The sequence below is a fragment of the Sorangium sp. So ce321 genome (assembly GCF_051530195.1).
In the GTDB taxonomy this organism is placed as follows: Bacteria; Myxococcota_A; Polyangia; order Polyangiales; family Polyangiaceae; genus Sorangium.
This window is the reverse complement of record NZ_CP150329.1, coordinates 12,445,097-12,906,469: the sequence shown is the minus strand read 5'-3', so window position 1 is coordinate 12,906,469 and position 461,373 is coordinate 12,445,097. Positions and strand designations below refer to the sequence as shown.

At 71.8% G+C, this 461,373-nt stretch carries 346 protein-coding genes, 1 tRNA gene and 4 pseudogenes (2 of these 351 only partly in view); 185 read left to right on the top strand and 166 right to left on the bottom strand.

The window, feature by feature from the left end:
* Together WME89_RS47950 and WME89_RS47945 are read left to right on the top strand one after the other, a co-directional pair.
* A protein-coding gene (locus WME89_RS47950) for a hypothetical protein (protein ID WP_438006210.1) crosses the window boundary here: on the top strand, positions 1-777 show its 3' portion. The gene continues 615 nt to the left of window position 1, outside the view; 777 of the gene's 1,392 nt are visible here — the last part of the coding sequence; its start codon lies off the left edge, out of view; its stop codon occupies positions 775-777.
* A 393-nt stretch (positions 778-1,170) separates the two neighbouring features.
* A complete protein-coding gene (locus tag WME89_RS47945; protein WP_438006209.1) occupies positions 1,171-1,971 on the top strand; it encodes a hypothetical protein in 801 nt (266 codons plus the stop codon).
* A gap of 48 nt (positions 1,972-2,019) precedes the next feature.
* Here WME89_RS47945 and WME89_RS47940 read toward each other — a convergent pair whose 3' ends face one another.
* Positions 2,020-2,643 carry a sigma factor-like helix-turn-helix DNA-binding protein gene (locus WME89_RS47940; protein WP_438006208.1) on the bottom strand — a complete coding sequence of 208 codons (624 nt, stop codon included), beginning with the start codon at positions 2,641-2,643 and terminating at the stop codon, positions 2,020-2,022.
* A gap of 303 nt (positions 2,644-2,946) precedes the next feature.
* Between WME89_RS47940 and WME89_RS47935 the strand changes: the two genes are divergently transcribed.
* The gene (locus WME89_RS47935) at positions 2,947-4,668 is read left to right on the top strand and encodes a PA4780 family RIO1-like protein kinase (protein WP_438006207.1); all 1,722 of its coding nucleotides are present in this window, start codon (positions 2,947-2,949) and stop codon (positions 4,666-4,668) included.
* A gap of 370 nt (positions 4,669-5,038) precedes the next feature.
* Here WME89_RS47935 and WME89_RS47930 read toward each other — a convergent pair whose 3' ends face one another.
* Positions 5,039-5,434 carry a winged helix-turn-helix transcriptional regulator gene (locus WME89_RS47930; RefSeq protein WP_437621611.1) on the bottom strand — a complete coding sequence of 132 codons (396 nt, stop codon included), beginning with the start codon at positions 5,432-5,434 and terminating at the stop codon, positions 5,039-5,041.
* An 83-nt stretch (positions 5,435-5,517) separates the two neighbouring features.
* On the opposite strand from WME89_RS47930, the gene WME89_RS47925 reads away from it, so the two are divergent.
* Positions 5,518-5,841, top strand: a complete 324-nt coding sequence (locus WME89_RS47925; protein ID WP_438006206.1) for a nuclear transport factor 2 family protein — start codon at positions 5,518-5,520, stop codon at positions 5,839-5,841.
* Complete coding sequence (locus WME89_RS47920; RefSeq protein WP_438006205.1) at positions 5,838-6,641, top strand: SDR family oxidoreductase; 804 nt, start codon at positions 5,838-5,840, stop codon at positions 6,639-6,641. Before WME89_RS47925 ends, WME89_RS47920 begins: the two co-directional genes overlap by 4 nt.
* 37 nt (positions 6,642-6,678) lie before the next feature.
* On the opposite strand, the gene WME89_RS47915 is transcribed toward WME89_RS47920, so the two are convergent.
* The gene (locus WME89_RS47915; protein ID WP_438006204.1) at positions 6,679-7,563 is read right to left on the bottom strand and encodes a LysR family transcriptional regulator; all 885 of its coding nucleotides are present in this window, start codon (positions 7,561-7,563) and stop codon (positions 6,679-6,681) included.
* Between the two features lie 97 nt (positions 7,564-7,660).
* Here WME89_RS47915 and WME89_RS47910 point away from each other — a divergent pair, with 97 nt between their 5' ends.
* Together WME89_RS47910 and WME89_RS47905 are read left to right on the top strand one after the other, a co-directional pair.
* Positions 7,661-9,625, top strand: a complete 1,965-nt coding sequence (locus tag WME89_RS47910) for a multicopper oxidase family protein (protein WP_438006203.1) — start codon at positions 7,661-7,663, stop codon at positions 9,623-9,625.
* 121 nt (positions 9,626-9,746) lie between these two features.
* Complete coding sequence (locus tag WME89_RS47905) at positions 9,747-12,434, top strand: DUF6185 family protein (RefSeq protein ID WP_438006202.1); 2,688 nt, start codon at positions 9,747-9,749, stop codon at positions 12,432-12,434.
* A 63-nt stretch (positions 12,435-12,497) separates the two neighbouring features.
* On the opposite strand, the gene WME89_RS47900 is transcribed toward WME89_RS47905, so the two are convergent.
* From WME89_RS47900 to WME89_RS47840, 13 genes are all read right to left on the bottom strand, one after another.
* Positions 12,498-16,250, bottom strand: a complete 3,753-nt coding sequence (locus WME89_RS47900; RefSeq protein ID WP_438006201.1) for an AAA family ATPase — start codon at positions 16,248-16,250, stop codon at positions 12,498-12,500.
* A 9-nt stretch (positions 16,251-16,259) separates the two neighbouring features.
* Entirely contained in the window at positions 16,260-16,586 is a 327-nt protein-coding gene (locus WME89_RS47895) for a hypothetical protein (RefSeq protein ID WP_438006200.1), read from the bottom strand.
* Between the two features lie 277 nt (positions 16,587-16,863).
* Positions 16,864-17,175, bottom strand: a complete 312-nt coding sequence (locus tag WME89_RS47890; RefSeq protein ID WP_438006199.1) for a type II toxin-antitoxin system RelE/ParE family toxin — start codon at positions 17,173-17,175, stop codon at positions 16,864-16,866.
* Positions 17,153-17,404, bottom strand: a complete 252-nt coding sequence (locus WME89_RS47885) for an addiction module protein (RefSeq protein ID WP_437657013.1) — start codon at positions 17,402-17,404, stop codon at positions 17,153-17,155. Before WME89_RS47885 ends, WME89_RS47890 begins: the two co-directional genes overlap by 23 nt.
* 139 nt (positions 17,405-17,543) lie before the next feature.
* Positions 17,544-18,887 (bottom strand): OmpP1/FadL family transporter, encoded by a 1,344-nt coding sequence (locus tag WME89_RS47880; RefSeq protein ID WP_438006198.1) that lies wholly within the window; start codon positions 18,885-18,887, stop codon positions 17,544-17,546.
* 197 nt (positions 18,888-19,084) lie between these two features.
* Positions 19,085-20,908 (bottom strand): acetyltransferase, encoded by a 1,824-nt coding sequence (locus WME89_RS47875; RefSeq protein WP_438006197.1) that lies wholly within the window; start codon positions 20,906-20,908, stop codon positions 19,085-19,087.
* Positions 20,909-20,910: 2 nt separating this feature from the next.
* Positions 20,911-22,884 carry a hypothetical protein gene (locus WME89_RS47870; RefSeq protein ID WP_438006196.1) on the bottom strand — a complete coding sequence of 658 codons (1,974 nt, stop codon included), beginning with the start codon at positions 22,882-22,884 and terminating at the stop codon, positions 20,911-20,913.
* 378 nt (positions 22,885-23,262) lie between these two features.
* A complete protein-coding gene (locus WME89_RS47865) occupies positions 23,263-24,735 on the bottom strand; it encodes a ketopantoate reductase family protein (protein WP_438006195.1) in 1,473 nt (490 codons plus the stop codon).
* Positions 24,736-25,215: 480 nt separating this feature from the next.
* The gene (locus WME89_RS47860; protein WP_438006194.1) at positions 25,216-26,166 is read right to left on the bottom strand and encodes a diacylglycerol/lipid kinase family protein; all 951 of its coding nucleotides are present in this window, start codon (positions 26,164-26,166) and stop codon (positions 25,216-25,218) included.
* Between the two features lie 138 nt (positions 26,167-26,304).
* Positions 26,305-26,658: a hypothetical protein gene (locus tag WME89_RS47855; RefSeq protein WP_438006193.1), complete on the bottom strand. Its 354-nt coding sequence runs from the start codon at positions 26,656-26,658 to the stop codon at positions 26,305-26,307.
* A 54-nt stretch (positions 26,659-26,712) separates the two neighbouring features.
* Entirely contained in the window at positions 26,713-27,726 is a 1,014-nt protein-coding gene (locus WME89_RS47850; protein WP_438006192.1) for a YihY/virulence factor BrkB family protein, read from the bottom strand.
* 365 nt (positions 27,727-28,091) lie between these two features.
* Complete coding sequence (locus WME89_RS47845; RefSeq protein ID WP_438006191.1) at positions 28,092-29,327, bottom strand: PAS domain-containing protein; 1,236 nt, start codon at positions 29,325-29,327, stop codon at positions 28,092-28,094.
* 450 nt (positions 29,328-29,777) lie between these two features.
* The gene (locus WME89_RS47840; RefSeq protein WP_438006190.1) at positions 29,778-31,049 is read right to left on the bottom strand and encodes a PAS domain-containing protein; all 1,272 of its coding nucleotides are present in this window, start codon (positions 31,047-31,049) and stop codon (positions 29,778-29,780) included.
* A gap of 130 nt (positions 31,050-31,179) precedes the next feature.
* Between WME89_RS47840 and WME89_RS47835 the strand changes: the two genes are divergently transcribed.
* The gene (locus WME89_RS47835) at positions 31,180-31,791 is read left to right on the top strand and encodes a hypothetical protein (RefSeq protein WP_438006189.1); all 612 of its coding nucleotides are present in this window, start codon (positions 31,180-31,182) and stop codon (positions 31,789-31,791) included.
* A 72-nt stretch (positions 31,792-31,863) separates the two neighbouring features.
* Here WME89_RS47835 and WME89_RS47830 read toward each other — a convergent pair whose 3' ends face one another.
* From WME89_RS47830 to WME89_RS47810, 5 genes are all read right to left on the bottom strand, one after another.
* A complete protein-coding gene (locus tag WME89_RS47830) occupies positions 31,864-33,114 on the bottom strand; it encodes a PAS domain-containing protein (RefSeq protein ID WP_438006188.1) in 1,251 nt (416 codons plus the stop codon).
* A gap of 339 nt (positions 33,115-33,453) precedes the next feature.
* The gene (locus tag WME89_RS47825) at positions 33,454-34,173 is read right to left on the bottom strand and encodes a MerR family transcriptional regulator (RefSeq protein WP_438006187.1); all 720 of its coding nucleotides are present in this window, start codon (positions 34,171-34,173) and stop codon (positions 33,454-33,456) included.
* Between the two features lie 125 nt (positions 34,174-34,298).
* Positions 34,299-35,543 (bottom strand): MFS transporter, encoded by a 1,245-nt coding sequence (locus WME89_RS47820; protein ID WP_438006186.1) that lies wholly within the window; start codon positions 35,541-35,543, stop codon positions 34,299-34,301.
* A gap of 77 nt (positions 35,544-35,620) precedes the next feature.
* A complete protein-coding gene (locus WME89_RS47815; protein WP_438006185.1) occupies positions 35,621-36,472 on the bottom strand; it encodes a helix-turn-helix domain-containing protein in 852 nt (283 codons plus the stop codon).
* Positions 36,473-36,536: 64 nt separating this feature from the next.
* The gene (locus WME89_RS47810; RefSeq protein WP_438012063.1) at positions 36,537-38,783 is read right to left on the bottom strand and encodes a bifunctional salicylyl-CoA 5-hydroxylase/oxidoreductase; all 2,247 of its coding nucleotides are present in this window, start codon (positions 38,781-38,783) and stop codon (positions 36,537-36,539) included.
* 110 nt (positions 38,784-38,893) lie between these two features.
* Between WME89_RS47810 and WME89_RS47805 the strand changes: the two genes are divergently transcribed.
* The 3 genes from WME89_RS47805 to WME89_RS47795 all read left to right on the top strand — a co-directional run bounded on the left by WME89_RS47805 (position 38,894) and on the right by WME89_RS47795 (position 42,712).
* The gene (locus WME89_RS47805) at positions 38,894-39,499 is read left to right on the top strand and encodes a class I SAM-dependent methyltransferase (protein WP_438006184.1); all 606 of its coding nucleotides are present in this window, start codon (positions 38,894-38,896) and stop codon (positions 39,497-39,499) included.
* Positions 39,500-40,010: 511 nt separating this feature from the next.
* On the top strand, positions 40,011-41,201 hold the full coding sequence (locus WME89_RS47800; protein WP_438006183.1) for an IS1 family transposase: 1,191 nt from the start codon (positions 40,011-40,013) through the stop codon (positions 41,199-41,201).
* 68 nt (positions 41,202-41,269) lie between these two features.
* On the top strand, positions 41,270-42,712 hold the full coding sequence (locus WME89_RS47795; protein WP_438006182.1) for a formylglycine-generating enzyme family protein: 1,443 nt from the start codon (positions 41,270-41,272) through the stop codon (positions 42,710-42,712).
* Positions 42,713-42,791: 79 nt separating this feature from the next.
* On the opposite strand, the gene WME89_RS47790 is transcribed toward WME89_RS47795, so the two are convergent.
* The gene (locus WME89_RS47790) at positions 42,792-43,184 is read right to left on the bottom strand and encodes a hypothetical protein (RefSeq protein WP_438006181.1); all 393 of its coding nucleotides are present in this window, start codon (positions 43,182-43,184) and stop codon (positions 42,792-42,794) included.
* Positions 43,185-43,234: 50 nt separating this feature from the next.
* Positions 43,235-44,128: a hypothetical protein gene (locus WME89_RS47785; protein ID WP_438006180.1), complete on the bottom strand. Its 894-nt coding sequence runs from the start codon at positions 44,126-44,128 to the stop codon at positions 43,235-43,237.
* Between the two features lie 627 nt (positions 44,129-44,755).
* On the opposite strand from WME89_RS47785, the gene WME89_RS47780 reads away from it, so the two are divergent.
* Positions 44,756-44,941 (top strand): hypothetical protein, encoded by a 186-nt coding sequence (locus WME89_RS47780; RefSeq protein WP_438006179.1) that lies wholly within the window; start codon positions 44,756-44,758, stop codon positions 44,939-44,941.
* A 13-nt stretch (positions 44,942-44,954) separates the two neighbouring features.
* The gene (locus WME89_RS47775) at positions 44,955-46,541 is read left to right on the top strand and encodes a hypothetical protein (RefSeq protein WP_438006178.1); all 1,587 of its coding nucleotides are present in this window, start codon (positions 44,955-44,957) and stop codon (positions 46,539-46,541) included.
* 127 nt (positions 46,542-46,668) lie between these two features.
* Here the strand turns inward: WME89_RS47775 and WME89_RS47770 are convergent, their stop codons facing one another.
* Positions 46,669-46,914, bottom strand: coding sequence for a hypothetical protein (locus WME89_RS47770; RefSeq protein WP_438006177.1), 246 nt, complete (start codon positions 46,912-46,914; stop codon positions 46,669-46,671).
* Positions 46,915-46,996: 82 nt separating this feature from the next.
* Positions 46,997-47,272, bottom strand: coding sequence for a hypothetical protein (locus tag WME89_RS47765; protein ID WP_438006176.1), 276 nt, complete (start codon positions 47,270-47,272; stop codon positions 46,997-46,999).
* A gap of 92 nt (positions 47,273-47,364) precedes the next feature.
* Between WME89_RS47765 and tnpA the strand changes: the two genes are divergently transcribed.
* From tnpA to WME89_RS47740, 5 genes and pseudogenes are all read left to right on the top strand, one after another.
* Complete coding sequence (tnpA, locus tag WME89_RS47760; protein WP_438006175.1) at positions 47,365-47,706, top strand: IS66 family insertion sequence element accessory protein TnpA; 342 nt, start codon at positions 47,365-47,367, stop codon at positions 47,704-47,706.
* A complete protein-coding gene (gene tnpB, locus WME89_RS47755) occupies positions 47,703-48,074 on the top strand; it encodes an IS66 family insertion sequence element accessory protein TnpB (RefSeq protein WP_438006174.1) in 372 nt (123 codons plus the stop codon). Before tnpA ends, tnpB begins: the two co-directional genes overlap by 4 nt.
* A 121-nt stretch (positions 48,075-48,195) precedes the next feature.
* Positions 48,196-48,447 (top strand): hypothetical protein, encoded by a 252-nt coding sequence (locus tag WME89_RS47750; protein WP_438006173.1) that lies wholly within the window; start codon positions 48,196-48,198, stop codon positions 48,445-48,447.
* A gap of 583 nt (positions 48,448-49,030) precedes the next feature.
* Positions 49,031-49,429, top strand: a complete 399-nt coding sequence (locus tag WME89_RS47745) for a hypothetical protein (RefSeq protein ID WP_438006172.1) — start codon at positions 49,031-49,033, stop codon at positions 49,427-49,429.
* Between the two features lie 119 nt (positions 49,430-49,548).
* A pseudogene (locus WME89_RS47740) lies at positions 49,549-50,491 on the top strand (DDE-type integrase/transposase/recombinase); the annotation flags it as partial.
* A 365-nt stretch (positions 50,492-50,856) separates the two neighbouring features.
* On the opposite strand, the gene WME89_RS47735 reads toward WME89_RS47740, so the two are convergent.
* The 3 genes from WME89_RS47735 to WME89_RS47725 form a co-directional block, all read right to left on the bottom strand.
* Complete coding sequence (locus tag WME89_RS47735) at positions 50,857-51,672, bottom strand: ExeA family protein (RefSeq protein ID WP_438003646.1); 816 nt, start codon at positions 51,670-51,672, stop codon at positions 50,857-50,859.
* Positions 51,669-53,018 (bottom strand): helix-turn-helix domain-containing protein, encoded by a 1,350-nt coding sequence (locus WME89_RS47730; RefSeq protein ID WP_438003645.1) that lies wholly within the window; start codon positions 53,016-53,018, stop codon positions 51,669-51,671. Before WME89_RS47730 ends, WME89_RS47735 begins: the two co-directional genes overlap by 4 nt.
* A gap of 126 nt (positions 53,019-53,144) precedes the next feature.
* Positions 53,145-53,753 carry a hypothetical protein gene (locus tag WME89_RS47725; RefSeq protein ID WP_438003644.1) on the bottom strand — a complete coding sequence of 203 codons (609 nt, stop codon included), beginning with the start codon at positions 53,751-53,753 and terminating at the stop codon, positions 53,145-53,147.
* A 420-nt stretch (positions 53,754-54,173) separates the two neighbouring features.
* Here WME89_RS47725 and WME89_RS47720 point away from each other — a divergent pair.
* From WME89_RS47720 to WME89_RS47610, 23 genes and pseudogenes are all read left to right on the top strand, one after another.
* Positions 54,174-54,617 (top strand): annotated as a pseudogene (locus tag WME89_RS47720) (DDE-type integrase/transposase/recombinase); the annotation flags it as partial.
* Positions 54,614-55,429 (top strand): ExeA family protein, encoded by an 816-nt coding sequence (locus WME89_RS47715; RefSeq protein ID WP_438006171.1) that lies wholly within the window; start codon positions 54,614-54,616, stop codon positions 55,427-55,429. The pseudogene WME89_RS47720 and the gene WME89_RS47715, both read left to right, overlap by 4 nt.
* 210 nt (positions 55,430-55,639) lie before the next feature.
* Positions 55,640-57,031, top strand: a complete 1,392-nt coding sequence (gene tnpC / locus WME89_RS47710) for an IS66 family transposase (protein WP_438012062.1) — start codon at positions 55,640-55,642, stop codon at positions 57,029-57,031.
* A gap of 384 nt (positions 57,032-57,415) precedes the next feature.
* A pseudogene (ltrA, locus tag WME89_RS47705) lies at positions 57,416-59,244 on the top strand (group II intron reverse transcriptase/maturase).
* A 1,623-nt stretch (positions 59,245-60,867) separates the two neighbouring features.
* Positions 60,868-62,196 carry a SpvB/TcaC N-terminal domain-containing protein gene (locus tag WME89_RS47700; protein ID WP_438006170.1) on the top strand — a complete coding sequence of 443 codons (1,329 nt, stop codon included), beginning with the start codon at positions 60,868-60,870 and terminating at the stop codon, positions 62,194-62,196.
* 29 nt (positions 62,197-62,225) lie between these two features.
* Positions 62,226-63,863, top strand: coding sequence for an FG-GAP repeat domain-containing protein (locus WME89_RS47695; protein WP_438006169.1), 1,638 nt, complete (start codon positions 62,226-62,228; stop codon positions 63,861-63,863).
* Positions 63,864-63,930: 67 nt separating this feature from the next.
* Positions 63,931-67,629 (top strand): RHS repeat-associated core domain-containing protein, encoded by a 3,699-nt coding sequence (locus tag WME89_RS47690; protein WP_438006168.1) that lies wholly within the window; start codon positions 63,931-63,933, stop codon positions 67,627-67,629.
* Positions 67,630-67,641: 12 nt separating this feature from the next.
* Positions 67,642-67,917, top strand: a complete 276-nt coding sequence (locus tag WME89_RS47685; protein WP_438006167.1) for a hypothetical protein — start codon at positions 67,642-67,644, stop codon at positions 67,915-67,917.
* A gap of 410 nt (positions 67,918-68,327) precedes the next feature.
* Positions 68,328-68,738: pseudogene (locus WME89_RS47680) on the top strand (RHS repeat domain-containing protein); the annotation flags it as partial.
* Between the two features lie 587 nt (positions 68,739-69,325).
* A complete protein-coding gene (locus WME89_RS47675; protein WP_438012061.1) occupies positions 69,326-69,664 on the top strand; it encodes a papain fold toxin domain-containing protein in 339 nt (112 codons plus the stop codon).
* Between the two features lie 12 nt (positions 69,665-69,676).
* Positions 69,677-70,042, top strand: coding sequence for a hypothetical protein (locus tag WME89_RS47670; protein ID WP_438006166.1), 366 nt, complete (start codon positions 69,677-69,679; stop codon positions 70,040-70,042).
* A 427-nt stretch (positions 70,043-70,469) separates the two neighbouring features.
* Positions 70,470-72,263, top strand: a complete 1,794-nt coding sequence (locus WME89_RS47665; RefSeq protein WP_438006165.1) for a sensor histidine kinase — start codon at positions 70,470-70,472, stop codon at positions 72,261-72,263.
* The gene (locus WME89_RS47660) at positions 72,260-72,802 is read left to right on the top strand and encodes a response regulator transcription factor (RefSeq protein ID WP_437305655.1); all 543 of its coding nucleotides are present in this window, start codon (positions 72,260-72,262) and stop codon (positions 72,800-72,802) included. The genes WME89_RS47665 and WME89_RS47660 overlap by 4 nt, the downstream gene beginning before the upstream one ends.
* A gap of 215 nt (positions 72,803-73,017) precedes the next feature.
* The gene (locus tag WME89_RS47655) at positions 73,018-73,587 is read left to right on the top strand and encodes a BrxE family protein (protein WP_438006164.1); all 570 of its coding nucleotides are present in this window, start codon (positions 73,018-73,020) and stop codon (positions 73,585-73,587) included.
* Positions 73,584-74,369, top strand: a complete 786-nt coding sequence (locus WME89_RS47650) for a BrxA family protein (RefSeq protein ID WP_438006163.1) — start codon at positions 73,584-73,586, stop codon at positions 74,367-74,369. The genes WME89_RS47655 and WME89_RS47650 overlap by 4 nt, the downstream gene beginning before the upstream one ends.
* Positions 74,366-74,941: a BREX protein BrxB domain-containing protein gene (locus tag WME89_RS47645; RefSeq protein ID WP_438006162.1), complete on the top strand. Its 576-nt coding sequence runs from the start codon at positions 74,366-74,368 to the stop codon at positions 74,939-74,941. The genes WME89_RS47650 and WME89_RS47645 overlap by 4 nt, the downstream gene beginning before the upstream one ends.
* Complete coding sequence (gene brxC, locus WME89_RS47640) at positions 74,941-78,501, top strand: BREX system P-loop protein BrxC (RefSeq protein WP_438006161.1); 3,561 nt, start codon at positions 74,941-74,943, stop codon at positions 78,499-78,501. The genes WME89_RS47645 and brxC overlap by 1 nt, the downstream gene beginning before the upstream one ends.
* Positions 78,498-78,632, top strand: coding sequence for a hypothetical protein (locus WME89_RS47635; protein WP_438006160.1), 135 nt, complete (start codon positions 78,498-78,500; stop codon positions 78,630-78,632). Before brxC ends, WME89_RS47635 begins: the two co-directional genes overlap by 4 nt.
* Positions 78,633-78,761: 129 nt before the next feature.
* The gene (locus WME89_RS47630) at positions 78,762-80,672 is read left to right on the top strand and encodes an Eco57I restriction-modification methylase domain-containing protein (protein ID WP_438006159.1); all 1,911 of its coding nucleotides are present in this window, start codon (positions 78,762-78,764) and stop codon (positions 80,670-80,672) included.
* 581 nt (positions 80,673-81,253) lie between these two features.
* Positions 81,254-82,750 (top strand): type II restriction endonuclease subunit M, encoded by a 1,497-nt coding sequence (locus tag WME89_RS47625; protein ID WP_438006158.1) that lies wholly within the window; start codon positions 81,254-81,256, stop codon positions 82,748-82,750.
* On the top strand, positions 82,750-85,293 hold the full coding sequence (locus tag WME89_RS47620; protein WP_438006157.1) for a PglZ domain-containing protein: 2,544 nt from the start codon (positions 82,750-82,752) through the stop codon (positions 85,291-85,293). The genes WME89_RS47625 and WME89_RS47620 overlap by 1 nt, the downstream gene beginning before the upstream one ends.
* Positions 85,294-85,296: 3 nt before the next feature.
* Positions 85,297-87,339 (top strand): protease Lon-related BREX system protein BrxL, encoded by a 2,043-nt coding sequence (brxL, locus tag WME89_RS47615; RefSeq protein ID WP_438006156.1) that lies wholly within the window; start codon positions 85,297-85,299, stop codon positions 87,337-87,339.
* A 109-nt stretch (positions 87,340-87,448) separates the two neighbouring features.
* Positions 87,449-89,275, top strand: coding sequence for a glycoside hydrolase family 15 protein (locus WME89_RS47610; protein ID WP_438006155.1), 1,827 nt, complete (start codon positions 87,449-87,451; stop codon positions 89,273-89,275).
* A 230-nt stretch (positions 89,276-89,505) separates the two neighbouring features.
* On the opposite strand, the gene WME89_RS47605 is transcribed toward WME89_RS47610, so the two are convergent.
* Entirely contained in the window at positions 89,506-90,264 is a 759-nt protein-coding gene (locus tag WME89_RS47605) for a hypothetical protein (protein WP_438006154.1), read from the bottom strand.
* A gap of 1,134 nt (positions 90,265-91,398) precedes the next feature.
* Here WME89_RS47605 and WME89_RS47600 point away from each other — a divergent pair.
* Positions 91,399-92,004, top strand: coding sequence for a hypothetical protein (locus WME89_RS47600; protein ID WP_438006153.1), 606 nt, complete (start codon positions 91,399-91,401; stop codon positions 92,002-92,004).
* On the opposite strand, the gene WME89_RS47595 is transcribed toward WME89_RS47600, so the two are convergent.
* The gene (locus WME89_RS47595) at positions 91,986-94,049 is read right to left on the bottom strand and encodes a carotenoid oxygenase family protein (RefSeq protein WP_438006152.1); all 2,064 of its coding nucleotides are present in this window, start codon (positions 94,047-94,049) and stop codon (positions 91,986-91,988) included. The two genes, WME89_RS47600 and WME89_RS47595, sit on opposite strands and share 19 nt — an antisense overlap.
* Before the next feature lie 292 nt (positions 94,050-94,341).
* Between WME89_RS47595 and WME89_RS47590 the strand changes: the two genes are divergently transcribed.
* From WME89_RS47590 to WME89_RS47580, 3 genes are all read left to right on the top strand, one after another.
* The gene (locus WME89_RS47590) at positions 94,342-95,502 is read left to right on the top strand and encodes a site-2 protease family protein (protein WP_438006151.1); all 1,161 of its coding nucleotides are present in this window, start codon (positions 94,342-94,344) and stop codon (positions 95,500-95,502) included.
* 82 nt (positions 95,503-95,584) lie between these two features.
* Positions 95,585-95,998 carry a hypothetical protein gene (locus WME89_RS47585; protein ID WP_438006150.1) on the top strand — a complete coding sequence of 138 codons (414 nt, stop codon included), beginning with the start codon at positions 95,585-95,587 and terminating at the stop codon, positions 95,996-95,998.
* Between the two features lie 33 nt (positions 95,999-96,031).
* The gene (locus WME89_RS47580) at positions 96,032-96,466 is read left to right on the top strand and encodes a hypothetical protein (protein WP_438006149.1); all 435 of its coding nucleotides are present in this window, start codon (positions 96,032-96,034) and stop codon (positions 96,464-96,466) included.
* A gap of 124 nt (positions 96,467-96,590) precedes the next feature.
* Here WME89_RS47580 and WME89_RS47575 read toward each other — a convergent pair whose 3' ends face one another.
* Complete coding sequence (locus tag WME89_RS47575; protein ID WP_438006148.1) at positions 96,591-98,000, bottom strand: sensor histidine kinase; 1,410 nt, start codon at positions 97,998-98,000, stop codon at positions 96,591-96,593.
* Positions 98,001-98,170: 170 nt separating this feature from the next.
* Here WME89_RS47575 and WME89_RS47570 point away from each other — a divergent pair, with 170 nt between their 5' ends.
* From WME89_RS47570 to WME89_RS47550, 5 genes are all read left to right on the top strand, one after another.
* Positions 98,171-100,330 carry a putative metal-binding motif-containing protein gene (locus WME89_RS47570; protein ID WP_438006147.1) on the top strand — a complete coding sequence of 720 codons (2,160 nt, stop codon included), beginning with the start codon at positions 98,171-98,173 and terminating at the stop codon, positions 100,328-100,330.
* A gap of 48 nt (positions 100,331-100,378) precedes the next feature.
* Positions 100,379-101,311 (top strand): ABC transporter permease, encoded by a 933-nt coding sequence (locus WME89_RS47565; protein ID WP_438006146.1) that lies wholly within the window; start codon positions 100,379-100,381, stop codon positions 101,309-101,311.
* On the top strand, positions 101,308-101,961 hold the full coding sequence (locus WME89_RS47560) for a hypothetical protein (protein ID WP_438006145.1): 654 nt from the start codon (positions 101,308-101,310) through the stop codon (positions 101,959-101,961). The genes WME89_RS47565 and WME89_RS47560 overlap by 4 nt, the downstream gene beginning before the upstream one ends.
* A 516-nt stretch (positions 101,962-102,477) precedes the next feature.
* Positions 102,478-103,368 (top strand): zinc metalloprotease HtpX, encoded by an 891-nt coding sequence (locus tag WME89_RS47555; RefSeq protein ID WP_438006144.1) that lies wholly within the window; start codon positions 102,478-102,480, stop codon positions 103,366-103,368.
* A gap of 380 nt (positions 103,369-103,748) precedes the next feature.
* The gene (locus WME89_RS47550; RefSeq protein WP_438006143.1) at positions 103,749-104,234 is read left to right on the top strand and encodes a hypothetical protein; all 486 of its coding nucleotides are present in this window, start codon (positions 103,749-103,751) and stop codon (positions 104,232-104,234) included.
* Between the two features lie 237 nt (positions 104,235-104,471).
* On the opposite strand, the gene WME89_RS47545 is transcribed toward WME89_RS47550, so the two are convergent.
* The 6 genes from WME89_RS47545 to dapA form a co-directional block, all read right to left on the bottom strand.
* Positions 104,472-105,206 (bottom strand): hypothetical protein, encoded by a 735-nt coding sequence (locus WME89_RS47545; RefSeq protein ID WP_438006142.1) that lies wholly within the window; start codon positions 105,204-105,206, stop codon positions 104,472-104,474.
* 257 nt (positions 105,207-105,463) lie between these two features.
* Positions 105,464-105,895: an ester cyclase gene (locus tag WME89_RS47540; RefSeq protein WP_438006141.1), complete on the bottom strand. Its 432-nt coding sequence runs from the start codon at positions 105,893-105,895 to the stop codon at positions 105,464-105,466.
* A gap of 356 nt (positions 105,896-106,251) precedes the next feature.
* Positions 106,252-108,351: a glycine--tRNA ligase subunit beta gene (gene glyS, locus WME89_RS47535; protein ID WP_438006140.1), complete on the bottom strand. Its 2,100-nt coding sequence runs from the start codon at positions 108,349-108,351 to the stop codon at positions 106,252-106,254.
* A 101-nt stretch (positions 108,352-108,452) separates the two neighbouring features.
* Entirely contained in the window at positions 108,453-110,810 is a 2,358-nt protein-coding gene (locus tag WME89_RS47530) for a hypothetical protein (RefSeq protein ID WP_438006139.1), read from the bottom strand.
* A gap of 105 nt (positions 110,811-110,915) precedes the next feature.
* On the bottom strand, positions 110,916-111,725 hold the full coding sequence (gene dapB, locus WME89_RS47525; protein ID WP_438012060.1) for a 4-hydroxy-tetrahydrodipicolinate reductase: 810 nt from the start codon (positions 111,723-111,725) through the stop codon (positions 110,916-110,918).
* 71 nt (positions 111,726-111,796) lie between these two features.
* Positions 111,797-112,702, bottom strand: a complete 906-nt coding sequence (dapA, locus tag WME89_RS47520) for a 4-hydroxy-tetrahydrodipicolinate synthase (protein WP_438006138.1) — start codon at positions 112,700-112,702, stop codon at positions 111,797-111,799.
* A gap of 300 nt (positions 112,703-113,002) precedes the next feature.
* Here dapA and WME89_RS47515 point away from each other — a divergent pair, with 300 nt between their 5' ends.
* The 5 genes from WME89_RS47515 (at position 113,003) to WME89_RS47495 (ending at position 117,848) form a co-directional block, all read left to right on the top strand.
* Complete coding sequence (locus tag WME89_RS47515) at positions 113,003-113,665, top strand: NuoI/complex I 23 kDa subunit family protein (RefSeq protein ID WP_438006137.1); 663 nt, start codon at positions 113,003-113,005, stop codon at positions 113,663-113,665.
* 59 nt (positions 113,666-113,724) lie between these two features.
* Positions 113,725-114,240 (top strand): NADH-quinone oxidoreductase subunit J family protein, encoded by a 516-nt coding sequence (locus WME89_RS47510; RefSeq protein WP_438006136.1) that lies wholly within the window; start codon positions 113,725-113,727, stop codon positions 114,238-114,240.
* A 3-nt stretch (positions 114,241-114,243) separates the two neighbouring features.
* Positions 114,244-114,552, top strand: a complete 309-nt coding sequence (gene nuoK, locus WME89_RS47505) for an NADH-quinone oxidoreductase subunit NuoK (protein WP_437305618.1) — start codon at positions 114,244-114,246, stop codon at positions 114,550-114,552.
* A gap of 220 nt (positions 114,553-114,772) precedes the next feature.
* Positions 114,773-115,093 (top strand): hypothetical protein, encoded by a 321-nt coding sequence (locus WME89_RS47500; protein WP_437305617.1) that lies wholly within the window; start codon positions 114,773-114,775, stop codon positions 115,091-115,093.
* A 262-nt stretch (positions 115,094-115,355) separates the two neighbouring features.
* Positions 115,356-117,848 carry a hypothetical protein gene (locus WME89_RS47495; RefSeq protein ID WP_438006135.1) on the top strand — a complete coding sequence of 831 codons (2,493 nt, stop codon included), beginning with the start codon at positions 115,356-115,358 and terminating at the stop codon, positions 117,846-117,848.
* Positions 117,849-117,870: 22 nt separating this feature from the next.
* Here the strand turns inward: WME89_RS47495 and WME89_RS47490 are convergent, their stop codons facing one another.
* The 4 genes from WME89_RS47490 to WME89_RS47475 form a co-directional block, all read right to left on the bottom strand.
* Positions 117,871-118,614 (bottom strand): methyltransferase domain-containing protein, encoded by a 744-nt coding sequence (locus WME89_RS47490; protein ID WP_438006134.1) that lies wholly within the window; start codon positions 118,612-118,614, stop codon positions 117,871-117,873.
* A gap of 17 nt (positions 118,615-118,631) precedes the next feature.
* Positions 118,632-121,433: a protein kinase domain-containing protein gene (locus WME89_RS47485; protein ID WP_438006133.1), complete on the bottom strand. Its 2,802-nt coding sequence runs from the start codon at positions 121,431-121,433 to the stop codon at positions 118,632-118,634.
* 55 nt (positions 121,434-121,488) lie between these two features.
* Positions 121,489-121,920, bottom strand: a complete 432-nt coding sequence (locus WME89_RS47480; RefSeq protein ID WP_438006132.1) for a hemerythrin domain-containing protein — start codon at positions 121,918-121,920, stop codon at positions 121,489-121,491.
* A gap of 79 nt (positions 121,921-121,999) precedes the next feature.
* Positions 122,000-122,449: a hypothetical protein gene (locus tag WME89_RS47475; RefSeq protein ID WP_438006131.1), complete on the bottom strand. Its 450-nt coding sequence runs from the start codon at positions 122,447-122,449 to the stop codon at positions 122,000-122,002.
* Between the two features lie 216 nt (positions 122,450-122,665).
* Between WME89_RS47475 and WME89_RS47470 the strand changes: the two genes are divergently transcribed.
* The 3 genes from WME89_RS47470 (at position 122,666) to WME89_RS47460 (ending at position 129,736) form a co-directional block, all read left to right on the top strand.
* Complete coding sequence (locus tag WME89_RS47470) at positions 122,666-126,778, top strand: transglutaminase domain-containing protein (RefSeq protein WP_438006130.1); 4,113 nt, start codon at positions 122,666-122,668, stop codon at positions 126,776-126,778.
* A gap of 325 nt (positions 126,779-127,103) precedes the next feature.
* Positions 127,104-128,573, top strand: a complete 1,470-nt coding sequence (locus tag WME89_RS47465) for a basic secretory protein-like protein (protein WP_438006129.1) — start codon at positions 127,104-127,106, stop codon at positions 128,571-128,573.
* Between the two features lie 272 nt (positions 128,574-128,845).
* Entirely contained in the window at positions 128,846-129,736 is an 891-nt protein-coding gene (locus tag WME89_RS47460; RefSeq protein WP_438006128.1) for a DUF2267 domain-containing protein, read from the top strand.
* A gap of 10 nt (positions 129,737-129,746) precedes the next feature.
* Here WME89_RS47460 and WME89_RS47455 read toward each other — a convergent pair whose 3' ends face one another.
* The 5 genes from WME89_RS47455 to WME89_RS47435 form a co-directional block, all read right to left on the bottom strand.
* Entirely contained in the window at positions 129,747-130,151 is a 405-nt protein-coding gene (locus WME89_RS47455) for a response regulator (protein WP_438006127.1), read from the bottom strand.
* Positions 130,148-131,695, bottom strand: a complete 1,548-nt coding sequence (locus tag WME89_RS47450; protein ID WP_438006126.1) for an RAD55 family ATPase — start codon at positions 131,693-131,695, stop codon at positions 130,148-130,150. The genes WME89_RS47455 and WME89_RS47450 overlap by 4 nt, the downstream gene beginning before the upstream one ends.
* On the bottom strand, positions 131,692-132,732 hold the full coding sequence (locus WME89_RS47445; protein WP_438006125.1) for a sensor histidine kinase: 1,041 nt from the start codon (positions 132,730-132,732) through the stop codon (positions 131,692-131,694). The genes WME89_RS47450 and WME89_RS47445 overlap by 4 nt, the downstream gene beginning before the upstream one ends.
* Positions 132,733-133,042: 310 nt before the next feature.
* Positions 133,043-134,044, bottom strand: coding sequence for an NAD-dependent epimerase/dehydratase family protein (locus tag WME89_RS47440; RefSeq protein WP_438006124.1), 1,002 nt, complete (start codon positions 134,042-134,044; stop codon positions 133,043-133,045).
* Complete coding sequence (locus WME89_RS47435; RefSeq protein WP_438006123.1) at positions 134,041-138,624, bottom strand: AMP-binding protein; 4,584 nt, start codon at positions 138,622-138,624, stop codon at positions 134,041-134,043. Before WME89_RS47435 ends, WME89_RS47440 begins: the two co-directional genes overlap by 4 nt.
* Before the next feature lie 278 nt (positions 138,625-138,902).
* On the opposite strand from WME89_RS47435, the gene WME89_RS47430 reads away from it, so the two are divergent.
* Positions 138,903-139,832, top strand: a complete 930-nt coding sequence (locus WME89_RS47430; RefSeq protein ID WP_438006122.1) for a deoxyribonuclease IV — start codon at positions 138,903-138,905, stop codon at positions 139,830-139,832.
* 12 nt (positions 139,833-139,844) lie between these two features.
* On the opposite strand, the gene hutU is transcribed toward WME89_RS47430, so the two are convergent.
* The gene (gene hutU, locus WME89_RS47425) at positions 139,845-141,524 is read right to left on the bottom strand and encodes a urocanate hydratase (RefSeq protein WP_438006121.1); all 1,680 of its coding nucleotides are present in this window, start codon (positions 141,522-141,524) and stop codon (positions 139,845-139,847) included.
* Between the two features lie 189 nt (positions 141,525-141,713).
* Between hutU and WME89_RS47420 the strand changes: the two genes are divergently transcribed.
* Positions 141,714-142,073: a hypothetical protein gene (locus tag WME89_RS47420; protein ID WP_438006120.1), complete on the top strand. Its 360-nt coding sequence runs from the start codon at positions 141,714-141,716 to the stop codon at positions 142,071-142,073.
* A 79-nt stretch (positions 142,074-142,152) separates the two neighbouring features.
* Here WME89_RS47420 and WME89_RS47415 read toward each other — a convergent pair whose 3' ends face one another.
* The 4 genes from WME89_RS47415 to WME89_RS47400 all read right to left on the bottom strand — a co-directional run bounded on the left by WME89_RS47415 (position 142,153) and on the right by WME89_RS47400 (position 146,537).
* Complete coding sequence (locus tag WME89_RS47415; RefSeq protein WP_438006119.1) at positions 142,153-144,222, bottom strand: protein kinase domain-containing protein; 2,070 nt, start codon at positions 144,220-144,222, stop codon at positions 142,153-142,155.
* A 22-nt stretch (positions 144,223-144,244) separates the two neighbouring features.
* Positions 144,245-145,228 carry a hypothetical protein gene (locus tag WME89_RS47410; protein WP_438006118.1) on the bottom strand — a complete coding sequence of 328 codons (984 nt, stop codon included), beginning with the start codon at positions 145,226-145,228 and terminating at the stop codon, positions 144,245-144,247.
* Between the two features lie 112 nt (positions 145,229-145,340).
* A complete protein-coding gene (locus WME89_RS47405; protein WP_438006117.1) occupies positions 145,341-146,153 on the bottom strand; it encodes a hypothetical protein in 813 nt (270 codons plus the stop codon).
* Positions 146,154-146,231: 78 nt separating this feature from the next.
* Positions 146,232-146,537, bottom strand: a complete 306-nt coding sequence (locus WME89_RS47400; RefSeq protein WP_437482514.1) for a YfhL family 4Fe-4S dicluster ferredoxin — start codon at positions 146,535-146,537, stop codon at positions 146,232-146,234.
* A gap of 163 nt (positions 146,538-146,700) precedes the next feature.
* Between WME89_RS47400 and WME89_RS47395 the strand changes: the two genes are divergently transcribed.
* The 6 genes from WME89_RS47395 to lpdA all read left to right on the top strand — a co-directional run bounded on the left by WME89_RS47395 (position 146,701) and on the right by lpdA (position 152,504).
* Complete coding sequence (locus WME89_RS47395; RefSeq protein WP_438006116.1) at positions 146,701-147,438, top strand: hypothetical protein; 738 nt, start codon at positions 146,701-146,703, stop codon at positions 147,436-147,438.
* Between the two features lie 125 nt (positions 147,439-147,563).
* Positions 147,564-148,541 carry a HEAT repeat domain-containing protein gene (locus WME89_RS47390; protein ID WP_438006115.1) on the top strand — a complete coding sequence of 326 codons (978 nt, stop codon included), beginning with the start codon at positions 147,564-147,566 and terminating at the stop codon, positions 148,539-148,541.
* Positions 148,542-148,671: 130 nt separating this feature from the next.
* Positions 148,672-149,286 carry a DUF4149 domain-containing protein gene (locus WME89_RS47385; protein ID WP_438006114.1) on the top strand — a complete coding sequence of 205 codons (615 nt, stop codon included), beginning with the start codon at positions 148,672-148,674 and terminating at the stop codon, positions 149,284-149,286.
* A 37-nt stretch (positions 149,287-149,323) separates the two neighbouring features.
* The gene (locus WME89_RS47380; RefSeq protein ID WP_020741038.1) at positions 149,324-149,599 is read left to right on the top strand and encodes a hypothetical protein; all 276 of its coding nucleotides are present in this window, start codon (positions 149,324-149,326) and stop codon (positions 149,597-149,599) included.
* A gap of 140 nt (positions 149,600-149,739) precedes the next feature.
* The gene (locus tag WME89_RS47375; RefSeq protein WP_437621527.1) at positions 149,740-150,933 is read left to right on the top strand and encodes a thiamine pyrophosphate-dependent dehydrogenase E1 component subunit alpha; all 1,194 of its coding nucleotides are present in this window, start codon (positions 149,740-149,742) and stop codon (positions 150,931-150,933) included.
* 164 nt (positions 150,934-151,097) lie between these two features.
* A complete protein-coding gene (gene lpdA / locus WME89_RS47370) occupies positions 151,098-152,504 on the top strand; it encodes a dihydrolipoyl dehydrogenase (RefSeq protein WP_438006113.1) in 1,407 nt (468 codons plus the stop codon).
* A gap of 294 nt (positions 152,505-152,798) precedes the next feature.
* Here the strand turns inward: lpdA and WME89_RS47365 are convergent, their stop codons facing one another.
* Positions 152,799-153,965: a bifunctional methionine sulfoxide reductase B/A protein gene (locus WME89_RS47365; RefSeq protein ID WP_438006112.1), complete on the bottom strand. Its 1,167-nt coding sequence runs from the start codon at positions 153,963-153,965 to the stop codon at positions 152,799-152,801.
* A 129-nt stretch (positions 153,966-154,094) separates the two neighbouring features.
* Positions 154,095-155,099, bottom strand: coding sequence for a hypothetical protein (locus WME89_RS47360; protein ID WP_438006111.1), 1,005 nt, complete (start codon positions 155,097-155,099; stop codon positions 154,095-154,097).
* 164 nt (positions 155,100-155,263) lie between these two features.
* On the opposite strand from WME89_RS47360, the gene gloB reads away from it, so the two are divergent.
* From gloB to WME89_RS47345, 3 genes are all read left to right on the top strand, one after another.
* A complete protein-coding gene (gloB, locus tag WME89_RS47355; RefSeq protein WP_438006110.1) occupies positions 155,264-156,019 on the top strand; it encodes a hydroxyacylglutathione hydrolase in 756 nt (251 codons plus the stop codon).
* Between the two features lie 66 nt (positions 156,020-156,085).
* On the top strand, positions 156,086-157,852 hold the full coding sequence (locus tag WME89_RS47350; RefSeq protein WP_438006109.1) for a 1-acyl-sn-glycerol-3-phosphate acyltransferase: 1,767 nt from the start codon (positions 156,086-156,088) through the stop codon (positions 157,850-157,852).
* A complete protein-coding gene (locus WME89_RS47345; RefSeq protein ID WP_437926449.1) occupies positions 157,849-158,781 on the top strand; it encodes an NAD(P)-binding domain-containing protein in 933 nt (310 codons plus the stop codon). Before WME89_RS47350 ends, WME89_RS47345 begins: the two co-directional genes overlap by 4 nt.
* A 254-nt stretch (positions 158,782-159,035) precedes the next feature.
* Here the strand turns inward: WME89_RS47345 and WME89_RS47340 are convergent, their stop codons facing one another.
* Positions 159,036-160,031 (bottom strand): M28 family peptidase, encoded by a 996-nt coding sequence (locus WME89_RS47340; protein ID WP_438006108.1) that lies wholly within the window; start codon positions 160,029-160,031, stop codon positions 159,036-159,038.
* Between the two features lie 253 nt (positions 160,032-160,284).
* Between WME89_RS47340 and WME89_RS47335 the strand changes: the two genes are divergently transcribed.
* A complete protein-coding gene (locus WME89_RS47335; RefSeq protein ID WP_438006107.1) occupies positions 160,285-161,529 on the top strand; it encodes a sigma-70 family RNA polymerase sigma factor in 1,245 nt (414 codons plus the stop codon).
* 33 nt (positions 161,530-161,562) lie between these two features.
* Here WME89_RS47335 and WME89_RS47330 read toward each other — a convergent pair whose 3' ends face one another.
* The 3 genes from WME89_RS47330 to WME89_RS47320 all read right to left on the bottom strand — a co-directional run bounded on the left by WME89_RS47330 (position 161,563) and on the right by WME89_RS47320 (position 165,627).
* Complete coding sequence (locus WME89_RS47330; RefSeq protein ID WP_438006106.1) at positions 161,563-163,149, bottom strand: hypothetical protein; 1,587 nt, start codon at positions 163,147-163,149, stop codon at positions 161,563-161,565.
* Between the two features lie 42 nt (positions 163,150-163,191).
* A complete protein-coding gene (locus tag WME89_RS47325; protein ID WP_438006105.1) occupies positions 163,192-164,145 on the bottom strand; it encodes a PEGA domain-containing protein in 954 nt (317 codons plus the stop codon).
* A 285-nt stretch (positions 164,146-164,430) separates the two neighbouring features.
* Positions 164,431-165,627 (bottom strand): SUMF1/EgtB/PvdO family nonheme iron enzyme, encoded by a 1,197-nt coding sequence (locus WME89_RS47320; RefSeq protein ID WP_438006104.1) that lies wholly within the window; start codon positions 165,625-165,627, stop codon positions 164,431-164,433.
* A gap of 294 nt (positions 165,628-165,921) precedes the next feature.
* Here WME89_RS47320 and WME89_RS47315 point away from each other — a divergent pair, with 294 nt between their 5' ends.
* A complete protein-coding gene (locus WME89_RS47315) occupies positions 165,922-166,185 on the top strand; it encodes a hypothetical protein (RefSeq protein ID WP_438012059.1) in 264 nt (87 codons plus the stop codon).
* Positions 166,186-166,425: 240 nt separating this feature from the next.
* Positions 166,426-168,039: a hypothetical protein gene (locus tag WME89_RS47310; RefSeq protein ID WP_438006103.1), complete on the top strand. Its 1,614-nt coding sequence runs from the start codon at positions 166,426-166,428 to the stop codon at positions 168,037-168,039.
* Positions 168,040-168,120: 81 nt separating this feature from the next.
* Here WME89_RS47310 and WME89_RS47305 read toward each other — a convergent pair whose 3' ends face one another.
* Complete coding sequence (locus WME89_RS47305; protein WP_438006102.1) at positions 168,121-168,831, bottom strand: hypothetical protein; 711 nt, start codon at positions 168,829-168,831, stop codon at positions 168,121-168,123.
* A 181-nt stretch (positions 168,832-169,012) separates the two neighbouring features.
* Between WME89_RS47305 and WME89_RS47300 the strand changes: the two genes are divergently transcribed.
* A complete protein-coding gene (locus WME89_RS47300) occupies positions 169,013-169,696 on the top strand; it encodes an HAD family hydrolase (RefSeq protein WP_438006101.1) in 684 nt (227 codons plus the stop codon).
* 81 nt (positions 169,697-169,777) lie between these two features.
* Here WME89_RS47300 and WME89_RS47295 read toward each other — a convergent pair whose 3' ends face one another.
* Complete coding sequence (locus WME89_RS47295) at positions 169,778-171,592, bottom strand: right-handed parallel beta-helix repeat-containing protein (protein ID WP_438006100.1); 1,815 nt, start codon at positions 171,590-171,592, stop codon at positions 169,778-169,780.
* Between the two features lie 207 nt (positions 171,593-171,799).
* On the opposite strand from WME89_RS47295, the gene WME89_RS47290 reads away from it, so the two are divergent.
* The 4 genes from WME89_RS47290 (at position 171,800) to WME89_RS47275 (ending at position 175,554) form a co-directional block, all read left to right on the top strand.
* Positions 171,800-172,366: a hypothetical protein gene (locus tag WME89_RS47290; protein WP_437621502.1), complete on the top strand. Its 567-nt coding sequence runs from the start codon at positions 171,800-171,802 to the stop codon at positions 172,364-172,366.
* Between the two features lie 191 nt (positions 172,367-172,557).
* Positions 172,558-173,664 (top strand): M50 family metallopeptidase, encoded by a 1,107-nt coding sequence (locus tag WME89_RS47285; RefSeq protein ID WP_438006099.1) that lies wholly within the window; start codon positions 172,558-172,560, stop codon positions 173,662-173,664.
* A 10-nt stretch (positions 173,665-173,674) separates the two neighbouring features.
* The gene (locus WME89_RS47280; RefSeq protein ID WP_438006098.1) at positions 173,675-174,658 is read left to right on the top strand and encodes a hypothetical protein; all 984 of its coding nucleotides are present in this window, start codon (positions 173,675-173,677) and stop codon (positions 174,656-174,658) included.
* A 179-nt stretch (positions 174,659-174,837) separates the two neighbouring features.
* The gene (locus tag WME89_RS47275) at positions 174,838-175,554 is read left to right on the top strand and encodes a hypothetical protein (RefSeq protein ID WP_437621497.1); all 717 of its coding nucleotides are present in this window, start codon (positions 174,838-174,840) and stop codon (positions 175,552-175,554) included.
* 52 nt (positions 175,555-175,606) lie between these two features.
* Here the strand turns inward: WME89_RS47275 and WME89_RS47270 are convergent, their stop codons facing one another.
* Positions 175,607-179,830: a hypothetical protein gene (locus tag WME89_RS47270; RefSeq protein WP_438006097.1), complete on the bottom strand. Its 4,224-nt coding sequence runs from the start codon at positions 179,828-179,830 to the stop codon at positions 175,607-175,609.
* 787 nt (positions 179,831-180,617) lie between these two features.
* Positions 180,618-184,136: a DNA translocase FtsK 4TM domain-containing protein gene (locus tag WME89_RS47265; RefSeq protein WP_438006096.1), complete on the bottom strand. Its 3,519-nt coding sequence runs from the start codon at positions 184,134-184,136 to the stop codon at positions 180,618-180,620.
* A 317-nt stretch (positions 184,137-184,453) separates the two neighbouring features.
* On the opposite strand from WME89_RS47265, the gene WME89_RS47260 reads away from it, so the two are divergent.
* The 3 genes from WME89_RS47260 (at position 184,454) to WME89_RS47250 (ending at position 189,020) form a co-directional block, all read left to right on the top strand.
* The gene (locus WME89_RS47260; protein WP_438006095.1) at positions 184,454-186,058 is read left to right on the top strand and encodes a hypothetical protein; all 1,605 of its coding nucleotides are present in this window, start codon (positions 184,454-184,456) and stop codon (positions 186,056-186,058) included.
* A gap of 277 nt (positions 186,059-186,335) precedes the next feature.
* On the top strand, positions 186,336-187,490 hold the full coding sequence (locus WME89_RS47255) for an FHA domain-containing protein (RefSeq protein WP_438006094.1): 1,155 nt from the start codon (positions 186,336-186,338) through the stop codon (positions 187,488-187,490).
* A 168-nt stretch (positions 187,491-187,658) separates the two neighbouring features.
* Positions 187,659-189,020 (top strand): L,D-transpeptidase, encoded by a 1,362-nt coding sequence (locus WME89_RS47250; protein ID WP_438006093.1) that lies wholly within the window; start codon positions 187,659-187,661, stop codon positions 189,018-189,020.
* 238 nt (positions 189,021-189,258) lie between these two features.
* Here WME89_RS47250 and WME89_RS47245 read toward each other — a convergent pair whose 3' ends face one another.
* The 9 genes from WME89_RS47245 to WME89_RS47205 form a co-directional block, all read right to left on the bottom strand.
* On the bottom strand, positions 189,259-189,597 hold the full coding sequence (locus tag WME89_RS47245; RefSeq protein WP_012240589.1) for an ATP synthase F0 subunit C: 339 nt from the start codon (positions 189,595-189,597) through the stop codon (positions 189,259-189,261).
* A 293-nt stretch (positions 189,598-189,890) separates the two neighbouring features.
* Positions 189,891-190,658: a F0F1 ATP synthase subunit A gene (gene atpB / locus WME89_RS47240; RefSeq protein WP_437621488.1), complete on the bottom strand. Its 768-nt coding sequence runs from the start codon at positions 190,656-190,658 to the stop codon at positions 189,891-189,893.
* A 222-nt stretch (positions 190,659-190,880) separates the two neighbouring features.
* The gene (locus WME89_RS47235; RefSeq protein WP_437621487.1) at positions 190,881-191,321 is read right to left on the bottom strand and encodes an ATP synthase subunit I; all 441 of its coding nucleotides are present in this window, start codon (positions 191,319-191,321) and stop codon (positions 190,881-190,883) included.
* A complete protein-coding gene (locus WME89_RS47230; protein ID WP_437621486.1) occupies positions 191,311-191,679 on the bottom strand; it encodes an AtpZ/AtpI family protein in 369 nt (122 codons plus the stop codon). The genes WME89_RS47235 and WME89_RS47230 overlap by 11 nt, the downstream gene beginning before the upstream one ends.
* A gap of 105 nt (positions 191,680-191,784) precedes the next feature.
* Complete coding sequence (gene rdgB, locus WME89_RS47225; protein WP_438006092.1) at positions 191,785-192,411, bottom strand: RdgB/HAM1 family non-canonical purine NTP pyrophosphatase; 627 nt, start codon at positions 192,409-192,411, stop codon at positions 191,785-191,787.
* Positions 192,408-193,181 carry a ribonuclease PH gene (rph, locus tag WME89_RS47220; protein ID WP_438006091.1) on the bottom strand — a complete coding sequence of 258 codons (774 nt, stop codon included), beginning with the start codon at positions 193,179-193,181 and terminating at the stop codon, positions 192,408-192,410. Before rph ends, rdgB begins: the two co-directional genes overlap by 4 nt.
* 78 nt (positions 193,182-193,259) lie before the next feature.
* On the bottom strand, positions 193,260-194,264 hold the full coding sequence (locus tag WME89_RS47215; RefSeq protein WP_438006090.1) for a murein hydrolase activator EnvC family protein: 1,005 nt from the start codon (positions 194,262-194,264) through the stop codon (positions 193,260-193,262).
* On the bottom strand, positions 194,261-195,154 hold the full coding sequence (locus tag WME89_RS47210; RefSeq protein WP_438006089.1) for a cell division protein FtsX: 894 nt from the start codon (positions 195,152-195,154) through the stop codon (positions 194,261-194,263). Before WME89_RS47210 ends, WME89_RS47215 begins: the two co-directional genes overlap by 4 nt.
* 42 nt (positions 195,155-195,196) lie before the next feature.
* Positions 195,197-196,024: a cell division ATP-binding protein FtsE gene (locus tag WME89_RS47205; protein WP_437621479.1), complete on the bottom strand. Its 828-nt coding sequence runs from the start codon at positions 196,022-196,024 to the stop codon at positions 195,197-195,199.
* Between WME89_RS47205 and WME89_RS47200 the strand changes: the two genes are divergently transcribed.
* The 4 genes from WME89_RS47200 to WME89_RS47185 all read left to right on the top strand — a co-directional run bounded on the left by WME89_RS47200 (position 195,997) and on the right by WME89_RS47185 (position 201,865).
* Positions 195,997-196,986 (top strand): methionyl-tRNA formyltransferase, encoded by a 990-nt coding sequence (locus WME89_RS47200; protein ID WP_438006088.1) that lies wholly within the window; start codon positions 195,997-195,999, stop codon positions 196,984-196,986. The two genes, WME89_RS47205 and WME89_RS47200, sit on opposite strands and share 28 nt — an antisense overlap.
* Before the next feature lie 127 nt (positions 196,987-197,113).
* Positions 197,114-198,223: a PilZ domain-containing protein gene (locus tag WME89_RS47195; RefSeq protein ID WP_438006087.1), complete on the top strand. Its 1,110-nt coding sequence runs from the start codon at positions 197,114-197,116 to the stop codon at positions 198,221-198,223.
* Between the two features lie 24 nt (positions 198,224-198,247).
* The gene (locus tag WME89_RS47190) at positions 198,248-201,298 is read left to right on the top strand and encodes a BamA/TamA family outer membrane protein (protein ID WP_438006086.1); all 3,051 of its coding nucleotides are present in this window, start codon (positions 198,248-198,250) and stop codon (positions 201,296-201,298) included.
* A 60-nt stretch (positions 201,299-201,358) separates the two neighbouring features.
* Complete coding sequence (locus tag WME89_RS47185; protein ID WP_438006085.1) at positions 201,359-201,865, top strand: hypothetical protein; 507 nt, start codon at positions 201,359-201,361, stop codon at positions 201,863-201,865.
* 150 nt (positions 201,866-202,015) lie between these two features.
* Here WME89_RS47185 and WME89_RS47180 read toward each other — a convergent pair whose 3' ends face one another.
* From WME89_RS47180 to WME89_RS47165, 4 genes are all read right to left on the bottom strand, one after another.
* On the bottom strand, positions 202,016-202,195 hold the full coding sequence (locus WME89_RS47180) for a hypothetical protein (protein ID WP_436619988.1): 180 nt from the start codon (positions 202,193-202,195) through the stop codon (positions 202,016-202,018).
* Positions 202,196-202,496: 301 nt separating this feature from the next.
* Entirely contained in the window at positions 202,497-202,748 is a 252-nt protein-coding gene (locus WME89_RS47175; RefSeq protein ID WP_129354294.1) for a hypothetical protein, read from the bottom strand.
* A gap of 506 nt (positions 202,749-203,254) precedes the next feature.
* Entirely contained in the window at positions 203,255-204,538 is a 1,284-nt protein-coding gene (locus WME89_RS47170; protein WP_438006084.1) for a penicillin-binding transpeptidase domain-containing protein, read from the bottom strand.
* 150 nt (positions 204,539-204,688) lie between these two features.
* Positions 204,689-206,362, bottom strand: coding sequence for a porin (locus WME89_RS47165; protein WP_438006083.1), 1,674 nt, complete (start codon positions 206,360-206,362; stop codon positions 204,689-204,691).
* 452 nt (positions 206,363-206,814) lie between these two features.
* Between WME89_RS47165 and WME89_RS47160 the strand changes: the two genes are divergently transcribed.
* Positions 206,815-207,924 carry a PhoH family protein gene (locus tag WME89_RS47160; RefSeq protein WP_438006082.1) on the top strand — a complete coding sequence of 370 codons (1,110 nt, stop codon included), beginning with the start codon at positions 206,815-206,817 and terminating at the stop codon, positions 207,922-207,924.
* A 55-nt stretch (positions 207,925-207,979) separates the two neighbouring features.
* Here the strand turns inward: WME89_RS47160 and WME89_RS47155 are convergent, their stop codons facing one another.
* Both WME89_RS47155 and WME89_RS47150 read right to left on the bottom strand, forming a co-directional pair.
* Positions 207,980-208,312, bottom strand: a complete 333-nt coding sequence (locus tag WME89_RS47155; RefSeq protein WP_438006081.1) for a hypothetical protein — start codon at positions 208,310-208,312, stop codon at positions 207,980-207,982.
* 384 nt (positions 208,313-208,696) lie between these two features.
* Positions 208,697-209,362, bottom strand: a complete 666-nt coding sequence (locus tag WME89_RS47150) for a class I SAM-dependent methyltransferase (protein WP_438006080.1) — start codon at positions 209,360-209,362, stop codon at positions 208,697-208,699.
* 1,387 nt (positions 209,363-210,749) lie between these two features.
* Here WME89_RS47150 and WME89_RS47145 point away from each other — a divergent pair.
* Entirely contained in the window at positions 210,750-211,319 is a 570-nt protein-coding gene (locus WME89_RS47145) for a hypothetical protein (RefSeq protein WP_438006079.1), read from the top strand.
* Positions 211,320-211,411: 92 nt separating this feature from the next.
* Here the strand turns inward: WME89_RS47145 and WME89_RS47140 are convergent, their stop codons facing one another.
* From WME89_RS47140 to WME89_RS47130, 3 genes are all read right to left on the bottom strand, one after another.
* On the bottom strand, positions 211,412-212,830 hold the full coding sequence (locus WME89_RS47140; protein ID WP_438006078.1) for a hypothetical protein: 1,419 nt from the start codon (positions 212,828-212,830) through the stop codon (positions 211,412-211,414).
* Between the two features lie 226 nt (positions 212,831-213,056).
* On the bottom strand, positions 213,057-213,887 hold the full coding sequence (locus tag WME89_RS47135) for an SUMF1/EgtB/PvdO family nonheme iron enzyme (RefSeq protein ID WP_438006077.1): 831 nt from the start codon (positions 213,885-213,887) through the stop codon (positions 213,057-213,059).
* 391 nt (positions 213,888-214,278) lie between these two features.
* Positions 214,279-215,010, bottom strand: a complete 732-nt coding sequence (locus WME89_RS47130) for a hypothetical protein (protein ID WP_438012058.1) — start codon at positions 215,008-215,010, stop codon at positions 214,279-214,281.
* Positions 215,011-215,658: 648 nt separating this feature from the next.
* Here WME89_RS47130 and rplV point away from each other — a divergent pair.
* The 24 genes from rplV (at position 215,659) to rplQ (ending at position 227,891) form a co-directional block, all read left to right on the top strand.
* Positions 215,659-215,997 carry a 50S ribosomal protein L22 gene (rplV, locus tag WME89_RS47125; RefSeq protein WP_012240567.1) on the top strand — a complete coding sequence of 113 codons (339 nt, stop codon included), beginning with the start codon at positions 215,659-215,661 and terminating at the stop codon, positions 215,995-215,997.
* A gap of 17 nt (positions 215,998-216,014) precedes the next feature.
* A complete protein-coding gene (gene rpsC, locus WME89_RS47120; protein WP_020740980.1) occupies positions 216,015-216,707 on the top strand; it encodes a 30S ribosomal protein S3 in 693 nt (230 codons plus the stop codon).
* A 12-nt stretch (positions 216,708-216,719) separates the two neighbouring features.
* Positions 216,720-217,133: a 50S ribosomal protein L16 gene (gene rplP, locus WME89_RS47115; protein ID WP_437504560.1), complete on the top strand. Its 414-nt coding sequence runs from the start codon at positions 216,720-216,722 to the stop codon at positions 217,131-217,133.
* A gap of 8 nt (positions 217,134-217,141) precedes the next feature.
* Complete coding sequence (rpmC, locus tag WME89_RS47110) at positions 217,142-217,345, top strand: 50S ribosomal protein L29 (RefSeq protein ID WP_061609599.1); 204 nt, start codon at positions 217,142-217,144, stop codon at positions 217,343-217,345.
* 2 nt (positions 217,346-217,347) lie between these two features.
* Entirely contained in the window at positions 217,348-217,698 is a 351-nt protein-coding gene (rpsQ, locus tag WME89_RS47105; protein WP_437621461.1) for a 30S ribosomal protein S17, read from the top strand.
* 4 nt (positions 217,699-217,702) lie between these two features.
* Positions 217,703-218,071: a 50S ribosomal protein L14 gene (rplN, locus tag WME89_RS47100; RefSeq protein WP_061614904.1), complete on the top strand. Its 369-nt coding sequence runs from the start codon at positions 217,703-217,705 to the stop codon at positions 218,069-218,071.
* Positions 218,071-218,388, top strand: a complete 318-nt coding sequence (gene rplX / locus WME89_RS47095) for a 50S ribosomal protein L24 (protein ID WP_061609601.1) — start codon at positions 218,071-218,073, stop codon at positions 218,386-218,388. Before rplN ends, rplX begins: the two co-directional genes overlap by 1 nt.
* 2 nt (positions 218,389-218,390) lie before the next feature.
* Entirely contained in the window at positions 218,391-219,116 is a 726-nt protein-coding gene (gene rplE / locus WME89_RS47090) for a 50S ribosomal protein L5 (protein ID WP_438006076.1), read from the top strand.
* Between the two features lie 10 nt (positions 219,117-219,126).
* Positions 219,127-219,312 (top strand): type Z 30S ribosomal protein S14, encoded by a 186-nt coding sequence (locus WME89_RS47085; RefSeq protein ID WP_438006075.1) that lies wholly within the window; start codon positions 219,127-219,129, stop codon positions 219,310-219,312.
* 4 nt (positions 219,313-219,316) lie between these two features.
* Positions 219,317-219,712 (top strand): 30S ribosomal protein S8, encoded by a 396-nt coding sequence (gene rpsH, locus WME89_RS47080; RefSeq protein ID WP_436620002.1) that lies wholly within the window; start codon positions 219,317-219,319, stop codon positions 219,710-219,712.
* On the top strand, positions 219,712-220,341 hold the full coding sequence (gene rplF / locus WME89_RS47075; protein WP_438006074.1) for a 50S ribosomal protein L6: 630 nt from the start codon (positions 219,712-219,714) through the stop codon (positions 220,339-220,341). Before rpsH ends, rplF begins: the two co-directional genes overlap by 1 nt.
* 47 nt (positions 220,342-220,388) lie before the next feature.
* A complete protein-coding gene (gene rplR / locus WME89_RS47070; protein WP_438006073.1) occupies positions 220,389-220,748 on the top strand; it encodes a 50S ribosomal protein L18 in 360 nt (119 codons plus the stop codon).
* A 79-nt stretch (positions 220,749-220,827) separates the two neighbouring features.
* Positions 220,828-221,448, top strand: coding sequence for a 30S ribosomal protein S5 (gene rpsE / locus WME89_RS47065; protein WP_437657214.1), 621 nt, complete (start codon positions 220,828-220,830; stop codon positions 221,446-221,448).
* Positions 221,445-221,648 carry a 50S ribosomal protein L30 gene (gene rpmD, locus WME89_RS47060; protein WP_437621456.1) on the top strand — a complete coding sequence of 68 codons (204 nt, stop codon included), beginning with the start codon at positions 221,445-221,447 and terminating at the stop codon, positions 221,646-221,648. The genes rpsE and rpmD overlap by 4 nt, the downstream gene beginning before the upstream one ends.
* Positions 221,649-221,698: 50 nt before the next feature.
* The gene (gene rplO, locus WME89_RS47055; RefSeq protein ID WP_438006072.1) at positions 221,699-222,190 is read left to right on the top strand and encodes a 50S ribosomal protein L15; all 492 of its coding nucleotides are present in this window, start codon (positions 221,699-221,701) and stop codon (positions 222,188-222,190) included.
* A 44-nt stretch (positions 222,191-222,234) separates the two neighbouring features.
* Positions 222,235-223,563 carry a preprotein translocase subunit SecY gene (secY, locus tag WME89_RS47050; protein WP_438006071.1) on the top strand — a complete coding sequence of 443 codons (1,329 nt, stop codon included), beginning with the start codon at positions 222,235-222,237 and terminating at the stop codon, positions 223,561-223,563.
* Between the two features lie 11 nt (positions 223,564-223,574).
* Entirely contained in the window at positions 223,575-224,213 is a 639-nt protein-coding gene (locus WME89_RS47045; protein WP_438006070.1) for an adenylate kinase, read from the top strand.
* Entirely contained in the window at positions 224,210-224,461 is a 252-nt protein-coding gene (infA, locus tag WME89_RS47040; RefSeq protein WP_012240550.1) for a translation initiation factor IF-1, read from the top strand. Before WME89_RS47045 ends, infA begins: the two co-directional genes overlap by 4 nt.
* 30 nt (positions 224,462-224,491) lie before the next feature.
* Positions 224,492-224,608 (top strand): 50S ribosomal protein L36, encoded by a 117-nt coding sequence (gene rpmJ, locus WME89_RS47035; RefSeq protein WP_012240549.1) that lies wholly within the window; start codon positions 224,492-224,494, stop codon positions 224,606-224,608.
* 43 nt (positions 224,609-224,651) lie between these two features.
* The gene (rpsM, locus tag WME89_RS47030) at positions 224,652-225,032 is read left to right on the top strand and encodes a 30S ribosomal protein S13 (protein WP_437305542.1); all 381 of its coding nucleotides are present in this window, start codon (positions 224,652-224,654) and stop codon (positions 225,030-225,032) included.
* 20 nt (positions 225,033-225,052) lie between these two features.
* Positions 225,053-225,463, top strand: a complete 411-nt coding sequence (rpsK, locus tag WME89_RS47025) for a 30S ribosomal protein S11 (protein WP_061614895.1) — start codon at positions 225,053-225,055, stop codon at positions 225,461-225,463.
* Positions 225,464-225,474: 11 nt separating this feature from the next.
* Positions 225,475-226,104: a 30S ribosomal protein S4 gene (rpsD, locus tag WME89_RS47020; protein ID WP_437621455.1), complete on the top strand. Its 630-nt coding sequence runs from the start codon at positions 225,475-225,477 to the stop codon at positions 226,102-226,104.
* 207 nt (positions 226,105-226,311) lie between these two features.
* Positions 226,312-227,352, top strand: a complete 1,041-nt coding sequence (locus WME89_RS47015; protein ID WP_438006069.1) for a DNA-directed RNA polymerase subunit alpha — start codon at positions 226,312-226,314, stop codon at positions 227,350-227,352.
* Positions 227,353-227,372: 20 nt separating this feature from the next.
* Positions 227,373-227,891: a 50S ribosomal protein L17 gene (gene rplQ / locus WME89_RS47010; RefSeq protein ID WP_438006068.1), complete on the top strand. Its 519-nt coding sequence runs from the start codon at positions 227,373-227,375 to the stop codon at positions 227,889-227,891.
* 241 nt (positions 227,892-228,132) lie between these two features.
* On the opposite strand, the gene WME89_RS47005 is transcribed toward rplQ, so the two are convergent.
* Positions 228,133-230,289 carry a hypothetical protein gene (locus WME89_RS47005; RefSeq protein ID WP_438006067.1) on the bottom strand — a complete coding sequence of 719 codons (2,157 nt, stop codon included), beginning with the start codon at positions 230,287-230,289 and terminating at the stop codon, positions 228,133-228,135.
* A 20-nt stretch (positions 230,290-230,309) separates the two neighbouring features.
* Positions 230,310-230,588 carry an acylphosphatase gene (yccX, locus tag WME89_RS47000; protein WP_436620013.1) on the bottom strand — a complete coding sequence of 93 codons (279 nt, stop codon included), beginning with the start codon at positions 230,586-230,588 and terminating at the stop codon, positions 230,310-230,312.
* A 421-nt stretch (positions 230,589-231,009) separates the two neighbouring features.
* Between yccX and rho the strand changes: the two genes are divergently transcribed.
* From rho to WME89_RS46980, 4 genes are all read left to right on the top strand, one after another.
* Positions 231,010-232,257, top strand: coding sequence for a transcription termination factor Rho (rho, locus tag WME89_RS46995; RefSeq protein WP_044986941.1), 1,248 nt, complete (start codon positions 231,010-231,012; stop codon positions 232,255-232,257).
* 115 nt (positions 232,258-232,372) lie between these two features.
* Entirely contained in the window at positions 232,373-234,457 is a 2,085-nt protein-coding gene (locus WME89_RS46990) for a GAF domain-containing protein (RefSeq protein ID WP_438006066.1), read from the top strand.
* 49 nt (positions 234,458-234,506) lie between these two features.
* Positions 234,507-235,601: a (Fe-S)-binding protein gene (locus WME89_RS46985; protein WP_438006065.1), complete on the top strand. Its 1,095-nt coding sequence runs from the start codon at positions 234,507-234,509 to the stop codon at positions 235,599-235,601.
* Positions 235,598-237,280 (top strand): ATP-binding protein, encoded by a 1,683-nt coding sequence (locus WME89_RS46980; RefSeq protein ID WP_438006064.1) that lies wholly within the window; start codon positions 235,598-235,600, stop codon positions 237,278-237,280. Before WME89_RS46985 ends, WME89_RS46980 begins: the two co-directional genes overlap by 4 nt.
* A gap of 57 nt (positions 237,281-237,337) precedes the next feature.
* On the opposite strand, the gene WME89_RS46975 is transcribed toward WME89_RS46980, so the two are convergent.
* From WME89_RS46975 to grxC, 5 genes are all read right to left on the bottom strand, one after another.
* On the bottom strand, positions 237,338-238,888 hold the full coding sequence (locus tag WME89_RS46975; RefSeq protein WP_438006063.1) for a serine/threonine protein kinase: 1,551 nt from the start codon (positions 238,886-238,888) through the stop codon (positions 237,338-237,340).
* 265 nt (positions 238,889-239,153) lie between these two features.
* Complete coding sequence (gene acs / locus WME89_RS46970; RefSeq protein WP_438006062.1) at positions 239,154-241,121, bottom strand: acetate--CoA ligase; 1,968 nt, start codon at positions 241,119-241,121, stop codon at positions 239,154-239,156.
* 237 nt (positions 241,122-241,358) lie between these two features.
* Positions 241,359-242,588, bottom strand: a complete 1,230-nt coding sequence (locus WME89_RS46965) for a hypothetical protein (RefSeq protein WP_438006061.1) — start codon at positions 242,586-242,588, stop codon at positions 241,359-241,361.
* Between the two features lie 7 nt (positions 242,589-242,595).
* Positions 242,596-244,263, bottom strand: coding sequence for a serine/threonine-protein kinase (locus WME89_RS46960; protein ID WP_438006060.1), 1,668 nt, complete (start codon positions 244,261-244,263; stop codon positions 242,596-242,598).
* 184 nt (positions 244,264-244,447) lie between these two features.
* A complete protein-coding gene (gene grxC, locus WME89_RS46955; protein WP_436620021.1) occupies positions 244,448-244,741 on the bottom strand; it encodes a glutaredoxin 3 in 294 nt (97 codons plus the stop codon).
* Between the two features lie 80 nt (positions 244,742-244,821).
* Here grxC and WME89_RS46950 point away from each other — a divergent pair, with 80 nt between their 5' ends.
* The 4 genes from WME89_RS46950 (at position 244,822) to WME89_RS46935 (ending at position 249,215) form a co-directional block, all read left to right on the top strand.
* Positions 244,822-247,440 carry an ATP-dependent Clp protease ATP-binding subunit gene (locus tag WME89_RS46950; protein ID WP_437621443.1) on the top strand — a complete coding sequence of 873 codons (2,619 nt, stop codon included), beginning with the start codon at positions 244,822-244,824 and terminating at the stop codon, positions 247,438-247,440.
* A 260-nt stretch (positions 247,441-247,700) separates the two neighbouring features.
* Positions 247,701-248,009, top strand: a complete 309-nt coding sequence (gene rplU / locus WME89_RS46945; RefSeq protein ID WP_020740951.1) for a 50S ribosomal protein L21 — start codon at positions 247,701-247,703, stop codon at positions 248,007-248,009.
* A 14-nt stretch (positions 248,010-248,023) separates the two neighbouring features.
* On the top strand, positions 248,024-248,281 hold the full coding sequence (gene rpmA / locus WME89_RS46940; protein WP_436620024.1) for a 50S ribosomal protein L27: 258 nt from the start codon (positions 248,024-248,026) through the stop codon (positions 248,279-248,281).
* A gap of 91 nt (positions 248,282-248,372) precedes the next feature.
* On the top strand, positions 248,373-249,215 hold the full coding sequence (locus tag WME89_RS46935; RefSeq protein ID WP_438006059.1) for an HAD family hydrolase: 843 nt from the start codon (positions 248,373-248,375) through the stop codon (positions 249,213-249,215).
* A gap of 125 nt (positions 249,216-249,340) precedes the next feature.
* On the opposite strand, the gene WME89_RS46930 is transcribed toward WME89_RS46935, so the two are convergent.
* Together WME89_RS46930 and recD2 are read right to left on the bottom strand one after the other, a co-directional pair.
* Positions 249,341-250,477 (bottom strand): tetratricopeptide repeat protein, encoded by a 1,137-nt coding sequence (locus tag WME89_RS46930; RefSeq protein WP_437621441.1) that lies wholly within the window; start codon positions 250,475-250,477, stop codon positions 249,341-249,343.
* Between the two features lie 404 nt (positions 250,478-250,881).
* Positions 250,882-253,305, bottom strand: coding sequence for an SF1B family DNA helicase RecD2 (gene recD2, locus WME89_RS46925; protein ID WP_438006058.1), 2,424 nt, complete (start codon positions 253,303-253,305; stop codon positions 250,882-250,884).
* Between the two features lie 73 nt (positions 253,306-253,378).
* Between recD2 and mutM the strand changes: the two genes are divergently transcribed.
* Together mutM and WME89_RS46915 are read left to right on the top strand one after the other, a co-directional pair.
* Positions 253,379-254,227: a bifunctional DNA-formamidopyrimidine glycosylase/DNA-(apurinic or apyrimidinic site) lyase gene (gene mutM / locus WME89_RS46920; RefSeq protein ID WP_438006057.1), complete on the top strand. Its 849-nt coding sequence runs from the start codon at positions 253,379-253,381 to the stop codon at positions 254,225-254,227.
* Positions 254,228-254,339: 112 nt separating this feature from the next.
* Complete coding sequence (locus WME89_RS46915; protein ID WP_438006056.1) at positions 254,340-255,560, top strand: LysM peptidoglycan-binding domain-containing protein; 1,221 nt, start codon at positions 254,340-254,342, stop codon at positions 255,558-255,560.
* A 66-nt stretch (positions 255,561-255,626) separates the two neighbouring features.
* Here the strand turns inward: WME89_RS46915 and WME89_RS46910 are convergent, their stop codons facing one another.
* The 3 genes from WME89_RS46910 to WME89_RS46900 all read right to left on the bottom strand — a co-directional run bounded on the left by WME89_RS46910 (position 255,627) and on the right by WME89_RS46900 (position 259,087).
* Positions 255,627-256,262 carry an AMIN-like domain-containing (lipo)protein gene (locus WME89_RS46910; protein ID WP_438006055.1) on the bottom strand — a complete coding sequence of 212 codons (636 nt, stop codon included), beginning with the start codon at positions 256,260-256,262 and terminating at the stop codon, positions 255,627-255,629.
* 97 nt (positions 256,263-256,359) lie between these two features.
* On the bottom strand, positions 256,360-256,890 hold the full coding sequence (locus WME89_RS46905; RefSeq protein WP_438006054.1) for a TlpA family protein disulfide reductase: 531 nt from the start codon (positions 256,888-256,890) through the stop codon (positions 256,360-256,362).
* 136 nt (positions 256,891-257,026) lie between these two features.
* The gene (locus WME89_RS46900; RefSeq protein WP_438006053.1) at positions 257,027-259,087 is read right to left on the bottom strand and encodes a TonB family protein; all 2,061 of its coding nucleotides are present in this window, start codon (positions 259,085-259,087) and stop codon (positions 257,027-257,029) included.
* A gap of 555 nt (positions 259,088-259,642) precedes the next feature.
* Between WME89_RS46900 and WME89_RS46895 the strand changes: the two genes are divergently transcribed.
* Entirely contained in the window at positions 259,643-261,232 is a 1,590-nt protein-coding gene (locus WME89_RS46895; RefSeq protein WP_438006052.1) for an AgmX/PglI C-terminal domain-containing protein, read from the top strand.
* 57 nt (positions 261,233-261,289) lie between these two features.
* On the opposite strand, the gene WME89_RS46890 is transcribed toward WME89_RS46895, so the two are convergent.
* Positions 261,290-262,891, bottom strand: coding sequence for an amino acid permease (locus tag WME89_RS46890; protein WP_438006051.1), 1,602 nt, complete (start codon positions 262,889-262,891; stop codon positions 261,290-261,292).
* Between the two features lie 386 nt (positions 262,892-263,277).
* On the opposite strand from WME89_RS46890, the gene WME89_RS46885 reads away from it, so the two are divergent.
* The 5 genes from WME89_RS46885 (at position 263,278) to WME89_RS46865 (ending at position 269,712) form a co-directional block, all read left to right on the top strand.
* Positions 263,278-264,219: an alpha/beta hydrolase gene (locus WME89_RS46885; RefSeq protein ID WP_438006050.1), complete on the top strand. Its 942-nt coding sequence runs from the start codon at positions 263,278-263,280 to the stop codon at positions 264,217-264,219.
* Between the two features lie 67 nt (positions 264,220-264,286).
* Positions 264,287-267,205 carry a PEP/pyruvate-binding domain-containing protein gene (locus WME89_RS46880; protein ID WP_438006049.1) on the top strand — a complete coding sequence of 973 codons (2,919 nt, stop codon included), beginning with the start codon at positions 264,287-264,289 and terminating at the stop codon, positions 267,203-267,205.
* Entirely contained in the window at positions 267,202-268,179 is a 978-nt protein-coding gene (locus tag WME89_RS46875; protein WP_438006048.1) for a pseudouridine synthase, read from the top strand. The genes WME89_RS46880 and WME89_RS46875 overlap by 4 nt, the downstream gene beginning before the upstream one ends.
* A complete protein-coding gene (locus tag WME89_RS46870) occupies positions 268,176-269,000 on the top strand; it encodes a hypothetical protein (RefSeq protein WP_438006047.1) in 825 nt (274 codons plus the stop codon). The genes WME89_RS46875 and WME89_RS46870 overlap by 4 nt, the downstream gene beginning before the upstream one ends.
* Before the next feature lie 49 nt (positions 269,001-269,049).
* On the top strand, positions 269,050-269,712 hold the full coding sequence (locus tag WME89_RS46865; protein WP_438006046.1) for a hypothetical protein: 663 nt from the start codon (positions 269,050-269,052) through the stop codon (positions 269,710-269,712).
* A 159-nt stretch (positions 269,713-269,871) separates the two neighbouring features.
* Here WME89_RS46865 and WME89_RS46860 read toward each other — a convergent pair whose 3' ends face one another.
* The 11 genes from WME89_RS46860 to WME89_RS46810 form a co-directional block, all read right to left on the bottom strand.
* Positions 269,872-270,633, bottom strand: a complete 762-nt coding sequence (locus WME89_RS46860; RefSeq protein WP_438006045.1) for a hypothetical protein — start codon at positions 270,631-270,633, stop codon at positions 269,872-269,874.
* Entirely contained in the window at positions 270,630-271,379 is a 750-nt protein-coding gene (locus WME89_RS46855) for an HvfC/BufC family peptide modification chaperone (protein ID WP_438006044.1), read from the bottom strand. Before WME89_RS46855 ends, WME89_RS46860 begins: the two co-directional genes overlap by 4 nt.
* On the bottom strand, positions 271,376-272,260 hold the full coding sequence (locus tag WME89_RS46850; RefSeq protein ID WP_438006043.1) for a DUF692 domain-containing protein: 885 nt from the start codon (positions 272,258-272,260) through the stop codon (positions 271,376-271,378). Before WME89_RS46850 ends, WME89_RS46855 begins: the two co-directional genes overlap by 4 nt.
* Before the next feature lies 1 nt (position 272,261).
* Positions 272,262-272,522, bottom strand: coding sequence for a BufA2 family periplasmic bufferin-type metallophore (gene bufA2, locus WME89_RS46845; protein WP_438006042.1), 261 nt, complete (start codon positions 272,520-272,522; stop codon positions 272,262-272,264).
* Positions 272,523-272,620: 98 nt separating this feature from the next.
* A complete protein-coding gene (locus tag WME89_RS46840; protein ID WP_438006041.1) occupies positions 272,621-273,226 on the bottom strand; it encodes an NrsF family protein in 606 nt (201 codons plus the stop codon).
* A gap of 23 nt (positions 273,227-273,249) precedes the next feature.
* Positions 273,250-273,999 (bottom strand): RNA polymerase sigma factor, encoded by a 750-nt coding sequence (locus WME89_RS46835; RefSeq protein WP_438006040.1) that lies wholly within the window; start codon positions 273,997-273,999, stop codon positions 273,250-273,252.
* Between the two features lie 764 nt (positions 274,000-274,763).
* Positions 274,764-275,684: a 3-hydroxyacyl-CoA dehydrogenase family protein gene (locus tag WME89_RS46830; RefSeq protein WP_438006039.1), complete on the bottom strand. Its 921-nt coding sequence runs from the start codon at positions 275,682-275,684 to the stop codon at positions 274,764-274,766.
* Positions 275,681-276,220, bottom strand: a complete 540-nt coding sequence (locus WME89_RS46825; RefSeq protein WP_438006038.1) for a hypothetical protein — start codon at positions 276,218-276,220, stop codon at positions 275,681-275,683. The genes WME89_RS46830 and WME89_RS46825 overlap by 4 nt, the downstream gene beginning before the upstream one ends.
* A 104-nt stretch (positions 276,221-276,324) precedes the next feature.
* On the bottom strand, positions 276,325-278,805 hold the full coding sequence (locus WME89_RS46820) for an AAA family ATPase (protein WP_438006037.1): 2,481 nt from the start codon (positions 278,803-278,805) through the stop codon (positions 276,325-276,327).
* Positions 278,806-279,037: 232 nt separating this feature from the next.
* Positions 279,038-283,714: a VIT domain-containing protein gene (locus WME89_RS46815; protein WP_438006036.1), complete on the bottom strand. Its 4,677-nt coding sequence runs from the start codon at positions 283,712-283,714 to the stop codon at positions 279,038-279,040.
* Positions 283,715-283,718: 4 nt separating this feature from the next.
* Complete coding sequence (locus tag WME89_RS46810) at positions 283,719-284,297, bottom strand: RNA polymerase sigma factor (RefSeq protein WP_438006035.1); 579 nt, start codon at positions 284,295-284,297, stop codon at positions 283,719-283,721.
* A gap of 285 nt (positions 284,298-284,582) precedes the next feature.
* Here WME89_RS46810 and WME89_RS46805 point away from each other — a divergent pair, with 285 nt between their 5' ends.
* Positions 284,583-285,794, top strand: a complete 1,212-nt coding sequence (locus WME89_RS46805; protein WP_438006034.1) for a S1C family serine protease — start codon at positions 284,583-284,585, stop codon at positions 285,792-285,794.
* A 173-nt stretch (positions 285,795-285,967) separates the two neighbouring features.
* Positions 285,968-286,741, top strand: coding sequence for a Stp1/IreP family PP2C-type Ser/Thr phosphatase (locus WME89_RS46800; protein ID WP_436620046.1), 774 nt, complete (start codon positions 285,968-285,970; stop codon positions 286,739-286,741).
* Between the two features lie 150 nt (positions 286,742-286,891).
* Here the strand turns inward: WME89_RS46800 and WME89_RS46795 are convergent, their stop codons facing one another.
* The 6 genes from WME89_RS46795 to WME89_RS46770 all read right to left on the bottom strand — a co-directional run bounded on the left by WME89_RS46795 (position 286,892) and on the right by WME89_RS46770 (position 291,732).
* The gene (locus WME89_RS46795; RefSeq protein ID WP_438006033.1) at positions 286,892-287,356 is read right to left on the bottom strand and encodes a hypothetical protein; all 465 of its coding nucleotides are present in this window, start codon (positions 287,354-287,356) and stop codon (positions 286,892-286,894) included.
* On the bottom strand, positions 287,353-287,988 hold the full coding sequence (locus WME89_RS46790; protein ID WP_436620048.1) for a sigma-70 family RNA polymerase sigma factor: 636 nt from the start codon (positions 287,986-287,988) through the stop codon (positions 287,353-287,355). Before WME89_RS46790 ends, WME89_RS46795 begins: the two co-directional genes overlap by 4 nt.
* A 453-nt stretch (positions 287,989-288,441) precedes the next feature.
* Positions 288,442-288,515 (bottom strand) — tRNA-Gln (locus WME89_RS46785).
* A gap of 40 nt (positions 288,516-288,555) precedes the next feature.
* Positions 288,556-289,797, bottom strand: coding sequence for a hypothetical protein (locus tag WME89_RS46780; protein ID WP_438006032.1), 1,242 nt, complete (start codon positions 289,795-289,797; stop codon positions 288,556-288,558).
* Positions 289,798-289,984: 187 nt separating this feature from the next.
* Positions 289,985-291,430 carry a hypothetical protein gene (locus WME89_RS46775; protein ID WP_438006031.1) on the bottom strand — a complete coding sequence of 482 codons (1,446 nt, stop codon included), beginning with the start codon at positions 291,428-291,430 and terminating at the stop codon, positions 289,985-289,987.
* Entirely contained in the window at positions 291,427-291,732 is a 306-nt protein-coding gene (locus WME89_RS46770) for a hypothetical protein (protein WP_438006030.1), read from the bottom strand. Before WME89_RS46770 ends, WME89_RS46775 begins: the two co-directional genes overlap by 4 nt.
* Positions 291,733-292,110: 378 nt before the next feature.
* On the opposite strand from WME89_RS46770, the gene WME89_RS46765 reads away from it, so the two are divergent.
* Positions 292,111-292,548, top strand: a complete 438-nt coding sequence (locus WME89_RS46765; protein WP_438006029.1) for a hypothetical protein — start codon at positions 292,111-292,113, stop codon at positions 292,546-292,548.
* Positions 292,549-292,656: 108 nt separating this feature from the next.
* Here the strand turns inward: WME89_RS46765 and WME89_RS46760 are convergent, their stop codons facing one another.
* From WME89_RS46760 to WME89_RS46745, 4 genes are all read right to left on the bottom strand, one after another.
* Positions 292,657-294,012: a hypothetical protein gene (locus tag WME89_RS46760; RefSeq protein WP_438006028.1), complete on the bottom strand. Its 1,356-nt coding sequence runs from the start codon at positions 294,010-294,012 to the stop codon at positions 292,657-292,659.
* 356 nt (positions 294,013-294,368) lie between these two features.
* The gene (locus WME89_RS46755; protein ID WP_438006027.1) at positions 294,369-295,949 is read right to left on the bottom strand and encodes an RsmB/NOP family class I SAM-dependent RNA methyltransferase; all 1,581 of its coding nucleotides are present in this window, start codon (positions 295,947-295,949) and stop codon (positions 294,369-294,371) included.
* Positions 295,942-297,612, bottom strand: coding sequence for an RIP metalloprotease RseP (rseP, locus tag WME89_RS46750; RefSeq protein WP_437657297.1), 1,671 nt, complete (start codon positions 297,610-297,612; stop codon positions 295,942-295,944). Before rseP ends, WME89_RS46755 begins: the two co-directional genes overlap by 8 nt.
* A 175-nt stretch (positions 297,613-297,787) precedes the next feature.
* On the bottom strand, positions 297,788-298,810 hold the full coding sequence (locus WME89_RS46745) for a hypothetical protein (protein ID WP_438006026.1): 1,023 nt from the start codon (positions 298,808-298,810) through the stop codon (positions 297,788-297,790).
* 346 nt (positions 298,811-299,156) lie between these two features.
* Between WME89_RS46745 and WME89_RS46740 the strand changes: the two genes are divergently transcribed.
* Positions 299,157-299,489 (top strand): polyhydroxyalkanoic acid system family protein, encoded by a 333-nt coding sequence (locus WME89_RS46740; protein ID WP_437657301.1) that lies wholly within the window; start codon positions 299,157-299,159, stop codon positions 299,487-299,489.
* Between the two features lie 188 nt (positions 299,490-299,677).
* Here the strand turns inward: WME89_RS46740 and WME89_RS46735 are convergent, their stop codons facing one another.
* The 3 genes from WME89_RS46735 to WME89_RS46725 form a co-directional block, all read right to left on the bottom strand.
* The gene (locus WME89_RS46735) at positions 299,678-300,667 is read right to left on the bottom strand and encodes a sigma-70 family RNA polymerase sigma factor (RefSeq protein ID WP_438006025.1); all 990 of its coding nucleotides are present in this window, start codon (positions 300,665-300,667) and stop codon (positions 299,678-299,680) included.
* Positions 300,668-300,687: 20 nt separating this feature from the next.
* Positions 300,688-301,980, bottom strand: coding sequence for a phytoene desaturase family protein (locus WME89_RS46730; RefSeq protein WP_438006024.1), 1,293 nt, complete (start codon positions 301,978-301,980; stop codon positions 300,688-300,690).
* A gap of 219 nt (positions 301,981-302,199) precedes the next feature.
* Complete coding sequence (locus tag WME89_RS46725; protein ID WP_438006023.1) at positions 302,200-302,811, bottom strand: Dps family protein; 612 nt, start codon at positions 302,809-302,811, stop codon at positions 302,200-302,202.
* A 217-nt stretch (positions 302,812-303,028) separates the two neighbouring features.
* Between WME89_RS46725 and metG the strand changes: the two genes are divergently transcribed.
* Together metG and WME89_RS46715 are read left to right on the top strand one after the other, a co-directional pair.
* The gene (gene metG / locus WME89_RS46720; RefSeq protein ID WP_438006022.1) at positions 303,029-305,167 is read left to right on the top strand and encodes a methionine--tRNA ligase; all 2,139 of its coding nucleotides are present in this window, start codon (positions 303,029-303,031) and stop codon (positions 305,165-305,167) included.
* Positions 305,168-305,188: 21 nt separating this feature from the next.
* Positions 305,189-306,793 (top strand): ATP-binding protein, encoded by a 1,605-nt coding sequence (locus tag WME89_RS46715; RefSeq protein WP_438006021.1) that lies wholly within the window; start codon positions 305,189-305,191, stop codon positions 306,791-306,793.
* Between the two features lie 64 nt (positions 306,794-306,857).
* Here WME89_RS46715 and WME89_RS46710 read toward each other — a convergent pair whose 3' ends face one another.
* From WME89_RS46710 to WME89_RS46700, 3 genes are all read right to left on the bottom strand, one after another.
* Entirely contained in the window at positions 306,858-309,653 is a 2,796-nt protein-coding gene (locus WME89_RS46710) for a YncE family protein (protein WP_438006020.1), read from the bottom strand.
* A 379-nt stretch (positions 309,654-310,032) separates the two neighbouring features.
* Positions 310,033-311,574 (bottom strand): NCS1 family nucleobase:cation symporter-1, encoded by a 1,542-nt coding sequence (locus WME89_RS46705; RefSeq protein WP_438006019.1) that lies wholly within the window; start codon positions 311,572-311,574, stop codon positions 310,033-310,035.
* 47 nt (positions 311,575-311,621) lie between these two features.
* Positions 311,622-312,521 (bottom strand): PAS domain S-box protein, encoded by a 900-nt coding sequence (locus WME89_RS46700; protein ID WP_438006018.1) that lies wholly within the window; start codon positions 312,519-312,521, stop codon positions 311,622-311,624.
* 343 nt (positions 312,522-312,864) lie between these two features.
* Here WME89_RS46700 and WME89_RS46695 point away from each other — a divergent pair, with 343 nt between their 5' ends.
* A complete protein-coding gene (locus WME89_RS46695; protein ID WP_438006017.1) occupies positions 312,865-314,250 on the top strand; it encodes a sigma-54-dependent transcriptional regulator in 1,386 nt (461 codons plus the stop codon).
* A gap of 309 nt (positions 314,251-314,559) precedes the next feature.
* A complete protein-coding gene (locus WME89_RS46690; protein WP_438006016.1) occupies positions 314,560-315,342 on the top strand; it encodes a hypothetical protein in 783 nt (260 codons plus the stop codon).
* Positions 315,343-315,708: 366 nt separating this feature from the next.
* Here WME89_RS46690 and WME89_RS46685 read toward each other — a convergent pair whose 3' ends face one another.
* The 14 genes from WME89_RS46685 to pheA form a co-directional block, all read right to left on the bottom strand.
* Positions 315,709-317,121 (bottom strand): DUF362 domain-containing protein, encoded by a 1,413-nt coding sequence (locus WME89_RS46685; protein WP_438006015.1) that lies wholly within the window; start codon positions 317,119-317,121, stop codon positions 315,709-315,711.
* Positions 317,122-317,134: 13 nt separating this feature from the next.
* Positions 317,135-319,390: a glycosyltransferase gene (locus tag WME89_RS46680; RefSeq protein ID WP_438006014.1), complete on the bottom strand. Its 2,256-nt coding sequence runs from the start codon at positions 319,388-319,390 to the stop codon at positions 317,135-317,137.
* Between the two features lie 91 nt (positions 319,391-319,481).
* Positions 319,482-320,162: a methyltransferase domain-containing protein gene (locus WME89_RS46675; protein WP_437305481.1), complete on the bottom strand. Its 681-nt coding sequence runs from the start codon at positions 320,160-320,162 to the stop codon at positions 319,482-319,484.
* Between the two features lie 118 nt (positions 320,163-320,280).
* On the bottom strand, positions 320,281-322,779 hold the full coding sequence (locus WME89_RS46670) for an Ig-like domain-containing protein (protein WP_438006013.1): 2,499 nt from the start codon (positions 322,777-322,779) through the stop codon (positions 320,281-320,283).
* A gap of 301 nt (positions 322,780-323,080) precedes the next feature.
* Positions 323,081-324,325, bottom strand: a complete 1,245-nt coding sequence (locus tag WME89_RS46665; RefSeq protein ID WP_438006012.1) for a CotH kinase family protein — start codon at positions 324,323-324,325, stop codon at positions 323,081-323,083.
* Positions 324,326-324,460: 135 nt separating this feature from the next.
* A complete protein-coding gene (locus WME89_RS46660; RefSeq protein WP_438006011.1) occupies positions 324,461-326,605 on the bottom strand; it encodes an HlyD family secretion protein in 2,145 nt (714 codons plus the stop codon).
* Positions 326,606-326,713: 108 nt separating this feature from the next.
* Complete coding sequence (locus WME89_RS46655; RefSeq protein ID WP_438006010.1) at positions 326,714-327,400, bottom strand: DUF4956 domain-containing protein; 687 nt, start codon at positions 327,398-327,400, stop codon at positions 326,714-326,716.
* Positions 327,401-327,464: 64 nt separating this feature from the next.
* Entirely contained in the window at positions 327,465-329,534 is a 2,070-nt protein-coding gene (locus WME89_RS46650; protein ID WP_438006009.1) for a PEP/pyruvate-binding domain-containing protein, read from the bottom strand.
* A 60-nt stretch (positions 329,535-329,594) separates the two neighbouring features.
* Positions 329,595-330,650 (bottom strand): hypothetical protein, encoded by a 1,056-nt coding sequence (locus WME89_RS46645; protein WP_438006008.1) that lies wholly within the window; start codon positions 330,648-330,650, stop codon positions 329,595-329,597.
* 71 nt (positions 330,651-330,721) lie between these two features.
* Positions 330,722-331,765 (bottom strand): hypothetical protein, encoded by a 1,044-nt coding sequence (locus WME89_RS46640; RefSeq protein ID WP_438006007.1) that lies wholly within the window; start codon positions 331,763-331,765, stop codon positions 330,722-330,724.
* Positions 331,766-331,834: 69 nt separating this feature from the next.
* Positions 331,835-332,896 (bottom strand): tetratricopeptide repeat protein, encoded by a 1,062-nt coding sequence (locus WME89_RS46635; protein ID WP_438006006.1) that lies wholly within the window; start codon positions 332,894-332,896, stop codon positions 331,835-331,837.
* Positions 332,893-333,492 carry an RNA polymerase sigma factor gene (locus WME89_RS46630; protein ID WP_438006005.1) on the bottom strand — a complete coding sequence of 200 codons (600 nt, stop codon included), beginning with the start codon at positions 333,490-333,492 and terminating at the stop codon, positions 332,893-332,895. The genes WME89_RS46635 and WME89_RS46630 overlap by 4 nt, the downstream gene beginning before the upstream one ends.
* Before the next feature lie 156 nt (positions 333,493-333,648).
* Positions 333,649-334,968: a hypothetical protein gene (locus WME89_RS46625; RefSeq protein WP_438006004.1), complete on the bottom strand. Its 1,320-nt coding sequence runs from the start codon at positions 334,966-334,968 to the stop codon at positions 333,649-333,651.
* Between the two features lie 334 nt (positions 334,969-335,302).
* Positions 335,303-336,382 carry a prephenate dehydratase gene (pheA, locus tag WME89_RS46620; RefSeq protein ID WP_438006003.1) on the bottom strand — a complete coding sequence of 360 codons (1,080 nt, stop codon included), beginning with the start codon at positions 336,380-336,382 and terminating at the stop codon, positions 335,303-335,305.
* A gap of 569 nt (positions 336,383-336,951) precedes the next feature.
* Between pheA and WME89_RS46615 the strand changes: the two genes are divergently transcribed.
* Positions 336,952-346,053 carry a SpvB/TcaC N-terminal domain-containing protein gene (locus WME89_RS46615; protein ID WP_438006002.1) on the top strand — a complete coding sequence of 3,034 codons (9,102 nt, stop codon included), beginning with the start codon at positions 336,952-336,954 and terminating at the stop codon, positions 346,051-346,053.
* On the top strand, positions 346,050-346,349 hold the full coding sequence (locus WME89_RS46610) for a DUF4288 domain-containing protein (RefSeq protein ID WP_438006001.1): 300 nt from the start codon (positions 346,050-346,052) through the stop codon (positions 346,347-346,349). Before WME89_RS46615 ends, WME89_RS46610 begins: the two co-directional genes overlap by 4 nt.
* Before the next feature lie 168 nt (positions 346,350-346,517).
* On the opposite strand, the gene WME89_RS46605 is transcribed toward WME89_RS46610, so the two are convergent.
* Positions 346,518-347,687, bottom strand: coding sequence for a UDP-N-acetylmuramate dehydrogenase (locus WME89_RS46605; protein WP_438012057.1), 1,170 nt, complete (start codon positions 347,685-347,687; stop codon positions 346,518-346,520).
* Positions 347,684-351,739: a hypothetical protein gene (locus WME89_RS46600; RefSeq protein WP_438006000.1), complete on the bottom strand. Its 4,056-nt coding sequence runs from the start codon at positions 351,737-351,739 to the stop codon at positions 347,684-347,686. The genes WME89_RS46605 and WME89_RS46600 overlap by 4 nt, the downstream gene beginning before the upstream one ends.
* Before the next feature lie 416 nt (positions 351,740-352,155).
* Here WME89_RS46600 and WME89_RS46595 point away from each other — a divergent pair, with 416 nt between their 5' ends.
* The 4 genes from WME89_RS46595 (at position 352,156) to WME89_RS46580 (ending at position 354,260) form a co-directional block, all read left to right on the top strand.
* Positions 352,156-352,311 carry a hypothetical protein gene (locus tag WME89_RS46595; protein ID WP_438005999.1) on the top strand — a complete coding sequence of 52 codons (156 nt, stop codon included), beginning with the start codon at positions 352,156-352,158 and terminating at the stop codon, positions 352,309-352,311.
* Positions 352,312-352,550: 239 nt separating this feature from the next.
* Entirely contained in the window at positions 352,551-353,042 is a 492-nt protein-coding gene (locus WME89_RS46590) for an N-acetyltransferase family protein (RefSeq protein ID WP_438005998.1), read from the top strand.
* A gap of 2 nt (positions 353,043-353,044) precedes the next feature.
* Positions 353,045-353,527, top strand: a complete 483-nt coding sequence (locus tag WME89_RS46585) for a PspA/IM30 family protein (protein WP_438005997.1) — start codon at positions 353,045-353,047, stop codon at positions 353,525-353,527.
* Positions 353,528-353,807: 280 nt separating this feature from the next.
* Positions 353,808-354,260: a GNAT family N-acetyltransferase gene (locus tag WME89_RS46580; protein ID WP_438005996.1), complete on the top strand. Its 453-nt coding sequence runs from the start codon at positions 353,808-353,810 to the stop codon at positions 354,258-354,260.
* Between the two features lie 18 nt (positions 354,261-354,278).
* Here the strand turns inward: WME89_RS46580 and WME89_RS46575 are convergent, their stop codons facing one another.
* Positions 354,279-355,415 carry a DUF4419 domain-containing protein gene (locus WME89_RS46575; protein WP_438005995.1) on the bottom strand — a complete coding sequence of 379 codons (1,137 nt, stop codon included), beginning with the start codon at positions 355,413-355,415 and terminating at the stop codon, positions 354,279-354,281.
* 624 nt (positions 355,416-356,039) lie between these two features.
* On the opposite strand from WME89_RS46575, the gene parA reads away from it, so the two are divergent.
* The 5 genes from parA (at position 356,040) to WME89_RS46550 (ending at position 362,094) form a co-directional block, all read left to right on the top strand.
* Positions 356,040-356,723 (top strand): ParA family partition ATPase, encoded by a 684-nt coding sequence (gene parA, locus WME89_RS46570; protein ID WP_438005994.1) that lies wholly within the window; start codon positions 356,040-356,042, stop codon positions 356,721-356,723.
* On the top strand, positions 356,674-357,435 hold the full coding sequence (locus WME89_RS46565) for a hypothetical protein (RefSeq protein ID WP_438005993.1): 762 nt from the start codon (positions 356,674-356,676) through the stop codon (positions 357,433-357,435). The genes parA and WME89_RS46565 overlap by 50 nt, the downstream gene beginning before the upstream one ends.
* A 293-nt stretch (positions 357,436-357,728) precedes the next feature.
* Positions 357,729-360,617 (top strand): PAS domain S-box protein, encoded by a 2,889-nt coding sequence (locus WME89_RS46560; protein ID WP_438005992.1) that lies wholly within the window; start codon positions 357,729-357,731, stop codon positions 360,615-360,617.
* A gap of 286 nt (positions 360,618-360,903) precedes the next feature.
* Positions 360,904-361,326: a response regulator gene (locus WME89_RS46555; protein ID WP_438005991.1), complete on the top strand. Its 423-nt coding sequence runs from the start codon at positions 360,904-360,906 to the stop codon at positions 361,324-361,326.
* A 186-nt stretch (positions 361,327-361,512) separates the two neighbouring features.
* Positions 361,513-362,094, top strand: a complete 582-nt coding sequence (locus WME89_RS46550) for a hypothetical protein (RefSeq protein WP_438005990.1) — start codon at positions 361,513-361,515, stop codon at positions 362,092-362,094.
* 16 nt (positions 362,095-362,110) lie between these two features.
* Here WME89_RS46550 and WME89_RS46545 read toward each other — a convergent pair whose 3' ends face one another.
* Both WME89_RS46545 and WME89_RS46540 read right to left on the bottom strand, forming a co-directional pair.
* Positions 362,111-365,104, bottom strand: a complete 2,994-nt coding sequence (locus WME89_RS46545) for a HEAT repeat domain-containing protein (RefSeq protein ID WP_438005989.1) — start codon at positions 365,102-365,104, stop codon at positions 362,111-362,113.
* A gap of 214 nt (positions 365,105-365,318) precedes the next feature.
* Positions 365,319-366,446: an alkene reductase gene (locus WME89_RS46540; RefSeq protein WP_438005988.1), complete on the bottom strand. Its 1,128-nt coding sequence runs from the start codon at positions 366,444-366,446 to the stop codon at positions 365,319-365,321.
* Between the two features lie 143 nt (positions 366,447-366,589).
* Here WME89_RS46540 and WME89_RS46535 point away from each other — a divergent pair, with 143 nt between their 5' ends.
* The 5 genes from WME89_RS46535 (at position 366,590) to WME89_RS46515 (ending at position 375,993) form a co-directional block, all read left to right on the top strand.
* The gene (locus tag WME89_RS46535) at positions 366,590-367,057 is read left to right on the top strand and encodes a winged helix-turn-helix transcriptional regulator (RefSeq protein WP_438005987.1); all 468 of its coding nucleotides are present in this window, start codon (positions 366,590-366,592) and stop codon (positions 367,055-367,057) included.
* Positions 367,058-367,252: 195 nt separating this feature from the next.
* Positions 367,253-368,830: an ATP-binding protein gene (locus WME89_RS46530; RefSeq protein WP_438005986.1), complete on the top strand. Its 1,578-nt coding sequence runs from the start codon at positions 367,253-367,255 to the stop codon at positions 368,828-368,830.
* A gap of 70 nt (positions 368,831-368,900) precedes the next feature.
* Positions 368,901-369,341 carry a response regulator gene (locus WME89_RS46525; RefSeq protein ID WP_438005985.1) on the top strand — a complete coding sequence of 147 codons (441 nt, stop codon included), beginning with the start codon at positions 368,901-368,903 and terminating at the stop codon, positions 369,339-369,341.
* Positions 369,342-369,452: 111 nt separating this feature from the next.
* Entirely contained in the window at positions 369,453-373,787 is a 4,335-nt protein-coding gene (locus tag WME89_RS46520; protein ID WP_438005984.1) for a HAMP domain-containing protein, read from the top strand.
* A 16-nt stretch (positions 373,788-373,803) separates the two neighbouring features.
* A complete protein-coding gene (locus tag WME89_RS46515) occupies positions 373,804-375,993 on the top strand; it encodes an ATP-binding protein (RefSeq protein WP_438005983.1) in 2,190 nt (729 codons plus the stop codon).
* A gap of 925 nt (positions 375,994-376,918) precedes the next feature.
* Here WME89_RS46515 and WME89_RS46510 read toward each other — a convergent pair.
* A complete protein-coding gene (locus tag WME89_RS46510; protein WP_438005982.1) occupies positions 376,919-378,160 on the bottom strand; it encodes a VWA domain-containing protein in 1,242 nt (413 codons plus the stop codon).
* A 323-nt stretch (positions 378,161-378,483) separates the two neighbouring features.
* Here WME89_RS46510 and WME89_RS46505 point away from each other — a divergent pair, with 323 nt between their 5' ends.
* Positions 378,484-379,164: a dTMP kinase gene (locus tag WME89_RS46505; RefSeq protein ID WP_438005981.1), complete on the top strand. Its 681-nt coding sequence runs from the start codon at positions 378,484-378,486 to the stop codon at positions 379,162-379,164.
* Positions 379,165-379,303: 139 nt separating this feature from the next.
* Positions 379,304-380,512 (top strand): cytochrome P450, encoded by a 1,209-nt coding sequence (locus tag WME89_RS46500; protein ID WP_438005980.1) that lies wholly within the window; start codon positions 379,304-379,306, stop codon positions 380,510-380,512.
* A gap of 32 nt (positions 380,513-380,544) precedes the next feature.
* On the opposite strand, the gene WME89_RS46495 is transcribed toward WME89_RS46500, so the two are convergent.
* The 4 genes from WME89_RS46495 to WME89_RS46480 all read right to left on the bottom strand — a co-directional run bounded on the left by WME89_RS46495 (position 380,545) and on the right by WME89_RS46480 (position 384,158).
* Positions 380,545-381,447, bottom strand: a complete 903-nt coding sequence (locus tag WME89_RS46495) for a hotdog fold thioesterase (protein WP_438005979.1) — start codon at positions 381,445-381,447, stop codon at positions 380,545-380,547.
* Between the two features lie 185 nt (positions 381,448-381,632).
* A complete protein-coding gene (locus tag WME89_RS46490; RefSeq protein WP_438005978.1) occupies positions 381,633-382,853 on the bottom strand; it encodes a cytochrome P450 in 1,221 nt (406 codons plus the stop codon).
* Between the two features lie 297 nt (positions 382,854-383,150).
* The gene (locus WME89_RS46485) at positions 383,151-383,465 is read right to left on the bottom strand and encodes a hypothetical protein (RefSeq protein ID WP_438005977.1); all 315 of its coding nucleotides are present in this window, start codon (positions 383,463-383,465) and stop codon (positions 383,151-383,153) included.
* A 372-nt stretch (positions 383,466-383,837) separates the two neighbouring features.
* Entirely contained in the window at positions 383,838-384,158 is a 321-nt protein-coding gene (locus WME89_RS46480) for an antibiotic biosynthesis monooxygenase family protein (RefSeq protein WP_438005976.1), read from the bottom strand.
* A 154-nt stretch (positions 384,159-384,312) separates the two neighbouring features.
* Between WME89_RS46480 and WME89_RS46475 the strand changes: the two genes are divergently transcribed.
* From WME89_RS46475 to WME89_RS46465, 3 genes are all read left to right on the top strand, one after another.
* On the top strand, positions 384,313-385,239 hold the full coding sequence (locus tag WME89_RS46475) for a LysR family transcriptional regulator (protein WP_437657388.1): 927 nt from the start codon (positions 384,313-384,315) through the stop codon (positions 385,237-385,239).
* A 145-nt stretch (positions 385,240-385,384) separates the two neighbouring features.
* A complete protein-coding gene (locus WME89_RS46470; RefSeq protein WP_438005975.1) occupies positions 385,385-386,056 on the top strand; it encodes a hypothetical protein in 672 nt (223 codons plus the stop codon).
* 214 nt (positions 386,057-386,270) lie between these two features.
* The gene (locus WME89_RS46465) at positions 386,271-387,230 is read left to right on the top strand and encodes a hypothetical protein (RefSeq protein ID WP_438005974.1); all 960 of its coding nucleotides are present in this window, start codon (positions 386,271-386,273) and stop codon (positions 387,228-387,230) included.
* Here the strand turns inward: WME89_RS46465 and WME89_RS46460 are convergent.
* The gene (locus tag WME89_RS46460; protein ID WP_438005973.1) at positions 387,204-387,524 is read right to left on the bottom strand and encodes a hypothetical protein; all 321 of its coding nucleotides are present in this window, start codon (positions 387,522-387,524) and stop codon (positions 387,204-387,206) included. The two genes, WME89_RS46465 and WME89_RS46460, sit on opposite strands and share 27 nt — an antisense overlap.
* 80 nt (positions 387,525-387,604) lie before the next feature.
* Between WME89_RS46460 and WME89_RS46455 the strand changes: the two genes are divergently transcribed.
* Positions 387,605-389,047 carry a sigma-54-dependent transcriptional regulator gene (locus WME89_RS46455; protein WP_438005972.1) on the top strand — a complete coding sequence of 481 codons (1,443 nt, stop codon included), beginning with the start codon at positions 387,605-387,607 and terminating at the stop codon, positions 389,045-389,047.
* Here the strand turns inward: WME89_RS46455 and WME89_RS46450 are convergent.
* Genes WME89_RS46450 through WME89_RS46435 form a run of 4 tightly spaced genes read right to left on the bottom strand, consistent with a single transcriptional unit; the run spans position 389,040 to position 393,668 of the window.
* The gene (locus tag WME89_RS46450) at positions 389,040-390,404 is read right to left on the bottom strand and encodes a sensor histidine kinase (RefSeq protein ID WP_438005971.1); all 1,365 of its coding nucleotides are present in this window, start codon (positions 390,402-390,404) and stop codon (positions 389,040-389,042) included. The two genes, WME89_RS46455 and WME89_RS46450, sit on opposite strands and share 8 nt — an antisense overlap.
* Complete coding sequence (locus tag WME89_RS46445; protein WP_438005970.1) at positions 390,401-391,648, bottom strand: FtsX-like permease family protein; 1,248 nt, start codon at positions 391,646-391,648, stop codon at positions 390,401-390,403. The genes WME89_RS46450 and WME89_RS46445 overlap by 4 nt, the downstream gene beginning before the upstream one ends.
* Entirely contained in the window at positions 391,645-392,901 is a 1,257-nt protein-coding gene (locus WME89_RS46440; RefSeq protein WP_438005969.1) for an ABC transporter permease, read from the bottom strand. The genes WME89_RS46445 and WME89_RS46440 overlap by 4 nt, the downstream gene beginning before the upstream one ends.
* A complete protein-coding gene (locus WME89_RS46435; protein ID WP_438005968.1) occupies positions 392,898-393,668 on the bottom strand; it encodes an ABC transporter ATP-binding protein in 771 nt (256 codons plus the stop codon). Before WME89_RS46435 ends, WME89_RS46440 begins: the two co-directional genes overlap by 4 nt.
* A gap of 296 nt (positions 393,669-393,964) precedes the next feature.
* On the opposite strand from WME89_RS46435, the gene WME89_RS46430 reads away from it, so the two are divergent.
* The 3 genes from WME89_RS46430 to WME89_RS46420 all read left to right on the top strand — a co-directional run bounded on the left by WME89_RS46430 (position 393,965) and on the right by WME89_RS46420 (position 398,160).
* The gene (locus tag WME89_RS46430; RefSeq protein ID WP_438005967.1) at positions 393,965-395,338 is read left to right on the top strand and encodes a hypothetical protein; all 1,374 of its coding nucleotides are present in this window, start codon (positions 393,965-393,967) and stop codon (positions 395,336-395,338) included.
* A gap of 10 nt (positions 395,339-395,348) precedes the next feature.
* On the top strand, positions 395,349-396,656 hold the full coding sequence (locus tag WME89_RS46425; protein WP_438005966.1) for a hypothetical protein: 1,308 nt from the start codon (positions 395,349-395,351) through the stop codon (positions 396,654-396,656).
* Positions 396,657-397,239: 583 nt separating this feature from the next.
* Complete coding sequence (locus WME89_RS46420) at positions 397,240-398,160, top strand: transposase (protein ID WP_438005965.1); 921 nt, start codon at positions 397,240-397,242, stop codon at positions 398,158-398,160.
* Between the two features lie 403 nt (positions 398,161-398,563).
* Here the strand turns inward: WME89_RS46420 and WME89_RS46415 are convergent, their stop codons facing one another.
* Entirely contained in the window at positions 398,564-400,969 is a 2,406-nt protein-coding gene (locus WME89_RS46415; RefSeq protein ID WP_438005964.1) for a DUF5682 family protein, read from the bottom strand.
* A gap of 10 nt (positions 400,970-400,979) precedes the next feature.
* Entirely contained in the window at positions 400,980-402,065 is a 1,086-nt protein-coding gene (locus WME89_RS46410) for an ATP-binding protein (RefSeq protein WP_438005963.1), read from the bottom strand.
* Between the two features lie 1,008 nt (positions 402,066-403,073).
* On the opposite strand from WME89_RS46410, the gene WME89_RS46405 reads away from it, so the two are divergent.
* Positions 403,074-403,688, top strand: coding sequence for a hypothetical protein (locus tag WME89_RS46405; RefSeq protein ID WP_438005962.1), 615 nt, complete (start codon positions 403,074-403,076; stop codon positions 403,686-403,688).
* Between the two features lie 76 nt (positions 403,689-403,764).
* On the opposite strand, the gene WME89_RS46400 is transcribed toward WME89_RS46405, so the two are convergent.
* The 4 genes from WME89_RS46400 to WME89_RS46385 form a co-directional block, all read right to left on the bottom strand.
* Complete coding sequence (locus tag WME89_RS46400) at positions 403,765-404,748, bottom strand: hypothetical protein (RefSeq protein ID WP_438005961.1); 984 nt, start codon at positions 404,746-404,748, stop codon at positions 403,765-403,767.
* Between the two features lie 53 nt (positions 404,749-404,801).
* Positions 404,802-405,227 (bottom strand): MarR family winged helix-turn-helix transcriptional regulator, encoded by a 426-nt coding sequence (locus WME89_RS46395; protein WP_438005960.1) that lies wholly within the window; start codon positions 405,225-405,227, stop codon positions 404,802-404,804.
* A gap of 202 nt (positions 405,228-405,429) precedes the next feature.
* On the bottom strand, positions 405,430-407,739 hold the full coding sequence (locus WME89_RS46390; protein WP_438005959.1) for a sulfatase-like hydrolase/transferase: 2,310 nt from the start codon (positions 407,737-407,739) through the stop codon (positions 405,430-405,432).
* Positions 407,736-408,965, bottom strand: a complete 1,230-nt coding sequence (locus tag WME89_RS46385) for a tyrosine recombinase XerC (RefSeq protein WP_438012056.1) — start codon at positions 408,963-408,965, stop codon at positions 407,736-407,738. The genes WME89_RS46390 and WME89_RS46385 overlap by 4 nt, the downstream gene beginning before the upstream one ends.
* 333 nt (positions 408,966-409,298) lie before the next feature.
* On the opposite strand from WME89_RS46385, the gene WME89_RS46380 reads away from it, so the two are divergent.
* The gene (locus WME89_RS46380; RefSeq protein WP_438005958.1) at positions 409,299-410,822 is read left to right on the top strand and encodes an MFS transporter; all 1,524 of its coding nucleotides are present in this window, start codon (positions 409,299-409,301) and stop codon (positions 410,820-410,822) included.
* Between the two features lie 191 nt (positions 410,823-411,013).
* Here the strand turns inward: WME89_RS46380 and WME89_RS46375 are convergent, their stop codons facing one another.
* The 4 genes from WME89_RS46375 to WME89_RS46360 all read right to left on the bottom strand — a co-directional run bounded on the left by WME89_RS46375 (position 411,014) and on the right by WME89_RS46360 (position 422,313).
* Positions 411,014-411,697, bottom strand: coding sequence for a hypothetical protein (locus tag WME89_RS46375; RefSeq protein WP_438005957.1), 684 nt, complete (start codon positions 411,695-411,697; stop codon positions 411,014-411,016).
* Positions 411,697-414,801, bottom strand: a complete 3,105-nt coding sequence (locus WME89_RS46370; protein ID WP_438005956.1) for a hypothetical protein — start codon at positions 414,799-414,801, stop codon at positions 411,697-411,699. Before WME89_RS46370 ends, WME89_RS46375 begins: the two co-directional genes overlap by 1 nt.
* Positions 414,798-418,406 carry a protein kinase domain-containing protein gene (locus WME89_RS46365; protein ID WP_438005955.1) on the bottom strand — a complete coding sequence of 1,203 codons (3,609 nt, stop codon included), beginning with the start codon at positions 418,404-418,406 and terminating at the stop codon, positions 414,798-414,800. Before WME89_RS46365 ends, WME89_RS46370 begins: the two co-directional genes overlap by 4 nt.
* A 373-nt stretch (positions 418,407-418,779) precedes the next feature.
* The gene (locus WME89_RS46360) at positions 418,780-422,313 is read right to left on the bottom strand and encodes an AAA-like domain-containing protein (protein ID WP_438005954.1); all 3,534 of its coding nucleotides are present in this window, start codon (positions 422,311-422,313) and stop codon (positions 418,780-418,782) included.
* A gap of 387 nt (positions 422,314-422,700) precedes the next feature.
* Between WME89_RS46360 and WME89_RS46355 the strand changes: the two genes are divergently transcribed.
* The 9 genes from WME89_RS46355 to WME89_RS46315 all read left to right on the top strand — a co-directional run bounded on the left by WME89_RS46355 (position 422,701) and on the right by WME89_RS46315 (position 437,552).
* Positions 422,701-424,323 (top strand): carbohydrate porin, encoded by a 1,623-nt coding sequence (locus WME89_RS46355; RefSeq protein ID WP_438005953.1) that lies wholly within the window; start codon positions 422,701-422,703, stop codon positions 424,321-424,323.
* Between the two features lie 151 nt (positions 424,324-424,474).
* Positions 424,475-426,331, top strand: a complete 1,857-nt coding sequence (locus tag WME89_RS46350; protein WP_438005952.1) for an alpha-amylase family glycosyl hydrolase — start codon at positions 424,475-424,477, stop codon at positions 426,329-426,331.
* Between the two features lie 36 nt (positions 426,332-426,367).
* Positions 426,368-427,447: an ABC transporter ATP-binding protein gene (locus WME89_RS46345; protein WP_438005951.1), complete on the top strand. Its 1,080-nt coding sequence runs from the start codon at positions 426,368-426,370 to the stop codon at positions 427,445-427,447.
* An 8-nt stretch (positions 427,448-427,455) separates the two neighbouring features.
* Positions 427,456-429,765, top strand: a complete 2,310-nt coding sequence (locus WME89_RS46340) for an extracellular solute-binding protein (protein ID WP_438005950.1) — start codon at positions 427,456-427,458, stop codon at positions 429,763-429,765.
* Complete coding sequence (locus WME89_RS46335; RefSeq protein WP_438005949.1) at positions 429,762-430,622, top strand: sugar ABC transporter permease; 861 nt, start codon at positions 429,762-429,764, stop codon at positions 430,620-430,622. The genes WME89_RS46340 and WME89_RS46335 overlap by 4 nt, the downstream gene beginning before the upstream one ends.
* A 363-nt stretch (positions 430,623-430,985) precedes the next feature.
* Complete coding sequence (locus WME89_RS46330) at positions 430,986-431,615, top strand: hypothetical protein (RefSeq protein WP_438005948.1); 630 nt, start codon at positions 430,986-430,988, stop codon at positions 431,613-431,615.
* Between the two features lie 300 nt (positions 431,616-431,915).
* Positions 431,916-434,885, top strand: a complete 2,970-nt coding sequence (locus tag WME89_RS46325) for a response regulator (protein ID WP_438005947.1) — start codon at positions 431,916-431,918, stop codon at positions 434,883-434,885.
* Positions 434,879-435,802: a response regulator gene (locus tag WME89_RS46320; protein ID WP_438005946.1), complete on the top strand. Its 924-nt coding sequence runs from the start codon at positions 434,879-434,881 to the stop codon at positions 435,800-435,802. Before WME89_RS46325 ends, WME89_RS46320 begins: the two co-directional genes overlap by 7 nt.
* A 322-nt stretch (positions 435,803-436,124) precedes the next feature.
* Positions 436,125-437,552 carry a DUF6798 domain-containing protein gene (locus WME89_RS46315; protein ID WP_438005945.1) on the top strand — a complete coding sequence of 476 codons (1,428 nt, stop codon included), beginning with the start codon at positions 436,125-436,127 and terminating at the stop codon, positions 437,550-437,552.
* Between the two features lie 93 nt (positions 437,553-437,645).
* Here WME89_RS46315 and WME89_RS46310 read toward each other — a convergent pair whose 3' ends face one another.
* Both WME89_RS46310 and WME89_RS46305 read right to left on the bottom strand, forming a co-directional pair.
* The gene (locus tag WME89_RS46310) at positions 437,646-438,620 is read right to left on the bottom strand and encodes a hypothetical protein (RefSeq protein WP_438005944.1); all 975 of its coding nucleotides are present in this window, start codon (positions 438,618-438,620) and stop codon (positions 437,646-437,648) included.
* 168 nt (positions 438,621-438,788) lie between these two features.
* A complete protein-coding gene (locus tag WME89_RS46305) occupies positions 438,789-439,529 on the bottom strand; it encodes a 3-oxoacyl-ACP reductase family protein (RefSeq protein ID WP_438005943.1) in 741 nt (246 codons plus the stop codon).
* 91 nt (positions 439,530-439,620) lie between these two features.
* Between WME89_RS46305 and WME89_RS46300 the strand changes: the two genes are divergently transcribed.
* Complete coding sequence (locus WME89_RS46300; protein WP_438005942.1) at positions 439,621-440,259, top strand: TetR/AcrR family transcriptional regulator; 639 nt, start codon at positions 439,621-439,623, stop codon at positions 440,257-440,259.
* Positions 440,260-440,321: 62 nt separating this feature from the next.
* Here WME89_RS46300 and WME89_RS46295 read toward each other — a convergent pair whose 3' ends face one another.
* Entirely contained in the window at positions 440,322-441,485 is a 1,164-nt protein-coding gene (locus WME89_RS46295; protein ID WP_438005941.1) for a serine hydrolase domain-containing protein, read from the bottom strand.
* A gap of 194 nt (positions 441,486-441,679) precedes the next feature.
* Here WME89_RS46295 and WME89_RS46290 point away from each other — a divergent pair, with 194 nt between their 5' ends.
* Both WME89_RS46290 and WME89_RS46285 read left to right on the top strand, forming a co-directional pair.
* Complete coding sequence (locus WME89_RS46290) at positions 441,680-442,153, top strand: MarR family winged helix-turn-helix transcriptional regulator (protein ID WP_438005940.1); 474 nt, start codon at positions 441,680-441,682, stop codon at positions 442,151-442,153.
* Positions 442,154-442,176: 23 nt separating this feature from the next.
* Positions 442,177-442,677: a DUF3291 domain-containing protein gene (locus WME89_RS46285; RefSeq protein WP_438005939.1), complete on the top strand. Its 501-nt coding sequence runs from the start codon at positions 442,177-442,179 to the stop codon at positions 442,675-442,677.
* A 44-nt stretch (positions 442,678-442,721) separates the two neighbouring features.
* On the opposite strand, the gene WME89_RS46280 is transcribed toward WME89_RS46285, so the two are convergent.
* From WME89_RS46280 to WME89_RS46270, 3 genes are all read right to left on the bottom strand, one after another.
* Positions 442,722-443,342: a DUF1349 domain-containing protein gene (locus WME89_RS46280; protein WP_438005938.1), complete on the bottom strand. Its 621-nt coding sequence runs from the start codon at positions 443,340-443,342 to the stop codon at positions 442,722-442,724.
* Positions 443,343-443,523: 181 nt separating this feature from the next.
* Positions 443,524-444,834, bottom strand: a complete 1,311-nt coding sequence (locus WME89_RS46275) for a c-type cytochrome (protein ID WP_438005937.1) — start codon at positions 444,832-444,834, stop codon at positions 443,524-443,526.
* A gap of 5 nt (positions 444,835-444,839) precedes the next feature.
* Positions 444,840-445,523 carry a hypothetical protein gene (locus WME89_RS46270; protein WP_438005936.1) on the bottom strand — a complete coding sequence of 228 codons (684 nt, stop codon included), beginning with the start codon at positions 445,521-445,523 and terminating at the stop codon, positions 444,840-444,842.
* Positions 445,524-445,760: 237 nt separating this feature from the next.
* Between WME89_RS46270 and WME89_RS46265 the strand changes: the two genes are divergently transcribed.
* From WME89_RS46265 to WME89_RS46240, 6 genes are read left to right on the top strand one after another with little or no spacing between them, the layout of a single operon-like run.
* A complete protein-coding gene (locus WME89_RS46265) occupies positions 445,761-446,801 on the top strand; it encodes a BMP family lipoprotein (protein ID WP_438005935.1) in 1,041 nt (346 codons plus the stop codon).
* Between the two features lie 19 nt (positions 446,802-446,820).
* A complete protein-coding gene (locus WME89_RS46260) occupies positions 446,821-447,918 on the top strand; it encodes an ABC transporter permease (RefSeq protein WP_438005934.1) in 1,098 nt (365 codons plus the stop codon).
* An 8-nt stretch (positions 447,919-447,926) separates the two neighbouring features.
* Positions 447,927-449,009 carry an ABC transporter permease gene (locus WME89_RS46255; protein ID WP_438005933.1) on the top strand — a complete coding sequence of 361 codons (1,083 nt, stop codon included), beginning with the start codon at positions 447,927-447,929 and terminating at the stop codon, positions 449,007-449,009.
* The gene (locus WME89_RS46250; RefSeq protein ID WP_438005932.1) at positions 449,006-450,571 is read left to right on the top strand and encodes an ABC transporter ATP-binding protein; all 1,566 of its coding nucleotides are present in this window, start codon (positions 449,006-449,008) and stop codon (positions 450,569-450,571) included. The genes WME89_RS46255 and WME89_RS46250 overlap by 4 nt, the downstream gene beginning before the upstream one ends.
* Positions 450,568-452,568 carry a DUF1585 domain-containing protein gene (locus WME89_RS46245; protein ID WP_438005931.1) on the top strand — a complete coding sequence of 667 codons (2,001 nt, stop codon included), beginning with the start codon at positions 450,568-450,570 and terminating at the stop codon, positions 452,566-452,568. The genes WME89_RS46250 and WME89_RS46245 overlap by 4 nt, the downstream gene beginning before the upstream one ends.
* Positions 452,565-453,278: a hypothetical protein gene (locus tag WME89_RS46240; RefSeq protein ID WP_438005930.1), complete on the top strand. Its 714-nt coding sequence runs from the start codon at positions 452,565-452,567 to the stop codon at positions 453,276-453,278. Before WME89_RS46245 ends, WME89_RS46240 begins: the two co-directional genes overlap by 4 nt.
* Positions 453,279-453,419: 141 nt before the next feature.
* On the opposite strand, the gene WME89_RS46235 is transcribed toward WME89_RS46240, so the two are convergent.
* Complete coding sequence (locus tag WME89_RS46235; RefSeq protein ID WP_438005929.1) at positions 453,420-453,716, bottom strand: hypothetical protein; 297 nt, start codon at positions 453,714-453,716, stop codon at positions 453,420-453,422.
* 16 nt (positions 453,717-453,732) lie between these two features.
* Positions 453,733-454,830, bottom strand: a complete 1,098-nt coding sequence (locus WME89_RS46230; RefSeq protein ID WP_438005928.1) for an IS630 family transposase — start codon at positions 454,828-454,830, stop codon at positions 453,733-453,735.
* 339 nt (positions 454,831-455,169) lie between these two features.
* Between WME89_RS46230 and WME89_RS46225 the strand changes: the two genes are divergently transcribed.
* From WME89_RS46225 to WME89_RS46200, 6 genes are all read left to right on the top strand, one after another.
* Entirely contained in the window at positions 455,170-455,514 is a 345-nt protein-coding gene (locus WME89_RS46225) for a hypothetical protein (protein WP_438005927.1), read from the top strand.
* The gene (locus WME89_RS46220) at positions 455,511-455,906 is read left to right on the top strand and encodes a type II toxin-antitoxin system VapC family toxin (RefSeq protein WP_438005926.1); all 396 of its coding nucleotides are present in this window, start codon (positions 455,511-455,513) and stop codon (positions 455,904-455,906) included. The genes WME89_RS46225 and WME89_RS46220 overlap by 4 nt, the downstream gene beginning before the upstream one ends.
* A 178-nt stretch (positions 455,907-456,084) precedes the next feature.
* Positions 456,085-457,605 carry a DUF1501 domain-containing protein gene (locus WME89_RS46215; RefSeq protein ID WP_438005925.1) on the top strand — a complete coding sequence of 507 codons (1,521 nt, stop codon included), beginning with the start codon at positions 456,085-456,087 and terminating at the stop codon, positions 457,603-457,605.
* The gene (locus tag WME89_RS46210) at positions 457,602-458,855 is read left to right on the top strand and encodes a c-type cytochrome (RefSeq protein ID WP_438005924.1); all 1,254 of its coding nucleotides are present in this window, start codon (positions 457,602-457,604) and stop codon (positions 458,853-458,855) included. The genes WME89_RS46215 and WME89_RS46210 overlap by 4 nt, the downstream gene beginning before the upstream one ends.
* 73 nt (positions 458,856-458,928) lie before the next feature.
* Positions 458,929-460,620: a metallophosphoesterase gene (locus tag WME89_RS46205; RefSeq protein WP_438005923.1), complete on the top strand. Its 1,692-nt coding sequence runs from the start codon at positions 458,929-458,931 to the stop codon at positions 460,618-460,620.
* Between the two features lie 340 nt (positions 460,621-460,960).
* Positions 460,961-461,373: the 5' end (the start) of a BPTI/Kunitz domain-containing protein gene (locus WME89_RS46200; protein WP_438005922.1), read on the top strand. Its footprint extends 421 nt past the window's final position; the window shows 413 of its 834 coding nt (coding positions 1-413); its start codon is at positions 460,961-460,963; its stop codon lies beyond the right edge, outside the window.

The following is a 461,373-nucleotide window of genomic DNA, read 5'->3' as shown; positions in this document are numbered from 1 at the left end:
TACCACGTCGACGCCGGGACGAAGGAGGTCGTGACGACGTTTGACTTCTGCTCGGGCGGCGCGAGCGCGGGCAGCGACCCGCTGTTCATGTCGTGGGACTCGAACCGCATCGGCCTTGCGTGCGACGATCAGGTGTTCATCTATGATATCGGCCAGGATACGGTGCTCGCGAGGAAGGAGCTCGACGAGAACCCCGCCCAGGTCGCGCCGAGCGGGACGCTCGCGTTCCTGAGCGACAGCGGCGGCGTGACCGATCCGCGGCTGAACGTGGTGCGTACGCTGGACCTGCTGGAGCCGTACGGCCACGCGTCGCTGAGCATGGTGAACGGTCACGACACCTGGAACGGGGCTGTCTACGATCCCGGTCCCGGCGGCAATGACGACATCGGGCTCCTCGTGACATGGGACCTTGCGGAGGGCACCTCGAAGGTGATCATCGGGCCGGAGACGGGGTGGCCCTATCCACCGACAGGTCACCTCTCAGGGATGGCGTACAAGCAGCCGGGGTGGGTGTTCGTGTCGTCGATCGGCGATGCGTCGGGCGCAGGGGTGCTCGACATGGAGAATCTGATCGCCGACACGAGCACGGGCAAGGTCTGCCGGATCGGTCGCCACCGGAGCTGGGGCAAGGAGAACACCAACCTCGGTGAGCCGTACTGGGCCGAGCCGCACACCGTGCCCAGCCCCAGCGGCACGCGCGCCGTGTTCGGGAGCGACTGGGGCAACGGGGATACCGTCGACACCTACGTGATCGAGCTACCCAGCTACAAGCCGTGATGACGGGCCGCGAAGGGCCGCGCGGGGCTCGCTCGATGCCTCACCTCTGGACGAGGCCCGAGGCGCCAGCGGGCAGACCCACGGGTGGAGACGGGCGTCACTACCGAGCTCCTCGCCCAGCGCACGCTCGACACCGGCTACCCTGCTGGCGCCGGGCGCCTCGTTTCACGCGCGCCGCCAACCCTGCACGCTCATGCAGAGCGATCCCGCCAGCACCCAGGGCGCTGCTTGCTGGAGAGCGTTCGAGCAGAGGGGGGACATGCGGTCGCCCACCCGGCGCCTTGCCGTGACGCTGAAGGAGCAAGAGATCCGGTCTCGAGAATGGCCTGCCTGGGACAGCTCCGCCGCCGGGTGGCACGGTCAACAAGAACAACGAACGACAGGGATGGACGCATGCACAATCCAGGCGATGTGATCGGCACCTACGGCAAGAGCCGTTCGCTTCTTTTTACCGGATGGTTTCTGGCAGCGCTGTTCGCCGGTGCGGGCGCCCTGGTGCTGTCCCTGGTACCAGGGCCGGGCAGCACGGTGCGGTTCGATGGGGACGTGTCGGTGCTGTATCGCGTTGGCTACGGGGGGATCGCGCTGGGCCTCGTGATCGCGCTGGGCACGTGGTGGGTCGTGGGCTCGCAGCCCGTGTTCGTGCTGCACCAGAACGCGATCGAGGCCCGGGAGCGCAAAGGCACCCGGACCGACTTCTACGCCGACATCGAGGATCTCTACACGTTTTACTTCGGCGGTATCGGCTACCGGGCGACACCACAGGCGCCGTGGGTCTTCATTGGAGCACGCACCTCGCGCTACGCCGAGCTGAGCCAGGCGTTGCGGATGCGCCATGTAGAGCAGCGCGGGGAGCGGCTCTACCACGAGCTTCAGGCCGGTAGATCGGTCAGCTTCCGGGCTCTGCCCGACAGCGTGGCGCTGTCCAAAACGCTGTTCGCCTCCCGCAACATGGACCACCCGATGCGGATGATCGAGCTCACGCGCGGCCACCTCACGATCGAGGGGAAGTCCATCGCGATCGAACGCATCGCCGACGTCGCATCCAACCTCTGGGCAGAGCGGTCGCAGATCCTGGATGTGGATGGCGGGGTGTTCCACACCATGCACTCGAACGCCGTGATGTCGTTCGACGTGCTGGTGACGCTGATCGCCCGCTTGCAGCGGGACGCCGCCTCCGCAGCCCGCGTCTGAGGGCGCGCAGGGGCAATGCGGGCGCCGGAGGGGCCGGCGCGAGCGCGGTCAACCGAGGGAGTCGGGGCCCTGCGGGGCTGGGCCGCTCAAGGCTGCAGGAACGCCTCCATGCGCGCGCCGCTTGAGCACCGTCGCAAGGCGCCTCCGCCCCCGGCGGAGCCTCGAGAACGCGGTCCCAGCCGGTAACCCCAGGCTCCGGGCGACCTCGCTGACCTGCTCCCCCTCACCGCCGAGGAGCAGCACCCGGCGCTTCCGGGGCTCGACCAGCGAGAGCAGCTCGAGGAGGGCACGCGCCTCGACGTCCCCTGGGGGCACGGCACCCGGCCGGTGACGTAGGCCCGCGGGGCCGGGACGGCGACCTCCCGGCGGCGGGAAGCCTTCTCGGGGTACTTCCTGGCCAGGTGGACGGCGATGCCGATCTGCCAGCGCTGGAGGAATCGCGCTCGGCAGGATCGCGTCGGGCTCGATCGTGACCGGCGGGGGTTGTGACGGCGCGGCGGGCGAACGCTTGGCCCCCTCCGCCGCTTGCTCACCCAGCCCTCCCGCGCTCAGCCGGTCCGGCGGGCGTCGAGCGGCTGCCGGGCTCAGCGGACGACCAGGGCGAGGCGCCCGCTCCCCCGCTCCTGCCGACGTTGTGGGCAAGCGGATCCGCGACGGAAAGCTGCTCCGCATCCGGCGGGCGCACAGATGGCACCGCTGTCGGCTGCGCGGGAGCACGGCGATCGAGGCCCCCGCGTTCCCGGTGGGGTGGAGACAGAGCGTCCCGATGCGGCGGGCCCGGCTCTCGGATCGCGAGCGGCTGCACGGCGGGCTCGAGGAGGGTGAGCGCGCGAACCGCGGACGGTCGGCGCGCCGCGGCGGCCAGAGCGCGACGCAGCCGCCGTAGCATCCGATGCGGTTGCAGCGCACCATCTTTTGCGGCAAGAGGACGCCCGGGGGGATTCTTCCCCCGACGAAACGAAGACCCACGAGAACATGCAAATTCCGAGCAACCTCACGTCGCTGGTCGACGAAGGGCTCATCGACGAGGTTGTGCGGCCGCTGATGAGCGGAAAGGAAGCGGTGGTCTTCCTCGTCCGGGCGGGCGGCGAGCTGCGCGTCGCGAAGGTCTACAAGGAAGCGCAGAACCGCAGCTTCAAGAACCGCGCGACGTACACCGAGGGCCGCAGGGTGCGCAACAGCCGCGACCAGCGCGCGATGGACAAACGCTCGCGCCACGGCCGGGCTCAGGACGAAGCCGCCTGGCGCTCGACCGAGGTCGACATGATCTACCGCCTGCGCGACGCAGGCGTCCGCGTGCCGACCCCGTACCACGCGCTCGACGGCGTGTTCGTGATGGAGCTGGTCGCCGACGTCGACGGCAGCCCCGCGCCTCGCCTCGCCGAGACGAGCCTCGACCGAGATCAGGCCATGTGGGTCTACCATCGTCTGATCGGCGAGGTCGTGCGGATGTTGTGCGCCGGCGTCGTGCACGGCGATCTGTCGGACTTCAACGTGCTCATGAGCGCCGACGGGCCGGTGATCATCGACTTCCCCCAATCGGTGGACGCCGCGAAGAACCAGAACGCCAGGCAGCTCCTGCTCCGTGACGTCGACAACCTCCATCGCTTCCTCACGCGCTTCGTGCCCGAGCAACGGCGAGCCGCCTATGGCGAGGAGATGTGGGAGCTCTACGCCAACAGCGCGCTCACCCCTGAGACCCGATTGACCGGCCGCCATCGGGTCTCCGAGCGAAGGGTGGATACCCGCGCCGTGCTCGACCTCATCGGCGACGCGAACTACGACGAGCGCAAGCGCCGCGAGCGTCAGGGCATGAGCATGCGGGGAGCGCCGAAGGCCGCCCAGTCGCCCGCGCCCGCCCCCGAGGCGCCCACGACCGAGGGGCGAACGACCGATCCGCGCGACCGACCGCGGCAGGCGGAGAGGCCGGCTGCGCACGCCGGGAATGGGGCCGGGCCAAGGCCGCAGCAACACGGACCAAGGGAAAGGCCGCAAAACGCCGGGCCTGACCAGAGGCAGCAGCACGCGGGCAACGCGCCTGCCCAGAGGCCACCGCAGCACCCATCGGGACAGCCGCCGGTGCAGTACGAGGCGAGGCAGCGACCACAGCAGCATGGGCCAGACCGTCGGCCGGCCCAGCATGCGACGGCGCAACGGCCCGCGCAGCACCACGAGGCGCCGCAAAGGCCGCAGCACCACGAGGCGCCGCACAGGCCGCAGCGCCACGAGGCGCCGCACAGGCCGCAGCGCCACGAGGCGTCGCAAAGGCCGCAGCACCACGAGGCGCCGCAAAGGCCGCAGCACCAGGAGGCGTCGCAAAGGCCGCAGCACCACGAGGCGCCGCACAGGCCGCAGCGCCACGAGGCGCCGCAAAGGCCGCAGCACCACGAGGCGTCGCAAAGGCCGCAGCACCACGAGGCGCCGCAAAGGCCGCAGCACCACGAGGCGCCGCACAGGCCGCAGCGCCACGAGGCACCGCAAAGGCCGCAGCACCACGAGGCGCCGCACAGGCCGCAGCGCCACGAGGCGTCGCAAAGGCCGCAGCGCCACGAGGCGCCGCAAAGGCCTCAACAGCACCAGGCGATGCAAGGGCCGCCGCAGCAAGGGGAGCCGCAGGCGGAGTCGCGGCCACGCCGCCGTGTCGTCATCTCGGTGAGCACCAGCGACCGACGTTCGAGCACGCGCCGGAACCCCTGACAGGCCCCCCGCGGGGTCGCCCGCGGCAGGTCCGCGCGTCACCGCGCCTCAGGCTGACGAGCGTCGCGTTCCTGAGCCGCCTCCTCGAAGAGCCGCTGCTGCTCTGGCTTCCCGCGAGCGCGGCGTTGGTCACATCATCGGAAGAGCAGTCATTCACGAGGACCCATCGAGTCGTGCCGCCCCTGAGCGGGCGGGACGATCAGCGCCTTTCGGCTGGACGAATCTGTGGTCGTGACTCCCTCCATCGAAGCCTCGCTACGCCTCATCGGCGGTCCGAGGCGAGCGAGGAGGCACGGGAGCGCCACCAGCGTCGCGGGCTCCGCGCACCTCGGGTCGAGCACCGGGGCGTTGCGCTCCACCGGGGCAGCCATCACGCAGGCGCATCGACGGGAGAGGACGCGCGGCGCTTCGCTGCCCATCGCAGCAGCATGTCCAGCGCCGGGCAGAGCGCTTGTCCCCACTCGGTGAGCCCGTACTCGACCCGGGGCGGCACCTCGGGGTGCGTGACGCGCCAGACCATCCCGTCGCGCTCCATCTGCCGGAGTTGCTGGATCAGCATCTTCTGCGAGACGCCAGGGATGGCGCGCTCGAGCTCCGAGAAGCGCTGCACCTTCCCTCCGAAGAGGCGAAAGAGGATCACCAGCTTCCAGCGCCCCTTGACGAGCTGGAGGGCCTGCTCGACTCGCTCGGCGGCGAGCTCGGGGGTGGCCGGCTCGTCGTACTCACCTTCGGGTGCGTAGCCCACCTTTTCGTGCGTTCTTGCCACCCGATGAGCCTAGCCCAACTTTGCGTGCGAGGGGCCCACGTGACGGGCCCCGGGTCATCGTCCCCCAGGAGGAACCACCGCCCATGCAAGTACCCGGACCGCTCGCAGGGTACGTCGCCGCGCAGAACGCGCGAAGCGTCGATGCCATGCTCGCCTGCTTCACCGACGACGCCGTCGTCCGTGACGAACGCCGCGAGTATCGTGGCACCTCTTCCATCCGGGGGTGGATGGAAGAGACCACCACGAAGTACCACCCCAGGCTGGAGGTGCTCGACGTCAGCACGGCGAACGGGCAGGTGCTCCTCCGCGTCTCCGTCTCCGGCACGTTCGCGGGGAGCCCGCTCCGGCTTCGCTACGACGTCACGCTCGATCGAGATCGGATCGCGCGCCTGGAGATCGACGGATGAACACACCTAGAAAATTCTCGATCGATCCCGAGGAGTTTGCCGGCAAGCGCGCGCTCGTCACAGGCGGCACCAAGGGGACGGGCGAGGCCATCGTCCGCCGCCTCGGAGCTGCGGGCGCCGTGACTGTGACCACGGCGCGCTCTGCGCTCCCGGCGGGTCAGTCGCCGGGCGTCTTCGTACAGGCCGACCTCGCCACGGTGGCGGGCGTCGACGCCCTCGTCCGCACGGTCCTGGGCGAGCTTGGCGGGATCGACATCCTGGTCCACACCCTCGGCGGCTCCTCGGCGCCGGGCGGCGGCTTTGCGTCGCTCACCGAGGACATCTGGCACGACGAGCTATCGCTCAACCTCATGGCCGCCGTGCGCCTCGATCGCGCGCTCCTCCCGCACATGATCGCGCGAGGCTCGGGGGTCGTCCTCCACGTCTCGTCCATTCAGCGCCGGCTCCCGCTGCACGACTCGACGATCGCGTACGCGTCCGCGAAAGCCGCGCTGTCCACGTACAGCAAGGCGCTCTCCAAGGAGCTGGGACCGAAGGGCGTCCGCGTGAACTCGATCGCTCCGGGATGGATCCGCACGACGGCAGCCGACGCCTTGGTGAAGCGCCTCGCCGACCACGCCGGTACAGGTGAAGACGCGGCCCGGCAGGGCATCATGAACGCGCTCGGCGGCATCCCCATCGGGCGTCCCGCATGGCCCGAAGAGGTCGCGGAGCTCGTCGCGTTCCTTGCCTCCGACAGGGCGGCGTCCATCCATGGGAGCGAGTACCTGATCGACGGCGGCACTGTGCCCACCCTTTGACGGCGGTTGCTGAGCGCGAGAAGCGCCCAGGTCGAGGCTAGATCTGCCCGAGCGAGGCGCGCACGCGCTCGACGACCATCTTGATCTTGGGGATCTCCGAGAGCATCGCCGGGACGCTGAGCCGCACCGGCCGCTCCTGCCCGACGACGTCGGGCAGCACCGGGACGAGCGCGTCCGGGCCCAGGCCGGGGTCGGGCAGGAGCGCGTCGGGGATCAGGCCGATTCCCAGGCCGGAGATGCAACAGTGGCGGATGAAGTGGATGTCCGTCGCGATGAGGGCCGGCTCGACCGTGAAGGAGGCGCCCCGCCACGTCCGCCAGATGCGCGCGTCCTCGCCGGGGGCCTGCCACGCGAACAGCTCGTGGTGCTTCAGGTCCTCGATGTTCCGGGGCGTGCCGCGCTCATCCAGGTAGGCGCGGGCGGCGATCAGCCACTCGCGGACGCGCAGGACGACGTGCGATATCCAGTGTCCTCCCGGCGCGTCCTCGCCGAAATGCACCGCTATATCGATGTCGGTCAGGGCCTCGCTCAGCGGGTCGTTGCTGAAGCGACAATGGACGTGGAGCCTCGGGTACGCGCGGCGCACGGCGGCGAAGAGCGGCGTGAGCACGTGCGGCGGCAGCCCCACGGGCAGGACGACCCGCAGGGTGCCCGAGGGCTCGTCGCCCACCTCCCGGATCGAGGCCAGGAGCGCGGAGGCCTCCTGCATCATGCCGCGCCCCCGCCGCGCGATCACCTGCCCGGCCTCGGTCGGCGCGACGCCGCTGCGCGCGCTCTCGAGCAGCGGGACGCCGGCGCGCGCCTCCAGCGCCGCGACCTGGCGCCGGAGCGTCGTGCGCGACGTGCCGAGCGCGCGCGCGGCGCCGAGGTACGAGCCCGCCTCGACGACGGCGATGAAGGCGCGCAGCTCTTCGAGATCCATACACCCTGCCACTGTCCGCATTCTAGCCAGGGGTGACCGTCTTCGGCCATCGACCTCTGGCGCGGCTCGATAGCGTCGTTCCTGGAGGAGGACACCGATGGGACGAGACGCTTCATATGCCCTGGCGCGCACTGGATCGCTCGCGGCGCTGGCTCTCTTGGCCGCGGGCGCCGCGGGCGCCGCGGGGATCGCCGGCTGCGGCGGGGGAGAGGAGGGCAGCGCGACGCCGCAGACGACGACGGTGTACGCCGACCCGCCCGAGCTGGAGCCGGGCGAGGACGGGGCGTACGCGCTGCGCTTCGGCCCGAGCGCGGTCGAGATCGGCGGGCGGCGCTTCTGTCTCCGCGCCTACAACGGGATGACGAGCGGGCCCACGATCCGCGTCCCGAAGGGCGAGGAGCGCAAGGTGCACGTGAACCTGCACAACGACTTCACGAAGAGCGACTTTCGCGAGATCGCGAGCATGATGGGCCACGGCTCGAGGTCGTGTCACGACTTCAACCTCACCAACCTGCACGGGCACGGCCTGCACGTGCAGCCCAACTTCGCGACGGACGATCCCGCGGACCCCTGCGAGGGCGACGGCTGCGCCGCCGGCGGGCGGTACTTCGGGGATCACGTGCTGCACGAGGTGGGGCCGGGGGAGAGCGCCCGGTACCGCTGGGACCTGGACGAGGACGGGATCCACCACGAGGGGACCGACTGGTACCATCCTCACATCCACGGCGCGACGGCCATCCAGGTGATGGACGGCGCCGCCGGGGCGCTGATCATCGAGGGGGCGCTCGACGAGCTGCCCGGCATCGCCAGGGCCAGAGAGCGGGTCATGGTCATGACGCAGGTGCCCATCGATCACGAGAACACGGTGCCCCTGAAGGAGGGAGAGGACTGCACCGAGGACAACCTGTCGGTGACCGACTTCCTCGCGGTCGAGACGCTCCGGGCCACGCTGATCAACGGCAGGCTCAGGCCGCGGCTCGTGACGCCGCCCGGGCAGGTGGAGCGGTGGCGCATGGTGTACGCGGGCAGCCCCGACGAGATGGGGATGAAGCTCCACGTCGCGAAGGACGCGGCGTGCTCCGATTTCGACAAGACGCCCATCGAGACGACGCAGATCGCGCGCGACGGGCTGACGCTCCCGCAGTTTTACCGGAGCGACACGGTGTGGGTGTCGCCGGGGTACCGCGCCGACGTGATGGTGAAGATGCCGGAGCAGGAGCAGACGCTCTGTCTGGTGGGGCGCCGGCCGAACGATCTCCTGGGCAGCGTCATCGCGATCGTCGACGTGTCCGCGAGCGCGGGGGAGCCGACCGAGGTGAACCTGCCTGACGAAGCGGACGTGGCCGCGCTCGCTCCGCCCACCTCGTGGACTGGCATGGTCGACGGGCAGGTGACGGAGGTGAGCTGCGATTCCGTCGAGACAGTGCACCAGAAGGTGGTGCTGCTGGTGCCCACGCCGGGGTCACAGCCGCCCGACCTCAGCTCGGACGTGGCGCTCAGGTCGTGCGATCCGGAGGCCCACCCGCACGAGATCGACGAGGAAGCGCCCGTGTGCCTCTGCCCGGATCCGAACATCAGCTGCCGCAAGTTCGACGAGCGGCGGCTGCGGGGCTACCGGAGCGACAGAGTCATGACCGCCGGCAGCGCGGAGCGCTGGGAGATCCGCGCGTTCGACGGCCACCCGTTCCACATCCACATCAACCCCTTCCTCGTGTGCCCGAGCAGGTCGAACAAGGAGCCCAACTTCCCCCACTGGCGAGACACGATGTGGGTCCAGGTCGAGGACGGGCCGCGCGACGTGCTGATGAACCCGCGGAGGTTCACGGGGCAGTTCGTGCTGCACTGCCACAAGCTGAACCACGAGGACGAAGGGATGATGGAGCTCGTGGAGATCTGCGATTCGGCCGATCAGGAGTGCCTGTGTCTCGGGACGGACGCGGACGGCGCTTGCATCTCGCAGGCGGGGTGTCAGCCGGACGACCTGCAGTGCCAGTTCGCGAAGACGGCGACGGACGCGTATCCGGCGCCGCCGGCGCCGGACTTCGAGCTGTGCGGGCCGTGATCCGCCGAACGCCGCGTCATCGAAGGGGCCGCCTTCGCTCCATGGCCTGCGGGGTGGCCTCATCCAGGAGAGGCGCGGATCCAGGGGCTCATCAGAAAGATCTTCCTGCCCTCATCGATCCATGCTCAATCGTGAGCTCGTGGATCGGGAGAGGCGCAAGTCAGTCTGGGCAGCGGTGCGATGGATCGCGGCGGCGCTTCTCCTCTTCTCCATGGGAGGGCTCTCGGCCGCACTCCTCTACGCCGTAGATCCGAAGAGGAGCCCGGTAGGAGCGCTCCTTGCGAGATCCCCGGAGCCCAGCGCGCCGCGGGCGAGCCTCTCTCCACGTTTTCGCGAGGCGCTCCAAGACCCGCCGAGCGAGCTCGAGCGCGATGTCGCCATCACGATATCCCCCACGCAGATCGAGGTCGAGGTCGACTTCGTGGCTCCAGCGAGCCACGCCCTCGCCCGCGCGGTCGCCCAGGGGATCCCGAAGGCGGAGGCCGCCCTCCTCGTCGACGCCATGGTGGGCGTCCTGAGCGAGCGGTTCGGGGCAGAGGACGCGCGAGAGATCACGTGGACGGTGCTGCCCGCCGCGCAGACCATGGCCGTCCATCTCCGCCTCGGACGCCGAGGGCAGATCACGTCGATAGAACTCGACCGATCGCAGCAGGCGCCGCCGCCGGCGCGGCGCGAGACCTTCGCGATCTACCCCCGTGAGATGGCGGTCGGCTCGGCGTCCGCCGTGCCGACGAGCGCGGACGGCAAGAGCATCGTCTTCGCGGGTGGCCTCACCGAGCCTCTCCCGGCGACGATCGCGCTCCGGCTGTTGCCCGTGTCCTCCGAGGGGCCTGGCGCGATCACGCCAAAAAAGCCACCCTCGGCGATCGCGCTGCTCGGCCGTTTGAGCGATCTCGTCACCGTGCAGCGGGTCGCGGACGTCATCGCCATCTCGCTGCCGGGCGTCCTGCTCCTGTGGCTCGTGCGCCGCTCGTCGCTGCCCGAAGCGTCGTTTCCGCGCCGCCTCTCCCGCGCCGCGTTCGCGTGTATCGCGCTCTTCGCGACGGCGCAGCTCGCCCTCGGGCTCCAGGGCTTCTGGCTTGGCCTGCTGCGAGGCAGCCCGCTCGCGACGCTCCTGTCGACCGGCGCCGCGGCCGCGTGCGTCGCGGTCGTGGGCGGGATCCTGCCGCGGGGGCTGCTTGCGCCCCGGGATCCGGACAAGGGCGCGACAGGCACGCTCGGGAACGCCGGGCCGGCCGTCGCCTTGCTGATCGGCCTCTCGATCCTGCTCTCGCTCCTCTTCGGCTCGACCCCTCCCGATCGGTGGACCGTGGTCGCCGCCATCAGCGTGGCCCTGCTGTACGCCGGGCTTCGGGGGTTTGCCCTGTGCGTCGCCCCGGACGACGGCGGCGCGAAGGTCCGTGGGTGGCTCGCGCTCGCGCTCGCCTTCGCGGCGATGTTCGCGAGCGCCGCCGATCCGAGGTGGCCAGTCCTCGGCCCCATCGTTCGCGTCGTGGTGTGCGCGCTCATCGGCGCCTCGATGCTCGGCGCGCTCGTCGACCTCGCCGGCAGGACCTTGCGCCCCGAGGCCGGCCTCGACCCGGCCCGCCGGTCGTGGGGCCGACGCGCCGTCGTGGGTCTCGTGCTCGTGGTCGCGGCGATACCGATCAGCCGGATCCCGGGGCTCGGCGGCGACCTCGCGGCGCACGGTGCGATGCCGAGAGATCTCGGCCTCTTCGCCCTCTCGCTCGCGCGCACGGGCGCCCGGCTCGTCGCCGTCGGCGCTGCGCTCTGTCTCGCGCACGCCGGCGCGGCGGGCAGGCGGCTCGACCCGGTGACCCGCGGAGCCGTCGTGCTCGGGACCGCGACGCTGGCGTTCGATGCCCACGAGATGTTCTGCTACGTGCCCATCACGTTCCTGCTCGGCTGGGGCGTGCTCCGATCCATCGTCGTCGAGCCCCCGGCGGACCTCGACGCGCGCGATCTCCCTCCGGCGCAAGGCGGGCGCGCCGCGGAGCCGCTGGACGAGATCGTCCATCTGAACGCGGCCGAGCGCGGGTACGGTCAGCTCCGGGACAATCTCCTGGAGAGGCTCTCCAGAGGGGAGATCGGCCTCGAGGAGTACAACGCGACGCTCTCCAGGGAGCGCCGCGTCCTCGACGAGATGCGCGAGCGCTCGCGGGTCGGGGATCGGGCGCTGCGGGATGTGGCGCTGGCGTATGGACCGTTCGACACCGCATGGAAGAACGCCCTCCACGGCGCCCGGTGGGCCGTCCTCCTCGCGTCGCCTTTGATCTTCCTCAGCCTGCGCTCGATCCTCCTCGCTGACTATACAGGTCAAGTGTTTCCCCACTGGATCATGGGATACAAGGCGGTCGGGGCCATCGCTCGATGGGCGCTCATCGGCCTGTTCTTCGGTGGCCTGTTCCCCTATCTCCGGGGGCGGGGCGGGCTCGGCAAGAGCTTCTGGGTCTTTCTCGCCATCCTCGTCCCCGCCCTGCCCAGCGCGGGCGTCTTCTGGGCGACACCGGACGAGCTGCGCGGGACGGCCTTCTTCAGCGCACAGCTGTTCCTCGTGTGCACGCTCCTCGGCCTCGTGGCGTTCGATTACGTCACGATCTCGCGCCGTGGGCTCCGCGGGCTCCGCGCCCTCTTCCACGTCTACAACCTGCCTTCCATCGGTCTGTCGCTCTCGACCATCACCGTCGCCGCCGGCACGAGCGTGAGCACCCTTCTCAGCTCGGACGCCGGCGCCATCGTGACGGCGGCGCTCGGGTTCGTGATTGGCGGGGGCGCCGGTATCGAGGCCTCGCCGGGGGGCGGCCCGTGATCCGCTCTTGCCGTGGCGCAGGCGGCATGCCGCGATAGGGCCGAGGGGGTGTGGCCGGGGAAGCTAGCCGTAGCGCGCTCGGAGCGCCTCGATGGCGCGCCGGATGCCGAGGGCCACGTCGTGCCACGCTTCGTCGCGGTCCTGCCAGAGGGTGATCGGCCTGGCATCCTTCGGGAGCGCCTGGAGCCTGGCGAACGGCGCGCTGTGCCAGTCGGTCTTTCGAAGGATGACCGGAATGACGCAGGCCTGGCCGGCGTCGTGGCGCGCCAGGGCGCGCGTCATCTCGTTATCGAAGCAGTAATCTGAGGCAAGGAAGTCGGCGCTCACGAGGAGGAGGATCACCTCGGCCTCGTTGAGATGCTTGTCGATCTGGCCAGCCCGCGCATCGCCGGCGGCGATGCGGCGGTCATGCCAGCTCTGGAGGAGGCCCTCGCGTTTGAGGAGAGCGAGATGGGTCTCCAGCTCGTCGCGGAGAGCCTCGTCCTTGTGGGAGTAGCTGAAGAAGAGACGGAGAGGCTTCTTTCGCGGGAAGCCTTTCTCTTGAGGTGCTGAGGGCGTGAAATAGAGATGCCAGAGGTTGCCGTTCGTGTCGCCTGCACAAAGATGCTGCTGCGACACAGCCACGCTGAAAAATGAGCCGACCCCGCGCAATGTGCCCAGGCATTCCCCTGTCGAAGTATCCCAGACCTTGAGCGTCTTATCGCTGGAGGCGGAGACGATGCGCTGGCCATCGGGGCTGACCGCGCAGGCATTGACCTCCCCGGAGTGGCCTACGAGGGTGGAGAGGAGCTTCCCGCTGGCAAGGTCCCAGACCTTGAGCGTGCTGTCCCAGGAGGCGGAGACGATGCGCTGGCCATCGGGGCTGACCGCGCAGGCATGGACCCCCCGGGAGTGGCCTTCGATGGTGGAGAGGAGCTTCCCGCTGGCAAGGTCCCAGACCTTGAGCGTGCTGTCCCAGGAGGCGGAGACGATGCGCTGGCCATCGGGGCTGACCGCGCAGGCAGTGACCGTCCCGGAGTGGCCTTCGAGGGTGGAGAGGAGCTTCCCGCTGGCAAGGTCCCAGACCTTGAGCGTGTTGTCGCCGGAGGCGGAGACGATGCGCTGGCCATCGGGGCTGACCGCGCAGGCAGTGACCGTCCCGGAGTGGCCTTCGAGGGTGGAGAGGAGCTTCCCGCTGGCAAGGTCCCAGACCTTGAGCGTGTCGTCGCTGGAGGCGGAGACGATGCGCTGGCCATCGGGGCTGACCGCGCAGGCAGTGACCCACCCGGAGTGGCCTTCGAGGGTGGAGAGGAGCTTCCCGCTGGCAAGGTCCCAGACCTTGAGCGTTTCGTCGGAGGCGGAGACGATGCGCTGGCCATCGAGGCTGACCGCGCAGGCATCGACCCTCCCGGAGTGGCCTTCGAGGGTGGAGAGGAGCTTCCCGCTGGCAAGGTCCCAGACCTTGAGCGTCCTATCCCAGGAGGCGGAGACGATGCGCTGGCCATCGGGGCTGACCGGGCAGGCATGGACCCCCTCGGAGTGGCCTTCGAGGGTGGAGAGGAGCTTCCCGCTGGCAAGGTCCCAGACCTTGAGCGTGTTGTCGCTGGAGGCGGAGACGATGCGCTGGCCATCGGGGCTGACCGCGCAGGCATTGACCCTCTCGGAGTGGCCTTCGAGGGTGGAGAGGAGCTTCCCGCTGGCAAGGTCCCAGACCTTGAGCGTGTTGTCGCCGGAGGCGGAGACGATGCGCTGGCCATCGGGGCTGACCGCGCAGGCAGTGACCCACCCGGAGTGGCCTTCGAGGGTGGAGAGGAGCTTCCCGCTGGCAAGGTCCCAGACCTTGAGCGTGCTGTCCCCGGAGGCGGAGACGATGCGCTGGCCATCGGGGCTGACCGCGCAGGCATTGACCCTCTCGGAGTGGCCTCCGAGGGTGGAGAGGAGCTTCCCGCTGGCAAGGTCCCAGACCTTGAGCGTGCTGTCCCCGGAGGCGGAGACGATGCGCTGGCCATCGGGGCTGACCGCGCAGGCATTGACCTCCCCGGAGTGGCCTACGAGGGTGGAGAGGAGCTTCCCGCTGGCAAGGTCCCAGACCTTGAGCGTGCTGTCCCCGGAGGCGGAGACGATGCGCTGGCCATCGGGGCTGACCGCGCAGGCATGGACCCCCCGGGAGTGGCCTTCGAGGGTGGAGAGGAGCTTCCCGCTGGCAAGGTCCCAGACCTTGAGCGTGTCGTCGCTGGAGGCGGAGACGATGCGCTGGCCATCGGGGCTGACCGCGCAGGCATTGACCATCCCGGAGTGGCCGGACAGCGTGCGCTCCTCGCCGGTCCACATCCGCACCGGATGCCGCAGCCGGATCGCTGGCAAGCCGCGCGCGAACCGCAGCGTTCGCGCGATGCGCTCCGCCTCCCATCCGGCCGAGCGCAGCCGGTTGTAGCCCAGCTCCGGCAGCGCCTCCGGCGCCTCGCGGAGCCAGTGCGACTCGGCCCGCACCGCCCGGTGGAGCAGGTCGAGCTCGCCGTCCTCGAGCTCCTTCGCGCCGAGGCGCAGCGTTTCCTCGAGCGCCGCAGGCCCATCCTCGCGGCAGAGCCCCTCCAGGAGCCCGAGATCCCGGCACAACCCCCGCGCTTTCTCCCGCTCGCCCGCCGCGATCGCGTGTGCGATCGCGTGGCGCGCCGCATACCGCCGCCGGAAATCACTCTCTCCCTCTGCCACTGGCCAGCGCGCCGCCGTCTCCAGCAGCCGCCGGTGCAGCTCGGCCATGCGCTTCGGCCCGAGCTTCTCCGTGATGAACGCGCGAAAGGCCTCATGGTACGGCCGGTACGCCCGCGTGCCGCGCCACGACGCCGGCTCCTCCAGGAGCAGCGCCCGCGCTGCGCGAAGGAAATCCTCGCCGGCCTCCACGTCGTTCCACCCCCACGCCGCCTCGATCTCCTCGAGCGGCAGCGCCTCGCGCGCCGCGCAGACCAGCCCGAGCCCGTTCGCGACAATCCCGAGCTGCTCGCGCGGCAGGCTCCGGAGCTGCTGCCAGATCTGCTCCAGGAACCCGCTCAGCCCTCGCGGCAGGCGCTCCACACGCCGCTGCTCGACCGGCTGCTCCTCGAGCCACTCCCGCAGCTTCACCGCATAGAGGAGGTTCCCCTCCGCCCGCGCGACCGCCTCCTCGACGAGCCTCGGGTCGAGCCGCGGCGTGAACCGCGGCGCCTGATCGCCCCAGAACGCCCGGCAGGCCCGCTCGTTCGAAGCCGCCCACTCGGGCGCGTCGAGATCGAGCCGCCGCACATTCCCGCGGCTCTCCAGCCACCCGAGGTGCGGGTACTGCGGGCGCGATGCGCAGAGCGCGTGCACGCGCGGCGGCAGCGTGTAGGGCAGAAAGCCGGGCAGCGGGTTCTGCCCGGCGCCCTCGCTCCGCGCCTCGTCGAGGCCGTCCACGACGAGCACCAGGCGCTCTTCGCGAGGGACGAGCTCGTGCTTCGACACCCTCGCGAGGAGCTCGATCAGCCGGTTCTCCGGCCTCGCCGCCGGGTCCTTCTGCGCCGGATACAGCGCCTCGATCTGCGCCGAGAGGGAGCGCACGACCGCCTCCGGGCGATCCCAGTCAATGACGTCGCGCCGGAGGAAATGGTGCGGCGCCCTGCGGCCGCGCTGCTCTTCCAGATCGAGCCACCGCGAGAGGATCGCGCTCTTGCCCATGCCGGGCCCGCCCGTGACGAGCACCCAGCGGCCCGACGCCCCCGCGCCTTCCAGGTGGCGATCGACGGCCGCGAGCGCGTCCTCTCGACCGAAGAAATGCTCGTGGCGGCCGCGCTCGATGCCGAAGTCGATGAGGTCTGCCGCCACGGCGCCAGCCTACCAGACGACCTTCCCGGGCCGCCGCATGGTCCCCATCAGCTCGAGCTCGCCCGACGCGTCGTGCCGCGGACGCTCCCGCCGCTGCCGCCCGATGCGCGCGCGGATGGCGGCGCGCATCTCCATGCGCGCGCGGATGGCGGCGCGCATCTCCATGCGCGCGCGGATGGCGGCGCGCATCTCCGCCGAGGGCGTCTCGAGGTAGGCGTCCGAGAGCGCGCGCAGCGCGTCGTCGGACCGGCGCCCTGCCGCCTCACTCCCCACCTCGCCCACTCGCCTCCCCGCCTCTGTCGGCTCTCTCCCCGGCTCGTTCCATGTTTCTGCCACCTCGCCGGACTCCTCCCCAGCCTCCGGCCATCTCACCCCCCGCCTCGCCGAGCTCACCCCCCACCTCGCCGGAGTCGATCCCCACCTTGCCGGACTCACCCCCCGCGGGGCGCTCGCCTTCCGGCCTGGGGGCGGCACCTTCCGGCCTGGGGGCGGCACCTTCCGGCCTGGGGGCCGCGTCCTCCCGTCCGGGGACGGCGTCCGGCGGCCCGGGGCGGCACATTCCGGCCGAGGGCTTTCCGCCACCGACACGGGGAGACATCGCGGCGATCGTCTCTCAGAGAGCGCGCGCCAGCCAGTACAGCGGGCGCCGCTTTGCATGGGGGATCGCGAGCACCAGCACGTGATCGGCATGCACCTCGAACGCGATGACGTAGGGAAACCGGCTGACAGTCGCCCTGCGAATGCTCAACGGTGCGGCGGCCGTACCTGGCCAGACCGGAAACGATGCAGGCGCTTCTCCGATCCTGTCGAACGCCGACGACACCTCGGCGACGAGCTCGTCACCCAGCCCCGAGCGCCGTTCCTCGTACCACAACGCCGCGGCGCGAAGCTCTGCACGTGCTTCAGGATGCAGCGCGATGCGCACGAAGAGCCGCGAGCTCCGTCAGGAGCTCCGTCCGAGCTGCCCCCCACTCGACCGTCTCCACCTTGCCCTCTGCGATCTCCCGCGAGCGTCGCTCCAGCTCGGCCGCCCATGAGGCCGCGACCTCCTCCTCGTCGGCTTCTTCCAGGCTGGAGAGCAGCTCCTCCGCGACCCTGGCCCGCTCCTGGCGAGGGAGTTTTAGCAACCGGGCAAGGATCTCCTCGGTGGACATGGATGGAGCGTAGCACGGACCCGGGCCCGCGATGCTCCTCGGCCACCGCGCCCCGATCGCCGGACGCGCGGCGCATGAGGCTGGCTTGCGCGATCGGTCCGGAGCTCGCCGCGCTTGCGCTCTTCCTAAAGACCCAAGCTCAGAACACGACCTTGAGGTGCCCGCCCACCGTCGTGAGCACCAGCGTGTATCTCCCGTTGCCGAGGTCGTAGTCCGACCCGGTCACGGTCCGCGGCAGGATGCCCTGCACGCGGAAGTCGGCCGAGAGCGAGACCTTATCGCTCACCTTGAGGACGCCGCCGACATCGCCGATCAGACGGTGGTTGTCGGGCGAGGCCACGTCGATCGTGCTGTCCGGCGACGCGGGCGACTGATAGCCGACCGACGCTGTCCCGAGCAGCGCCTCGCTCAGCCTGTACTTGGCGCCGACCTCCAGCCACACGGTGTCGTTCCACCGGCGCGGCAGCGTCACGGCCACGCGATCGATGATCCCGAGCTTCGGCTGGGCGAGGTCCGGCGAGGAGGCCTCGACGACGAACGCCTTGATGTCCGAATAGAGCACGTACGACAGGAGGCCATCGACGCTGAGCTTGTCGTTCACGCGGTAGCCGACCCCCGCGGTGAGCCGCTTGGGGAGCGTGAACGAGAGCTCCGCGTCGCCCTCCACGAGCGGCTTGTAGCGCAGGCCCTGCTCGGCCAGGTCCTGCGTGAAGAACGGGTGGTTCATGTCGATGGCGAACTTGCCCTTGTACCGCATCGCGGCGCTGTGCTGGTACGTCAGGCCGAAGCGGAGGTCCTTGTTCGGGTTGAAGGCGAGCCCGACGTGGAAGGAGGCGCCGTGCGATATCGCCTGCTTGAGCGAGATGGGGCGCGCGAGGACGTCGAGCTCGCGCAACTCGGAGGGCGTCGTCGGGCCGAAGTCGTTGTCCTGCTTGAGGTAGGCGAGGCCGTCGCGGAACTCCTTGAGGCCGGCGAAGTCCTGCACCTTGGAGAGCTCGGCGATGCCGCTGACGTACGAGATGCCGGCGCCGAGCGAGAGCTGCTCGGTCAGCTTGAGCCCGGCGGCCGCCGTGAGCGACGTCGCCACGATGAACGCCTGCTGGAGCTGCCAGCGCTGCGGGCCGTCCGGGAAGCTGAGCGCCGCGGCGTAGGGGACGTACAGGCCGACGCCGAGCGTGAGGCGGTCCGGGATGGTCGGGATCGCGAGGAAGGCGTTGCCCGTCGGCGCGACAGGCGTCGTCGAGACCGCCTCGTCGGAGCCGGCCTTGCCGGGGGCGGCGTTCGCCGGGTCGAGCGGGAGCTTGAACTGCAGCGTGTCCGGCGTCTGGTACGCGCCGCGCCGCTCGCGCTTGTACGTGGCGTGGCCGACGATGAGGCCCGCGCCGAGGAGGAGCTCCGGCCGCTCGACCCCGGCCAGCTCGGCCGGGTTCCAGAAGACAGCGGCGGCGTCCGCCGTCGTGGGGCCCGAGACGCCGCTCGTCACCCACGGCGCGTCGATGCCCGAGGCGCGCGCGTCGCCCGCCGTCCGGCAGAGGAGGCCTGTCGCGAGCGCGAGCGCGGCGAGCGCACGTCCTGTGCGTCGACACGCACGCGCACATGCGCGCGCACGAGCGCTGTCGCGAGGCGGCACGGTGAGCAGAGCTCCTGACATGAGACGGGTCCTCACGGTGGGTTATCCGGCTACTCGAGCCGGGTGAGGGTGAGCGAGAGGCGATGGGCGCTCGGCTTGTCGCCGATCCTGATCTCGTAGCGGCGCCCCTCGTCGTCCTCGAAGTACAGCGCATCTCCCGGCTTGACCTCCACCTTCTCGTGGAGCGCGTCGCCGTCGATCTCCTCGGTCGTCGACACCTTCTTCGCGAGCCCGGCGTCGGCGAAGAAGCCCGGGCGCTCGTACGCGTAGTCGCGCACGCGGCCGCCCTCCGCGTCCTTGCGGATGTCGTCGGGCGCGACGAAGTAGAGGTAGTCCCGCTGGCCCGCGACGCCGCTCCCGGTGCTCGGCTGGTAGAGGTAGAAGTCCGCGTCGCCGGCCGCGTTGTCGTTCAGCTCGATGGCCATGTCCTTGAGGACCGCGGGATCTCTCGAGAGGTTCTCCTTGATGCTCGCGACGAGGTCCTCTGTCTTCACGCCGACAGGGACGTCGCGGATGGGCACCACGAGGTCCGCCTCGCCCTCGGCGAGGCCGCCGTCGTGGAGCCGCGCCTGGGCCACCTCGAGGAGGATGTCCCAGAAGTACGACGGATCCGGGGCCGGCTTCGCGAGGACGATGCTGGGATCGACGCTGATCTGGGTCCATCCGGCGCCGTCGATGCAGACCCCCACGGCCTCGAAGTCGCTCGTGGAGCTGCCCTCCGGCGCGTAGCTGGAGCAGTGCGCCTCGATCTGCGCCGCCCTGAGCTCGCCGGCGCGGGCGAGGATGTGCTCGAAGACCCAGAGCGGCTGGTCCCACACGGGCGAGTCGTGCGGCGCCGGCGCCTCCTGCGTGCTCGCCTCCAGGTACATCGGGCTCTCGGGGATGCCGAGCGTCAGCTCGCCGATGCTGAGGTGCTTCGCGAGGTTGTTCAGCTCGAGCCAGTCGGGCTCGCTGAAATCGAAGAGGGTGTCAATCTGGCCGGGCGTGCTGTTGACGCTCGCGACGTCGGCCGCCGTCGCGTCGACGCCCTTGTACGGCAGGGCGTTGACGTTGACCTTGACCGTCATCGTGAAGTCGTCGAGGGCCGCCTTGACGCCCGAGGTCGCCTTGATGAAGCCGGGGTGCTTCGGGCCGTCCGGGTCGCCCGGATCGAGCGGCGCCGGGCCGAACTGCTCGGCGAGGCCGGCGAAGTCCGTGACGACGTCGTACAGGGTGACGGGGATGGAGTGGGGCGCGACGGGGAAGACGCCGTCCGGGTGCTCGTCGGTGGGCGGCCCTCTGCGGGTCTTCGTGTTCGGGTGCGTGCTGACCAGGTCCTCCAGGACGACCTGCGACGTGATCTCGACCGGGATGATCCGCTCGTTGGCCTCGGCGCCCACGAGCTCGGCGAGGATCTTCGACGTCGAGAGCCCGACGGCGCTGCCGACGCCGAGCAGGCTCTCGAGGCTCGTGCCGCTCAGGTCGGCGTTCTCCGGCGTCATGTTGAGGAGCCCGACGAGGCTCCGCGCCGCTGGAGTCAGCGCGTCGACCTCCGCGGGGGGCATGTACATGACCTTGAGCAGCGCGTTCTCGATGAGGTCCGAGATGTCGAGATCGAGCAGCCAGATCGCCTCGAGCGTGGGCCGCGGGATGGCGCGGAGCTCCTCGAGCGTGAGCGTCTTGGCGAAGCCCTTCGCGTCGAACCGCAGGAACTCGAGCGTGAGGGTGCGGCTCTGGCTCACGTCGAGCGCCGCCGGGGGCGGCGCCTGCTCCACGGTGACGGCCTCGACGCAGCCGGGCAGGGCGCAGGCGAGCGCGGCAGCGAGCAGGGGGCCGGGCCGGGCGCGCCGGCGGCGGGCGGGGGCGGCGGGGCGGGTGCGGTCTCGCGCTGCCATGATCAGAGCCTCTTCACGTCGGCGGTGATCTCCACCGGATCGCTTGTGTCGGGCACGTGGAAGCGGACCTCGTAGACGGCGGCCTCGTCGTCCTGCATGTAGAGCGTGGTCTCGCCCGGCGGCAGCTTGTATTTCTCGTGCGTCGTGTCGGCGAGGCCGTCGAGCTCCTTGTTCGAGACCTTGCTCGCCTCGTCGAGGTCGGGGCTCGTGAAGAAGCCGGGCTTGTCGTACGCGTAGGCGCGCGGGGCCTCCGCGCCCTGATCCGAGGGCCGGAGATCGTCCTCGGCCACGAAGTACAGATAAGGAGCGCCGCCCGGCGCGCCGCGGCCATAGAAGAAGTCGAGCGTGTCGTTGTTCACCCAGTAGCGGCCCAGGATGATCTCCGCGATCTCCTTGGCCTGGCCTTGCAGCGTCTGGCGGAGCTCGGTGACGATCTCCTCGCTGGTGAGGCCGATGCCGACGCCCGGGAGCGCGAAGACCGGCTGGGCCTTGCCCTCCACGATATCGGGGCTGCCCTCGCCGGTCGGATCGTGGATGGCGACCTGCGCGACGTCGGTGAGCAGCTCCCAGAAGAACTGCGGATCCGGTATGCGGGGCGGCGGGTCGGGCGGGAAGGCGATGTTGCCGAGGAAGACGGACCAGCCGGGCGGGTCGCCCTCCGGGCCGATGTTCACGCCGAGCCGGCACGTCGAGCCAGACTTGAAGTAACACCCCGAGAACCGAGCGCGGTCGCGGTACGTGAGGTAACCCGCGGTGGCGACGATGGACTCGAGGAGATAGGGGGGGACCGTCCAGATCGTGTCGGCGCCGACCGGGTGATCAGGAGCGTTCGTCTTGCAATCTGGCGTGTCGTTGCCGCTGCAAGAGGGCACGACGGTGGGGAGCTCGCGCAGCGAGATCCGCATGTCCACGGTCGGTGCCTGTGCAATGCCGCTGACCTGGAGCTTCTCGGGGTCCGTGAAGTCGAACCGCAGCGGCGCGTCGCCCTCGCGCAGGAACATGTCGCCGCCCCCCTTCGACAGGTCGATCCCGGAGACCCTGCGCAGGCCGGACTCGGCGACGACGCGCATCGAGAAGTCGGGCTGGAGGACATCGCTCCTGGTCGAGAAGGCGTCGTCGTCAGGGACGAGCACGCCCGGATGATCCCCGGCCCGGCCGAGCTTCTCATCGAGGGACTCGAGATCGTGCAAGGCTTCGTACAGCGTGACAGGCAATCTCACGCCGTCGGGGTCCGGGATGGCCGGGTGAGAGCCGAGCAGCTGCTGCTGGAGGGCGATGATGAGCTTGTCGATCGGCACGAGCGGCGCCGTGCGGTTCTCGCGCGTGACCGTCGGTTCTGGTTGGACCGCCAGATCGAGGTTGATGCTATCGGCGAGGATGTCCGCGAAGTCGAACGCGAAGGTGCCGGGGTTGTCATTGAAGAGCGCCTTCAGCTCCGCGAGCGACGTCCCCGTCACGTTGGCGTTGGCGGGTGTCATGCTGAGCAGCCGGACGAGCGCGAACTCCGCGGACGTCCGCCACGCCGCCCCGAAGCTCTGGCCGAGCGGGGTGAGCGTGCAGTCGTGGCCGGGATTCTCGCTGTCGTTCCGCCATGTGGTCCCGCACGCGTCCTGGATCCGCTCGAGCGCGCTCCGGAGCAAGCCGGTCGTGTCGACGTTGAGAACGGTGATCTGCTTCGCGCCGTCCTCGCCGAAGACCTGCAGCGCCTTCTGCTTGTCGAGCTGGAGTGTGACCGACGGCACCTCCGCGTCGTCGATGCGCATGCGGAACCGGTTCGGCTCCTCGATGACGGGGGCGCTGCCGGCGCCCCCCTCGCCGCCGCCCCCGCCGGCCGCCCCGCTTCCGCCCCCGCCGTCGTCGTCGCCGCACGCGGCGAGCGCGGCGAGCGCGGCGAGCGCGGCGGGCAGCATGAGGGAAACACGGCCGCGGAGCGCGGCGCCGCGCCGAGAGGGGAGTGCGAGCGGGGAGTGCGTCATGCGAGGGCTCCTCGTCGAGGGACCTTCTCGAGATCCACAGGAAGAGACGCCCGATGCTACCGAACTTCGACGCGACGGCGCGACAAAGAGTGCGCGTCGCGACGACGCGGAGAGCGCGATGCGCGCCGGCGGCAAGAAGGTCAGGACAATTGTTGGTGCCCCTCGGCACCCTGGCGGTTTTCCGTCGCCGATGTGTTCAACGTGCCGGGGTGGTGCTCTGACGAGGGGATACGAACTGCCAGGAGAGACAGAGGGCGCCAGGAACGCCGAGAAGGAATTTCTGGGGTCTCTCGGCGTCCTGGCGTGCCAGGCGTTCTCGGCCCCTTGGCGGTTTTCTCGATCCGGTTCCCCCCGGAGCAGATCCGACGCGAGCGCCGCCTAGATGCCCCCGCGATCACCCTGGGCGTTCGCGGCCGTCGCGGACGGCTCACGCGGCTCGGCCGCCTGGGCATCGACGGCGGCCGCGGGCGGTTCGTGCGGCGCGGCCGCCCATGCGTCGGCGGCGGCCGCGGACGGCTCGTGCGGCGCGGCCGCCCATGCGTCGGCGGCGGCCGCGGACGGCTCGTGCGGCGCGGCGGCCTGGGCGTCGATGGCGGCCGCGATCGGCTCCTGCGGCGCGGCGGCCTGGGCGTCGACGGCGGCGAAGGGCTCGTACGGCGCGGCCGCCCGGGCGTCGGCGGCGGCCGCGATCGGCTCCTGCGGCGCGGTCGCGGGCGGGGGCCGGATGGACCCCGGCGCGCCGACGAGCGCGCGCGTCCGGTCGAACAGCGCGCGCAGCGACTCGAGGCTCGGCTTGCGCTTGCGCGCCGCGATCGCGAGCACCTCCTCGCGGACCGCGGCGTTGATGGGCGTCGCTATATCGAGCGCGGCGCCGCGCGAGGCGACCTCGCCGTTCAGGAAGTCGACCGCCGGCGGGCGGCCGCGCTCGATGGCGGCGAGCATCGAGGAGCGCATGCGGCGGTAGCGCGCGCCGACCGCGAGGAGCAGCGCGTGCTTCGCGAAGAGCCCCGGCGAGCCGGCCGCGACGCGCTCGGCGTCCGTGAGCGCGATCCAGTCGAGATCGAGCGTCCCCGCCACCTTCTCGAGGCGCACGCCGATGGCGCGCGAGACGTGCACCGTCTCGGTCATGATCTCCAGCGCCAGGCGGCGGACAAAGCGGTGCCTGAGGAGCGCGCCGAGGCGGTCGCCGCCGACGGTGCCGAGCGACGAGATGGCGCAGTTGATGGCGAGCTTCGACCAGCGCGCGCCGGCGAGGTTGTCGGTCACGGTCGTCGGGCCGATCGCCTCGAGGATCCGCGCGAGCTCGTGGAGGCGGGCGTCGCTCGCGCCGTCGAGCCGGCCGAGGACGAAGCCGCCGCTCGAGGTGCGGTCGTACACGCCGGGCTCGACCATCGAGGCGCCCCACGCGACGATGGCCCCGAAGGTGCGCTCCGGGCCGGCGATGCGGGCGATGCGCTCCTCGCAGAGGCCGTTCTGCAGGCAGATCATCGCGCCCGACGGCGCGAGGTGCGCGACGACGCTGCGCGCGGCCTCCTCGACCTGCGGCGGCTGCGTCGCGAGGAGGATGTAATCGAACGGGCGGGTGTCCTGGCCGAGCTCGCACTCCGCGCGGCCGCGCACGGTGCCGGGGCTCGCCTCGCCGCGCACCCGGAAGCCGGCGGCGTTGATGGCGTCCGCGATGATCGGGTTCGTCGTGAACGCGGTGACGTCGTGGCCCTGCTCGAACAGGTGCGCGGCGACGATGCCGCCGATCCCGCCGCAACCGACGACCAGCAGCCGGGGAGCGGAGGAAGCGCGCGCCGCGGACGAGCTCGGGGCAAGCTCGCCTGGAGGGGAATCGATGAAGCTCATGCGAGATCCCTTACCACCGCTGCGCTGCGGGCTCGACGGCTGCAGGAGAGCGGGAACCGGGCGAAAAGGTGGTCGGACGTCACCGCGGTGCGTCAGCGCGCGGCGCGTCCATGGGCCATGATGGCGATTCTGCTCTTCCTCAGACCAGCATTCTGGACTGATCGTTCCAGAATGTGCGCGGCGCAGGGCGCCTGCCGGACTCACCTGACGCACGCTCCTGCGGCGCATTCTGGACTGATCGTTCCAGAATGCGCGGCGCAGGGCGCCTGCCGGACTCACCTGACGCACGCTCCTGCGGCGCATTCTGGAACGATCAGTCCAGAATGATCGGTCCAGAATGGGTCGCAGGAGCAGGCCGCAGGGCTCGATCACGAGGCCAGCCCGCGCCGCGAGGAGCAGGGGGCGCCTCGGGCCGGGCAGCTCATCGGAAAACCGCGCCAGGCAAGCTCTTTCCGCCCGCGGCGCCTCCCCGCCAGCCCCTCAGTCCGCCGGCGCCAGCACCTCGATCGCCTTCGGCTCCATCGTGACCGTGATCGGCAGCCGTCCGAGCGGCTCGCCGTCCACGTCGAGCAGGAACGCGTGCTCGACGTCGCGGTTCAGGAGCGTGAGCTCGATGCGATCGCACTGGAAGTGGCGGACGTCCGGGTGGCGGACGTGCGCGCCCGTGTACATGCCGGTCGACACGGCCGCGAAGCGGACGTGGGGCGCGCCGCCGAGGTCGATCACGTCGAACACGCCGTCGTCGGCCCGCGCCATCGGCGCGACCTGCATTCCGGCGCCGAAGAAGCGGCCGTTGCAGATGGCCACGGTGCGCGTCGCGAGCTCCTCCTCGCGGCGCTCCCCGCGCAGCGTCGCCACGCAGCGCACCCGGCCGACGCGGCTGCGAATGAGGCCCCGGACCGAGGCCATCGTGTACGCGAGCGTGTTGCCGAGCGCCCGCGACGTCTCGCTGACGATCTGATCCACGAGGCCGCTCATCCCCGCGGAGAGGACGTTGACGAAGAACGCCTCGGCCTGCCGGCCGTCGTGCGTCTCGTACGAGAAGCGGCCCACGTCCATGCGACGCGCGCTGCCGCTCGCGATCGCCGTGCAGTACCGGTCGAGCCGGTGGTTCAGCTTCAGCGTCCGGCAGAGATCGCCGCCGGTGCCCGCGCCGATGATCCCGAGCCGGGTCCCCGCGGCGCCCCGATCCCGCGCCTGCATCAGCCCGTTCACGACCTCGTTGACGCTGCCGTCCCCGCCGACCGCGACGACCGTCTCGCGCCCGTCGAGCGCCGCCTCGCGCGCGAGGTCGACCGCGTGGCGCGGGCGCTCCGTGCGCACGACGTCGACCTCGCCGAGGACGCGCCGGATGGGCGTCTGCATCCCGTCGAAGAGCTTGCCGGTCCTTCCGCCGCTGGACCGGGGATTCACGATGAGCAGGGGGCGCATGCGGCACCGATGCTAGATGCCGCAGGCGGCCCAGGGCGAGGTGTTTTTGTGGCGCGACGCGCCCGCCGCCGGCGGTGGCCGGCGCGCGCGGCGCGCACGGGGGAGCGCGCTGGCCCCGGCCGGCGCGGGCCGCGCCGATCACGGCTGCTTGGTGCAACCGCAGCCGCAATCGTCGCTGAAGTAGCTCCACCCGGGCTCGCAGGCGAAGCGGATCCGGGCGCAGGCGTCCTGGCTGTGCCCGACGTACTTGAGCAGCAGGGTGTCGGTCCCGCAGCCCTGCGGCTCGCCGGTGCCCGTCGCGCCGCCGGCCCCTGTCGGGGCGCCGCCGCCGCCCGCGTCGTCGAGGCTCAGCGCCTCCTCTGCCTCCGCGCCCCGCGCGCCCTCCGCCGGCGGAGGCGACGTCGGCGCGCCGGCCGGGGCGCTCTGGCAGCCCGCGGCGAGCGAGCCGAAGAGCACGAGCAGCGATGTGGACAAGAGGACTCTATTCAGCATGAGGGTGCTCCGGAAAGAAGTAAGTCTCGCGCGAACCAGGGCTGCGAGGGCGGGCTACGCCCTCCCGCCGTGGAGCTCCGAGCCGTTCGAGCGGATGGGGCGGGGGAGCGCGATGTCGCCGCCCGCGGCCTTGTCGCGCGGGGGGAGCGCGGCGCTGGCCGGGAGCGCGGCGCCCTGGCGCTCTTCCTTCTCGGTCTTCGGCACGTCCGGCCCCGTATCGCTGGCGTCCTTGGCGCCGGTGCGCTTCCCGTCCGGCGAGCGGTGCTCGATGATGGCGTTGATCTCGGCGCCGAGGAGCACCGCCATCGAGGAGATCCAGCTCCAGAGCAGGAGGACGATGACGCCGCCGAGCGCGCCGTAGCTCACCTCGTAGCTGCCGAAGCGGCTGACGTAGAAGGAGAAGCCCAGGGACGCGAGGACCCAGATCACGACCGCCACGACCGATCCCGGGGTGATGAACTTGAACTTCTGCTCCACGTCGGGGAGCACGTAATAGAGGGTCGCCAGGACAGCCATCACGATGAGCGCCGAGACCGGCACGCGCAGCCAGAGGAGCAGCGTCCCGAAGGGGCCGAGGTGCTCGGCGACCGCCGGCGCGGCGACCGTGAGCGCCGAGGCGATCGCCAGCAGGACGGCGCCGCCGAGGGTGACCAGGAGGGAGATGCCGCGGCGCTTGAGGAACGACCGGCTGTCCTCGACGCCATAGGCCGAGTTGAGCGCGTCCATGAGCGCGATCACGCCGCCCGAGGCGGCCCAGACCGCGCCGAGGGCGCCGAGGGTCAGGAGCCCCGGGCTCTGCCCCTCGGTGAGCGCCTGGAGGCGCTCGCCGAGGATGTTCGCCACCGCCGGGGGGGCGACCCGGTAGAGCTCGCTGATCAGCCGCGCAGAATCGGCCGGGTCGATGACCAGGCCGGCGAGGGCGACCGCGAAGAGCAGGAACGGGAAGATCGCGAGGACACCGAAGAAGGCCAGCGCAGCAGCGACGGTGTCGACCTTGTCCTTGACCCATTCCTGCTTGATGTCGTTCAGAAAATCCTTCCAGGGGATTTCTTTTCCGGGCAGGTGCATGACAGACCTTCACTGCTGGGGCGCACGAGGCGCCGTGATGTTCATCCTGGCGGCTCACGCCGGGGCGGCTGCCCTCAGGGGAGCAACGCGAATGCCAGGACGAGCGCGGTGGGGGCTCGACCCCGAGGTAGCGTTCTCTCGGCTTGCAGCCCGGCCGAGCGCTCGGCGGCTCACCGGCGCGCGTGGCGCGAATTGCCCCACGGGGCAGAAAGGCCACGGCACGGCGCGGGCGATCGCAAGCTCCGTTGCCATGGTTGCCATGGGGCTCCTCGCCGCGTCCCGGCCGCCGCGGCGCGCCCTCTCCCGCGTGCGGTAGCGACGTTCTGGCGGGAGGCGGCTCGCGGTTCAGGCGGGCAGCTCGCAGTTCAGGTGGGCGGCCGCCGCGCCGCGGGCGAGCCGTTCTTGAGCGGGCCCGGCGTCCTGGCGCGCGGCGCGAGGGCGTGGGCGATGCCGCCCTGCAGGGTGCTGCGTGTGGTGATGCCGGAGAGGTCGACGCCGAGGTCGACGAGGGTCTGTGCGGTGTCGGGGCCGATGCCGGTGAGGACGAGCTGTGCGCCGAGCAGGCGCGCGGCACGGGCGATGCGGAGCAGGGCGTCGGCGGACTCGGCGTCGACGTCCTTGACGCCGGTGACGTCGAGGATGGCGGTGTGGAACTGGTGCTGGACGATGCCGTCGAGGAGCTTCTCCATGGCCTGCTGAGCGCGAGGGCGGTCGAGGGTGCCGATGAGGGGCATGGCGACGATGCCCTCGGCGAGGGGGACGAGGGGCGTGGAGAGCTCGCGGAGAGCGTCCTGCTGAGCCTGGATGACCTGCTGCTGGAGGGCGAGTCGCTCGTGCTCTGCGTCGTAGAGGGGGGTGAGGTCGCGGGCGATGGTGGCGAGGGCCGGTGGCCGCCCCGCCTCGGCGGCGAGGGCGACCATGGAGACCTGGCAGGGGAGGGTGCGCCCGTCGTGCTGCATCAGGCTCAGGGTGCCTTGCCACGAGCCGCTCTCGAAGCACTGCTGCAAGGTGTCCGAGAGCCGGTCCTGCTCCTCTGCGTAGAGGTCGAAGAGGCTCTTTCCGAGCGTGCCGTCGCCGTGTCCTGTCATGGCGCGGAAGGCCTGGTTGGCGTGGAAGACAGCGCCTTGCTTGGAGGCGATGCACACGCCGTCCGGGGCGCTGTCGACGAGCGCCTGGAAGTTGCGCAGCTCTCCCTGGGCGAGCGCCAGCTGCCGCTGCGCCGTGATGTCGCGCGCCACCCAGATCACTGTGTCGCCCTCGAGCGGCCTGCAGAGGGCGTGATACAATAGCTCGCCCTGAGGCCAGGCGATCGAGTATTCCACTTCCGTGGGCCTGCGCTCCACGAGCGCCTTCCGGATGGCGTCCACGCAGCGCTCCGCGTCTTTCCCGATGACGCTGGTCATCGTCGCGCCGGCGCCGTGCCTGGCGACCTCGGGAGGCGTGATCAGCGTCGGGAACAGCTCGAGACAGACCCCATCGCGATCGACGAACGCGATGAAGGCGGGCATCAGGGAGCAGATGGCTTCCAACCTGGCCTCGGCTCGCTCCAGCTCGGCCACGCGCCGGCGGAGCGCCTCGTTCTCGCGTTCGATAGCCGTCAAGCTGTGTTGATCGCTCATCGTGCCGATATTCCAGCCCGATTGTACCCGTGGATTTCGTCCACGGCGAGCGAAATTGTCCGGGCACAAAGGCGGTGCCACGTCGCCCACCGCGGACTGGCCATCTGCCAGCTGGGCCCGCACGGCGAGGCGGAACATCGCCTTGCCGATGCTCGCGCCCTCGCCCCGGGCCGGTCACCGCCGGCGGGGCGTGTGTCGCTCGCCGCGGCGGCGCGGGGGGACCGGGGCTCCCCGGCGCGCTTCCGTCAGAGCTGAAGATGGGACCTGTGAGACCGCGTGATCGCCGTCGTCTCGGTCTCGGTGTTCATCGGCGCTGGCTACCTGTTCTCGGCCCTGGTCGCGGCGAAGCAGGGGCCATGAACGCCCTGCGCCGTGCCCCGGGGCGCCACATGGCAGCCCCGGCGCAGGCGCCCTGCCCGGGGGCGGTCGCGTTCAGGCGGGCAGTCGCCGCGCCGCGGGCGAGCTGGGGGTGCCTGTCGCGAGCCGGCCGGGTCTTCCGGCCCGAGGCGCGAGGGCGTGGGCGATGCCGCCCTGCAGGGTGCTGCGTGTGGTGATGCCGGAGAGGTCGACGCCGAGGTCGACGAGGGTCTGCGCGGTGTCGGGGCCGATGCCGGTGAGGACGAGCTGTGCGCCGAGCAGGCGCGCGGCGCGGGCGATGCGGAGCAGGGCGTCGGCGGACTCGGCGTCGACGTCCTTGACGCCGGTGACGTCGAGGATGGCGGTGTGGAACTGGTGCTGGACGATGCCGTCGAGGAGCTTCTCCATGGCCTGCTGAGCGCGAGGGCGGTCGAGGGTGCCGATGAGGGGCATGGCGACGATGCCCTCGGCGAGGGGGACGAGGGGCGTGGAGAGCTCGCGGAGAGCGTCCTGCTGAGCCTGGATGACCTGCTGCTGGAGGGCGAGTCGCTCGTGCTCTGCGTCGTAGAGGGGGGTGAGGTCGCGGGCGATGGTGGCGAGGGCCGGTGGCCGCCCTGCCTCGGCGGCGAGGGCGACCATGGAGACCTGGCAGGGGAGGGTGCGCCCGTCGTGCTGCATCAGGCTCAGGGTGCCTTGCCACGAGCCGTTCTCGAAGCACTGCTGCACGATCGCGGCGAGCTGGTCGTGCTCCTCAGCGCGGTAGAGGTCGAAGAGGCTCTTTCCGAGCGCGTGGTCGCCGTGTCCTGTCATGTCGCGGAAGGCCTGGTTGGCGTGGAAGACCGCGCCTTCGCTGGAGGCGATGCACACGCCGTCCGGGGCGCTGTTGACGAGCGCCTGGAAGTTGCGCAGCTCCGCCTGGGCATACGCCAGTCGCCGCTGCGCTGTGATGTCATGCGCGACCCAGAGCACAGTGTCGTCCGTGAACGGCTTGCAAGAGGCCTGGCACCACACCTCGTCCTGGCCGAAGCGGATGGGGTACTCCAGGCTCGCGATCGTCCGCGTGGCGAGCGACTCCCGGATCGTCCCGATGCAGCGCTCGATGTGGTCCTCGCGGACCACCGCGGCCATCGGTGTGGTGAGACGCCCGTTTTCCACCTTCCCGGAGCGGCTGAGGAGCGTCGCGAACGTCTCCCGGACGATCCCGTCGCGGTCGATGAGGGCGATGAACGCCCGGCTCACCGAGCACAGCGCTTCCAGCTTCGCCTCGGCTCCTTCGAGCTCGGCCACCCGCTGGCGCAGCGCTGCGTTCTCGCGTTCGATCGCCTTCGAGCTCTGCTCGTCGCTCATCGTTCCACACGCTATCCTATCTCGATCCCACCGTCAGCCACGCCGACCCGCGCTGCGACACTCGCGCCAGGTGGCGATTGGCGAGGCGCGGGCGTCCCTGTACCCTGGGCCCCGGGCCATGAGCGCACCTGTGCGATCCGTCCTACCTGCGCCGTTCGATGTGCTCGCTGACGCGACCTCGGTATCGTTCGGTCCCGTCGGTCCTGCGGCCGTCCTTCGGCCCGAGGCGGTCGCCTATCAGCAGGCGCAACGGCTGGCAGCGTCGGCGCTCCCCGAGATCGAGCGCCTGCTCGCCCGCGGCACGCCCGCGGGGCGGATGTACGCGGCGATGCTGCTCGACCCCATCGACCGCGACCGCGGGCGTCGCGCCTGGGAGTCGCTGCGATCGGTGCACGAGTGGGTATCCGTCGCGCCCGGGGGTTGTCTCGTGTACTCCGCGCTGGTCTCCGACTTCGCAGAGAGCGTATTGACCCGGGGCGTGCTGGAGGCCTATCGGCCCCTCCCGCCGCCGGAGCCGACCGCTCCCTACCCCGCGCCCGCCGCCGCGTCGGCCTCGCCCCCGGGCCGGATCGAGCGGTTGCTCCTCGGTGTCATGGGCCTGGTGGACGCCGTCGAGCGCCTGTGGGCGCGGCTGCAGAGCAGCCCTGGGGGCGCGGTGCTGATCGCCGTCGTCTCGGTCTCGGCGTTCATCGGCGCTGGCTACCTGTTCTCGGCCCTGGTCACGGCGAAGCAGGGGCCATGAACGCCCTGCGCCGTGCCCCGGGGCGCCACATGGCAGCCCCGGCGCAGGCGCCCTGCCCGGGGGCGGTCGCGTTCAGGCGGGCAGTCGCCGCGCCGCGGGCGAGCTGGGGGTGCCTGTCGCGAGCCGGCCGGGTCTTCCGGCCCGAGGCGCGAGGGCGTGGGCGATGCCGCCCTGCAGGGTGCTGCGTGTGGTGATGCCGGAGAGGTCGACGCCGAGGTCGACGAGGGTCTGCGCGGTGTCGGGGCCGATGCCGGTGAGGACGAGCTGTGCGCCGAGCAGGCGCGCGGCGCGTGCGATGCGGAGCAGGGCGTCGGCGGACTCGGCGTCGACGTCCTTGACGCCGGTGACGTCGAGGATGGCGGTGTGGAACTGGTGCTGGACGATGCCGTCGAGGAGCTTCTCCATGGCCTGCTGAGCGCGAGAGCGGTCGAGGGTGCCGATGAGGGGCATGGCGACGATGCCCTCGGCGAGGGGGACGAGGGGCGTGGAGAGCTCGCGGAGAGCGTCCTGCTGAGCCTGGATGACCTGCTGCTGGAGGGCGAGTCGCTCGTGCTCTGCGTCGTAGATGGGGGTGAGGTCGCGGGCGATGGTGGCGAGGGCCGGTGGCCGCCCTGCCTCGGCGGCGAGGGCGACCATGGAGACCTGGCAGGGGAGGGTGCGCCCGTCGTGCTGCATCAGGCTCAGGGTGCCTTGCCACGAGCCGTTCTCGAAGCACTGCTGCACGATCGCGGCGAGCTGGTCGTGCTCCTCTGCGCGGTAGAGGTCGAAGAGGCTCTTTCCGAGCGCGCCGTCGCCGTGTCCTGTCATGTCGCGGAAGGCCTGGTTGGCGTGGAAGACCACGCCTTCGCTGGAGGCGATGCACACGCCGTCGGGGGCGCTGTCGACGAGCGCCTGGAAGTTGCGCAGCTCTCCCTGGGCGAGCGCCAGCTGCCGCTGCGCCGTGATGTCGCGCGCCACCCAGATGACCGTGTCGTCCGTGAACGGCTTGCAGGCAGCCTGGAGCCACAGGGTGCGATCGCGAAGCGTGATAGGGTACTCGATGTTCAGGACCGTTTGCTTCGCGAGCGACTCCCGGATGACCGCGGCGCAGCGCTCGATATAGTCCTGTGCGACCACGTTGGTCAGGTGCTTGCCTTGCGCGTGCTTCGCCATCTCGGCAGGGATGACGAGCGTCGGGAACATCTCCTGAACGACCCCGTTGCGATCGAAGAAGGCGATGAACGACATGCTCACCGAGCAGAGCGCCTCCAGCTTCGCCTGAGCTTTCTCCAGCTCGGCCACGCGCTGGCGCAGCGCCGCATTCTCGCGTTCGATGTCAGTCAAGCTCGGTCGGTCAGTCATCGGTTGAGGATTCCGACCCCATTGTATGCCCCGAGCTCGGGCCGGGCGAGCGAAATCCAGCGGAAGATCGCGCTCATTCACGCGCTGCGCCACCTGTACGCCGCGGCAGCCCCGTGGCCGAGCGAGACCCGCCACGGCCTGCTGGCGAGCTGAGGAGCGCGCGATAACTGTCGACTCTCGTGAGAGCAAAATTCTTCGGCGCTGCGGTAGGATCGAGGGGAGGGAGCCCGCCGCGCGGCGCGGCGCGGCGCGGGCTCCCTCCCCTCGTGCCGGGAGATCGTCAATCCCCCCGCGCGTCCAGCGTCTACAGTGATCGTGACGCTAAGACATCGCCTTGCCGATGAACTCTTGCAACGCCGGATCCACCCCGGGCCGGCTCCTCATCGACGGCTCCTGCTGGTACATCGTGTTCAGCGATCTCTCGATCTCGGGGTTCTTCCCCGTGAACGCGTCGATGAGCTCCCGCATGCGCCGCACGATCTGCTGCACCGGCTCGCTCTTCGGATCGGAGCCCTTCTGCATCTCCGCCCGCATGTCATCGTAGATCGTCTTCCACGCGTTCTCTGCCTCGCGCATCTTCTCCGGGCCGAGCGCGTCCGCGCGCTGCTTGAGCTCCGCGAGCTGCTCTGGGGTGTAGTACTTCTCGATCATGGTCATCACCTCGATGGTTTGAAGGAGCTGCTCCACAGAGACGTCCTCTCCCGACCGCAGGACATGGGCCAGGCCCTCGAGCCGCGCGCAGAGCTTCTGCTCCAGCGCGATCTGCTCGCGCAGCCGCGACAGGTGCAGCTCGATGGTCTGCAGCGGTGAGAAACCCTGCCTGTCCAGACACCCGGCGATCTGCTCCAGGCTGAAGCCGAGCTCGCGCAGCGACTTGATCTGCTGGAGCCGGGCGACGTCGCCTGCCGAGTACATCCGGTGCCCCGACGCGGTGCGATGCGACGGAGAGAGCAGGCCGACCTCCTCGTAATAGTGGAGCGTCCGGACGGAGAGGCCGGTCTGCCTGGCGAGATCGCCGACTTTCAACGGTGCTGAACGCATGGTGCTTCCCCTGTTTCCAGGGCGGGCGAGGACGTCCATGCCCCGGAGGCTAGGTCCTCACGTAGCGTGAGGATCAAGGCCCGGCCCCAACTTTTTTTCGCGTCACCCTCGCGCGCCCCGGACCATCACTCCTCACCTCTGGCCGCGTGCGCCTCGACGATGCCCGCCCGGAGGAGCACCCCGGCGAGCGCCGCCGCGGCCGTCGCCGCCCAGAAGGGCGCGCCCATGCCGGCGCGCGCATAAAGCTGGGTGGCGACGAGCGGGACCACCACATAGGCCAGCTCCTGGAGCGCCTGATTGCCGCCCTGCGCCTGCCCCTGCGCGGCCGGCCCCGCGGCCCGCGACAGCAGGGCGGCGAACGAAGCGGTGAGCAGGCCCTCGCCGCCCGCGAACGCCACGATCGCCGCGACGAACGCCGGCGCGGAAGGGTGGCCGGCGACGAGCGCCATGGTCGCGAGCGCGAGGACCACGAGGCCGAGCCCCAGCGCCAGCACCCGCGCGTCCCCGAAGGCCCTGACCAGGCGCTCCAGCAAGATCCCCTGCACGCACACGTCCGTGACGCCGACCGCGATGACGGCGAAGCTCACCGCGTCGGCGCCCCACCCGAGCCGGTCCTTGGCCAGCAGCGCGAACGTCGCCTGGAGCGAGACGAAGGCCGCCGTGAACAGCACGCCCACGGTCAGGAGCGGGCGGAGGTGCTTCAGGCGGAGCAGCCCGGCGAGCTGCGAGAACGGGTCGAGCTTGCGCCACGGCACCGCGCGGGCCCGTCGCTCGGGGGCGAGGCTCTCCCCGAGGAACACATAGCTGCCCGCCGCGTTCAGGGCCGTGAGGAGCGCCGCCAGGAAGAACGGCGCCTTCAGGCCGAGCCTCAAGGCCAGACCGCCGAGCGCCGGGCCGGCGATGAGGCCTGCTCCGAACATCGCGCCTATCCGCCCGAAGTACCGGGCGCGCTGCTCGGGAGGCGACGTGTCGCCCAGGTACGCGAACAGCGTGCCCACGTTGCCCGCCGTGAGGCCGTCGATCGCGCGCCCGAGGAACAGGAGCGGCAGGGCGTCGGCGAAGCCGAACAGCGCATACCCCGCGGCGGAGCCCACGAGGCTGAGCAGGAGCACCGGGCGGCGGCCGGTCGCGTCGCTCAGCGCCCCGAGCGCCGGCGCGGAGAAGAAGGCGCAGAGCGAGTACGACGCGCTCAGCAGGCCCACCGCCGAGGCGACATGGGCAGGGTCGCCGGCGAACCGCGCGGCGAGGAAGGGGACCACCGGGGTCACCAGCCCGGTGCCGGCAGCGCTCAGGAACGCCGTGGCCTGAAGGAAGAAGAAAGCCCCCGGGCGTACGCCCGCGCCGGCGGGGCGCTCGACGGTGCTCGTCATGCAGCGACGGGTACGACCGGCGCGCCGCCGTCGATTGAACAAACGCGACACGGGCGCGCGCCCGGGGGCGCGTCAGGTCAGGCGCGCGCGTCTCCCCCGGGAGCGGCGCCGCGCGCGGCCTCGCCCCGCGGCCAGAGGCGCCGCACCTCGCCGGCGTACCGGCCGGGGCTCATGCCCGCGAAGGCGCGGAACTCCCGGATGAAGTGCGCCTGATCCGCGTAGCCGAGCTCGAAGGCCAGCGCGGTGAGGCTCGCGCCCGGGTCGAGCTCGAGGCGCTCGGTGGCCCGGGAGAAGCGGATGAGCCGCGCGAGCGCCTTCGGAGAGAGGCCAGCGGCCCGCTTGAACTGCCGCTCGAGCTGCCGCACCGACACCCCGAGCCGCTCGGCCAGCGCGCCGACGCGCGCGCCCCCGTCGCTCGCGTGCAGCGCGAGCCCCGCCGCCGCCACCGGGGCCGCCGCGCGGCGGGCCACGCGGCGCCGCGCGAGCAGCCACGCCTCGACCAGCCGGAGCGCCGCGCCACAGGCGCCTTCCGCGAGGAGCGGGCCGACCTGCCCGGAGAGCGCTTCCAGGCCCGGGCCCACGATCGTGCAGTACCCGCGCACGTCGGCCTCGCGCTCGAGGAACGAGGCCGCGTGCCACGGGTGGAAGCGCACGCCGAGCACGCGCGACAGGCCGCGGGAGACCATCCGAGCCGACCTGTCCCGCACGCCGATCACGAAGACGGGCGGCAAGGGGCGCAGGCGGCCGTCGCCCCCCTCGATGCGCGCGTCGCCGCAGTTGAACACGAGGTCGATGTTGGCGTCCGGCAGGAGGTGGTGCTCCTCCGTGCTCGCCGTGTGGCGCTCCTCGTACGAGGAGTAGCTCTTCACCGCGCCGCGCAGGAGGGGGTGCGGCGCGTGATCGCGGTAGCGGACGCCCTCGGACGCCATCGGTCCTGCGACTCTGAGGCAAGCGGGCGGCGCGGGCAAGCGCCGCCGTCAACGCCCCGGAGTGTCACCGCAGGCGGAACGTGGTCTTCTCGACCGACCGGTACTGCGGCGGCCACTCCATGTCGAAGCCCTGCTCCGCGGCGGCGTGCCGGGTCCAGTACGGGTCGTAGAGGTGCGCCCGCGCGAGCGCGCACAGGTCCGCCCTCCCGGCCGCGATGATGCTGTTCACGTCCGCGTAGCTCTGGATATTGCCCACCGCGATCGTCGGCACCTTCGCCTCCAGCCGCACGAGCTCCGAGAGCGGCGTCTGGAACAGCCTGCCATACACGGGCTTGCTGGAAGGGTCGGTCTGCCCCGCCGAGACGTGGATGATGTCGGCGCCGTGCTCCCGCAGCATCACCGAGAGCGCGACGAGGTCGTCCGCCGTCAGCCCGCCCGGCGCCCAGTCGGTCGCGGAGATGCGCACGCTGATCGGCCTGTCCGCGGGCCACGCCGCCCGCACCGCGTCGAGCACCTCGAGCGGGTAGCGCATCCGGCCCTCGATCGGCCCGCCATACGCGTCCGTGCGCCGGTTCGTGAGCGGCGAGATGAAGCTCGAGAGCAGGTAGCCGTGCGCGCAGTGCAGCTCGAGGAGGTCGAACCCGGCCTCGTCCGCCCACCGCGCCGCCTGGACGAAGTCGGCGGTCACCTGGTCCATGTCCCCGCGATCCATCGCCTTCGGGACCTGGCTCTCCGGCAGGTACGGGACCGCGGAGGCGCTGAGCAGCGGCCAGGCGCCGCTCTCCAGCGGCACGTCCATCCCCTCCCATATCCGCTTCGTCGCGCCCTTGCGCCCCGCGTGCGCGAGCTGAACGCCGATCTTGGCCCGGGAATGCCCGTGGACGAAGTCGACCACGCGCCGCCATCGCCCGGCGTGGTCGGGCCGGTAGAGCCCGGCGCAGCCCGGCGTGATGCGCCCCTCCGCGCTCACGTCCGTCATCTCCGTGATCACGAGCCCTGCCCCGCCGAGCGCCCGGCTGCCGAGGTGCACGAGGTGCCAGTCGTCGATCCCCCCGTCCTCCGCCGAGTACTGGCACATCGGCGACACGACGACCCGGTTCTCCAGCACGAGCGACCGCAGCCGGAGCGGCGTGAACATCGGCGGCGGCGGGGCGCCCCCCGCGGCGGTGACGCGCGCCCCCGACTGCTCCTCGGCCTTCCTCGCGACGTGCGCGTCCACCTCGCGCACGAACGCCGGGTCGCGCGCCTTCAGCCCCTCGTGCGTCACCCGCAGGCTCCGCGTCAGCAGGCTGAACATGAACTCCACGGGATCGAGCGCCATGTAGCGCTCGGTGTTCTCGAACCAGAGGAGGCTCACCTGCGCGGCCCGCTGGAACGCCTGCACCTTGGGCTTGCGCTCCGCCTCGTACGCCGCGAGCGCCTCGGGCACGCGCGGGTGCTGCCCCAGGCTCTCGACGAGCGCGATCGCGTCCTCGAGCGCGAGCTTCGTCCCCGAGCCGATCGAGAAGTGCGCCGTGTGCGCGGCGTCCCCGAGCAGCGCCACGTTATCGAAGCTCCAGCGCTCGTTGTGCACGGTGGGGAAGCTCCGCCAGACGCTCCGGTTCTTCAGCAGCCGGTGGCCGCGGAGCTTGTCCGCGAAGAGCTCCTCGAAGTACGCGATCGTCTCGTCCTCGCTCGCGCGATCGAGGCCCGCCCGCTGGAAGGTCTCCTCCCGGCACTCGACGATGAACGTGGAGCGCTCCGGCTCGTAGCGGTACGCGTGCACGCGGAAGAGGCCGTGGCGGCTCTCCTCGAAGTAGAAGGTGAAGGCGTCGAAGGGGAACGTCGTCCCGAGCCACACGAAGCGGTTCGGCCGGACGTCGATGCGCGGCTGGAAGCGATCGGCGAAGCGCTCGCGGATCCGGCTGTTCACCCCGTCGGCCGCGACGACGAGGTCGCTCCCGGACAGGGCCTCGTCCGGGTCCTGCACCTCCTCCTCGAAGCGCAGGGCGACGCCGAGCTCCCGCGCCCGCGCCTGGAGGATGGCGAGCAGCTTCTGGCGCGAGAGGCCGCTGAAGCCGTGCCCCGTCGAGGCGAGGACGCGCCCGCGGAAGTGCGCGTGGAGCTCGTTCCAGTGGGCGAGGCTGCTCCGGATCGCGTCGTAGCTCGGGCGATCGGCGTCGGCGAGGTTGTCGAGCGTCGCGTCCGAGAACACGACGCCGAAGCCGAACGTGTCGTCGGGCCGGTTCCGCTCCACCACGACGACCTCGCGCCGGGGGTCTCGCTGCTTCGCGAGCAGCGCGAAGTAGAGGCCCGCCGGCCCGCCGCCCACGCATGTGATCTTCACCGGCCCTGCTCCCCTGCTCCCGGGCGTGTGCCCGCGCCGGAGCCTACACGAGAACGCCAACGTGCAGCGCCGCTCCGGTGGGCTATAGCGTGGACATGAGCGACGAGCGGAACTTCCCGGACTGGCAAGAGCTGTATCGAAGCACCCCGGCGGAGAGCCTGCCCTGGTACCACGCGACCCTGGATCCCGATCTCGAGCAGGCGCTCGAGCGGTGGCAGGTAGCGCGCGGACGGGCGCTCGACCTCGGCACGGGCCCGGCGACGCAGGCGTTCGCGCTGGCGGCGCGCGGGTTCGACGTCACCGGCACCGACCTCTCGCACGCGGCCATCGAGCAGGCCGTGGCGCAGGCGGCGCAGCGGGGCCTCGCCGCGCGCTTCCTGCAGGACGACATCCTCGACAGCCGGCTCGATGGGCGGTTCGATGTGGTCTTCGACCGCGGCTGTTTTCACTGCCTCCCGCCGGCGCGGAGAGGCGATTACGTCAGCACGCTGAAGCGGCTCGTGGCGCCCGGAGGGTTCCTCTTCCTCAAGTGCTTCAGCGTGCTGGAGCCGTTCGATCAGGGGCCGTACCGGTTCACGCCCGAGCAGCTTCGCGAGATCTTCGGGGCTGACTTCGAGGTCCTCTCCGCCGAGGAGACCGTCTACCACGGGCCCCGGGAGCCGCCCCCGCGCGCGCTGTTCGCCGTGCTCAGGCCGCGGTGAGGAGGGCAATTTCAACTCTCCCGGGAGGCTGCCGGCAGCTTCCGGTCTGAATTTCAATTCTCCACGGTGGCTCGCGACGGTGGTGTCCTAATTAGGACAGACGGGCCCTCGGCCCCTTGACCGCCTCGAAGCCATCGGCTCGGCGCAGCCCCGCATCCACCTACCTATGTCACACCTTCCCTCACCACGCGAGCCAGCCATCCGGCAGTCGTCCACGCGCCCCGTCAAGGCGTCCAGTTGCCCCTAGGACTGACCGCGTCACACGGCGCGGCCGTTCCCCTTGACTGAGCATAAAAGCCCGCGTTCGACGCTGGATCTGCGCATATGGCTCGGACAACCGCTGTCCTAGCTGCGCTGGAGACGCAGGAAACAAGGGTTATACTCACTTGCACAGGCAAAGCGCCCTGTCGCGGCTGGTACCCGCGACAGGGCTGCGGAACGCCGGATGGTGGCCCACCCGTCGCACAACGCACTGCGATCATGGGCTCGTATCCGGAGAGGTGCAAGGCCCATGGCGAACGTGCTCCCAGCGGAGCGGCGGCTAGAGGTGTTGGCAGCGCTCGTGAACGGAACCAGCGTCCGCGCGGCCGAGCGCATGACCGGCGTGCATCGAGACACGATCGGCCGCTTCGCGCAGGCGATCGGCGATGGCTGCACGCGGCTCCATGACCGCCTCGTGCGTGACCTGACCTCCCCGCTCGTAGACCTCGACGAGCAGCACTCCTGGGTATCCAGGCGTCAGAACAAGGTCGACCCGGCCAGTGCCGACGCCGCCGACGTGGGGGAGCAGTGGACGTGGGCGGCGATCTGCCGAACCAGCAAGCTCATCATCGCCTGGCACGTCGGGAAGCGCGACCAGGAGAGCGCCGATGCGCTGGTCGAGGACGTGCGCGCCAGGCTCGTGGTGATGCCGCAGATCACGACGGACGGGCTCGCGCTGTACGCGCAGCCCATCGCGGCGAACTTCGGGCCCGCCGTGCCGTACATGCAGACCGTCAAGAACTTCTCCTCGCGCCCCGGGAAGCCGGGGGTCTCGGAGAAGTACGCAGTACCGCGCGGCGTCGACTTCATCCAGAAGCGCGCCGTGTTCGGCACGCCCGATCCGGTGAAGGCGACCAACTACGCGATCGAGCGGAGCAACCTCACGGCGCGGCAGTGGAACGCCAGGCTGCGGCGTCGCACGCTCGCCTTCTCCAAGAAGCTTTCGCGGCACTGCGCCGCCGTCGCGCTGCACTACGTCTACACGAACCTCTGCCACATCCCGCGCACCATGCGGATCACCCCGGCGATGGCGGCGGGCGTCACCGATCACGTCTGGACCCTGGAGGAGCTCATGGTCGCCGCGATGGCCGAGCCTGCCGGGGAGAAGCCCGAGCCGCAGCCGCTCACCATCCAGAAGCCCGAAGGGCCCGCTCGCGAACTCCCCGCCGGCCGGGGCTGGCTCCGCGTGGTCGACGGCGGGAGCACCGGCGCGACGCCGTCGCCGAAGGCACCGCCCCCGGTACCCAACGCTGCCACGGTGGCGCCGCCGCTGGCCCCCGTGCCCGCGGCAGCACCCGCCATGCCTGCCACCGTCGCGCCTGCTGCGCCTACGGCCGAGACTCTCCCCCAGCTCGATCTGTTCGCGTGGCGCCCGAAGCCGAGGGCGCCGGTGCAGTTGTCGCTGTTCGGGGATCCGCCCGCCGGCCCGACCAAAGGGTAGCGCTTCCGCACCGCCACGAGCGCGTGAATAGCTTGACGCGTTGTTCTCGCAGCAAGAGGCTCCGCGTCATGAGGGGCAGACGATGGGCGGTGGCGTCGACGGTGTGGCTATGGCCCGCTGCTGCGGCTGCATCCGGAGGATGCGCGCAGATCCTTGGCGTGGACTGGTCCAGCTATGCGCAAGGCGAAGGCACGGGCGGCATGGGCGGCGCAGGCTCCACGGGCGGCAAGGTCGGGCCCGGGGGTGTCGAGAGCGGCGGCGGGCCAGGCGGCGGCATTGGAACTGGAGGTGCTGCGGGGGCCGGCGGCGGCGCAGGGGGAGCACCCGCCAGCGGCGGAACCGGAGTCAGCGGTGGCGCTGGGAGTGCTCAGAGCGGCAGCGGGGCAGGCGGTACAGAGTGCTCTGCCAACGAGGATAGGTGCTTGGAGAACGCGCCGCAGCACTGTGTCGATGGGCGATGGGGGAGCGGCGAAGCGTGCGACGGACAGACGTGCGTCGACGGGACATGCATCGGGGAGTGCGGCCCAGAGGACGTGCGATGCTCAGAGAACCAGCCGCAGCGGTGCGATGAGCGCGGGCAATGGGAGGATGCGGAGCCGTGTCCGAAGGAGGCGCCCCTGTGTCGTGGAGGGGCGTGTGTGACACCACCGAGTTGCATCGGAATGGCCGAGACGTGCGGGCCGGGTGGGGATGAGAGCTGCTGTGCGAGCACTGCGGTGCCTGGCGGGGCGTTCAACCGGGGTAACGGGGCTGCATATCCAGCAACTGTGAGCGGGTTTGTACTCGATCGTTTCGAGGTGACGGTGGGGCGCTTTCGGAAGTTCGTGGAGGCGTACCCAGGGAGTAAGCCAGCGGCTGGAGCGGGGACGCATCCGCGGATCGAGGACAGCGGGTGGGACGCGGGTTGGGACGTCTATCTACCTGCAGATGCGACAGCGTTGAAAGCGGCGCTTAGATGCAAGCCCGACGAATCGAGCTGGACATGGACGGATGAAGTCGGTGACCATGAGCTTCTGCCTATGAATTGCCTGAGTTGGTACGAGGCGTTCGCTTTCTGCGCGTGGGACGGGGGACGCCTCCCGACAGAGGCGGAGTGGAACTACGCGGCCGCTGGAGGAGCGGAGCAGCGGCCGTATCCCTGGTCGGACTCGGCCAGCGACGACAACGTCAATACGAGTCACGCGGTGTATGACTGCGCCGGGGACGCGTCTGCTGCCGGCGAGTGTGCGTTCAGCGATATCCAGCCCGTCGGATCACGTTCGCCGATGGGAGATGGAAAGTGGGGGCAGGCAGACCTGTCCGGAAACATGTGGGAATCGACGCTGGACTGGGACGGGGATTATCCAGTCCCATGTGATGATTGCGCCAAATTGCAACGCGCCTCGCTCCGCATGGCCCGGGGCGGTGGCTTCAAGGACGGCGCGTCGGAACTGCTCTCTTACCGTCGCAACCACAGCGCGCCGCATGACCGCTACAGCACCCTCGGGGTCCGGTGCGCGAGGACACAGTAGTCAGGTGGTGATGCACTTTGAACCAAAGTGCAGCACTCGCGCTCAAAGTACAGCACCCTGCGGAAGCAGAGTGCAGCACTCACCAGCCCTCCGGAGGAGCGAACAGGGAGAGCTGGACCGGACCGCGGGTGGCCTCGGGCGGCGGATGCTTGCTCCGGCGCTTCTTCAAGGCGGGCGTCGACTCGGTCACGAGGCCCAGGAAGCCACGACCGCACGGGAGCGCCCGCGCTGGCGCGGAGGGCTCGCGATGAGTGAGCGGCTTCGCCTCGTGCGTTGGGTCCTCCGCCTCGGTCAGGAGCGTGTCCATGAGCTCGTCCAGCGTCCACACATGATCGGTGATGCCGGCCTGCATCGCGGGCGTGACGCGCAGCGTGCGCACGACGCGGCGCAGCTTGTAGGCCACGTAGTTGAGCGCCACGGCGGCGCGGTGGTGGTCGGCCTTCTTCGAGAAGGCCCGGCAGAGCCGGCGCATCCGGCCGTTGGTGTGGCGCGTCGAGCACTGCGCGTCCGAATGCCAGAACCCTATGCGCCTGAATCGGCGGATCCGGCTGATGATGAAGCGGATCTAGCGCGGATTCGGTCGATGAGCCCATACACGACGCGCGCATACTCGGTGAACAGCCGGAGCGTCATGAAGACGCTATCTAAAGTGACGTCGCGTAGCATCTCCGGGTGCCCAGCGTCGTTCCGCAATCGCCTAATCAGGTTGAACGCGCCATCCAGATCGCTGCGCGTGGATTCATGCATATCAACGTCAATTTGTCCCGCACCGATCATTCCATCGATCTTCCCCCTGAGAGCTTCGTACCTCGCCGTGATCGACTTCCTGGACGACGTAGCCTCGACGAATTTGGACTTTTTGGTCGGATCGTCTATGGCATCGCGAATTGCACCTATCAGGTCAACGATCGCCATCTCCGACGCGCCGCCGAGAACCACTGCCGCAGCCATGGGACAGCCAGCGTTGAAAGCGTGTACCGCTTCCTCGAGATACGCCAGGACCACTGGGTGAGCAGTCGGGGCCTTTCTCCTAAACGCGGATAAGAAGCCGTCGGGGTCGTACGGCTGCGGGTTCGATTCGCGGACCACAGCTCTACCGTACTCTGTAAGCGAGTAGAACGGCCACGAATTGTTTATCGGGTCCTGCCCGAACGTCAGGATGCCCTGGACAAGCAACTGCCACATTAGCTCTCGAACGTGAATCTGTGCGAAGCGGTAGGCGGCGATCTTGCCCATGTCACCTTCACGCACGAGACCCTTTGAAATGGCCAACTCGGTAACGCCGTTTGCCGCATTAGTATACTGACCAGTCCCGTTCTCCTTCAGATACTCCAGCAGCAGACTCCGAGCCATCTGGCGAGACATCTCGTTTGGCATTCGCCTAACATACCCCAGAACAACGACGATGGACGGCATCCACGCCGTCAAGCGCGCTCGATGGACGGCACCTCCGGGATACCTGGTACCGGCCCGGCACGGCGGCCCGCCTCCGGTCGGCCGAACGAGAGGTCGCTCCTGCTCCGGATCCTGGGCGACTCTGCCTGGCTGAGGCGCCCACGGAGCCGCCGAAGCGGAAGGCACTCCGCCTGCCCGGGCGCCCGCCGGGAAGCCCACGGCGCCGGCCATGGCCCTGCCGAGCAGACGCGGGCGCCTCTGGCTCGGTCGGCGCCGCGCCGGCTGCGCCTCAGGCCTCTATGCCCCCGCGGCGCGTGTCGCGGCTCCTGCTCCGTAGGAGCCGCTCCCGTTCCCGGAACAGTTACGTGCCGCGCCGAAGAGCCGGGCACAGCTCGCTCTATCCCCCGAGAGGGATCCCAGGATCGCAGGCGTGGGACACTTTTGATCCATGATTTCCACTACTGATTGAGCGGACGGACGGCCCGACCACAACATGTTGCGCACGAAAACCGCGGGAAACTTAAGGCGAACCCTGGTACCCTGTCGCCTTGCAGTATTGAAACACATGCACCTCGCCTGCGCGCGAGCAGTGGCACGACTATTGCATTGCGCCGCAATGCAAGCTCTAGCCGCTCAAGGGTAACCGCCATGACCACAAAGACCTACAAGTTTGTGAACATCCTCACAAGTCTCACAAAAGAACAATTCGATAATCTTAAGCCTCTCACAGACGAGGAGGTTTATAGAGCTCTGCAAGCTGGCAAGGTCGGCCGAGAGGCGATGGAGGAAGACGCACAGTACGCCGGCATAGACCCGCAGATACGCTTTTGCTAAGTGGGGCGAAAACATGCCGAACGGTACACTGGAGGTCGCTGCCTTTTCGAAGCCGGAACTAATTCGCCGTCTCGGTGATGGATATTCAGTCGAGTATTTGAACGGGTATCTAGAAGAACTACAGGCTCAGTCGATTCTGGTCGAATCGCACTACATCGACCGACACTATCTTGACGAGTTTGCACACTACTACTCGCGCTCCTTCAATGCGCCACCGTCTTGGTGTAGTCGCATTCACTTCTTCCAGGACATCTCTGCGGACGCGCTAAACTCTTGGCTCGATAGCGCGTACCAGAGCCCTCAGGCTCGCGACGAGGCAGAGGCACAGCTTCGGCTGGCTTATCTAGGTTTCGTTGTGCGTCGACCACTTTCTGGCGCATCTGTAGGACGCACAGTACTAAAAACTTATCCGATTGAGGGTAGGCGCCACTATGAGGTTATCCGCCCATACGGCGTCAACATAGCTGGCATTCGCTTAGAGGTGCAGGGACTGGCATATCAGCAGCAGGATCGGGGTGCCGCTGTTTGTGCGTCGACGGCGTTATGGTCAGCTCTGCAACGTGTGGCGTATGTCGCCGGTAACAGGACGCCAACGCCAATGGCCATCACCCACGCCGCACAAAGCCCATTCCCCGCCAGCAGTGGCCTGTCTATGCCTCAGATGGCGGTAGCTCTTTCGTCGCTTGGATATGTTGCCGACGCGTTTGCCCCGAGAGAGAATCGCAATTTATTCAGGGCAAAGCTCGTAACATTTCTCCGTTCTCACTTGCCCGTTGTTCTTCTTCTGGTTCGCAAGCGAGACACTGGCCGGGGGTTTGTAAGGGATGGGCACGCCGTTACTGTGACGGGATTCAGTGAACCCAAGGCTATTGTCGATGTTAGCCCAGCGTCCGAGAATACAACGTCGATCAGGATGCGGGATGGTTCGGTAGACGTGATCTATGTTCACGACGATAATCTTGGATCTCACGCCCATTACGAACTTGTCGATGACACGGAAGAGGGCGAAGACGGACACAAGAGGCTGAAACTGCTACGCGGCCGCGCTGGCGACGCATCACCTAAGCATGCCTGGTGGAAAGTGGACGAATGGATTGTCGATGGGGCACTAGTCCCGAAGCCGGCGAAGATGCGGCTGCCGATCGACAGCCTTTTTGGCGCAATGTTTGGGCTGAAACCGCTGCTGGAACGCGTGTTCGAAGGTTTAGAACTGGACTACGTTGCGTACGAGGCCAGCGGTGTCGAGTATAAGCGGCAACTGGTTGGATATGATCTATCTAGAGAGCATATACGCGATTTCATGTCGGCACTGACGCTGCCGAGACACGTCGGAGTGATCCGCGTGTGTAGCAATGAGCGGCACCTGTGCGACGTTCTCATTGATGTGACTGAGGTGCAGAGGAATAATGCGGCGCCATCGGTGCTTGGCGTGGCTGCGCCGGGCGTGGCGTTTCTGTCGATTGCACACAGCAATCTGGCTAGAGTGGCCGCCATATTGCAATCCAAAGTGGCCTCGGCGTCACGCTGGCAAGTCATCACTGGACCAGCGAGAGATGTCGCTACGGACGTTGCTGCTTCATCGGATCAGATAGTACCTTAGGATCGCCTGCCACACTACTCGCCGTTCTCTAAGTGAGCCTGCACGGCGGTTTCGCGCAGTACCTGGCCGGGTGTGCGCCCGTCGTTGTGAGCGGTCTGTCGCAGTGATGATGATGGGAGGGGGCGGGTTACCCGCGCCTGCGGCGGAGCTTCTGCCGCTGGATGAACCGCCAGCGGGCGATCTCGAAGGCGGCGCTGTTGAACCAGGGGGCGCCTGGCGCCTTGGCGATTGGCCGGCCGAAGACGTCCGTGTCGACCTCGAACCCGGCGCGCCTGAACTCGCGCAGGTGGCGCTCCGTCACGCGCTCGGGGATGCGGAGCAGGTTGCGGGTCCACGTCTCCTCAAGCACCACGACGACGGTCCGGCCATTCATGAGCCGCTCCTTGCGCCGCTGGATCTTGTACCGCGTGACGAGCGCCCCCTGGGGAGGCCGAGTTTGTGCTCGCGCTGTCGCTTCACCGGCATCGGCGCCACCTCCGGAGCGAGAGGAACAGCGCCTCGCGGGCGATCTTGAGCCGGGTGGCTGCGCTGTTCGGGTTCATGCCGCGGCGCCGTGCGTACTCGACCATGCTCTCCGGGCTGTCGACGGCCAGGAGGATCGCCTGATGCTCTGGCTTGAGCCTGCCGATGGCCCTGAGCAGGTCACGCGCCTCCACCTGCGCGTCGAGGCTTGGCCCGACGACGCCGCGAAGCTTGCCGAGCGGCTGGGGGTCCAGGATGGCGCGGCGCACGTAGGCGCTCTCGAAGTACTTGTATCCGTGCTGCGACCCCCATCCTGTCTCCGAGCCTCTGGGTTGCGTAGAAACGCGCGCTGGAGGTGTCGATGGACAAGAGCACACGGATCTGGCGCGACCGCGTGGCGCGCTGGCACAAGAGCGGGCACTCCGCCCGCGTGTTCGCGGAGCAGGAGGGGGTCAACGCCGGCACGTTGTACTCCTGGAGCCGCCGACTGGGCATGAAGCGGAGCGAGTACCGGCGGCGCTCGGAGAAGGCGACGCTGCCGACGTTGCTCCCCGTGGTGGTCGCCCCGGCAGGAGCTACGGCGTCGTCGTCGGGCGCGGCGCTGGAGATCGTCTTCCCGGACGGCGCAGTCGTGCGCGTTCCGCCGACGTTTGACGAGGACACGCTGGCACGCGTTGTTCGTGCGCTCGGAGGTCCGCGATGATCCCCGGCCGCGTCGCGATCTATGTAGCCACCGAGCCGCTCGACCTGCGCCGGTCATTCGACGGCCTCGCCGCCGTTGTACGCGAGGTGCTGCGGCAGGACCCGCTCTCCGGGGCGCTGTTCCTCTTCTTCAACCGGGCATCCGACCGCGTGAAGGCCCTGTGGTGGGACCGCAGCGGCTACTGCCTTCTGTACAAGAGGCTCGAGCGCGGGACGTTTCGTGCACCGCGCGCGGTCACGCCGGGAGCCACGAGCGTCGTCATCGACGCCGCCGAGCTCGCGAGGATCCTTGAAGGTATCGCCCTTCCACCTTCGAAGATGCGGCGAGAGTTTCGCCTCGCCGAGGCTGCACCGCCTCCGGCGCCCTGATCTGACCTGACGGCATCACGCTCTCGCGGGCAGCGCCCAGCGCTGCATTCCGCTCAGAGCCCATCATTTTCCTGCGACAACCCTCTTCAAAAAACGGAGATTCATAAGTAATCACCGCGTCGTGGGCACGTCGGTCGAAGAGCAGATTTGCGAGCTGAAGGACAAGCTTGCGCGCGCCGCCCACGAGCGGGACGAGTACCGCAAGCTCTACGAGCTCGCCAGCATCGAGCTGGAGCGGCTTCGCCGTCACATCTACGGTCAGAAGGCCGAGCACGTCGACCCCGCGCAGACGCAGCTCGCCTTCGATGCGATCGTGCAGCTACTCGCGGGCGCAGGTGCGCAGCCGGATGCTATTACCGCCCAGTCTCGTTGATGCTCCAGCCCCTCGCACCGAGCATGCTGCGTGATGGTGAGGAGTTCTGCGCCGCGAAGATGGCCATCATGGAGGGGGCTCGCTCCGCGTAGGCAACGAGGGAGGAGGACGTCCACGGAGCCACGGCCCCGAGCCTTCCGGTCATCCACCAAGAATTCTCATCAGAGAAGCAACCGGTACATGGCTGCACCCTTTCCGAGTACGGCTCGGGAATTACCAGCCATCGTTGCTCCCACGCCCGCCTCACGACGGGGTAGGTCCACCCGAGGAGCGGAGCAGCGGCGCGGTGCCGGCCACAAAATAGGCGACGAGGAGACCTGATCTTGGCGGACAGCCTCCTCGTCGTGCTCCGGTTCTCTTGCCCAGGAATCGAAGCGGTCGCAGTGTTATCCAGAGCGCCATCGACATCAAGCGCTGGCAGCAGCAACCCCCCACAGTCGTCGAAGCGCGCCCCGCTCGCTGCCCCGCCTGCGGCGCCGCGAGTTGTCCGCTCGGGGGCGCGATCCGGCTCCAAGGCCACGGCAGGCGCGAGCGACAGGTCTGGGGCCCTGCCAGCCCGGACCAGCCCCCCGAGGTGATCTCGGTGGCCGCCCGCCGCTACCGCTGCCTCGGTTGCAGCGCCGTGCTCCTCGTCGTTCCTCGCGGCGTGCTGGGCCGGCGCGTGTACAGCGCCGCCGCGATCGGCTTCGCCCTCGCGCTCTGGGGCCTGGCGCTCGCGACGGCGATCGAGGTCCGGCGGCGCGTCGGCCCGTCGAGGATCCTCGGCGAGAGCGCCGTCACCGGCTGGGCCACGCTGCGCCGGTGGGCGCGCGAGGTCGCGCAGCGACGTCTCTTTGCTCAAGCCCCCGACCCAGGGCCGTCAGCGTCCCTCCGAAAGAGCGCGGCGACCGCCGCGGCCTCGCTCGCGGCGAGCGCGGACCCAACGACCCGGGCGCTGCCGATCGAGCACCGCGCCTTCTTCGGCGCCGCGCACGCGGCGTGAGGGGCTCTGCCCTTTCGGAGTCGGAATCGTACAGCCCACCTGAGAGGATCGCTGCCGAAAACGCCGCCGATCCCGGACAAGGACCGCACGCCAGCAAGGCGCAGAAAGGACCTGTTCGAATGGCTCTCGGCCCCGCCGACCACGCCGAGACCGTGGCGATCTATCGCGCCACGGTCATCGGCCCTCTGATGCACCGCGTGCTCACCCACGGCCAGCTCGCCGCCGAGCTGCGCACGCTCAGCGAGCAGCGGTTTCGACCGCCGGGCGCGCACAGCACGCGCACCTACTCGGTGCCCACGCTCCAGCGCTGGCTGTACGCCTATCGCTCCGCTGGCCTCGATGGCCTGCGTCCGCAGCCACGCAGCGATCGAGGCTTCGCGCAGGAGCTCTCGGAGGAGCTGCGCGCGCTGCTGCTCGATATCCGGCGCGAGCATCCCGATGCCTCGGTGCCGCTCATCCTCAAGACGCTCGTCGATGAGGGGCGCCTCGAAGCGGGCAAGGTCTCCGAGCCCACCGTACGGCGCCTGTACGCGGCGCACGGCCTTCGCCGCCGCGCCGCGCGCGCCGAGGGCGAGCCGAAGACGCGGCTGCGCTGGCAAGCCGAGCGCCCCGGCGCGCTCTGGCACGGTGACGTCTGTCACGTGACCGGCTGCACCGTCGGCGGCAAAGCGATGCCGATCCGCATCCACGGGCTGCTCGACGACGCCTCTCGCTACGTCGTCGCGCTCGAGGCGCACACCACCGAGAAGGAGGTCGACATGCTCGGCATGACCGTCGACGCCCTGCGCCGTCACGGCAAGCCCGACGCGCTCTATCTCGACAACGGCTCGACCTACCGCGGCGACATCCTCAAGACCGCGTGCGCGCGGCTCGGCATCACGCTCCTGCACGCAAAGCCCTACGACCCCGAGGCGCGCGGCAAAATGGAGCGCTTCTGGCGCACGCTGCGCGAAGGGTGCCTCAACTACCTCGGTGCCGTGGCCTCGCTCGTCGACATCAACACGACGCTCCGCGCTTTCCTCGACCGGCGCTACCACCTGTTACCGAGCGGGCTGCTTGATGGCCGGAAGATCCGGCTCCGTGATGGCCATCGTCGACCTGGATCTCCGCTTGCCGCGATGGCAGCGAGGCGAGGCGCCGGGGCACTTCAGCGGTCGCGGGGCGCCGACGTTCTCAGTCGATGTGAGTGGGCAGGCGATCGTCGCCGTCGAGGGCGGCGCGGTGGCGAGCGAGGGCGTCGCTCAGCCCGTCGATGTGGTGGAGCACGACGTCGACGGCGTAGAGGCGAGGGCACAGCGGGTCGGGGTCGTCCGGGTAGTTCGCGGTGAGCGCGTCGCGGGCGAGCGCGAGGGCAACGACGAGGGCGGCGGCTGCGCTGCCCTCGTCGTCAGCCCGCCGCGTGTCCTCCTCGGCCAGGGGGATGGGGTTCATCCGGCTTCCTCTGCGTCCAGTTGCAGGATGCGGCTCAGGACATCGCGCTCGACGAGCTTGCGTTTTTTACGCGCAGCGGCGCGGAGCGCGGCCGTGGCGAGTCGGTCGGTGTCGCGCAGGCTGCCGGCGGCCGCCTCGTGCAACATCGCGATCGCGTCCGAGGTGAAGAGCTCTTTCGTGCAGCCGACTCGGTTGAGACGTACACGCAGATAGTCGGCCGTATCGTCCGGCGTGAGCGGGTCGATGGTCAATCGGTAGTGGAGGCGCGAATACAGGGAGCGATTGCGGCGCACGCGGAGCCGCTCGCCGAGCTCGGGCAAGCCAAGCAACACGAGCGAAAGCAGTGCGCGGCTATCCCACGCGTAATTAAGGAGTATGTGAAGATGATCGAGCGTGTCCTGATGAAGTAGATGGGCCTCATCAAGGACGAAGACCGGGAATACGCGCTCCTTCGCGAGTTCCTCGACGTGCGTGCTGACCGCGTAGAAGACGTCTCCAGCGGTGCTGCAGCGAGCGAGGCCGAGCGCCAGACAGAGCTGGCGATAGAAGTCCCGACGTCCAAGCGTCACGTTGGCGCAGTAGGTCAAGCGAAACGTCTGCGGCGAAAGGGCATGACGGAGCGCGCGGAGGAGGCACGTCTTGCCGACGCCTGGGTCACCGGCGAGGAGCACGCTCTTTCTGGCGTGCACCGCCTCGATGAGTGTCTCGAGTACCATCTGCTTGGACGGGGGTAGCCAGAGCTCGCCGTCTTCGACCTCCTTGGAAAACGGCTCTGCGGTGAAGCTGAAATAGCTACAGAAGTCCATGGTCATCCTTCCTCGTCATCGCGGGGCGTTCGGCCGAGCGCCTTGTCCAGGAGCGTCTTCGGCGGGTCGAAGGGCACGCGCGCCTCGTGAGCGACATCGAGGTTGCAGGCGGACCGCGGGCGACGGGCGTTCTTCACCGGATCGACCCGGTGCAGGGCGAAGCGTTTGCCCTCGTGTTCGATCCAGGGCGGCTCGTTCGGCGCGACGAGGCACCGCGACACCGTGACGAGCTGGCCGGCGAGGAAGCCGAGGTCGGTCTCCCAGTCCTCTCCATCCATCGAGAGCGTGCTGTCACGCCGGACGCGCCGGCGGGCCTGGGTCGTGAGCGCGTCGCGCAGCTTTCGCTCGTCGAGGTCGTCGGTGACGTGGGGATATTCCTCGTAGACCTGCGCGGGGGATTTGCCGAAGAGCGCCGCGTGCGGCGTGCGGTGGTAGTGCTCGTCGACCCACGCGTAGAGCCGGACGTTGAGGTCGTGCAGCGAGCCGAGCGCGCCGGTGAAGTCCACACACCTCTCTCGCAATGTCCTCCAGAAGCGCTCCATCTTGCCGCGTGCGGGGGCGTCGTACGGACGAGCGTGGATCAGGGTGGTGCCGAGTCGCTCGCACGCAAGGTGCAAGGTGTGCCCGCGGTAGGTCGAGCCGTTGTCCAGGTAGAGGGCGTCGGGAGCGCCGTGCTTGCGCAGCGCCCGGATGAAGAGCGCCAGCATGTCGACCTCCCGCTCGGCGCTCATCGCCTCGATCGCGAGGATGTAACGGGAGGCGTCGTCGAGCAGCGCGTGGATCCGCACCGGCGCCGGGCTGCCGCCAACGAAGATCGGTGACGCGTGACACACGTCGCCGTGCCACAGAGCGCCGGGGTGCTCGGCCTGCCAGCGCAGCCGCACCTTGCCGCCCGTGCGATCGCGCAGCGCGACGCGATCGAGGTGGTGCTCGGCGTACAGGCGTCGCACCGTGGTGGCGGAGATGGCCTCCTTGTCGATCCGGCCTGCCGCGATCAAGGTGTCGAGGATGAGCGAGACCGAGGCGCTCGGGTGCTCTTCTCGAATGTCGAGCAGCATCTGCCGTTGCTCGGCCGTCAGCTCTCGCGCCCGCCCCTTGTCCTTGCGGGGCTTGGGGCGAAGGCCTTCGAGACCTTCGGTCTTGTACGCGTAGTACCAGCGCTCGAGCGTGGGGACCGAGTAGGAGCGCGGAGAATGGGCGCGCGGGGGGCGAAACCGCTGCTGGCTCAGGTCGGCGAGCGCTTCGGCGAGCTCTCCGCGGTCGAGCTCGCGGTGCATGAGCGAGCCGATGATCTCACTGCGGTAGAGCGCCACCGCTTCGGCGTGGTCCTTCGGCTGGAGGGGGTCTTGCACGTCGTGTCCTTTCCGCGCCGATGACACCGCACCGGCCGCACACCCATCCAAGCGCAAGGCGCTCCGCCGACCGAGGATCCAACTGGGTGGGGCCCGACATGAGCCCGGCCAGCGCGCCGCTCGCCATCACGCAGCCCGCGCGGCGCCGGCCATGACGGCGGCCTCGGGGACCTCGGCCGCACAAGGCGCCATCGCGACGAGCGTCATCGCGGCCCGCTCGGCCCGCTGCCGCAGGGAAGAAGCGGGAGGACTGGGGCGGACCGACGGAAAGAGGCGCTTTTGGTCGATGGCGAGCAACCAGCGCCGCACGGTCGCCCAGCTGTCGGCATCGAAGCTGGCAGACCAGGGGCTGACACGCCGCCGCACCTCGATAAGCGCTGCACCGGTGGTGCCGACGAGCAGCAGAGCCAGACCGATGGCCGTCGCGGCGAAGTGCCGTCGCGGTGCGACGCCCCGCGGCACGACCGTGATCGCGGCGCCGCAGCGCTGGCATCGATAGCGGCGCGCCTCGATCGTGACGAGCCCGCCGCGCTCGCCGGCAGCCAGCGGCCCGCGCACCTGCCGCGACCGCGTTCCGTGACCCCACAGCCCCAACGCGCCCCCCAGCGGGCAGCCCGCCGCGCCGCAACGCGGGCAGCGGGCTGGCCGCGCGCGGTTTACGGTGGGCGGTGAAGCGAGCCAGCCTTTGACATCGAGGTCCAGATGAACGATTTGTTGGGGGCTCCGCTCTTTCAAGCGATTCGGAGCACGACGGGAGGGGGCACGCGGCCAAACGAGCTCCTCCCGTCGCCTATTTTGTGGCCGGCGCCGCGCCGATGCTCCGCTCCAGCCGCTGACCTACCCCGGTCCTTATGCGGACGGGTGAGGAGTCGTGTTGGTAATTTTCGATGCGTGAACGGAATGCACCACGCCCTCTCTGGCGTGGGAGCCGCCGCTCGCCGCCGCTGTCGTTTCAGCAGGAGCTACGTTGAGAATTTTCTCGGACCCGGCGTAACGCATGACCGAGAACGCCCTGGCACCTTGCCGCCCCCCGGACGACGCCGCCATCGAGCATGATCCGCCTCGCCGATGGCCCGCTGCGGTCGGCCGGCCACCCCGCCATCAAAGAGCTAGATCGACAAGCGAACCATCGGCATCAAGAACGGTGCTCAGTAACACCACCCAGCGCCGCATGCGGGCCTGCTCGGCAAGAGCCCGGCGCAGGTCTACGCAGTCCGTCCCGCCGGAGACAGCGCGGTCGACGAGAAGGCGTTACGCAGCGCGCTTACCGAGCGTACCCGGCGCCGCGTCTCGGGCGATAACATCGTCTCTGTCGACGGCATCGCCTGGCAGCTCGATCAGGGCTACCTCGCTGGCCAGGTCGTCTCTGTGGCCCGGTGCTTCATTGCGTCCGACGAGCCGCCGTGGGTCGAGCACGAGGGCAAGCGCCTTGTGCTGCATCCGGTCGACCCGCAGCGCAACGCGCGGCGCAAGCGGCCGCCGTGCGGTGGCCCTGCGGCGGACAGGCCGACGCGCCCGGTGGACTTCAACCCCGCGCGGACGCTCGGCCGCCGGGCGGAGGGTGGCGAGGACACGAGCGAGGCTGGAGGTGGAGCGTGAGCGAGTCGTACGTCCGCTTCTTTACCCTGTCCGCCGCGCCCTTTTCCAAGGAGATCCAGGATGGCGAGCTGTGGCTGCCGCCCTCGAAGGAGCAGCTCGTCGAGGAGGTGTGCGAGGCCGTGCACGAGCACGCCCAAGTGCTGCTGGTCGGCGAGCCTGGCGCCGGTAAGACGTGTGTGCTGCGGGCCGTGCGGCATCGGTTGCCCCAGGCAGGCTTCCGGCTGACCTACTGCCACAACGCCACGCTGGGCCGTCGCGACTTTTATCGTCAGCTCTGCCACGCGCTCGGCCTCAATCCCGCTGCGACCGCGGCGGCTGTCTTCTATGCCGTCAGCGCGCATGTCGAGACCCTCGGCCGCGAGCGCATCCATCCCGTCTTCCTGCTGGACGAAGCGCACCTGCTCCACCAGGACACTCTTGATCATCTCCACATTTTGCTTAATTACGAATGGGACAGTCGTGCCCTGTTGTCGCTGATTCTGGTAGGGCTCCCGGACCTCCAAGATCGGCTCGAGCTGCGCAAAAATCGCTCGCTGTACTCGCGCATCGAACGGCGTCTGTCAATTGGCGCCATGGTCCCCAATGACACCGGCGAGTACGTGCGTCTGCGGATGAGCCGCGCCGGCGCCGACCGCGAGGTCTTCACCGCCGACGCACTCACCCTGCTGCACGAGGCGGCCGGCTCGAGCCTGCGCGAGATCGACCGCATGGCCACCGCCGCGCTGCGCGAGGCAGCGCGGCGCAAGAAGAAGCTCGTCGAGCGCGAGGTGATGGCCCACCTCGTCGGCGACTTGGGCACGGACGGCAGCTGACGCTGACCGCGATGACCGGTGCGTCCTCGGCGCCGGCGCAGGAGTGCCTCGCCGGCGCCCCCGTCGACGGTCAAACGAGGATGGCCATCACGAGGCCGCCAGCGGCGCACGCCTCGGCGATGGCCATCGCCCTCCTTGACCCCAACCGCGCACGCTCGCGATGGCCATCAAGGGGTCTGCTCGGCGAACCATCAGCCAGCGTGAGCGTCAATAGATGCGGGCGCGACCAGGCCGCCGGAGGCCAGCGACGACGCAGCGCCGGATGGCACATCCGGCGCACCCGGAGGCGGGGACAAGGGGCGCCAAGTCCGCCCGCACGGACGGCAGAAGCTGCCCGAGCACCTGCCCATCGAGCGGATCGAGCTGTTGCCGCCGGAGGCGCGCGATGAGCGCGCGACCGCGCTGGTCCGCATCGGCGAGGAGGTGTCGGAGACGCTGGAGTGGCGGCCCGCGAGCTTCGTGCGCCTGCAGATCGTCAGGCCGAAGTTCGCGGTCAAAGGTGAGCCCGAGCAAGGCGTCACGATCGCCGACATTCCCGACAGTCCTATCCCGCGCTGCCTTGCCGGCCCGGGCTTGCTCGCCCACGTGCTGGTGAGCAAGTATGCGGACCACTTGCCGCTTCACCGGCAGGAGAAAATGTTCGAGCGATGGGGTCTTCACCTGTCGCGCTCGACGCTGTGTGGCTGGGTCGCCGCGTGCGCCGACAAGCTCGCGCCCCTCGTGGGGGCGATGGCCAACGATGCTCTGAGCGCGCACTGCATCGCCATCGATGCCACCGGCGTGCTCGTGCAAGCGAAGGACAAGTGCCGGCGGGGCCACTTCTGGGTCCTGGTGGCCGACCGTGATCACGTACTGTTCCGATTCACGCCTCATCACAACCAGGATGGCCCCAAGGCGTTCCTGCGCGGATACAAAGGCTATGTCCAGGCCGACGCATCGAATGTCTACGAGCAGCTCTTCCGCACCGAGCAGGTGACCGAGGTTGGTTGCTGGGCCCATGGCCGGCGGAAGTTCTTCGAGGCGATGACCTCCGACCCGCAGCGCGCGACGGCGGCGATTGGGTTCATTCAAAAGCTTTACGCGATCGACAAGGCGACCAGGGAGCTGCCCCCGAGCCGCCGAACCGAGCAGCGTCGGACGGCTGCCGAGCCCGTGCTCGCAGCGTTCCGCGTCTGGCTCGAGACAGAGGACCTGCTCGTCCTGCCGAGGAGTCCCATCGCTGCTGCCATCGGCTACGCGCTCAACCAATGGACCGCGCTCACCCGCTTCCTTGAGGATGGCCGGCTCCGCCTGGACAACAACCGGAGCGAACTCGAGCTCCGGCGTGAAGCCGTGGGCAGGAAAAACTGGCTCTTCGTGGGCAGCAAGGACGGCGCCGAGTGGAACGCCACCATCGTGTCGCTCATCGCCTCCTGTGCCCTGCACGGCATCGAGCCCTGGGCTTACCTGCGCGATGTGCTCATCCTGCTGCGCACTTGGCCGCCCGAGCGTGTCATCGAGCTCGCTCCCAAGTCCTGGAAGCAGACCCTCGAGAACACCGACGCTCGGCAGCGGCTCGCGGCCACCCCGTGGCCCCGCGCGCCGGCTGCGGCGCCCAGCTGAGCGCTGGTCAGCCTCGCTGGCCACCGCTGCGGGCGCGGACGCCCCCGTGCCGGCCGCCGGGCGCGAGGCTCGCCGGCTTCGGCGTGCTGGCGCGACCTGTTCGACGCTCGCGGTGTCGGCGCGTGGCGCCCGGCGCCCTCTCGGGGCCTCCGGCTGCGGAGGAGCATCGGCCGCCCTCGGCGTCGTGGCGCGCCTGCGGACGACCACGCGGATCGCGGCGCCGGTGCCCACCGCGGCTTGCCCTGCGCGCTGCCGCTCCCCGCCACCCTTCGCCGTAGGTTGCTCTCGCATCGCGCCGCGAATCTATGGCGACGGCGCGCACCACGCGAGGATGGGCTCTACAGAACGCATAGTGCGCCGGGATAAACCGGCAGGAAGATGAGGATGAAAGCGCCTTACGTCGAAGGAGTAGCGAACCACGACGGCCCCGAGTCATGCGCCTGGACCCGCAAGGGGACGGGCGAAGCGTTGACAGGGGTACGTACGGGCAGGGTATTGAGCCGCGAAAGCATGAAATCCGGGGTGCCGACGCTGTTATGCGAAGCGGAAGGCAACACGGCCGGGGGCGCTACCGCGAGCCTTCGGTCGGCCCTGCGCGGTCGGAGACCCCTCGCACGTGCGGATTCTTCCTGCGCGAGAACCGGGAGATCCACGAGTCGCCCGCGGCGGATGGTGCCGCGGGCCGCATCGGGAAGGCCGGAGGCCGGACGCCGATGATGCACGACTCGCGGAAGTCGGACAGGCCCGTAGTACCGACGAAGCCCTCGAACAAGGCGGAGCCGTCCGCTGCGGAGGGGGTGGAGGGAAGGGGTCTGGCCAAGGGGAACACGGACGAGCAAAACGCACCCCGGACGCAGAGCCGGATCGAAGGTGCGCCCAGTGCGCTCGACCGTGTACGACAGAGGGCACGACAGGACAGGAAAACGAGGTTCACGGCGCTCTTCCACCTCGTCACCGTGGATCGGCTTCGGGACGCGTACCTCTCGCTGCAGAAGAGGGCCGCGCCAGGAGTCGACGGGGTGACGTGGGAGCAGTACGGAGAGAACCTGGAGGCCAATCTCCTCGATCTCCACGCGCGGCTCCATCGAGGGGCGTACCGGGCGAGACCGTCTCGGAGGGTGTACATCCCGAAGGCCGACGGGCGGCAGCGGCCGCTCGGCATCGCCTCGCTGGAAGACAAGCTTGTCCAGCGAGCCGTGGTCGAGGTGCTGAACGCTATCTACGAGGTGGATTTTCTCGGCTTCTCGTATGGATTCCGCCCGCGGCGCAGCCCGCATCACGCCTTGGATGCGCTTGCCGTCGGGATCCTACGGAAGAAGGTGAACTGGGTGCTCGATGCCGACATCCGTGATTTCTTCAACACCATCGATCACGGATGGTTGGTCAAGTTCGTCGAGCACCGCATTGCGGACGGAAGGATTCTGCGACTCATCCAGAAGTGGCTGAGCGCAGGGGTGATGGAGGAAGGTCGCTGGACCGCGAGCGAGCAGGGGTCCCCACAGGGAGCGACGGTGTCGCCCCTTCTGGCGAACATCTACTTGCACTACGTCTTCGACCTGTGGGTTCAGCAGTGGAGAAAGCGGCACGCGCGCGGCGATGTGATCGTCGTACGCTACGCCGACGATCTCCTGGTTGGATTCCAGCACAAGCCGGATGCCGTGAAGTTTCTCGACGCGATGCGCGACCGATTGCAGCGCTTCGCGTTGGCTCTTCATCCCGACAAGACGCGGCTGCTCGCTTTCGGCAAGTTTGCGAACGCGAGACGGCGAGAGCGATACCTGAAAGGAGCTGCGGAGACATTCTCGTTCCTTGGTCTCACGCACATTTGCGCGAAGACCATGGCAGGAAAGTTTCTGCTGGCGCGGCACACGGTGAAGAAGCGGATGCAGGCGAAGTTGCAGAAGGTGAAGGCCGAGTTGCAGCTCCGCAGGCATCAGCCCATCCCCGAGCAAGGGCGTTGGCTCGGCCAGGTCGTGCGCGGATACTTCGCGTACCATGCCGTGCCGACGAACATTCATGCGCTATCGTCTTTCCGCACCCAGGTCATCCGTACGTGGCACCGCGCCCTGCGACGTCGGGGGCAACGTGACCGGACGGACTGGGTGCGGATGGCAGTCCTAGCGCAGCGGTGGATCCCACCCGCCCGTGTGCTGCATCCCTGGCCTGACGAGCGCTTTGACGTCCGTACCCGAGGCAGGAGCCCAGTGCGGTAGCTCCGCTCGCTGGGATCTGTGCGGGGGGCGGCCCAAGCTCGACGGGGCGAAGGGCCGTCCCTACCGCGACCAAGTACTTCGACGCCTGGCGCCACGCGATGCCGTGGAGCCACTTGCGAAGCGCGTCGCGCGGCTTGTCCTTCGGGTCCGGCCGGTACTTGCCGCGCCGCACCGCTCGCCACGCGCCGAGGAAGACCTCTTGCTCCACGTCCTCGCGGTCGCGCCTCGGGATGCCGGCGAGCGTGGCGCGGACGATGCCGCGCTCGGCAAGGATCGCCTGGACCGGCGGGCGCTGGCTGGGATGTCGTGCGGCAGGCGGGCGGCGAGCCCCCTTCCGCAGGCGCCTCATCCGCTCCTCCCGCACGCGGGGCAGCGGTCAGCCGCCACGGGTGGGCTCAGCAGGCGCTCCACGGTCGTCTCAGCGACGCGGGCAGCCAGCAGGACGAGCGCGGGCGAGCCTCGGCCGATGCCGCAGGCGACGCCGGCCAGCGTGCGCGTGTGGATGCCGCCCATGGCCTGGGAGACGGCGCGCCACGTGCCGAGGCGAGCCTTGAGCCCACGCAGGGCAGCGCGGAGGCGTCGGGTCTCGTCGGTCGTCAGGGAGAGGGATCGGCTTCGGTGGTACGAGCGGCGTGTGGGTACACGTCCGCCTTGCCCGCTGTCGGGCGGGATGAGGTATAGCTGCACTGTCGGACCTCGTTGCGTCGGGGTTCGGCCACGCAGCCCGGGGTGGTGAGACACCCGCGGGCTGCACTTCTTCCGGCCGAACCTAGCCGCTCACGCGAGGCACGGAGTCAAACTAGGACAAGAGTCCTCAAATTAGGACACCACCCTCGCGACAGCCTCAGATTGAATTTAAATTCAGCCGGAAGGTTCCCGGCAGCCTCCGGTCTGAATTTCGATTCTCCACGGTGGCTCGCGACAGCCTCAGGTTGAATTTAAATTCAGCCGGAAGGTTCCCGGCAGCCTCGGACCGGTGGTCCGAGTGCGGTCGAACCGCATCTCGCGGCCGTTGCCGGTGGCTCGGGGGGAGCGCTGTTCGGCTACCACGTCCGCTACGCGATGCCGCGCCCATCCTGGCGCTCGCCGCAGGCGCTCCGCCTCGCGGGTCCGGCGAGCATACCGCCTCACGGGCCCTCGCGGAGAAATTGACACGACTGCGTCACGGCGGCGCGGACACGGGGTGGTGCGCTCTGCGGTGTGACGAAGGGCGGTGAAACGCAGGGCAACGGGGCAGCCACGCGATCAAGGCCCGAGCGATGAGCTCAGCGTTTCCACTGACGCAGTGGTGGTAGGCTCGCCGAGCGCGGTGACGGCTCCGCCGCGGGCTCGTCCTCCCCCGCTTCCACGGACACCCACGGGAGCGGGGGGAGGACCAGTCCGCGCCGGGCGCGCGGTGGCTACGCCGCCCTGGACCCGCGCTCCGGTAACCATCCGTTGCGGGGGAAGACCACTGTCCGAGGCCGGCGCCCTCCGCGGCTGGGCCTTGGGGGCTCTGATGAGCACGACGCCGACGCTCCGGGATGATGACAACAGAAGACGTCTGGTGCAGTGTGCTGCGCTACGATCGCGGTTGCGCATGCCGCCAGCGACCTCGGCTCAACGCCAGGGGGAAACATCTTGATGAACATCGCACGCAAGCACCTCTCCGTGCGGGAGGACAGGACCCGCAGATCACGGTACCACGCGATCGCCGTGCTCTGCCTGGCGCTTTCGCTCCAGGTCATCGTCGTGCTCGGAGCCGGCTGCACGCTGACGAGCGACGGCGAGATCGGGAGCGCGCAGGGCGCGGGCACGAGCCTCTGCCCGTCTCTTACCGATGCGCCGATCGATGCGGCTCCCTATGACGACACTGTATTCGGGACGGTCCCGTCCTACCGTGCTCCCATCGCAGGAGATGAAGAAGGACCGCACGGCGCGCCCAGCGTCACCCCGCCGGCGACTGCCCATGACGCACTGAACTGGCCGTTTCGCACGCTGGCGCCGGCCGACGGGCTCGGCAAGACGCCCGGAAGCTTCGCGGTCGGGGATAGCGACGGTGCGGCCATCTATTCGATCCCCATTCAGGTTATTCCAGGTCGAGCAGGGATCCAGCCCGAGCTAGCGATTCAATATCATAGCGACAAGGGCAACGGGCTCCTCGGCGTCGGGTTTTCGCTCCAGGGGCTGTCCTCGATCGCCCGCTGTGGACGCACATATGCGGACGACGACACGCTGCAAGGGGTCACCCTCACGCCCGATGACCGTTTCTGCCTCGACGGCCAGCGCCTCGTCGCTGTGAGCGGCGCTTACGGGGCCGACGGAACCGAGTACCGCACCTCCCCGGACACCTTCGTGAAGGTCGTGTCCCATGGCGGATCGAAAGAGCCAGACCTGTACACCGGGCCAGAGTCGTTCACCGTTTATACCAAGAGCGGGCTGAAGCTCACGTTCGGGGGCAGCACCTCCAGCGCGAGGGTGCTCACGGGCAACGTTGCGCGGAGCTGGGCGCTGCGGGTTGTTCGCGATCGCGTTGGTAACCTCATGAACATCGAGTACGAGAGGATCTCGGTCGAGGGCGGTACGGCCGAGCACTACCCGAAGGAGATCCGGTACGGCGGCCATGTGCACGGGGTCCCTCACAGCAGGAGCGTTCAGTTCGATTACGAGACGCGCCCCGACGTGCTGACGCGGTACACGCACGGGCTGGAGACGACGGTGCAACGGCGCCTGCAGCAGATCAAGGTCACCGCAGACCCCGGTTCCACGTTGTTTCGCCGCTACGATCTCAAGTACATCGAGAGCGAAGGCAGTGGCCAGAGCCTTCTGGAGACCGTCACCGAGTGCACGGCGGGCGCGTGCAAGCGCCCGACGCGGTCGTCTACCCTGACCTCGAGCGGTGGAACTTCGCGCTCGGAGTCGATCCTGGCTGGGGAGCAACACCGAACGAGCATCTCCCCAAAACGTATTTGACGGACATCCCGTCCACGGATGAGTACCAGGTGGGCGACTATCAGCGCGGATTCCCGATCGACTACAATCAAGACGGCAAGACCGACCTTCTCCTGGCGGACTTGTCACCGACCTGGCGCGTCCTCGAGTCGACGGGGATCGGGTTTCGGCTTCAGGATACGGGAATACCTCGCTCGCCGCGATCACTCTTTTTCTATGATCTGGCTGGCGTGTACGACTATCTCACGGCGGGCATTTACCTGGTCGATCTGAATGGGGACGGAATCAAAGATCTCTTCGAGTTCGATTTCTGGCCCAACGACCCCGAGCGTTGCTTCCCTTTTGCTCCGGAGGTGTGTGGTGGTCAGTGGGGTTACCGCCTGCACGATGGCCACGGCTTCGGCCCGCGCGTTACAATACCAGAGCTCGATGGGACCACCATCGCGATGCCGGTTGTCCCGCTCGATGTCGACGGTGACGGAGCACAGGAGATTCTCCTGTTTCGTTGCACGGCATACGCGTACAAGAGCTGCGAGACTGTTGAGTCTGGGGAATACCAGATCCTGCGGTGGCGGAAGCAGCCACACTCCGGCGATGGACTGATCACGCTGACGAGCAGCGGCATCAGCGACCCAAGCCAGGACTACCGAGAGGCGCTCGTGCCTGTGGACGTCAACGGAGACGGCCTGAAGGACATCGTCGCAAGCAAAACGTACGGGGATGACGCCGACTATAGCTTGTCTCTCTGGATCAACCATGGAGGATCGTTTGTGCACCACGGGATCGCGACCACCAGCGAGTTCATGGCGCTCGAGCGTAACCTGCAGGCGAGCCTCGTCCTTGACTATGACGGCGATGGACGGGAGGATTTGCTGATTCCCTATGAACATGATTGGCCATTTGATGATAAGTTCGCGAAGCTCTTCCTTCTCCGGGCGGCGCCGTCGGGACGAGCCTTCTTGGTCGAAGACCCCGGGCTTCCCTACGAACCCGCTCCTGATGAGCAGACGAACGAATCCTGGCCGAGCCGGCAAGGTCCGCGGATGGCCGACGTTGATGGCGACGGGCTACATGACCTGGTGACCGTTCATCAGGGGAAGTTCCGGGTACGGCTCCACCGGGCTCCCTATGGCGGGAGACCGGATGCGGTCGTCAGCATTCGCGATGGCGGCAATGACTTCGATCATGACACGATCGGGCACACGCCGGGGGGGGCGGCTCCACCGACCGTCGCCATCCATTATGCGCCGCTGATCCGCTCCTACAGCCCGAGCATGACGCTCGAGCATGGGACCGATCCGGATGCCCTCTACCTCCTCCGCGCGGGCGCTGGCGCACTTTGCAGCTACCCGTGCAAGCGGTTCGTCGGGCCGAAGTACGTGGTGGCCCAGCATCTGGAGGACGTCAGCACTGAGCCCGGTAGCCCGACTGGAGCGACGAACCGACGGCTCACGGCACACTCGTACGGACGCGTTCGTCGACCGACACGGCCGCGGGTGGCTCGGCTTTCGCGCGCACGTTCGCCATACGACTCACACCGACGACTTCAGCGGCTCTGCCGAAGGGTATCCTGTCAGCAGGAGCGGCGCCTGGACCCGGACGGTCTACGACCCGACGACCTTCGATGCGGAGACGCGGAGCTATCCGTACGCGGGGCGGCCGATCTTGACGCTCACCTTCGGGCATGACAGCTGCGGACCGGATCCGAGCGCTCCGTCGGGGATGTGGCTGTCGATGGACCGGGCGACCTGGACGGTGCGCGCGACGAACGGCGGCGAGAGCTACTTCGTCTACCAGGACCGCGCGCAGCGCAGCGACCACGAGTGCCTTCGGTGGACGCCTCTTGAGCTCGGACGGGTGTTTGCCGCGGAAGAGATCCTCAACGCCGAGAACATTCCGTACCGCGCCACGGATCTCGAGAGGGACGTGGACAGTTTCGGCAATCCGACGCGCGAGGCGACGCAAGCTTGGGCTCCCTCCGTCGACGTGGTGACTCCCTCGACAACGACGGTCGCTACGTACGACAACCACACCGACTCGTGGCTGATCGGCCTGCGCCGCGTGGTCACGACGACGGACGTCAGCGCCGAGGGCGCTCAAGTCCGCACGGGCGAGACGATCTACGACACCACAACGGGCCTGCCGACGCGGATTACAAAAGGCCACCCAGAGGAGGAGGCGCACTGGCTCGACACCCAGCTCGACTACGATGATTACGGAAACGTCGAGCGCTCGACGACGGTCGACGCCCACGGTGTCACGCGCCAGACCGTGTATACGTACGAGCCTGACGGTACGTTCCTCCACGCCGTGCGCGACGGGCTCGGCCATACGACGCGTTTCAAGTACCATCCCTACCTGGGTGAGCTGGCTGCGGTCGTCGATCCGAACGGCCTCACGACGTGGTCGGTTTACGACGGCTTTGGCAATCTGCGACGAGAGCACCGCCCGGACGGGAGCTCGACGACGCACTGGCTGACGCGCGACCTGGTGGGTGCGGAGTGGCTGGTCACGGCGCACGCACAAGAGACGACGGGCGCCACGTCGGCGACGCGGCTCGACCGGCTCGGTCGTCCGTTCTGGGTGCAGCGCCACGGGTTGAGGGGGAAGGTGAGCGAGACTCGCCGGCGCTACTGGGGGTTTGGCGGCGTGCGCGCGGAGTCGTTGCCGTACGAGGCAGGTGAATCGACTCCGGGGTGGACCGAGCATGCCTACGACCGTCGCGGGCGGCCCGCCTCGGTGGTCGAGCCGGACGGCGTGACGATCTCGATGACGTACGCCGGGACGAGGACGACGGTCACGAACGGACGGGCGCATCAGAGCACCGTGGTCCGCAACGGCCGAGGGCAGGTGGTGCGGGCGGAGGACGCGCGCGACGAGACGACGACGTACCACTACGGGCCGTTCGGCAGCCTGTTGCGGATCACGGACGCGCGGGGCGATGCGCTCGTGCACGAGGTCGACGCGTACGGGCGCGTGACGGAGGCGTGGAACCCGGATTCGGGGGTGCGAAGCTTCGTCTACGACGCCTTCGATCAGGTCCGGTCGGAGACGGACAACAAGGCGCAGACGACGCTGTTCTGCCACGATGAGGTGGGCCGGCCGACGGTGCGTCAGGACGTGGACGGGCTGACGCAATGGACGTACGATGAAGGGCCGCACGCGGTCGGCAAGCTGGTGAGGATGTCGAGCCCTGATGGCGTCATCGTGCAACATGAGTACGACGAGGCCGGCCGGCCTTGGAGGGAGACCACGGAGCTGCCCGGCCCGTCAGGGGGGAGCGAGTCGTTCGCGGTCCGGCGGGTGTACAACGCGCGTGGCGAGCTCCGCCGGGTGGCGTATCCCGCCGTGGACGATGATGCGCCGTTCGCCGTGGTCTACCGTTATGACGACTATGGCCACCTGACGGCCGTGGAGGAACCAGCGACCAGCCGTGAGCTATGGCGGTGGGACCACGCCGATGCGGCGAATCGGATCACCCGGGAGCACTTCGCCAACCGGGTGATGACCTCGCGGAAGTACGTGCCGGCCACCGGGATGCTGGAGCAGAGCACGACGAGCTGGCGGACATCGTCAGCGCCGCTGTCGACGGTGATCACCCTGCAGCGGCTGTCGTACGGGTATGACGGGAACCGGAACGTCGAGCATCGAACAGACCATCTGCAGGGGCTGACCGAGACGTTCGATTACGACGAGCTGGACCGGCTGGAGGACGTGTACCTCGGAGACGGAGCGACGCCGCTCTATCACTACGAGTACGACGACTTCGGCAACATCACGTACAAATCGGACGTGGGCAGCTACGAGTACGACGGCGATCGGCCGCACGCCGTGCGGCACGCGAACGGCAAGGCGTACGAGTACGACGAGAACGGCAACCAGACGGCCCGCCCGGTCGACGTGCGCGGCGCGAGCAACGCGTCGGCGGCGATCACGTACACGCCGTTCGACAAGCCGCGCCGGATCGAGGCGGAGCACGGGCCGACGACGTACGAGTACGACGGCGACCGGCAGCGCGCGCGCAAGGTGTCGCCGGCGCAGAGCACGACGTACGTGGGCGGGCTGTACGAGCGGCACGAGCACACGGCGGGTGGCGTGGCGCACAAGATGCGCGTGATGGGGCCTGAAGGCGTGATCGCGGTGGTGACGATCGCGGTCGACGCGGCGGGCAACGCGACACGCAGCGAGCATTACCTGCATCCAGGCCATGATGGGTCCGCGGGTGTGATCACGAACGAGCTGGGGAGGGTGGTGGAGCGGCGCAGCTACGACCCGTTCGGGCAGCGCCGGAATCCCGATTGGGCGAACGGTGGACCGGCCGCGGTGCCTCCGAACGAGACGATCGGGTTCACCGGGCATGAGGACGAGGAGGAGCTGTCGCTCATCAACATGCGAGGGCGGGTCTACGATCCGGCGCTGGGGAGGTTCTTGTCGGCGGATCCGTTCGTCCAGGCGCCGTTCTTCTCGCAGAGCTTGAACCGCTACAGCTACGCGTTCAACAATCCGCTGAGCTTCGTGGATCCCACCGGGTACCAGGCGACAAGCGCGTACTTATTCGAGTGGATGGACGGTGGGGGGTCTCCCGGGCTGACCTTCGACAACTGTGTCCACGGTGACGGATGCGTTCACATCGAGGTGGGGCAGACTGGCTTGCCGGGCATCCACAACGATCCGGCGTCGGGCGAGCCGTTCGGCCATCGCGAGCCTGGTCCTCCAGGGTTGGGATTGGGTCTCAACCTGGATTTGTCCGGTTTGCAGCCGGGCTACGCGCTCGGGTCGCGATGGAACCCGCACAGCTCGCTGGGGCAGGTAGGGCGCGACGTATTCGGGGAGGAGCGACCTATCGCTACATGGTCGATGTCGCCGGAGACGACGCGTACGTTGATAGGTGCGATGCCCCTCCCTGGCATGAGCAGCCTGGCGGTTTTCAGCGATCCGCACGCCACGCCCACGGACAAGGCGATCGCGGTCGCCCTCGACGCGCTGAGCGTGGTCGCCGTGGGCGCCATCATCAAGTTCGCCAAGGCCGCCGGTGCCGCCAGCAAGGCAGGGAGCGCGGCGCGCGCCGGCGCGGAGGCGCTGGAAGCGTCGGTCGGGGCCGCGACGCGAGGAGAGCTGCTCGGCGCTCTCGGCGCCCGCGCTCGCCAACTCGGCGGATTCGCCGAACATGGGATGCCGATCATCCTCGACGAGAACCTCGCTGGTCGCGGGGTGGCGGAAGCTCTTCGCGCAGGCGGCTACAACGTGCGTTCGGTCGTGGAGATTTTTGGCCGGAACGGGATCAAGGATCCGGCAATTCGGCAATACGCCGAATCCATCGGAGCGCGCGTACTGACCGCAGACCGCGGTCGACAAATTGGTGAAGGATTCGGTCAACTCGCGATTCCCGTGAGTTCACGGGTGGGGCCGGACGTTCCGTCCCTTCTCCGGATTCTCGGCGATGCGATGAAGTAGGAGTACGCCGATATGGATGAATCACAGCGGATGCCGACGGTCGTAAACAAGTGGAGAGTGCTCGCTTACCACGGAGCGGAGCGAGTGGAGGTTGAAGGTGAGGGTGTTTTTGACGAGCTCGTCGTTGATGATTGGATTCATCTTGAGCAGATGAACGATGACGTTTGGTGGCTCCGGGTTGGTGATGCTCGCGTGACAATTACGGTTGCTCCGGGTCAACAGCCTACAGTCGATATTTGCCGTGCCTTCTATGCGCCGCAAATGGGTGCGTCGAGCGTTCATGAATAGTGTTGATGGCACCATGGCGTGACGGCGGAGCGGTGCGCAGAAAGCACTCCTCTATATTGCCAATGGATATACGAAGCGCCGTAGGCCGAGGACGCTCAGCCTACGGTGCTGCCAGCCGCCGCAACGATCCCGCCGCCCGTTCCTGGACTAGGATCTATCTATGAGTACGACGAGAACGGCAACCAGACGGCCGCCCGGTCGACGTGCGCGGCGCGAGCAACGCGTCGGCGGCGATCACGTACACGCCGTTCGACAAGCCGCGCCGGATCGAGGCGGAGCACGGGCCGACGACGTACGAGTACGACGGCGACCGGCAGCGCGCGCGCAAGGTGTCGCCGGCGCAGAGCACGACGTACGTGGGCGGGCTGTACGAGCGGCACGAGCACACGGCGGGTGGCGTGGCGCACAAGATGCGCGTGATGGGGCCTGAAGGCGTGATCGCGGTGGTGACGATCGCGGTCGACGCGGCGGGCAACGCGACACGCAGCGAGCATTACCTGCATCCAGGCCATGATGGGTCCGCGGGTGTGATCACGAACGAGCTGGGGAGGGTGGTGGAGCGGCGCAGCTACGACCCGTTCGGGCAGCGCCGGAATCCCGATTGGGCGAACGGTGGACCGGCCGCGGTGCCTCCGAGCGAGACGATCGGGTTCACCGGGCATGAGGACGAGGAGGAGCTGTCGCTCATCAACATGCGAGGGCGGGTCTACGATCCGGCGCTGGGGAGGTTCTTGTCGGCGGATCCGTTCGTCCAGGCGCCGTTCTTCTCGCAGAGCTTGAACCGCTACAGCTACGCGTTCAACAATCCGCTGAGCTTCGTGGATCCCACGGGGTACCAGGCGACAGGCGAGAACTTCTTCGACTGGATGGACGGTGGGGCGCCTGCCGGGGTGACCTACGACAACTGTGTTGTCGGCCCTGGATGCGTTCAGGTCGAGGTGGGGCAGCCTGGCTTGCCAGGCATCTACAATGATCTGGCGTCGGGCGAGCCGTTCGGCCATCGCGAGCCTGGTCCTCCAGGGTTGGGATTGGGGTTGAGCCTCGATCTGTCCGGTCTGCAGCCGGGCTACGCGCCCGGGTCGCGATGGAACCCGTACAGCTCGCTGGGGCAGGCAGGGCGCGATGTAATCGGGGAGGAGAGACCTATCGCTGACTGGTCGCTGTCGCCGGAGATGACGCGTGCGGCGATGGGCTTGATGCCCATCCCTGGCATCAGCAGCCTGACGGTTTTCAGTGATCCGCGCGCCACGCCCAGGGACAAGGCGATTGCGGTCGCCCTTGACGCGCTGAGCGTGGTCGGCGTGGGCGCCATCATCAAGTTCGCCGGCAAGGCCGCCGGCGCCCCCAGCAAGGCAGGGCGCGCGCCGGCGCCGAGGCGCTGGAGGCGTCGGTCGGGGCTGCAAGGGGAGTGGCTACCGCCCAGCGGATTGCTGGAAAGATCTCTGGCAGCCTCAAATGCTTTGGCCGGTGCGCCGACTTTGCGAATGTACTTCAGAAGGGACTGCAGAAGCAGGGCGTGTCGGGAACGCGCATCGAAATCCAGGTCGGCAAAGGCATCACGCCGTATTCAAACAAGTTTGGCGCACTTGCCGAGCGTGGTCGTGGACATACAGCTGTTCGCGTCGGCGACGCCGTCTTCGACAACTTCAGGCCCGGTGGCGTGCCGTACTCGGAGTTCATCGACGATCTTGGCGGCTCAGACTTCTTCGGTACCCCATTTGTAAATGTTATCGAGATTGCGTTTTGACAGGAGGCTAATGTGCCATTTTCGCCCAATGACCCTTGGCTGCTCGCGTTTCTGAGACGCGTGAGCGTGCGTCCGGGCATGTTCCTCGGCGACGAGAATGTGAAGACGCTCGCAACGTTCATTCAAGGCTACTGCCAAGCCCGTATCGATCTTGGAATACCGGAGTTCGGCGCTGCAGAGTCGTCGCTGCTTGATGAATTTGAGAAATGGCTATCTAATAAGCTCAACGATACACGAGATGTTGCGTGGCCCACGCTGATTTCGACGGAGGATCCTGGTGAGCGGAATGTTCGGAGGTTCTTCTCGCGATTTGAGGAGTTCCTGCTGGAACGCGGTGATAGTTTGTCAGACTCTGCCGATGTCCCATGGCCCCCGTAGCGCCGGCTGCGCCGGCTCTCTGCCGATGGTGATAAACACGTTGCGATCACCAAGTTCCCTTGGCAACAAGTAGCTCGAGGGTAGCTGCTCCGCGGAGCGCGTTTTAGAGATGGCCAGTATCGGCTGCGCGCTACGCGGCGCCGGACGGGGCTGGCGTCATCGTGCAATATGACTACGACGAGGCCGGCCGGCCTTGGAGGGAGACGACCGAGCTGCCCGGCCCGTCAGGGGGGAGCGAGTCGTTCGCGATCCGGCGGGTGTACAACGCGCGGGGCGAGCTCTGCCGGGCGGCGTATCCCGCGGTGGACGACGACGCGCCGTTCGCCGTGGTCTACCGTGATGACGATTATGGACAAGCCGCGCCGGATCGAGGCGGAGCACGGGCCGACGACGTACGAGTACGACGGCGACCGGCAGCGCGCGCAAGGTGTCGCCGGAGCAGAGCACGACGTACGTGGGCGGGCTGTACGAGCGGCACGAGCACACGGCGGGTGGCGTGGCGCACAAGATGCACATGATGGGGCCTGAAGGCGTGATCGCGGCGGTGAAGATCGCGGTCGACGCGGCGGGCAAGGCGACGCGCAGCGAGCATTACCTGCATCCAGGCCATGATGGGTCCGCGGGTGTGATCACGAGCGAGCTGGGTGCGGTGGTCGAGCGGCGCAGCTACGACCCGTTCGGGCAGCGCCGGAATGGCGCTGGGGATTCAAGAGCCTACCGAGCGATGGGATCGATTCGAGCGATTCGCGGCTGGGCCAAGGACCAGCTGAGCGAAGTCGCCGCTCGACTTCCTGTCGACCTCCCGCCGCGGCGGCCGGCCCGCGAAGGTCGCCGCGCCTTGCCCAGGCGGCGCCGGCCGAGGGCGGCTGAGCTCGCATCCTCCCCCGGGCTCCCGCGCTATAGTCCCACCGTGACGCACGAGGCTTCCCTTGACCAGGCGCCGGCGGGCGGGATCGTCCTCCGCTGGCTCATCGGCTTGCGCTGGGCGCTCTTCGCGCTGCTCGCGGCGACGCTGGCCCTCGACGAGGCGCTGTTCGGCTACCACGTCCGCTACGCCATCGCCGTCCCGATCCTGGCGCTGGCCGCCGGGCTCAACCTGGTGCTCGCGCGGCGGCTCCGAGCCGAGCAGGGGGCCCAGAGCTCGCTCGTCGCCGGCGTCGTGGCGCTCGACCTCGTCGCGATCGCCGGGGTCCTCGCCGCCTCGGGCGGCGCGGGCAACCCGTTCAGCGCCCTCTTCTTCGTGCACGTCGCGCTCGCCGCGGCGCTCCTGCCCGCGCGGACGACGTTCGCGCTCGCGGCGCTCGCGGCCTGCCTCTTCGCGGCCCTCTTCGCGCTCCCCGCCGGCGCTTGCTGCCCGAGCCACCCGGAGCACGGCGCCTTCTCGACGCACCTCTACGGGATGCTCCTCGCCTTCGTGCTGAGCGCGGCGCTCGTCGCCCACGTGCTCCTGAAGGTCCGCCGCGCGCTCGACGAGAGCGCGGCCGAGAACGCGGCGCTGCGCCGGCGCGCGGAGGAGGCCTCGCGCTTCCAGGCGCTCGGCGCGCTCGCGGCCGGCACCGCCCACGAGCTCGGCACCCCGCTCGGGACGATCGCGGTCCTCGCCGGCGAGAGCCTCGACGACCCCGCGTCGAGCGACGCCGCCCGGCGCCGCGCCCGGACGATCGCGGAGCAGGTCGAGCGCTGCCGCGTCGTGATCGCGCGCATGCGGGCGGACGTCCGGGCCGACGGCCTGCGCGCCGGGGTCGAGGTCGGCCAGGCGACCCTGCGCGGCGTGCAGGCGTGGCGGGCGGCGCACCCCGGCGTCGCCGTCGAGGTGCGCGGCGACCTCGCGCCGCGCCGCACCGTGCCCCTCGACGCGGCCGACATCGAGGCGGCCCTCTTCGCGCTGCTCGACAACGCGCTCGAGGCGCTCGGGCCGAGCCCCGCGGCCGCGGGGCCGATCGTCGTCACGGTCGAGGACGAGGGCGGCGCGCCGGTGATCAGCGTCGAGGACGGTGGGGCGGGCGTCCCGCCGGGCCTGGAGGGGCGGCTCGGCGAGCCGTTCTTGACGACCAAGGCCCCGGGCGAGGGGATGGGCCTCGGGCTCTACCTCGTGCGGACGCTCATCGAGCAGGTCGGGGGGCGCCTCACGGTGTCGGCGAGGCAGACGGCTGACGCGCGCGACGAGCGCGGCGCGCGCGGCACGCGCGTGGCCCTGCGCCTCGCGCCGGTGGACTCATGAGCGCGGAGGCCGCCGGCGAGCCGACGCTGCTCATCGTCGACGACGACGCGACCTTCCGGACCGCGCTCGGGCAGGCGCTCGGCCGGAGCGGGTTCGCCGTGTTCCTCGCCGCGAGCGCGCAGGAGGCCGTGGCGATGGCGCGCGAGCACGTGTTCGAGTACGCGCTCGTCGACGTCCGGATGCCGGGGCAGAGCGGGATAGAGCTCGTCGGGGTGCTGCGGAGCATGGATGACGGCATCCGCATCGTGGTGTTCACCGGATACGGCACGATCGCGAACGCGGTGGCGGCGATCAGGGCGGGCGCCGTGGATTACCTGACCAAGCCGGTGGACGCGGCCCGGTGCGCGCGGTCCCTGCTCGGCTTCCCCCCGGCCGCGCACGGCGACGAGGACCTGCCGTCGCTCGAGCGGGTGGAGTGGGAGTACCTCCAGCGCGTGCTCGCGGACTGCGAGGGAAACATCTCGGAGGCGGCCCGCAAGCTGAGGATGCACCGGCGCTCGCTCCAGCGGAAGCTGTCGCGGCTGCCGCCGCGGTCGTGAGGGCGTCGACCGAGAGGGATCACGCAGACCAGGGCAGCTCCCCCGGCCGCAGCTGCATCCATCCACGGGAGCGGCTCTTGTTGGAGGCAGCTACGCGCTGTATCCTGAAATGCCTGGTCCGGGGGTGCACGGGCTGAACAACAGCCTGATCCGAGGGAAGCTCCCCGGGTACGGGGGAGCGAAGCAGCCGGGCTCGACCACAATGGATCCGCGTGATGAGCGACAATCTCCCACTCGTTCTCGATCATGTTCTGAAGCTCCGGCTTGTCGTCGCTCGCTTCGGTGAGATGGACCTGGCGAAGTGGTGGAACACCCGAGGCCAGCTCGGTCGGCTCGGGGCCATGGCGCTTCGCCGCGGCTTTCCTCGGACCGTTCACTTCGCTCAGGCGCGCTCCGTCTTCGCGGTGGCCGCGCAGCGGTGCGACGAGGTGTTCGATCCTCCAGGCTGCGTGACGCTGTGGCGCCTCCCCGAAGCACTCGAAGAAGAGCTCGACGCGCGCTGGGAGCACTGGCTCGACCATGCGGCGGACTGGCAGCCCTTCTTCGAGAAGCTCGGGACCCTGCAGGCGACAGACCTCGCCGCGACGCTCCGCGCCTTCGAGCTCGCGAACGAACAGGGCATCGATGCGCTCTCGCGCCTGCGTCGCTCCGCGGAGGGCCGCGCGGTGCCGTTGCCGGGCGTGTTCTCCGGCTCCACCGAGGACGTCACCCTGCTGGCGCTCGGCTTCGCGCGGGGAGACCACGGCGCGCTCGCCGTCCCTTACGCGCGAAGGGCCGACGCATGACAGCGTCGTCACGCGCGCGCGTCGCTTCTTCGTTCACCATCGTGAAGGGCGCCATGATCGACGAGACCTACGCCGTATTCACGGCGTGGGACTTTGCGCGCAGCAAGCGAGAGAACCTCACGCGCCTCCGCGAGGAGAACTTCATCGGGGCGAGCACCGGGACCTGGCTGCGCGACGTCGCGAAGGTCATCAACCGCCGCTTCGAGCCCGAAGGCCGCGATCGGGCGCTCGTTCTGCTCGCGAAGAGCGGCTGCGACATCGAGCTCTGGAAGCCGCTCCTCCTCTGGCACATCACGCGCGACGAGTTCCTCGTTCGTGATTTTCTCATCCACTGGTTGTTCTCTGCGTTCGACGCTGGCGTCTATCGCGTTCGCCCCGAGGAGCTGCACGACCACCTGAAGAGCATCGGGAAGCGCGGCGGCATGGTCCGGCGCGCCTGGTCCGAGACCACGTTGAAGCGCGTCGCGGCGGGCCTGTTGAAGATGGCGGTCGACTTCGGCCTCCTCCGGGGCACCATCGTGAAAGAGTTTTCATCGTACCATCTACCGGAGCCGAGCTTTCTTTACCTGCTCCACGCGATGCGCGACGAGCAGCGCAGCCCGAGGAGGGTCATCGACTCGCCGGACTGGCGGCTGTTCATGATGCGCCCGTCGGACGTCGAGCGCGAGATCCTGCGCCTCCACCAGTTCCGGCGGCTCGACTACCAGGTGGCAGGGAGCCTGGTGCAGCTGACGCTGCCCTGCGCGAGCTCCCGTGAGTACGCCGAGAGGATGGTGGCATGAGTGATCTCGAACACCGCATGAAGCACGTCCTCGAGCCCATCCTCGAGCTCGAGGACCCGCGCGAGCGGATCAGCGCGTACCACGACATGCCGTACGCCCTCTTCCGCTACGACCCCGACGAGGAGCTCGCGCTGCGGAAGCAGGTCACCCTCCTCGAGACACGGCTCACCCAGGGGGGCAAGCGCGTCAAGCGCATCTCGCTCGCGGAGTGCCTCGACGAGGCGATGCGCTCGGAGCGCCCGCTGGAAGAGTGGATCGCCGCGGAGCGCGAGCAAGGGCTCGTGTCCATCGTCGAGACGGTGCACTCCGTCCTCTCCGAGTACTCTCCGCTCGTCGATCTCGTGGCAGCGCGAATGCCGCATGACCCTGATCCGCTGCGGGACCTCGTCTTCATCCAGCGCACCGGCGCGCTCTTCCCCGTGTACCGGACCTTCTCGCTCCTCGAGCAGCTGAAGGGCCGCGTTCACGTCCCGACCATCCTCTTCTATCCCGGCGTTCTCGACGGCGCCGCTGGGCTTCGTTTCATGGGCGTGCTCGACGCGGAGCACAACTACCGCCCGAAGATCTTCTGATGACAGGGGCTTCCGCCATGGCCACGCAACCCATTCGGACGCTGTTCGACAACAACATCCATCGTCGCATCGAGGAGGTCATCAAGGTCGACCAGACCGATGAGGAGATCCTCCGCGAGGAGATCGACGAGTACGTGGTGACAGGGGCGATACGGTCCCACTACACGAGCATCTTCGACGTCTACCGGGACACGTTGACCAAGCCCCACGAGGGCATCGCGATCTGGGTCTCGGGCTTCTTCGGCTCCGGCAAATCAAGCTTCGCGAAGATGCTCGGGCTGGCGATCTCGAACCCGGACATCAAAGAGGAATCAGCCTCCGACAGGTTCGCTCAGCGCGCGGGCGACGCCAAGCTCTCGGTGCTGCTCAAGAGCATCAACGAGCAGATCCCGACTCACGCGGTGATCTTCGACGTCTCCACCGATCGCGGGATCCGCAGCGGTAACCAGACGCTCACCGAGATCATGTACGGGCTCTTCCTCCACAGCCTCAAGTATGCGAAGGATCTCGACCTGTCGGAGCTCGAGATCGCCCTCGAAGAGAAGGGCGGGCTCAAGCGCTTCGAGGAGACGTACCGCCAGCTCTTCAACAAGGACTGGAACGCCGAGAAGGGCAAGGTCGCCTTCGCGCTCAGCGAGGCCAGCCGCGTCCTCCACACCCTCGACCCAGCCACGTACCCCATGGCCGACTCCTGGGTGAAGGCCGTCAAGAACAAGGCAGACATCACGCCGGGCAAGCTCGCCGAGCGCGCTAACGAGCTGATGAAGCGGCGCCGTCCGGGGCATCGCCTCCTCTTCGTCATCGACGAGGTGGGCCAGTTCGTTTCCAGGGACGTGCAGAAGATGCTCGACCTGCAGGCCGTCGTGCAGAACCTCGGCATGAAAGGACGCGGCAGGCACTGGGTCGCCGTGACGTCGCAGGAGAAGCTCGGGGAGCTCGTCAGCGGCCTAGATAACAAGCAGATCGAGCTGGCGCGCTTGATGGATCGGTTCCAGCAGCAGGTCCACCTCGAGACGTCCGACATCTCGGAGGTCACGAGCCGTCGTGTCCTCAAGAAGAACGCGGCGGCCCAGGCGACGCTCGGCAAGCTGTTCGACGAGCACCGGGGGCGCCTCACGCAGAGCACGAGGCTGACCGCCGACTTCAAGCTGCCCGAGCTCACCCGGGACAGCTTCATCGACCTGTATCCGCTCCTGCCCTACCAGATCGACCTCATCATCCAGATCGTCTCCGGCCTCCGGACGCAGGGTGGCGCCAGCAAGCACGTCGGGGGCGCGAACCGCACGATCATCAAGCTCGCGCAGCAGCTGCTCATCAACCCCGCCGTGAACCTCGCGGCAGCCCCGGTCGGCACGCTGGTGCGCCTCGATCAGGTCTATGACCTCGTCGAAGGCAATATCGGCTCCGAGGTGCGCGCCAAGATAGCGGCCATCTCCAAGGAGCTCGATCACCCGCTGGCCCAGCCGGTGGCGAAGGTCATCTGCCTCTTGCAGTACGTGAAGAGCGTGCACCGCACGGCCGAGAACATCGCGGCCGCGCTCCACCCGAGCGTCGCCGCCGACGCGGAGCTCGCGTCCGTCAAGGAGGCGTTGCGCCTCCTCGAGGCGGCGCACAAGGTCCGTCACGGCGACGACGGCTACCGGATCCCGAGCCCGGCGGAGGACGACTGGGAGCGGACGCGGATGGGTATCTCCCCGAAGCCGGGGGACGCCCATCGCCTCTACGTGGAGACCCTCGCGGGTTTCTGGCAGCCGGCGCCTTCCCACACGCTGTTCGACACCAAGACGTTCAAGGCGGGCCTCGCGGTCCAGGGGCGCGACGTCGTGGACGGCGACATGATCTTTCACTTCCACCTCGCGGACGACGGGAAAGCGTTCCAGAGCCTGGCCGCGGATCTCCGTACCCGGAGCCAGCAGGAGCGCAAGAACGTCTTCTGGGCTGTCTCGCTGAATGACGCCATCGACCGCGAGACGGTGGAGCTCTTCCGCTCGAAGGAGATGCTCGCGCGCAAGGAGCGCGAAGCGCGGACGGCGGACGAGACAGCGCTCATCGGCGAGGAGAAGCAGCGCCTCCGCTGGCACCAGGGCGAGCTGCGACGGCTCTTCAAGGCGGCGTGCCTCACGGGGAGCGTCTACTTCCGCGGCAACGACCGCAGCCCCGGCGATCGCGCGGTCGAGGTGGGCAAGAGCGCGGCGGAGATCCTGGGGCAGGTGCTGCCCGAGGTGTTCGACCGCTTCAAAGAGGCCGCCGCCCGGGCGAACGACGTCAAGAAGGGCGTCGATGCCATCTTCATGGCCGAGAACCTCCACGGGCTGCCTCCCGTGTTCAGCGGCCTCGGTCTCCTGCGAGACGAGAAGGGCAAGACGGTCTTCCGAACCGAGAGCGGTCCTCTCGCCGAGGTGATGAGCCGCATCGAGGAGCGCGCCAACTACGGCGACACCGCGAGCGGGCGGTATCTCACCGACGAGCTCGCGAAGGAGCCCTTCGGCTGGGACTTCGAGGCGGTCCGGCTCCTCGTGCTCTGCCTCTTGCGCGCAGGGCAGGTCGAGGCGACCAGCAAGGGCCAGACGATCGACGCCGCCACGAGCATCGAGTCGAGGGACACGTTCTCGAACAACAACCTGTTCCGCCAGGCCTCCTTCCGGCCGAAGAAGGGCCCCGTGTTCGAGGAGCTCGTGAAGGCATCCGAAGCCTTCCGCGACACCTTCGGCAGCGAGGTGCGCGAGCTCAGCGTCCAGGCGATCGTCACGGAGCTGCGGCGCGAGGTCGCGCGCCACGACGATACGGTCGCCACGTCGCTCGGGCGGCTCAACGCGGAGCGGCTACCCGGGGCGGGCGTGCTCGACGGCGCGCTCGGGCAGATGAAGGCCATCCTCCGCGGGTCCGAGGACGGCGCCATCGCCACGTTCAACGCGTCGCACCGGTCGATCAAGGACGCCATCAAGCGCGCGTCGGAGCTCGAGCAGGCCCTCACCGAGCCGCGCCTGCGCGACCTCGCGCGCGCTCGGCAAGCGCTCGCCGTGGCGTGGCCCTTCCTGCGCCAGGAAGCCGACGTCTCCGACGAGCTGCGCGGCAAGGCAGCGGCGCTCGAGGATCTGCTCGCCCGGGAGACCTTCTTCCGCGAGCTGCCGGCCATCGAGCAGCACACCGGCGCGCTCCAGGCAGAGTTCGACCGGCGCCACGAGGAGGCGCTCGACGCGCGGATCGAGACCTACACCAGGGCGCTCAACCGGCTCGTCAAGACACCCGGCTGGACGGAGATCGACGAGGACGCGCAGCGTCGGATCGCGGCGCCGCTCCAGCGCGGGACGGCGCGCGACAAGGATCGCCTGCCGATCCCGCAGCTCCGCTCGGAGCGCGACGCCTGCGAGTCGCGCCTGAGGGCAGCCGTGGCCGAGGTCCATCGCGTGCTGGAGGGCGAGCGCCTCGTGACGGTGAGCCTCGGCGGCTACTTCACGGGCGGCATCGAGACGGAAGAGCAGCTGGCCGCGGCGCTCGAGGGGATCCGCGAGGAGTGCGCGCGCCTCATCGGCGCAGGCAAGAAGGTCATCGTGCAATGAGCGAGCACCTTCGGCGGCTCGCTGGCTGGATGGACTCCGCGGAGGACGAGCGCCTCGAGCTCAAGGAGGCGAAGAACCGGTACGATTTCGAGGAGCTCGTCAGGCTCCGGATCGAAGCCGAGGGGGACTGACGATGAGCCGCTGGTTCCAGCGTGGTTCCACCGTGGTTCCAACGTGTGCCGCGCGTAAGTGCGCGTTTCTGCTGAGATCATCACTGGAACCGGCCGCGGTCCGGGTTCCAGACAGGCTGGAGGTCCGGGGTGGATAAAGAGACGCGCAACGCCGTCGAGCGGGCCACGCAGCGCGGCCGTAAGGTGCTCGAGGACGACTTCGCCGCGCAGCTGGAGGGGACGTACGACGTCTTGCGGACGGGGGCGCTCGCGCAGGCGGACGGCGCGCACCTGTCGGCGCGGCAGCGGCGGCTGCGCGGCACGATCGTGGCGGCGATCGAGCACAAGGAGGCGGCCGGGATGAAGCCGCCGGAGGCCGTGGCGGACTACCTCCGCGACGCGGCGTTCACGGCGCTGAACCGCTTCGTGGCGCTGAAGATGCTGGAGGCGCGCGAGCTCGTGCAGGAGTGCATCAGCCGGGGGGAGCAGTCGAGCGGGTACAAGGAGTTCTGCGGGATGGCGCCTGGGGTGGCGCTCCTGCCGGAGGGCGCGGGGTACCGGCTCTACATCGAGAGCCTCTTCGACGAGCTGTCGACCGAGGTGAAGGTGCTCTTCGACAGGCGCGACGCGGCGTCGGCGCTCTGGCCGCGGCGGCCGGCGTTCGAGGAGCTGCTCGCCGTGCTCAACGCGCCCGAGCTCGCGCGCGTCTGGGGCGAGGACGAGACGCTCGGCTGGGTCTACCAGTACTTCAACGCGGGCGAGGAGCGCCGGGCGATGCGGGAGGCCTCGCAGGCCCCGCGGAACAGCCGGGAGCTCGCGGTGCGCAACCAGTTCTTCACGCCGCGCTACGTGGTCGAGTTCCTCACGGACAACACGCTGGGCCGCCTCTGGTACGAGATGCGCCGCGGCGAGACGCGCCTCGCGAGCCAGTGCGCGTACCTGGTGCGCCGGCCGAACGAGGTGTTCCTGGACGAGGGGGAGGGCGCGCCGGAGCCGGGAGAGACGGCGCCGGAGGGGCTCTCGCAGGAGGAGGTGTGGAAGCGGCCTGTGCACGTGAGGCACCGGCCGAAGCGGGATCCGCGGGACCTGAAGGTGCTCGACCCGGCGTGTGGGTCGGGGCATTTCTTGCTGTACGCGTTCGACCTGCTCGTCCCTATCTACGAGGAGGGATGGGCGGATGCGGCCGCGCCGGCGAGCGAGGCGACGAAGCGGACGCTCCGCGAGGACCACGCGGACCTGGAGGGCCTCAGGCGCGCGCTGCCGGGGCTGGTTCTCCGCCACAACCTGCACGGCGTCGACATCGACGCGCGCTGCGCGCAGATCGCGCAGCTCGCGCTCTGGATGCGGGCGCAGCGGGCGTACCGGGACTTCGGGGTGCCCCGCGGGGAGCGGCCGGCGATCCGCAGGTCGAACATCGTGGTGGCGGAGCCGATGCCCGGGGAGGACGACCTCGTGCGCGACTTCGTGAAGCGGCTCGATGACGCAGTGCTGCGGGAGCTGTTCACGAAGCTGGTCGAAAGCCTGAAGCTCGGCGGGGATCTGGGGCTGCTGCTGCGCGTCGAGAGGCTCCTCGCGGGGGTGCGTGAGGGGCAGCTCGGGCTGTTCCGCAGCGCCGAGGACCGGCTGCGAGAGACGCTGGTGCGCTTCGCCGAGGAGGCGAGCTCGTCGGACCGCGCCAGGCGGCGGCTGTTCGCGGAGGACGCGGCGCAGGGGCTCGGGCTGGTGGAGACGGCGGAGAAGCGGTTCGATGTCGTGCTGATGAATCCGCCGTTCGGGGCGGGGAGCACGGCGGCGAAGAAGGAGTTCGAGAAGGCGTATCCGAGGACGAAGAGCGATGTCTACGCGGCGTTCGTGGAGCGCGGGATCGAGCTGTTGCGGCCGCGGGCGCGGCTCGGGGCGATCACGTCGCGCACGGGGTTCTTCCTGTCGAGCTTCCAGAAGTGGCGGGAGGAAATCCTGCTGGAGAAGGCGCCGCCGGTGGTGTTCGCCGACCTGGGGTACGGCGTTCTGGACAGCGCCATGGTGGAGACGGCAGCGTATTGTCTGGAGGTGAGCGCGTGACGCTATTCCTTCGTCTGCTGGAGGCTGACGACAAGGCAACCGCGTTGTGTGGCATGGTGCGGAGCGGCGTCGGTGCATGTGAAATTGAGCCGCACACTTTCAGGATGTTGCCAGGGAGCCCATTCGCGTACTGGGCGAACAACGGGGCTCTGCGAGCTTTTGCAAACTGCCCATCCGTTGAAGGCGTCAATGTTCACGCGCTTTCGACCAATCAGCTCAGCGACGATCCGCGCTACGCAAGGCTATGGTGGGAGATCTCGCGCGAGGGTGATAGTGAAGTAGAGTCGTGGATCCCGTGGGCAAAAGGCAGAACGTTCGCCCCGTTTTACTACGACATTCAAACGGTTGTGCGTTGGAGCAGGGTGCGGAGCACTTACACGGGTTTCCTTGGTACGAGGGACCGGCCGCTCGAGAAGCCAGCGAGCGTCGACTTCTTTTTTCGCCCTGGACTCACCTGGCCAAGGCGCACGAGTCGTCTCAGCGTGTCTCTGCTGCCCAGGGGGTGCATCTTTGGTAACAAAGGGCCGGGGGCGTTCTGCGACGATGATGATCATGGAACATTGCTGGCGATGCTCTCGGTGATGAATTCGATGCCGTTCGCCTACTTGCTGGCTACCCAGCTCGCGCGCGTCGATCTGGCACAGTCGTTCGAGGTTGGGCTCGTACAGCAGACGCCAGTCCCCGATCTCACTTCAGACTCTCGTGCTGACCTCTCCAGCCTCGCGCGCCGCGCATGGTCGCATGAGCGCACGCTTGATACCGTTCACGAGACGTCCCACGCCTTCCTGCTCCCCTCTCAGCTGCGCCGACGGATCAGCCCCGGCGGCTTCGACGTCCCCGCCATCGAGGCGGAGCTCGCCACGCTCCAGCGCGCTATCGACGACATCGCCTTTCGACTCTACGCCTTTGACGACAAGGACCGGGCGACGATTGGCGTCTGGAGCGGCGCCGCAAGGCAAGCGGAGTCCGCGTCGGCCGCGCAGGCCGGTGATGATGCTTCGGATTCCGATGCTGCGGATGCCGACGACGCCGAAGAAACGGCCCTCGACGACACCGACGCCCTCCTCTCCTGGGCCGTCGGCGTCGCCTTCGGCCGCTTCGACTACCGCCTCGCCACCGGCGAGCGCGCCATCCCCCCGGAGCCCGAGCCCTTCGACCCGCTCCCGCCCCGGAGCCCGGGGATGCTCCCGCCCGACCTCCCGCCCTTCCGCGAGGGCACCGGCATCCTGACCGACGATCCCGGTCACCCGGACGATCTCGCCGCTGCGGTCTCGGCCGTCTTCGAGCTCGTGAAGGAGCCCGCGCCCGAGCACCTCCGCCGCACCCTCGCCAGGGACTTCTTCCCCGCGCACGTCAAGACCTACTCGAAATCGCGCCGCAAGGCCCCGATCTACTGGCAGCTCGCCACCGCCTCGGCCGGCTACTCGGTCTGGCTCTACCTGCACGCCATGACGCGCGACACCTTCTACCAGGTGCAGAACGAGGTCGTGGCCCCGAAGCTCGCGCACGAGGAGCGCCGGCTCGAAACCATGCGCGCCGACCACGGCCCCAGCCCCACCGCAGCCCAGCGCAAGGAGCTCACCGCCCAGCAAACGCTCGTCGAGGAGCTCCGCGCCTTCCTCGACGAGGTGAAGCGCGTCACCCCGCTCTGGAACCCCGACCTCGACGACGGCGTCCTCCTCAACGCCGCCCCGCTCTTTCGCCTCTTCCCCCAGCACAAGCCCTGGCAGAAGGAGCTCAAGGCCACCTGGGAGGCCCTCTGCGCCGGCAAGTACGACTGGGCCCACCTCGCGATGCACCTCTTCCCCGAGCGCGTCGTCCCGAGGTGCGCCGAGGACCGCAGCCTCGCCATCGCGCACGGCCTCGAGGACGTCTTCTGGGTCGACGACGCCTCCGGCAAGTGGAAGCCTCGTGGCACCCCCACACGACCCGTCGACCAGCTCGTCAAGGAGCGGACCTCCACGGCCGTCAAATCAGCCCTCAAGGCGCTGCTCGACGCGCCCCAGGCGGCGGGCAGCCCCCGCGGCCGCGGGCGGCGCGCCGCCGGTACCCGCGCCGACAGCGGAGGAGATGCCTGATGCACCCGCTCCACGACTACCTCGCCAAGCAGCTCGCCGAGAAGCTCAAGGCCCGCCGCGTCGTCGTCTGGTACGACCCGCGGCGCGAGTTCGGCCCCTTCGTCGACGAGGTCCGCGGCGCGCCGAACACCCGCGGCGCCGCCGCCAGCGTCAGCCTCGCCGGCGTCGCGGGCAAGCTCGCCGAGTACGACGGATCCTTCCTCGAGCTCCGCACCGTCGCCGAGCCGCTCACCGACGGAGACGAGCCCGAGCCGCTGCTCCTCTACGTGCCAGGCGTCCGGCCCGATCCGAAGAGCTCGCTGCTCCTGGAGCTCGAGAAGGCCGGCGGCACCTACGACCGCGCGCTCAAATGGGTCGCGCGACAGGTCCTCCGCAAGCGCTACACCGACGGGGTGATCGACGAGATGCTCGCGCCCGAGCGGGTCTCCTACGAGGACCTCGCCCGCGCGGCGTCGGACACCGCCTCGGCGGAGCCGCCGTCGCTCCTCAAAGGCATCTTCCGTGATGTGTCCGGCAACGACGCCCTCCTCGCGGCCTGGCTGGTGCGCGACGCCCGCGACCCCGACATCGAGGCGAAAGAGGCCACGCGGGAGCTCATCAAGCTGGTCCGCTCGCGCCTCGGGCTCGAGCTGCCAGCCGGCGCGCCCCTGGCGAAGCTCCGGTCGGTCACGCTGCGCTACGTCCTCGGGAGCGAGTTCCGCGCCGATCTCCGCTGCCCTGCGCCAGCGAGCCTCGACGGCATCCCGAGCCCGGCCACCGAGAAGGAGCAGGAGGCCATCCGCGACCTCGCGCGCCGCCTGCGCACGATGTTCGCGGACGACTACGCGCCGCTCGCGGATCGGGTCGAGGCAGAGCTCGGCCTCCGGAACGCCCGCATCCAGGCGGAGGCGCTCGGCGCCATCGATACCTTCCGCTTCGAGGAGCGCGCGCTGCTCACCCACTGCGGCGAGCTCATCGCGAACCAGCGCTTCGCGGAGGCGCTCGCCCTGGTGACCGAGCGGGAGCACAGCTTCTGGCTCGACCGCGACATCGCCCGGAAGGCCCAGTGGGAGGCCTGCCGCCGGATGGCGGAGCTCGGCGTGCTCGCGACCACCGTTCGTGCCGCCGTCGCGAAGGCCGGCGCCGACCCGAACGCCTGGGTCGACGCCTACACGGCCAGCGACGGGTGGTACCGCCTCGACCAGGCCCAGCGGAGGCTCGAAGCGTGGGTGACGAACCTCGACGAGGAGCCCAGCGAACGGCCGCTCGGCGTCGTCCGGCGCGCCTACGAGGACGTCTGCCACCTGATGGCCGAGGGCTTCACCAAGGCGCTCTCGCGGGCGCACTGGGCGGTGTCCGCCGGTCTGCACCAGACGAAAATTTACAGCGAGGTGGTCGCGAGCCGGCCCAGGCCGGTCGCCTATTTCCTCGTCGATGCCATGCGCTTCGAGATGGGCGTCGAGCTCGCGGAGCGCCTTCCCAGGGTCGCGGAGGTCGGCGTCCGGCCCGCGATCGGCGCCTTGCCCAGCATCACGCCCGTCGGCATGGCGGCGCTCCAGCCGGGGGCGTCCAGCAGCTTCAGCGTCGTCGCGCAGGGCGGCAAGCTCGGCGCGCGCATCGACGACGCGTTCCTCCCGGACCTCGCCGCGCGGAAGAAGCTCGCGGCGGCGCGGGTGCCCAAGCTGGTCGACCTCGGGCTGGACGAGCTCTTGAGCCTGCAACCCTCCAAGCTGGCCAAGAAGATCGACGGCGCGCAGGTCCTCATCGTGCGCTCCCAGGAGATCGACCAGGCCGGCGAGACGGGCTTCACATTCCAGGCGCGCCAGGTCATGGACACCGTCATCGACAACCTCGCCCGAGCGATCCGCAAGCTGTCCACCGCGGGCGTCGAGCACTCCGTGGTCACGGCGGACCACGGCCACCTCTTCTTCGCGGTCGACCGCGACGAGTCCATGCGAACGGACGCTCCCGGCGGGGGTCAGGTCGAGCTCCACCGCCGCTGCTGGATCGGGCGCGGCGGCGCGACGCCGGCCGGCAGCGTGCGCGTGGCCGCCTCCGCCCTCGGCTACGCCTCGGACCTCGAGCTCGTCTTCCCGACCGGGTGCGGCGTGTTCAAGGCGGGCGGCGATCTCGCCTTCCACCACGGCGGCACCTCGCTGCAAGAGCTCGTGATCCCCGTCCTCACGGTGCGCCTCAAGGGCAGGGAATCGGCGCGCCCCACCTCGGGGCCGGTCACGGTCAGCGGGCTCCCCGACGCGATCACGAACCGCATCTTCACCGTCACCCTGCAGCTCGGGCAGAACCTGGCGCTCTTCTCCAGCCCGCTGCTGGTCCGCCCGCTGCTCATCGCGTCCGGCCGGCAGGTCGGCGCGGCGGAGCTGGCGATCGAGGCCGACTTCGACCGGGCGACGGGCTGCGTGAAGCTCTCGCCGGGCAAGGCGACGATCGTCGCCTTCAAGCTCGGCGAGACCGTCGCGTCGCTGCGCGTCGTCGTGCAGGACCCGGCCACGGACGCCGAGCTCTACCGCTCGCCCACCGACATCCCGGTTCGACTTGGAGTGTGAGTCATGAGCAACGGAGCGGCCGCGACACGAGATCCCCTCGACGACAAGGTGAACCGCCTCTTCGCCGGCAAGGTGGTCCGCAAGGATCTGGTCCGGAAAGTGAAGGTCGGCACGAACGTGCCGGTCTTCGTCCTCGAGTTCCTGCTGGGGAAGTACTGCGCCTCGTCGGACGAGATCGCCATCCAGCTGGGGCTCCAGGTCGTCAACGACACGCTCGCGAACAACTACATCCGGCCGGACGAGTCGGTGAAGGCGCAGAGCAAGGTCAAGGAGAACGGCAGGCACACCTTCATCGACAAGGTGAAGGTGCGGCTCGTCGACTCGGACTACTGGGCTGAGGCGAACCACTTCGGGAACAAGTTCCTCCACGTCCCGACGCAGTACGTGCGCGACTTCGACCGGCTGCTGACCGGCGGCGTGTGGGCGCAGCTCGATCTGCGCTTCGAGTACGACGAGGAGGCCAAGGGCAAGAACCCCTTCTGGATCGACAAGCTGACGCCGATCCAGATCGCCACGTTCGATCTCGAGGAGTACCGGCGCGTGCGCCGGGAGTTCACCACGGACGAGTGGCTCGATCTCATGCTGCGCAGCATGGGCTACGAGCCCGCGGAGATGTCGCGCAGGCTGAAGCTGCACTTCCTCGTGCGGCTCATCCCGCTCGCCGAGCGCAACTACAACCTCGTCGAGCTCGGGCCGCGCGGGACAGGCAAGAGCTACGTCATCCAGGAGGTCTCGCCCTACGCGGCGCTCCTCACCGGCCCGACGACCGTCGCGAACCTGTTCGGCCACATGGGCGGGCGCCAGAAGGGCATGGTGCAGATCTGGGACGTCGTCGGGTTCGACGAGGTCGCCGATCTCCAGAAGATGCCGAAGGAGGTCATCACGACCATGAAGACCTACTGCGAGTCGGGCACCTTCCAGCGCGGACAGGAGGCCACGACCGGCGACGCCAGCGTGGCGATGTTCGGCAACACGAACCAGCCCGTGGACGTGATGGTGCAGACAGGACACCTGTTCGCGCCGATGCCCGAGGTCATCCGCGACGACATGGCGTTCATCGATCGCCTGCACTTTTACCTCCCTGGCTGGGAGATCCCGAAGATGCGGAACGAGATGTTCACGAGCCATTATGGGTTCGTGGTCGACTACCTGGCCGAGGCGCTCCGCGACATGCGGAAGCACAACTTCACGGAGGTCATCGACCGGCATTTCTCGCTCGGCGCGCACCTCAACGCGCGCGACCGGAAGGCCGTGCGCAAGACCGTCTCCGGGCTCATGAAGATCCTCTTCCCGCACGGCGAGGCCACGCGGGAAGAGCTCGCCGAGGTGCTGGAGCTCGCGCTCGAGGGCCGACGCCGCGTGAAGGAGCAGCTCAAGAAGATGGGCTCCTTCGAGTACCACCACACGTCCTTCAGCTACACGTCGCAGGAGACGGGGGAGGAGCGCTTCGTCGGGGTGCCCGAGCAAGGAGGGCGCGACCTCATCTCCGCCGATCCCCTCGCTCCCGGGACGGTTTACACCGCGGGGGTCACGGCAGATGGCACCGTGGGGCTCTATCGGGTCGAGGTCTCCGTCTCGGGTGGCACGGGCAAGCTCAAGATGGCGGGAGGCGTCGCCGGCGCGATGAAGGAGTCGGTACAGCGGGCCTTCAGCTACGTCCAGGCGAAGAAGAGCGACCTCGGCCTCGCGCGCGAGCTCGACACCTCGGATTTTCACCTCGAGGTCATTGACCTCCTCGGCAACCGCGTCGAGGCCGAGGTGGGTATCGCCTTCTTCGTCGCGTGGTTCTCGGCGGTCCGCAAGGCGCCCGTGAGCCCCGCGCTGCTCGTCCTCGGCGACATGAGCGTCCAGGGAAACATCAAGCCGCTGCGCTCGCTCGTGGAGCCGCTTCAGGTCGCGATGGACAACGGAGCCAAGCGCGCGCTCATCCCGATCGAGAACAAACGAAGCTTCCTCGACGTCAGCGCCGATATCCTGGAGCACGTCGACTCGATCTTCTACGGCGACCCGAGAACAGCGGCGATGAAGGTGCTGGGAGGACCATGACGTCGTGTTGAACGCGTGGATCCATGTCGCGCCATCGCCGAGAGCTTCCGGCGCGTGGAAGCGCCGTTGTCCGTGGCTCCCCGCCAGCTAGCCAAAACAAGGAAAAGCGATGCCCTACAAGCCCATCGAGTCCTACGGCGTCATCGGCGACATGCACTCGGTCGCGCTCGTCGGGATGGACGGCTCCATCGACTGGTGCTGCCTCCCCCATTTCGACTCGCCGAGCGTCTTCGCGGGCATCCTGGACGAGGCGAAGGGGGGCAGCTTCCTGCTCGCGGCGGCGCACGGCGCGTCGCGCAAGCAGATGTACATGCCCGACACCAACGTGCTCCTCACGCGGTTCCTCGACGCGGAGGGGGTCGGCGAGGTCTGCGACTTCATGCCGATCCACCGGGACACGTACGGCGCCTACCGCCGCGGCATGCACCAGATCGTCCGCGTCGCGCGCGCCGTCCGCGGGGCGGTGCGCTTCCGGCTCGCCTGCCGCCCCGCGATGGACTTCGCCCGCCGCCCCCACCGCGTCCTCCTCGACGACCCGCGCGGCGCCATCTTCGACTCGGATGGCCTCGATCTCGCGCTCATCAGCCCGGTCCCCCTGTCGGCCGACGGCGACGGCGGGGTGACCGCCGACTTCGTGCTGCAGCCCGGCGAGTCGGCCACGTTCTCGCTGCGCCAGGTGGAGGACTGGACGGCCAACGCCGACCTGCTCTCGACGCCCGTCAACGGCGAGGACGCCCTGCGGCGCACGGTCAACTTCTGGCGGCAGTGGCTCGGCAAATCGCGCTACAAGGGGCGCTGGCGCGAGATGGTCGACCGCTCCGCGCTCGTCCTCAAGCTGCTCACGTTCGAGCCGACCGGCGCGATCGTCGCCGCGGCGACGACCAGCCTGCCGGAGGCGATCGGCGGGATCCGCAACTGGGATTACCGCTACGTCTGGGTGCGCGACGCCGCGTTCACCCTCTACGGGTTCCTCCGGCTCGGCTACACCGAGGAGGCCGCGCGCTTCATGGAATGGCTGAGCGCCCGCGTCTCCGAGCAGGACGGCCCCACCGGGCCGCTCCAGCTCATGTACGGTATCGACGGGCGCCACGAGCTGCCCGAGGTCGAGCTGACCCACCTCGACGGCTACCGCGGCTCGCGGCCGGTCCGCGTCGGGAACGGCGCGACAGCGCAGCTCCAGCTCGACATCTATGGCGAGCTCATCGACTCGGTATACCTGTTCGACAAGTACGGGTCTCCCATCTCCTACGACTTCTGGCGCGAGCTCCGGCGTATGGCCTACTGGGTCTGCGAGAACTGGGAGCGGGCGGACGAGAGCATCTGGGAGGTGCGGGGCGGGCGGCAGCAGTTCGTCTACTCGAAGCTCCAGTGCTGGGTCGCGCTCGACCGGACCCTGCGGCTCGCCGACAAGCGATCTCTGCCGTTCGATCGGCCGCGCGTCGCCAAGACGCGCGACCAGATCTACGAGACGATCATGACGCGCGGCTGGGACGCGAAGCGGAGGACGTTCGTGCAGTCGTTCGGCTCGGAGGCGCTGGACGCGAGCAACCTGCTCATGTCGCTGATGCGCTTCATCTCCCCCACCGACCCGCGCATCGTCGGCACGATCGATCGCACGCTCGCGGAGCTCGCGAGCGACACGCTCGTCCACCGCTACGAGCTCGGCAAGGGCGCCGGCGACGGCCTGACCGGCAAGGAGGGCACGTTCAGCATCTGCACCTTCTGGCTCGTCGAGGCCCTGGCGCGCGCTGGCCGCCTCGACGACGCGCGCTTCATCTTCGAGAAGATGCTGACCTACGCCAACCACCTCGGCCTGTACTCCGAGCAGATCGGGCCGAGCGGCGAGCTGCTCGGCAACTTCCCCCAGGCGTTCACCCACCTCGGGCTGGTCAGCGCGGCGTTCTACCTGGATCGCGCGCTCGGTCAGAGCGGATAGCGGAAGGTCGAGGGGGCGGGGGGCTCGCGCGCTGCCTCGCCGGCGAACGGCGGGGCGCGGCTCTCGCGCGAGCGGAGGAGGGGAGAGAGGAGCCGCCGGCAGCCAGGGATATCCAACCCCTGGCTGCCGGCGCTCGGGCCGCGTCGAAGAGGAGGGTCGGCGCGGCGCCGCGGGTTCAGAGACGCCTGCGGCCCGCGGTGCCGCGCGATCAGGAGTCGGTCAGCTCAAGCTCACCAGCCGAAGCCGCCGATGCCGCCGAAGCCGCCGCCGAAGCCGCAAGGGCTGAAGCACGGGTTGACGAACGTCGGGACGAAGCTGGTGATCGACGTGGTGATCGCCGCCACACCGCAGCCGCAGCCGCCGCCGAAGCCGCCGAAGCCACCGCCGAAGCCGCCGAAGCCGCCGCCGAAGCAGCGCGCCCCGTCACGCTGAGCCTCTTGCCCGACGCCGACCTGGCCGATCTGCGCCTGCGCGCCCGTCTGGCCGATCTGCGCCAGCTGGCCGACCTGCGCCTGCGCGCCGATCTGCGCCTGGCCCGCCTGCCCGACCTGCGCCTCGGAGAGGCCCGCCAGCTGCCCGACGGCGGCCTGGCCGATCTGCGCCGTGCCTTGCTGGGCATAGCCGCCCTTGGTCGGGAGGCCCTTGCTCGGGAGCCCGCCCTTGGTCGGGAACCCGCCCTTGCTCGGCAGGAGCTCGCCCTTGCTCGGGCCGAGGGGGCTCTTGCCGAGCATCGGGACGCCCTTCGAGGGCAGCTCGCCCTTGGTCGGGGGCAGGCCGAGCTTGCTCGGCCCCATCTGGCCCACCTGGGCCTGCGCCTGAGCCGCGTACCCGCCGCGCTCGGCCTCCAGCGCATCGCTCGCGGAGTCGACGGTCTCCTCGTCGAGCTCCACCGCGTCCATGTCGATCTCTTCGTCCGCGCCAGCCGCGCACCCGGCCCCGAGCGCCAGCACCATCGCGAGACCCATCATCTTGCCGTGAATTGAGATCATTGGTCCTCCCCGGTGTCCTTGCCTGGCCTCGCGGCCACCGAACACCTTGGCTCACCCATGAGCAGGCTGTGTGCCTATCTCTCCTGTGCAGAGGCTGCCGATCCGAGCCCTCGTGAATTCGCGGGCGCCGTCCGCGAAATAGGCACTCCTCGGATCTGCGCTCCCTTGGGACTTCTCCGCGGTTCAATCGTGGCGACGCGCGGCGCGCGCGCCGCGGCGGCCGCGCGGAGGGCCGCTTTCCCGCCGGCGGGGTGGCTCCTTGCCCCTCGTCGCGCGCCCGCGCCCGGGGAAATCGAGCCGCGCGCAGGCCCCGCGCTGCTGCTGCGCGGAGTTCGCGCCGTGACGCGGCCGCGCGCGGCGCTCGCGGGCGAGAGGAGGTGTTCTCAAAATAGGTGGAACCTCCCACCGGATTCAGAGAAACGCGGGCCGCGCGCCGCGCCGGCACAACCGCTCTCGCCGTCCGAGGGAGACGCGCGCGCTGCGCCCCGCCTGCTCAGCGCCGTCCGTTCCGACACGTTTGTGCATCCGCTCGCTCGCGAGAGCGGAATCGTCGGCTCCGGCCGGAATCGTCCGCCGCCGTCATTCCGTGGTGGCCGTGGGCGTTTCGATCCGTGATGGCCATCGACGTGGCCGTCCATCGCGCAGCTGCCGTCCAGGTCGCGTGTCCCGACCACGCGTGTTGCGCGCTGGCCGATGCCGGCGCGCTGCACACGCACGCGCTGTCGTCGGGCCGCGCGCGCGGTCATCGAAGTCCAGGTCGTCCGCGATGCGCCGCGACGCGCCGCGGCGCGCCCTCGCGCGCCTGAAAGAGCAGCTTTTCGTCGCCTCGCTCCCGCTCGGCACGGACGCGGACGAAGCGGCTGTCATTCCCGCTTGCGCAGGACGTTCGGTAAATGGTCCAGTGAGCGATGTCGTAGACGGGGAGGGAGCATGCGAGTTTGTGGTCTGCCACACGGTTCTTGACGTGCAGCAGGCGGCGTGTCTCATGCTGTCCGGGACGCTGGCTCATCGGCGTGCTCGGCGGTGGCCGGACGGCGGCGATAGAGCGCCGGATCGAGCCTCCTTGGCGGGAATTGCAGGGGCAGGGCGCGCTCGGCGCGGGAGCAGAGCAGGAACATGGCTCAGGGTCGCATCATGGCCGTCGCTACGTATCTTCCGGAGCGCGTCGTCACGAACCAGGAGCTCGTCACGCGCTATGGTCTCCCCTACTCTGCAGACTGGCTGCAGCAGGCCACCGGGGTCCTCGAGCGGCGCTTTGCGGGTGACGCGGAGACGACGCTCTCCATGGCCGCGGCGGTGCTGCGGCAGCTCATCGAGGCGGGGCGGCTCCCGGACCCGTTCATCGACGTGCTCATCATGACGAGCCACGACTGCGCGCGAGCGGACACCGGCGGGGCGGCCTTTGCCGCGTGCATGGCGGGCCTCTCGCCCGCGGTGGCGCTCGATCTCTGGTCCGCCGAGGGGGGGCTCGCCGCGGCCATCGACGTGGCGAATCGACACCTCGACAGGGGCTATCGGCGCGCGCTCATCGTCGCGAGCGAGGTGCGGTCGTGGCCCCTGCGCGCGGGGCAGCCGTGGGCCGGCGACGACCTGGCGGCGATCCTGGGCGACGGCGCCACGGGCGTGCTGCTCGAGCGGGGCGACGGCCTCGGGGCCGGCGCCCCCGCGCCAGGCGCCGAGCTGCTCTCGGCCCGCGTCGCGACGCCGGTGCTCGACGCGCCTCACGCGAGCCGCGGATAGACCTCCTCCTCGAACAGCGCCCTCACCTGCTCCGCCGGCGCCTCGGCCACGAACTCCGCGTAGTCCTCCGGCGCTGGCACCTTGTATCCACCCCTCCAGGGCGCGACGGCGTTGAGCCACGCCGTGTGGAGCGTGAGCCCCGGCCGGAAGGCCGGGTGCCCCAGCTTGCAGAGCGGCCCGCGCGCCAGGTTGGCCGCGTCGAACACCCAGATCTCCGCGCGGTGCGCCGTCGACACGAGCGCGACGACGTAGCCGTCCGTGTCTGCCCCGCTCCCGCCGCGCCGCGGGACGAACTGCAGCGAGCTGAGCCAGCACCCCACGGCGCGCCGGGGGAACTCGTAGCGATCCTCGATCCGCATCGAGCGGTGGTTGAAGCGGAACAGGCTATCTGGGTGCCCGCCCTCCGCGCGCATCCGCCGGAGGGCCGCCATGGAGAGCGCGCGGTGCGGGTGGGCCGCGTAGAGCCGGTCGGCGAACTCGGTCGAGAGCTCGTCCCACAGGCCCACGCCGCGCCAGTAGACGTTCTCGAGGCGATCGGGCGGCATCCACGACGCGCCCGTCTCCCTGTAGGCATAGAGGCCGACGCCGAGCGCCCGCGCCGCGTCGGAGAACACCGCCTGATCCACGACGCGCTCGGCCGCCGCGTCGAGCGTGTACCGGCCGATCCGGTGCACGTCGGCCTGCCCGGGCGGGGACAGCCCGCGGAGCCGCGGCGGCGCCGGGGTCCTGTCGGCCGCGTGCCGATCGAAGGACCGGAGCCACTCTGCGTGATCCGTCGCGCAGCTGTGCGCCGCGTGCACGGTGATGCGGTCGCCCGCATCCTCGTAGTCGACGAGGAAGTGCAGCGTCTCCAGCGGGACGACGATCCGCTTCACGACCACCTGCCCGCCGCCTGGCCGCAGCGCGTCCCGCCGGACCAGGTAGAACGTCGTCGACGGCTCCTGGGGTGTCGTGAGCAGCGCCCGGAGGAGGCGCTCGACCCCCGGGCTCTCCGGGAAGCTCTGCAGGGCCACGCTCTCGAGGCCGAGCCTGAAGGCCGTGTCGGCGAGCACGACCCAGCGCCGCGTCAGCCCGACCTGGTGCACGCTCTGCTCGACGCGCACCGGCGCGCCGCCCGGCAGGGTGAGCTCGTGCCGCTCCGGCTCGTTGTGGCCGTCCCACCGCAAGAGGACCACGAAGTCGCCCCCTGCCTCGGGGAACGGGACCCCGCCGAGGCGCGCCGCCTGCCGCCCGAGGAGGTCGCCCGGGCCCGGCGGCGGCCCCGGGCGGAGGCGCGCGGGCAGGAGCTCGAGCGCGCGCTTCGCGAACAGGTCGAGCCGATCCGCGCGCGGCCGGAGCAGCTGCTGCTCGAGCATCGACGCGGCCGCCGACGCGAGCCGGTCCCAGGAGCGCGGGACCGCGCCGAGCTCGTCGAGCCGCGGGAGCGACGCGGTGAAGAGGGGGAGGAGCGAGCGGCCGTGGTTGACGGTGAAGAGCTCCCCCCGCCCCGCGTCGAAGCACGGGTGGGCGGTCGCCAGCGTGACCGGGAACGGGTGATCGACGGGCACCGCGGGGTACCACGTGCTGTTGCGTCCGACCGGCGTGACGAGCTCGAGCGTGGCCGGATCGAGCTCGTAGGGCCGCCCCGCGTCGCCCGTGACGAGGAGGCGCGCCGGCGCGCGCGGCGCGTGCATGGGCACGAGCGCTGTGTTGAGGTGGTTGCGCAGGCCGAGGTGCGGTGAAAAGCGGAGCAGCCCTGCATTGCGGAAGCCGAGCGCCTCGAAGCGCGTTCCGGGGCGCGAGGCGGCGTCCGCGTGATAGCAGGGGGTGCGCGCGAGCCGCGACGTCAGCCGGACCGGGCCGCCAGCGTCGAAGTCGAGCCGGTAGATCATCCCATTGCCGTTCAGGATCGGCGCGCCGTGCGTGCTCGGCGGGCCGCCGTCGACCGAGCCGGCTGGCCCGATGGCGAACACATGGCCGGAGAGGTCGCCGGGCACGCCGCCCGGGAGCGATGAATCGAGCACCGTGAGCTCGATCCGCGTGAGCTCTTCCGCGCTCGCTGCCATCAATGCATCGGGGACGCGCTGGCGCATGGCGACTCGGTCACACCAAGCTACGCCAATTCGCGCGCGCCGGGGAACGCGCCGCGCCGAGGCATAACGAATTCCATTCTTCCCGCCTGGGACGGAACCACCCGTGCGCTGCAGTCGAATCCCGTGCGGCGCTCGCTTTCCACATTCTCATTCCGTATCGCCGGGATGATTTGCGCGGCTGCCCTGATTTCCATTCGCCGGCGCGCTCTCGGCGGCTTGCGACGGCGGTTGTCAGCCCCATCTGTACGGGTGCACCAGGAGGCACATGTTCGACCATGGGTTGACGGTCCTGCGGATCCGGGGAATCCCGATCCGGCTGCACATCACCTTGCTGATCTTCCTGCCGTACGTGGCGTATGCGGCGGCGTCGCAGTTCTCGGTGGTGGCGTCGTCGCTCGGGATCTCGCGCGAGGCGCTGCGCCTGCCGCCGCTCGCCTGGGGAGGGATCCTGGCTGTCGGGCTGTTCGTCGCCATCCTGGCGCACGAGCTGGCCCACTCGTTCGTCGCGCTCAGGAATGGAGTCCGGGTGCGCGCGATCACGCTGATGATGCTGGGCGGCGTCTCGCAGATCGAGCGCGACGATCCCGAGCACGAGGCGTGGATGGCGTTCGCCGGGCCGCTGATGAGCTTCGGTATCGCGCTTGGCAGCTACGCCGCCTACCGCCTGCTCCCCGCGCCGGCGGAGGTCGGCGCGGCGCTCCTGGCCTTCGCGATCACGAACGCGATCATCGGCGCGTTCAACCTGCTCCCGGCGTTCCCGATGGATGGCGGCCGGGTGCTGCGCGGGCTGCTCCTCCGCCGCCTCGGGCCGGCGCGCGCGACGCGCGTCGCGACGACGACCGGCAAGGGGATGGCGGTGGCCTTCGGGCTCCTCGGCCTGCTCTCGTGGAACCCGATCCTCGTCTTGATCGCCGTGTTCGTCCACATGGGCGCCTCCGCCGAGCAGGCGCGCGCGAGCACGCGCGAGCTCCTCCGCGGGGTCCCGCTCGGGCGCTTCATGACCGATCGGCTCGGCGACGCGTATGCGGACGAGAGCCCTCGCGCGGTCGCCGAGCGGCTCCTGCGCGATAACCTGATCGGCGCCCGCGTGATCGATGAGTCGACCGATGGCTCGGGGGGTGACGGCTCGAGGGGCGGCGGAGAGCGGCGCCGGGAGATCGGCGTCGTCACGGTCTGGGACCTCGTGCGCCAGCTGGGGCGCGGGGCCGCGCCGGCGACGGTGGGCGCGGTGATGCCGGTGGATGTGCCGAGGGCGCACGCCGACGACGACGCGTCCCGCTCGATCGACGCGCTGGCGAGCGGCGAGGCGAGCGCGGTCGCGGTGCTCGACGGGGGAGAGCACGTCATCGGGCTGGTGACGGCGGCGGAGATCCAGCGCGCGCTCGCGCTCGCTGGCGCGCTCGGCGCGCCCCGCGCGGGCCGCTGAGCGCGCCGTCACCGGACATCTCGAGTCGCGCCGCCCCGCGCTGGCACTCACATTGCTGAGCTTCGCTGCGAGGAGCAATGACGTGAAGCAGAGCAACAACGTGACTTCGCTCGTGCGAAGGCGGCCCAGGTGTCTCTCGGTGACGAGGTCGGTGCTCGCGGCGGCCGCGCTTGTGGCCGGCGCCTCGCTGCTCATGGGGTGTCTTGGCACCGTCGCGACGGAGGGGTTTGTCGTGTCCGGCTACCCGGCGGTGCGGGCCGAGGCCGTCCCGGTGGAGATCGCGGCGTATCCGCGCGTCTATTTCCGCGGGACCTATGCGTACCTGGTCGGCGACGAGTGGTATTACCCGACGAACCGGGGCTGGGTCGTCTTCGAGGAGGAGCCTGTGGAGCTCAGGCGTTACCGGCATACGTACCGGGAGTCGCCGCGGCACGTGCCGGAACGCGAGCTGGGCTTTCCGCGCGAGCGGGGGCGCCGTTACTACACGCCGCGTTGAGGGTGGTGCAGCTGCGAAAGGACGGGTTTGAGGATGAATCAGGAGAAGAGCGTCTTTCCTCTTTGCGGTCTTGCGCTGTCGAGCTTTCTGGCCGCGGGGTGCTTCTTCGACGTGGCGGACGACTCGCCGTTTCGTCCGCGGCCGTCGGTGGGGAGCCTGGCGGTGGAATGGACGGTGGACGGCCGTAGCCAGTCGCGGGCCTGCACCCGCTTCAGCGGCGGCAGGACCGATTTCGAGCTGATCGTCTACCGTGGCAGCAGCGAGGTGGCGAGGGAGTATGCGCGTTGCGAGGACTTCGGCCTGACGGTGGATCTTCCGCCGGGCGAGTACGAGGCCTCTGTGACGCTCGTGGAGCGGGGCGACGAGCGCCCCGTCTCCACGCCGCACCTGATGCCGCCGTTCCGGATCGTGGGGGGCGCTACGCTCAACACCGATGTCGATTTCCCGGCGAACTCGTTCCTGCCGTAGTCTCGAGGCGCCGCTGCTCGCCACGGCGGTAGTCTCGAGGCGCCCCTGTTCAAGGCGGTAGTCCCGAGGAGCCCCTCTTCGCCAAGGCGGTAGGCGCTCCTCGGGCCGGGCAGCTCGGAGCCCGCTACCCCGCTCTCGGGATCGTGAGCCGCACCCGCGTCTCGCCGCGCGGCCCGTCCTCGATGGCGAGCCCGTAGTTCGTGTGCGCCGCGATCGCGTGCGCCGCGATGAGCGGCAGCGCCGGCGGCCGCCCCTGAGCGACCGCCTCGAAGTCGCGGCTCAGCACCACGCTCCGCGCCGCCGCAGGGAGCGGCGGGCCGGCGTCGTCGAACGTGATCTCGACCCCGCTCGCGCCCTCGACCAGCGTGACGAGGACCTCGCTGCCCGGCGGGGACGCGCTGATGGCGTGGTCGAGCAGCGCGTGCAGCAGCACCGTCAGCGCGCCCTGCGGCACCACCTCCTGCGCGGTCTCCGGCGACTCGACCGCCACGCGCACGTCGTGGCGCGCGGCGCGCGCGAGGTCGTCCTTCACGACGTCGCGCAGCACGTCGGCCACGTCGCAGTGGCGCGGGAACTCGTGGAGCGGGCACGAGCCCAACCTCGCGAGATCGCTCACGGTTTCAGAGGCGGCGGTCACGTGGCGGCCCACCGAGGACGCCGTCTCGCCGACGTCGCCGCCGTGGCTCCGGAGCGGCGCGATGTCGCGGCCGATCGCCGACAGGATGCCGCGCAGCTGCGTCCCGAGCACCCGCGCCGCGGCGACGAGCACCGCGAGGCTGTCGCCGCTCGGCGGCAGGTGCGACACCGGATCGCTGCCGGCGAGCCGGGAGACGGCGCCGGCCAGCGACCCGCGCTCGCGCTCGCCCTCGACCCGCGAGAACACCGCCGCGAGCTCGCGCGCGTAGGCCTCGCCCTGGGCCTGCGCCGCCGCCAGCTCCTTCTTGAGGCTCTCGACCTCGAGGCGCTGCTGATCGACATCGGCCGGCAGCGTCAGCGTCTGCATCAGGCCGTCGAGCTCGAGCCGGCCGCCGTAGCGCAGCGCCATCCGCGACAGCCACACCCGCTCGGTCTCGAAGTTCACGGGCGTCTCCGGGCCGAGGTTGACGCGGACGCTCACCTCCTCGCCGACGCGGCGGATGCTCACCTCGGGCGCCCCGGCCTGGCTCGTCGGATCGCCTCCCTGGGCGATGAGCACCTGGAGCATCCGGCGGAGCTCGGTCTCGTCGCCGAACACCGTCGTCCCTTCGCCCATCTCGATCTGCACGCGCGCCTCGGGCGCGACCTCCCAGAGCAGCGCGGTGAGGTCGACGCGCCCGCGCCGCCCCCGCGCCATGGGCCGGCCGTGCAGCGAGGCGAGCATGCTCACGGCCTCGTCGAGCCGGTTGAGCGTGCTCTCCACGCCGCCCGCGCTGTCGTCCGACGGCTGCGGCGGCGGCGTGGCCTCGGCCGCGATCATCCCCACGCCTTGGCGGAGCTTCTGGGCGGCGCTGCGCGCCTCCTGTGCCAGCAGCCACGTCAGCTCGGGTCGGGTCAATCTGTCGCTGGGCACCCTGTTTTTCCCTCTATCCGCCGCGCTCCGCGGAATCGCGCGCCATGATGCCAGACGTGGCGGTGCCCTGCTACGCTCATTGCCGTTCACCTCGTTCGATGCGGATCCGCTCTTCTTCCCCCTTGACGCGTCTCGCTCTCCTCTGTGGCGCCGCCGTGACGGCGGCCCTGACGGGCGCCGCCTGCAGCTCGAGCGCCCCGAGCCCGTTCCCGTCTGCCGGCGGAGCGGGCGGGGCCGGCGGGGAGGGCGGCGCCGGCGGGGCCGGCGGGGCCGGCGGCGAGCAAGCTCCGGCGGACCCGACGCTCGGCGGCCCGTGCATCGACGACGATCAGTGCGAGGACGGATTTCCCTGCACCTTCGACGCGTGCGACACCACCGCAGGGCGGTGCCGCTTCACGCCGGACGACAGCGCCTGTCAGAACGACATCTACTGCGACGGGGTCGAGCGCTGCAACGCGCAGCTCGGCTGCGTGCCCGGCGCGCCGATCGGGTGCGGCGACGGGAGCACGTGCACGATCGACGCCTGCGACGAGCGGACGAGGGCGTGCACGAGCGCGCCGCGCGACGCCGATCTCGACGGCGACCCCGACGCGCACTGCGGCGGGGGCGACTGCGACGACGCCGATCCCTCCGCCTCGTCGGCGCAGCCCGAGGTGTGCGGCAACGACCGCGACGACGACTGCGACGGCGAGGCCGACGAGGACGGCTGCGTGTCCCCGGAGCACGACACCTGCGCTGACGCGCTGGAGATCTCGGTGCCGGGCTCGTACGCGATGACGACGGCGGGCGCGGGCTTCCACTACGCGAGCTCGTGCGGCCTGCGCCGCCCGGCGAGCACGCACGACGTCGTGGCCGCGGTGCTCCTGCCGCCGGGGCCGCCGGTCGACGTGCAGGTCACGGCGCGGACCGAGGGCACCGACGTCGCCGTGACGCTCGCCGGGCAGTGCGGCGACGCCGCGACGGAGCTCGCGTGCGGGCGCCCGCACGCGAGCTCGGAAGGCGGCGGCAAGCTCGCGAAGCTCCGGGCCCGCGGCCTCGGCGACCCGGATCGGGCGACGGCGCTGCCGGTCTACGTGACGACCGCGGAGGGCGCGCCGGTCCTCGTCGACGTCGCGTTCCTCCCGCCCTCGCCGGCGCCCGACAACGAGACGTGCGGCACGGCGGCGCCCCTCGCGCCGGGCGAGCCGGCGCTGGCGACGATCCTCGACGCCGCCCGGGACCTCGGGACCGCGTGCGAGACAGAGCTCGGCGAGCTCGTCTACACGTTCGAGCTCACGGAGCCGCAGGACGTCGACCTCTACGCGACCTCGACCGACGGCGACGGCGCGCCGTCGCTCTCGCTGCGGACCGCCGCGTGCGCGCTGCCGGAGGACGAGATCGCCTGCCAGACGGCGGCGTCGGCGCACCTCTTCCGGCGCGCGCTGCCCGCGGGGAGCTACGCCGTCGCGGTGTCCGCCACGGCGCCTACCTCGGCGCTCGTCACGCTGGAGCTCTCGCCGCCGAGCGAGCCGCCGCCCGACGAGGCCTGCGCGGCGGCGGCCGTGCTCGAGCCGAACCGCACGGCCACCGTGTCGCTGCTCGGCCACCAGGACGACGTCGATCTCGGCTGCGGCCCGGCGGCGGTCGACGCCGCGTACGCGCTCGAGCTGCCGGTCGCCTCCGACGTGCTCCTCGTCGAGAAGCTGTCGGCCGGCGACTCCGGCGCGATCGCCCTCTCCGCGCCGGCGTGCGGGGGCCCGGGCGACCTGCTCGCGTGCGGCGAGGGCGACGTCACCCCGCTCCGGAGCGCGCGGCGCGGCGTCGCCGCGGGCTCGTACCGCGTGGTGGCGGAGGCGCAGCTCGGCCTGCCGGTGAGCGTGACGGCCTTCGTGCGGCCCGCGGTGCCGCCCACGCTGGTCCCCTTCTCCGACGGGTGCGAGGGCGCGCTGGAGATCCCCGAGTCCGGCGGCTTCTTCCAGGGCAACACGACCAACGCCGCCGCGGACTTCGACGCGGGCTGCGACAGCGCCGGCACGGAGGACCGCGGCGCCCCGGACCAGCTCCTCGAGCTCACGCTCACCGGGCGCAAGCGGGTCGTGCTCGACATGGCCGGCTCGAGCTACGAGACGCTGCTCTCGGTCCGCCGCGGCCCGGCCTGCCCTGGCACCGAGATGCCGCTTTCCTGCACGATCGGTAGGGACCCCCAGCGGAGCTTCCTCGATCTCTTGCTCGATCCTGGCGTCTATTACGTCCAGATCGACGGCCACGCGCTCGCGCACGGCCTCTGGTTCCTCGACGTGCGGGTCGTCGACGCCGAGGACGCGGCCGACCCCTGACGGGCGGCCCTTTACAAGCTCCCCCTGTCCCTTGCTAACGTCGCCCTGATGTTCGGCCGGATCTCCGCGATCGCGCTCAACACGTACCGGGAATCGCTCCGGGCGCGCATCCTGATCGGCCTCGCGGGCGTCGCCTTCGCGGTCGCCTTCTACTCGATCATCGTCGGCGCCTACACGCTCCGCAACGGGCCGCGCGTCGTCAGCGACCTCGGCGTCGCCTCGATCTCGCTGTTCAGCATCGCGGTCGCGGTGATCATCGGCGCGACGTCGCTCTACCGCGAGCTCGAGCAGAAGACGATCTTCCCGATCCTCGCCCGCCCGGTGCGCCGGGGCGAGTACCTCGTCGGCAAGTACCTCGGCACGCTGCTCACGCTCGCGGTGTTCATCCTGGCGGACTCCGGGCTGGTGCTGCTCATCGGCGCCGTGCTGGCCGGCCGCCCGGTGGCGCTCGTCGCGGGGGCGGGGGTCGCCTCGCTCGCGGTGCTGGGCGTCGCGGCGTGGCGCTCTCCCGCGGTGCGCACGTACGGGTTCATCCCGTGGTCGATGGTCTTCCTGGTGCTCGGCGTGGTCTTCTCGGCCGGCGCTCCCACCGAGCGGCGCGTCTTGCTCGCCGGCAGCGCGCTCGCGTTCTTCGAGGTCGGCATCGTCGCGGCGGTCGCCACGCTGTTCGCGTCGTTCTCGACGCCGTTCCTCTCGTCGTTGCTCACGCTGGGCGTCTTCCTGGTCGGGCGCAACGCCGACTCGCTCGCGCGGCTGCCGGTGAAGTACTTCGGCCCTCAGATGAGCGCCGCGGCGCGCGCCCTGTCCCGGGTCGTGCCGAACCTGCAGATCTACGTGCCGCCGCGCCCGCTGCTCGCGGGCGAGGTCGTGGACGCGAACCTGCTCGTCTACCTGGGCTGGGCGGGGGTCACCTGCGTCGGCTGGGCGCTCGGCCTGCTGGCGGTGGCGGCGTTCGCCTTCAAGAAGCGCGACTTTCTGTGAGGCTCCCCGTCGTGCTCGGCGTCCTGCGCGTCCTCGCGGTCGCCGGCTTCATCATCGGGGCGGCGTCGCTGCGCGTGGTCGTCGCGGGCGAGCGGGAGATCGCCGAGAGCACGGACGCCCTGCGCGCCGGCGATCCGCACGCGGCGGCGCTCCACGCCCGGCGGGCGGCGGGCTGGTACGCGCCCGGCGCGCCGCACGTCCGGGTGGCGTACGAGCGGCTGATCGCGCTCGCGACGGCGGCGGAGGGCCTCGGCCAGGCCGACACGGCGCTCTTCGCGTGGCGCGCGGTGCGCACGGCCGCCCTGGAGACGCGGTGGCTCACGACGCCCCACGCGGACGACCTGGAGCTGGCGAACGCGGCGATCGCCCGGCTCTCCGCGGCGGCGCCGCGCCCGCCGGGCACCCGGACCGAGCCTGCCGCCGCTGTCGCGCGGGAGCACCTCGAGGCGCTCGCGCGCGACGACGCGCCGCGGGTCGGCTGGGTCGTCGCGCTGGTCGCGGCGTTCGTGGCGTGGGTGGCCGGGGCGATCTGGGTGGTGCGGCGCGCGGTGACGGTGACCGGCCAGTGGGTCTGGCCGCGGGCGGTGCCGGGGCTCGCTGTGTGCGCGGCCGGCGTCGCGGTGTGGTTGCTGGCGATCTGGCAGGCCTGAGGCGCGCGGCCCGCCGGGGCTGAGGAGCGCGCCGCTGGCTGGCGGCAGCGCTGCCGTGCGGTGCTGGCAGAGGCCGGCGGCGGCGCTGCCGTGCGGTGCTGGGTGCTGGCAGGCCGGCGGGTGGGACCGTCGAGGGCGTCGGCCGGCGCCGCGTGGCGCCACGGCCGCGGGCCGGATCGCTCGACCGGGAGAGGCGGGCGATCCGGAGAAGCGGGGGAGTCGGGGCGAAATGGGGCGGGCGGGGTGAAACGGGGCGGTGGAGCGGGGCGGAATGGGGCTGAACGGGGTGAACCGGGGCTGGCGGTCAGGACCGTCACGGCGGGGAATCCACCAGAGGTGACGTCTGCTGATCGGTGGCACGCGGCATTGCAAAGCCGCGGAGCGCGATACATCGATCGTCGGGAGCGGCGTTTGCAACGCTCCGTTCCGGGAGAGCGGCGTTGGTAGCGCTCCATTCCGGGGGAGCGGCGCTGGTAGCGCTCCGCTCCGTTCCGTTCCGAGGAGGTAACGAATTCGATGAAGAATCAGATCAAGACGATCCTGTTGCTCGGCGTGATGTCGGCAATCCTTGTGTCCATCGGCGGGGCGCTCGGGCCGGGGTACCTCGTCTTGTTCGGCGTGCTCGCGCTCGCGATGAACCTGGGCGCCTATTTCATGTCGGATCGCATCGTGCTGGCGATGCACCGGGCGGCCGAGGTATCGCCCGACGAGGCGCCAGGCCTGCACCGGATGGTGGAGGAGCTCGCGCAGCGGGCGGAGATCCCGAAGCCGCGCCTCTATGTCATCCCGGACGCGCAGCCGAACGCCTTCGCGACCGGGCGCAACCCGGAGCACGGCGTCGTCGCGGTGACCGAGGGCATCGTGCAGCTCCTGAGCGCGCGCGAGCTGCGCGGCGTGCTGGCGCACGAGATCGCGCACATCAAGAACCGCGACATCCTCGTGTCGACCATCGCGGCGGCGTTCGCCTCGGGCATCACGTGGATCGCCCACGCCGTGAGCTTCGCCGGCATCTTCGGCGGCGGGCAGTCCGAGGACGAGGAGGGCGGCAGCCCGCTCGGCGGCCTGGCCCTCGCGATCGTCGCCCCGATCGCGGCCACGCTCGTGCAGCTCGGCATCTCGCGCTCGCGCGAGTACATGGCCGACGAGGTCGGGGCGAGGCTGTGCGGGGATCCGGAGGCGCTCGCCAGCGCGCTCTCCAAGCTGGAGCGCGGGGTCGAGCTCGTGCCCTCCGAGGCCGCGCGCCCGGCCACGGCGAGCCTCTTCATCGTGAGCCCGCTCGCCGGGGCGAGCTCGCTGCTGAAGTGGTTCTCGACACACCCGACGACCGAGGAGCGCGTGAGCCGGCTGCTGTCGATGGCGGCGAGCGGCAGCAGCGCGGCCAGGAGCTGGGCGAGGTCGATGGCGTGACGGCCGCTCGTCGCTCTCGGGCCCGGGGGGCGCCGGGGAGCGGAGGATCTCGACGAGACCCTCCGCGCGAAGCCGGGGGCGTGGAGGAGACGGCGATCAACCTGGCGGGCCCGGCTGTGGGGCATTGATCAGCTGCATGACAGGACCGGCGACCACATCCGAGCACGACGCGTCGTGTTAAGCGGTTCGCGAGCGAGATTCCTGCTGATGTCGTCACGTGGCCAGCGCGCAACTTCGCGCTGAACTGGCGATCCATGTGCGGCGGGAATACCGTCGCCCGAGCCACGTCACACGGGCCGAGCGTGGGGTCCCTGTGGCCTCGGCTCGCTGGACGCGACCTCGGTGCCGCACCGCACGGTGTCATTTCGAGAGGCAGGATCATGAACAAGCTCGCTCGCATCGCTTCGACGCTCGCCGCGCTCGCCGCCCTCACGGCCGCTGCCGCCCCGGCCGCGGCCGCCGCCAAGGAGGCACCCGCGGCGGCCGCGAAGGCGCCGCACCACGGCCGCGGCAAGGAGCGGCCGCGCTTCCCGATGGAAGCTGCCCCGTTCAGCAAGCGGGTCGACGAGAAGATCGCGAAGCAGCGCGCGAAGGTCGAGGAGAGGATGCAGAAGGGGGGCGTCCCCGACGCGCGCCGCGCCGAGATCCGGAAGGTGCTCGACGACGTCCAGGCCAAGGTCCGCGCGGCGGTCGGCAAGGCCGCCAAGGACGGCGTGATCACCCAGGATGAGGCGAAGCAGGTCCGCAAGCTCGCGCGCGAGGCGCGCAAGGCGATCGCAGAGCAGCTCGGGCTCGGGAAGAAGCACGAGAAGAAGGCAAAGCGCGATAAGCCGAAGGGGCGTCCGATTCCGGTTCCGGCGACGTGACGGAGGACGGGGTGGATGCCGGCTGACGGCACGCCGCCGCCGGCCAACGCGTCGGCGGTGATGCCCTGGCGCCGGTGCATGGCGCGCTGCCGCGCCCGGGTGCGCAGCGGGACGCGGTGACCAGGCGGGCCCCCTGGCGCTCCACGGCGCGCCCTCAGCGCCGGGATGCGCAGCGGGCGGCGGTGACCAGGCGGCGCGCCGCCTTGAAGGCGCCGGCGCCGCCTTCCTTTCCGTTCCTCAGTGCAGCCTGTTCCTTGCCTCGGCGAGCTCCTGGTTGATCCGATCCACGAACGCGTCGAGGCTCATCGGGCCCTTGCTCGACGTGGCCGCAGCTTGAATGGCGTTCGACGCGAGCGAGGTGATGCGCTCGACGTACGCGAGCTCTGCTTCGAGCTTCTCGTAGTCTCCGGTGACGAAGTACCCGCTGGCGTCCGTGATCTCGAGCTCGGGCGCATAGCGCTGCTGCACGTAGCGCAGGATGGCGCACACAGCGACGTGCACCTTGGGGCCGGCGAACTGCGTCTTGGTCCAGTTGTAGCGGCTCCCCTGCTTGAAGAACTCGGCCCCGGGCGCCTCCGGCAGCTGGGGGACGCTGACGCGCAGCCCTCCGCCGCTGCCGCGCTCTGCCTCCTTCCCTGAGCCCCCGGCGAGGTTGCGGGTGAGCGCCGCGGATTCCGCCAGCGCCAGGCGCATCATGTCCGCCATCTCCGTGTTGCCGAGGAGGGCGTGATAATAGTGGTTGGTGAAGGTGCCTTCCCCATCGAAGTGGAAGTGCAGCGGCTCGCATTCGCGGTGTGGATAGAGCGTGATCCCCTCCAGACCGGAGCAGGTGACGCGCTTCTCGGCGACGAGCTCCTTCATGGTCTTGCAAGGCCAGCCGGCGGACTCGGCCTTTGCGGCGAGATCGCTGACGAGCTCGGGGACGACGGCCGGATCACGGAGCTTGCCGCTGTATGCGATGGAGATGCCCATGGTGCCTCCTGATCGATCTCCCTCTTACTCCAGCGGGGCTGTCACGGCCAGGGCTCACCGGCGGGCGACCTCACACCGCCGCTCTGCTCACGCGTTGCTTACGCATTACTTACACGTTACGCGCATGCCCAACTTCCTATCACGTAGATTGCGTGGTCGTGCATTCGCCAGCAGGTCGCGGGCGAGGAGGGCGGCACGATGAGGGCGAGGCCTGCGCCTGCGGGGCGCGCTGATGTCGAGCGCGGGGGCTCGCTCGATCAGGTGGAAGCCTTTTGCGTCCCCGGCTCGAGCCGCGCCCCGAGCTGCAGGAGCCGTCCGAGATCATCGGCGTTTCGCCAGGTCTCGATGATCTTCCCGTCCGCGATCTGGTGGATGAACATCGCCGTGAACGTCTGCTTCCGGCCGTGGCTCGGTATCCCCAGGAAGCTCGCCTGGTTGCACGTGTTCGTGGCGCGCACGACGACCTTGTCCCCTTCGGAGATCACGTCCTCGATCGTCCATTGTTGCTCGATGGCGCCGAACGTCCCGAAGAGCTTGCGGATTCCGTCAGGCCCCGACGGAAGAGCGGGTGGCCCGCCGTGCATTGTCCACGACGGAGACACCATCTCGCACAGCTCCTCGAGCTTGTGCTCGCTCACGAGCTCCAGAAACCGTCGAGCGATCGCCTTGTTCATCTCGATTGAAGACATCGTCACAACCTCCCTCGTGTCCTGCTGAGAGGGAATCGCCGCTGGCTGAGCTGAGCGACGCCCCACGTCCTGGTCGATGCAGCGGGGGTTGCCGCAGGGACATCGCCGATGCTGTGCTGATGCAGGTGCGGTGCCAGAGGCTGCAGCCGAGAGGACGCTCTCTCTGCACGGCGTTCCGCGCGGTGTACCCCGATCGATCGAGCGCCAGTGATGCCGCCCGCCGCCACCAGCCTGAGGGCCGGCGCCTCCATGGCAGGCCGAGGTTCACTGTCTGCAGGGGCAAGGACCCGGACGGCGGGGCCCCCCACCCCGCGCAGCGAGCACCCTCTCCGGGGGCCGGGCGGCCCGGCAAGCCCTCAGGACGCGGCGCGCGGCGCCTCGCCGAGGAGCTCGAGCCGCGCCAGGCTCCCGCAGGTCTCCGACAGCGCGCGCATCAGCCGGAGGCGGTTGTCCCGCACGGCCGCGTCGTCGGTCATCACGAACACGTCGACGAAATACTGGTGCAGCAGCGGCGCGAAGTCCGCCACCGCCCGGAACGCAGCGTCGTACGCCCCGCTCTGGACGTCCGACGCGATCTGCTCGCGCAGCTTGAGATAGCCCGCGAAGAGCGCCGTCTCGCTCGGGTGCACCTCCTGGCCGAACGGCGCCACCGGCTCGCCGGCAGGCGCCTTGTCGGCGATGTTGGTCGCCCGCTTGAAGACCTCGCCGACCCGCGCGCGCACATCCGGGCTGAGCGCGTCGATCGCGCGCACGCGCGCCCGGAGGTCGAGCGGGCGGTCCGCGGAGACGCGCAGGCACGCGAGCACCGCGTCCTGCGGCAGCCGGTCCGAGAGCAGGCCCCGCAGCCGCTCCGCGCAGAACTCGCCGAGGCGCGCCGTGAGCTCCTCGCGCGCCACGCTGAGCTCCACGCCGGCGTAGCCGTCGTACGCGGCGCTGAACGCGGCGCCGAGCCGCAGATCGAGCTCGCGATCCAGGAGCGTGCGCAGCACGCCGAGGCAGGCGCGGCGCAGCCCGTACGGGTCGGCGGTGCTCGTCGGGATGAGCCCGATGGCGAAGCAGCCGACGAGCGTGTCGAGGCGATCGGCGATGGCGACGAGCGCACCCGCGTTCGTCGGGGCGGTGGCGTCCGCGGCGCCCTTGGGCAGGTAGTGATCGCGGATGACGTCGGCGACGTCGGGGCTGACCCCCTGGGCCAGCGCGTAGACGCGGCCCATCTCCCCCTGGAGCTCCGGGAACTCGCCCACCATCAGCGCGACGAGATCGCACTTCGCGAGGTGCGCCCCCGACGCGGCCGCCATGAGCGTCGGCTCGGGCAGCATCAGGAGCAGGCCGAGCTCGCGCGCGAGCCGCTCGACGCGCTCGGCCTTCGCGAGCACGCTGCCGAGCCGCTTCTGGAACACGATCCCGCCGAGCTTCTCGCGGCGGTTCGCGAGCGGGATCTTGACGTCCTCCCGGTAGAAGAACTGCGCGTCCGACAGGCGCGCGCGCATCGTCTTGTCGTTGCCGCGCTGGATCTTCTCGGGCGCCTCCGCGGTGTTGACGACCGCGAGGTACCGCGGGAGCAGCGCGCCCGTCTTCGCGTCGCGGACGCCGAAGTAGCGCTGGTGCCCGCGCGCGACCTCGAGGATCACCCGCTCCGGCAGCTCGAGGAACCGCTCCTCGAAGCTGCCGACGATGACGTGCGGCTCCTCCACGAGGGAGAGGTTCTCGCCGATCAGGAAGTCGTCCTCGATCAGCACCCCGCCGGCGTCCCGGGCCGCGGCGAGCAGGCGCTCGCGCATGAGGCGCGCGCGCTCGTCGGTGTCGACGATGACGTGCGCCGCGCGCATCGCCTCGACGTAGTCCTTCGCCGCGCCGATCGCGATCTCGCCCGGCGCGAGGAAGCGGTGGCCGCGGCTCGTGCGCCCGCTGCGGACGCCGGCGATCTCGACGGGGATCACCTCGCCGCCGGAGAGCGCGACGAGCCACTGGATGGGGCGCCCGAAAGCGAACTCCCCCGTCCCCCAGCGCATCGACTTGCGGAAGGGGATCGCCGCGACGAGCGACGAGAGGACCTCCGGGAGGAGCTCGGCCGCGGGCTTGCCGGCCTCGCGCCGGGTGCCGGCGATGTACTCGCCCTTGGGCCCCTCGACGCGGCGCAGATCCGAGACCGCGCAGCCGAGCTTCTGCGCGAACGCCTCGGCCGCCTTCGTGGGCGCGCCGTCCTTGAAGGCCGCCTTGACCGGCGGGCCGGTGACCTCCTCCTCGAGGTCCGGCTGGCGCGTCGCGACCCCGGAGATGAGCAGCGCGAGCCGCCGCGGGCTGCCGAGCGCGCGCATCGCGCCGTGGCGGAGCCTGAGCTCCGCGAGGCGCTTCGTTGCGAGATCCGGGAGCGCGCGGAGCGCGGCCTCGACAAACGACGAGGGGAGCTCCTCGACGCCGATTTCGAGCAGGAGATCGCTCGCTTCGTTGTACATGGGACCGCGGACGCTACCCCAGAACGGTCCGCCCGGCGAGGCGGTCGATGGGTCCGTTCCACGCCGGCCCCCGCCGGCGTCCGCAGGCCCGCCCGCGCGGGTCAGCGCTTCTGCGCCTCGTCCCGGAGCGCGCGCGCGAGCACCTTCTTGAAGGCGCTCGCCTCTCCTCCGTTCGGCTTGTTCTTGCGCCCATAACGGCTGGCCGCGCCGACCCTCACCACGCACTGGACCGTCCGCGTGTACCGCCGGGCCGCCTTCGCGAGCGCCCGATCGCCCGGCGAGGACGCCGAAGCGACGGCAGCGCCGAGGTCGTTGAGCGCCGCGTCGACAGGCGGGCAGCCCTCCGCGCGGGGCAGCTCGAACGGGGGCGGGGCGTCGCAGCAGCGGGCGCGCAGGGCGGCGAGCGTCGCCATGTCGTACCAGCCGAGCACGGCCCATTCCTTCGTCGCGTCCGAGACGCCCCCGGCGCCGGCGGCCTGGGCGAGGTGGCTCTTGAGCGCGGCGACGCCCTTCATCGGGTCGACCTCGGCGCAGACGAACGACAGCTGCCCCGCGGTCTCGGCGTCGATGCTCCTGCCCGGAAAGAGCGGCGCCATGCAGGCGGCGAAGTCGGCCGAGCCGTCAGCCGGCGTTGCGCGCGCCGCGCTGGCGTCCGCCGGCTCCGGCGCCGCCGCGCCGGCGTCATCCGTGGCCGCGTCCTGGGCGGCTGCGCCTTCCGCGCCCGCGTCGTGCGCGACCCGGGCGTCGGGCTCCGCGGGGTCGGCGCCGGCGGCGGGCGCGGCAGACAGCGCGGGGACGGGTGGCCGGGGTGCCGCGGCGTCGCGATGGCGCAGCCAGAACCAGGCCGCCGCGGCGGCGCCCGCGACGGCCACCGCCCACAGGGCGAGCGCGGCCACCCGGCGCGCCGCGGAGGGCTTGCGTCGCGGGCGAGGCGCCGGCGCCGCGGCCGGCGCGGGCGGCGCACCGCGCGCGGGCGCGCCGACGTGCGCGGCGGCGCTGTCGGGCGCGAGCGCGAACGGATCCGACGGCTCCGGAGGCATCTCGTCGTCCACGAGCGGGGGCAGATCGCGGACCGGTCGCGGGCTCTCCGGTCCATCGCCCGCAGCGGGGGGCGCCGCTTCGAGCGACGGGACCGGCAGCTCGGGTTGCGCGGGGGCGACCGGCAGCTCGGGTTGCGCGAGGGCGACCGGCAGCTCGGGTTGCGCGGGGGCGACCGGCAGCTCGGGTTGCGCGAGGGCGACCGGCAGCTCGGGTTGCGCGGGGGCGACGATCGTCCGCTCTGGCCGTGCGGGGGCGACGATCGGCCGCTCTGGCTGCGCAGGCGGCGGGACAGCCGGCCCGGGCGGACTGCCGGAGGCGTCCGCCTGCGCCGCTCTGGCGATTTCTGGCGACGCGGAACGCGAGGGCGACGGCGCCTTCGCAGGGCCGCCAGGCGCCTCCGGCACCGGCGTGGTCGGCGTGCCTGCCGTCGACCCGAGGCCCAGCGTCGCGAGCCCCTGGAGCGGCACCGGCGTCCGTCGCGCCGTGGAGCCCACGCTGGGAGGCGGCTGCGAGCTCGTGCGGCCGTGCGGCGGCGCGCTCCTGCGCGCCGGCGGCTGCGAGCCTCCGGAGCTCTCGCGCGGTGGCGAGCTCCTGCGGGGCGGCTGCGAGCCGCGAGCGCCTTCGCGCGGCGGTGAGCTCCTGCGCGCCGGCGGCTGCGATCCGGAGCTCTCCTGCGGCGGTGAGCTCCTGCGCGCCGGCGGCTGCGATCCGGAGCTCTCCTGCGGCGGTGAGCTCCTGCGCGCCGGCGGCTGCGATCCGGAGCTCTCCTGCGGCGGCGAGCTCCTGCGCGCCGGCGGCTGCGAGCTCGACGCGCCCCGCAGGCCGCTGCTCGACGGGCGCGGCGCCGGCACCGTCTTCGGCGGCTCCGCGAGGGGGTGCTCGTCGAGCGGCGGCAGCGCCTCCAGGCCGTCGGCCGGCCGCGCCGCCTCCAGCGCGCGACGGAGCGCCGCGACCTCGGCGATCCGCTGCTTCGGGTCGCGCGCGAGCGCCTGCTCCAGCACGCGCCACAGCGCGTCGCCGGTCGCGCCGGGCGGCGTCACCCTCGGCGCGGCGCCGGCGCTCTGCAGGCGCCGCAGCTCCCTGTCGCTCTCGGCGGCGAAGGGGAGCTTCCCCGAGAGCGCCACGTACAGGGTGACCGCGAGCGCCCACGTGTCGTCCTGGCGCGACGGTCCCTCGCCGGCGGCCCGCTCCGGCGAGCGATAGCTCACGAAGGCCGGCGTCGCGAGCGGATCGGAGAGCCACCCCCTCGACGCGCACGGCTCGCCCTCCATGACCACGCACGCGGCCGACAGGCGCCCGTGCACCGTGCCGCGCGCGTGCAAGCTATCGATGCGCTTTGCCAGGCGGACGACCCAGCCCACCGCGTCCCTGTCCGGCAAGGGACCGGCGCGTGCGATCCGCGCAGCGAGCGTCTCCATACGAGCGCGGCAGCCTAGTGCGGCGCAACGCCGCGGACCACATTGTGACTCCCCGCGCCACACGCGGGATCGCCGATCGCCGGTCCGCGCCGGTCCGCGGCGGCGTCAGCCCTCGATGACGTCCGCCATCGTGTATCGGCCGGGCGGCTTGCCGTGGAGGTGCCACGCCGCCCGCAGCGCCCCGCGCGCGAAGAGGTCGCGGCTGGTGGCGCGGTGCGTAAGCTCGATGCGCTCGCCGGGGCCGAGCAGGTGGACCGTGTGGTCGCCGATGACGTCCCCGCCGCGCACGGCGAAGATCCCGAGCTCGTTCGCCTTGCGGGGGCCGACGTTGCCCTCGCGGCCGTGCACGTCGGAGAGCGCCGCGGCCGCCTCGCCGACCTCGCCGCGGGCCGCGCGCACCGCGTCCGCGAGCCGCACGGCCGTGCCGCTCGGGGCGTCCACCTTGGCGCGGTGGTGCACCTCGACGATCTCGACGTCGAAGCCGGGCCCGAGCCGCCGCGCCGCGCTCGCCGCGATCTCGGCGAGCACGTGGATGCCGATGCTCGTGTTCGGCGACCAGAGCACGGGGACGTGCTGCGCCGCCTCGTCGAGCAGCCGCTCGCACGTGGCGTCGAGGCGCGTCGTCCCGCTGACCACGGCGACCTTGGCCCGCACCGCGAGGTGCAGCAGCCGGGGCAGCGCCTCCGGCCGCGAGAAGTCGATGACCACGTCAGCGCCGAGCAGCCCGGCGCTGATGTCGTCGCTCATGGCGACGCCGATGTTGCCCGTGCCCGCGAGCTCGCCGACGTCGCGGCCGATGCGGGAGGAGCCGCGCGACACGATCGCGCCCACGATCTGCGCGCGCTCGTTCGCCGCGAGCCGCACGATCGCCTGCCCCATCTTGCCGCTCGCGCCGTGCACCGCGACCTTCAGCAAGCGAATGTCCTCGGCCGCGGCCGCCCCCATCAGCGCGCCCACCGACACGCCTCGATGATCTCCGTTCGATTTCACGACGCCTCGCGCCTCGCCTCGATCCGTTTGATCGCCTCGGCGACCTGCTGCCGGGTCGCGTCGCCGGCCGGCGACAGGGGCAGCCGGACGGCCGGGCTCATGCGGCCCAGGGCGGCGAGCGCGGCCTTCGCCGGGGCGGGGTTCGGCTCGAGGAACATGAGCCCGTGCAGCTCGAGCAGCGCGAGGTGCGCCGCCCGCGCGCCCGCGAGGTCGCCGGAGAGGAACCGCCGGGTCACCGCGCTCGTCTCGCGCGGCAGCACGTTCGACGTGACGCTGATGACGCCCTGCGCGCCGAGCGCCATCATCGCGAGCGTCAGCGAGTCGTCGCCGCACAGGACCGTGAGCCGGTCGCCGAGGCGCCGCGCGAGCTCCTGACACCGGAGCACGTTGCCCGTGGCGTCCTTGATGGCGACCACGTTCGGCGCGGCGGCGCAGATGCGCTCGGTCGTCTCGGCCGAGAGGTCGACCCCCGTGCGACCCGGGATGTTGTAGAGCACGATCGGCCCCGAGACCGCCCTGGCCACGGCCAGCATGTGCTCGCGGAGCCCGTCCTGTGACGGCTTGCTGTAGTACGGCATCACGATCATCACGGCCCCCGCGCCCGCGGCGAGCGCGGCGCGCGAGGCCTCGATCGTCTTCTTCGTCGAGAACGAGCCCGTCCCCGCGATCACGGGCACGCGGCCGCGGGCCGCCTCGACCACGCGCCGGATGACCGCGGTCGTCTCCGCCTCGCTCAGGGTCGGCGACTCGCCCGTGGTCCCGCACGGCACGAGCCCGCTGACGCCCCCCGCGATCTGCGCCTCGACGAGCGCGTCCAGCGCTTCGAAGTCGACGGCCTCGCCATCGGGCGTGAATGGCGTGACCAGGGCGGTGAGGGTCCCCGACGTTGGGAGCTGCGTCATCAGACGACCATGATCGCCACCCGGGGGGCGCGTCAACAGGAGAGGACAGGTCCGCCGCGTAGTCCGCGCACTCCCCGGGTTCCCGCCTGGCGCCGCGCGGGTCGGGCGCCGCGCGCGCCGCGATCGGGCGGGGCCGTGGAGGCAATGCGGCCCCGGGCCGGCGGGCGCCCGGCGGGGCTGGCAGGACGCGGACGGATGCCTAAAGGGAGGTCGGGATCATCTGCTAGCCTGCCCGGTGTGGCGCCTCGCTCCCACGGGGCGGTATGCCCGAGCGCGTCAGGTCCCGGAGAGGCCCCGGCCATGGATCTCGCCCAGTACATCAAAAGCATCTCCAGCGCGGCCAATACCATCCTGGAAGGGATGGCGGTCACGTTCTCCCATCTGTTCCGGGAGCCCATCACCGTCCAGTATCCCGACAGGACGGACCGCCCTGTCACCGAGATGCTCCCCCCGCGCTACCGCGGCTTCCTCGAGGTGCAGATGGACATCTGCACCGGCTGCAAGCGGTGCGAGCGCTCGTGCCCCATCGAGTGCATCGCCATCGACCTGGAGAAGGACCCGGCGACGAAGAAGCAGGCGATGAGCCGCTTCGACATCGACATGGGCAAGTGCATGTACTGCGGCCTCTGCGTCGAGGCCTGCAAGAACGAGTCGACCGGCGCGATCCGCCACACGCGCGAGTTCGAGGGGGCGGCCCCGACGCTCGACCACCTCACCTTCCGCTTCATCCCCGAGGGGCTCGTGCCCCTGTACAAGGCGCCGAAGGACCTCGGCGAGGTGCCTGTCGGCGAGTACGGGCCTCACGCGCGCGAGGCCCGCGAGCGCGCCATGCGCGACAACCCCGCCGCCCTGGAGGAGCTGCGCGCCATCTGGCGCGCGGAGAGCGGCAAGAGCGGCAAGACCGGCAAGGAGAAGAGCGGCGGGGGCGCCGGGGGCGAGGGGGACGGCGCGGCGGGCGGGTGAGCGAGGGGGTCGCCCTTGCTGGGCGGGGGGCAGCGATCTAACGTCGCGGTCCTCACCACATGCCCCCCCTGAGCGCACTCGCCTTCCTCGGGCTCGCCGCGCTGACGCTCGGCTCCGCCGGGCTCGTGGCGTTCTCCAGGAACATCATCCACTCCGCGCTGGCCCTGCTCGGCACGTTCCTCGGCGTCGCCGGGCTGTACGTCACGCTGTCGGCCGACTTCCTCGCGGCGACGCAGGTGCTGGTCTACGTCGGCGGCACGCTCATCCTCATCCTCTTCGCCGTGATGCTCACGAGCCGCATCCAGGACATGAAGGTCTCGAACCCGCGCGGCGGGCTCGCCGTGGCCTTCGTCCTGGTCACGGCGGTGCTCCTCGTGCTCGGCAGGGTGGCGACCCGGACCCAGTGGCCCGCCGAGGCCAGGCCGGCGATGCCGTCGACCGCCAAGCTCGGACACGCGTTCCTCGGCGAGTACCTGCTCCCCTTCGAGCTCGGCTCGGTCATCCTGCTCGCCGCCATGATCGGCGCGGTCGTGCTGGCGCGGCGCGCCGTCAGGCGCGCCTGGGAGCGGGAGTAGGCGATGGAGATCGGGCTCATCCATTACCTCAGCGTGGCCGCCGCGCTCTTCGGCCTCGGGCTGTTCACCGTCATGACGCGGAGGAACGCGGTGGGCATCCTCCTCGGCGTCGAGCTCATCCTCAACGCCGCCGCGCTCAACTTCGTCGCGTTCGAGCACTTCGTCGCGGGCGGCGTGGCCGGCCAGGTGTTCACGGTCTTCATCATCGTCCTCGCGGCGAGCGAGGCGGCGATCGCGCTGGCCATCGTGCTCCAGGTCTACCGCAGCCACCGCAGCATCATGGCCGACCAGCTGACATCCCTGAAGAACTGACGCGAGCGCGGTCATCCGTGTGGAAACGTGGGCCTTGCCGCAGCGGGGGATCGACCGCGGGACGATCGGCGCGACGAGCGCGATGACGCGACGAGCGCGACCCCCGTACCCGCGCATGCTGCGGCGCGCCGCGCGCGCTGCGCCGCGCGTTTCTCGCGCCCGCAGCCTCCCGCTCGTCGTGAGGGAGTGCACTTGACGTGCGCGCGATCTGCCTCTTCAGGTGGAGCTCAATCCCACCGACAAGCAGGAAAAACCTGACCTTGCTAAGCCCCTGAGCGCGACCCACGTTCGAAGCATGCAGAACCTATCCAAGTCGGAGCTGGTGGGGTTCGTGGAGCTCGAGGTCGGCTCGCTTGCTGTACAGGTGCCGATCCGCGCTGCAGCGGCGGCGACCGAGCTCCCCCTCGCGTCATTCGAGGCTGAAGGGGACAATTGCGCCATCCTCGTGCGTGGCGATACGTCCTCCAAGGCGGTTGAAGTCGCGCTGCGCGAAGCGGCGCAGGAGGCGGTCAAGCACCTGTCGAAGAAGTTGCTCAATTAGAGCGGGACGGTGCCCCGCGTCCCCGCGTCCGCGCATGGCGGGCTGCGGGACGCCGCTCCCGCGGCTGCTCAGCCCTCCGGGGCACGGATCTCGGCGCAGGGACGGCGCGGGCACGTTCCCGCTGGTCATCCCACGCGCAGCAAGCTAGGAGCGGGCTCATGGTCGAGCCCACCTGGTTTGCGAAGCGCTGATGGACGCCCCGCCCACGCCGAGAGTCGCGGGAAGCACGCGTGAGCGTTGGGAGCGCGCCCGGCAGGTCCTCTTGCCGGTCCTTCTGCTCGGTGCCGTCGCCTTCTTCGCCAGCTTCGTCCATCGCTTCTATCCCATCCAGCACTGGCTCTTCTGGCGCTACGCCGGCTACTGGCTCCTCTGCGGGCTGTGGACGGCCGCCTGCGTCTCCGCGGGCCACCTGACGCTCAAGCTCGTTGTCGGCCGCTCCCTCCCGATCGTCGAGCAGCTCGTCACGAGCTTCGCCATCGGCGTCTTCGAGTTCGCCTTTCTCATGAGCGTGGCCGGGCTGCTCAAGCTCTATGGCCCTGTGCTCTTCGTGCTCCTGCCCCTCACCATGCTGGCCGCGGGGTTCGGCCCGCTCCGGGCCTATCTGACGCGCGTCGTCCGCCACGTCCGGCACGAGCAGCGGACCGCGGCGCGCGCGCCGGCCTGGACCTACGCCGTCATCGCGCTCGGGTTGCTCGGCGTGGGCATGGTGTACTTCGTCATCCTCACGCCCGACAACGTCCAGTTCGACTCTCGGTGGAAGCACCTGGCGCTGGCCGAGGAGTACGCGGTCACCGGCGGCATCCGCAGGTTCCCCGAGGGGTGGACGGTCGAGACCTATCCACACTTCGCGACCTTCGTCTACGCGTGGGCCTTCCTCCTGCCGCGCGGGCTCCTGTTCGACAAGGTCGAGCTCGCCGCGCACATGGAGTTCGTCGGGTTCCTCTCGACCCTCGTCGCCATCCCGGCCGCCGTGCGGCTGATGATCCCGCGCGGGCTCGGGCCCCACGCGCTCCGGCTCTCCTGGACGGCGCGCTTCCTCTTCCCCGGCATCTTCCTCTACGACTCCAGCCTGAGCGTCGGGGGCGATCACGTCGCCTCCATCTTCGCGCTCCCGGCGTTCACGCTGATGATCCGCGCGTGCAAGGAGCTCTCGCCCCGCTTCATCACGCTGATGATGATGATGATCTCCGGCGCCGGGCTCACGAAGTACACGGGCGCCGTCATCCTGGTCCCCTTCCCGGCGCTGCTGCTCGGCGCGCGCACGCTCGTCCTCGCGTATCGCTCGCTCCGGGGCCAGGTAGCGCCCGCGATCCGCAGGAACTGGTACCTCGGCCCGGTCGTGGCCGTCCTCGCTGGCCTGTTCTTCACGTCCACGCACTGGGCGAAGAACTGGGTGTTCTACGCGGACCCGCTCTATCCCACGCTGTACAAGACCTTGCCCCTCCGCCCCTGGACGCCGGACGCCGCCAACATCTTTGAGTGGGGGTACAAGGACTACCAGTTCTGGCGGCCGGAGCGGAGCGTCGCCGGGGTGCTGAGGACGCTGAAGGGGCTCGTCGACTTCTCCTTCATCCCGAACGACTACCCCAGGTTCCACGGCAAGGTCCCCACCTTCGGGTCGCTCTACACGCTGCTGCTCGTGTGCCTGCCGTTCCTCCGGGGGACGAGGCGCGTGTGGGCGCTCGTCGGCTACGTGCAGGTCGGCCTCCTCTGCTGGTACTGGACGCACCACCAGGACCGGTATCTCCAGGCGATCGTCCCCCAGATGGCGGCCGCGACCGCCGCGATGATCGCGCTCCTCTGGCGCGCGGCGGGCGAGCACCGGATCGCGGTCCTCGCGACGAGGACGGGCCTCGGCGCGCTGGTCGGGCTGCAGGTGGTCTGGGCCGGCGATATCTACTTCATCCCCGGCCACGCGATGGTGAAGTCGCCGATCAAGGCCGTGGTGGACCTGCTCTCCCAGGGATACGCGAAGCGCTACGAGCAGCGGTTCAACGTCTACCCGACGTTCCAGGCCATCTCCCGCGCGCTCCCCCGGGGCGCGCGCGTGCTGCTGCACGACAACCACAACCACCTCGGGATCGGCGCCGAGACGCTGTCGGACTGGAACGGGTGGCAGTACGGCATCAGCTACGGCCGGCTGCGCACGCCGCGCGAGGTATGGGACCTCCTGAAGGGCATGGGGGTGACCCACGTGGCGTGGGACACCCAGGTCAGCAAGGGGTGGGACACGGTCGCCGGAGATCTCATGTTCTTCGACTTCGCGCTCAAGCGCACCGGGAAGCCCTCGAAGCACGGCGGGATGACGCTCGCAGAGATGGGCCCGCCCCCCGACCCGCAGGCCCCGTTCCCGACCACCGTCGCCTACCTGGGCTGCGGCAATGCTTACAAGTCGGGCCTTTACGAGCTCAGCGACTTGACGGTGCCCGTCTTCGGGCCGAACAACCGGGCGTTCCCGGCGCCCCGGGTGAGCGGCCCCCCGGCCGGCGAGAGCGCCGCGGCGCTCGTGGACAAGGCGGCGTTCGCCGTCGTCGACCCGAAGTGCCAGTCGCTGCCCGCGTCGGCCAGGAGCGAGTTCACGCTCGCCGCGAAGAGGAGCGTGCTCCTCGGCGGCAAGGGGAAGCTCGAGCTCTACCTGCGCAAGGACGGCGAGGTGAGCGCGCCCGCCGCGGCGCCGTCGCCGGAGCCGACCCACGCCGAGCCCGATCAGCCCGGGGGGGCCGACGACGACGACGATCTCCCGGGCGCTCGCTGAGCTGGGGCCTGAGCGCGCTGCCTCAGGCCGCCTGGCGCCGCGCCACGCAGAAGACCGACAACCCGAAGCGCGGCCGGTAGCCGCGCGCGATGAGGTCGACCTCGGCGCCGAGGACGACCTCGAGCGCCGAAGAGGCGAGGCCCGACTTCGGCGAGGGCTGCTTCATGCTGCCCTTGCCCGGGCGCAGCTTGCGCGCGGCGCTCCAGACGGCGCGCGAGCCGACCGCGGCGGGAAAGAGCAGCTGGTTGAAGTAGGCACAGGCCTCCACGTGGAAGCCGGCCGGCAGCGCGGCGCGGAAGCTGCCAGCGGTGTACCGGCGGAAGTGCTGGAGCGCGCGATCGTGGTCGCTGAACAACCACGGATACGCCGGCACCGTGGCGACGAAGATCCCGCCGGGGCTCAGGTGATCATGGATCCAGAGGAGCGCGGCGCGGTCGTCCTCGATGTGCTCGATGACGTCGAGCGCGCAGATCACGTCATAGCGACGGTCGAGCTCGAAGGGGAGGGACGCGCTGTAAAGCGTCCTCGCCGCGCCGGCCTTCGCGATGGCCTCCTGTCCGAGAGGGCTCACCTCGTTGGCGTCGACGGCGCCGAACTCCGCGAGGACACCGAGGTTCTGGCCGACGCCGGCGCCGACCTCCAGCAGCTCGAGCGGCCTCCGGCCGGGGCCGAACTCGCGCACCAGATGGGCCAGCAGCCGAGCCCTCCCCTTCCTCAACCAGTCGCCGGATTCCTCGGAGTACTGCTGGTATGCCGTCGTTTCCATCCACTCTTTTATTCTGCCTACGGGGTCGATTCTTCCTGAGGAGGCGGCTCGGGCGCGGGGGACGGCTCCGAGGGTGAAGCCGGCTCGGCCTCGGCCGGCTCCGAGGCCGGGTCCGGGATCTCGATCGTCAGGTCGTCCACCTTGGAAGGCTGCTTCCGCGGCTTCTTCGGCGGCGGCGCGCGCCGCTTGCGCGGCGCCGTCGTCGTCGCCGTCGCGGCGGCGCTGGCCGAGGGCTGTCCCGTCGGGGCCGCGGACGCGACCGGCGCTGTGTCGCCGGGCGGGGGCGCCGGCTCCTGCGGCGGCGCCGGCTCCGCGGCGGTGGCCGGCGGCTCAGGCGGCGCGCTCTCGGCTGCCGGCTCGGCGCGCGGCGGGCGCTGCGAGCGAACGACCTGCCAGGCGACGGCGCCGGCGGCGACCAGCAGCGCGAGCGCTCCCCAGCGGACGAGCCGGCGACGTCGCGAGCCGCCGTCGAACTCCGGCTCCGGCAGCGCGCCCTCGTGCGCCAGACCGCTCACGCTGGAGCTCTTCATCCAGTGGTCTGGCGACTGGTCGGAGCGCGCGGCGCGCGCCGGCCGGACCGGGGCGGGCGCGGCCGGCTGCTCGAGCGGCCGCGACGCGCGCTGCGGGGCGAGCGGAGGCGCGACGGCGATGGCCGCGGCCGCCGCGGCCGGCGCTCGCTCGACGCCGTCGCGCTGCGGATCGAGCGGCTCCTGGCCCGGCGGCGCGTCGCGCTCGATCCCTGCCGTCGCCGGCGCGGCCGCCTGCAGCGAGGGCGCCTGCGGCGGAGACGGCTGCGCCGTGGTGGCCTGCGCCGCGTCGGCCTGCGCTGCGTCGGCCTGCGCCGCGTCGGCCTGCGCTGCCGGTGCGCTCGGAGCGACGGGCGTGCCGTGCTGGGGCTCCGGCGACGCGAGCTCCTGGGACGTCTGCCCCGCGTCCGCTTGGGGCGCGAGCGCCGCGGGCGTGGACGTGGACGGCTGCACCCAGGGCTCATCGACGTCGGTGTCGATCTGGTCCTCTTCGAACTCCTCGATGTCGACATCGAGGAGCGAGGGCGCGCTGTCGTCTGGCCGCCGGTGCGCTCCCGTGAGCGGGATCGGCTGCGAGCCGGGCGCAGCCTCGAGGCTGTCGTCCGGGGGCGGGGCGTCATCCGGCTGCGGCGCGAGCGGCGCGCTCGTCGCGAGCGGCGGCGCCTGGGGGAGCGGCGGCGCCTGCGAGAGCGACGCCCTCATGGGGAGCGGCGGCGCCTGCGAGAGCGGCGCCCTCATGGGGAGCGGCGGCGCCTGCGAGAGCGGCGCGCTCGTCGCGAGCGGCGGCGCCTGGGGGAGCGGCGGCGCCTGCGAGAGCGACGCCCTCGTGGAGAGCGGCGCCCTCGTGGAGAGCGGCGGCGCTTGGGGGAGCGGCGGCGCCTGCGAGAGCGGCGGCGCCTGGGAGAGCGGCGGCGTCTGCGAGAGCGGCGTCTGCGAAGCGCTGCCGCCGGGCCGCGGCGGCGCTGGCGGCCGGTCGGTGAGCCGCGGCGGCGCCGGCGGCCGGTCGCCGAGCCGGGAAGAGAGCGGCGAGCGCTCGCTGAGCGGTGAGCGCTCGCCGAGCCGAGACGAGGCGGCCGGCTGCTCGCCGGGCTGGACCAGCGGCGGCGCCGGCGATCGCTCGGTGAGCCGGGGCGGCGCTGGCGGCCTGTCGGTGAGCCGCGGCGGCGCCGGCGGCCTGTCGGTGAGCCGCGCCGGCGTCCTCGCGCTCGGGTTCGTCGACAGCGGGCTGGCGGCGGCGTCCGCGGGCCGCTCGCTCAGCGTCCGCTCGGGAGCCGCCGCCGGCGTACCGGACGCGGTGTCCGCCATCCGGGGGAGCGGCGGCGCCTTCGGGATCGTCGAGCCGGTCGCCGGCCGCGGCGGGGCCGCCGGCGGCCGGGTCGGCGCGGACCGGGGCGGCATCGGCGGCGGCCGCGGCGAGCTCACGCTGCCCGTCGAGTCGGCCGCCAGGTCGGCGATGCGGGCGAGCGACTCCGCGAGGTCGCGCGCGCTGCTGAAGCGCCGCTCCGGCTCGCGATCGCACGCGCGCGCGAACCACGCGTCGAAGGTCGGCGGCAGCTCCGGGTTCACCCGCGAGGGGACCGGGATCTCGCCGACCGAGATCTTGATCAGCAGGTCGCCGACACCCTCGCTGTCGAACGGCAGCTCGCCCGTGACGCACTGGTAGGCGATGACGCCGAGCGCCCAGATGTCGGCGCGGAAGTCGACCTCCCGGAGCCCCTTCACCTGCTCCGGGCTCATGTAGTGCGGCGTGCCCATGAGCGTGCCGACGGTGGTGCGCTGGGCGGCCCGCTTCCCCTGGCCCTTCACCTTGGCGATGCCGAAGTCGAGGATCTTGACGACCTCGTCGTCCTCGTTCGCGCAGATGAAGAAGTTCTCCGGCTTGAGGTCGCGGTGCACGATGCCGGCCCCGTGCGCGCGGGTGAGCGCGCGCGTGACATGCGTCACGATCTTCGACGTCTCCTGGAGCGAGAGGCGGCGCCGGCGCGCGAGCCGCTCGAAGAGGTCCTCGCCCTCGAGCAGCTCCATCACGATGAACGGCTGCTCCCCCTCGATGCCGTGGTCGAGGATCTGCACGACGTGCGCGCTGCGCAGCTGCGCAGCGGCCGTCGCCTCGCGGCGGAACCGCTCGCGCGCGTCCTCCTGCTTCGCGAGCTCGGGATCGATCAGCTTGACCGCGACGTGCGTGCTGAGGGCCAGGTGCTCGGCGACCCACACCGAGGCTTGTGCGCCCTGCCCCACGGGTCGGATGAGGCGGTAGCGCTCGCTCAGCACCTGACCAGCAGCGATAGACACGGCGGCGAAAGCCTACGTCGAGGGGAACATCCGTGTCGAGTTCCTGCGTACCACCTCAGATGCCCTGACGAACTGTTTCCTTCATCAGCTCGCGCCACTCGTCGTGGGTGAGCTCTGGATAAATGTAGTCGCCCTCGAAATTTGTATGGTGCAGGAGCAGCCGGGCGACGTGCGCGACGACCCCCGCGACGTCGCCGCCCGACGCGGCGCTCGCGAGCGACTCGGTTGCATCGCGCACCGCGGCGTGCTGCTTCAGCGCGACCTGGACCTCCTCGGCGAGCCCGCGGGCCTGGAAATGCGGGAAGATGGCCGCCTCTTCGCAGCGCATGTGCCGCTCCATGGGCCCGCGCAGGAAGGCGAGCAGGCCCTCGCGCTCGGCGCTCGCCTCGTCCGCGGAGCGCTGCGCCATCGCGATCAGCTTCTTCGCCGTGTCGCGGGCGAGCTCCTCCTCCTGGAAGAGCTCGTTCACCATCCGGTCCAGTTCCATGACGCGCGGGCCCTCGTAGTCCAGATCGCGGCGAGGGTCGAGCGGGGCGCGGCGCGATCCGGGAGCGCGGCCGGCTGGCTCAGTCGCGCGGGGTCTCCCGGGCGCGGACGATGGCGGCGAGCCTGCCGACCACGCCGTTGGCGACCATCGTGAGCACCTGCTTCTCCAGCGCCTGTCGCTCGCTCGGCCGGCCGCCGAACGAGATGCGCGAGCGGGCCGTGGGGCCGCCGACGACGCGGCCGACGACGGTGCAGCTCACGCGATGGATGTCGCCCCGCGTGGACGAGGTGAACTCGACGACGCGCGCGCTCAGCACGACCGATTTCGTCTTGCCGAAGTCCGCCTTCTTCGCGGCGCTCGCGAGCAGGCCGCGCAGCGTGCGCGCCCGCTGGGTCTGACCTTCGCCCGCGGGCACGTCGACGCTCTTCCACTCGACCTTGGTGTCGCGGGCGAAGGTCAACGCTGGCGAGGCCATGAGCGTGGTCAGGGCCATCACCGCCGAGAACAGCCATCGTGACGCGTGGCGCATGGGAGCACGTTTAGTGAACCGCGCGCGCGCCGGCCAAGTTCGCGCACGGCGTTCCCGCGCGCGCCGGCCAAGTTCGCGCATGGCGTTCCCGCACGCGCCGGCCAAGTTCGCGCACAGCGTCGCGGGGCGGTCACGTCCGCGCGGTGCGCTGCGGCGATCGCCGCGCTCGCGCCGCGATCGTGCTCGCGCTATGCCGTGGCCTGGAAGCGAGGATCGATGGAGCGGAGCTCGCCGGGGGAAGAACGACGAGGTCGACGAGACGGACGGGATCGGCGCGCGCAGGCCCGCGCCGCGCGCCGAGGCGGGTGGATCGCGGCGCTGCTCGCCCTCGCCGTCGCGCCCGCGGTGGGCAACGCGCAGGCGCCGCGCCCCGGCGGAGCGAAGGCGGACGCGACAGCGCCCGCGGCGGGCGGCGCGCAGGCGCCGCGCCCCGGCGGAGCGAAGGCGGACGCGACAGCGCCCGCGGCGGGCGGCGCGCAGGCGCCGCGCCCCGGCGGAGCGAAGGCGGACGCGACGGCGCCCGCGGCGGGCGGGGCGCCGGTGCGGCGTCCGACCGGCGCGAAGGTGGAGGCGCGCGCGCCCGCCGTGGGCGGCGCGCAGGGGACCGAGAAGCGCGCGGCCATCGTGCCGACGCTGCGGTGGACCGCCGCGACGCCCGACGAGATGCTCGGCGCCGCGCTGGCCCGCGCGCGGCGGGGCGGTGACGACGCGATCGCCGGGCTCGTGATCGCCGCGTCGCTCGCAGGCCGCGCCGCGCAGGGCCGCGCGCGCGAGGCCCTCGCGCAGATCGCCGCGTCCCCGTCGCCGCTCGCCGACGAGGCGCGCTGGCTCGCGGCCTCGCTCGCCCCCGAGCCGCCGGCCGCGACGTGGCCCGGCGCGCGCGCCGTCTCGTACGACGCGCCGCCGGATCCGTCGGGGCTCGTGAAGGCGTTCGCGATCCTCGGGCCGTTCCAGGACAACTCGGGCGGCGGGCTCGCGCGCCGCGAGGGGCCCGAGGCGGAGGGCCAGCGCTTCTCCGACATGAGCGCCCGCTACGCGTGGGGCGTGTACGACGTCGCGTGGCGCCGGGTGCTGCCCGCCGCGTCGACCGCGCGCGGCGTGCCGCTCGACCTCTACATCCACCCCCGCGCCGAGAGCTGCACGTACCTCGCCTCGCGCGTGACCGTCCCCGCCGCGCTCGATCGCAAGCCGATCCTCGCCCACGTCGCCGGGGCCGGCGCCGTGCGGCTCGTCTGGGACGGCGCCGACGTCGCCGCGAGCGACGTGGCCCACGAGCGCCTCGTGCTCGACCGCGTCGCCGCGCGCATCGAGGCGCCCGCGGGCGATCACCTGCTCGCCCTCAAGGTGTGCACCGGGGCGATCGCCGACGAGGGGCGCGCCCGCGTGCGCTTCACCGACGAGCAGCGCCGGCCGGTGGCGCTCGCGACCTCGTCGGATCTCACGCCGCTCACGCTGCCCCCGGCCGCGCGCTCGACCGCCACCGAGATCAGGACGGCGCTCGACAGGGCGCTCGACGCGGGCGCCTCGCAGGCCCTCGATCCGATCCTCACGGCCGTCGTGCTCCGCACGCTCGGCGGCGCGGACGACCAGCGATCGCCCCGCGCGCCCGGGCTGCTCGACCGCGTGACGCGGGCGGCGGGCGTCACCTCCGACGCGATCGCCATGGCGGGGTGGGTGTCCCCGTTCGGCGCGAACCGCAGCGGCTGGCTCGAGGCCGCGCGCGCCCGCGGCCTCGCCGAGAAGGACCGGGCCACCGCGGCGTTCGCGCAGCGCCGGCTCGTCGCCGCCCACCTCGCCTCGGACCGGGTCGACTGGGCGGCCGCCGTGCTGCGCGAGGAGCCGCTGCGCTCGGCGCGCGATCCCGAGGCGCGCGTCCTCCGGGCGCTCGTGAAGAAGAAGCTCGCGACCTCGGGGCTCACGCGGGCCGGGCTCGAGGAGCTGCTCGCGGTCGAGCGCGAGCAGAAGGACCGGACCCCTGTCGTCGTCTGGCAGGAGATCGCGGCCGCCGCCCGGCTCGACCCGGCGCTCGAGCTGCGGGCCGCGCGCCGCCTCGCCGAGATCGCGCCCGAGTCGCGGGGCGCGGACCACGTGCTCGCGTTCGAGCTCGAGGGCGGCGCCGCGCTCGAGGTGGCGGCGGCCGGGGCGCTCGCGCAGCAGACGTCGGCCGAGGACGTCATCCGCATCGGCCGCGCGCTCCACGGCGCGGGCCGCGTCGCGTGGGCGCGCGAGGTGCTTTCCTACGCGACGCAGGTCGCGCCGAACCAGCCCGCCGCGTTCCAGGCGCTCGCCGCGGTCCGGCAGGGCGCCGACCCCGCGCCGTGGACGGCGGCCGCGACCGCCGCGCTCGGGCGGGCGCGCGACCTCACGCCCGGCGATCCCTTCCTCAAGGCCGAGCTCGCGCTCCGCCTCGGCGAGGGCTCGGCCGGCGCGCCGGGCCGGCGGCGCATGCGCGACGAGCAGTACCTCGTCGAGCCCGGCGCCTTCCTCGCGCGGGCGCGGCAGACCCCGGCCAAGAAGGGGGAGGTGGCCGACCGGCAGCTCCACTGGGTGCGCGTCGTGACGTACCACCCGGACAAGCGCGTCTCGCAGCTCATGCACTACGCGCGCGAGATCGTCATCGAGCCGCGCACCGATCAGGATCTCTACGAGCGCGACATCCCCGCCGAGGCGGCGGACACCGAGCTGCTCTTCGCGCGCGTGCACCGCAAGGACGGCACGGTGGCGGAGCCGGACGAGCAGGGCGCGGGCGGGCAGAAGCCGTTCGTGCGCTGGCCCAAGCTGAAGACCGGCGACGTCGTCGAGGTCGCGGTGCGCTCGTGGACCCCGGGCCCCGTCGGCCGCCGCGGCGACGCGCCGTTCTACTTCATCGACTACGTCGGCTCGACCGACACGCGGCCGATCCTCTACAACGAGGTCGTCGTCGACTCGCCGAAGAGCGATCCCCTGGCGATCGACGTGCTGAACGGCAAGGCGGAGCGGGTGCTCACGTCGGAGAAGGACGGCCGCCAGGTGACGCGGTTCATCTGGGACGACCCGCCCGAGGTGCCCGAGGAGCCGCTCGCCCCGCACCTCGCGGAGGTGCTGCCGGTCGTCGTGGGCTCCACGTTCCACGGCTGGCACGAGTTCCGGGAGTGGTACCGGGGCGCCGTCGCGGGCTTCATGGAGCCCGACGATCAGGTCCGCCGGCTCGCCGCCGAGCTCACGAAGGGCAAGGCGACGCGCGAGGACAAGCTGCGGGCGCTGTTCGACTTCGTGGCGGACGACATCCGCTACGTGAACTTCGTCTCGGGCGAGTGGTGGCTGCCGAACCGGCCGCAGGAGCTCCTCGCGCGGCGCCAGGGCGACTGCGACGACAAGGCGATGCTGCTGATCACGCTGCTCAAGTCGATCGGCATCGAGGCGACGGAGGTGCTCGTCCAGACGCGCTACACCGGCCAGCCGTCGCTGCTCCGGAGCGAGGTCGCGGCGATCCCGGTGTTCGATCACGGCATCGCGTACCTGCCGGGCGCGGGCGGCGCGCCGGGCATGTGGCTCGACGCGACGAGCCCGCAGAGCCGGCTCGGGCCGCTGCCGGCGATGGACGCGCGCACGCTGGCGCTGTTCGTCGACGACGGGCCGCCGAAGATCGTGGAGACGCCGGCGAGCTCGCCGGCCGACCACGGCGTCGACGCCGACTGGACGATCGCGCTGCTCCCGTCGGGCGCGGGCGAGCTCGCGGCGAAGGAGCGGCACATCGGCGACGCGGCGTTCGAGCTCAGGTCGAACCTGGCCGAGGCCGACGCGCGCGCGCAGTGGGTCGAGCAGTACCTCGCGTACGGCTGGTTCCCGACCGTCGACGTGAAGCCGAAGGTGGCGTTCCAGGCCGACCTCGCGCACGGGGCGGCGTCGCTCGAGTACGAGGCGCGCTCCGAGGGGCTCGCCCGCCGCGAGGGCGCGGAGCTCTCGGTGCCGCTCTCGGGCACGTCCACGATGACGTCGCAGCTCGCGCCGCTCGTGAAGCGCACGCTCCCGGTGGTGCTCCCGCCGAGCATCGCGCCGCGGCACCACCACCGGACGATCACGATCGTCGCCCCCGCCGGGTACACGTTCGCCGAGCTCCCGCCCGGCGGCGACGAGAACGGCGGCGAGTTCGGCCGCGCGACGCTCTCGTTCGCGAAGGTGCCGGGCAAGAACGCGGTGGTGGTGAAGGAGCGCGTGGTCCTCGATCGCTCGACGATCCCCGTGGCCCAGTACGCCGCCTGGCGCGGCTGGCTGCAGCGCGTCGACGGGCTCCAGCACCGGATGGTGCGGCTCGTGCCTGTCGCGCCCGCGGACAAGCCGCCGCGGTGATCGCCTGCCGCGCTCCTGCGCCGGGAGCGCGGCCTGGGGAGCGGCTCGCGGCGCGCCAGGCGGCATGGGCCGGCGAAGGCCCCGCCGTGCGCGCGCCGTCGTGATCCAGGTCGGCGGCGGGCAGCGGCGGGCGCGTACGATTTCGTGAAGGATGGCCCGCGCTCCGAGCATTCACGGCGCGAGAGGGCGCCCCGACGAGCGGAGCCCCGCCCGCCCCGCCAGCGTGGACCCCTGTCGGGCGCCCGCTGGCGCGGCACGGCGCGGCCGTGGGCGATCCGCGCCGCGCGAGGGCGCCCTCGATGCACGCCACAAGGATGAAGAGGACATGAAGAGCCACCACGGAACACTCAATCTTCTGAGCCGGGCAAGTCTGCTGGTCACGTGCGCGGCGCTGAGCGCCTGCACCGCGGCCGCCGGGTCTCCTGACGAGGACCTCGTCGAGACGGCCGAGCTTGCGCTGACGCAGCAGGAGTCGGTCTTCGGGTTCGAGAACGTGACCCAATGGACGGCGTCGTCCGGGACCGTCGCGTCCTCGACGGTCCACTCCGAGGGCACGGCCGCGCTCGGCCTGAGCAGCTTCACCTACGCGGAGCTGGTCTCTCCCGCGCTCTCCAGCCTCTCGGGCGTCACCGACGAGCTCGCGCTCGACATCCGGCTGCCCGTCAGCCCGAGCTATGGTCAGCTGCAGGTGTTCGTGAGCAGCGCGACGCTCGGCTTGAGCAACACCTGGGTGGGCCAGGCCTCCCTGCAGGGCCTGTCGGCCAACACGTTCCACGAGCTGGTGCTCGCGGTGCCGTCCACGGTGAAGAGCAAGCTCCAGCAGAGCTACTCGGATCTCCAGATCAAGATCACGCTGAACCTCCCGTACTCGACCTCGTCCACGGTCCTCGACAACCTGCACTTCAAGGGCGGCACGTCGACTCCGGCGTGCGGCACGGGCAGCCCCTACACCCTCAACGTCACCACCGTCCCGGGGTTCGACAACGCCATCCTGGAAGACATGGAGTGCACGTTCTACGCCGTGTATCCACTGCTCGTTCAGCGCTTCAATACATCCGCGGCCACCACGGTGGGATTCAACATCACGAACGAGCCCGGCGTCGCGTGGGCGAGCGGCGGCAGCACCTTCTACAACAAGCAGCACATGCTCGACAACCCGGAGGACACGGACGTGGTCGTGCACGAGACCATGCACATCGTTCAAGCCGGGTATTCGGGCCAGGTCCCCGGCTGGATCATCGAGGGGACCGCCGACTACGTGCGTGATGCCTACGGCCTCAACAACGCGGCTGCGGGCTGGTCGATCCCGAGCGGATGGGTGTACGGGGCGCACTACCTGTTCGGTTACGGCGACGCGGCGGCCTTCTTCAAGTGGATCGACGCGACGTACCGCGTGGGCCAGCCGCCGGTCGTCGACGCGCTCGACGACATCCTGCGCGCCGGCACGTACTCGAGCCAGACGTGGGTCACCTTGACGGGTCACGACGTGGAGAGCCTGTGGCAGCAGTACTCGAACAACCAGGCTCCGCTGCCGGCCACGTCGGGGATCACCGTGTACGAGGACTCGAGCTTCGGGGGCAGGGCGGTCATCCTCGATCGCGGGGAGTACGACGTGAGCGACCTGGGCGCGCGGGCGGTCGGGAACGACTGGATCTCCTCGATCCAGGTGCCCGCCGGCTACACGGTCACGGCGTACCTCGACTCGCCGTTCGCCGGCACGTCGGTCGTCTACACCTCCAGCCAGGCGTCCCTCGGCGCGCTGAACGACAAGATCTCCTCCCTCGTCGTCGAGTGACGGTCTAGGCCTCACGCCCCCGCGGCCGCTCGAGGGCGCCCGGCGATGAAGCGCCGGGCGCCGATCCGCTCGACGCGGCCGTACCTCCCGTCGGCCCGCTGAACAGCGGCGGCGCCCGTCTCCCCGCCTGCAGGCCGCGCGGCGGCGGGCGTTGGTACCGTTCTGGCTAGTCGCTCTTCCACGCACGCACGGCACGCACGCGTGCACACGCGCGCCAGCGCTGCCAGGGGGAGGGTCTCGCCATGTCGCTCGAACAGTACCGACGCCCGCGAATGATCGTTCTGAGCCCGCGCTCGACCGCTTACGACGCGGTGAGGGCGATGGTCGACAACCACGTCGGCGCGGTGCTGGTCCACGATGGCCAGCGCCTCTCGGGCATCGTGACCGACCGCGACATCGCGCTGGAGGTCGTGGCAGGCGACCTCGACGCGCGCAGCACGCCGCTGCGCGACATCATGTCGGACGAGGTGGCGACGCTCGAGGTCGACGCGTCGATCGGCGACGCCGTGCGCACCATGCGCGATCATGCGTGTCGGCGCGTGCCGGTGACCGAGCAAGGGCGGCCCGTCGGCCTCGTGACCCTGGACGACCTGCTCGCCGACGGGGTCATCGACGCCGCGGCCGCCGGCTCCGTCGTGACGGCGCAGCTCGAGGTGGCCGCCCGGTTCAAGCCGGGCGGCGCGCTGCACCCGGAGGGGACCGCGCGGCCGGAGCGCTCGCGCGGCCCCGTGCGCGCCCTCACGCGGCGCAAGGCGCGCGCGGACAGCGCCTTTGGCCGGCTGCTCCACGCGGTCGAGCGCCACAGCGGCCTCCAGCAGCGCGACCGCGCGGAGCTCGCGCTCCAGATCGTCCTCGGCAACCTCTGCCGCAGGGTGACGCCCCAGGAGGCGCGGCACCTCATCGCGCAGCTCCCCTCCAAGCTCCACCCGTCGCTCGATCCGTTCCTCGACGGGCCCGACAAGCGCATCACGACGGCGACCATCGAGGACGACGTCGCGCGCGAGCTGCGCCTGGACCGCGAGGCGGCCGGCTTCGTGCTGCAGGCGATCTGCGAGGCGGTCGCGGACAGCGTGTCCGCCGGGGAGATCGAGGGGTTCCGCGGCCAGCTCCCGCTCGACATGAAGGACCTGTTCCCGCCGACCCCGCTGCGCCGGGCGATCTGATCCGCGCGCGTCAGCCGGTCCGCGCTGGCGCTGGCGCTGGGGCGGGCACGGGCGCCGCGAGCAGCTTGCGGACCGTGACGAGGAGCTTGTCGGCCGTGAACGGCTTCTTGAGGACGCTGTGCACCCGGTCGCCGAGCTTCTCGAGCAGCTCGTGGCGCTGTTCCACCGCGCTCATGATGACGATCGGCATCCCGTCGAGCTGCTGCTCCTCCTTCACGGCCCTCACGAGATCGAACCCGCTCATGATCGGCATCATCAGGTCCACGAGGGCGAGGTCCGGGCGGGCCCCTCGCAGGTAATCGAGCGCCTGCTTGCCGTCTGGGTAGGTCACGACCGAGTACCCCTCGTCCTCGAGCAGCCCCTCGATGCACGCGAGGAGGTCTGACTCGTCATCCACCACGAGCACGGTCGTCACGGATCCTCCTCTTTCTCTTGAAGCCCGCCGAGAACCCGCGCGTGCCCCGACAGGATCTGCTCCGCAGAACGGAACGAGCTCGCCACCTCGATCCCGCCCTTGCCGATGACGAACTCGCGGATCGACCTGTCGTAGAGGCTCTCTCGCATCTTCAAGATCGAGATGAGCCGGTGGATCTGCGACCGGAGCTCGACGTAGCGGAGCAGGATGACGGTCTCGACCACGTTCCCGAGCTCGGGGTTCGGCATCTTGATGAGCGGCGTGAACAGATCGAGCTCCTCGGTCACCACCGTCGTCACGTCGAGCATCCTGAGCTGGTTGGTGAAGGCCGAGAGGAACCGCGCCATCCGGTCCGGGTAGACCGACGCGGCCCGGAAGCCCTCGATGCCGTCGATGAACAGCCGGCGTCGCGGCTTCGGGTCCTGGCGCAGGAGCTCGATCAGCTGCTCCGCCAGCGCGTCCATCATGTGCTCCAGCGGCGGCTGCCAGATGAGCTGGATCGTGCCCTTCTCGACGTGGGTCTCGAGATCGATACCGACCTTCCGGGCCTTCTCGCGGAGCCGGGGCGGAGGCTCGTAGAAGCCGAAGTAGACCCCTTCCTCTCCCTGCCTCGCTCCCTCGACGAGGAACGAGAGCCCGAGGAGCGTCTTGCCGGTGCCGGGCGCGCCGAGGAGGGCAGTCGCCGAGCCCGAGGGCAGTCCGCCCTCGATCATCGCGTCGAAGCTCTCGATCCCGAAGCCCATCCGCTTGCGCTCCTCGGTCGCGCTCGCCCGCGGGCTGTCGAACTGGATCTCGGTGCGGGGGTGGATGACCATCCCGGACGTGTCGATCTCGACCTCGTGCTTCCCGCGCAGGGAATCGCTCCCGCGGAACTTGTGGACCGTGAGCTCCCGGACGGCCCTCGGACCGACCAGCTGGTCGGTGAGCTCGATGACGCCGTCGACGAGCGCGTTCTCGGCGTGCGACCGCTCCCGCGTGCTCGTGAGGAGGAACGTCGTGCAGTCGCTCAGCGTGGAGAGCCCCTGGATCTCGTGCACGAACTCGCGGTAGGCGAGCGCGGTGGGCGCGCGCTGCTCGACGCTCTCGAGCCCGTCGATCACGAGCACGTCGGTGCCGCGGCGCTCTCGCAGGGTGCGGCGCAGCAGCTCGAGCAGCCCGGGCAGGCCTTGATCGCGGAGCGCCGGGTAACCGCTGATGTAATAGATGCGGTCCGGGATCATGCCCGGATCGAAGAACCTCATGCCGCTCAGGTGGCGGATCATCTTGCTGTGCGACTCGACGAGGAGCGTCACGTAGACACACCGCCCGCTCGGGCTCCTCCGCGCGTGCTCGAAGCAGAGCTGGTTGCCGAAGATCGTCTTTCCGCTCCCCGGGGGGCCCATCAGGGCGTAGGTGCCGTTCCGGAGGAAGCCGCCCTTCAGGATGTAGTCGAGCCTCGGAATGCCAGTCTCCAGCCGGGCGATGTCCGCGCTGGAGCTGTCGCTCTCTCCTCCTTCGGGCGAGGGGCCCTGTGCGCCTTGATGGTCTTCACGTTCTCGCGTCATGCGTGTTCCGCTGTTGTCTCCGACGACCGCTGCTGCGCGACGGGCAGGCGCACCACGAACGCCGCCCCGCCGCTGTCAGGCGATTCGATGGCGATGCTGCCGCCGTGCGCCTGGACGATCTCCCGCACGATGTAGAGGCCGAGCCCGAGGCTCTGCGACTTGTAGGTGGAAGCGATCCGCTGGAAGGGCTCGAAGACCCGGTCGCGATCCTCCGCGGCGATGCCCGGCCCGTGATCGCGGACCGTCAGCTTGGCCGCCTCCCCCTCGCGCTCGACGGAGACCTCGATCGGGCTGCCTTCCCCGTATTTCAGCGCGTTCGTGAGCAGGTTCTGGACGACCTGCTCGATGCGCGCGCCGTCCCAGAGCCCGAGGACAGGCTCATGGGCCTCGATCCGGACCGGCGTCCCGGCCGCGCGGGCGTGCTCGATGGCCGCCTCCGCGGCGTCGCGCACGATCTGGAGCAGGTCCTTCAGCTCGAACTCGAGCTCGAGGCGGCGGGCGCGGATCCGCGTCACGTCGAGGAGGTTCTGGACCAGGCTGGTCAGGCGATCGATCTGGCGCTGCGACATGTCGACCAGCCGGTCGAGCTCGGGGAACGACCCGTCCTCCGGGACGCGCAGCTTGAGCCGGTGGATCGTGAGCATCAGGGCGTTGAGCGGCGATCGCAGCTCGTGCGCCGCGATGGACAGGAACTCGTCGCGCGCGGCGAGCGCGGCGCGCGTGTCGTCGGTCCATCGATGGAAGGCGGTCACGTCGATGAAGGTGAGCGCGGCGAGCCTGCGCTCCTGGTCGACGGTGTCGCACCGGACAACCAGGGCGACGTCGCCGTCACGGGTCTTCCAGTGCGTCATCGAGGGGCCGAACGCCTCGCCTCGAAGGGCGCGGGACCGCGGCCGCTCGTGCGGCCCGAGCGGCTTGCCGTCGGCGTCCGTGACGTGCGGAGTCTGCCCGTCCAGGTCCTCATAGGCAAACGCTACCTCGCGCGCCGAGGCGTTGGCGAAGACCACCCGGCCATTTCGCCCGATCTCGATCAACACGAGTCCTACCTGGATCGTCTCCGCGGTCGGTGCGTCGGTGGGTGAAGCCTGTCTGACCAAGTTCGCTCCCTCGCTGTTGCGAAGCGTCTCGCTGCCAGGCTCATCCTGCAAACAGCGGGCCGCCCGGCAGCCTCAGGCCGGGAGCGGCGCCCGTGGCGAGCGCGGCTGTGGCGTAACGCCATCGCGCGGGGCAACCTGGTGCGTGCGGGGGGATGACGGGACCGACCATTGAAGTCTCAATGGCGTCCTTACATTGTCGCTACAACGCTCGTCGGGGGCGGCGCAGCGCGGCCGCGGTCTCCGCCTGGGCCTACGCCTGCGGCCAGACCACGCCGCGCGCGCGCAGGTCAGCGACCGTGTCCGCCAGCGTCTCGAGCGGGTCGCGGGGCGTCCAGTCGAGCTCGCGCCGGGCCTTGGTCGCGTCGAGGTACCAGAAGTGCTGGGCCATCTCCGCCGACACCGGGTCGACCGGCAGATCGAACGGGAGCCGCTTGCGCGCCCGCTCGAGGAGGTGCGCGCCCGCCTTCGCGAGCGCGATGCTCCGCGGCAGCCGCAGGGCGGGGACCGGGACGCCCGAGATGCGCGAGAGGCGGTGGAAGAAGACGTCCAGGCTCATGTTGGCGGCGCCGAGCAGGTAGCGCTCGCCCGGGCGGCCCTTCTCCATGGCCAGCGCCATGCCGTGCGCCGCGTCGCGGGCGTCGACGAACGACAGGCCGCCCGCGGGGATGAAGGGGACCCGGCGCTCGAGGAAGCTCACGACGTCTCCGGTCGAGGCGCCGTGCACGTCCCCCGGGCCGAGCAGGATGCTCGGGTTGACCGCGACGACCTCGAAGCCCGGCCCGCTGCGATCGAAGGCCGCGCGCTCGGCGTACAGCTTCGAGCGGTAGTAGGGCCAGCCGGCGATGAGGTCGATCGGCGGCGCCGCGGTCTCGTCGCGGATGTCGTCCGGGTCCCTGCTCACCGCGACGACGCCGCTCGTGCTCGCGATGACCGCGCGCTTCACCCCCGCGTCGCGGCATGCGTCGAGGGTGATCTTCGTCCCCTCCACGTGCGTCCGGTAGAGCGCCTCCGCGTCCTCGCGGCGCCGCGAGACGCGCCCGGCGCAGTGGAAGAGCCCCTCGCAGCCCTCGGCGGCGGCGCGGACCGACGCCGCGTCGAGGATGTCCCCGCGGCGGAGCTCCACGCCTCGCTCGGCGAGCGCGGGCGCCTCCGCTCGGCAGAGCGCCACGACGTCGTGCCCCGCCCCGCGGAGCTCCGCGACGAGGTGCGAGCCCAGGAAGCCGGTCGCGCCGGTGACGAGGTAGCGGCTCATGCGAGGTCGAAAACCTTCTGGAAGGTCTGGAGGAGGGAGATGTCGTTCGATTTCACGAGGCCCGTCATGAACTCCATCGGGCTCGGTGTGTAGGCCTCGCGGACGATCTTGGTGAAGATCTCCGGCGTCGTCTTGAGCACGCAGTCCGCCTGCTGGCTCGGCTTGCCGACCCGCGCCTCGCAGCCGACCGGGTCGATCCGCAGCGTCCACTTCGCCTCCTCCTCCGCCCCGAGCGTGACGTAGTAGGTGATCGGCTGGGTGACCCGCCCGGCCACGTATTTCGACTCGAGCTCGCGGAACAGGAGCGTGAGCGGGTGCTCCTTCGTGTTCGCGGCCTGGTCGATGCTCTCGACCCGGCGCAGGTCGAGGGCGCCGCCTTCCCGCAGCTTGATCACGGCGAGCTGCGTGAGCTCCGCGACCTTGCGGCAGGCCACCGCGTACTTCATCCCGGCGGTGAGCCGCCGGAGGTCGCCGATCTCGAGCGGCGGCCCGATGCGCGCGAGGACGTCGCGGCGGATCGGGACGCTGCGCCCCTTGGGGAGCGCCTCGAAGGTGCCGCCCAGGTAGAGCGGCAGGATGTCGACGTTGTGCGTGAGCGCGAGGTGCCCGATCGCCGGCTTGAACTCCAGGATGCTGCCGTCGGGGCTGCGCGTGCCCTCGGGGAAGAGCAGCACGGTCCGCCCGCGGTCGAGGATCTCGCCCGTCTGGCGCAGCGCCGTGCGGAGGCCGCCCTTGCGGTCGAAGGGCGCGAGGTTCGTGAGGTTCTCGAAGTAGGCGCGCCGCCAGCGGTTGCCTTCGAAGAAGTAGTCCTGGGCGGCCAGCGAGACGAGGCCGTCGCCGTAGCTGCCCAGCGCGAACTTCACGAGCCCCATGTCGAGGTGGCTCGCGTGGTTCGAGACGACGATCGTGTTGCGGTTGTGCGGGATGAACGCGCGCCCGTAGACCTTCGGGCGCATGACGTTCCCGTAGAAGCCGGACTGGACCTTGTTCATCCAGTGCTTGGCGAAGTCGGCCACCGGGCGCGGGATGTTGATGGGCTCCTCGCCGGGCGCGTGCGACTTCGGCTCCATGGCCGCCCCGCCGGCGTCGTGCGCGAGGGCGCCCGCGCTCGCGTCGGCGGACGCGGCGGCCTCGGCGGCGAGGCGCTCGACGATCGCCTTCACCTCGGAGCGCTTCACCTGGCCGGACGCGGTGCGCGGCAGGTCGGCGTCGTGGAGGTGCAAGGCCATGGGATGACACGGCTTGGGCAGCGCCAGGATCGCCGTCCGGAGCGCCTCGAGCGCGCGCTCGTGCTGCGCGGCCCGCGCGAGCGCCTCGTCGCCGTCGCCGTCCTTGGCGCTCGGGGGCGCGGTGACGGCGAGGCAGGCGACCTGCTCTCCGCCGCGGCCGTTGTCGATCCCGACGATCGCGAGCTCCCGGACGTGCGGGACCTTGCCGAGCAGGCGCTCGACGTCGGCCGGGTAGACGTTCTCGCCCTTGGCCGCGGTGATGACCTCGCTCTGACGGCCGACGAGGACGAGCCGCCCTTGCTTGTCGAGCTTGCCGAGGTCCCCCGTGTGGAGCCACCCCTCCGCGTCGAGCGCGGCCTGGGTCGCGTCGGGGGCGTCGGCGTAGCCCTTCATGACGTTGGGGCCGCGCGCGAGCACCTCGCCGACGCCGCTCGCGTCCGGGCTCGCGATCTTGATCTGCACGCCGGGGATCGGCTTGCCGACGTTCCCCGGGTTCGCCGCCGGCGAGGCCCTGGCGACGGTCAGGAGCGGCGCCGCCTCGGTCAGGCCGTAGCCCTCGGCGAGCGGCAGGCCGAGCCCCTTGAACACGGCGGCCGTGTCCCTGGGGAGCGCCGCGCCCCCGGAGATGAGGAAGCGGACGTTGCCGCCGAGCGCCTCGTGGACGCTACCGAAGAAGAGCCGCCCCGCGTTGAGCCCGAAGCGCTTGCCGAGCATGCGGTTCAGCTCCATGGCCCAGCTGAACGCGGTGGCCGCGGCGGGCCCCTGCTCCTTCACCCTGGCGACGATCTGGCGCTCCAGCATCTGCCAGAGCGCCGGCACGCCGACCATCGCCGTGATGCGCGCCCGCTTCAGCCCGTCGCTCACCCGGTCGGCCGACACCTCGTCGAGGTAGATGATGCGCGCGCCCTGCGACAGCGGCAGGAGCAGGCCGCAGGTGACCTCGAAGGTCTGGTGGAGCGGCAGCACGCTGAGCACGCGGTCGCTCGCCTTGAGCGGGAAGAGCGGGGCGAGGGAGGCGAGCAGCGCCGCGAAGTTGCCGTGCGTGAGCAGCACGCCCTTCGGCTCCCCGGTCGTGCCGCTCGTGTAGACCACGCTCGCGACGTCGTCGCTGCCCACGCGCACGTCCGGGGGCGCGAGCCCGTCGCCGGACGCCAGGCCCAGGTCCGCCGCGCGGCCCTCGGCGAAGCCGACGAGGTCGAAGGCGTACACGTTCGGCAGCGCCGCGCGCACGCCGGCGCCGACCTTCTCCTCCACGGCGCTGTCCCAGAGGACGACCTTCGCGGTGGACGAGCGGACGACGGCGGTGAACGCCGCCGCGTCGAGCGCGGGATCGATCGGGACGGCGACGGCGCCCGCGCGGAGGATGCCGAAGTAGGCGACGGGCCACGACGGCTGGTTCGCGCCGGAGAGCGCGACGCGATCGCCGCGGCGGACGCCGAGCGCGGCGAGGCGCGCGGCCGTCTTGCAGGCCGCGTCGCGGAGCTCGCGGTAGCTCGTGCGCGAGAGGCCGTCCTGCTCGATCTGCTGGAGCGAGAGCGCGTGATCGAAGCGCTCGGCGACCTCGTCGAGCAGGTCGACCAGGCTGTCGTAGGGCCGGAGCGGCTTGATCTCCCGGCGGAGCATGTCCTCCATCAGCGGGAAGGCCCACTTCTCCAGGCCGGGGAGGTGGACGTTCCAGATGTACTCGCGCCAGTCGATCTTCTCGGGCGCCCAGACGAAGCGCGCCCGCTCCTCGGGCGGCATGCGGGCCATGGCCGCGCGCGTGTTGGCGCACGAGTAGACCCAGTCCGCCTCCGCGACGAACGGCATGAAGACCTCGAGGAGCGTGGCCGTCCTCTGCTCGGTCTTCGCGGCGCTCTCCAGCGCGGCGGCCGCCGGCCTGAGGAGGGCGGCGGCGGGGCCGACGCCCGCCGTCTTGAGCAGGCTCCCGAGGCCGCGGAGCGCGCCCTCGATCGCGCGCGCGCCGTGCGCGTTGTACTGCTGCCGGCTCAGCCCGCGCGGCTCGAAGCGGGACGACACGACGTCGAAGAGCGCGGTCTTCTTCCCCTCGAACACCTGACGTCGCTTGTAGAGCCCGGCGAGCTCCAGGTAGCGCGTCACGCGGCAGCCGTTCGTGTCGGTCGAACCGTACTGGTACACGGCGGGCGCGCGGCCCTCGATGAGCTCGCAGAGCGAGGCGATCATGCCGCTCGCGGTCATGTCGACCGGGATGAGGTCGAGCCGCACGTCGTGGTCGCCCGGGAACTGCACCTGCCCCTTCGAGGCGAGGTAGAGGTAGGGCGCCGAGGTGTTGATCCCCTCGTTCCAGCCGGTGAACGGGAACTCGACGGCGGTCTCGACGACGGCGGGGCGGACGATGGTGAAGGGCAGCCCGGAGCTGGCGAGCACCTGCTCGCCGATGCTCTTCGTGTAGGTGTAGATGTTGGTCCACCCCCAGAAGAGCGCGCGCTCCTTGCCGGCCTCGACGAGCCGGTCCTTGATGAACTTGCGCTTCACCCTGGCGAGCTCGTTCTCGAGCGCGCTGCCGCGGCCCGGCTCGCCGCGCGCGGCGAGGTTGGCCTTGGCCTCGTCGAGGAAGGCGCTCTGCCGGAAGGCGTCCTCGCACCGCTGGCGCGCCTGCTTCACGAGGTCGAGGCACTCGCTGATCTCGCGCTGCGGGTCCCAGTGCGACCGATCGAGCGTCCGCTTCGGGCAGGCGGCGCCGAACCACGTCTCGCCGGCGGCGCGGGGGAAGGGGATCTCGGCCGGGTGGTTCTCCTCGATGAGGCCCGAGCGGTAGCCCGCGACGAAGCAGGTGCTCGTGTGCATCACCTTGGCCCCGAGGGTCCGCGCGAGCTCGACGATGTTGCTGATGCCGAACGCGTTGACCTCGAGCGCCTCGTCGAGCGGGGGGTTGAAGTCGACGACGCCGGCCACGTTCACGACCGCGGCGATCTGGCCGGTGAGCTCCCCGACGCGGTCGCCGAGCCCGAGCAGCGGCAGGCCGACGTTGCCGTTCATGGGGGTGATCTTCTGCCGGAGGTACTCCTCGAAGGCGGGCCCCGGGTACTGCTCGCGGATCGGATCGAACACCGGCGAGGTGGCGATCTGCGACCAGAAGCGCTCCTCCGGCGACTGGCTCTCCTTGGCCCGGACGAGCAGGTAGATGTGGGCGATCTCCGGGAACCTCGCGAGCAGCATGGCCAGCCAGACCTTGCCGAGGAACCCGGTGCCTCCGACCACCACGAGCCGCTTGCCCGAGAGCACATGCGACGGCACCAGCGGCGGAGCCGCCGCGGTTTCTTGGCCGGCGGCTTCACCCGGCGCGCCGAGCTCCGTGCGTCCGGCCCCAGCCCCGTTCGTAACACCCATATGGCTCATCGAGACTCCAGGAAGGCCGCTCAATTCGCGCCTGGGCCGTAACGCGTCAAGGGTGAGGTGCCGCGAACCGGGGTTCGCACCCTTCAGGCACGGGGTTTGCTCGCCCATGGATCGCAGATTGCTCGCGGAATCGGCGTTGTCGCACGGCGTCGGACGGCTTGTTCCGGTCGTCGTCGCGTTCGCGCTGGTCGGCGGGCGCCGTGGCAGATCGGGCGCGTCCGGCGCAATGCCTTGCCGGCGCGGCGGGGGCGACCCAAGCAGTGCGGCCCATGATCTTCGGCGCGCACGAGTCCGTGGCCGGCGGCCTTCACCGCGCGATCGCGCTGGCGGGGGAGGACCGGTGCGAGGCGATGCAGATCTTCACCAAGGTCTCGGGCCAGTGGCGTGAGCCCGCGCTGGGCGCGGAGCAGATCGCCGCGTTCCGCGCCGCGCGCGCGGGCTGGGCCGGCGCGGGTCGGACGCTCTCCCACGCGAGCTACCTCATCAACCTGTGCGCCGACGACGCCGCGATCCTCGAGCGCTCGCGGGAGGCGCTGTTCCAGGAGCTCGCGCGGTGCGACGCGCTCGGGATCGACTTCGTCGTGTTCCATCCGGGCGCGCACCGCGGCCTCGGCGAGGAGGCCGGCCTCGACCGCATCGGCGAGAGCCTCGCGATCGTGCTCTCGCGGGGCAAGGGGCTCCGCGCGCAGCTGTGCATCGAGAACATGGCCGGGCAGGGGTCGACCCTCGGCGACCGCCTCGATCACATCGCCGCGATGATCGAGCGCGCCGGGCCGGAGGGGGCGCGGCTCGGGGTCTGCATCGACACCCAGCACGCCTTCGCGGCGGGGCACGACCTCCGGAGCGAGCCCGGCTACGAGCGGTTCTGGGGCGATTTCGGCCGGCTGCTCGGCATGGACCGGCTGCGGTGCATGCACGTGAACGACTCGAAGGCGGCGCTCGGCCAGCGGCTCGACCGGCACGCGCGCATCGGCGACGGGGAGATGGGGCTCGCGCCGTTCTGGCGCCTCGTGAACGACGCGCGGCTCGCGCGCGTGCCGGCGGTGATCGAGCTGCCGCCGCTCTCCAAGGAGCGGCGCGGCTACGCGGAGGAGCTCGCGCGGCTGCGCGGCCTCAGCGGCGCGGCCGCGCCGCCGGCGCCTCCGCCGCAGCCCGCGCCGGAGGCGCCGCGCGCGCCGAAGCGGCGGCCGCGCGCGTAGCGCCGCGGGGCCTCAGGGACGAGGCGCCCGGTGCGGTACCCGGACGCTCTTCTCGTCGGCGACCTGGATCGCCGTCTCGTACCCCGCGTCGGCGTGCCGGATGATCCCCATCCCCGGATCGATGGTGAGCACCCGCTCGAGCCGGCGCCGCGCGGCCTCGGTGCCGTCGGCGACGATCACCATCCCGGCGTGCAGCGAGTTGCCGATCCCGACGCCGCCGCCGTGGTGGAAGCTGACCCACGACGCGCCGCCGGCGGTGTTCGCGAGCGCGTTGAGGATCGCCCAGTCGGCGATCGCGTCCGAGCCGTCCTTCATCGCCTCCGTCTCCCGGAACGGCGACGCGACCGAGCCGCAGTCGAGGTGGTCGCGCCCGATCACGAGCGGCGCCTTCACCTGGCCGGTGCGCACGAGCTCGTTGAAGGCGAGCCCGACCTTCGCGCGATCGCCGTAGCCGAGCCAGCAGATCCGCGAAGGGAGCCCCTGGAACGCGATCTTCTGCTGCGCGAGCTCGATCCAGCGCCGGAGGTCGGCGTCGCCCGGGACCGCCTCGAGCACCGCGCGATCGGTGGCGAGGATGTCCTCGGGATCGCCCGAGAGCGCGACCCACCGGAACGGGCCCTTGCCCTGGCAGAACAGCTCGCGCACGTACGCCGGCACGAAGCCGGGGATCGCGAAGGCGTCCTGGCAGCCCGCCTCCATCGCGCAGGTGCGGATGTTGTTGCCGTAGTCGAAGACCTCGGCCCCGCGCCGCTGCATCTCGAGCATCGCCTCGACCTCGAGCCGCATCCCCGCCTTCGCGCGCGCCACGTACCCTCCGGGGTCGCGGGCGCGGAGCTCCGCCGCCTGCTCCAGCGTGAGCCCCGGCGGGACGTAGCCGACGAGCGGATCGTGCGCCGCGGTCTGCTCGGTGACGAGGTCCGGCGTGACGCCGCGGCGGACGAGCTCCGGGTAGACGTCGGCGGCGTTGCCGCAGAGGGCGATCGAGCGTGGCGCCCCGCGCTGGACGCTCTCGAGGACCGCGTCGAGCGCGCGGTCGACGTCGTCGATGCGCTCGTCGACGTAGCGGGTGCGGAGCCGCTTCTCGATGCGCGCCGGGTCGATCTCGACGCCGAGGCAGGCCATGCCCGCCATGGTGGCGGCGAGCGGCTGCGCGCCGCCCATGCCGCCGAGGCCCGCGGTGAGCACCCAGCGCCCGCCGCCCGAGGCGCGCGCCGCGTGCGCCTTCCGCGCGGCGACGAACGTCTCGTAGGTGCCCTGCACGATGCCCTGCGAGCCGATGTAGATCCACGAGCCCGCGGTCATCTGCCCGTACATCGTGAGGCCGAGCGCCTCGAGCCGCCGGAACTCGTCCCACGTCGCCCACCGGCCAACGAGGTTCGAGTTCGCGAGGAGCACGCGGGGAGCGTCCGGGTGCGTGCGGAAGCGGCCCACGGCCTTGCCCGACTGCACGAGGAGCGTCTCGTCGTCCTCGAGCTCCCGGAGCTCGCGGACGATCACGTCGAACGCCTCCCACGAGCGCGCGGCCTTCCCGGTGCCCCCGTAGACCACGAGGTCGTCGGGCCGCTCCGCGACCTCCGGATCCAGGTTGTTGTGGAGCATCCGGAGCGCGGCCTCCTGGATCCACCCCTTGCAGCTCCGCTCGCTCCCGCGCGGCGCGCGCACCGCCCGGGCCCCGTGCTCTCCGGTCGCCATGCTGTCGTGTAGTCTAGCCGGTCCGGGTCGACCAGAAGGCGCCGCGCGCGCCGGCCTCGTACGACGCGCCGCCGCCCGCGTGGCGTAAGCCTGCTCGGCGAGCCCGGCCGCTCTCCGGGGCAGCCGGCTTCGTCCGAACCGGAGTATGCTCGCCCCGGGCGCGCGCTGCGCCCGTCTCCGGGAGAGTCCATGATCTCGAGCATCCGTTCGGCCCTCGCGCGTTGCCCGGTCCAGGCCCTTTCGCTCGCAGTCCTCTCGCTCGCCGTCGCGACAGCGGGGTGCAGCAAGGTCGGGTGCTTCGAATGGACCGAGATCGAGGGGGCATGCCCCTCGCAGGAGGAGGCGGCCGCCTACTTCGGCAGCGACAGCTGCCAGGGCGAGATCGCGTCGGTCGACAGCGAGCCCGAGTACGACGGCAACTACTGCTGCTACGACATCACCAAGCGGGACGATTACTACGCCGCCTGCCCCCCGTTCGACGGACGCACCTCGCCCCCGCCGCCGCAGCCCGCCCCGCCGCCACAGCCGGCGCCGTCTCCGCCGAACTGAGCCGGAGCTCCGGCCACCCCCGCTGCGCGCTCGCCGGGTCGCGCCCGACCGAGCGCTGCGGCCCTCCCCTTCGCCTCCCCTACAGCTCGTCCAGCGCGTTCCTGTCGAGCTCCTGGAGCGCCGCGAGGTCCCGCGCCGCCATCGCTTCCAGGTCGCCCACGTCGTCCACGTCGCCGGGCGCCTCGCGCGGGTAGGCCAGGACGACCTCGCCGTCGTGCAGGTAAAGGTGCTGGCCGTCGATGCACCCGTGCGCGCCCCCCGCGGCGTGGAGCGCCGCGATGGCCTCGCCGAGGCGCGCGCGCTGGCCCCTGGTCAGGGCGCGCCCCTCGTCGGCGAGCGCGCGGCCCTGGGGCGGCGCGATCCATACCTCGCCGGCGGCGAGATCGACCCGCAGGACCGACGGCAGGGCCGCGTGGCCGGCGCGCGCGAACGCGCGGGCGCGGGCGAGCGTCGCGTCGTCGAGCTGCAGCACGAGGACGTCGCGATCGAGCCAGGCGTCGCGCCAGCGGCCCTCCGCGTCCCTGCCGTCGCCGACCTCCAGGGTCGCCGCGAGCCGCGCCGTCGTCGAGGGCGGCGCGTCGCTCGCTCGCGGGCGGGTGCTCGCGCGCGACCGCTGCGGCCGCGCGCGCTCCGGCCAGGAGAGCGAGGTGATCGCGCGCCGCGCCTCGAACGCGTCGCCTGGACGCGCGGCGGGGTCCTCGGCGAGCAGCGCCGCCACGGCCGCGTCGTGGGCCGCCGTGAGGTCCGGATGGACATCGCTCGGCGCGGGGTCGAGCTGCCCGCGCACGGCGGGGGCGGGCGGCTCTCCGGTGAGCAGCTCGGCGAGCACCGCGCCGACGCCGTACAGGTCGCTCGCCAGCGTCGCCGGCCGGCCCATGCGCTGCTCCGGCGACATGTACGCGAACGTGCCGATCGCGCCGGCCGTGGCCGTCGTCGAGAGGTCGCCGAGGTGCGCCGCGCCGAAGTCCGCGAGGTGCGCCGTCCCGACCTCGTCGAAGAGCACGTTGCTCGGCTTCACGTCGCGGTGGAGGATGCCGAGCCGGTGCGCCTCGCCGAGCGCGGTCAGCAGCGCGTACGCGATCTCGACGGCGCGCGCGGGCGCGACCGGCTCCCCCCGCAGCCGCTCGGTAAGCGACCCGCCGGCCATCCACGCGAGCACCATCGCGGGCCCGTCCGGGTGGTATGCGCGGAGCGCGACGACGTTCGGGTGCCGGAGCTGCGCGAGCGCGCGCGCCTCGCGCTCGAACCGGAGGAGCGCGTCGCGGCCCACCCCGAACGCCGCGCCCGCGAAGATCTTCACCGCGACGCGCTCCGCCGTGATCCGGTCGCGCGCCTCGACCACGCGCGCGTGCGGCGTGGCCGTGACCTCCCGCAGGGTCTCGTAGCGCCCGAAGAGGAGCGGCCCCGCCGGGGGCGGCCCCGCCGCGGGCCCGCCGGCGGGGAGGCCCCGCGGCGAGGGCGCCTCCTGGCCTCCCGGGTCGACCAGGGCGAGCTCGTCGCGCACGGTCCGCGCGGCGTCCTCGAGCCCGAGCTCGCCCAGGCAGCGGCAGAGCAGCGGCAGCGCGCGGGCGCGCTCCGCGGCGGAGGGCGGCAGCTGCTGGAGCGCCCGCACCGCGGCCTCGGTGCGGCCGTGGCGCGCGAGGAGCTCGCCGAGCGCGAGCCACGACGCCGCGTCGTCCGGGCGGCGGCGGAGCGCGGCCTCGAGCACCCGCGCGCCGTCGGCGGGGCGGCCGGCGAGCTCGAAGCTCTCGGCGGCGCGGCGCGCGTCCTGGGCCGCGGTGAACGCCTCCGCGGCCGCGGCGTGCGCGCCGAGCGCCGCGAACAGCGCGCCGGCGTGGCGGGAGAACCCGCGCGCCGCGAGGTCGGCGGCGACGCGCAGCGCGGCGTCGCGGGGCGCCGTGGTGGCGAGCAGGTCGAGCGCCTCGCGCGCGAGCGCCTCGTCGCCGCCGAGCGCGGCCATCAGCGCCGCGCGGGCCGGGTCCTCGGCCGCCAGGGCCTCCCTGGACGCGCCGACGAAGTCGCAGGCCCGCTCGAGCAGCTCCGAGGCGCCCGCGTGATCGCCGGCCGCGACGAGGAGCGCGGCGCCGCGGGCGCGCTGCCCGATCGCGGCGAGCTCGGCCGCGCGCCGTCGCAGGTCCTGGTACGCCACCCGGACGTCGGCCGTCGAACCGTCAGCGCGCGGCGATGCGCGCGCGGCCGATCACGGAGAGGTCGAACCGCACCTCGCCGAGGTCGACCCCCGACGCGCTGAACGGCACCTGCCGCGTCCGGTGCACGGCCAGCGTGGCGTTCGCCGGCAGCGGCCCGAGCGTCGAGGGGTCCAGCAAGGAGCCCGGGATCACGCCTCTCCCCGTGTCCTTGAAGGAGCACCGCACGGCCGTGCCGCGCGCGGAGGTCACGTCGACGTAGATGACGTCCCGCGCCCGGTCGGCCTCGTCGCCCTCGCCGGCGCGCCACTGCACGACGGCGCCGGCCCCGGCGTCGAGCGCGACGCCGTCGGCCAGCGCGGCGTCGCCGACCCGCACCTCCTCGGGGCCCGCGGGGGCGTCGGCCGCGAAGGCGAACCGGTCGAGCAGCCCCGAGCCGGAGCTCTCGAAGACGTACCGCGCCGGCGCCGGCAGATCGCTCGTGGCGTCGCGCGACGTGTAGAACACGCCGAAGACAAGGTCGCCGACGTCCGGGAATGCGCGCGCGGCGAGCGGCATTTCCGTGCTTTCAGTCTTCATGGTCACGTCGCCCGCATCGAGGAGCTCGATCGAACCGAGGGAGCTCAGGCTGGTCGCCGTCTCGTCGTCGGCGGGCGAGAGGACCATGCAGCTGCCGGCAGGAGGAAGATCGAACGACGAGCCGATCACCCGCTCGGCCAGCTCGGGATCGGTCGCGGAGGAGAGCCGCATGAACTTCGCCGAGACGTTGGTGACCGCGCCCGCCCCCTCGACGTCGGCGCTCGGCAGCGCCGCCTCATCGAGCTCGATGGGGGAGGTGGTCCAGGCGGCGTCCCGGCTCAGGTTGATCGCGCGCTCGACGCGCACGAGCCCCTGGGTGACCACCCCGTTGACGTCGGCCGCGTCGCCGGCGACAGGCGCCGAGCAGCCGACGAGGGCCGCACCGGCGAGGACGAGGCATGAGGTGGAGAGGGCGCCGTAGGGACGCATAGATCCGAGTCTAAGGCGGGTCCTCCGGGCGGGCAAGCGCCTGCGCTTGCCACAGAAATCGCAAGGAAATCCGGTTCTTACAGTCACGGTCGCGGCTCGGATTCCGGCCACGTCAAAAGCTGACCGTGACACCGCCACCCGGGGCGATGGTCCCCTGGCCGATCGCGACCGGAGCGCCGGCGATCTCGCCGTCGGCGTGGTGGTAGGTCGCTGTGGCCTCCACGGCGACGTGCACGTGCCGGAACCCGCCGCGCACGCCCAGCACGAAGCCGACGTGGAGGTGCTGGCCCGACGCATCGACGAGCGGGCTCCGGGTCGCCGCGGTCGCCGTCCCGGACGCGGGCAGCCGCACCTGGCCGCCGAGGAGCTCGAACCCGAGCCGCGGGCCGAACCAGACGGCGTAGAGATCCGCGTCCGACCGGAAGCCGAGCAGGACAGGAACGTCGATCCCGGCGCCGTGGACGTCGCTCCCCTCCGCGGCGGCGCCTGGCCCGCCCGAGAAGAGCGCCGAGGCGCCGAGCCCGATCGACAGGGCGGCCTCGCCCAGCGGGAACGCGTGGCGCCCGTCGAGCCGGATCGCTCGCCCCGTGTACGTCAGCCCGGCCTCGTTCTCGCCCTCGATCCCGACGCGGGCGCTGGCCCAGGGCGCCACGCCCGGCGCCACCGCGATCTCGGAGAGCTTCAGCCTGGCGGCGCTCTCCGACGCGGCCGGGACGCCGGCGCTCGCGCCGGCGTCAGGCGACGCGAGCGCCGGCGGCCCGGCGATGATCATCTCGCCGGAGAGACCTGCGCCGACGCTCACGAAGCCCGGGCGGAGGACGTGGGCCGGGTGGAGCAACGGGCCGCCGCCATGGCAGCCCGCGCACGCGCTGGCGAGGAGGAACGCGAACGAGCGCCGGATCACGGTGTGACCCGGGCGCCGCATCGAACCGACGGAGCCGGCGGAGACATGGGGAGCGCGAGCGCGGCCGAGCGGCGACGCGAGGTTGTTCGCGAGGGGGCGCTACTTGCGGAAGCGCGAGGGGTAATCGTTGGCGGCGGCCCGCTTCTGCAGCTCGGCATCGTCGGGGTGCAGCTTGATGGCGCGCGCGATGAGTGCCTCCTCGGTCTCCACGATTTGCGGGTTGGGCAGGCAGCACTCGACCGGGCACACGGCCTGGCAAGCTTCGTGGTCATAGAAGCCGACGCACTCCGTGCAGAGCTCCGGATCGATCACGTAGATCTCATCGCCCTCGCTGATGGCTTCGTTCGGGCATTCCGGCTCGCAGGCGCCGCAGTTGATGCAGTCTTCGGTGATGTAAGTCGCCATGACCTTCGCTTCATTCTCCGGGGTCCAACCCCGGTCCGCTCGTTTGTAGAGGCCTGACCGCAGGGTGTCAATTCGGGCGGAAGCGTGCGCCGGTTCCGCGCGCCAGGGCTGCGCGTAAGCTTGCGCGCGGGCGCCCCTACCGGTACTAAGCGGCCCTCCCTCGATGCTCCGCTTCACCAGGCCCGCCCTACTGCTCGTCGTCCTCGGCGCCTCCTCGCTGCTCGCCGGGTGCGGCCCGCAGATCGGCGATGAGTGCACCACGTCGCTCGATTGCGTGCAGCAGGAGCAGGAGCTCTTCTGCGATACGACGCAGCCGGGCGGCTACTGCACCGTCTTCAACTGCAAGCCGGACAGCTGCTCCGGGAGCAGCCTCTGCGTCGCGTTCAACCCGGTGATGGACCAGGCGTGCGGCCCGCTCGCGAACGCCCGCTGGCCGCGCTTCGAGCGGACGTTCTGCATGGCCACGTGCGACGACGACGAGGACTGCCGCAGCGGCTACGCGTGCGTCGCGCTGCGCGGCATCCAGGGTGCCGCGGAGATCGCGCCGGGCGAGCGCAACGCCGTGATCGTCGATTTCGAGCCGGAGGGCTCGAAGGCATGCCTGCCGGAGCCTTCCTCTCCGTCGAGCGCGGCAGGTGAGCCGCCGGGCGACGCCGAGAGCGAGCCCGGGATCTGCGGGGCCGCTCCAGAGCAGCCCGAGTGGACCCCGTACACGCCGGGCTCTGGAGGCGCAGGCGGGGCCGGCGGCTCGGATGGCGCCGGCGGCTCGGATGGCGCTGGCGGCTCGGACGGCGCTGGGGGCGCTGGCGGCTCGGATGGCGCTGGCGGCTCGGATGGCGCTGGCGGCTCGGATGGCGCTGGAGGCGCTGGCGGCTCGGACGGCGGCGCGGGCGGAGGCTGAGCGCCGCTCCGGTCGATCCGGCTTCGCGCGTCGACCGTGCTAGCGTGGGCCGCGTGTTCGGACCGGCCCCCGCGAAGAGGACGCTCGAAGCTGCGCTGCGCGACGTCGGTTCGACGAAGCCCGCCATGCGCGTGGAGGCGGTGACCGACCTCGTGCCGTATGCAGCGACGGCGCGGGAGCAGGTCCTCCGCGCCATCGAGGGCGCGCTGCGCGCCGATGAGCACGCGGCGGTCCGCGCGGCAGCGGCCATCGCCCTGGCCGACACGAAGGCGGTCGAGGCGCTGCCCGCGCTGCTCCTCGCCGTCGAGGACGTCGACCCTCACGTCCGGCAGATGGCGATCACGGCGCTCGGTGAGATCGGCGACGGGCGAGCCACGGGCCGGCTCCGGCGCGCCCTCTCGGACGAGCGGCCCGAGGTCCGCTTCCAGGCGGTGATCGCGTTCCCCCGCGTCTGCGCGCAGCCGGCCGACGCGATCGAGGCCGTCACGCAGGCCACGCACGACGACGACCCGCTCGTCTGCCACATCGCCCTGCGGATGTTCGAGGAGCTCGGGGAGTCCGCCGGCGAGCTGCCTTCTTCAGGCATGGCGCGCGCGCGCGCGCTCCTCGGCCACGCGTCGCCGCTCGTCCGGGCCGCGGCGGCGGTCATCACCGCGCGCTTCGGCGATCCGGTCGGCCACGCGGTGCTCGTCGAGATCGTGGATGGCAAGCTCCGCGGGGTCGACCACGAGGACGAGGCCGCGGCCATCGAGCTGTGCGGCGAGCTCGGCCTGCACGCTGCCCGGAGCGCGCTGGAGCGGCGCGCGTTCGGGCTCAAGATCGGCTTCGGTCGCGATCCGCTGCGCTGGCACGCGCGCGTCACGCTCGCGCGCATGGGGCACGAGCGCGCGGTCCGCGAGATCCTCGGCGAGCTCGGCGCGTGGGACCGCCACCGCCGCACGCTCGCCGTCGCGGCCGCCGGCCGCGCCCGTCTCCAGGCAGCCCGCGCGGCGATCGCCGCGATGCGCGGCGACGAGCGGAAGGCCGACCAGGGGGCCGTCGAGGAGGCGCTCGCCGCCATCGACGCCGCTACCGAGGACGCGCCGGCGACGCCGGGCGACTGAGCCGCCGGGGGCCGCGCATCGCCGCGATCGCCGCGCGGGGCATGCGGCGCGGGCGAGGGTGGCGTAGAGGTACGGAGCCGGCCGCGCGGCAGGTCGCTGGGATGCCGCGCCGCCCCGCCGAGGTGGATCCATGAACGATGAAGCCCAATTCAGCGAGGACGACCTCGCCCCGAGCCCCGAGGAGCGCGCCGCGTCGCGCCGCTCTCTCATCGATCGGGCGGCCGCGAGCGTGGCCGCGCTCGCGGCCGGCGCCTGGGCCGGCGGCATGGTGGCGCTCGGGGCCTGCGCCGCGCCGTTCGTCTTCCGGCTCGCCCCGGCCCCCTTCTCCGGCGACGCGATGAGCGCGGCCTTCGGCCGCTTCGATCAGCTCGCGCTCGGCGCCGCGGTGATCCTCCTCGGCGCGGAGGTGGCGCGCACCTGGGCGGCCGGACGTCAGGGCGCGAGCCGCGCGGCCCGCGTGCGCCGGGTCGTCGCCATGGTGATGGCCGGCTGCGCCGCCTACGTCGGCCTGGCGGTCACGCCCCGCATCACGGCGCTCCACCGCGAGGGCGCCCGGCGCGGCGAGGGGGAGAACGGCATGGAGCTCGAGCGCCTCCATCGCCGCGCCGAGCTCGTCGGCAGGTCCGAGGTGTTCCTCGGCGCGAGCCTGGTCGTGCTGCACGTCTTCACGCTCGGCGCGCGCCGCCCCGAGCAGGACGACGAGGATGACGAGGCGGCCGCTCCGCTGCCGCCCGGACCGCGGTGAGGGCGCCGCGCGCCATCGACCGACAGGGAGAGACCTGATGCCGCGCGACAACAAGCTCTATAGCGGCTTCGTCAACCACGATTACATCCTCACCTTCTCGATCGCCGACGAGGAGAGCCGGGCTCGCCTCGTCGCGCTCTGCGCCGGACCGTGGCAGGGCGACGAGGTCACGCCGGGTACCTGGGAAGTGTCCAACACGCTGAGCCCGGACCAGATGGAGCGCGCCATCCTCGACCTCATGGGCGACGCAGATCGCGCCGCCTATTACTACCTTTCCGACAGCAAGCGGATGTTCCGCGTCCTCCTCGGCTGAGCGCGGGGCGCGCGGGATGTGAGCCGCTTCGCTCCGGCAGGCGACCGGGGCGGGAGCGCTCGTCCCGGCGGGCTGAAGGGGCTCCCCGGCGGGCTGAAGGCGCCACGATCGCCGCCATTTCGCGGTATGGTCGTCCGGTCATGAGCGAGCTGGAAGCCACGCCGCCCGGCGCCTCGACGAGGCCCGCTGCCGACGCCCCTCCGCCGCCCGCGCCGCCGTCCCGAGCGGGGGAGGGGGACGACGAAGGCCTGCTCAGCGTCCTGCGCGACGACGGATCGCTGGACCCCGCGACCGACCCCGGCCTGCCCGAGGCGCTGCTGCTGCGCGCGTACCGTGAGATCAAGCGCCTCAGGCTGCTCGACGCGCGCATGCTCCTGCTCCAGCGGCAGGGGCGGGTCGGCTTCTACGGCGCGTGCACCGGCCAGGAGGCGACGCCGATCGCCACGGCGCTCGCGCTCGAGCCGACCGACTGGATCTTCCCCGCGCTGCGCGAGAGCGTGACGATGCTCGTGCGCGGCTTCCCGCTCCGCACCTACGTGGCCCAGGTGTTCGGCAACTCGGGCGACCTCCTCAAGGGGCGCCAGATGCCGTCTCACATGAGCGGGCGGCTCGTGAACCAGGTGTCCTGGTCGAGCTGCATCGGCCCGCAGATCCCGCAGGCGGTCGGCGCCGCGTGGGCCGCGAAGCTGCGGCGCGACAGCACGGTGGTCGTGGGGTTCATGGGCGACGGCGCGACGAGCGAGCCCGACTTCCACAGCGCGATGAACTTCGCGGCGGTCTTCAGGGCGCCGTGCGTGATGATCTGCCAGAACAACCACTGGGCGATCAGCGTGCCGACGGACCGGCAGACGGCCTCCCGGACGATCGCCATCAAGGGGCGGGCCTACGGCGTCCCGTCCGCGCGGGTCGACGGCAACGACGTCCTCGCCGTGTACCGCGCCGTCTCCGAGGCGGCCGCGCGGGCCCGGGCCGGGGGCGGCCCGAGCTTCATCGAGGCGCTCACCTACCGCGTGGGCGCCCACTCCTCGAGCGACGATCCCAGCCGCTACAGGTCGCAGGAGGAGGTCGATCGCTGGACGAAGCGCGACCCGCTGCTGCGCCTCGGGCGGCACCTCGCCGCGCGCGGCCTCATGGACGACGCCGCGGAGGCCGCCCTGGAGGCGGAGCTCAACGCCGAGATCGCCGCCGCCGTCGCGGAGGTCGAGGGGATGGACCCGCCCGCCCGCGAGACGCTGTTCGACGACGTCTACGCCGAGCTGCCCTGGCACCTGCGCGACCAGCGCGCAGAGCTCCTGCGCTCCCCGAAAGCGCCCGCGCACGGCGGCGGACGCTGACCACGCGAGGGATTTCCCCTCGCGGCGAGGTCGTGTAAGCCCGCCAAACCCCAAGGCGTACGGCTCGCGGTCGCGGGCGCGGCCTCAGGGCTGGTCAGCGAGGGGCTTGCCTGACGGACCCCGGCGCCCCTATCCCAGTCTCCGAAGCGCACAAAAGGACAAGGATGAAGACCTACGACGCAATCGTGATCGGAGCCGGCCCCGGCGGTTACCCCTGCGCCATCCGGCTGGCTCAGCTCAAGCAGAAGACGCTCTGCATCGAGAAGGAGCAGCCCGGCGGCGTCTGCCTCAACTGGGGGTGTATCCCCTCCAAGGCGCTGATCTCCGCCGCCCACCTCTACGAGAAGTCGCAGGCCGGCGCCTCGATGGGGATCAAGGTCAGCGGCGTCGAGCTCGACGCCAACGCGATGCAGGACTGGAAGGAAGGCATCGTCAAGAAGCTCACCGGCGGCGTCAGGTCGCTGCTCAAGGGCAACGGCGCCGATCTGCTCACCGGCACCGCCACGATCGTCGGGCCGAAGCGCGTGGACGTGACGCTGCCGGACGGCTCGGTGGAGCAGATCGAGGCGACCAAGGCGATCGTCATCGCGACCGGCTCGACCACCATCGAGATCCCGACGTTCAAGTTCGACGGCGACGCGATCATCGGCGCGAAGGAGGCGGTGAGCCTGCGCCGCATCCCGAAGCGGCTGCTCGTGATCGGCGGCGGCGTCATCGGCCTCGAGCTCGGCATGGTCTACCAGGCGTTCGGCTCGCAGCTCACCGTGGTCGAGGCGCTCCCCGAGCTGCTCACGGGCGTCGACCCCGACTGCACCAAGATCGTCGAGCGCAAGATCGAGAAGCGCGGCGGCACCATCTACAAGGGCGCCAAGGCGCTCGGGTACGAGAAGCAGAAGGACGGCTCCGTCGGCGTGAAGATCCAGATCGACGGCAAGGAGCAGACGATCGTCGTCGACACGGTGCTGGTCGCCGTCGGCATGCGGCCGAGCTCGAAGGGGCTCGGCCTCGAGAAGGTCGGCGTCACGGTCGACCAGCGCGGGTTCGTCCCCACGGACAAGCTGGGCCGCACCAACGTGCCGTCGATCTACGCCGTGGGCGACGTGAGCGGCCCGCCCCTGCTCGCGCACAAGGCGACGAAGGAGGGCGAGATCGTCGCCGAGGTCATCGCGGGCCACAAGGCCGAGAAGGACTGGGTCGCGATCCCGGGCGCGATCTTCACCGATCCGGAGATCGCCACGGTGGGGCTCACCGAGGCGGAGGCGAAGGCGAAGGGCATCGAGGTCAGCGTCGGCAAGTTCCCGTTCGCGGCGCTCGGCAAGGCGATGGCCATCAACGAGACCGAGGGCTTCGTGAAGGTCGTCGCCGACAAGAAGACGAAGCAGGTGCTCGGCGTCCACATCGTGGGGCCGGAGGCGAGCACGATGATCAGCGAGGCGTCCCTCTCGCTCGAGATGGCCGCCTTCCTCGAGGACCTCTCGCTCACGATCCACCCCCACCCGACCCTCGGCGAGTCGCTGATGGAAGCCGCCGCCCACGCGATGGGCGCGGCGATCCACATCGCGAACCGCTGAGCGCATCGCTCGCGAAGGCGGCCTGCGCCCCGCGGGGGCGTGGCCGCCTGCTGCCAACGAGCTGGTGCGCTGCGCCTTTGGAGCACCGCCGGCTCGACCAGAAATAAAACCACAGAGGCACAGAGGCACAGAGGCACAGAGGAGAGAGATTTTTATCTTCTCTCTCCCTCTGTGCCCTCTGTGCCTCTGTGGTTCAAACTCTCTTTCTCTCTGCGATGCTGTGCTTCAGCCCGTAGATTCCGTCATCCCGTCGGAGAAGAGAGCGAGCCGCCGGGAAAGGGCGCTCCCGCGGCGTCAGTCGCGCAGGAAGTGGCACGTATACCCGCCCGGGTACTTCTCCAGGTACTTCTGGTGGTACTCCTCGGCGCGCGTGAACGGCCCGGCCTCCACGATCTCGGTGACGAGCGGCCCGCGCCACTTGCCGCTCAGGTTCACGCGCACCTTCACCTCCTGGGCGATGCGGCGCTGCTCGGGCGTCGTGACGAAGATGGCCGAGCGGTACTGCGTGCCGACGTCGTTGCCCTGGCGGTTCTGCGTCGTCGGATCGTGCATGCGGAAGAACCACTTCTCGAGCAGCTCGGCATAGGACAGCTTCGCCGGATCGAAGACGATGCGCACCGACTCGGCGTGCCCGGTCGTCCCCGTCTTCACGTGCTCATAGGTCGGATCCTTCATCCGGCCGCCCGCGTAACCGACCTCCGTCTCGAGGACGCCGGGGATCCCCCGGAGGATCTCCTCCATCCCCCAGAAGCAACCGCCCGCCAGGATGGCCGTCTCCAGCGTCGTCTTGCAGCCGGGGGCCTCGCCCGACGCGGGGACGGCGCAGGCGTTCGCGCCGGCCTGCTCGGTCTGCGCGTGCGGCGCGCCGCCCTTGCCCTCGAACAGGGCCCGGTAGGCGCCGTAGCCCTCGGCCTCGAGGCGGTCCACCGGGATGAACCGGAGAGACGCGGAGTTGATGCAGTAACGCAGCCCGCTCGGCGCAGGCCCGTCCTCGAAGACGTGCCCGAGGTGCGAGTCGCCGGCCCTGGAGCGCACCTCGGTCCGGACCATCCCGTGCGCCCTGTCGGAGCGCGACACGACGCGCTCCTGCTCGATCGGGCGCGTGAAGCTCGGCCACCCGGTGCCCGAGTCGAACTTGTCGAGCGACGAGAAGAGCGGCTCGCCGCTCGCCACATCCACGTAGAGCCCCGCGTCGTGGTTGTTCCAGAACGCGTTGCGGAACGGCGGCTCGGTCGCGTCGTGCTGGGTGACCTCGTACGCGAGCGGCGTGAGCCGCTTGCGCAGCTCCTCATCCGACGGTTTGCGATAACTTCTGTCCGACATCGTCACAGCCTCCTTGGACCCGAGGGCCACCTGGCTCGCGCGCCCCGCCTCGCCCGCGCGCCGGCACGCGAACAGGGCGGCGCACGCGACGAGCAAGAGCGCGAAGAGAAGACGAGCAGCGCGGAGCCAATTCATCATCCACCTGGCCTGTCGAGGGTAGCGTATCCACCCCTCCTACGCCGCGCGGGGCCGCCGGTTTCGCCCGCAGGCGCCGTTCGCGCGGCAGGGCGCGGCAGGGCGCGGCCTTGCGCGAGGCCGGCCTCGGCCTCAAGGGCCGACGTCCTCGAGCGCGGCGTCGCCCTCGGCGGCCCGACGCTCGAAGCAGTCGTCGGGGACCTCGCGCGCGCGCCGGACGAGGCGGGTCGCTCCGATGAACGCCGAGGTGACCGGATCGTGGTAGCCGCTCGCCCCGTGCAGGCCGGGGACCGCGCGCTGGTAGTGGCGCGCGACCCGCTCCATGAGCGCCTCGCGCACGTACTTGCCCACCATCGACGCCATCGCGACGCACAGATCCGAGGCGTCGCTGTCGCGGACGAACGCGATCTCGCCGAGGCCGGGGAAGCGGTACGCGCTGCGGGCGCGGCCCTCCTCGAGCACGGCGTGCAGCCGCCCGGCGAGCGGGCCGAAGGCGGAGCCGTACTTCCCGAAGCCGCCGACCTTGCCGCACACAGCGAAGACCTCCGCGCCGGCGAGCCCGCCGAGCTCGAGGATGAGGCGCTCCATCGCGTGGAGATCGAGCACGAACCTGTTCTTCCCCGCGCGCCCCCCGTCGTTCATCCGCTTCACGCAGAGGAGCATCGAGCGCACGGCGACGATCTCGACCCCCTTCTCCGCGAGCTTGTCGAGGTCGCGGCCGATCGCGCGCAGCAGCTTGTCGGGCGCGGTGAACGCCTCGCCCTCGGTCGACCAGCACTGCGCCTCGACGTGGCCAGGGCAGAGCGCGCGCAGCGCGGCGCGGTCGTCGAGCGAGACGGCGTGGAGCAGCTCGTCGACCGACGACGCGTCGCTGGCCGCCCCCGCGCGGCCGCAGCCGCGCGCGACGAGCGCGCGGGCCCACGCCTCGCCGAGCGAGACGTCCCCGTGCGCGACGAGCTGCTTCGAGTCGCCGAGCCGCTGGGCCAGGGCGCCGCGGGGCGCGCGGGCGGCGGTCTGCCAGCCGGCCTCCGTGACGCGCGAGAGCACCGCGGTCACCACCATCGGGCCGAGCCGCGGGCCGAGGCCGTTCTCATCGACGCCGATGCGGTAACGAATGGAGGGCTCAGCCGACGCCATGCCCGCCCCTTGCCACACGGCGCCGCCGGCGTCACGGCGCCAGGCGACCCGCCAGCGTCATCGCGAGGCCTCCATCGATCGAAGTCGACCAGCGCACCTCATTGCGGTTCCCGCCCCGAGTTTTTCTCCGGTTGGCCGCGAGCGGCGCGATATAGTTCCCGCCGATGCGCATCATCTCCGTGCCCTGCCTCAGCGACAACTACGCCTACCTCGTGGCCGCGGACGGGCGGCGCGAGGCGATCGTCATCGACCCGTCGGAGGCCCCTCCGGTCATCGCCGCGCTCGAGCGTGAGAAGCTCAGTCTGGTCGCCATCGTCAACACGCACCACCACCACGATCACGTCGGCGGCAACGAGGCGCTCCGCCAGCGCTACGGCGACCTCCCCGTCTACGCGCACTCGAGCGACGTCGGGCGCGTGCCGGCCCAGACGGAGCACGTCGAGGAGGGCAAGCCGTTCCGGGTCGCCGGCCTGGAGCTCCGGCCGCTCCACGTCCCCGGTCACACGCTCGGCGCCGTCTCCTATTGTGTCGAGGACGCCGTGTTCACCGGCGACACGCTCTTCATCGGCGGCTGCGGCCGCATGTTCGAGGGCACGCCGGAGGTGATGCACGCCTCGCTCGCCAAGCTCGCCGCGCTCCCGGTGCACACGCGCGTCTTCTGCGGTCATGAGTACACCGTGAACAACCTTCGTTTCGCCGAGACGGTCGAGCCCGAGAACGAGGCTGTCCGCAAGAAGCTCGCGGCCGCCCGCGCGGCGCGCGAGCGCGGCGAGCCGACGGTGGGGAGCACCGTCGGCGAGGAGCTCGCGACGAACCCGTTCCTCCGCTGCGCCGAGCCGTCCGTGCAGTCCCGCTTCCCGGGGGCCACGCTGCCCGACGTGTTCGCCGCCGTACGGCGCGCGAAGGACAATTACCGCTGAGTGCCCGCGTCGCGCGCGGCCGTATTCCGCTCGCGCCCGCCGCCTGATTTCTATACGACTACGCCCATGGACTCCCGCGCTCCCATCTTCGGGTTCAACGACGCGCGCGACGAGATCGTGCGCACCGTGGTCGACCGGGTCATCGGCGCCACCAGGGATCCGCTGCTCGCCATGAACGAGGCGGCGTACCAGGAGGCGAAGCGGCTCGAGGGCTCCCGGAAGCCGCAGGACGTCCGCGAGCTCGGCGAGTGGCAGCGGCTCGCCCGCTCGCTCGGCCGCATGCACGACGCGGAGCGCCGCCGCCGCCTGCGGGAGCTCGCGGAGGAGTACGCCTGGGACATCGCGGGCAACTTCGACCGGCGCGTCTACCAGCTCTCCTCGCGGCTCTTGCCGCCGGTCGTGAGCGCCCTGCTCGCGCCGCGCAAGCTCGTGACCGTGGTGCGCGACCCGCGCAAGCTCATCAGCCTCGAGCTGCTCGCCGACCGGGTGCTCGTGCAGGGGCCGCTCGCGAAGATCCGGGCGCTCGTGCAGCGCGGCACCGCCGTCTACGTCCCGACCCACATGTCGAACCTGGACTCCATCGTCTTCGGCTACGCCCTCGAGCGCGCCGGCCTGCCGCCCGCCACCTACGGCGCCGGCAAGAACCTCTTCACGAACCCGATCCTCTCGTTCTTCATGCACAACCTCGGCGCCTACCGCGTCGACCGGCGCATCAAGCACAACCTCTACAAGGACGTGCTGAAGACGTACTCGGGCGTGCTGCTCGAGCGCGGCTACCACTCGCTGTTCTTCCCCGGGGGCACGCGGTCGCGCTCGGGGGGCATCGAGCGGAAGCTCAAGCTGGGCCTGGTCGGCAGCGCGTTCGAGGCCTACACGCGCACGCTGCTCGGCGGCCGCGAGCGCCGCATCTTCTTCGTCCCCGCCACGATCAATTACCTGATCACGCTCGAGGCCGAGACGCTCATCGCCGACTTCCTCTCCGAGGCCGGCAAGGGGCGCTTCATCATCGAGGACGACGAGTCGAGCCGCATCGGCCGGATCGCCTCGTTCCTCCGCAAGCTCCTCGCGATGAACGCCTCGGTGGTCATCCGCTTCTCGGAGCCGCTGGATCCGTTCGGCAACCGGGTCGACGAGCTCGGCCGCTCCTACGACGCGCGCGGCCGCGAGGTCGACCCGGCGAGCTACGTGAAGAACCAGGACGGCGCCCCGGTCATCGACGGGGCGCGCGACGCCCAGTACGCCCGCGAGCTCGGCGACGAGATCTGCCGGGCGTACGCGCGCGACACGGTGGTGATGGCGACGCACGTCGTCGCGGCGGCGAGCTTCGCCCGGCTCCGCAGCCACGCGCCGGCCGCGGATCTCTTCACGGTGCTCCGCCAGCGCGACGTGCTCACGGTGCCGCGCGACGACCTCGCGGCCGACGTGGTGGCCCTCTGCGACCGGCTGCGCGCGCTGGAGCAGCAGGGGTGCATCGTGCTCGGCGAGGACATCCGGCTCGGCTCGGGCGGGGACATCGTCGAGCGCGCGCAGCGCTCCTTCGCGGGCTACCACTCGCAGCCGGTGCTCGACTCGCGGCCTGACGGCATCGCGATCTGCGACACCAACCTGCTCTTTTACTACCAGAACCGCCTCGCCGCCCACGGTGTGGCCTGGGACGTGATCGCGCCGCCCGGCGTCCCTTCCGGCCTGCAGGTGCAGCCGCCGCTGCCGCCGCTCGCCCCCTCGTCACCGCCCCCGCCGGTGGTCGACGAGCAGCGGAGCGCGGCCTCGTCCCGCGGCGGCGCCGCGGGCGCGCGCGCGGGCTCGATGAACGGCGCCGGAGGTGGCCGGTGAGCGCTCGTCCGGCGCCTTCGGTGGGGGTCATCGGCGGCGGCTTCTGGGGCGTGGCGCTGGCGCTCGCGGCGAGCCGCACCGGGGCCGAGGTCCTCCTGTTCTCCCGGCGCGAGCACCCGCAGATCAACGACGGCCCGCGGATCGTGCGGGACCACGCGGAGGTCGCCCGGGCGCGGCTGCTGGTGATCGCGGTGCCGTCGAACGCGGCGCGGACGGCGCTGCGGGGGCTCGGCGATCACATGGACGGCTCGCACCTCGTGATCCACGGCGTGCGCGGCCTCGAGGGGGAGGCGCTGAAGACCGTCTCGGACCTCGTGCGCGAGGAGACGCCGGCGCGCCGGGTGGGCGCGCTGGGCGGCCCGGTGCAGGCGGATGAGCTCCGGGAGGGCCGCCCCTCGGCGATGGTGTGCGGCTCGCGGTACCCCGAGGTGCACGCGGCGGTGGCCGCGGCGTTCCAGTCCGACGCGCTCCGCGTCTACACGACGCCGGATCTCCAGGGCCTGGAGTGGGCGTCGGCGCTGGTGGGCTGCCTCGCGATCGGCGTCGGCTTCGCCGAGGAGGCGGGCGCCGGGCCGGGGCTGCTCGCCGCGCTGATCTCGCGGGCGGTCGACAGCGCCGCCCGCGTCGCCGCCGCGGCGGGCGCGGAGGAGCGGACGATGCTGGGGCTCGGCGGGTACGGCGACCTGCTCGCCTCGATCCGGCTCGAGAGCCGCCCCGAGGTGCTCCTCGGCAAGGCGCTCGCGCGGGGGCGGACGCTCGACGAGGCGGTCGCGGAGGCCAGGCTGCGCGTCGAGGCGATCCCGCTGATCCCGCGCATCGTGGCGTTCGCGAAGGAGCGGAAGGTGGACGGGGGGGTGTTCGAGGCGCTCGAGACGATCCTGCAGGGCGGGGCGCCGCGGGAGGTGCTCGACCGGATGTTCACGGCGTGAGCGGCTCGCCGCCGGGATGACAGCGCCTCTGGCCTGGGGATCAGGCGGGAGCTCATGAAGCGCGCGTCGCGGGTAATCGTACACTGTCCATCGGACATCCGAGCCGGAGCGGCCGGCAACCTGTCAACCGCCAGGCACGGGCGCTGGGCGACGGACCATGGGCTCAGCCTCCTGGCCCGCGCTTCGGGAGAGGCGCTCGCCGACTGCCCTCTCTACCTGGTAGAGGAGCCACATGCACGGTGACAGGGAGGTGCTCACTCGTTCGCGAGCGCGAGGACGGCCTGAGCCACGCCGGTGACGACCTTCGCCGCGCGCTCGTAGTCGAGCGTCTCCGGCGTGTCCTTGTCCGTGTGGTAACGCCGGTTGCGCAGAAAAGCCGTGTCGGTGACCATCACCGCCGGATAGCCCGCATCCCAGTAGCTCCGGTGGTCGGACCAGTCCACGCCCTGAACGAGCGCCGGAGAGCTCAGGGAATACGAGGGCAGGTCGGTCGCGCCGCGCATGGCCCCCTTGACGGTGCGGACGAGCGAAATCCCCTCCAGGTTGCCGACCACGGCCACGAAGTTCCCCTTCGTGGGATAGAGCAGCGCGAGCGGCGCCAGAGGGAAGGACTGGCTGTTCTCCTCGTCGGTGAAATACCCGATCATCTCCAGGCTGATCATCGCCCGGACCTTCACTCCTGCCCCTCGCAGCGCGCCCGCATGGCGGGCGCTGCCCATGTGCGCAGAGCGGAAGTACGGCGGCTCCTCCAGCGTGAACGCCACGAGCTCGACGTCGCCGCGGAGCGGCGCCTGGCCGAGCAGCCGACCCAGCTCGAGCAGCCCCGCCACGCCGCTCGCGTTGTCGTCGGCGCCGGGCAGGTCGTTCGCCGCATCGTAGTGAGCGCCGACCACGACGCGCGCCGGCGAGGCCGGACCGAACCGGGCGAGCACGTTGCGGTACGTCCGTCCCTCCACGTCGTACAGCTGCTCGGTGACGCGCCCTCCGGCGGCCCTGAGCTCATCTCCGAGGTACATCGCGGCGCGATCGAGCTGCTCGATCTGCCGGTGGCCCCGCGGACGGAACGTCTCGACGAGCTTTCGAACGTCGCGCTCCAGCCGAGCCGGATCCGCGGAGAGCGCGGGAGCGGACGGCGGGCGCTTCGCGACGAAGGGCTGGCTGACGCAGGCTCCGATCGCCACGAGGCCGAGGAGGAACAGCGCCGCAGCGGCCGCGAGACGCCGGCCGTAGCGGGGACGAAGCCTTGCCATGGCGCGCGCCTCTTCCGTGCTCATCGCCGCCTTTGTGGTCATCGAGAGGGCAGACATCCAGAAGAGGTGCCCTGTTCCTGTCGTGGCGCGACGATCGACAGGCGACTCGCGAGGGGGCGCGAACCTCCTCGGCGGAGGGCCGGCGGCCCACGCCGAGGACGGCGTCAGCTGCCTTGGTGGTGAAAGAAGCAAGGCCGCCGATTCCGTGACGGTGCGGGGCGCCTGCTCGCAATTCCTCAAGTGAGGGTTGCGAGTGCGGTGGCGCGAGGGCCTGCGGAGGTCTCGCGCGCGCCGAGGTGAGGTGGCCTTGGGATCAGACGACGCGCTTTTCGACACGATCTTGCGGAAGCATCGGGAAATGCTCGCCACGTACCTGCTGCGTCTCGGCGTGAAGCGGCAGGATCTGGACGACCTCATGCAGGAGGTGCTCCACGGCGTCCACCTCGGGCTGAGCCGGTTCAACCCCGAGCTGGGCACGCTGCGCAGCTGGCTCATCCGCATCGCGACGCACCACTTCTCGCACTACCGGGACCGAGCCCACCGCCGCCGCGAGGTGCTCTGGCCACCCGAAGGGTTCGAGCCCCTCGTGGAGGGAGCGCCGAGCTCGGAGGCCCTCACCATGGACAGCGACCGGCGCGAGGCGCTCGACGCGTTGCTCGCCGAGCTGCGCCCGGAGCGGCGCTGCGTCCTCGTCGCGCACGACATCCTCGAGATGGACATGCGCGAGATCGCCCAGTCCCTCGCCATCCCCATCAACACGGCGTGGAGCCGCCTCCGCCTCGCACGCCGGGATCTGGAGGCCGCGGACGCGCGGCGGCGGGCGCGCTGCCGCCGGCGCGGCTGGGACGAAGCGCCGGTGGTCCTCCCAGCCTTCGTCGAGGGCGGGCAGCGGTCGTCGCCCCTGCGCGATGTCCTGCGCGACCGCATCGAAGACTGGCTGCTGCGCCGGCTCGGAGATCTGGGCCTCGGCACACCGGCGAGCGCGGGCGCCTGGGGCGCCTCGGCCCTCGGCATCGCGAAGCCCCTCGGCGCCGCCGCTGCCGCAGGGGCCGTGCTGGCGGCCGGCGCCGCGCTGCTGCCCGCCCATCCGGCGCCAGCGCGCGCTCAGGCCGGCATCGGCATGCACGCGGCGATCGCGGGGCGTGCTCCGGCGATCGCGGGGCGTGCTCCGGCGATCACGTCCGCCGCGCCGCCCGCACCAGGACCGCACGACGACGCAGCGGCTCGCGCGGAGACCGAGCAGAGCGCCGCAGCACCTGTAGCGCCGACGGCCAGCGCTGCCGTGCGCCACGGTCGCGAGCGCCTCGGCGACGGCGGAGCGGGCCTCGCCGAGGAGCACCGGCTCGTCGAGGAGGCCGCGGTCGCGCTGCGAGCCGGCCACCTCGCCGAGACCGCGGAGCTGCTCACGCGTCACGCGCGGCGGTTCCCGCGAGGACAGCTCGCCGGACGGCGCGATGCGCTCCTGCGTGAGCTCGACGCCGGAAGCGACACCCGGTGACGCTCGTGCCGCGGTCGCTGCGGAGCCCCGCTTCTACTGGAGGAAGCTCAGCATCTCGGCGCCCGCGCCGTCCTGCCCGGCCAGCTCGGTCATGTCCGGGCGCCCGCCCGCGCCGCCCTTGCCTGGCTCGCCGACGCCCAGCGCGAGCGTCCCCAGCACCTCCGGAGGATCGAGCAGGTAGGCGACCCCGATCGACGGGCCGCCCAACCCCCCGCCGCCGTGGCCACCGTTGCCGCCCTGACCGCCGCGCCCGCCGTCGCAGCCCCGCAGTGAGCCGTTCCTCGCAGCGCCCCCGCTGCCACGGCTGCCCCCCTCTCCACCGATCTGGCCCGCGCCGCCGTCGCCGCCGTCGCCTCCGTTCGCGGAGGAGAGCTTCGTGTCGTGCAGCGTCACGCCGGCGCTCAGGCTGATCAGCGCGATGCTCGCGCCCCCGTAGCCACCGCCCTGGCCTCCCTTGCCCCCGCAGCCGCCGCCACCGCCCGAGCCGCCGCTGGCGCCGCCCTTCGGCGTCGCCGGCGACAGGCCGCAGTACATGAGCCCGCCCAGCGTCCCGCCGCCGCCACCGCCGCCCTGGCCGGAGATCCCCTTCACGCCGTCGGTGCCGTCGATGCCCTCCCAGCCCGCTCGCGTGATCATGCCCCCGCGCCCGGCCGCGCCGCGGCCATGCGCGCCATGGTCGCCCGAGATGCCCTGCGTCCCGTCGGTGCAATCCGCGCCGGCCGTCTGGCCCTGCCCTGCATGGCCCCATCCCACCGAGTTCGAGAGCGGCTCCGGCAACCCGTCGCGCCCGTCGTCGCCGCTGCTGACGGCGCCGTCGCCTCCGGAGCCCCCGAGCGACGAGACGTCGTCGCACGTCGTCGTGACGGACGGCGCGCCCTGGACCACATCGGAGGAGCAGGCGTCGGCGCCGCTGAGGCCATCGGCGCCGCTGATGGCAGCGCCTTGGCCGCCGTCCTCGCCGCGCGCGCCAGCCGCGCCGTTTCCGGCGGCGAGCGCGCTGCGGAGCAGCGTCACGGTCGCGCCGGGCAGGACCAGCGCGGCGATCGAGGAGCCGCTCGGCTGCGCCGCATCGGCGGACCGCGCGAGCACGTCCGCCACGATCGACGCGCCGCCACCTCCCTCGATCCGCAGCGGGATCAGATCCGGCGCCGGCGCGAGCTCGGCCTTCGCGCGCTCACCGACGAAGGCCCACCCGTGCGCGCAGTCGAGGCCTCCCCAGATCTGCGTGCCGGCCGGAACCTCGATGGCCTCGGGGAAGACCTCCGCGCATGCGTAGACGCGCCGCGCGCCCTGGCGCGAGAGCTCGATGGCCCGACGCACCGTGCGGACCGGCAGCTCGCGCGTGCCCGGGTTGGCGTCGTCTCCCAGGCTGCTGCTCGCGAACACGCCGCAGCCGTTGCCCGGCGCGGCGTCCCTGGGGTCGCCGTGGCAGGGGATCTCGCCGGGGTCGGCAGGCGCGCTCGGCATGTCCGGCGCGTCGGGCTCGACCTCGGTCCCGGGCGCGGAGGGGTCGCCGCACGCGACGTGCTCGCTGCAGTCATAGGGAAAGCACCCGCACACGCTGACCGCGCTGCCGCACCCCGCCGCCGCGACGGCGGAGGCGCCGAGCGCGCAACGCATGGCCGCGTGCCACCTTCGTGTGCCCCAGGTCACTGGAGCAACCTACCACACCGTCTGGAAGGCCACGCCAGGGGACAGCTCCTTCGCGTCAGCGGCCACGGGCGCGAGGACGATCGTGGCGCGCGGCGAGGTGTCCGGGGCCCACCAGTACGACGAGACCGAGAGCGCTCCGAGCGCGCCGCTCGCGATGAGCACCGCGACGGCCGCGGCGCCCACGCCGTCGCGCCGCGCGATGAGAGACTCCTGGTGCTTGCACGCGGAGGGGAACTCCGTGCCGTTGCACGCGCCGCGGCCGCCGCGAGCGCGCAGGCTCGCGGCGCGCTCGTCGACGACACCGTCGAGCACGCCCGCGGCGACCCAGAAGCCCGCGCCGAGGACGACGCCCGCCGCGGCGGTGCCGAGGGCGATCCGCCGCAGCGTGTGGGCCGTCTGGCCGGGATCGTCGTCCGGCGCGGGGGAGTGCGCGGGCGCGGGTCGCGCGTCGCTCGGGTCGCGCGATGGCGCCGGGGCAAGTGTCCTCGTGTCGAGGGCGAGCGTCACGCTCGATGAGGCTCCGCGCGTCGCCTCGAATCCGGCCACCGCGTCGACGTGCCCTGCCAGCCTCGCGCGCACCGTGTGGGGTCCGGGCTCGACGAAGATCACGTGCGTCGGGCGCGGCGCGCCGAGCGATTTCCCGTCGAGGAGCACCTCGGCGTCGCGGGGGCTCACGGCGAGGAAGAGCGTGCCGACCTCGCGCTCGGCCTGCTTCTGGGCGGCCTCGAGGCGCCTCTGCTGCTCGATGGAGTGGGCGCTCCGGTGCGCCAGGCTGAAGTGCAGGTGCTCTGCGGCGGCCCGATGCGCGCCGAGCGCGAGCTCGCACAGACCGAGCTCCCCGGCCACCTCGGCGCGCTGCTCGAGGGGGAGCGCCGGGACGCGGTTCTCCTCCAGAGCGGCTCGGTATGCGGCGGCGGCCTCGGCGCATCGACCAGCGCGCCGCGCCTCGTCGCCGCGCTGCACGGCTTCGCGCGGACTAGCTCCATCCGTCGATGGGATCGGGGTGGCGGACGCCGGAGAGCGCCCCGGAGGACCCGGCTCCGCCGATGCAGGCGTGGCCCCCAGCGCGAGCGCAGTGCTCAGGACAAGGGACACCGATCGGCGGTCGAGGGACACGGCCGCATCTTACCGGGAGCCACATGTCCTTGTGCGTTCTCGTTCAACGTGGGTCGACCCGGGTCCCGGATCTCGGCCCCTGGATCACGGTGAAGGCTGGGGAGGCAGCGGTGAGCCGCGCCGGCGACGCCGTCAGCCGCCGTCTCGCTTGCTCGCGCCGGCCGTGTCCGGCGCGGCGGGCGGGTCGGCGGTGTCGCAGCAGCGGAACCCCGTGGAGTAGTCGTGATAGGTCGGCTCGTGAGCGATCGTGGTGAAGTAGCACCCCGGGCCGAGCTCGCTCGTCGTGCTGAAGAAGCCGCCCATGAACACGCCGTTGCCCTCGTGCCACGGCTGGTCGCGGCGCTCGACGCCCTCGGTGCGCATGCGCTGCACGAGATCGTGATCGACCATGTCGCCGACCCACTCGTGCAGGTTCCCGACCATGTCCTGAACGCCGAGCTCGCTGGCGCAGCCGGCGTGGTCGCCGCTCCTCGCGAGGAAGCCGGGCTTCTGGTTGAGGTCAGGGCTGTTGAAGTGCCGTTCGTAGCTCCACCCGCCGGGCGGGTGCTCGCCGAAGAGCTCTCGCAGCAGGTGGGCCTTGCCGGTGTTGCACCGCCCGCGCTCGCCGCGGGGGCCGTAGGGGTAGCGGTGGACTCCGTTGCCGCGGCAGGCGCGCTGCCACTCTTGCCGCGTGCAGAGGCGCTTGCCGGCGGCGACGCACGCGGCCTTGGCCTCGACGCGGCTGATGTACGCCTGCGGAAAGACGCCGGCCTCGCTGCGGGCGAGGTAGCGGACCCCCGGCTCGGGCCGCTTGAAGTGCGGGTAGACGGCGAGCGTGCCGCCGGCGTCGGTGACCAGGTGTGCCTCGTAGCGATCGATGCAGAAGCCGCCGACGAGGACCATGTCGGCGGGGCAGGGCCCGAGCGCCAGCGCGAGCCCGAGCGGCTTCGGGGGAAAGACGGCGGGCCCGGCGCTGGCGGAGCCGAGCGGTTGTGCTTCGGCGGGGGCAGCGCTCCCGGCCGTGACGGGCGGGGGCTCGGCGGCGGCGCCGGCCAGGATGGCTGCGCCGGCGTGCGCGCTGTCGGCCGGCGCGGGCGCGCCGGGGGCCGAGCCTGCGGTGGAGGCCAGGCCTGTGGCGGGGGCCAGGCCTGTGGCGGGGGCCAGGCCTGTGGCGGTCGTCGTCTCGGCGCCGGACGCCACCTGGCCCTCGCCGGAGGCCTCCGCCTTCCTCGCCGGGCTCAGGCCGCCATCGTTCGGGCCGGAGCACGCCGCGAGCCAGACGAGGGCAGCGAGGAGGCCGGGATCCGCGGGCTCTGACGGGCGGCGCCGGGGGGGCGGGGATCTCTTCAACGACAGGCGAGCCCGGAGGCGATCGCGGGGCGGCGCGGACGGCACGAGGCGGAGTGTACACGCGCCCGGCGCGCTGCTGGGCGCCATCGGGGCGCGCTCTTCCGCATCGCATTCCGGCGCCGCCGCGCCGCTCCTCGGTTCACGTCGAGGTAAGTGGGATCACGTCGAGGCGAGAGAAGATGCCTCGGCGTGAAGGAGCCTGTACCGCCCGTCGGCGGAGGGAACGCGGGATGGAGATACAGCGCATCGTCGCGCAGGTGATTCGCGAGCTGCCATGACGCTGCGAGCCGCTGGATCTCCTGCGCTTGCGCGATCCGGGCCGCTTCCTGGGCCCGGAGGGAGCGCGCGACGGAGACGGTGCGGCCGATGGTGTGCCGCTTCGGGATGAGCGACGTGCTCGGGCCGCTCACGTTCGGTCGCCCGGTCGGCGCGCGGTTCCTGGACAGCCCGGTGAGCCTCGGGGAGGAGCGCAACTTCAGCTGGGAGACTGCCCGCGCGATCGACGCCGAGGTGCGCGCGGCCGTGACGGTGGCGCACGAGCGGGGCGCGCCCTCCTGAAGGAGCGGCTGCAGGCGCTGCAGCGCATCGCGGAGCGGCTGCTCGAGCGGGAGACGGTCGAGAGGGCCGACCTGGAGGCGATCGTGCGAGCGCAGGGCCCCGGGGCGGGATGGGGCGTCGGCGCGGCGCTGGACGACGCGACGGCGGCCTCTCGCCGTAGCGTCGCGCCGGCGCGACAGCCCGGATAGTGCGCTCAGGCTGACGACCTGCGCTCCTCGCTCTACGATGGCGCGCATGTGGATGCGCACATCGCTCCGAAGCCTCGCTGGCCTCGGCATCATGGCGGTCTCCGGTTGCGGTCTGGTGCTCGGCCTGGACGACTTCGAGGACGCCGCGCCCGCTGATGGCACGACGGCGGCGGGGACGGGCGGAGGTCCCACGTGCGAGCCCGAGAGCGTGGCCGAGTGCTATTCCGGCCCTTCCGGGACGAGGAAGGTCGGGATCTGCCGGGCCGGGACGCAGGCGTGCAAGCAGGATGGCTCCGGGTACGAGGCGTGCTCGGGCGAGGTGACGCCGGCGGCAGAGACGTGCGCGAGCACGGAGGACGAGGACTGCGACGGGAAGGACTGCGTCGAGTGGGCGAGGCTCATCGGGGGAGCCGAGGAAGAGGCGGTGAGTGACGCCGCGGTGGACGCGATGGGTAATGTCTATGTCGCAGGCTACTTTCAGGGCGCGGTGTCCTTTGGAGACGATGTGCTCATCGCTTCCGGAGAGAGCGACGCGTTCTTGGTCAAGCTCTCTGCTTCCGGAGATTATATCTGGAGTCGGCAGCTAGGCGACATCCGGCACGAGACGGCGTACTCGCTTGTGGTCAACTCAGAGGGCGAGGCCTTCATTGCGACCCTCGAGATGGAGGACGACATGAGCTCGATGGCCATGTCGCTACGAAAGTATGACCCAGAAGGCGCCCTGCTCTGGGACAAGCCGCTCGGCGGCAGCCTGTGTGGCGGGGTCCTCCCGAGCGTTGTCGCGGACATGGAGTTTCACCCAGATGGGGACCTCATCCTTGTAGGGAGTTATTGCGGTTCAATACGGTTCGATGATGATCATGTAATCTTCAACGCGTCCGACTGGGAAGACTCCTTCGTTGCGAAGGTTCGGTCCTCTGATGGTTCTGTTGACGATGAGGGCGGAGGTTGGTTGGTGACTGCCGGTGGTGATGGTGGCCAGTTCGTCACAGTCGTGAGCGTTGATTCTGCTGGTAACATCATCGTAGCTGGCTACTTTCGAGAGGAGCTGAATCTGGATGGTCACGTGCATCCGTCTGCCGGCAGTACGGACATCTTTGTGGCCAAGTTGACAAGCCGTGGTGTCGTGAGCTGGTCGAGGATACTGGGAAACTCCGGGGCGGATATGATCGACGCCCTTGCTCTGGACAGGTTGGGTGGGCCGGTCCTTGCGGTGTCTTTCAGTGGTGAGGCTGATTTCGGAGGCGGAGAGGTGGTCGCCAGCGAGCGTGCGACGGCCTTGATCAAGTATACTACTTCGAATGCCTACGAATGGAGCAGAGTGCTTGTTGACGGCGTCGGTGCTGCAGGTCTGTCGTTTGATTCCGGTGGTGACCTGTTGATGGTGGGCGGCTTCTCCGGCAGTGTAGAGCTAGGCGGGAAGCCGCTCAGCGCAGAATCCATGCAAGATCTGATGCTCATGAGGATGAGTCATGAAGGAGATTTTGTCTGGGCAAGAGCCTTTGGAGAGGAAGGGGAGAAGGGTGCAACCGTGAAATCGCTCGTGCTCCGCGGCTCCGGAGACCTGCTGGCCGTCGGATATACTAGGGGGAAAATGGATCTCGGTGCCGGAGTGATGACGCCAGCAGGTGACGGTGATGTGTTTGTTGCGAGCTTTAGTCCGTGAGTCGTGCGAGTGCGCTTCGGTCATCCGTGGCCCAGGTGGCACACGCCACCTCATCCGCTGACCGCTCCTGAGCCTCTCGCTTCACTGGTTGCATGGATCCGCGACAGCTTCGCACGTCGCCTCGCAGCTCGTGCAGGTGCACGCGTAAGCGGCGCGGTACAGGGCCTCCACTGCCTCGCCGTCCGAGCCATCGGAGGCTTTCGTGTCGCAGGTCCTGAAGCACTCGGGTGTAGGATCGTTCTCGAAGCAGCCTTGTGTACAGAGAAGCCACGCCTGGCAGCTCGTATTGGCCAGGCAGCTCGTCAAGCAGTTGTTCTGGAGAGCACAGGCGCGGCAGTCTCCGCCGCTGTTGCCGCCGCCGGCACCCCCAGCGTCATCGCATGAGAGCGCGCACCCTACAAACGTAGGGTCGCTGGTGCCGATGTTCTCACAGCCTTCCGCGTCGAGGACGCACTGCGCGATGCACTCGTATTGCGGATCCGAGCAGTCGACGGTGTACTGCTCGCAAATGGGCGATCCACATTCTGCTGCGCGTGCGCACGCTTGATCGCACACATCCCCGCTGCCGCCCGACCCGCTCGACGCTGCCGTCGTGGTCGCCGTCGTGGTCGAGCTGGTGCTCGCCCCCGTCGTGGTGCTCGCCGTCGTGCTGCTCGTCGTCCCCGCGCCGCCGCTCCCGCCGCTTCCCCCGCCCCCGCCGGGGTTCTCCGTCGTCTCGCCCGAGCAGGCCGAAAGCGCCGCGCCCGCGGCCACGCAGAACACGAACACCAGAGAAGAAGTACTCCCGCGCATCTCCGCTCTCCTTCGGGGCACGCCGCGCCCGTGTTGCCTCGTTACGCCAACGCCGCGCGATCGTTCGCCTGCTTCATTCCCCCCGCAACATTTTTCTCCCGCACGCGCATACCCGGGAGCGAGCGTCCCCACCACCCGGCGCCCGTTGGCATCGCGCCCCCGTTCGGCTACCCACCCGGCGATGCCTGGTCTGCCCCCCGCCGCGCTCATCTTCGATATGGATGGCCTCCTCGTCGACTCCGAGCCGCTCTGGCTCCAGGTCGTGCAGGCCTTCTGCCGCGCGCGCGGCTTCGTGTGGACCAAGGAGCACCACGCCGGCTGCGTGGGCGGCGGCCTGCGCGCCACCCTCTCGGCCATGAGCGAGCGCTTCGGGTTCGCCGTCGAGCACGAGCGCGACATCGCCGCGCTGATCGACGACTTCATCGGCTCCGTCGGCGGGCTCGTCCTCAAGCCCGGCGCCGCCGATCTACTCGCGGCGGCCGCGCTCGCCGGACTGCCCACGGCGCTCGCCTCGTCCTCGCCGCACCGGCTCATCGACGCCGTGCTCGAGCGCTTCGCCCTCCGGCCGCGCTTGCAGGCCGTGGTCTCCGGCGACGACGTCGCCCATCCGAAGCCGGCCCCGGACATCTTCCTCCGCGCCGCGGCCGCGCTCGGCGTGCCCCCGGCCCGGTGCGCCGTGCTCGAGGACTCCCTCGCGGGCGTCACGGCCGGGCGCGCCGCGGGCATGGTCGTCGTGGCCGTGCCCGAGGGCCCCTGGGAAGGCCGCGGCTTCGAGGCGCTCGCCGACGTCTGCCTCCCCAGCCTCGAGGTCGCCCACCGCTGGCTCGGCATCGCCCCGGCGGCGGCCACCGGCGGTCGTCTCTGACCGGCGCCCCGCCGCGGCGCCCAGGCGCGCCGCCTCAGCGCCCAGTCGCCCCGCCGCGGCGCCCCGGCGTGCCACGAGGCCTCAGCTCGGCCCTGGCGACAGGGCCCCGAGATCCGCGCCGCCGCGCTTGTTGCCGAGCAGATCCCGCGCCGGCACCTCGCGCGCGTCGCCCTGCCCGATCAGCATCTTCGACGAGCGCTTCGGCCTGAAATCCGGCCGGTTCGGGTTGAGCTTCCACCAGCTCCCCTCGAGGACCACCCACGGCTCCTCGCCCGCGCGCACCACCTCCGCCGCGAGCCGCGCGCGCGTGATGCCCGTGATCGCCCGCGTCTCCGGCAGCGCCGCCGCCAGGCGCTTCAGCCCGTCCGGCATCCCGCCGTAGCTCACCTGGGTCACCACGTTGTGGCCCGCGTCGAACCGGTAGATGCCCGTGCTCAGCACCTCGATCGAGGAAGCGGCGTCGTTCACGAGGATGTTGTTCCGCAGCCGGCAACCCCAGCTCCCGTTGCCGCACTGGAGCGCGGCCCGGCCGCTCGCGTTCATGATCACCGTGTTGTTGCGGATGAGGTTGTTGCGGCAGCCCCAGAGCGGCAGCGCGTCGGGGCCGCTCACCTGCTCCGGGGAGCGGGGGCCGGGCTCCACGTAGGCCCGATCGAACGGGTTCGCGTCGTCCCACTGCGCGATACCGTGGGCGAAGTTGCCGTAAACGAGGTTGTTCTGGATCAGCGACTCCGACAGCCCGGCGAGGTTGATCGCCCCGCCGCCGACGCGACCGTTGCCGTTCATCACGTTCTGCTCGATGATGAAGTTGACGCCCCGGCCGTCCGGGAAGCCGTGCTCGCCGAACCTGTCCGTCGCCATCTTCATCAGCCCCGCGGCCCAGGCGCGCGTCGGCTCCATCGGCGGGTAGCCCCGGAACGACGGGTGCTTCATCACCTCCTCGAGCGACGTTTCCGGATCGAGGTTCGCCTGGAACCCACCGGCGCTGTTGCCGAAGAACACGTTGCGGCGAACCACGTAGTTATCCGAGCCGTCGGACGCGTAAGCCCCGTGCTCGCGCGCTGAGAGGGCGAACAGGTTGTCCTGCAGGAGGACCGTGTGGCTGTCCGTGGAGTGGAACCCCCACGTGTGATGGTGATGAGAGAAGTTACCGACGATCGCGATGTGGTGCGCGAGCCTGCCGGTCTCGCCGAACGCGCCGTCGATCATGATCCCGGCGCGCGGCGTGCCGGCGCGCGGCGCGCCCGGCGCGCTGCTCCCGGCGATGTTGAAGCCCTCGATCACCACGTGGTGCGCCGCCTTCAGGTGGATCATCCAGCTCGGGTCGGCGGCGCACGCCCGGTTGATCACGACCTCGCCCGGGCCCCCCAGCGCCTTGAAGTGGAGGTACCGCTCCTGGCCGGCGCTCGGCTTGTCGCCGAGCGAGAACCCCGCGTAGGCCCCGGGCAGCACCGCGATGAGGTCCCCGCCGCGCGCCGCGTCGGCGGCCTCCTGGATGGTCGCGAACGCGCGCGCGACCGGGAGCTCCTGCGGCTCGGCCGCGGCGGCGCGCGCGTTCAGATCGAGTGCGGCGACGCGGACCGTGGCGGGCGCCGGCGCGCCGACGACGAGCACGCGCTCGTACCGCCGCTGCAGCTTGAGCGTCTGGCTCACCCACTCGTCGGAGTCCCGCGTCTTCACGAACGGCTCGACGGCCGCGGTCGCCGGCGGCTCCGGCGGCGCCCCCTGGGGCCCGGCCGGCGCGGGCGCCTTCGTCTTCTGCGGCGCCGGCGGCTGCGCCGTCCCCTCGGGCGGCGGGCCCGCGATCTGGATCGTGGGGCTGCAGCCGGTCGCGGCGACCGCGACGAGCGCGCAGGCGACGCGCGCGCGACCACGGGCCAGCTGGATGACGCTCATCGCTCCTCTCCTCGCGACGCTCCGGGAGCGCCGCCCCTCCGCGGCACGCGGGCGCGCGGCGCTGGGCTCTGTTTAGCTCGGAGCGCGCGCCTCAGCCAGACGAGCCCGCCGCGCTATGTGCGACATCGCCTCCCAGCCGCGCCGCCCGCGGCCCGGGCGCGTGGCGGTTTGCTTCCTTCGCTGCCGTTCCTTTGGTACGAAGAGCTCATGAAAGCGCTCCCCTCGCTCGTGAGTGTCGCTCTCGCTGGCGCCACCCTCCTCACGCTCGCGCCCGAGGCGCAGGCGAACATCAAGAATCCGAACGACCACCCCGATTACGTGGCCGAGCTCGAGCCGCACGGGAACTTCGTCTTCATGCACCGCGACTACGGCCTGCGGCGGGTCGGGCGCAGGTACTACAACGACTTCGGCGACCCCGAGTTCGGCCTCGGCTTCAGGGCCACGATCGAGCTCGCCGACCCGGCCTTCATCCCGCGGCTCAACAACACTGTCGGCATCTCGTTCGGCCTGGACTTCACCAACTGCACCTACTGCCGCCGCGACTTCACCATCTGGAGTCCGGTCACCATGCAGTGGAACTTCTTCTTCAACGATCAGTGGAGCGCGTTCGCCGATATCGGCGGTGTCCTCCGGACCGACGGGTTCTACGACGACGTGTGGCTCGACTTCGTCGGCATGGTCGGCGGCCGCTACCACTTCAACGACAACGTCTCGCTGACGATGCGCATCGGCTACCCGTTCTTCAGCTTTGGCGTGTCGTTCTTCGTCGGCTGAGCCGCCCCCGCTGGCCCTCCGCCGGGCTGAGCCGCCCCGGGCGCTGTCCTGCTGGTCCGCTGCCCTGACGCCGCCGGGGCTGCGGGAGCGCTCGGCCTCCGCCGTGGGCGGCCGGAGCTCGCCGGGGCGGGCGTACGGCGCGGACATCAGGCGCGTGCGGAGGAGGCCCGCCCTGGTTAGACTAGCCTGAGATGGTCGGCTGGTATTTCGTAGGCATCCTCGGTCTCGCCCTGCTGATGGTGGTCCACGAGGCAGGGCATTATTTCGCCGCGCGCGCTTACGGCATGCGCGTCCTGAAGTTCTCGATCGGCTTCGGCCCGACCTTCTTCAAGGTCGTCCCGAAGGACGGGTACTTCTGGTTCACGACCGCCGCGGACAAGATCCGCGTGCGGCTCTGGCGTCATGACCCGGTGAAGCACGGCCCCACCGTGTTCCAGGTCGCGATGATCCCCTTCCTCGCGTACGTGCAGATCGCGGGGATGAACCCGCTCGAGGACATCGATCCCGAGGACAAGGGCAGCTACGCGAACGCGAGCCTGTTCGGCCGGATCGCCGCGATCTTCGCCGGTCCGCTCGCGAACTACCTGTTCGCGTCGGTGCTCTTCTTCGCGAGCCTGATGGTCGGCGGCAAGGCCTACCGGCTGACCGACATCGGCGTGGTCGCCGGGATGCCGGCGGCGGCGGCCAGCCTGAAGGACGGCGACCGCATCGTCGAGATCGACGGCACGCCGGTCCAGGACTGGGAGAAGATGGCGGAGATCATCTCCCGCAGCCCCGGCAAGCCGCTCGACCTCGTCGTGGAGCGCGCGGGCGAGCGCATCCAGGCCAAGGTCACGCCCGCGAACGAGAACGGTACGGGCAAGATCGGCGTGATGGCGATCGGCGCGGTCCAGTCGGCGCCGGTGACAGCGAAGGAGGCCGCGGTGCTCGCCGTGACGAAGCCGCCGAAGGTCGTGCAGAGCCTGGTCGTCGGGCTCGGCCAGTACCTGACGGGCAAGGTCGAGGGCGAGCTCGGTGGCCCGAAGCGGATGATCGAGGAGACGGCGCACGCGGCCAAGCGCGGGTGGGCCGAGGGGCTCGAGTTCCTCGGCCTGCTCTCGGCCTACCTCGGCGCGTTCAACCTCATCCCGTTCCCGGCCCTGGACGGCGGCCGCCTGATGTTCCTCTTCTACGAGGCCGCCACGCGGCGCCGGCCGAACGCCCGCATCGAGGCGCACATCCACCTGGTCGGCGTGGTGATGCTGCTCGGGCTGATGCTCTACGTCACGGCGAACGATTTCGGCCTCGGGTCGAAGTAGCGCTCCCCGCGTGGCATCGACGCCGCTCGCGCGGGTTCCGGCGTCGGGCAGGCGTGTCGCCCGCGCGGCGGCGTGGCTCTCGTTGCTCGCGCTGGCCGGCGCGCCGGAGCCCGCGCTGGCCGCGCCGCCCGGCGCCTGGCCCGACGACGAAGAGGAGGCCGTCTTCGACGTCCCCGCGCCGCCGACGCTCCCCGGGCTCACGCGGCGCGACCCGACCTTCACCTTCGAGTACACGGCGGCCGTGATCGAGACCGACGCGACGAGCCGGGCGGGCGGCGGGAGCGCGTTCGCCTGGTACTCGCACGGCGAGATGGAGATGCCGCTCGTTCCCCGGAAGTGGTTCGTCGGCGCGGTGCACGACAGCGCCGCGGCGAGCGTCCCCGGGGTCACCCGGTCCATCCTGCTCGGGAGCCCCGAGCTCTACGGCCGGGGCGTCTGGTCGAGCGTGCGCGGGCTCTCCTCCGGCGGCGGCTTCGGCGTCGTGATCCCGGTCCCGCGCGACGTCTCGCCCGACGATGCCGAGGTGCTGCGGACGGCGCGCGTGGTGCGGCCGTGGGACGAGACGCGCTTCCGGGATCTCACGCTCACGTTCCGCCCGTGGTTCGACATGCGGCACATCACCGGGCCGTTCATCTTCCAGCTCCGGCAGGGCCTCGACTGGTCGCTGGTGGTGCGCGGGCTGCGGTCCGGCGAGCGGCGCACCGACATCCGGGCGCACACCGCTTTCTACTTCGGCTACCGGCTCGCGCGGCCTGTCGGCGTGGGGCTGGAGCTGTGGGAGGTCTACCAGCTGACCGAGGGCCTGCCGGACGAGCGGCGCGCGACGTTCGCGATCTCGCCGAGCGTCCGCTTCATCCTGGCGAACGTGCAGCCGGCGCTGAGCGTCCTGCTGCCGATCACGACCCCGCTGCGCGGCGACGTCGCCTCGTACTACGCCGCGCGGCTCAGCGTCGGGTTCTCCTTCCCGACCGACGCTCCGCTTCCGCGCCCGTGAGCTCCGCTTTCGCGCCCGTGAGCTCCGTTTTCGTGCCCGTGAGCTCCGCTTCCGTGAGCGGCGGGCGCGCCTCCGGCTCCGGGCGGCCCCGGCGAGCGCGGCGGCGTGCCCGCGGGCGAACGTGCGGGGGGATCGTTCGAGTGCGTGCATCCAGCGCGGCTGCTGGGTACCCTGGGCGCGTGGTCAAAGCGGCATGGCTCCGGCGCGGTCTGGTTCTCGCGGCGCTCCTCGGGGCGACCGGCTGCTCGACCACGCTCGTGAGCCTCAACGAGGGGCCCCGCGAGTACGTGGCGACGGACTACGAGAACGTGCTGCGGACCTGGACGCGCACGGAGCACCTGTTCGCGCTCTCGGAGCTCGACAACTTCCTCACGGCCACGTCCACCTTCGAGTCGTGGGATTTCCGCTGGGCCTACGTGGCCCGCTACGCGCAGGACTACCGGCTCACGATCGAGCAGCGCCAGAAGCTCCTCGAGAAGACGCTCGAGGAGACGCGCCAGCACCACCAGTTCTTCGTCGCGATCTTCGGGGGCGAGCGCAAATACAACGACCTCTCGACGCCGAACAGCGCCTGGATCGTCCGCCTGATCGACGACACCGGCAACGAGACGGCGCCCGAGGAGATCATCGCGATCACGAAGCCGAACGCGCTCGAGCGGACCTACTTCCCGTACAACACGGTATGGCGGCAAGCGTTCCGCATCCGCTTCCCGCGCGCGACGGCCGAGGGGAGGCTGACGATCTCGCCGAGCGCGAAGTGGTTCGGCCTCCGCTTCGCCGGAGCGCAGGGCAACAGCGAGCTCGTCTGGCAGCTCACCGAGGACGAGGACCCCGCCGAGCAGGTCGAGCTGGAGCAGGAGGCCGCGCGGCCGCGGCGCTCGCTCGCGGGGCGGTGAGCCGGCGCGCGGCCGCTGACCCTGCGGGAGCCGCGCCGAGCGGCCGTGGCCTTCAGCCGCGCTGAGCGTTCAGCGAGACGGACTGCGCGAGGATGGAGAGCAGCTCCGGCGTGCTCTCGAACAGCTCGCGCAGCACGGGGTGGTCGGCGATGAGCACGAGCGCGCCGCCGCTGGCCGCGCGCGCGATCGAGGGCGCCGGCTGGCCGCCGAGCAGCTCGGAGGCGAACAGGAGCTCGCCGGGCCGCGCGGCGCCGATGGTCTCGTGCGAGCGCTCATCGACCAGCTCCAGCGCGCCGGCGCCGATGATCACGAGCCCGGGCATGGGGTTGCCGGCGTGGATCAGCTGCTCGCCGGGCTCGAGGCCGCGGAGGCGGAGCCGGTCGAGGACGCGCCGGAGCAGCGTCTCCTCGAGCTCGCCGAGCGGCCCCATCGTGGCGCCGGCGAGGGACTGGAGCCGGTCGGCGACGGCGCGGAGCTCATCGAGCACCCAGGGGCAGGTGCGGAGGGCGTTGTCGATGGTCGTCTGGTTCCAGACGGCCACCCGCGCCCCGCCCGCGCCGGCGACGACGCGCAGCGGGATGCCCTCCTCGAGCGTGCCGCGCGCCGGCACGAGCGCCCTGATGGCGGCGCGCTCGGCGGGCATGTCGACGATGTTCGCGCACACGGCGGCGCTCCCGCTCAGCACCAGCGCCGCCCCGCCGACGGCGAGCTCCTCGTCGGGCGCGAGGTCTCCCACGTGCGCTGCGCGCGCGAGCTCCTCGTGCATCTCCTCGGGAAGGTCGGCGAACGCCTCGATCTGCTCGATGTCGCGCCCCGTGAGGGCGACGCCCGGCGTGGCCCCGGCCGCGCCGAGCTGCGGCAGATCCGGCGCGATCTCCGGAGCGATGTCGAGCGCCGCGATCTCGCCCGCGGCGGGCGGCGCCTCGGGCGGCAGATCGAGCACCATCGCGGCGAGGTCGACGGCCTCGCCCGCGTCCGGTCCGGGCAGCTCCGCCGCGCGTACCTGGTGCGGCGCCGCGGCGATCGCGAGGGGTGCGTCGACAGCGGCCGGCGGGCGGGCCGAGGCCGCGCGCGGCGGCAGCGGCTCGGGCGTCGACGGCAGCGGCGCCTGGGCGATCGGCTCCTCGTCGAGCGCGAGGTCCGCGTCGTCGAGCACCTCCTCGTCGGGCTCAGCCTGGGCCGCCTGGTCACGCTCGCGCGGGCGCTGCGCCGGGCCTCTCGCCCCATCGACGGCGGGCGCGCCCGCGGCAGGGTCGGCTGTCGCCTGCAGGCTGTCCTGCTGCGCTGCCGGGGGCGCGAGCGATGCGTCGCCGCGCACCGACGGTGGCTGCGCGTCGAGGTCGTGATCGGACAGCTCGATGACGACGGTCCCGTCGGGCGACGACGCCGGCGAAGCTTCTGCTGTCGCCGGAGGCTCGCTCGGCTCGTTCTGGATCGAGGCAGCGGCGGAGCCCTTCGGCGCGATGCTCTCGGCGGAGGCCCCGAGGTGTCCGGGCGGCTCGCTCCCGGCGAGGGGCGTCGACCGGGGGCGCGCGGCCGCGGGCGCCGGGGGCGCGGGAGGTCGCGCCGAGATCGGCTTTCGCTTGAGCGTCAGATCGAGCGGCGCTGCGGAGGTGATGACCTCGTCTTCGTCGCCCTCGTGCGGATACGAGGGCGGCCGGCGAGCCACGAGGTACGTGTCGCCGCTCGGCGTGATGGTCTCCTGGGGAGGCCGCGGCGGTGCGGCTACCTCGGCGTCATCGGACCACGGATCGAGGATCGGCTCGCGCGGCTTCCGCCGCGACACAGCGAGCCCCGGTGCGGTCGCGATCGCGCCTGTGCGGGCAGGGGCAGGCGGCGAGACCTGTTCCTCCACGATGATGTCGCCGGTGTCGCCGGCTTGCGCGTCGTCCTCGGTGCGCGCCGAAGCCGCAGCGCTCGTGGCCTGAGGCGACGCCGCTGGTGGTAACGTCGCAGGCGGCGCAGCGGGCGGCGGCGCAATGGGCGGCGGCGGCGCCGACAGCGGTGGCGGTGGAGGCGCGACGGACGCCGACGCAGGCAGCGGAGCCGCAGGGGGCGGCGCGACGGACGTCGACGCAAGCGGCGGAGCCGCAGGGGGCGGCGGAGGCGCGACGGACGCCGACGCAGGCAGCGGAGCCGCAGGGGGCGGCGGAGGCGCTGAGGGCAGCGGTGGCGGAGGCGCGACGGACGGCGACACGGCGGCCGGCGGCGCGCCGGGCGGTGGTGGCGGCGGCAGGACGGACGGCGACAAGGTCAGCGGCGGCGCTGAAGGCGCAGGCACCGGCGCGGCGGAGGCCGACGTGGCCATGGGAGCCGAGGCGGGCGGCGCGACGGACGGCGACAAGGCCGGTGGCGGTGCTGCGGAGACCGGCGTTGGTGGAGGCAGCGGCGCCGGCGGAGGCAACGCCTGCGCATGGGGCGGTGGCAGCGGCGGCGCGGCGTAGGCGAGCGCCGAAGGCGCAGGCGGGGGCAGCGCCTGCGCATAGGGCGGCGCGACGGGCGGCGGCAGCGGCGGCGCGGCGTAGGCGAGCGCCGAAGGCGCCGGCGGCGGCTGCGCATAGGGCGGCGGCAGCGGCGCAGCGGACTGCGGCAGCGGCGCAGCGGACTGCGGCAGCGGCGCAGCGGACTGCGGCGTCACCGGCGGTGGCAGCACCTGCGGTGCCGGCGGCGGAACGGATGGCGGCGCCGGCGGAGGCTGCGGGCGCGGCGGCGCGAACGACGGCGGGTGGGGCGGCGCCGGCGAGTGCGGCGCCGGCGGAGGCTGCGGGCGCGGCGGCGCGAACGACGGCGGATGGGGCGGCGCCGGCGGAGGCCCGAACGACGGCGACTGCGGCGCCGGCGGAGGCCCGAACGACGGCGGATGGGGCGGCGCCGGCGGAGGCCCGAACGACGGCGGATGGGGCGGCGCCGGCAGAGGCCCGAACGACGGCGATTGCGGCGCCGGCGGAGTTCCGAACGACGGCGACTGCGGCGCCGGCGCGGCTGCTCCTGGCGCCGGCGGCGGGGGTGGCTCCGCGATGAACCTCGGCAGGGGCGGCGGCGGCGCAGGCGCTCCCGGGAATGCGGACGGCGGCGGAGGCAGCGGCATCGCCGGCGGCGGCTCGCTCGTGGCGCGCGGCCCGGCAGCGCGCGGGGGCGGTGGAGGACCCATCCCGGCGTCGGACCGGCCCCGCTCCGGCAACGAAGCCTGCGCCGACAGCGCCTCTTGCGGCACCGGCGGGGGAGAAAGGCGAGGCGGAGCCGACGACGGCCCCGGCGATGCGGCGCGCGGCGGCGGTGCCGGGGGCGGCAGCGCGCTCTGCGCCTTCGCCTGGGCCGTGAATCCATGCGGGTCCGCGGTGAGCTGCGGCCTGAACGATGGAGCGCCCGGCGGAGGAGGCGGCGGCGGGATGGCGCTCGCCGCCTGCGTCACAGGAAGCGGCGGCGGCGGCGGCTGGCTCTGGTAGAGGGCGCCGCCCTGGAGGTTGGTCACCCCCGCCGGCGGTGCGGACGGCGCGACCGGCGCTGGCGGCTGGCCGTAGGGTGGGTCGAGCCGCTGCGAGTACGGGGCGGGGGGCGGCTGCGAGCGCGGTGCAGCCTGCTGCGCTGCCGGCGCGAACGCCGGCGGCTGGACCGCGGGCGCTGCCTGCGGGAAGGCGCCGTCCGCTGGCTGCTGCGTCCGCCGCTGCGGCGGTGCGGGCGGGGGCGGGGGGGGCGGCGGCGCGCTGCCTTGCGCGACGCCGGAGACCGCGAGGGCGGTCGGCGCGACCGGTCGGGCCGCGGCGCCGGACCCGTCCTCTGCGCCCGGGTGGGTCCTCGGCGGTGACGGCGCCGGCGGAGGCCGCAGGCGCTCCGCTTCGGCGGCCAGCTCCGGCTGCGAGAGCGGCTCGAACATGTCGATCTCGATCGAGGGCATCGAGGCGCGCAGCTCTTCGGTGAGCGAGCGGCGGCGGCGCCAGGTCTGCTCGTCGGACGGAGGGGCTTCGTCCGAGTCCGAGTCCGAGTCCGAGACCAGCTCGTCGTCCTCGCTGGTGATGGTCTCCAGGAGATCGGGATCGCTCGGCTGCCCGACCTCCGAGGCCATCACCTCCTCGAGCGCCGTCGCGCACAGCCCGAGCTCCGAGGCGCGGAACGTCTGCCCCGCCGCCTCAGCCGAGTCGGCCGCGCGCCGCAGCCACACGATGGCGTCACGCCGCTCGCCTCGCGCCCACAGCGCGCTGGCCGTGGAGATCCCCCACACGACATCTTCATCGTCATTCGGGTGCGGTTCGGGGAGGGCGACCACGCGGTTCGCCATGAGCAACACCACCTATCACGGGCCCGACAGCGGCCGTTTACCCCATCGTACCGGGCGAGCCGACGTCCCGATTCGAGCGTCGCGCGAGCCCCACGGCGCGGGAAGCCGCGCCACCAAGAGCTTAGCCGCGCTCGCTGCGGCACGTACAAATTACGGTACGGATGTCGGCTCCTGGCCGCGTCGCACGGCCATCAGAGCCCGGCGCCAGCGCAAAGCGGCCGCAATTTGGCCAGGAAGCCCAGGGGAAGCGTCAAGGCAGGCCAGGCGAGCGCCGCGCGCACTCGCCGCGGGGCGGTGGGAAGGGAAGGCGGCTGGCAGCTCTGCGCGTCACGCAGCGCTTGCGCGACGCGGCGAGCGCTGCCCGATCAGCGCTCGCCCGATCAGGTCCGCCGGCCGCCCATGCGCCGCGGCGGGCAGCTCATGACCGCGGCGCGACGGCGCATCTCGTCGACACCGTCTCGCGACGCAGCCTCTCCGGGCATGCGCCTCGCGAGCCAGCCGATGAGCGTCAGCCCCGCTGCGCGGGCGTCTGCGGGCATCGTTCCTTCTTTCAGGAGGCTCGCGATCTGGGCGATCAGACGCGTGCGCGTTTCCTCAGGCGCCATCCTGCGTGCTCCATGAAGCATTCGAACGGGAAAGTCAAAACAACCGCCATGCTAGCGCGCAGCCCCGGCGGCGGGGACGACAGGGCTGTGCTCTCCTCAACATCCATCTCGGTTCGCTCGCCCGGGTCGACGGCGTGCCAACACGCGTTGCGGGGCGGCGTCAAGATGGCTCACGCGAGGGGTCAGATCGGCGCGATCAGCACCTCGCGATCCTTGGCGCCGTTCGCGGGCCCGACGAGCCCGCGCTTCTCCATTGCCTCGACCAGCTTGGCGGCGCGGTTGTAGCCGACGCCGAGCTTGCGCTGCAGCCAGGAGGTCGAGCAGCGCCGGGTATCGGCCACGATCCGCACCGCGGCGTCGTACATGGGGTCGGTCTCCGCGTCGGACGTGTCGGGCTCCTCGCCCTCATCGTCCCGGGGCCGGAGGATCGCCTCGTCGTAGACCGGCTCCCCCTGGAGCCGGAGGAAGTCGGTGATCTTCTGGACCTCCTCCTCGGAGCAGAACGGGCACTGGACGCGGCGCGTGTCGTTCGAGCCGTTCATCTTGATCAGCATGTCGCCGCGGCCGAGCAGGTGCTCGGCGCCCTGCTCGTCGAGGATCGTGCGGCTGTCCACCTTCTGCGCGACCCGGAAGGCGATGCGCGTGGGGAAGTTCGCCTTGATCATGCCGGTGATCACGTCGACGCTCGGCCGCTGCGTCGCGAGGATCACGTGCATGCCGGCGGCGCGCGCCTTCTGCGCGAGCCGGGCGACGCTCGCCTCCACGTCCTTGCCCTGCTGCATCATCAGGTCGGCGAACTCGTCGACCACGATCACGATGAAGGGGATCTTCTCCGGCAGCGCCGCGTCCGACCCGTCCTTCGCCGCGTCGATCTCCACCTCGAGCCCGTCGGCGCCGATCGCGCTCACCTTGGCGGGCGGCTTCGGCGGGCGCGCCTCGCCGCGCTGCACGCGCTCGACCCAGGCGTTGTAGGTCGTGATGTTCTTCGTCCCCGCGTTCGCGAAGAGCTGGTACCGGCGCTCCATCTCGTCGACGGCCCACTTGAGCGCGTTCGCCGCCTGCTTCATGTCCGTCACGACCGGCAGGAGCAGGTGCGGGATGCGATCGAAGGGCGCGAGCTCGACGACCTTCGGATCGATCATGAGGAGCCTGAGCTCCTCTGGCGTCTTGCGGAAGAGCAGGCTCACCAGCATGACGTTGAGCCCGACGCTCTTGCCCGCGCCGGTCGCGCCCGCGACGATGACGTGGGGCATCGACGCGAGGTCGGCGAAGTACGGCGTCCCGATGATGTCGCGGCCGAGCACGCACGGCAGCGGCGCCTTCATCTCGAGGAAGCGGCGGTCCTCGACGAGCTCGCGCAGGTTCACGGGCATGCGGTGCTCGTTCGGGATCTCGAAGCCGATCCGGTTCTTCCCGGGGATGGGGGCGACGATGCGGACCTTGCGCGAGAGGCCGAGCGCGAGGTCGTCCGCGAGGCCTGCCACCTTCGAGACCTTGGTGCCGGCGGCGGGAGAGACCTCGAACGTCGTCACGGTCGGCCCGGGGTGGATCTCCTCGACCTTGCCGCTCACGCCGTAGTCGGCGAGCGTCTTCTCGAGGAGCTGCGCGGTCGCCTTGAGCTGATCGGCGTCGAGCTGGATCCGCCCGCCCGCGCCCGCGTCGAGCATGTCGGTCAACGGCAGGCGGAAGCCCGCCCCGCTGGCCGGGACGACCTTCACCACGGCCGGCTTCTCGCTGACGAGCTCCCGGCTCGTGTCGACGATCGTCGGGGCGCGCAGCGGGGCGCCTTGAGGCCGCGCCGGTCCGCCGACGGGCGGGGGCTCGCGGTGGGCCACCCTGGGCTCCGGCTCGCGAGCGGGCAGCTCACGCGGCTCGCGAGCGGGCAGCTCACGCGGCTCGCGAGCGGGCAGCTCACGCGGCTCGCGCAGCTCGCGGTGGGCCACCCTGGCGCCCGGCTCCCGCACCGGCAGCTCGCGGACAGGCAGGATGGGCGACGGTGTGGGCACATCGAGCACTTCCGGGTCCGCGAACGCGTCCGCGCTGTCCTCGTCCGCGCTGTCCCCGTCCGTGCTGTCCTCGTCCGCGCTGTCCCCGTCCGTGCTGTCCTCGTCCGCGCTGTCCCCGTCCGCGCTGTCCCCGTCCGTGCTGTCCTCGTCCGCGCTGTCGTTGTCCGCGCTGTCCTCGTCCGCTGAAACGAACGCCGCGGCCTCGTCCGCGTCGTACTCCTCCTCGAGCTGCACCTCGCGCTCGACGATGCGTGTCTCGCCAGCGAAGGGCGACTCGTCGACCTCCTCCAGGGCAGCGGCGCCTCGCGGCTCTGCGAGGGTCGCGGCGCGGCGCCGCGCAGCCCGGCGCGGACCACCCTCGCGCGGCTCGACGGCGCGCTGCGCCCTCTCGCGGAGCTCGGCGAGCCGCTGCACACCCGCGCGCGGCTCGACGCTGTGCGCCGCCGCCGCGCGCGGCTCAACGCTGTGCGCCGCCGCCGCGCGCGGCTCGACGCTGTGCGCCGCCGCCGCGCGCGGCTCGTCGTCCTGCGCCATCACCTCGCGCGGCCCGTCGCTCTGCGGCGGCTCGTCGCGCGGCTCGGCGGCGCGCAGCACCACCTCGTGCGCCTCCCCGCCGTGGATCACCACCTCGCGCGGCTCGGCGGCGCGCAGCACCGCCTCGCGCGTCTCCCCGCCGTGGATCACCGCCTCGCGCGGCTCAGCGCCCTGCTGCGCCGCCTCGCGCGGCTCGCGGGCCTGCGCCTTCCGCCCGCGCCGCGGCTTCGGCGGGGCCGCCGGCTCCTCGGCGGCGGCGGCGAGCGGCGCGCTCTTCCACAGATCGATCGCCGGCGCCGCGGCGCCAGCCGGCTCTACCGGCGTGCTCCTCGCGCCGGGGTCGGAGAGCGGCTCGTCGGCGTCGTCGGCCAGCGCGGCGATGATCGCGTCGGGGCTCGAGTTGCGCGCGATGATCGGCGGCCCCTCCTGCTCCGAGGCCGCCGCCCGCCGCTCCAGGTCGCGCGCCGCGGCCCACGCCCCGAAGAGCGCGCGCGCCCAGCCGGCGACGCGCGCGGCGATCGCGACCGCGAGCTGCTCGGCCCGATGCGCGAGCTCGATGAACGAGAACGTCGCGCGGCCCATGAGGATGAGCGCGACGATGGTGAGCCCGATGATGTACGAGCCGATGTTCGAGAAGAGCGCGCGCAGCACCTCTCCGAACAGCTCGCCCACGGCCCCGCCGAGCGGCATCGCGCCGAACGCGACCGCCCGCGGGAACGCGACGTGCGAGAGCGCCGCCAGCACCACGACGACGACGACGTCGCCGCTCAGCCGGAACATGCTGGCGATCGAGCGCCTGGAGCCGAGCAACGGCGTCGCGAGCAGCGCCAGCTCGAGCGGAACGAACCACGCGATGACGCCGACCGCCTCGACCGACGCGCCCGCGAGCGCCGCGCCCACCGGCCCGACCCAGTCCTCGCCCGAGATCTCCGGGCGCAGCGGATCCGCGCGAAATGACGCGAGCGCCAGCGCGCTGTACAAGGCGGACACCAGGAGGACCAGCGCCGCCGCCTCCCGGGCGTAGCTATGTCCCTGCGGCGCGGCAGGACCCGCGACCCCCGCCGGGCTGGTCCGTACGGCGCCGCGTGCCCCGGACCGCAAGGGCTCGGCAGGGCCGGCGGCGGGCTGGGCACGGCGAGGAGCGAACAAGGGGACGTGCATACCTACCTAAACCTACTTTGCTCACATATGCGTACTCCACCCCGGAGGCAAGAAGTCTGGATGGCCTGGTAAGAATCGGGCCCGGGCGGAAGGTTCGGGTACTTTCGCGCGCTTCCGCGCGCTGGCGTGTGCCCGAGGTCGCCCGAGAGTGACGGCGTCGTCGGACCCGGAGGGGCCGAGGTTTGGCGAGACGCGGCCGCGATGGAGTTTCGGCCGGATTTGACGCGAACTTTGTTCGAGCTCCCTTCCCATCGTCCTTGAAATTCTTTCAAACAGGAGGCGGCGGGCGGTACCATCCCCACCCTCCTGGGACGTGCATGGAAACTGTCGAACGAGCAGGGCGGCGCGCTGGCGCTGCGGGCCTTCTGTTGCTGTGCCTCGCGACCGCGGGCGTGGGGCTCGCTACCAGCGGGTGCCGCGTCAATGAGAACGACATCCACCGCTGGGAGTCCACGGCCCACGGGCCGGACAAGCTCAGGGCCGTCTTGTTTCACGACAAGTACGACAACTCGCTCCGCGTCGAGGCGGCCACATCGCTCATCCGCATGAAGCCGCGGCAGGGCCGGCGCGTGGGCATCGGCATCATGGTCGAGACCCTCGCGACCATGGCGCCCGAGGCGCGGCAGGCCATCGTGGCGTCGCTCGTGCCGTCGATCATCGCCGAGCTCAGGAAGCCGCCGCCCGTCGCGCAGCCCGGACAGCCGGTCCCGCCGGACACCTCGTTCCCCTACAAGGACGCCGCGTACGCGATGCTCACGTCGGACCGGACGGTGATCATCGCGGACGAGGGGCTGAAGGAGGGGCTCAAGGCCGCGCTCATCGACTGGGCCATGGCCGACTTCGAGCACCGGCTCGAGGACCGCTCGCAGGCCTACGGGATGGAGCAGCTCCTGCGCTCCATCGGCCCCGCCGCGGTGGCCGGCCTGCCGAAGCTCATGACGCGCGAGGCGAAGCGGCTCGACCAGATGGCGTCGCTCGTGGCCGAGTACGGCGACCCGCCGACCAAGGAGGCCGCCTCGGCGAACCTGGTCACCATCGCGAAGTTCGTCACCTCCGCCGAGTGGGTCAACGTCAAGAAGCCCGATCTCCAGGCGGCGAACGCCGCGTCGAAGCTCACGCCCACAGAGAAGCAGTTCGAGGCGCAGCTCGCGCAGTACCAGGAAGAGGAGCTCTTCCGGGTCTTCGGCTCGATGAAGAAGCTCGGCGGCCGGCCGTCGGTGGACTTCCTCCTCGGCTTCGCGGCGGACAAGGAGCAGCCCGAGAAGCGCCGCCAGGCGGCCCTCGCCGCGCTCGAGGGCCGGCTCGACCGCAACAACCCGAGCGACATCCAGCGCATCCTCGAGATCGCGACCGCCGACGCGCCCGACGTGGTGCTCGACCAGGCCTTCCGCCGCGTCGGCGAGATGCCGCGGGAGCTCGTCGTCGAGAAGCTCTACGGCCTCTTCAAGACCGACAAGTGGAAGATCCGCCGCGCCGCCGCCGCGACCATCCTGAAGATGTCGACGGTGAAGCACATCGACGAGTTCATGAGCAGGCTCCCCGACAGCAAGGGGTTCGCCATGCCCGAGGCGCTCACGTACGGCGCGGCGTTCGGCGACCTGAAGGAGGGCTCGCCCCTCGAGGCCCTGAAGAAGCACTTCGCCGCGGGCCCGGCGCCGGCGCGGACGAGCGCCATCGCCTACTACTTCACCTTCGGCACGGCCGCCGACATCCCCGCGGTCAAGGCGCTCGAGGGCGACACGACGCGCGCGCCGGTCTGCGAGGCCGACCCGGACTGCAAGTGGGCGTGCGAGGTGCCAAAAGAAGGGTCCACGGAGCGCGAGCTCAGGGACGTGAAGACCGTCGGCGAGTTCGTTCAGTACTGCGTCGAGCCGGCCATGCAGGACAGGAAGCCGGAGCTCGAGAAGGGCGAGAAGAAGTGACGGGAGCGCCGGCGCAGAACGCGGGATCACCGGGAGGTGCTGCGGCGATCCCGGCGCGGCTCCGGCCGGCGCTCGCGCCGCGCTTCGCGCTCGGCTCGCGGCGCGGCGAGGGGCCGGGTTTCACGGCGGGCTGCGCGGGCTCTCGAGGGATCTCACGCCGCCATGCTCACGGTCGCAGCGCGCCATCGGCGCGGCCCAGAGCCGTCAGGTGCTTGCAGGGAAGAGGCCGGGAGGAGGCTTCCCAGCGCAATTCATCCTCCGTTATCGTTGGGTAGAGATGAGCGCGGATCCGAACAAGAAAAGCGCACGGACGTTCCAGTGTCGCGATGTCCTTTGGGAGACGTTCGAGCAGATGGCGCGCGAGCTCGAGTGCTCCATCGACTACCTCATCAATGAGTCGATGAAGCAGTACGCGCGGCAGCGAAGCTACAGTCCGCGCACGCCCTTTCCGCCGCCCGCCAGGGTCGACGGACCGCCCGGCTCCGGACAGCAGGCGGCCCCGCACGCTCATCACGCCGCCGCGCCGCCTCCCAACGCGACGCCCCAGCCGCCCGGGCTGGGGACGCCCGGCTCGGCGCCGCCGTTCGGAGCGGGCGCCGCGTCGATGGTCGCGATGCAGCAGCAGCCTGCGGTCGGCGGGTCGCCCTACGGCGCCTCGCCCGGCGCGCCCGCCTACGGCGCGCCTTCGCCTCCGTACGGCGTGCCCCCCGTGGGGCCGATGCCGACGCCCGTCCCGGCGCTCACGCCGCCGCCGCCGCCGCCGGGGCAGGTCCGGCCGGGCGCGCCGCCGCCGCCGCCGCCGCCGCCCGGCAGCAGCAGCGCCGGCGGGAAGCGACCCAGCCTGCCCGTTCCGCCGCCCATCCCGGGCCGCGTCGGCGGCCCGCCGCCGCCGCCGACGAGCGTGACCCGCCTCGGCGCGCCGCCGCCCCTCCCGTCGCAGGCCTCGAACCCCGGGGGGCGCCAGAGCATGCCCGGCGCCTCCGCGGGCCGCTCGGGGCCGCCGCCGCCGCCGATGAGCAGCGCGACCGGGTACGCCTCGCCGATGGCCCCGCCGCTGGCGCCGCCCCCGTACGGCATGGCGCCGCAGGCGTCCAGCAGCGTGCCGGGCCCGCCGCCGCTGGGCATGGGGATGCCGAACCAGGTCCCCGCCGGCCCGGCGCTCGCCGCGTTCTACGCGGGGCAGCGCTTCGTGGTGAACAAGGACCGCTTCATCATCGGGCGCGGCAAGCAGTCGAGCGATCTGACGATCAAGGACCCGAACGTGTCGCGCCAGCACGCCATGGTCGAGTTCCTCAACGGCCAGTACTACATGGTCGACATGGGCTCGACGAACGGCGTCGAGTACAACGGCCAGCGCATCGCCCGGAAGGCCATCGTCGAGGGGGACCTCTTCCGGATCTGCGACCACGAAGTGCGCTTCTCCTACCGCTGACCGCGGCCGATCTGGCCTGTGTCGCGGTCGGGTCGCGCGCCGAGCCGCGACATCCCGCCGGGGCCAGATGATCCGCGCCGCCACGGCGCCGGGACGAGGGCGCTCGGGCGCGGCGCCAGGCGGGAGTTTGGCTTGAGCGCGCGCAGCGTCCTAGGATCCCGCCGCAAGATGGTGAAGCGTGGAGGCGCCGCGGCCGGCTCGCGGGGACTGCGCCGCGGCGCGCTGCGAGGCGTGCGCCGCGGCGCGCTGCGGGGCGCCGCGGCGGCGGTCGCCCTCGGCGCGGCGATCTGGGGCGGGGCGGTCTTCGCGGCGCAGCTGCCGCCGTGGGTGCCGGCGGGCGAGGTCCCGCTCCCGGCCTGGGTCAAGAGCGCGCGCGTGCTCAAGCGGGACCAGCCGCTGTTCGAGGCGCCGGGCGAGAGCCCGCGCCGCCGCGGCTCCGTCGACCGCAGCGTGCAGCTGCCCATCTTCGCGGTCCGGCGGGCCGACGGCTGCCTCGGGCGCTGGCTCGAGGTGGGCGCCACCGCCTGGGTCTGCGACGACGCCGTCGAGCTCTCGGCCGCAGGTCCGATCAGCCCGCTGGTGCGGACGTGGCGCGAGATGCCGGACGGGCTCCCGTACCGTTACTACTTCGTCGGACCCGACGGATCGTTCGGCTACCGCCGAGCCGAGGCGGCCGACGTCGACGCGCCGGACGCGCAGCTCGAGCCCGGGTTCGCCGTGGCGATCGTCGAGGAGCGGGCCGTCGGCGGGGCGCGGTACGGCCGCACGAACAGCGGCTTCTGGGTGCCGATGCGCGATCTCGGTCCGGTGCGCGCCTTCGCGTTCCACGGGGTGGACGTCCCCGCGGGCGCCGCGCAGATCGCGACCGCGTGGGTCGTGGCCGAGCGGGCGCCGCTCTTCACGCGGACGGCGGCGGGCTTCGCGCGGACCGAGGAGAGCAAGGCGCGGTTCGAGGTCGTCCCCTACCTCGAGGAGGCGCAGGGCTCCGCGGGCAAGCTCGCGCGCATCGCGGACGGCGACGGCGCCGCGTGGATCGCGGTCCGGGATCTCCGGCGGCCTTCGATGGCGCCACCGCCGCCCGAGGTCGACGTCGAGGCGGGCGAGCGGTGGATCGACGTCGAGCGAGCGACGCAGACGCTCGTGGCGTACGAGGGGCGGCGCCCTGTGTTCGCGACGCTCGTCTCGACCGGCAAGGGCGCGCCGGGGTCGCCGCGCGCCACGCCGGCCGGCACCTACCGCGTCTGGGCCAAGCTGCTCACCTCGGACATGGACAACCTCGAGGACGAGGGCGCCGAGCGCTACTACCGGATGGAGGACGTCCCCTACGTGCAGTACTTCTCCAAGGGGGTCGGGCTGCACGGCGCGTTCTGGCATCGCTCGTTCGGCCAGGTGCGCAGCCACGGCTGCGTGAACCTGGCCCCGCTCGACGCGCAGCGGCTGTTCTGGTGGACATCGCCCCGGCTCCCCGCCGGCTGGACGGCCGTCCTCCCCACGGCGCACGAGCCGGGCACCGTGGTGCGCGTGAGGTAGCTGCAGCAGGACACGCCGGCGCCGCGAGACGCAGGGCGAGGCGAGCTCGCGCGGCGAGCGCTGCCGTGCGGGCTGGCCGCTCGTGCGACGCTGGCCGCGCGTGCGACGGGTCGTGGTGCTCGGGCGGGACATCGCGCGCGGCGAGGCTCCATGGAAGGAGCGCTCGGCCGGCGCAGCGGGGGAGGGCGGAGGGAAGGAGCAGCGGAGCCGGGCCCGGCGGGGCGCGGCGGGCGCTGGCTCAGGGGGCGATCTTGCCCTGGAGGAAGAAGGCGATGACCCAGGAGAGGAGCACGAGCGACTCGATGAGCGCCAGGCCGAGGATCATCGGGGTCTGGATCCGCGCCGCAGCGCCCGGGTTCCGGGAGATGCCTTCCAGGGCGGCGGCGGCAGCGCGCCCCTGGCCCATGGTGCCGCCGAGGGCAGCGATGCCGATCGCGAATCCAGCCGCGACGGCGAGCCACGAGTTCGCGTCGTACTTGTTCGACGCCGCGCCATCCTGCGCCAGCGCCATAGCGGGAACCAGTACCAGCGCAGTGCCGACAACGGCGGACAGCGACAGCTTGCTCTTCAGCGACATCCGAATCTGCTCCTTTCAAGCCACACAACCCGCGCGGGGCTGCATGCGTAACATCTGCGTGGGTCGGGGGCTCCGCGGGCGGCCCCCATCGAGATCCGGGGATCGCTCCGGGGACCTCTTCTACTGCTTCGGCAGGGGATACGCCTTCGCGGTCCACCCACCTCTCTGGGGCAACCCACCGACAGCGGGGCCCCTCTAATCCGTTTTTCGAGGGCTGGCTAGCCTTCTCTTCACCTGCCGCGCCGTTCTCTGCGGCGTCGGCGGGGCCCTGACCGAGCGGCCAGGCGAAGCGGTCAGTGGTGGTCCGCCTTCTCCGTCGCGAGCCCGATGTAGATGCAGCTCAGCAGGCAGAACACCAGCGTCTGCACGACGATGACGATGATCGCCAGGAACATCAGCGGCACCGGGACGAACAGCGCGACGAGGCCGAGGAAGATGCTCGCCACGAGGTGATCGACCGCGATGTTGAGCATGAGCCGGATCGAGAGCGTGACCGGGCGGACGCAGGTGGAGATGACCTCGATGGGGAAGATGAGCGGCGCCAGGTACCACTTCGGCCCGGCGAGGTGGGCGAGGTAGCTCAGGCCGTTCTCCTTCAGCCCGTAGTAGTTGAACAGGACGAACACGACGATCGCGCACCCGACCGTGACGTTCAGGTTCGACGTCGGCGGGTTCACCCCCGGGATCAGCGCCGAGGCGTTCGAGAAGAAGACGAACGCGGCCGAGCCCCCGATGAGCGGGAAGTACCGCTTCGCGTTCACGGGCCCCATCACGTCCCGCGCCATCCCGTAGAAGTAGCCGAAGAACGCCTCGAAGAACGTGCGCAGCGTGAGCTTGTCCTCCGGGATCACCGACTCGTTCAGCCGCCGGTACTGCGCGCGCACCTCGCTGGCGAGCAGCACGAACAGCACGATGATCAAGAGGCTCATGAAGATCGGCTCGGTCCCGCGGTAGTCCACGGTGTGGTGACCGATGAACGTCTTGCCGATGTTGCGAGCGTTCTCCCGGAGTCCGGGGAGCTGCGCCAGGAGGTACGTGAGGAACCCTGTGTGCTCAGGCATGGCTTTCGTCGTCGATGCGCCGCGCTGGCAGCCGCGCGGCTGCGCCGGCACGGTCGCGTGCTGGCGCGCCTTTGGGAGTTCGCCCTCGGTCGAGGGGCCTCGCCTCTACCACAACTCGTTTACGGTGGGCACCCTGGAGCGCGCCAGGACCCCTCCGCGCCGCGCGCCGGTCGCGCCGGCGCCGCTGGTCCCCGGAGGCCAGCCAGGCGCGCCCGGCGGGGCTCAGTCCGCCGGGGGCTTCGGTCCGAACAGGGTCCCCAGGCTGATGCCGACGACGAGCGAGGCGTAGCCGACCATCAGGGCGACCCCCGAGACCGCCTCGGTCTTCAGGACGAGCCACACGCCGCCCATCAGGCCGGTGAGCTTCACCATCGCGATCAGCGTCCACGAGACGGTGTGGCCCCGGCGCGAGATGAAGGCGTCGACGATCCGGGCGAAGACGTACAGGTTCGCCGTGGCGATGGCGCCCCCGAGGGCGACGCCGAGCGCCGCGCGCGGGCCGTACGCGAGCAGCCCGGCCACGGACAGGACCGCCGCGGTGCCGGCGACCCAGCGGAGCACGGCGCGCATGGTCGCGTCCCCGACGCCCGGCCTGTCCTCTGCGTCGGGCTCCCTGGGCGGCGGCTCGCTGCCGGAGGCCCCAGATGGTCGATCAGCGCTCATCGTGCTCCTTCGCGGGCTGCCGTTCGTCGAGGTCGTCGGTCGTCACGCTCGAGGCCGCCCGGCGGTCGTCGCCCTGCGCGCGCTCGTCCTGGCGCGCCTTTCGGTCGTCGAACATCGGCGCGGGGTTCCCCTGCTCGCGCTCCTCGCGCGCGGCCACCGCCTGCATGTCCTTCCACGCCCGATGGACCGCCTTGCCGGCGGCGCCGAGCCCGAAGAAGAACCAGAGCACCGACATCAGCGGCTCGGTCCCGAGCTTCCCGTCGAGCCAGCGGCCGATGAAGAGGCCGACGAGGATGCTCAGCACCACCTCGAGACCGATGGTCCCGTAGCTTCCGACGGCCTTCCACTCCTGCTTCATCAGGGGATCCGATCACCCGGCAGTACCTGGGTGCCTCTGGTCGCGATTACAAGCGGTTCCAGACGGGGTCAACCGCCGTCGGGCGCTCGGCCTGAGGCGCCGCGGCTAGGCGCGCCGCGCGATCAGCGCCTCGAGCGACGCCCGCATCGCCTGCGCGGCCTTGCCGCGGTGGCTCACGAGGTTCTTCTCGGCCTCGCCGAGCTCGGCCATCGTCCGTCCGTAGCCTTCCACGACGAACAGCGGGTCGTAGCCGAAGCCGCCCGCGCCCCGGGGATGCCGGCCGATCCACCCCTCGCAGCGCCCCTCGGTCACGATCGGTGGCGCTTCGGATCGCGGATCGAGCAGCACCATCACGCAGCGGAAGCGCGCTCGACGCTGGTCGTCCGGCACGCGCTCGAGCGCCGAGAGCAGCGCCTCGTTGTTCTCCGCGTCGGTCGCGCCCTCCCGCGCGAAGCGGGCGGACCGCACGCCCGGCCGTCCGTCGAGCGCGTCCACCTCGAGCCCCGAGTCCTCGGCGAGCGTGACGAGGCTCGACCGGAGCGCCCCGGCGCGCACCTTGAGGAGCGCGTTGTCCAGGAACGTCTCGCCGTCCTCGACGACCGGCGGCGCGTCCGGCAGCAGCTCCGCGAGCGAGCGCACCTCGATCGGGAGATCGGCGAGCAGCGACCGCAGCTCCGTGAGCTTCCCCCGGTTCGACGTGGCGGCGAGCAGGCGCAGCGGCTCTCGGCTCACGCGACCCTCCAGTGGTCCGTCTTGAACAGCCCGGAGAGGTCCACGCCGGCGTCGGCCAGCGCCCGGTGCTGCGCGCTGGCGAGCGACGCCACGCCCGCGAGCGCGAGATCGATCATGCTGTCGAGCTCCGTCCGGGGGATGGCCTCGTCCTCGGCCGTGGCCTGGACCTCGACGATCGAGCCGACCGCCGTCGCCACGACGTTCATGTCGACGCGCGCGGCGCTGTCCTCGGTGTAGACGAGATCCAGGGCGAGCCCGCCCGGGAGGTGGCCCACGCTGATCGCCGCCACCTGATCGCGGAGCACCGGCCCCCGGAGCGACCCGGCCGCGCGCAGCCGGTCGAGCGCCAGCGCGAGCGCCACGAACCCGGCGGTGATCGACGCGGTCCGCGTGCCCCCGTCCGCCTCGAGGATGTCGCAGTCGATCGCGATCGTCTGCTCGCCGAGCTGCTTCAGATCGACCGCCGCCCGGAGCGCGCGCCCGATGAGCCGCTGGATCTCCTGCGTGCGCCCGCTCGGGGCCTTGCCCCGCCCGTCGCGCGACTCCCTGCGGGCGGGGCTCGAGCGCGGGTGCATCTGGTACTCGGCGGTGAGCCAGCCGGCGCCCTTGCCGCTCATCCAGGCGGGGACCGTGGGATCGATCGACGCCGTGCAGAGCACGACCGTCCTCCCGGCCCGGTAGAGGACCGACCCCTCTGCGTTGCGGTGGAACCCGAGGATCATCTCCACGGGGCGGTGGACGTCGAGGGCGCGGCCGTCAGGGCGATTCACGAGCGCCGCCTTAGCACAACTCGGGCGTGGCACCGCCTCCGCGCGCGGCGGCGCGGGCCGGCGACGAGCGCCGCGGCGCTACATCCCGAACCAGGGACCCGGGTCGATCACCTCGGCGCCGCGCCGCAGCTCGAAGTAGAGCTTCGCGCCGTCCGGCCCGCTCGCGACCGTGCCCACCCGCGCGCCGCCCGGGAGCTGGTCGCCGGCCTTCACGTCCGCGGCGCCGAGGTGGGCGTACACCGAGTAGTGCCGCTCGCCATGATCGACGATCACGGTGAGCCCGTAGTCCGCGTAGGTGTCGGCGAACGCCACCCGCCCAGCTGCCACGCTGCGCACCGGCGCGCCGTCGAGGGCGGTGAGCTCGACGCCCGGGCCCCCGGCGCCGCGGCGCGACACCTTGCGCACCTCCGCGCGGCCGGCGATCGGGAAGGGGAGCCGCCCCATGAGCGAGCGGAACCCGGCGCGGCGATCGAGCTCGGCGGGCCCCACGTCCGCCCCGTAGATCGCGAGGTAGTCGGGGCGCACGCTCGTCTCGAACGCGCGCCCGAACGCGGCGCGGCGCTCCTCCTCCTGGGCCAGCGCGACCCGGGCGCGGTTCATCGCCTCGCGGTGCACCTCGAGGGGCGCGCGCTCGGCGCCGAGGTGCGTGAGGCGGTCGGCGAGCTCGGCGCTGCGCCGGGTCAGCTCGGCCTCGCGGGCGAGGTCGCGCTCGAGGGCGAGCCGGGTGCGCTCCACGCGGGCGGCGTGGTCGACCAGCGCGTCGAACCCGCCGCCCACCGGGAGGAAGCCGGCGCGGATGTGGCGGTAATACGCGCGCCCGCGCGCGATCATCCGGCGGCGCGTGACCTCGAGCGCGGGCCCGATCGCGTCGAGCTCCGCGCGCAGCGCCTTCTCCTCGGCGTCGAGCTTCGCGAGCAGCCGGTCGAGATCGTTCTCCGCCAGCGCGGAGCTCGGGCGCGCCGCCGGAGCGGGGGCCCTCGCGGCCGGCAGCGTCGGATCGAGCGCCGGGACCTCCGCGCCGCTCGTGGCGGCGCCGGTCGAGAGCGCCAGCGCGATCGTGGCGATCCGGGCGCGGCGCTTCACACCGCCACCATCTTGCGCAGCGTGAGCAGCGCGGTCGCGGCGCCGAGCGCGGCGCCGAGGCCGATCATCCCGAGCGCGACCGGCCAGGGCAGGAACGACGGCGAGACGCCGAGCAGGTTCGCGAGCTCGTGATCGAAGCGGCCCCGCACCATCATGAACAGGGCGCCCAGCATGAGCAGCGCGCCCGCCGCGCCGGCGGCGCCCTGCGTCGCGCCCTCGACGATGAACGGCCGGCGCACGAAGCCGTCGGTCGCGCCGACCAGCTTCAGCACCTCGACCTCGATCTTCCGGCGGTGCAGGAGGAGCCGCATCGTCGATCCGATGACGCTGACCACGGCGCAGAGGACGATCGCCGCGAGGCAGGCGCTCGCGGCCACGCCGCCGCCGAGGAGCGACGAGAGCCGCTCCGTCCAGCGCTGGTAGGTCTCCACCGTGTCCACGGCCGGCAGGGCGCGCAGCTTCACGGTCATCGAGGCGAGCGCCTCGTCGGAGACCTCCTCGGTGAAGCCGACCTCCAGGGACGCGGGGAACGCGCTCGTCGGCAGCGCGGCGAGGGCCTTGTCGCCGTCGTCGTGGACCACCTCGCGCCGCGCCTCGGCGCTCGTCACGAGCCGGACCTTCTTGACGCCGTCGGTGCCCTCGAGCGCGCGGGTGAGCTCCGCGGTCTCCGCCTCGGTCGCGTTGTCGCGCAGGTAGATCGTGGCGCGGCCGGCGCGGGACCAGCGATCGCGCACCGCCACGAGGTTCGTGACCACGAGGAGGGCCGAGGCGAGGCAGACGAACGCGACCGCGAGCGAGAAGATCGACAGCGCCTGCAGGCGCCAGTCGCTCCTCCCGGCCCGCCAGGTGCGCAGCCACCTCCGCCGATCGTCTCGTTCGCTCGTCTGCATCCGGTCCCTCTATCCGTCGCCTGGTGCGGCGCGCCCTCGGCCCTACGCGGCGCCGCGCACGCCGCTGTCGAACTCGTCCTCGCCCTCGTCCTCGCCGGCCGCGAGGTCGCCGCCGGCCCCGAGGCCGTTCGGCACATCGGTCGCCTTGCCGTCGTCGAGCACCACCACGCGCCGCGGGCGCACGTCGAGCAGCGTCCGGTCGTGCGTCGCGAACAGCACCGTCGTCCCGGTCTCGTGGATGTCCTCGAAGAGCCCGAGCAGATCGATCGCGAGCTGCGGGTCGAGGTTGCCGGTGGGCTCGTCCGCGAGGATCAGCGCCGGCTCGCCGACGATCGCCCGCGCGATCGCGACGCGCTGCTGCTCGCCGCCGCTCAGCACCTGCGCCCGGTCGCCGCCGCGCCCCGAGAGCCCGACGCGCTCGAGCGCCTCGCCGACCCGGGTCCGGAGCAGGCGCGACGGCAGGCCGAGCACCTCCAGCGCGATCGCCACGTTGTCGAACACCGTCCAGCTCGGGACCAGCTTGAAATCCTGGAACACGAAGCCGATGTTCCGCCGCAGCGCCGGGATGGACGTGTCGGTCAGGCGCGCGATGTCCCGGCCGAGGAAGAGGATCCGCCCGTCGTCCACGCGCTCGGTGCGGTGCACGAGCCGGAGGAGCGTGCTCTTGCCCGAGCCGCTCGGGCCGGTGATGAACACGAACTCGCCGCGCTCGATCGACAGCGACATGCCGCGGAGCACCGGCTGGTCCGCGCGGTACGACTTATATACGTCCTCGAAGACGAGGATCGGCCGGCGCGCAGCGGACGCGTCGTAGCGGTGGCCGGGCCGGAGCGCCGGACGAAATGAGCCTTGCGGGGGGGGCGCCGCCATCGGACCCTTCACCTATCAGCCTGCTCGGACACGGAAAACTTTTCGGCCGAGGGCCGGACGGGCGTCCCCTCCGGATCGCCTTCTTCGGCCTCCCGCTCGCGGCGTTGCTGCTCCACGGCGACGGCCACGAGATCGCCCTCGCCGCGATCAGCCGCGCGGACGCCGTGGGGCTCCGCCGCGCCCGCCGCGTCTTCGGCGCGCGCCTCCTGCTGCGCCCCGACGTCGGGCGCCCCGCGCTCCGGTCGCGCGTCGAGGCGCTCGCGCCCGACCTCCTGGTGAGCTGGTTCTGGACCACGCGCCTGCCGATGTCGCTCGTGAGGGCGGCGCGGCTGGGGGGCATCGGCGTGCACCCCTCGCTGCTCCCGCGCCACCGCGGCCCGGATCCGACGTACTGGGCGATCGCGTCGGGCGACGCCGAGAGCGGGGTCACGGCGCACCGGATCGAGGCGGAGTACGACACCGGCGACATCCTGGACCAGGAGCGGCTCCCCATCGATCCGGCGTGGACCGCGTGGCAGCTCGCACGCGCCCTGGATCGTCCGAGCCTGCGCGTCCTGCGACGCACGGTCGCCCGGTTCGCGCGCGGCGAGGAGGTGGCGGGCGTCGCCCAGGATCCGGCGCTCGCGACGGAGGCGCCCGCGCCGGACGACGAGGCGTGCGCCATCTGCTGGTCCTGGCCGACCGAGCGCGTCCTCCGGCACATCCGCGCGCTCGCGCCGGCGCCCGGGGCGTGGACCGAGATCGAGGGCGCCTGCGTGATCGTCCTGCGGGCTGCGCCGGCGCCGGGCTTCCCCGAGGCGCTGGCGCCGGGCGAGGCGGTGGCCGAGGGCGGGGTGGCCGTCGTGCGGACCGGCGATACGGCGGTCGCGTTGCTGGCGGGGGAGATCGACGGCGAGCCGGCGTCGGCGGGGGAGCTTGCGGCGCTCGTGGTGTCGGGGGTGTCGGGCGCGCCGGGCGGGTGACCGCCTGCCGGGGCGCGCGCGGTGGCCGGCCGCGCTTCGCCGGCGGGTTCGCCTGGCCGGCTCGCGGGTCATCAAATCCTGAACCTGCGCGCGCGCGACCGCGTAGGATGCGCCCTTCGGAGGATTCATGTCGGAACCCGCGCAGCTTGCGAAAAGCGCCCGCGAACTGCTCGCCGCGGCGCTCAATGCGCTCCAGTCGAACGGGGCAGCGTCGCCTGAAATCGAGGCGCTCGCCGAGCCGATCGCGCAGGCGATGGGCATCATGCATCGCATCGAGCGCTCCGGGGGGCAGGCCCTCGACGGCAGCGAGATCGCGCTCGGTCACGTGCGCGACGTCCTGAACCGCCTTCAGAGGATCACCGTGGCCGATCCGGTGGTGGACGTGCTGATGGAGCACGTCGCCTCCTCGCTGAGCAAGGTGAATGCGCTGAACAGAGCGCAGGCCGCGAGCGCGTCCGCGCAGGCGCCCGCGCCGGTCGCGGTGGCTGCGCCCGCGCCGGTCGCGGTGGCCGCGCCGCCGCCGCTCGCGGCTGCGCCGGCGCCCGTCGCGGTGGCTGCGCCGGCGCCCGTCGCGGTGGCTGCGCCGCCGCCTGTCGCGGTGGCCGCGCCGCCGCCGGTCGCGGTGGCCGCGCCGCCGCCTGTCGCGGTTGCTGCGCCGCCGCCTGTCGCGGTTGCTGCGCCGCCGCCTGTCGCGGTGGCCGCGCCGCCGCCGGTCGCGGTTGCTGCGCCGCCGCCTGTCGCGGTGGCCGCTCCCGCGCACCTCCAGCACACGCTGCCCTCACCTCAGCAGCCACGGCATGCGCCCGCCCCGCCTGCGTACCCCGCCGCGCCTCACCCGGCCGCGGACGCGCGCCGCGCGCCGCCGTACCAGCCCGCGCCGCAGCCCGTCGACGGCCGCGCGCCCGCCGCCGCCGTCGACGTCGAGCTCGGCGCTCTGACCCCCTCGAATTTTTACAAGGGGCTCGCTGGCAACGACGTCATCGAGCACGGCGGCATCTTCGTCGCGACCTACAAGATCCCGCCGATCGGCTCCGTCGTGACCCTGCGCGTCCGCCTGCCGGGCGACTACGAGTTCACCGCGTCTGCGACGGTCCGGTGGACGCGCGAGGCCGGCGGCTCGCGGGACTCGGCCGAGCCCGGCTTCGGCGCGCGGATCACGCAGATCTCCCCCGAGGGTCGCCAGCTCGTTTCCCGGTTCACGCGCAACAGGGAGCCGCTCTTCTACGACGACCTCTGACGTCGCCACGCCGCATCGATCCAGGTGAATCTACCTCCCGCGCGCCCCGGCTCGCGAGCGAGCCGGCCGCTCCATCGCGCAGCCTCCTTCCTCTTCGCCGTCGCCCTCGCGGCGCTGCTGCTCCTCACGCCGCGGCCCGCCCGGGCGACCGGCGACCCTGAACTCGCCTTCTGGACCTTCGAGACCGAGCACTTCCGCGTGCACCACCCGCAGGGCCTCGCGCCCATCGCGGCGCGCATCGCCTCGCTCGCCGAGACGATCTACGGGCGCGTCGAGGACGCGCTCGGCTACGCCCCGCAGAGCCGCACCGAGATCGTGATCACCGACGACTCCGAGATCGCGAACGGGTCGGCCGGCACGCTCCCGTACAACGCCATCCGCCTCCTCGTGTCCGGGCCCGAGGACATGTCGACGCTCGGCGACTACGACGACTGGTACCTCGACCTCGTCACGCACGAGTTCACGCACATCGCGCATATCGACAACACGTCGGGGATCCCGGCGATCCTGAACGCGATCGTCGGCAAGTCGTTCTCGCCGAACCAGGTGCAGCCGCGGTGGATCATCGAGGGGCTCGCCGTCGTGAGCGAGAGCAACCACACGAGCGGCGGTCGGATGCGCTCGACCATGTTCGACATGTACCTGCGCGCCGACGTGCTCGAGGACAACATCGCGGGGCTCGATCAGATCTCGAGCTCCCCGTTCCGCTGGCCGCAGGGCACCCTCTGGTACCTCTACGGCTCGAGGTTCCTGGGCTGGATCCTCGACGTCTACGGGCCCAACACGATGCGCGCCGTCTCCGCCGACTACGGAGCGTCGGTCGTCCCGTGGGGCATCAACCGCGCCATCCGCCGCGTGACCGGCAGGACCTACGTCGAGCTGTACGAGGGATGGAAGGACCACCTCCGCCGGCTCTACCGGGAGCAGATGGCGGAGGTCGAGGCGCGCGGGCTGCGCGAGGGCACGCGGCTCACCCACCACGAGCGCACCGTTTATTACCCGCGGTTCGTGCCGCCCGTCGCGCGCCGCGGCGCCGCGGACGAGATCGTCTACTTCCGCGACGACGGCCGCGAGCGCCCCGGCATTTACCGCCTCTCCCTCGCCGCGCCCGCGCCCGGGAGCGAGCGCCCGGAGGCGCTCGTCGCGCGCACCAACTCGGCCTCGCGACCAGCCTTCACGCCGGCCGGAGACATGGTCTTCACCGCGCTCATGCCGTGGCGCAACCAGTACTACCGGGACGACCTCGTCTTCTTGCCGCGCGGCGAGGCGGCGCCCGACGGCGACGAGCCCTCGCGTCGACGGCTGACGCGCGGCCTCCGCTCCTCGGCCCCGGACGTGAGCCCGACCGGAGAGCACGTCGCCTTCTCCCTCAACAGCAAGGGCACCCGCTACCTGGAGATCGCGCGGCTCTCGCCGGGCGGCGGCCTCTCGGAGCGGCGCGACCTCGTGCCGAGCGCGCGCTTCGAGCAGGCTTACTCCCCGTCGTTCTCTCCCGACGGCAAGCTCCTCGCGTACAGCGTCTGGACCGCCGGCGGCTACCGCGACATCCGCGTGGTGGACGTCGCCACGGGCGGCTTCCGTCAGGTGACGCGCGATCGCGCGAGCGACATGAGCCCGGTGTGGTCGCCCGACGGCCGGACGCTGTATTTCACCTCCGACCGCACCGGCATCCACAACGTCTACGCCCACGATCTCGCGACCGGCGCCCTGCGGCAGGTCACGAACGTGAGACTCGGGGCCTTCCATCCGGCGATCAGCCCCGATGGCAAGACGCTTGTCTATGTCGGGTATACCTCCCGGGGCCACGACCTCTTCGTCATGCCGCTCGATCCGGCGCGCTTCCTCCCGGCGCCGCCGCCGCCGGGCGACCGCCCCGACCCCGCGGCCGAGGTCTCGGCGATACGGATGGAGCGCTCTCCGTACAACCCGCTCCCCACGCTCGCGCCGCGGGCGATCACGCTCGACTACGCGCCCGGGAGCTATGGCTCCAACGCGCTGACGGTGAGCGTGACCGGCGGCGACATCGTCGGTCGCCACGCGATCTTCGGAGAGCTCACGGTGCAGCCGGACGCGCCGTCCCCGGACGTGCTGCTCGGGTACAACTACGGGCGCTTGCCCATCGACCTCGGCGTCCGCGGCTACCACGTGACCTCGCCGCGCCGCGGCTACCGCATCGGCGGCCGGGACATCACGTACGACGAGCGATCGATCGGGATCGTCTCGGGCATCAGCTATCCCGTCCGCGGCGAGTTCTCGTGGCAGACCCTGAGCGCGTCGTTCAGCAGCGTCGCCTTCAAGGGGAAGCTCCCCATCGGCGACGACCTCGACCCGTACGCGCCCCGGACCATCCTCCCGCCGCAGGGCACGCTGAACCTCGCGCACCTCGGCTACGCGTTCTCGAACGCCGAGGGCTCGGTCGACGCGGCCGGCGCCCCGCGCGGGATCTCGCTGAGCGCCGGCCTCGACTACGCCGGCCCGGAGACGGGCAGCAGCTACACGACGTACGCGTTCTCGACGGCGCTCAGCGCCTACGTGGCGATGCCCTGGTCGGGCGACCACACCCTCGCATTCCGCGTCGCCGGCGCGGTCTCCGGCGGCAACTTCCCCCGGGGCGCGGCCTACGCAGTCGGCGGGTACGACCTCGAGAACCTCACGCTCGCCGACACCCTGATCACCGGGGTCACGAACAGCTCGTTCACGCTGCGCGGTTACGGGCCGGGCGTGGTCTCCGGCCGCTCGTATTTCTCGCAGACGTTCGAGTACCGCGTGCCCATCCTGCAGCCGGATCGCGGCATCTCGACGCTGCCGATTTACCTGCGCCGCATCGACGCGAGCCTCTTCCTCGATCACGGCGGCGCATTCAACCGCTTCGAGACGGACGACCTCGCGCTCTTCAAGCGCGGGAGCCTCCTCTACTCGCCTCAGCTGCACACCTCCATCGGGGGCGAGGTGTGGTTCAGCCTGAACGCCGGGTACGTCGTCTTTTCGCAGCTGCGGTTCGGGTACGCCTACGGCCTGAGCGACCTCGCGATCCCTGGCGGCCAGCTCTACTTCGTCTCGACGAACTCGTTCTGATCGCCGCGCGTCCGCTGGAAATTTTGCCCGCGCCGACCCCTTCGCCCACGGTGCTCGGCCATGCCCCGCGTCCTCCTCGCCCTGAGCCTCCTCTCCCTCGCCAGCTGCGGCATCGCCCCGAGCAGCTCCCAGCGCCTCACCGAAGCCGCGCTCGAGATGAACACGGCGGCCCGGTTCGGTCGCATGGATGTCGCGCTCGAGCGCGTGGGCTCGCGGGCGCGCCAGGACTTCATGAGCCGCCACGCCGACTGGGGCACCCGCATCCGGGTCGTCGACGTGGAGTTCGGCGGCTTCGAGATGACCCAGCGCGACGAGGCGGAGGTCTACCTCGACGTCCTGTGGTTGCCGAACGACGAGGCCACGGTCCGCACAACCCGGATCGCCCAGCGCTGGCGCGATGAGCGAGGCCACTGGGAGCTGGTCGGCGAGGAGCGGAAGGACGGCGACGCCGGGCTCCTCGGCGAGCCCCCGCCCGCGGAGAAGGCGGCCGGCGAGGCGGCGAGCGCGGGCGAAGCGGGCCGGAAGCCCGGCCGGAGCCTCCACACGCGTGTCATCCTTGATGAGTGAACGTCGCCGCGAATCCCGGACGGGCGCGGCAGCACGCGGGGGACCGCGCCTGGCTCAGGCGAGCTGCCGGCCGGCGCGATCCTGGTGATCGACGGGACCGCGCAGCGACGGCGGTCCCACGCGCAGCCGGGTGGACCGGCCGCGCACCCGTCAGGCAGCCGGGGAAGAGCTGGCGGGAGCGGCAGCCTTCGAAGCGCGCGGCTTCTTGGCCTTGCCGGCGACCTCGGTCGTGGCCCTCGACAGCTTGCTGCGCTTGGCGCGCTCCTTCTTGGCAGCCTGCGCCTTGCGGCGCCTCATCTTCATCGACTGGCGACGATCGCGCTTGCCCATCTGCTTCAATCTCCTGGCGGTCGGGGGCGCGGGCGCGGCATGGTGAAGACAGCTCGCCAGGCGAGCTCCATCCTGCACCGGTGGATGGCCTACCGCGGGGCCCCTCAAAGGGAGCGGGAATGTGCCCAAGAGCGAATGGGAGCGCAAGGGGCAATGCGCTCGGAAACGCAGTTCCCGGGCTAGACGCGCGTGCAGTGTCTCGCGCGCTGGCAGCGCCGGCGTGTCGTCGCGCTCGCCGCGTTCGTCGTGCTTGTCTCGCCCAGCGCGGGATCTCGCGCGGCTCGGCCGCGTCCGGCCGGTCTCAGCCGCCGACTGCGCCGTCCAGCGCGACTTCGCGGCCGCGCACCTCGAGGCGGTACCGGGAGTTCACGGTCTCTATGTAGAACACTTCGCGCCCGGCGAGACGCAACACGCGCTTGACCGGCGTCGTCACATATTCATGCATTCCGTCGGAAAACTCGATGACGATGACCGAGCCTTTCCGTGGTGCACGGACGAGCCGGCCAACGACTGCGCGCGATCCCCGGCCGAGCTTGCGGAGCACAACCTGCACAACAGAGATGCTAGCACGCAGATCTCGGCCGAGCACAAGCTGCACAAGCAGCACCTCTCGCAACTAGGTCCCACCCTGGCCCAGGGTGTCCGGCTGCATCGGAGCCGCCCGGACCTTCGCGCCGCCGACGGCGGACCGGGTGTAGGGAGGGTAGCTCCCGGGCGAAAAGTTATGTAAATCAATCGTGTTGACGGCGCGTACAATGGTTCTGCAAACCCCGCCGGCCGTCGAGCGGGCCCAGCGACCCGCCGCGTCGTCGTGCGCGGGATCGCGCGCTGGGCGGAAACCACGACGACCGCCCTCAGCCTTGCAGCGAGGGCGCACAGGCTAGGCGTTCGTCCGCTCGCTGCCCATCTTCCTTCGCGCTTCGCGGCCGAGCAGCCCGGCGGGGCAGGGGATGGCGGGCGCTCGAGGTCAGGCACCGCACTGCGCAGCGCAATGCGCGCCGGGGTCGGGCCGGGCGCGCCGCGGCTGCCGCGGCTGCCGCGGCTCGTGGCGCGTCGACGTCAGCGGCGCTTGGCTGTCGAGCCGGTCCGGTCGCTCGGATCGCTCACGCCGGGCGCCCCCTTGTCCGCGAAGTAGGTGCGCAGCATGTCGCACGCGACGTTGGTGGCTTTCACTCGCCATTTCGCGCTGTTGGCGACCATCACGGAGATGGCGACCTCCGGCTTGCGGCTCGGGGCGAAGCCGACGAACCACGTGTAGAAGGGGCCCTCGGGCGTCGGCTTCGTGAGCGTCCCGGTCTTGCCCGCCACGCGGATATCCGGGAGGTAGGCGCGGCCGTTGCGATCGTGGAACGAGCGGTAGCTCGTGCCGTTATCCACCGTCGCCTCCATCATCGCGGTCACGGCGTTGGCCGTGCTCTCGTCCATCACCCGCTTGAGCACCTGCCGCTCGCTGGCGCCCTGGTAGATCTCGCCGATCTCGTCCTTCACGCTCGACACGACGTGAAGCCGGATCATCTCGCCGCCGTTGGCGATGGTGGTCGCCAGGTTCGCCCCCTGGAAGGGCGAGAGCGTCGTATTCCAGAAGCCCGCCGCGGTCCGCGCGAAGCCGAGATCGTCCTCCGGCAGCGCGATCGTGCTCGTCGCGACCTTCACGTCGAACGGCGTGTCCTGCCCCCAGCCGAGCTTCGCGGCCACGGCGCCGAGCTTCTCGTGGTCGAGGTTCTTGGCGGCGAGCCGCGCGAACACCGTGTTGATGCTCCGCCCCATCGCCTGCGCGAGCGTCGCGCAGTACTTGTCGCGCCGCTTGTTGTCGACCATGTCGGCCGCCTTGATCGAGTGCTCGCCGCCCGAATAACACTGCTTGGTGTTCGGGCTCAGGCCGGCCTCGATGAGCGCGGTGCCGGTCACGACCTTGAAGACGCTCGCCGACGGCGCGGTGGCCTCGGCGGCGACGTCGTGCAGCGCTCCCTCGTTCACGTAGCTCGCCCAGACCAGCACCTTCCCGGTCCGGATATCGGTCATCACGACCGCGCCCTCCGGGACCTGGCCTGCCCGCAGGAAGCCGAGCGCCGCGCGCTGGTACATCGGGTTGAGGGTCAGCTCCGCGACGCGGTCGCCGTGCGCCGGCGCCGTCGGCGGGCTCCTCCGGTCGTCGATGCGCGTCAGATCGAGGTCCGTGAGCGGCGGCGGCGTCACGGTCCGCGTGATCGTGGGCCCGCCGGTGGTCGTCTTCTTGGCGAGCAGCCCCCCGAGCTGGACGTCGTGCTCGCGCAGCATGGGAAGGGTCACGGCCACGAGCCCCACCGCTGCACCGACGGCGATCCACTGACGCATGTCGCGCATGGCCCGACGGGTACCCCGCCGGGCTGCGTTGGGCCAAAAATGAGGCGCGCCGCCCGGCGGGCGGAGCGCGCCGCGGCGAGCCTCGCGGCGCGTTTCGTTGGAGGGCAAAGGATCGAGGCGCCCGCCCCGGCGGGGAAGGCGGCGCGGGGGCTAGAAGGACACGCTGAGCCGGGCGCTGAGCTCATGCAGCGCGTGCGCGTCCAGATCGGGGTCCTGCAAGGTATTGCCCGGCACCCGGAGGAGGTTCTCGTCCGAGCCGCTGCCCGGCGTCAGGTAGGCGTTGTAATTCACGCCGAGCCGCACGTTCTTCGTATGCCAGTAGTTGGCCGCGAGGCCGATCTGCAGCACGTCGAGATCGGTGCCCGGCCCTCCCTCGGCGCCCGGCGTCTTCTCGTCATAATACGCGGTCGAGCGGGACGCGCCGTCGTACGTCGCGCTGATGTTCGAGAGGAGCGCCGCGACCTCGAGCCCCGACTTCAGCTTGTCGAGCGGCTTCGACAGATCGATCTTCGTCGGTCGCGGGGCGAACCCGGGGTCGCCGCTGACATAGGTGTCGCCGAACGGCCACGCCGAGAGCTGCACGTACCAGGCGAGCCCGCTGACCTTCCCGAGCCGCTCGGTGTTCGTGAGCTGATAGCCCTCCACGGCCTCGCGGGTGTTGTTCGCGACGTAGTACGCCTCCGCCCGGAGCTCGACCATCTTGATGGGCAGCCGGAGCTCGCCGCCGATCGCGTTCTGCGCGCCCGACGGGATGACGTGGATCTGCCGGCCCAGCGAGTCGCGGTAGCCGCCGCCCCAGAGCGTGTAGCCCTGCCCCGTCCTGATGGGCGCGTAGTCATAGCTCACGTAGTCCTGGTCGCGCTCCCCGTGGTGCGCGCTGATGCCGATCTGCGCCTTGTTGAGCAGCGCCTTCTTGTCGCCGGCAAAGGGGCGGGCGAACACGCGCGCGACGAAATCGGGCGGGGCGTCGACGCCGGGCCGGTTCTGCCCGTCACCGCTCACCACGCCGACGCCGTAGACGACCGTCCTGTCGGCGACGTCGCCCCAGATCGTCAGGCCGATGTCCTTGCCCTCGGGGTAGGCGAAGCTCCGGATCGCGATGTTGCGCTCGAGGAACGTCGTGCTGTTGTCGCTCGTCTGGTTGTCGAGCGAGAAGAACGTCGTGTACTGCCCGAACATGAAGTTCAGCGCCGGCATGACCGAGTAGTTGATCCACGCATCGGCGAGCACGGCGCTCGACGTCGCGCTCGAGATCGCGGCGAAGCGCGCGGTCTCCGCCGACGGCGCCTGGCCCACGTTCGACGCGGAGTTCTGCGTCCTGCCATTGGTGTTCGCGAGCCCCTGCCCGCCGAAATCGACGTCGAGATCGAACGACCACTTCTTCAGGAACTCGCCGGCCAGCTCCAGCCGCGCGCGGCGGATGAAGAGGCGCGGCTTCAAGGCGCCCCCGTTGTCCCCCGCGGTCACGTCCGACACCCCGCCGCCGAAGCTGCTGTAGAAGTCGACGTTCAGCCGTCCCTTCGGATAGAGCCGGAAGGTGTCGTTGGCGTCCCGGAGGAAGAAGCCGCCGTGCCAGCCGGCGAGCGGCTGCTGCTCCGTCGCGACGGCGGTCTCGGCCGTCGGCGCGAACACCTGCGCCGGCGGGGGCGGCGGCGCCGTGGCCGCTGCCGCTCCAGGAGGAGGCGGCGGCGGCAGCGGGGCCACGGGCGCCTGCACCTGCTCGGGCGCCGCGGGGGGAGGCGGCGTCGGCACTGCGCCTGCAGCGCCAGCGGGCGGGGCCGGGGGCGGCGTCGGCGCGACGGCCGGGGGCGGGGCGGGTGCCACGGCCGGGGGCTGGGCGGCGGGGGGCGGGGTGGGCGCCGCGGCCGGTCGCGGCGCTGCGGCGGGGGGCGGGGTAGGCGCCGCGGCCGGTCGCGGCGCTGCGGCGGGGGGCGGGGTGGGCGCCGCGGCCGGTCGCGGCGCGGGCGCCGGTTGCGCCGGGCCCTGAGGCCCAGGCTGTGCTAGCGCCGAAAGGCTCGACAGCGTAACAGTCATGCCCAGCAGCGCCGATGTAGCTAACCTCATGCAGTTCTCCCTTGTGCGGCTCGCCCGCGCGCCGGAGTCCAGCACGCACTCGACGACGGGCTTATGACCTGGACGTTACAGATCTGTGTAGGTCGGAAGGCGAGCGGGCCGGACAATCGCGTGCGGAGTGGGGGGCGTCAAGGCCCCGTTCTGGTGACTGGGGCAAATGTTGGCGGCGCAGCACCGGGGAAAGGCCCGGGAAGGATCACTGGATGACGACAAGCGTGCGGATCACGGCGGATGTCGAGGTGCTCGACAACAGCACCTTGGTGGCCCTGGCGGGGCCAGGGAACGAGAACCTCAAGCTCATCGCGCGCACTCTTGGCATCGAGTCAGGCGTTCGAGGCAACACGATCCGACTCGCCGGGGACGCGGACAAGGTCGCGCTCGCGGAGCGGTGCCTGGCGGAGGCGGCGCAGATGCTGAGGAGCGGCGTGGTCCTCGATCCGCAGGACTACGTGCGCGGGGTGCAGGCGCTCCGGGACGACCCGGGGATGACCCTGCGCGACCTGTTCGAGGATGTCGTCCTCATCTCGGCGCGCCGCAGGCCCATCTCGGCGAAGGGGCTCGCGCAGAAGCGGTACATCCAGGCGATCCGATCGCACGACATGACGTTCGGCATCGGGCCGGCGGGGACGGGCAAGACCTACCTCGCGATGGCCATGGCGGTCCACGCGCTGCTCGAGCGCCGCGTGAAGCGGATCATCCTCACCCGTCCGGCCGTCGAGGCGGGAGAGCGGCTCGGCTTCCTGCCCGGGGATCTCGCCGAGAAGGTGAATCCTTACCTGCGTCCGCTTTATGACGCTCTCCATGACATGATGGACGCGGACAAGGCGCAAGGCCTCGTGACGCGCGGTCAGATCGAGGTCGCGCCGCTCGCCTTCATGCGCGGCCGCACGCTCAACGATTGCTTTGTCATCCTCGACGAGGCGCAGAACGCGACGAGCGACCAGATGCGCATGTTCCTCACCCGCCTCGGCTACGCCTCGCGCGCGGTGGTGACGGGCGACGTGACGCAGGTCGATCTCCCGCACGGCGCGCGCAGCGGCCTCGCGGAGGCGCGCGAGCTGCTCGCGGGGATCGAGGGGATCGCGATCTGCTCGTTCACCGAGGTCGACGTGGTGCGTCACCCGCTCGTGCAGCGGATCATCGTGGCGTACGAGCAGCGCGACGCCGAGGTGGCGCGCCAGCGCGAGGAGCGGCGGGGCGAGGCGGCGCGCGGCGGCGCGCGCGGCAGCGGCGCGGCGGCTGCCGAGGCCGCGGCCGCGCTGCAGGGCCGGTCGCCAGCGGGCGAGCCAGGTGGCGCTGGCGAGGCGAGCTGACGCGAGGCACCGCTGACGAGAACGCCGGCGCCGGCGTTCTCGTCAGCGGTGCGGGTCATTTCTTCTTCAGCTCCACGGGGGACTCGCGCACCAGCAGGGCGTCGGGCCCGGTCACGCGGATTTCGCCCTGGATGACGTTTTCCTTCAGCTTGCCGACCAGGATGCCGGTCATCGCGTTCGGCGCGCGCGGATCATCCGGGAAGACCGAGGCGCGGACCATGCCGTCCTCGACCTTCCCGACGACGGTCGCGTCGCCGAGCGCGCCCTTCGCGGTGCCCTTCAGCTCGCCGCTCGCCTCGATGGTCAGCGTCACCGTGCCTGCGCCCGTGGCCTGCTTCCCGTCGTCCTTCTGGCGCGCGGCATCCTTGACCTTGGGGGGCAGCACCACGCTCCCCTTCTTGGCGTCGTAGCGCCCTTCCCATGTCCCCTGCCATGCAGGCGTGGCCTGGGCCGCTCCCGCGTCTGCTGGCTCGCCCGCGCCCGCCGCGGGCTCCGCGGCGACGGAGCTGGCCGCGGAGCCCGCGGCTGCCGCGCTCGCCTGAGGCGGCGGGGGTGCGGGCCGCTCCGGTTCGCCGGGGCGCGGGGGGCTGTCCTCGCATGCCGCGAGGCAGGCGAGGGCGAGGGACAGGAGGAGCGCGGGGGCGACGCCGCGCGCGGGGTGACTACGGGCGCGTGTTCCGGTGGGGGTCACGCGGACGCTTTTATTACGTGCCGGGCTGGCCGTCGCGTCGATTTGACGGGCCGCCGCCGTCGAGGCGCGTTGGGCTGCGGGTCACGACGGCTTGCGGAACGCCAGGGTCCAGTGCCGGTCGCTGGTCAACTGCGCGCATTCCGGGGGAATCTGGAGCGAGCGCAGCATCTCGCGCACCTCCTCGAGCGAGAGCGCGGCGCGCAAGGACGCGTCGAAGAGGGCTCGTTGGTACGGGGTGTCGTTCGCTGCATACGTGTCGACCAGGGCCGCGAGCGACGCCTCCGCCTCGGGACGGACCAGGTCGCGCACGAACAGGAGGCCGCCGGGCTGGAGGACGCGGACCATCTCGCGCAGCACGCCCATCGGCTCCGGGATGTGGTGGACGATGCTGTTCGAGAGGACGGCTGAAAACGCCTCGTCCGGCTCGGGCAGCGCCTTGGCGTCCACGAGCGCGAGCGCGATGGCGGCGGCGAGCCCGGCCCGCTCGACGTGGCTGCGCCCGAGGGCGAGCATCGACGCCGAGAGATCGATCGCCTTGATCCGCGCCGTGGGCACGCGCCTGCAAAGCTGGATCGGCAACAGGCCGGTCCCTGTGCCGACGTCGAGGGCGTATCCGAGATCGGGATCGTGAGAGAGGAGAGCGTCGCAGAACGCCGTGTTGACGGCGGCGTGGTCCATGCTGTCGTACGCCCGCGCGTCCTCGTCCGTATCCATGACCTCCGGCTCGAGCACGCGGACCAGCGACATGCGCGCATCCTTCTCCGCGACGGAGGCTCATGTCAACCGATTGCCGACGGCTGGACAATCTCTGCCGGCCGACGGAGCATCGTGGATGCTGGGTCGTCGTGGATATGGACAGGAAGGCGTATGAAGAAGTCGAGGTGGAGCGGGCTGAGGCCCGCCATCGTCCTCAGCATTGGAGCAGGCGCCAATGTCGTAGAGGACATGCGCTCCGGCGAGCGTGCCGCGCGCTCGAGAGCGCCGGGCCGAGGGCTGAGCGCTCTCGCGTGCGCCGAGCGGGGAACCTGAAGATCACGATGAGCTCTCCTCGGCGCTCTGCTATGTAACGAGAGGGCTCGTCGGCCGCGCCGCGCTCACGCGGCCGCTCCGCCGGATACGGCGACCCGAACACGTCGCTCCGCGCCGCGCGCTGGCGGCGTCCACGCGAGATCTCGAGACCTGCGCTGCTCTGCAAGGAGAGCGCGCGTCGGCGGGGGGGCGGCGCCGGCGCGGAGTGGTCATTCCGAAGAGCTCGGCGGGTCCCTCGGATCGTGGGGAAGCGGTCGATGATGGCGGCGAGCGAGTCCCGGGCGATGGGCGCATGTCGCGCGAAGCGCTCGAGCAGCGGCTTGCGACGAGCCCGCGGGCGACTCGCACCGGCGCCGCTGCTCTCCAGGCGGGCGCGCGGCATAGACGCGAGCGTCGCGCCGCGGGCGGACAGGGAGGATGCCCCCGTCGAGAGACCCTGGCCTCGTGGACCATGGCGCGCGAGGCGCTCTCGAGTTGGCGGTGGTCCTGCCTCTCCAGCGCATAGCGAAGATGCCGCAGCGCCCCTCCCGCCGGGCGGGCATCTCATCAGGCTGCTTCACACACAGGTCAGGCGTGCGCCCGGGGCGTGCAATGTAGCCACGCGCTGGTCGCCCGTGTGGGGTCGCCAGGCGCTCGCGCCGTGCGCCAGGTGCTTCAATGGTTGGTTGGGAGGCGCCTGGCCGACGGTCGACGCACCTCGTACTTGTACGCGAGCCCTCATTGCCGCCCGTGACGGGCACGATCGAGGGGAGCGGGCCGCCCGGTCTCATACAGTGGTTACCCGACCTGCCGAGCACCTGAGACAAGCAATGCCGCGGTGCATCGTGAGCCGGAGGTGAGGGGGATTGGGCGCGGACCGGGCCGTCCTGCGCGGGGGAGGGGTCTCGGCTATCAATCGACGCTCGCCGGGTTTCATCGCTCGGCGCCTGTCGAGCAAAGCAGCCCAGCCGTTCGTGGCCGTCCAATGAGCTCTCCGATTGAGCCCGCCCGCAGCCCCTATTGAGAGAAAAGACGGTCCGCTATCCTCAATTCGCTTGACCAGGCAAGTGGCAACGGCATAGTCGTATCCAACCGCCGAGCTGGATTCGGCGACGAGGGAGAGCACATGGCAACGGATGCCTTTTCACAGCAGATTGTAAACCTCGTGCGGAAAATGCCGGACGAGGCGATCCTCGCGCTCGTCAAGAATCAGCTGGGCGCCGTGACCGGCGAAGCGCCGTTGGTTCCTCCGCCGGCGCCGCGCCGCAGCCGTTCGCGCGCCCGCGCTGGAGCGATCCAGTCCAAGACCTCTTCCGTCGCGGCCAAGCGCGGCGCCGCGCCGAAGCGGCGGCCCGGCCGCCCGCGCAGCTCGCCCGCCGCGTCGGCGGAGCGTCAGGAGACGCTCGATGCTGTCGAGCGCGTCGTCAAAGCGAGCTCTGGCGTCAGCGCGAGCGAGGTTGCGAAGCAGGCGGGCATCCCGCAGACGCGCGCCGCCGCCGCGCTGAAGGAGCTCAAGCTGGAGAAGCGGATCTTCCAGGGGGGTGATCGGCGATTTGCTCGCTATGCCGGCGACGCGAAGACGGCCGAGCAGGCGAGCGCGAACGCGCGCAAGACCGCGGCTGGACCTGCGCCTGTGAAGAAGCCGAGCGCCAAGGGGCGTAAGCGCGTCGCCCAGCCTGCTGCTCCGGCCAAGTAGGGCTGGACACCACCACGCACATCAGCGTCAGAGGGGATGAAGGCTATGCTGACGCGCCGCGTTCAGAATGGCTGTCCCGTTCGAGACGGAGCTCATAGCGGGCTCCAGGTGAGCCCGCTATCCTCAGAGGCGGTGACGTACCAGCCGCGGCGGGATGTCCCGGTGACGTCTGCCTGGAGGAGCATCAAGAGTCGACTTCCGAAGGAGATGAGGGCTCCGAGCTCGATACGGCCGCGCTCGCCCGTGCCCTCGCCGATCACCCTCGGGACGTCGTAGATCTTACCTACCTCCGGCGATTGCGCGATGTAGAGCCCCCATCGCGCGGCGGCGCGAGAGGTCATCACCGCTGCGACTCCCTCGCGTGTGGGCGCCAGGGCGACCGAGCGTTCATGCGGCTCCAGCCAGGGGCGAAACGGCGGTTTCTCGGCGATGATGCAGGTACCTTCGAGGGTGCACGTCGCGAGCGTGAGCTCTCCGGTCGCGGGCGTGATGACCTCGACCATGATCCGATTGGCTGCACAGCCGACCGCGGCGCCGGGGGCGGCCTTCGCGGGCAGCTTCAGCACGGCTGTTTGCGTCGCGGAGATGGCGACGACGGCGGTCCTGTCGGGCGGCTGAGGCACGAGCTGGATCGACCACCCTGCGAAATCGCACGCGGGTGTCGCGGAGAGCGCGGCCGCTGCCGCCGGGCTCATCACGAGTCCATCGATGCTGCGAGGCGCGTCGAGCGGCTTCCCCGGCGCGGGCACGGGTCGTACGAGGAGGTTACGCCCGCGCACCGAAAGGATCGCCGGCGGTCGACCATACGGCACGGGCAGCGCCTGTTCTTGCGCGGGGAGCGGGACCAGCGGCGCCGTCGGGGCGCCGGGCGGCCCCGCATGGACGAGCGTTGCGCGCCGGGGCTTCGTCTCGACGAGCAACGCGGCGCTCTCGGCCGAGAGCACCGCAGGCACCACGTTCACCGGCGGCCGTGCGCCGCGGCTCAGCTCGGGCAGCGTGACGGGCGAGGGCGCCGAGAGGTCGGCCGCGTCGAACGGCGCGAAGAAGAGGCTCGGCGGATCCACGGCGGGCGGCGCCCCGCCAGCGCCCCGCGCCTGCTTCGAGAGATCCGGGCCGCGCGGACCGACGGTGAGCACGGTGGAGCCGTCCTCGCCGACCGACCAGGTGGACCACCCCTCCCGTAGCCGCCGCAGCGAGCGCCAGGTCCGGCCCGCGTTCTCGGTCACGAGCGCGATCGCCTCGTTCTCGACCTCTCCTGTCACCACGGCCCGCTTGTCGTCGAGCACGAACACCCGTCGCCATCGCGTCGACGACGGCGCGAGCGCCGAGTCGATGCCCCGCGCCTGGCCGATGGCCGTGGTGAGCTCATCCGACGAGGCAGCGCCCGGGGGCGGCTGGACGGTGATGGGCTCTGCCTTCTTCTTCTTTCCACACCCGATCGCCAGGAGGGCGATGAGGGCAGCCGCGGCGGCGCGGCGCCGCGCCGTCGCGCTCACTCCGGGGTCGAACATCGACGATCTCTTTGCAGGTGTTTCCGTGCATTCCGGCGCTGCGTCGAGGCGCTCCCCTCGACTGGCGCGCTCGCTCGCGCCGCGCGCGGGCCGTCGTGCCGGAGCGCCGTCCGCCGATCCCCGGCGGCGAACACGCGGCGCTTGCCTCGTTCCCTCGAGGCCTCGTCACCGACTCCGTACCCGCTCTGCGGCCGCTCAGCGCCGGCCGCACCTCGCGCGGCCAGCACTAGTCGACCTGCTCCGGATCCACGCAGCACCGGAAGCCCGTCGAGTAGTCGTGGTAGCCGAACGAGTGCGCGGTCGTGGCGTATTTGCAGCCCTCGCCGTTGCGCGACGTGTCCATGAAATAGCCTCCACGGAAGGTGCCGCTCGGGTCGTCGACCCACTCGTGGAGGTTGCCTACCATGTCGAACACGCCGTAGGCGTTCGCGCACCCCGCGCGCTCGCCCGTCGGCAGCAGCGCGTGGGACAGCTGGTTGATGAGCGGGTTGTTCATCGCCGTCGTCCAGAGCTCCTCGGACTTGATCTCGAGCAGCGCCGCGATCTCGGCGACGGGGTGCACCGGGCGCTCGTCGTCGTTGCACACGCCGTGCTGGCGGAGCGCGCCGTAGGGGAAGAGCGTGTCGTCCGGCCCGCGGCAGGCGGTCACCCACTCGTCCGTCGTGCACAGGCGCTTGCCCGACGCCGCGCACGCCATCTTGGCCTGTCGCCCGCTGATGTACCCCTGCGGGATGACGCCCGGCCAGGACACGGCGCGCACGCGGCGCTCGATGCCGTCGACCGGGTCGAACGGCGACCAGGGGCGCTCGCCGGCGGGCGTCAGCTCCACGAGGGAGCTCTCCCAGCGGTCGACGCACACGCGATCTTCGACGAGGGCCATCTCCGCGGGGCAGCGCCCGCTGGAGGTGGAGGAGAACATCTGGCCGGAGCCGCCCTCCGGCTCCATCGTGGACGAGAGCGTGGCGCCGTCCTTGACGGTGGCCATCGCGCTCTCCTTCGCCTTCATGGGCCGCTCCGCGGCGACGGCGGCGCTCGCGTCGAGCGAGGCGCGCATCATCAGCCGCGGTGTGATCTGCTCTGCTGTCGTCGACCCCGGCGCGCAGCCGGCCGATGCGACCAGCAGACCGAGCAGGGCACCGCCGCGGAATGGACGCGCCCCCGACGAACGAGAAGGGGAAGTTGCCACGCGCGGGCGGGAGAAGTCCTTGGCCACGGAGGAGCCGAGGATCCCTTCCCGCCATCTTTTTTGCAACCGAATACCGCGCTCGGGGATCCCCCGAATGCGTGTACATGAGAGGCTGCGCACGCCGCGGCGCTAAGGTGGGCGCGAGCTGGCGAGAGGCCCAGAGGTCATCGGATGTGCGTTGAGCGTCGGGGGAAAAGAACCGCGAGAGCAGACCGGGCGCGCGCCGCGCCCTGGCCTCGCCAACCCGACGGCGCTCGGAGCGCTAGAAGGACATGGCGTTCAGGTAGCACTCGTCGTACGCCGCCTGGCACGTGACATCAGCAAGCTCATTCATGCAGTCCACGAGGTCCTGCTCCGCGTCCGTGTTGAAGGGGTTCAGATCCGCCTCGCACTTCCTCGCGTCGAACGGGCTGTCCCCGCAGGCCTCGGAGATGGTGTCGCAGAGCCCCGCGGCCTGGTCGGGGCACGCGTTGGCGTAGATGCGGTTGATGCACGCCTGAACGGGCTCGGTGTCGCACGCGCGCTCCACGCCGATGTCGCTCAGGCAGTCCACGAGGTCCGCGGCGTGGCCCGGGGCGAAGATCTCGAAGCCGTGCTTGCAGAGCCCGTAGCCGATCGGCGCCTCGTCTCGGCCTGCGCCGCACTGGCTCGTCGCGCCCTGCGCCGGCGAGATGTTCAGCTCATCGCACTCGGCGACCGTGAGGTTGCCGTCCGAGTCCTCGATACAGGCCCCACCTCCCTGGCCGCCATCGCCGCCCTGGCCGCCGTCGCCGCCCTGGCCGCCGTCGCCCCCCTGACCGCCCTGGCCGCCATCGCCGCCATCGCCGCCATCGCCGCCATCGCCCCCGCCGGCGGACGAGCTGGACGTCACGCCGGGGCCGGTCGCCTGATCCACGTCGTTGTCGGTGTCCTCCGACGTGACGACGCAGCCAGCGAAGAAGGTCGGCAAGATCAAGGTAAACGCGAGGAAAGAATAACGCTGACGAGCAAGCATGGTCACGTTGCCTCCTACAGTGTCAGGGAAAAGCTCCTGGGCTTGGTACGTTCGACTGAGCCTGGGGCTCTCCTATTCCCCTCGCAATCCTGTTCTTCGCGCTCATCGAGCCGCGGCAGGAAGATCGCCGGGCGGGCGCGGCCGCCTGGCTTCCGCTGAGGCGCTCCATCAGGCGCCGCTCAGGCTGCCCGGAGCGCCTGTTTCCAAAATGTTTCGTGATTGTCAAGGAAAAGTTTCGGGAGTATGAACGGCCGGCCGCCTGCCGAGACCGGGCGGGGTCCGCACGCCCTCCTGACGCGCGTTCAGGAAAATCTGAAAGGTTGCTCAGGTGGCGTCGGCTCGAGGAACAAACTGAAAGGAAGCGGAAGGATCGCGCTTGCGCACGGAGCGCGCCGCTGGTAATCACCGCGCTCCGTTTTCCCGGGCGATCGGGTGTCCTCCCGGTCTCCCAGTAGAAGAGCCGTAACGGCGCTTCGATCTCAGCTCCGCCCCTTCGGCCGCCGCGGGAACCCCCCCGGTGACGCGAAGGGGGTTCGCGTCGGTGGACGTCGGGTTGGGATCGGAAGCGTACGACGGTGCAACCGGTTCGCAGTGAACCGAAACCCGGTACGGAGTTTCTCCGCCCGCCGGTGTCGCGAGGTGTCTCGAATGGTAAGCAAAGCCAGTGCGATGTTTTCGCGGATCGCCCCGCGCAAGGCACGCATGATCGCCGATCTCGTCCGGGGTCGCGACGCGGACGAGGCGATCCAGCTGCTCTCGTTCACGCAGAAGAGCGGCGCCCCTGTCCTTCGGAAGATCATCGAGAGCGCGGTCGCGAACGCCCAGCAGGCGGGCGCCGACATCGACGCGCTCTTCATCAGCAAGGCGACCGTCGACAAGGGGCCGAACAAGTTCAACCGTCGCTGGCGGCCGCGCGCGATGGGCCGTGCGACCCGGATCACCAAGGGCGTGTCGCACATCGTCATCGAAGTCGACGAGAGAAAGTAAGTAGAGGACCTGCCGCTATGGGACAGAAGACCCATCCGTATGGCTTCCGCGTCGGTGTCATCAAGACGTGGAGCAGCAAGTGGTACGAGGACGGCGCCGCGTATCAGAAGTGGCTCCACCAGGACATCCGCATCAAGCGCGCGATCAAGCAGTACCTCTACAACGCGAACATCGCCGGCGTGGAGATCGAGCGCGCCGCGAACCGCGCGAAGGTGATCGTCTTCACCGCCCGCCCCGGCATGGTGATCGGCAAGGGCGGCAAGGGCATCGAGACGCTGAAGAGCGGCAACGTCGGCACGGCGTCCAAGGGCGAGACCCTCTTCCCGGGCGTGTCGTCGTTCACGGACAACGAGGTCTTCATCGACGTGCAGGAGGTCCGGAAGGCCGAGACCAACGCGCAGCTCGTCGCCGAGAACATCGCGACGCAGCTCGAGCGCCGGATCGCGTTCCGCCGGGCGATGAAAAAGGCCGTGTCCACCGCGATGAAGTTCGGCGCGAAGGGCATCCGCGTGCGCTGCGCCGGCAGGCTCGGCGGCAGCGAGATGAGCCGCGTCGAGACCTACCGCGAGGGCCGGGTGCCCCTGCACACGCTCCGCGCCGACATCGAGTTCGGCCTGGCCGAGGCGAAGACGAAGGTCGGCATCATCGGCGTGAAGGTCTGGATGTTCAAGGGCGAGGTCCTGCAGCGTAAGGCGCGCCGGATCCAGTAGAGGGATTGCAGAATGCTGTCTCCGAAGCGAACCAAGTTCCGCAAGATGCAGAAGGGGAACAACCGCGGCCTCGCCACAGCGGGCAGCGACGTCTCCTTCGGCGACTTCGCGCTCCAGTGCGTCGAGCCTGCCCGCGTGACCTCGCGGCAGATCGAGGCGGCTCGTATGGCGATCACGCGGCACGTGAAGCGCGCGGGCAAGCTCTGGATCCGCATCTTCCCGGACCGTCCGGTGACGAAGAAGCCGCTCGAGGTCCGCATGGGTGGAGGAAAGGGCGCGCCCGAGGAGTGGTGCGCGGTCGTGAAGCCCGGTCGCGTGATGTACGAGATCAGCGGCGTGAGCGAGGAGATTGCGAAGGAGGCGTTCCGCCTCGCGGCGCACAAGCTCCCGATGCAGTGCAAGTTCCTCGTCCGCGGGCTGACGTGAGGTAGGCGATGAAGGCGAAGGATCTCCGGGAACGCACCACCGATCATCTGCGCGAGCTCGAGAAGTCGCTCGCGGCGGGGCTGTTCGAGGCGCGCTTCAAGAATTTCACGAACCGGCTGAACGACACGGCGACGATCCGCAAGGCGAAGCGGGATCTCGCGCGTGTGAAGACGATCCTCACGCAGCGCGCGCGTGCCGAGGAGAAGGCGTAGCCATGGCGAAGAATAAGGCAGAGAACCAGCAGCCGGTCGCTGCGGCGCCCGAGCTGGCAGCCGCCGCGCCTGCGCAGGCCGAGACCGAGGCGAAGGCGCACGGCTTCCGGCGCAAGCTGGTGGGCAAGGTGACCAGCGACAAGATGAACAAGACGGTCACCGTCGAGGTCATCCGGAACGCGCTCGACCCTGTCTACAAGAAGTACGTTCGTCAGCGGGAGCGCTACAAGGCGCACGACGAGACGAACCAGTACAAGGTGGGCGACCGCGTCGAGATCATGGAGCACAGGCCGATCTCCCGCGACAAGCGGTGGCTCGTGACCAAGCTCGTTGCCCGGCCGGTGGAGGAGTAGCGCCATGATCCAGGTGTCGACGCATCTCGAGGTCGCGGACAACTCCGGCGCCCGTGTCGTGAAGTGCATCAAGGTTCTCGGCGGCTCGCGCCGCAAGTACGCCGCCCTCGGCGACGTCATCGTCGTGTCGATCAAGGAGGCGTTGCCGGGGACGAAGGTGAAGAAGGGTGACACGGCGCGCGCCGTCGTCGTCCGCACCGCCCGCGAGTACCAGCGCTCGGACGGCAGCTACATCAAGTTCGACGGCAACAGCGCGGTCTTGATCAACAAGGAGAAGGAGCCGATCGGCACCCGTATCTTTGGGCCGGTCGCTCGCGAGCTCCGCGCGAAGAAGTTCATGAAGATCATCTCGCTCGCCCCGGAGGTCCTCTGATGAAGCGCCTCAAGGTCGGTGACCTGGTGCAGGTCATCAGCGGCAAGGAGCAGGGGAAGCAGGGCCGCATCACCAAGATCCTCGCCGACACGGATCGCGTGGTCGTCGAGGGCCTGAACACGGTGACCCGCCACCAGCGGCCCACGCCGCGCAATCAGGAGGGCGGGAAGATCACCAAGGAGGCGCCGATTCACGCCTCGAATGTCATGCCGGTCGATCCGGCGACGGGCAAGCCGACGCGCGTGAAGGTGCGCGTGGGTGAGGACGGCAAGAAGACGCGCGTCGGCAAGAGCGGCAGCGCGATCGGTGTGGGCTAGCCATGGCGGACAAGAAGGACAAGGACAAGGCGGCCAAGGACGGCGGCAAGGGCAAGGACAAGCCCAAGTCGCAGCAGGCCAAGCCGCAGGCGCCCGCCAAGAGCAAGGAAGCCAGGGGCACGAAGGCCAAGGGCGCCGAGGCCGAGGCCACCGGGCCGGCCGAGGTGCGCCCGCGCGACCCGAACTACACCCCGCGGCTGCGGACGCACTACCGGAAGAACGTGACGGCCGCGCTCTCGAAGCGGTTCGGCTACAAGAACCCGATGATGGTGCCCCGCCTGCAGAAGGTGGTGATCAACATGGGGCTCGGCGCCGCGGTGCAGAACCCGAAGATCATCGACTCCGCGGTCGAGGACATGCGGGCGATCTCCGGCCAGAAGCCGGTGGTGACCCGCGCCCGGAAGTCGATCGCCACGTTCAAGCTGCGCGAGAACCTGCCCATCGGTGTGATGGTGACCCTGCGTGCCGAGCGGATGTGGGAGTTCGTCGATCGTCTGATCGCGTTCTCTCTGCCGCGCGTCCGTGACTTCAAGGGCGTCAGCCCGAAGGGGTTCGACGGCAAGGGCAACTTCACGATGGGCCTGCGCGAGCAGATCATCTTCCCCGAGATCGACTACGACAAGATCGACGTCGTGAAGGGGCTCAACATCTCGTTCGTGACCACGGCGAAGACGGACGAAGAAGGACGCGCGCTCCTCACCGAGCTTGGCATCCCGTTCCGGCATTGAGGGATTTTCGATGGCCCGTGCAAAAGAGTTTGCGAAGCTGAACCGTCCGCCGAAGTTTGCTGTGCGGCACAAGAACCGTTGCAAGGTGTGCGGGCGCTCGCGCGCCTACTACCGCGACTTCGAGCTCTGCCGTGTCTGCCTTCGGCTGTTCGCGCTCCGTGGTGAGCTCCCTGGTGTGATCAAGGCCAGCTGGTGATTCTATGATGACCGATCCCATCGCCGACATGCTGACCCGCATTCGCAACGCGGCGCTCGCGCGGCACGACCGGACCGAGATTCCTGCCAGCCGCATCAAGGTTGCGGTTGCGGAGATCCTCAAATCCGAGGGCTTCATCGCCGACGTGCGCGAGACCGAGGGCGAAGGTCCCAAGAAGCTCACGATCGTGCTCAAGTACGGGCGCGATCGACAGAGCGCGATCGACGGCGTGCGCCGCGTCTCCCGCCCTGGGCGCCGCGTGTACGTGCGTCACGACAGGATCCCGCGCGTGTTCAGCGGGCTCGGGATCTCGATCCTGAGCACCTCTCGCGGGCTCATGAGCGACAGGGATGCGCGCCGTCTGAAGGTGGGCGGCGAGCTGATCTGCGAGGTGTGGTGATGGAAGCACAGGCGAACGCAGCCCAGCCCGCGAAGGGCAGCGCGAACGGTGACAGCCGGCTCGCGACGAAGACGTCGCGCGTCGGCAAGCGGCCGATCGACCTTCCGAAGGGGGTCACCGCGGCCGTCAACGGCCGCAAGATCGACATCAAGGGCCCGAAGGGCCAGCTCTCGCGCGCGATCACCGACAAGGTGGACGTCAAGCTCGAGGGCAGCAGGCTCCACGTGACCTCGGTGGCGCCCGGGCGCGACGGGTCGCGCCTCCAGGGGCTCACGCGGGCGCTCGTGGCCGCGATGGTCAAGGGCGTCGCCGAGGGCTACGAGCGGACGCTCGAGCTCAAGGGCACGGGCTATCGCGTCGAGCTCAAGGGCACGACGCTGAACTTCGCCCTCGGCTTTTCCCACCCGGTGACGTTCCCGGTCCCGACCGGCCTCACCGCGACGATCCCGGCGGACTCGAAGGGCACCGTCCTCGTCCTGACGGGCGCGGACAAGGAGCTCATCGGGCAGACCGCCGCGACGATCCGTGGCTTCAGGCCGCCGGAGCCGTACGGCGGCAAGGGCGTCCGTTATCGCGGCGAGCGCGTGCGTGAGAAGGCTGGCAAGGCCGGCAAGGGCGGCAAGAAGTAAGGGCGAGCGGCGGCCGGTAGGCCGCTGCACCGAGGGACGAGACGGTCATGGGCATGAAAATCGTCGGTCGGGAGCGCCGGAAGCTCCGCATCCGCAAGAAGGTCGAGGGGACGCCGGAGCGCCCGCGCCTCAGCGTCTTCCGCAGCTCGAAGCACATCTACGCGCAGGTCATCGACGACGTGAGCGGCAAGACGCTCGCCCACGCCTCGACGCTGTCGAAGGACCTCAAGGGCTCGCTCGACGAGGACAACAAGGTCGAGGCGGCGAAGAAGGTCGGGGCGCTGATCGCGAGGATCTGCAAGGAGAAGCAGATCGGCAAGGTGGTCTTCGACCGCAACGGCTATCTGTATCACGGGCGCGTCAGCGCCCTCGCCCAGGCGGCGCGCGAGGCAGGTCTCGATTTTTGACTCCCACAGCCGCTGCCCTGCAGATGAGGGCGGCGGGCGCGGTCAACTGCCGCGGCGGAGCACGTGATAGAGGACGGTTATGGCGTTCGATCATGTCGACGAAGAGAAGCTGAAGGAGCGAGTCATCCACATCAACCGCGTCGCCAAGGTCGTCAAGGGCGGCCGGCGTTTCAGCTTCTCGGCGCTGGTCGTGGTGGGGGACGAAGCGGGGCATGTTGGCGTCGGCCTGGGCAAGGCCAACGAGGTGCCGGAGGCCATCCGCAAGGGGAACGACCAGGCTCGCAAGAACCTGTTCCGCATCCCGCTGGACGGCGTGACCATCCCGCACGACTCGTTCGGGCACGTCGGGGCGGGCAAGGTCCTGCTGAAGCCGGCCAGCCCTGGGACGGGCGTCATCGCCGGCGGCGCGGTGCGCGCCGTCGTCGAGTCGGCGGGGATCCACGACGTGCTGTCGAAGTCGCTCGGCACGAGCAACCCGCACAACGTCGTGCACGCGACCGTCGCGGCGCTCCGCGGGCTCAAGAGCCCGGAGAGCGTCGCCGGGAAGCGGTCGATGCAGCTCGACTCGCTCGACTACCAGCGCCGCGGCGGTACGAACACCGCAGGCCGCCGGCGCGCGAGCGTGGCGCCCCCGGCGCAGGGCGGCGCGCCCCAGGGCGGAGCGCCCCAGGGCGGTGGCGGTGAAGGAGGCTCGCAGTGAAGCTCCGCGTACGTCAGAAGGCCAGCAACATCGGCCAGGTCGAGCACACCCGCAAGGTCATCAAGGGGCTCGGCCTGCGTGGGCCGGGGTCCGAGGTGGTCGTCGCGAACACGCCCTCGTTCCGTGGCATGGTCAAGAAGGTCCTCCATCTCGTCGAGGTGGAGGAGGTCGCCGACGAGGCAACCTCCCCGAAGTCCTGAGAAGCGAGATCGTCATTCCAGCGGAGTTGCCGCGTACGGAAGTGTGAAACATGGACATCCTCTCTAAGCTTCAAGCCCCTGAAGGCGCCGTAACCAAGAAGCTCCGCGTCGGCCGCGGCGTGGGATCCGGCTTCGGCAAGACGGCTGGCCGCGGACAAAAAGGGCAGAAGGCGCGCGCGGGCGGCAACATCAACAAGAAGCACTTCCAGGGCGGACAGACGCCGATCCAGCGTCGCCTCCCGAAGCGCGGCTTCCGCAACCCGCTCGCGGACATCGTGGCCAACGTCAACGTCGGCGCGCTCGAGTCGTTCGAGGACGGCGCTCAGGTCGACGTGATCGCGCTCCATGGGAGCCGCCTCGTGCAGGGCCGGTTCGACGTCCTGAAGATCCTCGGCGGCGGTGAGCTCACGAAGAAGCTCACGGTGACCGCGCATCGCTTCTCCAAGGGAGCGATCGAGAAGATCGAGAAGGCGGGGGGCAAGGCCGTCGTGCTTGCGCCGCCCGCTTCCCAGGACAACTCGGCGGACGCCTCGTCCTCCTAGCCAGCGCGCAGGCGCACCCCCCAAGCCGGAGTCCAGGAACGCCTATGGCCAGCCTCGCGGGAATCACCAACTTCCACAAGATCCCCGAGCTCCGGCGGCGCGTGATCTTCACGCTGGTGATGCTCGCGGTCTACCGGGTTGGCGTCTTCGTGACGACCCCGGGCGTCGACCGGAACGCGATGCGGCAGTACGTCGCGAAGCAGTCGGGCGGGCTTCTGGGCTTCTTCAACATGTTCTCCGGCGGAGCGCTGGAGAACCTGTCGATCTTCGCGCTCGGGATCATGCCGTACATCTCGGCATCGATCATCATGCAGCTCATGGGCATGGTCTACAAGCCCATCGACGAGCTGCGGAAAGAGGGCGAGCAGGGGCGCCGCCGGCTCGATCAGTACACGCGGTACGGCACGGTCGCGCTCTCGCTGTTCCAGGCCTTCTCGATCGCGAAGATGCTCGAGGGCCTGTCGAGCAGCGAGACCGGGGCCGGGATCGTGAACCACCCCGGGATCGGCTTCCAGCTGATGACGGTCATCACGCTGACGACCGGGAACGCATTCCTCATGTGGATCGGTGAGCAGATCACCGAGCGCGGCGTCTCGAACGGCGTGTCGCTCCTGATCTTCGCGAGCATCATCACGCGCATCCCTGAGGAGATCGGCAACTACTTCGCGCAGAACGCCGGCGATCTCCAGCCGCTGTCGATGGCGGCGATCGCCGTGTTCGTCGTGCTCGTCATCGGGGTCATCGCGTTCTTCGAGAACGGCAGGCGTCAGATCCCAATCGTGTACTCGCGCCGCCAGGTCGGTCGCCGCGTCTACGGCGGGCAGACGGCGCACCTGCCGCTGAAGGTGAACACGGCGGGGACCATTCCCCCCATCTTCGCCTCGTCGCTGCTGATGTTCCCGCAGACGCTCGCGAACATGAACGTCCCCGGGGCCGACCAGCTCCAGGCGATCATCAACCGCGGCGACTGGGTCTTCAACACCGGCTACGCGCTGCTCATCATCTTCTTCTGCTTCTTCTACACGAACGTCACGTTCCAGCCGGTGGACGTCGCCGAGAACCTGAAGAAGCAGCAGGCAAACATTCCCGGGATCCGGCCAGGCAAGCAGACGGCGGACTACATCCACCGGGTCATCCAGCGGATCACCGTCGGCGGCGCCCTCTATGTCGCCGCGGTGTGCGTGGTCCCGTCGATCGTCGGCAACCTGCTGCGTGTCCCGTTCGGCTTCGGAGGGACGTCGCTCATGATCGTCGTCGGCGTCGCGCTCGACACCGTGAACCAGCTGGAGGCACACCTGATCACGCGGAGCTACGAGGGGCTGACCGGCCCCGGTGCCAGCCGCATCCGGGGCCGCAGGCTCCCGGAGGCGTGACGGAGGTCATCATGATCTTGGTTCTGGTGGGACCACCTGGAGCTGGAAAGGGTACGCAGGCGAAGCTGCTGTGCGCACGCTACAGCATCCCGCAGATCTCGACGGGCGACATGCTGCGCGAGGCGAAGCGGGCGGGCACGCTGGAGAAGCGTTACCTGGACATCATGGACTCGGGCGGGCTCCTGCCGGATGAGGCCGTTATCAGCCTCATCGATCGCCGGACCGCCGAGCCCGACTGTTCGGCCGGTTTCCTCCTGGACGGATTTCCCAGGACGGTGCCCCAGGCTGACGCCCTCGACGCGCTCCTCGCTAAGGGCGGCAGCGGCATCGATGCGGTGATCCAGCTGGACGTTCCGCGTCCGCTGCTCGAGGAACGGTTGATCCATCGCCGCACCGACAAACGCAGTGGACAGATATACCATCTCGTTTATAATCCGCCGCCCCCCGGTGCGGAGCTGGAGCATCGAGCCGACGACCGGCCCGAGGCTGTCGGCAAGCGTCTTGATGCCTACGAGGCGATGACGGCCGCTCTTCTTCCGTTCTACGAACAGAAGGAGCTGCTGCGTCGCGTTGACGGCGTCGGGACGCCGGAAGAAGTCACGCAGAGGGTGATGTCGGCCCTCGGCCGACCGGGCTCGGGTGGAGAATGAGGCGTAAAAACCAGACCAGACCGCCGAAAGAACCGAAGGGCGACAAGCTCGAGTTCGACGGCGTGGTTCAAGAGGCCCTGCCGAACGCCATGTTTCGTGTGAAGGCGGACAACGGCCTCGGCGTCCTCGCCACCATCAGCGGCCGGATGCGGCAGTACTACATCAAGATTCTGCCGGGCGACCGCGTGACCGTAGAGGTCTCGCCGTACGACCCGAGCCGAGGCCGGATCACGTACCGGCATAAGTAACGTATTTTTTGAGGAATCTGGAGGCTCCCCGTGAAGGTGCGCCCGAGCGTCAAGAAGATCTGCGACAAGTGCAAGGTGGTGCGGCGGCGTGGTGTCGTTCGGATCATCTGCGAGAACCCCCGCCACAAGCAGCGCCAGGGGAACTAGCTCTTTCGGCGGAAGCCCGCCCCCGTTTTGGTTTGGAGTAACCATGGCTCGTATCGCTGGTGTCGATCTCCCGCGTCGAAAGCATGTCGCCTACGCCCTGCCGTACCTGTTCGGCATCGGGCGGACTCTCGCCTTGCAAATCTGCGAGAGGACCAACATCCCGCAGGACAGGCGGGTCGAGGAGCTCAGCGACGCTGAGGTAAAGGCGATCCGCGACCTCCTGGACGCCGAGTACAAGGTCGAGGGCGACCTGCGGCGCGAGGTGCAGCTCAACATCAAGCGGCTCATGGACCTCGGCTGCTACCGGGGGCTCCGCCATCGGCGTGGCCTCCCGGCGAACGGGCAGAGGACGCACACGAACGCGCGCACCCGGAAGGGGCCGCGCAAGGGCATGTTGCAGCGGCGTCCTGCCGCGACGAAGTGACGAGCGGGGATTAGGACGCCATGGCGCAAGCGAAGACGGCTGCCACCACAACCAAGACGAAGCAGAAGAAGAAGGTCAAGAAGAATGTGTCCGCGGGCATCGCGCACATTCAGTCGACCTTCAACAACACGGTCGTGACGATCACGGACATCAACGGCAACGCGATCGCGTGGTCGTCCGCTGGCGCTCGCGGCTTCAAGGGGTCACGCAAGTCGACGCCGTTCGCCGCGCAGCTGGCCGCGGAAGAGGCCGCGCGGCGTGCGCAGGAGCACGGGATGCGATCGGTCGCCGTGTTCGTGAAGGGGCCGGGGGCCGGGCGCGAGAGCGCGCTCCGTGCGCTCCAGACCGCTGGCTTCAAGGTGACGCTGATCAGGGACGTCACGCCGATCCCCCACAACGGTTGCCGGCCGCCGAAGCGGCGCAGGGTTTGAGGTAATTCACGATGGCTCGCTACATTGGTCCGGTCTGCAAGCTCTGCCGCCGCGAGGGGATGAAGCTCTACCTCAAGGGTGAGCGGTGCTACTCCGAGAAGTGCGCGTACACGCGGCGCCCGTATCCGCCCGGCCAGCACGGTCAGGGGCGCATCAAGCTGAGCGAGTACGCGGTGCGCCTGCGCGAGAAGCAAAAGGTGCGTCGCATCTACGGCGTGCTCGAGCGGCAGTTCAGCGGGTACTTCCAGGAGGCCAACCGGCGCAAGGGCCGGACGGGCGAGGAGATGCTCGCGCTGCTGGAGCGCCGCCTCGACAACGTGGTGCACCGGATGGGCTTCGGCTCGTCCCGCGCCGAGGCGCGCCAGCTCGTTCGGCATGGTCACGTCCACGTGAACGGCAAGCGGCTGGACATCCCGAGCTACGTGGTTCGGGCCGGTGACCGGATCGATCTCACCGAGGGGGCGCGGAAGTTCAAGAGCGTCCTCGCGTCCGTCGGCGGCGCGGACAAGCGCCCGGTCGCGAGCTGGATCGATGTGGATCGCGCGGCGTTCACCGGGGCGGTCAAGGGCGTCCCGATCCGCGAGGACCTCAACGAGCCGGAGATCCGCGAGCAGCTCGTCGTCGAGTACTACTCGCGCTGATCGCGCGAGGGCGGCGCCGAGGAGGCAGGGTCGCGAGCGCACCTCTCGGGGTGCGCTCGCGCGCTGCGGGCTCCCCTCGGCGTCGTCGGCCTGCGCGGACGCGCGGGCGCATGGAGCCACGAATGCGGGCAGGAGGCGGCGCCGGACTGGTCGAGTGCGGCCGCGGCGTGAGACCTCCGCGCAGACCCATGAAGGAAGGAGATCGGCATGACGATGAACAACCCGAACCTCACGATGGTGGCCCGTAACTGGCGGGATCTGATCCGGCCCAAGGGCATCTCGATCGACGCGGAGAGCGGGACGCAGTTCTACGCCAAGTTCACGTGTGAGCCCCTGGAGCGCGGCTTCGGGATCACGATCGGGAACTCGCTGCGCCGCGTGCTGCTCTCCTCCCTCCAGGGGGCGGCCGCGACGGCCATCCGCATCGAGGGGGCGCTGCACGAGTTCACGACGGTGCCGGACGTGGTCGAGGACGTCAGCGACATCATCCTCAACGTGAAGGAGGTCGTCTTCAAGGCGGCCACCCCGAAGACGTATTCGGTCCGGATCGACCGCGAGGGCCCCGGGCCCGTGTACGCGCGCGATATCCAGCTGGTCGACGGGCTGTCGGTGCTCAACCCCGACCACCTCATCGCCGTGCTCGACAAGAAGGGCCCGCTCTCGATGGAGCTCACGGTCAACGTGGGCCGCGGCTACGTGCCCGCCGAGCGCAACAAGACGCCGACCATGCCCATCGGGACGATCCCGATCGACGCGCTGTTCTCGCCGATCCGCAAGGTGAACTACACCGTGCAGAACGCCCGCGTCGGGCAGGTGACCGATTACGACAAGCTGACGCTCGAGGTCTGGACCAACGGCTCCGTCTCGCCGGCGGATGCGGTCGCCTTCGCCGCGAAGATCCTGAAGGAGCAGCTCTCCATCTGGGTCAACTTCGAGGAGAGCGAAGAGACGAGCTACCAGGCCGTGATGAGCGACGACGAGCCGCTCAACGAGAACCTGTTCCGTTCCGTCGAGGAGCTCGAGCTGAGCGTTCGCTCCGCGAACTGCCTGCAGAACGCGAACATCACGCTCATCGGCGAGCTCGTGCAGCGGACCGAGCAGGACATGCTCAAGACCAAGAACTTCGGTCGCAAGTCGCTGAAGGAAATCAAAGAGATCCTCGCGAACATGGGGCTCTCGCTCGGGATGAAGATCGACAACTGGCCGCAGCTCCTCGAGCGCTGGAAGGCGCAGCAGGCGCAGGCGTGAGTCGGTACTGAGGGAACGTCATGCGTCACAAGAAAGCGGGCAGGCAGTTTGGTCGGGATACCTCCAGTCGCAGGGCGATGCTTCGCAACCTGACGGCGAACCTGATCACCCACGAGCGGATCGAGACGACGGACGCCAAGGCGAAGGAGCTGCGCCGGGTGGCCGAGCGGCTCATCACCAAGGCGACGCGGCTCGGCAAGGTCGCGTACACCGCGCACACGGAGCTCAGCCCTGGCGACAGGGCGCGCCGGCTCCACGCGGAGCGGCTGGTCGGCAGCTACATCCCTCGCTGGGGCGTCGCGACCGACGGCAAGAAGATCGACATCATCGCCAAGGTGATGATCGATCTCTCGAAGCGCTTCGAGGGGCGGCCGGGTGGTTACACGCGGATCATCAAGCTCGGGCCGCGTCGCGGTGACAACGCGCCGATGAGCCTCATCGAGTTCATCGACGCACCTGCGATCGAGGACGCGCCCGCGCAGGTCGCCGAGCCGGTCGCGGCGGCGGAGCCGGCCACCCCGGCGACCACGGCTGGCTGAACCGGAAGCAGGCTGGCGCCCCACGGCGCCGGCGCAGTTGCAGAGAGCACGCCGGGCGAGCGAACAGCTCACCCGGCGTCTCTGCGTTGTGAGCCCGCTTCGCGGGGTGCTGGACTGCGCGCCGTGATCCCGCCCCGGGGGGCTCCGTCGTCGCACTCACATAAAAAGTTCGCGTGTCAGCGTAGGAGCCTGCTCCGGCTCAGCGGCGAGCGCTCCGGCTTCGGGTGCGTCGTCGTGGCGTTTACTTCGCCTCGGCCTGCTCGATCGGCAGCGCAGCGCTGGCGTCAGGGGCAGCGGACTGCGGCGGCTCCGTGTCGACGGGGGGTCCCGGAGAAGCGGCGGTGGACGGCCGCTGAGGAGGCGCTGGCTCCGGAGGTGCGCTCGGCAGCGGCGAGGCGGCGCTGGCTCGCCCTGGCGCCGGCGCCGGCTCCGGAGGCGCGCTCGGCAGCGGCGGGACGGCGCTGGCTCGCCCTGGCGTCGGCTCCGGAGGCGCGCTCGGCCGCGGCGGGGCAGCGCTGGCTCGCCCTGGCGCCGGCTCCGGAGGCGCGCTCGGCCGCGGCGGGGCGGCGGTGGACGGCCGCTGAGGAGGCAGCAGCTCCGGAGGCGCGCTCGGCCGCGGCACCGCGGCGCTGGCCCGCCCGGGCGACGGCGCCGGGTCGCTCCGGCGGCGGGCGATGAAGAACATCGCCAGCATCGCCACGACACCCACCGCTCCCGCGGCGATGTGGCGGTTCGTCTGGTCCTTGCGCTCGGCGACCTTGTCCCCGAGCGAAGCGAGCGCCGCCCTCGCGCCGGCGTGGGCGGGCTCGAGCTCGAGCGCGCGCTCCAGCACGAACTTGTCCGGCGCGCCGCGCTCGATGAGGAGCGCGCCCTCCAGGTAGGCGATCTCGGCCTCGATCGTCCTCGCGTGCTCGCCGGTCGGGTCGAGGCGCAGCGCCTTGCGCAGCATCGCGAGCGCGTCCTCGCGCTTGTCGGCGGCGAGCGCCTTCGCCCGCCCGACGTAGGCGCCCACCATCTCCTTGCGCCGCTCGAAGAGCGGCGCGCGGGCGAGGACCTTGTCGAACGCGTCGGTCGCTTCGGCGAGCTTGCTCGCGCCCGCCGCGGCGACGCCCTCGTCCATCAGCTTGTACACCTCGGCGAGGCGCGCGCGATCGTACGTCGCGAAGAGCTCGCGGGCGACGCGGTCCCACGACCACTCGCGCGGCGGCTTCTCCCCGGTGAGGTTCAGGTACGCGTCGCGGAGCTGCCAGATGCCGGGCTCGCCGATCGCGGAGATGGCCTCGCGGGCAGCGTCGCGCACGCGCGCGCGATCGCTGTTGCAGAAGCTCAGGACCGCGCGCATGGCGTCCACGTCCCGGACGCGGCCGTACGCGCGGAGGACGTCGGCCAGGATCTGCGTGTCGTTCGTCGCGATCGCCTCGCCCGGGATCGCCCGGCCGAGCAGGTCGAGCTGCTTGTTGGCCCACCGCTGCACGATCTTGGCGTCGTGCTGGCGCGCCTCGATCAGCGCCGGCACGGCCTTGTCGCGCAGCTTGGCGATGTGCCGCTGCAGGTCGATGCGGAGCAGCTCGCCGAAGTAGGCGTGGAGCGCGATGAGCTCGCGCACCGCCGGCGTCGTGCCCGCAGCGACGAGCATCCGCTCCATCGCGAGCAGCTTCACGACGTCGCGCCACGCGCTGTCGCGCGGCCGCGGCACCGCCAGCATGAAGTCGAGCCAGTCCCCCTCGGCCTCTTCCTTGTCGTCGTCGGCGCCCTTCTTCGCGCCCTGGTCAGCCCTGGCGTCCTTCTTCGCGTCGCCCGCGTCCTTCTTGGCGCCGGCCGCGTCCTTCTTGTCGTCGCCGGCGCCCTTCTTCGCGTCGGCCGCGCCCTTCTTGTCGTCGCCGGCGCCCTTCTTCGCGCCTTTGTCCGCCTTCGTATCCTTCGCGTCGGCGCCCTTCTTCTTGCTGTCGCGCGCGTCGTCGCCCTTCTCGGCCTTCAGCGCCTTGCGCGCCTCTCTGCGCGCCTCCGCCAGCACGCGCGGCGCCGTGTCGCGGTCGAGCGAGCCGCGGATGTCCTGCACGCGCGCCCGCACCGCATCGACGATCCCGGGGAGCGGCTCGTCGAGGGAGGCGCGGGCGCTCTCGCGCGAGCGCGCGTCCTGCGACGTGATCTGGTCGAGCACCCGGTCCAGCTCGCGGACCGCGGTGATGTCGGGCTCCGGACGGGTGATCGGGGCGAGGCGCGGGAGCTCGGGGAGCGGCGATGACGCCGGCGCGGAGGCGCCCGCGTCGCGGTCCACCGCGGCGTGCGCCGGGGTCAGCGCGAGCGGCCCCGCCGCGAGCAGGCTGAGCAGGACGAGACCCGCGCCCGAGGCTCTGCCTCGCCGCGATGACCGCGCACCTGCGCTCCTCAGATCCAACGAACCGCGTGCCAAGTCTGTCAATCCGTGATGCGGAAGTCGAAGAAGTCGCCCGAGAAGCCGCGCCACCGTACGTCGACGCGCTCGACGCGCGCCGCGCTCGGGCCGCGGTTGGCCCAGGCGATGAGCTCCTTGAGCCCGTCCTCCTCCCCCTCCGCAAGGACCTCGACGCTGCCGTCGGAGCGGTTCTTCACCCATCCGGTGAGACCGAGCCGCTTGGCCTCGCGCTGCGTGGAGGCACGAAAAAAGACGCCCTGGACGCGACCGCGGACGAACAGCTGAACCTGTTTGAGCCCCATGGAACCAGCTTGACTTAGCCGCGCACTCGGAGGGAGGCAACTTCAGGCAGCGCCGGGGCGCCGCGGGCAGTTCGCCCCCGCCGTTCCGTGCGAGGTGTTGGGCGGAGGAGCGTGGACGAGCGCGGACGACCCGGCGCCCATCTCGGCCGGCGCGCTCCCCGGCGCGCATTGACAGAGCAAACGCGCTTGATAGAGTCGCCGCCCGATCGGCAGAAGCAGCCCGCCGATCGAGCGACATGAACGTGAGGGGCGCCGGTTACCAGGCGAGCCCTCTCCCCCCTGGCGACCCGCCGACATCAACGACATGATCGGCCCCGCCTCGGGCTCGACCCGCTAGACCCCTCCAACCAGAAACCATCGACCGACGGCCTCCACGCCCTTGACAGGGAGCGCGCTGTCGCATCCTGGAGCTTTCCGACTCATGCACCTCAGGGAACTGAAGCAGAAACCGATGGCCGAGCTCGTGCAGATGGCGAAGGGGCTCAACATCGAGGGCGCTGCCGGGCTGCGCAAGCAGGAGGTCATCTTCGCGCTCCTGCAGGCCCACGCGGCGCAGGACCAGCCGGTCTACGGCGAGGGTGTCCTCGAATGCCTGCCCGACGGCTTCGGCTTCCTGCGGGCGCCGGACTACAACTACCTGCCGGGCCCGGACGACATCTACGTCTCCCCGTCCCAGATCCGACGCTTCAACCTCCGCACCGGCGACAGCGTCAGCGGGTCGATCCGGCCGCCCAAGGAGCGCGAGGCGTACTTCGCGCTGCTCAAGGTCGACAAGATCAACGGCGAGCCCCCCGAGGTCGCCCGCGACAAGATCCTCTTCGACAACCTCACGCCGCTCTACCCGCAGCAGAAGTTCAACATCGAGAACGGGACGAAGAGCTTCTCGACCCGCATCATCGACATGCTCTGCCCCATCGGCAAAGGGCAGCGCTGCCTCATCGTCTCGCCGCCCCGCGCCGGCAAGACGGTGCTGCTCCAGCAGATCGCCAACGCGATCTCCTCGAACCACCCGGACACGACGCTCATCGTGCTGCTCATCGACGAGCGCCCGGAAGAGGTGACCGACATGCAGCGGACCGTGAAGGGCGAGGTGATCAGCTCGACCTTCGACGAGCCGCCGACGCGGCACGTGCAGGTGGCCGAGATGGTGATCGAGAAGGCCAAGCGCCTCGTCGAGCACAAGCACGACGTGGTGATCCTGCTCGACTCGATCACCCGCCTGGCGCGCGCCTACAACACCGTCGTCCCGCCGAGCGGCAAGATCCTGTCCGGCGGCGTCGACTCGAACGCGCTCCACAAGCCGAAGCGGTTCTTCGGCGCCGCGCGCAACGTCGAGGAAGGCGGATCGCTGACCATCGTCGCGACCGCGCTCGTCGACACGGGCTCGCGCATGGACGAGGTCATCTTCGAGGAGTTCAAGGGGACGGGTAACAGCGAGATCCATCTGGATCGCAAGCTGATGGAGAAGCGCATCTTCCCCTGCCTCGACATCAACAAGAGCGCCACCCGCAAGGAGGAGCTGCTGCTCCCCGAGTGGATCCTCCAGCGCGTGTGGCTGCTCCGTCAGCTGCTGCATCCCCTGAACGTCATCGACTCGATGGAATTCCTCCTGGACAAGGTGAGCCGCACCGAAACCAATCAGGAATTCCTCGAGAGCATGAACCAGTAGTGACTCGTCCCAGGGGCGCTCCCGGCGGCCGTCGGGGGCGCTCTCTGCCGAGCGGACACGTCGCACAGGGGACCCGCGCGCGCTTCCCTGGACGAAGTCGTGTTAGCGTCTGCGGGTGACCGCGAAGGCGGAACAACGCACGAAGGCGCTGCAGGCTCGCATCGACGAGCTGGAGGCGCGGCTCGCCCAGGCCGAGAAGACCGTGCATGCGCTCCGGGACGTCGGGCTCGCGCTCGGCAGCACGCTGGATCTCGACCAGCTCCTCGCGCTCATCCTGAACAAGATCACCGAGCTGCTCGACGCGGACAGGGCCACCCTCTACCTGCTCGATGAGCAGCGCCAGCGCCTGCTCTCGCGCATCGTCATCGGCGAGGAGGCGCGCGCGATCGAGCTGCCCGTCGGCGCCGGGATCGCCGGGCACGTCGCCAAGATCGGGCGCACCGTCCGCGTAAAGGACGCCTACCGGGACCGCCGGTTCTCGCGCGACTGGGACGACGTGACGGGATACCGCACCCGCTCGATCCTCGCCGCGCCGATGAAGAACCACGTCGGCCGGACCATCGGGGTCATCCAGGTCCTGAACAAGCACGGGGAGGGGGAGTTCTCGGTCCACGACGAGGAGCTCCTGAGCGCCCTGGCGACCCAGGCGGCCGTCTCCATCGACAACTCGCGGCTGTTCCTCTCGGTGATCCAGAAGAACACGCAGCTCGTCGAGACGAAGGAGCAGCTCGAGCACCGCGTGAGCGACCTCAAGCTGCTCTTCGACCTCGAGAGCGCGATGGGCCGCGCGACCACGATGGAAGACCTCGCGCGCGCCGTCATCACGGAGGCCGGCAGGGCGTGCGAGGCGCGCGCCGGGGCGATGCTCGTCGATGAGATCGACGGCGGCCTCGTCCTCTATTTCTTCGACCTCGCCGCGTTCGAGGAGGGGAGCGTGCCGCCGCGCTCGTCCGCGTCGGACGACGAGCCGGAGGGCGTCGTGGACGGCTCCCCCCCGCGGCCGGAGGTCAAGCGCGTGGTCATGCGCCGCGGCGAGGGGATCGTCGGTCGCGCCATGGTGCACAACGAGGCCGTGTGCTTCTCGATCGAGGACGTCCAGGAGGGCGACATGCCGGTGTCTCCCCGCCTCGCCCAGCTGTTCGGCGCGGACCTGAGGACGGCGATCGCCGTGCCGCTCGAGGGCGAAGACGGGGTGCCGATCGGCGCCATGGCCCTCTACAACTCCAGGAGGCCGCACGCCTTCTCGAAGGATGATCGCGCGCTCTTGCGGCTCGTGTCGGCGAACGCGTCGACCGCGCTGCGGCTGTTCCGGTCGCGCCTCGAGCGGGAGCAGAGCGAGCGGCTCACCACGATCGGCCGCCTGCTCTCGGGGGTGATGCACGACATGCGCACGCCGCTCACCGTGATCAGCGGCTACGTCCAGCTCATGGCCGGCGCCCCTGACGCGGCGACGAGGGAGGATCACGCGCGGCTCATCCTCAAGCAGTTCGACGTGATCAGCGCGATGCAGCGCGAGGTGCTGGAGTTCGCGCGCGGCGAGCGGAGCATCCTCGTGCGCAAGGTCTACCTGACCAAGTTCTTCGGTGACATCGAGAAGCAGCTGGAGCAGGAGCTCGCCGGGACGGGCGTGGCGCTCACCCTGGCGCTCGAGGACCGCGGGACGGCGCGCTTCGACGAGGCGAAGCTGACGCGGCTCCTGCACAACCTGGTCCGCAACGCTGTCGACGCGATGCGGCCGGGCGGGGGCAGGGTGACGATCCGCGCCTACCGCGACGGGGGCGATCTCGCGATCAGCGTCGCCGACACGGGCAAGGGGATCCCCAAGGAGATCCAGGGCCGGCTCTTCCAGTCGTTCGTCACCTCGGGCAAGCGCGGCGGGACGGGGCTCGGGCTCGCGATCGTGAAGAAGATCGTCGACGAGCACGCCGGGACCATCGAGGTCGAGTCGTCCAGCAGGGGCGCGAAGTTCACGATCCGCTTGCCCCAGGAGAGCGCGCCGTCGCGGTCGTCGGCGGCCGCGGAGGGCGCGGCCCAGGCGCAGCCCCGGCAGGCCTCGACGGACGGCGAGCCGGCGACCAGGCCGCGCGCGGAGGCGGCGCCGGTCGTCCACGAGGGCGGGCCCCGCCGCAGGCCGGCGAGCTCATCCCCACCGGCGAACGAGCGAGGCAGGCGGTCGTCGAGCAGCGGCTCGGACGCCTGATGCGCCACCGCCGCTTGCACGAGGCGCATTCGATGGAGAGACTCGAACGGTGCCCCAGCTCCGCCTGAAGCTCCTCGAGCCGCACCGGACGTCGCTCGAGAAGTGCGTCTACTGCCCCAAGCTCTCCCGCGCCGCCTGCCCCGTGTCGAACGTCGAGGCGAACGAGACGGTCACGCCGTGGGGGAAGATGTCGATGGCGTACTTCGCCGGGCGCGGCGACGTCCCGCTCGACGCGCGCCACGCGGACCCGGCGTGGGCGTGCTCGGCCTGCTACGCGTGCCGCGAGCGCTGCGACCACAAGAACGAGGTGGCCACCGTGCTGACCGACGCGCGCGCGGAGTTCTTCGCGCGCGGCCTCGCGCCCGAGGGGGCCAGGCGCGCGGCGGAGCGCTTCTGGGCCCGCGAGGACGGCCGCGCCGGCGAGCTGGACCCGCGCTCCGGCGCGGCTGCTGCCGCGGCGGGCGCGGTCCCCGTGCTGGTCGGCTGCGGCTATCTCCGCCACGCGCCGGACGTCGCCGGCGACGCGCTCGACGCGACCGAGGCGCTGATCGGCGCCCCGGTCCGCCCGGTGCGCGCTTGCTGCGGGCTGCCGCTCCTCTACGCCGGCGACCGCCCGGGCTTCGAGGCCGCGGCGCGGCGGCTCGCCGCCGAGGTCGCGGGGGAAGAGCGCTTCGTCGCCGTCGACCCCGGGTGCGCGCGCGCGGTGCGCGTCGAGTACGCGCGCGCCGGCGTGAGCGTGGAGACCCCGGAGCTGTTCGTCGATCTCGCGCGGGCGTCGCTGGACCGGCTGCAGCGGTCGGCGTCGGAGCGGCGGGTGCGCTACCACGACCCCTGCCAGCTCGGGCGCGGGCTCGATCGCTACGACGCGCCCCGCGAGATCCTCGCCCGCATCACCGGGCGGCCGCCGGAGGAGTTCATCCACCGCCGCGAGCACGCCGACTGCAGCGGCGGCGGCGGCCTCGTGCCCGCCACGCGCCCCGCCTCGTCCGCCGCCATCGCCGACGGCAGGATCGCGGAGCACCGCGCGCTCGGCGGCGGGCTGCTCGTGACCCACTGCGCGCAGAGCCTCCGGCGGTTCAGGTCCCGGGGCGAGCCGGCGGAGGACCTCGCGAGCCTTGTCGCGCGGGCCGTCGCGCCGCGATGATCGCGCCGCCGCCGGCCGTGGACGGCGCGCGCGCCGGCGCCGCGGGCCCGGAGGGGCGCGCGCCGCACAAGCGGCGCACGGTCGCGGGGAGGCTGCTCGCGAGCTACCTCGTGGTGCTCGCCGCCTTCGCGCTGACCGTCGGCTGGAGCGTGCAGGCGCTCCGGGCCGCGTCGCGCGACGCCCAGCTGCTGCGCGCCGGGTACGTCCCGCTGCTGCTCCGCATCGGCGAGGTCCTGGCGGAGCAGAACGTCTTCAACGCCCAGCTGAACCACATCACGGCCGCGAAGAACCCGGGCGACGTGCGCGAGTGGCTCGAGACCGCCCGGCGAACCCGGCCGCTCGCCTTCTCGATCGTGAAGGACGCCGCCCGCGCGCTCGCCGGGGCCGACGAGAAGGTGGCCGGCGGAGACGCGGGCGTCGGGCAGGCGGCCGCGTCGTCGGGCGTGCGCCGGTTCAGCGAGGAGATCGCCGCCGAGGTGACGGCGATCGAGCGGCTCGTGGGCGCCAACCCGGAGCGGTTCTCCCAGCTCTTCCAGGCGCTCGCCGTCGGCAACCGCGAGCTCGCCGAGCGCACGCGCGACGAGCTGGTCAAGCGCGAGGTCGAGGGCGCGCAGCGGCTGCGGGCGATCAAGAGCCGCGTCGAGGAGCAGATGGAGAGCCTCACCGTCGAGGCGCGGCGCCGGGAAGAGCGCTCGATGCACTTGCTCCTCGGGCTGGGCGTGCTGACGCTGCTCGTCGGGGTGATGATGTCGCTCTACGCGCGGCGCGTGCTCGCCCCGCTCACCGCGGTCACCGAGCGGGCGAACGCGGTCGCGCGCGGCGACCTCACCCCGAAGCAAGTGCTCGCGACGAACGACGAGATCGGCGAGCTCGCGACGACGTTCGAGGACATGGTCGCCGCGATCCGCCGCGCGCGCGCCGAGCTCGTGAACGCGGAGCGGCTGGCGGCGATCGGGAAGATGGCGGCGCACGTGACGCACGAGATCAGGAACCCGCTGTCGTCGATCGGGCTGAACCTCGAGCTGCTCGAGGAGGAGGTTGCGCGCGCCTCCGCCGAGGGCACGCCCGACGCGGAGCTCAGGCCCGTGATGAAGGAGTCGGCGCAGCTCGTCACCGCCATCCGCGGCGAGGTGGACCGCCTGTCGCGCATCGCCGAGCAGTACCTCAGCGTCGCTCGCCGGCCCCGCCCGCGGCTGGAGCCCGAGCGGGTGGACGACCTGGTGCAGGAGCTCGTGGCGTTCGTGCGGCCCGAGCTCGACCGCGCCGGCATCGCGGTCCGCGTCGAGGTGGACGAGGCGGGGCCCGAGATCCTCCTCGACGAGTCGCAGCTCCGCCAGGCGCTCCTGAACCTGCTCCGCAACGCGCGCGAGGCGATGCCCAAGGGCGGCGAGATCGTGGTGAGCGTCAGCTTCTCGGGCGGCGCCGCGACCATCGCGGTCGACGACACGGGCTCCGGCGTGCCGGAGGAGCTGCGGGCGTCCATCTTCGACCCGTTCTTCACGACCAAGCAGCGCGGCACCGGGCTCGGGCTCGCGGTGACGCGGGACATCATCGAGGCGCACGGCGGCACGATCTCGTGCGAGGCGCGCGAGACGGGGGGCACGCGCTTCCGGATCGCGCTCCCGGCCGGCGGCGCGCCGGTCCAGGGGCGCGCCGCGGAGGCGCACGCCATGCTGTGAGCCGCCCCGTCCGTGGGGCGGATGGACACGGCGGCAGCGCGCGCCGCGAGGCGCCGGTTACCTGGGCGAGTCCAGGTACTCGAGGGCGATCCCCATGAGCAGGAAGCCCACGACGGCGAACAGGATCGCCGCCAGCACATAGATGATGGTCCGGAACGTCCGCGTCGGCGGGGGAGGCCGCTGCTCGATCGCTTCCGTAGCGAGGGGGGCGGTCTGCCCCGAGCTCAACGAGCCCATGCTTGGCCGCGTCGGTTTGTAGATCAGCGTTGGACCCTGGCTGGTCGACCCGGCCGAGCTGTCCTCGGAGAGATCCAGGATCTTCAGCGGCCCCGCGGGCGTCTTTGCGACGGGCGGCGCGAGCTCGCCGGCCATGTTGTTCAGCACCATGGTGCCGTTCGGGCCGGTCCACTGCGCGGGCGGCGCCGCCGGGTGCCCGCCCGCCGGGTGCCCGCCGGCCCCGTACGACGGGCGCTGACCCTCGGCCGCCAGGAGCGGTGAACTTCCGGCGGCGTGAGCCGCCAGATCGGGCTCGCTGGGCGGGCCCACGACGGTGTCGACGAGCTCCTGCGCCCCCGGGTCGGTCGCCGTGCGGATCAGGACGGAGGAGACCGGCGGCTGTAGCACCCTGAGCGCGCCGGAGGACGGCGGCTTGACCGTCTGCGGCGGGGGCAGGGGCGTGACGAGCGCGGGGCCCGAAGCGTTGCCGCCGGCCAGGGAGGCGCGTGAGCCGGCGACCGGCTGGCTGGAGCTCCTCGCAGGCCGCAGCTCCCGCCAGGCGGTGAGCCCCTCGAGCGCGCTCTGGAAGCGATCCACGGGCTCGCGCGCCAGCCCCTTCGCGAGGAACGCCTCGAGCCGCGGATCGACAGGGCCGTCCATCACGTCGGCGAGCCTCCGCGCGTCGGTCTTCTGCTTCATCTCGACCATGATGAGCAGGTTGCGCGCCTGGTAAGGCAGCTGACCGCTCATCGACTGGTAGATCATCGTGGCGCAGGCGTAGATGTCCGCGCGGTGGTCGACCGTCTTCGCCTTCCCGATCTGCTCGGGCGGCATGAACGAGAAGGTGCCGAGGCTCTGCCCCATCTCGGTGAGGGTCTCGCCGCCCATCTCCTTCGGCAGCTTGGAGATGCCGAAGTCGAGGATCTTGACCCGCGTGGACCCGTCGGGGCGCGCCTCGAGGTACACGTTCGACGGCTTCAGGTCGCGGTGGATGATCCCGGCGCGGTGCGCGTCGGCGAGGCCCATCCAGACCTGCTCGATGATCGAGTGCAGCTCCTCGAAGCCGATCGGCCCTGTCCGCTTCAGCCGATCGATCAGCGACTCGCCTTCGAGCAGCTCGAACACGAGCACGATCCCGTGCTCGGGATCCTCCTCGACGTCGAGGATCTCGGTGACGTGGTCGCTGTTGATCGATCCCGCGGCGCGCGCCTCGCGCCGGAACCGCTCGACGGCGGACGACTTGGCCTTCGAGTCGGCGCGCAGGAGCTTGATCGCCACCTGGCGGCCCGTGCGGATGTTCTCCGCAGCGAACACCTCGCCCATGCCGCCACGGCCGAGCTGGCGGATGATGCGATACCGGTTCGCAACGACGGTTCCAGCTTCGATCTCCAAAAGCGCCTCGCCACAGATTATCCCCCGCGCTGACGCGGGGGATCAAATTCTCCGGCCTGAACGGGGTGATCCGACCATCGACCGCAGATCGCCGGCCATGAGCCGCCGTCGCCCTGCTCTGGCCGGGGACGGCGAAAGCGCTGTGGTGACGAACTCTTCCGTGAATTCTTCGCCGTCGCGCTGGTGAGCCAGCGCTCCCCCCCTCACGCGCGCGCCGCCGCGTCGGCCGCAGGGGCATGACCGTGCCCCTGCGCCGCCGCGCAGCTCACTCGTCTTCCTGCTGCTGGAGCTTCGCCACGACGCTCAGGTCCTCCAGCGTCGAGGTGTCGCCGGTCATCGCGCGGCCCGCGGCGACGTCCTTCAGCAGCCGGCGCATGATCTTGCCGCTGCGGGTCTTCGGCAGGGCGTCCGCGAAGCGGATCGCGTCGGGGCGCGCGAACTTGCCGATCTCCTTGGCCACGTGCTCGGCGAGCTTCGCCTGGAGCTCCGGTCCAGCCGTGAACCCTGGCCGGAGCGAGACGAACACGACGAGCGCCTGCCCCTTGAGCTCGTCCGGGCGGCCGACCGCGGCCGCCTCGGCGACGGCGGGATGCGAGACGAGCGCGCTCTCGATCTCGGCCGTCCCGATGCGGTGGCCAGCCACGTTCAGCACGTCGTCGATGCGGCCGACGACCCAGAAATAGCCGTCCTCGTCGCGGCGCGCGCCGTCGCCGGTGAAGTAGCAGCCCTCGACGTCGCTGAAGTACTGCTTGCGGAAGCGATCGTCGTCGCCCCACACCGTGCGCAGCATCGACGGCCAGGCCTGCTTCAGGACGAGCAGCCCGCCCTCGCCCGCGGCGACCGGCTTGCCGTCCTTCGTCACGACCTCGGGCACGACGCCGAACATCGGCAGCCCGGTCGACCCCGGCTTCGAGAACGACGCGCCGGGCAGGGTGGTCATCATGATCGCCCCCGTCTCCGTCTGCCACCAGGTGTCCACGACCGGGCAGCGGCCGCCGCCGATGGTCCGATGGTACCAGATCCACGCCTCGGGGTTGATCGGCTCGCCGACCGAGCCGAGGAGCCTGAGGCTCGACAGATCGCTCTTCGCGGGCCACTCGTCGCCCTGCCGCATGAAGGCGCGGATCGCCGTGGGCGCGGTGTAGAGGATGGTCACCCCGTGCTTCTCGATCAGCCGCCAGAAGCGGCCCCAGTCGGGGAAGTTCGGCGCGCCCTCGTACATGAGGCACGTCGCGCCGTTCGAGAGCGGGCCGTAGACGATGTAGCTGTGCCCCGTCACCCAGCCGACGTCCGCGGTGCACCAGTAGACGTCGTCGTCGCGCAGATCGAAGACGTACTTCGTCGTGACGTGCACGTTGACCAGGTAGCCAGCGGTCGTGTGGAGCACGCCCTTGGGCTTCCCGGTCGAGCCGCTCGTGTAGAGGATGAAGAGCGGGTGCTCGGCGTCGACGACGGTCGGCTCACAGGAGGGCGAGGCCTGGGCGAGCAGGTCGTGCCAGTAGACGTCGCGGCCCTCGGTCATCTGCACCTCGCAGCGGTCGCTGCCGAGGTGCTGGTACACGATGACGCGCGTCGCGCTCTTCGCCTCCGGCTGCGCGAGCGCCCGGTCGACGGTGGCCTTGAGGGGCACGACCTGCCCGCGCCGGTACGCGCCGTCTTGCGTGATGACGAGCTTGGCCTGGCTGTCGTGGATGCGGTCGCGGAGCGCGTCCGCGGCGAAGCCGCCGAAGACCACCGTGTGCACCGCGCCGAGCCGCGCGCACGCGAGCATCGCGACGGCCACCTCGGGGACCATGCCCATGTAGATCGCGACCCGGTCCCCCTTCTCGATGCCGAGCCGCTTGAGCGCGTTCGCGAGCAGCAGCGTCTCGCGGTGGAGCTGGGCGTAGGTCAGCGTGCGCGTGGCGCCGTGCTCGCCCTCCCAGATGATGGCGGCCTTGTTCTTCGTGGCCGTCGTCAGGTGGCGATCGAGGCAGCTCTCCGTGACGTTGAGCGTCGCGCCGAGGAACCACTTGGCGTGCGGCAGGGTCCAGTCGCTGGTCGTGGTCCACGGCGTGCGGAGCACGAGGTCGCCCGCCTCCCGGCGCCAGAACGCATCTGGCTGCTCGATGCTCTCGCGGTAGAGCGCCTCGTAGGCCTCCGGCGCGCCAACGCGCGCGCGACGCGAGAACTCGGCCGGCGGCTCGAACCGGCGCGTCTCCTTCAACAACGACGTGATGGCATCCTGCGACATGGTGACCCCTTGGAGGGGACGGCGAAGGCCGCTCCCCGACCCATGTAAGAAGCGAGGGCGAAGGCCGCTCCCCGATCCACGTTGAAGGGGACGGCAGAGGCCGCTCCCCGACCCATGTTTCCCCCGCTGGAAAGGTCGGCGAACCATCTCCGACCCACCGTCAGGGCGTGCGAGGATACATCCGCCAAGCGGCAGAACAAGGATGGAACGCGGCCGCGCGGGCCCGGCGCGGCCCGCTCACCAGAACGCGTACCCGGCGTGCAGGCTGCCTCCCAGGTGCAGCAGCACGGCCGAGTAGAGCGGCGTGTCGTCCTCGTCCTTGTAGCTGATGCCGCGCGACGACTGGAAGTAGCTGTCCAGCGAGAACCCGAGCAGCACCCCGCCGAGGTCGAGCTCGACGCCGACCTCCGAGAAGACGAACGCGTTCACCCCCGAGGCGGGGCGGCACCGGCCCTTGCAGATGTCCCCGTCCGGCGTGTTGGTGTTGTGGAAGCTCACGTCGTCGTAAGTGAGGCCTCCCCCGATCGAGCCCACGAACCGCCAGGTCTGGCCAGGGGTCATCAGGCGGACGTTCAGCCCGAGGCGCGTCGAGCCGAGCGTGTAGCTGGCGTTCTGGTAGGAGGGATCGTCCGAGCCGGTGGCGATGTTCGCGTACTGGAGCATCACGTCGAACGCCGCGGGGGTGTTCACCCGGTACCCCACCCGGATCGAGCCGGCGCCGCCGCTGTTCGCCTCCGGGCTCGGGAACTCCCTGGGGTGGCCGAGGGGCCAGAGCAGCGACGCGGCGCCGATCACGTAGTAGCCCTGCGGCGCCAGCGACAGCGGCACGGGCCGCGGCGGAGGCGGGGGCGGGGGCAGCGTGAACGGCTGCGCGTCCGGGGGCACGGCGGGCCGCTCCCGGGCCAGCGTCAGCTTCACCTCCTTGTCGCGCTCGCCGCTCACCACGCTGACGCTCTGGTCGGCGCTCACGTGGCCCTCGGCCCGGGCGCCGATGCGATGCACCCCGGGCCCGAGCTCCACGACCCGCGTCCCCGAGGACGAGGGGGGTTGCTCCTCGCCGTCGATGATCAGCGTCGCGCTCGGCGGGCTGAGCTCGATCTTCACGTGGGCGAGCAGCGCGCGCATCTCCTCGATGGCGCTGCGCGCCGTCTTCTCGTCGCCCTCGTCCATCGTCTCGCGGTGCTGCGCGAGCGCGCGCTCCAGCGCCGCGATCGCCCGCGGGTAGTTGAAGAGGGCCTTCTCGGCGAGCGCGATGTTGAATAGCGGGCTCGCCTTCGGCTTCTCCTTGTAGGCCGCCTCGAACTCGACGACCGCCGCCCGGTAGTTCCGGTCCTGGAACAGCTTGATGCCGTTCTCCATGTGCTGCCGGTACGGCTCGACCTGCGCGAGCGCCGGCGAGAGCTGCAAGGCCAGGCCGAGCGTCGCCGCGCAGAGCGCGAGCGGGAGTCGTCCGTGCGATCTGCTCAAGCCCGCCTCAGTCGACCTTGAGCTGGAGACCCGCCGCGACCCCCGCCGGCTTCGACGTCGCGACCGCCGGGGTGGCCTGGCTCGAAGCGGCCGTCTTCGCGCCGGCGCCCGCGCCCCTGGGGCGCGCGGCGAAGGGGAGCGTCGCCGTCTTCTTCACGCTCACGCTCGCGCTCGGCGCGGCCCTGGGGACCGACGCGGGCGCGATGGGCGCCGGCTGCGCGGTCTCGACCGCCGCGGGCGCCGGCGCCTCGGCCAACGGCAGCGGGTGGAGCAGGACCTCGATCGGGGTCCTGTCGGCCTGGAGCGTCACTTCCTTGTCCACGGGCATGTATCCGGAGGCCTCGATCCGCACCCGCTTCGTCTCGCCCGTGCGGCCGCGCAGCGTGCGGTCGACCAGGGCGACGCCGTCGACGGTGAAGCGCGCGCCCTCGGCGTTCGTCCGGAGCTCGACGGAGACCTGGGCGGGAGGCGCAGGCGCGATCGACGCCGTCCCTTCCACCGGCGGGCGGCGCGCGTGGAGGACCGCGCCGGTGAGCCCGGCGACCAGCGAGAGCAGCGCGAACACCCCGAGCGCGAGCCGCCGCGGACCCCGCGCCCCGGTGCGGCCGGTGCTCGACCAGCCCACCTTCGAGCTGCTGCCGTGCACCTCGAGCGTCGGATCGAGCGCGATGCTCGGATCGCCCGGCGTGTGCTTCGCCGGCGTCTGCCTGGACAGGCCGGGAGCGCTCGACGTGTGCGCCCCCAGCTCGTCGCTCGAGCTGCGCCGCGCCCCGAGCAGGCCGCCGGCCCCCGCGACCAGCGCGTCCAGGAAATCTCGCGCGGACGAGAACCGGAGCTCCCGGTCCCGCGTGAGCGCCTTCGCGATGACGCGCGCGATCGGCTCGGGGACGGCCGGGTTGCTCATCCGCACATCCTGGGCGTCCTTCATGCAGATGTTGACGATCACCTGCTCGTACGAGTTGCCGCTGTGCGGCGGGTGCCCGGTGAGGCACTCGTAGAGGATCGCGCCGACGGCCCAGAGGTCGGTCCGGCCGTCCACGTCCGGCAGCGCCTGCGCCTGCTCGGGCGACATGTAGAACGGCGTCCCGAGCACCGTGCCCTCCCGGGTCAGCGTGTGGGCCGGCGCGCCGTCGGCGCGGCGCACCTTCGAGATGCCGAAGTCCAGGATCTTGGCGAAGTTCGGATCGTCGTCGCGGTCGACCAGGAAGATGTTGTCCGGCTTGAGGTCGCGGTGGACGATGCCCGCCTCGTGGGCGCGGTGGAGGCCGCGGAGGATCTGCGCGGTCACGTGGAGCGCCTCGCCGAGGTCGAGCCTGCCGCAGCGCCGGATGCGGTGGCCCAGGTCCTCGCCGCGGAGCAGCTCCATCACGAGGAAGGGGACCTCATCGGCGAAGCCGGAGTCGAAGATCTCGACGATGTGCGCGCTCTCGACGGCGCTCGCCGCCTGCGCCTCGCGGTGGAACCGGGCGACCGCGTCCTTGTTCTGCGCGAGGTCGGCGTCGACGAACTTCATCGCGACGCGCTTGCCGATGGCGGTGTTGACCGCCTCGTAGACCATGCCCATCCCGCCACGCCCGATGGCCCGTACGATTTCGTACTTGTGGACCCGCTTTCCGACGAGCGCCCCCTCGACTGGCTGAGTCGCTGCGGCAGTGGTGTCGGTGCTGCTAGGCATGGCGGTGGCGGCTCGGGGGGGCGGGCGAAGCCCATGAAGCCCTATGGACGAACCGTATCAAAGAAAGCTGCGCCCCGTCCCCGCGCGGCAGCTTATCACCTGCGCACGCCAGGTTGCACCTTCGCCAGCGGGACCCCTGCGCGCCCGGCCAGGGCCTCCGTCGCACATCGGCCGCCTGCGCCCCTCAGCGCGGCATGGCAGGTGCGTCCGCGCGCGGCGCCTCGGCGAGGCGCGGATCGAGACCGCCCTTCTTCTCCAGGGCCGAGAGCTCGCTGAACCCGCCGATGCTGTCCCCATTGATGAAGATCTGCGGGACGGTCCGCTGCCCGGAGGCCTTGACCAGCCAGGTGCGGAGGTCGTCGCGTCCCTCCACGTTGATCTGCGTGAAGCGCACCTGCTTCTCGGTCAGCAGGCGCTTCGCCATGGCGCAGTATCCGCAGTATTCGGTGACGTAGATGGTGACTTCGGCTGCTTGCATGGACATCTCGTCCTCTTTCCTTTCTCGGGACGGCCAAAGATGCAAGCGCACAGCGCCTTCCCTTGCGGTAGGCTGCGCGCATGGCCGAGAAAGAGGGGACGATTCACCTCGATCGCTATACCGGCGACGCGAAGCAAGTCGTCGCCGGCGCTCAGCAAATCGCGGACGAGCGCCAGCACGCCGAGGTCACGCCGCTGCACTTGCTGACGAGGTTGCTCGAGCGTGACCGGGGCGTATCCGAGGTGTTTCGGCGGGCCGGAGCCGAGCCGAACGAGGTGCTCCAGCTCACCGAGAACGCGCTGAAGAAGCTGCCCAAGGCGGGAGGCGGCGTGGCGTACGTGAGCCCGCGCCTGCTCGATCTGCTCGGGCGCGCCGAGCGAGAGGCGACCCGGGACAAATCTGCGAATGTGGGCATCGAGCACCTGCTCCACGCGCTCGCCCAGGAGATCCGGGGGCCCGCGGGCGAGATCCTCTCCTCGTTCGGCATCGGCCCCGGGGCGTTCCGGCCGCACCTCGGCGCGCTGGAGGCGGCCTCGCGGGAGCCGTCGCCCACGCCGGCGGGCGCGTCCGAGCCGGGCCAGCCCGCGCCCTACACCCGGGACCTCGTCGCCGACGCCCGCGAGGGGCGGTTCGATCCGGTCATCGGGCGGGACGTCGAGGCGCGCCGCCTGCTGCAGATCCTCGAGCGGCGCTTCAAGAACCACCCGCTCATCGTCGGCGAGCCCGGCGTGGGCAAGACAGCGCTCATCCGGGGCCTGGCCGACCGGATCGCCCACGGGGACGTTCCCACGAACCTCGCCGGGGCCCACCTCTACGAGCTCGACACCGGCGCGCTCGTCGCCGGCGCGAAGCTGCGCGGCGAGATCGAGCAGCGCCTCAAGGTCCTGGTCGACCGCCTGCGCGGCGAGCAGGACGCCGAGAGCATCCTCGTCGTCGAGGATCTCGACGCGCTCTTCGGCCAGGGGGTGCAGGGCGCGGGCGTCGGAGAGCTCCTGAAGCCGCTCCTGTCGCGCGGCGAGATCCGGATCATCGCCACCACGACGCCGGAGGGCGTGCGCAAGATCAACGAGCGCGACACCGGGATCATCCGCCGGTTCTCGACGATCACGCTGGAGGCGCCGAGCATCGACCAGGCGACGGAGATCCTTCGCGGGATCGCGACGAAGTACGAGGACCACCACCGCGTCCGCGTGGGGGAGAGCGCCATCGCCTCGGCGGTCGCGCTGGCGAAGCGGTACATCTCGGACCGCGCGCTCCCCGACACGGCCGTGGACCTGCTCGACGAGACGTCCGCCCGCAAGCGGGTGGAGGTCGACGGGGTGCCGGCGGAGCTCGACACGCTCACCCGCCGCGTCGACGCGCTCCGCGCCCAGATCGCCGCGCTCGCCGACGACGACGACAAGCTCAGCGTCCAGACCCGCACGCGCCTGGAGGCGGAGCTCGCCGAGATCGAGCCGAAGGCGTCGTCGATGCGCACCCGCAACGCGTCGCGTCGGGGCGTCATCGCGGCGTGCCAGTCCATCCGCCGGGAGCTCGTCGCCGCGATGGAGGCCTTGAAGGCCGCCCAGCGCGACAAGGCGTTCGCCAGGATCGGCGAGCTCGAGCACGTCACGATCCCGGAGCTCAAGCGGCGGCTCCAGGCCGCCGAGGAGGCCGCGCAGCGGGAAGGGGTCGCGCCGACCTCGAACGTGGTCAGCGAGTCGGACGTGGCGGCGACGCTCAACGACTGGACCGGCATCCCGGTGGCCAAGATGCTCGAGGGCGAGGCCGAGAAGCTCCTCAAGATGGAGGAGCGGCTCGCGCAGCGCGTGGTGGGCCAGGACGAGGCGGTGCGCGCGATCGCGAAGGCGGTGCGGCGCGGGCGCGTCGGCCTGCGCGACCCGGGCAAGCCGATCGGCTCCTTCCTGTTCCTCGGGCCGAGCGGCGTCGGCAAGACGGAGCTCGCGAAGGCGCTCGCCGAGTTCCTGTTCGACGACGAGCAGGCGCTGACGCGCATGGACATGAGCGAGTTCATGGAGCGCCACATGGCCCAGCGCCTGATCGGCGCGCCCCCGGGCTACGCGGACAGCGAGCAGGGCGGCTTCCTCACCGAGGCCGCCCGGCGCCGGCCGTACAGCGTGCTCCTGTTCGACGAGGTCGAGAAGGCCCACGCGGACGTGTTCAACCTGCTGCTCCAGATCCTCGACGATGGCCGGCTCACGGACGGCCGCGGGCGGCTCGCCGACTTCTCGAACACGGTCGTCATCATGACGTCGAACATCGGGTCGAAGCGCGTGCTCGACACCGACGCCAAGCTCTGGGCCACCGAGGACGGCCGCGAGGCGATCCGCGACGTCCTGCTCGAGGAGCTGCGCGGGTTCTTCCGCCCCGAGTTCCTGAACCGCGTCGACGACATCGTGGTCTTCAAGGCGCTCAGCAAGGAGGACCTCCGGGGCATCGTCGACATCCAGCTCCGCCGCCTCGAGCAGCTGCTCACGGACAAGGACATCCGCCTCGCGCTCACGGACGCCGCGAAGGCCCGGCTCGTCGATCTCGGTTACGAGCCGAGCCTCGGCGCCCGCCCGCTGAAGCGGGCCATCCTGCGCGAGCTCCAGAACCCGCTCGCCGAGACCATCCTGGCCGGCGGCTACCAGCCCGGCCAGAAGATGCAGGTCGACGTCATCGACGAGAAGTTCGTCTTCACCAAGGCCGAGGGGTGACGGCGCGACCGCGGCCCGGGCAGGCCGCGCCCGCCGGGCCGCGCCCGGGCGCTCGCGCGTGGCGCCGGACCGCTGCCAGCGCGCCGAACCAGCGGGTTTTTTCCCGGAGAGGCGATCGTGGGCGACGGCGCTGCGAACCACTTGCCAAGGCGAAGAAGGTCCGTATACTGCCGCTCCCTCGCACACCGGGCCCTCCGATCGAGGGCAATTGCGTGGCGTAAGGTGAGGGATCGCGGTCCCCAGGCTGAGGAAGACGCACCATGTACGCGGTCATCAAGACGGGCGGCAAGCAGTATCGGGTCGCCGAAGGTCAGAAGCTCCGGGTCGAGAAGCTTGCCGGCAATGCCGGTGACAAGGTCACCTTCAGCGAGGTGCTCCTCGTCGGCGGCGACTCGCCCAAGATTGGCAAGCCCCTCGTGAGCGGCGCCTCCGTCGCGGCCGAGATCACCGGGCAGGACCGCGGCAAGAAGATCGTGGTCTTCAAGTTCAAGCGCCGGAAGAACTACCGCCGCAAGAACGGCCACCGTCAGCCGTACACCGAGCTCAAGATCACCGGCATCACCGCCTAGCAGGAGAAGTAGACATGGCTCACAAAAAAGGCGGCGGCTCCTCCCGGAACGGCCGCGATTCGAACGCGCAGCGCCGCGGGGTGAAGATCTACGCCGGAGAGCCCGTGCGCGCGGGCAACATCCTGGTGCGGCAGGTCGGCTCCTCGATCCACGCCGGCCACAACGTCGGCACCGGCCGCGATTTCACGCTCTTCGCCCTCGTCGATGGCGTCGTGAAGTACGAGTGGAAGTCCAACACCAAGAAGCAGGTGTCGGTCTACCCGGCCTCCTGATTCGATTCCTCGCCCGGAGCGATGGCGCCATGAACGGTGCCATCGCGCCTCGCTTGCCGCGCCCCGTGCGCTCGCGATCTGCTCCAGCGCGGTGACCACCTACAAGCTCCTCGCCATCGACGTCGACGGGACCCTCGTCCGTCGTGACGGCTCCATCCACGAGGATGACCGCCTCGCGATCCAGCGGCTCCAGGCAGCCGGCGTCCCTGTCTCGATCGCGACCGGGCGCCTGTACTCCGGGACGCGGGAAGTCGCGCGGCGGGTCGGCGTGATCGGTCCGATCGCGTGCGTCGACGGCAGCCACATCGTCCACACCGAGGGCGACGCACACCTGTACTCGCGCACGATCTCCGGCGCGGAGGCGGCGCTCCTGCGCTCGATCACCGAGCGGCACGCGACGGCATCGTTCCTCTTCGCGCAGGACAGCATCGTCCACGACGCGACCGGCGCGCCGCACGTCCACTACGTCCGGGGCTGGTCGTCCGCCATCGCGGAGGTCGATCGCGTGTCGTCGCACCCGTACTGGGAGCACGAGCACGGCCTGCTCGCGCTGGTGGCGATCGGGACCGAGGCGCAGGTCATGGCCGCCGTCGAGGAGGTCCGGTCCGAGCTCGGTCGAGCGGCGTTCGTCGTCTCGTTTCCCCTCCTGCAGGACGGTCCCACGAGCATCTTCGCGATGATGGTCCGCGCCGCCGGGCCCACGAAGGGGACCGCTGTCGCGTGGCTCGCAGAGCACTACGGGTGCTCGCCGTCGGACGTGGTCGTGGTCGGCGACTGGCTCAACGACCTGCCGATGTTCGAGGTCGCAGGGCGGTCGTTCGCGATGGGGCAGGCGCCGGAGAACGTGAAGCAGGCGGCCACGGACCGCCTGAAGGCCGACGCCCTGCTGGGCGGCGGCATCGCCGAAGCGATCCGCCGCGCCTTCGGACACTGATCTTCGGCTGAGCGTCGGCGCCGCGGGGGTGCGGGCGACCGAGGAGCTGGAGGGACGAGGAGCGCCGGCGGAGGGCAGCGGGGGCGCGCCGCGTCAGCAGCGCGCCCCCGTGCTCCCCGTGCGTGTCAGACCTTGCGCTGCTGCCCCGGCTGGGCCGCCGCGGCGAGCTGCTGCTGCTGCTGCTGCAGGTACTGCGCGACGGCGCGCGAGCGCTCGATCGCGAACTGCTTGACCTCCTTGTTCGGAGATCCGGCGAGCGCGTTCAGCAGCTTGGTCACCTTCTCGAGCTGGCGGGACTGGAAGAGCGCCTCGAAGTAGTTGTTGGCCAGGCGCACGTCGCGGCTCATCTTCGCCTCGTGCGGCTGGAGCAGGCGGACCACCGCCTCGAGGTCGTTCTTCTGCCCGTAGAGCGCCGACAGGCAGAGCAGCGCCAGCGGGTCGTCCGGGTTCAACGCGACCGCCTTCTTGGCGTACTCGACGGCCTTGTCCCGCGTCTCCTCGTTGCTCGCGTAGAAGCCCTGGATGGCGATGTACGGCGCGGCCGTCTTCTTGTCGGCCGCGACCTTCTCCATCTCGGCGACCGCGCTCTCCTCGTCGCCGCGCTGCTTCAGGTACTGGAAGAGGTAGGCCCACGCATCGATACACCCGGCGTCGATCGCGATCGCCTTCTCGATGTACTCGCGCTCCTTCGCGTCGTCCTTGCGCGCCTGGTAGAGCTTCGCGAGGTGCAGCGCGGGGTAGGGGTTGTCCTTGAGCAGGTTCTGCGCGCCCTTGAGCGTCCCCTCGGCCTTGTCGTGCTTCTCCTGCTGGAGCTGGGCGATGCCGAGCGCGAGCCAGTCGTCGCCCGTGCCGCCCTTCGCCACCACCTTCGAGAGCACCTGCTCGGCGCGCTGCAGCCGGTTATGCTTGAGGAGCTCCTGCGCGAAGATGCGCCCGCGATTCAGGTCGTCAGGCTGCTCGGTCCAGTGCTTCTCGAGGCCGGCGAGCAGGTCCTCCAGGCCGATCGCGATGGGACGCCCCTGATCGTCCTGCACCTGCACCGCCGGCCCGTTGAAGCCGAGCTGCTGCCACATCTGATCGAGCGTCATCGCCACGGGGCCCTGCTCGAGGAGGCCCTTCAGCTCATCGGTCGGCTTGCTCATCGGGATGACGATGAGCGCGTTCCCCGGTACGCCGTTCGGGAACGCGCTCACGGGCGCGACGATCGCCGCCCCCCCGCTGATGTTGAGCCCAGCCGCCTGCTGCTGTCCGTTGGTCGTCATCGTCGATGCTCCGAGATCTCTCCCCCATGCGCGCCGAGGGGCAGGAATCGCCCAGCCTCGCCCCGGTACCCTGCGCGCTGCATTCATGGGGGCAGTCGTTCGTGTAGAGGGGGCGCGAACGCTAGCAGGGAGGGCCGAGGCCGGCAACGGGAGAGCTCGCACCGCGCGGGCCCTCGCCGTGGTCGTTCCAGCCGTGATTCCGCCGCTGATCCCCCCCGCCGCGCCTGCTGGCCTTGCCACGCCTCCCGCGCTCCAGGCCAGCCGCGATGGAGCCTGCGTCGAGGTCGTCGAGCTCGCATTGCCCGCGTCGCGCGTCGCGCGCTCGCTCGTTTGATCGCTGTCGTGGTCGCTCTCGCTGTCGCCGTCACGGACGCTCATGGTCGCTCGCCCTCTCGCGCGCCGTCCTAGTCGAGTCGCGGCCCGGCGGCGAGAGGTGGCTCGAGCGCCGCGCGGGCGCGCGCGGGCGCCGCGCTGCGCAACCGCTCGGCCAGGTGGGTGCGGCGCTCCTCCTTGCGCGTCTCCGCCAGCGCCAGCGACACGGCCCGCGGATCCGCGACGAGCACCACCAGCCGCTTGCCCCGGGTCACCGCCGTGTAGATGAGGTTCCGCGAGAGCATGACGAAGTGCTGGGTGAGGATCGGCACGATCACCGCCGGGTACTCGCTCCCCTGGCTCTTGTGGATGCTCGTCGCGTACGCGAGCGTCAGCTCGTCGATCTCCGCCTCCTCGTAGCCGACCTCGCGCTCGTCGAAGCGGACCTGGAGCTTCCGCTCCTCGGCGTTCACCTCCGTGATGAACCCGACGTCGCCGTTGTAGACCTCGCGGTCGTAGTCGTTGCGGAGCTGCATCACCTTGTCGCCGAGCCGTAACGTGCGCGCGCCGCGCGTGACGCTCGGGCCCTCGGGGTTCAGCGCCGCCTGGAGGCGCGCGTTCAGGGCGATCGCCCCCGCCTCGCCCTTGTGCATCGGCGTCAGGACCTGCACGTCCCGCCGCGGATCCAGCCCGAACCCCTTGGCGATGCGCTCGGTGACGAGGTGCAGGATCAGCTCCGCCGCCGCCTCGGCCTCGGTCCGCTCGATCACGTAGAACTCGCCGCCGGGCCCGCGCGCGCCCTCCGGCGGCTCGCCGTCGTGGATGCGGTGCGCGTTCCGGACGATGAGGCTGCCCTCGGCCTGCCGGAAGATCTGCGTGAGCCGCGCCGTGGGCACCTCGCCCGAGGCGATCACGTCCCGCAGCACGGCGCCCGGCCCGACCGACGGGAGCTGATCGACGTCGCCCACCAGCACGAGCCGCGCCGCGTCGGACGTCGCCTGCAGGAGCGCGTCGGCGAGCGCCAGGTCGAGCATCGACGCCTCGTCGACGACGATCGCCCCCGCCTCGATCGGCCGGCCCCGCTGGCGCGCGAACTTGCGCTGCTTCGGGTCGAACTCCAGGAGCCGGTGGAGGGTGACGGCCTCGCGCCCCGTCGCCTCGCTCATCCGCTTGGCCGCGCGCCCCGTCGGCGCGGCGAGCCGCACCGGGAGCCGCGCGCGATCGAAGAGCGCCAGGATGGCCCGGACGATGGTCGTCTTGCCCACGCCCGGGCCGCCCGTGATCACCAGGACCTTGTTCCGCGCGGCCTGCTCCACGGCGGTCCGCTGCGCGGGCGCCAGCGAGACCTTCGTCTTCTCCTCGAACGCGGCGATCGCCGCGTCGACGCCCTCGGCGAGGCGCGCCTCGTGCGCCGCGCCGTCCTCGTCGTCCCCCAGCAAGGCGCGCATCCGGCGCGCGAGCCGCACCTCGGCCTCGTAGAGGTCCTTCGGGTAGACGGCCACCTCGCCGGTCGACAGCGCCTCGACCCGCACGTGGCCGCTCGCCACGAGCGCGTCGATCGCGCTGTCGACCTCGGCGGCGTCGCGCTCGAGCATCGTCGCGGCGAGCTCCGCGAGCTCCGGCCGCTCCGCGAGCGTGTGCCCGCGCGTCGACAGGTCGACCAGCGTCTGCAGTACGCCCGCCTGCGCCCGCTCCGGCGAGTCGGCCCGGACGCCGATCGAGCGCGCGATCCGATCGGCGGTCTTGAAGCCGATGCCCCACACGTCGAGCGCGAGCCGGTACGGGGAGCGGGAGACGATGTCGATCGCGTGGGGGCCGAACCGCTTGTAGATCCGGCTCGCCAGCGCCGGGGACGCGCCGTGCGCCTGGAGGAAGATCATGATGGCCCCGATCGCCCGCTGCGCCGCCCACGCCTTCGCGACCGCCTGCGCCCGCCGCTGGCCGAGCCCGGGGACCTCGGCGAGCCGCTCCGGCGACCGGTCGAGGATCTCCAGCGTCTCTGTGCCGAACGCCTCCACGATCCGCTTCGCGTACGCGGGGCCGATGCCCTGCACCATGCCGGAGCCGAGGTAGCGCTCGAGCCCGTCGAGCGTGGCGGGCGCGATCGGCAGCAGGGTCTCGACCTTGAGCTGCTCGCCGTGCTTCGGATCGCGCCCGTAGCGCCCCGTCGCGCGCACGCGCGTGCCCGGGCCGACCGGCGGGAACACCCCGACCCAGACCTCCGGCGCGGCGCCGGGCGTGACCTCCACGCGCAGCACCCGGAAGCCGCTCGACTCGCTCTCGTAGGTGACGCGGACGACCTCGCCCTCGACCGTCGCGGACCCGTCGCCCGCCACCTCCCTGGCCGAGAAGAGCCGCTGCTGACCCCCGCCGCCCGGCTGCCGCTCGCCGGCCCCGGCCGGGCGGTCGCCGCGCTCGTGCGGGCGCGGCGCGCCGTCCGGCCCCGGAGGGCGCGCCGTCGCGGCCGCCCCCTGGGCTGCCGGACCGGGGCGGCCGCTCCGCTGGGACCCTTGCACGAGGGCAGCATGTAGCCGCCGCCGCGCCGGCGGCAACGCCCTCGTGCGCCGCGGCGCGTGATAGTCCTCGCGGGTGCCGGAGCTCCCGGAAGTCGAGCACGCCGCCGCCTCGCTGCGCCGCTTCCTCGCGGGCGACCGGATCGCGTCCGCCGAGGGCGACCCGACCCGCGTGTTCCGCGGATCGAGCCACGACGCTTTCGCGCGCGAGCTGCCGGGCCGCGCGCTCGAGCGCCTCACGCGCTTCGGCAAGTACCTCGTGCTCGAGCTCGACGCGGGCGTGGTGCTGCTCAGCCATCTGGGGATGTCGGGCAAGTGGGTGCGCCGCTCGCCGGCAGAGCCCGCGCCGGGGCACAGCCGCGCGCGGCTGCGGCTCGCCTCGGGGAGCGTGCTCCACTACAACGACCCGCGGCTCCTCGGCCGGCTCGCGGTCCTGCGCGGGGTCTCGCCGCGCGAGATCCCCGAGATCGCCGCGCTCGGCCCCGATCCGCTGCGCGACGGGATCGACGTGGACGCCTTGCTCGCGCGCGCGGGGGCGAGCGCGCGCCCCGTGAAGGTGATCCTCATGGACCAGGCGGTGATCGCCGGGCTCGGCAACATCCAGGTGACCGAGGCGCTCTTCCGGGCCGGCGTGCACCCGGCGCGGCCGGGCCGCTCCCTCTCGCGCGAGGAGATGGCCTCGATCGCCGCGGGCATCGAGGCCTCGATCGCGCACACGATCGCGGCGATCGGCGCGGGGGAGATCGCGTACCTGTCCGAGTCGGGCGCCGCGCCGAACCCGTTCCAGGCCTACGCGCGCGCCGGCGCGCCGTGCCCTCGCTGCGGCGCGTCGCTGGAGACGCGCGCGATCGGCGGGCGCTCCAGCGTCTTCTGCCCGCGGTGCCAGCCGGAGCGCCGCCGCGCGCGGTCGCGCAAGCCGCCGTAAGCCGCCCGGGCGCTGAACACGCGTCGCGTGAAGGGCGCGGTGCGACCGCCGGGCCACGGTTGGCGTGTCTTCTTCGTGCCGGTATAGTGCCGCCGCGATGGGCCGCAGCACCTTGGTTTCCGTCCTCTGCGCCCTCTGCATCGCGGGCTGCGCCGGGAGGGCGCCCGTGGCGGCGCGCTCCAAGGACAGCCTGCTGCGCGCGGCCGCCGCGGTCTCGACGGAGCACGGGGCGGGCACGCCATCGGCTCCGCCCGGGGCAGCGGCGGAGGAGACCGCGCTCGCGGCCGACCACGACGTCGAGGAGCACGACGACGGCGGGGAGGTCGACGACGGCCTGGAGCTGCCGGTGGAGCCGGGCGCCGGCACGCCGGCGCGCTCGCCGCTCGCGGCGATGAGCGAGGCCCAGATCGAGGAGCTGCTGGCGAAGGACCCGGCGGCGCTGGGGCCGATGTCCGTGGGCGCCACCAACGCGGGCGCGCTGTTCAACGGGATCCGGATGCCCGAGACCGACCGGTGGGAGCTCGTCGACCCGGGCCACGCCTGGGGGACGCGCGAGACGGTCGACGCGCTCGATCGCGCGATCGCCGAGGTGCACCGGCAGTTCCCGGGGAGCCCGAAGCTCTACATCGGGCACATCAGCGCCCGGGACGGCGGCCGCCTCTCCCCACACAAGAGCCACCAGGCCGGGCGCGACGTCGACATCAGCTATTTCCTCGACGCGCGGCACCGCTGGTACCAGCGGGCCACGGCGGCCAACCTCGACCGCGAGCGCACCTGGGCCTTCGTCCGGGCGCTGATCACCGAGACCGACGTGGAGCTCATCCTCATCGACAGCAGCGTGCAGCGGCTGCTCAAGGAGCACGCGCTCAAGATCGGCGAGGACAAGGACTGGCTCGACGAGGTCTTCCAGTTCGGGTCGAGGAAGCCGCGCCCGCTCATCCGCCACGCGCGGGGGCACGCGAACCACATCCACATCAGGTTTTACAGCCCGATCGCGCAGGAGTCGGCCGTGCGCGCGTATCCGCTGCTCGTGAAGCGCGGGGCGATCAAGCCGACGGCGAACTACGTGCGCCACACGGCGAAGAAGGGGCAGACCCTGGGCTCGCTGGCCCGGCAGTACGGCACCACCGTCGAGGCGATCAAGCGGGCCAACGGGCTGCGATCCACGGCGATCCAGGCGAAGCGCGTCTACAACATCCCGCGGCCGTCGAGCGGCCCCGCCGCCCCGCCGAAGCACGTCGTCGTGCCGCCGCGGCGGGTGCCGCCGCCCAGGGCGGCGGACGCGTCGCCGCCGGTGCGCCACGACGAGGCCGGGCCCGCGCTGGGCGGCTGAGCGGCGGTCGCGTCGCCACCGGTGCGCCCCGGGCAGGCCCGCGGCGCGCCGGGCCCGCGCGCGGCGTCAGTGCTTCACGTCGACGACGAGCCGCGCCGGCTTGGTCAGCTCGAGGACGCGGTACCGGTTCGGCGAGGAGACCCCGAGCACCCAGGTCACCTCGGCCTCGAAGTCGCACGTGCGCTCGATCTCCAGGGCCACGCCGAGCGCGAGCTTGCGATCGCGGAACGGGATCGTGGGCTTCCCCGCGTCCGTGTGCGCCGCGGCGGGGGTCATGCGCACGGCGAGCCAGCCGTCGCCGGCGATCTCCGTCGTCTCGCCGGACCCGCACTGCCGCACCGGCTTGTCGATGTAGTCGACGTGGTAGCCCGGCACCGCGTCCCCCTCGAACTCGAACACGATGCGGTCATAGTGCTCGTGGCGGGCCGCGCGCACGTCGCGCAGGACCGCCACCTTCTCGCCGGCGCGCGGCTTGTCGGTGGCGCCCGCGGTGCCCTCGAACGTGTCCGTGCTCGTGGGATCAGCCTCCTTCGGGGGCCGCGGCGTGGGCGGCTCGTCGTCCACGGCCGGATCGGCGGAGGCGCGGGTGTCGATCGGCGTGACGTGCGGGACGGGCTGAGCAGGCTCGCTGCTGCCCCCGCCGCGGCAGCCCGCGGCGAGCGACATGGTCGCGACCGCGAGCAGCAGGTTCGCTGTCCTCATGGGGTTCCTCATGGCGCCACGGGCGTCGCGCGTCCACCGCGACGCGACGTCGCCCGCGCTTCTGGCCGCCAGCGCCGGCGGCGAGCTCGTTCGGCGATCAGCGCGCCGCCGCCCGCGCCCGGGCCAGGATCGCCTCGAGCCGGGGCACGATCTCGGCCACCGCGCGCTCGCCCTTCACCGACCCCTCGACACGGAGGGGTGTCCCCCGGCCGTCCTCGCCGGGCACGACGAAGAGCGGGATCATCTCCGATGCGTACCCGGCCTCGGCGAGCCGGTCGCGATCCCGGTCGAGGTCGAACTCGAGCAGGCGCAGCGCCGGGAAGGCCGCGTCGAGCTGGCCCGCCTTCACGGCGTCGTGGAACCTCGTGCACGGCTCGCACCACGATGCGCCCACGTAGACGACGAGCTCGCGCCCCTCCCGCCGCGCGCGATCCCGCGCCTCCTGCACCAGCGCGGGGATCTCGCCGCTCGCCGGCGCCGGCTCGACGTCGGCCCGCAGCGCCGCCGGCCGCGCGGAGCCGCTCCCTGCGGCCCGCTGGGGCGCCTCTTCTCGCGAGCAGCCGAGGAGCGCCGCGCAACAGAGGACCAGCCCGGCTCGCGCCGCCCACTTCCGGCCATGACCGCTCACGTCGTCGTCTCCCTCCTCTCGGCCACTCTCTTGCTCACGGATGGCCTCGCCGCCAGCGCCTCTCGCGCCGCGGCCTCACCCTGGGCCGGCGCCGGCGCGCGTCGTGCGACCAACGTTTGGGGACGTTTGGGCGACGTCAGGGCAGCACGAGCTTGATCGAGAACACGTAATCGACGTTGACGGGCCGACCCTGGTAGGTGACCGGCCGGTAGCGGCTCGCCGCGAGCGCCGAGAGGACCGCCTCGTTCATGTGGGGGACCCCCTTGACGATCCGGCAGCCGGTGAGGGCGCCCGCCGTCGTCACAACGCACCGCGCGAGGACCGTCCCCTCGACCCGGGCTTGCCGCGCCTCGCGCGTGTAGACCACCGCGGGCGCCGCGATCGGCACGGGGCGCGTCATCCCCTCCTGGAAGCGCAGGACCTCCGGGGGGGGCGCCGCTGGCGCCGGCGCGGTCGGCGGCGCGGCGGGCACGGCCGCCGGGGCAGCCGCCAAGGAGGCCGCGCTCGGCTCGGCACCCTCGGGCTCGGCTGCGGCCGGCTCGGCTGCGCCGGGCCCCGCGGGCCGCGGCTCCTCCGCGGGCGCTCGCTCCGGGAGCGCGCTCGCCGCGACCTGCGAGCTCGGTGGCGGGGGCACCGGCGCCGCGGCGGCGAGCGCCTCGAGCTCGGCCGAGGCCGTCTCCGCCCCGGGGCGCACGACCAGCTCGGCCGGCCTGTAGCCGGGCCTGGTCAGCTGGAGCCGGTACTCGGCCCTGCTCCCGGCGCCCTGCAGAACGAGCCGGCACGGCGTCGCCAGGCAGACCTCCGTCCCGCGGTCGGACACGCGGGCGCCGGGCGGGGCGCTCTCGATCCGCACGATCCTGAACTCGGCCGCCGCGCCGGGCTCCCGCTCCGCCGCGCCCTCGGCGGGGACGGCGATCGGCACGAAGACGGACTGGACGACCGCGGGCGCGCTCGCGGCCTGCGGCGCGCGCCCGCCGAGCGCCAGCACGAGGCCCCCGCCGACGAGCGCCGCGACGACCGCCACGAGATAGAGCGAGAGCGGCCGGTGGCGAGGGGGCGCGACAGGGCCGCTGAACGTCGGGGGAGCCTGGGGGGGAGAGAGCGAGTCGAGCTGCGTCATGCGAGGCGACGCGCTCGGCTCGTTCGGCGACGCCGCGAGCGCCGAGATGCGCGGCCCCGAGGCCGACGGCGCGGGCGGCAGCGCGCTGCCGGGCTGCGACACGGGCAGGCGCTCGGGGATGGAGGTCCGGTCGGGCGTGGAGACCCGGTCGGGCGTCGACGCACGCGCGACGTCGACCGGCTCGCCCGCCGCGCCCTTCAGCGCGAGGAGGCACTCCTTCATCGACTGGAAGCGCCTGTCCGGGCTCTTCTCGAGACACCGCATCACGATGGCCTCCATCGCGGGCGACACGAGCGCTCCCGGCGCGCCGCCGGAGACGCGCGCGAGCGGCGGCGGCGGCTCGCTGACATGGGCCATGAGCGTCGCCGTGGGCACCTTCTTGTCGAACGGCACCTTGCCGCAGAGCATCTCGTAGAGCAGGACGCCGAGCGAGTAGATGTCTGCGCGCGGCGAGAGCTCGTTGCCCATCGCCTGCTCCGGCGCGGTGTACCTGGGAGAGCCGATGAACAGGCCCTTCTGCGTCAGGTCGTCCAGCTGCTCACCCGAGACGTCCTTGACCAGGCCGAAGTCGAGCACCTTGACGAAGTCCTTCTCGTCCCCCTGGTCGACGAGGAGCACATTGCTCGGCTTGAGGTCCCGGTGCACGAGGCCGAGCCCGTGGGCCTCGGCGAGCGCGCGGCAGATCTGCCGCGCGATCCGGCTGGCGCGCGCCTCGGGGAGCGGGCCCTCATCGTGGAGCACGCGGTGGAGCGTGCGTCCGGCGATGTACTCCATGGCGATGAAATAGATGCCGCGAGGATCGTCCCTGCCGTAATCAAAGACGGTGACCGAGTTCGGGTGGGTGAGCCTCGCCGCGGTCGCTGCCTCGCGTGAAAAGCGGCGGAAGAACTCCGGATCTTGCTCGCGGCGCTCATCGGGGACGAGGAGCTTGAGGGCGCAGATCCGACCCAGCGCGAACTGCTCTGCCCTGTAGACCTTGCCCATGCCGCCGCGCGCGATGAGCGAGATGATCCGATATCGACCGGCGATCGTGGCGCCGATGAGCGGGTCTTGACCGCTGCTCCTGGCCGCACCCATGTCGATCATCATACGCACGGGCGCGGGCGCACCGCTACCCCAACGCCCGTGTCGTTCCGATTGCGCGGCTCACGATCGTTCGTGCGGTTACAGGCCGTCCGCCGGCGCGGCGAGGTCGATCCAGCGCTGCGCTGGCGGTGGGTTTCCCTGGTCGCCGCTCCGGCAGGCGCGGCGCCGTGAACCGGAGAGCACAGGGAGATTGCGATTCTGTTTCGTGGCGACTCCACGCCTGCCCGCGCGTGCGTCCCGGGACGTACGCGCGGGCAGGCGGCCAGGAATTTATTCAACGCCTGGACCGCGATCTTGCTGCTGAAAATCGTGTCGCGGGTCCGGAACCTGGGGCGGGGGGCGCTGTCGATCCCAGGCGTGAACGCGGTGCTCCGCGGCGCACGCAGAGCGCGGTGAGGCTCGCCGCGCGCGTGCCGGGGAGCGCCGCGAGCGGCGGGCTCTCGCGGGCTCGCTCCATTCAGACCGCTCGCCGCGCGGTTCACGCTGCGCGCGAGCGAGCAGGGAAAGGGCTGGTCTCCGATGGACACGTTCAAGGTGGCTCCGAGCATGGCATCGTCGAATCCGTTTCTTGGCAACCTGCCCTTCGGCCATTCGCCGGCCTGCGATGCCGAGGTGCCCGCGGACGCGCCGGAGGGGTCGTATACCTACGCGCTGGTCAAGAGCGCGCCCGAGGTGCCCGCGGACGAGTGCGAGACCGAGACGCTGGCCGTCGAGGTGCTCATCCGGTGGGGAAACAGCCTGCTCCACGTGGCCCACCTGACCCCGCCGCGCGACTTCCATGTGGGAGAGCAGGGCGGCGCGGAGGGCGGGTGCGACTTCTTCGTACCGGCGGAGCGGCTCGGCGCCGCGAGGGTGCCGATCGTGCTCGTCGGGGAGGGCGGCGAGGTGAGCGCCGTGATCCCGCCGGGCACGACGGGCATGGTCGAGCTCGGGAGCTGCAAGATGACGGTCGCGCAGGCGATCGCGTCGGGCCGCGCCGTGCCCTGCGGGGCGCTCGATGGGGCGCGGCGGATCGCGCTGCCGCTCGGCGGGCGGGCGAAGCTCGATCTCGGCGATTTCGGGTTCGAGGTCGCCGTGGGCCGGGCAGGCCGCCGCGTGGCGGGCAAGGTGAGCTTCGACCGCCGCAACCTGCCGTTCACCGCGCTCTCGACGCTGCTCCACGTGGGCCTGCTCGCGGCCATGGCCGCGTTCATGCCCCCGCTGGCGATGGCCGACGACGGCGGCGTGAGCGCGGAGCAAGCGTACCTCATGGCGCAGGCGCTCGCGGCGACCGCCGAGCGCGAGCTGCCCGAGGCGAGCGACGGCGCGGAGGCGCGCCCGAGCGAGGCAGAAGGCGGCACGGGCGCGGCCGCCATCGGCGAGTCGGGCAAGGCCGGGAGCGCGACGAGCCGGAAGACGGGCGGGCGCTTCGAGATCGAGGGGCCGAAGGACAACCTCGACGTGCGGATCTCGCGGGCGCAGGCGCTCGACGACGCGGCGCGGTTCGGCATGATCGGCGTGCTCCAGGCGGGCGCCGGCGGCGATCCGAACGCGCTCTCGGCGCCCTGGGGCGGCGTCGACACGCTCGGGAGCGGCGAGAGGAGCGTGATCGGCAACATGTGGGGCGCGACGATCGACGAGTCGGGCGGCGTGGGCGGGCTCGGGCTGACCGGCGTCGGCGAGGGCGGCGATGGGCGCCACTTCGGCGTCGGGATGGGGCCCCTCGGCACCATCGGCAACGGCAACGGCCTCGGCGACGGGCAGGGCTTCGGCCCTGGCCACGGCGCGTCGCGCTTCGCCAGCGGCGCTGGCCACAAGCCGAGCGCGCCGCGCATGCGGACGGGGACGCCGTCGGTGTCGGGCCGGATCCCGCCCGAGGTCATCCAGCGCATCGTGCGGCAGAACTTCGGCCGATTCCGCCTCTGCTACGAGAACGGGCTGCGCAACAACCCGAACCTCACGGGGCGCGTGTCGGTCGGCTTCTCGATCGGCCGCGACGGCGCCGTATCCAGCGTTCAGAACGGCGGCTCCGATCTGCCGGACGCCGGCGTTGTCTCGTGTGTCGTGCGCTCGTTCTACGGGCTGTCGTTCCCGCCCCCGGACGCCGGCATCGTGACCGTGACCTATCCCCTCCTCTTCAGCCCTTCCGGCGGCTGACTCACCTCCTCGCCCGGCGGGCGGCGCCGCGCCCCGCCCGCCGGGCCGGAAGGCCCTCTATCGATCGCCGCCCGCCGCGACCTGGCCGACGGCCCGCTCCGCCTCCGCGATCTCCCGCGCTCGCTGCTGGATCATCACCCCTTGCGGCGGGCCCTGGAAGCGGCGGCGCTCCAGCGCAAACCAGACGACCGCCGTCACCGCGAAGACGATGAGCATGATGGCAAGGGCCTTGTCGTTCGGCGGCTGGACGCTCACCACGATCAGCATCAGGCAGGCGAGGACGCTGATGATCGCGAGCGGCCGGTACAGGGGCCCGAGGTCCCACGGCCCCATCGTCACCCAGGTGCGGCCGTAGGCGCGCACGCCCATGATCGTGGGCATGACGTAGGAGATGTAGAGGAAGATCACGCAGACGGCCGTGATCGTCGAGTAGACAGGCGTGTACACGGTGAAGCCGATGGTCAGCGCGCTGACGACCCAGATCGCGGTCGCCGGCGTGCGGAACCTCGGGCTCACCTTGCGCAGCTGCTCCGAGAACGGCAGCCCGCCGTCGCGGGCAAAGGCGAAGGTCATGCGCGAGGCGGACGTCACCGTCGCCAGCCCGCAGAGGTACTGGGCGATCGAGATGCCGGCGTAGAGCGCGATCCGGACCTGCTCCGGGACGACGCTCTCCATGATCCAGAAGAAGACGCCGCCGCCCTTCGACGCCGCCTCGTCCATGTTCGGGATCGCGAGCACGATCGCGCTCAGCATGAGCCACCCGAAGACGCCAGAGACGAGCACCGCCCGGACGATGCCCCGCGGGACGGTCTCCGCCGCGCCGATCGTCTCCTCCGACGTGTGCGCCGACGCGTCGTATCCGGTGATCGTGTACGCGGGCAGGAGGAAGCTCAGGAGAAACAGCATCGTCATGCTGCCCGTCTCCGGCCACACGTCGCCCCCCTTCGGGCCGCTGTAGTTCGTGAACGTGACGAGCCGCCCGAGGTCGATCTGGGGCGCGTAGAAGAGCATCGCGATCGTGAGGAGCACGGCGACGACGAGGATGAGGTATCCGCTGAAGTCGGTGAGCAACGTGGTGACGCGGATCCCGAGGTGGTTGAAGAGCGCCTGTGTCCCCGTGATGAGCGTGACCCCGACGATCTGCGTCAGGAGGGCCTGACTCGGATCCATCTTGGCGATATCGACGCCGAACAGCGGGCCGAGCGAGCTCATGATGAACAGGTAGGCGCCGACGTTGATGGCCGCGAGGACGGTGACGAGGCCGATCAGGTTGAACCACGCGGTGGCCCAGCCGAAGCCCCGGCCGCCGAGGATCGAGGCCCAGTGGTACAGGCCCCCCGCGGTCGGGAACGCGGACGCGACCTGGCCCATGGTGAGCGCGATGCAGAGCGAGAGCGCGCTGCAGACCGGCCAGCCGATGCCGACGCCGGCCCCGCCGACGCTGCACAAGCCCATCTGGAACGAGGTGATGCCGCCCGCGATGATGCAGATGATCGAGAACGAGATCGCGAAGTTGGAGAAGCCCCCCATCCGACGCAGGAGCTCCTGCGCATAGCCCATGCTGTGGAGCGTCTTCACGTCATCGGCGATCACGCCCTCCACGCTGCGCGGCCCGTCGCCAGCGCGCGGCCCGACGTCCCCCTTCGTCTCACGGCTCATGAGCGGTCCCTTTCATCACGGGTCTGGAGCTCGGGAGTGACGGAGCCCGCCGGGCCCGTCACGATCGGCGCTTCTCGCCGATGAGCGCCCCCCTCGGGGATCTCGCCCGCGCAGCGAGAGCCTACAGGGGGGCACGCGGTACTGCCTAGGGCGACAAGACGGATGGCCTGAGCCGCCAAGACGGCAAGGGCGCCAGGAGAGAGAAGAAAGTGGCTCATCTCTCTCTTCTCTCCTGGCGTTCTTGGCCGTTTTCTCCTCCAACCGCCGCTGCTCTGGACGCACGGCGGCGAGAGCGACGGCCAGCGAAACCTGCCTGTCGCGATCCCGATACGAGGAGGCGCGCCGGGCGCCGGCGCCGCCTCCCCCCGCTGCTACCCTCGCCGCCGATGGCCGCCACGAAGCTCCCCCCGCTCTCGCGCCGGCGCGCGCTGGTCGGCCTGGCCGCGCTCGCCTCGACGTCGTGCCGGCGCCGCGGCTCGCCGTCGCCGCCGGAGCCGGCGCCGGCGGCAGCCGAGGCAGCCCCCCCGGGCTGGAAGGAGCTCGCGTTCGAGCCGGCCTCCGGGGGCGAAGACCCCCAGCGCGCGCTGCTCCTCGCGCCGGCCGCCGCGGGGGCGCCGCCGCTGCTCGTCGCGCTGCACGGGCGCGGGGAGGCGGTGCGAGGCGTCGAGGTCGGCGCGCGCGGGTGGCGTGACGACTACGCCCTCGACGCGACCCTGAAGCGGCTCCTCGCGCCGCCGCTCGCGCCGGAGGACCTCGGGGGGATGGTGACGCGCGAGCGGCTCGCGCAGCTCAACGCCTCGCTCCGGGACCACCCTTACGCCGGCCTGTGCATCGCCACGCCGTTCACGCCGGATCTCCGCGACCGCTCCGTCGAGGGGGCCGCCAGCTTCGGGCGGTTCGTCGTCGAGCGGCTCCTGCCGCGGGCGCGCGCCGAGGGCGGCTGCCAGGCCGCTCGGGAGGCGACCGGCATCGACGGCGTGAGCCTCGGCGGCCGCCTCGCGCTGCTCGTCGGCCTGTCGAACCCCGACGTCTTCGGCGCGATCGGCGCCTTGCAGCCCGCGGTGCGGGCGAGCGAGGCGGAGATGTTCTCGACCCTCGCGCGCCGGGCCATGGAGCGCCACGCGGTCGCGCTGCGGCTCGTGTCGAGCGAGGCCGACCCCTTCCTCCCCGCCATCCAGGCGATCAGCGATCGGCTGCGCCAGGACGGCGTCGCCCACGAGCTGCTCATTGTGCCCGGACCGCACGACTATGCCTGGAACCGCGGCCCTGGCGGCGTGGAAATGGTGCTCTGGCACGAACGCGTCCAGCGCGGGTTGAACCCGCCGTGATGGGGGCGGCCCCGGGTCACAAGCCCCTGACCAGGCCGCCGAACCGTGTTACTTCCTCGGCAACGACGTGGCCGACCCGACACGCATCGCCCGCGCCGACAGCGCGACCGACCCGCCCTCCGTGCGCGAGTGGCTGAAGCCGCTCGAGAGCGCCGGTCAGCGCCGCCACACGAGCGCGAAGCGCGTCGGCGGCAAGGCGGCGTCGCTCGGGCGCCTGCTCCGCGACGGCTTCCCGGTGCCGCGCGGCTGGGTCCTCGACGCGCGGTGCTTCACCGAGCTCATCGACCGGCAGCTCCCGCCCGGGCACGACATCGCGACGCTGATCCGGCTCGCGGGCACGAAGGCGGGCGTCGACCGGGCCGCGCGGGCGCGCGACCGCATCCTGAGCGAGCCGCTGCCAGAGACGCTCTCGGGCGCGCTGCGGGCGCTCTGGCAGGCCGTCGAGCCCGAGGCCCCCTGGGGCCTCGCGGTGCGGTCGAGCGCCACGTGCGAGGACAGCGACGAGACGTCGATGGCGGGGCTCGCCACCTCGGTGCTCGGCGTGCGCGGCGAGGCCGGGATGGACGCGGCGATCCGGCAGGTCTGGGCCAGCGCCTTCCTGCCGCGCGCGCTCTCCTACCTCGCGCACGCCGGCGTCCGCGACGTCGCGATGGGGGTCGTGCTGCAGGTCATGGTGCGCGCCGAGGCCGCGGGCGTGCTCTTCACCGCGCCCCCGCCGGGGCTCGAGGGCGAGCGCTGGCACGCCGGCGAGCGGCTCGTGAACGCGACGCTCGGGCTCGGCGCGCCGGTCGTCGACGGCGCCGTGGCGGCCGACACCATCCGGATCGCGCGCGACGGCGGCAGGGTCGTCGCGTCGGCGGTGGCGCAGAAGCGGCGCGCGCTCGTCGTGGGCGCGGCGGGGCTCGAGGAGGTCGCGGTGCCCGAGGCGCGCGTCGAGCGCCCGGCGCTCGACGAGGGCGCGCTGCGGCAGCTCGCCGAGCTCGCCGCGCGGCTCGAGCAGGGCGGCAAGGGCCCGTTCGACGTGGAGTTCGCGGTCGAGGGCGGCGACCCCCTCCACCCGCCGGAGCCGCCGGAGAGCGCCGCGACGGACGGGGCACCCGCGGCGGCCGGATCGCCGGCACCGGCCGAGCAGCGCGTCTGGCTGCTCCAGGTGCGGCCGGTGAGCGGCGGCGGCTTCCCCGAGGGGGGGGACGCCGACACGATCTGGTCGCGCGCCAACGTGGGCGAGGCGCTCCCCGGGGCGGCGACGCCGCTCACCTGGTCGGTGGCCCGGGCGTTCTCGGACCGGGGCTTCCGCGAGGCGTTCGCCGCGCTCGGCTGCCGCGTGCCGCGCGGCGCGCGCCTCGTGACCAACGTGTACGGGCGCTTCTACCTGAACCTCACCGCCTTCATGCAGATCGCGGCGCAGGTCCCGGGGCTCTCGCCGCGGGCGCTGCTCGGTATGAGCGGCGGGGCGAGCGAGCAGCTCATCGCGCGGCTCGCCCAGCAGAGCGCGGGCGTCTCGAGGCGCCGCTTCTACGCGCGGCTGCCGCTCACGGGGCCGCGGCTCCTGCTCCGGCAGGCGCGGCTCGAGCGCGAGGTCGCGGCCTACGAGGGCGAGGCGGTCTGGGCGCAGCGCGCCCTCTCGGAGCTCGACATGACGCTCCTGCCGGACGACGCGATCGGCACGACGCTGCGGAGCGTCTTCCTGCTGCTCGAGCGGACCGGCACGCTGATGCTGCACTGCGCGTCGGCGTCGCTCGCGAGCCACCTCGCGCTCTGCAAGGCGCTGGAGCGGGTCACGCGCCGCCGCGCGTCCGCGCGCTCGGCGACCGGGGAGGAGCCCCTCGACGACCCTGCCGGGCGCCCGGAGACGAACATCGAGCACCTGGCGCAGGTGCTCGCGGGCGGCGTGCGCGAGCTCGACAGCGCGGGGCCGGGCATCGAGCTCGCCCGGGTGGCCGAGCTCATCATGCTGGATCGGGTCGCGCGCGAGCGGCTCCTCGCCGGCGAGGTGCGGTGGCCGCGCGACCTGCCCGAGGGGCCGGCGCGCGACGCGCTCACGCGGTTCCTCGACGCGTACGGCGATCGCGCGGTGCGCGAGGCGGAGCTCGCGACGCCGCGCTGGCGGGAGGATCCGTCGCCGGTCATCGCGATGCTCGTCGCGTCGCTGCGCGGGGCGCCTGGCGACCCGGAGCGCGCGCTGGCGCGGGCGCGCGCGCTCGCCGACCGCGAGATGGCGATGCTCGAGACGCGCCTGCCGCGGGTGGAGCTCGCGCTCCTGCGCGCGCTGGTCGGCCGCGCGCAGCGCTACGTGCGCCTGCGCGAGCGCATGCGCACGTGGGTGACGCGCGTGCTCGGCATGCTGCGGAAGGTCGCGCTCGACATCGACCGGCGCCTCCGGCGCATCGAGCCCTCGCTCTTGCCCGGGAGCGTCTTTTTCTGCACGTACGAGGAGCTCGTGACGGCGCTCTCCAGCGGCCGCGCCGACGTGGGCCACGTCGTGCGGCTGCGCCGCGCCGAGCACCTGCGCGACGCCGCGCGCCCCGATCCGCCGCCCGCGTTCATCGGCCGGCCGCCGCCGGTCGTGCTCCCGCCGGCGGCGGGGGTTCGCCTGCTCGGGCTGCCGGCGAGCCCTGGCGTGGTGGAGGGCCGGGCCCGCGTGCTCGACCCGGGCGCGTCAGCGCTCGACGCGGTGGAGCCGGGCGAGGTGCTCATCGCGCGCACGACGGACATCGGCCTCTCGCCGCTGTTCCTGGTGGCCGCCGCGGTCGTGACCGAGCTCGGCGGCCCCATGTCGCACGCCTCGATCGTCGCGCGGGAGTACGGCATCCCTGCGGTGGTGAACGTCCCCGGCGTGACGCTGGCGATCAAGACGGGCGACCGGCTGCGGATCGACGGCGATCGCGGCGTGGTCGAGCGCCTGGACGAGCGCGCCGCGCCGCCGTCGCTGGACGACGGCGCGGTGGGCGACGGCGCGGCGCCGCTCGCCGCGCCGCCCGGATGACCGCGGCGCGGTGGCGCGTGGGGCCGTCGGACGGCCCCACGGTGGCGGACGTCCTCGAGCGCATGGGCGGGGCGTCGCGCGGCCTCGCGGGCGCGGCGGCGGAGGGGCGGGCCTTCCTGAACGCGCGCCGCGCGCGGCCTGACGACGCGGTGGTCCCTGGCGACGAGCTCGCCGTGTGGCCGGCGCGGCGCGACGCGCCGGGCGCGCCGCCGGTCGAGGTGCTGGCGCGCTGGGGGGAGATCCTGGTCGCGTCGAAGCCGGCGGCGTTGCCGACCACGCCGGAGCGCCGCGGCACGCGGTCGCTGGTCACGGAGGTCGCGGAGCTGCTCGGCCTGCCCGCCCCGCCGCACGCGGCCTCGCGGCTCGACGTCGGCGTGAGCGGCGCGGTGCTCTGCGCGACGGGCCCGCGGGGCCAGCGGCACCTCGCGGCGATGCGCGAGGCGGGGCGCGTCGCGCGGGTGTACGTCGGCGTTGCTGGCGGGCGCGTCGAGGGGGCGGGCACGTGGGACGCGCCCATCGGCGCGGCGCGGGCGCGGGGCGGTCGCAGCTTGCCTGCGGTCGGCGGCGCCGGGGCGAAGGAAGCGGCGACGCGCTACCGGGCGATCGCCTCGGCTGGCGGCGGGGCGGCGGTCGCCACGCTGCTCCGTCTGGATCCGGTGACGGGCCGCATGCACCAGCTCCGGGTGCACGCCGCGCACGCCGGCGCGCCGCTCCTTGGCGATCGCGACCATGGCGGCGCGCGCTCCGTGACCACGGCGCGGGGCCGCGTGCTTCCGCTGCCGCGCATCGCGCTGCACGCCTTGCGCGTCGCGGTGCCGGATGAGGGCGGCGAGGAGCGGACGGCGCTGGCGCCGGTCCCGGACGAGCTCCGGGATCTCTGGGCAGCGCTCGACGGCGGCGGCTCCGCGTGGGAAGAGGTGCTGACGACGCCCGAGGCGGCCCTGCTGCCGGGGGCTCCAGCCGGTATCCGATGACCTCGCCTCGTCCTCTCGTCCGCGTTGCCCTTGCGACCCTCGCTGGCCTCGCGCTCGCCGCTGCCGGCGTCGTCGCGGTGGCCGAGCCTGGGGATCCGCCCTCCCGCGCCGGGTATGCGCCGGACCCTGCGGTGCAGCCCAGCGAGAAGCAGTGGGTCTTCGAGGTGCAGTACGCGAAGGGGCGGGGCTCGGTCGCGCGCGCGCGACCGGTGAAGCTCGACAGGGCCGCGGCGACGGCGCGCGTGATGGGCCGTTTCGCGATCGAGCTCTACGTCGGCAGGGAGCTGCTCGATCGCGTCCGCTTCGACGTGCCGCTGACGGGTGACGCGCCGGAGCGGTCGTCGAACATCCTGTATCGCCGGCCGACGTTCGACGAGGGCGTGACGTCGCGGTTGCGGGTGCAGATGGCGGACAACCCGCGCGCGAGCTGGGCCAAGCTGGTCGACCGGAAGACGGGCGTGGAGGAGCGTTTCCTCTGGCCCCCGGAGCCGGACGGCCGGCTTGTGTCGCTGGACGCGCAGAGCCCGGCGGCGCTGGACGGGGGTGTTCCGGCGGACGCGGGCAGGCTGCCGGTGGACGGGGGCGGCTCTGCGGACGCGGGCAGGCTCCCTGTGGATGCGGGGCCGCCGGACGCGGGGTGGCCGCCGATGGATGCCGGGCGGCCGGATGGCGGGTGGCCGCCGGTGGACGCGGGCCAGCCGGACGCGGGGTGGCCGCCGATGGACGCCGGGGTGCCGGATGGCGGGTGGCCGCCGGTGGATGCCGGGCGGCCGCCGGACGCCGGGGTGCCGCCGGATCCGTTCAGGCCGCGGCGGAAGTAGCTCACCCGATAGTTCCCGTCCGCGCCGCGGCTGCGGTAGTCTGCCCCGCATGCAGGACCGCTCGTTCGCTGCGTTCGCCTCGTTCTTCGTTGCCGCCGCTGTCTGGGCGGCGCCGGCCTCTGCTCAGCAGCAGCCTGCGACCGCGGCGGCGCCGGCGGGCGCGGCTGCGCCGGCCGCTGACGCGTCCGCGCGCAAGGATCCCCAGGGGCAGACCGGCATCAGCCCGTACATGGAGCAGATCCTGAAGGGGCAGGCGTCGTTCGTGGCGCGCGACATTCCCGGCGCGATCGCGGCGTTCCAGGACGCGATCAAGCTCGATGCGGCGAGGATGCTCGGCTTCTATCGTCTCGGCGAGGCGATGCTCGAGTCGGGCAACATGGCGGAGGCCGAGGCGGCCTGGACGACGGCGCTCGGCAAGAAGGGCACGGACGCGCTTCAGGCCAAGGTGCTCTTCTGCCTCGCGGATCTGCGCGAGCGCCAGAAGAACTGGCAGGCGGTGCGGGAGGCGTGGGGAACCTACGGCACGTTCCTGACCAGCAATCCCAAGGCGGGCGGTTACCCGGCGACCGTGACGGAGCGTCAGAAGCAGGTCGATCGCCGGGTGAAGGACGAGAAGGACTACGCCGCCGTGAAGGAGCGCATCGTCCAGCGCGAGGCCGAGCGCCAGAAAGAGGCCGAGGACAACGCCAAGAAGGACAAGCTGAACCGGTAGCGCGCCCTCGGCTGCGCGCGCGGCGCCCGGCGGTTGTCGGCGGCGTTGCGCGGCCGCGCACAGGTCTCGATCTTTCTCCTTGGCACCCAAGCCGAGGCGAGCTCTGCGCGCGAGCGCCTGATGATGGAGGTCGCCTCGACACCAGAAACCGCCGGCCGCTCAGGGCCCCGCGAGCGCTTCGACGGTAGCGCCGTCGTGGCACCCGTTGCAGCTTCCGGAGTCGACCGCCGCCGCCTTGACCAGCATGGCGCCTCCGCGCGAGATCGTCGCCTCGAGCGGGGGGACGAGCGCCTCGGTAGTCCAGAAGTTGCCGCTGGTGGTTGGGGAGAGCTCGACGCGCTTACCCAGCGAGTCCTGAATGATGACGACGGCGCCCGCGCCGCCGGCGATCGTGCCTGCGGCGCCAAAGTGCGGGGCAGGATCGAAGTCACCCACCACGGGCGGGGCGTGACAGGAGAGACAATCCGCTCCCGGACGCATGTCGGGGCCGGTCTCTCGCTCGGGCCGGATCCAGCCGAGCGCTCGCGCATTCGCACCGGGGCTCCTGTGACAGGTGTTGCAGTTCGCGGAAGGCGCGTCGACGGGCATGTGGTTGGTCGCGGCCTGCGAGCGGATCGAGGCACGCAATGGGGCAGAAGCCGGCTCATCGGTGTAGAAATTCCCCGAGTCGTCGGTGACGAGCTCGAGCGATCTACCGCTCGCGTCGACAATCGCAACGGTAACGCCGCTGACGCCCTCCGAGCGTGCGGAGACCGAGGTCTGGATGACGGTGCCCGCCACGGACAGCGTCGGCTCGGCAGAGCCACCCATGGAATGGCAGGAGAGGCAGGGATCGCCCGGCCGATGGGACGCAGAGCCGGGGCTCGAGGCGACCTCGCCGCATCCCAAGAGACAGAGCGCCAGCGACCAGAGCGCCTTCACGCGGGCCCCGCGAAGCCGTGAAGAATGCCGCTGTCGAGCCAGGTTTGTACGCATCGAAAGGCCGCGGCGACGGGGTCCGGGGTTGCCGCGAAGGCCTCGCAGACGAGCGAGAACGCCGCACCTTCGCGCGCTCGACGCAGCGCTTCGGCTTCCTCCTCGGGCAGGGCGCGGAGGCGGCATTGCAAGCCAGCGCGCCAGACGAGGAGATCGACGATGTCGCGCGCTTGATTGCATGCGATGTGTGGTCCTTCGCCTTTGGACCACGCTGCGCGGGCCGCGCTGCCGAGCGAGACCACGTCGAAGGCCTGACCGAGGACGAGCACGGAATCGGGCAGCGGGATCTTCCTCGGCTCCGCTTTGTGCGCGCCGTCGGCGGCCAGGAACACCCACAAACAGGCCCACTCGACCGCGGCGAGCTCCGACGCGACGGGCTCGCCGGCGGACAAGAGGAACGACGGAAAGTCCGCGCCGACCTGCTCGAGCGCGGCGCTCGTCGAGCGGTGTTCCCGCACGTAAGACGACGCGTGCCGGGCGAAGCCCGCCGCGCCGAGATGGCTGCGGGCGACGGGGAAGAGCTCCTCGAGGGCGGCGATCTGACGCGTCACGAACATCCGCCGGTAGTTCTCCACCCCGTCGCGCGGGCTGATGGCCCCGGCGCTTCGAAAGCCCGCGATTTCGGCGGCGCCGATCGTGCCCGAGAGCACCGCCCGAGCGAACACGGTGACGTCGTCCGGAGCTGCGCTCACGATGCCCTCGCGATCGATCGGGCCTGCGCGACCTCGGCGAGGAGGACGTCGAGGGGAGGAACTTCGGCGTCCCGCTCGACGATGGTCGTGACCGGCCCGAAGCGGCGGACCGCGCGCTCGTAGAGGCGCCAGACCTCATTGGCGACGGGCGAGCCGTGGTCATCGAGCAAGCCCGCGCCGAGCTCGCCATGACCAGCCAAGTGGATCTGCACGACGCGCTTCTCCGGCAGCCCTTCGATCAGATCCTCCGGGTGTCCGCCGAGGTTCACTGAGGAGACGTACGCATTGTTGAGGTCGAGAAGCATGAGGCAATCGGTCCGCGAGAAGAGCTCGAGCCACACGTCGAGCTCCGCCATCTCGTTGGACGCGAAGTCGACGTAGGCCGCGACGTTCTCCAGCGCGATGCGTCGCCCCAGAGCGTCTTGGATCCGGCAGATACGTGCCGCGACACGCTCGAGCGTCTCGACCGTGCGCGGCACCGGCCACAGATCGTGGCCGTGCCGGCCGCCGAGGCGAGAGAAACAGAGATGATCGGAGACGAGATCGGCCTCGATTTCATCCGCCAGATCCCTGATCCCGAGCACGTGACCCATGTCGATCGGATCGAACCCGGCCACGTCCATCCCGACGGCGTGCACGAGGACCGACGCGTCGCGCCTCACTCGATCGAGCGCGGCTCGCGGCCGGCCGCCTCGGCCCACGAAGTTCTCCGCGATGATCTCCACGCAATCGACCGCGAGGCCTCCGGCCAGGGCGTCTCCGAAGTGCTTCGTCCGAAGGCCGAAGCCGAACCCCGTCCGGCGGCCAGGATCGACGTGGCCGATCGCGTCGGTCCGGGGCGGCTCGCGCGAATCGGAGGGATCGAGGTGGTGAAGAGACACCTCACGATTCCTCGATGGCGGAGCCTCCCTTCTCTGCGCATTCCTCCTCGGTCACCTCGAGGAACCCTTGCCCCTTGCACTCGTTGAGGCCGGCGCAGTCGCTGGCCGCGCCCTTGCAATCGCTCTGGCCCTTGCACTCGTTGATGCCCTCGCACTTCACGAGCGCCTGCTCGGCTTCGCCGGTGCCCTCACCGCAGGCCGCCGTTCCCAAGAGCGCAACGACCCCTGCCGCGATCGCCGCTCCTCGCATCGGAATGTTCATGGTTTCTCTCCAGGTTTGGTTAAGGTTGCACGGTTTCTCGGAGCGCATCTCGTGGTGAGATGCACCCCAGGTACGACGCCTCCGCAGGTCGGTATCGCTCAGCGGACGCTCAGCCGGCGCTTTCCGGCGACGCGTCCCGCGACCGCGACGATCAGAACGGGCGCGACGTGCGAGACGAGGAGGTGGTCGACCTGCGCGTGACCGCAGCGAAAGGCGATCGTGGCCGCCGACCAGAGCCCCGCGAGGACGCCGATGAGGAGGCCAGTTCGTGCGGGCGCAATCGGGTCGGAGCCGGAGCGCGCGCGCGTCACGGTGAGCGCGAGCGCAGCGCCGAGACCGAGCGTCATCGCGGAGCACTCCCAGTGAGCGGCGGGCGGAACCGGCGCGAACGGGTCCGGGAGCCACAACACGGACGCGACGACGCCAAGCGCCGCCGCGACCACTGCGATCCAAGCGCGCCGAACGGCCACCGAAACGGGACGGCGACCTGCCAGCGCGAGGGTCGTCGCGGCGGCCGACACGAGGGCGAGCCAACCGGCTCCAAGCCACCAGGCGACGTCATGCGGATGCGGTCCACGGCCCGTGAGCGCGACCGCCGCGAGGAGCGCACCCGAGCCGCCGAGGACGACGCGCGTCCTTCTTTCGAGCGCGGGCCGCGACGGGCTGGGCTCGGCCTCGACGGAAGAGAGGACGCGCGCGCGCAAAGCAGCGTCTCGTGTGGGGGGGCTCATCGTCCTCCCTCCGGCTTGTCCTCGCGAAGCGCAACCCGAAGCTGATCGTAGGCTCGCTGCGCCCGGAGCTTGACCGCCGCGAGCGAGACCCCGAGCGTCGCGGCAGCTTCGGCTCCGGTGAGGCCGTCCTCACGGATCAGAAGAAACGCCTCGCGCTGAAGCGGAGGTAGCGAAGCCAGCGTAGCGTCCATGGTCTCGCCGAGCTGGCGCGCCATCAGGATCGCCTCCGCGTCCGCCTCCAGATCGGGCTCGGGTACCAGCCAGGACAACGGCCGGCGCCGATCCCTTTTTCGTGCATCGAGAAACAGCCGGCGCGCGATCGAGAAGGCCCACGGCTCGACGTCGGATCCTCGACGGAAGCTCGCCCGCGCGCGATGCATGCGCAAAAAGGTCTGCTGCAGCAGGTCTTCGGCCGCGGTGGGGTCGCGTTCCAGGCGCGAAAGGTAGCGAAGCAAGCGCCCCGCCAGCGCGTCATAGACCACCGGGAACGCGGCTGCGTCCCCGTCGGCGTAGCGGTCCATGGCGGCGCTGGCCGCCGACCGTTCCAGCCGCTCGTCAGCGTCCATGCCGTCGGCGAAGGCCGCAAGGGCCGGGTTGGAGAGAGCGGCCGAGAGGAGCACCGCGGACCAGTACGACGAGCCCGCGCGCGAGTATCGGCCTCCTCGTCGGAGGTGCGGAACGCCGCGTTGCGGAACCCATCCCACCCCGGTACGACGACGGCGGCCGCTGGTATCGAAGAAACGCACGGGCCGGGCAGCCGCCGGATCCGTGCAGGCCCCGGCGCAAGTAGCTCGCCGCGGCGACGTGGCTCGCCGTGGCGTCGAGGGCGCGGGCCGCCGGCTCGACGGTGACCGAGCGGCAGAAGCGGATCGATCGCCGGGTGAAGGACGAGAAGGACTACACTGCCGTGACGGAGCGCATCGTCCAGCGCGAGGCCGGGCGCCAGAAAGAGGCCGAAGAGAACGCCGAGAGGGACAAGCTGAACCGGCAGCGCGCCCTCGGCAGCGCGCGGCGCCCGCGGGTGGTCGGGCGGCGGTGGTTCGACTGCGCCTCCGCGGGGGGAGGCGTGGCGCGCGCGAGGCGCTCGTTGTGCGGTGGCGGCTCTCCGTTGCGTGCACGAGGCCGCGAGGGGCGGCTTGAGGGGTTCCACCGCGCACGGGAAGGTCTCCGTCGCCGACACGGAGGCTTCCGTTGCCGGCACGAAGGCCTCCGTCGCCGGCACGAAGGCTTCCGACGCGCGCCGGAAGCTTCCGGCACGGGGCGGGACGCGAAATTCGCCGGAAATTCATCCTCCGGCGCATGCCGGACGGCATCGGGAGCAGGGCGAGCGCCGCTAAGTACGCGAAACGTCGTGCTCCGGAGCGCGCCGAAGGGCTTCGTTTCGGCGACGGAAGCTTCCGGAGCGCGCCGGAAGGTCTCGGGCGCGCGCCGGGCGCGCGCGGGGAGGGCCGATGTCTGAGCGCTCCTCGCCGCGAGTTCGGCGGGCCCCCGCGCGCGCCCGGCGCTCACGCTACCCACGACGCCAGCCGTCGCTCGCCTGGGGCCCCGCCTCGGTCCACCGGTAGAACCCCTCGCCCGTCTTCTTCCCGAGCCTCCCCGCGCGCACCATCTGCCGCAGGATCACCGGCGGCCTGAACTGCTCCCCGACCTCCCGGTGCAGGTGCTCCAGGATCGCGAGCCGCACGTCGAGCCCCACCAGGTCCGTCAGCTTGAGCGGCCCCATCGGGTGCCGGTACCCGAGCTCCATCGCGCGATCGATGTCGACCGCCGACGCCACCCCGGCCTCCAGCATCCGCATCGCCTCCGCGCCGAGCGCCACGCCGAGCCGGCTCGTCGCGAAGCCGGGCGTGTCGTTCACCACGATCGGCGTCTTGCCCAGGCGCCTCGCCACCGAGAGCGCCGCGGTCACCGTCGCCTCGTCGGTCTCCAGGCCCCGCACCACCTCGAGCAGCTCCATCACCGGCGGCGGGTTGAAGAAGTGGAGGCCCACCGTGCGCGCGCCCGCCCCGAGCCGGCGCCCGAGCTCTGTGATGCTCAGGCTCGACGTGTTCGATCCGAGCAGCGCCCGCTCCGGCGCCGCCGCCTTCGCCCGACCGAGCACCTCCACCTTGAGGTCCATCCGCTCGGGCACCGCCTCGATCACGAGATCGACGTCCGCCGCCGCGCGGTCGAGATCCGGCGACGCGACGAGCATCCCGATCATCTCGCTCCGCGCCTCGTTGAGCATCTTGCCCTTCTGAACGAGGCGATCGGTCGAGCGCTTGATATCCTCGATCGCCGCGGCGATCCGCGCCGCGTCGACGTCGTGGAGGCGCGTCACGTAGCCGGCGACCGCCGTGACCTGCGCGATCCCCTGGCCCATGGTGCCCGCGCCGAGCACGAGCACGGCGCGCACGCGCGCGGCGGCGGACTCGACCACCGGCTCGCTCACTTCGACGGAGCCGGCGCCCGCTGGGCGCCTTCCTTCTGTCGCGCCTCCTGGATCTGCTTGCGCACCTTCTCCACCTCCTCGGGCGTGAGCTTGCGCAGGTTCGCCGAGCCCGGCGCGGCCGGCGCCGCCGACGCGGCGGCCGCCGCGCGCAGCGTCTCCGCGGCCGCCCCCGCGGTGGGCCCGGTCGGCGGCGCGGGGCGCGCGCCCGGGCGGACGTCGGCCGCCGCCGCGGGGCGCGCGTTGGCCGGCGCCGCGGGGCGCTCGTTCGCAGGCGTCGCCGGGCGGGCATCGGCCGCGCGGGCGTCGGCCGCGCGGGGGCTGGCCGGCGCGGCCTGCCCGGCGTCTCCGCCGTCGCTGCTCATCGCGAGGAACGTGACGCCCGCGACCACAAAGACAGCGAGCCCCAGCGCAGGCACCCAGTTCGGGGTGGGCGGCTCGTCCGCCGGTAACGCGCGGGCGGGCTCTCCGTCGAAGCCGTGGTGGTCGCTCGCGTCGTGCGCCGCGGCCGCGTGAGTGTCTTGATGGGCCGTGCTCATGCGCGGGACAGTTGCCGCACTTCGACAGCGGCGTCGAGGGGGTTCCACGCCCGGAAGGCCCCGGGCGGCCGGGCGCGCGGTCGCGGCCGCGCGGCCCTGCGCGCTCAGCCCGCGAGCTTCCGGTGGCTGTCGAGCGCCGCGCGCTGATCCTCGAGGTCGTCGCCGTAGACGGCCTCGATCGCCTCGGCCGCGAGGCGGTGCTGCCGCTCCGCGGCCGCCTTCGGCTGCATGCCGTACGCGGCGTCGCGGATCAGCACCGTGCAGAACTCGAACCGATGCTCCCCCATGCGCGACCAGATCCGCTGCGCCTCGCCGAAGCGCAGGTGATCCACGAGGACCGACGCGTCCGGGATCATCCGGGCGAGGACGCGCGTGTCGAACTCCCGCCCGAGCACCGCCGCGGAGACGACCGTCTGCCGCGTCCGAGGCTCGAGCCGCTCGAGCCGCGCGACGAGCAGGCTGTTCACGGTCCGCGGCGGCATGAACCGGCTCGAGCGCGCGGCCTCGTGGGTCGACCCGTACCGGCCGTCCTCCAGCCAGTACGCGAGGATCTCCTGCGCGAAGAACGGGTTGCCGCCCGCGGTCTGGCCGAGCAGCGACTCGAGCATCGTGGGTATCGGACCCCCGAAGAACGGCTCCGCGAGCGCGAGCAGCCGCTCCTGCGGCAGCGGCGCGAGCTCGATGACCTGCGACGGGATGCCCGCGTCGAGCGCGATGCGCCCCGCGTCCCCCTCGCCCCCGGGCGCCGCGGGGCGCGCCGAGCAGATCACCGCGAGCGGCAGATCGCGGCAGGCGGTCGTGATCGCGCGCACCGCCTCGAGCGAGGTCGGGTCAGCCCACTGCGCGTCGTCGAGGTGAACCACGACCGGCTGGAGCGAGCTCTCCGCGACGAGCAGCGCGGCGAGCGCGGCGAGCGCCTCGGCGCGCCGCTCGGCCTCGGCCTCCGGCGTCGCCGGCTCCTCGCCCCGCAGCCGGAGCAGCCGCGCGAGCGCCTCGCGCGACCTGTCGATGCCCTCGCGCACCTCGGTCCAGCCCTCGGGCAGCCGCTCCAGGAGGAGCTGGAGCGCGAGATCGAGCCCGGCCTGCTTGGCGCGCTGGCCGAGCTCCGACGAGATCCCGAGGTACTCCTTCAGCGCGAACTCGAAGGCGTAGAGCGGGGTCTTCAGCGTCTGGTCGCAGCGGGCCTCGATCCAGAGCAGCGGGCGCATGTCCATGAGCTGCGCGCGCTGGTGACGGTAGCTGTGCACGAGGTAGCTCTTGCCGATGCCCGCCTCGCCGAGGATGTACACGACCCCGGCGGAGCGGCCGGCGAAGATCGGCTCGAGCGCGCGCGTGAGCCGCTCGAGCTCGACCTCGCGCCCGATGGGGCCGAGGTCGTAGAACTCCTCCTGCACGGCGATGCGCCGCCGCTCGAGCGAGTAGACGAGGATCGGCAGGTCGAACCCGTCGAACCGGAAGATGTTCTCGGTCGACCACTGGTGGCTCGCCTCGCCCGCGAGGAACGCCCGCTCGTCCGCCCAGATCGACGACGGCGCCGCCTTGCGCGCGATCTGCGCGGCGAGGTGGACGGCGCGGCCGACGCAGGCGAACTCGCGGCGGCCCCCGGCGCCGAAGAAGCCGACCAGGCAGCGCGCGCGGGTGATGCCCACCGCGAGCCGCGGCACGCCGAGGCCGTTGCTCTTCAGCTCGAGCGCGAAGTCGAGGGCGCGATCGTGGTCGCTCTCGTGCGAGACGGGCGCGCCGAAGTAGAAGAGCGCGCCGAAGCCGCGCTCCGTCACGTTCATGCCAGCGAACGTGGCGCCGTACATCGCCGCGATCTCGTGCAGCTGCTGGAGGAGCTCCGTCGGGCTCTCCACCCGATCGAGCGAGACCGAGACGGTCGTCACCTCCCGGATCTCGCCCTGCGGCGCGAGGTCGCCCGCGCCCGGCGGCAGGAACGACTCGGCGTCCGCGTCCCGCGGGGTGTCCGTGACCGTCAACGAGGGGGGCTCGGTCAGGAGATCGGCCTCGTCGAACTCCACCGCGCTCTCTCGCGCGCTGGCGGTGGGGAGCCGCTCGCGGAAGCTGCGATCGAGGTGGAGCTCGCTGTCGTCGACGCCGCGGTCCGTCGCCTGGCAGGCCTCGATCGCGGGGCCGTAGAGCAGGAAGTAAGCCCGATCGTCGGCGATGCGCACGATCGTCCAGTGGACCGAGCCCCACGCGAGCCCGATCCGGAACGGCATCTGCCCGCCCCCGGCGCCGAGCGCGCGGCGCGCGGCGAGCTCGAGCAGGGTGCGCCGTATCGCGAGGGCCGCGCTGCGGGCGTGCCGGGTGACGTTGCGCCCCGGCCGATCAGGGAAGAGCGCGGTGAACCCGCCGCCCGGCGAGAGCGCCGCGACGAAGCCGCCCGACTGGTGCACGGCCTCGAAGAGCGGATCGAACAGCGAGCGCAGCGCGTCCGGATCGATCGCCTGACGCGCGATCATCTGCTCGGCGAGATCGACGACGGCCGGGAGCGACACGTGCAGAACGGCCGCGTCGACCGCTCCCGCGTATTGCCCTTCGGCATCCTGTTCGAGGATGAAGTCCGGGACGAGCGGATTCATGTCGAAACTGTATCGGGGATCTCCTCCCGACACGAGCATGGTGGGGGGCTTTCGACCCCCCGGCGAACGTGCCCGGAGGCGCGTGGAAAAAGCCTGTTCAGGCGGTGCGCCGGGGAGGCTGTCGAGAGGCGCGCCGGGAGGCGGTCGAGGAGCGCGCCGGAGGGCTGTTCAGGAGAACGTCGCGGCGTGTGGGCCGGGGTCACCAGGGCAGGACGCGCGCCGGGGGGGGACCCTACCGCCACGGGACGTCGTCGACCGGCACCAGGCGGGAGGTGAAGAAGACGCGCACCGTGCCGACCTCGCGCCGCGCGCCGTCGAGCGTGAAGGGCACCTTGCGCGTCTCCCCCGCGAGGCGCAGGGTCAGCTCGCCGCGCAGGACCTCGGGCGCGCCGGGAACGGCGGAAGGCGAGGGGCCGTCCCCGGTCGACGCGCGCGCGATCTCGACGATGTAGCTCCCCTTGGGCAGGCCCCGGAGCGCGAGCGACTCGGCGCGCGTGCTCGTCGCGTCGCGCGAGCGCACACCCAAAGGCCCGAGGGTGGACCCCATCCAGGAGAGGCGCCGGCCCTGCGCGTCGATGAGCGCGAGGTCGAGATCGGCGCCGCCGCTCCACTCGGCGCTGAGCTGCACGTCGCCCGAGAGGACGGTGGACGGCGCCGCGTCCGCCTGCGCGAGCCGCCGGTCGACCTCCGCCCGGATCGCGGAGGTCACGTCGAGGCGGAGCTGGCTCGCGAGCTCGCCCATGCCGCTCTCGCCGGCGCACCGGATCGCCGCGGCGACGAGCTGCGCGTCGGCGGGCGCGAGGTCGGCGAGCGCCACCCGGTGCTGGCACGCGAACGCGGGCCGGCCCGCGGCGTCCCAGAGCTCGGCGAGCCGCGTCTGGACCGCCCTGTCGCCGGGGCGCACGTCGGCGAGGCCCCCGAGGATGCGCGCGGCGCGGTCGCGCTCGCCCTGCCGGGCCGCGAGGTCGGCGCGGGCGATCAGCGCGCCGGGGTCGAGCGCGTCGCGCCCGCTCCAGCGCGCGGTGAGCTCCTGCGCCTCGCCGAGGCGGCCGGTCGTGGCGTAGAGCGCGTAGAGGCCCATCGTCCGGTCGCGGCTGTCCGGGGCCGCCGCGAGCGCCGCCTCGGCGGCCGCGGTCTTCGCGGCGCCCTCGGGCGCGAGCGTGTTCGTGGCGTCGAAGCTCACGTGGCGATCGAACACCCGGCGCATCGGGATCATCCGCCGCGGCGCGGGCGGGAGCTGCATCGGCGGCGGAGGAGGCGACGACCACGACGGGTTGGCGCTGAGCTCGCCGCGGTTGCCGGGCGGGGACATCTGGGCGGGGCGCCGCGCGGGGGCCGGCGATGGCGCCGCGCGGGGCGCCGACGCCGGGGCGGCGGACGTCGGCGCGGGCTCCGGCATCGCCTTCATGTCGCTCTCGGCGAAGGCGTCGCTCGGCAGCTCGTCGAAGGACATGCCCGGGGACGCCGGCAGGGCCGAGCCGCCGCCGCCCCGCCCGAAGCCAGACAGCCCGAGGTCCCCCTTGGTCGCGGCCTCTTTCTTCTCCGGCGCGGCGCTGTCGTCGGCCGCGTCGTCCGGCTGCTCCCCCGCGGCGCTCGCGCTCACGCGCTGGGCCTGCTCCTCGCCCGTGAAGGCCGAGGCGAGGCCGCCCCGCTCGAGGCCGAACGCCTTGAACATCGCCTCGCTCTCCAGGACGAGCAGCGACGTGAACCGGCTCGCCACGGAGAAGCGCCGCGACAGCTCGATGATCGCGGGCTTCTGCGCGTCGCCGCCGGTGTCCTCGAGCTCCGCGATCTTCGCGGCGGCGTAGAGCCGCGGGACGAAGGCGTTGCCCGCGCCCGTCCCGGCGGCGATGGCGACGGGGTAGGTCTGCTCGAAGCGCTCGCCCGAGACGCGGCCCCGGAGGCGGATCTCGCCGGTGACGCCGGCGCCGGAGCTCATCCGCGCGACGACGAACGCCTCGCCGCCGGCGCGGATCGGGTCGAGCCGCGCCGGCGTGACCTGGGTGAGGCCCGGCGGCAGCTCGAGCTCCGCGTCGCGCAGCACGAGGCCGTAGGCGGCGCCGAGGACCGACTGCGCCGCGCTCGCGACCCGCTGGCCGGGCACGTAGGGGACCATCACCCCGCCGCCGCCGCGCGCGAGCGCCCGGAGCGACGTCGTGTCCGCGTCGCTCCCGAGCGCCACCGCGACCACGGCGGCGCCGTCCGCGGGGACCGCGCCGCGCACCGCGGCCTCGATGTGCGAGGGCCGCGTCGGCCCGACCGAGGGCGTGCCGTCGCCGAGGTAGAGGATCCGCAGCTCCTTGCCCTGGAGCGGGCCGGCGGCCGCGCGCGCCGCGATCATCGCCGCGGCGAGGTCGCTGCCGCCGTCGGGCTCGATGCCGCCGAGGAACCGCTCGACCTCGTCGGCCGACGCGGCGCCGGGCGCCATGGGCCGCGCGGCGCCGCCCTGGTCGCCCTCGCCGAGCGAGCGGCAGAGGGTGTCGCACGCGAGCACGACGACCTCGTCGCGCCGGTCCATCTCGCGGACGATCGACGAGGCGAGCCGCGTCGCGCGGGCGAAGCGCTCGCCGACCATCGACCGGCTCGAGTCGACGACGATCGCGTGGAGCCGCGACGTCGCCTCCTCCCAGCGGGGGAGCCGGGGGCGGAGCGCGATCGCGACGTAGGGCGAGGTGTCGCTCGCGACGGCGCGCGCCGCGGCGAGCGACGCCTCGTGCTCGGCGCCGTCGCCCTCCGGCGCGGCCGCGCCGCCGCCCCTCGACCCGCCGGCCTGCCGGCGCGGGGCGGCCGGGGCCGCGGGCGTCTTGTCGGGCTCCGGGGCCGCGGCGGGGGGCACCTGGTAGGCCCACGCCGTGACCGGGCGATCGCGATCGGGGAGCGCGTACTCGACCGTGAGATCGCCGGCCGGCGTGAACCCCTGCGCCTGCAGCGTGCGCCGGTCCGCGGCGCCCTCGGCGGGCGCGGCGGCGAGCTCGTAGCCGCGCGTCTCGACGCCGAACTCCCGGTCGTGGCCGAGCACCTGGAGGTCGAGCGAGAAGTCGCCGATGTTCGTGGTGCCGCTCTGGTCGTGCGCGAGCGGGTAGGTGAAGCGCCGGACGCCGCCCGCCTGCTCGACGAGCTGCGTGTAGGTGAGCACGACGCGGCGGGCGCCGCGCTTCGGGATGGGGAAGATGCGGAGCTCGAACCGGCCGCCCCGCTGCCACTCGAGCAGCGCAGGGTCGCGCCACGGGCCGGGGACCCAGATGATCTCCTCGCGCGGTCTGGGCGCCTTGGGGGCGGCGTTCTGGATGACGCCGCGCCAGATCGCGGCCCCGCGATCGCGGTCGACGAACGCGCCCTCGATCAGCTTGCCGTCCACCTCGAGCGCGAGCCGCTCGATCTGCGCGCCCGGCGGGAGCGGGAAGCGGAAGATGCCCTCGAGCTCCTCGTCGGTGTCGTTGGCGAAGGTCTCGTCGATCTCGGTCCGCGCGACGACGTCGACGATGCGCACCTTGACCGCGTGCTTGGCGAGCCGCACGGCCCGCTCCTTCTCCTGCGTGGCGCCCGGCCTGCGCGCCCTGAGCTCGCCGAGGCCGCGGAGCGCCGGGGCGTCGGCCTCCTCGGCGGACCGGTCGCTCCACGCGAGCGTGTCGGCGAGCGACGTCGCGCTCGCGATCCTGGGCGCGGCGCCCTTCGCGAGCGTCGCCTCCTCGCCGGCGCGCACCTCGACCGGCTCGCCCTGCTCCCCGGTGACGCGCACGGCGCCGCGGGCGACCTCGACGGAGGCGCGCTCCGCGCTCGCGGTGACCGCGAGCTTCGTCCCGAGCACCTCGATCTCGCCGTGGGGGATCTGGATGCGCGCGGGCGGCGCGCCGGCGGCCGGGGTGACGTCGAGGACGACGGCCCCGGCGTCGACCCGCGCGCGGCGGGCGTCGCCGGCGCCGAGCCACACGCGGGAGCCGCGGTCGATCGCGAGCGCGGAGCCGTCCTTGAGCGCGACGTGCGCGCGCGTGCGCGAGTCGGTGCGCAGGGTCGCGCCCTCGGGGAGCTCCGCGCCCGGGGCGAGCGGCGCGCAGGCGCCGGCGGCGTCGCACGCCTCGAGGCCGCCGGACCTGTCGGCCGACGCGCGCGACACAGAGGCGACCTTGCCGGACCAGGGCGAGCTGACGGCCGCGGTACCGGCCGGACCTTCCTCGCCGCCGCGCCGCAGGAAGACCCCGGCCGCCACCGCGGCCGCCGCGGCCAGGGCGGCGGCGGCGATGGCCGGGCGCCGCCCGAAGAGCGGGCCTCGCGCGCGGCGCGGCGTCGGAGAGACCCGCTCAGCGCTGGAGGGGCGCGGCCCGCCGGTGTGCGCGGCGGCGGGCGCCCTGCCCGAGGGCGCGTCGGTCAGGGCGCCGCCGGTGCGCGCGTCCGTGAGGGCGTCGCCGGCGCGAGCATCGGTCAGCTCGCCGCCGTCGCGCGCCTCGACCATCGCCTCGCCAGCGCGCGCTTCGCTGGAGCGCGCGTCGATCCGGTCGCCGCCCTCGCGCGCGTCTCCCGTCACCTCGCCGTCGCGCGCCTCGCCGTCAGCGGCGCCGATCAGCTCGCCGCCGTCGCGCGCGTCAGCCGTCGCCTTGCCCTCGCGCGCGTCGCCTTCACGCGCCCCGGGCACCGCCTTGAGCACGGCGCCGCTCGACGCGCCCCCCGAGGGGCGCGCCGCCTCGAGCCGCCGGAGCAGCGCCTCGGCGAAGTCGTCCGCCGGCCGGAAGTCCGCGCCCGCCGCCGCCGCGACCTCCGCGGCCCGCGCCGCGTCGTGCCGGCGGTCGCGGCACGCGTCGCAGCCAGCGATGTGCTCGTACAGCGCTGGCCGCGCCGTCCCGTCGAGCACCTCCGCGAGCTGCTCCTCGACCTCGCCGCAAAGCCCAGCCGCATCCGTTCCTGTCGCGCTCATCGCCTCACTCCTCGCCCAGCTCGGCCCTGAGCCGCCCGAGCGCCCGGCTGACCCGCTTCCTCGCGGTCGCCTCGTCGATCCCGCACGCGACGCCCACCTCCTTGAAGGAGAGCCCCGCCTCGAAGCGCAGCACCACCGCCTCGCGCTCGCTCGGCTTGAGCCGCGCCAGCGCGGCGCGGGCGCGCTCGGCCCGCTCGCGCTCCACCGCGAGCTCGCTCGCGTCCGGGCGCGGCCGGGTGTCGTGCACGAGGCGCAGCCGCGCCTCCCGCCGCGCCTTGAGCTCCGTGTGCCGCCCGCACAGGCGCCGCGCGATCCCGAAGAGCCAGGCCCGCACGCTCCCCTCGGCGCGGTACTGGGGGAACGCGTCGAACGCAGCGAGCAGCGTCTCCTGCACCAGCTCCTCGCTCTCGGCCTGCGACCCCGTGAACGCCATGCACAGCCGGCCGAGCGGCATGGCGTACGCCCTGGCGCACCGCGACAGCGCTTCCCGGAAGTCGCCTGCCCCGATCAGCCCCTCGATCGCACGCGCTTCGTCGGCCCGCGCGTCGCCCTCCGATCCCACGAGCGCTAACCCAGCTGCCATCGCTGCCTCATCGCCGGCCATGTGCCCCCGACCCCCGAGTTCGTGACCGGATTTTTTCTTCGCCCCGCCCCCCGGCGGACTCCGGTGCCCGATCCCACACTACAGGGCGGTCCAGCCTTTGCCTTTTGCAATACGATCCCAGCCGCAGCAGAATCGGCAGTCGCCTCAGGAGCCGCGCTTATGAATGAGACAAGCCTGTCTGTGTTCGCGAAGGCCATCGCGCCCGGAGACGCCGGACCGGGCGCCCCCGTTGACACGTCGCCTGTGAAGCGATGGCGACGGTCCATGGCGTTCGCCGTCGCCCTTTCCGTCGCCGGCGCGCTCGCCTCGCCCGCGGCGCGCGCGCAGGACGCGCCGGAGGAGGAGGCCCAGGAGGCAGAGGACGAGGCCCCGCCGCCCGTCCAGCAACAGAAGGGGCGCAGGAAGGTGATCCCGGCCCGGGCCGACGTCGGCGGGAAGGACCGGAGGGCGACCGCCGCGGACGCGAAGGGGGGGCCTTCCGAGAAGGACAGGGACAGGGACAGGGGCAAGGCGGAGCTCCCTGTCGAGGAGCGCGCCGCGCGCGGCGTGGCGATCATCGAGCGGGGCGGGCAGGTGCTCGGCCTCGGCGCGTTGCTCGCGGGCGACGGGCGCATCCTCACGGCGCTCTCGCCGCTCGGCGCGGGCAACGACCTGACGGCGCGCCTCGCCGACGGGACCACCGTGCGGGTCAAGCTCGGTCACCACGACCGCGCGTGGGATCTCGCGCTGCTCGTGCCGCAGACCGGCAAGTGGGCCGAGGGGCTCACCGCCTCGTCGCGCGATCCGGTGCGCCCGGACGCGCAGATCCGCTCGTTCACGGCGGCGCGCGGCAAGGTCGCAGCCGTCCCGCTCGTGCTTCGCTCGCACCGGTCGCTGATCGGCGGCGACGACCGCCAGCTCGCGGACGCGATCGAGCTCGGGTCGCGCATCTCGCCGCTCGACCTCGGCGCGCCCATCGTCGACGAGGACGGCCGCGTCGTCGCGGTCCTCGGCCGCGGCTGCGCCCCGAACGAGGGCAAGCCCTGCACGCCGGTCGCCTTTGGCGCGCCGATCAGCGCGATCAGGGGCTTTCTCCGCAGCGTACCGCCGACGGCGGTGCAGCCCGCGGCGTGGCTCGGGATCCAGGGGGTGAGCGAGGCCTCGCAGGTCGCCAAGGGGGTCCGGGTCACGGTGGTCCACCCCGAGAGCCCCGCGGACGAGGCGCGCTTGAAGGGCGGCGACCGCGCCGGGAGCGACATGATCCTCGCTGTCGACGGCGTGCCCGTCACCACCCCCGAGGCGCTCGCCGACGCGATCCGCACGCACGCGGTCGGCGAGAAGGTCCCCCTGACGCTGCTCAGCGGGGGCAAGTACCGGCAGGTCACGGTGCTGCTCCGCGCCGCGCCCGATCCGAAGGCCGCCGCGACGAAGAAGCCGGAGGCCGAGCTCCCGCCGCCGAGCTCGAGCGGCAAGGCCACCGAAGAGTACCGCAAGTAAGCGAAAAATGATGTGGGCCTGCGGGCGGATTCTATAAGCTCGGCCCTCGGGCGCGATCCGGTTGACACTTCGTCAACCGAACCTCCAGGATCGGGCTTGAGCGGCTCGGTCTGGCGCGCTCGCGGTTCTCATTCAGCCTCGCGCCTCGCGCGGGGCCTTCGATCGGGTGATCCGTGTCCCAAACGTTTCGAATCGAGGTGGCCGGCGAGACGAACGTCGGGCGCAAGCGCAACCACAACGAGGACAACTTCGGCATCATGGTGGAGTACGGCCTCTTCATGGTCGCCGATGGGATGGGCGGGCATGCGTCGGGCGAGGTCGCGTCGAAGATGGCTGTCGACGCCATGCAGGACTTCTTCGCGCAGACGCAGGACGACCCGGAGCGGACCTGGCCCTACAAGATGGACCGGTCCAAGGGCTATGAAGAAAACCGCCTGATCACCGGGATCAAGCTCGCGAACCTGCGTATCTACGAGACCGCGCAGCGCGAGGCGAAGAAGCGGGGAATGGGGACGACGTTCGTCGGCATCTTCACGGCGAACGACGGCGTCTACGTCGCCCACGTCGGCGACAGCCGGGTCTACCGCTTCCGCGAGGGCCGGCTCGAGATGCTCACCGAGGACCACTCGCTCCTCAACGACTACATCAAGATGAAGCGGCTCACGCCCGAGGAGATCGCGAACTTCCCGCACAAGAACGTGATCGTGCGCGCGCTCGGCATGAAGGACACGGTCAAGGTCGACACCCGCTTCGAGGTGCCGCAGCTGAACGACCTCTATGTCCTCTGCTCCGACGGCCTCTCCGGCCCCGTGAGCGACCACGAGATGGCCCAGATCCTGACCGAGCACCAGGACATCCAGGTCGCGACGTCGAAGCTGATCGAGCGCGCCAACGAGAACGGCGGCCCCGACAACGTGACCTGCGTCCTCGTCCGCTGGACCCAGTGAGCAGCGGGCACCCGCTTCGGATACGGGCCCATCTCGACGTTTTCGGTGCTCAGCGCACAGGAGTGCGCTTGCGCGCCGAAAACGCCGATCTGGACCCGTCTCCTGTGCGGGTGACCGCCGCTCGGCGACCGCCACTCCGGTGAGCGCCGCTCAGGGGAGGGCGCCGCCGCTCCAGGGGACCAGGACGAGGAAGATGAAGGCGATGAGGGCGAGCATGAACAGGCTCGTCATCAGGTAGGTCGAGCGCGGCGAGCGCGCCGTGCTCCAGCCGTCGCCGTAGAACTTTCCTCGCGAGCGCGTGCGGATCCGCTGCTGCACGCCGCGGAGCAGGCTCGGCGGGGCCGCGGGAGGCGCACGCATCGCGCCGCGGACCAGCTCGCGCAGATCGACCTCGTCGACGAGCGGCAGGTCGCCGTCGTCGGGCAGGTCGCCGTCGTCGGGCAGGTCGCCGTCGTCGGGCAGGTCGCGCGGGGGAGCGGCGGGCTCGCGCGGCGGCGAGGCGGCGTCGCGCCCTCGCTCGACGGGGGGCGCCGTGGGACGGCTGCCGCTCTCCACGCCAGAAGCGGCCGGGTCCTCGGCTTGCCCCGTGCTCCTGGGGTCGTCCGATCCGCTCATTTCCCGCCTCTCACCTTCTCGCCCATCACCTTCTCGACCAGCGCGCGGAGCTGCCCGCGCGCGCGATGGATCCGGCTCTTCACGGTCCCGTCCGGCAGCCCTGTCACCGAGGCGATCTCTTCGTAGGACATGTCCTCGACGTCGCGAAGGATGAGCGCCTCCCGGAACTCGGGATCGAGCTGGCCGATGGCGTGCTTCACGACCGCCTCGAGCTGCATCCCCTCCACGAGCTCGTCGGGGCGGCTCACGTCGCCGACGCTCACGCCCTTGGCGGCCGACAGCGGCACCCGCTCGGCCATGGCATCGATGTCGTCCTGGGCGCCGGCGTGGCGCCGCGAGAGGTACTTCGTCCGGTTCTTACAGAGATTCACGGCGATGCGGTAGATCCAGGTCGAGAGCTTCGACTCGCCGCGGAACTGGTCGATCGCCTTGAAGACCTGCACGAAGACCTCCTGGGACAGGTCCTCGGCCTCGTCACGCCGGCCGAGCATGCGGTAGACGAGCGCGAACACGCGGCGCTCGTACATGACCACGAGCTCGTTGAACGCGCTCTCGTCGCGCGCGACGAGCCGCGCGATGAACTGCGCCTCGTTCACCTCGAGCTGCGCCGCAGGCTCCCGCTCGAGCTCCACGCCCGCGCGGGGCGGGACGGAGCGCCCGCGATCCGCGTCCGCACGGGGGGCAGAGCGTGCGTGGTCCGCACCCGCACGGGTCGGGGCTCCGCGTGCGTGGTCCGCACCCGCACGGGTCGGGGCTCCGCGTTCGCGGTCCGCATCCGCACGGGTCGGGGCTCCGCGTTCGCGGTGCGCATCTGCACGGGTCGGGGCTCCGCGTTCGCGGTCCCCTTCATCGCTCGCCACGCCGTCCGGTCCTCCAGGATTCAGGGCCTCGCCCCCGCCGCGCGGCAGGCGCAGAGCCCTCGGTGAGACCACGGTAAACAACCCCGGCTCGACCGCGCCAGACAATAGCGAGCGGGCAACGGCGCGCGTCGCGCCCGCCGCCCGGCGCGACCGCGCCAGAGGCGCTCACGTGCGCTCGATGGAGACCGCCCACCACGATCCCCTCAGAGAGCGCAGGCGCTCGATTGGTTCCGGCGCGTGGATTCGAACCACGATTAGGGGATTCAAAGTCCCCCGTCCTGCCCTTGAACGACGCCGGAGTGCTGCGGGAGCGGAGCTGACCGCCGCGCGGCGCGCACCTTAGCGCGAGTCGCGCTCGATCGCACCCGTCCCGGCCCATGAGCCAGGTCCGCGGCCCGGATAGCTGATCCCGCGCGCGGCGTCCGCCTCGGATCGACCTCGCCGCAGGCGGAACTGCCCGCGCTCGCGGCGACCCACGGGCGCCGGCTTCGCGCCGTCAGCCGGCGCCTTGCCCGCGCGATGGAGCGGCAGCGCGGGCGCGCCGGCGCCCTCGACCGGCGCCGCGCCGTCGAGCGCGGCGGTCGCATCAGGCGCGGCGACGGGAAGCGCGGCGGTGGCGGGGAGCGCCGCGGCCCCAGCTGCCCCGGCGAGCTCCGGGGCGGGGAGGACGACCTGGGCGGCCGCCGCGGCGACGCCCTGCGCGACGCCGACGTGCGCGGCCGGCGCGGCCGCAGCCCTCGCCGGCGCGCGCGCGGGGGCGAGGGCGCTCAGGACCGACAGGCCCAGCGCGAGCACGAGGGCCGCGCTGCCCGCGGCGAGCGAGACCGCGCCCCGGGAAGCGCGGGCGCGCCGCGCGAGGCGCGACCACGTGCCCGACGCCCGCCCGCGCGCCGCCTGATCCGCGTCGCGCGCGCCGCGCGCCGGCCGCACCTTCGCCGCGCCGAACCTCGGGAAGCCAGCGCTCGGGAGCGTGTCGGGCGCGGACGAGGGGATCGCCGGAAAGCAGGACGGGATCTCGAGGGAGATCGGCGGCGAGGGGGTCTCGTGCGGCGCGGTCGCTTCGACCAGCGGGAACCGGCCGAGCGCGAACGACTCCGCGCGCTCGCCGCCGGCCGCTGCGAGGACGTCCTGGTGGAAGCGGGGCGCGACGGTCCTGAGGTCGTCGGGCGTCAGCGCGAAGCTGAGCGGGCCGGTGGACTCGGGCGCCTCGCAGAGGGCGGAGAGGGCGGGCGCCTCGTCGCGCGGGGGCGGCTGGGAGATCGTCCAGCCGAGCGCCTTGACCTCGCCGGCGGGCGTCCAGCACTCGATGCCCTCGCGCCACACGCGCGTGCTGTGCGGGAGCTCTCCGAGCTCCAGCGCGCGCCACAGCTCGACCGTGCTCATCGCCTCGAGCCGGTCGCCGTGGTCGACGCACCAGGGCTTCGACTCCGTCGGTTCTTCTCTGCTCGCGGTGTGCGAGCTGAACGGCATCGTGGGCGCGCTGCAGAGGCTCAGCTGCCCCTGCCTGCGCCCCTCCCCGCCGCTCGGCGCCGGCACCCCGTCGCAAAGCCCCTCCACCTTGTACGCCGCGCTCGGGCCCATCGCTGTCTCCCTAGCGAGCCGCGGCGACCCACCCGATGCTGCTTCCGGGTGCACCACCGCTGCTCTCGTGCGTCGGTAGCGGATGGTGGCGCGGTGGGCCAAGAAAGTGCGGGGCGGAGCCGGGCGCCCCCCGGGACCGCCGTGGCTGGCGGGCGGCGTCGGCAGCGGCCGGCGGGCCGCGCCGCCGTCAGAGGTCCGTGTAGTTGTCGGAGAACATCGCGCGCTGGCCGAGGAAGCCGATCTCGAGCATGCCGCCGACGTCCGTCTCGCCGGTGGAGCTCCGGATCACGCTGAGCGCCGGCATCAGCCGGATGAGCCCGCGGTACTTCGTGCCTTCCGGCGCGCGCGCCAGCGTCACGTAGACCGGGGCGCGCACGCTGACGCGGACGTCGGCCGGCGCCTCGTCGTTGAGCGCGACGGCGACCCGCGCGCCGACGGACGCGCGGAACGTGGCGTTCGCCAGCTTGTCGACGAGCCCGGCGTGCGCCGCGAACGTGAGCTCCTGGCTCTGCCTCGGCGCGCCGAGCACCTCGCGCCGGCAGCGCGTGACCGGGGCGTACGTCGCGGACTGGGTGACCGGATCGACGCCGCGGACGACGTCGCCGACGGGCTCGCACCAGTCGAGCGTGTCCGTCGACGCGGTCCAGCGCGAGTCGAACGCGATCTGCCCCTCGAGGGTCGGCGCGAGCTTCTTCCCGCCATCGCCGACGTAGACCGCCGCCGCGCCGACGCTCCAGGGCACGGCGGTGAGCTCGCGCGGCACGAAGGTCGGCGGCAGGCTCTCGTCGCGCCGCTCGGGGCCGGGGCCGAGGTAGCTGAACCTGGTGCGGCCGACAGCGCCGCCGACATAGAGGATCAGCGGCGGATAGGCCGAGCTGCCCTCGCCCTCGAAGTCGAGGCGCGCGAACGAGGCAGACAGGCGCAGGCTGCCGACGGGCGCCTGGGCCGTCTCGTCGGCGCTCGAGAGGCCGATCAGCGTGGCCAGCCCGCTCTCGGTGGCCACCTCGGCCTGGAGCACGGTGCTCACGTCCCACGCCGTCGGATCCGTCACCTCGCCGAACCCGGCCAGCACACCGAAGCCGACGCGCGCGACCGCCGCGCCGTCGGAGGTGCCCGTGACCTCGGCAGGCACGAGGTAGACGAGCTCGCGGCCCGTGTCGGCCGGCGCGATCGGGGCGCCCGACGCGCCCGTGTCGGCCGGCGCGATCGGGGCGCCCGACGCGCCCGACGCGACCGGCGCGATCGGGGCGCCCGATGCGACCGGCGCGATCGGGGCGCCCGATGCGACCGGCGCGATGGCGCGGCCCGGCTGCGCGGGCGCCGCGGCGGTGCCGGTGTCCGGCGCCGGGGCCGTGGGCGCGCTCGGGGCGGCGCCGGGCGGGACGGGCGCCGCGGGGGAGGCGGGCACCGTGGCGGGCGGGACGGGCGCCGTGGTGGCGGGCGGAACGGAGGCTGCGGGGGCGACAGGCGCGCGGCGGGCGGCGCCGGGCGTGGCGGGCGGCGCGCCCGGCGGCGCGGGATCCGACGGCGGCGCCGTACCCTGGGCGAACGCCGGCGCAGCCGACGAGAGCGCGGCCGCCAGAGCGAGCGACAGCAGCGCTGCGGTGGGCCGGAGCAGCAGGGATGTCCTCATGGAGTCACCGTGAACTTGAACGTGAGGCACTCGGCGCCGCTCGACGTGTCGAATTCCGCGCGGGTGCTCTGGTTCGTCTTGGGGTCGAAGGCGAAGATCTGGAACTTGCCGCTGCCGTTCCGGACCCTGAAGCGGAATATGTAGCTGCCGGGCTCCAGATCGAACTCGGGGAAGACCGTGTTGCGGATCGAGAACGGCCTCACCCCGGCCGGATCCGCGTCGGGGGCGGGGTCCTCGAACAGATAGCCGACGGCGCTGAGGTGGTACTCGTCGCTGTGGAGCTTGAGCTTGATCCTCTTCATGGGCGAGAGCGATCCTCTCACACGCGCGCGGCACGGTACAGCGGGCTGGAGGGCGCGCGATGCCGCGGTGATCGGCCTCGCCCGGCCATCGAGGCGGCCGGCTTCGGAGGCGCGGCGGTGGATGTGTGCGGTTACAGGGGGCGCCAGCGGACGCGCCCCATCATCTACCAGGGGGAGGTAAGCGCATGCGCCCGGGACAGGGGCGGGCTCTGAACGGACTTCGTCCAGCCACCTCCTCGCGCTGATCAACCAAACGAACACCAACCGTCCTATAGGGCATGTTCAGTTGCAGTTTCTCGCATTGGCCCTGGTTCATTTCTGGTTGGACGGAATGTGTTGCTGCTCCGCTCGTCGCGCAGTGTGATATTTGTTCGTGACATGAAGACGATGGCGTTTGGAACGGTGGGCGAGGTCTTCGTGCTTCTGCATGGGAGTCTGCCTCCGTCCGACGAGGATTGGGTCCGATACCTCGATGCGTGGGTGGCCCACTTCCAGGGACGTCCCCGTGCGCGCACGCTGATCGTGACGGAGGGAGGTGCACCAAGTCCGGCCCAATGGCAGCGCATGATGGCACACCCGTGTTCATCCTTGTTTCGCTTACCGGGGAATTTCTGCCTGGTGACGGAATCGACATTCGTGCGCGGTGTCGTCCATGGCATGGATACGCCAGCGCTGAATCCGTTCACCGGTCAATATCAGGTCTTCGCGAGAGACCAGATCGTCGATGCGCTGCGGGCGCTCCATGCCTCTCCCGCCGAACAGAGCGCGGCCGTCGCGCTCGTGGAGCAGCTTCGGCAGACGCTCGTCAAGAGCTGAAGGCGCGCCGCGCCGAGCAGGGGCTCGCGCTCGACTCGGCCATGCCGCCTCGGCGTGCCCGGCGTGGTCGGGGCCGGCGAGCTGGGCGAGCGCTGCCGGCCTCGGTCGCTAGCAGCGGCCGCAGGTCCTGCTGCAGAACCCTTGCATCCAGGATTCGTTGCACTTGCCCCAGCTTGCCTGTTGAGCACAGGTGTACTGACTGCTGGGCGCCGTATCGCTGCACGTCCCGCCGCCGGTGCTGCTGCTGCCACTGCCGGTGCTGGTCCCGCTACCGGCGGTTGTCCCACCGCCGCCGATCTCACCGTAGCCCGCCGAGTAGTCCGTCTCGCACGCGTGCCGCGAGGCGAAGTCGCGCATCTGGTCGAGCTGCGCGCCCGTCGCGGTGCCGTAGTCCCACCCCATCGCGCCGGCGTAACCGTTCTCGTAGAAGCTCTCCGCCAGCTGCTGGTACGAGACGCCGCTCAGGCTGCCTATCGGAAACTCGCCCATGACGATGGGCTTGTCCGTGACGCCGAGCTCCTCGGGAGAGAGGTAGTACGGCCACCACTCGTTCACCCAGTCGTAGATGTGGAACTGATAGAAGTCGATGTCGACCCGCGACCACGCCTTCGCCCACTTCGCCGCCGCGCCGCCCACCGTCACCAGCGCGGAGCTCTCGGCCTTGAGCGCGTCCGTCGTGCGCGAGACGAAGCGCTCCATGTCCGCGTGGCTCACCGCGTCGAGCCCGCTCGTCGGCGTGTAGGCCTCGTCTCCATAGGGGTTCCGGCCGCTGATCGCCCACTCCGGCTCGTTGATCACGTCCCACGCGACGAGCCGGTGTTTGTAGGGGCTCCCCTCGGCAGCCCGCGCGAGCGGGCGCACGACGTTCGCGATGAGGCTGTCGAGCTTGCTCGTGTTCCTGACGATCGGCGCGAGGCCCGGGATGTGGATGCCCGACGTGTCGTGGCTCGGCCGGAAGTTGTCGAAGGAGAAGAGGCAGAGCATGAGATACACGTCCTGGCGCTCCGCGAGCTCTAGGGCCTCTTGCAGGTCCTGGACGGCGGTGCCGCCGAGGCCGAGCGGGGTCTCGGAGCTGTCGAACCGGACGCCCTCTCCCCTGAACTCGGGGAACACCCACCAGCGGATGACGTTCGCGCCGTGCGCGCGCATGTCCGCGAGCTTCGCCGCGTGGGTGGCCTGCTCCGCGGCGACGCCCCGCACGCTCCACCTGGAGATCCCGCCGAAGTCGCCCCCGAACTGGTTCCAGGCGTAGTTCACGCCATACATGAAGCGGTACCTGTCGTTCCACGAGATGCCGCCGTTCGGCGCCGGGCACTGATCGCCGACGACGGCGTTCTCCTCCGTACCGACCTGGTCGGCCCCGAGCTCGCCCCCGGCGTCCGTCACCGCGGTGCAGGCCGCGCCCGCCACGGCGAGGAGGCACGGGAGCACACCGCGCGACCAGGTTACACTTGCCTTCAACATAAGTGAATGTCCTCCAAGCGCGCAGCCACCCGGGACGGCTGGCCGGTGCCGCCACCGAGCAACCAGCGGACCACCGCGCTGCGGCGCTCGGTCGCTCTGCCGAAAGCATCGTTATTTCAGCCTGTTACATGATGACTGGAACCATCTTCAGGCGGGTTTGCCTCTGTCGCTGAACTTAATCGGTTCACCTGGCTGGGGCGTTGATCCACCACCCGGATTTCCGTGGCGGCGCTGCGCGCGTGGGCCGAGGTGTGCCCGCGCCCGCTCGCGCTGTTCTTCGACGAGACCGACGCGCTCCGCGGCCGAGGCCTCCTCAGCGTGCTGCGCCAGCTCAGGGCGGGCTTAGGAGCGCGCCGTCACCGCCGCACGACGAACATCGCCGCGAAATACCCGTCCGTGCCGTGCACGTGCGGCAAGAGCCGGAACGCGTCCCCGCCGCCCGACAGCTCCCGCGCGATCTCGGCGTCGAACGGCGCCGGCTCCAGCCGGACGCCGAGGTCGTCGTCCGCCGGGGCCGCGAGCCGCGCCGCCACGGCCTCGCACTCCTCGCGCAGCACGCTGCACACAGCGAACACGAGCCGGCCGCCGTCCCGGGCGCGCGTCGCGGCGCGGCGCGCGATCGCGACCTGGAGGTCGGCGAGGCGCGGGAGGTCGTCCGCCTCGCGCCGGAGCGCGATCTCGGGGCGCCGCCGCAGCGTGCCGACCCCGGAGCAGGGGGCGTCGACGAGCACCCTGTCGTAGCCCTCCGGGACGTCGCCCGCGCCCACGGTCCAGTCGACGGCGTACGTCTCGCGGACGAACGCCGCCGCCCGCGCCAGCCCGCCGCCCGCGCCGGTCAGCGCTCTGCCGGCCAGCGTGTCGCCGGCCAGCGCGTCGCCGCCCCGAGCGCCGCCGGCCAGCGTGTCGCCGGCCAGCGCGCCGCCGGGCTGAACGACGCCGCCCTCCGCGCCCGCGCTCTCCGAGCTCGCCGGCGGCGCGCTCAGCGCCTCGCGGAGCTGCGAGAGCTTCGCGGGGTACAGGTCCGCCGCGTCCACAGCGCCGCCGGGCAGCACCGCGCGCGACAGCAGCCACGATTTGTTGCCCCGGCCGGCGCAGGCGTCGAGCACGCGCTCGCCGGGCAGCGCGCCCAGCGCGAGCGCGAGCGCCTGCGCGCCCTCCTCCTGGCCGATCCACGCGACGCCGAAGCCGGGGAGCCGCCGGAGGTCGCCCGCGCCGCGCGCCACGATCGCGCGCGGCGAGACGCGCCCCGCCTCGAAGGACCCGGCCGGCGCGGCGCCCCGCAGCGCCTCGAGCCACGCGTCGCGGTCCTCGCCGGGCGCGAGGCAGAGGCCGGTCGGCGGCGGCACCGGGCCGGCCGACAGGAAGGCCTCGGCCGCCGCGCGGCCGAGCGAGCGGCGCAGGGCGCCCCGCAGCCACCCCGGCGCCGACGCCACCACGGCGCCCGCGAGCGGCGGGCGACCGCTGGACTCCACGGCCGCCGCGAGCTTGCGCAGCACGGCGTTCGCGAACGCGCCGACCCGCGGACCGCCAGCGGCCTGCGCGCCGTCCACCGCCTCCGAGACGGCCGCGAACGCCGGGACCCGGTCGAGGAAGCACAGCGAGTACGCGCCCATCAGCACGTGCGCGCGCACCAGCGGGTCGGTGGTCCAGCGGCCCTTCGCCGCGAACTCCGCGATGCGCGCCTCGAGCGCCACCTGCACGCGCAGGACGCCGTAGACGAGCTCGGTCGCGAGGCCGGCGTCCCGGGGGTCCAGCGCCTGCGCGCGGCGCAGCTCGGCGTCGAGGGCCGCGGAGGCGAAGGCGTCCGAGCCCCAGACCCGCGCGAGCACGCGCGCCGCCACCGCGCGCGGCGCGCTCTCCCGGGGGCGCGGCGCCGCGCCGGCACCGTCGCGCCCGTCGCGCCCGTCGCGCCCGTCGCCCTTTGCCCGGTCAGCCAACGAGTTCCTTGAACTGCCCCTGGATCACGTCCCAGCGGCGCTCGACGTCGTTCTTGAAGGCGATGCCCATCAGGCCGATGAGCACCATGAGCCCGACGAGGCTCGCGATCTCGCGGACGCGCAGCGGCAGCGGCCGCCGCAGCACGGCCTCGAACGTGAAGAACAGGAGGTGACCACCGTCGAGCACGGGAATGGGCAGCAGGTTGATGAGCCCAAGGTTGATCGAGATCACCGCCATCGCCCAGACGAAATAGCTGACCCCCTTCGCGCCCTCCTCGCCGATCACGTCGTACACCGTGATCGGGCCGCCCAGCGTGGAGATGCTGACCTTGCCCTCCATGATGCGGACGATCCCGACCACGATGAACCGGATGACGTCGTACGTCTCGTCGATCGCGCTCTCCAGGGCGAACCGGAAGGCCGACGGGCTGTCGACGTAGGGCTCCGTCACCATCGGCGACCAGTTCGACGCCCGCAGGTAGAAGCGCGGGCGGTGCTGGCCGTACTCGTCGATCCAGTCCTCGCGGCGGAGCTCGATGGTGCCGCTCTTGCGCTGGCCCGAGCGCTGCCAGGTGATGACGTGCGGCCGGTCGGGCGCAGCGAACAGCCGCTCGACGAAGGTCGACCAGGCGGTGACCTCGACGCCGTCGACCTCGCTGATGCGGTCGCCCGGCCGGAGCTCGGCGTCCCACTCGGCCGAGCCCTCGGGCACCTCGGCGACGTAGAGATCGGCCGGCTCGATGCCGGTCCGCGCGAGCAGGTCGCCGTTGCCCATCTCGGGGGTCAGCGCGGCGACGCCCGACTCGTAGACGGCGAGCTCGGCCAGCCCGCCGAGCGCGCGCGGCACCGTGACCGGGCGCAGGTACGTGACCGGCACCGTGGCGCCGCGGTTGTCCTCGAGCGCGAGCTCCAGGTCGGCGAAGGTCTTCACCGGCGTGCCGCGCACCTCCGTCACGACGTCGAACGTGCGCAGCCCCGCGCGGAACGCGGGCGAGTCGGGCCGCGAGACGCCGACCACGGCGGCAGGGCGGCTCGGCTTGATGCCGATCTCGCCCACCCGGTCGACGATCTCCAGCGGCTTCTGGACGACCTTCTCCTCCGGGACGACCGTGACCTCGACGTGCTCCTTGTCGCGGAACACCTTGAGCCGGAGCTCCTGGTTGGGGCTCTTCAGCACCTTCCGGTGGAGCTCGGCGAAGGTGCTGACGCGCTCGCCGTCCACCTCCAGGATGCGATCGCCCGGGACGAGCCTGCCCTCGGCCGGGTGCCCCGGCAGGACCACGCCGACGGTGGGCGGGACGAAGCGGGTCTCGCCGATGAAGACGGCGAAATAGAGGAGCACCGGGAAGAGCACGTTCATCGCCGGCCCGGCCATGACGATGATCACGCGCTTCCAGAGCGCCTGGGACTCGAAGGTGCGCTTGCGATCCTCGGGGAGCACGGCCTCCTGCCGGTTCTCCTCGAGCATCTTCACGAAGCCGCCGAGGGGCAGGAGCGCGACGCAGTACTCCGTCTCACGGCCCCGCAGGCGCAGCACCCGGGGGCCGAAGCCGATCGAGAAGGTGAGGACCTTCACGCCGAAGATCTTCGCGCACACGAAGTGGCCGAGCTCGTGCACGAAGATGAGCACCGAGCAGAGCAGCGCGAAATACAGGAGGTCCACGGCGGCGGTTGTCTTTACGCGAGGCCGGGCGCGGTGGCCACTGGCCACTGCAGGCGCGTCGGGCGACGCGCGTCGTCGGCAGAGCGCTCGGGTGAGCGGCGGCCTCGGCCTCGTCGCCCGCCGCGGGACGCTCGGGTGAGCGGCGGTCTCGGCCTCGTCGCCCGCCGTGGGGCGCTCAGGTGAGCGGCGGCCTCGGCTCGTCGCCGTCGGCGCCGGCCGCGCCGTTCGCGCGGGCGCGCGCCCGTACGACCCGGTGGCGGGCGCGGCGCAGCCGGAGCTCGTCGTCTTCCTCCTCGCCGCGGAAGCGGTCCTCGAGCGCCGCGAGGAGCTCGTCCGACCAGGGCTTGCCCTCGGACGCCTCGATCGCCTCGACGAGCAGGCGCGCCCGCGCGCGCTGCTCGGTCTCGGCGCGGTACCGCTTGCGCTGCACGAGCAGCGTCGCCACCCAGGCCGCGAGCGCGACGGCGAGCGCGCCGAGGACCCACGTGATCGTGCTGACGAGCTGCGCCCCCTGGTCCGCCAGGTGGCCGATGCTCGAGAACATCGACTCGCTCTCGGGCCTGCCGCTCCGCTGCTGCACCTCCGTGAGCGCGTCGCTCGCGCCGGCCACCATCTCGCGGCCGATGACCCGCGCCGTGGCGCCCAGCGCGCGCTGGAAATCCTCGCTGCCGAGCATCGCGGTCACCCCGGGGCCGAGGTTCTCCGCGATCACGACCTGGAGCGCCGGGCCGAGCTGCTCCCGCAGCGCGGACGACATCGCCGGGCCGAGGTCCGCCTCGTCCAGGCTCTCCTTGAGCTGCCGGACGCTCGCCTGCACCAGCGAGCCCGTCATGCGCCGGAGCTCGCGCTCGCCGTCCTCGCTCAGCGCTCCGTCCAGCGCCCCGTCCATGGCGCTCCGCACCACCCCTCGCGCGTACTGCGCGGTGAGCTCGCCGATCCGCGCGGAGCGGTCCGCCTCGCTCAGCGAGGCGAGCGTGCCGTCGATGAGCCCGGCGACGAGCTGCCGCTGCGCCGCCTGCACGTCGGGGCTCGCCAGCATCCGCTCGATCCGCCGCTGCGTCTCCGCCTCCTCCAGCTTCCTGAGCCCCTCGTCGATCGCCGCCGGCGTCTGGACCCTGGCGACCTCCGCATCCACCCCGGTGATGCGGGTCGGGAGAGAGCACCCGCCGGCGCCGCACAGGAGGGCCAATGCGGCCATGAGCCCCAGGAGATCTCCGGACCGAGCGCCGCGAACACGCATGAGAGGACGCTTTGCATTCGCGATGCCTCCCGCCGGGCTCCTCGCGCCGCGCGCCGGGCAAGCCAGCGCGCTGCGCCGGAGAGGCCACAAAGACCGGCAAGTCCGCCTCGTGGCGAAATGCCACAGAGCGCAGAAGTGAGCCAGTGGCTGTCCGGGGCCGCGGACTCAGCGCATTCGTGATATCTCATGGATCGAACTCGGCCGGGCGCCTCTGCTCGAGCGGACCGGAGCGGACGTCTCCGGCACGGACGGTTCCCCGGCCGGTTCTCGCGATGTGCCCTGATACGAACTGCGAGGTCCCATCATGAAGCACTCTATCGAGCATGACCTGAACGACACCGAAGCGAAGCTGGCGACCGAGCGCGCGATCGCGCAGTACCGGGAGCGTTACGCGGAGTACGAGCCCTTCCTCCTGTGGCGCGACGAGAGGCGCGCCGAGCTCGGCTTCTCGGTGAAGGGGGTCAAGCTGAAAGGCAGCCTGGAGCTCCGCCCCGGCGCCGTGGACGTCGATCTCGACGTGCCCTTCCTGCTGCGCCCCTTCAAGGGGGTCGCGCTCGCGGCGATCGAAAAGGAAGTACGTCACTTCATCGAAGAGGCGCACAAGGAACGGGGTCAGGGAGCAGGCAAAGCGACCTGACGAGCGGCCTGTTCCGGTGTGGACATCAGCGCCCCGCGGCGCTATATTGCTGCAACACAGTATCAACTTCGCCGGCCGAAGCGCGCCCTGCACCATCACTCACTCCAGCGCTCGGCCGGCAGGGGGCTGCCTCCTCGCCAGCTTCGCCGACGGTGCTCAGCGCGGCCCCCTCCACGGGCGGAGGGCGCTCACGGGGCGAGCGCCCTCACAGCCGTCAGCTTGCTCGAGGCGAGCACGGTGTGCATCGCCGTGATGCGGCCTTGCGCGTCGACGTCGCAGCGCAGGACGTACCGCGGCGCCAGCCTGTCCGAGCCGGGCGCGCGCGCCGCCTCGACGACGAGCGCGGGGAGGCCGTTGAGGAGGCGGAGCTCGTGGCGCAGCCCGCTGCCGGCCTCGTGCCGCAGCAGGCCGACCCAGAGGCGCGCGACGCGGTCCTTGCCGACGACGACGCGGCGCGCCGCCTTGTACTCGCCGTTCGCGTCGTTGACGACGCGGACGTCCTCGCTGAGGAGAGCCTCGATGGCGGATACGTCCTGCGCCGCCAGGGCCTGAAGGAAGCGCACGAGCGCCGCGCCCGAGCGCTCGACGAGCTCGGGCGAGGGGCGGCAGCGGTCGCGGTCGTACGGCTCGAGGGCGCGGCGGGCGCGGTGGTGCGTCGTCTTCACGCTGGCCTCGGAGATGCCGAGCGCGGCGGCGGCCTCCTGCACCGAGTAGTCGAAGACGTCGCGGAGCAGGAGCACGGCGCGCTGCTGCGGGGTGAGCGCCTCGAGCGCGATGAGGAAGGCGAACGACGCGCTCTCGAGGAGGTCGTAGCGGCCCTCGGTGCCTTCCTTGCCCGGGATCTCGAACGACGGCGGCTCGGGCTCGGTCTCGACCGGCGAGGGGAGCCACGGGCCGTCGTAGGCGCGGCGCTTGCGGCGCCGGAGGGCGTCGCGGCCGAGGTTCACCGCGACGCGGGCGAGCCACGGGCGGACGGGCTCGTCCGTGCGCGCGGGCGGGTGCTCCAGCGCGCGCACGAACGTCTCCTGCACGATGTCGTCCGCGTCGGCGGCGCTGCCGGTGAGCCGGTAGGAGAGGGCCCAGAGGAAGCGCTCGTGCTCGCGGTAGCTCGCGGCGACGAAGGCCGGGGGAGGGGCCGGCGCCGCGCGCGGGGCGGGAGAGGCCGTGGAGCTGCTCATACGGACCCCGGCTAACCCCGTCACGCCGCGCGGTCGAGCGGACGGCGCGCGCCTCGCGCGACGATGGCGCCGGCGGCGTCCCGCGCGCTGCCGAGGCTCGCGTCGGCGAGCATGCCCGTCGGGCCGACCCAGTCGCCCGCGAGGAAGAGCCCGTCGAGGTCCGGGACGCGGACCCCCGGGCGCGCGGCGTAACCGCCCCCCTCCGCGGCGACGACGGCGTTGGAGACGACGAGCGAGGGGAGGAAGCGGCGCTCGACGAGCGCGTCGCGGTAGCCCGGCTGGGCGCGCTCGAGGAGGTCCTCGAGCTCGCGCTCGGCGTCGCGGCCGGCGAGGCCGTACTGGACGGCGTGGAACAGGGCGCCGCCCGCGGGGGCGAGGCGCGCGGAGTCGGAGTGGAGCGACAGGTAGAGGGGGCGGTCGACGCCGAGCGCGACGCGGAAGCTCGGGCGGGGCAGCCTGGACAGCGCGACGTCGAGGCACGCGGCGTGGACCGGGACGGCGCGCTCGGCGTGCGCGGCGAGGGCCGGGCTCTCGGGCGCGAGCGCGGCCGCGGCGCGCGGGCTCGCGGCGACGAGCGCGGCGCCGGCGCCGAGGCGCTCGCCGTTCGCGAGCTCCACGAAGGAGACGGCGCCGCCCTCGGTCCCGATGCGCGCCGCCCGGACGCCGGTGAGGATCTCCACGCCGGCGGCCGTGGCGGCGCCGCGCAGGCCGTCGACGAGCGTCTTCCAGCCGCCGTCGAGGTAGAGCACGCCCTTGGCGAAGGCGAGCTGCAGCTGGGCGAGCGCGGCGCCGGCGCTCTGGCGGTCGTCGTCGGCGCAGTAGGTCGTGACCCGGACGAGCATGCCGACGAAGCGGCGCACCTCGGGCGTCCGGAAGGCGTCGCGGAGCCAGGCCGAGACCGGGACCGACGCGAGCGGCGCGGGGTTCATCGCGGCGAGGCCGCCGAGGACGCGGGCCATCTCGACCTTCGCGGCGAGGCCGAAGAGGCCCGTCGTGAGGAGCGACAGGGCGCCGGACGGCATGGTGTGGAAGGTGCCGCGGTCGAGCGCGAACGCGCCCGAGACGGGCGGCGGGGCGCCGGTGAACCGGACGCCGAGGTCGCCGAGCACCTCGTGCGCGGCGCCCCCGCAGTAGAGCGCGTGGGCGCCGAGGTTCATCGAGAAGCCGTGGCTCTCCTGCGTGGCGGCGCGGCCGCCCGGCGCGTGCGCCTTCTCGATGAGGGCGACGGACCGCCCCGCCCGGCCCAGGTACGCCGCCGCGGCGAGGCCCGCGAGGCCGCCGCCGATCACCACCACGTCTTTAGTATTTTGCATCACATGTCCCCTTTCCTGGCGGTACCACGATCGGGGGGCCGGAAAGGTTACGCGCCCCGTGTCGATTTGCGGAGCGGGGCCGGGCAGGGCGGGGGACGAGGGGAAAGGTGCGCCGCCGGTCGGGTGGCGCTTCAGGTGGCGCGGGCGAGCGGTGCGCCGCCGGTCGGGTGGCGCTTCAGGTGGCGCGGGCGAGCGGCGCGCCGCCGCGCGGGTGGCGCTTCAGGTGGCGCGGACGAGCGGCGTGTCGACGAGGTGCTCGGAAAGGAACCACACGTGCATCTCGTTCGTGCGGAGCACGTCGCTCATGAGCAGATCGGCGGTGCCGTCGTCGCGGTTGTCGGTCGTGAGCTTCACCGCCTCGCGCGTCTCCGCGAGGATGACCTCGTGCGCGTCGAGGAGGCGCGACAGCTGCGTCGGCACCTGCTCGCGGCCGCGGGGCGGCCGCTCGACCTTCGTCATCTCCGCGACGTCGTGCGCCATGGCGATCGCGATGCCGCCGAGGGTCTGCACCCGCTCGCCGAGCAGGTCGATGAGCGCGGTCTGCTCCTTGAAGTGCTTATCGAAGAGCAGGTGGAGCTGGTAGAAGGTCGGACCGGACACCTGCCAGTGGTGCTTCTTGTACATGTCGCGCAGGACGAGCGTGTCCGTCAGGATCTGATTGAGCAGCTTGACGCTCTCCGCGCGCGCCTTCGCGTCGAGCGCCAGCGGATACTCCACGAGCGTCCCGAAAGGCTGGATCTCCTTGCCCCGCTGGCGGAGCAGGGGCTGGGCCTCCATCGCCCGCCTTTCTCCGTCCTTGCCCCGTTGCTGCTGCTGGCCCTTTGATGCCATGGTCCCCTCCGCGTCGCTCGGTTCACTATGTATCTAGAGCCCTGGCCCGCGCCGTCCATGGCCGCACGTGCCCTGTCGTGTCCGCGGGCTGCGCGCCGGCGGTGCGCCGGCCGCGCGCCCGACGTGCCCGCGGGCCGCGGGCGGCTGGATGGCGCGCGCGCCGCGCCGCACCGGCCGCTCGCCTCCGGCCGGGATTTCGTGCAGAGTCCGGCCCTGTATGAAACGGCTCCTGCTCACCAGCGCGCTGCCCTACGCCAACGGGCACATCCACATCGGCCACCTCGTCGAGTACACGCAGACCGACATCTTCGCCCGTTACTGGCGCATGACCGGGCGGAGGTGCATTACCCTGTGCGCCGACGACACGCACGGCACGGCCATCATGATCCGCGCGCGGCAGGAGGGGCGGAGCGAGGTCGACGTCATCGCCGACATGAGCGCGGCGCACCAGCGCGATTTCGCGGCGTTCCAGATCCGGTTCGACCATTACGGCAGCACGAACTCCCCCGCGAACCGCGCGCTGTGCGAGCAGATCTGGGCGTCGCTGCGCGAGCGCGGCATGGTGACCACGAAGGAGGTCACGCAGCTCTTCGACCCGAAGGAGGGCATGTTCCTGGCAGACCGCTTCGTCAAGGGCACCTGCCCGAAGTGCGCCGCGCCGGACCAGTACGGCGACAGCTGCGACCGGTGCGGCTCGACCTACGCCGCCACCGATCTCGTCGAGCCGAGGAGCGCGCTCACGGGGGCGCGGCCCGAGGTGCGGAGCGCGCAGCACCTGATGGTCGCCATCGAGCCGGAGCGGCCGTTCCTGGCGACCTGGACGCAGGGCGAGGGGCGGATGCCGAAGGAGATCGCGAACTACCTCGCGGGGCACTTCCTGTCGGAGCCCCTGCGCGACTGGGACGTGTCGCGGCCCGCGCCGTACTTCGGGTTCGAGATCCCCGACGCGCCCGGGAACTACTGGTATGTTTGGTTCGACGCGCCGATCGGCTACATGGCCGCGAGCAAGGAGTGGTGCGGCCGGGAAGGCGAGGCGTTCGACGACTGGTGGCGATCCGAGGAGACCGAGATCGTCCATGTCATCGGGAAGGATATCGTCTATTTCCACACGCTCTTCTGGCCGGCGATGCTGAGGGCCGCGCGCTTCTCGCTGCCGTCGCGCGTGCAGGTGCACGGGTTCCTCACCGTGAACGGGGAGAAGATGTCGAAGAGCAAGGGCACGTTCGTGCTCGCCTCGACGTACCTGAAGCACCTCGACCCGGCGTACCTGCGTTATTACTACGCGAGCAAGCTGAGCGCGAAGGTCGACGACATCGACCTGAACCTGGAAGAGCTCGTGAACAAGGTGAACGCCGAGCTCGTGAACAAGGTCGTGAACCTGGCGAGCCGGTCGTCGCGCTTCGTGGCGCAGACGGGGCTCTCGGCGGCGTACCCGGACGACGGGGGGCTGTTCGCGGCGGCGGCGGCGGAGGGGGAGGCGATCGGGGCGGCGTACGCGGCGTTCGACTATGCGCGGGCGACGAGGAGCATCGTGTCGCTGGCGGATCGGGCGAACGAGTATGTCGACCGGATGCAGCCGTGGGCGCTGGCGAAGCAGCCGGAGAAGAAGGCGGAGGTGCAGGCCGTGTGCACCGTGGCGCTCAACCTGTTCCGGCAGATCGTGATCTACCTGGCGCCGGTGCTGCCGAAGCTCGCCGAGGACGTCGCGCGGCTGCTCGGGTGCCCGATGGACCGGTGGGAGCTCGCGAAGACGCCGCTTGTGGGGACGAAGGTGGCCGCGTATGAGCACCTCATGAAGCGGGTCGATCCGGGTGCGGTGGAGAAGATGATCGCGGAGAGCCGCCCGGCCGAGGAGGCAGGGGCGCAGGGCGGGGCGGCAGCGCCGGCTGCGGCGGCGGCGCCGGCTGCGGCGGCCACGGGGGCGGCGCAGGGCGCGGGGGCGCAGGCGGGGACGAGCCCTGCGGCGGCGCAGGCGGCGCAGGGCGCGGTCGCCGAGGACGACGGCGCGGCGCTCGCCAAGGAGCCGCTCGCGCCGGAGTGCACGATCGACGACTTCACCAAGGTCGACCTGCGCGTGGCGCGCATCGTCGCGGCGGAGCAGGTGCCCGAGGCGAAGAAGCTGCTCAAGCTGACCGTGTCGCTCGGCGGGGAGGCGCGGCGGACCGTGTTCGCCGGCATCAAGGCGTATTACAAGCCGGAAGATCTGGTTGGGCGGCTCGTCATCGTGTGCGCGAACCTGGCGCCGCGGAAGATGAAGCTCGGCGTCAGCGAGGGGATGGTGCTGGCGGCCGGGGACGAGACGGTGCACCTCCTGGCGCCGGACTCGGGGGCGAAGCCGGGGATGCGGGTGCACTGAGCAGGTCGCCGAGAGCGCCCGTTGAGACCCGTTGTCGCTCTCGCCTATTACCCGCTCTGGGCCGTCGCCGTGACCGTCGCTGTCACCGCGCTGCGCCTCGGGCGCAACGTGGGCCGCGGCCTCGTCGCCCTCTGCTTCTTCCTCGCCTTCTGGGTCACGGGGCTCATCCTGCTCGAGACAGACAGCACGATGGCGCTCGCCGAGCACGTCGTCCCGAGCGGGATCATCGTCGCCGCGGGCCTCGCCCACGCCTACGCCGACGTGGCGGGCGCCTCGCGCCGCCCCGTCGTCCTGGCCTACGCCGCGAGCGCCGCGGTGGCGCTGCTCGGGGCCGTCTCCCCGCGCCTGCTCTACGGCCCTGGCGCCCGCTCGCCCGGCCCGCTGTTCTTCCCGCTCTCCGCCGTCATGGCCCTCGCCGTTGTCGCGGTCGTCGCCCGCCTCGGGCGCTCGGTGCTCGCGGCCCGGGGGCTCCAGCAGCGGCGCATCGCCGCGCTCTTCTTCGGCAGCGTGCTCGCGACGCTCGGGGGCGGCTTCGTCGTGGGGCTGCGCGTGCTCGGGCTCGGCGACGTGCTCCTCGGCGCGCCGGTCCTGCTCCTCGCCATCCTGCTCGTGGCCTACGCCGTGCTGAGCGGCGAGCTCGGGCGCTCCCGCCGCGTCGTCATGCAGGGGCTCGCCTATGCCGCCCTCACGGCGCTGCTGTCCACGTTCGGGCTGGCCGCCTTCTTCAAGCTCTTGCCATACCTCTCGCCCGGCGGCGGCGCGTCGCTCCCCTGGCTCCTCTTCGTCCTGTTCCTGGCCGCGCTGCCGCTCGATCCGCTGCGCCTGCTCGTCGTGGAGCACGTCGGGCGGCGGCTCTTCGACAGGCCCATCGGCGTCCGCGACCTCGCCGACGAGATCGCGCGCGTCGAGGTGCGCGCCGACCAGGCCGAGCGGCTCGCCGAGCTCGGGCGGCTCGCGAGCGCCGTGGCGCACGAGATCCGCAATCCGCTCGGGGTCATCGCCGCGCAGGCGAAGCTCCTCGAGCGCCAGGGCGCGAAGCCCGAGACCGTGGCGTCGCTGCGCGCCCAGGTCGACCGGGCGCGGCGCTTCCTCGACGACCTGCTCCGCTACAGCCGCCCGCGGCCGCTCGAGGTGACCGAGGTCGACGTGCTCTCCACGCTCCGGCTCGCGGCGAGCCATGTCCGGCAGATCGTCGGCGAGGGCGCGCCGCCCATCGAGATCGCTCCGGAGGCCCGCGGGTCGATCTTCATCGAGGCCGATCGCGGGGCCTTCCTCGACGCGGCCACGGCGCTCCTCCAGAACGCGGCCATCGCGCTCGACGGGAGCGCCGAGGGGCGGATCCGCGTCGCCGTCGCGCGCGGGGAGGACGCGGACGCGGGCTTCGTCGTCGTGCGCGTGGAGGACAACGGCCCAGGGGTGCCGGAGGAGATCGAGGCGCGGCTGTTCCAGCCGTTCGTGACGGGGAGGGGGCGAGACGCGAAGCACCCGGGCACCGGCCTCGGCCTGGCCGTCGCGGCGCGGTGGCTGGAGCGGCACGGGGGCGCGCTGCGCCACGAGCGCGCGCCGGGAGGCGGCGCGCGCTTCGAGGCGCGGTGGCCGGCGCGGGCGGAGGAGCCGGCGGGGTGAGGTCGCGGTGAGCGGCGCGGTCGCTGGAGGTCGATGATCGCGGGCGAGAGGACGCGGCCCGGGCTCAGCCTCCGGGCCTGCTCGCCGGATCCGCCGGATCGGTCACCGCGTCCTCCTCGTCGCCGTCGAGCGCCCCATCGCCATCGCGGTCGAGCGCCATGCGCACCCCCGCGCCCGGCGGCGCGCAGGTGTAGGTCAGCGCCCTCTCCGCGGTCGCGCGCTGGCGCAGCGCCGCCGCGCTGATCGCCGCGCTCGCCGCCCTGTTCCGGCGGAACGTGCCATCGCTCGGCTGGTAGAGGAAGCCCGCCTCCTCGCCGTTCATGCGGCCCTTCACCACGAGATCGCACTCGCCCGCGCCGGCGCGCGCGATCAGCAGGTCCACGCGCTGCTCGGCCGCCGGGTCGCCGGCGCCGGCGAGCGTCGCCTGCTGGCCCACGATGGGCGCCAGGTTGGTGTCGAAGGCGTGCAGAAAGGACGTCACCTGCCGCCGCAGCACGTCGCCTGCCTCGCCCGGAGGGAAGCCGGCGACCCCGGGGGCCTCGTTGAAGCCGGCCTGATCGTCGAAGCGGAAGACCGTATCCACCGCCCCGTCGTGGGCGACGCCGAACCCGCGGATCTGATCGCCCATGAACTGGTGGTCTCGGTTGTTGAAGCGGGGGTTCTGCACCATGCCGAACATGCCCACCTTCTGATAGACGTTGCGCAGCTGGGCGACCTTGAAGCTCTGGAAGATGAAGTCGAACGTGTAGCGCCCGTCGGTCCCGAAGAAGCCGGGGAATTGAACTCCATGCTCGGCGTTGCCTGCGGGATCGAGCACGTGGCACGTGCTGCACGCGCCGCCCGGCGCGGTGAAGAAGGCCTTGCCCGCCGCCTGGTCGGGGGTGAGCGTGTTGTCCAGCCGGCGAATGGGGTTGGGCGGATACATCACCTGGAGGATGAAGTCGGTGAACGCCTGCATGTCCGGCTCGGGGATGGGCGCGCTCCGCCCGAGCAGGCCGACGAAGGCGATATCGAACTTCTTGAACGCGGCCTCCTCGTCGAAGGTGCCGCTGTCCGGCTGCGCGCTCGGCGCGTCGTTCCCACCGGTGCGGTCTCCCCGCCAGTGCATCGGACCGTGGTTGGCCATCCCGCGCAGGCTCTGCGTCGTCATCGGCCCCTTGAGGGCGGCGAACTCGGCGGGCTGGCCGAAGAGCGCCGGATCGAGCACGAAGGGCCCTGGCATCGGCGTGGTGAGCGCGTCGGGGTCTCCGAGGTCCCACGCCAGGCTGTCGACGTCGCCGTCGACATGGCAGCTCGCGCAGGCCGAGTCACCGTGGCTCGACGAGAACGAGGCGTCGTAGAGGAAGCGCCGGCCGCGGACCACGCTCTCCGGCTCGGGGCTGTACATGGGCATGTGCGCGATCTCGGCCCGGGATCTGAGGTCGATGAGCGCGATGGAGTTGTCGAAGCGCGTGAGGACGTAGAGCTGCTTGCGCGCCTCGTCCAGCACCACGCCGGTCGGCCCGCCGCCGGAGACCGGGATCTGGTGGGAGAGCCTGGGCACGAAGGTGTCGGCCTCGAGCGCCGCGGTCGAGAAGACACCGATCTTGTCCGAGCCGAGCGCGGCGACGTAGAGCTTCTGTCCGTTTCCCGAGACGGCCATGCCTTGAGGCAGCGCGAGGCTCTTCCCGTTCTCGGCGCTCGGGACCGGGGCGCAGCACGTGCTGTAGTCGATGTGCTTGTTCAGGTGCCGTGGGGCCACGCCGCCCGTCGCCGGATCGATCACCGTGATGCGGTTGTGGTTGAAGCGGCCGCGCACGCTGTGGCCGGCGAAGACGCCGGCGCCCTCGAAGCGCTGCTCGTTGAAAGCCTCCGTGTTGGCCACGTAGACGCGCCCGCTCACCGGGTTGACGGCCATGTTGTAGAGGACCGTGCCGACGCCCTGGAAGGCGCCCGCGGGGCCCGCGACCGGCGCGGGCGGGTCGGCCAGGGCGTCGAGGACGAAGACGTCCTTGTCGGGCAGCGAGAAGTTCACCTTATCGTCCCAGGATCGATTCAGCTCGTCCACCCAGTTCTGGCCGTTGAATTTGACGATGAGGGGCGCCGATGGCTGCGCGGCTCCGGCGGCGTTGGTGGTCGGCGGGGGCAGGCCGTGGCCGAGGTTCACCAGGTTGGTCTCCACCACCGTGGTGCGATTGCCGGAGTGGAAGGCGGCCGCGTAGACGCGCGCGCCGTCGGGCGTGGCAGCGAGCGCGCGCGGCGTGTCGCTGAAGAGGGAGACGATGGTCAGCGGCGCGGGGCTCGGGCTCGCCGCGGAGAAGACCCAGACGTCGGCGCGGCCCACACCCGGCGTGGTGAGCGCCGGGTCCACAGGGCTGTTCTGGCCGCGGTGCGCGGTGGTGATGAAGGCGCGGCCCCGGCCGGCGCCGGCGAAGACGATGTCGCGAGGCTCGTCGCCGACGAGCAGGGTGCGCACCACGCGGGCCTTCCCGGGCATCGAGACGTCGACCACGCTCACGCTGTCGGAGAGGTGGTTGACGACCCAGACCTCGTCGTCGCTGCGGGCCGCGACCGCGACGGGCTCGAGGCCGACGGCGACCGAGCCGCGGTGCACGAGGCTGCCCCGCCTGACCGTGAAGATCTCCAGCCGGTTATCCGGCGTGTTGACGGCGAAGAGCTTCGACCCGTCGGGCGAGAGGGCGAGAGGGCGGACCTGGCCGCTCTCGAAGAGGGTGTAGGGCCGGGCCGCCGTGAGCGCGCTCGGGGCGCTCGCCGTCGCCGGGGATTCGTCGACCAACGGGGATTCGTCGACCAACGTGCCGGTGTCGCCGCAGGCGGCGATGGCGAGCGCCGGGAGCGACAGGAAAATGAGCTTCATCATGGGCACCTCGGAGGCTGAAGGAACATTTAATGATGCCATAAAAACGCAGCCGCCGATCAAGTGCGAAGTGTAGAATTATGATGATGTTGTTTGACAAGGCACCTTTCTAGGGTGAGATCCCCTCGTGGGAGGAGCGCTCCATAAGGAGCTACAGGTCTTCGATGGTAGGGTTATGACCCACAGTCACGACGCAGTCGCGAGGACGTCTTATCGCTGTGGTGAGGGAGCGCGCGTTTCTTCGACGGCGCGCGTCGCGCGTTTCTTCGACGGCGCGCGTCGCGCGTTCCTTCGACGGCGCGCGTCGCGCGCCGGGGACGCGGCCTTCGCCGCCGGTTTCAATGGATGATGACATCTCGCGCCCCGGGTCGGGCAGCGAGGATCAAGCCGCGGCGAGCTTGGCCGGGCGAAGCATCCGCGTGAGGGCGACGTAGACCACGAACGAGATCGAGAAGCCCGAGAACCACGCGTAATGGTAGAAATCCATCCATGCGCCGGCGACCGTCAAGACATTGATGGTGCCGAGGAAGCCAGGCAAGTTGGGCAAGACCCCGGCGACGAGGGCAACGATCGCGATGGGGTTCCACCCGTTCGTGTACCAGTAGGCCCCCTCCCGCGTGTAGAGCTGGACGAGATCGAGCTCTGTCCTTCGGATCACGTAATACTCTGCGATCAGGATCGCGCCGACGGGGCCGAGCAGCGCGGAGTAGCCGACGAGCCAGGTGAAGATGTACCCCGTGGGATCGCTGACGAGCCGCCAGGGCTGCATCAGGATCCCGATGATGCCGGTGATGATGCCGCCGGTACGGAAGGAGATTCGCGACGGCCAGAGGTTGGAGAAGTCGTTGGCTGGGCTCACCACGTTCGCGGCGATGTTGGTCGCCAGGTTGGCGATGCTGAGCGCTGCGAGCGAGACGATCAAGACGACAGGGCTCTCGAAGCGGGCGAGCAGGACGACCGGGTCCCAGATGGTCTCGCCGTAGATGACGACCGTGGCGGAGGTGACGGCGACGCCGATGAACGAGAAGAACGCCATGGTGGGCGGCAGGCCGATGGCCTGCCCGAGGGCCTGAGCGCGCTGTGAGTGCGCGTAGCGAGTGAAGTCGGGAATGTTGAGCGCCAGGGTAGACCAGAAGCCGACCATGCCTGTCAGCGCAGGCAAGAAGAAGCTCCAGAGCTGGCCCTCCCTGGGTTGACCTGCCGCGAAGGCCGAGGGCTTCTCGAGCATGGGGCCGAATCCACCGGCGCGGTTGTATGCCCAGAAGAGCAGCAAGATGCCGAGGGCGACCAGCAAGGGCGCCTTGATGTTGAGCAGGATCCGGATCGACTCGATGCCCAGGTGAATGATCCAGAGGTTGATGCCCCAGAACAGCAGGAAGCAGACGAGCTGGGGGGTGTTGATGCCGAGCGGCGTCGCCGGCATCTGCTCTATCGATGGCATGAAGACGGCGACGATCTTGTAGATGGCCCACCCGCCGAGCCATGTTCCGATCCCGAACCAGCCGCAGGCCACGAGGGCTCGTAGCACCGCCGGCACGTTGGCCCCTCGAACGCCGAAGGCGCTCCTGCAGTAGACGGGAAACGGGATGCCGTACTTCGTGCCCGCGTGCGCGTTGAGGATCATGGGCACAAGCACGATGACGTTGCCGAGGAGGATCGTGAGCTCGGCCTGCACCCAGCTCATGCCCTCGGCGATCAGACCCGAGGCGAGCATGTACGTGGGAGTGCAGGCACACATGGCTACCCACAGTGCGGCGATGTCCTTCGTTCCCCATTTGCGCTGATCCAGGCGTACGGGCGCGATGTCTTCGTTGATGTAGCGGGAATCGAAGTCGCCTTCTGTCCCCTGGACGCCGTCGCTGGCTCCCGCGTCGTGAGCAGCGGGTTGCACGTCGGGTCGGGCAGTCGTGTGCGTGTGCGCCATGACCGATGAATCTACACGATAGGATAGGAGACCGGATAGAGGAGGCTTCAGCGGGACGGCCGTCGAGAGCCGGCGGGGCCGCGCCGCAGAGCGAACGCGATACCCTCCTTCAGGGTCCGGAGCGTCACGATGCCGCCTACACCGACGCCCTGCGCGACCAGCGTCTGCGCGATCCGCGGCTGGATGCCGGTGAGCACCATCTGGGCGCCGAGCAGCCTCACCGCCTTGGACAGCCGGATCAGCGCGTCGGCTACCTGGGAGTCGATGACCGCCACGCCGGTGATGTCCAGGACCACCGTCGTGGCGCTGTGCGCGATGACCCCGTTGAGGAGGGTCTCGAGCGTCGCCGCGGCGCGGGCGCCGTCGAGGACGCCGATCAGCGGCATCGCGATGACCTGATCCGCCACCGGCATGAGCGGGGCTGATAGCTCGCGAACCATCTGCTCGAGCTTCCTCGTCTTGTCCGCGACGCGCAGCTCGAGCTCGGCGTTGAGGCGCTTCACCTCGTCCTCCGCCTGCCGGCGATCGGTGACGTCGACTCCGACCGCCTGGAACTCGGCGTGCGACCCCCCCTCGCCGAGCGGGGCACGGTTGGTCCAGTGCATCCAGCGGATCGATCCGTCGGGGCGCACGACCCGGTGCTCGGTGTGGACGATCGGGTTCTCGGGGCCGAGCTGCGCGAACTGCTGATCGAGGAGCAGCCGGTCCTCGTCAGGGACGAGCGGCGTGAAGTGATGGCCGACCAGCTCCTCCCGCGTCTTGTCGAAGTACCGGCAGTACACGTCGTTGACGAAGGTCAGCGTGCCATCCATCCGAAAGCGGCAAATGAGCTCGGTCTGGTCCTCGACGATGCCCCGGTAGCGGGCCTCGCTCTCCCGCAGGGCGGTCTCCACTCGCCGCTTCTCGGCGAGCTCCTGCTCGAGCTCGGCGTTGCGCCGACGGAGCATCGCCAGTTCCGTTTCCGCGGTGACGCCAGCTCTCGCATCGCCCTCGTTCATGATCCCGTGGTCCTTCGAAGCGCAGAGGGAAGGCGGCGCTTTTCCGGGCCAGCGTACCAAAAGCACGGTCGTCCTGGGCGAACTTCCAACGTTGGGGGGCGGCTCACCGAGACGGCCCGTGGCCGGTCTGATACCTGCGGAGCTCCTGTGAGGAGATTCCGCCGAGATGGCCCCTGGGACCATCGATGTCCTCGATAGAGACCTCGGCCAACCGCGATGAGGCGGTCTTCAGGGATCCGCACGAGCTCGGACAGGCCTGGATCTGCGCCCGGAGGGCGCGGTACGGTCACCCGTGACCGAGACTGTCCTGCTCATCGACGACGATCCCGGGTTCCGCGACGCCTACCGCGAGCTCCTCGCGCAGGAGGGGTACACCGTCGCCGAGGCCGGGGTCGCCTCGAAGGCGCTCGCGGAGCTCCGCCGGACGAGCGCGCGCCTCGTCGTGCTCGACCTCATGCTGCCGCCGTCGGGGCGCGCCGAGGAGGGCGCGGCGCTCGCGGAGAAGATCCTCGGCGAGCGGCCCGCCGCCAAGGTGATCGTCGTCTCCGGCGCGGGTGAGACGCCGCTCGCGCTGCGCCTCGTCCAGCGCGGCGTCTACGACTTCCTGGCGAAGCCCGTCGATCCGGACGTGCTGCTCGCCGTGGTCGCGCGCGCGGCGGCGCGCCTCGAGCTCGAGGACCGCGTGGCGGAGCTCGAGCGCTCCCTCACCGCCCGCGAGGGCGACGCCTCGGCGCTGCTCGGGCAGTCGCCGGCCTTCCTCGAGGCGAGGACGCTGTGCGAGCGCGCGGCGCCGGCCGACGTGCCGGTGCTCATCACGGGTGAATCGGGGACAGGCAAGGAGGTGTTCGCCCGTTACCTGCACGCGAGGAGCCGGAGGAAGGACAGGCCCTTCATCGCGGTCAACTGCGGCGCGCTCGCGCCGACCCTGCTCGAGTCGACCCTGTTCGGCCACAGGAGAGGCGCCTTCACGGGCGCGATCAAGGACGCCCCCGGCCTGTTCGTCGAGGCCGACGGAGGCACCCTGTTCCTCGACGAGATCGGCGACATGGACCCGGCGCTGCAAGTGAAGCTGCTGCGCGTGCTCGAGACGGGCGAGATCCTGCCCGTGGGCGCGGCGCGCCCGGCGGTCGTGGACGTCCGCATCGTGTCGGCGACGCACAGGGCGCTGGAGTCGATGGTCGCGAGCAAGACCTTTCGCGACGACCTCTACTGGCGTGTGCGCGGGATCGAGATCGCCTTGCCGCGGCTCGCCGACCGGGTGGGCGATCTGCCGCTGCTCGCGCAGCACTTCCTGAACGTGTCGCGGGCGCTCGTGCCGCGCTCGCCCGTGACCACGATATCGCCCGGCGCGATGCGCAGGCTCGAGGCCTGCGACTGGCCCGGCAACCTGCGCGAGCTCCGGCACGAGATGCAGCGCGCGCTCGTGATGGCCGGCGGGAGGGGAGAGATCCTCGAAGAAGACCTGTCCCCGGCGCGGCGAGGCGGCGCGCCCGCGGCGGCGGGCAGCGACGAGCCCGCCGAGGGCGCGACGCTGGAAGAGAAGATCGCGGCGCTGGAGCGGCGCGAGATCGCCGCCGCGCTCCGGGCGACCCAGGGGAACCGGAGCCAGGCGGCGGCGCGGCTCGGGCTGTCGCGCCAGGGGCTGCTCAACAAGATGGATCGGTACGGGCTGAAGTGAGCCCGGCGGAGATGCGATGGTGAGGTAAAAGTTCACTCACCTGAGATCTCGCCGGGGATCTGCGGGCGACCACAGAAACATGAGCCGCGCCGAGCTCACGCCGGCACTGAAGGACCGAGAGCGCGGCTCGCCAGGAACTGTAGCCAGTTCAGCCCGATCGAGAGGGTTGTCTCCGTCGATCAGGGACCACGGGTGCATCCGATCGGCGCGACGCCGGCCGCTCAGCACGTGCGATGTCGTTCGCTTGCTCCTCGCGAGGAGCGACCATCATCGATGAGAACTTCAGGAGGAGTCATGGCGCTTAGCAGGATGATGCTTGTGGGATGCCTGTCGCTGGTCGGATCTGCCCTCGTCGGCTGTGGGCTCGCCGGCGCCGATCGCCTCGGCGAAGGGAACAGCAACGTGGTCGTGAGTCCGCCCACGTCCGATGGCGACGGCTGCACGCTCACGCAGGGCTACTGGAAGAACCACGAGGAGAGCTGGCCGGTGTCGTCGCTCACCATCGGCGGCGTGGAGTACTCGCAGGCGGAGCTGCTCGAGCTCTTCCGGACGCCCCCGAAGGGCGACGCTAGCCTGATCCTCGGACACCAGCTCATCGCCGCGCTGCTCAACACGGCGAGCGGCGCGAGCGACGCTGCCGTCGACGGGGCGCTCGCGGACGCCGAGGGGTGGATGGCCGCCAACAAGGACGCCGACGGCCGGCTCCCGTACGGCGTGAAGCGTGGCAGCGCGGCCGATTCCGCCGTGTCGCTCTCGGGCTCGCTCGCGGACTTCAACGAGGGGGGCATCGGCCCTGGTCATTGCGACGACGGTCCCGGTAGCGGCTCCGGCGGCACGGGCGGCAGCGACGGCGGTACGGGCAGCAGCACGGGCGGCACGGGTGGCGGCAGCAGCGGCGAGGGTGGCTGTTCGCACGACGGCGGCACGGGCAGCAGCAGCAGCGGTACGGCCGGCACCGGCGGCAGCGATGGCGACCCCGACGGCGGCGCAGGCGGGTCTGCCTGGACGTGCGATGACCCCTGCGGCGTCGGCGACGGGTGCTCCGACGGCTACTCCTGCGTCCTCGGTTGTTGCGCGTTCGTCGCCAAGTGAACCGCTTCTAGCAAGAGCCAGGCAGTCGGGCCCCCGGGAGCCATACCCTTCGGCCCGGCCCCTCGGCGCTCCCAAAAGGGCGCCTCACGAGGTATCCGGGGGACGTGTCGCAAGGCCTCTTCTGACCGTCGCATTCTGGACTGCTCGTTCCAGAATGATCCGCCTGCGCTCGCCATGAGCGCCACGCACTGGGCGTCGCGGGGTCGCAAGGCCTCTTCTGACCGTCGCATTCTGGACTGCTCGTTCCAGAATGGGCGTCGCGGGGTTGCAAGGCCTCTTCTGACCGTCGCATTCTGGACTGCTCGTTCCAGAATGATCCGCGGCGATCCCCCAGCGCCGGCCTGCCGCACGCCGCGCCGGCTCCCATCACGCCGCGCCGGCCAGCCGAGGCAAGAGCGACGGCCAGCTCCGCGGCGGCTTGAACAGGTAGCCCGGCGCGGGCCCGTCGACGAGGTGCTCGACCTCGTCCAGGTGACCGCCAGGGAGCAGCACCCCGCCCAGCGACTCCCGCACGAGCGGTATCCGCGCCGGATCGAAGCCCATCCCCTGCGACGCGATCCCGTCGACGAGGCTCGGGTCGAACCCGCCGATCAGGAGCCCCGCGCGCACCGGCGTCGCCCCGAGCGGACCCTCGCCCTCGCCCGCGACGATGCCATCGACGATCGTCAGATACCGCCGCTGCGGCACCCCGCGCAGCGCGCCGCCCCGGTCCGCGAAGAACAGGATGCGGTTGAGATCCAGGATGGTCCGCCAGAGCGTGTTGTTCCCCTCCCAGCTCCCATCGATGACCTTCGGCGGCGCCCCGAGCCGCGGCGCGCGCGCCACGAGCGAGTGATCGCCCGGGAGCGGGAACCGGCTGAGCTTGTTCTCCACCGCCTCGCCGACGCCCTGCGGCCGGTCGAACTCGTCGCCGCCCACCGACGGATCGCCCTCGGTGAAGTGCGGGAGCCAGTACTTCTCGTTGGTGAGCCCGATAACGCTCTTCAGCGACAGCGTGACCCCGGTCTTCTTGTGCGTCTTCAGCTTGGGGAGGTTGATGACGACATCCGCGTCGAGGAGCGTCTGCGGAATGCTGTACTCGTGCCGCTGCCCGCTGTGGTGCGGCACCGGGGTGGCGTAATGGCTCCGGTGGAACCGCAGCGCGCCCGAGCGCGGGGCGCCCGCCCTCGCGAAGAAGCTGTCCTGGCCGAGATCGACGACCCGGTAGCCCCGCGGATCGCCGGGCAGGCGGCGGCGCAGGAGCAGGCCGAGGTTCCACGAGCGGCCGAAGCGGCGCACGTCGTCGAGGGCGAACACCGGCGCGACCCGGAAATAGCGCAGGTCGATGAAATCGATGTCGTGACCGCGGGCCTTGAGGTGATCGATGACCTCGAAGATGCCCAGCGGGCCGGCGACCTTCTCGATCTCGCAGCCCTCGACCGGCGAGTCGACGACGCGCACCCTCCCGCGCGGGCCGGCGGCGCGGAGCGCGTAGTCGAGCACGGGCCGGAGCAGCGAGCCGTGCGTGCTCGAGGCGGCGAGCCGCTCGCCCGTGATCTTCTGGTGCAGGTTCTTCGACGAGACGAGGTTCGGCTTGATGACGACGCTGTCGCCCGGCGCGATCAGGTCGCCGAGCGGGTTCCACTCGGGCGTGCCCGCGCGGCTCGCGTCGAGGCCGAGCCGCCGGAAGAGCGCCTCGACGGCCTCGTAGACCGGGCTCGGCGGGTCGAAGGGCGCGCGATCGACGTAGCTCACCCCCGGCCTCGATACGGTCACGACCCGGTTCATCGTCGCTGCCATCCCGAGCTCCTCGCTAGCCCGCCGCGCCGTCCTGGCCCGGGGGAAGGATCACCGCCGGCGCGGCGCGCTGGAAGTCCACGTTGAGCCGCGAGACGCTCGCGAGGTGCTTGCCCGTGCGGATGAGCGCGATGTCGTCCGCGAACTCGACGGCGATGCGCATCCGCTCGCCGAGGTAATGGCGGAACGTCGCGAGCACCTCGTCCAGCACCTGCTGCGAGAAGCGGCCGCCCTTGACGACGCGGAACGTGATGGCGTCGCGCTCCTCCTGCACCACCTGGAACCGCTTGATCGCGTAATCGAACTCCTTGAGATAATGCGCGAAGAACGTGCCGGGCAGATACCGCCCGTCCGTCCCCCGGATGATCGACTGCACCCGCCCCTCGATGCGGCCCACGCGCGGCGCCCCGCGGCCGCACGGGCACGGCACGGCCGGATCCATCGCCTCGGCGAGGTCGCCGATGCGGTAGCGCACGAACGGCATGCAGAAGTTGTTGAGATCGGTGATCACGACCTCGCCGATCTCTCCCGGCTTCGCGGGGCGCCCGTCGCGCAGGACCTCGACGATGTACCCCTCGGCCACGACGTGATGGCCCTCGTGCGCGTCGCACTCGTACGCGATGCCCGAGAACTCGCGGCTGCCGTACTTGTCGAAGACCTTGCAGCCGAACGCCTCCTCGATGAGCCGGCGGCTCGGCAGCGGCAGCGTCTGCGCGCTCGACATGATCGCGCGCGGCCGGGCCGCGACCTTGCCCGTGCTCTTGACGTTCTTGACGTAACGCGCGAGGAAATCGAGCGCCTCGGCGTAGCCGTCCATGAGCACCGGCTGGACGCCGGCGATCCGCTCGATCGTGCCGCTCAGGGTGTCGTCGGACAGCTCGAAGATCGGGATGAACGTCCGGTTCGACAGGATCGCGTCCGCGCGCTCACGGGCCGCCTGCCACCGCGTCATCCCGATCGTCTGGTGCCACAGCCGCACCGTGGGGTCGCCGAAGCGGTAGCCGGTCCACTCCTGCGCGCGCAGCGTCGCCGCCCAGCGGAACTCGAGCTGCGCCCTGTCGGCGTAGCAGACGAACGGCTCGCCGGTGGAGCCGCTGGTCGTGATCTTGAGGACCTGCGACTTGTCGTGGTTCTCCGACATGATGTCGAAGTAGAGGTGGCGCCGGATATCCGCCTTCGTGAGGAAGGGCAGCTTGTGGAGGTCCCCCTGGCCGTGGATGTCCTCGGGCCGGAGCTTGAGCTCCTGCATGCGCGCGCGGTAATAAGGCACGTTGCGGTAGCAGTGGCGCAGCAGCCGCCGCAGCTTCTCGTCCTGGAGCTCGCGGGTCTGCTCCGGCGTGAGCCACTGCGTCTTGCGCAGCGTCTCGTAGTAGTGCTCGACGTCGCGCGTGATCATCCAGTGGGTGTGGTTGAACGCGGCGAGGTACGCGCGCCACCGCGCCCCGGTGACCGGATCGCGCTCCGGCGAGCGGTCGACCACCGGGTGCCGGCGGAGGTACTGCGTGGCGATGTCCGCCGGGATCCGGTCGACGCGGTACTCCCACACCGCCTTGCCAAGGTCGTAGAACGACCTCGCGACGGCGCCCGCCTCGTTCCCATCGAGGAAGGAGACGCCCTGTCGCCGCTGCTCGAAGAGCGTCTCGACCTCCTTGTACGAGTAGCCCTTGGCGTGCGCGGCGACGAGGATGAACGACTGCCAGTAGAAGTAGCTCCCCTTGTACGTGAGCAGGTCCTGGAAGACCTCGCGCGCGCACATCACGAAGCCGCTCTTGCTGTCCTGGAGCGACATGCCGAAGGTCTTGTTGAGCAGGTAGTTGAGCCCGCGGCTCAGGTGGTACCGGCGGTCCCGGCGCCGCCCGACGGCGCTCCGCCAGCCCTGGACGACATCGACGCTGTGCTCGTAGAGCTCGCGCCGGAGGCGCAGGAGGTCCTCGGGCTGGTACTGGAGGTCGGCGTCGATGATGGAGACGAGCTTGCCGCGCGCGGCGGCCGCGCCGGTGCGCCACGCCGCGGTGATGCCGCGGTTCTGAGGGTGGAAGCACCCCACGACGAGCCCCGGGTGCGCGGCCGCGAGCGCCTCTATCGTGGTCTTCGTGCCGTCGGTCGAGCCGTCGTCGACGAGGAGGAGCTCCCCCGCGAGGCTCCCCTCGCGGAAGACGCCGAGGACGCGCTCGACGAGCTCGGGGATGTTCAGCTCCTCGTTCAGGCAGGGCACGATGACGGAGAGCTCGATCGGTGTCTCCGGAGCAAGCTCAGATCGGGTGTCGGACATGGTGTGTTCGCCTATCTTTGCCTGAGAGGGGAGCCCGCGTCCGGGCGAGGCGCGCGCGGGGCGCCCGGACGGCCCGGCCGCGCGGCGGAGGTCACAGGGGCACGCAGCGGAAGCAGGCGCGGATCGGCAGCGCGCCGTGGGGCGCGGCGCGGCGCTCGGTCACGCGGAAGTGACGCGCGAGCAGGCGGCCGAACTCGTCGGGCGTCCACTGGTGCAGGTGGTAGACGTCGCCGCCCCACTGGACGCGATCGCGCAGGAGGTAGCCGACGGGCGTGCGGCGGACGAGGCCCTTCAGCCGCGCGATGAGCGGATCGTTCGGCACCGTGATGGCCGCCACGCCGGCCGGGCGCAGCAGGCGGGCGATGGCGGCGAGGACGGCGGAGGGGTCGACCGTGTGCTCCAGGACCTCGGTGCAGATGACGCGATCGAAGCTCGCGGCGGGGAGGTCGAGCCGGTCGACCTCGCCCTTGAGGAAGCGGGCGTCGTAGCCCGCGAGGTTCTTGCGGGCGGTGTCGAGGAAGACGTCGGAGACGTCGATGGCCGTGATGCGCGCCCGCGGGAACATCCGCAGCACGTGCCCGCCGCCCGAGCCGATCTCGGCGAGCTCGAGGCCGGCGCAGTCGCCGAGCATGTCGCGGATGATGGCGAGCCGCTCGCGCTCGATGAGCCGGATCGGCAGCGGGGCGCGGTCGTAGTAGTCGTCGATCGGGTGCTCGCGGGCGAGGCGGTCGTTCAGCGCCTCCACGTCGATGTCGCCGGCGGCGTTCGGCATGGCGGCCCCATAGCACGGTGGCCGCGGAGCCTCACCCGGGCCGCGCGCGGCCGGGCTCATCGGGGAGCGCGGCCGCGGCGGGCAGCGCCGCGGTCAGCGCCACCCGGGCAGCGCTTGGCTAGAAGCCGCAGGTCGAGAGTCGGTCCTCGCCGACCGCGACCCGGACCACCCAGCCCGCGCCGCTCGACCAGTTGCTGGAGAAGCTCTCGCCGGAGGCCTGGCCGGGCATCACGCCGAGCGAGAGATCCTGAACGCCCCACTCGCTGCACCAGGAGTACGAGCTCCCGTCGCAGTCGGCGCCGTAGTAGTTCATGTACGACCCCGTATCCGGGCCAGACCAGGCGCCATCGAACGACCGCGCGTACCTGGCCCAGCCGCCCGACTCCGCGGTGCCGGAGGTGCCCGCGAGGCTGAGGTAGCTGTCGACGTAGAAGGCCGCGTTCTCGGCGCACCAGGCGCTGCTGCCGTCGTTCGTGGTGATCTCGAGCAGGATGTGCTCGCTCGAGCTCACGGGGCCGAGGCTCGAGAAGAAGTCGTAGAGCGCTGTCGAGCTCACGTCGTCCGCCTCCGTGTCGGTGAACGTGAAGACCGAGCCGCCGCCCCCGCCGCAGGGGGCGCAGGGGCCGCCGCAGTCGACGCCGGTCTCGCCCTGGTTCTGCGCGCCGTCATCGCAGGTCGGGCCGCTCGTCCCGTTGACATAGACATAGAGGAAGCGTTCGCCCTCGAGGCCCTGGCCGAAGCAGTTGGCGGCCTCCCACGCGCAGCCGTTGTTGATCGTGAGGCTGTTCGAGCTCTCGTCGCAGCCGTCGCCGGTGACCCACCAGGAGGTGCCGCTGTTCGGCTGGTTGCCCGTGGCGTAGATGTCGTTGGCGCCGCCGAGGTCGAAGCTCGACGCGAAGATGAGGTTCTGCTCCGGGTAGCCTTCGAGCCCCGTCGCCAGGACGTTCCGGGAGACATCGATGTACCGCACCGAGCTCGCGTCCGCCCCGCAGGCGACGCGGATCTGGGTGTAGCCCGCGCCGATGCAGGCGGCCGCCCAGCCCACGTCCTGGATGTCATCGATGTTCGCCTGGTCGCGGTAGCCCACGCACTGCGTCCAGCCGCTCGACGAGAAGTCGGGGCCGAGCTCCCCGCTGAAGCCGGGGACCGTCTGGGGCGCGGGGCCGCAGGGGGCGCAGGGGCCGCCGCAGTCGACGCCTGTCTCGCCCTGGTTCTGGAGGCCGTCGCTGCACGTCGGCGTATCGCCCCCGGGGTGCGAGAACTCGAGGACGAGGCCGTCCGTGAGCTGCGGGGCCTGGCACGAGTACACGAGGCTGCTCGTGGAGCCCGCGATACCGGCCGTCGCGCTGATGCCGCTGTCGACGGCGGGGTTCTCCACGGTGGTGTCGGCGTAGCAGAAGCGGATATCGTTCGAGCCCTCGAACAGCACCGCGCGGACGTCGAGGGGCGAGCCTCCGGTGATGTGCGGGACGTTCCACTGGACCACGAAGCGGCGCTCGGGCGCGCTTCCCAGCGTCTGATAGAGGACGGACCCGCCGGCCGGCGGCAAGAGATCGTCCCAGAACGGCGCGACGGTGTCCGGCTCGAGGCTGCAGCTGTTGCTGAAGGACGCGGAGGCCGGGAAGCCGAGCTGGCCGTTCGAGGAGATGGTCAATTCAGTGCGCGACGTCCCGTAGAAGTCGAAGGCGAAGGGGAGCGAGACGCTGGTCGCGCAGTCGTCGTCGCTGCAGGCCCGGCTGCCGGTGAGCGAGATGTCATCGCACGACGGGAGCTCCTCGGTCCGCGAGCAGCCCACGTAACCGAAGGCGTCGGTCCCGAAGACCTGGCAGTCCGGCGTCCCGCAGTCCGCGGCTGACACGTGGATGGGGAACGAGAGCCGGCTGCTCCCGCCGGCCGCGTCGGTCACCGTCACCTGTACCGTGGAGTCGCCCGCGCCCGCGGGGGCGAAGGTCGCGGCGCTGCCGTCGCCCGACAGCGTGCCCGCGCCGGCGACGACCTCCCATGCGTACGAGATCGCGTCGCCGTCGGGATCCGATGCGGTCACGGCGATCGCGGCGGTCTCACACTGCGTGATGAACTTGCTCGGCGTGATGTCGAGACCCTCGATGGTCGGCGGGTCGTTCAAGGCGACGATCACGTCCAGCCCGCCGTTGGCTTCACCGGCGCACTGCGCCACGAGCGCGATCTCGGACGTCGCCTCGGGGATGACGTACGCCGTCGCCTCGGCGGGGGCGCACTCCATCGAAGGGCCAGATTCGCTCATCGGGGTCGCGCACACGCGGTAGTCACCCGGAGGCAGCACGAACAGGCCATCGGCGCCCGCGTGGACACCCGCTCCCGGGGGGAGCGCGCCGCCGGGGAGCTCCTCCTCTTCCAGGGCGCTGGTGGTCTCGGCGATGGCCAGATCACTGCAGGAGCTGCCTGCGCCGACGACCTTGTAGTGGACCGCGACGACGTCGTGACGCGCGCCTCCGACCGTGAGCGCCGCGCGGAGGGTCCCCGTCTCTCCACCCTCTTTTGCCCCGGAGTCTCCCGGGCCCATGTCGCACGCGGGAAGCGCGGCCAGGAGCGCGACGACCATCGCTTTGCCCGCGTGTGAATAGAACAAGCTACGCATGTGCTGTTTCCTCTCTCGATGACGCTCGACGGCATCACGGCGAGCGCTGCAGTCTCGGCCGACGGCGGGAGACCCGGATCGGCCCCATCGCCGACGGCGCGCCGGGCTCCGTCAGGAGCATCGGGCGTGCCGGGAGAGGGCGGGCCAGGACAGGCGCCGATCCGCGGGTCGCCGGCGAGGGAGGCGCCAGCTCACGTCAGGGGGGTTGCGGCATCCCGCAAACGCTTGCGGGCTCCGGCAGCGAGGTGCACAGCGAGCGAGCGGCGCCTGTGCCGCCCGACAGGCCGCCGGCGCAGCGCCGTCAAGGCTCGACGCGGCACCTCGCGCTGCACCCGTCGCCCCCGGCCGCGTTGCCGTCGTCGCACGTCTCGAGCCCCTCGAGCTCGCCGTCGCCGCACGCGACCGCGGGGTCGACCAGGGAGCGGCGCAGCTTCAGGTCGTTCCGCAGCGCGCTCACGCGCGCGGTGAACCCGCTCAGGTCGCTCTGGGTCGCCTCGCCGGCGCTGGCCGCGCCGATCACCTGCGCCACCTCATCGACGACCGTGAGCACGGCCCGCTCGTCCCACGCCGCGCTCGCGACCCGGGCGAGCTCGGCGTGGAAGCGCTCGTCGAGCGCCGGGATCGCGCGGATCCGGCCCGGCAGCACGGCGACGGGCGTCGTCTCGGGGTCGAACCACGCGTCCTCGAGGATCCGATCCATGCCGTGGGCGATGAACACGAAGCGCCCGTCGGCCGGGTTCTTGTAAAGGTAGTAGTTGTTCGCGCGGAACGCGTAGCCGTCCCAGTGACCGAGGAGCGCCTCGAGCGCGAAGCCCGTGATGAACCGGTCCAGGTCGAGGTGCTCGCTCACCCGCGCCTCGAGCTGCTCGTCCGGCGTGTCCCGGATGACGCCGGCCAGCGCGCGGAGCTCGGCCGCGCCCTCGTCCTCCCCGCCGTCGAGCTCCACGGCGTCGAGGTCCTCGACGAAATCGCCGCAACAAGGGCCCTCGTACAGCGCTCCCTCGTCGTTCACCTCGCCGAAATGGCGCCTCAGGAACCGCTTGTCGACAGCCTCGGTGACGACGTAGATCCCCTTGTCGACGCCGTTGAAGGTCACCACCGCGTGCGCGCTGCGCGCCGCGGGCACGCCGGCGCGGTCGTGCAGCTCCGCGCCGATATGCTCGCGCAGGAACGTCGGGTCCTGCTTGGCGCTGTTCAGCAGGAGCTTCTTGAGCCCGCGCAGCTCCGCCTCCTCGTCGAAGTCGTCGAGCTTCAGGCTGAAGCTCGGCTTGTCGGAGAGGTCCACGAGCGAGTTGCCCTTCTGCCGGATGCCTGCGCCGGTGACGACCTCGCCGTCATAGACGATGGTGCACGGGACGCGCTCGTCGAGGTCCGTGGCGAGCTGGTCGAGGTGGCCCTGGTCGACGGTGATGGCGACCGTGTGCAGCACCGTCCGGTCGAAGACCGCGGCGGCGTCGTCGCTCGCGTCGTCCACCGCGCAGCCGCTCTGGCTCGCCGCGACGAGGAGGAGGGGGAGGAGGGAGGAGGAAGCGCGACGGAAGCTCATGGTGCTCAGCCTACCGTCGAACATCGCCGTGGACCCGCGCCTTTCCATCAGGGTCGATCGCCTCGGCGGGGAGTCGCCGCCGACGGCGCGGCGGAGGTCGCCCACCTCGGTGCAGTGGCGGCGTACGAAGCGGGCTCACGGGCCCCACGGGAGCTCCTGGAACGAGGGCGCGGCGCTGCCGGCGTCGAACACGACCATCAGCGCGCCCGCCGCGAGCGAGGGCGCGAGCCCCTCGGGCTTGAGCCCCGGGAACCGCTGGACGAGGCGCGGCGCGAGGACCCCGGCCTCGGACCGATCCACCCGCCACAGCGCGCCGGCGTCGCCGTCCTCCGTCGAGGGCGTGGACGTCACCGCGAGCGAGCCGTCCGGCATGAACAGGAGCTCCGAGATGCCGCCCGGCGCCGGCCGCCCGGCGAGCTCCACGTCGACGCGCGCGCGCGCCCACAGCGAGACGCGCGCCGCCTCGAAGCGCGCCGCCTCGGCCGCGGTCCGCTGCTTCTTCTTCGCGCTCGCGGCCTCGACCGCCACGGCGCCCTCCCCGCCGAAGAGCGCGCCAGGGGAGGCGATCCGCCAGATCATCGCGTTGCCCTCCGCGTCGAGCGGCGCCTTCAGCCCTAGGTACAGCGCGCCTTGCCGGAAGGCGAGGCCCTCGATGTCGAGCGCCCGCGTCCCGCCGGGCAGGCCGAGCGCGGCGGCGCGCGCGGGGGCCGCGTCGAGGACCTCCGCCAGGTGGATCTCGCCGTCGACGCGGAAGCCGCGGCCCTCCGGGCGGAGGCGGAGGAGCGCGCTCCGCTCCGGCTTGCGCTTCCCCTTCTTGCTGTAGCTCTGGGATGACAGGAGGTAGATCTCGCCCGCGTCGCCCGCGGCGATCCCCTCGACGTCGCTCAGCTCGTCGACGCCGCTCACGGTCACCGGATCCGGCTCGACCGCGCCGCCCGCGGACATCGCGAAGAGCCACGGCGCGCCCTCGTCGCGGCGCTCGTGGCCCGTGTCGTCGCTGACCATCAGGTACCGCGACTCGCCCGGGCGCGCGAGGATGCCCGACGGCTCCAGGCGCGACCGGCCCGCCAGGGCCGGCGGCACCTTCATGAGGACCCGGGCCGACGCCGCGGGGGGCCCGGGCGGCGCGGCGGGGGCGGGCTTCGGCGGCGCGGCGGGGGCGGGCTTCGGCGGCGCGGCGGGGGCGGGCTTCGGCGGCGCGGCTGCGCCGCGGCGGGCGCCGAACGTGATGTCGAACGCCTGGCCGGGGACGAGCGCCATCGGCGTGTCCAGCGCGATGGTGACCACGCGGCCCCACGCGGGCATCTGCGGCGTCGGCCAGCAGCGCGCCGGGAGCTCCGAGACGAGCGGACCCACGGCGACGATCGAGCCCGGGATCGAGGCGCCGACGAGCTGGTCCCGGATCCAGAGCTCGGCCGCGTCCCCCTCCTGGAGGCCGAGCGCGGAGCGCTCGGGGACGCAGGCGATAGCGCGCGCGCCGGTGCGCGCGCTCAACAGCTGCACCAGGGGCTCGCCGGCCGGGACGACCTCGCCGGGCTGCCTGTCGATCGAGGCGACGCGCCCCGCGTTCGCGGCGCGCAGCACGTACCCCGCGCGCCGCTGCTCGAGCAGCGCGATGCTCTCGGACGCGACGCGCACGTCCGCGTCGAGCTTCGCCGCCATCCCGGACCCGCGGTCCCGGAGCTCGCTCCGGCGCCGCTCCGCCGCCTTGAGCTGCGCGTTGAGCAGGCTCATGGTCCGCGGCTTCTCGCCCGCGATCGCCGTGGCGGTCGCGTGCTGCACGTCGAGCTTCGTCAGGTCGCCGACGACCGCCAGCCGGTCCTCGACGAGCTGCTTGATCCTCGAGATCTCGCCGTCGAGCACCCTGGCCTCGGCGACCGCCCGGCGCTGCTCCTCGCGCTGCGCCGCGAGGTCTCGCTCGATCGACGCGCGGTCCACGTCGAGCTCCTGCTCGAGCAGGGCGAGCTCCATCTGCAGATCGGCCTCGACCTGCGCCTTCTGCGCCTTCGCGATGCCGATCTCGGCGTCGATCACCGAGGTGTCCAGCGTCGCGATGACCTGCCCGGCCGAGACCTCCTGGCCGACGGTCACCTCGATGGAGGCCACCCGCGCTGTCTCGATCGGCGAGACCACCTCGGGCAGCGCCTCCGCGAAGCCGAAGACGCGCCCGCGCGGGCTGCCGTCCAGGTGGAGCCACAGGGCGGCGCCCAGCGTGAGCACGAGGGTGAGCACGGGGCCAGCGTCCTGGAGCGCCGAGCGGAGTCGCGGGTAGCTGTACATCGATGATCCTTGCGCGGTTGTGATCACGGCGGTCGCGTCGACCGGCCGAGCGGCCCTCCAGCGCACGAGCGCGCGAGCCGCCGGCCTCCCGGCGATGGATCTCGGCCGCTAGAGATCCAGCGTCGGCTCCTGGAGCATGAGCGAGACGTCCTGCACGCCCGGGATGGCCTGCAGCCGCGAGACGAGCGGGGCCCGGAGCTCGGGCGCGCGGACGCTGATCTGGTAGGCGTGCTCCATGACGGTCCCCTGCGCGGCCTCCCGGAGCGTCACGAGCGAGAAGGTCCGGCAGTGCGCGCGGAGGACGCTCGTGAGCGCCTCGTCCGCCTCGGGCCTGGCGGGCACGGTGAAGCGGAGCAGGCCGTCCGGCTGCCGCCGCGCGCCGTAGTTGGTGAAGTGCAGGAGCAGCGACCCGCCCCCGAAGATCGCCGTCCCGATGAGGGCCGCGCCGATCGCCTGGAGCCCGCAGGCGATGCCGACGCCGAGCGCCGCGAAGACGAACATGATGTCGCGCGGATCGCGCAGCGTCGTGCGGAACCGGACCGCGCTCAGGCCCACGGCGACGCCGATGCCGGCGCCGATGCTGCCGCCGACGGAGAGCAGCAGCATGCACGTGATGACGCTGCCCATCGCCATGCTCTGCACGGTCGATCGGGCGTAGGAGAGCCCGCGGAACGTGGTCATGTAGACGACCGCGACCGCCTGGCCGAGCCCGAACGCGAGCAGGAGCGACACGAGGGCCCGGCGGAGGTCCACGGCGCTCCCCTGGGTGATCCATCCGAGCCAGTCGGTCGTCATGGCCCGCTCTTCCCCGCGGCGATCGCGGGCGCGGCGCGGCGCGGCCCGCCCCGCCGCGCCCGCCTCACTGCGCCTCCGCGGCGGCCTCGCGGCCGGGGTAGGGGCGCGCTTGCTTGATGTAGAGCGTCGGCGGCTCGCCCGGGCTCGCGTCGTCGTCGAACTTGAACTCGATGTCCATCGCGTACCAGGCGCTGTTGCCCGCCGCGGGCCCGTAAGCGGGGGAGAACCGGGTGTGGATGGCGTCGAGCGCCAGGCCGAGCTGATGGACCTGCGCCGCCGTGAGGACCGTCTGGCCCTCTGGCACGAGGCTCGAGTGGGTCAGGTAGGTGATCGGCTGGTTGGGCTGGTTGAAGAAGTGGAGGAACTCGTCGTTCGTCACGCCGGCGGGCGGGGCCACCACCTCGACGTCGCCGCCCGCCTGCACGTTGACGTAGAAGGCAGGCTGGACGCCGGAGGGGTCGAACGGGTTGTTGGTCACGGCCACGCCGTTCGCCTCCTCGTCCGGGAAATTGTGGTGCACGAGCAGCGCCATTCCGATCGTCCTGTGATCGATGCCGTAATAGGTGCGCTCATCGAAGGTGCGGAGCTTCCAGGCGCTCGCGTACGTCTTGCGGATGGCGTCGAGGACGTCCTCCCAGTCGGCCGGATCCCCTGTGTTCGAGTCGTAGCAGCCGGCGCACGGGAACCCGTCGAGATCCTCGCTGTTCGTGCTGGTGCGGAAGCGCATCGGGTGCCCCGGGTACTCGGCCTCGATCTTCGCCTTGAGGAGCGCCTGGAAGTCGGCGTCGATGGGCGCGCTCTTCATCGCGTCGCGGAGCGCCTTCAGCTTCTCGTCGCGGGTCGCGACGTCGGTGTTGAACTTCGCGTCGCCGAGCAGCGCCTCGATCTCGTCGTAGAACCCGTTCGTCTTCATGAACAGGTCGTAGTAGTAGACAGGGATCGAGAAGGCCTTCTGGATCGGGACATCAGGGGTCCTGGCCAGGATGGAGTAGTGGGCCGCCTTGCCGCCGAAGGCGAGGACGGACTTCTTGATCGCGTCCCGGAGCGACTCGCCGTCTGCCGGCTCGGGGGTCACCTCCTCGAGGTCGCGCAGATCGGTGACCGTCAGGTCCAGCTCGGGGAGCGTGACGGGCTTCGGCTTGTGCGCCTCCCAGAACGCCTCGGCCTCCTCTTCGGTGACCTCGCGGACGCTCCAGGACGACGCTTCGGCGGTGAGCTCGACCAGCTTGTCCTTCAGCGCGAGCAGCTCCGGGTTGCTCATCGCGTCGCGCAGCCCCATGTTGGGCGTGCGCCGGTTCTGGGAGAGCACGTTGACGTGCGACAGCGGCGTCTGGAACTCCTCCGTGATGATCCCCTGGACGACCGAGATGTCGTTGGGCGCCTCGTCGAGGACGACGATGTCCTGGTGGGACAGGTACTCCGAGTCGAGATCTGCCGCCTTGGCGAAGTGGAGCCGCCCCATCGCCTTGCCCAGCGAGAGCGGCTGGTAGTCGATGCCGGCGTAGAGATCGCCGGTGCTGACCACGGGGATGTCGGCGGGGAGCTTCTGCGCCTCGACCGCCACGGCCTCCGACGTCGGGTGGAAGGCGAGCTTCGACCCGAAGAAGGACGCCGCCTGGACCGCCTTGAACAGGGCGGCGATCATGTCCGCGGACGCGGTGTCGTACGGGGAGAGCTCGAGCGCCCACACGTCGGGGCCCTCGTAGTGCGTCACCGCGCCGAGGACGAAGCGGCGGTCCGGCGTGAAGTACTCGGTCGCGTTGAACTCGGCCAGGGCAGGGACGTAGGGCAGCCCGTCGCCGGAGAGGTGCTTCGATACGAAGTCGTAATGGATCCGGTAGAGCACGCTGTTCTGGAAATACAGCGCGTTCTGGTCGGCCTGATCCATGACGACCTTGACCGACCGCGCGCCGGGCAGGCTGGCGTCGACGGGCTCCGACGCGAGCGCCTCGAAGTCCGCGCCGCACCCGACGCGCTTCAGGAACTCCGTCGATCCGTCCTGGTTCGTGCCTTCGCAGACCTCCACGACCGCGCCGGGGTCGTCCGGGCTGCCGCTGCTGCTGCACGCCGCCGGCAGCAGGGCGGAGCCCAGCGCGAGCGCGAGGATGGACGTGATGCGGGTGCCTTCGTACATGAGTCCTCCAGAGACAAGTAAGCTGACCGAGGGGGGGGCGCGCGCCGGGGGGAGCCTGCGTCAGGGCGTCAGCGCGAAGCAGTAGATCCCGCCGTATCCGCCGCCGGAGCCGACGGTGGTCGTGCCGGGCAGCGGTCCGCCCTGCTCCAGGAGGTTGATGCCCGGCGCGCACCCCGCCTCGTCGAGGGACGACATCCAGTTGGCCATGTTGATGTCGCCGCCGGGGCCTCCGCCTGCGGGGAAGCCTCCGGACCCGCTGGACCCGCCGGGGCCTCCGCCGCCGGGGAAGCCGCCGCCGAAGTTCCTCGGCCACGAGTGACCGACGCGCGGCCTGCCCTCGGCCTCGGTGCCCGCCGCGCTCGTCCAGTCCTTGCACGTCGCCGTCGCGCTGTAGAGCTTCCCTTCGTCGTTGGTCCCCGTCAGGATGTCGTGGTTGTCCACCTCGGGCTGGCTCGGGTCGGGCTGGTGGTTGGGGACGCCGTCCTCGTTCGGCAGATCGTCGATGATCGCCTCGTCGGCCGCGACGGGACGGTCGTTGAGCAGCTCTTCCTTGTTGTTGGCGACCAGCCGCCCGAGCCGGTCGTACCAGGGCCCCTCGCCGATCCGGTCGATCGCGTTGACCTGATTGCCGTCCTCTCCTGCCACGGCGCTCAGGAACGCGCGCCACGTCTTGCCCCCCGCGCCCGGGAGGCTGCGCTCGGCGATCGTCGCGCAGATCTTGTCCGCGCCGCGGAGGCCGGCGCCCGGGCCCGTCTCCCCGAAGCGGAAGTCGCCCCCGAAGCCGTCCTGGGAGCCCGACAGATCCTGCATGGCGACGAGGCTCGTCACGAAGAAGCTGAACTTCTCGGTCGTGCCGCCGCCGCTCGTGGTGGTGCCGCCGCCGCTCGTCGCGGTGGCGCTGCCGCTGGTCGACGTGCCGCCGCCGCCGGTCGTGGCGCCGCCGCCGCTGGTGGTGGTGCCGCCGCCGCTGGTGGTGGTGCCGCCGCCTGACGAGCTCGACGACGTGCCGGTCGCTCCGTCGCTCGACGACTCCGCGTCCGAGCCGGAGCAGCCGACCACGGGCGAGAGCAGCGCGAGGGCGAGGGGGAGAAGCAAAGGACGATAGGTGCGTGTCATGATGTCGGTCTCCTCATCGGGTCAAGAAAGGGTCAAGCTACGTCGTCGACCTCGCCGGGGATCGGCGAGGCTCATTTGCAGGTGAGATCGGCCTGGCAGGTCTGGCCCTCGGGGCACTCGGAGGTGTCGCTGCACGAGGTGAGCCCCGCGATCACCACCGCCTGCTCGATCTGCGACGAGACCACGAGGTCGATGCGGCCGGGCGCGATCGTCGTGGAGCCCACGGATCTGCGCGTGACGATGATGGTCGGGAAGCCGGCGACGCCGAGGTCGAGCAGCTGCGTGACGAGCGACGCCGGCAGCTCGAGGGCGCCGGCGTCGTCGGCGGCGCACTCGATCATCCCCTTCGTGCCGCCGTGATGGCTTACATCGAGCTTCACGTGGATCGTGGAGATGCCGGCCTGCCCCGGCGGGGTCCACTCGAGCTGCACGGCCTGGTCGGGCTTGAGCTCGATCGCGTCGCTCAGGAGCTCGAGGGGGCTCACGCCCTTGGCCTCCAGCGTGAAGGCGCCGAAGTAATCGCCGCTCGCCTCGAGGCGGACCGGCTGGCCCTCGTCGGCGGGCGGGTAGCGGAGCTTCACGCCGGCGGGAGGCTGGTAGTTGTTCGCCGTGGGGGTCATCACGATCGACGCCTCTGCCGACTCGAGGTTCAAGCCGGTGACCGTCACGGCCCCGGCGCTGTGCGCGCTCGGGTAGGCCTGGCACGTGTCGTCCTCCACGCAGACGGCGCTGCCCCCGCAGGGCTGGTTGCAGAACGGGACGCGCGGCGTGAGGAGCTTGCAACTCCCCTCCTCGGCCTGCACCTCCCAGACGACCTGGGAGGGCGTGGGCCCGTCGTAGATCTTCCCGATCACCGACGTGCTGCCGGACGCCTCCGCCGCGGACGTGTCGGGCAGCGAGCGCACCTGGAAGGCGCCGATGAGGCGCATGGGGTCGCCCGTCTCTCCTCCCTGATCCGGGGCTCCGTCCGGGGGACCGGCGTCCGGAGCGCCGGTGCCGTCGTCCGCCTTGCTCGAGCAGCCGAGGGACAGGAGGCTCAGCACCCCGCCAAGGACGCCGGCGCGCGACGCGCCTTTGGAAAGGATTTTTACAATCGAGAGAACTTTTCGCGACATCTCGGTGATCAGGTGGTGACGTCGCGAGATGCCGGGTCAATTTTTTTTGAAGGCGTCAGCCCCGGGCGCTCACCTGCTGCCGAGCTCGTCGAGGCGCGCGCGCAGCCGCGGCGCGTGGACGCTCTCGCCGTGGCGGGAGAGGAAGTCGGCGATGGCCGCGCGCTCGTCGGCCGCTCGCCCGAGGCGGCGCAGGCACTGCACCCGCCCGACCCGGGCCTCCGCGGCGAGGGGGCCGGCGCCGGCGAGGTAGCGCTCGAAGTAGCCGAGCGCCTCCGCGGCCTTGCCCTGCTGGAGCGAGATCTGCCCGAGCGAGACCAGCGCCGCCCGCGCCTCGGGGCTGGACGGGTGCTGCGCGAGCAGGGCGCGGTAGGCCGCGCTGGCCTCGGCGCTCTTGCCTTGCCCGAGCCGGGACTGCGCGCGCACGAGCAGCGCTTCGGCGCTCATCGCGCCCTCCTCCGCGCCCTGCCTGGGGGGCTGCGGGGCGCGCTCGCGGGCCTCGACGCCGCCGGCGGCCGCAGGCCCGTTCGCCGCCGCGCCGGCGCCGCGCGGCGGCTCGCCCGCCGTCGCGCTGGCGCCAGCGGCCGCGGGCTCGTCCGCCGCGCCAGCGGCCGCGGGCTCGTCCGCCGCGCCGGGCGAGGGCTCTGCCGGCGGCGCGGGCGCGGGTAGGCCCGGCGCCGCGCGCGGCGCGCCGCTCGGATCGAGCATCTCGTTCCCGCCCGGCGCGGGCGGCGGCGCCTCTGCGGGCCCGTCGATCAGCTCCGCCGCGAGCGCGGCCAGCAGGGTCGCCGCGACGGCCACGCCCGCGATCGACCCCGCCAGCCCGCGCCGCAGCGCCGGCCGCGGCGCCGCGCGCGGCCGCGGCCTGCTCGCCGGCGCGGGCTCGCCGTGGGCGCGCGCGAGCACCCGCTCCAGCAGGGCGGCGTCGCTGAGCTCCCGGCCTTCGCCGCGCGGGTCGCCGAGCTTGCCGAGCGCCGCCCAGAGCGGCGCCTCGCCGCGGAGCTCGGGGTCGTCCTGCTCGGCGCGGCGGAGGAGCTCCGCGTCCTCCGGGCCGATCGGCTCGCCGCGCGCCTCCGCGGCGAGGATCGCGGGCAGGCGGTCCAGGTCGAACTCGGACTTTGGCGTCGCTGTCATGCTGTCCTCTTCCTGCCGACGGCGATGTCCTGGCGCACCTGCTTGCGGAGCGCGCCGATGCCGAGGCGGAGCCTGCTCTTCACCGTATCGGGGCTGACGTCGGTCATTCGAGCGATCTCCTCGATGGAGTAGTCGAGCGCGTGGTGCAGGATGATCACGTCGCGCTGCGCCTCCGGCAGCGCTTCGAGGTACGCGCGCGCCTCGCGCGGGAGGGCCTCGAACGGGGGCTGGTGCGGCGCCTGGGCGATCTCCTCGTCGATCGCGCTCTCCGGCGCGGCCGGCGCGCCGTCCCGGCGCTGCTGCTTGACGTGCCGGAGGATCGTCCGGACGGCGATGCGCCTGGCCCAGGCCTCGACGGCAGCCTCGCCGCGGTACGTCGAGGCGCCCTCGAGGATCGCGAGCAGCGCGAGCTGCGCGGCGTCGTCGGCGTCGGCCGAGCTCCGGTGGAACGCCCGCGCGATCCGGCGGACCCGCCCCATGACGTGCGTCATGAGCCAGGCCTGGGCCTGCGGGTCGCCCGCGCCGGCGCGGCGCATCCGCTCGAGGTCGAGCGGCACGGGCGCGGCGGGTGACGGGGCGGGAGCGGGGCGCGTCATGGCGCAGGCCAGGCGCGGCTCGGGCAGCGACCCGAGGTTCGCGCCAATCGCGCCAAGAGCGCGTGTCTGCTCAGCGTCCATCGCCGCGATCTGGTGCGGCGACGGGCCCGAACCGGGTCAATTTTCTTTCCGCGAGGGGTCACGCCGCCCGGGCGCTCATCGCGCGCGCGCGGCCGCCGGCGCGGACGGCAGGGCGAGGCCGAGCTCCAGCCCCATGCCGGCGAGGATCCGCACCGGATCGGGCTGGAGCGCGAGGCCCGGGTGCACGGAGGCGTCGGGCCGCGTCAGGAGGAAGTCGACGCCCAGCATGGTCTTGAGGCGCAGCCACGGGGTGAGCGGGTAGCCGAGCTCCGCGACCGGCGCGACGCTGAACAGCACATCGGTCTGGGCCTCCGGCGGCGGCAGCTGCCGCGGGGCCATCCGCGGCCATGTCGCCCGCGGCGGCCACATCCAGGGAGGGGGGTACGGCGGCCGGGGCGGCGGGGCCTGCAGCGGCTCCTGCGCCGGCGAGTCCGACGCTTGCGTGCCGCTTTGCGGGACGCGCTGGACCACATCGACGCTGGCGCGCGCGCCGACCTGCAGGTCGAGGCCGAGCGGGAGGCGGAACCGGAGCTGGCCGCTCGTGCTCACCGGGTGGCGCACGAGGTCGAAGGCGAACCGCTCGTCGCCGACGGAGGTCGAGGGGACCAGCTCGTAGCCCAGGCCGAGCACGGCGCGGTCCACCGGCGCCCAGGAAGCGCGGAGCGCGGCGGCGCTCTGCCAGGGCGCCTCCCCGCCGAAGCTCGCGCCGGAGTAGCCCGCGAGGAGGGCGAGCGTGGGCAGCCGGCCCGGCTCGCGGCGGGCGCCCTGCTGGAGGACCGCGGGCGCCCGCGGGCGCGGCGGGGCGTCGTCGGGCCTGTCAGGCGGCGCGGCGGGCGCGGGGGCCGCCTCGGGCGCGAGCGCCGCGGTGTCCGGCGCGGCCGCGGCGACGTCCACCCGGGCCATGCCGGCGACGTGGCCCTCGCGGAGCTCCTCGGCGACCGCGCCGGCGATGTTGGCGAGCGACTCGAGGGCCGTGGCGGTCTGTCCGGGCGGGACCGGGATCCGGCGGCCGTAGATCTGATTGCCGTCGCGCTCGACCACGTACAGGGCGAGCTCGCCCTTCGATCCCGCGTCGATCCAGAGCACGCCCCGCGCGTCCCACGCCTCGGCGAGCGCGCGGGCCTCGGGGAGGAGGCTCTGCAGCGCGGGCCTCGGCGCGTCGGGGTGGACGATCTGGAGGCGGACGCCGAGGGGGCGCACGTGGGCCGCGACGAGGTCGACGGCGCGTTTGTCGGTGCGGTCGGCGCTCGGGCAGGCGGCGAGGACGAGCAGCGGCTCGCGGGCGGCGCGGGGCGCGTCCGCCGCGGCGGCCGGCAGGGCGAGGAGCGCGCAGGCGGCCGCGCTCGCGGCCGTTCGGGCAGCGCGGAGGGCGAGCGCGAGCGAAGCAGCCGGCACGGGCTGCGGAAAATAACATCAACCAGGCCGGGGCACCATCGAGACGATGGCGCCTGGCGAGCTCAGGTGATGGGCAGATCTGCCCATGAACACGGGAAGGCGAGGTGGAAAAATCAATGATCTTCCCGCCTTCATGGGAGCTCGCTCGGGTCAGCGCGGGGACGGAGCCCGCATGCGACGACAGGGCCCGCGTGCGCCGATGCCGGAGGGGCGAGGCTGCCTGCGCGACGCGCTGTTCGAGCAGGCGGGAGAGCGCTCCTCGGCCCGCGGGATCGGGGCGCGCCCCCGCTGGCGCCGGGCCCGGGCGCCGCGGGCGTCCCGCGGCGCCGCCGCGTCAGCGCGCGCCGGTCGAGCGCGGGTAGCTCCCGAGCACCTTCACCATCTCGCAGCGGGCGCGCAGCCGCTCGATGGCCTCGCCCACGCGCGGGTCGCTCCGGTGCCCCTCCAGATCGACGAGGAAGACGTAGTCCCAGTGCTTCTGCCGGCTCGGGCGCGACTCGATCCTCGTCAGGTTGATGGCGGCGTCGTCGAAGATGGCGAGCACGCGGCGGAGCGCGCCGGGCTCCTCCTGCACGGAGAACACGAGCGATGTCTTGTCGGTGCCCGTGGGCGGGGCGTCGCCCGGGGCGATGACGATGAAGCGCGTCGCGTTCTCGGGGCGGTCGTGGATGCGCTCGCGCAGGAGCGGCAGGCCGTAGAGCTCGCCCGCGCCGCGGTTGCCTACCGCGGCCGCGGCCGGGTCGCCGACGGCCTCGTGCGCGGCGGCGGCGGCGGAGACCGTCTGGATGATCTGCGCGCCGGGCAGGTGCTTCGCGAGCCAGAGGCGGCACTGCGACAGCGCGTGCGAGTGCCCGTGCACCCGCGTGATGCCGCTCAGCCCCTCCGCCTTGCTGAACAGGCAGTATGCGACGTCGAGCACGAGCTCCTGCCGGATCTGGAGATCGCTCTCGATCAGGGCGTCCGCCGTCAGGGTCACCGAGCCGTCCGTGGAGCTCTCGACGGGGACGACGCCGCACGCGGCCTCCCCTGCGCGCACCGCGTCGAAGACGCCCTCGATGGTGCCCGTCTCGCGGTAGCGCGCGGCCAGCCCGAACAGGTGCCGCGCCGCGACCTCCGCGAAGGCGCCCTCCGTCCCCGGGAAGGCCACCTTCATCGGCTCCTCGAGCGACAGGCAGGCGCTCATCACCTCGCGGAAGACGACCCGGATGGCGTCGCGCGGGAAGCGGCCCGCGCCCTTCGCCTGGAGCCGGGTGAGCACGCGCCGCTCGCGCTCCGGGTCGTGGAACTGCGTTGCGTTCGCGGCGCGCTTCGTGTGCGCGACCTCGACGGCCACCTCGGCCCGCTCGGCGAGGAGCTCGAGGATCCGATCGTCGATGCTGTCGATGCGCACACGGAGCTCGTCCAGGGTCGCCATGAGCTTCTTCCACCTCGCGATGAGACTGGCGGCCATCAAAGCGCAGGGGGCGTCGCTTCGCAAGGCTCGCTTCGGCGCCGGGGACGCGCGGAACGCGCGCGACGGAGACGCGCGTCAGGGGCGAAGCGGCATCCGTGCGGGCTCGACGCGCGGAGCCGAGGGGAGAGAGAAAACCGGCAAGGGCGAAGGAGAGAGAGGGCTCCTGGCGGGAGCGATAGGGGCGGGCGTGAGCGCGATAGGGGCGGGCGTGAGCGCGATAGGGGCGGGCGTGAGCGCGATAGGGGCGGGCGCGGGAGCGATAGGATGCCAGATGCGGGATACGGCGCGCAGAAGGAATGTCGAGCGTGACCGGTTGAGGGGTGCTGTTGAGAGAGATGTCAACGGTGTTCAACGCGGCTGCGCGTCTGAATGCTGCTGCGCCGATTGGCGGGCGCAGCATGCGCGGGGATGCGGCCGGCGAGGAGAGGGCGCCCTGTAATTGCTTGTTATCGAGCGGGTGTTGACACGTTGCGCTCTGCCGTGGATACCTGGTCGCGAATTCAACGGACCTTGCGTCGGGAGTATCTCGAATGCGACAGGCGGGCTGGTTCTATCGTCTCGCAGTGTTCTGTGCGGTGGTGCTGCTGCTCGGGCGGGGGCATGAGGGCCTCGCGCTGGCGCGGCCTCTCGACCTGCCGCCTTCGCCGCAGTCGCCGCCGAGCGGCGGAGTGGCGCTCTCCACGATTCCCTTGCGGCTGCCGAGCGACGGTGTCGGGGGCCTGTTGCTCGGGCCTCGAGTCGACGCGCCGCTGATCGAGGACGTGGGGGCGCCCTATGGAGAAATGGTGCTCCCCGACCAGGCGCGCGTGGTGGCGTTCGAGGGCGCCGTGCTGGAGATCCCCCAGGGCGCGGTGGACGAGCCGGTCCGCATCACGATCCGCCCGCTGCCCCTGGGCGAGGTGCAGCCGATGGGGCGCGCGATGGTCAATGTCACGCCCGGCGGAAAGGCCTATCGCTTCGGGCCGCACGGGCTCCGGTTCAAGAAGCCGGTGCGGCTGACGCTGCCTTATGACGAGCACGCGATCCCGCCGGGGATGACGGCGCAGCACGTGATGGGCTTCTATTTCGACGAGGCGCTCGGCACCTGGCAGCGCGTCGAGCGGGAAGGCGAGGCCGCGAAGGGCAAGCTGGCGAGCCTGACCGACCACTTCACCGATTTCATCAACGCGACGCTGGCGATGCCCGACGCGCCGGGCGCACGCTCGTTCGATCCGAGCAGCATCAAGGGGCTCGCGCTCGGCAGTCCGTTCGCCGGCGTGGCGCTGATCGCGCCGCCCGAGGCGAGCTCGAGCGGCTCGGCGCATCTGAGCCACCCGATCGAGGTCCCGCCGGGGCGCAATGGTATGCAACCGTCGATCGCCATCGGCTACGACAGCGAGCGCCGCAACGGGTGGCTCGGCGTGGGCTGGGACCTGCGGCTGTCGAGCATCGAGATCGACACGCGCTTCGGCGTCCCGACGTACGCGACGGACGAGGAGCGCTATGCGCTCGATGGGAGTGAGCTCGTGCGGATCGGCGACGCGTCGAGCGAGCCGCAGGTTTACCGGCAGCGGGTGGAGGGACGCTTCGCGCGGATCCTGCGCCACGGGACCGGGCCGGACAGCTATCACTGGGAGGTCACCGACAAGAGCGGGACGACCTATGTCTACGGGCGCAGCGCGACCGCGCGACTCGACGATCCGGACCCGAACCGCCCGCGCAACGTGTTCCGCTGGTACCTGGAGGAGGTCCGCGACACGTTCGGCAATCAGATGCTCGTCCGCCATGCGCGCCGGGCTGACCCCGCGGGCCCGGCGCCGCGCATCGAGGTGCACCCCGAGCGCATCGAGTACACGGCCAACTCGTCGCAGGGCGTCGAGGCGGCCTATGCCGTCGACTTCATCTCGGAGGGCGGACGCCTGGACGTGATGCTGAACGGCAGGCCGGGCTTCGTGGAGCAGACCAGCGAGCGGCTCAGGCGCGTGGACGTGCGGTTTGGCGAGACGGTCATCCGCAGCTACGCGCTCGAATACACCCAGGGTGATTTCGGCAAGAGCCTGCTCCAGGCGATCGCGGTCCGCGGCAAGGGGAGCCGCGACGCCGACGGGACGCTCACGAGCGAGGAGCTCTATCGCCATGCGTTCGAGTACTTCACGGCGCCGCGGACGGCGTCCGGGCAGCCCGCGGCGTTCGCGGCCGACGCCCAGACGTGGGGACAGGTGGGGTCTCAGAACGGCCTGTCGCGCACGGAGGACTCGACCTTCGGCGGCAGCGTGTCGGTGGGGCTCCTCGGCATCGTCAGCGTGGGCGGCGGCGGGTACAGCGGCAACCAGACGACGCGCGCCAGCCTGCTCGACCTGAACGGCGACGGGTTGCCCGACCTCGCCAGTGACGGCGGGGACGCGCTGCGCAACCTGCTGCGCCTCCCCGACGAGGATCACTTCGATCCGTTCCACTTCAGCGGGCTCGACGCCGACGATCTCGGGCTCACGGACACCTCGGGATGGAGCGTTCACGCGGGCATCAACGTGGGCGATGCGCTCAGCGCGTCGGCGGCGTACACGCGCAGCCGGGCGGAAGACGAGCGGGTCGTCTCGGATCTCAACGGCGACGGGTTCCCTGATCTCGTGTCGGTCGGGGACGTCGGACAGCTCCAGGTCGCGATCAACGATCGGCGCGGCGGGTTCCAGGGCGTGAGGGACTGGGGGAACATCGATAACGGCGCGCCGCCGGGCCGCGCGGACTTCGCGCTGGCATCGCGCGCGGACTTCCATCCGGCCGACCCGATGCTCCGGTGGACCGCGCCGTTCGAGGGGGACGTCCGCATCGGGGGCACGCTCCAGAAGCAGGAGGCGGGGGGCGACGGGCTGCGCGTGGAGCTCGTGCGCAATGGGGAGCTGCCGCCGCTGTTCAGCCACGCCTTCGGTCCGGACGAACTCGGGCCGTGCACGGTGGGCGCGGGCGATTGCGGGGGCGCGCCGCTCTCGGTACACGTGCTCGCGGGCGATCGCCTCTACTTCCGGGTGAGCGCGGCGCCCGAGATCGACCCGGAGCGGGTGGTGAACACGGCGTCCGACCTGCTGTCGTGGAGCCCGTCGATCACCTACGAGGTCAGCGAGGAGCTGCTCGGGCAGGTGGGGCCGGACGGCCGGCCCATCCATCGGTTCGAGTACAGGGAGGACCATCGGCTCGGGGGACGACCCGAGGTGCCGTGGGTCGCGTCGTCGGACGGCCTCGTGAGCATCACGGGCGATCTGGTGAAGGGGTCGACGAGCGATGAGCTGCGGGTCTCGATCGCGCGGGAGAGCGAGGGCGCGTTCCACAGCGTCATGGACGAGGAAGTCGTGAGCGCTGATGCGGGGGTGCTGGCGCTCGCGGGGCGTCTCCACGGGGACGCGGACGGCCTGGTCGAGGTGAAGGAGGGCGATCGGCTGTGGTTCCGGGTGAAGTCGGACGTGCCCGACGACCCGGCGCGCATCGCATGGGCGCCAACGGTCGAATACCGGACCTACTGCCGCGCGGATCGGCAGACGGGCGAGCGGCGCTGCGGGCCGGTGCAGTGCGCAATCCAGCCGAACGGGCGCGCCGGCTGCAAGCTGGACAGCGACACGGCCGAGGACGCGGCGATGCCGGTGGCGTTGATCCAGCAGCGGCCGTACGTGGCGATGCCCGTGCAGCGGTGGACGCCGGGGACGCGGCGCACGCCCTGGATCGCGACGCACACGGGGACGGCGCGGCTGGAAGGAACGGTGGTGGTGCCGGGGACGAGCACGTTGGCTCAACCGCTGACGCTGCTGGTCCAGGGCGTACACCGGCTGCTGCACAAGCAGTCGTATGTGGCGCCGAGCATCGCCGGAACCGCGTTCCCCTTGGCGGTGGACCTGGAGGTGCAGGCCGGTGAGCCGATCTACGTCTCGCTCTACTCGAATGGATCGCCCGGGAGCAGCGCGGGCCTGAGCAGCGCGGCGATCGACGGGGTGGCGGTGCCGGTCGCCCTGCTCGTGCCCGACGCGGCGTCCGAGACGCTGATTGACGGGGCGCCGCAGGATCCGACGGCGGGCGGGTTCCACGGCTGGTCGATCGGCTTCATGAACGGAGACCGCGCGTTCTCCGAGGCGGACATCCTGTTCCCGACGCGCGACCCCGAGCGCGGCTTCACGCTCGCGGTGCCGCTCTCGCCGGAGGGAGGCGCGCCGGTGTGGGGCGCGGCGGCATCGGAGGCGTTCGTGGGCGGCGACCGGGTGCTGCCGTCGGTGGTGGGGCGGCTCTCGGGGCGGCCGCAGCGGGGCAGCGTGCGGTATGCGGAGACGTGGAACGCGGAGCTCACGGCGGGCGCAGGCCCCGTGGGAGGAGGCTACAGCTTCGGCAGCACGACGACGGATCTGGAGCTGATCGATCTGAACGGCGACCGCTACCCGGACAGCGTCACGCGCGCGGGCGCGGTGCTGAACACGGGCAAGGGGTTCGGTTCGAGCGCGTCGTTCTCGCTGCCGGACGCGCTGCGGCGGGTGGAGCACCGGACGGTGCGGCTGAGCGGCGACCTCGCGTCGCTCACGTTCAGCGCGGGGAACGAAGAGGAGCAGACGCTCAACAAGACCGACAGCCGGGGGCGCTCGCAAGGATACCTGCGCACGAGCTTCAGCGCCGGGACCAGCTACGGGTTGTCGGCGGCGCACGTGGAGCTGCTCGACATCAACGGCGATGGGCTGGTCGATCAGGTGACGCAGAACCCCGAGAGCGGGCAGATGACGGTGGCGCTGAACCTCGGTTACCGGTTCACGGACCCGGTGCCGTGGCAGCGGGACGGATTCAACAAGGCCGGCTTCAACGCGGGCGCGCTGAACGATGCGCTCGGCGAGGTGCTGGGCTTCTTCACGGACGCGGCGGGCCTGGAGGCGGTGCGGCTGGAGGACACGGGCGCGCAGAGCATCGGGCTCGGGGCGAACGCAGGCGGCTCCAGCGGCGGTGTGAGCGCGAGCGTGGGCGCGGGGATCGGATACACGCGCACGACGGCGCGCACGATCGTGGACTTCGTGGACGTGAACGGCGATGGGCTGCCGGACAAGGTGATGAAGGATCCGGCGGAGACGTCCTTCCGGGTGCAGCTGAACCTGGGCGACCGGTTCGCGGCAGAGGAGCAATGGCCCGCGGGCAGCTGGGAGGTGGAGCTCGATCCGCGGGAGTACGCGTTTATGGGCAGCGGCGATGCGGTGGGCTTCCGGCGGTCGGAGAGCCACGACGGCAGCGTGTCGCTGCAGGTCTGTTACTTCGTCTGCGTCGGCGGGTCGGTCTACTACTCCGAGGGAACCGGCGCGTCGCACCTCGGGTTCGAGGATATCGACGGCGACGGGCTGGCCGACCACGTGCTGAAGCGGGAAGGCGACAGCGCGGTACGGGCGCGGAGGAACACGATCGGCAAGGCGAACCTGCTCTGGCGGGTGCACCGGCCGCTGGGGGGCAGCGTCGAGATCGACTATCGGCGCGAAGGCAACCTGGTCGTGCCGAGGGAGGTCCCGGGGAATGCGCCGGTGGACGAGAGCGGGCTGCCCGTGGATGATGCGGGGACGGAGATCGACGATCGCACGGCGGCGGTCGACATGCCGTCGAGCCAGTGGGTGCTGAGCGATGTGGTCGTGCACGACGGCCTGGAAGGCGTGAGCGGCGCGCACGGGGTGCACACGTACCGGACGCGCATCGAGACGTACGGGGACGGGGTGTACCACCGCGACGAGCGCGTGGATCTCGGCTACAGGCGCGTCGCGACCACGGCGCTCGGCGAGGACGGCGTCGCCGCGATGTCGATCGAGGAGGTCGAGTACGAGAACGAGGACGTCTACCGGCGTGGGCTGGTGGCGCGCTCGACGCTGCGCGACGGCGACGGGATGCTCTACACGGTGGAGGAGGTCGATTACCTGCCGGTCGACCTGGCGCAGATCGCGGCGAACGGGTGGTTCTTCCCGAGGGAGACGGAGCGCAGGGGCGCGTTCTACGAGGGGACCACGGACGACCCGGAGGCGGTTCACAAGAGCACGCGGGAGACGCGGTTCTTCGACGACCTCGGGAACCTCACCGACGTGTTTGCTTACGGCGAGGAAGGAACGGCGGCGGACGACGTGCACCACCACGTCGAGTACGAGCAGGACGACGCTCCTTACTTCGTGAAGCCGAAGCTCGTCCGGACGGCCGACGCGGAGGACCGCGTGCTGCGCGAGCGCACCGCGACGTACTGGCCCGGGACAGGCGCGCTCGAGACGCTCACGAACGTCATCACCGGGGGCAAGCGGCCGGACGGCTCGCCGTATGCGGCCGACGAGGCGACCTGGCACTTCGGTTATGACGAGCTGGGCAACCTCGAGACCTTCACCGATCCGAGCAGCTACACGCTGACCTACGGCTACGACGCGGTAACACAGAGCTACCGCACGTGCGTGACCGACAGCTTCGGATACCGCTCGAACAGCGTGCCCAACCCCCTGTTCGGCACGGTCGCGCAGGAGACGGATCTCAACGGGCACACGATGGTGCACCGATACGACGACTTCGGCCGGCTGATCGGGGTCTGGGGACCCGGCGATCTCGCGGGGGAGGAGGCGATTCCGGTCGGATGCACGCCGGGCAAGATCTGGAGCGAGGAGGACCTCGACGGAGAGGGCGAGCCGGCGATCGGGTTCGAGTACGCGCTCCAGCCGGATCAGTCGGCGGCGCTGCCGGCGTGGGCGAAGACGAGCCACAAGGACGAGGAGCACCCGGGCGATCCGATCGTGACGGTGACGTTCGCGGACGGGCTCGGGCGGGTGATCCAGACCAAGAAGGACCTGGAGCGCGACACGGGCACGGGCACCGAGATCGGGATGACGGTGAGCGGCGCGGTGGCGTTCGACGCGCTCGACCGGGTGGTGGAGCAGGGACAGCCGGTGTTCAGCGCCGAGCCGGACACGACGTTCACGGCCGTGGAGATGCTGAGGGCCACGCGCTTCCAGCACGACGTGCTGTCGCGGACGCGGCTGGTCGAGGTGCCGGACCCCAAGGCAACCGAGACGGAAGAGCACGCGCAGACGTGGGTCGAGCGAGACCTGGTGCAGTTCGAAGGGCAGCTGCGGTTCCAGGAGACGGTGATCGACGCGAACGGCAAGTCGCGTAACACCTACCGGGACGTGGGCGGACGGATCGCGGCGGTGGAGGAGTGGAACACGATCGCCGGTGCCGAGCAGCAGATCGTGACGCGGTACGAGCACAACCCGCTGGGCGAGCTGGTGCGGGTGACGGACGCGCGCAACAACGCGACGACGGCGACGTACGACACGGTCGGCCGGATGGTGGAGCTCGTGAGCCCGGACGCGGGCCGCACGGAGTGGCGGTACGACCTGGTCGGGAACCTGCGCGCGAAGCAGACGGCGGAGCTCGGGCTACGCGGTCAGCTGATCCGGTACGAATACGACTACAGCCGGCTGAAGAAGATCGACTATCCGGTGACGCAGGACGTGGTCTACACGTACGGCGCCGCCGCGGAGGCCGGCGACGCGCAGGGCAACCGCGCGGGGCGGTTGAGCCAGGAGACGAGCGCGGCGGGGACGCGGAGCTACCGGTACGACCGCTTCGGCAACGTGGCCGAGCTCGCGGCGGAGTTCCCGCGGCTGCGCGAGCCGCACCGGGGGCCGTACCAGGCAACGCTGAAGTACGTGTTCGATTCGCTGGGTCGGATGCAGGAGATCCACTTCCCCGGGAGTGGTGAGGAGATCGTGCGCTACGGTTACGACCGCGGCGGGTCGGTGGTCTCTGTGGTGGGGGAGAACCAGCGGGTCAATCCGCAGCACCCGGACGAGCCGATGACGACGGAGTACCTGCGGCACATCGGGTACGACGAGTTCGGGCAGCGGGTGCGGGTGGTGGCGGGCAACGGCGTCGAGACGAAGTACCGGTACGAAGAGTCGACGCGGCGGCTATCACATGTGGACGCGGACCATCAGACGCCGCAGATGCGGTCGATGGGGCGCGCGCCGCGGGCGTTCCAGCGGCTGCGTTACGAGTACGACCTGGTGGGCAACGTGCTGGGTCTCGACAACGAGGCGCCGTTCGACGAGTCGCTCGGCGGGGCGGTCATGGTCGGGAGGACGCAGCAGCGGTTCGCGTACGACGACCTGAACCAGCTGACGGAGGCGTCGGGGATCTACCAGGAGCGGGGGAACGAGCAGCAGCGGTACGCGCTGGCCATCGAGTACGACGTGCTCGGGAACGTGAAGAAGAAGGGGCAGGAGGTCGCGCGGTACGTGCCGAATGGCCCGGGGCAGTGGCGGCTGGACCAGCCGATCCGGGAGAGGACGTACCGGAACGAGTACCGCTACACCGGGCCGAGGCCGCACGCGGCGAACGAGGTGGACGAGTTCGTGCCGGCAGAGACGCAGCCGCGGCTGCGGGAGCTGTTCTACGACGCGAACGGCAACCAGAACGAGTGGAAGTACCGCAGGAGTCCACAACGCGTCTTGAGGTGGGACGAGGACAGCCGCCTGGTGTCGGTGAGCGAGAACGGGCAGGAGCTGTCGCGGGCGCTGTACGACGGCGCCGGAGAGCGGCGCGTGCACCTGCACCGCGTCGCCGGGGAGGAGGAGACGGCGTACGTCGACCAGCACCTCGTGGTGCGCAACGGAGTGGTCGCGACGAAGCATCTGTTCGCGGGGGAGACGCGGATCGCGAGCAAGATCGACGCCGACTGGTTCCAGGAACCGCCGGTCTTGTACTACCACCCGGACCAGCTCGGGAGCACGCAGTACGTCACCGACCAGGACCAGCAGCTGAGCCAGCACGTCGAGTACCTGCCGAGCGGGGAGCTGTGGGCCGACCAGACGGACTCGCGGTTCCAGAACCGGCAGCCGTACCTGTTCACCGGCAAGGAGCTCGATCTGTCGACGGGGCTCTACTACTACGGGGCGCGGAGCTATGAGCCGCGGCTCGGGGTGTGGCTGAGCCCGGATCCGGTGCTGGCAGAGTACATGGCCGGCAGGATCAACGGTGGGGCGTATCGGCCAATCAACCTGGGACTGTATACGTATGCGTCCAACAACCCTGTGGTCCTAGTTGATCTGAACGGGCAGTTCGACGATGCGACTCGGAAGTTTATTGCCACCGTCCTTGTCGTTGCAGCGGCCGAACCGACGCCAGTCGGAGAGGTTGTCGTTGCTGGTATGGTCGTTGTAGGATCCATAGGCTACGCGGGCTACCTGATCTTTGATGCTGCTGCGAACGGGAATACCCCCAAGCCGCCCGAGTCGTTCCCCATACCCGAGGACACACCCCAGGACGCCGCGGCGCCATCGCCGCCGTCACAGCCACCGCCGCCAGCAGGGGGTGGGGGTGGGGCGAAGGAGCCTCCTAAGCCTGCTGTAGCTGCGGCGGCGGAGCCACCACAGAAGCCGTCGAAGAGGCAAGGCGAGAACTCGAGCAGAGCAGCATCGAAGATCGACCCTACGAAGCCTGCAAGAGAGGTCCTACCAGGAAGCCTGCGACGCGAATTCCCCGGCCAGCACCTGGACAAGTCTCTGAACGGCATCAAGGATGCCCTGCGCACGGCGAGTGGTGCGGAGAAGAGAACCCTTCAAACTGCCAAGAAAATACTTGAGCAATCGGAGCGTCTTCTGGAGAAGACGAAGAATAAATGAGTGGTTGGTATTCGGTGTGCATGCTCTTTGAGTCGGAGGTCGACGACCAGTCTTCCGAAGAGCCTTTGTGCGAGGAGAGTATTCGGCTAATAAAGGCGGATGATATTGATGCGGCCAAGATGGTAGCAGATTCGCTTGGGGTCGAGCTGGAGCATGCATATTCTAATCCCGATGGGAAAACGGTTCGATGGGTATTCAAGGGAATTGTCGATTTGCAGGATTTGTGTGAATCCGAAATTGTGAGTGGAGTCGAAGTCTTTTCGCGGATGTTCAAGAAGGGCCAGCTCGGCAGGTAGGCCCGCTGCAGAGAACGCGCTTCCGAACCAACTCACCGCTCGTGGCCAAGTCGGTGGTCGATGTTCATGTGATCGCTGCACCACGCCCGCTGCGCATCGGCTACCGCAGCTGCACGAGGAGCCAATGAGGCCGGCGATGCGCAGGCGCGCCTCGCCGCGCTGGGCGGATCATCTGCCCTGGTCAGCCGGGTGTCCGTCACCGACGAGATCCGCGATCTCGCCGGGCGCGAACCCGACCAGATCCGGCTCCGGCGTCAGCGCCACGCCGAACCGGTCGAGCACCCCGCGCCGCACGCGCCGCGCGAGCTCGAGGAGCTCCGCCGCGGTGGCGCCGCCGCGGTTCACCAGCGCCAGCGTGTGGCGCGTCGAGATACCCGCGGCGCCGTGCCGCGTCCCCTTGGCGAAGCCGGCGCGCTCGATCAGCCACGCCGCCGACAGCTTCACCCGGCCGCCGTCCGCCGGGTACCGCGGGATCGCCTCGCCCGGCGCGAGCACGCCCGCCGCCTCGATGCGCGCGATCGCGCCCGCGGCGGCGCCGGCCTCGAGCGTCGGGTTCATGAAGAACGACCCCGCGCTCCGGCCGTTCTCGTCCGCCGGATCGAGCACCATCGACTTGCCGCGGCGGAGCGCGATCACCGCGCGGCGCACCTCGTCGAGCGGCGGCGCGGGCCCCCCCGCGGGCGCGGCGAGCGCCCGCTGGAGCTCGGGGTAGCGGACCGCCGCCGCGCCGCCGGGGCGCAGCGCGAAGGTGACCGCCGTGATCACGTAGCGCCCGCGCCACGCGCGCTTGAACCGGCTGTCGCGGTACCCGAAGCCGCAGTCCGCGCCGGCGATCACGGCCGCCGCCCCGGTCGCGCGGTCGACCGCGTGGACCTCGGCGATCGTCTCCGCGACCTCCTGGCCGTAGGCGCCCACGTTCTGGATCGGCGTGGCGCCGACGTCGCCCGGGATGCCCGACAGGCACTCGACGCCCGCCCACCCCTCGGCGACCGCGCGCGCGACGAGGTCGTCCCAGCCCTCGCCCGCCCCGGCGCGCACGAGGACGCGCGAGGCCGGCCCGCCGGTGCCGTCGTGGTCCACCGCGCCCACGGGCCCGCGCACGGGCTCGATCCCGCGCACCCGCACGCGCAGCACCAGCGCGTCGACGCCGCGGTCCGCGACGAGCAGGTTCGAGCCGCCGCCCAGCACGAACAGCGGCACGCCGCGGGCCTCGGCGAAGCGGAACGCCTCGACCACCGCGGCCTCGCCCGCGGCCTCGGCGTAGAAGCGCGCCGGCCCGCCCACGCCGAGCGTCGTGAGCGGGGCCAGCGGGACCGACTCGCGGACGTCGAGGCTCAGGGCTTCTTCTCCGGCTTCTGCGTGCTGTCGGCGCCGCGTGCCGCCCCCGGCTTCTGCGTGCTGTCGGCGCCGCGTGCCGCCCCCGGCTTCTGCGCGCCGCCCGGCGCCTGCGCCGGCCGCGCCACCCGGATGCCCGCCATGAAGCCGCTGTCGACCGCCTGCACCCGCTCGACGAACGCCCGGTACTCGTCGATCGCCACCGTCCCCGTCGGCAAGCTGAGCGCGAAGTCCTCCTCGATCGCCGCGCCGTAGCTGCCCTTGCGCGACGCCGCGAGGCCCGCGTGCTCGACGCGCACGCCCTCGGGCGCGCGCGCGACCGCGTAGCCCGCCGGCAGCTCGATCCGGCGGCGCACGTGGTACTGGAGCGCGGTCTCGATCGCGAGCGCGCTCTTGCGGGCGCCGCGCGAGGCGTACGTGGCGCCGAGCGTGCCCGTGAACGCGCGCGGGAACACGAGGTGCACCGGCTCCAGGCCCGGCAGCGTCCACGCCGCGCCGTCCTTGCCCTCCGGCCGCGCGAAGCCGTGGATCGTCACGGCCGCGCGCAGCGCGACCTCCCACGACCCCTCCGTCGACGAGACGACGACATCCTCGACGTCGGCCCACGGGAGCCAGCCGAGCACGACGCCCCGGAGCATCTCGCGCCGCGCCGTGCCGACCACGGTCTCGAACGCCTCCGACAGCGCCTGAGCCGCCCGGCCGTGCAGCAGAATCGTGAATGTTCCCGCGGCGTTACCCTCTACGTCCACCGCGAGCCGCAGGTCGACCTCGTCGCCCGTCTCGCCGCTCGTGCCCGCCACCGTGACGAGCTCGCCGCCCGGCAGCATGGCGGCGCGGCCGCGCAGCTCGGGGCTGATGCGCCCGGGCGGCAGCGGCGGGCCCTCGACGTCGGCGTCGATCCACACGTCGCCGCCCGGCAGGCGCGCGATGACGAGCGGGTGGCGGAAGCGCCCCGCGTGCGGCGGGAAATCCGCCGACGAGCTGAACGGCTCGGTCTCGGCGATCGCGAGGTCGGCGCGCACGCCGAGCTCGCGCAGCGCGCGGTAGATGACCCACGACCGGCTGCCCTGGCCGAGCTCGATCATCGCCCGCGCCGTCGTGCGCTGCGGGCCGCCGCCGAGGAGCGCCGCCATGTCCGAGAGCTCGGCGCCGCCGGCGACCTTCACCGCCTTGCCCGCGGCCGCGACGACGCGCTCGAGCAGCGCGGGCGACGGCGCCCGCTCGGGGCCCGCCGCCTCCCGCGCCCAGCGCGTCATGGTCGGGTCGCGGTCCGCGAGCGCGCGGAGGTTCTCGTCGATCGCCGCGGCCACGTGGCCCCAGGTCTGCGTCCCCAGGCTGACGCCCACGCCCATCTCCATCCGCGGCACGCCGTCCTCGATGCGCCGCGGCGGCTGGTCCTTGATGCGCCAGACGCTCACCGTGGAGCCGCCCTCGGTCCGCTGCTCCGCGGCGCCGAGCAGCGGGTGCGACCAGACCGCGAGCCGGAGCGGCGACGGGCGGCGCACCTCGATCTCGGCCTCGCGGACGCTCGTGCGCTCGGGGAGCAGGTCCCACGTGTCGATGACGAGCTGGCCGCTGTCGCCCGGCAGCGCGTAGCCCTCGGTGACCTGCTCGACGTAGTCGCCCTGCTCGAGCTGCGAGAGATCGCTGTGATCCTGCGCGGCGTTCGAGGCCGCGTCGGGCGCGAGGATGCGCCCGTCGCGCTTGTGGATGCGGCGGCGCAGGAGGCGCGCCGCGCCGCGGCCCTCGATGAGCGGGCCGTAGGCGACAGCGCCCTGGGCCACGTCCGTGGTGCCCGAGACGCGGCGGAGGTCGTACGTCACGTAGTGGACGAGCCCGTCGGGCGAGATCGTGAACCGCTCGACGTGGCGCAGCACCGCGATCGCGGCGCCGGGGAGGAACGCCTTGGCCTGGTCCTCCAGCACGAGCTTGCGCCCCTCGGCCTCGAGCGGCGGCGCCGGGTCCGGCGTGAGGCCGAGCGCGCGGGCGATCGGGCCGATGCCGGCGGGGGTGTCGCGCGCCGTCGTGCGGTCGCGGGCGAGGCGGCCCCGCGCCGCGCGGACGTCGCCGCGGCCGGCGGCGAGGCCGAGCGCCTCCAGCATCACCCGCTCGCCCGGCGCCATCGCGTCGTACACGGCGAGCGCGCCGCGCAGGTCGCCGCGGGCGATGCGCTCGCGGAGCTCCACGTCGCGCAGGGCGTCCGGCGCGCGGCGCAGCCGGCGCAGCCGCTGGATCTCGGCGAGCACCGCGTTCCTGTCGCTCGCGCCGAGGAGCGCGCCCAGGCACGCGGTGCCCGAGCGGTCGAGCCCGCCGTTGCAGGCGGCCTTCACCGCGTCGGCGCCGACGCGGCCGTGGATGCGGTCGTCGACCGTGGCGAGCAGCGCCGAGCCCGGCGCCGCGGCGGCGAGCTTCGCGTACGCGGCCTCGGCGACGTCGGTGACGCCAGCGCGGCGCGCGAGCGTCGCGAGCTCGGCGAGCACCATCCTGTCGGCGTCGGGGACCGCGGGCGCCTTGAGGCCGCCCGGCCCGGGGGGCGCGACCTTCACCCCGAGCTCCCGGAGCGCCGCGATGGTGCCCTCGCCCTGGCCGCCGCGGCGCTCGGCGAGCTCCGCCTCGTAGAGGCGCGCCTCCCACGAAGCGGGCCACGCGGCGAGCACGCGCTCGAGGGCAGCGCGGGTGCGCTCGACGACCTCGGTCTCGGGTAGATCGCCGACGCGGCGGATGGCGCGCGCGTAGAGCAGGTCGTGCCGCGGCGCTCGCGGCGCGCGCGCCGTGGCGCTGCTCGCGTTCGGCGCCGCCGGCCCGCGCGCCGCGCCGTCGCCGGAGGGGCCGTCGCCGGCCGGGTCGAGGAGGTGCTCGGCCGCGCGGGCGTCGCCGAGCGCGAGCAGCGCCGCGGCCGCGACGTCGACGGACGCCGGGCCGCCGCGCGGCGCCGGGGCGAGGTCGACCGGGGCGGGCTGCGACGCGGACGCCGTCGCGGCGGTGCCGGGGCGCGGCGCGCGGGCACGGAGCGGCAGGCCGTTCTCGCCCCACGCGCCGAGCTCGATGTCGCCGCCGTCGCCCTTCTGCGCCACGCGCACGACGACGCGCAGCGTCCCTGGCTGGGCGTCCACGGTGGCGAGGCGCGTGACCTGCGCGCCGCCCGACGCGTAGTCGCGCTGGATCGCGGTCACGCCGCCCACCTCGAGCACGGCCGCGGACGACGAGGCGAGCGCGAGGCTCACCCGCTGGGCGACCGGGTTGTGGAGGTCGACGACGACGGCGCGCGTGCCCTGGAGGGCGCTCACCGCGTCGATGTCGATCGCGCACGCGTCGGCGCGGACGACGATGGGCGAGGCGCTCGCGGCGAAGGGCGCGATCCCGGGGTAGGACCGCGCGAGCGGCGCGCCCGGCGCGGAGCTCACGGGCGAGGGCCGGGCGAGGCTCTGGAGCGGGGCCGGGTCGAGCGGGCCGACGAGGGCGGCCTCGCCCGCGCAGCCGCGGCGCGCGCCCCACGTCGCGGCCGCGGCCTCGTCGCCGACGTGGAGGGCGACGCGGTGGAGCGCGCTCGCGAGCGCGCTGCGCGCGAACGGCAGCGCCCTCTCGCCGCGGCCGGCGACGTCGGCGAAGGCCCAGGCGCGCTGGAGGCGGCGGGCGACCTCGGGGAGCGCCTCGCGCGAGCGGAAGGCGATCGCCGAGGCGTCGGGGTCCGGGCCGCTCGCGGTGCCGGCGCCGAAGACGAGCGCGTCGAGCGACGCGATGACGGTCGCGAGCGCGCCCTCGTCGCCCGGCGCGTCGAGGGCGCGCTCGATGGCGTCGAGGTACGGCGCCGCGGCGGCGGAGCTCGCGATCTCGGCCTCCATGGCGGCGGCGAACGCGGCAGGGAGCGGCGCCTCGGCGGCGAGCGGGGACGCCGCGCCGCGCGGGGCGCAGCCCGCGGGCGCGGCGGCGGCGAGCGCCAGGGCGAGCGCCAGGGCGGCGCGGCGCGCGACGGGGGCGCGCGCGCCGCGGCGAGGGGGGCGAGCGCTGGCCGCGCGCTGGCCGACGTTCCTGGTGCTGCGGGGCTCGGTGGTCACGATCGGCGTCTCCCGGCGCCGCGCCGGGCGGTGCCTGTCCGCCGTTCCTTACGGGCCTGGGATTGCCGACGCAAACGTGAAGTTCGGCGGGCAGGAGCGGCCTGGCCGACCGCGGGCGGTCCCTGCGAGCGGCTCGCTGGCGCGCGAGGGGGTGAGCTGTGAGCTGGCTTCGCCGGCGAGGGTACAGCCGGCTGCGGCCCGATCTGCCGCCGCTCGATCTGGGCGGATCGGCCTGCGGAGGTCGCCTCGACCCGGGTCGCGTCGCGGCGAGGTCGCCCAACCTGCGCCGGGAGTCGTCCCGATCCGGTTCGCACCGCGCCCTCCGAGCAGCCGCCTTCTCGAGGCAAAGGATCCAGCCTTGTGGCACGCTAGCAGGACGAAGACGAGGACACTGCCCCCACAGGAGCTTTGCCGCCGTGCCGCACACCATGCAGAGACATGAGGTTTCAGGGCCGCTGAACTGCCTGTTCGAGATGAACCAGGCGCTCGGCCTCATCGCGCTGTGCGCCACCGGGGTGAGCTACTTCAAAACAGCGACTGAGCCGGCGCGCGGTGGCGTGCGTGCCCGCTGAGCGATGTACGCGATGCGCTCCAACGAACGATGAACATGGCGCAGCACGACGCGGACGTACGTGGACGGCCTGATGGTGGTTGTGCAGACGCGTTCGCAGGCCGCTCTCTCGCCACCGAGATCGTCGTTCAGGTCGGAGCCGAGATCGTCATCCAGATCGGACAATCCTCATGAACGTGACCTTACATGAAGCTTCACGAGCTCCTGCGTGGGCATGGAGCCGTACAGGAGGAAGTCAAAATGCCTGATCTCCACTTCCGCCGTGCCCGTCCCGAGGACGAGGCTCGCCTCCAGGCCATCCGGCGCGCGGCCTTTGCGCCCGTCTTCGCTTCCTTCCGCGCGATCCTCGGCGACGAGATCTACGAGCTGGCGCAGCGGCGGGGAGACGAAGCGCAGGAGGGGCTGCTGACGTCGCTGATGGCGGCCGACTCTGTCTGGGAGATGTACGTGGCCCAATCCGGCGACCAGGTCGTCGGCTTCGTCGCGCTCCGGCTCGATCCGGAGACGCATGTGGGCGAGATCGGTCTCAATGCCGTCGACCCCGCGCAGGCCGGCAAGGGGATCGGCACCGCGATGTACGAGCACGCGATCGCATGCATGAGGCAGGCAGGAATGAAGGTCGCCACCGTCGGCACCGGTGGAGATCCGAGCCACGCCCCGGCGCGACGCGCGTACCGGAAGGCGGGGTTCGACGTCGAGATCTCCAGCCTGTGGATGTGCCGCAAGCTCTGAGGATGAACCCCCAGGCCGACAAGCTTGCCGAGGTCGCCGAGCGCATCGAGCGCGATCTGAAGCGCTTCGATGATGTTGCGATCCTCGCCGCGCAGATCGCGCCTGCGCGGGGACGGGAGAGCCCGCCTCATGGGCTCGCTCGCGTCCTCGCAAAGCTTCGACAATGCTTGATTCCTCGGCCGAGCGCCAGGGAGGAGGAAGCCCGTCGATTCGATGAGGCAGAACGCCGCCTGGAATCGCTCGAGAAGTGCGGTGCGGCACTGGCACGGGCTGCTGCGCAGGAGGCTGCGAACGCCAAGGAATGGGAGCTAAACGCGAAGCTCGCGGTCCGAGCTGGTGACGATGACCTCGCCCGCGAAGCGCTCTGCCGGAAGCGGGAGACGCTCGATCTCGCGGCGACACTCGAGCGGCAAGCCGCGACGATTTCCGCGGCGATGGCCGAGTACACGTCTGCTCTCGCCGCCATCAAGGCAGCCTCGCGCTGATGGGGTTGCGACAGACGACGCGAGACCGGTCAGATCACGCGCCGGGGGGACGAGCCGTCCGACCCGGCGCTGCGCGTGCCGAAGCCCGCCGTGATGATCGCACGGTCGCGGAGGTCCGGCGGATCGTGGTAGGCTGCTGCCCCGCGGCGCGGGCTTCGCTTCGCAGGAGAAGGCTGGCCGTCGGTCGGGCGAACCATCCTGCAGGAACGGTACTGACACAGTGACCGAGAACCGAGAGTCGGAGGCGCCTGAGATCGCTCCTGAAGCGATCACAGGCAGCGTGGCAGCCGGGCTCATCACAGCCCTGAATGCGGAGCTCTCCGCGCGCTATCACGAGCCGGGGGCGAACCACTTCCGTCTGGATCCGGACGAGGTCGCGCCTGGCGCCGGCATCTTCCTTGTCGCCCGCTGGCACGGTCGCCCCGTCGGGTGCGGCGCGCTACGTCGGCTGCGAGAGGCGTCGCTGGTGCAGGAGCTCGGACCTCGCGTCGGAGAGCTCAAGCGCATGTACGTCGCGCCCGAGGCGCGAGGACGGGGGATCGGCCGCGCGTTGCTGCAGCGCCTCGAGGCGGAGGCACGGGCGCTCGGCCTCGACCGCCTCGTCCTCGAGACCGGGACGCGCCAGCCGGAGGCGCTCGCCCTCTACCGGAGCGCGGGCTTCGCAGAGATCCCTCCGTATGGCGAGTACGTGGCGTCGGCGGCGACCAGCGTCTGTTTCTCCAGGAGCCTGTGACGCGGTGAAGCGGCTCGATCAGGGCTGGTCGTGGAGGATCGCCCATCCGAACTCGGGAGCGAGCGCGCCGGTGATGGCGTCCTGCGTGACGCCGAAGAGCCCTGCGACGAAGCGCAGCGGGTGAACCGCGTCGTCGCGCAGGTCGACGAGCGTGACGGGGGCGCTGGCGATCGAGCTCGGGATCGCGAGGAGGCTCGGTCCGTCGGGCGTGAAATGCCCCGCCTTACGCTGCTCCGCGGCGCGCAGCGCCTGCTCCCACCTGCCGAGGTACGGGCTCGGCTCGAGCCGCGCGCCGCCCTCGCGGAACACCTTGAGGTACGGGAAGAGGACCAGGATCCAGCCGGTCAGCTCGCTCGGCCCCGAGGCGCTCCGGTAGCGGAAGAACGAGCGCCAGAACGCCGGGTCGACGTGGCCCTCGGCGGTGCGGACCACCTCGTCGAGCACCGGGAGGAGCGCGTCGGTCCAGGCCGCGAGGCCAAACTCGGACAGCATCGCGGCGCGCCGGCGAACGCTCCTCCAGTCGTCGACGCTGCCCAGCAGCGTGATCGAAGGGATGCCGCAACCAATGGCCATCATGTACTCGAAGTAGGGCTGGAACGCGTCCATGAGGACGACCTCCGAGGCAGCACGCTCCACGGCGCCCGTGGTCGAGAAATCGGCCACGACCAGGTCGCGGAGGCGGCCGACGTGCGCGGCGATCTGCTCCGAGAACGCGGCGAACGCCTCGGGCCATGGGTTCGGCTGGCCGAGCGTGAAGTCGCGCCGCTCGACGACGAGCTTCTGCTTCCCCTGGTGACGGACGAACCGGCCGCGCAGCGCTTCGGCGTTCAGCGCGACGTGGTGGGCGAACCCCTGCGCGAGGCAGTGCCACACGGCATCCGGCGACAGCACGAGAGGATAGTGACGGTAAAACGCATCGTGCGCCGCCTGCGCGAGCGCGTTGGCGTCGGTCGCCGAGACGAGCGGCGCGTCGCTCGTCGAGAACGCCTCGATGCGCGCCGGTGGAGGCGGCGGCTTTTGCCAGGGCCTGCGCTCCGACGTCGGTGCGGTCCGCTCACCCCCGCCGAGGAGGCTCGGGATGGCCTCGGCGCGGTCGAGCACCCGCCTGAGCTGCTTTGGTGGATCGACATCGGACACGGCAAAGGTGATGGGCACCGGTGCATCCTATTCCACGAGCCGGCGACGCCTCAATGCGTATTCGACGCTCCACGGGCCCTACCGAGAGGCGCTGGACGCGGCGCACGTCGATGTCCCGAACGGCTCGGCAACACGAGACAGCAATGAGCGCGCGGTGGCGGAGGCAACGCCGGCGGCGCTCCTTCCATGCGTCGAGTACGACGCGTAGCCCATCGGGATGGATGGAGCGTTGTCGGACCGAGCAACGCCCCTCTGCGCATCGGCGGCGTACCGTGTCGCGCTGTCAGGGACCTCGACGTCCTGCGTGGCGAGGGCCAGAGCCCGCCCGCTCGCCCGCGCCGCGCGCCCCGGTGCTGACGGACCTCCGCGGGCGCACGCGAGGCGCCGCTCGCGCGGCTCACGCGCACCCTACGCGTGTCTGGACATGGCAATCGTCATGGCGCCCAGGTGACGTGGCAGAAGGGGCCGGGCCGGTCGAAAGGAGAGCTGAACAACCTCTTGCGATGTGCCGGCCAACCTGTCGACACGACCAAGGAATCAACGCCGCATCGGGAATTCCCTTCAGGTGGCCGCGCAGGAGTCGTGTCGGTGCCTGCAAGAAATTGGACCATGCCGCGCAGATTCTGCTAGGGGGAGTGACTTATGATCATCGCGCTCACCGGACAGAAAGGTGGGATCGGCAAGAGCACCACGGCCGTGAGCCTCGCCGTGGCCGCGCTGGCGAAGGGCCGGCGGGTGCTGCTCGTCGACGCCGACCCCCAGGGGACCGTCCGCACGTGGGGCGACGTGGCCGCCGAGGCGGGGCACGAGATCCCGACCGTCATGGCCATGGGCGCCTCGATGCACAAGCCGGGGCAGCTGCCGGAAGTCGCCGCCGCGTACGACCTCACGGTCATCGACTGTCCCCCCCGTCACGGCGAGATCGCGCGGTCGGCGCTGATGGTCTCCGACATCGCCATCTATCCTTGCGGCCCCACGGCCGCGGACGCGTGGGCCCTGACCGCCGCGCTCGAGGTGTTCCGCGAGGCCGCCGCGCTGCGGAGCGCGATGAAGGGCTGCATCCTCATCACGCGCAAGCAGGGCCGCACCGCGCTCGGTAAATCGGCGCGCGCGGTGCTCGAGACCTCGGGCCTGCCGGTGCTCGCCACGGAGCTCGGCTATCGCATTGCCTATCAGGAGTCCCTCGCCTGCGGGCAAGGGGTGACGGGCTACGCGCCGCGCGACGCCGCGGCCAAAGAGATCACCCATCTTCTCGAAGAACTGGAGAAGCTTCATCATGGCGAAAAAGCAAGTCGCGGTCTCGCTAAGAAAGCCGCCGTCGCCTGAAAAGGCCGACGCGTTCGTCGCCGGCGCCACCGACGGCAAGCCGGCGCAGGACGTCGTGAAGTCGCGGCCGGCCGCCGACAAGCGGGCGCACGACGACGGCAAGCCGGCCGAGGCGAAGCAGGAGCGGGCGCCGGCGGCGCGCGCGCGCGCCCAGGAGGCGCAGTCGAGCGGCCACGAGGCGCCGCCGAGCGCCCAGGAGGCGCAGCCGAGCGCCCAGGAGGCGCAGCCGAGCGCCGCGGAGGCGCAGCCGAGCGCCGCGGAGGCGCAGCCGAGCGCCCAGGAGGCGCAGCCGAGCGCCGAGCCGGCCGCGGCCGCCGCGCCCCAGCCGCTCGCCACCATCTCGGAGCCGCCGGCCGTCCCGCCGGTGCTCGTCGGGAACGACGGCCGCGCGCGGCGCGCTGTCACGGTCTACCTCCCCGATCCGCTCGCGGATCGGCTGGTGCTCCACTGCATCGAGCACGACCGCGACGTGAGCAACCTGATCGGCGAGGCGATCGAGGTGCACCTCGACCGGCGCCTCGGCCCGGCGTCCGTCTCCGCGGCGCCGGCCGCGGACGGCGCTGCCGCCGCGGAGGCGGCGCCCGCCGGCCCGAGCTACCGCGCCGACCCGTTCCGCGCGGCGGACACGAGCCCGAAGGGGCGGATTGACCGCATGGTCCAGGTCGGGCGAGTGCTGATGACGCTCTGGCGCGAGCGACCGCGGGCGAGCTGATCGCCGGCGCGCCGCGACTCACCCTGTCTCGAACGTGGCCGGCGCCACCGCCTCTGCGGACATGCCGGATCCGCGCAGGAGGCGAGAGGAGGGAGAACAAGGATCTTCCTGCCTTCCCTCCCTCCCGCCTTCCTGTGAGCCTCTCTGGGGGCCAATTGACATCCTTCAGGTGAGCGGGCAGGCTCTGAGTCGCGACGCCGCGCGATAGGCCCCGAGCCCGCCGCCGGGTGCGTGATGAGCCGCCGCGCCACGGCGCCGAGCGCCGCAGCGACAACTGGCCACCAGGACGAGCGATGACCCAGCATTTTCGGGACGACGGGGCGGCTGCGCGCGGACTCAACCAGAAGGAGGCGCAGCCCACGTCGGACGCCAGCCGCTCGGTTCACGCGCTGTTCATGGAAGCGCCCACCGCCATCGCGGTGTTCCGCGGCCCCGACTGGGTGATCGATTTCACGAACCGGCTCGCGCAACGCCTCTTCCGCGACAGGACCGCGGTGGGCAGGCGCCTCTTCCAGTGCGCCCCGGAGCTCGCCGGCTCCCAGGTGGCCGAGCTGCTCGATCGGGCCCACACGTCGGGCCGGGCCGCCGCCGCGCGCGAGCTCTTGATCCTCCTCGACCGGGGCGACGGCGAGCTGGCCGAGGGGTACTTCAACGTGACCCTGCAGCCCCTCCCGGCCGCGACCGGCGGCACGGAGAGCGTGGTGCTCTTCGCGGTCGAGGTCACCGACCAGGTGCTCGCGCGGCGCCGGATCGAGCAGCTCGCCGAGCAGCTCGAGCACGAGCGCCACAAGCTGGAGCAGGTCATCCAGCAGATGCCCCACGCCGTGTACATCGCCGACGCCCCCTCGGGGCAGCTCGTGATGGGCAACGCGCAGGGCGCCGAGCAGCTCGGGCGCCCCTTCGTCGCATTGGCGGATTTCGCGGCGTACAGCGCGGCTTACCAGGGCTTCCACGCGGACGGCCGCCCCTACGCGCCGCACGAGTGGCCGCTCGCGCGCGCCGTGGCGAGCGGCGAGATCGTCCGGTCAGAGCCGGTGGAGATGCTGCGCGCCGACGGCTCCCGCGCGGTCATCGAGTACAGCGCCGCGCCCATCCGCGACGCCTCGGGGCAGATCGTGGCCGGCGTCGTGGTGGGCGTCGACGCGACGGCGACGGTCCGCGCCCTGCGCGACGAGCAGCGCCGCAGCGAGCAGCTCAGGGGGCTCGCCGAGGCCTCGCTCGCCGTCAACTCGGCGCCGTCGCTCGAGCGGATGCTCGCGGAGATCACCGAGCGGGCGCGCTCGCTCATCGGGGCGCACCAGTCGGTCATCAGCATGACCGACGGCCAGGACTGGGCCCAGGCCATCAACGCGGTCAGCCTCTCGGACAAGTACGCTGCGTACCGCGGCGACGAGGCGAGGACCGCCGGCAGCGGGATCTACACGCTCGTCTGCGCGCAGAACAGGCCGCTCCGCATGACCCAGGCCGAGCTCGAGGCGCACCCGGCGTGGCGCGGCCTCAGCGGCGAGGCGCCGCGCCACCCGCCGATGCGCGGCTGGCTCGCCGCGCCGCTCGTCGGCCGCGACGGGAGGAACCTCGGGCTCATCCAGCTCTCGGACAAGGTCGAGGGGGAGTTCACCGGCGACGACGAGTCCATCCTGGTGCAGCTCGCGCAGCTCGCCAGCGTGGCCATCGAGAACACGCGGCTGCGCGAGGAGGCGCTCGCCGCCGAGAAGCGCTTCCGCTCGATGGTGGAGGCGACGACGGTCGTCGTCTGGCGGACCAGGCCGAACGGCCATGTCGTGGACGACTCCCCGTCCTGGCGCGACTTCACCGGGCAGAGCTACGAGGAGTGGACCGGCTACGGGTGGCTCGACGCCGTCCACCCCGACGACCGCGAGCACGCGGACGCCGCGTGGCGAGGAGCGGTCGAGTCGCGGAAGCGGTACGAGGTGGAGTACCGGCTGCGCCGGCGCGACGGCTCCTGGGCCCACACCGTCGCGCGCGGCGTCCCGCTCGTCGCGGACGACGGGTCAATCTACGAGTGGGTCGGCTGCAACGTCGACGTGAGCGACATCCGGCGCGCCGAGGAGGCGTTCCGGGTGCAGCACCAGCTCGTGCGCACCATCGCCGAGAACGCGACGCTCGGCCTGCTCATGATGGACGCGCGCCAGCGCTGCACCTTCATGAACCCGGCGGCCGAGAAGATCACCGGCTTCACCTTCGACGAGCTCAAGGCGCTCGATCGCCCGCTGCACGACGTCATCCACCACAAGCGGCCGGACGGCAGCGCCTATCCCATGGAGGAGTGCCCGATCGACAGGGCGCTGCCGCGCAAGAGCCAGGAGCAGGGGGAGGACGTCTTCGTCCACAAGGACGGCTCGTTCTACCAGGTCGCCTTCACCGCGAGCCCGATCCTCGACGGCAGCGTCCCCGTGGGCACGGTCGTCGAGGTCCGCGACATCACCGAGCAGAAGCGCGCCGAGGAGGAGCGCGAGCGCCTCATCGCCGCGCTCGAGCGGAGCAACAAGGAGCTCGATCAGTTCGCGTACGTGGCGAGCCACGACCTGAAGGCGCCGCTGCGCGGCATCGCGAACCTGACGCAGTGGATCGAGGAAGACCTCGCCGGGACGCTCGAGGGCGAGTCGCGCGAGCACATGGGCCTGCTGCGCGGCCGCGTCCGGCGGATGGAGGCGCTCATCGACGGGATCCTCGACTACAGCCGCGCCGGGCGGGTGCGGCACGCGCTGGAGCCGGTCGACGTCGGCCAGCTGCTCGCGGACGTGATCGAGCTGATCGCGCCGGCGCCCGAGGCGCGCGTGGAGGTCGAGCCGGGCCAGCCCGTGCTGCGGACCGAGCGGATCCCGCTGCAGCAGGTGTTCATGAACCTCATCAGCAACGCGCTGAAGCACGCGCGGCGCGCCGACGTGCGCGTGCGCGTCGGGCACCGCGACGCGGGCCTGCACCACGAGTTCTCCGTCGAGGACAACGGGCCAGGCATCGCGCCCGAGTTTCACGATCGTGTCTGGGGGCTCTTCCAGACGCTGGAGGCGCGCGACAAGGTGGAGGGCACAGGGATCGGGCTGTCCGTGGTGAAGAAGATCGTCGAGAGCCGAGGGGGGCGCATCTGGATCGAGTCCGCCCGGGGCCAGGGCGCCACGTTCCGCTTCACCTGGCAGAAGCGCGATCCGAACGAGCGCTGAGGCCTGGCGGCCGCGGCGGCGGCGAGCCGGACCCCTTGGCAGGCTCAGCGGCGCGAAGAGAGGCGCTCGTCATTGGAGTTGAACCGGGCGTAGCGGTGGTCCAAGCTCGAACAATGGGACACCCCGGGAGAGCCTGCGCGAACGTGAGCGGGCCGGAGTGCGCCCAGGCACAACGGTGGCCGCGAACCCTCCGCGGCGGTCGCCCTCTTGCCATGGTAGGTGCCGCGGCGGCCATCGCGCGGAGGTTGACGTTCTCGTCCTTCCCGCCAAGGAGAACTGGGAGACAATGAACGTCGAAGAGAAGCTCCTGAACATCCTCCTCGTCGAGGACGACGAGGTCGACGTGATGAACGTCCGCCGGGCGTTCAAGCGGAACAACATCTCGAACCCGCTGTGGGTGGCCGGGAACGGGGTCGAGGCGCTCGAGATGCTGCGCAGCGGGTCCATCCCGGTGGAGCGGCGGCTGATCCTGCTCGATCTGAACATGCCCAAGATGAACGGGATCGAGTTCCTGCGCGAGCTGCGGGCCGATCCGGATCTCGTGTCCACGTCCGTTGTCGTGCTGACCACATCGAACGACGATCGTGACAAGGTGGGGGCCTTCAACCTCAACGTGGCCGGCTATCTCCTCAAGCCCGTCACATTCCTCAGCTTCGTTGAGCTGATGGCGGCGCTCAACAAGTACTGGAGACTTGTCGAGCTACCCTAGCGAAACTCGTTGGCATTCCGGCCGGCGTCGCGGCGAAGCGGCGCGCGGTGCTTACCGATAGATCGACCAGGCTTTGCCGAGCACCCTCCCCCGGGGCCTCCGTGGGCGAGGAGCCTGGCGAGAGCGAGAGCGCAGGCCAGGGCGCGGCAGATTGCACCGGCGCCAGATCTGCTGGGACCATGGGCCATGCGTCTACCCAAGCTCCAGATCAGCGTCGCGATCACGGCGCTCCTCGGCCTGTGCTCCATGGGCACCTTCTGCGTCTTGCCCGACGCCAACGAGGGCGCCCCGCCCGATCCCTCGTTCTCGTGCGCCGACGGCGAGCCGCCCGCGGCCGACGAGGCCGGCCTGTTCTTCAGCGATCCGGGGGGCGGCGCGAGCCCGCTCCCCGCGGACACCGTGCTCCAGCTGGAGTACGGCCCCCAGGGCGGCCAGCACGTGATGGTGACCGTCCGGCACCACACGAGCAGCGACGGCGTATGGGCCTACCGGCTGGCGTTCCAGCCGGACGCGGGCGAGCCGGGCACGCCGGCTCCGGAAGCGCCGCGCGCGCCCGTGCTCGAGGGCTCGAACACCGTGCCCGTCAACGCATGCGCCTCCGGGTGGACCGAGACGACAGCGCCCATGTTCATCAACATCATGGACAGCGGGCTAGCAGACGCAGCAGGAGAGATCCCGAAGGCCCGCGGCATGCTCCGCCTCGTCGCGACCCCCAAGGAGGCCGGCGAGAAGGCGTCCGCGGAGGTCCGCGTGCAGATCGCGATGTGACCCGGGCGAGGGGTCGCTACTTGCCCCGCTTGACGACGCCGAGCGCCCGCTGCGCCACCTTGACCACCGCCTGCGCTTCCTTGCCCTCGACACCAGCGAGCGCGGCCGTGATGGCGACCGCTACCTCGCGCTTGCTGTGCGGGTGCACGTCCGCGAGCTTCAGGTAGAGCTGCGCCTTCTCCAGGAAATCGGCGTCGCCGCGCCGCGCCTCGACCCGCTCGAGCAGGCACCCCGCCACCGCGGCCTCGTCCATCTTCTTCAGCGCGTCGAGCGCGGCCGCCCGCTTCGCGATCTCCGGCCGCGCCTCGATGAGATCCACGAGCGGCGCGAGCGCCACCGGGCCGAAGGCGCGGATCGCGTCCGCCACGATGCCGGGCTTGTACCCCGCGGCGTACGCCGACAGGAGCTCGCTCAGCCCGCGGACGTCGCCGAGATAGCCGAGCGCGTACGCGGCGATCTTCGCCTCCCGCTCGTCCTCGCCGCGGCTCGCCAGCATCCGCACGAAGGTCTCGACCATCTCCACGTCGCCGAGCTGGGCGAGCGCGTAGGCGGCCTCCTCGCGCACGCCGCGGGCGGCGTCGGCGTAGAAGGCGCGGCGGAGCGCCGGGAGCGCGGAGAGGTCGCCCAGCTCGGCCAGCGCCTTGAGCGCCTCGCCCCGCTCCTCCTTGTTCGGCGCCGCGCCGAGCGCCTTCGCGAGCTCCTGCACCCGCTCCATCCGGGCGGCGCGGCGCGCGCGCACCGCCTCGCCGCCCGGCCCGGCCGCCTGCGTTGCGTCGATCACGTCGAGCGCGTCGCGGGCGAGCGCCCGCAAGCCGGCGTCCTTCGCGTGCTCCGCGACCCGGCCGAGCATCGCCGCGGCGTCGGCCCGGGCCGGGCCGCCGTGCAGGACGACCGCCTCCAGCACCCGCACCGCGGTCAGCTTGGCCACGCGGCCCGCCTTGACCGTGAGCGCCTTCTCCGCGGCGGCGACCGCCTCGGCCCCGAGCGGCGCGAACGTCCTCGCGATCGTCGGCGTCGCGGTGCCGTCCGCCCAGATCGGGAAGATGCTCTCGACGAGCTCGCTCGCCGGCAGCGACGCGTAATAGCGGGCGTGGTGGACCGCGGCGACGTAGCGGCTCATCTCGCCCGCCGCGCGCCGCCGCGCCACCTCGTCGGGGGTGAGCGTCTCGTCCGGCCGCGCCACGGTGACGCTCTCGTAGGTCGGCACGCGCTCGGTCGAGGCGCTGTCGATGTGCGTCGCGCCGGCGAGGCGCACGAGCGCCATCTCGAGCACCTGGTAGAGCTTGATGAAGTCGTCGAGCCGGTCCGCCGGGTCGGGCCGCTGCGGGAGGCCCTGGAGCAGCGCGGCCTGCTTCTCGAGCCGGAGGTCGCGCAGCCGCGCGGCGAGCGGGTCCGTCACGCGCGCGCTGAGCCCGGTGAGCCCGGTGGCGAGCGCCTCGGCGAGCTCCTCGCGCACCTCGCCGAGCGCGATGGCCGCGGGCGAGGCGCCCGCCTCCCGGGCGGCGGCGTTCCACGCGGAGCCCTCGAGCGGCCCGCTCCGCGCCGCGGCGCCCTGCTCGATGACCGGGCGGAGCTCCAGGCCGAGCGGGCCCTCGACGAGGGCGGCGAGCGGCCACAGGGTGGGCAGCGCGGCGTCGATCCCCACATCGCCGAGCAGCGCGCGGAGCCGCGCGTCGCGGAGCGAGCCGGCGAGCCGCTCCTCGAGCGCGGCGTCGTCGGGCAGGTGGAGGGCCTCCCCCTTGTCGTCGACCGCCGAGAGCCGCGCGCCGCGCGCGAAGAGCGTGTCGATGCGCACCGCCACGGGCACGAGGTCGGGCGCGAAGACGTCCTTGCGGTGCTCCTGGAGCGCCGCGAGCGCCGCGCCGACGTCGGGCAGCGCCCGCGCGAGCACGGCCTCGAGGGCGCCGGCGTCGAGCGGGCGCTTGTCGCCGAGATCGCTGAAGTCGACGCGGAGCGGCGGGTAGCCGGGGTAGGTCGTCGCGCGCGCCCCGGCGAGCACCTCGCCGGCGAAGCTCCGCTTCGGATCGCTCCGCTTCGCCATGAAGGCCGGGAGGATCTGCTTCTCGCTGAAGTGCCGGCCGGACTCGAGGTCCAGGAAGCGGCTCTCGCGGATGACGTAATCGTCGCTCGTCGTCCGCGTCGAGAAGGCGTACTCGACCAGCGTGAGCCCCTCCGCGGGCTTCCTGTCGGACGCCTTCCACGTCTTGCCGACGAGCTCCTCGACGTGGCGGTCGTCGAGCGGCTCGCCCGCGAGGTGCTTCTCGAGCTTGCGGGCGGTGAGCAGGAGGTCGGCCATCAGGTTCGCGTACGCGACCGCCGGGAGCGCGCCGCGGCGAGCGCCTGCGGCCTGGTGAACGCCTGCGGCCTGGTGAACGCCTGTGGCCTGGTGAACGCCTGTGGCCTGGCGAGCGCCCACGGCCGGTCCGCGCAGCAGCGCGGCCAGGTCGAGCGTCCGGGCCGAGAGCCGCCGGAGCCGGTTCTCCCGGAGCCCCTCGGCGAGCTTCTCCAGCTGCTCGATGCGGTCGCCGCCGATCGCCGCGACGCCGGCCACGCCGAGCTCGCGCACCAGCGTGCTGACCTGCTCGACGCCCGACTTCATCAGGGCCGGCGCGTTCGCGCTGCCCTTCTTCACGCTCTTGCGCGCGGTCTCGCCGCCGGGCGCGCCGGGCGGCGGCGCGTCGCTCACGACGAACGACTCGGGCGCGCGCGCCCAGGCGACGAGCAGCGCCGCCGCGTGCTTGCAGAACGCCGTGTTGAACGTCCGCGCCGGGCAGGTGCAGCGCCCCTTGAAGCCGGGCGCCGGCGCGTCGCTGTAGACGAGCGTCACCTTGTACGGCGAGGCCCCCGAGCCCCTGGCCTCGCAGAACAGCTTGTTCTCGTGGCGGGCCAGGTTCAGGAGCTGGCCGCCGTCGTAGAGCAGCGTGCCCTTCTTGAGCTCCCCGGCGTCCTGGATGAACGCCCGGAGCTCGCCGGCCCCGATGCGCTGCACCTCGCCCGGCGCCGCGCTCACGGAGCCTCCGCGGGGGAGCGGGCCGGGCGCGGCGCGGATCGCGCCTCGCCCCTCGCGAACAGGATAACGACCGCCAGCATCGGCCCCGGAGCCTATCATGGGCCGCGGCGCGTGGACTCTTGCCCTGCCCGCCCCGGATGGCGCGCTCAGGGCGTCCGGCGGCGGCAGCACCCCGGCACGTGTCCTCCCGGCTCACGCCGCTCGGGCCGCCGGCTCACGCGGACAGCTGAGCGGCGGCGGCGGCGACCTGCGCCTCGCCGAGGCGCGGGTAATCGATGTAACCGCGCGGGCCCTCGGAATAGAAGGTCGAGACGTCAGGCGCGTTGAGCGGCGCCCGGCGCGACAGGCGCTCGGGCAGATCGGGGTTGGCCAGGAACGGCACGCCGAACGAGACGAGGTCCGCCGCGCCCGCCCGCAGCGCCTGCTCCGCTGTCTCGAGCGTGTAGCCGCCGTTCACGATGAGGGCGCCGCGGAACCGCTCGCGGAGGAGGGGCGTCACGCGCTCCGGCGCGTCGAGCGCCTGCCCTGACAGCGGCTCCACGACGTGCAGATAGACGACCTTGCGCGCGGAGAGCTCGTCGGCGACATGACTGAAGAGCTCCTTCGGGTTGGAGTCGCTCATGTCGTTGAAGTCGCTCAGCGGCGAGAGCCGCACGCCGACCCGGTCCGCGCCGAAGACGCCGTTCACGGCGTCGACGATCTCGAGCAGGAACCGCGCCCGGTTCTGGATCGAGCCGCCGTACCGATCCGTCCTCTGGTTCACGCCGTCGCGGAGGAACTGGTCGATGATGTAGCCGTTCGCCGCGTGGAGCTCGATCCCATCGAAGCCGGCGGCCTTGGCGCGGCGCGCTCCTTCCTCGAACTGCGCGACGACGCCGGGGACCTCGTCCGTATCGAGGGCGCGCGGGGTGCTGTACGGCTGCGGGCCCTCGGCCGTGTACCTGTGGCCGGTGCGGATGCGGACGGCCGAGGACGAGACGGGCGCCTGCCGGCCCGGCTGGAACGAGACGTGCGACGACCGCCCGACGTGCCAGAGCTGGGCGAAGATGCGCCCTCCCGCCCGCTGGACCGCTTCCGTCACGAGCCGCCACCCCTCGACCTGCGCGTCGGTGTGGATGCCCGGCGTGCGGAGGTAGCCCACGCCCTGCGGGCTGACCTGAGTGGCCTCGGAAATGATGAAGCCGGCGGAGGCGCGCTGCTCGTAATACAGCGCGTTGAGCTCGGTCAGCACGTTGCCCTCGGCGGCGCGGCAGCGCGTCAACGGCGCCATCACGACGCGGTTCGGCAGCGAGAGGGGGCCGAGCGCGAAGGGGCTGAACAGCAGGTCGGAGGCGGTGGTCACGATCGATGCTCCTTGCAAAGAAGATATACCGTTCCGAAACGGAAGTAGCACCCGGAAGGAAAGCATCAGGAATTATCACTACCTACCATCAAGTAACTTCCTTTTTGATAGTTAACCGTTCATGCTGGTGACCGGGACGACGTATGAAGCCTTCAGGCCAGCACCTCTGCGAGGCGTTCCAGGCGGCGATGGACGTGCTCGCGAAGCCCTGGAACGGCCTCATCATGGCGACGCTCGAGGGGGGCGCGCTGCGCTTCGGCGAGATCGGCGGGCGGCTCGACGCGATCAGCGACCGGATGCTCTCCAGCCGGCTGAAGGAGCTCGAGGCGCTCGGCCTCGTGGTGCGGCGCGTCTTGCCGGGGCCCCCGGTGCGCGTGGAGTACGAGCTGACCGACACAGGGCGGGGGTTCGGCGACGTCGCGCAGGCGATCTCGAGGTGGGGAGAGATGCTCGCGGAGAGCGCGGCGCGCGGCGTCGGGGCGCGCGCCGCGGGCGGCGCGGTGAAGAGCGGCCCGCGCGCCGCGCGGCAGGAGCCAGCGGCGAGGCGCGCGCGAGCGCGATCAGCACAGGCGCGCGTGACCCGCGTCACGAAGGGGTCGGCGGGTGCCTGAGGTGCGCTCAGGGAGGGCCTGACGCCGACTCATCGCATGGCGAAATGGCGATGGATGCTTGTTCCCGATCCCAGGAAGCCCTTGCCCGTCGGGTGAAATGGTGATGTGATTCGAGGGCTTCGTGCATTCGGCCCTCCTGATGACGCGAAGCGCTGACGCGATGGGTGTCCCGAGGGCGTCGCGGTGGATCGTCGTATGGCAGTGGAGCACCAGCGCCGACCCGCGGGGATGAGGCTCGCACACCAGTTCTGGTTGTCTCTTGTCCTCCCGATCGCGATCGCCATCGTGCTGTATGGCGTCTTCGCCTCGGCGCACCGCAAACAGGTCCTGCGGGAGGAGGCCACGGCGGAGCTCCGCAACTACGCCACGCTGCTCCAGGCGTTCGTCGAGAGCGCGCTCCAGCGCCGGGACCTCGCGCTCGTCCGGCGGCGGGCCGAGCACTTCGCGAGCGCCGAGCGCATCCTGGGTGTCGCCGCCTTCACCCGGGAAGGGGAGGCGGTCTTCATCACGGAGGGGGTGAAGCGCGAGGCGGCGCGCCTCGGCGAGCTCGCCCACCGGGCGTTCATCGAAGGGGGAGACATCGAGGAGACCTCCATCCTGGGCGGGCAGTCGGTGCTGCTCCGCACCGTCTCCATCCAGCCGAGCAGCGCCAATCCACCCCTGGTCGCCCTCCTGGTGCGCGATCGCCACTACATCGAGGTGCTGGAGAGCACGCTGAACCACGGCCTCGCGGCGACTGGCGTCGTCCTGCTGCTGGTGAGCGCGATCGTGGCAGGGCTCGTGGGCCGCTTCACCGTCGCGCTCCCGGCGAGGGCCATCCTGTCCGGGGCCGAGCGGGTGGCCAGCGGCGATCTGGACGCGGCCGTGCCCGAGAAGGGCGCGGAGGAGCTCTCCCGCCTGGCCCATGCCTTCAACACGATGACCTCGTCGCTCCGGGAGGCGCGGGAGCGCGCCGAGCGAGAGGAGATGGCGCGGGTGAACGTGGAGCGCCGGCTCCAGCAGGCGCAGGCGCTCGCCGCCGCGGGGCAGGTGGCGACCTCGCTCGGCCACGAGATCGGGTCGCCGCTGAACGTGATCCAGGGCCGCGCGCGCCGCGCGGCCGACCTGCCCGGGTGCTCGGAGCAGCTGCGCGCCGAGCTGGAGACCATCGCGCGGCAGTCGGAGCGGATCACGCGCGTCGTCTCCCGCCTTGTCTCGCTCGCTCGGCCGTCGAGGCCTCAGCAGGAGGAGAGCGACCTCCGGCGCGTCATCGAGGACGTCGTCGCCTTTCTGGGCCCGGAGTGCAGGAAACGCGACATCGAGACGAGCGTCGTGTGCCCGCGCGATAGCGGGGAGTGGGCGCGCGTCGCCCTCGACTCCGATCGTCTGTTTCAGGTGGTGTTCAATCTCTGCCTGAACGCCATCGAGGCCCAGGACGGCGGCGGGGAGCTCGTGGTGCGCGTCCTCCCCGCGTGCGACGGCCCGGCGGGCTCTCGCGCTGTGTGCTTCGAGGTCGAGGACGCGGGGCCCGGGGTCCGCGCCGAGGACGCGCGCCAGATCTTCGAGCCGTTCTTCACGACGAAGTCGACCCGCGGCGGCAGCGGCCTCGGGCTGGCGATCGTCCATGGGATCGTCGAGGAAGCGGGCGGCTCGGTCGAGGTCGCCTCCTCGACGACAGGCGGGGCGCGTTTCCGGGTCACCCTGCCCACGGCTCAGCCCGGTACGCCGCAAAGCGCCAGGGCGAGCGCGTCCTCAGGCGCGCGCGCGCCTGAGGACGCGCTCGAGGAAGTGTAAAGAGACGTGCGGGAGGGCATGTAGAGGGACGTGGACGAAGACGCGAGGGCGCGACGGAAGGACAGGAACGATGAGTTCAAGCTCACCGAACGTGTTGATTGTGGAGGACGATGACGACCTGGGCCGGTTCGTCGTTGACATCGCGACAGATCACGGCTACCACGCGACGCACGTTGCCGACGCCCTGTCCGGCATCAAGCTGCTCTCCTCGGCGAAGTTCGAGCTGCTGATCACGGACATCCGCATGCCGGGGATGGACGGCATCGAGCTGATCGCGCGTGCGAAGGAGCTCGACCCGTTCCTCGCGGTCATCGCCATCACCGCGTTCGGCTCCGTCGAGACGGGGATGCGCGCCCTCCGCGTCGGCGCCTCCGATTACCTCTCCAAACCTTTCCGTTCCGATGAGCTAAGCTCTCGCATGCGGCGTGCGCTCGAGCGCCGCGCGCGCGACATCGAGCACGCTCGCCTCCAGCGACAGGTCGAAGAAGTTTTGCGCCGCGGCAAGTCGTGAGACCGCGGCCACCCCGGCCCCGTGACGCCGCCCTCCCCCGGCATCGACGGGCCGCAGCACCCGAAGCAGCACCGAGATTCCAGGCGCGCACTCGTCGTCAGGAAGGGATTCATGCAACAGAACAACATCGCGGCGACGTCGAAGGACAAGAACGGGAACGGCGCGAGCAAGAAGAAGCCGCCGTCCCGGAGGCGCGGCGCCGATGGCCTGAACCTGGACGTGCGGGAGATGCAGCTCCAGGCGATCCTGGAGGTGCTCAAGGCCGTGAAGGCGGGGAATTTCTCCGCGCGCGTCGGCATCGGCGAGGTGCCCGGGACGATCGGTCAGATCGCCGATGAGGTGAACGACGTCGTCCAGCAGCTGCAGACCGTCGGCTCGGAGATCACGCGCGTCGCGCGCGAGGTAGGCACCGAGGGCAAGCTCGGCGCGCAGGCCGAGGTGCAGGGCGTCAGCGGGACGTGGAAGGACCTCACGGACAACGTGAACGTCCTCGCGGGCAACCTGACCAACCAGGTGCGCAACATCGCGGTCGTGACGACGGCGGTCGCGAACGGCGACCTGTCGAAGCAGATCACGGTCGAGGCGAAGGGGGAGATCCTCGAGCTGAAGAACACCATCAACAAGATGGTGGAGCAGCTGCGCGCGTTCGCGTCGGAGGTGACGCGCGTCGCGCGCGAGGTAGGCACCGAAGGCAAGCTCGGCGCGCAGGCCGAGGTGCGTGGCGTCAGCGGGACGTGGAAGGACCTCACGGACAACGTGAACGTCCTCGCGGGCAACCTGACCAACCAGGTGCGCAACATCGCGGTCGTGACGACGGCGGTCGCGAACGGCGACCTGTCGAAGCAGATCACGGTCGAGGCGAAGGGGGAGATCCTCGAGCTGAAGAACACCATCAACAAGATGGTGGAGCAGCTGCGCGCGTTCGCGTCGGAGGTGACGCGCGTCGCGCGCGAGGTAGGCACCGAAGGCAAGCTCGGCGCGCAGGCCGAGGTGCGTGGCGTCAGCGGGACGTGGAAGGACCTCACGGACAACGTGAATGTCCTCGCGGGCAACCTGACCAACCAGGTGCGCAACATCGCGGTCGTGACGACGGCGGTCGCGAACGGCGACCTGTCGAAGCAGATCACGGTCGAGGCGAAGGGGGAGATCCTCGAGCTGAAGAACACCATCAACAAGATGGTGGAGCAGCTCCGGACGTTCGCCGCGGAGGTGACGCGCGTCGCGCGCGAGGTAGGCACGGACGGCAAGCTCGGCGGCCAAGCCCAGGTGCCCGGCGTCGCCGGCACGTGGAAGGACCTCACCGACAACGTGAACCAGCTCGCCGGCAACCTGACGAACCAGGTGCGCAACATCGCCCTGGTCACGACGGCCGTCGCGAAGGGCGATCTCTCGCAGAAGATCACCGCCGAGGCCCGGGGCGAGATCCTCGAGCTGAAGGACACCATCAACAAGATGGTGGAGCAGCTGCGCGCGTTCGCGTCGGAGGTGACGCGCGTCGCGCGCGAGGTAGGCACGGAGGGCAAGCTCGGCGCGCAGGCGGAGGTGCGTGGCGTCAGCGGGACGTGGAAGGACCTCACGGACAACGTGAATGTCCTCGCCGGCAACCTGACGAACCAGGTGCGCAACATCGCCCTCGTCACGAAGGCGGTCGCGAGCGGCGACCTGTCCCAGAAGATCGCGGTCGAGGCGAAGGGGGAGATCCTCGAGCTGAAGGACACCATCAACAAGATGGTCGATCAGCTGCGCGCGTTCGCCGCGGAGGTGACGCGCGTCGCGCGCGAGGTAGGCACGGACGGCAAGCTCGGCGGTCAAGCCCAGGTGCCCGGCGTCGCCGGCACGTGGAAGGACCTCACCGACAACGTGAACCAGCTCGCGGGCAACCTGACCAACCAGGTGCGCAACATCGCCCTCGTCACGAAGGCGGTCGCGAGCGGCGACCTGTCCCAGAAGATCACGGTCGAGGCGAAGGGGGAGATCCTCGAGCTGAAGGACACCATCAACAAGATGGTCGACCAGCTGCGCGCGTTCGCCGCGGAGGTGACGCGCGTCGCGCGCGAGGTAGGCACGGAGGGCAAGCTCGGCGGCCAGGCGCAGGTGCCCGGGGTGTCCGGGACCTGGAAGGACCTGACGGAGAACGTCAACGTCATGGCCTCGAACCTCACCTCCCAGGTGCGCGGCATCGCCAAGGTCGTGACCGCTGTCGCGAACGGCGATCTCCGCCAGAAGCTGGCCCTGGAGGCCAAGGGCGAGATCGCGTCGCTCGCGGACACGATCAACGACATGACCTACACGCTCCGCGTGTTCGCCGAGCAGGTGACCACGGTCGCGCGCGAGGTAGGCATCGAGGGCAAGCTCGGCGGCCAGGCCAAGGTGCCCGGCGCGGCGGGCACGTGGCGGGACCTCACCGACAACGTGAACCAGCTCGCCGGCAACCTCACCACGCAGGTGCGCGCCATCGCCGAGGTCGCGACCGCCGTGACCAAGGGCGACCTGACGCGGGCCATCTCCGTCGAGGCGCAGGGCGAGGTCCTTCAGCTGAAGGACAACATCAACCAGATGATCTCGAACCTGCGAGACACGACGCGCGCCAACCAGGAGCAGGACTGGCTGAAGACGAACCTGGCGCGCTTCTCCGGGATGATGGCCGGGCAGCGGACGATCGAGGCGCTCTCCCGCCTCATCATGTCCGAGGTCACGCCGCTCGTCTCGGCGCAGCACGGGGCGTTCTACGTGCTGGAGTCGGAGGACAAGCACCCGACGCTCAAGCTCACGTCGAGCTACGCGTTCCAGAAGCGCAAGGGCATCTCGAACCGGTTCGCGCTGGGCGAGGGGCTCGTCGGGCAGTGCGGCCTCGAGAAGAAGAGCATCGTCGTCACCGACCTGCCGGACGACTACATCCGGGTGAGCTCGGGCCTCGGCGAGTCGCCGCCGCGCAACATCTGCGTCCTGCCGGTGCTCTTCGAGGGCGGCCTCAAGGCGGTGATCGAGCTGGCGAGCTTCCAGAACTTCACGCCCATCCACCTGACGTTCCTCGAGCAGCTCACGCAGTCGATCGGCGTCGTGTTCAACATGATCGGCGCCAGCATGAGGACGGAGGAGCTGCTCCAGGAGCTCCAGAGGTCCAACACCGAGCTCGGCTCGCGCTCGCAGGAGCTGGAGGAGAAGGCGTCGGAGCTCGAGATCAAGAACCGCGAGATCGCGCGCGCCAGCGCCTCCCTGGAGGAGAAAGCCAGGGAGCTGTCGCGCACCTCGAAGTACAAGTCCGAGTTCCTCGCGAACATGTCGCACGAGCTGCGCACGCCGCTGAACAGCCTGCTCATCCTCGCCAGGATCCTCGCGGACAACGAGGAGCACACGCTCACGCCGAAGCAGGTCGAGTACGCGAAGACGATCGCCGCCGCCGGGCAGGACCTCCTGCAGCTGATCAACGAGATCCTCGACCTCTCGAAGATCGAGGCCGGCAAGATCGACGTGAAGACCCAGCGGGTCGCGCTGGCCGAGCTCTCGGAGTACGTCGAGCGCAGCTTCCGGCAGATCGCCGAGCAGAAGGAGCTCGAGTTCTGGGTCCGGGTCGCCACCGGCGTCCCCGCGACGATCATGACGGACCTGCAGCGGCTCCAGCAGATCCTGAAGAACCTCCTGTCGAACGCGTTCAAGTTCACGTCGTCCGGCCGGATCTCGCTCGAGATCGAGGTCGCCAGCCGGGGGATCCCGTTCAAGCGGGACACGCTCATCAAGGCGAAGACGGTCCTCGCGTTCGCCGTCACCGACACGGGCATCGGCATCCCGCCGGAGAAGCAGACGCTCATCTTCGACGCGTTCCAGCAGGCGGACGCCTCGACCAGCCGCACCTACGGCGGCACGGGCCTCGGCCTGACCATCAGCCGGGAGCTCGCCAGCCTGCTCGGCGGCGAGATCTCGCTGCACAGCACGCCGGGGCTCGGCAGCAAGTTCACGCTCTACCTGCCGTCGGAGCGGCCGGAGCAGAAGGCCACGAAGCCCTCGCGCGCCGACCTGCCCGAGCCGGTGGCGCCGCTGCTCACGAACGGCTCGTCCTCGGTCGCGCTCTCGGGGCGGAGCGTGCTCGTCATCGACGACGACGCGCGCAACGTCTTCGCCATCACGAGCCTGCTCGAGCGGCGCGGCGCGCAGGTGCTCCTGGCCGAGAACGCCAGGCACGGCATCGAGATCCTCCGCGAGGGCGACTCGACCGTCGATATCGTCCTCATGGACATCATGATGCCCGAGCTCGACGGCTACGAGGCCACCCGCGAGATCCGCAGCGATCCCCGCTTCAGCGAGCTGCCGATCATCGCGGTCACGGCCAAGGCGATGCCGGAAGATCGGCAGAAGTGCCTGGACGCCGGCCTGAACGATTTCGTGGCCAAGCCGGTGGACGACGCGCGCCTCATCTCGGTCATGCTGCACTGGCTGCGGCACGACTGAGGGACGGAGCCGCACCGTGTCCTCCGCTCCCGCGACGACCAGCATCCTGCTGGTGGACGACCAGCCAGAGAACCTGGTGGCCCTCAAGGCGATCCTGGCCGACGAGAGCTACCGCCTGGTCACCGCGGCGAGCGGGAAGGACGCGCTCCTCAGGATCCTGTCCGAGGATTTCGCGGTCCTCCTGCTCGACGTCCGGCTCCCCGACATCGACGGGTTCGAGGTCGCCTCGCTGGTGAAGCAGCGGGAGCGGTCGCGCCACACGCCGATCATCTTCCTCACCGCGGCGAGCGACGATCTCTCGGCCATCTACAGGGCGTACGCGGTGGGCGGCGTCGACTACCTGCTGAAGCCGCTCGAGCCGGAGGTCGTCCAGGCGAAGGTCGCCGTGTTCGTCGAGCTCCACCGGCGGGGCGAGCAGATCAAGGAGCAGGCGGAGCTCCTGCGCATGGCCGAGCAGCGGCGGCGCGACGCGGAGGTCGAGGAGCTCCGGCGCGCCGCGCAGGCGAAGTACCAGAACCTGGCGGACGCCATCCCGCAGTGCGTCTTCACGGCGAAGCTCGACGGCGCCGTCGACTACGTGAGCTCGCGCTGGCTGGAGTACACGGGGCTCGCGTTCGAGGCGCTCCGCGGCTGGGGCTGGCAGGCCGCGGTGCACCCGAACGACCTGAACCAGTTCATCGGCAAGTGGCGTCGCTGCCTCGAGTCGGGCGAGCCCTTTCAGGGCGAGTGTCGCCTCAGGTCCGTTCACGGGGCGTACCGGTGGCACCTCTGCCACGCGGTCCCGGAGCGGGACGTCTGGAAGCGGGTGGTCGGCTGGCTCGGCAGCTTCACGGACATCGACGACGGCAAGCGCCACGAGCAGGAGCGCATTCACCTCCTGACCCGCGAGCGGGCGGCCCGCGCGGAGGCCGAGGCCGCGGTGCGCCGCTCGGAGCTCCTCGCCGAGGCGTCGAGCTCGTTCTCCGCGTCGCTCGACGAGGACAGCGTCGCGAGGGCGCTGGTCCGCCTCGTCGCGGAGCGCATCTGCACCTGGTGCGTGCTCGACCTGCGGCGGGACGGCGGCGCGTGCAGGCTCGCCGCGGCGCACAGGGACCGCGAGGCGGCGCCGTTCGCGGAGCGGCTCGTCCCGCGGGAGCTCGCCCTGGTCGGGGACGGCATCGGCGCGGTGATGACGACCGGGCGCCCCGATCTGCGCGTCGAGTGCGCGCCGCGCGACGTCGCCCAGGCGCTCGACGTCGACGATCCGGGGCTGATCCACGAGATCGGCGCGAGCAGCTACCTGTGCGTGCCGCTCGTCACGCGCGGCAACGTGCTCGGCGCGCTCAGCATGGTCTGGGTGGAGCCGGGCGAGCGCTTCGATCCCCCTGATTTCGCGGTCGCCCTCGACGTCGCGCAGCGCGCGGCGCTGTGCCTCGAGAACGCCCGCCTCCTGCGGATGACGCGGGAGGCCGTGCAGGTCCGCGAGGACTTCGTGTCGGTCGCCTCCCACGAGCTCAGGACGCCGCTCAGCGCGCTGGTCTTGCAGGTCCAGGGCCTCGCCCGCGCCGTCGGCCGCTCCGACGGCGGGCTGCCGGCCGAGCAGGTGCTCGCGAGGCTGGCCCAGGCAGAGGGGCAGATCGACCGGCTCACGCGGCTCATCGACACGCTGCTCGACGTGACGCGCATCAACAGCGGTCAGCTCGAGCTCAGCCTCGAGGACGTGGACCTGTGCGACGTGGCGCGCGAGGTGGTCGCGCGCCTCGACGCCGAGCTCGGGCGGGCGGGCTGCTCGCTCCAGCTCGAGCTGCCGGAGAGGGCGGTCGGCCGGTGGGACCGCCTGCGCATCGACCAGGTGATCACCAACCTGCTCACGAACGCCCTCAAGTACGGGCGCGGCAAGCCGATCCAGCTGCGGATCTCGGTCGACGGGAAGTCCGCGGTGCTCCAGGTGATGGATCAGGGCATCGGGATCGCCCAGGAGTACATCGGCCGGATCTTCGGGCGCTTCGAGCGGGCGGCGCCGGCGAGCTCGTACGGCGGGCTGGGCGTCGGGCTGTACATCGTGGACCAGATCCTGCGGGCCCACGGCGGGACGATCCAGGTCGAGAGCGCGCCGGGCATGGGGGCGAGGTTCCAGGTGGCGTTGCCGCTCCCGCCCCGCGCGGCTGGATCATCGGGGCCGCTGGGCGAGCGCCCTGGATCCTCGTTGACCGGACCTGCCGGCTGAGCAGCCATCTGCCCGGGTTCGGCCGGCGTTCTTCAACGGACACCGCCGCGTTGCGCCACGGTTGCAACCGATGATTGCAACCGTGAAAGGCGCCCCACGGCCATCCCCGAAAAAACGGCGATGGCCGGATCAGGCCATCGTTGGCCTGCATCGTGCAACGAGCTCGTGACAGAGCGCCCGGTACGACACCCGGGGCAATCCCTCGCCAGATCACCACGGAGACACGGAGGCACGGAGCGAACCCAGACCCGTGCCTTCGTGCCTCCGTGGTGCGTGCGTCCGTCGTGAGAGGCGGAAGGCGAGTGGCTCTCCCGGGTGGACATGTTCACGTCCGGACGGGCGCTCCAGGGCTCGTGATCTTCGCGCAGCGGCGCTGCGTAAAAGATCGAAACAGTTTATAGGTGATGAGTCCTCCGCTGCATGACGTGACCGGTCTGCCACCTCATCGGTAGTTCAAGTGAAACTTTCTATCAGCCTAGTTGGCCCCTCGATCAGCGGTTTCGGCAGCACGGCTCCGGCCCTCGTCACGTCGCCCTCGAGGGCAGAGGCGGTGCGCTCGGCCGGCACCCGCCGGCGGACCTCCGCGGGCTCTGCCCGGAGCTCGTCCCGGGGCACCACGCCGCGGAAGCGCGCCGCTGCCCGGACGGAAGAGCGCGGGGCGCAGGCGCTCCGTCGCCCCCGCTGACGCGGGCGGCGCGGCGGCGGGCGTTCAGGGCGCGTTGGCGAGGTCGACCAGGGCGCGTCGACGTTCGACGGACGCCGGGATCTCCGGCGTCGCGACCGCGCCGGCGAGGTTGGTTCAGGCTCCGTGAGGTCACGGGGGCACAGAGGACGCAGAGGAGAGAAAAGAGCCTCTGTGTCCTCTGTGCTTCTGTGGCTCCGGTACGGCGGCGCGGCGGGGCGGCGTGGAGCGTTGACAGCGCGCTCACCTCGCCTCGGCGTCGAGCAACGGGCCGAGGTCCTGACCTCTCATGAGCCGCTCCACCACCTTGACGAGGAGCTTCGGCGTGCAGCCGAAGCACGGGGTCCCGAGGGCGGCGAGCTTCTGCGCCATCTCGTGGTCGTACGAGGGCTTGCCGCTGTCCGACAGCGCGAGCAGGCAGACCGACTTCACCTTGCTGTCGGCGAGCTGGCGCATGCGGGCGACGAGCTCCTCGGCGTTGCCGCCCTCGAACAGGTCCGTGATCAGGATGAGCAGCGTCTTCTCGGGGCGCTCGATGAAGTTCGCCTGGGCGTAGGCCACGGCGCGGTTGATGTCGGTGCCGCCGCCGAGCTGCGCCGTGAACAGCACGTCGACCGGGTCGACGAGCATCGGTGTCACGTCGACGACCTCGGTGTCGAAGAAGAGGAGCCGAGTGCGAAGGACGTCGAGCGACGCGAAGATCGCGGCCATGATGGAGCTGTAGACGACGCTCTCGCCCATGGAGCCCGACTGGTCGACGAGGATGGCGACGTCCCACTCGTGCCTCCGCGTCTGGTTCGCCCAGAAATAGAGCTTGTCCGGGACGAGGCGGCGCCGCTCCGCGTCCCACCCTCTCAGGTTCTTGCGGATGGTGCGCTTCCAGTCGAGGTTCCTGAGGACGCGCAGCGGGCTCGTCGTGTTGCGCCGCAGGGCGCCGAGGACGGCGGTGCGGACCTCGGACTCGAGCGCGCGCCGCACCTCCTCGACGACCTCGCGCACGATCTGCCGGGCGGTCTCCCGGGCGGCGTCGGGGATGAGGCCCCGCGCGCTCATGAGCGTGGCGACGAGCTCGACGTTCTTCTCGAGGAACGGCAGCGTCTCTGGCTCGAAGAGGAGCTGAGTCAGCCCCTTCCTCTCGATGGCGTCCTTCTGGACGAGGGCGACGATATCGTGGCTGAAGAACTCGCGCACCGCCGAGAGCCACTCGGGGACGTACGGCCGTGAGCCGCCGAGGTTGCCCGCGCGCTCGTCGTAGATGAACGAGAGCGCCCGGTCGAGGTCGCCGAGCCGCCGCGGGTCGACGTGGACCGCGGGCGCCGCGCCGCCGAGCCCGCCGAGGGACAGGCGCGGGTCGACCCGCTCGGCCTCGGGGCCGAGCGCGAGCCGCCAGCGCAGGAGCGCGTCGCGGTCGCTGTCGGTGAGGTCGTCCTGCGCGCCGGCGGGGGAGGCGGGCGGCGGAGGCTTGCGGGGGGGGCGGGCGGGCATCGCGATGGAGTGTCGGGGAGATGGGGGGGCACCGTCCAGAGGGGTCCTCATGATCGTCTGTCCGGGCCGCGGCGTGGCCTCGACTGCCGCGCCGCGCCCCGCGGCGGCGCCCGGCGCGGGGGCCATGGCGCGCCGGGGGCGTCCTCCCCTGAGCGGCAGTGGTCCGCTACAATCCGCGGCGAGCCAGGGGCCTCGGTGCATGCCGGTCGACGTGTTCTTCTCGTGCTCGCGCCGTGACGAACCGCTCCTGCGCCCCGATGAACATCGCCGGCGTGGCCGGGCGGATAGGCTGGCGCGCTGGTGGAGCTGGGAGCTGTGAAGGAATGAGCAATGGACTTTTCATCGCGTTCGAGGGGGCGGACGCCTCGGGGAAGACGACCCTCACCTATGCCTTGAAGAAGGCCTTCGAGGAGGCCGGCCGCACGGTGACCCTCGTGGGGCACTCCGAGTTCCTGCGCTCCGGGTTCGACACCGAGACCTACCTCGGCCGCAAGCTCCAGGCGCTCGACCCGGTCGTCTGGGGAGGCCGTCGGCCCCACGACCCGATCGACGAGGTGCCCGTGGAGTGCTGGATCTACCTCCTCGGGACCTGGTACACGCTCCTCTCCATCCATCTCATCGAGCCGCAGCGCCGGGCGGGCCACGTGATCATCGCGGACTCGTGGGTGTACAAGCAGATCGTGCACCACAACCTCGCGGGGACGCTCGACGAGGCGTACGTGCTGCGCCACTTCGCGCTGGCCGCGAAGCCCGATCTCACCTTCTTCCTGCGCGCGAGCCCCGAGGCGACATGGCAGCGGCGCGACGACCACCTCCCGCGCGATTACGGGGTCTTCAGCGGCTCGAAGGAGCTCTCGCGAGAGGCGTACCTGGGCCATCAGCGGCGCCTCGGCGCCAGGTTCCAGCCCTACGCGGAGCGGAACGGATGGGTGATCCTCGACGGTGAGAAGGACCCGGATGAGCTCAGGGACGAGGCGCTGAGCCACGTGAAGCGGCAGCGCTGAAGCGGTCGCGCCGGCGAGGCAGGCGGCAGAACCCTGCTCTCCGGCGTGGAGACCTGCCGCAGCGACCTGCCGAGCTCGCCGAGACGGCCCGCGCGCCGGTCTGGTACCCTGCGGATTTCCAGTGAGGAGATCTGCCCAGATGACCCCTGAGACCGTCGATGTCCTCGATCCCGACCTTTACCTCGCGGGCGCGCCGCACGATCGCTTCGAGGTCCTCCGGCGGGAGGCCCCCGTCTACTGGCACCCCGAGCCGGCCGGCAGGGGGTTCTGGGCGATCACGCGGCACGCCGACGTCGCCCGCATCTCGCGCGACCCGGCCGCGTTCTGCTCGGGGCGCGGCCTCTTCATCGAGGATTTCCAGCCGGGGGACATGCGCGACAACCCCGATGTCATGATCATGATGGACCCGCCCCGGCACGCGCGCTTCCGGGCGCTGGTCAGCAAGGGGTTCACGCCGCGGGTCATCCAGCGCCTCGAGGGGCACGTGCGCGAGCTCGTGACGCGGCTCATCGACGAGGCCTGCGCGCGCGGCGGGTGCGACTTCGCGAGCGACATCGCGGGCAACCTGCCCCTCTCCGTGATCCTCGAGGTGATCGGCGTCCCCCGCGAGGATCAGGAGCAGATGCTCGACTGGACGACGCGGTTCTTCGGGGCCAGCGACCCCGACTACGGCGTCACGCCCGAGGAGCTGAACGCGGTGCTCCACAACATGAACGTCTACGCGCACGAGCTCGCCGAGGAGCGGCGGCGGGCGCCCAAGGACGACATGCTGAGCCTGCTCATGGCCGCCGAGGTGGACGGCGAGAAGCTGTCGTACACGGAGTTCGGCGGCTTCTTCAACCTGCTGCTCACGGCCGGCCACGACACGACGAAGAACCTCATCTCCAACGGGATGCTCACGCTGCTCGAGCACCCCGACCAGCGCCGGCGCCTGCTCGCGGAGCCCTCGCTGCTCCCGACCGCCATCGAGGAGATGCTGCGCTTCACGCCGCCGGTCTATTATTTCCGGCGCTCGGCGGTGCGCGACACCGAGGTCGGAGGGCAGCGGATCGCGGCCGGGGACAAGGTGGTCCTCTGGTACGTCTCGGCCAACCGCGATGAGGCGGTCTTCAGGGATCCGCATCGGTTCGATGTCGGACGGACGCCCAACGAGCACCTCTCCTTCGGCATTGGCCCCCACGTGTGCCTGGGCCTCGTGCTCGCGCGCCTGGAGGCGCGGGTCGCCTTCGAGGAGCTCCTGCGGAGGCTCCCCGACATGGAGCTCGCCGCGCCGGCCGTGCGGCTCCGCTCGAACTGGGTGAGCGGCGTGAAATCGATGCCGGTCCGGTGCGGGAGCCCTTCCAGCTAGCGCGCCCCGGCGCGCGACCCTGCGCTCGCCGATCAAGGCCCGTTCTTGTCGGCGAAGCGGTACACGACCGTTCCGAGGGCGTGCACCTTCCGAGATGCGCTGTCGACGACGGTGACGCTCGTCCAGCAGATGCGCGCGTCGCGCGCGCGCACGACGGCGCGCGCGACGAGGCCGTCCCCGGGCAGCGGCCCGACGACGTGCGCGTTCAGGGCGATGGTCGCGCCCGAGGCCCCCGGCGACGGCGAGACGACCGTCCACGGGCAGGTGGCGCCCGCGGCGTCGATGAGCGTCAGGACGGCCCCTTCGTGGATGGCCCCGTCGCCATCGAGGTTGGCCGCGGCGGCGTCCAGCGCCATCTCCACCGCCCCGCGGCGCACGCCGACGAGGCGCAGCCGCCTGCGCGACAGGAATGGACTGGCCGCCATCGCCGCGCGGATCGCCCCGGCGTCGGCCGCCCCCGCGTCCTCCGGGGGCGCGGCGCCAGGCGCCTCTTCCTGGGATGAAGGGACGGGAGGAGGGGAGTCCGCCGGTGCGCTGTCCGACCCGCCCTCGCTCACGGTCGACGAGGCGTGCGCGACCGGGTTCCCGTCCACGTCCTTGATGAGCGTCTCGAAGAAGCCCAGCTCGCGCACGCGGCGCACGGCGCGCGTCTCCACGGTCAACGACCTGCGCGCCGCGCGCACGTAGCCCACGTGCAGCGAGGCGGTGCGGAGCGGCCCCGCGACAGCGCGAGGCGACTCGCGCGCGATGGCCAGCGCGGAGATCGACGCGAGCGACGCGACCGCGCCGCCGTGCACCAGCCCGAACATCGTGTTGCGCTCGTCGTAGGGCAGGGAGAGGCGCGACGCTGCGTCGTCGGCGGACTCGACCGCCACCCCGAGATCGGAAGGGTAGGAGCCGTCCTTGAAGAACCAGGTCCTGGCGTTCTCGGTCATGCCGCAGTCTCCCGGGGCTGGCCGGGGTCGTCCAGCCTTGTATGTCGGCGCTCGAGTCTGCCGAGGTGTCCATGAGGCCGTCGCCCCGCAGCCCGTCCCGCCAGGCCCCGGCGGCGCTGGCCGCGCCGGGCGGCGCGGCAGCTCGGTCCCGCGGTGATCGTCGAGCGCAGCCGAGCTCGCCCGCTTCAGGCTGCGGAGAAGCGGACGCGCAGCGAGCTCGGCCCGCGGTCCTGCAGGTTCGAGCCGGCGTAGCTCAACGTCTCTTCGGCGAGCTCCCAGCGCGGCAGCGAGAGCAGGGCGCGCAGCGACTCTTCCACTTCCATCCGGATGAGCGGGGCCCCCGGGCAGTAATGAGCGCCGCTCCCGAAGGTCAGGTGCCGGCTCTGCTGCCGGGTGATGTCGAAGCGGTCCGGCTCGGCGAACAGCCCGGGATCGCGGTTCGCTGCGGCGACCATCGCGAACACGAACTGCCCCTCGGACACCCTGGTGCCCCGGAGCTCCGTGTCCCTCTTGCACATGCGGCTGAGGGAGAGCACGGACGGCTCGAAGCGCAGGCTCTCCTCGACAGCGCCGCGGACGAGGCCCGGCGACTCCCGGAGCTTCGCGAGCTCCGCGGGGTGGTTGAGGAGCGCGAGCACCGTGTTCGCGATCTGGTTCACGGAGGTGACGAACCCCGCGGCGACCATCTGGAAGCACTGCATGGCCGCCTCGCCCGCGAGCTCGGTGTCCCCGTCCTCCGCCGCGATGAACCGGCTCGCGACGTCCTCGCCCGGCGCCTTCCGGCGCTCCTCGACGAGCCGCATCATGTAGTCGAGCATGTCGCAGCAGCTCTGCTTCACCTCCCGCTTCTGCTCCTCCGAGGTGACCCCGCCGCCGGCGAGCTTCAGGAGGTCCGTCGACCATCTCATGAACTGCGGCCGATCGACCTCGGGTATCACGAACATCTCGGCGAGCGTGTTGAGCGCGACCGCCTCGGAGAACGCCGAGACGACATCCATCTCGCCGTCGCTCCGCGCCTTCTCGATGGCGCGCTGCACGAGCCCCACGACCCGCGGGCGCATCCACTCGACGGCCGAGGGCGAGAACCCTTTCATGATGAGCTGTCGAAGCTGCGTGTGGCGCGGCGGGTCCTGGAAGAAGGCGAGCCGCGACAGGGAGTCGAACGTCCTCCTCGAGAGCTCGTCCTCGCCGAGCATGCCGAGGCCGCCGAGGAGCGCCGTCGCCCGACGCGCGGTGAAGCTCGGGTCCCTCACGAGCCCCTCGATGTCGGCAGGAGCGGTGATGATGAAGCACTGGAGCGGCTCGAAGAAGTAGACCGGCGCCTCGGTCCGGAGCCGCTCGAGCGTCGGGAATGGATCGGCGAAGAAGCGCTCGCTCGTGAGGTCGAATCCAGAGGGAACGGCCATGAGTCCTTCTTTCCTTGTGGCGCCCGTGGCGCGGCTTGTGGCGCCCGTGGCGCGGCGAAGATTCAGGACCAGGCTACGGTATCGCCACGCCGCCGTGAAGCGCGCTGCCCGCGCGTCGATGCCGCGGGACGGCGGCCGAGATGGGCGCGTGCAGGCCGAGCGCAGGGCGCGCCCTGCGCTCGGCCTGCACGCGCGGCGTGTGGGGCCTTTGCGGCAGGTGTGGCGCACGCGCGCAGGCCAGCCGCGCTCCGGGCGAGCGGCCTGTGTGCGCACTTCAGGGGAAGCGGGCGGATCGGATCAGCGCGACCCGGTGGAGGCCTTCTCGGGACAGCAGAACAGGTGATCTGCCACCAGCATGGCGCAGCCGTCCTTCCAGGGGTCGTCAGGCGCGTAGTCCGTCCGGTTCTCCGCAGGATAGAAGTACGCCCTGGGCTTCGCTGGATCCGTGCAGCCCTTGTCGCGCTCCGGCGCCGCCTCGCGGTGCTTGGGCGCGCCGGTGTCCTTCGAGCAGGCGGCGGGCAGGGCGCCGGCTGCGAGCAGCGCGCACAGCGCGGCGACGGGCCCGCGCAGGGCGCGGCGGTGGCTTCGATCGAGCGCCGGAGGCATTCCCATGTCCCGCATGCTGCACCTGCCTGCCGCCCGGCGGAAGGCGATCCGGCTCGGCCTCACGCGGGGCCTCCAGCGGCGCTGCTGGGCCGCAGCGTCGCGCCGCCCTTCACCTGGCGCACCGGGCCTGCAAGGGGTTCGATTTCAGGCGCAGGCAGGCCGGCGCAGGGCAGCCGAGGCCGGCGCAGGCGGCCTCGAAGCTCGGATAGCAGCAGCCCCCCGCGAAGACCTCCTGCATGTCGAGGGGCGGCGCGACCTGGAACGTGAGCGCGTGGCGGCGTGAACGCCCGCCGCGGCGGTCGCGCCGACGCCGCCTGCCTCCATGTCGGGAGCTCCCCCGCGCCCTGGACGAGGGCTACCTGCCGGCCATCCGTCCCTTCATCGGCCGCCGCCGCCAGCCGCGCTTGCGATGTCGGTCGAGGCGTAGTGCCTCATCTCCTGGATCCGGTCGAAGAAGGGCTTCACCTTGGCGAGGAACGACGGGAACGCCGCCGACCTGCGAAAGCCCTGGAGATGGCCCTCCAGTGAGTCCCAGAGGATGCGGACGACGTAGCTCGTCGGCTCCTCGACGCACCGGGAGATCTCGTGACCGAGGCAGTGCTTGGAGCCGCGCAGCTCCGCGCCGGCGTCGCGGTAAGCGGAGAGGAACGCCTGCTCCTGCTCCGCGGGGATCGTGTAGCGGATGTACTCGATGATCATGGCAGCTTCCTGGGTCGAGGGCAGGGGCGCTCCGCGGCAGCGGCGCGCGCCGTCTGGCAACCAGGGATAAGCGCCCACGGCCCGGCCGTCGAATCGACAGTCGGCGCCCCATCCCATAGATGCTGTCGATGGATCGGCGTGCTACCCATCGAGCATGCGCCTGCAGTCGGTGGACACCCACCTCGTCGTGGCGTTGCACGCCTTGCTCCAGGAGAAGAGCGTCACGCGGGCCGCGCGCCGCGTCGGGGTGACGCAGCCCTCGATGAGCCACGCGCTCTCGCGGCTGCGGGCCCATTTCGAGGATCCGCTGCTCATCCAGGTCGGCAGGCAGATGACGTTGAGCGAGCGGGCGCGGGACCTGGCCCCGAGGGCGGCCGAGGCCGTCGAGCGGCTCGAGCAGGTCTTCTGCCCGGTCGAGCGGTTCGACCCGCGCCGGTCCCGGCGCACGTTCCGGCTCGTCGCGACCGACAACCTGGAGCTGCTCGTGCTTCCGCCGTTGATAAGGCTCCTCGCGGTCGAGGCGCCGCACGTCGACCTGCGCAGCCGGAGCATCCCGGCGGACTTCGCCGAGCTCCTGCGGCGCGGCGAGCTCGACGCCAAGCTCGGGCGCGGCGGGCCGGTGCCCGACGGCTGCCGGTCCACGCTGCTCGCGGCCGAGGAGATCGTCTGCGTGATGCGGCGGGGCCACCCCGCGTCCCGGAGGACGCTCACCGTGGCGCGCTACGCCGCGTGCGAGCACCTGATGGTCTCGCCGCACGGCGAGGACCACAACGTCATCGATGGCGAGCTGGCGGAGCGGGGGTTACGCCGGCGGGTGGCCCTCACCGTGTCGCATTTCCTTGTCGCCCCGTTCATCCTCGCCGGCTCCGACCTGCTGCTCACCGTGTCCGGCCGCGTCGCGGAGACCCTGGCCCGGAAGCTCGACCTCGTGGTGCGGCCGTGCCCGGTCGGGACCAGGAGCTACACGCTGACGCTCGTCTGGCCAGAGCGCGCCGAGGGCGACGAAGGGCACCGCTGGCTGCGCGCCGCCATCCAGAGGGCCGTCGCGGTGGACTCGAGACCGGCTTTGCCGGGCGCGTGACACGCTGTTCGCGACCACAGCGCACATCCGGATGGCACGCGCAATCGCGGATGAGGAGACTTTGACAGTACGAGCGAGCGGCTGCTCGACTTCTTCGAGGAGCACCCGATGTGAGAGCATGGCCGGGCGGACGCATCCCGGATCCATGCGATACGGCCTGACTTTCCTCGCCCTGAGCGCCTCGATCGCCTCGCTCGGCGTCATCGCCGGCGGGGCGGCGCTCGTCCTTCTCTGGCCAGCGCTGAGCTTCGGCCTCGTCGGCGCCGCGTACCTCGCGCGCCGGCCCGCGATGCTGGGCAAGCGGCCTGACGGCACGCAGGCCGCGTGGGCGCTCGTCCTGCTCGGTCCGTACTTCCTCCTGAGCTGGGCGATCTGGCGCGCGGAGCGGGCGAGCGGGTGGGCGGACTGCGCCAACGAGGTGGCGCCCGGGCTCTGGGTCGGGCGGCGCCCCCTCGCTCACGAGCTGCCGGCGGGCGTGCGGGTGGTCGTGGATCTGACGGCCGAGTTTCCGGCGGCCGCCGCGGTGCGCCGCCATCCCGGCTACCTCTGCGTGCCGACGCTCGACGGCACGGGCCCCGAGGTGGAGCGGCTCCGGGAGCTCCTCGAGCGGCTGCGCGGCGTGGACGGCGTGTACTTGCACTGCGCCTCCGGCCGCGGCCGATCGGCCACCCTCGCGACCGCGCTGCTGCTCGAGCGCGAGCTGGCGGACGACGTCGACGCGATGGAGGCCCGGCTCCGGCTGCGCCGGCCCGGGATCCGGCTGAACGCCGCGCAGCGGGAGCTCCTGCGCCGGGCGCGCTCGCGTCTCGGCGCCTGAGGACGGATCGAGCGTCGAGACGGCTGACGAGCCGCTCTCACCGGGGCTCGCAGCGGCCACGGAGCGTCGGCTCGCGGGGCCGGTGACGGGGTTCGGCTGCCACGCGGCGTGGGCGCGCGGCGACACGCGGCGACGTGCGGCGACGTCCGACTCCCTCGCGGCGCGGGCTTTTCTGGCTGCGCTCCGCGGCACGCGGCATGCTCCTGCGGTCCGCATGCCGTGCACCCGACCTGCTGCGTCGATCGTGTCGCTGATGCTGATCTCCGGCTGTGCCGCCGGGCCCCGGCCCGCGCCGCCCGCCGCCACCAGCGTCCAGATCGCGCCCGCCCCGCGCTCGCCCGAGCCCGACGCGGCGGGGGACGACGCTTCCGGCGGGGTGGTCCTCGTCTGGGGCAGCACGGGCGATGAGCCGCCGAGGACATGGCATGTCGCCGCGGGCGGCGCGGTGGTCCGCGAGGAGCCCGGGATCGTCGTGGCGACCCGGCGCGGGGAGTGGCGCTGGGAGGCGCGCGAGAAGCAGGTGGAGACCACGGCCTGCGAGCTCTGGGACGGGGAGACGCGCGGGCCGGGCGAGGGCACGGCGACCGACGCGGAGCTCGTGCGGCGCGGGGACGGCGCGCGCCAGGCGGTGATCACGCCGCCGGACCAGGACGAGGGCAACGTGTTCCAGCACCGGGCCGCGGTGCTCGGGAGCGTGGGACCGTACCTGTTCATCGAGGAGCGGACGTACATGGACATGTGCGGCGCGCACGGCTCCGAGACCGCGGCGTTCAAGGCGTGGGACGCCGAGCGCGGCGCGGTCGTCGACCTGCTCGCCGAGGCGCCCGGGGTGCCGGCGCTGCAGCGCGCCGGCGAGGCGCTCCTCGACGAGCTCGAGGACGACCCGGAGGCGGCGCGGAAGTCGCAGGACGCCCCGGAGCTCGTGAAGCTCGCGCCGACCTACGACGCCCGCGGCGCGCTCCGGCTCACCGCGCAGCTCGCGCGCTTCGCCTGCTATGCCTGCAGCGACGGCGCGTGGACCTCTTACTCGCGCTCGGCCGTGACGCCGGTCGTGCGGAGCCCGGCTCGCCTCGCGGCGTGGGCGTCACCGCCGCCTGGCGTGCAGGAGTTCCTGGAGCGGACTCCGGGCGTCACGCTCGGCGGCTGGTCACGCGCCGGGCAGCAGGACGAGTGAGCCGGCCGGGGCAGCCGCGCTGTCGCTCGCGGCGCGGTGGCTCTTGAGGGTGATGGCGCTGGCGGCCTGCCGGCTGTCCCGGGTCATCAACGAGAAGACGAGATCCTTCCAGGGGAGATAGCGCAGCATCCTGAGGTTCGCGTTGCGCGACCAGACCTCCCAGCGGGTCTCGGGCGCGAAGCCCTTGGCGATGCCGAGGGTGTCGGTGCTCGCGCGCCGGGCCGCGTCGTCGAGCCCCATCCGCGCGATCACCTCGAGCGCGGGGCCGCGGACGTCGAGCGCTGCTGCGGGCAAGGCGCGCGGAGCGCGGCGCGCGTGTCGGGCCGGGCTCGCGGAGCGCGCGTGGGGCGGCCGGGAACGGCTATCCTGCCCGGGTGCCGAAGATCCTGGTCATCGACGATCAGCCCGCTGTCTGCGTCGCGCTGACGACGCTCTTCGAGCTGCACGGGCTGGAGGTCCGCGTCGCGGCGACGCCGGACGAGGCGATCGCCGCGATCCTCGGCGACGAGCTCGGGGCCGTGGTCCAGGACATGAACTTCCGGCAGAGCGCGACGTCGGGCGAGGAGGGGATGGATCTGCTCCGCCGGATCAAGGCGATCGACCCCGAGCTGCCCGTCGTCGCCATGACCGCGTTCACGTCGATCGCGGGCGCTGTCGAGCTGATCAAGGCGGGGGCGAGCGACTACGTGCCGAAGCCGTGGGACGACCAGAAGCTCGTCGCCGTCGTGAGCAACCTCGCCCGGCTGCGGTCGCTCGAGCAGGAGAACGCGCGCCTCGTGGCCCAGCGCGGGCGCGCGCGGCACAAGCTCGCCGAGCGCTACGACCTCGCCGGGCTCGTGTACGCGAGCGACGCGATGCACGAGGTCGTGAGCCTCGCGGTCAAGGTCGCGCCCGCGGACGTGCCGGTCCTCATCACCGGGCCGAACGGGACCGGCAAGGAGCTCCTCGCGAGCATCGTCCAGGCGAACTCGCGCCGGCGCGACAGGCCGTTCGTCAAGGTGAACGCCGGCGCGCTCCCCGACGAGCTCGTCGAGGCGGAGCTGTTCGGCGCCGAGGCGGGCGCCTTCACCGGCGCGACGCGCCTCCGGATCGGCAGGTTCGAGGAGGCCGACGGCGGCACCCTGTTCCTCGACGAGATCGGCACCCTGTCGCTGAACGGCCAGAAGAAGCTGCTGCGCGTCCTCCAGACGGGCGAGTACCAGCGCCTCGGGAGCAGCGTCACCCGACGAGCCGACGTGCGCGCGCTGAGCGCGACGAACCGGGATCTCCCGCGCGCCATCGCCGAGGGGTCCTTCCGCGAGGATCTCTACTTCAGGCTCAACGTGATCGAGCTCGCGTTGCCCGCGCTGCGCGACCGCCCGGAGGACATCGTGCCGATCGCGCTCCACCTGCTCGAGCGGCGTCTCGCGGGCGCCGCGGCGGCTGGCGAGCGGGTGGCGCTCGGCGAGCGCGCGCGCCACGCGCTCGCCGAGCACGACTGGCCGGGCAACGTCCGCGAGCTCGAGAACCGCCTCACGCGCGCGGTGCTCGTGCGCAAGGGCGCGGCGATCGAGCCGTCCGACCTCGGGCTCGACGCGGCCTCGCGCGCCCCGCCGGCGCCGGCCGCCGCGTTCCCGGTCGCCTCCGCCGAGCGCGCCGCGTCCGCCGCTGCGTCCGTCGAGCGCGCCGCGTCCGCCGAGCGCGCCGAGATCGAGCGGGCGCTGGTCGAGGCGCGGGGCGTCGTGGCCAAGGCCGCGGCGTCGCTCGGACTGAGCCGGCAAGGGCTCTACCGGCGCATGGACCGGCTCGGGATCCAGATCGAGCGCAAGCTCAGGTAGCGCGGTCGTCCGGCGGCGCAGGCGGCAGACGGCACTCCACCTCGAGCCCGCCGCCCTCGCGGCGCCGCAGCGCGAGCGCGCCGCCGTGCGCGGTGGCGATCTCGCGGCAGAGCGCGAGGCCGATCCCGCGGCCCTGCTGCTTCGTCGAGTAGAAGGGCAGGAGCGCCTTCCCGAGCGCCTCGTCCGGGAGCCCGCAGCCGCGGTCCGCCACGGTGATCGCGAGCTCGCCGGTCGGGAGGCGCCGCACCGCGATCTCGATCTCGTCCGCCGGGCTTCCGGCCTCGGCGGCGTTCTTGAGCACGTTCAGGAGCAGCTGCTGGAGCTGCGCGGGATCGAAGAACCCGGGCTCGGGCGGCGCCTCGCGGAGCGCGAAGGGCGCGAGCCCGCTCAGCCGCTCGAGGAACGGGCGCCACGCGACGCGCTCGGGCGCGGGCGGCGGGAGGCGCGCGAGCTCGGCGTACGCGGCGAGGAAGCGGACGAGGTGCGCGCTCCGCTCCTCGATGGTGTCGAAGACGACGCCGAGCCGCTCCCGATGCCCCGGGCGATCGAGCAGGAGGCGGCCCGAGTGGATCAGCGACGAGATGGGCGCGAGCGAGTTGTTGAGCTCGTGGCTGATCAGCCGGATCGCGTTCCGGTAGAGCTCCGCTTCCTTGCGCGAGATCTCGCGGGTGAGCGACCGGATCGAGACAAGGACGTGCGCCTGGGTGTTCAGGCGGAACGAGCGGCGGGCGACGTACAGCGTCTCGAGCTCGCCCCGGCGCTCGACCGACACGAGCGCGTCCCGGCCCGAGGCGATCGCGGCGCGGAGCTCCGCGGGCTCGCCGGCGAGCAGCGCGTCCAGCGTGCGCTGGCCGAGCCCCTCGCCCGCCGCGAAGAAGGCGCGCGCGGCGCCGTTGCCGTAGATGATCCGGCCTGCCTCCGTGTGGAGCACCATCGCGACGGGGGTGGCGTCGAGCGCCGTCTCGAGCAGGAGCTCCTTCTGGTAGAGGTCGTCGCGCTGCGCGCGCAGCGCGTCGCCGAGGCGGTTGTGGCGCTCGACGAGGTCTCCCAGCTCGTCCCGGCGCTCCTGCCGGACGCGCAGCGTGTAGTCGGCCTCGGCGAAGCTCGCGAGGCCGTCGGTGACCGCGCGCAGCAGGCCGAGCGCGCGCCCGAGCAGGAGGCGAGAGGCGAGCGCGCCGGCGACCAGGGCGAGCCCGAGCCCGGCCGCGGCGGACGCGGGCAGCGACGCCTGGGCTCGCGCGGCGGCGAGGCTCCCGGCGCACGCGGCGGCCGAGCTCAGGGCCACCACGAGGGCGTGCCGGACGCGGAGCGGCACGCGGAACGGTGGCACGCGAGACGGTGCGGAGAGCGGCGTCATGAGCGCGAGGCCTCGGCAGGAGAGACGGCGCTCGCGCGGAGCGCGGGCACGAGCGCCGCCGCCATGCCGGCGAGCCAGACGGCCGCGGCGACGAGGCCGAGCCTGAGCGGATCGACGGGCAGATCGAGCCCGGGGGCGACGGCGCGCGCCGCGGCCCGGAGCGCCGCGAGGGCGACGGCGCCGGCCGCGAGGCCGGCCGTCGTGAGCACCGCGTTCTCGACGAGCACCAGGCGCGCGACGTCGGCGCGGGTCGCGCCGAGGGCGCGGCGGATGCCGAGGGCCTGGCGGCGCTCGGAGACGAGCAGCGAGGCCATCCCGACGCGCCCCAGGAAGACCACGACGAGCGTCATCCCGATCAGCGTGAGGGCGAGGCCGCCCGCGCCGCGGCTCGTGCCTGTGTCGAGCTCGGCGCCCTCGTCGAGCTTGCGGACCATCACGAGGCGGCGCGCGTCGGCGCGCTCGAGGGCCTCTCGCACCCGCGCGATGGCGCCCTCGTCGGCGGCCCCGTCGCCGCCCTCCCCGCCGGTCGGGCCGAGCCGGATCAGGTAGCGCAGCGTGCGGCCGAGCGGCGGCTCGTCGGCCGCGAAGAGGACGCTCTCGGCGTCGGGATCGGGCCCGAGGGAGGCGCGGAACGACGGCACGACGCCGACGATGGCGAGCGGCTTCCGTCGGGCGCTCCGGCGAACGACCTGCCCGACCGCGCGGCCGCCCGGGAAGAGGCGCGCCGCGAGCGCCTGCGTGACGACGGCGGGCGTCGCCGCCGTGGCCGCGGCGTCCCCGGGCACGAGCAGGCGCCCGTCGAGCGGGGCGAGGCCGAGGACGGCGGCGGCACCGCCGCGGTCGTCGAGCATCCACGCGAGCGCGCGCGGGGGGGGCGGGTCGAGCGGGTCGTGCGGATCGTCTGCCGACGTCGCCTCGACGACCTCCCGGTGCGTGAGGTTGTACGGCGACGACGTCGCCTCGGCGGCGCCGCGGATGCCGGCGGCGCGCGAGAGGGCCTCGGTGTCGCGGCGGACCGCGGCCTCGCGCTCGTCGCGGGAGGCGAAGCTCGGGCCGTCGCGCTCGGTCACCGCGAGCAGCAGCGACCGCGTGTCGATGCCGCGCGGCGCGGACGCGGCGCGGGCGTAGTGGAGGGCGAGCCCCGAGGCCTGCACGGCCAGGGCGAAGCCGAAGGCGGTCTCGAGCACCACCAGGAGCGCGGGCATCTTCTGGCGGGCGAGCGCCCGGACGACGGGGCCGATCACGAGCGCCCGAGCCCCTCGGCGGGGGATCGCCGCGCCGCGCGCAGGGCCGGGTACGCCCCGGCGCAGAGCCCCGCGACGAGCGCGGCCGCGAGCGCCGCGGCGGAGGAGCGCGCGTCCAGGTGGTAGTCGACCGGCCGATCGTGGATGACGCGGTTGACGACCGCGAGCGCCGCCGCGGCCACGCCGAGGGCGAGCACGGCGCTGCCCGCGGCCGCGAGCGCCGCCTCGAGCAGGAGCTCGAGGAAGACGCCGCGGGAGCTCGCGCCGAACGCGCGGTAGACGGCGATCTCGGCCCGCTTCGACCGGAACTTCCCCTCGAGCAGCCGCGCGACGTTGAGCGTGCACGCCCCGAGGAGCACGTCGGCGAGCAGGGCGAAGAGCATCGTGCCGGCGTCGTCGGCGCGGCGCGCGTGCATGCGCTCGCGTGGCACGAGCTCGGCCCCGAGGACGCGCCGGCCGCGCGCGCGCTCGCTCGCGGCGTGGGCGTCGAGCTCGGCCTGGAACGCGGCCCGGCGGGGCTCGTCGCGGAGCTCGACAAGGAGCGCCAGCCAGCCGTTGTCGGAGGCCGCGAACGCGTCGAAGCTGCCGCCCGGATCCTCGCGCTCGTGGAACAGCAGCGGACGGACGCCGAGCGCGATGCCGACGGCGCTCGGCGCGAAGACCAGGGCCTGGCGCGGGGTGCGCGCGCCGGGGGCGGCCGGCACCGCGACGACGCCAGCGACCCGGAAGGGCTCCCCGAAGAGGCGCAGCGTGCGCCCGAGGGCGCTCGACCCCGGGAACAGCGCGCGCTCGGCCGCCTCGGAGAGCACGACCGGGCGCTCCTCGCCGGTGCCCTCCGCCTGCGACCAGATCGCCCCGCTCCGGACCGGGACGCCCATGATCCCGAAGAGGTCACGCATGCAAAAAATTACCTGAACTGGAACGAGCGAACGGCCGTCGGCGCTCCCGGCGGCCATGGCCGCGTACTGGTCGCTCTTGCGCGTGGGGTGGATGCTCTCGAGGAGGACGCGATCGCGGAGGCTCGGGGGATCGATCGCCGCCGGCTCGATGAAGGCGCCCCCCTCCCGCGGGATGGAGACGAAGTAGACCCCGCGCACGGACGCGAACGGGTCGGACCTGCGCTCGTGGAGGACCGCGCGCGCCGCCGTCCACGCCGCGAGGCCGAGCGTGAACGAGAGCAGCAGGATGGCGGTATGACCCGGCTGCCGGCCGAGGCTCCTGAGGGCCAGCCGGAGCGCGTGGCTGAGCGTCATGTGCGGCCCTCCGCCGTCGCGTCCGTCTCCGCGGGGACCGCGGGCGCAGCGGGGGATGCGGACGCAGCGGGTGCGGCAGATGCCGCAGATGCCGCGGGGGCCCACGGATCGATGAGCTTGCCGTCGAGCACGTGCACCTTGCGGCGCGCCCGCGCCGCCAGCTCGGGGTCGTGCGTCGTCATGACGATCGTCGTGCCGCCGGCGTGGATGCGCTCGAGCAGGTCCAGGATCTGCCGCGCCGAGCGGGAGTCGAGGTTGCCTGTGGGCTCGTCGGCCAGGAGGAGCGAGGGCTCGCCGACCAGCGCGCGGGCGATCGCGACGCGCTGCTGCTGGCCTCCCGAGAGCTCGCTCGGGCGGTGGTGGAGCCGCCCGCTCAGGCCCACGTCCGCGAGCGCGCGCTCGACGCGCTCGCGCCGCGCGCGCGCACCCATGCGGCGGACGCGAAGCGGCACCTCCACGTTGTCGAACACGTCGAGGTCGGCGATGAGCTGGAAGCTCTGGAACACGAAGCCGATCTTCCGGTTCCGGATCGCGCTCGCGCGCGTGTCCGAGAGCCCCTGCATCGGCTCGCCTTCGAGCAGATACTCGCCCCCGTCGAGCGGATCGAGCAGCCCGGCGACGTTGAGGAACGTCGTCTTTCCGGATCCGGAAGGGCCCATCACGCTGAGGAACTCGCCGCGCGCGACGTGCAGCGTGAACCCGGAGAGCGCGTGGGTCTCGAACAGGCCGCGCCGGTAGACCTTCGTGACGTTCGTCATCCGTATCATCGCTGCCTCGGCCGCGCTCCGGGAGCGCCCGCCCTCCTCGCCGGGGTTAGCAAGCGCCGCACCGGCGCCGGATCGGCGCCCGGGCGCCGGCGCCGCCGGCGAGCCAGGGCCGCACCGGCGCGGCGTTGCCGGCGAGCCAGGGCCGCACCGGCGCGGCGCCGCCGCGTGGAGGCCGGAGAACGACACATGTCCGCCCTCGGCGCGGACACCTGTCCGGACGCGGACAGCCGGCGGCGCGCGCGGCCCGGCAGCGAGGGCCGATCGGCGCGGGCACGCCGCCTGCTTTGCCGCCGCGCATGCGTTCTCTCATCCTCTCTCTGCCGCTCGCCGCGGCGCTCGTCTCCGGCTGTTCTCCCGAGGCGACGTCGAGCGCGAGCGCCCCGACATTCCACAAGGACATCGAGCCGCTGCTCCAGAAGAGCTGCCTGAGCTGCCACGCTGAAGGCGGCGCAGCGCCGGTGAGCCTGTCGTCGTACGCCAGCGCAAAGGCGCTCGCGCCGCTCATCGCCGAGGAGACCGCGGCGCGGCGGATGCCGCCGTGGGGAGCCCTTCCAACAGACGAGTGCGCGCCGCCCCGTCCATTCCGAGGGGACATGCACCTCTCCCTCGACGAGATCGCCATGCTCCGCGCCTGGAGCGACGCCGGCGCGCCGGAGGGGGATCCCGCGGACGCCCCGGCCCCCTACGCGCCTGTCGCTCAGGGCCTGTCGCGAACGGACCTGGAGCTCGTGCCCAGGATGCCGTACGCCGCGGCGGAGGGGCCCGATCAGTTTCGATGCTTCGTGCTCGACCCTGCGCTCGCGGAGGAGGCGTGGGTCCAGGGCTATGACGTGCTGCCGGGGAATCACGAGGTGGTGCACCACGCGCTGCTCTACATCGACGCTCGCCGCGAGAGCGAGGCGCTCGGCGGCGAGGGCGGCAGCTACGAGTGCTTCGGCGGCGTGCACCTCTCCGAGACCACGCTGCTCGGCGGGTGGGCGCCCGGCACGGAGGCGTTCGAGCTGCCCTCCGATATCGGGATCTCGCTGCCCGCGAACGCGCTGATCGTGATGCAGGTGCACTACCACCCGAAGCCCGGCAAACCGTCCTCGCCCGACGCGACGAGGGTCGCGCTGCGTCTCAACGAGGCCAGGCCGCCCCGCGCGCTCCGGAACCTGCTCCTCGGCAACGCGGAGGAGCCGCTCTCGAGCCGGGGGGCGCTCCTGCCCGGTCCGGGCGACCGAGGGAGCGTCGAGTTCAGGATCCCGGCCGACGCCAGAGGGCACGTGGAGCGGATGCAGTTCACCATCGACCTCCCGATCCCGGAGGTATCGATCTACGGCGCCGGTGTCCACATGCACCGGGCCGGCGTCGACATGAAGGTCGAGCAGATCCACGCGGATCCGGGGCGGGCGGGGGCCGAGAGCACCTGTCTGGTCCAGACGCCCGCGTGGGATTTCAACTGGCAGAGGGTCTACAGCTACGACGCGCCGATCGACGAGCTGCCCGCGTTGCGCTCGGGCGACAGGATCGATCTGCGCTGCACCTACGACAACACGAAGGACAACCCGGCGCTCGCCGCGCAGCTCGTCGAGGAGCACCTGCCCGCGCCGCGGGACATCGTCCTCGGCGAGTCGACGCTCGACGAGATGTGCATTGCATTCCTGCCCATCGTCCACCCGAACTTCTGAGGAGACGCCGATGCGACCGAACACTCTCCATGCATGCCTCGGCGCGCTCGTGCTCGCCGCCTGCTCTTCTCCTGGCGCTTCGCCCGACGACACGCCGCCCGGGCAGGGGGCTCCGTCGCAGGATCTCTGTCCGCGAGGGTTCGCCGATTGCGACGGGATCAGCGAGAATGGCTGCGAGGCCGCCCTCGAGACGAGCGTCGGGAACTGCGGGGCGTGCGGCGTGCGGTGCGCGGACCCCGCCGGGGACGGCGCCGCGGCGCTCTGCGCGGCGGGCGCGTGCGCCATCGCCTGCGACCCCGGGCGGGCCGACTGCGATGGCGACGCGGGCAACGGGTGCGAGGCTCGGCTCCTCGAGGACGAGGGGCATTGCGGAGCCTGCGGCGTGACGTGCTCCGATGCTTGCGATCGCGGCACGTGCGACGCCACCGTGCTTGCCGGGGAGCTGCCGCTGCCGACGTTCCTCAGGATGGACGAGTCCGGGCTCTACTGGTCGAACCAGGGCTCGGGCGACGCGCCGGATGGCAGCGTCATGCGGCTCGACGCCGGGGGCGGGACGCCGGTGGTGCTCGCGGAGGAGCAGTCGCAGCCGGGGCCGCTCGTGCTCGACGAGGCGACGGTGTATTTCGCGCATCGGGCCGGCATCGCGGCCGTTCCGAAGGCCGGCGGCGAGGTGACCGCGCTCGCGTCGGAGGTCCATAACGTCACGGCGATGGCGGTCGATGGCGGCACGCTCTACTGGGTCGAGGCGGGGACGCCCCCTGCGTTCGAGGACGGCGGGCTGTTCGCGCTGTCGCTGGGCGCCGCGCCGGAGAGGGTGTTGCTCGCGACCATCGCGGGCCTCCCCAGCGGGGTCGCGCTCGACGCCGACCACGTGTACGTGACCGCCGCGGGCGCCGGGGCGGCGGACGGGGCGATCTACCGGGTCAGGCGCGATGCCGCGCCGCCGAGCGAGGCGGAGAGGCTGTACGACAAGCTGGAGCGGCCGCAGGGCCTGAAGGCTCACGGCGGCGCGTTCTGGCTGGTGGTCAGGAAGGCGATTGCCACCTTCGCGCCCGGGAAGGCTCTGGAGCGGGTGGTTCTGGATCTGCCGCAGGAGCCGGCGGAGCTCGCGTTCGACGACGCGCGGGTCTTCTGGACGACGGCGCGGGAAACGGACGGCCAGGTGCAGAGCGCGCGCTTCGACGGGAGCGACCTCGCGACGCGCGCGCGTAACCTGGACTATCCGTGGGGGATCGCTGTGGACGGGAGGAATGTCTACTGGATCAGCGTGTGGGCCGGCGGGCCGAAGACAGGGGCGTTGCACCGCGCGCCGAAGTGAGGAGCGGACCTGACCCAGCGTGCACCGCGCGCCGAAGTGAGGCCAGCGGACCTGACCCAGGTCAGCGGACAGAGCGGACCTGACCCAGGTTGGGCGGATCCGACCCAGGTTGGCAATCCGACCCAGGTCGGGGCGGAATCCGCCGGACCCGACCCAGGTAGCGGACCTGACCCAGGTTGGGCGGATCCGACCCAGGTTGGCAATCCGACCCAGGTTGGGGCGGGGGCAGGCGGACACGACCCAGGTTGGCAATCCGACCCAGGTTGGGGCGGACCCAATCCGACCCAGGTTGGCAATCCGACCCAGGTTGGCAATCCGACCCAGGTTGCGGACCCGGCGGACCCGGCGGGGCGGCGGCCCACTCAGGTTGCGGTGCCACTGGCGGTGCCACTAGGTTGCGGCAATCCAGCAACCCAACCCAGCGCAGATTCGCAGCCCCCCGCAGGTTCCGGTAGCGTCGCGCGCGACGGCTCCGGGTGGCGGAAATTGACGGAAACCGGCGGCCGCCACCCCCACAGCGGGACAAGTCCTTGAGATCATTCACGCCGGCTCATGGCGCAGCGCTTGTCTGCGTGCTCCGGCCATGAGTCAGCCTCGCGAGATCAATCCAGGCGCCACGTACCTGATCACCCGTCGCGTTCTGCGCCGGCACTTCCTCTTTCGCCCCGACAGGGCCATCAACCAGTTTTTGGTCTACGCCCTCGCTGTCTCAGCACGCCGCTACGGCGTTGAGGTTCATGCCCTTTGCGCCATGTCGACGCATCTGCACCTCGTCGTGACCGATGTGCAGGGCGTCCTGCCGCGCTTCTTGCAGTTCTTCCACCGCGTCGTCGCGCTTGGGACGAAGGTGCTGCGAAAGTGGGAAGGGCCGGTATGGGATCATGAGGCCACGAGCGTGGTACGGCTGCTGACGCGCGCGGCCGTGGTGGAAAAGATCGCCTATGTCCTTGCGAACCCCGTGGCCGCCGGCCTCGTCCCATATGCGAGGGAATGGCCAGGCGCCAAGGTGGATGTGGGTGAGATCGGCCGTGGCATGCTGCATGCTTCTCGCCCCTCGGCTTATCTCGATCCGGAAAATCCACAGTGGCCCGAGGAAGTTGCGCTGCCACTCGCGCTGCCGCCCACAGTCGAGCACGACACCGCGGAGGGGTTTCGCTGTGAGGTTGCGGCAGAGCTGGAGCGACAGGAAGCGGAGGCCCATGCGGAGGTGACGCGGCGAGGGCTCCACTTCATGGGTGCCGAGCGAGCGTGTGAGGTCTCCCCTTACGAGCGTGTCACGAGCTTCGAGGCGTTGCGCGGTCGGAATCCGACATTTGCTGTTGGTCGCGAGCAAGGTGGCGCGTGGAAAACCGCCGCTGGTGCAGTGCGTGCGTTTCGGGCGTCGTATCGCGCTGCGCTCGAAAGCTGGCGTGCGGGTGTACGCAATGCCGTGTTCCCGGCCGGCACATGGTGGATGCGCATGTTTCACGGTGTCAGCGTGAACGACGTGGTGCTCGTGGTGTAGGACCATCTGCGGATTCTCGACAGCAGGTCGAGCAAGGGCGGACGGCGCTACAGCGGGACAAGTAAGGGCGGGTGACGGCTTCGACTCGCCGTCATGGGGAACGCTCGTCCTGCGAATGCGGAGCAGGTGGCGAATGCCTCGCGCAGCATACCGCGCGTGGACACGCATGCGTCTTGCTGCGCTGAGCGCGCTCGAAGCGGTGCGAGAGGTAGTCCACCGGCGGCTCTGCGTAACCGACGGAACCTTCCTTATGGTAGACGAGCCCAGATTCATAATTCTGAGAGCTCAACCCGGGTCGGGTCAGGTAACCCGGGTCGGGTCAGGTCAGGTAGAACTCAACCTGGGTTCGGTCGCATGCATGAACCTGGGTTCGGTCGCATGAACCTGGGTCGGGTCGTGGCCGTCAGAGCAGCTCATCCAGGTCGTCCATCGCCTGCGAGAGGTCCTCGCTCATCTCCTTCAGCTTCTCGCGGTCCTTCTCCAGGAGCACCGCCTGCGCCGCGCGGGCCTTGTCCCCGAGCTTCCGCGCCGCGAGCACGTTCTCGAGCAGATACCGCCGCTCGGTCGCGCCGAGCCCCGCGAACGCGCGCCGGAGGATCGGCAGCGTGTCCTTGAAGCGCTCCGGCGCGATTCCCCCGAGGAACTCATCGAGCGCCTCGACCACGGGGCGGCTCTTCACCAGCACCAGCGCGTTCACCTCGAGGAAGCCGGCCAGGAACGCCGCCGCCGCCTCGGGCTCCGCCGCGCCCCCGAGCCGCAGGCCCACGATACGCGTCACCTCGGCGTCGTCGATCGCCTGCGCCAGGTAGAGCAGCCCGCACGCGAGGCCGGACGCGGTTGGGTTCACCACCTCGCTGTCCACGAGCCCCCGCGCCGCGTCGAGCCACGCCCCGCGGTCGACGATCGGCTGTGACAGCGCCACGTCGTGCAGCGTGCGCAGCGCCTCCTTGGCCGCGGCGACCGCCTCATCGTTGCCCGTGCAGCCCCCGTGGACGCGCAGGACCGCGCGCGCGAACGTCTTCTCCAGCATTGGCGCGATCACGGCGTCGCCGAGGGACGTCAGCGACCGCGACGACCCGAACGACGCGAGCCCCGCGAAGGCGCGGCAAGCGCGGGCGAGCGACGGCAGGTCGCTGTCTCCCGCGGCGAACTGGTCGCACGCGCGCAGCGCCGCGGCTGCGGCGCGGGCGCTCGACGCGAGCACGCCGTTCAGCAGCACGTCGGCGGCTTCGCCCGTCGTGTGGCACGCCGCGAGGTCCTCCTCGAGCAGCCGCGTCGCCACCTCCTCCAGCGTATCGCCGAGGACGATCTTCTCGACCAACGCAACGTCGGTCGCCGGCGTCCACTGCGCCTCCCACGTCTCGCTGAGCTGCCCGAGCAGCTCGTCCGGCGGCACCTCCTGTGGCGCCTGCCCGCGCCGCCGCGTTGCGCCTCCCGTCCGCCGTGTGCCGGCGTACGCCGCGTAGGGAATCTTCGCGATGCGGAGCCGGTGCAGGAGCACGCTCGTCCCGACCTCAACCTGGTTCGTCAGCGAGAGCCGGAACGACTCGGGCGCATCCGTGGCGGGGAGCCTGCGCTCGCGCACCTCCCGCCAGAATTCCTCCTGGAGCGAATTCTTCCCGATACGGCTCCCGACGCGACCGACGTTGCGCCCGATGACTGCCGGCCAGAGAAATCCGTCAACGTGGGTCGCGTCGCCGCGGCACATGGTCGCGATGGTCGCCTCGCGCACCTCGTCGAGGCCGGGCTCCGCCTTGCCGCGGAGTTCGGCGAGCGCGACCGCGAGGCGGAAGGCCTCGATGGTATCGGCGAGCGAGGCCATGAAGCCGCGCAGGCGGAGGTGCTCGGTGAAGTCGATCAGCACCTCGAGCGTGGCGCGCCGGAAGTCGCCGCCCGCGTCGTGCGCGCGCTGGTAGTACTGCGGCGCCCGGTTGCCAGCGCCGTAGCCGAGCTGCTCGCTGAGCCGCGGGAAGCTGAACGGGATCAGCGTCACCGCGCACGGCACCGGCGCTGGCAGCCGCGCCTCCAGCGCGGGGTCGACGTCGCGCGCCGCGAACGCCGCCGCGTGCGCCGCGCCGAGCACGGCCGCGACCTCGTGCGGGGCGAGGTCCGTCCCCATGCGCTCGAGGATGCACCGCGCCATGTACGCGTCGCGCGCCCGGTGGACCAGCCGGTCGCCGTCGCTGCGCGCGAGGTCTGCGTAGGCGAGCAGCGCCTCGCGGAACGACCTTGGATCGTACCGGGGCGCCTCGAACGAGGCCTCCCAGAACTCCTCGAACGACCGGAACCCCCGGGCCCGCGCGCACGCCTCGTAGATGCTCTCGTGTTCGCCCCCCGCGCTCGCCGGCCCGTCGCCTTCGTCGCCCTCGCCGTCCGCCTCTCCCTCGCGCCCCGCCTCTCCCTCGCGCCCCGCCTCTCCCTCGTGCCCCCCTGGGTCCTCGACGTCGTCGTGGCCGACGGTGGCGCCTTCGAACGGCGCGAGCGTCATGCCGACGGGCACGTCGATGAGCTCCACGCGCGCGCCGTTCTCGAAGGCCCATTTCACCGCCACGTACTCGGGCGAGTAGGCCGCGAAAGGCCACAGCGACGACGCGGGTGTCCCGTCGGTCCGGTAGCCGAGGATCGCGACCGGCGGGACCGTCTTCGGGTCGACGAGCGCCTCGAGGAGCGCCGTCGCGTCGCTCGGGCCCTCGACGAAGACCGCCTTCGGGCGCACCTCGTCGAGGTAAGCGCGCAGCGTCGCGCTGGAGCGCGGCGAGTGGTGGCGCACCGGGAAGAGGTGGACGGAGGCGAGCCGGTCGAGATCCATCGGGGCTCCCTCAGGGCGCGAGGCGCTTCTTCGAGGCGGCGTAGAACTCCTTCCAGAGCCCGGCGCGCCCCTTGACCACGGTCTCGCAGTACTCGCGGACCGCCTTGAGGTCGTCGCCGCCTTCCTTGCTCACGGCGCCGAGGAGCGACCGGGTGAGGTCGTCGGCCGTGACCTTCCCGGTGCCGAAGTGCTGCGCGAGGATCCCGCTGTTGAAGAGCACGCTGATCGCCTCCGCGGTCGACAGGACCGAGCCGGGGGTCTTCACCTTGGTCTTGCCGTCCTTGGTGACCCCGGCGCGGAGCTCCTGGAACAGCGTGACGAGCAGCTTGGCGAGCTCGGCCGGCGGCTCGACGCCGACCTGGTAATCGCCGCGCAGCTCCGCCTCGCGCTTCTGCACGATGCGGATCTCCTGCTCGAGGTCGTCGACGACCGGGACGGTGATGAAGTTGAAGCGGCGCTTGAGCGCGGCGCTCATCTCGTTGACGCCGCGGTCGCGCGTGTTGGCGGTGGCGATGAGGTTGAACCCGCGCTGCGCCGAGACCACCTCGTCGAGCTCCGGGACGGCGATCTGCTTCTCCGACAGGATGGAGATGAGCGCGTCCTGGATCTCCGACGAGGTGCGGGTGATCTCCTCGAACCGCGCGAACCGCCCGTCGCGCATGGCGCGGAGGATGGGCGAGGGCACGAGCGCCTTCTGCGACGGCCCCTCGGCGAGGAGCAGGGCGTAGTTCCAGCCGTATTTGACGTGCTCCTCGCTGGTGCCCGCGGTCCCCTGGACGACGAGGGCGCTCGTCCCGCTGATCGCCGCGGACAGGTGCTCGGAGAGCCAGCTCTTCGCGGTGCCGGGCTCGCCGACGAGCATGAGCGCGCGGTCGGAGGCGAGCGTCGCGAGGGCGACCTGCACGAGGGAGCGATCGCCGATGTACTTGGGGGTGATCGCCACGCCGCCGACGGGCTTGTCGCTGCCGAGGATGTAGGTCTCCACGGCCCTCGGCGAGAGGCGCCACCCGGGCGGCTTCGCTGCCGTGTCCTCGGCGGCGAGGGCCGCGAGCTCGTTTTCGTACTTGGTCTCGGCGGGCTGGCGGAGGTCGCTCATGGGGCGGGGAGAGGCTACCCCAGAACGGGGCGGGGAGAGCAACGACACGAGCGGAGGCGATCTCCCGGAGGGGCCGGCTGTCCCGGCGGGCCTCAGCGGGGCAGGAGGGGCTCTCGACGACTCCGACCCAGCCGACCGTGCCCCGACGCGGGGACCGCACCTCGTCCGCGCGGAGCCCGATCGTCCGGCCCGCGCGCCGCGCCCGGTGCTTCGCGCGAGCTCCCGCCGGGGCGCGCTCCGTCTCCACCGGAGGCGCGCCTCGCTGGCGCACCCGCAATCTCACAACCGTGCATGCCTGGCTCCGGGCTTGCAATGAGCTGGTCGCAGCTCGGGGTCTGGGAGGGATTGGCCCGGTGCAGGAGGACGAGGTCATGAGCCGAACTGCTGGGATGCTGGTCGCGGTCGTGGGGGCTACGTCGATAGCCTGCGTCAGCGAGATGGATGATGCTGCAAAAAATAGAACGCTGGAAATGGGCAGGTCGTGTCGGGCTTCGCCTGCCGTGGCAAGTACTGCGACGACGTCTCTCTCCAGTGTTCGCGCAGGGAAGGTCGGACGCACACCCACTGCGACTGGACTTCTCGCATCCGCGGCGGCAGCGGTGAGATCTTCTTCCCAGAGGGCTACTTCGCCGCGGGCGCCCGGTGCTTCGGCGGTCTCTGCGAACCGAGCGCGAACGCCTCAGCTACAGGACAGGGCTCGGCCGAGCAGGATCGCGGCGATACACAGGCTGTCGCGCGGTGGTCAGAGCACGTCCCGGAGGCCGCGACGAGGCCTCTATCGCTCTGCCAGTATGTGCCAAGCTGAGTCGACCGAAGGGGGCTGGGTCTGGCTGAGCTCCGTGCCCTGTTCCCCGCTGGCGCATCGTGGACAGCGCCAGATCGAGGGTGGCGGCGTCATCGCAATCCCATGGGGCAGATGAGCACGCAGCTTGCAACGACCGCGCTCGCGGACGGAGCCGCACTCACGGACGGCTCCCCCCACCCACTGGAAAGGGAAAGAGGATGATCATGAAAGCACATCGACTCGCCTGGGTCGCGCTCCTGCTGGTCGCCGCGCAGGTCCCGTTCGTCACCGCCTGCTCGGGCGCGGTCGACGGTTCGGGCGATCCCGAGCCGGATACCGGGACCGACCCCTCCGGCGAAGGCGGCGGCGGCGGCGCGAGCGCGCCCGAGACAGCGCCCGACCTGTTCGCGTGCGGCCTTGAGTTGAGCTGTGACAAGATCTCGCGGCACCTCGCCGCGGAACCACGAGAGGCGCTCGAGTGCGCGGCCAGGCTCCTGCTCTCGGGCGGCGGGGGCGTCCTCTCGGCGCTCGATACCCCCGGACCGTTCATCGACGAGACAGAGTCGCTCATCGTGGTGCTGGGCGACGGCACCGCGCTCGTGCAGACCCGCGAGAGGCACTGCGGAGCCCCCGACGAGCCGCCCTGCCAGGACGACACGTGGGAGGCGCCGTCTCTGCATCAGATCTGCGATGTCGAGATACCTGCGTCCATGGAAGAAGCGTGCGAGGAAGACTCCGAGGAGGGGTGTGTCTGGGTGCCGTGGTCAGGGCTGAGCAACTGCCAGGCCGTGGACGACGCCACCTGCGACGACATCGCTGACCGGCTCGCACCGAGGTGATCGCCTGCCTCGTCCGGCTCCGGTGAGCCAGACACCTGGCTCCCGTGGCGCTCAGGCGAGCGGCGGATTCATGTGCTCAGGCGGCCTCCTGCCGCGCCCTCATCGCGGCGAGCGGCGGTATCCCGAACCGCGCGCGCACCTCGCCGAGCGGCAGGTGCACGACGTCCCAGAAGTCCCAGCGATCGCTCAGATCGACCTTGCAGGCCGCGCCGCGCGCCACCGCGCGCAGCACCTTGCGCGCCTCGAAGAGGCCCACCTGCGGCGCGGCGATCGGCGTGATCTGGATCCCGAGGTGGAAGTGCAGGATCACGAAGAGCAGGAAGGCGAACCCGTCGCGCCGGATGAACCCGGCCTGGAAGGAGCCGGCCTGGATCTCGCCCGCCGGGTCCGTGTCGTACTCCGCGAGCACGTGGCCGAGGTCGTGGAACACAGCGCGCTCCGCGATCGCGTCCCTGCTCTCCCCGGGGAACAGGAAGCCACGCGCCGTGCAGTGCTCCCAGAACACCCGGCCGAGCGTGCCCTCGGGCAAGAGCCCGAGCTGCTTGAAGCGGAAGGCCCGCGCGCGATCCTCGACGCCCGCGCCGAACAGCGGCCCGATGAGCTTGCGCAGCCCGGCGAGGCCCTCGTCTCTCATCACCTCGCCGGCGAGCACGCCCACGAGCCGGCGCCGCACCGCGGCCTGGGCGAGCCGCCGGTGGCCGCGCGCGACGAGGCGGAGCACGCCCACGCCCTGCTCGCGCACGCCGAGCGCCCGGGCGAGCGCCTCCGCCGCGTCCACCTCGGCCGCCGTCACCTCGCCGTCCGCCATCGCGACAACGAGCGCGAGCTGCACGAGCCGCTTGCGCCGGCGCGGATCCGGGATCGCGCGGGCCGCCGCCTCGGGCGCGACGCGCGGCAGCCCGTCGACGTCAACCTCGGCCCCGTGCAGGGCCGCGAGCTCCTCGAGGACGGCGCGCTGCTCCGGGTCGAGGCGCGCGAGCGCGCCGTCGGCCAGGGCCACCTCCCGCAGCGCGCCGAGCGCGATCGGGAGCTCGTGAGACGAGAACACGACGATATCCATGTTGACCTCCTCCTTACACAAGGGGTTTCACGCAAGACATCCGAGGGTGAGGCTCACTCTCCCCGGAACGCGCGGACCGCCGAAAGGACCGCCGCCGGGACGTCCGCCGGCAGCGATCTGGCCGTCTCCATGATCACCCGCACCCGCTCCACGCTCGCCTGGTCGACGAAGCGGCGGCCGAGGGCCGTGAGCGCGAGCGTCTTCGCGCGGCGGTCCTCGGGATCCTCCTCCCGCGCCAGGAGCCCCCGCTGCACCAGGCCATCGGCGAGCCGGCTCCCGGCCGAGGCCGAGAGCCCGAGCGACGTGGCGAGGGCAGTGACGCGCATCGGGCCCTCCTGATCGACGAGGTGCAGCGCGGCGATCTGCGCCACGCTGAAGTCCTCCTCGTGCAGCGTGCGCGCGAGCCCGGCGATGATGCGCGAGAACATCATCCGCGTGAACTGCTCGAACATCGAGCCCAGGACCTTTTGCTTGGTCACAACATTATTGATTACGCATCAGTTGCGTATGTGCAAGTAAATTTCGGCACGATCGCGGGCGCGCTCCGGCGCGGGTCCGTCCGCCGCCGAACGCCGGCAGGTCCGCCGCGCGCCGGTCACTCGCGCGCGTCCGGTCACTTTCGCGCGCCGGTCACTTCGACGCGCCGGTCACTTCGACGCGCCGGTCACTTTCGCGCGCCGGTCACTTTCGCGCGCCGGTCACCTGGATCTCGCGGAGGCGCGCCCGCGTCGCCGCGTAGTACGGCTCGATCTCCTTCGCCGCCGGCGTCCCCCAGAGGTTCTTCCGCTCCTCGGGGTCGCTCGCGAGGTCGTACAGCTCGAACCGGGCGCCGCCCGAGATCGTCAGCTTCATGTCGCCGCGGAGCAGCGACCGCCGCGCGTCGTTGTAGGGCCCGGCCGGCATGTCGATCAGCACGTCGCGCGCCGGGGCCTGCTCGCCGGGGGTGAGGAACACGTCGGGCAGGAGCGACGTGCCGGACAGGAAGTCGGTCGCGGGCGCGCCCTCGGCCGGGCCCGGGACCCGCATGAGGTCGAGGAGCGTCGGCGCGAGGTCGATCAGGCTGCGCCGCGCCTGGACCCGCGACCGCGCCGCGCCGGGCACGTGGACGAGCAGCGGCACGCGCACGAGCTCCTCCCACAGCTCGAAGCCGTGGCGGAACATCTTGTGCTCGCCGAACGCCTCGCCGTGATCGCTCGTCACCACGATCGCCGTGCGCCCGGCGAAGGGCGCCGCCGCGACCGCGTCGAGCAGCCGGCCGATGTGCCGGTCGGTGAACGCCACCTCGCCGTCGTAGAGGTCCCGCTGCGTTGACGCGCCGAAGCCCGGCACGTCGTCGTGCCGGAGGTAGTCGGCGTGCGGGTCGAGGTAGTGGACCCACAGGAAGAAGCGCCCGCCCGTGTTCTCGGGCGACCCGAGCAGCCGCAGCGCGGCGTCGGTCAGCGCCGGGCTCGTCGCCTTGTTGTCGATGTCCCACGGCGCGCCCTCGGGCGGCGCCGCGGACATGTCCACCACGTCGAAGCCGCGATCGAGCCCGCCGAAGCTGCCGAAGTAGCGGTGCCCGTGCACGCTCATCGTCCGCACCCCCGCGCCCTTCAGCCGCTCTGCGACGAACGTGTCCTCCTCGCCGAACTTGTTGAAATGACCCCAGTTTCTGTGGGTCTCGCTCCCGTACTTGCCGATGAGCATCGGGCCGATGCTCTTGCCCGTGTACGACGCGAGCGAGTACGCGCGCTCGAACACCGTCGAGCGCGCCGCGAGCGCGTCGAGGTTCGGCGACACGGGCCGCGGGTTGCCCGCGTAGCCGAGGTCCCAGCGGAGCGTGTCGATCGTGACGAGCACGACGTTCAGGTCCGCCGGCACGCGCGCCTCGGACGACGCGCGGGCATCGGCGCGCGCCGCTGTGGGGGCGGGGGCGAGCTGGGCGAGCGCCGCGGCGGTCAGGTCGCCGCCGGTGCAGTCGTCGTCGACGCCGTTGTCGAGGATCTCCTCGGCCAGCGGGTGGACGCGCGGGTCGCGGTCGTCGCAGTCGCCGCCGCCGAAGAGCGCGGCCGCGCGGTCGCCGTCGCGATCGGCGGCGCGGCGCAGGATCGCGAGGCTCTTGCCGCCGACGGGCGCGTCGCGCTCGAGCGCCTGGGCCACCGCGGGCTCGGCGTTGAGCGACGAGGCGGCGCGCGCGGTGAGCGCGAGCGGCGCGAGCGCGAGGACGAGCGCGAGCGGGCCGCGCAGCGTCCGGACGGCGGCCGGCGCGAGGAAGGCGGCGAGCGCGACGACGAGCAGGAGCGCCGGCGCGCGCAGGTCGAGCTCGGGGCGCTTGAAGACGCCGTAGATGCCGAGGAAGCCCCCCTCGCCGGAGACGCCGCCCGTGGCGACGCCGAGGGCGAACAGGGTCGCGGCGAGCCCGAGCGCGACGCCGCCGGTGACCGCCGGGTCGACGCAGGCCGGGCGCCCGTCGCTCGCGTTGGCGAGCGTGCGCCGGAGCGGCGGCGTCAAGGCGAGCACGGCGAGGCCCGCGATGAGGCCGAGGCCGAGCGCGCCCGCGGCGATCGCCGTGCCGACCAGGAGGGGGGCGGCCTCGAGCCCGAGCAGCGCGCGGGCGAGGTGCGCGCACAGGGTCATCCAGAGGAAGGCCGCGAGCACCGCGAGCGGCACGAACGCCGCGATGTCGGCGGGCCGGCCGATCGCGCGCACCCGCAGCGAGGCGACGAGCGTGGCCGGCGACGGCGGGCGCGACGGGTCGACCACGATCGCGGAGAGGCCGCCGAGCAGGCCGACGGCGAGCGCGACCGGGGCGAACACCCCGATGTCGGCGAGGTAGGTAGCGCGCTGGAACGCGGCGTCGTCGATGGCGCCCGCCGTGGCCCAGCCGGCGTCGAGCGACGCGGCGAGGGCGCCGAAGACGCTGGCCCCGAGCGCGCTCCTGGCGAGCCGCCCCGCCCACGCGCGGGCCAGCGTGGGGACGGCGTTCCCCGGCGAGCTCGGGGTGCGCTTCACGATGGGCTCCGCTTCCGCGCCATCGGGTGAGCGGCGTCGTAGACCTTGAGCAGGTGGTCGATCGAGACGTGCGTGTACCGCTGCGTGGTGGCGAGCGAGGCGTGCCCGAGCACCTTCTGGATGGCCCGGAGGTCGGCGCCGCCGTCGAGCAGGTGGGTCGCGCAGGTGTGCCGGAGCGCGTGCGGGTGCAGGTCGGCCCGGCCGGCGCCGAGCGCGCCGTAGCGCTGGACGAGCGCCTGGACGCGGCGCACCCCGATGCGCGCGCCGCGGCGGGACAGGAACAGCGCGCGGGGGTCGCGGGCGCCGGTCGTCGGGTCCGCGAGCTCGTCGCGCCGCTCGAGGTAGCGCTCGATGGCGGCGACGGCGTGGGAGCCCAGCGGGACGATGCGCTCCTTGTCGCCCTTGCCGACGACGCGCACGGAGGCCTTGTCGCGCTGCCGGTCGACGTGGGCGAGGTCGACCCCGCAGAGCTCGGAGACGCGCAGGCCCGCGCCGTAGAGGGTCTCGAGGATGGCGCGGTCGCGGAGCCCCTCGGCGGTGTCGGTGCCGGGGATCTCCATGACCTCGGCGGCGGCGTCGACGTCGAGGAAGGTCGGCAGCGGGCGCCGGACCTTGGGCAGGGCGAGCTGGGCGGCCGCGTTCTTGTCGACCTCGCCGCGCCGCTCGAGGAACCGGAGCAGGGCGCGGGCGGCGCCCACCTTGCGCGCGATGGAGGCGGGCGCGTGGGTGCGCGCGAGCGAGCCCAGCCACCCGCGCAGGAGGAGCACGTCGACGCCGTCGAGGGCCGTGGCGTCGCCTGCGGCCGCGGCGTCGCCTGCGGTCGTGGCGTCGGCTGCGGCCTCGCCGGCAGCCTGGGCATCTCTGGCGGCCGGTCCCTTGCCGGCGGTCGGGCCCTCGCCGGCGGCCGGGCCCTCGCCGGCGGCCGGGGCCTTGCCGGCAGCCTGGCCCTTGCCGGCAGCCTGGGCCTTGCCGGCAGCCTGGGCGTCGCCCGCGGCCGGGGTCTTCCCTGCGGCCTTCGCCTTGCTCCGCGCCGGCGTTGGGCGGCCTTCGGCGTTCGCGGCTGCCTTCTCGCGGGCGAAGCGCGCGAGCTGCTCGAGGTCGCGCCGGTAGGCGTCCACGGTGTGGCGCGAGGCCCGGCGCTCGGCCGTGAGGTAGGTGAGGAAGCGCGCGATCGCCTGCTCCAGCGTGGTCCCGCCGGATCGATCACCGCTCCGCCGCGCGTGCATCACGGGGTTTGCCCTACCACCAGGACGCGGCGGCAGGCAAAGACTCGCCGGCGGTCGAGCGGAGGTGCCGCCCAGGGGGACAGCTGACCTGGAGGCCGGCCACCGTACGGCGCGGGGGTGGACCGCCCGGGGCATGCGGTTCGTCATGCGCCGCGCGCGGTCCGCCATCGGGAGCGCGCGGTTCGCCATCGGGAGCGCGCGGTTCGCCATCGGCCGCGCGCGGTCCGCCGTCCGCTGCGCGCGGTCCGCCGTCCGCTGCGCGCGGTCCGCCATGGGCTGCGCGGTGTGATACGACGGCCCGTCCCGGGGGCGCTGTCGCGCGAGGAGCATGAAATGACGAACGCAGTCGTGAGCGAGCCATCCAACGCGGCTCCGCCGAAGCTCTCCTTTGCTCAGACCATCAAGAGCCTGCCGCGCTCCTTCTGGATGGGCTGCACCATGGAGATGTGGGAACGGCTGGCCTACTACGGCGTGCGCGTCGTGATGCCCATCTACATCGCCCAGGCCGACGAGCCTGGAGGGCTCCACTTCAGCCAGCAGGACAAGGGCACCATTTACATGGTCTGGGCCCTCATCCAGTCGCTGCTGCCGATGATCACCGGCGGTTACGCCGACCGGTACGGCTACAAGCGCACGATCTTCATCACGGTCTGGCTGAAGATCATCGGTTATCTGCTGATGGCCACCCAGCGGAGCTTCACCGGCTTCCTGCTCGGCGTGGTCGTCCTCGCGACGGGCACGGCCCTCTTCAAGCCTGGCATCCAGGGCACCCTGGCCCAGTCGATGGACAAGTCGAACTCGTCGGTCGGCTGGGGCCTCTTCTACTGGCTCGTGAACGTGGGTGGGGCGATCGGCCCGCCGCTCGCCGGCTACCTTCACGGCAAGGGCTGGCCCTGGGTGTTCTATGGCTGCGCCTGCATCATCTCCCTGAACTTCCTGATGCTGTTCACCTACAAGGAGGTCGACTCCGGCGCCGACAAGACCTCCGACGCGTGGAGGGTCTTCAAGGACACGATCAAGAACATCTGGGACGCGCGGCTCATCACCGTGATCCTGCTGCTCTCGGGGTTCTGGCTGATGATGTACCAGCTCTGGGACCTGATGCCGAACTTCTACACGGACTGGATCAGCAGCACCTCGTTCGTGCAGAACAACCCCTGGATCCCGTCCTCCTGGCTCGACATCAAGGATCCGCGGGGGGTGCAGCTCAAGCAGGAGAACGTCATCAACGTGAACGCGGTGTGCATCGTCCTCTTGCTCGTGCCCTTCTCGTACCTCGTGGCGAGGATGAAGGTGCTCTCGGCGATGACGCTGGGCATCCTGGTCGCCATCGGCGGTATCCTCGTCTCCGGGACCACGACCTCGCTCTACGTCCTCTTCCTGGGCATCCTGCTCTTCTCCATCGGAGAGATGCTGACCGGCCCGAAGAAGAGCGAGTATTTCGCGCTCATCGCGCCGAAGGGAAAGAAGGCGCTCTACCTCGGTTACGTCAACATCCCGGCGGCGATCGGCCCGGCGATCGGCGCGCAGATGGCGGGGGTCCTGTACGGCACGCGCGGCGAGAAGGCCACGCTGGCCCTGCGCTACCTCGCCGAGAAGACCGATTACGCGCAAGGGAAGGCCTGGGACGGCGACGTGTCGTCGCTCTCGGGGCTCCTCGGGGTGTCGCGCCAGGACGCCTTCAGGAAGCTCCAGGAGGTGCTGCACCTCGACGCCGTCGAGGCCACGCGCCTGCTCTGGGACACCTACCAGCCCTACGAGATCTGGTACTCGTTCGCGGCGGTCGGGGTCGCCTCGCTCATCGGCATGCTGATCTTCACCCGCCGCTCGAGGCGGTGGAAGGACCTCGACGTGTAGAGCGCGGGGGCGGCGTCGCGGACGCGCCGGCCGCGTGGACCTTTACGCGCTGACAGGCACGCGCGTCTGGGAATCGGTGGGATTGGTCCGCTTTGGCTCTTACGTGCTAACAGGCCCGTGCGTTGAGAATCGCACCATCCGCGATGCGGTTCTCAACGCAGCCCGCCACTGCGGGGTCGCAGCGACATGACCTACTCGCACGCCTCGCCGAGGATGTACCCGTGCTTGCAGATGCAGCGGCACTCGACCTCGAACTCGGGCTCGTTGCACGCCGGCCGGACCTGCCTGACCTCTTTCGCCATCCGGCCCTCCCTGTCCTTCACCTGCACCACGACCTCGTAGTCCTCGTCGAAGATGTTCCGGCCGGACCAGTTGTTCGGACAGACTCCCACGTTCGCGAACGTCGAGATGTCGGCGTCGACGCTCGCGCCCCAGCCGTCGCCAGTCGGCTTCAGGTTGACCGTCCTCGACTCGGACATCACCCGACCGGACTCGGGGTCGCGCAGCGAGCCGGAGAGCTGGACCCCACAGGCGCCGAGGTTCGTCGCGCGGACGCCCAGGAAGAGCACCCGCCCGCCCTGCGGCGGCATGATGATGTCCAGCCCGTCGCCGTCGCTCACCGGGCGCGCCGCGTCGCTCGAGCCGAGCGCGATGACCTCCATCCGGATGTCCGCGCCCTCCTCGCCCAGATACCCGAGCTTGCACCCCCCCTCGACCGGCGGAGGCTCCTCTTCCTCGGGCGGAGGAGGCTGCTCATCGTCGCCGCACGCCGGCGCGGCGAGCAGCAGCGCGACGAGCGCAGCCCCGGCCCGGCGCGACGGGCCCCGCGCGCGCCCCATCCCCGGTCGCCGCGGGAGCGCGGCGGACCGGGCCATCAGCGGTCCCGCCTCTCGGGCGCCGTCGGGTGGCTCGGCTCGTCGTCCGGCTCCTCCCGCGGGATGGGCGCGCGCGGCGGGCGCCGCGAGGCGCCGAACGGGCTCGAGCTGATCGGCGGCGTCGCGCGCGAGTCGGGCGCCGCGTGCTGGGACGGCGAGCCGCCGCGCCACCTGCCGTCCGCCTCGGCCGAGCCGGGCGGCTCGCCGGACGACGCGCTCCACTCGTGCAGATCGGCCTGCGGGAACGGCGTGCGCTCGGCCAGGTAGGCCGCGAGCAAGCGGTCGCGCTCCAGCTCCTCCGTGCTCGGCGGCGGCGGCGGATCGAGCGTCGGCAGGTCGTCGGTCCAGGTCAGGTCCGCGTCCTCCAGGCTCAAGCCGGTCCCGCCCCCGGAGAGCCCCCGCGACGCGTTCCGCTCGGTGGGCACAGGGTCCGGCGCGTAGCTGAGGCCACGGTCCGACGCCTGGCTGGAGCCACGGTCCGGCGGATACCCGGGAGCGCGCCCGGACACGACGCCGGAGCTGGAGCCGCGGTCCGGCGGATACCCGGGAGCACGCCCGGATGCGACGCCGGGGCTGGAGGCGAGGTCCGCCGGATACGCGGGAGCACGGGTGGGCGCGAAGCCGGCGCCGGGCGTGCGGTCCTGCGCAGCCCCCGGAGCACGCGCGGGCGCGAAGCCGGCGCCGGGCGTGCGGTCCTGCGCAGCCCCCGGAGCACGCGTGGGCGCGAAGCCGGCGCCGGCGCCCCGGTCCGGGGCCTGGCTGGGCGACCGGACCGGCGGCAGGCTGGAGACGCGGCCCGGGGCCTGGCTGGGCGCCCGGACCGGCGGCAGGCTGGAGACGCGGCCCGGGGCCTGGCTGGGCGCCCGGTCCGGCGGGCGGCTCGGGAAGTGCTCGGGCGGGAACGAGGGGCTCCGCGACGTCGGCGGGGGCGGCGGCGGCGGCGGATCGATGGTCGGCAGCTCGTCGTCCCAGTCCCAGCTCTCCGGATCTGCTCGGGAATCCGACCGGCGCGACGGCGGGCCGAGCGGGGCGTCCCCCGGCCTCCGCGACACAGGGAACGCCGCCGCTGGCGGCCCGATCGTCGGCAGCTGGCCCACGCCCTGGTCCCGCGAGGGCGGGTCGTCCCGGCGCTCCATCCGCCGCGACGGGCGCGTCGGCTCGGGCGCGGGCACCGCGTACCTCGTCGACGCGACCTGCCCGAACGGCCGCGAGTCCCGCGGCAGCCGCGGCGGGGGAGGGACCGCCATCGCCGCGCGCGCCGCCGCCGTCGAGGGAGGCGGCTGCGTCGAGATCAGGTTCTCGTTGCGCGACCGCTCGGCCTGCGCCGGGCGCTCCGCCGGCGCCGGCTGCCTCGGCTGCACGCTGACAGGGGACGGCGTGGCGTGCGCGGAGCCCGCCAGCGGCCTGCCCAGCCACGCGGCCTCCTTGCGCGACGGGGCAGCGCGCCCGCCCTCGTCGGCAGGGCGGATCGCGCGCGGCGCGAGCGTGTCGCCCGGCTCGGTCGGGGGGACCTCGTCGCCGGAGAAGGCCGGCGCGGCGGCGGCGGTCACGCGCGACTCGACGCCCGCGGCGCCCCTGCCGGCGCGGAAGCCGAACGCGGCGCGGATCGCGCGCTCGTGGTGCGGCTCCACCTCGACGGGACGGACGATGAAGCACGGCTCCGCGCCCGGCGCCCGCTGCGCGAGATCGACGTCGAACGGCGCGCCGAGCAGGTGCCCCCGCTCGTCGAAGAGGATGCGCACCGGGGGCTGCGCGAAGTGCGCGGGCGACGGCGGCGTCGAGAGCACGACGCCGAGCTCGCCGGTGCTCAGCTGGACGAACGTCCCCGTCGGGATGATGCCGAGCGCGCCGATGAGCAGCTTGCCGATCGCCCTGTCGGTCGCGCTCTCGGCGCCCGCCACCATCCGCTGGAGCACGGCGTCGAGCGACGAGGCGCCGCCCGGCCCGCCGTCGAGCGCCGGGAACGGCGACGCCCGGAGCTCCGTGAACTGGCGCGCCGCCGCGAGGATCCGCGCGAGCACCGTGGGGCTGCGCCGGCCGCCGTAGAGCGGGCCCTGCCGGCCGCCCGGCCGCAGCCCGAGCGCCTCGTAGGCGATCACCGTGCGCGTGATCGACGGCGCGTGCAGCTTGCCGAGCGCCGTCAGCATGACCGCGGCGCTCGCCGGCAGCCGCTCCTTCTCGTCGTCGCTCAGGCTGCGCTCGAGGAGCGAGCGCCCGGCGGGCTCCTCGCCCTCGTCCGAGCCCGCGAGCGCCCCCGTGAGCCGCAGCCGGCTCACGTCGTAGAGCAGCGCCGCGGTGACGAGGCTCCCGAGCATCCGCCTGTCGGTCGTGAGCTGGCGAGCGATGCCGAGCGCGATGATCGCGGTCGACACGCTGAGCCCCGCCTCGTCGGGGTCGGCGACCTTGCCCGCGGCGACCGAGAGCAGGAGCCGCGCGTCCTCCTCGGCCGCGGCGACGAGCTTCTGCGCGACGCGCTTCACCCGCTGCGGCAGCGCCGCCTCGGAGGAGCGCAGGGCCGCGTAGAACGAGCGCATCACCAGGATCGCCGCCGCGTAGGTGCGGCTGATCCGGCCGATGCGGGTGCCGTCGCCCTCGATCGAGCCGCCGGGGAACGGGTTCGTGAGCTTGCGGACGCGGACGCCGCGCAGGTTCGACTGGAGCAGCCGCGCGGCGATGCTGCGATCGCGCTGCGCGTCGGCGAGGAGCCGGGCGAAGGCGGCGAGCTCGGCGCGGCGCACCGTCTTGTCGAGCACGAGCTCGGAGACGTCGCACGCCTCGAAGAAGCTGCCGAGCTCCAGGGCGACCTCGTACGTCTCGCGCGAGGCGCGGAGCATCTGGCCGTTGAGGAACAGGGTGTTGCCCGCGAACACGAGCGTCGCGGCCTCGCTCCCCGAGAGCTCGCAGAACTGGACGACGCTCTCGATCGCCGACGGCACGAGCGACAGCACCGCCTGGTTCGAGTCGCTGTGCAGGAGGCACGCCTTCGCGAGCCGGTAGATCATCTGCACGAGCCCGAGCGCCGCGCGCCGCCGCCCGTCGGCCTTCACGCCCGAGATCGCCGTCTCGCCGGTGATCTCGTGGAGGTTGGCCTTCTCCTCGCTCACGGCTTCCTCCCGCGCGGAGACGGGGAGGGCGCCGGCCTCGTCGACGGGACGGCGCTGCTGGGCGCCGGCTCGATGGCCGGGCGGGCCGACGGGCTGAGCGGGATCGACACGGGGCCCTGCCGTACGCTGTACGGCGAAGCGGCGGCGCTGGAGGGCGGGGCAGGGGACCGCGGCGCCGAGACGGGCCGCGGCATCGACGGCGGCGCGGCGGTCGGGGTGGACGCGGCGGCCGCGGAGTGCGGCGCGCGCCGGCTGAACGGCACGGAGTTGGGCGGCGCCGAGGCGGCGCTGGAGGAGCCGGGGACGGGCGAGACCATGGGCGGCCGGTAGGCGGGCCGCCCGTCGGCGCCGTGGGGGCCGACGGAGCTCGGGCGCGGGGTGCTCCACGGCTCGAGCTGGTCCGGCAGGCTGAGCGGCGCGGCCGGGCTCGCGCGCCGGACCGCGACCGGCGAGTACGACCGCGCGGCGCGGGAGGGGGGCGCGCTCGCGTCGGCGAGCGACGGCGACGGCAGCGACGCGGCAAACGGCGGGCGATCGCTCGGGCGGGTCGGCGCGACGAGGCGCGCGGCGATCGCGACCGCGGCGCGGGCGGCCGCGTCGCGCACCGGCGGGGTGTTCCACCAGCGCGGCTTCGTCGCCTCCTTCACGGCGCGGAGCGCCTCGTAGCTCCGCGCCTGGCAGAGGAAGTGCGCGGCCAGCTCGCGGGTCTGCTCGATCGCCTCGGAGGGGATGAGCTGGCGCTTCTCGAGCAGCTCGATCGCGAGCTTCTCGGCGCGCGCGGGGTTCAGCTGCGCGACGGTCTCGATCCACTGCCGCCGCTCCGTCGCCGGCAGGTCGTGGAACGACGGCGCGACGATGCGCCGCACGAGCGTCGGGCCCGCGGCGAGGACGCCGAGCTTGCCGATGAGGCGCAGGGCCTCGCGGCGCACCGGCGGCGCGGGGTCGTCGAGCAGCTTCTGGAGCTCCTCCCGGACGCGCTCGGCGGCGGCGCCCGCGCCGGAGGCGCCCTCGCTCCCCGCCGCGTCCGGGAGCTCGGCGAGCGCGCTGATGCGCACCTCGACGTGCGGGCTCGCGAAGCCGGCCTCCAGCGCGGCGAGCGCCTCGGGCGTCTTGAGCTGCGAGAGCAGCTGGATGAGCGTGAGGGCGAGGGGGGCCGGGGCGCGCGAGAGCAGGTCGCCGAGCTCCGCCTCGCGGCCGGGCGCCCACCGCCGCAGGTACGCGAAGAGGATCTCGCGCAGGCGCTCGGACTGCACCGCGCTGTAGCACTGGCAGGCAGCGCCGAAGAGCGAGCCGTCCTCGAGCGCGTCGAGCGCGCGCGCCAGGCCCTCGACGATCGCCGGGTCGAGCGGCGCCAGGCTCCGCCCCGCGGCGGCCTGGGGCGCGCCGCGGCCCGCGCCGGCCGGCGCCGCGGCGCCCTGGGACGCGCCGCGGGCCGCGGCAGCCTGCGCCGCGGCGGCCTGGGGCGCGCTGCGGCCGGCGAGCGCCCCGGCGCCCGCGCCGGCGAACGCGGCGCTGACGGCCGTGGCCCCGTGGCCCGCGGCGCCATGATGGGCCGCGGCGCCGTGGCCCGCGGCGCCAGCCGGCGCCGCGGCGCCCGCCGGCTCTTCCGGGTGGGCCGTCGCGAGGTCGTCGAGGATCGCCCGCAGCGCCTCGACAGGGAACATCGCGTGCGCGAGCGTCCGGTCGACCGAGCGCAGCGAGATCTGCGGCAGCGCGGCGCCGTGCCGGTGCTGCGCCCCCGGCGCGCCCCGCTGGACGCTGTCGAGCCGCCCGGCGAACGCGCGCCGGAGCATCGCCTGCACCTCGAAAGCGAGCTCGTAGCTGTGCAGGACGATCTGGTCGGCGGTCCACGCGGTGAGCGCCGTGGTCAGGCGGTCGACGTCGCCGTGCCGGACGGCGTCGACGTACCCGTCGACGAACGCTTCCATGTACCGCTCGCTCCACTGCTCCGAGGGCAGCGCGATCTGGGCGCCGAGGGTGCTCCGGGTCAGCGGGTCGATGGCGAGCGCCGAGGCCGCCGCGCCCGTCTCCGTGAGCGCGGCCTCGACGTTCCGCTGGAGGGCCCTGCCCGCGAGCGAGCTCTCGTCCCAGAGGCTCTCGATCTGCGCGAGGGCGCGCGCCCCTGTCGCGATCTCGCGGCACTGCTCCTCGAACTCTTCTGGATCGACGTCGCCCTCGGCGAACTGGTCGATCGCCATGTAGGCGATGTGCTCGAACCGGCGGTCCCAGAGCGCCGTCACCGCGTCGTCGTCCTCGCCGATGCCGAAGCTCTGGTCGCGGAGCAGGATGGCGGCGAAGTCGCGGAGCTCGGCCTCGGTGACGCCCGCCTTGATCTGGATCTTTCGGACCCCGTCGGCGAAGAGCTGGTAGGGGATGCGATCGAACGGCGGCCGGTCGGGCTGCCAGATCGGCTGGCCGCCGGAGGTGAACGCGCTCGGCGTGACCTCCCAGCGGACGCCGAGCGGGTTCTGCGACAGCGTGCGCGTGATCTCGTCGAAGGCGAAGTGGATGCCCTTGTTCACGTGCGGGTGGTTCCACCCGTACTGGCGGATGTTGCTGAGCACGAGGGCGAGCTGCTTCCAGACGCCGACCAGCCGCTGGCACGTCTGCTCGACGACGGCGAGCGAGGGCGGCTCATGGTCCTCGTCGATCGCGTCGTTGCCGCGGACGAGCACGCGCGGCGCCTTCTTCTCGCGCGAGGGCGTGAGCTGGCCGGCGGCGTGCGCGGCGGTCAGCCGGCGGAGCTCGGCGCGCATCGCGGCGGCGCTCTGGAAGCGGCCCCCGCGCTCGAAGGCGAGCGCCTTGTCGACGAACGCCACGATCTCGACCGGCAGGTCGGGCACCTCGGTCGCGATCGACGGCGCGGTCTGCGTGGCCGCGAGGAAATACGACTCGGACTCGCTCCGGCCGCGGTTCAGCCGCTTGCCGGACAGCAGGGTGAAGAGGCTCGCGCCGACCGACCAGAGATCCGAGCGGCCATCGATGCCCGAGACGCCCATGGCCTGCTCGGGCGACATGAAGGCCGGGGTGCCGAACGTGAGCCCCGCGCGCGTCGCCTGCCGCTCGGGGTCGCGCATCCGGGCGATGCCGAAATCGAGGACCTTCACGTGGCCGGCGCTCGTGACGAAGATGTTGGCCGGCTTGATGTCGCGGTGGACGATGCCGATCGAGTGGCACTTCTCGAGCAGGTCGAGCACGACGTCGAAGACGGGCAGCACCTGCGCGACGGGGAGGGTGCCGCCGGCGCTGCTCGCGAGCCGCTGGAGCGTCGTGCCGGCGAGCAGATCCATGACGAGGAACGGCTCCCCCCGGTCGCTGAGGTCGTCCTCGATCACGGCGACGCGCGCGGGGTGATCGACCCGGTTCGCGATCTTGCCCTCGCGCAGGAAGCGGTCGCGCAGCTCGGCGTTGCGGGCGAACTCGATGTGGAGGACCTTCACCGCGGCGCGCGAGCCCCGGCGGTGCGTCGCCGCGAACACGGCGCCCATGCCGCCGACCCCGAGCAGGTCATCGAGCCGCCACTTGGCGTTCAGGGCTGTCCCGATCCGCGCAGCGGCTGTGTCTACGAGGTTCGGCTCCTCGGCATGCGGGTCGAGCGGGGCCATATACCGGGCGGCGAATAGAGACCGCGCCGTGCGCGGCAGAGGGCGAGTAAGCCAGGGCGAGCATACATGGTTCCCGGTGAAGCGCGAACCATGACCATGTCGTCCACCCTCACGAGAGAAAGGTAGGAGAAGCGCTCCGAGGCGTGACGGTGACACGCCTGCGACTCACGCGCGCAGCCGATGACAAGGATCACGGCCAACGCGCCCAGCGACGGACTGCCCGGCCGTGGCCGCGTCGGCCCGGAAGGAGCTCGCATGAGGGCGGGAACGTGGAGAGATCGTTGAGCATTTCTCCCCACCTCGCCGGCCCCTCGCCCGCCTCCCGCTCTGATTCCGACAACCACCGACAGCCACCGACGCGCCGCCGCGGCGCTCAGCGCACGGGCGGGTGCGGCGCGGCGCCGGCGTCCTGCTCGGGGGCGCCAGGCCACTCGTTGCAGGTGGCGTGGTACGTGATGTCGGGCATGAGCTGCGCCCACTCCTCGCGCGTGAAGTTGCGCCCGGCGTAGGCGCAGGCCCGCGCGATCAGCGGCTCGGCCGCGACAGAGAAGACTCGCGCCGCGCCGTCGTTCGCGGCGGCCACGACGCGGGTGGCGTCGGGGCTGAACACGGCGTCCGTCAGCGTGACGCCCTCGGCGCGGAGGGTGATCGCCTCGCCCTGCCCATCGACGGGGAGCACCCGCGCGATGCCGTCGCTCGACACGGCCACGATGCGGGCGCTGTCGCTGCTGAACGCCACCGCCCGCACCGTCGTGCCGAGGCCGTTCAGGACGAAAGGCTGGCCCTGGCCGTCGGCGCGCAACAGCCGCACGCCGTCGTCGAGCGCGGCGATCGCGATGTGGTTGCCGTCCGGGCTCACCGCCAGCGCGGTGATCGCGCGCTCCTCGTACCCCGACGAGATGACGCGAGGGACCCCGCGGCCGTCGGCGGGCCACACCTTCACGTTCGGCCCCGAGGTCGCCACGATCTGCTTGCCGTCCGGGCTGAACGCCGCCCGGATCAGCCCCGCGCGCTCGTCGCGCAGCACCACGGGCTCGCCCTGCACGCCGACCTCGAACACGCGCAGGATGCCGTTCCACGAGGTCGTGACGATCCGTGTCCCGTCCGGGCTGAAGGCGACGCCGACCACCCGGTCGTCGTGAACACCGAGCACGGTCGGCTGGCCCTTTCCGTCCGTGCGCCACACCCGCGCGGTCCTGTCGGCCGAGCCGGTGACGAGATGGCTGCCGTCCGGGCTGAAGTCGATGCTGAGCAGGTGCTCCTCGTGCCCCCGGAGCACGACGGGCTCGCCCGAGCCGTCGGCGCGAAAGACGCGCGCCGTCCGGTCGGTCCCGGCGGTGGCGATCCTGGCGCCGTCCGGGCTCACGGCGACGCCGGTCAGCGGCCCGGCGTGGCCCTGCAGGAGCAGCGGCTCGCCCGGCGCGTCGAGGCGCCAGACCCGCGCGGTCCCGTCGTCGGACGCGGTGACGACGCTCCTGCCGTCGCGGCTGAAGGCGGCGCTGTTCACGGCCGCCTCGTGCCCGTGGAGGACCGTGGGCGTGCCCTTGCCGTCGGCCCGGAAGATGTGGGCGGTCCCGTCCGCCGAGGCGGTGACGATCGCCGTGCCGTCGGCGCTGAAGGCGGCGCTGCGCACGGGGCCCGTGTGCCCGCGCAGGACGATGGGCTCGCGCTGGCGGGGGACGAGCACGCGCGCCGTCCCGTCGCCCGCCGCGAGCGCGACGCGGTCGTCGACGGGGCTGTAGTCGGCGCCCTCGACCCCCTGCCCGTGCCCGTCCAGCACCGCGGGGGCGCCCTGCCCGTCGGTGCGCACCACGTGGACCGTCCCGCTGACGGCGGTGGCGAGGATCCGGGTGCCGTCGTGGTTGAAGACAGCGCGCCGGATGAGCCGCTCGCCCAGCGTGACGACGAGCGGCGGCTCGTCCCCCATGCCGGTGCGCCACACGTAGACCGCGCCGTTCGTCGTCCCGGCGACGAGGCGGCTGCCGTCGGGGCTGAACGCCACGCTCGCCGGCGCCGCGTCCCGCGTGCTGAGCGTGCCCTCCTCGTGGCCGTCCGCGCGCCACAGGCGCACCGTGCCGTCGGTCGACGCGGTGGCCAGGCGGCTCCCGTCGCGGCTGTAGGCGACGGCGACGACCGCGAGCTTGTGGCCGCGCAGCACGGTCGGCTCCTCGCGCCCGCCGAGGCGGAAGATGCGCGCGGCCCCGTCCGCCGAGGCGGTCGCCACGGAGCGGCCGTCCGGGCTGAAGACCGCGTCGTGGACCGCGCCGCCGTGCCCGGTGAGCACCTCCTGGCCGACCGCAGGGCCCCAGACAGCGTCGCCGAGCGCCTGAACCACGGTGGGGCCCGCGGGGCGGCCGCTCGCTTGGGCGGCGAGGCCCGCCTCCACGGCGAGCAGGCGCGCGCGCTGCAGCTGGCCCTCGGCGAGCTCCTTCCCCGCCTGGGCCGCGAGACGACGGGCGTCCTTCTCGCGCGACTCCTGCTGCGCCCGGATCCGCGCCTGCTCCTCCTTCCCCATCTGCCAGAGGAGCACGAGGATCAGGCTGCCGAGCAGCGTGACCGCGACGGCGAGCACGGTGAGCAGCCGCCGCATCGACCGCTTCTGGACCTCCGCCCGCGCGCAGGCGGCGAGGAACGCCCGCTCCTCCGCCGAGATGTCGCTCCGGCCGTCGCACCACGACGTGAGCTCGGCGAGGGCCGCGCCGCCCACGAGGAAGTCGTCCTTCCGCCCGTTCGTGAGCCAGCGCGCGAGCGGCTCGGTGATCGCCCGCTCGGCCTCGCGCGACAGGACCCACGCCCGGTCGAAGACAGCGCTGAAGATGCGGTTGCGCACGTCGAGGCACGGCCCGCCCGCGGGCCTCGTCCGCTCCGCGGAGAGGCCCGCGAGCCGCAGCGCGAGCTGGACCGGATCCCCGCTGTCGACCGGGACCCGGTGGCCGTCGAGCAGCTGCTTGTACAGCCTGAGGAGCTTCGGCGCGTGCGCGTGGTGGTGGGTCCCCGGCGCCTCCAGGCACCGCGCCGCGTAGCGCAGGTTCGGGTCCTCGGTCCGGCCGTGGCGGAGGAACCGCCGCTGCACGGCCTCCTCGACGCCGAGGCCGCGCGGCTCGCCGACGAGATCCGCGCAGAGCCGCTGGGTCATGTAGGGGTGGCCCGCGGTCCACGTGTAGACCGCGTCGAGCAGCGCGTCGGGATCGGCCACGAGCCCCTCGAGGCCGGCGCGGAACCCCCGCGCCTCGGCGCGGGTGAAATCGTCGAGCCGGATCGACCGTCCGATGTTGAACGGCGTCCGGGTGGGATCGGCGACGAGCTCCCACGGCGCCGCCACCCCGAGCAGGCAGAAGGTCAGCCGGGCGTTGGCCGGGCGCTCCGCCCGCCGGTTCACGAACGAGCGGATCACCGCGAAGAAGTCGTCTCGCGAGAAAGGCAGAGACAGCGTGGCGTCGATCTCGTCGATGAACAGGACGATCGCGGAGGAGATGTCCACGAGCACGACGTCCTCGAGCCAGCGTAACCAGCAGTGCACCGGCCCGAGGTGCCAGTGCGCGTCCCAGAACTCGTCCGGCGGCTCCAGCCCGAGCTGCTCGGCGATCTCCGACGCGATCCCGAGGTACCAGCCCGCCGGCGTGGCGGACTCGGGGCCGAGCGCCTCGAGGTCGACGCTCGCGCACTCGACCTGCTCGGCGCGGAGCCGCCTCGAGACCCGTAATCGCAGGCTGGATTTCCCGATCTGCCGGGTGGACAGCACATAGCAGAGCTCCCCGCCCCGCAGCGCGTCGAAGAGCTCCCTGTCCGCGGAGCGCTCGATATAGATCGCGCCGTCTCCCACGGCCCCGCCCGCCTCGAACCGGCGCCTTTGATCTCCGGGGCTGGCCGTCGCCAGATCGAGATCGGGAGGCGCCGGGAAAGTCACGAATCTGACGGTGCCATGCCACGCCGGTACCGTCAACGGAACGACATCCCGCGCCCGAAGCGTCCGTGGTGAAGCGTCCGTGGTGAAACAACAGGGCTCGTGACGGCGCGATGGACTTCGCGATCATGTCGAACGTCGACAGGATGGGCCACGGCTCACGCGATTTCGGCGGCGGCGTCGCCCTCAGGCCACCGGCGAGGCGCGACTCGGCCGCCGAGAGCGACCGCCGCCTGCGATCCCGCGGACCGCGCGCGGGGTGGCGACTGCGCCGGTCGCGGCGCGCCTCGAAAGCCACTTGCGAGCTCGATAAATCGTGGACCCGGCCACTGCTGCTGGTGTAGCTTTCGCGCCGTGCGAGGCGCGTTGAGGGCGGGGGAGCATCGCGTCGTGGCCGCGCTGGTGGCCATGTCGCTGCAGGGTTATGCATTGCGCTCTGCGGCTCAGCAGGTTCCTGTCGATACTACGGCTTCTCCCGATACCGCGGAAGCGCCTGCCGGAGAGACCCCGCTCGCGCCGCCGCCGACAGCGGAGACGGCTCTGCCGCCGCAGCCGGCCGGTCCGCCGGGAGCAGCGCCGGCGCAGCCAGCGGCGGTCCGCCCGGAGCTGCCCGGCGAGGCCGCGACGGCGTCGTCCCGCGCGCGGGCCGATCCGGCTGCGCCCGCGGCGGCCACGCCGCCGCCCGTCGCGCAATCCAGACAGGATGGGTTCTCCTTCGGTTCCTATGGTCGCGTGGTCGCCGCGACCGATCTCCGGGGGCGCCCGGGTCGCGACGCCGATATCGTCGCTCACGGCTCGCGGCTCGACGAGTCGACCTATGTCGAGCTCACGCTCCGCCGCGACGATCACTGGCAGAAGACCGGCGCTTCTACCGGGGTCGTGACGACCCTCGCCGTCGCTCACCCGATCTTCCATCACGACGGCGTCTTCGACGCCTCGATCGCGGTGCGCAACCTCTATCTCGAGGTGAGCGACCTCGGCGTGAAGGGGCTCTCGCTCTGGGCCGGCTCCCGCATGTACCGGGGAGACGACATCTACCTGCTCGACTGGTGGCCTCTCGACAACCTCAACACGCTCGGCGGCGGGGTCGGATACGCGATCGACGCGCGGACGAGCGCGGCGCTCCACGCGGGCCTGTCGAGGCCGCAGGGGCTGTTCTTTGGCCAGATCGTCGAGCGACCGAGCCCTTTCAACCAGGTGGGCGCCGCGTCGGTCGAGGTGCTGTCGCGCCAGAAGCTCGTCGGCAGCGCGCGGGCGGCCCACGTCGTCCCGCTCCCGGGGGGCGCGGGGCTCAAGGGCGTCGCGTACGGCGAGCTCCACACGCTGGCGCGCGGGCAGCGGCAGACCGAGCCCAACGTCTACCAGCGGCTCCCGGCGGACAGCGGCTATGTGCTCGGCGCCGAGATAGGCGCTTATACAGGCGAGCGCGACACGCACGTCAACCTCTTCTTCCGGTACGCGGGCGGGCTCGCGGCTCACGGCGAGTTCGCGACCCCGGTGCAGCTCGCGGCCGACGGGACGGCCGCGGGCGCGCGCGAGATCGTCGTGGCGCTCGGGGGCAACTGGGAGCGCGGCCCCTTCGGGGTCATGGTCGCCGGCTACCTGCGGAGCTTCCGCGACGCGAGCCCCGACCTCGATCTCCACGACGTCGACGAGGGGATCGCGATGGTCCGCCCGCACGTCTTCCTCGGTGAGCTCGGCGGGCTCGCGGTCGAGGCGTCCTACCAGGCGCAGCAGCGCGGCGTGCTCTCGACCCCGGGCGCGCCTCCCGGCTCGCTCGAGGCGCCGGAGGGGCCGCACGCCGCGAGCCTCGTGCGCTTCGGCGTCTCCCCGTTCGTGACGCCCGCCGGCCGCGGGGATCTGAGCCGCCCGGTCGTCCGGCTCATCTGGGCGCTCACGCTGCGCGACGCGGGGGCGCGCGGGCTGTACCCGGAGGACGATGTCTTCGGCCTCCGCGAGACAGAGCACTTCTTCGGTCTCGGGGCGGAGTGGTGGTTCAACACCCCGAGCTAAGGTGGTCACGATGTACCGGCAGCGATCGAGACATTCTCTCTGGCGTTCGGCGCGTTCGGCGCGTTCGGCGCGTTCGGCGCGTTCGGGGCGAGCGGGCGCGCTGGCCCGGGCGGCCGCGGCCGCCGCCCTCGCGCTCGCCGTCGCGGGGTGCATGTCGTTCGACGAGGGCGTCGCGCAGGAGGTCTCGCTCGGGGCGCACGTGAGCGACTGGCGGGAGGAGATCGTCTATCAGGTGCTGATAGACCGCTTCGCCGACGGCGACGCGGGCAACAACACCCGCGTCTCCTCGGCGCTCGGCCGGTGGCACGGCGGCGACTGGAAGGGGCTCGAGGACCGGCTGCCCTACCTCGAGGAGCTCGGCGTCACCGCGCTCTGGATCTCGCCGATCGTCAAGAACGTCGACACCGACGCCGGCTTCGACGGATACCACGGTTACTGGACGCAGGACTTCACCGCGCTGAACCCCCATTTCGGCGATCTCGCGTCGCTGCGCCGGCTCGTCGCGTCGGCCCACGGCCGCGGGATGAAGGTGATCCTCGACGTCGTGACGAACCACGTCGGCCAGCTCTTCTATTACGACATCAACCAGAACGGGCAGCCGGACGAGTCTGTCTATGGCAGCGGCAGGCCCGGGCAATCGCCGCTCGAGCGGGTGAGCGAGTACGACCCCGATTTCGACGCCCGCGGCGTCCAGGCGCGGACGTCGCTCGGCGAGTCGGGCCCGGCGCCGGTCATCTTCCGCTACGATCCCGCGACGAACCACCTCCCGCCGCTGCCCGAGCTCTTCCAGGACCCCGAGGTCTACAACCGCAAGGGGCGCATCTTCAATTTCGACGACGTCGACCAGCTCGTGCACGGCGATTTCCCGGGCGGCCTCAAGGACATCGACACCGCCCGCTGCGACGTGAAGCGGACGATGGTCGACGTGTTCGTGCGCTGGGTCGAGCTCACCGACATCGACGGGTTCCGCATCGACACGCTGAAGCACGTCGAGCACGAGTTCTGGCGCTACTTCACGCAGAACGTCCGGCTTCGGCTGAAGGAGAAGGGCAAGACCAACTTCTTCATGTTCGGCGAGGCCTTCGACGGCAGGGACGACCTCATCGGCAGCTTCACGAGGCACGAGGTCCCGGCCCACCCGAACGACGCGGCGCTCGGCGGCGACCTCGACCGCGAGAACAGCAGCGAGGCGGAGGGGGGCTGTCCGGGCGACGCGCCGATCACCGGCGACATGGTCGACGGCGTCTTCTATTTCTCCCAGTACTACCAGGCCTTCCGCGACGTCTTCCGCGACGCGCTCGGCACGCGGCGGATCGAGGACCTCTGGGCCGCCCGGGAGGCCCATTACGGCGCGGAGCCGAACGCGAACGGCACGGGCCTGCCGCCGACGAAGACGCTGGTCAACTTCATCGACAACCACGATGTCCCGCGCTTCCTCTACGCCGGCGCGGGCGTCTCGCCCTTCAAGGCCGACCCCGAGGCGGCGCTGAAGAACGCGCTCCTGTTCCTCTTCACCGAGGACGGCATCCCTTGCCTCTATTACGGCACCGAGCAGGGCTTCCGCGGCGGCAACGACCCGGCGAACCGCGAGCCGCTCTGGATCAGCGGCTATGACACGCAGCACCCGCTCTTCCGGTGGGTCAAGCGCCTCACCGCGCTGCGCCGGGGCTACCGGGCGCTCACCGTCGGAGAGCAGCGGGTCCGCTGGTCGACGGACCGGACGGGGGGCTCGGACGAGGACGCCGGCATCTTCGCCTTCGAGCGGGGCGAGGCGGGCGGCGATTACGCGCTCGTGGTGCTCAACACGCACCCGAAGAAGCACAGCTCCCCGAGCTTCGGCGGCGAGGCGATGACGACGGAGCTCGAGCCGGGGACCGTGCTCGTCGACGTGCTCTCGCCCGAGCAGAAGGCGTATACCGTGGGCGCCAGCGGCGCCCTCACGATCAAGCTGCCTCCGGTGAGCGGCGCGCTGCTCGTCCCGGAAGATCAGGTCATCCAGGGTCTCTGACCTCCCCAGCCCCCCTGCCCCACGAGGGTCTCCACCATGGCTTCTGTCAAAGTGCGCGGACTTAACAAACGATTCGGCCAGACCCACGTGCTGCGCGGCGTCTCCGTCGACGTGCCCGACGGCTCGTTCGCCGTCCTCGTCGGCCCGAGCGGCTGCGGCAAGTCGACGCTGCTCAGGCTGCTCGCCGGCCTCGAGGAGGCCGACGACGGCTCCATCGCGCTCGGCGAGCGCGACGTCACGCGCCTGGAGCCGCGCGATCGCGACATCGCCATGGTGTTCCAGTCGTACGCCCTCTACCCGCACCTCACCGTGCGCGACAACCTCGCCTTCGGCCTGAAGCTCCGGAAGACGCCGCCGGCCGAGATCGAGGCGCGCGTGAAGGAGGCGTCGGAGATGCTCGGCCTCGGCCCCCTCCTCGACCGGTTCCCTCGCGCGCTCTCCGGCGGCCAGCGGCAGCGCGTCGCCATGGGCAGGGCGATCGTGCGGCGGGCGCAGCTCTTCCTCTTCGACGAGCCGCTCTCGAACCTCGACGCCGCCCTGCGCGCGCAGGTGCGGGTCGACATCCGCAAGCTGCACGACCGGCTCGGCGCGACGAGCGTCTACGTCACCCACGACCAGGTCGAGGCGATGACGCTCGCCGACGAGATCTTCGTGCTCAACAAGGGCGTCGTCGAGCAGTCGGGCCCGCCGCTCGAGGTGTTCGCCCGGCCGCGCACGCAGTTCGTTGCGAGCTTCCTCGGCAGCCCGGCCATGAACTTCTTCGAGGCGCGCATGGAGAGCCGGGACGGCCGATGGGTCGCGGCCCAGGGGGATCTCGCGGTCGGGATCGACGCGGCCGAGTTCCCGGGCGCGCTCTCGTCCGGGCGGCGGGTGACGGTCGGCGTGCGCCCGCACGAGGTGGATCTCGCCTCGGGCGACGATGGCGCCCGGTTCGAGGTGACGATCGTCGAGGCGCTCGGGGCCGAGTCGTACGCTCACGGCACCGTCGCCGGGGCGCCGTTCGTGGCGCGCCTCGATCCGGCGGCGCCTGTCGCGAAGGGGGACACCGTGAAGATCGCGCTCCAGAAGGTGCACCTGTTCGACGCGGACTCGGGGCTGAGCCTCCGGGAGGCGTGAGGCGCGCCATGTCGAGCCGCCCAGGCCGCCCCGCGCCAGCGATCGCGCTCGCCGCGCTCGCCGCGCTCCTGCTCGTCCTCGGGCCGGCGCTCGCGGCCGCGGCCCCGATCCGGCTCTGGCACGCCTACCGCGACGACGAGGCCAGGGCGCTCGGCGCCATCGTCGCGGCCTTCAAGGGCGAGGAGGTCGAGCTCCTCGCCCTGCCGTTCGACGCCTACGCCTCGAAGCTCCAGGCGGCGATCCCGATGGGCGAGGGGCCCGACCTGTTCATCGACGCCCACGAGCGGCTCGGCGACTACCGCGCGCGCAAGCTCGTCGCGCCGGTGGGCGACGCGCTCGAGCCGGACGGCGAGGCGCTGTTCCAGGGGCCGGCGCTCGCGGCCGTGCGGCAAGGGGGCGAGATCTTCGGGCTGCCGATCAGCCAGAAGTGCATGGCGCTCTACATGAACACCGCGCTCGTCCGCGAGGCGCCGGCGTACCTCGAGGACATCGCCGCGCTCGCCGGCACCCTGCCGCAGGGCGTGTACCCGCTCGCGTACGAGGCGTCGAACGCCTACGCGCACATGCCGATCCTCGCCGCGTTCGGCGGCACGATGCTGGACGAGGACGACCAGTTCGGCTTCGTCGGCCCGGGGCCGGAGCGCTCGCTCGAGCTCGTCCGCTCCCTGATCGCGCGGCGGGTCGTCCCGGAGGACGCGAACGGCGCGCTGGTGACCGACCTCTACAACTCCGGCCGCGCGGCGTTCGTGATGAGCGGGCCGTGGTTCGTGGGCGGCCTCAAGGACGAGGCGAAGCAGCGCTCCCGCGTCGTCCCGCTCCCGAAGGTGCGCGAGACAGGCCGGCCGATGCGGCCGTTCATGACCGTCGAGGCGGTGATGCTCTCGCCCCAGGGCGCGCAGCGCGTCGAGGCGCGGGCGCTCGCGCGCCACATCGCGGGCGCCGCGGCCGCGGCCACGCGCCTCGAGGTGGCGCGGACGCCGCCGGTGCGCAGCGACGTGGCGGTCCCGGCCGACGACGCGTTCATCGCGGCGTTCACCGAGCAGGCGAAGGTGGCGATCCCGATGCCGACGTCGCCGGCGATGCGCTCGACCTGGGAGCCGTCGGCGCGCGCGATCCGCAAGGTGCTGCGGGGCGACGCGTCCCCCGAGGTCGCGCTCTCCGAGGCGAAGCACCGCTTCGACGACGTACGCCGGCCGCTCCCGCCGCCCGCCTCGCCGGCGCCGCTCCTCGTCGTGCTCGGCGCGCTCGCGCTCGCCCTGGTGCTCCGGTGGGTCCTCGCCGCGAAGGGCGCGGTCTCTGGCCCGACGCGCCCGACGCGCCCGACGCGCCCGGCGCTCCGGCGCTCGTTCGAGCGCTCGCTCTCGGCCTACAAGTACGTCGCGCACGCCGTCGTCGCGATCGGCGTGCTCGTGATGGTGCCGCTCGTCATCGGCGCGGCGACCTCGCTCTTCGCCGGCAGCGGCGAGGGCCTCCGGTACGTCGGCCTCGCCAACTTCATCAGCATCCTCACGGCCCGCGGCGAGCCGCTCTTCTCCAGCGGCTCGTTCTACCTCGTGCTCGCGGTGACCGTGCTCTGGACGGTGGTGAACCTCTTCTTCCACGTCGTCCTCGGCGTCTCGCTGGCGCTGCTCCTGCACCGCCCGACGCTGCGCCTGCGCGCGGTCTACCGGGTGCTGCTCATCGTGCCCTGGGCGGTGCCGAGCTACGTCACCGCGCTGTCCTGGAAGGGCATGTTCCACCGGCAGTTCGGGGCCGTGACCGGCCTCATCGAGGCGGTGAACCGCGCGTTCGGCACGAGCATCGAGCCCATCGCCTGGTTCTCGAGCTTCACGACCGCGTTCACGGCCAACGTGACGACCAATGTGTGGCTCGGCTTCCCTTTCATGATGGTCGTCACGCTCGGCGCGCTCACCGCCGTGCCGGAGGACGTGCTCGAGGCGGCCGAGGTCGACGGCGCGACGCGCTGGCAGCGTCTCTGGAGCATCACGCTGCCGCTGATCAGGCCGGTGCTCGCGCCGGCGGTGACGCTGGGCGCGATCTGGACGTTCAACATGTTCAACGTGGTGTTCCTCGTCTCGGGCGGCGATCCGGACGGCACCACGGACATCCTCGTCTCCGAGGCGTACCGGTGGGCCTTCACCCGCGAGGCGCAGTACGGCTACGCCGCGGCGTACTCGGTGCTCATCTTCCTGCTGCTCACGTTCGCGACGCGCGATTGGCGCTGGCGGCGGCGGACGCCCGGGTCCTACATCCCGCAGGGCGGCGGGGCCGCCGACGGGTCGGCGCCCGCCCCGGTGGCGGCGACGGAGGCCGTATGACGCGCAAGCCTTCTCCGGTCGAGTCGATCGCGGTGCACGTCGCGCTGCTCGCGGCGGTCGCCTTCGCGCTGTACCCGGTGCTGTGGGTCATCTCGATCGCCTTCTCCGGGTCGCGCCCGCCGGTGCCGGAGGTCCTGCCGTTCCCGAACCAGCCGACGCTCCAGCACCTCGAGGCGGTGGTCACGACGTCGCAGAAGGTCGGCGGCGAGGAGATGTGGCTGTTCCCGCGCCAGCTCGCGAACTCGATCGTCGTGGCGCTCGCGACAGCGGTGGTCGGCGTGACCATCGCGGTGCCGGCGGCGTACGCGCTCGCGCGCTTCCAGTTCCTCGGCAAGGAGCGCGGCGTGCGCGCGCTGCTCGCGACGCAGATGTTCCCCACGGTGGCGAGCGCGATCCCGCTGTACCTCTTGCTCGACGCGCTGGGCCTGCTGAACTCGCGGACGGGGCTCGTGCTCTGCTACGCGTCGACGGCGGTGCCGTTCTCGATCTTCCAGCTCCGGGCGGCGTTCGAGGCGATCCCGGTCGACCTGGAGGAGGCGGCGATGGTCGACGGGGCGACGCGCTTCCAGGCCTTCCTCCGGGTCGTGCTCCCGGCGGCGCGGCCGGCGATCGCGGTGACGGCGCTGTTCGCGATCATGACGGCGTACAACGAGTTCATCCTCGCGGCGACGCTGCTCGGCAAGGAGGAGATGTTCACGCTGCCTGTCGTGCTGCAGCGGTACATCGGCGAGTACGACGCGCAGTGGGAGCGGTTCGCGGCGGGGGCGCTCCTCGTGTCGCTGCCGGTCATGGGGGCGTTCTACCTGGTGCAGCGGCACCTCGTGGCGGGGCTGACCACGGGCGGGGTGAAGGGGTGAGCGGTGCCCGGCACGACCCGAGGCGCTCACTCCGTGCAGGGCCGGGATCCGGAACGGAAGAAGCAACGGCCGCCGTCAGCGGCTGAACGCGGCGCTGCGCTGTAAAGGTCCACCAGGCCTGTTTGCGGTTCGCGACGCCGCTCGGCGGCCGCTGAGCGGACACAGCGCACCGCTGTCGAGCTGGCTCAAGGTAACGCCGCCGTCGTACCGCCAAAGTGGTATGGCGGCCGAGCGCCCCATTGCGCAAGACTGAATGACGCGTGCACCGGTCGTACCGATGTCGTGTGCAGCGTCCAGAGCGCCGGCCAGCAAATGTGGCAATAGAAGTTCATCGAGGAGAGCGCGCTTCTTGTCGAGAAGGAGGTGGACGACGATGGTATCTACGCTGAAGGCGATGCCGCTCAGGCCGAGGCCGAGGAAGATGAGCAGGTCGGCGAGGCTGAAGGGGCGTTCGGTTACTCGCGCGGAGATTATTATTATACCGTGATTCCTGGGGAAGGTTACTGGGGGAACTGGCGACAGGATATCTACTGCAGTCCGGGGTCGTGGGCCATCGGCTACAAGCTCCGCGTCGAGCGTGACCAAGGTACCGACGACGACGACACTGCCCTGAATTCAGTGCAGCTCCTGTGTCAGGACGCGCTGGGCAACACGATTGAATGGATCTCGTCTTATGACGGGAAATGGGGGCTCTGGGGCGATGCCGCCTCCTGCTCAGGCGCGGCCAACTTCCTCACGTCGGCGCAGTTGCGTGTGGAAGGTTCGCGGGGTGGTCGCAGGGACGACACGGCGGCGAACGACGTCAAGTTCGGGTGCAGGTACGGTGGCACTACCTATACGACCAACGGCAGCGGCTGGGGCGGCTGGAGAGATTGGTCTTACTGTCCCACAGGCACAGCAGTGTGCGGGATGTCCATCCGATTCGAGGACTCGCAGGGCGGGGGTGACGATACTGCCATGAACGGTTTGAAGCTCCATTGCTGCAGCTTGTGAGCGCCACGTAGGCGAGTCGCACCAGGCGCGGGTCCGGCGATGATGCCCGCCAGCGAGGCCCGCTCCTCGCCGCGATGGCCATGAGCCTGCCGGACCTGTTCGCGCTCCCTGCAGTGTCCTGCGCTGACAGCGAGGGGTGCCTTCGAGGAGCGGGGCCACGCGCGACGCCCTGCCCGCGCGCTCGCGGCCGGCGCCGCGCGCCCGGTCGCCCCGGGCGCAGGGCCCCGTGTTGCCCGCCGGCGCCCCCCCTCCCTCACGGCCATGGACGCCCCCTCGCGACCCCGCTATCTCCATGGAGCCATGCCGAAGGCCGAGGCTCCCCCGCCAGCCGCCGCGCCGGGGACCGTCAGCGCGGAGCCCCGCCCCCCCTCGGGCGGCGACGGCCGTCCCTCGCCCGGCGGCGACGGCCGTCCCTCGCCCGGCGGCGACGGCCGTCCCTCGCTCGTCGGCGACGGCCGTCCCTCGCTCGTCGGCGACGCCCGCCTCTCGTTCGGCGGCGAGCCGCGCCTCTCGTTCGTCGGCGACGGCGACGGCCGCGGCACCTTCCTGCCGGCGCCCTCCGCGCGGCGGCCGCGCCTCAGCCGGCCCTCGTGGGAGAAGCACCTCTTGCCGCTGCTCGGGCCGGTGCTCGCCCTGCTCGTCATCGGCGCGGTCGCCACGCTCGAGGCCGCGCTCGACTGGAACATCCCGAACCCGCCCGCGATCCTCTCGATGATCATCGTGTTCGCGGCGTTCAGCGGCGGTCTCTGGGGCGGCATCATCACGGCGCTCATCTCGTGCGTCTACTTCGCGATCTACTTCTCCGACGACGGGGCGCCGCTCTCGTACACCGCGGACAACCTGCTCCGGGTCATCGTCTTCGCCGTCACCACGCCCGCCATGGCGGTGATGGCCAGCATCGCCAAGCGGCGCGCGGACGCCATGGGCGAGGCCTCGCTCGAGAACGAGCGCGAGCACTCGGCGAGCCTGCGCGCCCTCCTGATGCAGCGCCAGGAGGTCGAGGCCGAGCTCCAGCAGGCCAAGGAGGCCGCCGAGGCGGCGAGCCGCGCGAAGAGCGAGTTCCTCGCCAGCGTGAGCCACGAGATCCGCACCCCGATGAACGGCATCATCGGCATGACGTCGCTCGCGCTCCAGACCGAGCTCACCCAGGAGCAGCGCGAGTACCTCGAGATGGTCAAGATCTCGGCCGACGCGCTCCTCGCCATCATCAACGACGTCCTCGATTTCTCGAAGATCGAGGCCGGCAAGCTCGAGATCGAGCCCGTCGTCTTCGAGCCGAGCGAGATCATCGGCGACGCGGTGAAGACGCTCGCGCTCCGGGCCCACGAGAAGCGGCTCGAGCTCGCCTACCACGTCAGCCCCGAGGTGCCCGAGGCGCTCGTCGGCGACCCGCTGCGCCTGCGCCAGGTGCTCGTGAACCTCGTGAGCAACGCGGTGAAGTTCACCGACGCCGGCGAGATCGTCGTCCGCGCCGCGATCGAGGCGCGCTCCCCCGTCTCGCCCGAGGAGGAAGAGGCCGGCGCGGACCGCCCGAGCGCGGCGGATCTCTACTCGGGCGAGGCGCTCGGCGACGTCGTGGTGCTCCACGTGCGCGTCATCGACACGGGCATCGGCATCGCCCCCGACAAGCAGCGGCTCGTCTTCGACGCGTTCGCGCAGGCGGACGGGTCGACCACCCGCAAGTACGGCGGCACGGGCCTCGGCCTCACGATCTGCGCCCGGCTCGTCGAGATGATGGGCGGCAAGATCTGGATCGAGAGCGAGGTCGGCAAGGGCAGCACCTTCCACTTCACGCTCCAGCTCAGGGCGCTCGAGGGCGCCGCGCGGTCGCGCCGGCCGCAGCTGCCGAAGGACCTCCAGGGCACGCGGGTCCTCATCGCCGACGACAACGCGACGACGCGGCGCATCCTCGCGGAGACGATCGAGGGCTGGGGGATGAAGCCGGTCCCCGTCGACTCGGGGGCGGCGGCGATCGCGGCGCTCTCGGAGGACTCGGGGGTGTGGGCGCTGCCCTGGGGCAAGCCGGGGGGCAACGCGGTCGGGCCGAGCACCTCGTTCGGCCTCGCGCTCGTCGACGCCCGCATGCCGAAGGTCGACGGCTTCGCCGTGGTGGAGCACTGCCGCCGGCGTGAGATCCTGAAGGGGCGCACCATCATGATGCTGAGCTCGACGTCCGCGCAGGCGGACGCCGCGCGCTGCCGCGATCTCGGCGTCTTCGCCATGGTGACGAAGCCCGTGAAGCAGTCCCACCTCCAGGAGGCCGTGTTCCACGCCTTCGGCGTCCCGACGCGGAGCGCGCTCCGGTCGGCCGACGTGCGCCGCTACATGCCCGGGCCGCGCGCCCGCGGCCTGCGCGTGCTCGTCGCCGAGGACAACGCGATCAACCAGAAGCTGATGCGCCGCTGGCTGGAGCGGCAGGGCCACCACGTGCACATCGTCGAGAACGGCCGGCTCGCTATCGAGAAGATCGCGAGCGGGCAGTACGACGTGGCCCTGCTCGACGTGGAGATGCCCGAGATGGACGGCCTCCAGGCCGCGCGGGCCGTCCGCGCCCGCGAGCGGCGCGAGGGCGGGCACATGCCGCTCATCGTCGTGACCGCCTACGCGATGAAGGGCGACCGCGAGCGCTGCCTCCGGGCGGGCTTCGACGGCTACGTGTCGAAGCCGGTCCAGGTGGAGGAGCTCTACGACATGATCGACCGGCTCGCCGCCGGGCCCTCGTCGCTGGAGATCGAGGACACGGAGGGCCTGTCGCTCGGCACGGCGAGCTCGTACTCGCCGGTGCCCTCGTCGTCGCTCGAGAACGGGCCGCCGAGCACCCGCTCGGAGCGGCTGACCGGCTCACCTTCCTCGATCGCGAGCCGGCCGATGTTCGACCGCACCCGGGCGCTCGAGCGGACGGGCGGCGACGCCGACCTCCTGCGCGAGCTCGCCGAGGTCTTCCTGGAGGAGTGCCCGCGGTGGATGGCCGACATCGATGAGGCGGTGACGTCGGGCGACGCCCGCAAGCTCCAGCGGGCCGCGCACAGCCTGAAGGGCGGGGTCGACAGCTTCGGCGCGCGGGCCGCGTTCGACGCCGCCTTCGCGCTGGAGAAGATGGCGCGCGCGAACGAGCTCGGCAGCCTGGCGGAGGCGCAGTTCGCGCTGCGCGCGCAGGTCGAGCGCCTGGTCCCCGAGCTCGCCGCGTTCATGCGCGAGGGCGCGCCGGCGGACCCTGCGACGCCGGTGCAGGGCGAACCACGCTCTGATAACGAGGTGACGCGATGGTGAGGGTGCTCGTGGTGGACGACTCCCCGATGGATCGACGCCTCTCCGGGAGCCTGCTCAAGAAGCGCGCCGGCATGGAGCCGATGTACGCCGAGAACGGCGTCGAGGCGCTGCAGGCGATCGCGCGGACGATGCCGGAGATCGTGCTGACCGACCTCCAGATGCCGGAGATGGACGGCCTCGAGCTGGTCGAGGCGATCCGCCGCGAGCACCCGTACCTGCCGGTGATCCTGATGACCGCGCACGGCAGCGAGGAGATCGCGGTGCAGGCGCTCCGGCGCGGCGCCGCGAGCTACGTGGCGAAGCGGAACCTCGCGGCGGAGCTCGTGAACACGGTCGAGAACGTCCTCGCCGTGGCGCGGCTCGATCGGCGCGAGCAGCAGCTCCTCTCGTGCCTGACGGCGACCGAGTCGCACTTCGAGCTCGACAACGACGTGGCGAAGGTGCCCGCGCTGGTGGGCCACATCGAGCAGAGCCTGGGCCGGATGCGGCTGTGCGACGAGACGGGCCGGATCCAGGTCGCGGTGGCGCTGCGCGAGGCGCTCGTGAACGCGATCGTGCACGGCAACCTCGAGGTCAGCTCGACGCTGCTCGACGAGGATCCGGCCGCGTTCCAGGCGCTGGTCGAGCGGCGCCGGGGGGAGAGCCCCTACCGGGACCGGCGCGTGCACGTCGTGGCGCGGGAGACGAGGACCGAGGCGGCCTACGTCGTGCGCGACGAGGGGCCCGGCTTCGACCCGCGCGACCTGCCGGATCCGACCGACCTCGCCAACCTGGAGAAGCCGAGCGGCCGCGGCCTCATGCTGATCCGCACCTTCATGGACGAGGTGCGGCACAACGAGAAGGGCAACGAGATCCGCATGGTGATGCGGTGTCGCTCTCCGGGGTCCGAAGGCGAGCAGGACGGCCACGAAGGCTGACGCGGACTCGATCCGAGCGTTCCTGGGCGCTCTGCTTTCGTGCGCCGGCACGGCGGCGCCCAAGCCCCTCGCTGTGGTGACGATCGTGCGCACGTCGTGTGATGGAGCGAACGCGTGGTAGGGTCGCGGCCCCGTGATCCCCGCCTCCGATGAACAGCAGGCCGCTCCCGGCGAGGAGCATCGGGCCTCCGATGAACAGCAGGCCGCTCCCGGCGAGGAGCAGCCCGCTCCCACCCTGAACCGCGAACCCGGGACCTCCCTTCGCGTAGGGCGTCAGTGGTCATGGGTCGTACCGTGCGCCGTGTTCGGGGCGATCCTGGCCATGTCGCGCCCCTTCGTGATCAACCAGAACACGTACCTCGTGCACGCGGCGCGGCGCTTCGGCACCTACCCGCAGCTCGAGGCGGACTGGTTCGCGCACACGGCGGATCCGACGCCGTTCTTCACGTGGTTCGTGGCGCCCCTGCTCTCGATCGCGGGCACCGGCAGCCTGCTCGCGCTGAACGCCCTGCTCGGCGCCGCGTGCCTCGCGGGGCTCGTGTTCGCAGCCGAGGCGCTGCTGCCGGACGCCGCGCCGCGCGCGCCGCGGTGGGCCGTCGCCTGCGCGCTCGCGGCCGCGTGGCTCGCGGGCCCCTGGCGCGAGATAGCCTTCGAGGGGGTCGCGGGCCAGTACGTGCTCCGCGACTTCCTTCAGCCTTCGAACTTCGGCGTCCTCCTCCTGTGCGGCCTCGCCCTGTGGCTCCACGGGCGCCCGCACGCCGGCGCTGCGGTCGCCGCGCTGGCGGCGGTCATGCACCCCACCTACGTGCCCTCGGTGCTGCTCATCGTCGGCACGACGCTCGTGCTCGATCGCCGCACGCCGTGGCGGCGGCGGGCGGTGCTGGCCGCGCTCACCGCGGCCTTGCTCGCGCCCCCGCTGATCTGGGCGGCCACGCAGTTCGCGCCCTCCGACCCCGGGACGTTCCACGCGGCGCAGAAGATCATCGCCGACGGCCGCATCCCGCACCACACCGTCCCGCAGCGTTGGCTCGACGTCGACGTGCTCTACCGCGCGCTGATCGTCGTCGCCGCGATCCTGCTCGCGAGGCGGTCGGACAAGCTGCGCCTCGGCGCGTTCGCCGCCGTCTGCGTGCTCGGCACGCTCGCGGCGGCCGCGTTCCCCCAGCTGTACACGCTCCGGCTCGCGTTCCCGTGGCGCATCTCCACGTGGCTGGTCCCGCTCTGCACCGCCGTGCTTTGCGCGGCGCTCCTCGGCCGCGTGGCGCGCCGTGTACCGCGCGGCGCGCCGCGCCTCGTCGCGCCGGGCATCCTCGGGGTCGTCTGGGTGGCCGCGATGGGGGCGGCCGTGAACAGCGGCCTCGAGCGCATGCGCCGGTGGCCGGGCCCGGGCGTGGCGCTGGCCCTCGAGGCGCAGCGCCGCGGCGCGCTCACGGACGTGGTCATCAGCCCCCCGTCCTGGGAGCACCTGCGCCTCAACGCGCCGGTCGCGATCTTCGCAGACTGGAAGTCGCACCCGTACGCCGACCGGGAGGTGCTCGAGTGGGACCGCCGCAACAAGCTCCTCCGCAAGCTCTATCCGCGCCGGGGCTCCTTGCAGTGCAGCGCGCTGGCGCCGATCCTCGCGAGCGCGCCCGCCCCCCGCTGGGTCATCGTGCCGAAGGGCTCCTCGATGTCGTGCCCTGGCGTCGAGCTCGCGACCAGCGACCGTGACGGGAGCCTCTATCGCATCGTCGAGCCGTCCCCGAGATAGCGGAATGCTGCCCTGCTCGTGGAGGTCCGCGGCCGATCGTGCTCCACGGAAGACCTCGCTTCCCTCCTTCAGCGAGAGCGCTGGAGAGCCAGCTCAGTCCAGCACCGGCGGGGTGCCGTCGGCCCCCTCGGGCGCTCTCGCTCCGATCAAGAGGCGAAGATCGTCAGCGTATTTCGGGTCGTCACCGGCGCAGAAGTCCGAGTCGCCTACCGCTATCATGGAGTGGTCCGCGCTCGCGCCCACGATCGCACGATATGCTCCGCTCGCCCCCAGCTCACCTTCGTGCCCGTCGAGGATCGAGCCGGCTGGCAGCTCATCGATCCAGAAGTCGATCCGTGCTCTGCGGAGGCTCAAGCATTCATCCTGGGTCTCCTCGGGGCATGCTTCTTCGGCGCTCATCGCCATCCTGATCGGCGCAAAATAGCCTTCGACGGGCGGATAAGGCATCGGGTCGGGACCTCGGACGCCTCCCGCGAGCAGCGCGCCCGTGACGTCGGAGCCGGCGCGCACCTCGAACCACTGGTAGTCGAGGACAGGAGCGTAATCCGTGTAGCGCGCCGCCCGCAGGAACACGGGACCGCTCTCGGGAACGGCGCCGATGATGTGGGGGCTGGGGAGCGTGATCGTCACGCCGTGCACGGTGCCGTCTCCGTCCATGCAGGCAAGGTCGCGTGTCGTTGAGCTGGCTTCCTCCACCTGGCATGGCGCCGCCATGATGTAATCGTAGCTATCGGATCCCTCGTCCGGCCAATCCTCGACGGTGAGCTCGAAATCAGCCGAGATCCCTGCCTGTCGTGGCTCGCAGGCGGACGGCTGTTCTGGGCTCTTCGGCTCGCCGCTGTCGCTCGTGGTGCCGGGTGGAGAAGTCTCAACGGGGCCGCACGCGAGCGTCATGCAGAGGGGGACGACAGACATGAATGCGAGAGCAACGACGGATGATGTACAGCTCATGCGGTCGCCGAGGAGCAACCGGTGCGCCAGGGCGGATATGAACAAAACCACTGGATCGCGCGCCAGGCGCACCAGCCGGTGGCGCAATCCGTCATGGATTGTGACGGTGTGTGCCATGTGGCACGGGGGCGGACGGCTCAGTGTCACGGGTGGCGGACGGCTGCCTGTCCGCTCGAGTCCCGTCCGGCAGGGCTGGCTCGTGGCGGAAGCACGTAGACGGATCGGCCTCGACGTCGCGACGGAGACCGCATTCCCGGGCAGAGGAGCCTTGCAGGCCCGGGAAGATCAGGCGGTGAGGCCGCCGTCGATCTTGAGGTCGGCGCCCGTGACGAAGGCGCCCTCGGGGCCGGCCAGGTACGCCACCATGCCGGCGACCTCGTCGCCCTTTCCGTAGCGCTGCACGGCGATCTGGCCCTTGAGCTGGGCGGCGAGCGGGCCGTCGGCCGGGTTCATGTCGGTGTCCACGGGGCCCGGCTGGATGTTGTTGACCGTGATGCCGCGCGGACCGAGATCCCGCGCCCAGCCGCGTGTCAGGCCGGCGACCGCCGCCTTGGTCGCGCCATAGACGGCCATCCCGGGCATGAGCGCCACGTCGCCGCTGACGCTCCCGATGTTGATGACGCGCCCGCCCTCGCCCATGTGGCGGACGGCCTCCTGCGTGGCGGCAAAGAGGCCCCTGACGTTCACCGCCATGAGGCGATCGAACTCCTCCAGCGAGAACTGATCGATCGGCGCCATGCCGGCGACGCCGGCGTTGTTCACCAGCACGTCGAGCCGGCCGAAGGTCTTCACCGTCTGGGCGACGGCGCTCCTCACCGCCTCGACGTCGGCGCTGTCCGCCCGGACGGCGATCGCCCTGCCGCCGGCCGCCTCGATGCCGTGCACCACCTCGGCTGCCTTTGCCGGCGACGCGGCATAGGTGATGGCCACGGCGGCGCCCTCGTGCGCGAGGCGCCTGGCGATCGCCGCCCCGATACCCCGCGAACCCCCGGTGACCAGCGCAACCTTGCCGTTCAATGTACCCATCGAAAGCTCCTTTACTTTTGGAACGATCGTTCCATAAAAGGAAACTAAGTAGGTTGTCGCTGCCCGTCAAGCGATTTATGGAACGATCGTTATGAAAAAAGCGGCGGGGCAGGTCCAGCGGGGGCGAGGGCGGCCGCGTTGCTTCGATCAGGTGGCGGCGCTGGAGCGGGCCATGCTCCTGTTCTGGGACCGGGGCTACGAGGCGACGTCGCTCGACGAGCTGAGCGCGGCGATGGGCATCAGCCCATCGAGCCTCTACGCGAACTTCGGGGGCAAGGAGCAGCTCTTCCGGGCGGCGGTGGATCGGTATCTCGCCAGGGGGGGCGGGCGCATGGGCTGCATCCTTGCCGAGGAGCCGACGGCCCGGGGCGTGGTGCGGCGGCTGCTCGAGACGGCGGCCGACGAGTTCACCCGGCCCGATCAGCCGTCCGGCTGCATGATCGCGCTGGCCGGGACCCAGTGCTCCCCCGGCGCCCGGCCCTTGCAGGACCTGATGCGAGGGCACCGCGAGGCCTGGCATGCCTCGCTCCAGGCGCGGATCCAGCGGGGCATGGAGGACGGCGAGCTCGCGTCGGACACAGACGCCGCCGCGCTGGCCACGTTCTACGTGACCGTCTTGCTGGGGATGTCGGTCCAGGCGCGGGACGGCGCGTCACCGGAGAGCCTCCGCGCGGCCGTGGAGGCCGCGATGCGGGCGTGGCCTGGGCCCGGCGCCCCGCGCGCTCCGTAGGCTCCCGCGTCGTCCCGTGGAGAGCTCGGTGGGTCGATGCATGGATGCGCTGGCGATGTGCCTCAGAGGCAGGCGTACGCCGCGTCGATCAGCGCCGGCCACCGCGGGTCGCCGCCCGCGCCGCTCGCGATGGTCTGGTTCGGGGTGTAGCCGAAGCCGAGCCCCGCGTCGGGGTCGGCGAAGCCGAGCGCGCCGCCCGCGCCCGGGTGGCCGAAGGTCCGCGGGCCGCGGCCGAAGGGGCGCAGGGCGCTCGGGAGCATGAAGCCGAGCGAGAAGCGGCTCTCCGCGAGGAGGACGGCGTCGGGGCCGCGCGACCGCTCGGCGAGCGCGGCCTCGATGGCCTGCGGCGAGAGCACGCGCGCGGTGTCGACGAGGGCCCCGCCGTTCGCGAGCGCGCCGTACATCCGCGCGAGGGCGCGCGCGTTCGCGTGGCCGTTCAGCGCCGGGATCTCCGCGCGCCGGGCGCGGGCGGTGTTGACGAGGCCCGGCGTGACGAGGTCGCGCGGCTTGGTGAAGGCCATCGAGGTGAGCGACGTCGGATCGCGGAAGCTCGCGGCGAAAGCGCCGCCCAGGCCGCCGGCGCCGGGAGCGCTCGCGATCGTCGGCGGCACCTCGGCGAGCCGCCCGTCGTGCTCGGCGCCGGTGCCGATGTGGAGGTCGAGGCCGAGCGGGCCCGCGACAGCCTCCTGGAGGAACGCGCCCACGCGCCGGCCGCTGGCGCGCCGGATCACCTCGCCCACGAGGAAGCCGAACGTGACGGCGTGGTAGCCGTGCCGGGAGCCCGGCTCCCAGAACGGCTCCTCCGCGGCGAGGGCGGCGGTCATGGCCTGCCAGTCGTAGAGCGCGCCTTCCGGCGGCTCCGCGCGGAGCGCCGGCAGGCCGGCGCTGTGGTCGAGCAGCTGCGCCACGAGGACGCGCCCCTTGCCGGCCGCCGCAAACTCCGGCCAGGAAGCGGCGACCGGCGCGCCGAGGTCGAGCGCGCCCCGCTCGGCGAGCGCGTGGGCGCACAGCGCGACGGCGCCCTTGGTCGCCGAGAAGACGTTCACGATCGTGTCGCCGCCCCAAGGCGCCGTCCTCGCCGCGTCCCGGAAGCCGGCCCAGAGGTCGACGACAATGCGGCCGCGCACCGCGACGCTCACGGCGGCCCCGAGCTCGGGGAACCGCTCGAAATTCGAGGCAAACGCGGCGCGCACGGGCGCGAACGCGGGGTCGCAATAGCCATCCATGGCGAGGTCCATCGCTCGTCCCTTTCCTGGTCGCCGCGGGCGCAGGGGGCGCGCGGGCGTCCCCTGCGCCCGCGGCGAAGCTCATTGGCAATTACGAAACTTTGGTTTCGCAACCGTGGTTGATGGATACGGCCGCCGCCCCGATCTGTCAACGTCATTTGCGCAACCTTGGTTGTGCGGTACAGGCTCCCGCCGTGAAGCCTGCGCGCCCGGACGAGGACCTCGTGCTGCTCTTCGCCGCCATCGCCGCCGCGAGCAGCGACGAGGTGATGCGCCGCGTGGCCAAGGCCGGGTACGGCGATCTCCGCCCGAGCCACGGGTACGTGTTCCAGCACCTCATCCCCGGCCCGGTGAAGGTGCGAGAGCTCGCGGAGCGGCTCGGCATCACGGCGCAGGGCGCCTCCAAGGCGGTGACGGAGCTGGAGGAGCTCGGCTACGTGCGCCGCCGCGTCGCCGACGACGACCAGCGCAACCGGCTTGTCGAGCTCACCGAGCGCGGGTGGGCCGCGGTCGAGGCGGGGCGGACCGCGCGCGCCGCCGTGAACCGGCGGCTGCGCGCGCTGCTCGGGGAGGAGCAGGCGTCCGCGCTGCTCGGGTCGCTCCAGCGCATCGCGGAGCGCTCAGGAGGGCTGGAGCTCCTGTCCTCGCGGAGGCTGCGCCAGCCGTAGCGCAGCGGTGGTATCCTCCGCCGATGCCGTCTCACCACCTCGCCCAGGTCAACATCGCCTTGCCGCTGGAGCCGCTCGGCTCGGCGCGTCTGGCCGACTTCGTGTCCGCGCTCGACCCGGTGAACGCGCTGGCCGACGCCGCGCCGGGGTTCGTGTGGCGGCTGAAGACCGAGGACGGCGACGCCACCGCGGTGCGCGCGTTCGGCGACGACCGGATCCTCGTGAACATGTCGGTGTGGGCGTCGGCAGAGGCCCTGTCCGATTTCGTCTTCCGCAGCCCCGGGCACGCCGCCGTGATGCGCCGCCGCCGGGAGTGGTTCGTCCCGATGAAGGAGGCGATCACGGCGCTGTGGTGGATCCCGGCCGGGCACACCCCCAGCGTGGCCGAGGCCGAGGAGCGGCTCGAGCACCTCCGCCAGCACGGGCCGACGCCGCGCGCGTTCACCTTCCGCCAGCTGTTCGCCGCGCCGGACGCCCTCGCCCCCGCACCCGCTGGCGAGGCGCTGCGCTGCCCGGCCGACTGAGGGGCGACGCCGGTCGAGGAGGGCGGCGTCCGCGCCGCGGCGGCTCACCCCGCGCGCCCGGGCGCGATCCGGAGCCGCGCGAACTCCGCGACGAAGCCCTCGCCCGTCGGGCTGCACGCGTAGAGCCCGCACGGCACCTCGCGCGTGCCGTCGTCCTCGTGCAGGTGGGCCATCCGGATCTGCGTCCACGCCGCGCCGTCGTCCGAGCTCTCGACGAGGTAATCCGGGCCTTCCCGCCGGATGCGCAGCCAGATCTCGCGCCGATCCGAGGGGAACGGCTGGGTCGACCAGTCGCTGTAGCCCGCGTTCGTCACCACCGCGCCGAGGCGGCTCGGGCCGTTTGGCTCGAACTCGACCGATGTCTTCAGCCAGCACGACGCGGAGAGCCTCACCATGAGCCCTGCCTGGTCGTACTGGTGCGCGGGCCGGAACCGCACCTGCGTGGTCATCACGAAGTCGCCGCCGACGCGCGCGAAGAGGAAAGGCCCGTTGTCGTTCTGGAAGCCGTAGTGCGTCCGCTGCCAGTAGTCCGTCTTCGCCCCGGGCTCGACCACGAGCACGCGCCGCTCCGGCTCCACCACCCAGCGCGCGGGCGGGTTGCGCCACTCGAGCTGCGGGTCGACGCCGAGCTTGGTGAATTCCTCGTCCACGAGCAACTTTGTCATGACGCCGGCCTCCCCAGGATTCGATTGGATCCGCCCGTGCGCGGATCCGGGCCGGAGCCTACCACGAAGCGATCGCGCGGCGCGGCGGGCGCGGATCCGTCGCGTGGCGCGGCGGGCGCGGATGGTCGCGCCGCGCGACGCCGGCCCGCTGGGACGCCGCGCTCGCTCGCCGCGCCCCGCGCTACTGCGGCCGCCCCTGCGCGATCCAGCTCTCGACCAGCTGGATCTCCTCCGCGCCGAGCGCCGGCAGCCCGAGCGGCATCCCGCGCACCGCCGGGTCGGCGCGGCCCGCCTCCTCCGCTTGCCGCGCCAGGAGCGCGGCGACGAGGCGCGGCGCGCCGCCCGGCCCGCGCGAGAAGACGCTGCGCCGCTCGCCCTGATCATCGACGTACCCCGCGGCGATCCCCTCGTACGTGGCGAGGTTCAGCCCGCGCGGCTTGAACCCGAACCCGCCCGTGTTCCCGGGCCCGCCGTCGCCGAGCGCGTAATCGGGCTCGGAGTGGCAGTGCCTGCACGTGCCGCGAAACACCCTGCGGTCCACCTCGTCGTAGGTCACCCGCCGCGACAGCAGCGGGAGCCTCTCGGGCACGCTCCCCGGCGCCGGCGGCGCGAGCGGCGCGGTCGCGACGAAGGCCACGATGTCCCGCGCCTCGGCGGGCGACATCGGCACCTGGGGCATCGGCGTGCCCGGCTTGATCGCCCCCGGGTCGAGCACCCACGCGACGAGATCGGCGGGCTCGCTCCGGTCGCGCGCGTGCCGCAGATCCGGCGCCAGGGCGACCGCGGCGCGCGTCTCCTTCTCCATCGGCTTCACCCGCGCGACCGACGAGAGCCCGGTCACCCCGGTGAAAGCGTGGCAGGTCCCGCACCCCTTGGCCTCGTAGAGCTCGCGCCCCCGCGCCGCGCTCGCGCCCTCCAGCGACGTTGTCGGACGTTCGCGCCGCTCGCGGCGATTGCGCGTCAGGTACGCCGCTATGTCGCTCGCCTGCTCGGGGCCGATCGCGAGCCGCGGCATCGTCGCGTGCAGGCGCGGGCGCAGGTCGTGCGGCGCCAGCAAGAACCCGCGGATCCAGTCGCGGCGCAGCCTGTCGCCGGCGGCGGCCAGCGACGGGACGTCGCGCAGCTGGACCAGGTTCTCGTTCCACCGCTTCATCGCCGCCGCGGGCGCCTGGAACCGCCCCGCCGCGATGTCCTGGTGGCACTGGACGCAGTGGGCGTCGCGCGGCGCGGGCGCCTGCCCGGTCCCGTCGTGGCAGCGGTTGCACTGGAGCTCGGCGACGAGTCGCTGCCCGTGCGCCGGGTCCCCGGGCGGCGCCGCGGCGGCGGGGGACGCGGTGACCGCGGCGGCGGCGGCGGCCGTCGCGCCGCCATCGCTTGCGGATAGCGGCGCGGCGGGCGCGGTGGACTCGGGCGCCCGCGCGTCCTCGGAGGAGCACGCGGCGGCGCCCGAGGCGAGCGCGAACAGCGCGGCGAGCAGCGGGCGGGCGCGCATCGGCGTCAGCTCTGCGGACGCGGGTCGATCGCGCCGCTCGATCTACAGAGCGCCGCGCTCTTCGCCATCGCCTCGCACCGGCTTGCCGCGGCGTCGTGCCCCGCGGTGTCCCCCGAGAGCGCGCGCAGCTGCGCCAGCGCCGCGTACCCCTCGGGGCTCGCGAGCAGGTCCTTCTCCGCCAGGTCGCCGAGCAGCTTGAGCGCCTCGCCGCGGTGCTCCGTCGACCGGGCGAGCGCCTCGCCCAGGTCGGTCTGGAGCGCGGGGTCGTTCTTGCGCTGCTCGTTCAGCCGGCGCAGCGCGCGGATCGACCAGTCGAGGTTCCCCCTGCGCTCGTCGGCCGACGCCCCGCCCCAGGTCTCGAGCAGCTCGCGCGGCACCTCGGCGGCGACCTGGAGCGCTCCGTCGCCGCGCGCGGTGGCCACGGCGAGCACGCGGAAAGCCCGGTTGAGCAGCGGATCCTTGTCATGCGCGATGCGCCGGATCTCGGGGAACATCCGGATCACGCTCCCCGCGGCCGCGGTGATCCGGCCGTCGCGCAGGGCTTGCTCGGCCTGGGCGACCCCCATCACGCGGTGATCGATCGCGGGCATGATCTCGACCCCACCGCAGGCCGCCGCGTCCCCTGAAGGGACGAGCGCGGACGCGATGAGGGCACAAAAAAGCGTGAGTCGAACGGCGGGACCATTCATGAAGGACCTCCTCGGGCAGGCTGCGTCGGCGCGCCCCGTCGCTCGTCGGGCGCCACCGATCGACTGTGACAACGCCCCGGCGAAAAAAGTTGCTCCCCGATCGCGCGCCGCCAGCGCTCGAGCGCCCGGCGCCGCGCCGTGCGAGCAACGTGTGACCAAATGTGCGCGGATGCGATCCCCGGGTTGCCTTGGTGCGCGCCCCGGTGTCCAATGCGGGCCTTCCAAAGGAGATCCGGCATGTTGAAGAAGCGGCGCCTCGCGATCGCGGCCCTCGTGGGCCTGGCCAGCGCGCTCCCGGCGTGCACCAGCGGCAAGAAGGCTGACTGCGCGAGCCCCGAGGTGTTCTGCGTGGGCCTCGTGACCGACATGGGCAAGATCGACGACAAGTCGTTCAACCAGTCGGCGTGGGAGGCGATCCAGCGGGCGCAGAAGGAGCTCGGCGCCACGACGCAGTACATCGAGACGACGGATCCGAAGGACTACCCCAAGAACATCGCGACGTTCGCCGAGGAGAAGTACGACGTCGTCGTCACCTCGGGCTTCGGCCTCACCGAGGCGACGCACGGCGCTGCCGCGCAGTTCACGAGCACGCGGTTCATCGGCATCGACCAGTTCCAGGCGCCCGGCGCCGAGAAGCCGAACGTCGTCGGCCTCGTGTTCCCGGAGGACCACGGCGGCTTCCTCGTGGGCGCGCTCGCCGCGATGATGACGAAGTCGGGGAAGATCGGCGCCGTGCTGGCCACGGACGCCGTCCCGCCGGTCTGGCGCTTCGGCGAGGGCTTCCGCGCGGGCGCGCGCCACGTGAAGCCGGACATCGAGCTCAGCGTCGTCTATCACAACGACGTCGGGTTCGATAAGACGTTCACCGATCCCGAGTGGGGCAAGACGACCGCCGTCTCGATGATCGACAAGGGGGTCGACATCGTCTTCGGCGGCGGCGGCAAGACGGGCAACGGCGCGCTGCTCGGCGCGGCCACCAAGAACGCCCACGCCATCGGCGTCGACACCGACCAGTACTACACGGTGCCCGAGGCCCAGAAGGTCATCCTCTCCAGCGCCGTCAAGCTCATCACCGAGGGCGCGTTCGACCTCATCAAGCTGGCCAAGGAGGGCAAGCTGCCGAGCGGCAACTACCAGGGCAAATCGGGGTATGCGCCGTATCACGATCTCGACAGCAAGGTCCCGGCCGAGGTGAAGGCGAAGATGGAGGAGCTCAAGAAAGCGCTCCTCGACGGGACGCTCAAGACGAACGTGCCGCCGTCCAAGCCGGGCCAGTGAGCGCGCCGGGAGCTCGAGTATGCGAGAGAGGGTGATCCGGCGGCTCAGGCCGCTGCTGCTGCCGGCGCTCTCGGTGTTCACCGCGATGGTCCTCGGCGGCGTGCTCATCGCCCTCGCCGGGGGCAATCCGCTCGAGGCCTATGCCGGCATGCTCGAGGGCGCGTTCGGGTCGCCGCGGGCGGTGAGCGAGACGCTCGTGTGGGCGACGCCGTACATCCTCGCCGGCCTGTCGGTCTCGCTGGCGTTCAAGGGGGGGCTGTTCAACATCGGGGCCGAGGGGCAGCTCGCGCTCGGGGCGCTCGCGGCGGCGTGGGCGGGCCACTGGCTGCCGCGGCTCGTGGGCGGGGGCCTGCCCGCGCCGCTGCACGTCCCGCTGACGCTGCTGCTCGGCGCGCTGGCCGGCGGGCTGTGGGCCGCGGTGCCCGGGTGGATCAAGGCGCGCGCGGGCGGACACGAGGTGATCAGCACGATCATGCTCAATTATGTCGCCCTCAACGCGGTCAGCTTCCTGCTGAACGGCCCGATGAAGGACCCCGCCGCGGGCAACGTGCTCTCCCGCACGCCCCTCATCGACGAGAGCGCGCGCCTCCCCGCGCTCGTCGAGGGCTTCCGGCTGCACTGGGGCTTCCCGCTCGCCCTGCTCGCCGCGGCGCTGGTCGGGTGGGTGCTGCAGCGGACGGTGTTCGGCTTCGAGATCCGCACCGCGGGGCAGAGCCCGGACGCCGCGCGCTACGCGGGCGTCCGGGTGGGCCGCACCGTGATCGCGACCATGGCGCTCTCGGGCGCCCTCGCCGGGGTCGCCGGCGCCGTCGAGGTGAGCGCGCTGCACCACCGGCACGAGCTCGGGTTCTCGCAGGGGTACGGCTTCGACGCGATCGCCATCGCGCTCCTCGGCAAGGCGCACCCCGGCGGGACGGTGCTCGCGGCGCTGCTGTTCAGCGCGATGCGCAGCGGCGCGACCCGGATGCAGTACCTGACGCAGATCCCGATCGACGTCATCTCCGTCATCCAGGCGCTCATCCTGCTCTTCGTCGCGGCCGAGACCCTGGTCCGGCGCATCTACCGAGTCCGCGGCGAGGGCGAGCGGCTCGTGCTCACGCGCGGGTGGGGCGGCTGACCATGAAGATGGGCTATCGACGGTACGGGTTCATCGCGGCGGTCGTCTGCGTGCTCGTCGGCGTCGTCACGCTGATCGGCGGGGCGCGGGTGTCGCCGATGACGATCGTGGCCAGCATGGCGGCCACGACCCTCGCCGTGGCGACGCCGCTCACGCTGGGGTCGCTCTCGGGCGTCTTCTGCGAGCGCTCGGGGGTCGTGAACCTCGGCATCGAGGGGATGATGCTCGCGGCCGCGTTCTCGGGCTGGTTCGGGTCGATCTACGCGAGCGCGGTCCTGCACCTGCCGCCGCTGCCGAGCTTGCTGCTCGGCGTCGCGATCGCGGTCATCACCGGCGCGGCGCTGGGCCTCCTGCTCGCCGTGCTTGCGGTGACCTTCGCGGTGGACCAGATCCTCGCGGGGACGGTGATCAACTTGCTGGCCGTCGGGCTCACCGGGTTCTTCAACCGACAGCTCTTCTTCGGGCCGGGCAGCGCGTTCGGCGGCCAGGTCCCGCACGCGCCCGGCGTCCTGCCGCGCCTGCGCGTCCCGCTCCTCGCCGACATCCCCGTCGTGGGCCCGGTGTTCGAGCAGCAGCCGATCGCCCTCTCGGCCATCGCGCTGGTCGCCCTGACGCACCTCGTGCTGTTCCGCACGCGGTGGGGCCTGCGCGCGCGCGCCGTGGGCGAGCACCCGCGCGCCGCGGCCACCGTCGGGATCGACGTGGCCCGCGTGCGCTACGTGAACGTCGTCATCGGCGGCGCGATCGCGGGGCTCGGCGGGGCGTACTTCACCCTGGAGTCGGTGCCTTCCTTCGAGCCGATGATGACGAACGGGCGCGGCTTCATCGCCCTCGCGGCGATGATCTTCGGCGACTGGACCCCGTTCGGCGCGTGGGCCGCGGCGCTCGTCTTCGGCGCGGCGCAGGCCTTCCAGATCAACCTCCAGCTCTTCCGCGACCTCATCCCGCCGTCATGGTCGTTCCTGCAGCAGTCGTCGGTCGTCGGGCTCGTGCCGTACCTCCTGACGCTGCTCATCCTCACCGGCGTCATCGGCAAGACGACGCCGCCGGCCGCCGACGGCCTGCCCTACGAGCCGGAGGGGCGGCGGTGACGGCGGTCCTCGAGGCCAGGGGGGTCACGAAGCGGTTCTCCGGCGTCCTGGCGAACGACGGGGTGGACATCGATCTGCGCGAGGGCGAGATCCACGCCCTGCTCGGCGAGAACGGCGCCGGCAAATCGACGCTGATGAACGTGCTCTACGGGCTGGTGCGCCCGGACGCGGGGGAGCTCCGCCGGCGCGGGCAGCCCGTCGCGCTGCGCTCGCCGAGCGACGCGATCGCGCTCGGGATCGGCATGGTGCACCAGCACTTCATGCTGATCCCGGTGTTCACGGTCGCCGAGAACATCGTGCTCGGCGCGGAGCCCGTGCGCAGGGGCCTGATGGACCGGCGGCGCGCGAGCGCCGAGGTGCGCGAGCTGTCGGCGCGCTACGGGCTCGACGTCGACCCCGACGCCCGCGTGGAGGACCTCCCTGTCGGCGTGCAGCAGCGCGTGGAGATCATCAAGGCCCTTTACCGCAAGGCGGAGATCCTGATCCTCGACGAGCCCACGGCCGTGCTGACGCCGCAGGAGGCGGAGGAGCTGTTCCGCGTGCTCCGGGCGCTGACGGCGCAGGGGGTAAGCGTCCTCTTCATCACGCACAAGCTCAAGGAGGTGCTCGCCGTCGCTGACCGGGTGACGGTGATGCGCGCGGGCAAGGTGGTGGGCGCCGCGATCCCGGCGGAGACCGACGAGCGGGGTCTGGCGGCGATGATGGTGGGCCGCGAGGTCGTGCTCCAGGTGAGCAAGGCCCCGGCGCGCCCCGGGGAGGTCGTGCTCGAGGTGCAGCGCCTCGGCGTCGCCGGCCGGCGCGGGTCGGGCGCCGACGTGGTGCGCGACGTGAGCTTCTCGGTCCGCGCGGGCGAGATCCTCGGGATCGCCGGCGTGCAGGGCAACGGCCAGACCGAGCTCGTCGAGGCGATCACCGGCATCTCGCCGGCCCGCGACGGGCGCGTGCTCCTCCGGGGCCGCGACGTGACGGGCGCGCTGCCCCGCACCCTCATCGAGCGGGGCGTCTCGCACGTGCCCGAGGACCGGCAGCGCGACGGGCTCGTGCTCTCGTACTCGGTCGCGGACAACCTCGTCCTCTGCACCTACCACCGGCCCCCGTTCGCCGAGCGCGGCGTGCTCCGCGACGACGCCCGCGACGAGAACGCGAGGAGGTTGATAAAGACGTTTGACATCCGCGCGCCGGGCCCCGGGACGCCCGTCTCGGCGCTGTCGGGCGGCAACCAGCAGAAGGTGATCCTCGCCCGCGAGCTGAGCCGTCCGGTGGAGCTGCTCGTGGCGAGCCAGCCGACGCGGGGCGTGGACGTGGGGTCGATCGAGCACATCCACCGCGAGATCGTGGCGGCGCGCGACGCGGGGGCGGCGGTCCTGCTCGTCACGGCGGAGCTCGACGAGGTCCTGTCGCTGTCGGACCGGATCGCGGTGATGTACCGGGGCGCGCTCGTGGCGACGCGGGACGCGGGCGCTGTGTCGCGGACCGAGCTCGGGATGCTGATGGCCGGGGTGGCGCCCGGCGCGGCGGCCGCGGCGGTCCCGGAGGGCGCGGCGGGCGAGGTGGCGCCGTGAGGTGTGCGCGCGCGCTGCGGGTGCTGATCGCGCCGGCGCTGCTGGCGGCGGCGGCCGGGGCCCTCGTCGCGCCGCCGTCTTCAGCCGCGGGGGGCGCCGCAGGGAGCGCCGCGGGGAGCGCCGCGGGGAGCGCCGCCCCGACGCTGGCGCAGTACCGGTACTTCCGCGCGCTCTCGCTCGACCTCGTGGGGCGGCTGCCAGCCCGCGCGGAGCTCGCCGAGATCGAGGCGCCGGGCTTCGACATGGACGCCTGGATAGAGCGCCACCTCGACGGCCCTGGCTACGTCGACCGGCTGACGCGCATCTACATGGATGTCCTGCGGCTGGAGCTCGGCCCTGCGGTCACGTTCGCGCCGCGGGAGACGACGCTCCACCGGCACCAGGTGCTGGGCCCGGACGGGAAGCCCATCTACGTCTATTACCGTCACAACCAGCGTCGCCTCGACCCGGTGATCGACGGAGAGTTCTGCTTCTCCGAGGCCGAGAGCGGGCTCAAGGTGGTGAACTCCGCGCCTGCCGCGGGGACGCCGATCCCGATCTCCCAGCGCCTGCTCGACGAGCGGACCACGCTCGTCCGCCCCTTCTGGCTCTACCGCGATTACCTCTCCATCAATCCGGTGCAGCGCTACGGGGCCGGGTGGGACGACCCGGACAGCGCGTATGTCCCGCTGCCGGAGCTCCTCGTCGAGCCGGACGGCAAGACGCCGACGGTCGAGGTCCGTGTCTGCAAGGAAGAGGCGCAGACAGCGGACGTCGGCCACGTCTACGCGAGCGACGTTCCGCCGCTGCCCAGGGGCGCGCCGCTCCCCGCGGGCCGCACGCGCCCGCCGCTGCCCGAGGACCCGTATGCGAAGGCGCACCGGGGAGAGCCCATCTCGTGCCGGAGCGCGCTCGCGCCGAGGATGAGCGTCGATTGCGGCTGCGGCATCGGGCTCGTGCACTGCATGCCTGGCGACAGCTACGGCAGGGATCCGCGCGCCTTCGTGCTGCCGGCGCATGTCCCGCTCGGGGTCGACCAGCCCATCGGGGCCGCGCCGCACACGAGCTCTGGCTGGCACAAGTTCTGGTGGTCTCAGGAGGCGATCCACTTCATGAGCCACGTATTCAGGGCGGATCGCGACTTCCGGGAGATGCTCACGGCGCGGTACACGTTCATCAACGGGCCGCTCGCCCAGTTCTACCTGTCGAGCGCGCCGGCGGCGTGCTGCTCCCAGCACAAGTCGTTCGGGATGCGCGAGGACGAGGAGCCGCTGTTCCTGCCGCGCGCGGTGCCGCCGGTGGTCTTTCCGCACGACGTGTCCGACTGGACGTTCATCCCTGACCGTGGGCCGCGCGCATCCGGGCTCATCACGATGCCTGTGTTTCTCACGAAGTATGCCTCGCGCCGGGCGCGCGCGGCCGCGCTCTACAGCGCGTTCCTCTGCAAGAGCTTCACGGCCGAGCACGCGGATCTCCCGCCCTCGAGCGAGCCGGACCTCATGGTCCGGCCTGGCTGCGCGAGCTGCCATGCGACGCTGGAGCCGCTCGCGGCGTATTTCTCGCGGGTCGAGGAGACGACGTGGACCTACCTGCCCGCGGCCAAGTTCCCGATCGAGAACCCCGCCTGCAAGGTGGGCGCGGACGGCAAGATGCGGAATGCGTGTCAGCCGTTCTATGATCCTGCGTTCTCGACCCGGGAGCGCGGCGTGCTCCGGGGCGCCTATGCCTCGGAGGAGCACACCGAGCGCGGCCCCGCGGGCGTCGCGGCGGACATGACGCGGATGCCGGAGTTCGCCACGTGCGCGGTCCAGCGCGTGACCGAGGGGTTCCTCGGGAGGCCTGTCCGCGAGGAAGACGAGCCCCTGCTGCGCTCGCTGCGCGAGCGGTTCGTCTCGCGCGGGTACCGGATGCGGCCGCTGGTCGAGGCGATCGTCCGCTCGCCGGCGTACGCGCGCGCGAGCAACCTGCGCCCCGGGCTCGAGCGGGGCGGGGCGGAGCGCGGCGAGGGAGCGCGGTGACGCCCGGCCGGGTGAGGGCCTTTGCCCTTGCCGGCATGGCCGCGCTGGCGGGCGCGTGCGGCGGCCCGCCGGAGGCGGTCGCGCCCCTGCCGGCCGCGCCGCTCCGGGAGACGGGGCGCGTCGCCCTGAGCCGGGCGCCGCAGGAGGACCTGCGGCTGGTCCCGGCCGAGGCGTACCTGAGGAGCTATCTCCGGCTGTTCGGCGGTCTGGCGCCCGCCGAGGTCGAGCGCCGCGCGCGGGGGGACGACAGGTCAGCGCTCTTCGACACCTGGGGAGACTACCTCGCGGCGCTCGGACTCCCCGATTACACCCTCGATCTCCCGCGCGGCACGCAGACCAACGCGCTCATGATGGCGGCGTTCGAGCGGCTCGGCATCGCGCTCTGCGACCGCGCGCTGGAGCACGACTGGAAGGCGAGCGTGCCAGTCCCGATCGAGCAACGGCTCATCTTCGCCTTCGACCTGCCCGCGCAGGGCCTCGACGAGGCGGCCTTCGCCCCGCGCTTCGACGTGCTGCACCGGACCTTCCTGAGCTACCCGGCGCGCCTCGCGCCGCCGGACCGGGAGAGGCGGTTCTTTGCGCTCTACCAGGGCACGGTGGCGCGGCACCGCGCGAAGGGCGCGCCGAGGTCGCGGTTCTCGCCGGAAGAGGCGGGGTGGGCGGCGGTGTGTTACGGGCTCGTGCGGCACCCGGAGTTTCTCCTGTACTAGTACAGCGTTCCCCAAGTTCGTCCCTGGATCGGCGATGTGCCAGCCCCGCTACGGGCTGAGCCGGCCGGGCCTATGAACAAAGCGAACTCGTCGCTGAACGTCGACGCAATGTCCGGCGGCGTAATGCCCCCGCCGGGCCAGCTACTCGATGGCCGCGAGCGTCCAGGGGAAGTCGGTCATCATCAGCTTGAGCAGGTCCTGCCATTGGCCACGGAAGCCGGTCTTCTCCCACTTGCCGGTGTGGGTCGCGATCTCGAGCGTCCAGAGGTGGACGGTGTCACGGCGCAGCCTGGCGTGCGCGGTCGGGTCGGCTTCAGGACCCGACTCGATGATCACCATCTGGCCGTACTTCCGGGCCCTCAGGTGTTGCAGTCCGTGCGCTTGGAGGTAGGAGCGGACCGCGTCGGCGTGCTCAGGGGCGGCGTGCGGCTTCGACATCGGTCCGCACGGAAGCTCACGCTGCGTACGATGGCAAGGTCGCCCGCCACTGGCCGCGGAACTTCCAGCGGAAGGGCCGGGCTTCGTGCTCGTTCCACTGGCGTACGAAGCCGAGCACGCCCCGGCTCAGCTCCTCGGCGGAGGCGAAGGAGGCGTGCTTGAGCACCCGACGGCTCAGGACGCTGAACCACAGCTCGATCTGGTTGACCCACGACGCGTGGATGGGCGTGTAGACGAAGTGGAAGCGCCCGCCGTGCCGCGCGTTGAACTCGTTCCACCTGGCGCCGTGGTGAATGTTTAGATTGTCCCAGATGATGTAGACGTCGCCCGTGGGGTAGCGCTCCGCCACCTCGTCCATGAACGCGAGCAGATCGGCGGCGGTGCGTGTCGGTCCACAGCGCGACACCACCTCGCCCGTCTTGACGTTGAAGGCGCCAAGCAGCGTGAGCGTGCCGTGGCGCTGGTACTCGAACTCCCGGCGCGCGGCTCTTCGGCTGCGGCACGGCTGCATGGGGAACCGATGCTGCAGCGCCTGCATGCCGGTCTTCTCGTCGACGCAGAGCACGGTCGCGCCTGCGGGAGGCTCCAGGTACAGCTTGCAGATCGCCTCGACCTTGGCGCGGAAGTCCGGGTCCGGGCTGTGCAACCACAGTCGGACGCGATGCGGTCGGAGGCTGGCTCCCTGCAGCACGCGCCAGACCTCGGTGCGGCTCAGCTCCACCTCGGTCTCCAACTTCAGTGCCTTGGCCAGCTGGTCCAGGGTCCAGACCTGCTCGAATGGGACCTTGTGCTCATCGGGGCGGCTGCAAGCCAACTTGATGAGCTCGTAGTGCACCGCGGTCGCCACGCGCGGGGGTCGCCCCGTGCGCGTCCTGTCCTGCAGCACCGCCTCGTCGGCAAGCTCTGCGATCCGGTTGCGCCACTTGCGCACGGTCTTGATGTCGCAGGCTACAGCGCGTTGGATCTGCTCGTTGCTCCATCCCTCGTCGGCCAAGAGCGCGATCCGGGCACGCTGCGCATCGCGCTGCGAGGTCTTGGGCGAGCGCGCCGTCTGCTCCAGCTTCTGGCGCAGCGGCGCGGGCAGCAGGACGGGTTTTGCGCGAGCTCGGGGCACCTACGCGCGTGGGACCTGGCCCGAGCCGATGGCTTCAAAAGTGCGCACCATCGTAGATGACCAGGCAATCTCGCCTCGCAGACCGTAACCGCTGCGCAGGTGCTCGCCACGCTCAGGCTGCGGACCCTCGCGAGGGCCTCGGCTGGGTCACTCCGGATCCAGGGACGAACTTGGGGAACGCTGTACTAGGGCCTGCTCCTCCGTCCCGAGTCTCGGGTATTGCACGACATCCCGGGCTCGCATGCAGACGCGCTAGACCACATCGCTCCCGTCGCTGGCGGACGTGCTGGCAGGACGGCCGCGGCGGGGCGGCGCGCCTGCCCCCTGCAGGTGGGGCGCGTGCCCCCGGAGGACGTCGGCGCCGCGGATGGCATCGGATGCAACGCCGACGTATGCTCCACGCTCAAGGCCATGCACGCGCACAAGCTCATTGTCCACGTTCCAAAGTCGCGACGCGTCGAGATCAATCTTCCAGAGGACGTGCCGGAAGGAGAGGCCGAAGTCATCGTGCTGACTCAGGAACAGCGAGATGCGCGCTCCGGGGAGCCCGACAGCGACGAGAAGGTCATGGCCGCTTGCCGAGCCATCGACGCATGGCGGGAGGACAACCCAGAACGGCTTCTGTCGAAGGACCAGCTCGACGCCGCGCTCGGCGCGGAGCGCGATAGCTGGGGAGAACCGTGAGTCGAATCTACCTGGACTCTTGTGTTCTCATCTATCGGGTCGAGGGCGCGGAGCCCTACAAGGGTTCAGCGGATCGCGCGCTGCTGTCGCTAGGCTCGAGCAAGGCGTGTATATCACCTCTTGTTCGCCTGGAGTGTCTCGTGAAACCCATCCGGTTGAATGACAGAGGGTTGCGAGCGGCGTACGAGGGGTTACTCTCGGCCTTCGACCTGTTGCCGCTCTCCGCAGAGGTCTTCGAACTCGCAACCGAGCTTCGAGCACTGCACGGCCTAAAGACCCCTGACGCTCTTCATGCCGCCTGCGCTGTCCACTACAGCTGCGATCAGATCTGGACGAATGACGATAGGTTGCGGCAGCTGAGCGGCAGGATCACCGTGAGGATCATCGGCTAAGGTTCATCGAGCCGCTGCCCGATCGCCCCCTCGAGCAGGACCGCGATGTCGTCCTCTAGGTCCAGCGCACGGGACGCCAGCAGATGCCTGATGGGATCGCTTGAGCTGGTGGACACCGGCAATTGCGGGGTGTCCGTCGTCCGCGGCCAGGAACGGCGCATCCGGAGCATCGAGACGAGTGCGCGCGGGAGCGAGCGGACACCTCGACCCGCAGCTCCCCATGCTGGTGATCGCCGCGCCGGCCGCGGCGCGCTTCGAGGCCAGGCGCGGGCCAGGCGCGCTGTCGCGCTCTCTTGCGCGCTGCCATGGCTGGGGGCAGACTGCGCTCGCGATGACTCCTGCGTTCCCGCGCCGCGCGCTGCTCAAGGCCGCCGCAAGCGCGGCGCTCTCCGGCGCGTTCGGCCTGCCGGCGCGCGCGCTCGCCGCGCCGGTCAAGGCGGCGGAGGACGAGTTCTTCCTCTTCATCCACGCGTCCGGCGGCTGGGACGTCACGCTGTGGGCCGACCCGCGGAACGAGGGCAAGGGGCTGGTCGACCCGGCGACGACCGACAACACCGACACGGCGCCGCTCCGCCTCTGGGTCGACGCGCCCGGGCCCGACGGCGCGAAGACGTTCGCGCTGGTGCGGCCGCAGGGCTCGAGCCTCGCGTTCGGCCCCGGCATCGGCGCCCTCGCGGAGCTGTACGACCGGCTCTGCATCGTCAACGGGCTGGCCATGAACACCGTCAGCCACCCCGACGGCACCGCCTTCGCGACCACGGGGAGGCACCTCAGCGGCGGCCGCACCACGTCGTCGAGCGTCGACGCGATCTGCGCCAGCGAGCTCGGCGCGGGCCAGACGTTCCCCATCGTCTCGGTGCAGTTCCCCTCGGCGGTCGTGGGCGATCGCCTCGATCGCCGCGCCGCCCCGCTCATGGTGGCGGACATCGGCACGGTCAGCCGCTCGCTCTACCGCGCGAAGCCGTACGACACCGACGAGGACCGCGCCGCGGTGACAGCGCTCCTCTCCGAGGAGGCCAGGTCGCTCGCCGCGCGCTCCCTCCACGCCGACACCCTGAACGGCTTCGCGCTCCAGTCGGAAGGGCTCGGCCGGATGCTCGAGGCAGGGCTCCAGGACGTGTTCTCCAGGGGCAAGCTCGTCAAGGCGCACCCGGAGTTCAACCACGCGGCGCGGTTCGCCAAACAAGCCGCCGTCAACGCCGCGTTCGCGCTCGAGGCGATGCGGCGGAACGTGGTCCGCTGCGTGAGCTTCGCCAGCATCGGGTTCGACACGCACACGAGCAACTACCGCCAGCACGCGGCCACGCAGCAGGAGCTCTTCGACCTCATCGCCGCCCTCGTCCGCTCGCTCGACGGGACGCCGCACCCGACCCGGTCCGGCAAGAAGCTCTCGGATCACACGCACATCCTCGTGACGAGCGACTTCTGCCGCACGCCGCAGATCAACACGGCGATGGGCCGCGACCACTACCCGAACAACTCGGCGATGGTGATCTCCCCCCGGTTCCGCGGGAACTTCTCGTTCGGCAAGACCGACGCGGAGCAGCTCCTGCCGGCCCCGGCCAAGGCGTTCCAGGGCGGGCCGAGGCCGATCGCCCCGCCGGATCTGCTCGCCACCTTCCTGTTCGCCTTCGGCATCTCGCCGCGCGACCACCTGCGCGACGGCGAGGTGGTGCCGGAGCTGCTCCGGCAATCGTGAAGCTCCTGCGCCGAGCGGCGTCCCTCACCGCGCTCGCGGCGGCGTCCCTCGCCGCGCTCGCGCCGCCCCTCGCCGCCCTCGCGGCGGCATCCCTCACCGCGCTCGCGCCGCCCCTCGCCGCGCTCGCGCTCGCCGGCTGCGCCGCGCCGGCCGCGGGGCCGCTCCCGCAGCTCGCCGTGCGCCCTGTCGCGTGGCCTGCCCCGGGCGAGCTCGGCCCCGTCCGCGCGCTCGCAGACGACGGACGCCGCGTCGTGCTGTTCCACGACGGCGCCGCGGCGATCTTCGTGGACGGCGCGCTCGCCCGGGTCGACCGCGCGCCCCACCGCTGGGAGAGCGCCGCGGCGCTCCCCGCGCCCGACGGCCACGGCACGTGGATCGTCGGCGTCGACGCCGAGGGGCGGCTGCTCAGGCTGCCCGGCGAGGGGTCGTTCGAGCTCGTCTCCGACCGCTACGGCCTCGAGCGCGCCGCGGTCCGCGCCGCGCTCGGCCTCGGCGGGGGCGGCGCCGCCTTCGCGCTGGACGGCGAGCTCGCGGTGGCGGACGGCGCGCTCGTCACGCGCTACGCGACCGGGCCGCTCGCGGCGTTCGCGGCGGGCGGCGGGCGCGTGGCCTTCGCGCCCGGCGGCGACGGGCTGCGCGCGCTCGACGTCGCCACGAGGGCGCTGCGCGCGTACCCGCTGCCGGACGGCCCCGCGCCGCTCCTCGCCGTCACCGGCGCGGGCGCGCTGCTCGCGGCGACGCCGGCGGCGCTCTACGAGGAGGACGGCGCCGGCGTGCTGCGCCTCCGGCTGCAGGCGAGCGCCGCGCTCCACGGGCTCGCCGTCTCCGGCGACCGCGTGTGGTTCGCCGACGGCGACGAGCTCGGCGTGCTCGACGAGGCCGGCGCGCGCGAGACCCGCGGCGCGCGCCTCCCGCGGGACGGCAGGCTCATCGGCTCGCCGGGCGGCGACGTCTGGCTGCTCGCCTCGGGCGCCCTCCGGCGCTTCGCCGCGGCCGAGGGCGACGCCGGGCCCGCCTGGGACGAGCTCTCGCCCGTGTTCGCCCGCGCGTGCGCCCCGTGCCACCTCCCGCGCGGCGAGGGCGGCGTCGACCTCTCCACGGGCGCGGCGTGGACGTCGCTCCGGGACTCCATCGCGCGCCGGGTCATCGAGGAGCGGACCATGCCGCCCCAGGGGCACGCGCTGTCCGAGGCTGATCGCGCGCGGATCCGCGCGTTCGTCGAGCGCGTGAGCCCGGCCCGGCGGCCGTGAGGTGCGCGGCCGTCGCCGCGGCGCGCCCGTCTTGCGCTACCCTGGGGCACCACCGCGAGAGGAGAGCTGCCTGATGATGTCGTTCAGCCCTGATCCACGCGTCGCTGAGCAGCAGATGCACGCCATCATCTACTATCTCACGGGGTTCGGGTACATCGACGGCGAGCTCGACGCGACCGAGAAGTCCTTCATCCGCGGCTACATCCAGGAGCTCGTGGGGCAGCGCGCGCGCGACGCCCTCGGCGACGAGGCCCAGGCGAACCAGGACGTCGTCGCGCGCTGGACCGGGCACTTCCACGAGGTGTTCGCCGAGGTCGACCACCAGATCCAGAGCCTCTTCACCGAGAGCGTCGCCGAGGGCGAGGACCCGAGGGACTTCGTCCTCGCCAAGATCAAGCTCCGCTGCTTCGAGCTGCTCGACGGCTTTGACGAGGAGAGCCGCGAGTCGCTGCTCGCGATCGTCGACGGGCTCATGCTCGCCGACGGCGTCGTCCACCCGAACGAGCAGCGGTTCCGCGACGAGCTCTTCGCCCTGCTCGCGAACCCGACCGAGATCGACGACGTGGACATCGAGCCCGTCGAGCAGGGCGCGGTGGTGATCGACCCGGCCACGCGCAAGAAGGCGCGCGAGGTCGACCACCCGTTCTTCAAGGCGTTCGAGTGGGACTACGCGAGCGACCCGGCCACGTTCGCGGAGCAGGCCAAGGTCGATCTCGACCTGATGCGCAGGTTCGAGGCGAAGCTCGAGGAGCAGCGCGCGCGCGGCGCCGGCCGGCTCGACGGCGCGGCGGATTTCGCGGGCTTCGCCGGGCAGCCGCCGTTCCTCGACGGCCACGTCTACGTCGCCTCGCCGGACCCCGCGGAGGAGGTCGAGCTCCTCGTCGTCGGCGACCTGCACGGCTGCTACTCGTGCCTCAAGGCGGCGCTGATGCAGGCGGACTTCTTCGCCAAGGTGCAGGCCCACCGCGAGGACCCGGCGCACAACCCGCGGATCATGCTCGTGTTCCTGGGCGACTACATCGACCGCGGCAGGTTCAGCTACAACGGCATCCTGCGCACGGTGATGCAGCTCTTCCTCGCCGCGCCCGACAACGTCTTCGTGCTCCGCGGCAACCACGAGTACTACGTCGAGCTGAACGGCCGCGTGCTCGCGCCGGTGCGGCCCTCCGAGGCGATGAGCTCGCTCGCGGCCATCGCGCCGAACGAGGTGTTCGCGGCGTACATGCGCCTGTTCGAGGCGCTCCCCAACATGCTCGTCTTCGACCGCATCCTCTTCGTCCACGCGGGGATCCCCCGCGACGACACCATCGCCGCGAAGTGGCGGTCCATCTCCTCGCTCAACGACCCCGAGATCCGGTTCCAGATGCTCTGGAGCGACCCCAGCGAGGTCGACGCGATCCCCCCGGAGCTCCAGCGGGCGACCGCGCGCTTCCCGTTCGGCAAGCGGCAGTTCAAGAGCTTCATGCAGAAGCTCGGCTGTACCACGCTGATCCGCGGCCACGAGCGCATCTCGGAGGGCTTCCGCGTCGTCCACGACGACCCCGACGGCGTGCTCCTCACGCTGTTCTCCGCCGGCGGGAAGACCAACGACGACCTGCCGCCGAACAGCAACTACCGCGAGGTGACGCCGATGGCGCTCACCATTCGTTACAAGGGGGGAGTGAGTCAACTCACGCCCTTCGTGATCGAGTACGAGCGGTACAACGATCCCAAGTACAACTCGTTCTTCCGCGAGCAGCTCCCGCCGCTCGCGGTCACCGCGTGATCACCGCGTGACGGGCGCGATCATCGCATGACGAGCGCGCGGCCCTGACGCGCCGGCCCCGATCGTCCGCCAGGTCGCAGGTGGGATGACGTCGCCCACGCGAAGGCCGCGGGCCGGCGGGGCGCCGCACCTCGACGACGTCGTCACGGTGTGCCGCGCCGCCTGGCACACAACGGCCCGACGCGCTGTCGAAACCTCCAGGATCCCCGCAGGATCCGCGGCCCCGTCCGCCGGCAGCCGAGGGCACGGCGGTTGCAAACACTCTCGTATGCATCGGCGCTTGGCTCTCGGTCTTGGCTTGCTTACCTCCCTTCTGCTCGCAGCGGGCTGCGGTGCGAGGGTGGACAACGAGGGTGGCGCGGGCGGCGGGGGCGCTGGCGGCGGCGGCCCGGTCGCGGGCTCGGTGGTGGGAAGCGGCAGCGGCCCGGTCCCGGGCAGCGGCACCGGCTCGGTGGTGGGAAGCGGCAGCGGCCCGGTCGCGGGCAGCGGCACCGGCGGCGGTGAATTGCCCGCCCGGTGCAAGCTGCCGCGCGAAATCGGGGACTGCGACGCGGCGATCCCGAGCTACTGGCACGACCCGAGCACCGGCGTCTGCAAGCCGTTCACGTATGGCGGCTGCGGGGGCAACGAGAACCGGTTCGAGTCGCTCGCGGCGTGCCAGGACGCCTGTCAGGGCGGCGTCCCCGACATGGATGCCTGCGAGGCGCCGGCCGACTGCGTCCTTGTTTCGCCGGGCTGCTGTGCCGCCTGCGA

What these genes read in the sequence shown, in the direction of transcription:
- WME89_RS46260 (WP_438005934.1), top strand. Translation starts at nt 446,821, where the DNA reads ATGCGAGAGAGGGTGATCCGGCGGCTCAGGCCGCTGCTGCTGCCGGCG.
- WME89_RS46730 (WP_438006024.1), bottom strand. Translation starts at nt 301,980, where the DNA reads ATGCAAAATACTAAAGACGTGGTGGTGATCGGCGGCGGCCTCGCGGGC.
- WME89_RS47270 (WP_438006097.1), bottom strand. Translation starts at nt 179,830, where the DNA reads ATGGCGAACCGCGTGGTCGCCCTCCCCGAACCGCACCCGAATGACGAT.
- WME89_RS47780 (WP_438006179.1), top strand. Translation starts at nt 44,756, where the DNA reads ATGACCACAAAGACCTACAAGTTTGTGAACATCCTCACAAGTCTCACA.
- WME89_RS46805 (WP_438006034.1), top strand. Translation starts at nt 284,583, where the DNA reads ATGGCGTTCGCCGTCGCCCTTTCCGTCGCCGGCGCGCTCGCCTCGCCC.
- glyS (WP_438006140.1), bottom strand. Translation starts at nt 108,351, where the DNA reads ATGTACAACGAAGCGAGCGATCTCCTGCTCGAAATCGGCGTCGAGGAG.
- WME89_RS47210 (WP_438006089.1), bottom strand. Translation starts at nt 195,154, where the DNA reads ATGCAGACGAGCGAACGAGACGATCGGCGGAGGTGGCTGCGCACCTGG.
- WME89_RS46255 (WP_438005933.1), top strand. Translation starts at nt 447,927, where the DNA reads ATGGGCTATCGACGGTACGGGTTCATCGCGGCGGTCGTCTGCGTGCTC.
- WME89_RS46870 (WP_438006047.1), top strand. Translation starts at nt 268,176, where the DNA reads ATGACCTCGCCTCGTCCTCTCGTCCGCGTTGCCCTTGCGACCCTCGCT.
- WME89_RS46660 (WP_438006011.1), bottom strand. Translation starts at nt 326,605, where the DNA reads ATGTACAGCTACCCGCGACTCCGCTCGGCGCTCCAGGACGCTGGCCCC.
- WME89_RS46490 (WP_438005978.1), bottom strand. Translation starts at nt 382,853, where the DNA reads ATGGCCGTTCCCTCTGGATTCGACCTCACGAGCGAGCGCTTCTTCGCC.
- WME89_RS46680 (WP_438006014.1), bottom strand. Translation starts at nt 319,390, where the DNA reads ATGTCCGACACCCGATCTGAGCTTGCTCCGGAGACACCGATCGAGCTC.
- WME89_RS47850 (WP_438006192.1), bottom strand. Translation starts at nt 27,726, where the DNA reads ATGCACCTGCCCGGAAAAGAAATCCCCTGGAAGGATTTTCTGAACGAC.
- WME89_RS46435 (WP_438005968.1), bottom strand. Translation starts at nt 393,668, where the DNA reads ATGATACGGATGACGAACGTCACGAAGGTCTACCGGCGCGGCCTGTTC.
- WME89_RS46430 (WP_438005967.1), top strand. Translation starts at nt 393,965, where the DNA reads ATGCGTTCTCTCATCCTCTCTCTGCCGCTCGCCGCGGCGCTCGTCTCC.
- WME89_RS47635 (WP_438006160.1), top strand. Translation starts at nt 78,498, where the DNA reads ATGAGCGAGCACCTTCGGCGGCTCGCTGGCTGGATGGACTCCGCGGAG.
- WME89_RS47545 (WP_438006142.1), bottom strand. Translation starts at nt 105,206, where the DNA reads ATGGGCATCTCCATCGCATACAGCGGCAAGCTCCGTGATCCGGCCGTC.
- WME89_RS47430 (WP_438006122.1), top strand. Translation starts at nt 138,903, where the DNA reads ATGATCTTCGGCGCGCACGAGTCCGTGGCCGGCGGCCTTCACCGCGCG.
- WME89_RS47470 (WP_438006130.1), top strand. Translation starts at nt 122,666, where the DNA reads ATGGAGCGGAGCTCGCCGGGGGAAGAACGACGAGGTCGACGAGACGGA.
- WME89_RS46645 (WP_438006008.1), bottom strand. Translation starts at nt 330,650, where the DNA reads ATGACACGCACCTATCGTCCTTTGCTTCTCCCCCTCGCCCTCGCGCTG.
- WME89_RS47565 (WP_438006146.1), top strand. Translation starts at nt 100,379, where the DNA reads ATGTTCGGCCGGATCTCCGCGATCGCGCTCAACACGTACCGGGAATCG.
- WME89_RS47350 (WP_438006109.1), top strand. Translation starts at nt 156,086, where the DNA reads ATGGACTCCCGCGCTCCCATCTTCGGGTTCAACGACGCGCGCGACGAG.
- tnpB (WP_438006174.1), top strand. Translation starts at nt 47,703, where the DNA reads ATGATCCCCGGCCGCGTCGCGATCTATGTAGCCACCGAGCCGCTCGAC.
- WME89_RS47840 (WP_438006190.1), bottom strand. Translation starts at nt 31,049, where the DNA reads ATGAGCGACGAGCAGAGCTCGAAGGCGATCGAACGCGAGAACGCAGCG.
- rplQ (WP_438006068.1), top strand. Translation starts at nt 227,373, where the DNA reads ATGCGTCACAAGAAAGCGGGCAGGCAGTTTGGTCGGGATACCTCCAGT.
- WME89_RS47145 (WP_438006079.1), top strand. Translation starts at nt 210,750, where the DNA reads ATGGCAACGGATGCCTTTTCACAGCAGATTGTAAACCTCGTGCGGAAA.
- rpmC (WP_061609599.1), top strand. Translation starts at nt 217,142, where the DNA reads ATGAAGGCGAAGGATCTCCGGGAACGCACCACCGATCATCTGCGCGAG.
- WME89_RS46740 (WP_437657301.1), top strand. Translation starts at nt 299,157, where the DNA reads ATGAAGCACTCTATCGAGCATGACCTGAACGACACCGAAGCGAAGCTG.
- WME89_RS46345 (WP_438005951.1), top strand. Translation starts at nt 426,368, where the DNA reads ATGGCTTCTGTCAAAGTGCGCGGACTTAACAAACGATTCGGCCAGACC.
- rplV (WP_012240567.1), top strand. Translation starts at nt 215,659, where the DNA reads ATGGTAAGCAAAGCCAGTGCGATGTTTTCGCGGATCGCCCCGCGCAAG.
- WME89_RS46635 (WP_438006006.1), bottom strand. Translation starts at nt 332,896, where the DNA reads ATGACAGCGACGCCAAAGTCCGAGTTCGACCTGGACCGCCTGCCCGCG.
- WME89_RS47235 (WP_437621487.1), bottom strand. Translation starts at nt 191,321, where the DNA reads ATGAGCGCTGATCGACCATCTGGGGCCTCCGGCAGCGAGCCGCCGCCC.
- WME89_RS46650 (WP_438006009.1), bottom strand. Translation starts at nt 329,534, where the DNA reads ATGTACGAAGGCACCCGCATCACGTCCATCCTCGCGCTCGCGCTGGGC.
- WME89_RS47795 (WP_438006182.1), top strand. Translation starts at nt 41,270, where the DNA reads ATGAGGGGCAGACGATGGGCGGTGGCGTCGACGGTGTGGCTATGGCCC.
- WME89_RS47405 (WP_438006117.1), bottom strand. Translation starts at nt 146,153, where the DNA reads ATGCGGCGCCCGGGTCACACCGTGATCCGGCGCTCGTTCGCGTTCCTC.
- WME89_RS46510 (WP_438005982.1), bottom strand. Translation starts at nt 378,160, where the DNA reads ATGCCCGCCCGCCCCCCCCGCAAGCCTCCGCCGCCCGCCTCCCCCGCC.
- WME89_RS47170 (WP_438006084.1), bottom strand. Translation starts at nt 204,538, where the DNA reads ATGCGCGACATGCGTCAGTGGATCGCCGTCGGTGCAGCGGTGGGGCTC.
- WME89_RS47490 (WP_438006134.1), bottom strand. Translation starts at nt 118,614, where the DNA reads ATGGAAACGACGGCATACCAGCAGTACTCCGAGGAATCCGGCGACTGG.
- WME89_RS47645 (WP_438006162.1), top strand. Translation starts at nt 74,366, where the DNA reads ATGAGTGATCTCGAACACCGCATGAAGCACGTCCTCGAGCCCATCCTC.
- WME89_RS47160 (WP_438006082.1), top strand. Translation starts at nt 206,815, where the DNA reads ATGACGACAAGCGTGCGGATCACGGCGGATGTCGAGGTGCTCGACAAC.
- WME89_RS46950 (WP_437621443.1), top strand. Translation starts at nt 244,822, where the DNA reads ATGGCCGAGAAAGAGGGGACGATTCACCTCGATCGCTATACCGGCGAC.
- WME89_RS46525 (WP_438005985.1), top strand. Translation starts at nt 368,901, where the DNA reads ATGAGTTCAAGCTCACCGAACGTGTTGATTGTGGAGGACGATGACGAC.
- WME89_RS46350 (WP_438005952.1), top strand. Translation starts at nt 424,475, where the DNA reads ATGTCGTTCGACGAGGGCGTCGCGCAGGAGGTCTCGCTCGGGGCGCAC.
- WME89_RS47230 (WP_437621486.1), bottom strand. Translation starts at nt 191,679, where the DNA reads ATGAAGCAGGAGTGGAAGGCCGTCGGAAGCTACGGGACCATCGGTCTC.
- WME89_RS47610 (WP_438006155.1), top strand. Translation starts at nt 87,449, where the DNA reads ATGCCCTACAAGCCCATCGAGTCCTACGGCGTCATCGGCGACATGCAC.
- WME89_RS47420 (WP_438006120.1), top strand. Translation starts at nt 141,714, where the DNA reads ATGATCTCGAGCATCCGTTCGGCCCTCGCGCGTTGCCCGGTCCAGGCC.
- acs (WP_438006062.1), bottom strand. Translation starts at nt 241,121, where the DNA reads ATGTCGCAGGATGCCATCACGTCGTTGTTGAAGGAGACGCGCCGGTTC.
- rpsE (WP_437657214.1), top strand. Translation starts at nt 220,828, where the DNA reads ATGGCGTTCGATCATGTCGACGAAGAGAAGCTGAAGGAGCGAGTCATC.
- WME89_RS47820 (WP_438006186.1), bottom strand. Translation starts at nt 35,543, where the DNA reads ATGACGAGCACCGTCGAGCGCCCCGCCGGCGCGGGCGTACGCCCGGGG.
- WME89_RS47790 (WP_438006181.1), bottom strand. Translation starts at nt 43,184, where the DNA reads ATGCGCCGGCTCTGCCGGGCCTTCTCGAAGAAGGCCGACCACCACCGC.
- WME89_RS46760 (WP_438006028.1), bottom strand. Translation starts at nt 294,012, where the DNA reads ATGTTGAAGGCAAGTGTAACCTGGTCGCGCGGTGTGCTCCCGTGCCTC.
- WME89_RS47450 (WP_438006126.1), bottom strand. Translation starts at nt 131,695, where the DNA reads ATGACGCGAGAACGTGAAGACCATCAAGGCGCACAGGGCCCCTCGCCC.
- WME89_RS46315 (WP_438005945.1), top strand. Translation starts at nt 436,125, where the DNA reads ATGTCGCGCCCCTTCGTGATCAACCAGAACACGTACCTCGTGCACGCG.
- WME89_RS47385 (WP_438006114.1), top strand. Translation starts at nt 148,672, where the DNA reads ATGAACGATGAAGCCCAATTCAGCGAGGACGACCTCGCCCCGAGCCCC.
- WME89_RS46520 (WP_438005984.1), top strand. Translation starts at nt 369,453, where the DNA reads ATGCAACAGAACAACATCGCGGCGACGTCGAAGGACAAGAACGGGAAC.
- WME89_RS47255 (WP_438006094.1), top strand. Translation starts at nt 186,336, where the DNA reads ATGAGCGCGGATCCGAACAAGAAAAGCGCACGGACGTTCCAGTGTCGC.
- rplN (WP_061614904.1), top strand. Translation starts at nt 217,703, where the DNA reads ATGATCCAGGTGTCGACGCATCTCGAGGTCGCGGACAACTCCGGCGCC.
- grxC (WP_436620021.1), bottom strand. Translation starts at nt 244,741, where the DNA reads ATGCAAGCAGCCGAAGTCACCATCTACGTCACCGAATACTGCGGATAC.
- WME89_RS46505 (WP_438005981.1), top strand. Translation starts at nt 378,484, where the DNA reads ATGAGCAATGGACTTTTCATCGCGTTCGAGGGGGCGGACGCCTCGGGG.
- WME89_RS46765 (WP_438006029.1), top strand. Translation starts at nt 292,111, where the DNA reads ATGAAGACGATGGCGTTTGGAACGGTGGGCGAGGTCTTCGTGCTTCTG.
- WME89_RS47580 (WP_438006149.1), top strand. Translation starts at nt 96,032, where the DNA reads ATGAATCAGGAGAAGAGCGTCTTTCCTCTTTGCGGTCTTGCGCTGTCG.
- WME89_RS46560 (WP_438005992.1), top strand. Translation starts at nt 357,729, where the DNA reads ATGACCCAGCATTTTCGGGACGACGGGGCGGCTGCGCGCGGACTCAAC.
- WME89_RS46500 (WP_438005980.1), top strand. Translation starts at nt 379,304, where the DNA reads ATGACCCCTGAGACCGTCGATGTCCTCGATCCCGACCTTTACCTCGCG.
- WME89_RS47875 (WP_438006197.1), bottom strand. Translation starts at nt 20,908, where the DNA reads ATGGCAGCGCGAGACCGCACCCGCCCCGCCGCCCCCGCCCGCCGCCGG.
- WME89_RS46410 (WP_438005963.1), bottom strand. Translation starts at nt 402,065, where the DNA reads ATGAGCGACCTCCGCCAGCCCGCCGAGACCAAGTACGAAAACGAGCTC.
- WME89_RS47265 (WP_438006096.1), bottom strand. Translation starts at nt 184,136, where the DNA reads ATGCACGTCCCCTTGTTCGCTCCTCGCCGTGCCCAGCCCGCCGCCGGC.
- WME89_RS46205 (WP_438005923.1), top strand. Translation starts at nt 458,929, where the DNA reads ATGATGTCGTTCAGCCCTGATCCACGCGTCGCTGAGCAGCAGATGCAC.
- WME89_RS47140 (WP_438006078.1), bottom strand. Translation starts at nt 212,830, where the DNA reads ATGTTCGACCCCGGAGTGAGCGCGACGGCGCGGCGCCGCGCCGCCGCG.
- WME89_RS47310 (WP_438006103.1), top strand. Translation starts at nt 166,426, where the DNA reads ATGCGCACATCGCTCCGAAGCCTCGCTGGCCTCGGCATCATGGCGGTC.
- WME89_RS46615 (WP_438006002.1), top strand. Translation starts at nt 336,952, where the DNA reads ATGCGACAGGCGGGCTGGTTCTATCGTCTCGCAGTGTTCTGTGCGGTG.
- WME89_RS47285 (WP_438006099.1), top strand. Translation starts at nt 172,558, where the DNA reads ATGGTCGGCTGGTATTTCGTAGGCATCCTCGGTCTCGCCCTGCTGATG.
- WME89_RS47015 (WP_438006069.1), top strand. Translation starts at nt 226,312, where the DNA reads ATGACGATGAACAACCCGAACCTCACGATGGTGGCCCGTAACTGGCGG.
- WME89_RS46780 (WP_438006032.1), bottom strand. Translation starts at nt 289,797, where the DNA reads ATGGGCCCGAGCGCGGCGTACAAGGTGGAGGGGCTTTGCGACGGGGTG.
- rpsH (WP_436620002.1), top strand. Translation starts at nt 219,317, where the DNA reads ATGATGACCGATCCCATCGCCGACATGCTGACCCGCATTCGCAACGCG.
- WME89_RS47660 (WP_437305655.1), top strand. Translation starts at nt 72,260, where the DNA reads ATGAGCGCGGAGGCCGCCGGCGAGCCGACGCTGCTCATCGTCGACGAC.
- WME89_RS47825 (WP_438006187.1), bottom strand. Translation starts at nt 34,173, where the DNA reads ATGCGTTCAGCACCGTTGAAAGTCGGCGATCTCGCCAGGCAGACCGGC.
- WME89_RS47395 (WP_438006116.1), top strand. Translation starts at nt 146,701, where the DNA reads ATGCTCCGCTTCACCAGGCCCGCCCTACTGCTCGTCGTCCTCGGCGCC.
- WME89_RS47305 (WP_438006102.1), bottom strand. Translation starts at nt 168,831, where the DNA reads ATGCGCGGGAGTACTTCTTCTCTGGTGTTCGTGTTCTGCGTGGCCGCG.
- WME89_RS47785 (WP_438006180.1), bottom strand. Translation starts at nt 44,128, where the DNA reads ATGCCGTCCATCGTCGTTGTTCTGGGGTATGTTAGGCGAATGCCAAAC.
- WME89_RS46590 (WP_438005998.1), top strand. Translation starts at nt 352,551, where the DNA reads ATGCCTGATCTCCACTTCCGCCGTGCCCGTCCCGAGGACGAGGCTCGC.
- WME89_RS46465 (WP_438005974.1), top strand. Translation starts at nt 386,271, where the DNA reads ATGCCGTGCACCCGACCTGCTGCGTCGATCGTGTCGCTGATGCTGATC.
- WME89_RS47085 (WP_438006075.1), top strand. Translation starts at nt 219,127, where the DNA reads ATGGCCCGTGCAAAAGAGTTTGCGAAGCTGAACCGTCCGCCGAAGTTT.
- WME89_RS46310 (WP_438005944.1), bottom strand. Translation starts at nt 438,620, where the DNA reads ATGGCACACACCGTCACAATCCATGACGGATTGCGCCACCGGCTGGTG.
- rplF (WP_438006074.1), top strand. Translation starts at nt 219,712, where the DNA reads ATGGAAGCACAGGCGAACGCAGCCCAGCCCGCGAAGGGCAGCGCGAAC.
- WME89_RS46270 (WP_438005936.1), bottom strand. Translation starts at nt 445,523, where the DNA reads ATGAATGGTCCCGCCGTTCGACTCACGCTTTTTTGTGCCCTCATCGCG.
- WME89_RS46910 (WP_438006055.1), bottom strand. Translation starts at nt 256,262, where the DNA reads ATGAGGACAGCGAACCTGCTGCTCGCGGTCGCGACCATGTCGCTCGCC.
- WME89_RS46385 (WP_438012056.1), bottom strand. Translation starts at nt 408,965, where the DNA reads ATGCACGCGCGGCGGAGCGGTGATCGATCCGGCGGGACCACGCTGGAG.
- WME89_RS47295 (WP_438006100.1), bottom strand. Translation starts at nt 171,592, where the DNA reads ATGAGCGTCATCCAGCTGGCCCGTGGTCGCGCGCGCGTCGCCTGCGCG.
- WME89_RS46235 (WP_438005929.1), bottom strand. Translation starts at nt 453,716, where the DNA reads ATGTCGAAGCCGCACGCCGCCCCTGAGCACGCCGACGCGGTCCGCTCC.
- WME89_RS46980 (WP_438006064.1), top strand. Translation starts at nt 235,598, where the DNA reads ATGATCGCGCCGCCGCCGGCCGTGGACGGCGCGCGCGCCGGCGCCGCG.
- WME89_RS47360 (WP_438006111.1), bottom strand. Translation starts at nt 155,099, where the DNA reads ATGGCGTCGGCTGAGCCCTCCATTCGTTACCGCATCGGCGTCGATGAG.
- WME89_RS46400 (WP_438005961.1), bottom strand. Translation starts at nt 404,748, where the DNA reads ATGGATATCGTCGTGTTCTCGTCTCACGAGCTCCCGATCGCGCTCGGC.
- WME89_RS47940 (WP_438006208.1), bottom strand. Translation starts at nt 2,643, where the DNA reads ATGCGGAGCAGCTTTCCGTCGCGGATCCGCTTGCCCACAACGTCGGCA.
- WME89_RS46655 (WP_438006010.1), bottom strand. Translation starts at nt 327,400, where the DNA reads ATGACGACCGACTGGCTCGGATGGATCACCCAGGGGAGCGCCGTGGAC.
- WME89_RS47205 (WP_437621479.1), bottom strand. Translation starts at nt 196,024, where the DNA reads ATGGCGGCGCCCCCCCCGCAAGGCTCATTTCGTCCGGCGCTCCGGCCC.
- WME89_RS46795 (WP_438006033.1), bottom strand. Translation starts at nt 287,356, where the DNA reads ATGAGCGGATCGGACGACCCCAGGAGCACGGGGCAAGCCGAGGACCCG.
- WME89_RS47775 (WP_438006178.1), top strand. Translation starts at nt 44,955, where the DNA reads ATGCCGAACGGTACACTGGAGGTCGCTGCCTTTTCGAAGCCGGAACTA.
- rpsK (WP_061614895.1), top strand. Translation starts at nt 225,053, where the DNA reads ATGGCGCAAGCGAAGACGGCTGCCACCACAACCAAGACGAAGCAGAAG.
- rpmA (WP_436620024.1), top strand. Translation starts at nt 248,024, where the DNA reads ATGGCTCACAAAAAAGGCGGCGGCTCCTCCCGGAACGGCCGCGATTCG.
- WME89_RS47770 (WP_438006177.1), bottom strand. Translation starts at nt 46,914, where the DNA reads ATGAATGGCCGGACCGTCGTCGTGGTGCTTGAGGAGACGTGGACCCGC.
- WME89_RS47625 (WP_438006158.1), top strand. Translation starts at nt 81,254, where the DNA reads ATGAATTCGATGCCGTTCGCCTACTTGCTGGCTACCCAGCTCGCGCGC.
- WME89_RS47800 (WP_438006183.1), top strand. Translation starts at nt 40,011, where the DNA reads ATGGCGAACGTGCTCCCAGCGGAGCGGCGGCTAGAGGTGTTGGCAGCG.
- WME89_RS46550 (WP_438005990.1), top strand. Translation starts at nt 361,513, where the DNA reads ATGCGTCTACCCAAGCTCCAGATCAGCGTCGCGATCACGGCGCTCCTC.
- WME89_RS47200 (WP_438006088.1), top strand. Translation starts at nt 195,997, where the DNA reads ATGAGCCTTGCGGGGGGGGCGCCGCCATCGGACCCTTCACCTATCAGC.
- dapA (WP_438006138.1), bottom strand. Translation starts at nt 112,702, where the DNA reads ATGACGCAGCTCCCAACGTCGGGGACCCTCACCGCCCTGGTCACGCCA.
- WME89_RS46415 (WP_438005964.1), bottom strand. Translation starts at nt 400,969, where the DNA reads ATGGATCTCGACCGGCTCGCCTCCGTCCACCTCTTCCCGGTGCGCCAC.
- WME89_RS46285 (WP_438005939.1), top strand. Translation starts at nt 442,177, where the DNA reads ATGCCGTCTCACCACCTCGCCCAGGTCAACATCGCCTTGCCGCTGGAG.
- WME89_RS46865 (WP_438006046.1), top strand. Translation starts at nt 269,050, where the DNA reads ATGCAGGACCGCTCGTTCGCTGCGTTCGCCTCGTTCTTCGTTGCCGCC.
- WME89_RS47130 (WP_438012058.1), bottom strand. Translation starts at nt 215,010, where the DNA reads ATGCTTGCTCGTCAGCGTTATTCTTTCCTCGCGTTTACCTTGATCTTG.
- rpsD (WP_437621455.1), top strand. Translation starts at nt 225,475, where the DNA reads ATGGCTCGCTACATTGGTCCGGTCTGCAAGCTCTGCCGCCGCGAGGGG.
- WME89_RS47250 (WP_438006093.1), top strand. Translation starts at nt 187,659, where the DNA reads ATGGTGAAGCGTGGAGGCGCCGCGGCCGGCTCGCGGGGACTGCGCCGC.
- WME89_RS46670 (WP_438006013.1), bottom strand. Translation starts at nt 322,779, where the DNA reads ATGCGTAGCTTGTTCTATTCACACGCGGGCAAAGCGATGGTCGTCGCG.
- WME89_RS46295 (WP_438005941.1), bottom strand. Translation starts at nt 441,485, where the DNA reads ATGGATGGCTATTGCGACCCCGCGTTCGCGCCCGTGCGCGCCGCGTTT.
- WME89_RS47330 (WP_438006106.1), bottom strand. Translation starts at nt 163,149, where the DNA reads ATGCGTTGCGCGCTCGGCGCCTCCGCCGTCGCGGCGGCGGGGTGCGGC.
- WME89_RS47700 (WP_438006170.1), top strand. Translation starts at nt 60,868, where the DNA reads ATGAACATCGCACGCAAGCACCTCTCCGTGCGGGAGGACAGGACCCGC.
- WME89_RS47655 (WP_438006164.1), top strand. Translation starts at nt 73,018, where the DNA reads ATGAGCGACAATCTCCCACTCGTTCTCGATCATGTTCTGAAGCTCCGG.
- WME89_RS46320 (WP_438005946.1), top strand. Translation starts at nt 434,879, where the DNA reads ATGGTGAGGGTGCTCGTGGTGGACGACTCCCCGATGGATCGACGCCTC.
- WME89_RS46535 (WP_438005987.1), top strand. Translation starts at nt 366,590, where the DNA reads ATGAAGCCTTCAGGCCAGCACCTCTGCGAGGCGTTCCAGGCGGCGATG.
- WME89_RS47555 (WP_438006144.1), top strand. Translation starts at nt 102,478, where the DNA reads ATGAAGAATCAGATCAAGACGATCCTGTTGCTCGGCGTGATGTCGGCA.
- WME89_RS47135 (WP_438006077.1), bottom strand. Translation starts at nt 213,887, where the DNA reads ATGATGCGCGCCTCGCTCGACGCGAGCGCCGCCGTCGCCGCGGAGCGG.
- atpB (WP_437621488.1), bottom strand. Translation starts at nt 190,658, where the DNA reads ATGCCTGAGCACACAGGGTTCCTCACGTACCTCCTGGCGCAGCTCCCC.
- WME89_RS46705 (WP_438006019.1), bottom strand. Translation starts at nt 311,574, where the DNA reads ATGGCGCACACGCACACGACTGCCCGACCCGACGTGCAACCCGCTGCT.
- WME89_RS46960 (WP_438006060.1), bottom strand. Translation starts at nt 244,263, where the DNA reads ATGCCTAGCAGCACCGACACCACTGCCGCAGCGACTCAGCCAGTCGAG.
- WME89_RS47685 (WP_438006167.1), top strand. Translation starts at nt 67,642, where the DNA reads ATGGATGAATCACAGCGGATGCCGACGGTCGTAAACAAGTGGAGAGTG.
- WME89_RS46280 (WP_438005938.1), bottom strand. Translation starts at nt 443,342, where the DNA reads ATGACAAAGTTGCTCGTGGACGAGGAATTCACCAAGCTCGGCGTCGAC.
- bufA2 (WP_438006042.1), bottom strand. Translation starts at nt 272,522, where the DNA reads ATGAACATTCCGATGCGAGGAGCGGCGATCGCGGCAGGGGTCGTTGCG.
- rpsM (WP_437305542.1), top strand. Translation starts at nt 224,652, where the DNA reads ATGGCTCGTATCGCTGGTGTCGATCTCCCGCGTCGAAAGCATGTCGCC.
- WME89_RS47605 (WP_438006154.1), bottom strand. Translation starts at nt 90,264, where the DNA reads ATGATCTCAATTCACGGCAAGATGATGGGTCTCGCGATGGTGCTGGCG.
- WME89_RS46900 (WP_438006053.1), bottom strand. Translation starts at nt 259,087, where the DNA reads ATGGGTGCGGCCAGGAGCAGCGGTCAAGACCCGCTCATCGGCGCCACG.
- WME89_RS47185 (WP_438006085.1), top strand. Translation starts at nt 201,359, where the DNA reads ATGCCCCGCGTCCTCCTCGCCCTGAGCCTCCTCTCCCTCGCCAGCTGC.
- WME89_RS47650 (WP_438006163.1), top strand. Translation starts at nt 73,584, where the DNA reads ATGACAGCGTCGTCACGCGCGCGCGTCGCTTCTTCGTTCACCATCGTG.
- WME89_RS46895 (WP_438006052.1), top strand. Translation starts at nt 259,643, where the DNA reads ATGGCATCGTCGAATCCGTTTCTTGGCAACCTGCCCTTCGGCCATTCG.
- WME89_RS47380 (WP_020741038.1), top strand. Translation starts at nt 149,324, where the DNA reads ATGCCGCGCGACAACAAGCTCTATAGCGGCTTCGTCAACCACGATTAC.
- WME89_RS47550 (WP_438006143.1), top strand. Translation starts at nt 103,749, where the DNA reads ATGAACAAGCTCGCTCGCATCGCTTCGACGCTCGCCGCGCTCGCCGCC.
- WME89_RS46610 (WP_438006001.1), top strand. Translation starts at nt 346,050, where the DNA reads ATGAGTGGTTGGTATTCGGTGTGCATGCTCTTTGAGTCGGAGGTCGAC.
- WME89_RS46450 (WP_438005971.1), bottom strand. Translation starts at nt 390,404, where the DNA reads ATGACGCCGCTCTCCGCACCGTCTCGCGTGCCACCGTTCCGCGTGCCG.
- WME89_RS47910 (WP_438006203.1), top strand. Translation starts at nt 7,661, where the DNA reads ATGGGACGAGACGCTTCATATGCCCTGGCGCGCACTGGATCGCTCGCG.
- WME89_RS46485 (WP_438005977.1), bottom strand. Translation starts at nt 383,465, where the DNA reads ATGGGAATGCCTCCGGCGCTCGATCGAAGCCACCGCCGCGCCCTGCGC.
- WME89_RS46815 (WP_438006036.1), bottom strand. Translation starts at nt 283,714, where the DNA reads ATGAGCGCGACAGGAACGGATGCGGCTGGGCTTTGCGGCGAGGTCGAG.
- pheA (WP_438006003.1), bottom strand. Translation starts at nt 336,382, where the DNA reads ATGGCGACCCTGGACGAGCTCCGTGTGCGCATCGACAGCATCGACGAT.
- WME89_RS47440 (WP_438006124.1), bottom strand. Translation starts at nt 134,044, where the DNA reads ATGAGCCGCTACCTCGTCACCGGCGCGACCGGCTTCCTGGGCTCGCAC.
- rpsQ (WP_437621461.1), top strand. Translation starts at nt 217,348, where the DNA reads ATGGCGAAGAATAAGGCAGAGAACCAGCAGCCGGTCGCTGCGGCGCCC.
- WME89_RS46745 (WP_438006026.1), bottom strand. Translation starts at nt 298,810, where the DNA reads ATGGCCGCATTGGCCCTCCTGTGCGGCGCCGGCGGGTGCTCTCTCCCG.
- WME89_RS46380 (WP_438005958.1), top strand. Translation starts at nt 409,299, where the DNA reads ATGACGAACGCAGTCGTGAGCGAGCCATCCAACGCGGCTCCGCCGAAG.
- WME89_RS46555 (WP_438005991.1), top strand. Translation starts at nt 360,904, where the DNA reads ATGAACGTCGAAGAGAAGCTCCTGAACATCCTCCTCGTCGAGGACGAC.
- nuoK (WP_437305618.1), top strand. Translation starts at nt 114,244, where the DNA reads ATGGAGATCGGGCTCATCCATTACCTCAGCGTGGCCGCCGCGCTCTTC.
- WME89_RS47860 (WP_438006194.1), bottom strand. Translation starts at nt 26,166, where the DNA reads ATGCGCCCCCTGCTCATCGTGAATCCCCGGTCCAGCGGCGGAAGGACC.
- WME89_RS47390 (WP_438006115.1), top strand. Translation starts at nt 147,564, where the DNA reads ATGCGCGTGGAGGCGGTGACCGACCTCGTGCCGTATGCAGCGACGGCG.
- WME89_RS46735 (WP_438006025.1), bottom strand. Translation starts at nt 300,667, where the DNA reads ATGAGCAGCTCCACGGCCTCTCCCGCCCCGCGCGCGGCGCCGGCCCCT.
- WME89_RS46440 (WP_438005969.1), bottom strand. Translation starts at nt 392,901, where the DNA reads ATGACGCTCAGCCACGCGCTCCGGCTGGCCCTCAGGAGCCTCGGCCGG.
- WME89_RS47300 (WP_438006101.1), top strand. Translation starts at nt 169,013, where the DNA reads ATGCCTGGTCTGCCCCCCGCCGCGCTCATCTTCGATATGGATGGCCTC.
- WME89_RS47925 (WP_438006206.1), top strand. Translation starts at nt 5,518, where the DNA reads ATGCAAGTACCCGGACCGCTCGCAGGGTACGTCGCCGCGCAGAACGCG.
- WME89_RS46820 (WP_438006037.1), bottom strand. Translation starts at nt 278,805, where the DNA reads ATGAATCCGCTCGTCCCGGACTTCATCCTCGAACAGGATGCCGAAGGG.
- WME89_RS46340 (WP_438005950.1), top strand. Translation starts at nt 427,456, where the DNA reads ATGTCGAGCCGCCCAGGCCGCCCCGCGCCAGCGATCGCGCTCGCCGCG.
- WME89_RS47365 (WP_438006112.1), bottom strand. Translation starts at nt 153,965, where the DNA reads ATGATGAATTGGCTCCGCGCTGCTCGTCTTCTCTTCGCGCTCTTGCTC.
- WME89_RS46700 (WP_438006018.1), bottom strand. Translation starts at nt 312,521, where the DNA reads ATGCTCCGTCGGCGCAACGCCGAGCTCGAGCAGGAGCTCGCCGAGAAG.
- rplE (WP_438006076.1), top strand. Translation starts at nt 218,391, where the DNA reads ATGGCGGACAAGAAGGACAAGGACAAGGCGGCCAAGGACGGCGGCAAG.
- WME89_RS47870 (WP_438006196.1), bottom strand. Translation starts at nt 22,884, where the DNA reads ATGACGCACTCCCCGCTCGCACTCCCCTCTCGGCGCGGCGCCGCGCTC.
- WME89_RS47375 (WP_437621527.1), top strand. Translation starts at nt 149,740, where the DNA reads ATGAGCGAGCTGGAAGCCACGCCGCCCGGCGCCTCGACGAGGCCCGCT.
- WME89_RS47475 (WP_438006131.1), bottom strand. Translation starts at nt 122,449, where the DNA reads ATGCGCCACGCGTCACGATGGCTGTTCTCGGCGGTGATGGCCCTGACC.
- WME89_RS46930 (WP_437621441.1), bottom strand. Translation starts at nt 250,477, where the DNA reads ATGACGACCAACGGACAGCAGCAGGCGGCTGGGCTCAACATCAGCGGG.
- WME89_RS47340 (WP_438006108.1), bottom strand. Translation starts at nt 160,031, where the DNA reads ATGGCAAGGCTTCGTCCCCGCTACGGCCGGCGTCTCGCGGCCGCTGCG.
- WME89_RS47465 (WP_438006129.1), top strand. Translation starts at nt 127,104, where the DNA reads ATGAAGAGCCACCACGGAACACTCAATCTTCTGAGCCGGGCAAGTCTG.
- WME89_RS46630 (WP_438006005.1), bottom strand. Translation starts at nt 333,492, where the DNA reads ATGACGCGCCCCGCTCCCGCCCCGTCACCCGCCGCGCCCGTGCCGCTC.
- WME89_RS47515 (WP_438006137.1), top strand. Translation starts at nt 113,003, where the DNA reads ATGGATCTCGCCCAGTACATCAAAAGCATCTCCAGCGCGGCCAATACC.
- WME89_RS47180 (WP_436619988.1), bottom strand. Translation starts at nt 202,195, where the DNA reads ATGGGCAAGCGCGATCGTCGCCAGTCGATGAAGATGAGGCGCCGCAAG.
- WME89_RS46690 (WP_438006016.1), top strand. Translation starts at nt 314,560, where the DNA reads ATGATGCTTGTGGGATGCCTGTCGCTGGTCGGATCTGCCCTCGTCGGC.
- WME89_RS46890 (WP_438006051.1), bottom strand. Translation starts at nt 262,891, where the DNA reads ATGAGCCGTGAGACGAAGGGGGACGTCGGGCCGCGCGCTGGCGACGGG.
- WME89_RS47920 (WP_438006205.1), top strand. Translation starts at nt 5,838, where the DNA reads ATGAACACACCTAGAAAATTCTCGATCGATCCCGAGGAGTTTGCCGGC.
- WME89_RS46685 (WP_438006015.1), bottom strand. Translation starts at nt 317,121, where the DNA reads ATGGCAGCGACGATGAACCGGGTCGTGACCGTATCGAGGCCGGGGGTG.
- tnpA (WP_438006175.1), top strand. Translation starts at nt 47,365, where the DNA reads ATGGACAAGAGCACACGGATCTGGCGCGACCGCGTGGCGCGCTGGCAC.
- WME89_RS47590 (WP_438006151.1), top strand. Translation starts at nt 94,342, where the DNA reads ATGTTCGACCATGGGTTGACGGTCCTGCGGATCCGGGGAATCCCGATC.
- WME89_RS47595 (WP_438006152.1), bottom strand. Translation starts at nt 94,049, where the DNA reads ATGGCAGCGAGCGCGGAAGAGCTCACGCGGATCGAGCTCACGGTGCTC.
- WME89_RS47735 (WP_438003646.1), bottom strand. Translation starts at nt 51,672, where the DNA reads ATGACCATGGACTTCTGTAGCTATTTCAGCTTCACCGCAGAGCCGTTT.
- metG (WP_438006022.1), top strand. Translation starts at nt 303,029, where the DNA reads ATGAAACGGCTCCTGCTCACCAGCGCGCTGCCCTACGCCAACGGGCAC.
- WME89_RS46810 (WP_438006035.1), bottom strand. Translation starts at nt 284,297, where the DNA reads ATGGCAGCTGGGTTAGCGCTCGTGGGATCGGAGGGCGACGCGCGGGCC.
- WME89_RS47150 (WP_438006080.1), bottom strand. Translation starts at nt 209,362, where the DNA reads ATGTCGCTGGTCCGCGTGCTCGAGCCGGAGGTCATGGATACGGACGAG.
- WME89_RS46640 (WP_438006007.1), bottom strand. Translation starts at nt 331,765, where the DNA reads ATGTCGCGAAAAGTTCTCTCGATTGTAAAAATCCTTTCCAAAGGCGCG.
- WME89_RS46885 (WP_438006050.1), top strand. Translation starts at nt 263,278, where the DNA reads ATGGCCGCCACGAAGCTCCCCCCGCTCTCGCGCCGGCGCGCGCTGGTC.
- WME89_RS47195 (WP_438006087.1), top strand. Translation starts at nt 197,114, where the DNA reads ATGTCGGAACCCGCGCAGCTTGCGAAAAGCGCCCGCGAACTGCTCGCC.
- WME89_RS47905 (WP_438006202.1), top strand. Translation starts at nt 9,747, where the DNA reads ATGCTCAATCGTGAGCTCGTGGATCGGGAGAGGCGCAAGTCAGTCTGG.
- rplR (WP_438006073.1), top strand. Translation starts at nt 220,389, where the DNA reads ATGGGCATGAAAATCGTCGGTCGGGAGCGCCGGAAGCTCCGCATCCGC.
- WME89_RS46425 (WP_438005966.1), top strand. Translation starts at nt 395,349, where the DNA reads ATGCGACCGAACACTCTCCATGCATGCCTCGGCGCGCTCGTGCTCGCC.
- lpdA (WP_438006113.1), top strand. Translation starts at nt 151,098, where the DNA reads ATGAAGACCTACGACGCAATCGTGATCGGAGCCGGCCCCGGCGGTTAC.
- WME89_RS47935 (WP_438006207.1), top strand. Translation starts at nt 2,947, where the DNA reads ATGCAAATTCCGAGCAACCTCACGTCGCTGGTCGACGAAGGGCTCATC.
- WME89_RS46365 (WP_438005955.1), bottom strand. Translation starts at nt 418,406, where the DNA reads ATGGCCCCGCTCGACCCGCATGCCGAGGAGCCGAACCTCGTAGACACA.
- WME89_RS46825 (WP_438006038.1), bottom strand. Translation starts at nt 276,220, where the DNA reads ATGAGCACGGCCCATCAAGACACTCACGCGGCCGCGGCGCACGACGCG.
- WME89_RS46710 (WP_438006020.1), bottom strand. Translation starts at nt 309,653, where the DNA reads ATGATGAAGCTCATTTTCCTGTCGCTCCCGGCGCTCGCCATCGCCGCC.
- WME89_RS46585 (WP_438005997.1), top strand. Translation starts at nt 353,045, where the DNA reads ATGAACCCCCAGGCCGACAAGCTTGCCGAGGTCGCCGAGCGCATCGAG.
- WME89_RS46675 (WP_437305481.1), bottom strand. Translation starts at nt 320,162, where the DNA reads ATGCCGAACGCCGCCGGCGACATCGACGTGGAGGCGCTGAACGACCGC.
- rplO (WP_438006072.1), top strand. Translation starts at nt 221,699, where the DNA reads ATGGACATCCTCTCTAAGCTTCAAGCCCCTGAAGGCGCCGTAACCAAG.
- WME89_RS46275 (WP_438005937.1), bottom strand. Translation starts at nt 444,834, where the DNA reads ATGCGCGCCCGCCCGCTGCTCGCCGCGCTGTTCGCGCTCGCCTCGGGC.
- parA (WP_438005994.1), top strand. Translation starts at nt 356,040, where the DNA reads ATGATCATCGCGCTCACCGGACAGAAAGGTGGGATCGGCAAGAGCACC.
- WME89_RS46495 (WP_438005979.1), bottom strand. Translation starts at nt 381,447, where the DNA reads ATGACCGAGAACGCCAGGACCTGGTTCTTCAAGGACGGCTCCTACCCT.
- WME89_RS47915 (WP_438006204.1), bottom strand. Translation starts at nt 7,563, where the DNA reads ATGGATCTCGAAGAGCTGCGCGCCTTCATCGCCGTCGTCGAGGCGGGC.
- WME89_RS46725 (WP_438006023.1), bottom strand. Translation starts at nt 302,811, where the DNA reads ATGGCATCAAAGGGCCAGCAGCAGCAACGGGGCAAGGACGGAGAAAGG.
- WME89_RS46375 (WP_438005957.1), bottom strand. Translation starts at nt 411,697, where the DNA reads ATGGCCCGGTCCGCCGCGCTCCCGCGGCGACCGGGGATGGGGCGCGCG.
- brxC (WP_438006161.1), top strand. Translation starts at nt 74,941, where the DNA reads ATGACAGGGGCTTCCGCCATGGCCACGCAACCCATTCGGACGCTGTTC.
- WME89_RS46335 (WP_438005949.1), top strand. Translation starts at nt 429,762, where the DNA reads ATGACGCGCAAGCCTTCTCCGGTCGAGTCGATCGCGGTGCACGTCGCG.
- secY (WP_438006071.1), top strand. Translation starts at nt 222,235, where the DNA reads ATGGCCAGCCTCGCGGGAATCACCAACTTCCACAAGATCCCCGAGCTC.
- WME89_RS47510 (WP_438006136.1), top strand. Translation starts at nt 113,725, where the DNA reads ATGCCCCCCCTGAGCGCACTCGCCTTCCTCGGGCTCGCCGCGCTGACG.
- brxL (WP_438006156.1), top strand. Translation starts at nt 85,297, where the DNA reads ATGAGCAACGGAGCGGCCGCGACACGAGATCCCCTCGACGACAAGGTG.
- WME89_RS47410 (WP_438006118.1), bottom strand. Translation starts at nt 145,228, where the DNA reads ATGCGTCCCTACGGCGCCCTCTCCACCTCATGCCTCGTCCTCGCCGGT.
- WME89_RS47460 (WP_438006128.1), top strand. Translation starts at nt 128,846, where the DNA reads ATGATCGTTCTGAGCCCGCGCTCGACCGCTTACGACGCGGTGAGGGCG.
- rplX (WP_061609601.1), top strand. Translation starts at nt 218,071, where the DNA reads ATGAAGCGCCTCAAGGTCGGTGACCTGGTGCAGGTCATCAGCGGCAAG.
- WME89_RS47945 (WP_438006209.1), top strand. Translation starts at nt 1,171, where the DNA reads ATGCACAATCCAGGCGATGTGATCGGCACCTACGGCAAGAGCCGTTCG.
- WME89_RS46775 (WP_438006031.1), bottom strand. Translation starts at nt 291,430, where the DNA reads ATGAGGACATCCCTGCTGCTCCGGCCCACCGCAGCGCTGCTGTCGCTC.
- WME89_RS46305 (WP_438005943.1), bottom strand. Translation starts at nt 439,529, where the DNA reads ATGGGTACATTGAACGGCAAGGTTGCGCTGGTCACCGGGGGTTCGCGG.
- WME89_RS47620 (WP_438006157.1), top strand. Translation starts at nt 82,750, where the DNA reads ATGCACCCGCTCCACGACTACCTCGCCAAGCAGCTCGCCGAGAAGCTC.
- WME89_RS47885 (WP_437657013.1), bottom strand. Translation starts at nt 17,404, where the DNA reads ATGTCCACCGAGGAGATCCTTGCCCGGTTGCTAAAACTCCCTCGCCAG.
- WME89_RS47480 (WP_438006132.1), bottom strand. Translation starts at nt 121,920, where the DNA reads ATGGAACTGGACCGGATGGTGAACGAGCTCTTCCAGGAGGAGGAGCTC.
- WME89_RS46405 (WP_438005962.1), top strand. Translation starts at nt 403,074, where the DNA reads ATGAAAGCACATCGACTCGCCTGGGTCGCGCTCCTGCTGGTCGCCGCG.
- WME89_RS47540 (WP_438006141.1), bottom strand. Translation starts at nt 105,895, where the DNA reads ATGTCTTCAATCGAGATGAACAAGGCGATCGCTCGACGGTTTCTGGAG.
- WME89_RS46480 (WP_438005976.1), bottom strand. Translation starts at nt 384,158, where the DNA reads ATGATCATCGAGTACATCCGCTACACGATCCCCGCGGAGCAGGAGCAG.
- yccX (WP_436620013.1), bottom strand. Translation starts at nt 230,588, where the DNA reads ATGGGGCTCAAACAGGTTCAGCTGTTCGTCCGCGGTCGCGTCCAGGGC.
- rpsC (WP_020740980.1), top strand. Translation starts at nt 216,015, where the DNA reads ATGGGACAGAAGACCCATCCGTATGGCTTCCGCGTCGGTGTCATCAAG.
- WME89_RS47600 (WP_438006153.1), top strand. Translation starts at nt 91,399, where the DNA reads ATGGCCGTCGCTACGTATCTTCCGGAGCGCGTCGTCACGAACCAGGAG.
- WME89_RS46565 (WP_438005993.1), top strand. Translation starts at nt 356,674, where the DNA reads ATGGCGAAAAAGCAAGTCGCGGTCTCGCTAAGAAAGCCGCCGTCGCCT.
- rplP (WP_437504560.1), top strand. Translation starts at nt 216,720, where the DNA reads ATGCTGTCTCCGAAGCGAACCAAGTTCCGCAAGATGCAGAAGGGGAAC.
- WME89_RS46265 (WP_438005935.1), top strand. Translation starts at nt 445,761, where the DNA reads ATGTTGAAGAAGCGGCGCCTCGCGATCGCGGCCCTCGTGGGCCTGGCC.
- WME89_RS47400 (WP_437482514.1), bottom strand. Translation starts at nt 146,537, where the DNA reads ATGGCGACTTACATCACCGAAGACTGCATCAACTGCGGCGCCTGCGAG.
- WME89_RS47530 (WP_438006139.1), bottom strand. Translation starts at nt 110,810, where the DNA reads ATGGAGACGCTCGCTGCGCGGATCGCACGCGCCGGTCCCTTGCCGGAC.
- WME89_RS47435 (WP_438006123.1), bottom strand. Translation starts at nt 138,624, where the DNA reads ATGGGTGTTACGAACGGGGCTGGGGCCGGACGCACGGAGCTCGGCGCG.
- WME89_RS46325 (WP_438005947.1), top strand. Translation starts at nt 431,916, where the DNA reads ATGCCGAAGGCCGAGGCTCCCCCGCCAGCCGCCGCGCCGGGGACCGTC.
- rho (WP_044986941.1), top strand. Translation starts at nt 231,010, where the DNA reads ATGCACCTCAGGGAACTGAAGCAGAAACCGATGGCCGAGCTCGTGCAG.
- gloB (WP_438006110.1), top strand. Translation starts at nt 155,264, where the DNA reads ATGCGCATCATCTCCGTGCCCTGCCTCAGCGACAACTACGCCTACCTC.
- WME89_RS47805 (WP_438006184.1), top strand. Translation starts at nt 38,894, where the DNA reads ATGAGCGACGAGCGGAACTTCCCGGACTGGCAAGAGCTGTATCGAAGC.
- WME89_RS46530 (WP_438005986.1), top strand. Translation starts at nt 367,253, where the DNA reads ATGGCAGTGGAGCACCAGCGCCGACCCGCGGGGATGAGGCTCGCACAC.
- WME89_RS46300 (WP_438005942.1), top strand. Translation starts at nt 439,621, where the DNA reads ATGAAAAAAGCGGCGGGGCAGGTCCAGCGGGGGCGAGGGCGGCCGCGT.
- hutU (WP_438006121.1), bottom strand. Translation starts at nt 141,524, where the DNA reads ATGGCGACCGGAGAGCACGGGGCCCGGGCGGTGCGCGCGCCGCGCGGG.
- WME89_RS47855 (WP_438006193.1), bottom strand. Translation starts at nt 26,658, where the DNA reads ATGCTGAATAGAGTCCTCTTGTCCACATCGCTGCTCGTGCTCTTCGGC.
- WME89_RS46665 (WP_438006012.1), bottom strand. Translation starts at nt 324,325, where the DNA reads ATGAGCTTCCGTCGCGCTTCCTCCTCCCTCCTCCCCCTCCTCCTCGTC.
- WME89_RS47260 (WP_438006095.1), top strand. Translation starts at nt 184,454, where the DNA reads ATGGAAACTGTCGAACGAGCAGGGCGGCGCGCTGGCGCTGCGGGCCTT.
- WME89_RS47815 (WP_438006185.1), bottom strand. Translation starts at nt 36,472, where the DNA reads ATGGCGTCCGAGGGCGTCCGCTACCGCGATCACGCGCCGCACCCCCTC.
- WME89_RS47865 (WP_438006195.1), bottom strand. Translation starts at nt 24,735, where the DNA reads ATGAGCTTCATCGATTCCCCTCCAGGCGAGCTTGCCCCGAGCTCGTCC.
- WME89_RS46420 (WP_438005965.1), top strand. Translation starts at nt 397,240, where the DNA reads ATGAGTCAGCCTCGCGAGATCAATCCAGGCGCCACGTACCTGATCACC.
- WME89_RS47290 (WP_437621502.1), top strand. Translation starts at nt 171,800, where the DNA reads ATGAAAGCGCTCCCCTCGCTCGTGAGTGTCGCTCTCGCTGGCGCCACC.
- WME89_RS46470 (WP_438005975.1), top strand. Translation starts at nt 385,385, where the DNA reads ATGCGATACGGCCTGACTTTCCTCGCCCTGAGCGCCTCGATCGCCTCG.
- WME89_RS46875 (WP_438006048.1), top strand. Translation starts at nt 267,202, where the DNA reads ATGACCGCGGCGCGGTGGCGCGTGGGGCCGTCGGACGGCCCCACGGTG.
- rplU (WP_020740951.1), top strand. Translation starts at nt 247,701, where the DNA reads ATGTACGCGGTCATCAAGACGGGCGGCAAGCAGTATCGGGTCGCCGAA.
- WME89_RS46770 (WP_438006030.1), bottom strand. Translation starts at nt 291,732, where the DNA reads ATGAAGAGGATCAAGCTCAAGCTCCACAGCGACGAGTACCACCTCAGC.
- WME89_RS47245 (WP_012240589.1), bottom strand. Translation starts at nt 189,597, where the DNA reads ATGTCGCTGAAGAGCAAGCTGTCGCTGTCCGCCGTTGTCGGCACTGCG.
- WME89_RS47045 (WP_438006070.1), top strand. Translation starts at nt 223,575, where the DNA reads ATGATCTTGGTTCTGGTGGGACCACCTGGAGCTGGAAAGGGTACGCAG.
- infA (WP_012240550.1), top strand. Translation starts at nt 224,210, where the DNA reads ATGAGGCGTAAAAACCAGACCAGACCGCCGAAAGAACCGAAGGGCGAC.
- WME89_RS46475 (WP_437657388.1), top strand. Translation starts at nt 384,313, where the DNA reads ATGCGCCTGCAGTCGGTGGACACCCACCTCGTCGTGGCGTTGCACGCC.